This is a genomic window from Micromonospora sp. DT229 (genome assembly GCF_049844505.1).
In the GTDB taxonomy this organism is placed as follows: domain Bacteria; phylum Actinomycetota; class Actinomycetes; order Mycobacteriales; family Micromonosporaceae; genus Micromonospora.
This window is the reverse complement of the sequence record NZ_JBNCLD010000007.1, coordinates 1-382869: the sequence shown is the minus strand read 5'-3', so window position 1 is coordinate 382869 and position 382869 is coordinate 1. Positions and strand designations below refer to the sequence as shown.

Here is a 382869-nt window from a genome sequence, read left to right as displayed (position 1 = left end):
AGGTTGTTCGTGGTGTCGGTCATGATCGTGGTGTAGTTCGACCCGAAGCTGCCCGGGAAGTTCCCGATCGGCATGCTGGCCCGGTAGATCCGACCGTTGTCCCCGGCGAAGAACAGGTACATGTTCTGGTCGTCACCGATGAGGGCCTGGTCGATCGGGCCGGTGCTGGAGTTGGAGATCGACCCGGTGAACAGGGTCTGCGCCGCCGACCAACTGTTGACGTTGGTGGGGTCGGTCGAGGTCCGGTACGAGAAGGCCGGTCCACCCCACTGGTAGGCGAGCACCCAGATGTTGCGCGGGGCGAAGTAGAACAACGAGGGAGCGACCGCGGCGAAGGGCATCTGGTTCTGGCTGGCCGAACCCATCTGGTTCCAGTTCGAGAACAGGCCGAAGTTCATCGAACCCCACGTCGTGCCGGTGTCGTGGGTGGTGGCGTAGACCAGGTGCTGACCGTTGTACGGGGCGTGGGTGAAGTCCTTCAACGACACCCAACCCGCCCTCGGCTGCGCCAACGCGCCGGTCGAGGACCACCGGTACGACGACGGCAGGTCACAGCTGGTGCCGGGCGGCGGAGAGGTCGGCGGCGGAGAGGTCGGCGGCGGGTTGGAACCGCCGAGGGAGACGAGCCGGAACTGCTGGTTGGCGCCGGTGTGGCAGTCGTAGAGCTGAACCTGGGCGCCGTTGGCGGTGCTCCACACGTCCAGGCAACGCCCGGACTGGGCATTGCTGATGGTGCCGTTGGAGTTGACGTTCCACTGCTGGTTGGTGCCGCTGTGGCAGCTGTAGATCTGCACGGCTGCGCCGTTGCCGGTGCCGGCGGCGTCCAGGCACATGTTGCCGTACACCTGGAGTTGCCTGCTGGCGGTGTGGGTCCAGGACTGGTTGGTCTGCTTGTTGCAGTCGTAGAGCTGGACCCGGGTGCCGTTGTTCTGTGACGCGTTCGGCACGTCGATGCACCGGCCCGACTGGTTGCCGACTATCTCGTTCGCCGAACCGGGCGGCGGAGTGGTCGGGTCGGTCCCCGGGTCCGTGGGCGTGGGAGTCGTTCCCGGGGAGGCGCTGTTCAGCGCCTCCAGCGTCGCGTTGTACGCCTGCTTCTTGTTGCCGTTGTTGTCGAACAGCAGGGGGGTGCCGTAGGAGCGCCAGGAGTCGCTGTCCCGGATGCCCCAGACGGTGATGCCGGTGCATCGGGGGACCGCCAGGCAGTCGTTGACGACAGCGCGGAAGGTGTTGGCCTGGGTGCTGCCGGAGCCTTCGATGTCCAGCTCGGTGATCTGCACGTCCACCCCGAGGGCGGCGAAGCTGGACAGCGTGGTGCGGTAGTTGCTGTTGTACGCCGACTGGGCGTTGAAGTGCGACTGGAACCCTACGCAGTCGATCGGCACGCCGCGCTGCTTGAAGTCGCGCACCATGTTGTACACGGCCTGGGTCTTGGCCCAGGTCCAGTTGTCGGTGTTGTAGTCGTTGTAGCACAGCTTCGCGCCCGGGTCGGCGGCCCGTGCGGCCCGGAAGGCCGCCTCGATCCAGTCACCGCCGGTGCGCTGAAGGTTGGAGTTACGCCGCGCGCCGCTGTTGCCGTCCTCGAACGCCTCGTTCACCACGTCCCAGGAGTCGATCTTGCCCCGGTAGTAGCTCGCCACCCGGGTGACGTGGTTGAGCATGGCCGAACGCAGCGACGGCCCCTCCATCCGCTCCATCCAGGGCGGCTGCTGGGAGTGCCAGGCCAGGGTGTGACCCCGGACCTTCCAGCCCCGGGACAGGGCGTGGTTGACGATCCGGTCGGCGTTGCCGAAGGTGAAGTTGTTCTGCTGCGGTTCGGTAGCGTCGATCTTCATTTCGTTCTCAGCGGTGACGCTGTTGAACTCGCGGTTCAAGATCGTCGTGTAGACGCCATCGTTGAGCTTGTTCGCCGCCACGGCGACACCGAAGTACCGGCCGGACTGGGCGGCGGCCGCGGCCAGGGTGGACTCGGCGGCGTGGGCGAGATTGGGCAGCATCGACACGACGAGTACCGCAACTATCGCGGCCGTTCCGGAGACGGAGAGCGTTCGAAGTCGACGCCCGGAGGGACGGGTCCGGGAGATCATGCAGATCCTCCACTGATGGGATGAGAGCCTCTGTCGCGGGTCGGGGCGGCTGCGGTGGCGGCGCCCCACAATGAGCCCACCCACCTCCCGGGCTACCGGGGAGGCGGTCGGCACTGGTCACCTGACTAGCAGGTCAAGGGTGGCGGTGAATGCGCCCGATGAGTCCGCCCGATGTGGTGGGGCGTGGAACTACAGGTGGTGGACGTGTCGCCGGGCGAACGGGTGAGCCGCGTCAGCCGTGAGGCGCCTCCAGGGGCCGAGGACCGTGTTAGCGATCACATCGATTGGTGGCTATCAGGCTGGCAGAAAGTTACCGGCTTTTCAACCGGTAGTTTCGGTAAGCAACCGGTAGCGTTTCGCTCGACCGGTGGCCGGCGACCGGCTCAGACGTAGGGTCGCGCGGTGACCGGGTAGCCGGAAATCGAGTTCTTCGGCCTGCGGGCCGTGCCCTAGACTCCGCCGATGCTTGAGGTGTCGGGGGACTTCGAAATCCACATCACGGTCCACGCTAATCAGGCCGAAAAGCTGCGGACCTTCGCCGGCGAGCATGGCCTGAAGTTCGTCCATATCGTGCTCGATCGTGGCGCGTACGCCTCTCAACCGATGCTCACCCTGAGCGGGCGAGGCACCCTGACCGAGCAGCAGGACGCGGTGCAGCGTCGGGAACGCGAACTGCGCGCAGCCGGCATTCACCCATGCCGCTCGAAGATCGAGGCGGCACCATGGTGCATCGGTGTACCGCAGTCGGACAAGCAGGCGGCAGCCGAGCCGGACGGCCGGTACTTCGAGCATCACGTCAAACTGCTGCTACCCAGCACGGCGGTCGCGGATCTGGTGGCGCTCACCGAGCTGGTCGCGCCACACGGGGCGCGGCTGTCCCGCAACGCCCGCCGGGAGTTCGCGGACGGCGCGCAGGAACGGTTCGTCAACCAGCGCTGTCATGGTGTCGGGCTCGCCACGGCCCGGCATCGGCTGGACAAGCTCGTCGAGGCCCTCCGGGCCGCTGGCCATGAGCCCACCGCAGTGGAGCAGGAGTACGTCGTCTTCGACAGCGCCCTCCACCACGACCACGGCTGGCTGGACTCGCCGACGCCGGAGGCGAGCGGTTGGGCACTGGAGCGCGAGAACAGGATGAGGTCCGCGCCGGTCGACTCCCCGGACTACCCGCCGACCTACCGGCCACTACCGACCGACCCGACCGTACGCCAGCGGGCGGCCTTCGACCCGGCCCTCAAGCAGTACCCGAACGCCTACCGCGCCGGCGAACCCGACTTCCTGGTGCCGGCCACCGGCCGGCTGTGGACCAGCGCCCGACGTACCGCAATGAATCACATCCTGGCGGCCATCGCCGCAACCGCCTGGGGGCAACATCTGGTCCTGCGCGGCAGCGTCACCATGGCGGCCTGGGCCGGCGACGCCGCCCGCGACCCGGGCGACCTCGACTTCGTCGTGACGCCGCACACCATCACCAGCGACAGCACCGACGCCCGCACCCTGCTCGATGACATCAAGACCGCCATCCGCACCGTGACCGGCGGCGGCCTGCGACCAGACCGGATCACCGAGGCCGCCATCTGGACGTACGAACGCGCTGACGGACGCCGCCTGCTCGTGCCGTTCAGCACCCCGGAGGCACCGGACGGCCACGTACAGATCGACATCGTCTTCGGCGAAGGACTTCCGCTGCCACCAGAGGTGCTGATCCTGCCCGGCGTCGACGAGCCGTTGCTGGCCGCGCCCGCCTCGCTGGCGCTGGCGTGGAAGCTGCTTTGGCTGGCCACCGACATGTACCCGCAGGGCAAGGACCTCTACGACGCGGTCCTGCTCGCCGAACACACAGCCGTCGACCAGGCCCTCGTCCGCGAGCTGATGCGACCGGAACTCGGCGCCGAAGCCGACACCTTCACGGCCGAGACCGTGCTGTCCTGGAAAGTCGACTGGTCCAACTTCACCGACGAGTACCCCGGTATCTCCGGCACCGCCGAGCAGTGGACCAGCCGGCTGGCCCTGGCCCTCGAACAGGCCTGGACCTGACCACGCCAGTACGACACGAACCCGTGGCTCGACCACAGTACGTAGCTGACCCCTGACCGCCTGGTCAGAGTTGGACGACGTGGCCCACCCGTGGCGGCGTGCGGCCCGCGAGGACGTCCAGCCAGGCGTGCCGCAGTGCTTCGGGACCGTTGCCGACCTGCACGTCGAGCCGTTCGTTCAGTACCGGGACGAAGCGCTGCCAGGCTTCGGTGAACCGTTCGTCGAGGCCGTCGCGGCCCCAGTCGCGGCTGCGTTTGCGCATCTGCACCGGGGCGAAGAAGACCTGCCCGGCGGCGTCGGCGTTGGGGGTCTGTTGGGTGAGCCCGACTGCGATGTCCCGGATCAGCAGGTCGCCGAGATGGCCGCGCAGGGCGGCCCGGGTGGCGGGTGAACCGGACAGGTCGAGGTAGACGGTGGTCACCGGGTCGAGGTTGTCGATGTCGTCGTAGCTGAGCACGGTGTCGTAGCAGCCGAGTGACCGGGTGAAGGCGACATTGCCCGGCGAGGTCAGGCCGATCAGGCGCGGTCCGCGGCCGTGCAGTTCGAAGGCGGCGGCGTACGCCGTCTTGCTCGACGCCGAGGACAACACCAGCGACTGCGCGCCGTAGTGGTCGTTGTCGATGATCTGGTCGGCGAGCATGAAGGAGGTGAAGAACAGCGGCCGGAACAGGATCAGCAGGTCCTCCTGCTCGGCCCGGTAGGCGGGGTCTCCGGTGGTCGACCGGTACGCGTTGTACGGCGAGGGCAGGTCGACCCGGTGCGGGCTGGCGTCGCGGAACCCGGTGGCGTCCACCCGCTGCGGGCGTACCACCAGATGGCCGGCGGGCGGGAGGTAGCCGTAGACCCGTTGGCCCGGCTCGACCCCGGCCACGGTGGAGGCGGTCACCTCGGCGAAGCCCCACAGCGGCGGAAGCCCCCACTGCCGGTCCAGCCCTCGGGCCTCGGGTGGGAAGAACTCCCAGTAGCGCATCGCCTCGCCGAGCACCGCGTAGGTCACATTGTTGGCGGTCAGCCCGACCCGGTCCACCCGCAGCAACGCCTCCCCGTCGGCCAGCGTGGGCACGGAGCTGTCGACGAGAGTGGTGCCAGCGAGGTCGTCACGGGCCACGGCGAATGTCCACGAGTCAGCCATGGTGTGACGTTAGGCAGACGCCAGACCGGAGACAAGTGCACTGAGAGTGCAAAATCCCACTCGACGCCACTGCGCCGACCCCGTCCCGGTCGCCTGGGACAGTCGTCCCTGGTGCCTGGGTCTGTGGCCCGCAGAGACTCGCCAGCCGGAGCCGACAGGAGGAACCGGTGGAGAGCGCACATCACGAACCCGTCGCGGGCACGCTGCTGGAGGACGAGGACCCGGAAAGCCAGATCGGGGAGGCGGTCGACTTCGACCTCTTCGACCGCGAGGACCAGGCGGAGCCCGAGCCCGCCGCGGAGGACCCGGCGGGGTTGCGGGCGGCGTACCACCTCGCGCCGACGCTCAGGATTCTGCGGGACGAGGTGGACCGGCGTTGGCCGAACCGGGACCGGACCTCGGACGGCTGGATCGGTGACGCCGCGCACCAGGGCACCCGGTCCGACCACAACCCCGACGCGGACAACGGGTCGGTCAACGCCCTGGACATCGACCGGGACGGCATCGACCCGATGCTGGTGGTCCGCCGGTGCATCGTCCACCCCTCGACCCAGTACGTCATCTTCGACCGGACCATCTGGAGCCGGACCCGCAACTTCGCCGCCGCCCGGTACACCGGCAGCAACCCCCACGACCGGCATCTGCACGTCAGTGTCAGCCACGACCGGGCGTTGGAGGCCAGCACCCGGAGCTGGGGGATCGCCGACGCGGTCGTCCCGAAACTCGGCGACCGGGTGCTGCGCCGCGGCAGTACCGGCAGCGACGTGCGGGAACTACAGACCATCGCGGGTCGGCTCGGCGGCGACCTCGCCGTCGACGGTGACTTCGGACCCCGGACCGAGACCTGGGTCCGCGACTTCCAGAAGGCGCAGCGGCTCACCGTCGACGGTGTGGTCGGCGCCCAGACCCTCGCCGCACTGCGGGCGGCGACCGCACCCGCCCCGCCCTCGACCGGTCGCCGGCCCGGTTCGCGGACCGTACGTCGGGGCAGCATCGGCGAGGACGTGGCCTTCGTGCAGCGGTTCGTCGGCGAGCGGCGGTGTGGACCGGCGACCGGTTCGTTCGACGCGAAGACCGAATCGGGCGTGCGGTGGTACCAGGGAATCCGTGGGATCACCGTGGACGGTGTGGTCGGCCCGCTGACGTGGCGACAGATGGGTGTCCGAGTGACCTACTGACCCGCACCCCGGCCGGGCCGACCGGGGCTCCATGGCGGCGGTGGGACCGGATGGGCGCGGTGGTGTCGCAACGGTGGGTCGTCGATGCCGGGAGGGCGGACGGGTGAGGCATGATGCGTGCGGCGTGGCCCACCCGACCGGATCCGGACCGGACCCGGCCGGCGGCCCGGCTGTGGAGGACGCGATGGCGATGGCCGACCCCGATCGGGGCCGCCCGGTCGTGGCGTGGCTGGTGCTCGCCGTCACCGGCGGGCTCACCCTCGGCGCGGCGGTCGCCGGGACGGTAGCCGCACCCCCCGGGCGGCCGGACCTGCTCTGGTGGCTGGTCGACCTGACCGTCGGCGCCGGGTTCGGGCTGGTGGCCTGGCTGACCCTGCTGCGCCGGTCGCACCCGGCGGCCGGGCTCGCCGCGCTGGTCGGGGTGGGTGCCGCGGCCTCAGCGGCGGCCGCCGGGTGGGCGACCTCGGCCCACCGCTGGCCGTACCTCTGGGCACCGGAGACACCCCCCGCCGGGGCCGTGGTCGTACCGGCCTGGTCGGCCCTGGTCGTGGTGCTGCCGTGGCTGCTCCCGGTGCGACCGGTGGGTCGGTCGGTCCGGATCGCCGTGGGAGCCGCCGTCGCGGCGCAGGTGTTCCTGTCGACCGTGCGGTATGGGTGGCTACCGGACCAGCTCATCGGGCCGGTCCGCGACACGGTGACGCTCGGGCCCGAGCTGCCGGCCGTTCTCGCGGTGCTCGGGTTCGCCGCCACCGCCGGGGTGCTGGCCCGTCGCCGTGCCCTTCCCCCGTGGCAGCGGCACGGCCTGGGGTGGCTGGCCGTCGGCACCCTGCTGCACGCGCTGGCCCTGCTGGGGTCCACCCTCGACCCGGTCCTGCCGCGCGGGGTTCCGGTCGCGCCGCTGCTGATGCTCGCCGCGCAGGCGTTCCTCCCGGCGTCGGTGCTGGTGCTGGTGCTGCGCCAGCGACTGTGGGGGCTGGCGCACACCGTCCGGCGGACCCTGGTGTGGGCGCTGACCACCGGTCTGCTGATCGGCGGGTACGCCCTCGGGGTGGTGGCGCTCGGCACGCTGCTGCCGGCCACCTCGGTGCTGCCCGAGGTGCTGACGACCGCAGCGTTGGCGGCGGTGTTCCACCCGGTTCGCCAGTGGGTGCAGCGCCGGGTGGACCGGCTGGTGCACGGTGACGGCGGGCAACCGCTGATCCGCCAGGTCGCCGACCGGCTGCGTGATGCCGACGGGGGGATGCAGATGCTCGACGCGGTGGCCGACGGGATCGCGGACTCGTTGGGGCTGGCGACCGTGACGATCACGGTGACCGGGGACCCGGGTGGATGGGTTCCCGCGCAGTGGCCGAGCGCTGCGTCCCCCTTCCCGCCGTCCACCGGACCCGGACCGGCCGTGCCGGCCACCGGGCCGATCCCGTCCGCGCCGGCCACCGGGCCGGGCCCGGCTCGCGGGTCGAGGACGTCGGGCAGGGTGCCGCCGCTGACGGTCCGCCTGGTCACCGGCGACCGGCTGGTGGGGGTGCTGCGGGCGTGGCCACGTACCGGGGGGCGGGTGGCCGGCAGGGCGGCTTCGGTCCTGGCCGACCTGGCCCCGGTGCTGGCCGCGCTCGCCGAACTGGCGGTCGCCCAGCAGGCCCTGGAGCGGTCGCGGCTGCAACTGGCCAGGGGGCGCGACGAGGAGCGCCGCAAGCTGCGTCGGGACCTGCACGACGACCTGGGTCCGGTGCTGAGCGGGGTGTCGCTGGGGCTCGCCGCCGGACGCAACATGCTCCGTCCGCACCGGCACCTGCCGGCGGTCGCGGCGGCCGACGACCTGCTGGAACGGCTGGTCGTCGAGGTCGACCGGCAGACGGCGGCGGTGCGCGACAACGCCCGGGACCTGTTGCCCCCGTTGCTCGACGACGGGGCGTTGCGGCCGGCGCTGGAGCGGTTACGGCAGCGCTACGCCGACGCCGGGCTGCTCCTGCGGGTCCGTTCACCCGGGCACGTGGTCGAAGGCGTACCAGTCCAGGCTGCCGGAGCCGTACTCGTCGGTGGTGAGGACGAACTCCGGTTCGCCGCCGACGGCGGGGGCGGCCAGCGACACCTGGTACTCCAGCCGCTGCGGCGACCAGGTGGGCAGCTCCGGCAGGGCCCGCCCGGTCACCCCGTCGTACCAGGCGAGGAAGCGCAGCGCCGCGGCCCGGATGGGCCGCTCGATCGCGCCTGCCAGGGGTGGCTGCGCGGGCAGCCTCGGACGGATCTTGCCGGGCGGGCGCAGCCCCGAGTCGAGGGCGGCGAAGAGCGCCACCCCGTCCGGCACCCGGGCCGCCAACAGCCGCTCCCCGGCCGGCAGGCCCTCGGTGGGGGCGGGATGCGTGGCCAGCAGCCCGGCGAGGTAGCCGGCCTGGCTCTCGGCGGACAGCCCGGCGGCCTTCCGCTCCTCGGCCAGCAGGGTCAGGAAGTACCCACCGGCCCGCAGGGCCAGGTCCCGGGTGCCCTCGGTGCCGACCACCGCCGGTTCCGACTCGACCAGGGCCTCCAGGGGCACGGTACCGACGTCGTACCGCAGTCCCGTGGCACCGTCCGGGCCGCTGGGGGGTGGCCCGGGACGTAGCCGGGTCAGCCCGGTTACCGTGCCGCGCAACCGGGCCCAGACCGGGGTACCGGCGTCCGTACCGGCGAACTCGCCGAGCTGCCACTGCCGGGTCAGCAGCCACAGGGGATCGGCGATGCCCGCCTGTAGGCCCTCCTCCCCGGTCCGTTCCCGGACCGTCGGCTCCAGCCGGGCCCAACCGTTCTGCATGCTCATGACTTCTCCCAGCTCACACGTCGGTGCTGTTCCAGAACATGACCTCGTACGTGAAGGCCCCGGCGAGTTCGTGTTTCTCCTCGACGTGCTCCCACGTCCCCCGCACGGCCAGGGTCGCGGGCACCGGCGTCCAGCGCTTGGTCGGGATGATCGGTTTGCCGAGGTCGTCGTACTCGACCGGCGGTCTCGGCCGACCGGGTACCCGCAGGGTCACCGCCAACTTGCCCGGCACGGTGGTCAGTGCCACCCCGGTCACGGGCAGGTCGAGTCCGGGCACCCAGAAGGTGATCTGTGTTTCGTTCAACGCAGCCGCCCCCGTCGGCAGCTGGTGGCCGTAGACCTCGAGCACCACCGTGGCGTTGGACTGGTCCTGGCGCACTACGGCTGGGGTGACGGCGGTGATGGTGACCCGGGGGGTGACGTGGACGGACCAGGCGGCGACGCCACCCCGGGTGACCAGCCGCAGTTCGTACTTGCCGAGCGCGGGGTAGTCGGTGCCGGTGCCGGCCGCGCTCAGCTCCAGATCGGTCTTGTCCGACGACTGGGTGAGCACCCCGAGCCCTAGCCCGGGCTTGTCGACGCTCCACGTGCTGGTCTCCTGCGGGATGTGCAGGTTCTCGCCGGTGACCCTGACCTGCACGGTGCGCCCCTGCCGGACTCCGGTGACCGCTGTCTGCGTCCCCATCAGGACGACGGAGTTGATCCGGGGCTGCCCGGCGACCTCCGGCATCCCGAAGGTCGCCGGCACCGACGCGAGCCGGCTCACCTCCACCGCACCGGGGGCGGTAGTCGGCCACAGCGGCAGGTACGCCAGCGAGCTGAGCAGGTGCTCGGGGAGGAGGTCGGTCCGGTCCACGGACCGGAGCTTGACCAGGTCGATGGTCTCGTTGACGGTCGCGGCCAGGTCGTCGAGGGTCCAGCTGCCGCCGGTCGGCCGGGGCGATACCGCCAGCAGCACGGCCTGCGGTGCCTGCGCCCCGGGCGCGTCGTAGTGGTACGCGACCGCCGTCGTCTCCCGACGGGCCGGCACCACCTCGCCCCACTCGTCGAGCAGCAGCCCGGCCAGCGAGCCGGTGGCGGCCGGGCCGGCACCGACCGCGACGAGCGAGGTCACCCCGGTCGGCACCGTGCCGGCCGGGTCCAGCGGCGGCAGACCGACCCAGCGCCGGGCCGGTTCCCCGGCGGCCGGCGCGGGCACCTGACCGATCCTCAAATCCAGACCCCACCCGGTCGCCAGCGCCTGACCGAACCGGCAGGCCGTCTCGACCGCCGCGACCGCCGGCCGGATCCGGGCCGTCCGGGCGAACCAGGCCAGCGGCTCCTGACCGGCCGGCGCGCCGCTGATCGAGGTGCCGGCGAACGCGCGGGCGAGCTGGCCCGGGTCGGCCGGGGTGAACCGGGGTACCACCAGGAAACCCGGCCCGAAGACGGCCCGGAGCAGGTCGATCCAGTCCGGTGCCCGGCTGGCCCGCGCCGCGATCTCGTCCGCCGCCATGCTGCGGCGCCGCACCTCGGCGTAGCCGGCGAGGACCTGGGTGGTGAGGGTGGCCACGGCGGTGGCGGTCACCTCGGTCGCGGGCCCCCCGTCCGCTCCGGTGGCGTCGAGGATGTGCCGGGCCACCGGCACCACGTTCGGCACCCCGAAGGCGGTGGCGGTGAGCAGGTGCGCCGCCGCCGTGCTCAGGTCGGCGACGCCCTCGGGGTGCCCGTGGTCCTCGGCGTCCCCGACGGCGTCGCGCAGCGCCGCCCGCAGGGTGGTCAGGCCCAGGTGGGCCACCATCGCCCGCTGCCGCAACTCGTCCAGGAGCACCCCGTCGGGCTCGTCCTCGTCGCCCGCCGTGCCACCGGCGGCCAGGTCGGGGCGGGTCAGCGGACGGGCGGTGGAGAGCACCGCCGCGATCGAGCGCACCACCTCCAGCAGGTCGGTGAGGTAGACCTGGCCGACGCTGAGCGGACCGGCCGGGTCCGGCAGGAGCCGCACGGCGGCGTCCGGTCCGACGCCGGTCGGGCGGCGCGCCGGGTCCAGGTGGTGCCAGGCGAGCCGGCTCTCGATCCCGGCCAGGTCGTCGGCGTACCCGAGCAGGTCCAGCGGGTACGGCAGCGCGTCGTCGAGGGTGACCCGGCGGGTCGGGGCCAGGGCCGCGCCGGTCGCCGGGTCGACGAAGGTGAGGTCGGCGACCACCCGCTCGGCGGGGCCCAGCACCGCCGCCACCCAGGCGGCGAGGGCGGGCTCGGCGGTCTCCCGGGGACCGGTCTGCCACCCGCCCGACCCGGCGCCGGGCGGGGGCGCGTCCAGCATCAGCAGGAGCCGGTGGGTGATCCCGGCGCCGGTGCGGGGGGTACGGACGACCTCCAGCTCCGGCGGGGCGACCCCGTCGACCTTGCCGATCGCCAGCGCCGCGCTGGCCCGCTGGTAGTTGCCCTGCAACGTGTGGTGCAGCCCTTCGGCGACGGAGAGGTCACCGACCGCGTCGAGGGCTTCCCGGGCCACCTCGATCGCCGGTCGGACAGCGGCCAGCGGGGGCAGCCCGCCGACCCCCCAGCTGAGCTGCCCGGCGGTGTGTGCGGTGAGCAGCGCGACCCCGTCGACCACCTCCTGCTCACCGGTCTGACCGGCCAGCGCGGCGACCGCCCGACGCAGCGCGGGGATGCCCGCCGCCTGCCCGGTGTCGTGCAGGGCCCGCTCGATGCGGTACCCGATCAGCGCCGCCAGGGTCTGCCCCTGGCGCAGCCCCTCGATGACGGCGGTGCCGAGCCGGACCCGGCGGGAGGAGAGGTCGAGGGCGAAGGGGCTGGTCCCGGTGGCGTCGGCCTCCTCGGCGTGGTTGAGGTGACCGGCCCGCAGCACGGCGGCGGTCGCCGCCTGGGCCACGCTCGGCGCGTGCAGGTAGCCGGCGTCGCTGGCGCGGCGCAGCAGGCCGGGCGCCTCACCCGGCGGGATCTGGTCGGCCGGTACGGCGAGGTCCTGGCTGCCGGGGGTCAGGTTCTCGACGAAGCCGTACCCGCCGAGGGCGAGCCCGGCCTGCGGGTCGGCGCGCAGCCGGGCGAGCCGCCGGGTGGCCACCGAGGTGGCCCAGGCGTCGAGCCGGAACCCGGCCAGGTCCAGGGACTCCCAGGTGGCCAGGTCGACCACCCGGGCGGGCCGGGTGGCCAGGTCGTCGAGGGCGGCCAGCAGTTCCTCGTACCGGTTCAGCGGCGGCGGTTCGGCGGCGGGGTCGCCGAAGTGGCCCCGGGCCGGGTAGTCCCGCACGTCCGGGGCCGGACCGGTGGCGACCAGCCGGGCCGCGTGCCGCAGCAGCAGGTACAGCACCGAGTCGGCCGGCTTGCCCGGCCAGCCACCGGCCTCGACGTCGGCGGGCAGGGTGGCCAGCATCCGGGCCCGCAGGGCGGCGAGCCACGGCACGGTCGGCGCCGTCAGGTCGGCCGCGACCGTCGGCAGGTGCCCGTCGTGGAGGGTCGCGCCGGTGAACGCCTTCACGGCGTCGAACGCCGTGAAGGGCGGCACCCCCAACGCCGCGCTGATCCGCTGGTGCATGAGCTGGGCGACGACGATCCGCCCGGCCAGTTGGGACCGGTCGAGCCTTTCCGGTCCCCCCTCGAAGCCGAGGGCCCGGTCGAGCCACTCGTGCGCGCCGAAGACACCCCGCATGGCGTACCCGTCGGAGACCGGGCGGCGCTTGAGGATCTCCAGCACCGGCTTCGTCTCCGGTCGGCTGGTGGTGAGGGCGGTCAGCCAGGTCGGGCGGAGGCGGCGGACGAGGTCGGCCACCCGGGCACCGGTCGGGTCGGCCGGGTCGGCCTGGTAGCGGTCCAGGGAGACGACCGGGAGTACGCCGTAGGGCTGGTTGCCGATCCGCAGCGTGGCCAGGGGGCCCCGGGCCCGGACCCAGTCCACGAAGTGCCGCCGGTACGGCTCCAGCCGGGTGGGACCGACGGTGGTCAGGAACCGTTCCAGCAGGTACCCCCAGGTGGCGGGCCAGAGGGCGGCGTTCATCGCCTGCGCGTCGCGCGACTCCCGCCCCTCGGCCCCCTCGACCCTGCCGAACACCTTGCGGGGTACGCCGAGCGCGGCGGCCAGCCGGGCCCCGTCGGAGCCGTCGTCGGCGGCCTCGGGGAAGAGTTCCCGGCGGCTGGTGTCGGCGGCCAGACCCGCCTCGTCGAGGCCGGAGGGGCCGCGTTCGGTGTTGTTCGTCGGGGTGCCCTGGGCGACCAGGGCGAGTCCGTCGGTGTAGCGGTGCGAGGTGAGCAGCGCGGCGAGGTCGGCGGCGCCGCGCACCCCGGCGGTGCCGCCGGGGTCACCCGGGCGGGCCTCGACCCGGACCCCGAGTACGACGAGCCGGTCCAGGACCAGTTGGGTGGGGCCGAGCGGAACCCGCAGCAGCATGCCGTTCGCCTCGCCCTCGGCGGGGTCGATCATCCAGGCCATGCCCGGCGGCACGTCGAGGGGGTCCGGCCGGTGCCCGGAGGCATCCGGTGCCGGCGGCGGCGCGGGCGTGACGGCCTCGCCCGGCGGCGGGCTGACCGCGAGGTCACGGGGGACCGGTGCGGTCTCACGCTGGAACACCACCTGGCCGGCGCGGTACCCGAGCACCACGAAGCGGTCCGGCAGGGCGCGGGCGCGCACCGGCTGCGACCACATGGCCGGACGGTCGCCCAGGGGCTCCCCGTCGGTGAGTCGCCGGGCGAGCCAGGCGGCGCGGGTCTCGCCGAACTGTTCGACGAGCCGGGCCCACGCGGAGACCACGTCGGGCGCGTCCGGGTCGGGACCGTGCCCACCGGCGGCGAGGAACTCCTCGCGGGCCTGCGCCTCGACCGGGGTCAGCCCCGGCTCGTGGGAGTCGAAGTGGATCTGGTCGGGGTAGACCCGGACCAGCAGGTCGGCGCCGGGCTGGCCGCCGGACCGGGGTAGGTACCGGGTCTCGATCCGGTACGGCAGCAGGGCGATCGGCGTGCCGGTGGGCACGGCGGTGATGTCGGGCATGGTGTCTCGTTCTCCGGCCTCAGTCGGCGGTGAGCAGGTCGGCGGCGTGGATCAGCACCCGCAGCGGCAGCCGCAGGGTGCGGCGGGCGACCTCGGCGGCGGTCACCCCGGTGCCGGCGAGGGGGTCGCCGGTGGGGGGCGGGCCGAACCGGGTCTCGGTGGGTTGCTCGGCGAAGACGAAGAACCAGCCCGGCGGGTCGGTCCGCCCGGTCGCCTGCTCCTCGGTCAGGTCGAAGCCGAAGTAGCGCAGGTCCGCGCCGAGGGTGCCGCCGAAGATCGGGTACGCCACGTTGCCGGTGCCGGCCTCGTCCGCCGGGGCGGTCCGTGAGGCGGCGCGGACCGCGTAGACGGCCGTACGCGGGTGACGGCGCAGCAGTTCACCACGGACCGCCAGGACCAGACGGGCGGCGTCGCCGGTGACCACCTGGTCGAGCCGCCGGTCGGCCGGCCACTGCTCGATCGGCGGCACGTCGGCGGCGCCGTCGCCGCCCTGGCCGCGCTGGTCCCAGAAGTGCCGGAACAGGGTGGTCCGTTCGGCCAGGGGAAAGTCCCGCCACCGCAGCTCGCTGGCGAGTTCGGTGGTCAGCCCGGCGAGGAAGGCGGCGACGAAACGGGGGTTGGTCTCCAACGCGACCACGCTGTCCGGCGGGATCCGGTCTGCGCCGGGCAGCAGGAACTGCGGCGCGAGCCGGGCCAGTTCGCCGACCATCGGGGTCGGGAAGGTCGGTGCCACCCGGATCCGGTCCGGCTGGTCGGCGCCGGTGGCCCCGTTGAGCCGGCTGGACACCCGCTGCTTGACGGTCCGGGCCGGATCGAGGGCGCGGGTCAGCGCTGCCACGTCGGCCGGCGCGACGGTGACCGGGGCCGGTGCGGCGACCCGTCGGGCGATGGGGCCGCGCCGCCGGGTGACCCGCCGGTACGCGGTCGTGGTCACCAGCGGTGCCCCGGCGGTGCGTCCCAGCGGCGCCGCCAGTTGGGTCAGGGTCAGTCCGTCGTCCGGCAGGCCGGTGAGCCGGCGGGCGTGCAGACTGCCGTTGACGGTGTTCGCCACGTCGCTGGTGGCCAGCAGCCGGTTGACCGGCCGGACGTCGCCGGCCTGCTGCCAGGCCGCCGCGACCAGGTCCTCCTGACGGTCCCGGACGACCGCGGCGGCCAGCCCCGCGACGCCCCGGTACCGGGGGTCGAGGTTCAGCTCGGCCAGCCAGCCGGTGTCGCCGACCGATACCGTCCGCCGGCCGACCTGCTCGCCGCCGTACAGGGGAGCGGCGCTGCCCGACCTGGTGCCGACGAGCGGGGCGAGGGCCTTGCGTACCCAGTCCGGTGGGGTGGTGTGGCCGCTGCCGGGGCGTACCAGCGCGCCGTCGAACGGGGGCAGCGGCGCCGCCCCGGTCGGGGCGGTGAGCCCGCTGCCGGCCAGGTCGAAGGGGCGCCGGCCGACACCCTCGGGAGCCGATCGGAACCGCAGCGCCCGGACCAGGTCGGCGAAGCTGTGGCCGACGCCGGTGCTGAACTCCCAGTGGTGGTAGACCGGCAGGGTCACCTCCTGGTCGGTGGCGTGCCAGGCCGGTCCGGTCCCCTCGGGCAGTGGCAGGTTCAGCCCGGCCGCCCGGCCGATGGCGAAGGTCGGCACGAGGCAGGCGTGGTAGCGGGCGTCGGGTCGCAGCGGGGTGGGGCAGATCAGCCGGGAGACGGTCCGCTCCGGCGCCCGGCGCAGCACCTGCGCGGCGGACTCACCGGTGGCGAGGGCACCGACCAGTTGCACGTGCGCCCAGGCCCAGGAGTGGGTGAGGTCGGGCAGTTCCCGCCGGGCGTCGGCGGGCGTGCGGATCTCCAGCACGGTGGTGTTGCGCACCCCGTCCGTGCGCAGCCGGACCCCGGGCTGTTGGCGAACCGCCACCAGGCAGAGCCACGGCGGAAGCCGGTCGCCGGCCGGGGTCAGCGGGGTGAACAGCCAGGGCAGGGTCGGCGAGTCGAGGTCCAGGGTCGGGTAGTGGTCCGGCTCGAAGCCGAGGGTGTCGGGCGGCGGGTCGGTACGGAGCACCTGGTGCGGGGCGAGCCCCGTCACGTCGCCGGGGCCGAGGGTGGCGACGGCGATCTCGCCGAGGGACTTATCGTTCAGGGTCGCGGTGACGGTGACGTGGCCGCGGCGCGGGTCCTCACGGGGGCCCGGCGCGCGGAGCCGGCTGGCCAGGCCCTCCCTGGCCCAGGGCAGGAAATGGTAGGTCGAGGACACGGTCACTCCCGGGGGACGTCGTCGTTTTCGATGAGCTTGCGGACCCCGCCGGCCCCCTGGGCGGCGAGCGCCTCCCGGGCCTCGGCGAACCGGGCCGGTGGTCGGGCCGGGGTGAGCACCGCCAGCGCGCCGTCGGTGGGCGGGGTGGCGGTGACCACCGCGTACAGCGGCTCGGCCAGGCTGATGTCGGAGGCGGGTCCGGCGAACGCTCGGGCACCCTGCGCGCCGGCCCCGTTGACCGCCGCCGCGCCGGCCCCGGCCTGCACCTTCATCCGGTTGTCCGGGATCGGCCGGGTCACGGGCTGCCCGGTGCTGCCGCCGTCGGGCGTACGGGTCACCACCTCGTCCTCGGTCCGGGCGGCGACCAGGCGCCAGGCCGGCTCCGGGGGCAGGGTCAGCGCCGAGTCGTCGACGCGGAAGCCGGAAGGCCACCGCTCGAACGAGGGCGCGGAGAGCTTCTCCATGTCGTCCAGGTCGAGGTACTCCGCCGGGGGGAACAGGTCGTCGACCGGCGTCGACCGGGCCGGGACACCGTCGAGGGTGACGGCGCCGAGAGTGAACCGCCGTACGTCTCCGGCGAGGGCCGCCGTGCCGTACCGGTCGACGGTCACCTCCAGCGGGGCCACCTTCTGCCGGACCGTCAGCGACCCGAGCGGGTGCACCAGGACCTCGGTGCCGGCGATGGCCGACTCGGCGAGGGTGACCAGCGGCCCGGTCCCGGTGGGGGGTTCGGCCGTCCAGTTCGCCGGATCGGCCAGGGCCGCGCGGACCCGGTCCGCGAGGTTCACCCGCAGCGGCGGGGGGGTGACGGCGCGTCTGCCGACGGTGACGTCGAAGCGGATGGAGTGCCGGCCGAGGAAGGTGAAACTGGCCCGTCCCACCGCCCGCCAGGGGCGGGGCCCGGTGAGGCTGCCGGCGAGTTCCACCGCGAGGACCGGGTCACCGTTCCAGGTGAGCGCGACCATCGCGTAGATGTCGATGGCGAAGGAGAGCGGTTCGAGCACGATCAGCGCGTCGAAGCTGAGCACCGCGGCGATGGCGAAGGTCCCGACGAGCGGTACCGAGATCCCGGCGTACAGGTCGAGGCGGGCCCCGAACTGGACGGTGTTCGAGGTGATCGCGAGGTACGACGCCAGCCGCAGCCGGGGGTTGCCGTCGCCCAGCGACAGGGTCAGCCGGGACAGCACCGGCACGGAGTCCGGCTGCGGGTAACGCGGGTGGAACCCGCCGATCGAGACCAGGAAAGACGGTCGGTCTCCCCAGTTGGCACGGACGGCCATCCGCCCGGTGAGGGTGAACCCGGCCAGCCGGGAGTCGCGCAGCACCCCGTCGATCGCCAACGTCCGTTCGCCGAAGTCGAGCGTGCCCACCAGATCCACCTGGATCAGCGCCACCGGTTCGGTGCGCCCGGGCGGCAGCGCGATCCTCAGTTGACCGGCGAGCACCACCCGCACCGGCGTCGGGAACTGCATGAAGAGGCCCAGCCGGGCGGTGAGCAGTCCCTGCGCGCCCCAGGTGAGTTCGACGGTCGGCCCGACCACGTGCTGGCCGACGGTGCTGGGGAAGAACCGGTCGAGGTCCCGGATCAGGCGGGGGGCGTTGCCGATCGGGTCGGCCGGGAAGAGCAGGCCGTCCAGCCCGCCGTCGGCGAGCCCGTCGCGCATCGCCTGTGCCCGGACCGCCCGGTTGACCCCGATCAGGCCGCCGACCCCGGTGAGCGTGAAACCGAACCCGAGCTGGACCGGGGGAAACCGCACCGAGATGAGGACGAGCAGGGAGAACCCGGGGGAGCCGTCCGGCATCCGGGTGTCGAGCAGACCGATCGCGGACAGCGCCTGGTCGAGGAAGCTGAGCTGGACGACGCCGCCGTACCGGCCGTCGTCCTGGGCGAGCAGGAACCCGCCGCCGGTGACGATTCCGGCGTCGACCGCGATCCCGATCCCGGACGGCCGCAGGAACGCCAGGTCCACGTCGATCGGGCCGAGGCTGCCGGCACCGTCGGCGGGGGTCAGCGCAGCCCGTACCCCGAGACCGGTGGCCGAGGCGGTGACCGGCCCGAGTCGTACCGTGAGGTCGGTGGTCAACCGCACCTCGGCCCCGGCGGTCCCGACGGGGCCGGTGGCGCCGCCGCCGGGCAGCCCTGTGCTGCCGGCCCGCACCCCGGCGGTGACGTGCTCCACGCGCAGCGGGCCGAAGCTGGCACCGACCGGCAGGGTCAGCTCCAGCCCACCGCCGCCGGTGAGGGTCAGGCCGTGCTCCGGTGACCAGCGCAACCCGGCGTCCAGATCGATCCGGATCGGGTAGGGCGGCAGGACCGCGGCGAGGAACCCGTCGTCGCCTGGTGCGATCAGCAGGCGGGCGCCGTCCAGGCTGAGGACGAGGTCACCGGTGGGTCCGGTGGCGGTGAGCCGGCCCTGCGCGGTGAGTCGAAGCTGGTCGACCTCCAGTCGGGTCGCGTCCGGGGCACCGAGGCGCAGGGCCGGCTCGCCGGGGTTGGGGCCGGCGTACCGCAGCTCGATGGAGCCGGTCAGCTCGGCCCCGGCGGGCGGGGTGGACCCGTCGGCGGGCCGGAACCGCGCGCCGTCCCGGGTGACCACGACCGGGGTGACCAGGCCGGTGAGTCGACTCTCCAGGGCCCACTGGCCGTACTCGACCGTGGCGTCGAGGGTTCCCTGGGGTGCGAGCACGAGGGCCAGCGGTGGGTCGAGCGGGTTCTGCGCGGTGTCCCGGGCCAGTCCGGCGGCCAGGTGCAGGGTGGTCTGGCCCAGCGGGTCACCGACCGGGTCGGTGCCCGTCTCGTCGGGTGCGCCGACCGGCGCCGACCAGGACAGGTGCAGCAGACGCCGGGCGGCGTCGCGCTGCGCCGGGCTGAGCCCGGACTCGGCCGCGTCGACGCCCGGGGTGCCGTACGAGGCAGGCACGCCGACGCCGGTCAGCCACCGAACCAGTGGTTCGCCGAGAGCGTCGGCGATCTCGGTGGGCAGCGTGGGTGGGCCCTCGGGTCCGAACAGCCGGTCCCGGAGCACACCCACCGGGTCGACCAGCAGCCGGCCCACCGGATCGACCGTGAAGAAGGGACGTTCCCGCCGGTCCCGGGCCTGTCTGCCGCCGATCGTGACGGGCGCCGTGGCGGTGACCAGGCGGCGCACACCGAGCACGTCGAGGGCGACCCGCAGGTTCGGCGCGTACAGCGCCAGGTGCGCGTCGAGCAGGTAGCTGAACAGGTCGGTGAGGAAGAGCCGGTACGGGTCGGCGTCCTGGTGTGGGGGAGCGGGTCGGCCCGGCGCACCCGGGGCGGGTGGGGGCCGCCAGCCGTCGAACAGGTCCACGACGGCCGTGACGGCGGTGCGGATCTCGGTGAGACACCACGCCGCGTCGCCGAGGTCGTCGAGGCCCGCGTCGATCCGGGCGGCGACCCGGGCCACGGTGTCCCGGCAGCGGACCAGGGCGTCGACGAACGCGGGGAGGTCGAAGCCGGTGAGGGCGGAGAGGTCCCAGCCCATGCCGTGCAGCAGCCGGTCGCGGGCCTGGGTGTCGCCGGCCGCGTCGGTGAGGGGACGCAGCAGTGCGACCGCGTGCTGGACGAGGATCGCCTGTACCGGTCGGGTCATGGGTGGCACCGACCGGCGCGGTGCGGCCGGACGTCCGCGGTGGACTCTCCGGCGGCGGTGGGACACCGGCCCGGTGGGCGGGTGCTGTCGGGCATGACGACGGCACACCTCTGCGGCATGGTGGAACTCCTGTCGGTGGCTGGCCGGACGGCGCTGGGCGAGTCTGTTCGTGGAGCGGACCCAGACACCAGGGACCGGCGTCCCGTCCACTCGGGACACGACCGGACCACCCGAAGGGGTGAGGGATCCGACCTGTCGGACGACAACCACCCCGGACTTCCGGCAGGCGGGGCTGCTCGACCAGCACCGTTGGGCTCGATGGGTGCCGGGGCGCCGCGCCCGCGGGCTGCCCTTGTCTGCTGGATGAGCTGCTCCCGTTCGCGTGGCACCACGACGGGTAGTACGCGAGCAACCGATCGAGGCTGAGTGACCGTCGATCGGACGGGCTCGGCGTTGCGATATCGTCAAGGTGCCCACACCGGCGTCGAGCAGTCCGCGTCCGTCGGCTGTCGATGGTCCGCAGGGCGCCCCACCATTCCAGGGAGATACCGATGCCGGAGCCTGAGCCCGTCCAGGACGACCACGCGGCGGATGCCGAATCCTCAACCACGGCCGAGACCGACCAGCCTGCCGTTCCCGCAAATCGGGCTGCCCGGCGCGCGAAGGGCAAGGTCGCCTCGCCTCAACCATTCGGAAAGGGCCAGCAGATCGGCGGTCGGGGCTCGGTCCAGAGCCCGCGCCAGTGGGGTAATCGCCGAAGCGGTTGATCCGTTGGTGGAGCCCGTTGGCAAACCCCATCATGGTGTCGCGGATCGCCGGTACGAAGCCGGCCAAGCGCTGCGGCATCCTGCTGCTGAACCCGGGAGGTCCGGGCAGCACGGGTCTGGACGATGCCGGCGGACCTGGTCGGGTGGGGTCTGCCGAGCAGCGTGTCAGACAGCTACGACCTGATCGGCATGGACCCCCGGGGGTCGGGCGGTCGGCGCCGGTGAGCTGCGGCTTCACCGGTGAGCTGGGATACTTCAGCAACATCCCGCCGTACGCGGTCGACGACGCGGCAGTCATCGCGCAGGCGAGGGTCGCGAAGGCGCGCAAGACCCAGACCTGGACCCGCCACGAAGCGGCGCGCTACGCCCGCGAACACGACTGGCTGTGAACGGTGGCCCGGACGGCTCCCCCCTCCGGGACTGTCGGCCTGTCGGTCAGTCGGGCTGCTTTTCCATGTGGGCGAGGACGCGTTTCGAGATCCTGGCGAAGGTGTCGAGTTCATCCTGGGTGAGGGCGTCGATGAACAGCCGGCGGACGTGCTCGACATGCCGGGGTGCGGCGTCTTCGATCGCCGTGACGCCGGCTGAGGTGGCGATGATGAACGCGCCGCGCCCGTCCTCGGGACATTCCTCCTTGTTCACCAGTCCGCGCTTCGTCATCCGCGCGATCTGGTGGGACATGCGACTCTTCTCCCACTCCAACAGCTTGACCAGGTCCATGAAGCGCATCCGTCCGCCGGTCTCGGTCAGTTTGGCGAGCACCAGGTAGTCGGAGGCGGACATGCCGGAGTCAGCCTGGACCCGGCGGGAGAGTCGTCCGACGAGCTTCTCCTGCATGCGGATGAAACTGTCCCAGGCGGCCTGCTGCTCAGAGGTGAGCCAGCGGGGTGTTGCGTTCATGCAGGCAGCGTAACCAGGTCCTGGACAACGCCCCGCAAGCGCTACGAATCGCCGCCGACGGCATCGCCCAGGCCGGCCCCGCCGCCCTCGGACGAGGTCTCCAGTCACCCGGACCGGTCGGCGAACCGGCGACCCCGACGAGGGCGGTTGACGTGTCAACTATTGGCAGTCTAATGTAGATGACACGTCAACCAATCCGATGGGTTCGTCATCCGGTCGCCCCCGTACCTGGCTCACCGCGCGAATCGAGATGGCGACGCGCCGAAGGGGCGCACGGACGCGAAGCTCCAGAAGGGGATATCCCATGAGCACGGAGAACAAGGCCGGTATCGACGCCCTGCTGACGCCCGAGGACAGCGTCCTCGTGCTGATCGACCACCAGCCGTTCCAGTTCGCCAACCTGAACAGCCACGAGCCGACGATGGTCGTCAACAACGTCGTCGGACTCGCCAAGGCTGCCAAGGTGTTCGACGTCCCGACCATTCTGACGACCGTGTTGCAGGAGCGAGGCGGCCTTATCATCCAGGGTCTGCAGGATGTGTTCCCGGAGCAGAAACCGATCAACAGGACCTTCATCAACACCTGGCAGGACCCACGCGTCGTGGATGCTGTCAAGGCGACCGGACGCAAGAAGCTGATCATCGCTGGCCTCTGGACGGAGATCTGTGTGGCGATGCCGGCCCTGCAGGCAGCGGGCGAGGGCTTCGAGGTCTTCGCGGTCACCGACGCCTCGGGCGGTGTCTCGAAGGAGGCCCACGACATGGCGGTGCGCCGCATGGTCCAGGCGGGCGTAGTGCCGATCACCTGGATGGCCGTGTTGGGCGAGTGGCAGCGCGACTGGGCGCGCGAGAAGACCGTGCCTGGCGTCGCCGAGATCCAGGCGCAGCACGGCGGTGCCAGCGGTGTGGCCTTCGCCTGGGAGATGCAACTCCTCGCCGGGGGCACCGGAGACGGCATCTGACATGACCACCGCACCGGCTTGATGGCAGTAGCTGATGCACCAACTACATCGAACAGTGTGGACCGAGGTCCGCGCGGAAGACGCATGGAGGACACGTGATGGTCGTAGTGAAGGACGTTCCTGAGGCCAAGCGGTACGAGGCCCGGGTCGATGGAGAGTCCACGGTCGCGGGCATCGCGCAGTACATCCGTACCGCGGAACTCGTCGCGTTCGTCCACACCGAGGTGTCGCCAAAGTACGAGGGCAGGGGAGTCGGGGCAGCACTGGCCCGTATAGCCCTCGACGAGGCCCGCACCGCGAACCTGCGGGTCCTGGCCACCTGCCCGTTCATCGCGGGGTGGATCGACCGACACCCCGAGTACCAGGACCTGGTCTACCAGGCCCGCAGCACCGTCAGCGACTGAACAGCCGAGCACGGCGACGACGGAGGCCGGTATGAGCAGCGGAACCGAGAAGAAGGCGTACGAGGGCACGTCGATCACCGTCACCTTCGAGGCCCAGCGCTGCCGGCACGCCGCCGAATGCGTCCGCGGCCTGCCGGAGGTCTTCGACACGAGCCAGCGCCCGTGGATCCGGCCCGACGGTGCCGAGGCCGAACGCGTGGCCGAAGTGGTGCGGCGCTGTCCCTCGGGGGCACTGCAGTACGACCTCGCGGACGGCGGGGCCGAGGACTCCGGATCTCCGATGCGTACGCGGTGACCTCCGTGGAGTGTCGCGGCATCAGCGTGTAGTCCGGCACGTCGGCGTGGGCTTCCCCTGAGGCGCCCTGACGACCGTCGGGACACATGAGGACCCAGCCACCCGTCGGCGGGCCGAGCTGCTGCTACGCCGCTGGCAGCAGATCGTGGACGGGATGGCCGGGCAGCGCTGCACATCTCCGCCATCGAACGCGGCCCGCCCGCCGCACTCGGCCTGCTGGCGGCCTCCGACCGGCATCGGCCGGCGCGGCGGGCCAGGGGTCAGCGAGGGTCAGGCATCCTCGGTGTCGTCGTCACCGTCTTCGTCGCGTAGCAGACGATCGAGGTCTTCAGGTCTCATCCGCTTGATCTCGGCTTCGAGCTTGCGGCTGTAGTGGCGGTCGTTGGGGTCGCTGCCGTTGCCGGCCGCCACCCGTCCGTACATCTTCATACAGCAGTCTTGATCTTTGCCGAGCAGCGGCTGGTCATCCAGCCCGACCGCGTGCGGACCCGGATGGCGTCGGCAGCGACGCCGCTGCCCGGCCGCAGGCCGTCGAGCCAAGTTTTCCGAGGTCAGCCTCTTGACCTCTCGCAGAGGCTCCCCCTATGTTCAGTGATGTCTACAGACTAACGCGGACATCAGTGAACAAGCGATGGGAGCGGCGTGGCCACGGCTCAGGAACTCACCCCCGCGGCGATCAGGGCCCTCACCCGAGAGGTCTCGCCGGCTGAAGCCGAGGCCCTGCACGAGCAGATCTCCCAGCTGATGCGGCAGCGCATCGAGTCGGGTGAGTGGCCGGAGCACCTGAAGTTGCCGGCGGAGCCGGAGCTGGCGGGCGCGCTCAACGTCTCGCGGGGCACCGTCCGGCGGGCGATCCGGACCCTGATCGAGGCCGGCCTGCTCAAGCAGACCCGTGGCAAGGGCACCTTCGTACGCGGACAGATGCTGGAGCAGGAGTTCGCCCAGGAGCTGATCTCCACGGCGCAGAGCCTGGACCGGGAGGGCGTGGAGTACCAGACCCAGGTGCTGTCTGCCCGGGTCATCCAGGCACCCAGCCACATCGCCGCCCACCTCGGTCTGCCCGCTGACGACCTCAGCGTGCTGGCCATCCGACGTACCCGATCGGTCGCCGGTGAGGTGGTCTACCTGCTGGACAACTACCTACCCACCGTCCTGTGCCCGGATCTGTCCCCGCAGGTCCTTCAGGACCGGTCGCTGTTCGGAGTGCTCGAACACGACTACGGCGTGACCGTCGACTCCGTACGGCGTACCTTCTCCGCAATCCTCCCCGGCGACGAGGTCAGTGACGCGATGTCGCTGCGCCCGGGCATCCCCGTCCTCTACCTCGAACAGATCTCCTACCAGTCCAACGGAGACGCCGTCGAGTACTCCGACGTATGGGTACGCGGAGACCGCGTCCGGATCTCCTCCTGGATCAAACGGTAGGCATCCGCCCGCCGCCCCCCACTCTGCACCACATCCCCCACCCCCACGCGCCCCGACGGTGGTCCTCCACCGCCGTCGATGCGTGCTGCCAACAGGAGACATCATGCGAAACGAGGCTTCATTCAGGTTGTCCCGCCGGGGTTTGCTGACCGGCGCCCTGGGCTTCACCGGCGCGCTGGCCCTCGGCGCCTGCGCCTCCCGCGAAGGCGACACAGGCACCCCGAGCGCCACGACAGGCAGCCGGACACTCGGCGCCTCCGGCATGGAATGGGACCGCTTCAAGGGCGAGACCCTCAACCTCCTGCTCTGCGAACACTGGTGGACCTCCGCGGTCAGCAAGCGGTTCTCCGAGTTCGAGGCCCTGACCGGGATGAAGATCAAGGCCAACACCCTGTCCGAGGACAGCTACTACCAGCAGGCCCTGGTGGCCCTCTCCTCCGGCGCCACCACGTACGACGCGCTGATGGTGGGCAACCTCCAGGCCGGGCAGTACATGAACGCCGGGTGGCTGGAGCCGCTGGACACCTACTTCGGCGGCGGTGGTCTGGTCGACGCCGACTGGTTCGACACCAACGACTTCTTCGCGCCGGCCCGTAAGGCCAGCAGCCTCAACGGGGAGCTGATGGCCCTGCCGCTGTCCGCCGAGGCCGGGGTGGTCATCTACCGCAAGGACCTCGCGGCCCAGGCCGGCATCACCGGATTCCCCACCCAGGAGAGCCTGGTCGACGCGAGCGCCAAACTCTCCGCCGCCATGGAGCGCCCCTTCGCCGGCCGGGGCCGCCGTGGTCTGGACATCGTGTGGACCTGGACGAACTTCTTCCTCACCCAGGGCGGGGAGTTCTACAACGGCAACACCCCGACGGTCGACAGCCCCGAGGCGGTCGCCGCCACCGAGCTGTACGTGCAGCAACTGCTCAGCAAGTACGGCCCCAAGGGTGCCTCCAACATGAGCTGGCTCGAGGCCACCGGCACGGTCAACGAGGGCCGGTCGGCCCTCTACACCGACGCCAGCGGCCTGCTGTCGGTCGTGCTCGACAAGAACAGCAGCAAGCACACCGACCAGATCGCCGTGTCCCGGTGGCCCGGCAGCGCCGCCGCCAAGGCCGCCCCGAACTACTGGTACTGGATGGCCGGCATCCCCAAGGCCTCCCGCAAGAAGGAGCAGGCCGCCCTCTTCTACGCCTGGGCGATGAGCAAGGAGACCGCCACCTCGGTCAGCTCCGAGTCGGGCAGCCCCTCGGCCCGCGAGTCCGTGTGGTCGAACGACGACTTCCTCTCCTTCTACCCCGGCGACATGTCGAAGGAGATCGTCGCCAACCTCCAGGCCGTGCAGCCGGATCGGGTCCCGTACGCCCGGCCCACCTTCCCGAGCGAGGCCGACGCCCTCTCCCTCGAACTGATCAAGGTGCTGGTGGACGGCAAGGACCCGAAGCGTGCCATGGCCGACGCGGCTGCCGCGATGGCCCGAGCGGGCCGATGAGTCCCCGTCCCGCCGGCCTGACCCGCCGGCGTCGTCCACGCCGAACGAGGTTGTGATGTCCGCAGACCGAACAGCTGTGCTGTCGCGGCAGGCCGCCGGCTCCACGCCGGCGGCACCGCCGGGCACCGCCGGTGGTACGCCCCGACCGGACGACAGGCGCAGCAGAAGACTGTTCCTCATCGGCATGCTCGCCCCGATGACCGTGCTGCTGCTGGCGTTCACGGTCTACCCCTTCGTGTCGGTGCTGGTCAACTCGCTGCGGCACAACAACCTGACCCGCCCCGACGAGCAGGGCTTCGCCGGGCTGACCAACTTCGCCAACACCATCGGGGAACCGGGCCTGCTCCGGGCGCTGCTGCTCACCGTCGGCATGGTCCTGGTCGCCGTGGTCGCCGAGTTCCTCCTGGGTACCCTCGCGGCCTCGCTGCTGTGGCGACCGCTGCGCGGCAGCCGCCTCTACCTGGCCCTGCTCGTGTTGCCGTTCGGCGCCACCCCGGTCGCGGCGTACCTGTCCTGGCGGCTGATGCTCAACCCGGACGGCGGACAGATCAACGCCACCCTGGCAGCCGTCGGGCTACCCACACCGGGCTGGACCTCGGAACCCATGCTGGCCGTGCTCGCCCTCGTGGTGGTCGACATCTGGCAGTGGGCGCCGTTCATCACCCTGGTCATGCTCGCCGGCCTGAAATCCCTGCCGGACGAGACCTTCGAAGCCGCCGCCCTCGACGGCGCCAGCGCCCTGCAACGGCTGGTCCGCATCGCGCTGCCGATGCTCAAACCACTGGTGGCCTTCGTCGTCACGATCCGGGCGATCGACGCGGTCCGCACCTTCGACTCCATCTGGATCATCACCGGGGGAGGGCCGGGAGCGGCGACCGAGACCCTTGTCGTACGCATCTACCGGACCGCCTTCAACGACCTGCACATCGGTGAGGCCTCCGCGCTGGGCCTGCTGCTGCTCGTCGTCCTGTTCATCGTCGGGAAACGGTTCGCCGCCCCCGCGCTGCAACGGTTGGAGCACTAGTGCACGAGTCTCGAAAAGGCCGGGTGCTGCGGACCGCGGCGATCTGGGCCCTCATCCTCTGGTCGATCCTGCCGTTCGCCTTCATGCTCCGGGTCGGCTTCGCCGCCCCCAGCGACATCCACGGCGGTGCGCCGGACTGGCTGGCCCCGCTGTACGTGTTCAACTTCGCCGACCTGTTCGGCGACGCCGAGTTCATGGGGGCGATCGGGCGGTCGGTGCTCGTCGCGGTGGTGTCCTCCGCGATCGCCATCGCCGCCGCCACCCCGGCCGCCTACGCCTGCGCCCGCATGCAGTTCAAGGGCCGGTCCGACTTCGAGTTCTGGGTGCTGTCCACCCGGATGCTCCCGGCGGTCGTCGTGGTCATCCCGTACTTCGTGCTGTTCCGCGAACTCGGCGGCATCGACACCGTATGGGCGCTGACCGTGATGCACACCGTGGTCAACCTGGCGGTGACCTTCTTCCTGCTGCGCAGCTTCTTCGCGGACCTGCCGGCCGCGGTCTTCGAGGCCGCCGACCTGGACGGCTGCTCCGAGACCAGGAAGTTCCTGAGCGTGGCCTGGCCGATGGTCCGCAACGGGGTGGCCGCCGCGGCCGTACTGAACTTCATCTTCTCCTGGAACGAGTTCGTCTTCGCCCTGACGCTGGCCAGCGGCGAAGCGAAGACCGTCTCGGTGGCGATGCTGGGGTTCATGCAGTTCCAGTCGGTCGCGGTCGGCCCGATGATGGCCGCCGGAACCCTGGCCGTGCTCCCGGTCGCCGTCGTGCTGTTCCTCGCGCAGAAGCAGCTGGTCACCGGCATGAGCTTCGGGGCGGTGAAGGGATGACCGACCTCGTCTGCGTCGTGGACGCCGGCACCACCGGCATCCGCTGCGCCCTGATCGACGATCAGGGCGAGGTACACGCTCAGCGCAGCCACGAACTGGTCATAGACCACCCCCACCCGGGCCACGCCGAGCAGTCCCTGCCGGCGATGTGGGAGGTGACCGTACGGCTGCTCCGGGACATCCAGGCCCTCGCCGCACAGGCCGGGCATCGCATCGTCGCGCTCACCCTGGCCACCCAGCGGGCCTCCGTCGCCGGACTCGACAAGGACCTGCGACCGGTCACCCCGCTGGTGCTCTGGATGGACCAGCGCGGCGCCGGCGAACTGGAGGCCATGGGCCGGTCGGTGGACGCGCAGACCTACAGCCGGATCTCCGGCATGCCGCTGAGCACCATGCCGGCCCTGGCCACCCTGGTCTGGCTGCGCAACCACACCCCGCGGGCGTACGCGGACTGCGCGTACTTCGTCGGGGTGCAGGAGTGGCTGCTGCACAGGCTGGCCGGCGGCCCGCCGCAGGTCGACCGCAGCTGCGCGTCCTGGTTCGGACTGCTCGACCTGAGCGACGGACGCTGGAGCAGGGACCTGCTGGACGCCTTCGACCTCGACGAGGACCGGCTGCCCGCGCTGCGCGCCTCCACCGACGTCGCCGGTCGACTTCTCGACGAGGTGGCCGACACCACGGGCCTGCCCCGCCGGCTGCCCGTGCACGTCGGCGGCGGCGACCAGCAGTGCTCGGCGGCCGGAGGCGGTGGTGTGCGGGCCGGTGCCGCGACGGTCAACCTGGGCACCTCGGCGACGATGGTCTTCCCGGCCGCCGTCGGCGACGCCCCCGAGGTCGCGGGCTTCGTCCGCGCCGCGCACGTCGTCGAGGACCACGTGTCCGTCGAGGGCACCATCCCCGCCTGCGGATCGGTGCTCCGCTGGCTGCGGACCCTGCTGCGCTACGGCGACGACGAGGCGGCGTACGAACGCATGTCGGCCGATGCTCACGCGGTCGAACCCGGCGCGCGGGGCCTGCTGTTCGCACCGACCATGGCGGGGGTCGGTACCCCGCACTGGACGGCGGCGAGCGGCCGGATGAGCGGCCTGGACTTCGCCCACGGAGCGGGCTTCGTCGTCCGGGCCGCGATGGAGGGCATCGCCCTCCAGGTCCGGGACGTGCTGCGTCACCTGCCACCGGCCCTGGCCGGTCCGACCTTGACCGCGATCGGCGGCGGTGCCCGATCGGCCGTGTTCTGCCAGATCCTGGCCGACGTCACCGGCCGGGCCGTCGAGGTGCCGGCGGGTGATCCGCAGGCGGCCCCGCTGCGCGGCGCGGCCATGTCGGCCTGGGTGGGACTCGGCCGGTACGACAACCTCCCGCAGGCCGCCGGCCCACTGCTCACCGCTGGTCGACGCCACCGGCCCGACCCCACCACCGCCCCTGTCTACGACGCGCTGTACGGCCGGTACCTCGACCTGTCGGGTCTGGCAGCGGCGTGACGAGCACAAGCAAGGAGAACACGAGAATGGAAGCCCACCCTGCCGACGAACAGTCGATGCGGGCGTTGATGCTGACCGGTGACCGCCAATCGGTCGTACGCCAGGTGCCGCGCCCGGTGCCGGCCCACGACGAGGTGCTGGTCCGAGTGACCGTGTCCGCGGTGTGCGGCAGCGACCTGCCGCACTACCGCAAGTCGACGCAGGAACTAGGCCACCGGCTGCACACGGTGCCCGGCCACGAGGCGGTGGGAGTGATCGCCCGGGCCGCCGCCAGTGGCGACGGACCGGCCGAAGGCACCCGGGTCATCGTCTACCAGCACTCGGGCTGCGGCGACTGCACCTTCTGCCGCAGCGGTGAGCCGATGTTCTGCGCCGACCGGCGCACCCTGGGCAACCACCGCAGCGGAGCGGACGCCGAATACCTCACCGCACCGGCCACCGGAGTCCTGCCCGTACCCGCCGACGTCAGCGACGCCATGGCGGCCCTGATCGCCTGCAACTTCGGCACCGCCTACTCGGCCTTCCGCAAGTCCGGGGTAGCGGTGGGTGACCGGGTGGCCGTGTTCGGCCTCGGGCCGGTGGGCTGCTGCGTGGTGGCCCTCGCGGCGGCCGCCGGAGCAGAGGTGTTCGCCGTCGACCCGATCGAGGGGCGGCGGGACCTGGCCAAGACCCTCGGGGCCGCCACCCTCATCGACCCGATCGGACAGGACCCGGTCGCCGTCGTCGCGGCCGTGACCGAGGGGCGTGGACCCGAGGTCGTGTTCGAGTGCTCCGCCAACCCGGCCGCGCAGACCCAGGTGATGAAGCTGGCCCGGCCACACGGCACCGTCGTGCTGCTCGGCGCCAACAACAGCATGGAGATCGACCCCGGGGTCGACGTGATCCGCAAGGAACTGCGGGTCATCGGCAGTTGGGTCTTCACCCAGCCCGAGTTCCCGGCGGTCCTGCGAGCCGCCCGCGGTCTCCCCGCGCTCCAGCACCTGATCACCGACCCCTTCCCCGCCCAGCGGGCCCCCGAAGCGCTGGCCGCGGCGGACGCCGGGCACATCGGCAAGGTGCTGATCGACTGGTCCTGACCCGACCAGGCGTACCAGCCGCTCCGGCTTTCCCTCTTCCACCCTCCCGGTTCCACCCCATCCGTGCGGTTGTCGGCGTACCCGCCCACCGCAGGGTGCCGCACGTCCGCAGAAGGAGACCCCGCAATGACTTCCGCCCCCGCAAACCTGCCGGCCGACCTGACTCCCGCCACCCTGGCGCCGTACATCCAGCACACCCTGATCGAGGTGGGCACCACCCGGGACCGCATGATCGAGCACGCCGAGGAGGCCCTGAAGTACGGCTTCAACGCCGCGATGGTGCCCGGATCCTGGGTGCCGGTGGTCGCCGAGGTGCTGCGCGGCAGCGGCGTCCAGGTCGCCTCCGCCCTAGACTTCCCGACCGTCGGGGTCACCACCAGTGCCGGGAAGGCCTTCGAGGCGGAGAGCCTGGTGCGTGCCGGCGCCGACCAGATCGACATCGGCGTCCAGATCGGCTGGCTGAAAAGCGGCATGTACGACGAGTTCCGCGAGGACATCGCCGGTGTGGTCCGGGCCTCCGGGGTCCCGATCAAGGTGATGCTGGAACTGCCGCTGCTGACCGAGGCGGAGCGGGAGACCGCCATCGAACTGTCCATCGAGGCCGGTGCCGCGTACCTGAAGAACGCCAGCAGCGGCGCGATCGAAGTCGCCAACCCGACCAGCATCGGCTACCTGGTGGACCGTGCCGCCGGCCGGACCAAGGTCAAGGCGTCCGGCAGCATCAAGTCCTACCCGCAGGCCGTCGGGCTCCTGCGTGCCGGTGCCGAACTGCTCGGCACCAGCGCCGGAATCGCGATCGTGACCGACTCGGCCAACGAGGAGACGATCAGCTACTGATCGGATGACCACATCCAGGGCGTCGGTTGCCGGGCATCGTCGGATCCGCCGACGCCAACGGCGATCGACGTCCTGGGATCTCCGTGGGATTCAACACTCCCGACATAAGGCATAGGATCTGGCGTCGGGGCTGTTGCGATCGAGCCGAGGCAATGCCCCAGATGACAGGGGAGGGACGTGTCTCGATCGCCTCGTCTCGGTCTGCTCCGCGAGCCTGACTTCCGCCGCTTCTTCGGTGCGACCGTGGCCGGACAACTCTCCGACCGGTTCGTGTTCCTCGCGCTGCCGCTGGTGGCGATCGTCTGGCTCGACGCGAACGAGTTCGAGGTCGGCGTCCTGACCGCGATGACGACGGCAGGATCGCTGCTGATAGGGCTGCCGGCCGGGGCCTGGATCGACCGCTGGCGCAAGCGCCCGGTCATGGTCAATACGGATCTGGTGCGAGCGGCGCTGTTGCTGCTCGTGCCGCTGGCCTGGTGGACGGGCACGCTGACGATCTGGCTGTTGTTCGCGGTCGCGCTTGTCCACGGTCTCCTGACGGTGCTGTTCGAGGTCGGCTACACCAGCTACCTGCCGGCGCTGGTCGGCCGTGAGCATCTCGTCGAGGGCAACGCGAAGATCGCCGCAGCCCGTTCCGCCGTGAGTATCAGCGGCCCTGGCCTGGCCGGGCCGCTGGTCGCCGGGCTGGGCGCGCCGCTGACCTTGGTGGCGAGTTCCGCCGGAATGCTGCTGTCCGCGCTGGGACTGCTGCGCATCCGTACGCCGGAGCCGCAGCCACCGGCTGCCGCCGACCGGCACCTGGTGCGTGAGGTCGCGGAAGGGCTGCGGTTCGTGCTCGGTCATCCGCTGCTGCGACCGACGCTGTTCACGGACGGCATCTTCAGCCTCTTCCTCGTCACCTACCAGACGATGCTGCTGGTGTTCCTGTCCCGGCACCTGGGTCTGGGGTCCTTCGGCATCGGGTTGGTGCTGTCCGTGATGGCCTGCGGCGGGTTCGCCGGGGCACTGCTGGCCCGCCGGGTGGTCGCCCGGATCGGTCCCGGCCCGACCGTCTGGCTGGCTCCGCTGTGTACGGCGCCGGCCGCCGCCCTGTTGCCGGCGGCTCGGCCCGGCTGGCTGCTCTGGCTCGCCGTGGCCGGTCTGGCCCTGCTCTCCCTGGGCGGCGTGATCCGACTGATCGCGCAGGTCGGCCTGCAACAGCACGTCACCCCGGACCGGCTGCTCGGCCGGATGAGCGCCACCGTCCGCTTCGTCCAGTGGGGCAGCATGCCGATCGCGGGCCTGCTCGGTGGCCTGCTCGGTAGTCTGCTCGGCGCGCCGGCAGTGCTCTGGATCGGCGCGGCCGGGATGACCGCAGCATTTCTGCCCGCACTGCTGTCGCCGCTGCGGACCACGCGCGAGCTACCGGTGCCGGACGAAGGGCGCATTCCAGTTCCGGAGCGTGGCTGACGCTGACGGGGCGTACCCCTTCTGGTCGTGCCAGGTCAGGCGGTGAGCGGCACGGCCTCGGCGGGGTACGGCGTCCAGGGGGGTTCGCGTAGGGCGGGGCAGTGTTCCGGGGTCGGGTGGTTGGCGATGTGGATCATGTGGTCGAGGGCGTCGCGGGCGGCGGTGAGGGCGGCGATGGCGGTCGTGATGCGTTGGCGTTCGGCGGCCATCAGCTCGAAGACCTCGGGGGACCCGTGCCCGGTGTCCACGTAGGGCATCAGTTGCAGGATGGTCCGGCTGGGCAGGCCGGCGGTGAACAACTGCTGGATCAGCCGGACCCGTTCCACCGCCGATTCGGGGTAGACGCGCTGGCCACTGAGGGTGCGCTCCGAGGTGAGCAGGCCCTGCTCCTCGTAGTAGCGCAGGGCTCGGGTGCTGACGCCCGCCCGTCGTGCCAGGTCGCCGATGCGCATCTGGGTCTCCTCTCGACTTGCCCTTGACGTCAACGTCAAGTCCTACCGTAGTCGACGCAGGGCCGGACCCGGCCCAGCGAAATCGGAGAAGACCCATGCAGGGAGCAGTGATCCCGATGAACATCGCCGACCAGATCGCCCTAGTCACCGGCGCCAACCGGGGCATCGGCCGCCAGTTCGTACTCGAACTGCTGGAGCGAGGGGCGAGCAAGGTGTACGCCACCGCCCGTCGCCCGGAGACCCTGGACTTCGACGACCCCCGGGTGGTGCCGCTGCGACTCGACCTGCTCGACCACGACTCCATCGCCACGGCCGCGGCCACCGCGACCGATGTCACCCTCCTGGTCAACAACGCCGGCATCGCCACCGGCGCCCAGCTGGTCACCGGCGACCTGACCGAGGTACGCCGGGAGATGGACACCCACTTCTGGGGCACCCTCGAGGTGATCCGGCAGTTCACCCCGGCGCTGGCCGCAGGCGGCGGGGGCGCGATCGTTAACGTGCTGTCCGCGCTGTCCTGGTTCGCCGCCCCGGGCACCGGCTCCTACTCGGCCGCCAAGGCCGCCGAGTGGAACATGACAAACGCGGTACGCCTGGAACTCGCCCCGCAGGGCACCCTGGTCCAGGGGGTCCTGCTCGGTGCCGCCGACACGACCATGTCGGCCGGCTACGACGGACCGAAGATCGAGGCCCGGGAGGTGCCACGGCTGTCCCTGGACGGCCTGGAGGCCGGTTCGATCGAGGTGATCGTCGACGAGTGGACCGCGATGGTGAAGTCCTCCCTGTCGGGAGACCCCGCCCCCTTCTACACCCAGATCACCGAACTCCTCGGCGCCAACTGAGCGCCGCTGCCGTCTTACCAGGAGGGCCCGGCGGTGTCACCCGCCGGGCCCCGGGGGTGGGTCACGGACTCCAGACCACGTGCGGGTTCACCTGCCCGGTCCAGTTGAAGACGGCCATGTTGTCCCAGCCGTTGCCGGTGCCGTTGATGTCGGCCGGGTCCCAGCCGTTGCCCCGGATGGCGTACCAGGTGGGTTCCCAGTAGAAGACCCCGACCCCGCCGGCGTTGCGTACGGTGTTCTGCACCCAGGTGAACTGTTGCGCCTGCCCGGCCCAGGTGGCCGGGATGTTGTCACACAGCACGGTGCCGGGAATCGCGTTGCCCTGATGGTCGGCGTTGGCGCTGGTGAACTGGTACGCGGTCTCGGCGAGCACCACCGGCTTGCCGTAACGGGACCGCAGGTCGGCGATCACGTTGTACAGGTTGGCCAGCGAGCCGTGCCACATGCAGTAGTAGGACAGGGCGGTGACATCCCAGGTCACCCCCTGAGCCCGGATGCCGTCGTAGAACCAGCGGGCATTGGCCATGCTGTCCGCGTTCGCGGTGTGGATCCACACCTGGGTGCCGCTGTTGCAGGCCTTGGTGGCCCGGTAGCCCTGCTTGAGCAGGCTCGCCAGCGGCGCGAAGTTGTTGTTGACCACCCGCCCGGCCGGCCACAACATGCCCACGTTGATCTCGTTGCCGATCTGCACCGCGTCCGGGGTGGTGCCCTGCGCCTTCAGGGCGGTACACACCTCGTGGGTGTAGTGGTATACGTCGTTCTGCAACTGGCTCAACGAGTGGTTGGCCCAGGCCGCGGGCGGATACTGCTTCCCGGGGTCGGCCCAGGTGTCCGAGTAGTGGAAGTCGATCAGCAGCTTGAAGCCCTTGGCCTTGATCGTCCTGGCCTGCTGGAGCACCTTGGCCTTGTTGTTGTAGCCGCTGACCGGGTTGTTCCAGATCCGCAGCCGCAGGTAGTTGACCCCCTTGGCGGCGAGGATGTCGTACGGGTCGGCCTGCGCGCCGGAGGCATCGTAGTACCGGGCCCCGAGGTCCAGGCTGCGTTGCAGGGAGGAGACATCCGCGCCGCGCATGGTGAGGGTGTTGGCCGCCTGCGCGGGGGCGGTCAGGGCCAGCGGGGCCGCGAGTACGACCACCGCCAGGGCGGCCCGGAGGGACGGTTTCATGGCGCTCCTTCACATGGAGGATGCGATGCCCGCCCGGGGAGCGGGCACGTCCGGCGGTTCCGCCGGACGGTTCTGGGACCAGGTGAGGTGGTGGTGGGGGCGTCACCACATGGTGACGCATCAATCAAGCGCCGCTCGTCTGGCCGATGCTACGGTGCGTCGTTTCTCCGGACCTGGGGCAGGATGGTGCGGCTGCGTCCGGGGCGGGGGTACGCCTCGGCGGCTGCGGCCAGCCGGGCGGCGTGTTCGCGTTGTTTCTGCCAGTGGCCGTAGAGCGCGCCGCGTTGGGAGAGGCGGTCGACCTGGCGGATGGTGTCGGGGTCGACATCGCCGGGTGGGGCGTCGCGCCAGGGGGTACCGGGCAGCGGCATGAAGGTGTGGGCGTGGATGCGGGCGCCGACCTCGGCCAGTTCACCGGCCAGGCGCAGCGAGTCGGCGACGTCCTGTTCGCTCTCGCCGGGCATACCGAAGATCATGTCGACGTTGATCCGGAAGCCTTCCTCGATGCCGAGACGGGCGGCCCGCTTGACCTCCTCGACCCCGTGACCGCGTTTCGCGGCGTCCAGGACCCGGTCGGAGCCGGACTGGGCGCCGACGATGATGTTGTTGTTGGCGCAGTACTTCTTGACCAGCCGCAGGGCGGCCCGGCTGACGTGCTCGGGTCGGATCTCGCTGGGGAAGGAGCCGAAGAACACCCGCCCGTTCGGGCCGATGCCCTCCTTGCAGGTGGCCAGCAGTTCCTCGACGGCGTCGAGGTTCGGTTCCTCGTTCTGGCTGCCGTAGCTCAACGCCGTAGGGGTGATGAACCGGACGTCCCGCAGCCCACGGGCCCGCATCTGGTCGACGTGCCACCGTACGTTCGACACGCTGCGGTGCCGGAACTTGGCGGAGAACATGAAGGGGGTCTGGCAGAAGCGGCAGGAGAAGACGCAGCCCCGGGTGATCTCCAGGGCGTTGAAGCGGTCCCAGCGCAGCGAGAAGCCCCGGAAGTCGTCGAGGGGTCGCCGTTGCGGTCGCCCGGTGCGCACCACGGCGCCGGTGGGGTCGCGGTACACAAGCCCGGTGATGCCGGTCGGGTCGCCGACGGCGTCCACCAGGTGCAGCAGGGTGGTCTCACCCTCGCCGACCGCCGCCATGTCCCACCCGGCGTCCAGGGTCTGCACCGGCTCGGCGGTGGCGTGCACCCCACCGGCCAGGTGGGTGACGTTCGGGGCGTCGGCCAGGGCCCGGATCTCGGCCAGTTCCTGGGCCAGGGCGTGGGCGTCGGGGGAGTAGAACGACCACAGCACCAGTACCCGGGTGGCGGTGGCTGCGGCGTCCCGGATGTGCGCGGCGGTGGCCGCCGGGGTGTCACCGAACCGCACCTCGTACCGGGTCGAGGTCTGGTGGGTCTCCAACGCGCCGAGCAGGACGTGCAGGCCGTACGTAACCGCCTTGCGGTAGCGCAGCACCAGCACCAGTTCGGCAGCCTCCATGGCGGCGATTGTGTCAGGGGCTACGGCCGTGCCATCGACGGGCACCGGGCGGCCCCAGTGCCCGTCGACGGACGGTCAGTACCGCAGGTTGCGCAGGTAGCGGTAGCCGACCTCGGCGGTCTGCTGGGGCGTCACGTCGGGGGTGTCGTTCTCCACGATGTATTCCTGCACCTGGTGGCCCCGGAAGATCCGGGCGAAGTCGATCATCCCGGTGCCCAGGTCGGCCATGTCTCCGTCGGCGGCGTGCCGGTCCTTCACGTGGTACTGGAGGACCTGCTGGGGCGCGGAGCGGATCACCTCCAGGGTGAAGGCCTCCGGGTCGGCCGCCCCGGCACCGGACTCGATGCCACCGGTGACCGCCCAGTAGATGTCGATCTCCAGGTGAACCAGCTTCGGGTCGAGCTCGGTGGTCAGGATGTCCCAGGGAGTACGTCCGCCACCGAGGTCGATGGTGAACTCGTGGGCGTGGTTGTGATAGCCGTACCGCAGGCCCGCCTTGCGCGCCGCCGCGGCCTCCACGTTCATCTGCTCCGCCCAGCGCTTCCAGTCGTCGGCGCTCTCGGAGTACAGGTAGGGCACCACCAGGTACTTCTGGCCCAGGATGACCGCGTCCTGGATCTTCTGCCATAGCGCGGCGGGGTCGGCGCTGATCCCGTCGTGGCTGGAGCTGGCCTTGATCCCGATGCTGTCGAGGAACCGGCGTAGCTGACCGGCGCTGCGACCGAAGTAGCCCAGTGCCAGCTCCACCCTGGGGTAGCCGATACGGGCCAGGTGCCGGAGGGTGGCGTCGTAGCCAGGTGCGCCGTTCAGCGCGTCCCGCACCGTCCACAGCTGGATGCTGATCAACCCCGGCGGCACCGGACGCCGCCCCGGCTGCCCCGGCCCGTGACCGGGTCCGTGTCCATGCCCGTGACCGGGCCCGTGCTCATGCCCGTGACCGGGCCCGTGTCCGGGGCCGGCGGTCGCGGCGGTCGCACCGATCCCGGAGGCGGCCAGCCCCACACCGGCGGCTACCGCCAACGAACCGCGCAACAGACCCCGCCGGTTCAGGCCGGATCGTCGCAGCGCGGCATCGCCGTCGTACCCGTAACACATGTGGCACTCCCTTCGTGGTGCGTGAACCTGGCCGAGGTCGCTCCGGGTCGGCCGACACCTCGATCGGTGTACGGCCCGACACCCGGGATGACCGGTGGTGGTGTTCGGCCAGGGTGGAACTTCTCGGATCGACAATAGGCGATGTCAGGGGTTCGGCGGGGGAATGTGGGGGCCAGCGGCGTCCGGGTCCGCACCAATTGATAGACGCCTATGAATTCGGTGCTCCGACGGCGATCCTGTCCCTACCGGTCTCGTCGCTCGAAGGGAGCACGCATGATCAAGGTTCGCGTCGGATGCCGGCGTCTCGCGGTCGCGGTGGGCGTCGCGCTGATCCTCACGGTCGCGCCGATCGCCACCGGGCCGGCGTACGCCGACGCCCAGGTCGAGACGTACACCGTCGGCAAGAACTTGACCCTCTACAGGTCGACCTGGGGCGCGCCGGTGGCGGTGCACCGTGACTCGGCCGCGCTGCCCGGAGCCGCTGTTGCCCTGCTCGGGTCCGGATCTACCGTCCCTCGGGTGTTCGCGATCAATGCGAGTGGCGCTCTCGTCATGTGGAGCACTTCGACCGGCGCGGGCGGGCAGACGAGCATCGAAGGACCCGGCGGCCAGGCCCTGCCCGGGACGTCGGTCACCGCTGCCGGTACGGAGGTCTTCTTCGTCGGCCGCTACGGGGCGATCTACAACAAGTCATACCGAGGCGGTACGCGGGTCGGCCCCCGACAGATCACCGCGGCCGGTGTCGCCGCACCCGGTGCGGTTGTCGCCGCCATCCCCGGATCCACCGTCGGGGTGGCCTTCGTCGGCGTCGACGGGGCGGTGCGGGTGGTCCGGCCGAACAGTGCCGGCACCTGGATGACCTCCCTGGCCAGTCCACCGAACTTCGCCGTACCCGGTGGCGGGCTCGCCGTGGTCGGCAACGCGGCCGGGATCGTCACCGACACCGACGGACGGATCTGGCAGGTCAGGCTTACCGGTGGTCCGGTACCCGACCCATGGCAACCGGTGGCCGTCGCCGGTGTCGGGGCCGCACCCCCCGGGGCCCACCTCGCCACGGGCCTGTTCTCCAGTTCCCTGGCCGTCGTCATGTTCGCCGGTGAGGACGGTGCCATCCGGGCCACCTCCAATGTCAACGGAACCTGGCACGAGCCGACCCCGGTCACCAACGCCGGAGTCGCCATACCCGGAAGGCCGATCGCCCTCACTGTTCATGGTGATCACCTGCACGGCGACTGGTGCGGCAACAGCCTGGCCTGGCAGGTCCGCATCCCGAGGCCGGTTCCCTGGCCCGGCCCGCACCCCGAGCCGTGGAACGCCACCACCTATTTCTTCCAGGCCCCCAACATCCAACCCGGCGGCCACCTGGCCAGCCTGCTGCTTTGAGATTGGCAACTTCGGCCGCCGCCCGATCGGACGGCGGCCGAAGCAGCTTCGGTTCTGCGGATGACCGCCGGTGCGGCCCCTCAGCGCTGGGCGGCTCGCAGGTGGCGGATCAGGACCTCCACCGGGATTCCTAGGGCGCCGGCCAGCAGGACCATCGGCTCCGGGTGGCCCCGCGCGTTCAGGTCCTCGTAGATCGCGAGCAGGCCGCGTAATCGGACTTCGGCGTCCTCGGGCCGGTGCGGCAGTTCGGCGAGGCGTTCCTCGACGAACCGGCGGGCCGTGAGCTGGTCCCCGCCGATGCCGGGGAACTCCTTCGGTGGCTGCGGATCAGGCTGCTTCGACACGGCGTACCCCGCTCAGCCATCGAGGCGGTGGACGTCCGCCCGGCCCGGGGCCAAGCCGGGCCCGGCCCAGCCACCCTCTCCTCCACGGACACCACGCTGACGAACGACGAGCAGATGCGATTCCATCGGTTGCTCCTTCCGATGCTGCGGGCAGGACGATGCGGTGCGGGACGGGCAGAACAGGGGTGGTCGGATCGCCGGGGCCGGTGACGGCCCGGCCGGTCAGTCGAGGGCGACGGTGACGCCGCCGGAGAACGGCGAGTCGTGCAGTTCGAGCTTGGTGAGCTTGACCTTCTTGGGGATGTCGAAGACGACCACACCGGTGACCTGGTTGCCGGGGTTGATGTCGTTGAGGAAGGTCTCGGCGTTCTCGTTGGCGTACAGGCCGGCGGCCCCGTCGGCGGAGTACTCCGTCCCGTCGGCCGAGTACGCCTTCTGGCTGCTGCCGTCGAACATCTGCGACTCCTTGCCGATGTTCTTGACCTTGAGGGTGACCAGGCAGAACTGACCCTGGGCGGTGGCGCCGAGCAGGTCGTTGCCGACCTTGCGTACGCCGCACTTGGTCGACTTGACGGTGAACTCGAACTTGCCGTCGCGCGCCGGGTCACCGATCTTGGCCACCTTCGCGGCCTTCGCGGCCGGCTTGTCGGCCTTCCCCTCGCCGTCGCCGCCGCTGGCGTCACCGGCCCCCTCGGTGGTGGCGGCACCGCAACCCAGCCCGACCAGGGCGGTGGCGAGCAGAGCGATCAGCGTGGTCTTGCGCATTGTTTTCCTCCTGGTTCCGGTGTGGCGATGTCAATGAGAGCATCATCTGTGAACCGTGTCAACAAGCATGATGGTTGACAGGCGTGACACACTACGGAGGTGCAGGTGAACCCGACCATCACGGCGGCCGAGATCGCCCGGCTAGCCGGGGTGGGACGAGCCGCCGTCAGCAACTGGCGCAAACGGCACCCCGACTTCCCCGCCCCGGTCGGCGGAACGGCGGCCAGCCCCGAGTTCGACCTGATCCAGGTCGAACAGTGGCTCCGCGACCAGGGCAAACTCGCCGACCAGTCCACCGCCGACCGGCTCTGGCGACGCCTGGCCCCGGCCGGTGAATCCCCGGCCGCCGCCCTGGCCGCCGTCGGCGCCGTCCTGCTGGCCCGACAACGCGGCCAACGCCCCCGCGCCCTCGCGCCGTACCTGAAACCACTGCTGCCTGACCTCGACGCCCTAGCCGACGAACACGGCCCCCAAGGTGCCTTCGACGAGCTGTGGCAACGCTTCAGCGCACCCGGTCCCACCCGGACCTTCGCCACCCCCGACGACCTCGCCGACCTGATGGTCGCCCTGGCCCAGGTCAGCGGCGGCACCGTCCTCGACCCCACCACCGGCTCCGGGGCCCTGCTGCGCGCCGCCGTCCGCGCCGGCTGCACCACCGCCTACGGCCAGGAACTCGACGAGGACCTGGCCCGACTCGCCGGACTCTGGCTGGCGTTGCGCGAGGTACCCGGGGAAGTGCAGATCGGTGACTCACTGCGCGCCGACGCCTTCGCCGGGCACAGCTTCGACGCCGTGCTCTGCCACCCACCCTTCGGCGCCACCAACTGGGGCGACGAGGAACTCGGCCACGACCCGCGCTGGATCGTCGGCACCACCCCGCGTACCGAACCCGAACTGGCCTGGGCCCAACATGCCCTGGCCCACCTGCGGACCGGCGGGCACGCCGTACTGCTGATGCCACCCACGGTGGCCAGCCGCCGCGCCGGGCGACGCATCCGCGCCGAACTGCTGCGCCGCGGCGCCCTGCGCGCCGTCATCGCCCTGCCCCCCGGGGTGGCCGCGCCGCACGGCGTACCGCTGCATCTGTGGGTGCTGCGACGTCCCGCACCGGACGCGCCACCACCGGCGCGGACTCTGCTGGTCGACGCCGCCGACGGCGACCTGGCCGCGACCGCGCCCCGGATCCTCGCCGCCTGGCGGGCCTTCCACACCGACCCCGAGGCCGAGGAACCCGGCTTCGCCCGCGCGGTACCGGTGATCGAGCTGCTCGACGAGGAGGTCGACCTCACCCCCGCCCGCCGGCAACCCGCCGTCGAGGGCAGGACCGCAGAGCATCTGGTACGCACCAGAGACCGCCTGGCCGCCCTGGTCGGCGACCTGTCGGCGCTGATGCCGCAGGTCACTCCCGCGCCCCAGGGGCCGGAAGGGGAGTTCCTGACCGTGGCGGAGCTGGCCCGCTCCGGGGCCCTGCACCTGATCGGCCCGATCCGCGCCGCCTCGACCGAGACCGGCGAACCGGCCGGGCAAGGGCTACCGGTGCTGACCGTGTCGGACGTGCTCGCCGGTGAACCCCCCTCCGGGCACGACGACGGCGGGCTGGGGCAGCAGGTCCGACTGGCGGTCGGCGACGTGGTGGTGCCGATGGTGGCCCGGCAGCTCACCGCCCGGGTGGTGACCGCCGAAGGGGCACTGCTGGGCCGCAACCTGTACCTGCTGCGACCCAACCCGGCCGCCCTGGACCCGTGGTTCCTGGCCGGTCAACTACGCACCACGACCAACGAGAGACAGGCGTCGAGCCTGTCCGGCACCCTGCGTTTCGACATCCGGCGAGCCCAGGTACGCCGACTGCCGCTGGAGGAGCAACGCGCGCAGGGGGAGGCCTTCCGCCGGCTGAACGCCTTCGAGTCGGCGATCCGACAGGCCGCGACCCTCGGCGCGGAACTGGTTCAGTTGACAGCCGACGGCCTGGCCCGAGGCACGATCCGGTCAGCGGACAAACCAGCCTGATCCCATCCCGCGAGAGACGCTGGACAGACCGGCTGCGCCCCGGCCGGTCCCCGACTGTGGTGCACTGTGGAGGAACGGCAACCGGCGACCACGGATCTCGGGAGTGTGATGCTCGGTCGGAGCCCGGACGAGGCGCAGGAGTGGTTGCATTCGTGGACGGCGCAAGTCTCTGCTCAAGCACAGGCAGCAGCCGAGCTGTCTGACCGGGTTGCGCGCCTCACTGCCGCGGCCACCGGGGCAGACGGCGCGGTGCGTGTCACGGTAGCCGCCTCCGGCGCACTGACCGACCTGAGATTCGACGATCGGGTACGCCAGATACAGGGCGCCGACCTCGCCGAGATCGTGATGACGACCATCGCCCGAGCGCAGGCCAGCCTCACCACACAGGTGGCAGCGGCGGTCCACGACACCGTCGGCAGCGACTCGGAGACGGGCCGGGCCGTGGTCGATTCGTTCGCACGGCGGTTCCCCGAGCCACCGGGGGAGCGGACGAACCGGCAGCGGGAGGCGGCCTATGACTGGTGACCGTGGGATGCGGATTCCGGGCACGGCAGTGCACCGATACGCCGCAGCAGTGGACGAGGCTGCGGGGCGGATGGAGACCGCACGCGGCGCGGCCGCTCAGGTGCACCTGGGCGCGGCGGCGTACGGGCAGATCGTGGCCTTCCTGCCCCGGCTGATCGACCCGTTGGGGGACCAGGTGGTCTCCGCCCTCGGCGAGACAGCTGCAGCCCTTCGGGAGACGGCGACAAGCCTCCGGCAAGTCGCCACCACCACGGCCTTGACCGACCACGGCAATGCGCGGCGGATCCGCGCCTCCGGTCACCTGGAGCTGCCGCTGTGACCGAGGTGGCCGCCAATCCCCTGGTGGCACCCCGCATCGACTCGACCCGCTGGTATTCCGGACTAGGGCTGGTCGAGGAGATCAACGGCACGGTGGCGGGCATCGAGTCAGGCAGTTGGATCGACACCACGATCGGAGGCGTGGCCACCTCCCTGGACGCGCTGGCGACCGTGCTCGATCCGCTCGGCTCATTGGTCAGTTGGGGTGTCGGCTGGCTGCTGGAGCACGTGAAGCCGCTGTCGGAGGCGCTGGACTGGCTGGCCGGAGATCCCGACCAGATCAACGCCTACGCACAAACCTGGCGCAATGTCGCCGCGCAGAGCGCCGGCGCGGCAGCCGATCTGCAAACGGCGATGACCGCCCAACTGATCGGTTGGGAGGGCGCGTCGGCGCGGGCGTACCAGGAACATGTGACCGGCCAGATGCGGGCGATGGGCGGCCTTGCGCGGGCTGCCACCGGCATCGCCTCGTTGGTGGAAGGTGCCGGCCTCCTGGTGGCGCTGACACGCGAGATGGTCCGGGACCTGATCGCCGACTTCGTGTCCGTGCTGGCGGTCAGGTTGCCGCTGTGGCTGGCCGAGACCGGCGCGACGCTCGGCGCCGCTACTCCGCTGGTCATCTCCCAGGTGGGCAGTCTGGTCGCCAAGTGGGCGGCACGCATCGGCAGGTTGGTCAGCGCCCTGATCAACAGCCTGCGCCACCTGGTGCCGCTGCTGGGGCGGTTGGACGGTCTGATCGATGAGCTGACTCGCCTGCTGCACCGCGCCGCCCGCACCGATCCCACCGCCGCCGACAGCCCTGCACCGGGCGGGACCGGCACGCCGACCGCCGGCCCAGGGCTGGAGCCGATGGGTCGCCGGTCGGACTGGAGCGACCCGACCGTGCATCCGCAGCCACCGCCACCGTCGGAGGCACAACTGCTCGCGGGTGATCCGGTGTATCACCGGCCGACCAGCACCGCGATCGGCTACGACAGCGCCACGATGAACAACTTCGACATGGTCGGCCCGATCCCCGGCCATCACGATGTGGTGGTGCACGGCGAACGCAACGGCATGTTCCGCCCCGGCCTGCTCGGTGCCGACGGCGGTGACCATCCCTCCGGTTATACCCACCCACAGCAGATAGCCGACGCGATTCGCGCCAATCCGCACTACGACGGCGGGCCGGTCCGGCTGGTGGCCTGCCACACGGGGACCGTGGACCCCCACGCGGGTGTTCCACCGGCGGCGCAGCAGGTGGCCGACGCCCTGGGTGTACCGGTCACCGCGCCTACGGACGCGGTCGGCGTGGACCGGTATGGTCCGGTTGGGCAGACCCCGCTGATCCGGGGCGATGGTGAGTGGAAGACTTTTTATCCGAAGAGTGGGCGGTAATGGAGAGCGGTCAGCTGCGTACGGCGGGAATGTTCGTCGAGTTCGGGCCGGTGCGCTCCACCGAATCGCAGCAGAGCATCTTCGACTGCATCACCGAAATGGAGCTGCCCGACCTGGCCCAGGTGGTCGGTTACCTGAACTCTGGGTACGTCCTCATCGATGTGATGGATGTCGCCGAGGACCCGTTCGACTCCGGCCAGCAGGTTCTCAATGGGGCAACGGTGCTCACCGATGGTGACTGGCTGTGGCGCAAGGACTTCGCCTATTACGTGCGCCGCCATCGCGTCGCGGTGCCAGAGCAGTTTCTGGCCCTCATTCGGGAGCGTGACTACGTCGTGCCGCCTCGCGCGGTGCCGGAGTTGGCGGCGTGTTCACGGCAGGCGCGCGACCTGATGTTCTGGAACAGCTGACCTCCACAACGCGCTGCTGCTGTCCTACCAGGAGTAGGCGATTGTCAGAATTCGGACACCAAGTCCGACGATGGAACCTGCTCTGTGGATTGTCCCGCCGGCAATTGATCTGGTTACCTTGCCGGCTCACGGGTAGGGCGGTGTCGGGGGTGATGTGGAGTGAGAAGCGAGCGCAGGCTCATCAAGGCCGTACAACACGCGCTGGCGCGCGGACCGATTTCGCAGGAGGCCCTGCTTGTGGCACTGGCCCAGGCGGGTGTACGGACTGACAGCAGCGCCATCTACATCGCCTGCGCCACTCACGGTCTCGCCGATCTTCAGGGCGACACCTGGATACCGCGTGACTGGGCTGCCCCGACGGTCGAGACGGCGCTCGCGCCGCCGGTGCAACGCCCGGCCGAGTCGCCGGCAACCCGCAAGGCCCTCGCGGAGGTGCGCCGGCTCGTCGCCTCGATCGGCATCTCGATGGACGAACCGGTTCCGCCGATCGGACCGGTGCCGGACTCGTGGCCGCGAATCGCCGAGCAGGCTGCCCGAGCGCTACATGAGGAGCTTCGGGCCGTCACCGACAAGCGCACCCTTCAGGATGTGCCGCTCAACAACGGCTTCGTGGTTGCCGACACGACGACCCGGAAGCTGATGCGCTTCGATGCCGAAGGTGATCTCGGTGTGGCTGAGGGCGCGCAGGCGACGCTTGTGGTGGACGGGGTGCCGCTGGACGTCGAGGTGGTGTCGGTCTTCGGCAACGTCGTCACGCTGGCGGTGCCACCGTCGGCGACGGTGCCGGCGGAGGCGCTGCTGCGCTGCGACCTGTCGTGGCTGCTTTCCGCGCAGAGTAAGCGTCTGCGCGAGTTGGCCCAGGGCGGCCCGGGTTTCAACGCCGAGGCAGCAGTGGCCATCTTGGACTCCGGAGGTGATCCCGCGCCGCAGGAGCTGCCGGACATAGCTGTCGATCGGCTCAACCAGGGCCAGCGGGAAGCCATCCAGCTTGGGCTCACCCCTGGTGTCACCTGGCTCTGGGGTCCACCTGGAACCGGTAAGACCACCACCATCGGCACCCTCGTCGCGCAGCTCTGCATACGCGGATCACGTGTCCTGCTCACCGGGCCCACCAATGCCGCAGTCGATGTCGCTGTCCGTGCCGTCCTGGAGGTGATACCTGAGCTTGCCGGGGGTGGCCTGGTACGCCTCGGGCAGCCCTCGGACACTGCGCTCATCGGGCGCAGCGAGGGGCATGTACTGATCGACGAGATCGCAGCTAAACGTGGTGAGGTCCTGGCCCGCAAGCGCGTTGACGAAGGCCGGCGCAACCGCGACCTGCGGGATCGGCTCAAGGATTTGGGGCGGCGCCACGCGAGCCTCACCGAAGAGGAGCAGGTGCTGCGGCTGGCCTGGGAGCGGGAACTGGCCGACTCCACCGCTCTGCTCCGAAAGCTCGACGAATCTCTGCAACTGGTACGCCGACAGGTGTGCCGCGAAGCGGAGGTGGTGGCAGCCACCTCTCATCAGGTCGTGCTGGGGACCCTGCGTGAACTCACCTTCGACGTGGTGATTCTCGACGAGGCGAGCATGACCACGACGGCGCTGGCGCTGCTGGTCGCCGGTGCGGGCAGTGGGCACACCATCGTCGCGGGCGACTTTCGGCAACTGCCGCCGGTCGTGATTGCCGAGACTGCGCAAGCGCGGCAGTGGCTGCGCAACAGCCCGTTCGAGAAGGCTGCCGTCGATGCCGCGGTGGGCAGGGGAGCAGCGCCGGGTCGGCTCGTCGCGCTGACGGAGCAGCATCGTATGCGTGACGACATCAACGCCGTCGTGAGCGAGGCGTTCTATCCGGAAAACCAGCTGATCTCCGCCGAGACGATCTCTGCCAGGCCGCGGAGCAGCGGGGCAGTGTGGGCCGATGGTGAACTCCTGTTGCTGGACACGTCTCGCATCGGTGCCCGTACTGCCCGCAAGCAGGGCATGTCGTCCCGGTACAACCTGATGCACGCACAACTTGTCGCCGGGCTGCTCGCGCAGGCGGGCGGTGAGTTGGCCAGCCTAGGCGTCATCTCGCCCTTCGCCGCACAGGCCCGACTGCTGGAGTCACTCCTTCCCGACTTGGAGCAGGAGGCATGGGCGGCGTCCACGGTGCACCGGTTTCAAGGTGGGGAGCGGGACATCGTCGTCTACGACACGGTGGACAGCGGTATCGGGGTGCGGCCCCTGCACCGGTGGTTCACCGAGGGCGAATCGGGCGGGGACGGCGCCCGGTTGCTGAACGTGGCCGCCAGCCGCGCCCGCGATCACCTGATGGTCATCGCGGCGCTGGATCGGATGCACCGGCAGCGCACCAGCAGAGACGCGGTGTGGCGGTTCTTTGCGACGCTGCTGGAGCGAGGTCGGGTCGTGCCGTGGGAGGAGGCCCTCGACAGCGGGGTCACCCAGCGGGTGACAGGTGACGTCATCGCCCTGATGCGGGATGACCTGGCCGAGGCCGGGTCCGTCGAGATGTGGCTTCCCCGGGCGCCGTTGGTGGGCCTACATCCGTTGATCGCGTCGCTGAAGCTGATCGCCGAGCAGGACGTACAGACTGAGCCGGTGACCATCTGGGTCGAGCCGGATCCGGATGGCTACCCCTCGGCCGAGGCGTTGGAGGCGAAGCGGAGAGGGGTCAACATCCGACCCTGCCTGCCGATTCTCGAATCCAGTGCGGTGATCGGCGATGTGGTCTGGACGTCTACCGGCGCACTGCTCGGTCCCGACCCGGGTGTGGTGCTGCGGACTCGCCATCCGGCGTTCGCGGACGCGGTGCGGCGGGCACAACGCCGTCGCCCCGGCACCGCCCCCGGCAGCGGCCAGCTTGGCGATGAGTGCGGGCGGTGTGAGCGTACGTTGACGCGGTTCGAGGTGGGACGGCGTGGCCTGCCGACGGTTGGCTATGGATGCCCGTCCTGCGACAGGGGAGCGGGACGACAGGTCGCCGACCACAGTCTTGCGCGGGAGCGACACCCAAGCCGACGGCGTTGACCGTGGGTGCTTTCGCCGAGGGGCGGCACCTGAGTCGGCAATCCGACAGCTGGCTCCATGGCTTCGCGATCCCGCTTCCTAAGCCCACATCCTGTGCCGACAGCCCCGCCGACGTATGGAGATGTGTCGACTTCCGGGTGGGCGGCCCATCCTCGATGTGAGGAATACTCGCAGGTCCCGAGTGGTCTGCGGGTGTGCGCGGAGCGGCACTCCTCAGGGCGCCTGGGGGCATTGGCGACCTTCACCGGTCGAGGCATGGGTCGAACTCTGTCAAGGGATCGACGTTCGGCTGGGCATTTTCGCTATCCGGACGAGTACCGCGCGCCATGCCGAACCATCCATACTCCACGGACGTTATCGCGAGCAACCTTCAACTGCTGAGGTGTCGAAGTACGGCCTTCGGCAGGGGGCGCCGGCCTGACGGAGTGCTTGGTTCTGCAGAACTGAAACGCCCCACGCTTGCGATGCACGACGAGCTGGGAGCGTTGAGCATTGACTGGGGCGAACGACTGGGTGGCGGGCAGGTTCCGCATCCTGGCCGCGATCGGCAAGGGCAACATGGGCGAGGTCCATCGGGCTGAGGACATGTCGGCTGCGGAGGGATCCCCTGATCGGATCCTGGCGTTGAAGCTGATCCTGCGTAGCCGGTCCGGCGCGATGATCGACACGGCGAGCGACGCCAAGGCACGGCAGCGCTTCGAGCGTGAGGTGCGCATCATGCGCAAGCTCGACCACCCCAACCTGCCCCGGATCATCGCCGGTGCGGCCCAGGCCGACAAGCTGCCCTTCATCGCGATGGAACTGCTCGACGGAGAGACCCTACGAGACCTCGTCGCCGAGCACCCGCAACTGCCAATCTCCTGGGTGGCCGGCATCGGTGCGCAGATCGCCGACGGGCTGGCCGCCGCACACGGGGTCGGCGTCGTGCACCGGGATCTCAAACCGTCCAACGTCATGCTGCTGCGCGGCGGCGTGGTCAAGGTGCTCGACTTCGGCATGGGCCGGATTCTCGACGACGATGCCACCGGCCGGGTGACCAGCACGGGAGTGACCGTCGGCACCGCCCGCTACATGGCGCCGGAGCAGTTCCAGGCCGCCGCCGTCACCCAGGCCGCCGACCTTTACGCGCTGGGTTGTGTGCTGTTCGAGCTGCTGACCGGAGTCCCGCCCTTCCTCAGCGAGTCCGCGTACGAGTTGAGTCAGAAGCACCGTGAGGAACCCGTACCCGCGATCGGCCTGATGCGCTCCGACGTGCCGGCCGGACTGGCCCGGCTGCTCACGCAACTGTTGGCCAAGGACCCCGCCGACCGTCCGGCCGACGCGGTGAGTGTCCGCGAGGCGTTGCGTCCGCACGCTAAGGGCGCGGACACCGTGCCGGGTTGGGATGAGTTCGATCCCGTGAGACCCCTGGCCGCGAAGGCGGCGGAGAGCACCCCTGCGGTGCCGCCGGCAGCCTCCACCGATGGGGTGCTGGCCACCGCCGGCCCGGCTGGGATGGATGTCTTCGGTGTGCACCGGCAGCTCATCAAGGACTACCGGGCGTTCACCGAGGGTGGGACCGTCATCCGTAACGACCGGATCGCGGCCTTCGTCGAGGACGACCTGAACAACAAGTCGCAGTGGCCCGACCCGTGGGTCTCGCTCAACCCGTTCTTCGCCTCCGGAGGCTCCATCCTGGAGTTGGTAAGCCAGGGCATTCTGCACGAGGAGTGCGCCCGGATCTTCCAGGCCCGCAAGACCGAGGGTGGCACGGAGTGTGACGGTCGGCCGCTGACGCTGCACCAGCACCAGCGGGAGGCCATCGAGAAGGCACAGTCGGGTGCCTCGTACGTGTTGACCACCGGCACCGGTTCCGGCAAGTCGCTGTCGTACATCGTGCCGATCGTGGACCGGGTGCTGCGGGCACGTCAGCAGGAAGGACCCAAACCCCAGAGGCGCGTACGGGCGATCATCGTCTATCCGATGAACGCGCTGGCCAACAGCCAGCTCAAGGAACTCGACAAGTATCTCCAGGACGGCTACGGGCCCGGTCGTGAGCCGGTCACCTACGCCCGGTACACCGGTCAGGAGAGCGACGAGCGCCGCCGGGAGATCCGGGAGCGCAAGCCGGACATCCTGCTCACCAACTACGTGATGCTGGAGCTGATGCTCACCCGCCCGGACGACCGGCGATCGTTGATCAAAATGGCGGAGGGGTTGGAGTTCCTCGTCTTCGACGAGCTGCACACCTACCGAGGTCGGCAGGGCGCCGATGTCGCCCTGCTCATCCGCCGCGTGCGCGAGGCGTGCCGCGCCGACCAGCTTCAGTGCGTGGGCACCTCCGCCACCATCTCCAGTGAGGGCAGCCTGGACGACCAGCGGGACGCGGTGGCCCGGGTGGCCACCACCCTGTTCGGCACCGAGGTCACCCCGGACAACGTGATCGGGGAGACCCTGGTCCGCGCCACCGGCCCCGCACCGGACACCGTTTCCGCCGATCGGCTACGCGCACCCGGCGCACCCCGGGCGTACGGCGATCTGGTCAACGACCCGCTGGCCCGGTGGATCGAGACCCGGTTCGGCCTGGTCGAGGACGACGGGCGACTCGTCCGGCAGCGTCCGGCGAAGATCGAGCAGGCTGCGGTGGAGCTGGCACAGCACAGCGGCCTGACCGCCGCCGAGTGCGGCAAGGCCATCCGGGACGTGCTCAAGGCCGGTTCGGAAGCGCGGCACCCGGTCACCGAGCGGCCGTTGTTCGCGTTCCGACTGCATCAGTTCCTGGCCAAGGGTGACACCGTCTACGTGACCCTCGAGGACGAACTGACCCGCCACCTGACCCGGGAGTACCAACTCGTCCTGCCCGGCTCGGACCGCAAGATCCTGCTGCCGTTGGCCTTCTGCCGTGAGTGCGGCCAGGAATACCTGACGGTCTTCCGGGTCGAACGGGACGGCTACGCCGTCTACGAACCGCGCCGGGACACCGCGGCCACCGGGGGTCGTACCGACGACGGTTACCTCTACATCGATTCCGACCGGCCCTGGCCGACCAGTGTGCAGCGGGCGATCGAGGAACGCCGCCTGCCCGAGTCGTGGCTGGAGGCCGACCCCAGTGGCCAGGAGACCGTCCGGGCCACCTACCGCGACCGGGTGCCGAGGGCCGTGACCGTCGACCCGCAGGGCTTCGAGGGGCGCGGCGAGTTGCGGGCCGCTTTCGTACCCTCGCCGTTCTCGTTCTGCCTGCACTGCGGGGTCAGCTATGAGCAGACCCGGGGCCGGGATTTCGCCAAGCTGGCCACTCTCGACCAGGAGGGACGCTCCTCGGCCACCTCACTGGTCTCGGCGTCGATCGTGCGGTCGCTGCTCAGCGCGCCCGCCGAGGCCCTGGACGCGAAGGCCCGCAAGCTGCTGACCTTCGTCGACAACCGGCAGGACGCCTCGCTGCAAGCCGGTCACTTCAACGACTTCGTGCAGATCACCCAACTGCGGGGTGCCCTCTATCAGGCGGTGCTCGCCGAACCGGACGGCATCGTGCACGAGGATCTCGCCGCCAAGGTGACCGAGGCGCTGCAACTGCGACCCGGTGACTACGCCCGGGGCGAGAACCTGCCGCCGATGATGATGAAGCGGGCCGCCAAGGCGCTGCGCGACGTGGTCGCCTACCGCCTCTACCTCGATCTTGAGCGGGGTTGGCGGATCACCATGCCCAACCTGGAGCAGACCGGGTTGTTGGTGATCGACTATCCGGACGCCGAATGGCTCGCCACGTCGCAGGAACGCTGGACCGGCACCGACCGCCGACTGCAGGACGCGGAGGCAGACCAGCGCGCCGAGATCATCCGGGCGCTGCTCAACGAGATGCGCCGGGCCCTGGCCGTCGATGTGCAGTACTTCCGGGGCGACTTCGACTCCCTCCAACGGGCCAGCGAGGAATTGCTGGTCGACCCGTGGGTGCTCGCCACCAGCGACCAGCCGAAGGTCGGCACCGCCTATCCCCAGGGGTCGAAGCCGGGCCTGGACCGCTCGGGGCTGTTCCTGTCCGGGCGCGGCAAGTTCGGCAAGTATCTGCGACGGGCGCACTTCGGCACCGGCCTGTCCTTCGACGACGCCCAGCAGATGATCGTGGATCTGCTCAAGGTGCTCAGCGACGGCGGTCAGGTCACCGAGGTCGTCGAGGCACCCCAGCGCCCCGGCCGCTACCGCCGCGCGGAGACGCCACTGACCGGCTACCGGGTCTCCGCCGCCGCGCTGCTGTGGCGGGCCGGGCGGGGCGAGACGGGCAGCCACGACCCGCTGACCCGCACCTACGCCAGCGGCGACGGCCCCCGGGTGAACACTTTCTTCCGGGACCTCTACCGCAGCGCGGCCGGGGCCCTGGCCGGCCTGGCCGCCCGGGAACACACCGCCCAGGTCGACCCGGTGGAGCGGGAGAAGCGGGAGGAAGCCTTCCGCAAGGCCGAGCTGAAGCTGCTCTACTGCTCGCCGACCATGGAGTTGGGTGTGGACATCTCCGAACTCAACGCCGTCATGATGCGCAACGTCCCGCCCACCCCGGCCAACTACGCCCAGCGCAGCGGTCGGGCGGGCCGTTCCGGCCAACCGGCCCTGGTGACCACCTACTGCGCCACCGGAAACAGCCACGACCAGTACTACTTCCGCCGCTCGGACCGGATGGTCGCCGGTGCGGTGGCCGCACCCCGCCTCGACCTGGCCAACGAGGACCTGGTGCGCTCCCATGTGCAGGCGATCTGGCTGGCGGAGGCCGGCATCAAGCTGGGCCGCACCATTCCGGAGAGCATCGACATCAGCTACCCGGAGGACTCCCGGCTGCCGAACCCGGCGCTGCCGCTGCACGACCACCTGGCCGCCGCGTTGCGCGACCCCGCCTCTCAGGAGCGGGCCGCCCGCGCCGCCCGCCGCGTCTTCGCCGGGCTACTGCCCGAGTACGCGCAGTCGAGCTGGTGGGACGAGCGGTGGATCGAGGACACCGTACGCACCACCCCGGAACGGTTCGACCGGGCCTTCGACCGGTGGCGCGGCCTGTTCAAGGCGGCCCTGGTCGACCAGGCCGAACAGAACCGGCGGGTGTTGGATCACACCCTCTCCGGACGTGATCGTCACATCGCTCAGGGCCGCCGCAAGGAGGCCGAGACGCAGCTCACCCTGCTCAAAAACGAGAGTGTGGAAAGCAAGTCGGTGCTGTCGGACTTCAACCCGTACCGCTATCTGGCCAGTGAGGGTTTCCTGCCCGGCTACTCCTTCCCCCGGCTGCCGCTGGCCGCGTACGTGCCGACCACCGGGCGACGCTCCGGTGAGGGGGACTACCTGCAACGGCCCCGTTTCCTGGCCATTCGGGAGTTCGGGCCGGGCGCCCTGATCTATCACGAGGGGGCGCGCTACCAGGTGACCCGCATCCAGTTGCCGCCGGACGCGGCCGGGGATGTGGTCACCGGGGAGGCACGCCGCTGCGGGCAGTGCGGCTACCACCACGACGTGCAGGGCAACGCCGACCGCTGCCAGATGTGTGACGCGCCGCTGGGGGAGAAGACCGTCGGCCTGCTGCACCTGCACACCGTCTTCACCAAGCGCCGGGAGCGGATCTCCTCCGACGAGGAGGAGCGTCGCCGCGCCGGGTACCGCCTGGTCACCTCGTACCGCTTCCACGACCACGGGGCCCGACCGGGCCGCCGCGACGCTCTCGTCGCCGACCAGGTCGGCGGGTTGGCGACCCTGTCGTACGGGGATTCGGCGACGGTCCGGATCACCAATGTGGGCCGGGTGCGGGCCAAGCCCGACGAACCGGACGGTTTCTGGCTGGACCCGGCCGACGGGCGCTGGATGAACGAACGCGACGCGGCGGAGGCCTCCGGTGACTCCCGGGAGATGCCGGTGGTGGACGCCGACGGCAACGAGCAGCGCCGCAAGAAGCGCGTCATCCCGTACGTGGAGGACCGGCGCAACATCCTGGTGCTCAAGCTCGACGAGCCGCTGGACCCGCCGGTGGCCCTGTCCCTGATGTACGCCCTGGAACGGGGCATCGAGGCCGCCTTCGAGCTGGAGGATTCGGAGCTGACCACCGAACTACTGCCGCCGGACGAGGGCCCTCGGGAGCGGATGCTGTTCACCGAGGCCGCCGAGGGTGGGGCCGGGGTGCTGCGGCTCATGCAGTCCGACCCGAACGCCCTGGCCCGGGCCGCCGCCGAAGCCCTGGCCATCTGCCACTTCGCCCCCGACGGCACCGACCTGGGTGGCCCGGACGAGAAGCGGCCCTGCGCCCTGGGCTGCTACGAATGCCTGCTCACCTACGGCAACCAGCTCAACCACCGGTTCATCGACCGGCACAGCGTGCGGGATCTGCTGCTGCGGTTCGCCGCCGCCACGGCCAAACCGACCGGGCAGGGGGAGTCCCGCACGGAGCAGCTGCGGCGGCTGGCCGACAACTCCGACACCGCCCTGGAGAGCAAGTTCGTCACCTGGTTGAAGGAGCGCGGGCTGCGGCTGCCCGACGAGGCGCAGACGCTCATTCCGGAGGCGTTGGCCCGCCCCGACTTCGTCTACCGGCTGCCCGGGGTCAACGTGGCCGTCTTCATCGACGGGCCGGTGCACGAACACGCGTTCGTCACCCAACGGGACCGGGACGCCGAGGAGCGGCTCTACGACAGCGCCTGGGAGGTGGTCCGTTTCCCGCACGACGCCGACTGGGCCGCCATCGTCGACGAACACAAGCGCTACTTCGGCGCCTGACCTGCGCCAACCCCTGACCTCCCCTCGATTCGGAAGACGCCATGCCTCCCTCGTACACCCCTGGTTCCCTCGTCTCCGCGCGCGGCCGTGAGTGGGTGGTGCTGCCCGAGAGCGCCCCCGACATGCTGGTCCTGCGCCCGCTCGGCGGAGCCGACGACGACGTCGCGGCCGTCTTCCCCGACATCGAGGCGGTCACCGACGCCCAGTTCGCCCCGCCGGCCCCCACCGACCTGGGGGACGCCCAGGCGGCGGGCCTGCTGCGTTCCGCGCTGCGGATCGGTTTCCGCTCCGGCGCCGGCCCGTTCCGCTCGCTTGCCGGCATCGCGGTAGAACCCCGCGCCTACCAGTTGGTGCCGCTGCTGATGGCGTTGCGGCAGAAGACCGTACGCATGTTGATCTCCGATGATGTCGGGATCGGGAAGACCGTCGAGGCGGGCCTGATCGCCACCGAGCTGCTGGCGCAGGGCAGTGCCACCCGGCTCGCGGTGCTCTGCTCACCGGCCCTGGCCGAGCAGTGGCAGGCCGAACTACGCACCAAGTTCGGCCTGGACGCCGAACTGGTGCTGGCCTCCACGGTGTCCCGACTGGAACGCGGCCTGGACCTGGGGCAGTCGCTGTTCGACCGGCACCCGCACGTCATCGTCTCCACCGACTTCATCAAGTCCACCCGGCACCGCGACGACTTCGTCCGACACTGCCCGGACCTGGTGATCGTCGATGAGGCGCACACCTGTGTGGCCGCCGACGAGGGCAGCAACACCCAGAACCAGCTCCGCTACGAGCTGCTGCACCGGGTCGCCGCCGACCCCGAGCGGCATCTGCTGCTGGTGACCGCGACCCCGCACAGCGGCAAGGAGAGCGCCTTCCGTAACCTGCTCGGCCTGGTCCGGCCCGAACTGGCCACGGTCGACCTGGGCTCGGAGGTGGGCCGCCGGCTGCTCGCCCAGCATTTCGTGCACCGCAAGCGCGCCGACGTGCGGCAGTACCTCACCCGCAGCGACGGCCTGGCCGACGACAGCCTCGCCGAGAAGACCAGCTTCCCCACCGACCGCGAGTTCAAGGACGAGACCTACAAACTGTCGGCGGGCTACCGGGCGCTGCTGGACGACGCCATCGCGTACGCCAGTGAGCGGGTGACCGCCGCGGACAGCCGGGGCCGACGGGAGGCCCGGATCGCCTGGTGGTCGGCGATCGCCCTGCTGCGTTCCCTGGTCTCCTCACCGCGTGCCGCCGCGCAGACCCTGCGGACCCGCTCGGCCACCGCGACCGCCGACACCGCCGAGGAAGCCGACCGGCTCGGTGCCCCGCTGACCAGCGACTCCGTCGACTCCGACGCGCTGGAAGGGCTGGACGTGGCGCCCGGCGCGGAGACCGGCGGGGTGGAGGTCGACGCCGGCCGCCGCCTAGCCGAGCTGGCCGTCCGTGCCGCCGAGCTGGAGGGACCGACCGGGGACCTCAAGCTCGCCGCCCTGACCAGGCACCTCAAGGCCCTGCTCAAGGAGGGCTACCACCCGATCGTGTTCTGCCGCTACATCCCCACCGCCGAGTACGTCGCCGAACACCTGGCCGACGTGCTGGGCAGGAAGACTGTGGTCCGCGCGGTCACCGGCACCCTGTCGCCGCAGCAGCGCCTCCAACGCATCGAGGACCTGGCCCGCGAGGCCGGTGACGATCCGGCCGCCCGCCGGGTGCTGGTCGCCACGGACTGTCTCTCCGAGGGTGTGAACCTGCAACACCACTTCGACGCCGTCGTCCACTACGACCTGGCCTGGAACCCCACGCGCCACGACCAGCGGGAGGGCCGCGTCGACCGGTACGGCCAGCAACGCGACAAGGTACGCGTGATCACCCTGTGGGGCAGCGACAACGGCATCGACGGCAAGGTCCTCGACGTGCTGATCCGCAAGCACCGGCAGATCCGCAAGGACCTCGGCATTTCCGTCTCCGTGCCCGACGCCGCCTCGCAGGGGGTCACCGACGCGATCGTGGAATGGTTGCTGCTGCGCGGCCGGGAGGAGGGGCAGGGCAGCCTCTTCGACGCCGAGGAGTACCGCGCCATCGACAAGAAGGCCGCCGCTCTGGAAAGCGAATGGCAGTCGGCCGCCGAGAAGGAGAAGGCGTCCCGGTCCCGCTTCGCCCAGCAGACCATCCGCCCCGACGAGGTGGCCCGCGAGGTCGCCGCGATCCGCGACACCCTCGGCCGGGCCGCCGAGATCCGCGACTTCGTACGCCAGTCGTTGCGCGCCCTCGACGGGGTGCTGCGGGACGCGCCGGACGGCTCCGGTGACTTCGCCGCCGACGTCAGCGGCACCCCCGCCGGCCTACGCGACACCCTTGCCCCGGTGCTCGGCGGCGACGCCGTCGAGACGGGCAAACCGGTGCTGTTCCGGAGCAGCGCCGCCGTGGCACGCGGCGAGGCGGCCCTGGTCCGCACCGACCCGGCGGTGGTGGCCCTGGCCGGGTACGTCCTCAACGCCGCCCTGGACACCCAGGTCACCGGCGCCCGCCCGGCCCGCCGCTGCGGCGTCATCCGCACCCGCGCGGTGACCACCCGCACCACCCTGCTGCTGGTCCGCTACCGCTTCCACCTCACCCTGCCGTCGCGCTCCGGCACCCGGCAGCTCGTCGCCGAGGACGCCCGACTGCTGGCCTTCTCCGGCGCACCCGCCAACGCCACCTGGCTGCCGACCGCCGACGCGCTGCGGCTACTGGACGCAGGCGCCGACGAGAACACCGACCGGGACTTCGCCGAAAGCACCATGCGCCGCATCCTCGGCGGCCTGCCCGAGGTCACCGACCACTTGACCGGGTACGGCGAGGAGCTGGCCGCCGAACTGCTCGCCTCGCACCGCCGGGTACGCAGTGTCGCCGGTGAGATCGTCCGCGGCCTGACCGTCACCGCGCAGGACCGCCCCGACGTCCTCGGCGCCTACGTCTACCTGCCCGCGTCCACCCCCGCCGCCGGAGGCAACGCCTGATGTCCGCCACCGCCCGCAACCAGGTCTTCTCCGCCGTGCACACCATCGGCGGCCTGATCCCCGCTGACATGCTGGTCCGCATCTCCGAGGGCCGCGACGTCAGCGGCGCCAAACCCGCCGACTACAAGGTGGTCGGCTCCCGGTCGGTACGCGACGACGCCGAACGCCACTGGGACTACCTCAAGTCGGTCTGGAAAGAGCTGCGTGGTCGGCTGCCCGTCGCCCCGCCAGCCGAGACCCCGGCCGACCCGACCGGCCTGGCCGTCGCCGAGTGGCTGCTTCCGCTCTTCGGCGAAGGACTCGGCTTCGGCCCGCTGACCGTGCTCGGCGACACCGGAATCAGCTCCGACGACGGCAACAAGACCTTCCCGATCAGCCACCGCTGGAACCACGTCCCGATCCACCTGGTGCCGTGGAACGCCACCCTCGACAAGCGTCCGGGCGGTGCGGGCAGCGTGCCGCCGCAGTCGCTGGTGCAGGAGCTGCTGAACCGCTCCGAAGCCCACCTGTGGGGGGTGCTTACCAACGGCCGGCAACTGCGCCTGCTGCGCGACTCCAGCGCCCTGGCCACCGCCGCCTACGTCGAATTCGACCTGGAAGCCATCTTCGACGGCGAACTGTTCAGCGAATTCGTCCTGCTCTACCGTCTCCTGCACGTCTCCCGCTTCGAGGTGGCGGAGGGCAGTGCCCCGTCAACCTGCTGGCTGGAGAAGTGGCGCACCGAGGCGATCGCCGCCGGTACCCGCGCGCTCGACCAGCTCCGCAAGGGCGTCCAGGAGGCGATCACCGCTCTCGGCACCGGCTTCCTTCGTCACCCCGACAACATTGCGCTGCGCGAGAACGTCGACCCGCAAGCCCTGCACAACGCCCTGCTGCGCCTGGCCTACCGGCTGCTGTTCCTCTTCGTCGCCGAGGACCGCGACGCCCTGCACCACCCAGACGCCGACGACCAGGCCCGCGAACGCTACGCCGCCTACTTCTCGTCGGCCCGGCTGCGCGCCCAGGCACGCCGCCGTCGAGGCACCACCCACAGCGACCTCTACCAGGCGCTGCGCCTCGTGCTCGACGCGCTCGGCGACGAGAACGGCCGCCCCGAACTGGGCCTGCCCGGCCTCGGTGGCCTCTTCGACCACGCCGAGGCCGACAACCCGCTGCGTGGCCTGTCGCTGTCGAACGATCACCTGCTGACCGCCGTCCGACACCTGTCGTTGGTACGCGACACCAGCACCCGCCGCTGGCGGACGGTCGACTACCGCAACCTGGACGCCGAAGAACTCGGCTCGATCTACGAATCCCTGCTGGAACTCGTGCCGAAGCACAGCGCCGTCGACCGGACCTTCGAGCTGGTCGAACTGGCCGGGAACACCCGCAAGACCACCGGCTCCTACTACACCCCGTCCTCGCTTATCGACTGCCTGCTCGACTCGGCCCTCGACCCGGTCATCGACGACGCGGTCAAGCGTGCCGAGCAGGCCGGCACCGCCGCCGGCCAACCCGACCCGAGCGACCACATCGTCAACGAACTGCTGTCGCTGACCGTCTGCGACCCGGCCTGCGGTTCCGGTCACTTCCTGGTCGCCGCCGCCCGCCGCATCGCCAAGCGGGTAGCCGCCGTCCGTGAGCGCAACCCCGAGCCCACCACCGACGCCGTACGCACCGCCCTACACGAGGTCGTCGCCCGCTGCATCTACGGCGTAGACCTCAACCCGATGGCCGTCGAACTAGCCAAGGTCTCCCTCTGGATGGAGGCCCTGGAACCCGGCAAGCCCCTGAGCTTCCTCGACGCCCACATCAAATGCGGCAACGCCCTGATCGGCGCCACCCCCGCCCTGCTCAAGAAGGGCATCCCCGACGAGGCATTCAAGCCCATCGAGGGCGACGACAAGAAGTACGCCAAGTCCCTGGAAAAGCAGAACGCCAAGGAGCGAGAGGGCCAGGGCACCCTCTTCGACTTGGACAGAGGCACGAAGGTAGCCAACATCGTCTTTGCCCGGGATCTGCGTCGCATCACTACGGCCCCCGCTGACGATCTCGGCGATGTCCGGAGGCAGGCGTCCGCCTACCAGACCTGGAAAAACTCCGACGAGTACGGCCGAGCGCTGCACGTTGCCGATGCCTGGTGTGCCGCGTTCATGTGGTGGAAGACGGCCGATGCCCCACCGGCCGTTACGCACGACGTGTTCCGGGCGCTGGAAGATCCTGACGCATCGGCTGCCCCGCAGGCAACCCACGACGAGATTGCTCGCCTCTGCGACCAGTACAGGTTTTTCCACTGGCACCTGGAGTTTCCCGAGGTCTTCGAGGTACCGGAATACGACACGGGCGTCGAGGCGGCGACGGGCTGGGAGGGCGGCTTCGACTGCGTCTTGGGTAACCCGCCCTGGGAGCACCTTGAACTCAAGGAGCAGGAATTCTTCTCGGCTCGGGCACCCGAGATCGCTGAGGCGGCGGGGGCGAAGCGAAAGAAGCTTATCGCCGGGCTGAGCAACGCAAACCCGTTGCTGCACGAGGCGTACGAGGCCGCAAAACGCGAAGTCGATGGCGTCCGACACTTTGCCAGCAACTCCGGAGTCTTCCCGCTGTGTGGACGTGGCAGGATCAAGACGGACCCCGTCTTCGCTGAGCAGGGGCGTAAGTTGGCAGACCCCAATGGCCGGATGGGAATGATCCTTCCGACGGGAATCGCAACGGATGCCACAACGCAGTTCTTCTTCAAGGATCTAGTGCTTAACGGCTCGATCGCAGCCCTCTACGACTTCGAGAACGCGCTTCCCCTATTTCCTGGAGTGCACCGTTCGTTCAAGTTCAGCATCCTGTCCTTGGTTGGGCGTGCCTTCCGCGAACCGGCTGCCAAGTTCGCCTTCTTCCTCCACGATCCGACCGAACTTGGTGACGCTGAAAAGGTCTTTACCCTTACTCCCGAAGAAATCAGCCTTCTCAACCCTAACACGGGGACCTGCCCCATCTTCCGTTCCCGGCGCGACGCTGAAATCACGCTGGGCATCTACCGTCGGGTTCCGATCCTTATAAAGGAAGGTGACCCAAGCGGCAACCCGTGGGGTGTGTCGTTCATGCAGGGCTTATTCAACATGACGAGCGACTCGCACCTCTTCCGCACCCGTGAGGAACTCGAATCAGATAGCTGGACCCTCACCGGAAACGTCTTCACCAAGGGCGCCGCCAAGATGCTCCCGCTCTACGAAGCAAAGATGCTCCACCACTACGACCATCGCTGGGCCACATATGATGATGGGGAGGTGATTCGTGACTGCACGGTTCCTGAAAAAGAAAGTCACTCGACTGTTGTTGCCCCGCGCTACTGGGTTGCAGAGTCCGAGGTTGAAGCGCAGCTTGCTCGCAAATCGTGGAATCGTCGATGGCTCATGGGTTGGCGTGATATCTGTCGAGCCACCGACGAGCGTACCGCGATTAATGCAGTTGTCCCGATGGTGGCTATCGGACACACCTATCCGCTTGCCTTTCTCGGACCTGTAATCTTCAGCGACTTGCTCTGTAGCGCGATAGCTGCGTTTGCGTTCGATTACGTGGCACGCCAGAAAATTAGTGGGACCCATCTAACCTTCGGCTGCATGATGCAGCTTCCCATGTTTCGCCCTGAACAACTGATGTCGCATCGGAGTTTCATCACCCCTCGGGTTGTTGAGCTTGCCTACAGCTCCCATGATATGTCGGATTTTGCGCGTGACCTGGGAGATGTTGGTGCCCCATTTAAGTGGAACGAGGAACGGCGGGCCACCATCCGTGCCGAACTTGACGCTCTCTTCTTCCACCTCTACGGGATCTGCCGTAATGACGCCATCTACATCATGGAGACGTTCCTAATCGTCAAGCGTAAGGACGAGGCAAAATATGGAACGTACCGGACCAAAGATTTGATCCTATCCGAATATGATCGAATGGCTTTTGCCGGCGTCAGTCTGACTACCCCCCTGGTTGAGGGCGACAACTACGCGTCGACCCTCTGCCCGTCACCTGGACACGGTCCGCGTCACCCGGCAGCTGATGCCGTCGGGGGGTGATAAGGGTGCTAGTACCAGACTTTAAGTCTGCCGTAGGTCTTTTTGATATGCCGATCCAAGCCGCGATCTGTCACGTTTGCGAGGTGATTAAACAGCGCGCTCACCATGCCAGTTGCAGCAGCAGTCAGGCGTGGCATTCCGAGGGAGTCGCAGTTCCATGAGTACGGTTTCATGGAGTAGCCGTGCGCAAAGCTGTGTCGTACCTGCAAGATTTCGTCTAGCCGGATCCGGACAGCTGGCCCGCCGAGGTGACGTTGCGGCCAGTTCCAATCGTTAATGGGGTCGTATCCTGTTGAGTTGTAGATTAGCTCGCGCGAGTTCTTCCAGTTAGGTGTGTTGAACTTTTTCAAGTCCCCTTCGATGCGGTCCGCAAGTAGCTTCCTAAGGGCAGAGAACTTGGGGTCTAACGGGTCTGCGATCTCCTTTAGGAACGCCCGTATGACGGACTCGATATAGGCCTCCCAGGCCGCGACCGACGCCGCGAGTGCGGCATGGTACTGAACTTGTCGTTGTTGACGAGAGAATAGCGTGGCTCGCCCTCTGAGGCATAGCAGGTTGGCGTTGGATATTGCGTCGCCGAACTTAACTCTTGCTGACGAAGGCATTGCGTTGCCCTTATAGTGCGTCTACGAATCTCTCGAGTGCCTTCCTGTATCTATCCAGCGGCTCTTGGTTCACCTGGACGTAGTCGACGCCAGCGAGCTTTCGTGGGCCTGCCACCAATCGGTGCAGAGGGGTTCCAGTCATTGCTGAAACGATACAAGCACTATGGTAATCGGGAACTGTCACGAACGACTTGCTCGGCTTTACGGAAGAGTTCGCAAAGATGCCGCGGTGCCTGACATGAATTCCTTCGAGAGTGTTCTCAATGGTCTTTGCGACAGCCTGAAAAGCGCGAGATGGCTTGCCGTCGTAAAGAGTGACTCTGTTGCTGACAAAGGTGTGAAGGAGTGGAACGCTTACGCCTTCCTCCTTTGCCCGCCTCGCGAAGTTTATTCGCGAGTAGACGGCAACATGATCGTCGCCAATCCCATAAGTAAGGGCGACGACATTTTCGATTGCTCTCCGGGAGCTGTCGTCTGCCGTGAAGGGCACAACGATGTTGCGTGCTGCGGCGAGCCCGAGTTGGGTGTAAATAGCGAAGCTTGGATTGCAGTCAATCATGAAAACCGAATCCCGATTCCCGCTCCTCAAAGAAAGTGCGACGGTCAGGTCCTTCACCCATTCAACAACCTGCTTCCAGGCGTCAACCGGGACGGCAAGTTGCGACGTCTGCCTTATCGCTTCCGACAGGATTTCAAGCAGGTTGTCGCCGCAGATCAAGTACAAGTTGTCCGGCAGTGACTTGTTAAATTCGATGGGGTGGGTAACATAAGGCGAAATGTCGTCAAGCTGCCTAAACGGTGAACTTAGGCGGGACTCCAAATATCCAGCAATCGTCTTGCGGGGACTTTCTCCGGTAAGCCTTCTTATGGCTGCTGGGCTTGTCTCGTATCCGCCTAGGAGGGTCTCGCTTACGTTTCCCTGCGGACAAAGATCGATTACATATACGTCCGTCTCAGGATAGCGGCGTGCGTATTCGCACGATGCGACAAAGCATAGGTAGCTTTTGCCGACGCCACCTTTGTTGTTCCAGAAAGCGTATGAAGACAATGAATTTCCGTTCCGTCGGGTTTTTATCAATATGCAGCAAGTTTGTGGTTACCGGGTCGTGTGACGCGAAGCGAAGCGAAGCTGAAACATGTGAAGCTGGTTTGCTTCACAAAAGGACAACCATACGGCTGGCGTGAAAAGCAGTGCAGGGCCCCCAGGGTTTTTTGAGTCGCGTACGGCGACGAGGCCGGGGATGTTGGTGGCGACCTCGATGCAGTTGCCGCCGTTGTCGCCGCTGCGGGTGCTCTTGCGCCAGATGGCACCGGTCAGGTCAGTCATGCTGCATCTCCCCGATGAGCCTCTTGATCATGTCTCTCGATTCTGCCTCGCCGAGGGCGAGGGCGGCTAGTCCCTCCCAGGTGTCCTCATAGGCCCGAAGCTCGTCGGGCTTGTCTAGGTAGAGCGCACCGGTGAGAGACTCGCTGTAGACCACCGACGGTTCAGGAGCGGTCCGACCACCATTGGTCGTCGGGAAGTCCAAGATCACGAACGACCCGGCGACGGCTCCCGGGTGTGGTCCTGCCGCTAGCGGAACCACCCGCACGGAGACGTTCGGCAGCTCGGAAACTTCGAGTAGGTGGTAGAGCTGTCCGGCCATCACCTCATGGTTGGCGACGACTCGGCGGAGCACCGCCTCGGAGAGCACAGCGTCGAAGCGTGGCGGCTGCGGTAGCCGGCGCTTGAGGAGGGCTTGGCGTTGTAGCCGGACATCGACTGCCCGCTCATGTTCTTCGGCGGTCAACCGGCTTCCACGCTGGTAAAGCCCAAGTGCGTACGCGCGCGTCTGGAGCTGTCCAGGGATGAGGGTTTCGCCGTACTCGCGGAGGTGGGCGGCGGCGGATTCGAGGCCGACGTATAGCTCAAACCAGCTTGGTACGGCGTCGCCGTAGGCGTGCCACCAGCCCTTGGACTTGGTTTCGGCGGCCAGGCCGCGCATGGCCTCGGTCATCTCGGGCGACACGCCGTACAGCTCGCACATGGCCTTGACGTCGAGCACCCGGACGGAGCCCATGCCGCATTCGAGTCGCCAGATCTTCTGGCGGCTGTATTCCAGGGCTTCGGCGGCGGCGTCGAGCGTCACCCCGGCCTCGTTGCGGAACTGGCGTAACAGTCGGCCGAGTTGTCGGCGCGGCACTGTCGATCCGATGTCCTCGGCCATTGGCACACTCCTTGGTTCCAGTCCGCAACGCTGTGTGACCTATCGTTGTAACACCTAGCCGTTACAGGAAAGAAAGTCAATGCATATCCGCGAAATTCAGCGTTGGAACGTTGCAACTCCACTGCGGAGTGTTCCAGGATGCTCACAGCGCGGCGGCTGGCCGATTCCCCCCCGGACGGCCGCCGCGTTCCGATCGAATCTCTGCGTCCAGGATGGAAGGGCAGCGACATGACGATCTGCCGCTCCGCGTACTCGGGACTGTCGCTACTTGCTCGCCGCAGCCGGTGGCTTGTAGGTTCCCAGCGCCTGGGTCCTGGCCATGGTCATGGGCGTGAGGAGCGAGTCGAGAAGCTGTGCGTCCTGGGCTGGCAGGGTCAGCAACGCCCGGCGCAGGTAGATGCTCCACGTCTGCGGGTTGGGGAAGGCGGCCAACTGCGCTACGAGTGGCTGCAATTCCAGCCCGCCCGGGTACGGCACCAGGCTATCGATCCGCAGGTCGCAGCCGGAAACAAAGGTGCGGCCCGCGATCTCGACCGGCTCGTCCAGCTTCCGGACGGAGGAGCGGGCCACTGCCGTGCCGATGATCCGGCCACGGTCGCGGGTGGGGTTTCGCCAGGCGCCTCGGGTGGCGTAGAGGAACAGGCGGTCGTCGGCGGCGAGCGCCGCCACCTCCGCGCGCGGTGTCGCCGGGAACGCCATGCGCTCCTCGTGCAGTACCCACGAGATGGCGTCACGGTCGCCCAGGATCACCAGGTACGCGGACATCGGCGGTCAGGAATCCTGCTCGGAGGTGTCGGCGACGAAGACGCCTACGCCCTGTCGACCTTCCAGGACGCCTGCCTCAATCAGCAGTTCGACAGCCTTCCGGACCGTCACGCCCGACGTCTCGTACTCTTCGGCAAGTTCTTTGGTCGTAGGCAACTTGTCGCCAGGCTTGAGGATCCCGGCGGCGATCTTGGCTTGGATCTCCCGTCGGATCCTTCGCCACAGCGGCTCGTAGGTTGCCATGGGCGGAGTCCATCACGACCAGCGCTTGATCTTGCAACCTATGCCATCGTTACAATCTATAGCGTCTTTGCTTTCTTTAGTTATAAAGTGATTCGGAGCAGCAGCTATAGCTCCAAGGGGAGGGCCGATGGGTAGGCGGTGGAAGTGGTTCTTGCGGGCGGGGCCGGTCGCGTTGGACTTGACCGGGCAGGCCGTGCCGGACGGGGATGTGCCGGGGCGGTTCCGGCGAATATCGGTGGAGCATGTCGTACCGGAGCTGCGGGTGACCTCGCGCTGCGACGGCGCGGAGGTCTACGAGCGGCCCGAGGAGCGTCCGGCGGGGTCGCGGAACCGGCGGGTGGGCCACCCCGAGGCCGGGCGGCGGAACCGGGGGAGCTTCCCGACGCCGAAGTGCGCGGGGCCTGCGTCGGCCGAGCCCGATCGGGTGCAGTCGGGCGACGAGATCACCTCGGGTCAGCTTGCGCGGGCGAACCGGGTGGTGAACCAGCACTGGCGGCGGCCCGGCGAGGATCCGCGTACCCGAAAGTGCGCGGACTGTCGCGCGGACGGTGCGTGTCCCCGGGCGGCCTGGGCCGAGTCGACCGTCACCCGCATTCTGCGGACGTACCTGCCGTGAACGCCTTCGACCTGTCGCCCGCGCAGATCCGCAACCGGCTGATCCTGCGGGCACGCCAGGCGGCGCTGGCCGCCCGCAGCGGGTTGCCGTGCGCCGAGGAACGACCGGTCGGGGCGGCGGTGGTCCGCGTACCGGTAGTGCCGCAGGTTTCCGTCGTGCCCGGTGACGTGGTCCGGCTGCGCAGCTCCGACTACCGATACGCCACGGGTCCGTTGCGGCTGCGGATCGTCCGGGTCCGGTTGGACATCAGCCAGTGGTACGAGGGGGAGTGGGTGTGGCTCGAAGGCGTCGAGATCACGCCGGGTGGCCAGGACGGCGCGTGGCGGCCGGTGCTGGCCCGGGTCTGCGCGCTGCCTCGCCGCTTTCCGGAACCGTAAGCGCCTCCACCTGGGCAGTGGCAGTCGTGTTCGGCTGTGCGCTGATCGGGGCGGAGATCTTCGTGCTTGCTCCCTGGATGTGCGGATCCGCGTACCAGGAAGTGCCCGGACTGTCGGGGTGACGGCACCTGTCCGCGGGCGACCTGGGCCGATTCGATCATTGCGCGGTGTCTGCGGGCGTACCGGCGATGAACGTCTTTGACCTGTCGCCCGCGCAGATCCGTAACCGGCTGGCGTAGCGGGTGCGGCAGGCCGCGCGGGCCGCCGGCCTGCCATCCGCGTCGCCGACGTGGTCCGGCTCGCCGAATCCGATTATCGGTACGGGGTTGGTCCGTTGCGGTTGCGGGTGGTCCGGGTCCGGTTGGACATCAGCCAGTGGTACGACGGGCAGTGGGTGTGGCTCGAAGGCATCGAGATCGGCCCAGACGACCAGGACGGCGCGTGCCGGGCACCACCCGGTTGAGGGAGTTGGTTGCCTCAGTGTGGACGACGCGAAAGTGGCTGTCGGGTCGCTGTTGCCACCGGCTACCTGCGAGGGGGCGCCGCATCAGCCTGCTGGAGCCGGTCGACCAGTCACGCCCGGGTGGTTACCGGATCCGGCCAGCCCACAGCGGACTCTGCCTCGGAGCGCTGGGCGGTGTGGCCGACGTCGACATCGGGCCGAGGCCACCCAGGCCAGCTGCATCGGAGAGGCTGGTCAGGTGTTCATGCTGCAACCCGTAGATCGGGCCTTCAGAACGAACGTCCTACCGGCCGGGGGTCGGTAGGACGTCTCCTCGAACGAGTCACGCCGGACGATGCGAAGAGTCGGCACCGATCCGCAGGAGCGATGTCGGGAAGCCGACGCGAGTTCGATCCGCTGGGATCGACACTTTCAACCGGTTTGCGGACTGATGCTCACTGTTCGTGTGTTGCCCGGCGTACCAAGATTTGTTTGGCTTGTCGGACTCAACGGGCAAGACCATAAAGGACGGAGGCGGGGATGGTCGCGGCTGCGGAGACCACGCTGCAGGGTCTGCTGGAAGGCACCAGGCAGTACCTGGTGCCGCTCTACCAACGGACCTACTCGTGGACCGAGCTTCAACTGAAGCGGATCTGGGACGACGTCTGCCAACTCGCCAGGGACCGGGCCGACCACCCGGCCGCCACCCACTTCATCGGCTCGCTGGTGCTCGCGCCCAGCCCGGCCACAGGCGCGGTCGGCGTCGCCGAATACCTGGTCGTGGACGGTCAGCAGCGGCTCACCACGCTGACCATCCTGCTCTGCGCCATCCGCGACCACCGGGCCGAGCACGAGAGCCCGAAACACCGGCTCCGGCTCGACCAGCAGTATCTGACCAACCCGTTCGAGGAGCAGCGCTGGTTGAAGCTGGTCCCCACCCAGGCCGACCGGGACGCGTACGTGGCCTGCGTGAGGTCGACGCCGTCTACCGGCCCGGACAACGCGGTGGGCCGGGCGTACCGGTTCTTTGCCAACGCCTTGAAGACCCTCGGTGACGGCGAGGAGCCGATCACCGTCGAGCAGGTCGAGAGTGCCGTGATCACCGGACTGGCGTTGGTCGCGATCACCGCCAAGCCCGGTGACAACGTCTACCGGATCTTCGAGTCGCTGAACAACACCGGGCTGGCGCTCACCCAGGCCGACCTGCTGCGCAACTACATCTTCATGCGGCTGCCCAACCGGGGGCAGGCCGTCTACGACTCACTCTGGCGGCCACTGCAGCAGCGGTTTACCCCGACCGAGCTGGTCCTGCTCTTCTGGCTCGACCTGGTCCACCGCGACCCGAAGGTCAAGCAGACCGACACGTACGCGATCCAGCAGGCCCGCCTCGACAAGCTGCGCACCGAAGCGGACGTCGAAGCGGAGGTGAAGCGGTTCAGCCGGCTCGGTGCGCTGCTGCGGGTGATCCTGCACCCGGCTGAGGAACAGGACTCGGGCGTACGGCAGCGGCTGGGGCGTCTCAGCGCGTGGGGCACCACCACCGTCTACCCGGTGCTGCTGCACCTGCTCGACCGTCGGGACCGGGGCACGGCGACCTCCGAGCAGATCGCCTCCGCGATGTTGTATCTGGAGAGCTTCTTCGTCCGGCGGCTGCTGATCGGCCGCAGCACTATGAACATCAACCGCATCCTGCTCGCCGTGGTCACCGAGATGGACCGGGAACTGCCGGTCGACGAGGCAGTCCACAGGTACCTCTCGACGGGCCGCAAACACTGGGCTGCCGATGCGAGCCTGCGGGCCATGGTGCGGACCATCCCGTTCTACCTCAACGGTCGGGCCAGCCAGCGCAGCCTGGTGCTGCGCTGGCTGGAGGAATCCTACGGCAGCAAGGAACCGGTGGCGCTGGAGAAGCTGACCATCGAACACGTGCTGCCGCAGACCCTCAGCGACGAGTGGGCGCAGATGCTCGCCGCTGACCTCGACACCGACGAGACCACCGACGAGGCGCACGAGGCGCTCGTGCACACCCTGGGGAACTTGACCCTCACCGGCTACAACTCGGAGCTGAGCAACAAGCCGTTCGCCGCCAAGCGGATCGCTCTGGCAAAGAGCGGTGTTCAGCTGAGCCGGGACGTCGCCGACCGGCAGCGGTGGGGCCGCTCGGAAATCCTGACACGGGCCGACGCCCTCGCCGAACGGATCATTGCCATCTGGCCGGGTCCCTCCGGCGAGACTGGCAACCAGTCCGACGTGCCCTGGGATGTGCTGGCGAAGGCACTCGCCGAGCTGCCGGCTGGATCGTGGACCACCTACGGCGATCTGGCGGCCCTGATTGGTACGGCGCCGCAACCGGTGGGGAACCGGCTGGCAAACCATCCGACCCTCAACGCCCATCGGGTGCTCCAGGCCGGCGGGATCGTCGCGGGTAACTTCCGGTGGCTCGAACCCGGCCGTAACGACGACCCTCGTGACGTGTTGCGCGTCGAGGGCGTGACGTTCGACCAGCACGGCCGCGCCGACCCGGCCCAGCGCATCACAGTCGAGGAGTTGGCGCAGCTCGCCGGGGTGACGCCACCCGATCTGCCCGAGCCGCGAGCCCGCTCTCACGGCGACGTCGACTACGCCTCGCGGTTCATCGAGCAGCTCACCGCGTCCCAGGGGGCGGCGGTCGCCACGGCCACCGCCGTCGTGCTCGACGCGTGGACCACGATGGGCGGCACCCTTTCCTACGGGATCGGCAACGAGACCTCCTGCTTCCTCATGGCCCGAAGCAAGGATCACGAGTACGGCAACATCTGGCCGGTGACGTTCTACCCCAGTGGGAAGTGCGAGGTCGTTTTCCAGCACCTCAGTATCCGTACGCCGTTCGACGACCTGGCTCTGCGGGAGGAATTGCGGCAGCGGTTGAACCAGTTGCCGGATGTCCAGATCGCCGCTGCCAGGCTTGCCCTGCGGCCGGGCTTCCCGATGACGGTCCTCGCCGACGCCGAGGCCCGGTACGCACTGCTCGACCACCTGCGCTGGTTCTACGACCAGGCGCAGATCGGCACCTCCGACGATGCAGCCCTGGTTTAGCCGATCCGTCTTTCTCTATCAATTGCCCCGGAGGTCTCGTTCGTGCCGCAGCTCGCCTTCGCCAGCAGTTTCTGGCAGAGCTACGACGTGCTGGAAAAGCCGGTAAAGGCCGGCGTACGCAAGGCGATGGAGAAGTTTCAGCAGCTCACCGTCGCCGGGTTGCACGCCGACAAGGGGCTGCACCTGGAGTCGGTGAACAATGCCCGCGACCCACGGATGCGGACCATCCGGATCACGGACTTCTGGCGCGGGGTGGTGCTCGCACCCGATGACGGTAGCGACACCTTCCTGCTGATCAACGTGGTTCCGCACGACGACGCGTACACCTGGGCCGCGAAGCGGCTCTACACGGTCAACAGCGCGACGCGCGCCCTGGAGGTCCGCAACGTCGTGGCCATCGAGCAACTCACCCCGGCGTTGGAGCAGGCCGCCGCGCAGGCACCACGCCTGCTATTCGCCAAGCATTCCGACACGGTGTTGCGCGATCTCGGCATCGACGATCAGGTGCTGCGGGCGGTACGCACGATCGTCGACAAGTCGCAACTGGAGGCGTTCGGCACGCTGCTGCCGGAGGACCAGTTCGAGGTGTTGCAGTACCTCGCCGAGGGGTTCAGCCCGGACGAGGTCTACCGCGACCTGGTGACCGCGCGCCGGCCGGCCGACGCAACGCCGGAGCCGAGCGAGAGCCTGGAACTCGCGATCGCGAACACCGCCAGCCGGATCACCCTGGTCACCAGCCCGGACGAACTCGCCGAGATCCTCGACAAGCCGTTCGCCGCCTGGCGGGTGTTCCTCCACCCCTCGCAGCGCCGGGTCGCCTACCGGGTTTCGTACACCGGGCCGGCGCAGGTGACCGGCGGACCGGGCACCGGAAAGACGGTGGCGGCGCTGCACCGGGTCAAGCATCTGCTTTCCCGTACGCCCGAGGGGCGGGTCCTGCTCACCACGTACACCAATGCTCTGGCGGCGAACCTGCGGGAGAACCTGGCGTTGCTGCTCGGCGACGAGCAGCAGCTGTCGCGGGTGGAGGTGACCACGGTCAACGCGCTCGCCAACCGGACCGCACGCGCCCTCGCCGGCCGGGTGCCGACGCCGATCGGCGATCTCGACGAGCGGCAGGTCTGGCGGCGGGTGTGCCGCAAGCTGACGCTGCCCTTCACCGAGCAGTTCCTGGCCCAGGAGTTCCGGCACGTCATCCTCGCCCAGGACGTGCGTGACCGGGAGGCGTACCGGGTGGCCAGCCGGCGCGGCCGGGGGACGGCGCTGGGCACCCGGCAGCGCGACCGGGTGTGGGACGCGGTGGAGATGTTCCAGAAGGAACTGTCGGTCGCCGGTACCGCCACCCACCTGCAGATCTGCGGGTGGGCGGCGGATCTGCTCGGCGAGGCCGACCTGGCCGAGTACGGCTACCGGCATGTGGTGGTCGACGAGGCACAGGACCTGCACCCGGCGCAGTGGCGGGTGCTGCGTGCCGTCGTGTCACCCGGCCCGGACGACCTGTTCATCACCGGCGACCCGCATCAGCGGATCTACGACTCCCGGGTCTCACTCGCCGCGCTCGGCATCTCGGTCACCGGCCGCAGCAGCCGACTGCGGATCAACTACCGCAGTACGGAGGAGATCCTCTCCTGGTCCACAACGGTGCTCGTCGGGTCGCGGGTCGAGGACCTCGGCGGCGAGGGCGAGGACAGCCTTACCGGCTACCGGTCGCTGCTGCATGGCAAGCGACCCACTGCGCAGGGCCACCCCTCGTCGCAGGCCGAGATCGCCGCGCTGATCAAGCGGGTGGGGGAGTGGCTCGACCAGGGCATCGGGCCGAGCGAGATCGCCGTGTGCGCCCGGTTCAACACCACCCTGAGTAGCGTGCAAAGCGAACTGGATGCTGCCGGAATTCCGTCGGTCCGGGTACGCGACCAGCCCGGCGCGGACGTCGACGGCGTACGGCTGGCCACCATGCACGCGATGAAGGGCCTGGAGTTCCGCTGCGTCGCGATCGTCGGTGTCACGGCGAAGGCGGTCCCCTTCGCCAAGGAGGTCACGCCACCCGAGGTGGACCCGGTGCAGCACGACAACGATCTGCTACGCGAGCGCTGCCTCCTCTTCGTGGCCAGCACCCGAGCCCGCGAAGCTCTACACGTCTCCTGGAGCGGACAACCCAGCCCGTTCCTGTCATCTGTCTCGACCGTCCGGTAACGACCGCTCTTGTTCACCGAGGCTGATGGAGTGCATCCAGAGCGCGACATCGAGCACTCGTAGCGCTGGATCGGAGATGCCGATCCGCACGCCGGAAGGCGTGTTTGCGTTGGTCTTTGCCTTATCCAGCAGGCAGCGGATCGCGGCGCGCATCATCGCCCTGCTGCAGAGCCGTGGCCCGACATTGTCTGACTTCGATGAATTTGGGTCTTGGTCTGGTCTTTTCCATAAGGGCTGAACTACCGTCACGACATGGTCTCGCGTCGATCGATACTGCGGACCGTGCCGCTCGCGGCCGCCGCACTCACCGCCACCCCAGCCCACGCCCGTTCCTCCACCTCGACGGATCCGGTACGCGTACCCCCCGATCCTGCCACGATGGCCGCCGCCGCGAACGCGGTGCGCGGCTTCTCGGCCGACCTCTACCGCGAGTTGGCGTCGACCCGTCCCGGCGGCAACGTGGTCTGTTCGCCGTACTCGGTCGGGCTCGCGCTGGCGATGACCAGGGCGGGTGCCGGCTCGACCACGGCGGCCGAGATGGACGCCGTGCTGCACGCGCCGCATCCGCGACCCGGCGCGCTCGACAGCGGACTGAACACCATCGAACAGACCCTCGCCACCCGCTACCAGGACGGTGACGGAACTGCCCGCCCCCTGCTGACCACGGCCAACGCCTTGTGGACGGGGCTCGGTCTGGGCCTGCGACCCGGGTTCCAGGACACCTTGACCGGCTACTACGGTGCCGCGCCGCACCCGGTCGACTTCGGTGGCGCGCCGGAGGCGGCCCGCCAGGAGATCAACACCTGGGTCTCCGACCGGACCAACGCGAAGATCCCGGAGCTGTTGCCGTTCGGCGCGGTGAGCCCCGGCACCAGGCTGATTCTCACCAACACGACCTACCTCAAGGCGGCCTGGAGGTACCGGTTCGTTCCGGCATTGACCACGACTGAGTCGTTCACCCGGGATGACGGCACCGTTGTCGGCGTGCCGATGATGCGCGGTCCGTTCGACGGGATGGGTTACCAGGAAGGCGACGGGTGGCGGGCGGTCGACGTGCCGTTCGCGGGCGACCGGCTGGGCATGGCCATCGTCATGCCGACCCGGGACGATCTCGCCGCGATCGAGGCCAACCTCGACGTGACGTGGCTGGGCGCGTTGCTGGCCGGGTTCGGCGGCACCGCCGTCCAACTGCGTATGCCCCGGTGGACGTTCCGACTGCCGGTGCAGTTGGCTGCCGCGCTGAGCAACCTCGGCATGCCCACGGCGTTCAGCTCGCAAGCCGACCTGAGCGGCATGAGTACCGATTCGGCCCTGTACATCGACGACGTACTGCACGAGACGTTCATCGCGGTGGACGAGAAGGGCACCGAGGCGGCAGCCGCGTCGGCCGTCATCGTCCCGCCGCCGTCGATCCCGCAGGGTCCGCAGTTCTTCGTGAACCGGCCGTTCCTGTACGTCATCCACGATTGGTACACCGGCGTACCGTTCTTCCTCGGCCGGGTCCACGACCCACTGGTCACCGGCGCATAACTCGTCAGGGGTGGCACGTACGGTCACCCGGTGAGCGACGACGATTTCGTCCGGGGGATCGAGCAGCACCGGCGTGAGCTGCGCGTGCACTGCTACCGGATGGTCGGCTCCTACGACGAGGCGGAAGACCTCGTGCAGGAGGTCTTCCTGAAGGCGTGGCGAGGGCGGGCCGGCTTCGAGGGCCGGTCCGCGCTGCGTAGTTGGCTCTACCGCATCGCCACAAACGTCTGCCTCGACGCGCTCGACGGACGCAAACGGCGGCTGCTGCCCGACCAGGCCAACCCGGACTATGTTGCCGGGCAGCCGGCGACGACCCTGATCACCGGCCCGTGGTTACAGCCGTTCCCGGACGCCCTGCGGGCAGCGGACGGGCGGTGGGAGCCGGTCGCGCCGAGTCAGGACGAGCCGGAGGCGGCGGTCGTGGCGCGGGAGACTCTGGAGCTGGCCTTCCTGGCGGCGATGCAGCACCTGCCGCCCCGGCAGCGCGCCGCGGTGATCCTCTGCGACGTGCTCGGCTGGCCGACGCGGCAGACGGCCGAGGTGCTCGACGGCAGCGTCGCGTCGGTCAACAGCGCCCTGCAACGGGCCCGCGCGACACTGCGGGAGCAGCTTCCGCCGGGCCGGTCGGACTGGGCACCGGCCGCGCCACCGACCGAGGCGGACCGGCAGGTGCTGCGGCGATACCTGGACGCGGTCGAGCGCGGCGACCTCGACGAGGTGGCCGAACTGTTGGCGAAGGACGTACGGGCGACGATGCCGCCGTTGGCGGAGTGGTTCGCCGACCGGGAGTCGGTCCTCGCGGCGCTGGCGGCGACCTGGGATGCGAGTTCCCCGGACTACATCGGCGCGTTGCGCGCGGTGCCCACCAGCGCCAACGGGCAGCTCGCCGCCGCGAGCTACCGGCGTCCGCCGGGCCGGCAGGTCTTCGAGCCGTTCGGGATCGGAGTGCTGCGGGTACGCGACGGCCTGATCACGGAGATCGTCGCGTTCCACGAGCCGACGCTCTTCCCGGCGTTCGGGCTCCCGCCGACGCTCGACCGATGAGTTCTCGTCGCGGTTGCCGTCTCTACTTCGGTACGAGCACATCAGCGCACCAGGAGGACGGCATGAGCGACTTCGCACCGCAGACCGCGACCGGCAAGGTCCTGTGGCATTTCACCATGTCACTGGACGGCTTCGTGGCCGGGCCGAACCACGACATGACCTGGATGGAGACCGGCATCTCCGAGCGACCCGGCTTCATCCAGCAGTACGTAGAGACGACCGGTGCCATCCTCGGCGGCCGGCGCGGCTGGGACGCCTTCCCCGACGCCGGCAACGTCTACGGCGGCGGCTGGAGCGGGCCGCTCTTCGTGCTGACCCACCATCCTGAGGACGCGAAGCCCGCCGACGGGGTGACCTTCCTCGACTGCGACCTGGCGGAGGCGGTGCGGATCGCGCTGGCGGCAGCCGGCGGCAAGAACGTGGAGGTGCTCTCGGCGGACATCGGCCGCCAGCTCCTCGAACGTGGCCTGCTCGACGAGATCGACCTGCACATCGCGCCGGTGCTGCTGGGTGACGGCATCCGCCTCTACGAGCACCTCGGCGGCCGCCCGATCTACCTGCACCGCGTCGGCGCCGACGACCCGACGGCCGAATTGGACGTACGGTACCGGCCGGCGACCGCCTAGGACGCCGACGGAGGACACCGGCCGGGATGCCGGTTGTGCCCCGCGTGCCGGTGGCGGCCGGGGACGTGGTCCGGGTGCGGCGGCATCGTCCGTCTGCCGCGGCGGAACCGGGGAGCTGAGCAGCACCCTCCGCCGGAACCGGAAGTGACCGACTCCGAGCAGGTAGGGGCCGGGCTGGACGCCGTCACGGGCAGGTCTGCTCGTACGGCAGGTTGGGCACATGGCGGGCCCACTCCCGGCGGTCGAGTCCCCGCCCGGCCCGGGTGCAGGCCTGCGCCACCGGATCGGCCTGGGCGTCGGCGACCTCGGCGAGGGACCACAGGTAGACGAGCTTGTCCGCGCCGCCCGTGGCCAGGGTGCGGCCATCGGGGCTGAAGGCGACATCGAGGATGACCGCCCGGTGGCTGCGGGCGCCGAACAGCCCCTGCGGCCGGGCCGGGTCGCTGACCTCCACCAGGGCGGTCGACTCGTCGTTGCCGCCGGTGGCCAGATGGCGCCCGTCGGGGCTGAACGCGACCGCACGCACCCAGCTGCTGTGGAGGGGCAGCGGCGCGCCGATCACGATGGGCCGGGCCGGATCGCGTACGTCCCAGAGCATCACGCTGGTGTCGAGGCTGCCGGTGGCGAGGGTGTCCCCGGTCGGGGCGAAGGCCAGCGTGGTCACCTGATTGGTGTGGGCGGTGAGCCGGCTCAGCTGGCGGGGCCGGCTGGGGTCGCCCACCGCCCAGAGCGTCGCCGTGCCGTCGAAGTTGCCGACCGCCAGGGTCTCGCCGTCCGGGCTGAACGCCACCGTGGACACCCCGGCCAGGTGGCCGCCGAAGGCGCCGAGCCGGCGGGCCGCCGCCGGGTCGGTGACGTCCCAGAGGGCGGTCATGCCGTCCGCGCCACCGACGGCGAGCAACTGCCCGGTGTCCCGATCCGGGCGGAACGCCACCGAGGTCACCGGTCCGGGATGGCCGGGCAGCCGAGCCACCTCCCGAGCGGCGTCGGTGCCGAGGTCCCAGAGGGCGGCGCCGTCCTGGCCGCCGGTGGCCAGCGTCCGCCCGTCCGGGCTGAAGTCCACCGTGTGCACGCCCCCGGGGTGTGCGGCCAACTGGCCGCGTCGGCGTGGCTGCGCTCCTTCGGCCAGTTCCCACAGGTTCGTCCGACCGTCCGCACCGCCGGTGGCGAGCAACCGACCGTCGCTGCGGAACCGGACCGCATGGACCTCGCCGTCGTGACCGCCCAGCCGGTGTCGGACACTCAGCCCGGCGCCAGCGCCCGACCGCCAGAGGATCACCGTGCTGTCCGCGCTCGCGGTGGCCACGGTTTGTCCGTCGGGACTCACCGCGACCGCGTTCACCCAGGTCGTCCGCGTCGCCGACACCAGGGTCGCCCGGATTTGGCGGGCCGGGTCGGTGACGTCCCAGCGCCGCACCGAGTGGTCCGTTCCGACGCCGATCACGTACTGACCGTCGGGGCCGGAGAACTGCAGGGCACGTACGTTGCCGGTGGGCCCGGTGAGTTCAGCGAGTCGCTTCGGCTGGCTCGGGTCGGTCAGGTCCCACAGCAGGATGCCGTCCCCGCCGCCGCTGGCCAGCCGACGGCCGTCCGATCCGAAACCGAACGCGCCGACGCCATCACGATGACCGGCCAGTTGTCCGACCCGGCGGGCGCGTACGGCGTCCCAGACGAACGCCTGACCGCCGAGGTCACCGCTGACCAACGTCCGCCCGTCCGGACTGAAGGCGACCGCGCTCACCCACCAGCCGGAGTGGCCGCTCAGGTCGGCGGCCCGCTGTGGCCGGGTCGGATCGGTCACGTCCCAGAGGGCCAGTCCGCCGCCGCTGTCCCCGACGGCCAACCGGCGCCCGTCGGGACTGAACGCGATGCTGGACACCACGGCCGGTCGGCCGGTGGCCGTGGCGATCCGGCGGGGCTCAGCGGGGTCTGCTACATCCCAGAGGGCGATCGTGCCATCGCCGACGCCGGCGGCCAGAGTGTGCCCGTCCGGGCTGAACGCCACCGCGTCCACCCGGGGGGTGCCGTCGAGCTCGCCGACCTGCCGCATCGCCTCGGGATCCCAGAGCAGCACCCGGCCGTCCGCGCCGCTGCTCGCCAGCAGCCGGCCGTCGGGACGGAACCCCAGCGCGGTGACCGCGCCCCGGTGTCCGGTCAGGGTGCCGGCGTACGGCGCCAGCAGGGAGGCGACGAGGCTGGCCGTGCTGGAGTGGCTGTGGTGCAGCCGGTCGGCGGCCAGCGCGAGCATGAGGGCGAGCTGCGGCGCGTTGTCCCGCAGTTTCTCCGCCTGGTCGAGCAGGGCACCGGCGGTGGCGGCCCGCTGCTGCTGCCGGGCTTCGCGTTGACCACGCACCGCCAGGCCCGCCGCGGTCAGCGAGGCGAGCAGTAGGAGCACCAACGCGCCGACGGTGACCTGGCGGGCGCGTCGGCTTCGTTGTTGGGCGCGGAGGCTGCGGTCGAGGAACTCCGTCGCGGTGGCTGTCAGCGCCGGATGGCGCTCGGGGTCGCCCTGCCACCGGGCCACGGCGTTCACGATCGTGGTGAGCTGGTCCCCGACATACAGGTAGGAGGCGTTGCGGTCGTGCTGCTCCCAGGTGTCGGCTGCGGTGAGGAGTTCGTGCTGCCGGGTACGGTCGGCGCGGTCGGATTCGAGCCAGGTGCGCAGTCTCGACCAGGTGGTCAGCAGGGCGTCATGGCTGATCTCGATGCCGTGGTCGGCCGCTATGAGCAACCGTTGCCGGGTGAACGCGTCGACTACCGTGTCGACCCGATCGGTCTCGCCGCAGAGCCGGTGCAGATCCGCCCGGTCCAGCCGGCGGCGGACCAGACGGCCGTCCCGGGTGGGCACGGTCAGGCAGGTGAACACCGACCGGGCGGTGGCGCGCAGATCGTCGTCGAGGCGCTCGTACACCGCCTCCGCGCTGGTCTGCACCGCCTCGGAGACACCACCGGTGCGGCGGTAGCCGAGCACGGTCAGCCGGTCACCCTCGCGATGCTCCCAGGTGACCCGCATCGCCTCGGACAGCAGCGGCAGGACCCCGACGTCGAAGCCGCCGGCCCCGCGCAGGTCATGAAGGACCGCGTCCAGCAGCTCCGGGGCCACCATGACCCCGGCCTCGGCGGCCGGGCCGGCGATCGCCGCGGAGAGCTCCGACTCGCTCATCGGGCCGACCGTGAACGGGCCCTGCTGCACCGCCTCGCGCAATCCTGCGAGGGTCATCAGCGGATCGAGGAAGTCGGCCCGGACGGCCAGCACCACCAGCGTCGACGCCTGCGTCGAGCCGGGCGCGGGCCGGGCCATCGCCTCCAGCGCCTGCACGAAGGCCTGCCGATCGGGTTCCGGGCCGGCTGCGGCCAGCGTGAACAACTCCTCGAACTGGTCCACCACCAGCACCAGGCGGCCCTCGTCCGCCCCGGCGGCGCGCAGAGCCTGGGTGGCGATCAGCGCGGCCCGATCGGGGTCGTCGCGCAGGGACGCAAGCACCGACCCCGCGTCGAGGCCGGCGAGGTCGGCCAGGTGCAGGGCGAGTTCGCGCAGCGGGGACGCCGTCGGGGTGAACACCCGCCGTGGCCAGGCCGCCGAGCCGGCCACCAGCCGCCCGGCGGCGAGCTGGGGGAGCAGCCCGGCCCGCAGCAGCGACGACTTGCCCGCCCCGGAGGCACCGATGACCAGCAGCGGGCCGCCCACCTCCAGCTGCTCGACCAGCCGTTGCAGCAGCCTGGCCACCAGCTCGCGGCGGCCGTAGAAGACCTCGGCGTGCCGTTCGTCGAACGGGGACAACCCGAGGTAGGGATTGCCGGTCCACCGGGTGGCCGGGCCGGTGTCGGGGGCGTCGGGGATCCGGGTGCGTGCCTCCACCCGCTCGACGGTGTCCAGGATCCGCCGCACCGACAGCGCCAGCTCACGGGAGCGTTCCTGCTCGGCCCGGCCGTGTTCCCGGATGCCCCGCAACTCCTGCTCGATCTGCCACATCGAGTCGCGTACGGCGGCCAGGACGAAGCCGAACTCGCCGAACTCGCTGCTCAACCGGGACAACGACACGGCGAGGGTGTGCTGGAGTTCGCGGTCGCCCAGCTCCACCGCGGTACGCAGCGCCACCTCGATCGCGCCCACCCGGCCCAGCAGCTCGGCGGCCTCGGTACGCAGCTGCCGGGACTCCTCGTCCTGGCTGGCGAAGACGGCCTCGATCCGTTCCGCCAGCGCCTGTTGCAGGCGCACCGGATCAGGCGGCCCATCATCGGTCCGCAGTCGCTCGGTCAGTCGGGTCAGCACCTCGGTCAGCACGTTGGCGCCGACCGAGCCCAGCACCCCGGCCCCGGCCAGCAGCACCGGGCCGGTGACGGTCCCGGCCGCCGCCACCGGCACCACCGCCCCGGCCACCAGCAGCCCGACCAGCGCGGGTGCCGAAGCCCGGCGCAGGGCGGAGCCACTACGCCGCACGGCCTCCGCCACAGCGGTGCGTGCCGACGAACCTCGATCCGCCCGCAGCGGATCGCCCCCATGGCCGGCCATCGATGGCACGATATCGGAGGGTGGCTTCAATATCAACGCACTGTAGTGGTTGCCGTTCGTGCCGGGCCGGAGCCGGGGTCGTCCCAGCCGGCGGGCCACGCCGGGACCTGCCGACGGATCGCCAGGGCGCCGGTGCGTCCCGGAAGAGGCTCAGCCGGCCCAGATGCGCAGGCAGGCGGCCATGATGCGGAATGGCAGGCTGCGGGCCTCGGTCTGGTCGACGGTGCCGGCCAGGTGCAGGTCGAGTTCCGGGCAGGTGAACAGCCAGGTGCCGGTCGACCCCGAGTGCCCGACCAACGTCACCGGCCGGGGCAGCGGCGACATCAGCCGGTTGACCGTGAAGAACATGGTGCCCAGCCCGTAGTGGAGCACCGGAGCGTTGCGCAGTCGGTTGCGGCGTTCGGTCAGCAGGTGCCGGGTGGTCGGGTCGGCGAAGGGCTCACCGGCCACGAGGGCCCGCTCGAAGGCGAGGAGATCCCCGGTGGTGCTGAACAGGTCGTCGGCCGAGGCGATGACCTTGGCGAGGTCCACACGGCGCCGTCGGACGTGCAGGGGCAGGGGTGCGGGCAGAGCCGGGTCGGCGGGCGCGGCGGCGGGATGCCAGGTGCCGGTCAGGCCCAGCGGGCCGGTGATGCGGTCGGCGAGCAGGTCGGGGAAGGCGCGACCGGTGACGCTCTCCAGGATCCGGATCAGCAACTGGAAGCCCGTGTCGGAGTAGCGTGCCCGCTGCCTGGGGGCGCTCAGGTCCTGCGGGTCGAAGTGGGGGCGCTGCTGGTCGCGGGTGATGCCGAGGACGTCGTCGAAGGTCCAGGAGATGTCCTGCCCGGCACGCAACTGCCGGTAGAGGCTGGGGGCACCGCGGCGTTTCTCGAAGAAGTCCGGCAGCCCGGAGGTGTGGCTGGCCAGGTGGCGTACGGTGATCTGCGGGGTCCGGTCCACCCCGCGCCGTACGTGCAGCCCGGTGGTGACGGACGCGGGCAGGTAGGTGGAGATCGGGGCGTCCAGGTCGAGTTCGCCCCGCTCATGGGCCTGTAGGACCAGCGTGATGATGAACCGCTTGGTGATCGAGGCGATGAAGAAGGGTGCCTCGGGGCGTACCTCCGGCTCGGTGCTGCCGATCGGTCCCGATCCGCCGGCCCAGTGGCGCTGCCCGTCGGTGCTGGACACCGCGAGGCTGACGTGGTGCAGGCCGCGCTTGGCGCTCAACTTCTGCACGAGCCGGGTCAGGCCGGCGTCGACTCGCTGCTGATCCGGTTGCCCGAACGCTGTTGGGAGCTGTTCAACATGGCGACATGTCTACTAGACATGTCTAAGAGAGTCAACCGGATAGGATCTCGGAGTGGCACACGTGATCCTGGGCCTGCTGCTGCTGGCCCCGCAGAGCCTGTACGGCCTGATCAAGAGCTTCGAAGCGGGCGTCGGGCTCTTCTACAGCGCCAGCTCAGGCAGCATCAAACGCGCCCTGGACGGGCTGCTGGACAAGGGCCTGATCGAGGTCGCCAGCACCGAACCGGGCGGACGCGGCAAGAAGATCTACCGGGTCACCGAGGCGGGTCGGCAGGAGTTCCACCGCTGGATGACCGGCGAACTCAGCGGGGCGGACCTGGAGACCGCGGCGCTGTCCCGACTGTTCTTCCTGGGCCTGCTCGACCCGGCGGATCGGCCCCCGGTGCTACGCCGCATCCAGCAACGGGCCGCCGCCCATCTCGCCGAACTCACCGCCCTGAAGGAACGCATCGACACCATCGAGGTGCCGGTGCAGTTCCGCGAGGTGGCGATCTACCAACGGGCCACCCTGGACTACGGAATCTCCTCAGCGCGGCACGCCCTGACCTGGTTCGCCGATCTGGCCGAGCGCGGGGAACCCCAGACCGGGTGAGGCCTGTGCCGCGCTCTGACCTGCTGCCAGGGCTCCTACCGGCCATGCAGCGGGCCACCGATCCGTCATCCCGAACTGCCCGACACGACGAGTGCGGTGTCGATCAGCAGGCGGCCACGGTCGCGGAGATCGCGTCCCTCACGGTCGCCGACGATGCGCGGCGACGCGCGCAGCTCACCGTGCAGAACCCCTCGGCACCGCAGCTGCCCGAGGTCATCCCGGTCCGGTTCACCCCCGAGCAGTGGGAGCGCGCCGGTCGGTTCGTCCAGCAGCGGCAGGGGAGGGACTCCACCCGCCCGGCCTCCCAGGTGCCGGACCGGTCGCGGCGACCGGCGCCACCACCGGCCGCTGGGCGAGCCCACGCGGTGGCCACGCCGTTGTCGGCACCGACCCGAAAAGCCGCCTCGCGAGCGACCAACGCCTCGACAACCCCGGCGATGCGGGACGGCGACGGCAAACGGTCGGTATGGCTGTGGTCCGAGGGCGGGCAGATCCACGGCTCCCTGCTGCCGGTGGACGACAGCGGGACATCCAGCCCGTTCCTGTCATTCGCCGCCACCTGATCGACTCCGTTCTGCCGGAACGGCGGCTTCCTGCCGCCCTGCATCCCGCTGTTTGGACGAAACGGCACGCTCAGCCGCGGAGTCGAACTGTCATAGGGGTACGGCAAGCTGAGCGCCATGACGTCGTCGCCGCAATGGCTCCGCCGCTACCAGGATGGCCACCGTGAGCAGGTCTGGCACGAGCTGCGCCAGCTGGGCAGCGCGGTCCAGCAGCGGCTCGAGTTGGCCGAGGAAGCACAGTTGGTCTGCGACGAGATGGCACGCCGCGCCCGGCACAACATCGAGGTCGTGGTGCGGCGACTGACCGCCGCCGGTTACCGCTTCCACGACAACGACGACGAGCAGACGCCCGTACCACGGCCGCACATCCCGCCGACCGCCGACGCGCCCGCGCTTGCCGACTGGCTCCAGCAACGCTTCGGCGCGCTACCGATGACCGTACGGTCCTGGATCCGGCTGGTGGGTGACGTATGGCTGGTCGGGACCCATCCGCAGTGGTCGACATCGGCCTCGGCCGACCCGTTGGTGATCGAGCTGGAAGGATCCCGCTACCCCGACGGGGAGTCGATCCGCGACTACTACGACGGGGAAGCGAGCGACTGGCAGGAAGACCACGGCCGGGAGGAGGAAGCCGGCGTGTTCGTGCTTCCGGTGTCACCGGACCGGCTGCACAAGGAGAACACCAGCGGTGGGGGACCGTACGGTTTCATCCTGCCGGACGGCGGCGTCGACGCGGTGTTCGTGGGGGAGACCACCACGACGTTCGTCGCGTACCTGAACCAGGTCTTCGGCAGCGGCGGTTTCCCCTGGCCCACCGGCACAGAGCATGAGTGGCAGGTGCAGAACGACCTGGCCGAAGGACTGCTACCGCTCTGACCGCTCAAGCTGATGCGGCCGGGCGGGAGTGCCCGGCGATCGCCGTGGAGTCCGTTGTCCGGGTACGCCTGGCCGCCCCGCTGGGGATCCGCACGGTCGAGCACCTGACCTGACGTTCGTCGGTGTTGCTCGACGAGCTGCTTCGTGTGAATGAGTCGTCTTTCAGCCTCCCACCGTGACGGCCGGCATCCCATAGTGGACCATGGGTGCACGAATCCGCTTCATCGACGGGAGTCCTGATGGATCCGGTGACCTTGGTGGTCGGTGCGCTCGCGGCAGGTGCACTGCAAGGCACCGGAGAGGCTGCGACCAGCGCGGTCAAGGACGCCTACCAGGCTCTCAAGTCGGCGGTGGCGGCCCGGTTCGCCGGCCGGCCGTCTGGGCAGGCGGTGTTGCGGGAACACGAACAGGACCCCGAGGTGTATGCCGAGCCGCTGGCCGAGCAGGTCCGCGAGGCGGGTGTGGACCGGGATCCCCGGATCGTGGAACTCGCCCAGACGCTTATGGCGCTGTTGCAGGAGCAGGGTGCCGGGTCGGCGAAGTACCAGGTGCGTCTGGACGGGGCGAAAGGGGTGCAGGTGGGGGACGGCAACACCCAGACCAACACCTTCGAGTAGTCGTGGGTCACGGTCCGGACGTGGGAGCGGGTGACGGCACCGCCTCGAGAGGCTCGGTGCCGGGTCCAGGCGGTGGATCCACGTATCGGGTGGACGCTCCCGGCGCCAAGGGCGTGCTGGTCGGGGACGGCGGCGTCCAACACATCCACGTCTACCAAGGCGGCCAGACAGCCGAGCCGACGGGGGACGTCAGCGCCGGGCTGCGCGCGTACCTGGAATCGCTCGCGGAGCGCTACCGGTGGCTGGAGTTGCAGGGAATCCGGGAGGCCGGGTCGCTGCGCATCGAGTTGGACAAGGTCTACGTCGCCCTGAAGGCGGAGCCGGAAAGCGATTACGACCTGCGGCATCGCGCGAAGGTGCACGAGATCGAGGTCCGCGAGGCGGCCGGGGGCAGGTCGATCGATTCGATCGCGCCGACTCACCTGGAGGCCCTGGACGCCGAGAACGTCCGACGGACCCATCAACCACGGCGCGAGGACGCGCGGCGGGCACAGGTGACCGAGGTACGGACGATCGCCGACGTGCTCCGTCGGCACAAACGGATGGTCCTGCTCGGTGGTCCCGGCAGCGGAAAGACCACCCTGGGCCACTGGCTGGCCCTGCAACTCGCTCGCGGGCTCCTCGCCCAACTGGGGCGAGAGGTCGCCCCGCAGGAGGGCACGGACCTGGCGGGCAGCGTCGGCGTCCACGTCCGTGCTGACGCGACGTTCTCGTTCTCCAGGTCGCACGTCGCCTCGATGTTCGCCGTCGACGGGGTGAGCGCCGACGAGGTGAGTGCGATCGGCATCGACGTGCTGCCGACGCGGGGGACGCTGGCGCTGTCCGGAACACCGGTCGTCGTCGACCAGATCGTCAAGATGGATCAGGTGGAACGCCTGACGTTCACCCCTGCCGCCGACGAATGCGGGTCGGGCTATACGCGCCTGCGGTTCTCGGCGTACGACGAGTTGGGGCTGCTGGCCTCGGTGACGATCGTCGTCGACGTGGGGGTGCACGTACAGGTGCCGGTCTCCCAGGTGGACCCGGATCAGCCGCCCACCGTGGGGGACGCGCAGCTTGTCGATCTGGGCCCGGCGCGGCTGCCGGTCTTCCTGCGGCTGGCCCACTTCGCCCGGGAGTTGGCCGAGCGGGAGCGCACGCAGCGACCCACCGTCTCCCTTGACGACTATCTCGGGCGCGACCCGGAAACCCAGGGATGGACAGACGGTCCCGGCTCCGACGCCCGCAACAGCCTGGTACGTCGATTCCTCGAGGCCGGACGGGCGGTGGTCATCCTCGACGGACTCGACGAGCTTCCAGAGGCCAACCGCAGAACCGTCCTGTTGCGGATCCAGGACTTCATCGAGAGGTTCACCGCGCCCAACGCACCGGAGGCCACGGATCTACCCTGGCAGGTCGGCGGCAACCAGGTCGTCGTCACCAGCCGGTACGTCGGCTACAAGCTGATGCCGGTCCGGGGCGGATGCGCCCACTTCGGTATCCAGCCCATGCGACGCCCGGCTGTGGAACAGTTCGCCCGCGCGTGGACGGCGGCGGTCAACGCGGAGCTGGCCGCCGACGACCAGGGCGGCCTGATCGCCGAGGCCCTCATCGAGGAGATCTACGACGACCTGCGACCGGCCATCCGTGAACTGGCCACCAATCCGCTGCTCATCACCATCCTGGCGACGGTCTACTGGGCCGATGGCCGGCTGCCGGACCAACGTGCAGGCGTCTACGACCGGGTGGTGGAGAACCTGTTGCGCATCTGGCTCAGACGCCCGGAATGCCAGGCACAGGGGCTCGGCCGGGAGGAACTGCTGGCAGCCCTGGAACCACTGGCCGCCGAGTTGCAGGGCAACGCCGGAAGCAACGGCCTGGTCGCCCTGGACCGGATCGGTGAACTCATCGAGGGCCCGCTGGCGCTCATGCGGCGGGCGAACCCGGCCGACCGCGCGTTCCGGCCGGCGCTCGACGCCCTGCTGACCACGATCAGGAAACAGGTCGGCCTGCTGGCGGAGCAGAGTTCCGGCAACTACGCCTTCTTCCACCGGACCTTCCAGGAGTTCCTGGCCGCCCGGCACATGCTCTCCGACCGGGAGAACGCCGTGGCGAAGATGGTCGAGCGGCTCGACGACCCGCAGTGGCGGGAACCGCTGCTGCTGGCCCTGGGCTTCGCCATGATCAGCCCGGAGTGGGGTGGACCGCAGGCCAGGACCCGACTGCTCGCCGACGTGCTCGCCGCCGACGACGAGGATCCGCTGTTGCCCCGGGCCGCCATCCTGGTGGTCAACGCTCTGCCCGACCTCACGGACGTGCCGAAGTCGATCGTCGGGCAGGTGGTCCGGCAACTACTCGGACGCTACGCGTTCAGCCAGGACCAACCGCAGGCGGTAGGGCTGCGGGAGGGGATCTGCGAGGCGTTCGTACGGTTGCGTGACGGCCCCCGCGCCGACCTCGTCGCCGAGATGATCGCCGAGGCGATCCGGCGCCCCACCGACGACCACGATCTGGCCGCCGCGGCGGCCGACGTGCTGACGCAGCTGCACTGGTTCACCACGAACACGGTCGAGGCATTCCTGTACGCCGTGCATCGGGATCGGACGGATCTGGACTGGCCGATCCACTGGGCGTTGCTCGCCGCCCTCGGCCAGCCCGTCGGCAGCGCCACCGGGCCGACGCCGACGCTGAACATGTCGCGGCTGCTCGCGGCCCACCTGCCGATGCGCCGGCTCCTCGAGACCAGCCCGGAGCTCATCGCGTTCGTCCGTGCCGACAGCGACTGGTTGTGGCTGCTGATCGCTCTGTACGGCGGGCTGGGTCAGGCTCAGCCGCAGCGACGGCGGGGCGAGCGCCATCCGGAGCCGCGTGCGAAGCCGCAGTCCGACGGCACCGCTGCGACCGAGGAGGACGGGGGGCGCGCGGCGGAGACCGCGCCTATCGAGTTCTGTCCGTCGGACATCGTGCACGACCTTGCCGATCCGGAGTTGAGCCGCCTCCTCCAACGGCACCTCCGCCAGCGGCGACCAGCCGGCGACCTCGTCGAGACCTTCCACACCCGCTGGCGGCATGGCACCAACCCGGCCGGCCGCGCCGACGCCCTCATCGGCCTGGCCGCGCTCGGCGAGGATGTCCTCCCACTGCTCACCGAAGCCGTCGGTGACCGCCAGGCTGCCGCTCAGCAGGCGCTCAGCCGGTTCGGCTGGCTGCGCGCACTGCTGCGGGAACCACTGGTCAGGTCGACGGAGATCGCCGCGCGCACCATCCCCGAGGTGGCACCGGAGACCCACCAACTGGATCTGCTGCGGATCGTCATCGAGGCGCGGACCGCCAGCGGCGGGGGTGCCCTCCAGGTCAGCGATCGGATCCCCGCCCACTGTCTCGTAGCCGCGACATCGGCTCAGGTACGGGAGGCACTGGCGGCCGAGTACTGGGCGTACGTCTTCTCCGGCTCTACCGACGAGCGGCCCGAGGTGCTGTGGGCCAACCTCCGGGCCGCGACCGAGGCGCAACGAGACTGGGCTGACCCACTGGGCGGTGGCTGGTCGATGCTCTCCCGGGCGCGTAACCACCTGTCCCGGCGGCGCCTACCGTGGCCACAGATGATTCTCGCCCCCCGGTGCGACACGCCGACCGAACGGTATCTCGCGATGCTGGATGGAATCGCGACGGCGCCGAGCGAGCGTAACTACCTGGCCGGCTACCTGTTGGGACGGCACCGGTCGATGGTGGATGACAACCCGGCACTGTTGTGGGAGACATTGGCGATCGGCCTGCTGCGCGGGGAGGAGTTCAGGCTGGGGTACTTCGCCGGTGCGAACGGCGACCGGGTCTTCGACTCCACCTGCGCGCCGACCGCCGCTGAACACCTCGCCTCCTGGTCGGACCGGCTCGTCGCTCGTATCGAGCTGGATCAACCGATCGCTGATACGCAGGACACCCCGGCCCTGCGGCCCGTTCTGACGGAGGTCTTCCTCCAACGTACCCAGGGGGTCGACAGACCGGGCGAGGTCAGCCTGGCATCGATCTTCACCATGCTGAGGTACGCCTCTCGGGTCACCGACCCGTACCTGCGGTTCCGCGCCCTGTGGCGGCTGTGCGACAGCCTCGGCCGCGAACACATGCTCGCCCTGCGACTGGACGTCCTCGGCCTCATCGAGAGCATCAGCGACCCGCACGACCAGGCCCGTGCCTTCGAGTGGGTCGTGCTGGCGATCCCCGGCAAACAGGCCTGGCTCGGCCTCGGGGAGATCTTCGATCTGGCCGGGCAGATGGAGGCACTTGCCGCGATAGACGATCCGGAGAACCGGGCCCGCGCCCAGACCCGACTGGCGCTACTCGTGCCGGAGCGGCTGACGGAACTGCGCGACGCCGCAGTCGAATCCGTCGGCCAGATCACCGATCCGTACCGGCGTGCCGAGGTCGTCGCCGACCTACGCGCCGCCCTCGTCTCGAACCTCGCGCAGCCGCTCGACGCTGTCGCCGAGGCCATGCCGGACCCCTGGCTGCGCGCGAAGGCGCACGGCCGTGCCTCCCGCCTGATCACGGCCTACCGGTCGCGCTACGACACCCCGGCGTTGCTCTGGCGGCTGCCGACCGACAGCGGGCCGCACGCCGACGTCAGTTGCCGGCTCGCGCAACCGACCGGGCAACTCGCCTGGGGACTGCTGTTCCTGACCGTCACGGCAGCCGAGGCCGAAGCGCTCGGGGCGACCACTACGGGCGACGGCGACCACTGGGCCCTGCTGCTCGGCCCAGACCTGCCCGTGGGTGTGGAGAGACTGGTCGGCTCGGTGCGGGATGACGCCCTGCGGGTCGGCGCCCGGGAGGTGTCCGTGCTCAACCACGTCATCGGATCGGGTCGGGCCGCAGCCCTCGATCCGCTCTGGGCACACCTGGAGTGCACCGACTCCGGGGCGATGGCGATCATCACCCGTTGGGGTGGTGGCGACCCGGCGGTGAGCGGCTGGAAGGCGTTGGTGCAGGCGGAGGCCGGGCACCTCACTCCGGAGGGTGCCGCAGCCCTCATCGAGCTGGCGGGTGAGTCGACCGATCACCTTCGCCTGCGGGCCGCCCTGGCCCTGCACGGGCGCAACCCGGTGTCGCACAACCGAACTCGCCGCTGGTCCGTGCAACGGGTCGGAGCCAGGACGGTGGAGGTGCTCGCGGACCATGCTCATCGCGACGACTGTCTTCCGTCCGTGCGCAGCACGCTGCGGTGGGTCGCCCACGACATCCACCACGACGACGTCGAGGCGCTCGACAGGTGGTTGGCAGAGGCGGCCGAACAGGACCAGGCGGCCGCGTCCTGGATTCTCGGTTACCTCGAGTCGATCGACCATGAGCTGGTGATGCCGCTGCTGGAGGCTCTTCCCTCCGCGCCGCAGGGCCTGCAACGGACGCTGCTCACCGCGCTGGCCCGGCTGGCGCACTGCGGCGAGGCCCTGCATCCGACCCCTGCTGCGATGCGACGCGCGATCCGGGCGGTGCCGGCCGAGGTCCGGCGGGAGGTGGCAGTCCTTCCCGAAGGGGCGGTGACGTACCTGAAGGTCGTGACGCAGGTGGTGGCCGACGGTGGCGAGGAGGCGCGCCTGGACACCGCGCTCGGGCTGCTGGACGACTCGTACGTCTGGCTCGACGACGGGTGCCTTGACGATGACGCCGCCTGCGTCAACCGGCTCAAGCAGATCGGCGGCGAGTTCTACGTAGCGGTCGGGCCGAACAGCTACTGGGCCAGGGCGGACAAGGCCGCGGCCGAGCTGGCGGAGAACGAGCAGGCGCTACGGCTGCTGCTCTCCTGGGTCCAGCATCTGAGCTTCGGGCAGACCGACAACAAGAACCTGGGGGACCTGCTCACCGCGACCTACGCGCTGGCCCGACAGTCGCCCGACGCGTTCGCAGCCCTGGCGGACCCCGACGAGTGGGAGCCGCTGCTCGCCGAGTGGGCGGAGACGGCCGAGTGGTGGATCGTGCGGCTGTCCGCCGTCCGGCTGCTCGGTCTGCTCCGCCGGGTCACGACCCGGATCACGACGGCCCTGCGTGCGGCCATGAACGACATCTCCTTCGTCCAGCAGGCCGCCTACCAGTCGGTCGCCGAGTTCCGCCAGATGAAGGACGACATCATTCCGGAACTGGTCGACCTGCTGGACGACCGGAATACCGCCGTCGCCGCGGCAACGGCCCGGCTGTTGGTCAGCCTCGCCGATGCCGAGAGCACGACCGTGGACCGGCGCCGGATCCTGCGCGGACTTCAGGACGCGGCAACCGGTTCGCCGCGAGCCCGTCCCGTCCATCTGATGCGGGATCTCGACGATGAGCGGCCGATGTCGATCGAGTTCGTCGATCGGCTGGACCGGATTCTCTACCGGGCGATCTTCGAGCTGAGCGGATTCTGAGCGTCGAACCTCCGGGCCCGGTGCAGTGTGCCGTCGAGCCGGACGAACTGTTCGCCCGGGCCGAGCGACCAGACGTCCGTCGGCGCCAGGCCGAGCAGCGCCTCGGCCTCGGACGCCGCCGCGGTCTCCCTGCTGCCGAAGACCTGCACCGCACCGGAGCCGGCGACGATCTCCGGCCAGCGACTCGGGTACGTGGTGCGGAGCTGGTGCAGGTCGTGCCAGAACGTCCAGGCGCGGACCGCCGATCCGGACCGAAGCCGAAGCACCGCCTCCAGCAGGGGGAAGGGACCGAGTTCCGCACAGTGGTCGAGGAGGAAGAGGGCGGGTAGGATCCCGGCCCTCGATGCTTTCAGGGCGTTGTGCAGCAGGGTGCCGACCCAGACCCGCAGCAGCGGAGCGTGCGTGGCGAGCCGTTCCGGAGGAATCATCAGGTAGACCGTCACGGGTGCTCCGGCACGCATCTCGGACAACGAGAAGCTCGATCGGCTCACGCTGCCCTGCACCTGCGGATTGGCAAACGTCTTGAGGTGCGACGTGAGATGCGTGAGGACGCGGGACCGGGTCACGTCCTCGCGTTGCAGGAAGTCCGCTATCTCCGAGTACGACATCTTCGGAATCTTCTTGCCGATGGTGTCCAGCACCACGGCCAGGTTGTAGATCACGTCGTCCGAGTGCATCGTCACGTAGACCTGGTCGAACGATCGACGTTCCGGGACCGCCGTGAGGTAACCGATCACCGCACTGAGCAGCCCGAACGCGCTCTGCTCGATGCCGCTGCCAGGCGAGTTCCCAGGGACCAGCAGCTCGGCGAGATCCTGACAGCCGGATTCGAGGGCCGGTGACGGCAGACCGTCAAGCAGCGTCATCGGGTCGAGGGCGTCCGACTCGGTTCCAGCCACCTCGAAGGGGTCCAGCCGTACCACCGTGTGGCCCATCGCGCGCCGGGCCGCCGCCGTGGCGGCGTACGCCTCACCGGTCAGGTCGACGGCGACCACCTGACCGGGGTAGGTCAACAGATTCGGAATCAGGCAGGACTGGCACCGGCCCGACCGGTTCGGCGCGATCGTCAGCAGGTGGGCGTTCTCGTCATGGGTGAGCAGCCCGGACGCGGACGAGGTGGCGGACGGTGCACCGTTGCGACTCGGCGGCACGACGTGACCGAGCAGAAGCGACTCGCGACCCACCTCGCTCATTCGCGCCTCAGTCCGCCGACCGGGTGCCGCTGCGGATGCTCCTGCGCCGGACGGCGTCGGTCAGGTCAGTCATCCCGAATCTCCCCGATGGGCCTTGCGACCATGTCGTCTCCCGATTCTGCCTCCCCGAACGCGAGGTGGGCCACACCGCCCGGCGTCCTGTAGGCCATCGGACAGATCGAGGGATGACGAGCCGGTGGTGCGCGGCATACCGACTCGGATGCTGGGTGTGCCTGTTCGGATCACGTTCAGATGATGAAGTGGGTCCAGTAGGCGAGCCAGATGACGAACAGGGCACCCTGGAGCAGCGCGAGCGTGGCGGTCATCCAGACGTCGAGCTGGGGTCGCCGTGCCCAGCGGGCCAGCACCAGGGCCACCGGGAACACGGCGAGCAGGTAGCGCAGCAGGCTCTTGTACACCGGTGGACCCATCGACAGCGGCACCAGCACCATCATCACCCCGTACACCAGGTAGGGCAGGCCCAGGCGGCGGGCGCCGGCGACGAGGACGGCCAGGAACAGCACGGCGATCCAGACCCGTACGGCGTCCGGCGCCGCCCCGGTCAGGCCGTGCCAGAGTACGCCGAGCGGATTCTGCACCCGGATGCCCCAGCCTTGCTCCTGGGTGTGCTTGTAGGCGAACCAGTCGCCGCTCTGCCACCGGCAGAACGCCATGAAGGTGAGCCATCCCGCAGGTAGCAGCAGCAGCGGCCATCCGGATCGTAGGTATCCCCACAGGGCGCGTGGATGCAGCCGGTAGCCGCCCTGCCCGAGCAGTATCAGGGCCAGCGGCAGTGCCACGAAGAACCCGGCCGACCGGCTCAGCGCGAGGAAGAAACCGATGACTCCGACGAGCAGCCAACGTCGCTTCTCCGCGTAGTGGAACGTGGCCAGCGTCAGGCAGAGGAACAGCGATTCGGTGAGCGCCGCGTGGAACAGGAAGGCGGTGGGCAGCAGCACCAGGTACCGCACGAACCGCCGGGCCGCCGGGTCGGTGCCGATGGCAGCACCGCGACCGTCGTTCAGCAGGCACTCGCCGAGTCGGGTGCCGTAGTAGAGCAGGCCGAGGAAGGCCATGTTGGCGATGACCAGCAGCGCCAGTGCGGTGTCGCCGCCCAGCAGCGGGGCGAGGGGGCGGGCGAGGAACGGGTACAGCAGGGGAAAGCCGAAATCCCGCCACGGCTCATCGAGGGGCAGCCGTGCCAGGTGGTCGTAGAGGAACGAGTCCCAGGCGAACCAGAGCGACAGCCACCCGTGCGGTGAGACGTCCCGCTGCTGCTGGCGCATCTGCGCCTCGTCGGGCGGCGGCGCCCAGGGTGTGCCGTCGAAGGCGGCGAGCGTGAGCACCCCGACCAGGGTGAACACGATCTTGGTCCCGAGGAAGACCGCGAGCACGTATGGCCAGGGCGCCGGCACCCGTGCGAGCGCCCGGCCCACCCGGCCCGTCCCGACCATCCGTCCCCCGACCGTCGCGCACGAATCGGGGCCGCCTACCCGGTCCGGCGGCGAGCACACCTGCGCCGAGCAGGTGATGTCGCCGCGATGGCGGGTAACCGGCCGGGTCGGTCGGGGGACGTTAGGTGGCGGAGACATGGACGATGAGCACGGCACCGTAGTGATCGGTGCGGGTCCGGCGGGACTGACCGCGGCGTACGAACTGCTCCGCCACGGCGCGCCGGTGCGGGTCTTCGAGGCCGACGGGGTGGTCGGCGGCATCAGCCGGACGGTGGAACGCGACGGCTGGCGCTTCGATATCGGCGGGCACCGGTTCTTCACGAAGGTGTCCCGGGTCGAGGACTTCTGGCACGAGATCCTGCCGGACGAGGACTTCCTGCTCCGCCCCCGGATGAGCCGGATCTACTACCGGGGGGCGCTCTACGACTACCCGCTCAACGCCGGTAACGCGCTGCGGAACCTGGGACTCTGGGAAGCGGCCCGGTGCATGGCGTCGTACGCGCGGGCCCGGCTGCGGCCACCGAGGGACCAGTCGCACTTCGAGGGGTGGGTGTCGGCCCGGTTCGGCTGGCGGCTCTACTCGATCTTCTTCAAGACGTACACCGAGAAGGTCTGGGGGATGCCGGCCGACCAGTTGCAGGCGGACTGGGCGGCGCAGCGGATCAAGAACCTGTCGCTGGCCAAGGCGGTCCGCAACGCGGTGCTGCCGAAACGCAACCGCACGGACGTGACCAGCCTGATCGAGGAGTTCCAGTACCCGAAGCTGGGGCCGGGCATGATGTGGGAACGCTGCGCCGAGCAGGTACGGCGACACGGCGGCACCGTGCAGACCGGTACCTGGATCACCACTGTGCACCGCGACCCGCATCGACGTCGGGCGACAGCGGTCACCGTCGACGGCGTCGACGGCCGACGCACCGAGCCGGCCGACCACGTCATCTCCTCGATGCCCATCTCGGAACTGGTGGCCGCGCTGCGTCCGGCCCCGCCGCCGCAGGTCCTCGCCGCCGCCGAGGATCTGCGCCACCGGGACTTCCTCACCGTGGCGCTGGTGGTGCCGGCGGAGTTCTCCTTCCCCGACAACTGGATCTACGTGCACGATCCGCAGGTGCGGGCGGGCCGTATCCAGAACTTCGGCTCCTGGTCGCCGTACCTGGTCAAGGACGGTCGTACCTGCCTTGGCCTGGAGTACTTCGTGTCGGTGGACGACGAGACCTGGCGTACGCCCGATGCGGAGTTGATCGCCGCCGCGACCCGGGAGTTGGAGACGCTGGGCCTGGTCCGCCCCGGGGTGGTCGAGGCCGGCTACGTGGTGCGGATGCCGAAGGCGTACCCGGTGTACGACGAGCGCTACCAACACAACGTCGACGTGATCCGGCAGTGGCTGGCCTGCGAGGTGCCGAATGTGCACCCGGTGGGGCGCAACGGCATGCACCGCTACAACAATCAGGATCACTCGATGCTGACGGCGATGCTGACCGTCGAGAACATCGTGCGGGACGCCGGCCACGACGTCTGGTCGGTCAACGTGGAGCAGGACTACCACGAGGAGACCTCCCGCGGCGACGGGCGGCACGGCACCGGCCGTGACGCGCCGCTGATGCCGGCCCCGCCGCTGCCCGCCGTGACCACCCTCGCTGTCGAGATCCCCGTGGACGCCGACCGCAACACGGGTGTGCCGCGCTGATCTGGGAGCTTTCAGGACACCCGCTCGGATCGCGCCGGGACGCCGAAACGTTTGCCATCGTGCCGTCGATGCTCTGTCGTGGCGGCGGGCCGCAGGAGTCGTTCGCCCCAGGCCAGCACCGCAGCGACGACCCCGAGCAGGGCACCGATCAACACCGTGCCGCGTACGCCGTGGTTCGGCAGGAGGAGACCGCCGATCAGGGCCCCGGCGGTGATGCCGACGTTGACCGCGGCGGAGACGGTGGCGGCGGCCAGGTCGGACCGTCCGGGCGCCACCTGGAGCACCAGGCCCCCCAGGGCGGCGGTGATCGCGGCGAAGGCGAGTCCGGCCACCGCGATCAGGCCGACGGCCACCGCCGGTCGGTGGCCGAAGGTGTAGAGGCCGAGCAGGGCCCCCGACTGCAACGCGACGGTCGCGGTCAGGACCGTCCACGGGCTGCGGTCCACCACCGCGGCGACGGTGAGGATGCCGAGGACGCTGGCGATACCGCGTACCAGCAGGATGGCCCCGACGGATGTGGCGGCGAAGCCGGCGACCTCGGTGACGAAGATCGCGACATAGGTGTAACCGGCGATGGCGCCGGTGGTGGCGAGGACGGCCACCGTCACCAGCAGCCAGAAGCGGCGGGCGTCGGGCGTGGTACCGCGAGCGGCATGTCCCTGGTCGGGCCGGGTGGAGGGCAGGAGCGAGGCCACCGTGGCGAGCACGATCGCCCCGAGCGCGGCGACCGCCAGGAACGAGACCCGCCAGCCGGCGCGCTCACCCAGCCAGGTCCCGGCCGGTACTCCGAGGGCCAGCGCGACCGTGCCGCCGGCGAAGACGACCGCGACCACCCGTCCGCGTAGTCGAGGTGGGAACAGTTCGGCCGCTGCCGGCACCACGACCGCCCAGAACAGCGCGTGGGTGGCGGCGGTCGCCATCCGGGCCGCCAGGAGCAGCGGAAGGTCGTCCGCCACCACCGTGATCGCGGTGCTGAGGACGAAGCCGGCCAGCAGGGCCGACAGCAGCCGTCGGCGGGGGATGGTCCGGACCAGCGCGGTCAACGGGACCGAGGCGACCATCACCACCGCGCCGTACACGGTGACGAGCAGGCCGACCTGTGACGGTGTGACGGCGAGGTCCACGGCCATGGGCAGTAGCAGTCCGATGGGCAGCGCCTCGGCGGTGGTGTAGAGGAAGGTCCCTCCGGACAGGCCGATCAACGCCCCCACTGCCCGACTGCGCCTCATCCGAGCCCTCCCCACTGTTACCTCCTAAATCGGATACGGAGGAAACTAAGCGCCACTCGTCGATGGGTCAACTGGTAAAGTGGATTTCGATGGAAACACTCGAGGACGTCACACGGATGCGCCTGGTGGGGGGCAACCTCGCCCTGGATTTCGTCAACACCCGCTCCGGTCCACCCGCCGGAGCGCCGGATGAGGACACGCTCACCAGCTACCCCGACCTGGTCGCCTGGGGTGTGTACGCGGGCACGCTCACCCCGGCGCAGGCGGCAGCGCTACGCCGGGGTTCTCGCGAGGATCCGGGCGGCGCGGAGGCCGCCTTCGGGCAGGCGCTGCGTACCCGCGACTACCTCGACGAGGTGTTCCGGGCGCTGGCCACCGACCGGGACCCGAGCGCGTCCGCACTGGCCAGCCTGCGAGACGACGAAGCGGACGCGTTGCGCCACGCACAACTCGATCGCGACCACACCTTCGTGTGGACCTGGCGTACCGACGACACCCTCGCCCGGCCACTGCGACCGGTCGTGCACGCGGCCGCCCAACTGCTCACCACGGGCCAACTGAACCGAGTCAAGGGCTGCGGAGGCTGCCGGTTCCTCTTCTATGACGAGAGCAAGAACCGCAGCCGTCGCTGGTGCAGCATGGACGACTGCGGCACCGCCGAGAAGATCCGCCGCTACCTCACCGCCCGCCAAGGCCGCCGCGCCCGGTGAGACGGCGTCCCGTCCGCCGGTGATGCCGGCGTTACCGGGATGACCCGCCGGTGAAACCCGCCATTGAGATCGTCACCCATCGATCTCGGCAAGGAGGCGGGCGATGACCAGTTCCACCACCCGGCGTCAGTTCCTGCAAGCCGTCGGGGTGTCCGGCGGAGCGGGGGTCCTCTACGGCACCATGGCCGCTCTCGGCCTGGCGCCACCGGCACAGGCGGCGCCACCGTTTCGGGCGCCGAACCGATCGGACTTCACCCTGACCGGCCGGTCCGCGAAGTCCGTCCTGGTCCTCGGTGCCGGCATCGCCGGGCTGGCCGCCGCGTACGAACTCGGCAAGGCCGGCTACCGGGTGCAGATCCTGGAGGCCCGCAACCGTCCCGGCGGTCGCAACTGGACGGTGCGGGGCGGCACGGTCGAGACCGACCTGGACGGGCACACCCAGCGGGCCCGCTTCGCCGGTGGCCAGTACCTCAACGCCGGGCCGGCGCGGATCGCCCAGCACATGGTGACCATGGACTACTGCCGGGAACTGGGTGTGCCGGTCGAGATCTTCGGCAACCAGAACGCGGACGGCTACTACTTCAACGACAACGTCGGCGCCCTCTCCGGGCGACCCGTCCGGCACCGGGAGGCCAAGGCCGACGTCTACGGGTACGTCTCCGAACTGCTCGCCAAGGCCACCGACCAGGGTGCCCTGGACACCCACCTCACCGGCGAGGACAAGGAGCGGCTGCTGGAGTTCCTGCGCTCCTTCGGCGCCATCGGTCCCCGGGTGTCCGGTGACCCGGCGGCCAGTTGGCGGTACACCGGCACCAACCGGCGCGGCTACGAGGTGGAACCGGGCGCCGGCTTCCAGGCGGGCACTCCCAGACTCACCCCCTACCCGCTGTCCGACGTGCTGGCCAGCGGTGTCGGCCGGTACTTCTCCTTCGAGTTCGGCTACGACCAGGCGATGCTGATGTTCCAGCCGGTCGGGGGAATGGACCGCATCGCGTACGCGCTGGAGGAGGCCGTGGGGCGGCGCCACATCAGCTACGACGCGGAGGTCCGCTCCCTCACGAACACCGGCTCCGGGGTGTCCGTGGTCTACACCGGCCCCGGCGGCAGACTGCGCACCGCGACCGCGGACTTCTGCGTCTGCACCATCCCGCCGCAGGTGCTGGCGAAGATCCCCTCGAACCTCACCGAGCCGGTCAAGACCGCCCTGACGTACGCCTCCCCGAACACCACCGGCAAGATCGGGTTGCAGTACCGTCGGCGGTGGTGGGAGCAGGACGAGAAGATCTACTCCGGCATCACCAACACCAACCTGGACCTGTCCGCGATCTGGTACCCCTCCTACGGCTACCACGGCGCGAAGGGGGTCGTGGTCGGGTACTACAACAACGGGGCCAACGCCCGGGCGTACGCCGCCCTGTCCCCGGCGGACCGGGAGGCCCGCGCGGTCGCCCAGGGGGTACGCATCCACGGCGAGAAGTACCGCACCGAGCTGGAGACCTCCTTCTCGGTGGCCTGGGAACGCACCCGCTACTCCGAGGGCGGCTGGGTGTCGTGGCCCTCGCGCACCACCGGCGGACACTACGGACGGCTGCTGGAGCCCGACGGGCGGGTGTACTTCGCCGGTGACCACCTCAGTCACTACATCGCCTGGCAGGCCGGGGCCTTCGAGTCGGCCCGTCTGGTCGTCACCGATTTGCACGCCCGGGTCATGGCTGGCTGAGGCGTCGGGTGAGTCAGTCGGGGCGGTGACTGTTGGTGTGGCCCACCCGCAGGACGAGGGCCTCGACCCAGCGTTCGAACCGGCTGCTGCCACCGCCGAGCAGCCCGGTCAACTCGTCCGCGGTCACCCCGCCCCGGGCGGCCAGGGACTCGACCAGGGTGCGCAGCCGACGGTGGTCGTCGTCGGCCGACCCCTCACTGAAACCGCCCGTGCCCAGGTGACGTTGCACATCCTGGAGGATGTCCATCATCTGCGGCAGGGTCTCGATGATCTGCGACAGACCGGCCTCCCGCGGGCTGGTCGAGCCGCGTAGCTCCTGAAGGGTGAGGGCGACCGACATCGGGGTGACGATGTCGGCGCCCTCCCCGAAGGCGTCGATGGCCCGGCCCAGCTGATCCTTGGCGTGGTGCACGCTGTCCAGGTCGGTGTGGTCGACCAGGATCACCCGCATGCCCTGCACGTCGAAGGGCAGTTGTTGGCCCTTCGCCAGCAACTGCACGAAGGGTTTGCGCAGGGCGTGCCGCACCGCCAGTTCGTAGAAGACATTGGGATTCTGGTCGGTGAGGTCGGCGATGACCAGATCGTTCTGAATGATCCGGTCCAGCACCTGCGAGGTGATCATGCCGGCGCGTTCGATCTCGTCGCCCCGCACGGCCACGTAGCCCCGCTCCTCGACCACCGGTCGGATGACGTGCTTGAGGATCTGGTCGCTGCGTTTGCGGATCTCCGAGCCCTCCGGGCCGATCGGTGCGATCACGAAACACTCACGGCGCATTGATCGATCGTTGTCCTCCCCCATGGACCCAGCGTAGTGGAGTTCAGCGATACGAGTTGTCAGCCGGTCGGCGTGCGAGACCGGTCCCACCGGGCGCGATGTTCGGCGAGTAGCCGACCGGCCTGCTCGGCGGCCAGGGCGCTGACCGGTTCCCGTACCCAACCGGCGAGGACTGCGGCCATGCCGTCGACCAGGTGCCGACCCACCGGGGTCAGTCGCCGCTGCGCGGCCAGCACCCGTACGGTGTCGTCGGCCGCCCGGCTCCACCGGGCGAACCCGACCTCGGCGCGGTACCGGGCCGCACCGTCGACCGTCACCCGCACCTGCCGACGCCAGAACCCCGCCACCCCCAGATGGGCGTACACGCCGTGTAGCAGGCCCTCCAGCGGCCGGGGGTCGGTGCGCCACGGCGCGTAGAACAGCTCGGGTGGGCCCGGTTCCAGCAGGGCGAACATGTCGTTGAGCGCGGCCAGTTTGGCGTGCTGGATCTCGTGGGCGAGCACGACGGCGGCGGATCGGCCGTCCGGCGGCAACGACATGGCCACCGCCCCGAAGGCGTGGTGGAAGGTGCCGCTGCGGCTGCCGCCGCCCGGCGAGGGGACCGGCACCAGTGCGCGTAAGACGCCGGACAACTCCTCGGCGACCGGTCGATGCTGCTCGACCAGCAGACGCCACGCCTCCTCCAGGTGCAACCGCCAAGCGCCGGTCAGCCCGCCACCGATGCGGTGGCCGGCGCCGATCCCCGGCACATGCCGCCAACTGCGGGTGTCCAGCAGCAGGGACAACCGCAGCCCGTGGTGGGCCAGATCCAACCGGGGCACCGGCTGCCAGCGCGGGTCGGTCGAGCCGGCACCGATGTCGACCCGCTCGCCTGCGCCGTAGGCCCAGACGTGTCCGTGGGTGACCCGCAGCCGGGCGCGGGTGGCGTCGGCCGGCAACGTCGCCGTACCCAGGCCGGGCAGATCCAACCGGCCGGCCGCGCCGGCCGCGAGCGGCACGTCGAGGTCGGCCTCCACTCCCGCGCGTACGGCGGCAGTGGCCGCCACCGCCGCCAGCAGCCCGGGGTACGCCTGCGCCGCGCCGTCCCCGTCGAGCAACGCCGCGGTGCCGAACGCCCACGCGGCGACCGGTGGATGCCCGAGCGTCGCCGCCCGCTGCTCGGACCGGAGCCCGGCCAGCAGCCGGTAGGCCGCCTCGATCGCGGCCCGGTCGGGGTGTCCCCGCTCGCGCAGCAGCGCGATGATCGCGCGGACCAGCAGCATCGACTTGCTGTGCTGGGCGGCCCGTAACAGGGCCACCCCGTCCGCGCCGCCGCGCCCGGCGGCCAACTCGTCGAGGACCACCCGGGGCAGCCGATGTTCGCCGGGGATCATCGGGTCGCCCCGGACAGCGCCGCGAGGTCACGTCGTATGGTGCGCCCGATGTGGCTGATCAAGGCGTACAGGTCGGGGCAGTAGACCGACGGATTGTCGAAGCCGGTGTCGGCTCGCCAGCGGTGGGTACGCAACCCGCCGCCGCACACCCGCCGCAGGTCGCAGGCTTGGCAGGTGGCGCAGAGGGCCGCCGACCCGGCCTGCTGCGCGCGGACCGCCGGTAGGTCGAGTGCGTCGTCGAACCGGTCCCGCAGCACGTGCAGCCCGGTGTGGGCGGCACCGCTGTGCGCGGCGGCGAGCGTGTCGTCCATCTCGATCGCCCCGTCGGTCTGCACCACCGCCACCGCGGCGGGGCTGGTGCCCACCCCGGCGAGTCGGGAGGTGCCGCCGAGCAGCACCTGGATGATCTCGTCGAAGAGGCGGATCCGCACCGGTGGCCCGGGTGCGTGGTACCACTGCTCGAAGACCTTGATCAGCCACTGCGCGTACGGGGTCGGGTCAGGCTGCGGCACCCGCCCGGGTGGGGGAGTGCTCCAGGTGCCGTGCGGCAGCAGGAAGTCCATGGTCGGCGGCCGGTGCGCCAGCAGGCTGCGGTACGTGGTCACCGGGTCGTTGCGCAGGTCGACGGTGCACAGCAGACCGTTGAACAGGTGCGGATAACCGGTGGTGAGCCGGCGTATCGCCGCCTCGACCCGGTCGTGACTGCCGCGCCCGTCGGGCCCGCGCCGATGCCGGTCGTGGGCGGCCCGGTCACCGTCGAGACTGAGGCTGATCCGCACGTCGAGCCGGTCGAACAGCCGCAGGTACGCCTCGTCCAGCCGGATGCCGTTGGTCTGCACCGTGATCCGGGCCGGCACCGGCGCGGTGCCCTGTCGGATGGCCGACACGGCGCTCTCGATCCGCGCCGGCCCGGCCAGCAGCGGTTCGCCACCGTGCAGGATCACCGAGACGGTGTCGAGTCGGTGCGCGCGGGCATGGTCGCCGATGCGGCGCGCGGTCGTGTCGAGCACCCGGGGCGACATCATCCGGGGCAGGTCCCGCCAACGCTGGTCGGCCATCGTGTAGACGTAGCAGTGGTCGCAGGCCAGGTCACAGCGACTGTGCAACTTGAGCACGAACTGGCGGAAGGCTATCGGCGGGGCGCGGCGGACGGTCGAATCACCGGCTGGCCGGTGCCCGTCGTCTGATTCGGGCATCAGGGGGCTCCAAAACAGGCGGCGGCCGGTGGGCCGCCGTCGATGCCACCAGCATACATTGATGGACGGCGCTGGCCGGGTTGCCAGCGCATCGACAGACGGTGAAGGATGTCATCCGAGACTCATCCGCCGCCGGCCCCGAGTGGCGGAGCAGGCACCCTTGGCTTCGACACCGTACCGTTATCATGGGCGTACGCAGCGGATCTGGCCAACGATCTATGTCCGGCTTCGAGGCGACACGATCATTGTGCGATACGCAGACAGGCGGTGATCGGGTTGGACACCGGAAAGGACGTGTTGCGCTCCGATCTGCTCGATCTCACCGATGTGGATCTGGCCGCTCTGGAGGACGTGCCTTCTCAGGTGCTGCTGGCCGCGCTGCATCGCCTGCAACGTCGCAGCGCCGCCGCCGGCGACCAGTACGCAGGCTTCAGCAGTGCCCTCGATGGCGATGACTGACCAGCAGGCCGGCTCAGTCGCCGTGGGCGTGAGCGAGCCGACGGGGCAGTGCACCATCGTGTCCTTCGTGTCGCCCACCAGCGGAAATTCCGGGCGCAGCAGCGCGGTGGCGAACATCGCCTGGATCCTCGCGTCGAACGGCAAGCGGGTCCTCGCGGTCGACTGGTGCACGAAGACTCCCCGGGTCTACGACTACCTGCGCTCCTTCCGAGTCGACGCCGTCGCCAGCACCGAGGTGCTCGGCCCGGAGCTGACCGCGTTGACCAGCCCACACCCGGACGCGCCCGCCCACCGGGGCACGGCGCTGGGCGCACCACCCGCGCCGGAGCAGGGCGTCCTCTACCGGTACGCCATCCCCGGCACGAGCTTCGGTTTCGCGTTGGTCGGGGTGAGCCTGGAGGTCGACGGCCTGCCCACGGCCGACCCGGTACGGGCCCGGCAGTTGCTGCGGCAGGCCGGCTACGACTACGTCCTGATCGACACCCCGGTGGATCTCACCATGCCGGGGGTCAGCTACGCCGCGATGCTCAGCGACGTCGCGGTGGTCTCGATTCCGCCTCGCCGCCCGGCGTTGCAGCAGGCCGCCGACCTCGCCGACCAGTTGCAACGGCAGGCCACCGGCGGCATCCGGATCCTCGCCGCGCCCACCCTGCGCGACGTCAGCCAACCGTGGTACGGCGAGGCCCGCGACTCGGCCCGCAAGGCGTTCGCGAAGCTGCTCGACGACTCCGCCGGGTCGGCGACCTCCTCGGTGGAGATCGTGGAGGTGCCCGAGCCGACGTACGACACCTACGACGACGTGCTGGCCGTGCTGGCCGACGCCCCCGGCGAGCAGAGCAGCATGCTGTCGGCGTACGAGCAGATGGCTTCCTGGATCAGCGGCGGTGCGGTGATCCGGGTGGCCGAGGTACCCGAGCGGATCCGCCGCCGCTACCGCCGGGGTGTGCTGCTGGAACGGGCGGAGAGCGCGGACGTGATCCACGTGCTGTACGAGCCGGCGGACCGGCCGTACGCCGACTGGATCGCCGGGCAACTACGGCGGGCCAACGTCCACGTCCACCCACACGCGCTGCGCGTCGGCGCCGCACCGGCGTACGAGCCGGACGCCACCGTGCTGGCCATGCTCTCCCCGGGGGTGGTCAAAGCGCTCGGTGTCGGCCTGGCGGCCGCACCCGGCAGCGACATCGAGGTGTTCGGGGTACTGACCGACGGCCAGCCGCCGAACCAACTGGATCCCAGCCGGATCATCGACCTGCGCGAGGTCGACGCCGCCCGGGCCCAGCCTCTGCTGCTGAGCCGGTTGGGCCTCATCGCGCCCACCCAACCCACCGGCGACCTGCGCTCGGCCCCGCGCTACCCGGCCGAGACGGAACGGCGTCTGCGATCGAACCTGCCGCCGCGCAACGAGTCCTTCGTGGGCCGCAGCGAATACCTGGAGCGGCTGCGTGACCAGCTCACCGGTGAGGGCGGGCCGGTGACCCTCACCGGCGGGGCCGGCGTCGGCAAGAGCGAGATCGCCCGCGAGTTCGCCCACCGCTTCGCCTACGACTACGACGTGGTCTGGTGGATACCGGCGCAGGACCGGGAGACGGTGCAGGCCGCCCTGGGTGAGCTGGCCCAGGAGATCAACGTGGTGGACAGTGTCGGCGCGGCGGAGGCGGCCGTGGCCGCCCTGTCGGCGCCGAGGGGCACGATCGCCCGCTGGCTGCTGATCTACGACAACGCCGACGACGCCGAGGTGCTGTCCGGCCTGCTGCCGCGCCCCGGTGCCGGGCACATCCTGTTCACCTCGCGCGACGACGGCTCCTCGAATCTGCCCTCGCCGCTGGAGGTGGCGGCGTTCAGCGGCGACGAGAGCGTCACCATGCTGCGCCGCATGCTCGGCATCAGCGCTGCGGACGCCCGGTCCATCGCCGCCGCGGTCGACCACCTGCCGTTGGCCCTGCGGCTGGCCACCGCCTGGATCAGGGAGCGCACCCGGACGCTGGAACGCGAGGGCGTGCCCAACCTGGTGGCGGTCAGCGGGTCCGTCGAGGAGCTGCTGTCCAGCCTGAACCGGCCGGGCGCGGAGGAGCCGACCGAACGCATCCCCGGATCGCGTACCTCCACCGTCGCGCGGGTGCTGGACAACACCTTGGCCACCCTGCGGGACACCGAGTTCGGCGCGTTGGCGACCCGGGTCGCCGAAATCGCCGCGTTCCTCTCCCCGGAGGGGATCGGCCTGCCGCTGCTGCGGTCGACGCCGATGCTGGCCCAACTCGCCGCGGCGGCCGACACCGATCCGGAGGAGTTGCTGCTCGCCGCCGGGGAGATTGATCTGGTGCTGGCCGTGGGCGCCCGCTTCGCCCTGTTCGACATCGACTGGGGGCGGGGTGCCGCGCTGCGGATGCACCGGGCCATCCAGGTCCTGATCCGCGAGTCGATACCCGAGCCGCAGCGGCGCGAACGGCACCGCCAGGTCCTGCATGGGCTGGCCGGCTACGCGCCGACCGACCCGGAGGCCGACGACCGGCGTTACCTGCCGATCTTCGAGGAGCTGCAACGCCATCTCGTGCCGTCCGGGGCGTTGACCACCGACGACGCGCGGGTGCGGCACTGGGTGGTCAAGCAGGTCCGCTACCTGTACTACTTCGGCGACAGCGACGCCTGGCACTCCGCCGTCCGGCTGGCCCAGCAGGCCTGTGACCAGTGGACGGCCGGCGGCGACTTCGACCAGCTGACCATGCGCCTGTTCGTGCAGACCGCCAACCTGCACCGGGCGCTGGGCAGGCCGCAGGAGGCCCTGAACCTCGACGAAGAGGTGCTCAGCGAGCAGCGCCGCCGCTACGGGCTGCGGCACTTCCGGACCCTCATCGCCGGTCGGGGTCGCGGCGGAGATCTGCGTGGTCTCGGCCGCTTCGAGGACGCCCTGGTGGAGGACCAGGCCACCCTTGCCGCTTACCAGGAGGTCCTCGGCGGCGATCATCCGAACACCCGCATGGCGATCAACAACCTCGCCATCTCCTTCCAGTTGACCGGAGACGCGCGAGAAGCTCTGCGCCTGGCTCACCAGCTGTTCGACCGGTGGATGACCCTGTTCGGGCCCGACGAGCCGGCGACCTGGCGGGCCTCGCGCCTGGTGGGCACTCTGGAACGGGAGATCGGCGAGTACGACCTGTCGCTGGCCACGCTGCGGGGGACCCTGGAACGGGTGCACGAGCTGCGGTCGGCCTCCCAACTCGACGAACTGCAGGTCAACCGCAGCCTCGCGGTCACCGAGCGCCGTCTGGGGCTGACCCTCGCCGCGAAGAAGCGCAGCATCGAGACCTTTCGCGGCTACCGGGACCGCTTCGGTGAAGATCATCCGCTGACCCGGTCCAGCCTGCTCAGCATGGCCGTCGACTACTACCGGGCCGGGGACGCCGGAGTCGCCGTCGAACATGCCATGCGCTGCCTGCGGGGCTACGAACGGACACTGGAAGCCGGCCACCCCTTCACCGCGGTCTGCTCGGTCAACCTCGGCATCTGCCATCGGGGCACCGGCGAGTACGACCACGCCATCCGCGACGGTGAGCGGGGCATGCGCACCCTGCGGGCCCGGCTCGGCGACGCCCACCCGTGGACGCTGACCGCGGCGACTGCCCAGGCCGGTCACCTGGCCGCCCACGGTGACCTGGCCGACGCCGTACGCCTGCAGCAGGAGACGCACCTGACCAGTCTGCGCTTCCTCGGTCGGCGGCACCCGTGCACCGGCGACGCCGCCGCCAACCTCGCCGCGATCGTCGCCCGGCGCGACGGCACGGACGACGGCGGTGTGGCCGCGCTGACCGACACCGACATCGACGTGCCGAGAGGCTGAGGAGTGACCAGGTGAGCGACCCGCAGCTGATCGATGCGGTGGTCGAGGAGTCCGCCGAGCAGGACGTGCCGGGGTTCCGCAAGAAGCGGAACCTGTGCCGGCAGTTGCTCCTCGAGGACCCGGCGGTCTACCACATCGCGCACTACACGGGCGGTGTGCTCGACTTCTCGCTGGACCTGTTGGCCCACGACTCGGCGCCGACCGGTCGGCCCGACACCGACCCGACGCAGCGCCGTGAGGCGTACCGGCGGGTGGGCGCCCAGTTGGTCTACCGGGCCGCCGAACTCAGCCGACGAGTCTGGCACCTGCAGTGTGGCGGGCTGGTGCGGTTGGCGGTGCAGACCCGGGTCGACTACGTCTTCTGCAACACCACCGTCGGCGGGGAACACGTGGTGGGTTTCGCGCGCACCGCCCCGGCCACCGACGCGGTGGTCAACCCGGCAGCGGCCAGTCAGATCGACCAGGGGGCCGGGAAACTCGCCACCGATCTGCGTAGCCTGGTCCGGCAGCCGTCGCAGAACCCGGGCGGCTGGCAGACCGAGACGTACGACCCCTCCTCCTCGGACGGCGACATCACGCCCCACCTGACCGAGGTCGGCGACAGCGAGGCGATCCTGGCCCAGGCCCTGCGCCCCGCCGGCCCGCACTACCTCAGCCATCATCGGTTGGGGGAGCAGGTGACGGCGGTCGACATCCTGCGGCACCCGGATCTCGAACAGTTCTTCAACCGGGGTGCCACCGTGGTCGACCGGCGTACCGGCTATGAGCGCCTGGCCCGCGATCTGTCGTTGCTGGCGCTACAGGTCAGCCGGGATCTCCGCCGGACGATCACGGGGGAGGTCGAGCGGTTGGTGCTCGACCTGGAGATCGGCGCCGTCTACTACTACCTGCTCGCCCCGGACGAGTACCTCTTCGGGGTGTGCCTGGACCAGGACTGGGTCAGCCACGCCGACCAGGCCATGTGGAAGGTGGCCGGGCAACTCTCCCATACCCGGCCCTAGCACCTCACGCGCCCTGCGACACCTCCGCAGATCCGGACGGAATCCGCACGTCCACGTGTGGAACCGCAGCTCAGCCGTCGATGACCTGTCGGCGTACCTGGCCGCTGAGCCCGTCGAACATCGACCGGGCCTCCGACCAGTTCAGCGACCGGTCCGTCGGCTCGGCCGGGGCCCCTCCCTCCGGCAGGGCCAGGTCGTCGAGCAGGTCCAGTTGGAACAGCGGCAGGTACTCGGCGATCCCGTCGTAGGTCTCACAGAGCCGGTCCAGCCGTTGCCGGTCGGCCGGATGGGGTGCGTGGCGGTGGTTGACGTACCACTGCTCGACCCCGTCACGGAACGCCTCGATCAGCCGCCGCAGCACCAGGGCCGTGCCCAGCGCCCGCTGCACGTCCCGCGACCGCAGACCCGAGCGCAGCAGCGGCGCAGCCTCGCCGGACCGGCGAGCGGACTCCGGTCGGGACGGGGTGAAGGCGTCGCGCAGGTGGTGTTCGAAGCCGGTCAGCTGGTCCAGCGCCTGCACCGCCTCGACGAAGACCCGAGCCACCCGGCCCGGCAGCGCACTGGCGAGCGCGGCCTCGGCCTGGTGCGGCGACGACGACACCGCGTCGCGTCGCACCGGTCCACGGGAATCCGGGCGCAGGTCGCCCCGGATCTCGTCCAGCTGGTACGAGAGCCGTTCCAGCGAGCGCTGGGCGTTGGTCTGTTGCCGCTGGATGCGCTCGACCCGCTGCCGTACCGAGGTCAACGCATCCGCGCCGAGCGCCTGCTCCAGCCGGCGCATCGACGCCTTGACGCTGCCGGACAGATCCTCCGCGAAGGTCTGCGGATCATGGACGATCGGCTCCACACTGAAGGTCTCCGTCAGGTCCGCGGAGAACTCCGCCGGCAGATGCCCGACGACGACCAGGATCACCTCGCTGTCCGGCACGGCCGAGCGGATGGCCACCACCCGACGGTTGAGCTCGTCGACCTCCTCGACCTTGAGCACGGACTCGGTCAGCAGGACGCAGCATCCGGCGCCCTGCTCGTCCAGGGGTACCCAGAAGTCCACCGGCAGGTCCCGCAGCGAACCGATCAGGTGGTCCCGCTGGTACGACCAGCCCTCCTGGGTGAGCACCCGTCGCACGTCGGCGGCGACATCCTGGCGGCTGGCCAGGTCGAACTGGACCCGTACCGCCTCTCGCACCATGCGATGGGTGACCGGGGTGTCCTCCTGCGTCGCCCGCTGATACAGGTGGTAGCACAGCCGGATCAGTCGGCGGGGTACCCCGTCGGTCAGGTTGGTCAGGTATTCGGTGGTCTCCACCGTGAACGGGGACAGTCTCGCCTGACCGAAGGCCCGCAGCTGACTCCGCCGGATGAAGTCCCGGACGTCCTGCGCGGTGAGCGCGGACATCCGCACGATCGGCCCGATCCGCTGGCGCACCTGCGGGGTGAGCAGGTGCAGCAGTTCCGGCAGCCCGGCGATCACCAGCAGGGCACCGGCTGAGGCGAAGACGCCGATCAGGCGGGAGAACCGGGCCGATGTCTCGTCGCCCGGCCGCCCGGCGGTGGAGAGGATCTTGTCCAGCTCGTCCAGCACCAGGACGAAACGGTCGTGTCGGCGCGCGAGCAGCAGCGCCAGCACCCCCATCGTCTCCACCGCGCCGGACTCCACGTCCGCCCGCACGGTGACGCCGGCGCTGACCAGGGCCGGTCCCGGTGGGTAACCCATCAGCCAGTCCCAGGCCGGTGCCTCGGTGGCCGGATCGACCAGCATCGCCAGCACCGTGCCGACCGAGGGATCGGCGGTGACCTCGGCCAACTCGACCCGGAGCCGCTGGGCGAGCGACTGCGTACGCTCACCGTCGGCTGGTCTGCGCTCACCGTCGGCTGGTGTCGGCGCACCGGCCGACTCCGCTCGGTAGTCGTCGACCAGGGCGCGTACCGCCTCACGGGACAGTCGGCCCAGGAACCGTCGGCTCAGCGACAGGAAGGTGTCGGCTGGTGCGTCGAGGTAGACGGCCTGAACCGTCCCGGTGGTGCCGCGCCGGGCGTGGGCCAGCAGTTCGGCCGCCAGGTGGGTCTTGCCGGTGCCGTAGTCACCCACCACGGCGACCGTGCCGCCGTCGCCGGTGAGCAGGTAGTTGTCCAGGTGGGCGAGGGCGTCCCGGATGGCCACCGTGACCACGGTGGTGGTGGCGAGCGCACCGGCATCGGTCACTCGGGCCACCGCTGTCGGGGAGAACGGATTGACCGGGTCGACCGCCGGCGGATCTTCGATTGCGTCCATTGCCCTGATCCTCCGGTAGCTCTGGTCTGGGCACCAGGCAGTCTCACGCCGGAGGGCGGAATCCCCGTACCCCGCCACCGGACCGTCTTCAAATCGTAGCCCTCGGTAGCCATCCCAGCGGACCTCCAATCGAGCTCAGATTCGGCCTCACCTGCAAAAAGTGCTGCTCGCCGAGAATGCCGAAGACTCCGGTGATCGACTTCGTCCCATACCATTGGCCCGAGAGCCAGTCCGGTGGCCGGGATGCCGACCGTGGCGGCCCGACCCGGCCGGCCCCGCCCCGACGGCCCTCCGGAGGAGGACACCGTTCGATGACCGACCCGGCCTCCGGCTTCGTCCGGCCGTCCGCCTGGTGGCTGCGGGTGGTGTTCGGCGTCATCGGAGCGGTCGCCCTGGCGCTGGGCTGGATCGGCTTCGATCGGCTGAGCACGACGCGGCCGGAAGCCATCCACGATTCCTACGACGTGCTCTACTACGCGCTGCAACTGTTCGTCCTCAGCGCCGAGCCCTTCGAGAATCCCGGCCCCTATCCGTGGCAGTTGCAGGTGGCCCGCTTCGTGGCCCCGCTGTTCACCCTGCTGGCCGTGGCCGAGGCGGCCCGCCTGCTGCTGGCCGCCGAGATCCGTCGGTGGCGGGCCCGGCGGGCCAGCGGGCATGTGCTGGTCTGCGGTGACTCTCAGTTCGCCCAGATGCTCGCCGACCGTCTCTTCGCCGACGGGGAACGGGTGGTCGTGGTGCGTTCCGAGCCCTTCGGGCCACTGGAGTACCGCCGACGCCGCTACCTGGGAGTCATCGGCGACCCCAGCAGCGCCGAGGTGCTGCGTGGGGCCGGTCTGCCCCGGGCACACACCATCTACGCCTGCACCCACGACGACGACCTGAACCATGCGATCGCCAACGCGGCCAGCCGCCTGATCCAGGACCGGCGCAATCCCCCCAGGGTCTACGTCCAGGTCCACGATCCGGAGGTGTGCCTGTCGTTGCAGGCCCGGCGGCTCGGCGCCGCCGGTTCCAGCCGACTGCGGCTGGACTACTTCCATGTCGACGACATCGCCGCCCGCGCGCTGCACCGACACCATCCCCTGCGACCGGCCCGGAATCGTGCCACCACCGTACTCATCGTCGGTAACGGCAGCTTCCGTCGTGCCCTGCTGGTCGAGACCGCCCGGCACTGGCGGGCCCGGGAAGCCGGGACCCGGCTGCGGGTGGATCTGGTGGCCCCGGACGCCGGGGCGGAACTGGCCCTGGTGGCGGCCCGCTACCCCTTCCTGCGTACCGTCTGTGAGGTGTCCACCTACGATCTGGACCTCGCCGAACTGACCGGGTTGGCGCAGTTCACCACGGGCGGATACGACCGCATCTACCTCTGCCTGCCCGGCGAGGACAGCGGTCTGCAATTCGCCCTGGACACCCCCGCGCTGTGGCAGGGCACCCGAGGCAGTGTCTTCGTGCCGGTCTACCGGCAGGCCGCCCTGGCCGCCGCCTTCCACGGCGACTCCCGGCACGACCTGCTCGACGAGGTGCACGGCAAGCTGTGTCTCTACCCGGTGCTGACCCACGCCTGCGAGGCCGGGCTCATCGCCGAGGATCTCACCGAACGGTTGGCCCGACAGATCCACGAGCGGTATCTGCACGCCCGACAGCAGGCCGGGGTGAGCTTCGGGCAGGCCCCCGCGATGGTCGACTGGTCCGGGCTGCCCGAATCCCTGCGCCGAGCCAACCGCAGTCACGTCCAGGACATCGCCGCCAAGCTGCTCAACCTCGGCTGTGTCGTCGCCCCCCGGCACGGAAACACAGGTGACGCCTCGGCCGCCGGGCAGGCCATCGCCGACGGCATCGAACATCTGGCCCGGCTGGAACATGAACGGTGGTGCCAGGAACGGCGGGCGGAAGGCTGGACGTACGGTGAGCCGCGTGACGACCTCCGACAGCGGCATCCCGAACTACGCCCCTGGGACGAGCTGAGCCCGGCCGTGCAGGAGCAGAACCGCGAAGAGATCCGGGCGCTGCCAGATGTGCTGTCCGACAGCGGCTTCGAGTTGATCCGGCTGACCAGCCCGGTGCCCGCCCCACGGCCGGGAGTCGTCGATGGGCCCTGAGCACTGCCCGCTGCGGGTCGGCATCACCGGCCACATCCACCTGACCCGCGGCAGCGTGGGGCCGATCGCCGCGGCACTGCGGGCCGAGCTGGGCCGCCTCAGCGACCACCCGGTGCGCGGCGTCACCTGCCTGGCCGACGGCACCGACCAGATCTTCGCCCGGGTGGTGCTGGCCACCGGCGGCACCTACGAGGTGATCCTGCCCGCCCTGGACTACCGCGACACGATCACCGCCGCCCACCGGGCCGAATTCGACGACCTGCTGGGCCGGGCCAGCGACGTCATCCACACCGGGCACCGGCACTCCGGCACGGCCGCCTACCTGGCCGCCAACCGGGAACTGCTGAGCCGGGTGCAGTGGCTGATCGCGGTCTGGGACGGGTCGACCGGCCGCCACGAGGCCTCGACGGACCGGACCGTCGACGAGGCCCGCAAGCGCGGCATCCCGACCAGCGTGCTCTGGCCCGAGCAGGCCCGACGCAGCTGAGAGCCGTTTCTCCCCGGGCCCTCAGACGCCGTGGGCGAACAGCGCCAGGCGTACCCGGTTGGGGCTGCCGGTCTTCGTCATCAGGCTGGTGATGTGGGTCTTGACGGTGGTGACCCCGATGTGCAGCCGCTGGGCGATCTCCGTGTTGGACAGGCCCTCGGCGACCAGCCCCAGCACCTCCTGCTCCCGCGCGGTCAGTCCGTCCAGGTGCTGCGGGGTGCCCGGGCGGGCGTGCACCGCCCGCTGCACCAGCCGCCGCAGCACCTGCGGGCTGAACGGGCTGTCCCCGGCCGCGGCCCGCCGGATGCCGTTGAGCAGCTCGGCGGGGGGTGCGTCCTTGAGCAGGAACCCGCAGGCCCCGGCGGTCAGGGCCGGATACAGGTGGTCGTCGTCGCCGAAGGTGGTCAGCACCAGCACCCGGGTGGCGGGCCGGTCGGCGAGGATGCGACCGGTGGCGGTGATCCCGTCCACGCCCGGCATTCGCAGATCCATCACCACCACCTCGGGCCGCAGCCGGGCGGCCAGGGACACCGCCTCCCGGCCGTTGTCGGCCTCACCGACGACCTCGATGTCGGGGGTGGACTCACACAGCATCCGCAGGCCGGTGCGGATCAGATGCTGATCGTCGACCAGCAGCACCCGGATCATGACACCCCTTCCACGGCGGCGGGCAGCACGGTGCGTACCCGCCAGCCCCGGCCCGGCTGCTCGACCGGTCCGGCCGCCAACCGGCCGCCGAGCACCGCCACCCGCTCCCGCATCCCCGCGATACCGTGGCCCCCGCCGTCCGGCAGCCCGGCCGGCACCCGGCCCGGCCCGTCGTCGGCCACCTCCCAGTGCACCGCCCCCTCGACCACCCGCACGGTCAGCCGGGCCACCGCGGCGGCACCGGCATGCTTGGCCACATTGGTCAGCGCCTCCTGGGTCAGCCGCAGCACCGCCAGACCCCGTACCGCGTCGATTCCACCGATCGCCGGGTCGATGTCGGCCTCCACGGTGATCCCGGCCTGGCGGGCCCGGTCCACCGCCGCCCCCAGGGCGGCCGGCAGCGCCGACGGCTCGATCGCGGTCAGCGCCGCGTCGCCGCGTACCGCCTCGGGGTCGCGCAGCACCGCGACCAGCCGGCGCAGGTCGGCCAGGGCCGCGGTGCCGGTGCCGTGCACGTCGTCGAAGACCGCGCCCACCCGGGGGTCCAGGTCGGTGAGGACATGCCGGGCCACACCGACCCGCAGCACCATCGAGGCCACATGATGGGCCACGACGTCGTGCAGTTCCCGGGCGATGGCGCTGCGTTCGTCCGCGCGGGCGGCCCGGTCCTCCGACTCCCGGCGGCGCTGCTCCTCCGCCGCTCGCTGCTGCGCCTGGGTGGACAACTCGCGGGTCGTCCGGACGACCAGGCCCAGCAGCAGCGGAACCCCGACCTCCAGCAGCAGCCCGACCACCCCGGAGAAGAACCGGGGCAGGGGCTTGCCGATCGAGTCGGTCAGGGCCACCGCCGCCAGCCCGGCCGCGGCCAGCCAGATCGTCCGGGTGGACCCGGCGCGCATGGTCAGTTCGAGCAACGCCCAACTGGCCCCCACCTGGTTGATCGTGATGTCCTGGACCAGCTGGATCGCCACGGCCAGCAGGGCGGTCTGCGCCACCAGGTTGACCACCGGCCGGTGGTGCAACAGCAGGCCGAAGGAGAAGGCGAGCACCGCCAGGGCCCACTGGGTCGCCACCGGCCCGCTGCCACCGAGCGGGTTGAAGATCAGGTAGCCGAGGCCCGCGAGGTCGAGCAGGAGCATCCGCGCGAAGCTGTCCCGCGCGTCGAACAGGCGTCCCACCCACCCCACGGAGGTCACCCTAGCCCTCCGGATCGGTACGGCGGAGGGTCCACCTGCCCCGCAGCGCCAGGTACGCGGCCAGGCCGAGGGGACCGAGCAGGATGGTCAACACCAGCACCGGAGCCATCACCAGCGACGGCACCCCCCGCTTGCGACTGTCCAGCCAGGCCCACCGGCCGACGAACAGATCGAACACGATCATGTGCGCCCAGCCCGCCGCCGCACCGTCCGGCTCACCCAGCAGGCCACGTACCCCCTCCAGGGTCGGGGAGGCCACGGCCGGCAGCACCTGGCCGAGGGCGGGTAGCACCAGCAGCGCGTAGATCACCACACCGGGGATCACGACCAGAGGTGAGGCGATGATCCGGGCGGTCACCGACCACTTCGGTGCCAGGATCATCAACGCCCAGAAGGGAGCGGCCACCGCGAAGGTCAGGGTGAACAGCACCTCGGTCATGTCCGCTCTCCTTCTCCCCAGGTGCCTGCCCGGCACACGGTTAACCTGATGCTCCGCCCACTCACGCCGCCAGCGCCACTTCGGATCTGCGGCCACGAGCCACCACCGCAGCGGCGGCGACCGTACCGACCAGCAGCGCGGCCGCGACCCCCAGGGTGAGCGCGTCCGGCCGCAGCAGCGGCTGCCCCCGCAACGCCTGCCAGGTCAACAGGAGGGTCAGCCCCGCGTACGCGACACCCGCGACCACCAGCAGCCGGGCCCGGACACCCCCGTCGAGACGGCCACCGCCGAACCGGCCGAGCAGCACCGCCAGGATCGGCAGCACCTGCATCGCGTGCAGCCCCACGAAATGGCCGACCCGCAGATCCCCACCGGTGCTGCTCCAACCGACCAGGGGCAGGCCGGGACCACCATCGGCCACCCCCACGCTGTGCGCCCCGGCTAGCCCCTCGGCGGCCGACCCGTCACCGGCCAGCACCATCGGAATCGCCACCAGCATGCCGAGCAGCGCCAGCCCGAACCCCAACCCGATCGCGTACCGGCCGGCCCGGTCCGCGACCGGCTGCCGCAGCACCACCACCGCGAGGACGAGGTGCGCCACGGACAGCACCATGATCGCCACACCCATCAGCATCCACAGCACCGCGTTCAACGGGCTGCTCACGTTGTAATGGCTGGTCGTGCCCCGCAACACCTGTCCGACGATGATGGTCATCTCCACCACCCCCAGCGCCACGATGAGGGTGGCCGTCCACTCCGCGACCCTGCTGCGTCGGCGCAGCAGGGACAGCAGCCAGGCCAGGGTCACGCCGTACAGCACGAAGGACACCGCGAACTTCAACGGCTTGAGCCAGATCGGCACACCGGTCAACACCCGATCGTCGACCACGACGCCGACGGCGGAGACGACGGCGAGGCCCGCCATCGCCCAGACGAAAACCATAAGCGGACGGTGCCAGGACGTCCCCTGGCCCGGATAGGTAGCAGTCATACCCCGATGCTGTTCGGCGTGCTGCCGCCGCGCGCCCGACCGCAGGCCCGAACCGCGACCACAGGTCTGGGTTCCGCCTCCTACCGGGGTAGGAGAGGCGGTCAGCGCCACGGGACCTGTTCGGGCAGGTGAATCCGGTCGGCGGGCACCCCGGCGGCGAGCAGTACCAGCCGGTAACCGGGGGTGTACCTGATGGGCCAGCCGGTGTGAGACGTCGCCGCCGGGCACGGCACGGACATGCAGCTCGACGGTGCCGTCAGCGCGTGGGGCGTTGGCCGGGCAGTACCAGCGCCACCGCCCCGGGTGCTGCGGCACGTTCACCGGCACCGCGTCACCGGGCCGGAACGGCAGCCGCCGCCAGGGGCGTACGGTCAGGATGGTGATGGTGTCCCCGGCCCGGTCCCGGCCGAGGACCTCGACCGGCCAGGAGGCCGACCCGTCACCCACCCGGGCCGCGGCGCGCTCGACCAACCGCCAGGCCCGCCGCCAGGTCGCGGCCTCCAACGGCAGCGACGGTACGGCGACAGTCAGCGCCGCCCCGACCAAGGTCGCATGATCGGGGCGCAGCCGGTGCTCCCGGTACACCCGACCCAGGACGGTCAGCAGGGCCAACCGCCCCGGCCGGTCGTCACCGCCCCCCACCAGCCGCAACAGCCCGGCGACGATCAGCGGCGCGTCCCCCTCCGGCAGCAGCCCCGGGCAGCCCTCCTGCACGGTGTCCCAGAACCGGGCGGCGGCGCGACCGAAGACCGCCTCGGCGATGCCGCCGGATGTCACGGCAGGGTGGTCGCGCATGTGGGCCTCCGGTGCGACGGTCGACTGAGACGGCACCGAGGCGGGCGGGAGCGGTGACAGATCGTACGGGGGAAGGCCGATCCGCCACCGGAGCCGGCACCCGCCCCGGGCCGTGTCTCCACCCTGGACCCGGCCGGTCCACCCCGATATGCCGGAATGATCGTCAGCGGAATTCGCGCAGCGTATGCAGGCGGTGGCAGAATGTGGCCGGGTTGATATGCGTGGCGCGCATACCGGCATCGCCGGAAACGGCTTGAATGAACGGGCTCGACCCAGTCGCCCACGAACGGCGAGGTTGCCGGTGACACCTGCCAACTGCCCCCGCTGCGGGGGACGCCTGGCGCGCGACAACCACAGCGGACGCTGCGCCCCCTGCCAGGCCGCCGAACGCGACCGGCTCACCGCACCCCCGGCCGTGCCACCACACTTCTGGGACCACCAGCCGGTACGCGCCGCACTGGCCCGACGCCACCTGGGACACCTCATCCGGGCCTACCGGCACCACCCCTACCACGGTCGGCTCCCGCTGACCCAATCCGTGGTGGCCGGGTGGCTCGGCATCACCCAGGCCCAACTCAGCCGGATCGAGAACGGCCCTCCACCGATCCACCTGGACCGCCTCACCCACTGGGCCACCCTGCTGCGCATACCCGAGCGACTGCTCTGGTTCCGGCTGCTCCGCCTTCCGCTCGCCGAGATGGCCACCGACACCTCTGAGGGGGGTGCTCACGCCGACTCGCCGACTAGTCTGGAGACGGCTCCTGTCGAAGGAGGTGGCACCACGAACCGCCGCCGATTCAACGCCTTGGCAGCGCTCGCTGGCCTTGGCGGAAGCAACCTCATCGACGCCCTACTCACCGCCGATGATCGGGCCGAAAACCTCGGCATGGAACACGTACGCCTCGCCGGATCGCTGGTGGAGCGCTTCCGGCAGGCCGACGCCGCCGTCGGTGCGGACGAGTTGTGCGATGCGGCGATGACCGTTCACACCCGCCTCTCGGCCTGGGCCAGCAAAGCGCGCGTCAGCCGTAACCTGGAAGCGACCCTCCAGACGGCACTGGCCGACCTCGCAAACCAGGCAGCCTGGCTGGCGATCGACGCCGAACGCCGACCCCAGGCGCGTCCCTACCTCAACGACGCCATCACCCGGGCCCGGATCTCCGACAACCCGCGTGAGGAGGTACGGGCGCTCGCCTGCCTCTCCCTGCTCACCCGGGAAGACCAACCCACCGAATCCGTGCACTGCGCCGAAGCCGCACTCCGCGCCGCCCAAGGCTGGTCGACCCCTCGCCTCAGGACCCTCCTGCGACTGCGGATGGCCCACGCATACGCCAACCTTGGAGACGCCAGCGGCTTCAACCGCGAAATGGCCAGCGCCTTCCGCGAGTTCGACCGTGGCCCCCAGAAGGACGACCCGCCCTTCCTGCAATTCGTCACCTCCCACGAACTGACCGGCATACAGGGACTGGCCTTCCTCGCCCTCGACCGCCCCGCTCGCGCCGTCAAGTCCCTCGCGGTCAGCAGCACCACCCGCACCGAACACCGGCGCAACCGGGTGCTGTCCACCGTGCGGCTCGCCGAAGCCGAATATCGACTCGGCGATGTCAACCAGGCCGCCCGGACGGCGTTGCGGGTGCTGCCCGAGGTGAAACAACTGAACTCTGGACGGACCGCCCGCAACCTCGCTCAGGTCGGAGCCCACCTGAGCCGAGAGAAGACCACTGCGGCGCGTGATTTCATCGATGCCTACCGGGCGGAGTTCGGGCCATGAAAGACAACCTGATCCTCGACCGACATCGGGCCGACGAGGTGAATGACATCCTCGATGATCTGGTGGAGGTCTATCTCGACGCCCACTCCGGGGATGGGGAGTTCTACAACGAGTCCCGATACCGCCAACAGTTGGCCGGGCACATGAAGGTCCCCGGATGGGAACTTGTCACCGCCACGATCGATGGTCGCCTGGCCGGTTACGCCTACGGTTTTCCGCTGCCGGCCGGAACCCGATGGTGGAACGGCATCGAGGAGCCGTATCCGGCGGGCTTCACCGAGGAGGACGGGCGGCGCACCTTCGCCCTCAGCGAGCTATTGGTACGCCCCGCCTGGCAGCGCCGGGGGATTGCGCGGGCGCTACATGACGAACTCGTCGGCGTCCGCCCTGAAGCCCGAATGACCCTGCTCGCCAGGCCCGACAATGTTCCCGCCCAGGCGGCCTACCGGTCCTGGGGCTGGCACCGGATCACCCGCCTACGCCCCGCCTGGGATGATGCCCCCCTCTTCGACGTCTTGGTGCGTGAGCACCGATAGCCGGCTACTCCTACGTCGTTTTACCTTGCTCGGAAAGGTTAGCTAGTAAATGGCTGATCGCCTGAACGTAGTCAGTCATGTCGACCTTGCGGGCGGCGGCCAGGCTCAGTTCCAGCACAGGACGAGCCTCATCGCTCAGACCCGCGATGACCAGTATTTGGCCGAGGGTGTGACCCACCACTGCCATGCCGTCAGGACGTCGCAGGTGGATGAGGAGATTGAATGATGTGACCAGTCGCGGAAGGGCGGACGCGTAGTCCTGGCGCACCAGGTCGATCCGAGCCAGTCCCCACGTTGCACTTGCGATCTCGTCGAGATCCCCGTGACTCTCGTGTACCTCCAAGCGCTTGCGCTGTAGCTCAGCGGCACCATCGTATTCGTCGCGTTGGCGGAGGATGACCACCACGGCGTTGGGCTGGCCGAGCCGCTTCACCAGCCACACTGGATAGCGACCCCCATCACTTTCTGGTGCGCTTTGGCTGGTTAGACTACGCAACCCACTGTCTGTCCTGCGGCGGGAGGAAGTGCGTTTTGCCTCATCCATGATCAAGTCACGGATCGTGACGACGGAGCGGAACCCAATTCACGACTCGATCCTGTTCGACAATTGAAGTGGGGAGCGAACTAGATGATCAGGTCTGGACCGAGGAGCGCGCTGGCCGCGATCGGCGTGTCCATCATCGTAGGCACCGCGATTGTGGCACCGCAGTCGGCGGCTGCGGCTTCGTCCGACGAGCGAGACCGCGAGCATGCCGCGGAGTTCGCCTATGCGGACGCGACGAATTCCGCGGCGAGCGCGATCGCTGGTCTCGGGCGTACCGACTACCGCGACATCTTCAGCGGCGTCAAGATCGATCAGGCAACTGGCAGGGTAACCGTCTACGCCACCGATCCCGAGCGAGCCGAGGGCATGGTCGCGGCTGGGCTCGCCGCGCTTTCGGAAGCCGAGCGGAACGCGACCTCCGTAGAAATCATGCAGAGCCGTTACGCACGCATCGAGCTTGAGCAGGCTGCCGCTCAGGTCCGGGCGGCCTCGGACACCAAGCGCGCCGCGATCGAGGTGCACTCGATCGTCATCCCCAGCGACGGCCGCGGGTTGGAGGTGAGAACGGATGCGCCGCAGCGGGCCGACGCCCTGTCGGCGATGGCGGCCGGCGCCGGACCGGTCGCGGCGGCCGATATCGTCATGGTGGCCGGCTCGCCGGTCCGCCCGGTCAGTCGGGAGAACCCACAGTCCCCCTATCCTGGGGGCATTCCGACCCGTGTGAGTACCCGGTCCTCCGGCTGGGACTGCACCTCCGCGTTTGGCGTGCGCGACGCCTCCGGAACACAGTTTCTCCTGACGGCCGAGCACTGCTACGACACCGGGAACAACATACGGGCCATGAACGGGAACAACATCGGCAACGTGCAGGCAGTGGACGTGGAGTTTGATGCCGCACTAATACGAGGCAACGCCCAGTCCGGGGTGTGGGTCAATGACGACTACATGTTCCACGTCCGCTCACAACAGTGGTCGTTCGAGGGCGAGTACGTCTGCCAGAGCGGGTACACGAGCTATCCGAATCGGTGCCAGATTCAAATCATCAACGACTACCTCCAATATCATCTCGGTGACGGGAAGGGCTGGCGAACCGGCGTCGAGGGGCGGCGGTGCAGCGGGTGTCCCTCCGTGGCCCATGGCGACAGTGGCGGACCTGTCTGGTCGATCCGGTCCTCGGACGGGTATGTCGCCGCGCGGGGTGTCGTCAGTGCGGGAAACACCCCGGTGACGCCCGGCGTCTCATACGAGAACATCATCTTCACCGAGATACCGTTCATCACCGCGATAATGGGTCTTACGCTACAGACGTCGTAGCGGCATCGTTGGCGAGGTGAATGTGGCGGCCGGTGGGCCGTCACATTCACCTGGGGCGTCGGTTCACGGAGCGGATAACATGAAGGTCAGAGCGATCGCGTTCGGAGTTGTAGGCGTGGCGGCCTGCGTGAGCGTGCTTTCGGTGCTCGTCATCCCCTGGGGCTGGTACGGAACGATCAGCATCAGCGCGTGGCGACTGCCCTACTGGGGCCTGCACTTGGTGGCCGTCGCCGTGGCGTATGCGTGTGCCCTGTGGACGTTGCTCACCTCACCCAAGCGGATATCGGCGCTCGTGTTGGCGGCAGCTGCGGGTGTCCTCGTCGTGGGAGCCACGGTGTTCGTCGCGCTCGGCTACAACAACGCGTCAGCATTGTTCGACGAGTGGATTCCGATGGTGAATCCCCGGCTTGGCAGTGGCCCGTTCGTCGCGGCTCTGGCGGCCCTGGCCGCGCTCGCCGCCGGCGCCCTCGGAGCCGGCAAACGGCCACAGAACGACCGGTCCGCCATCGGGGTCGGGGCACGAGCTGTCAGTTGAACGGTGGAAGCCCTACTTGCCGCCGACAGCACAGCGGTCGCGGCAAGCGAGACGGCGGGTTGCGGGACCGCCTGTTGCGGTGAGCGCGGTGGCCAAAGTCGCTCCGGAGCCCGTCGCCAGCAGGCCGAATGGGGACGCAGACTGGCCCACGACCTCCATCGAGGACGGTGGCGGCCGGCCGTGGGTAACAGCGACGCCCATCTCGCCGGTCAGCTCGGTACGCCGCACACCGTGGTCCACGCCGAGGAGTTGAGCGGCGAGGCGGTGCTGGCCGGGGTCCGCGCGGGTCGAAGTTGGATCGCCGAGTCGACCGCCGTCACCCTCGATGTCACCGCCACCGCCGCAGGCCGGACAGGGGGAGTGGGCGAACGTCTGGCCGCCGACGGCGAGCCCATCGTGGTACGGGTGCAGGTCTGCGGGGTGCCGTCCGGCACGATCACCCTGCACACCGAGGGCGGCATCGTGCACCGTCATGCGCTGCCCGCCGACGGTGCGGGCGTCACGCAGTGGCGGACCAGCACGGAGGAGACGGCCTTCGTGCGCGTCGAGGTACGTCATCCGAACCTGCACATGGCCGCCCTCAGCAACCCGATCATCCTGACGTAGCGCCGCTCGCGTCGCCGTTTCGCCGAAACGGCGGGGTACGCGGCGGCGGGAAGCCGCCATTCCGGCGTAACGGAGTCGATCACCCCCCGCCCGATGACAGTGCGGTTCAAGAGGAGCCGACAGGGTTCAGGCGGCGCGGCACGCACTGGTTGTCCAGGTCGGTGCCGGTGAGCTGCGGGAACTGGTTGGCGCACCAACGGGCGACGGCCTCCTTCGAACTGCCCGGCGGGAGGGCGAAAGTGATCCAGAGCGGTTCGCCGCCGTACAGTTGCTGCCGCCCGTAGTCCGTGCTCAGCAGCAGGATCACCCGGGTCGCGCCGTCGAACCTGTTTCGCAGGTCAAGATGCTCGGCCACGATGTCCTGCGCGTAGAAGGTGTTCGAGCCGTTGGCCGCGATCTGGTTGGGGTCGACGATGCCCACCGTCTTGGAGGCCAGCTGGGCGACGTACCGGCCGTCCAGGGACACCGTCGGCAGATCCTGCTGACGGAACTGGTGCAACTGGGCCAGGGCCAGGTCCTCCGAATCGTCGAAGGTCGACTCGGCGGGTGCAGGGGTAGGGATGAGCGGGGTCGGCAGCCGCGCGTCCTCGGGGGGAAAATACTGCGGACCTCCGGCCGGGGAATCGGGATAGGAGGTACCGGTCGAGGTGTCGTCGTCGATCGATCCCACCGCGATGACGAGCGCCACGACCATCACCAGCAGGGTGACACCGGCCGCCGCGACCGCCTTGCCCATCGAGATTCCGCTCGACTGCGGGACCGCTTGGCCGGATGTGACCCACTCGCCACGCACCGGCGGCTGAGGGGGCGCGGTCCGTTCCGGCCCGGTCGCATTGAACGCAGCCGGGCCGCCGACCGGGCGACTCGACTGCGGCCTGCCGACGGGTGACTCCTGCGGCCTGCCGGCGGAGGACTCCGGTGGCAGCTCATCGGCCAGGTCCCCGACCAGGGCACGAACGTTCCAGATGACCCCGCCGTCGGGCTGCTGATCATTGTTCATCTGATACTCCTGGTCAGGTGTCTCCCGGGACGATCACCCGGCGGCGGCCACCGGCAGCCGGCGTACCGGCGGCACCGGAGGCCCCGGCGGGAATCGCCCGTTCCCGGCCCCAGGCCCGCAGCTCGGCGATCTCCTCGGGATGGGTACGGCTCAGGGGATTGGTGTTGATGAAGGTGTCCACGGCGAGATCGGGCCGCAGGCTGGCGGCGCCCTCGGTGTGGACCAGGTATCCCAGCTCGCGCAGCGCCGCTTCGATGTCGGAGCCGGCGAAGCCGTCGGAGGCGGCCACGAGCCGACCGACCAGTTCGTCGTCCGGTTCGGTGCGGAGGTAGCGGCCGTGGTAGAGCCGGATGATCTCCGCCCGTTCGGTCTCGTCCGGCAGGTCGACGAAGAAGAGTTCGTCGAAGCGCCCCTTACGCAGCAGTTCCGGTGGCAGGGAACGGACGTCGTTGGAGGTGGCCACGACGAACACCCGGGACCGTGACTCCTGCAACCAGTACAGGAACTGTCCAACCATGCGCCGGCTCACTCCGGTCGTGTCGTACTGCCCGGAGAGGCCCTTCTCGATCTCGTCGATCCAGAGCACACAGGGCGCGGTCCGGTCGGCCATCTCCAGGGCCTCCCGCAACCGGGCCTCGGACTGCCCGACGTACATGCCGAGAATGGCGGCGAAGTCGAGGCGATACAGCGGTAGTCGCCACTGGGCGGCCACCGCCTTGGCGGAGAGGGACTTTCCGCAGCCGGGTACCCCGACCAGCAGGACCCCCCGTGGTGGGCGCAGCCAGGTCTCCCGCAGGTCGGAGAGCATCACCTTGTGGCGGCGGTCCAGCCAGGTACGGAGCTGTTGCAGACCGCCGATCATGTGGTCGGCCGCCCCCAGCGGGACACGTTCCAGGCCGGCCAGGTCGGAGAAGTGCTTGTCCTTGACCTCGGTGAGCCGATCGAGATCCTCCCGGTGCAGGCGGCCGGCCGTGGCGATGGTGGCGAGGATGTTCACCGCGGTGCCCTCGGGGACCCCGACCAGGAACTGGGCGGCGCGTCGGGCGTCGGCCGCGGTCCAGTCGATGGTGATCGCGCCCTGCTGCTCCTTGAGGAAGCCGACCACGATGTCGTACATCTCGTCGACGTTGGGCTGCTCCAGGGTGATGCTCATGCCCAGCCGTTGCAGCCCGCTCCACAACGGGGTGTCGGTGATCAGGACGATGCTGCCGGAGTGGTCGTCGGCCAGGCGGGCCAACTCCGCCAGGTGACGGGTGACCGAGGAGTCGGAGTCGAGCATGTCCGGATCCACGAAGGCGGTCGTCGCCTGGGCCCGCCGGGTGAACTGACTGGCGGCGAAGTCCATCGCGGCCACCAGCGACCGGTCGTCCTGCAGGGAGTTGTTGGTCCGCAGATCCCGCAGGCCGGTGGCCCGGGTGTAGATGGAGAAGGGCAGGTTGAGCCGACGGGTGCTGGAGGCCACCTCGCGCAGCAGCCGCACGGCGCGTACCTGCTCGGGGGTCCGGATGCCGATGAGGGGGACCCGTGCGGCGATGTAGCTGTCGAGGTCCCGGCGGGCCTCGTCGTAGTGGGACAACGGGCGCTCCTCAGGTCGGTCGTACGGGAGGATCGACGATGATCCGGCGGCCCGATTGGGCCGGGGCGGCGGCCCAGCCGGTCCCGGCGGCCGAGCGGTCCTGCACGGTCAGTGGGTTGTCGCGCAGGGTGCGCAGTCTGGCCTCTACGAGCCGGTCGTCGAGCCCGGCCCGGCGGGCGTCGTCGATGCCGTCCTCCAACGCCCGCTGGACCAGGCGGATCTGTTCGTCGACCTGATCGCGTAACGCTCGCGCCAGCTTCCCGGGCAGGGCGGGATGACCCGCGACGGCCCGGATGGTGGTCAGTCCGCGCCGGGCCTGGGTCAGGGCACGGGCCATCTCGAACTCGTCACGGGTCGCGGCCATGGCGTCGATCAGCGCATCGGCCCAGGTCTGCAATCGGTGCGCCAGGGCATCGGTCAGTCGGGTGACCAGCCGCAGCCAGACTTCCGCCGGGTAGTCCTGCTCCACCAGGGTCGGCAGATCGGTCAGGTCACCGGCGGCCCCGGCCCGCCACTGCTCGAGGAAGGCGGCCCACCGCTGGTAGCCGCCGTCACCGACCAGCACCGGTCAGCCCTGCCGAGGGCGGCGGATCACCATTTCGCCCGGCGGCATCGGCTCCCAGTCGGGCAATCCCTCGGCGATGCGGCGTACCCGATCGGTTTTGCGTTGACGCGGAGGTGTGGGCTGCCGGGCCCACGGCACCACCTCAGCTTCGACGGGCGTCTGGTCGGCGCTGTCGGTCGACGGCATGTCAGTTCTCCTCAAGGGGGTCGACCGCGCGACGCTCGTGCGGGCTGCGAGGTGCGCCCGCCGTGGCGAGGTTGGCGATCAGCTCTTTCACCTGCGTCTCCTTGCCGTCGGCTGCGCTGAACCGGCTGGTCCAGTCGGTCAGCTCGGCCCCGGCGGCCCGCAGCATGAGCACGGAGTCCTTCTTGGCCGCCGCCACCCGTGCCCGAGCCTTGTCCTGGCCGGCGCGGGCCTTGTCGGCTTCCCCCTTGAGGTAGACCAACCAGGCGACCCCGCCGAAGACGGCGATCACGATGCCCAACCCCACGTTGCTGGCGGCGGAGACGAACAGCAGGACGAGAATGAGCACCACGGCGGGCACGATGAGCCGTTGACCCCACCGAAAGGCCAGGCTGTTGAGGTACGGCTGCGCGTACCGGTCCCAGTGCTGGTCCAGCGACCGTTCCAGGGCGTTCATCGGCTGGTCGAAGGAGCCCGTCCAGGCAGGTGGTTGAAATCCGGCGAGCCCGGCGCTGCCGCCCAGGTCGAATCGCATCTGGACCTTCGCGGGCATCGCCAGGCGGTAGTCGCGGGTGAAGGCGGTGTGCGCCTCGTCCATCCAGACGTGACAGAAGGCCACGGCCAGCCGCTGGGTCTGCATAGACACCCCGATGCCCTCGGGTTCGAGTGCCGACTGGGTCTGGATGGTCAGATAGTCGCGGGTGTCGTCCAGGGTGGTGGTCTCGGAGAGGGTGGCCTCGGCCGCTGCCAGGTCACCACCGGCGCGGACGATCGACTCGTTGGCGGCGAGTTCCCGACGCAGTGGCAGTTCCTCGTGGTCGTACTCGTCGACCAGCCGGTCGAGGATGTCGTCGATGGCGTCCTCGATGCGGCTGTTCGGCGGCGCCTCCGCGTCCATCAGCGCGGTGTACCGGTCGATGATCGACTGATGGGCCTCCGCACCGGCCAGGACACGTTGCAGCTGGGGCCACTGGGGCGAGGCGGTCGCCAGGCGGGGGAACTCTGCGGCGATCCCATCCACCCGGACGTGGGTCTCCATCTCCCGGCGCCAGCGGTTGACCTGGGCGACCATCGACTCCTTGTCGTCGAGCAGCAGGCGACGCCAGGTGTCCAGTCGGTCCCGGACCACCTCCATGCCGGCCGGTCCGAAGGCGCCCTGGGCGATGGCCTCCAGGATCACCGCGAACTCGCGGTTGAGGGCCTTGGGGTCCTGCGCGTCGAGGTAGTGCCGTAGCCACCGGGCGGCGCTGGCCAGCCGTCCCTGCCGACGCAGGACGAGCATCATGAACAGGGAGGTGCGATGCGGGGAGCGGCGGTACGCCTCCTCGACCGCCCGGACACACAGATCCGGATCGTCACCGGCCCAGGAGGCGAGCGCGACCAGCACCGGGGCCAACCAGTAGCGGGGGGTCTGCACCATCAACTGGTCGCCCACCGCCCGGACGGACTCCTCGCTGACCAACCCGAGGTCGAACGACTGGAGCATGCCGACCGCGGTCCGGCGGACCACCTTGTGATGGCCGAACTGATGCTCAAGGTCGCCCTTGAGGGTGTTGATCGCGATCTCGGCGCGTTGCAGGTTGGCGGTCCGCTCCGCCTGCTCGACGAAGCGGAGGAAGTCGGTGCGTAGCGCCAGGAGTTCCTCCCGGGCGGCCGTCTGCTGTTGCCCGAGTTGGACGACATGGTTACCCACCAGGCCCAGGGTGCGGTCGAGGTCGACCAGCATCCGCTTCGCGTCACGGACTTCGCTACGTATCGCGTTCAGTTCGGACATGATTCTCCGGCTCACGTGTCAGGAGGGGGAGGGGCAGGCGTTCCCGGTATCGGGGTGAAATGTGGTTCCGGCCGCGATTGATGGTCCCATGGACGGTACTGGTAAATGTTCTGGCCGCTGCTTCGACTGAAGGGATTGAATGAGTGTCCAAACGGGTGCCGGAAACTGTGTCCGGGTGAAGCTGATCATTCATCGTCAACTGACGTTCGGCTGAACGTCCCGGCCGGGAGGCCGGGGTGTCATCGCCCCGCAGGGCAGTGTGGCGGGAGACGGTGCCGACCCGTCGGGGTGGCGGCTGGCCCCACCTCGGCCGTTTGCCGCCGTCCGAAGTGGGGCCAGGGGAGCCTGACGGGCTGCGCTCGCTCCTGCTGTTGCGTCAGGGCTGAGCCTGACACGCCCTGGCCTGCCGGATCCCGCATTTCTACGGGATTCCCGTGACGGGGTCGGATCATCGTGGGGGATGCCCGGGTTATCTGACGGCCGGCCGGAATCTGTCGACTGGGCGACACTTCCGTTCCCGTTCTCACGGTTTCGGTGATGATCGGAGCCCGCACGGGAAACTCATCGGTCGTGTGCGTCCCGACGCCATTTCCATGGCATCCCACGAGAGTGACATCGGGTGCCCGTACGGCCGTTGTTGGTTGCCGACTAATGGACGAACGGTGGATTGGAGGGGCGATGACCGGAAACCAATCGACGCAGCCGGAGGAGGACCGGCTGCGACCCTCCGAGGTGCTGGCTCGACTGTCGCTTCGACCGGACCAGGTGCGGGGGGTCGACGAACCGGATTCCACCTTCGACGCCGGCACGGTCAGCTGTAGCCGCCCCCTGATCTTCCCGGTGCCGGTCGAGGATCTGCCGGTCGAGCTGCGCCGCCGTGCACAGGCCTCCGGACGGCACTACTACGGGCTGCTGGTCGCCTTCGACCTGACCGAGCCGCCGGACGCCCGGCGTTACACCTCGGTCCGGTTCGAGGTCACCCTCGATGACGAGGAGTCCCTGGCGGTACGGCTGGACCGGGACGGCGGCACCCTCGGCCTGAGCTACACCGCCGCCTCCCCGCAGCCGTTGACCCCGGCCGCCGACCGGGCCATCCACGCCGCCGGCACCCGGCAGGGCTGGCTGCTCCGCCTGGCCGCCCGCTCCGGCCGTCCCCGAGCATGGTCCTTCGGCCTGCACCGGCATCGGTTCGGCTGGACCTACGAGGATCCCTCCGGGGCGATGTTCCTACCGCTGACCTACGGGATGCACGCCCTGATCGAGGTGCCCCCCTCGACCCGGTTCCTGTCCGGGCGTATCGGGTTGCGGGTGGAGACCCTCGGCACCTGGCGGCAGCGGCCGGTACGCCGGTCCGCCACCCTGGTGGACTCGATCACCTTCGGCGAGGCCCTGCCGGAGAACACCGTACCGAGTGGCGCGGCCGTGCGACTGTGCCTGGCCGCCGACGTGACCGGTTACAGCCGCCGGCCGAACCACCTGGCCGAACGGACCCAGTCCTGGCTGGTGCGGGCCCTGGCCGAGGCCCGCGCCAACGCCGGCCTGGACGAGGCCACCGTCGTGGTGCAGGCCCAGGGCGACGGGCAGTTCGCCGTCCTGCCGGTGGGCATCGACGAGTCGCGGGTGATCCCGGACCTGATCGAAGGTCTGGCCGAAGCCCTGCGCCGCACCAATCACGGCCTGAGCGCCGAGGAACGGGTACGGCTGCGGGTCGCGCTGCACCGTGGCCTGATGAAACCGGCCGACAGCGGCTGGGTGGGCACGGCGGCGATCGCGGTGCACCGGATCCTGGACAGCCTGCCGCTGCGGGCCGCCATCCGGGACACCCCGGCCGCCGACTACGTCCTGGGCGTACCCGACCTGCTCTACCAGGACGTCATCCGGCACTCGGCGGTTCCCCCGCTGCCCCACCAGTTCACCGAGATCACCATCGACCTGCCCGACAAGGGCTTCGTCGAACACGGCTGGCTGCATGTGCCGGTGGGGAGCCGATGATGACCAGGCGGGTCTTCGCGCTGCTGGTCGGGATCGACCGCTACCAGGCCGTGGGCCCGCTTCAGGGATGCCACAACGACGTGCTCGCGGTGCGGGACTATCTGCGGGTACGCGCCGGAGTGAGCGACCCGCAGGCCATCCGGCTGCTGGCGAACGAGGATGCCACCCGCAGCGCGGTCATCGCAGGCCTACGTGAGCACCTGGGCCAGGCCGGGCCGGGCGACACCGCCCTGTTCTGGTTCAGCGGGCACGGCTCCTGGGCTCCGGTGCCGCAGGAACTGTCCCACCTGGAGCCCTCCGGTCGGATGCAGACCCTGGTCTGCCATGACAGCCGACACGACCAGGTGCCGGACCTCTACGACAAGGAACTGCTGCTGCTGTGCGACGAGATAGCCGGCACCGGGGCTCACCTGGCGGTCGTGCTGGACAGTTGCCACTCCCAGAGCGCCACCCGCGACCTGGTCCGCTACGCCCCCGCCTCGACCACCCCGCCGAGGCTGGAGGCGTTGCTGCCACAGTTGCGCCAGGTCCTTGCCCGGCCACCCACCCAGCATGTCGCACTGGCGGCCTGCCGGTCGAACGAGACGGCAGGGGAGACCTGGGCGGACGGACGGGCGTACGGATTGTTCAGCTGGTCCCTGCTGAGCGCCATGCGCCGGCTGGCGCCCTCGACGACCTACCGCGACCTGCTGGTAGCGGCGCGCTGCGAGGTGGAACGCCAGTCCCGGCAGCAGGTCCCGCAACTGGAACCGGTCACCCCCGGCATCGCCGACCAGCCCTTCCTGGGCGGACGGGTCACCCTGCCCGCCATCGGCATCCGGATGCGTCGGGTCCGGGGCGAATGGGAGATCGACGCCGGCTCCTGCCACGGGTTGTCCCTGGCCTCGCCCGAGCAGGACGTCCGGGTAGCCGTACCCGGGCCACTGCTGCGCGAGGCGCGGATCGCGCGGGTCCATCCGGAACGCAGCGTGGTCGCGCCGCTGGGCTGGGAACCCGACGAGGACACCCAGTACCCGGTGGTGCTGAGCCGGGCCCCGTTGCCGAGGGTCACCGTGGCGGTCGACGGCATACACCGGTCCGCAGCCGACTCGGTGCTCACCGCGTTGGCCTCGGCCGGGCCGGGGGGAGGACCCTCTCCGCACGTACGACCGGCCGAGGGCGGTGCCGACCTGCTGCTGGACGTACGCCTGCCGGACCGGGTACACATCCGGGACTCCGACGGGTTCCCGCTCTGCCCGGAGCTGGCCCTCGACGACGGCGGTCGACGGGTCGTCCTGGCCCTGGAACACCTGGCCCGGGTGCACCAGATCAAGGCCCTGGTGAACCCGATCTCCCGGCTGACGGGAGCGGTCGGCCTGGAACTGGTCGAGGCCCGCCCAGGTGAGCCGACGGCACCCGCGCACCGTCCGCCCCTGCTGCCGGGCGGAGACGGCACCCTGCATCTTCGCTACCGGTGGGAGCAGGGGAGTTGGCGACCCCCGACGGTCTTCATCCGACTGCGCAACAACAGCGACCGGCCACTCTTCTTCGTCCTGCTGAACATCACCGAACGGCACCGCGTCCACGCCACCCTCTTCGCCGGGGATCACGTCGCGCCCAGGCAGGTCGGGGCGGCGCTGTACGGGCGAGCGGTCGAGTTCACCCTGCCGGCCGGCGACCCGGTGCGACCGGGGGCCCGCACCCGGGACTGGCTGTTGCTGCTGGCCGCCGAGGAACAGTTCAGCTCCGCTCCGTTCGAGCTGCCGGCGATCGAGGACATCTCGCCCGACCGGAGGCGTAGCCCGCTGGCCGTCGCCGGTCTGCTGGGCCGACTGGGGCTGGCCGCCGTTCACCGGGACGCCGGTGTCGCCGGCGCGGGCGCCAGCGACTGGATCACCCTGGCCGTGCCGGTGGTCACCGAGGTGCCCGCCGGTAGCCGTGCCCAACCGGCCGGTGAGCGTCGATGAACGGCTACGAGGAGGTCGAGGAGGTACCCCTCGACGACTGGATCGTCCACCTGACCGTCCTCGCGGCCTCCCCCACCCCCGCGGAGGACCCCGCCGAACTGGCCGGGCTGCTCGGGCAGGCGTACGCCGAACGCTACGCACGCGACCAGGACGAGGATTGCCTCCTGGCCGCCATCGTCGAGTTCGACCGGGCGTTGACCCGTGCGCCCCACCACGAGCAGGCGCCCTTCTGGCACTGGGCGAAGGGCATGTCCCACCTGGAACGGACCTGGCTCGACGACGACAACACCGACCACGAGGGCGCGGTCCGGCACCTGATCGAGGCGTACCGGGGGTGGCCGCCGGACGACGCGGAACGCGAGGACGTGGCGGAGAGCCTGCTGGAGGCGATCTGGAACCGGTACCTCTGGCGGTACGCGCAGAGTGAGACGCCGCAGGCCACGATCGAGTACGGCGTCGAAGCCATGCAGGACCTCGAGGTGGTGCTCTCCGCCCCCTCCGGTGAGGAGTCCACGGCGTACGCCCGAATGCTGCTGGGTGTGCTCCTGCTGAACCGGTACGACCACGCCGGCCAGGAGGTGCCGGACCTGGATCAGGGGATCGCCCTGCTGGCCGAGTCGCTGGCCCGGCTGTCACCGGACACCACCTCCCACTACTTCCTCGCCTGCACGGAACTGGTGGCGGCCTACCTGGAGGCGGCCGGTCTGCGCGAGGACCGGACGAGCGTGGAGTCGGCGATCCAGGCCGCCGACCGGGCGTTGGCGGCCTGCCCACCCGGTGAGGCCATGCGGCGTCACCTGCTCCGCCACCAGGCCGAGGCGTACGCCGCCCGGTGGCGTCTGGACCCGGACCCGGCGAACCTGACCCGGGCGATCGACCGCTCGCGAGCGGTGTGCGTGGAGGATGACGATCCTGCCCGCGGGCTGGTCCTCGCCGAGCTGCTGCACGCCCTCGGCGACCTCGACAGCCTCACCGAGGCGGTCGCCCTGTTGGAACGGGCACTGCCCTCGGTACCCCGACCGCTGTGGGTGTGGCTACAGCTCGGCTCGACACACCTGGCGCGCTGGGAGGCCGCCGAGGTGCCGGGCAGCCTGGACGCGGCCGCCCGCTGTCTGGACCGGGCCCTGGCCGAGGAGGGAACGCCGGACGAACTGCTGTCGGTGCACGCCACGCGGGTGGTCGTCGCCAAGGCCCTGCTGGACCACGAGCATGCCCGGGACCCCGATCTCGCTCCACCCAGCCTGCGTCGGGTGCGGGAGATCCTCGACGACGGGGGACGCGCACTGGATGACGCGCCGGAGAGCAGCCCACGAGACCGGGCTCTGCTGGCCGCCGTACTGCTGCGCTGCGAGTTCGCCTATCTCCTGCAGGCGCTGGTCGAGCCGGACTCGCCCAGGATGCATCATCTGTTGGCCGTGGGGCGAATGGCGGGTGCGGACCCGCCTGCGGAGATCACCATGGTGCTGGACTTGGCCGAAGGGATTCTGCGGCATTTCGACCAGGTCCGCGGCAGCGGCAGTAACCCGGATGATGGCCTGCAGGCATTCCTGCGCGTCGTTGCCGACGAGCGGTTGGCCGAGGCCGACAGAACCCCCCTCCGGGCGTTGTTGCCGAACTTCCTGCAGGCCCGAGCCGCTCGATACTGGGATCACCGCGCACACCGTGCCGCGCAGGCTATGGCGGTTGCCCTCGCACGCGGTCAGTCCCAGACGGCAGCCGTGATCGAGGCCCAGGTGCTGGCGGCCGTGTCGGAGGCGATCGATCGGGCCCGCCTGGGGGATGTGCAGGGGATGCGGTCGGCGACCCGGCGAGCCGTTGCGCTGCGGCGTCGGCTCGGCCCGTCGCGGCTGAACGCAGCCCTGCTGGATCCACTGGTCCACGTCTGTGAAGACCTGGTGGACAACATCGACGGCCGAGAGATCCGGCCGCAACCGCCGGTTCCGCTGCCACCGGGTCCTCCCATCCACTCCGCAACCCTCTCGGTTCTGGTCGGCGGGGTCCAGGTCGTGACCGCCGTCCGGCGCGCCGACCTGCCGCTGCTGCGCCAGTGGGCGGACCATCTGACCGACCTTGCCGGCCGTTTCCCGCCACGCCATGTCTTGCGGGTGGGGAGTCTGGCGACGGCCGCGAAGGCCCGCATTTCCCTGGCGATCCTTGGACAGCGGCAGGCCGCCTCCGCCTCCGCCGTCGCCCTTCTGGAGCAGGCGACGGCGGAGGCAGGGACCAACATGGCGGTCTGGGTCGAAATGGTGCACGACCTTGCGTACGCTCTGCGCCTGGCTGGTGACCCTGACCGGGCGCGGACCCGGCGCCTCGGGCTCGACGGCCTGCAGGGCCGTGCCCGACGGGTGCTTTTACAGGCGGGCACGGATTACGCCATGGACACCGTCCGGGAGGCCGCCGCGACCGCTACCACCGTCGCCAGGTGGTGCCTCCAGGACCAGGCCGACGACGACCTCGTCACCGCCCTCGACGCGGGGCGTGGCTTGGTCCTGCACGCCGCCACCGCCTCCCGCAACATAGCCGACCTGCTGAAGGAGGCCGGGCAGGCCGAGTTGGCCCGGGAATGGCGACAGACCGGGGGACTGGGCCGTGACCAGCTCACCGGCGACGCCCTCGGTGCGGTGTTCGCCGGGAATGAGGTCCCCGACGACCTGCGGTTGCGGGTGTTGCACGCACTCGACCTGACCACCCACGGCCCGCTGGCGCAGGTACGCCCCGGCGAGATCAGCAGCGCCCTCACCGAATTGGGGGCCGACGCCCTCGTCTATCTGGTGCCGGCCTCGCACCCGGTGCCGGGCCTGGCCGTGGTGGTCCCCAGGGTCGGTCAGATCGAGATCCTCGAACTAGGCGACCTGGTGACCGACGACAGCGCGCCGGTACGCAGGCTACTGCGAGCCGCCTTCGGTGCCGACCTCACCGAGTCGGGGGGTCGAGCGCCCCGAAATGCCGGTCCGGTCGGTGCGCCCGGTGATGCCGGTCTGTTTGGCGGGCCCGGTGATGCCGGTCCGGTCGAGGGGCCCCGTGATGCCGGTCCGGTTGGTGGGCATCGTGCACCGTCGGCGGGAACCGCCATCGACGACCTGTGCCGGTGGGCGTGGCGGGCTGCCATGAGCCGCCTGGTGGCGTACCTGCGGCCGCCGGGTTCGGCGGGCCGGGCCCGGGTGGTCCTCGTCCCGATGGGCGTACTCGGGTTGGTGCCCTGGCATGCCGCCTACCGCGAGACTGCGTCCGGTCGCCGCTACGCCGTACACGACCTGATCGTCTCCTACAGTCCCTCCGCCCGACTGCTCTGTTCCGCCGCAGCGCGCCCGGTGCAGCCGGTCCGCTCGGCTCTGGTGGTCGGGGATCCGCTCGGTGACCTGCCGTTCGCCGGCATCGAGGCCCAGGCTATCCACGGACGGTTCCACCCCGAGGGGCGCTATCTCGGCGGACCGGCCGACGATCCGGAGCACCTGGCACGTCCGCAGGCCGTCCTGGAGTGGGTACGCACGGTCAGGGCGGGATCATCCCTGCTGCACCTCGCCTGCCACGGGCGCGTCGACCCGGCCCGACCAGCCGACTCACACCTGGTGCTGGCCGGTGGTCTGCTGCCGGCCCGTGAGCTGTTGGAGGTTTCCCGGGTGGCCGCCCTCGACCTGGGCCAGGTGTTCCTCGCCGCCTGCACGACGAACCTCGCCGGCGGGCTACCCGACGAGGCGTTCAGCCTGTCCACCGCCTTCCTGGCGGCCGGCGCCCAGACGGTCTTCGGCTCCCTGTGGTCGGTGCCCGACGTGGGCACCTCCCTGCTGATGTACCAGGTCCACCACTTTCTGCATGAACAGGGATGTGCACCGGCTGAGGCGTTGCACCGGGCCCAGCTGTGGATGCTGGACCCGGACCGTGAACCGCCCGAGGGGATGCCGGCGGAACTGGCCATCCACTGTTCCCGCGTCGACAACGCCGCGCCGCTGGCCTGGGCCGCCTTCACCCACCTGGGACGATGATCCGGTGACGGCGTCGGCCAGGTCTGCCGCCCGCTGCACCCTCGATCGCGCACCTGCGGGCGGTACGAGGGCAGGGGCTAACACGAGATCTTGGACAGTTTCCGTTAGCGCGTAACGCCAACTGTCCAAGATCTAGCGGCGGACGGTGTTCGGAGGCCTCCGGAGGAGCCAGCGGTCACGATCCGGGTTGCTCTGGAAACCCCGCAGCATGCGTTGCATCCACCAGCTCTTGAAGTTGACCGAGCACGACTGCTTTCTGCCCGGTGTCGGGAAGCTGTGCCTCGCCCGCCGAGACCAGGCCGCTGCGCAGATGCCCGATGATCTCCTGTTGCGCGGAGCCAGGCAGCTCGTGCAGCCACAACGATCCCAGGTTGTTGTCCACGATCTCCTGTAGCTGCTCCGCTGTGGCGCGGTCGGAGAGGCGGGAGATCAGGAACTCCAGTGTCCAGTCGAAGAGTCCTCCGGTGGCGGTCCAGTCCACCCCGGGCCGGAGCACGATGAGGCCAGCCATCACTTCCCCACGATGAAGACACGCGGAGCAAGACCACGGTCGGCGATGAAGCGCTCGACCTGCGCAACCTGCGACGCTGTGGGCGGTGCCGGTCAGGGTGCTCACCCGTGCCGACAGGGCCCTGGCCCGGTGGGCCCGGTCGGCGAACGACGCCTCCCACTCGTCGAGGCGGCGTCGCGTGGCGTCCAACGCAGCCTCGTCCGCCCACATGCGAGCCTCCCCGGACTCCGCCGACCGCCAGAAGCGAGATCGCCGTCACGTTACCAACCGGTCGCGCTGCGTGCTGTCCCGCGCGACCCCATGCCTGTTCCGACTGATCGACATCGACGACCACCTCGCCGGGACGGGACATAAGCCGCGCGCCCCGACGCGCCGCCAACACCATCAACGCCGACCCTGCGCGCCGGCCGACCCTGCGCGCCGCCGATGCTGCGCGCCGGCTGACCCTGCGCGCCGCCGGGTCTGGCGATCGTGTGCCGAGGTGCCCGGTCAGGGTGGGCCAGAGGTCCCGGTCGGCCGGGTCGGGCAGCACTGACCTGCCCGGTGGCATCCGGCATAGCGTGAACGCGCAAGCCTTACAGAGGAGGTCGTGATGCGGGCCTGGCAGGTGGAAGACGTGATGACGAGGGACGTCGCCACGGTGGTGGAGCAGACGCCGTACCGGAAGATCGTCGATCTGCTTGCCGAACGGCGGGTCAGTGCGGTGCCGGTGGTGGACGACTTCGGACACGTCCGGGGTGTGGTGTCCGAGGCGGATCTGCTGCACAAGGTGGAGTGGATGGGGGAGCCGCACGAGCGGCGGATCTTCGAGGGTTCCCGGCTGCGCAGGACCCGCCGCAAGGGTGAGGCCGGCATCGCTCGGGAGCTGATGACGGCCCCGGCGGTGACCACCTCCCCGCACACCTCCCTGGTGGCCGCGGCCAAGCTGATGGACCGCGAGCAGGTCAAGCGACTTCCGGTGGTGGACGACCTGGGTCGGGTGGTCGGCATCGTCACCCGTTCCGACCTGCTGCGGGTGCACCTGCGTCCGGACGCGGACATCCGCCACGACGTGGTGCAGGAGGTGCTGCGCCGGGTCCTGGCGGTGCGCGCGGGAGCCGTCCGGGTGGAGGTACGCGACGGTGTGGTGACCATGCGCGGACGGCTGGACCGGCGTTCGGCGGTGCACATCGCCGGGCGGCTGGCCGCCCGGGTGAGCGGTGTGGTGGAGGTGGTCAACGAGTTGGATTACGACTTCGACGACAGTGAACTGCCCCCCGTCCCGTCCTTCCCGGTGCAGCCGACCCGCGTGTAGGTCGTAGCGCACTCGGCCGGGCCCGGCCGGAAGACCCCCGTGGTCTTCCGGGCCGGGCCCGGCCTGCTTCCGCGAGGAAGACCCGCAGGTCAGGTGCCGTCGAAGCCGGCCAACCAGAAGGCCGCGAAGCCGAGCAGGGCCAGGGGGAGGGAGGTGGCCAGCGCGAGCAGCCGGGACCGGGCGGTGCGGCCGGCGAGGACCACGACCAGGATGGCCAACCCGACCTTGATCAGGGCGTCCCAGAGCGGTGCGATGCCGTAGTTGGGGTGGTTGATGCGGCGGGCGTCGATCAGGGCCTCGGCCAGGAGCACCGCGCCGGGCAGGGCCAGGCCCACGGTCTGCCACCAGCCTCGGCCGCGTGCCCAGACCCCACCGACCCCGAAGATCACTCCGGCGAGGACCCCGAAGCTCATCCAGAGCAGTGAGGTCGGTGCCCACAGGATCGCCCAGTCGTCGCCCTGGATGAGCGCCGCCGCCAGGTAGTAGCCGGGTACCGCGATGACGAGCGCGGCGGCGCCGCCGAGGGCCGCGCGCACCCAGCCGGTACGCACCCAGTAGCCGAATCCGAAGGCGGCCACCGCCCAGACCGCACTGGAGTTGCCCAGTTCGGCGACGGGATAGGGCAGGAACTTGATCCAGATGAAGTCGAGGATGCCGAGCAGCAGTCCGCCGAGCACGGCGGTGAGCGCGACGGTGCGGTGCGCGGGGTGGGGTCGCATGATCCAGCAGCATACCGGGTATGCACAAGCGCCCGTGACGGCCGGGGCGTGGTCGCGGCACCTCGCGGTAAGTCGGGCGTCAGCGCACGAAGGCGGTATGTCAGCGCAGCGAGGCGTACGCCAGCGGGACCCTGGCCCCGTCCCAGGCGCCGCTGAGGGTGGCGGCCGTGTCGGTCGGTGCCTCGCCGCTGGCCGCGTCCGGTCGCCGGATCAGGGTCAGCCGCACGGTGTCGGTGACGATCAGGGTCAGCGGCCCGTCCACCACCCGGCGTACCTCGCCGACGGCCGGCACCTCGATACCGCCCGGGTCACTGGTGATCTCCATGCTCGGCGGGCGCACCTCACGGTGGCCGTCGACCTCGTAGTACTCCTCGGCCTGCCCGCTGCCGGCCAGGACGGCCTCGGCCAGAGCCGCCGCGTACACCCCGTCGGCGCAGGCGTCGTAGATCCAGCGGGTGCCGAGCACGGAGTGCTCCATGGTGCCGAGCAGCCAGGCGTCGGCGCCCGACAGCGGCGCCCCGCGGTAGGTCAGCGGCACCTGGTGCACCGGGCCGGCTCCGGCGCGTACCAGCAGGGTCTCTATGCCGACCTGACCGGCCGGGTCGTCGAACCGGTACGCGGCCACCCGCACCAGTTCGGCGGCGGCGTCCCCCTGGTACCAGTCGCGGCTGGGCAGCCAGGCGGCCACGAGTTCGAGTCTGGTGGGGCGGGCGTGGGCCCGGTGCAGCAACGCCATGCGGGGCATCGTAGGCCCGTTGGCGCCCCGGCGTGCTCCCGTGGCGGTCGGGGTGTGCGGCGACGGTCAGCGGGTAACCGAGGGCTCCCACAGGGCGAAGGAGGGGAGGTGGCCGTGACGGATCTCGGTGCGCAGGTCTCGTACCTCGTGCTCGCCGACGGCACCGCGGTCTACGCTCCCGACTCGGCGTACCTCGGGGTGGTCGAGCATGTTGTCGCCGACGAACGGCAGGACATCTTCCACGGGGTGATCGTCAAGCTGCCCCGGGACCATGACCCGCACCGCTTCGCCCACCGCGACCAGATCGCCGCCCTGCACGAGCGGGGGGTGGTGCTGTCGGTGCCGGCCGGGCAGTTGCCCGAGCTGAGCGCGGACCGGCCGGCCGAACAGGTCGAGGAGGCCGGCGACCCGGTACGGCTGGGTCTGCGTCGGGCCTGGGAGTGGCTGGTCCGACCGCACTGACCCCCGGGCTGCGTTGACCCCCGGGCTCAGGCCGGGTCGGTCTCGGCGTGCAGGGCCTGCTCCCAGATCGAGGACATCTCCTCGAAGGCGTGCTCCATGATCTGCACCATCGCCCGGCGGGCGCTGTCGCCGTCGTGTCGTTGGATCCCCTGGGCGACCTCGGCGTGCAGTTGGAGGGCCTGCTCGTGCGGGTAGTGCGGCATCAGGTGGTAGTGATGTCGGCCGATGAGCACCTCGGCGACCAGGTTCTGGAGTTTGACGAACATCTCGTTGCCGGAGGCCCGCAGCACCCGCTGATGGAACTCGATGTCCAGGCGCAGGAAGCGCTCCTCGTCCCCGGCCTTGCCGGCGGCCCACATCTTCGCGGCGAGCCCGACCAGCTCGCTGGCGTCGTCGTGGTCGACCCGTTGGGCGGCCAGCCAGGCGGCGTGCGGCTCGATGGCGGTACGCAGCTCGGTGATCGATCGGATCTGGGCGATGCGCCCGGCCGAGGCCAGTCGCCACCGGATCACCTGGGGATCGAAGACGTTCCAATGATCGGCTGAGCGGATCATGACCCCGACCCGGCGACGGGTCTCGATGAACCCCATCGACGCCAGCACCCGCAACACTTCGCGGATCACCGACCGGGAGACCGTGTAGCGGTCGACGAGTTCATCGATGTTGAGCACCGCGCCGGCGGTCAGCTCCCCGCCGCAGATGGCGGTGCCGAGGTGGTCGAGAACCCGTCCGTGCAGCCCAGCCTCGACTGGGGCGGCCTGTGCGGGTGCAACCCCAGATGAGGGCACAATCACGTCTCGGATCATATCAGTTAGGAGTACATCTTGTATAAGTCTGCTTTTTCGGCCTAGCATCCGGACGTTAAGCGGATGTAAAACCCCGTTGTCGTGCCCGTTCCCCCACGGTCGCGACCAACACAGAAGGAGAGACGGACGTGGGACGTCGGTCAAAAATCGGGATATCCCTGGCGATGGTGTCCGCCCTGACGCTGTCCGCCTGCGGCAGCGGTGACGACAGCGGCTCCTCGGACACCGTGCGGGTCACCCTGGTCAACCATGTCTGGACCGAGAACATCCGGAAGGCGTTGCCGGAGTTCGAGCGGGAGACCGGCCTCAAGGTCGAGGTCACCCAGCTCGGTGAGGACCAGCTGTCCGACCAGTACAACGTCAAGCTCAACGCCGGCTCCAGCGACATCGATGTGATGATGTACCGCCCGCTGCAGGAAGGCCGGCTGTTCGCCAAGAACAAGTACCTCGCCGATCTGACCGACAAGGCCAAGGGCAGCAGCGACTTCGACCTCGCCGACTTCCAGGCCGCGCCGCTGAGCACCACCACCTACGACGACAAGGTCGTCGGCGTGCCGATCATCACCGAGCAGCAGGTGCTCTACTACCGCAAGGACCTGCTGGAGAAGTCCGGCTTCAGCGCCCCGCCGCAGACCCTGGACGAGCTGAAGACCCAGGCCGCGAAGATCCAGGCGGACAACCCGGGTGTGGCCGGCTTCGTCGCGCGTACCGGCAAGGCCGCCGCGGTCACCCAGTTCTCCAGCTTCCTGTTCAGCTTCGGCGGCGACTTCGTCGACGAGTCCGGCAAGTCCGCGGTCAGCAGCGACGCCGCCAAGCAGGCGTACGCGTTCTACGGCGGTCTGCTGCGGGAGAACGGCCCGGCCAACATCAGCACCGACATGAGCTGGTCCGAGGCGATGGCCATCTTCACCCAGGGGCAGGCCGCCTTCTACCCCGAAGCGAACTCCCTCTACAAGAACGCCACCGACCCGGCCAAGTCGAAGGTCTCCGAGACCGTCGGGTTCGCGCCGTTCCCGGCCGGCCCGGCCGGCTCGAAGCCGTACAACGTGCCCTCCTGGGCGCTGGCCGTCAACGACGCCTCGAAGAACCAGGACAACGCCTGGAAGTTCATCCAGTGGGCGGCCGGTAAGGCGCAGACCCTGGAGCTCCAGAAGGCCGGTGTGCCGGGTGCCCGTACCTCGGTGTGGGAGAACCCCGAGGGCATCGCCACCTACCCGAAGGACATGGCCGAGGCGATCACCGTGAGCCTGGCCAACGGTGTCGGTCACGACCGTCCGGTGGTCGAGCGGGTCGCCCAGGCCCGCGAGATCGTCGGTCAGCCGATCGTCGACGCCATCACCGGCAAGGACGCCGCCGCCTCCGCCGAGGCCGCCGACCAGGCCTTCCAGAAGTTCCTGGACGACGAGGCCCGCTAAGTCCGGGCACGGGGGTGGTGGGGGCGTCGCCCCGCCACCCCCGTCCGGCCTCCCCCTCACGGAGATCTGATGCCAGCTGTAACCGCACCCAGCCGGACGCCAGGCGGCGCCGGAGTCATGCCCGACACGCCCGGCTGGGCCCGTTGGGCCAACGACCATCGCAAGTGGCTCTTCGCGGCCCCGGCCATGGCCTTCGTCGCCGCGCTGATCATCTTCCCGCTCGCGTGGACCGTCTACCTCAGCTTCACCGACTCCTCGGGGTCGGTCCGGGCCGAGTCGGAGTTCATCGGGCTGCGCAACTACCTGGACGTGCTCAGCGACACCGCCCGGTTCTGGCCGGCCGTGGGTCGGACGGCCGCGTTCACCGGTACCGCGCTCTTCTTCGAGGTAGTGCTCGGCATGGCGATCGCCCTGCTGCTGTGGCGTCCGTTCAAGGGCGAGAAGTGGGTCCGGGTCGCGATCCTGCTGCCGCTGGTCGCCACCCCGGTGGCCGTCGGCATGATGTGGCGGCTCATCTTCGACCCCAACATCGGTATGGCCAACCAGATGCTCAGCTGGGTCGGCATCGGCCCGCAGCCGTGGCTGGCCGGGCAGAACAGCGCACTGGCCACCACGATCTTCATCGACATCTGGCAGTGGACCCCGATGGTGGTGCTGATCCTGCTGGCCGGTCTGACCTCGCTCTCCGACGAGCCGCAGGAAGCGGCGATGATCGACGGCGCGAGCACCTGGCAGCGGTTCCGGCACGTCACCCTGCCGCTGCTGATGCCCACCGTGATCGTCGCGGTGCTGCTGCGCGGAATCGACGCGCTGAAGACCTTCGACATCCTCTACGCGACCAAGGGGCGCGGCGGCGGTTCCTTCAACGAGGTGGAGACGCTCAACGTGTACGCCTACGGCCTGAGCTTCGACTACAACGAGTACGGCCTCTCCTCGACGGTGCTGATCCTGTTCTTCCTGATCATCATCGGCGTGATGTGGGTCCTCACCTCCCGCAAGAAGAAGGAGGCCGGACGATGAAGACGAGTCTCGGATTCCGGATCTTCCGCACGGTGGCCCTGGTCGTCGTCGTGCTCTCGTTGGTGGCGCCGCTGGTCTGGATGGTCGCCGCCTCCTTCAAGACCAACGTCGACATCTACGACACCAGCAAGGCCCTGATCTTCTCGCCCACGCTGGACAACTACGGCACCGTCCTGCAGCAGGCCAACTACCTCCAGTTCATCGGCAACAGCCTCTGGGTGGCCTTCGCCGCCACCGTGCTGTCGTTGCTGCTCGGGGTGCCGGCCGCGTACGCGATGAGCCGGTTCAACATGCGCAAGTCGGCGCTGGTGGTGCTGATGGCCCGGGTCATCCCCGGTGTCTCGCTGCTGGTGCCGTGGTACTACGTCTTCTCGAACATGCGCCTGGTCGGCGGCTTCACCGTGCTGATCCTCAGCCACATGTTCGTCTCGCTGCCGTTGATCGTCTACATCATGATGGGCTTCTTCGACGGCCTGCCGGACGAGTTGGAGGAGGCCGCCCAGGTCGACGGTCTGACCCCGATCGGAGCCTTCCGGCGGGTCACCCTGCCGCTGTCGGTGCCGGGCATCGCGACCGCCGGCATCCTGTCCTTCATCTTCTCCTGGAACAACTTCATGTTCGCCCTGGTGCTCTCCGGCGCGGACACCAAGACCCTGCCCGTGGCGATCTTCGACTTCGTCGGCTACGCCAGCATCGACTGGGGCGGCCTGATGGCGGCGACCACGGTGGTCACCCTGCCCATCATGATCATCGCGCTGTTCGTGCAGAAGTACATCGTCTCCGGACTCACCGCAGGCGCGACGAAGGGCTGAGCACCATGACCACCATCTCGCGCGTCGAGACCTTCCTCGTAGCACCCCGCTGGCTGTTCGTCCGGGTGGAGACCACCGACGGCCTCGTCGGCTGGGGCGAGGCCACCTGCGAGGGCCGCTCGGAGACCGTACGCACCGCCGTCGAGCAGCTCAGCGAACTGCTGATCGGCCAGGACGCGCTGCGGATCGAGGACCACTGGCAGGTGATGACCAAGGGCTCCTTCTACCGGGGCGGCCCGATCCTGGCCAGCGCCGTCGCCGGGCTGGACCAGGCCCTGTGGGACATCGCCGGCAAGCGGTACGGCGCCCCCGTGCACCAACTGCTCGGCGGGCCGGTCCGGGACCGGATCCGGGTCTACGGCTGGGTCGGCGGTGACGAGCCCAGCGAGGTGCGCGACCAGATCGCCGCGCGGGTGGAGTCGGGACTGACCGCCGTGAAGATGAACGCCTCCGGGCGGATGAGCTCGCTGGCCACCGTCGCCGAACTCGACGCGGTGGTCCAGCGGGTGGCCGCCGCCCGGGAGGTGCTCGGCGAGGACCGGGACGTGGCCGTGGACTTCCACGGCCGGTTCACCCTGGCCAACGCCCGCCGGGTGGCCCCGCTGCTGGAGCCGTACCGGCCGTTCTTCCTGGAGGAGCCGGTGGTGCCGGAGAACTCCCACCTGATCGGGGAGTTCGTCCGATCCACCACCACACCGGTCTCCACCGGGGAACGGCTCTACAACCGGCAGGAGTTCCTGCCGGTGCTCCAGGCCGGCATCGCGGTGGCCCAGCCGGACCTGTCGCACGCCGGAGGCATCACCGAGGTACGCAAGATCGCCGCCCTGGCCGAGACCTTCGACGTGCAACTGGCCCCGCACTGTCCGCTGGGGCCGATCGCCCTGGCCGCCTGCCTCCAGGTCGGGTTCGCCACCCCGAACTACCTGATCCAGGAGCAGAGCATCGGCATCCACTACAACCTCGGTGCCGAGGTGCTCGACTACTGTGTCGACCAGCAGCCGCTGACCTTCGTCGACGGGTACGTCCAGCGCCTCACCGCACCGGGGCTGGGCATCGAGATCGACGAGCAGGCGGTACGCGCAGCGGACAAGCGGGGCCACGCCTGGCGCAGTCCCATGTTCCGGCACCCCGACGGCTCGTACGCGGAATGGTGACCATGACCGACCTGCTCACCACCGAACTCGCCGCACACCGGCTGCTGGCGATCATCCGGGGTACGGACACCGCCGCCGCGATCGCCGCCGGCACCGCCCTGCTGGCCGAGGGGGTGTCCATCGTCGAGGTGGCCCTGACCACCCCGGGGGCCCTGGACGCCATCGCGGCGATCCGGGCGGACGCCCCCGCCGGCACCCTGGTCGGTGCCGGCACGGTGCTCACCCCGGCGGCCGTGGCCGACGTGGCGGCTGCCGGGGCCCAGTTCGTGGTCACCCCCGCCGTGGTCGACTCCATCCCGGAGGCGGCCCGGCGGGGACTGCCGGTCGCCGCCGGAGCCCTCACCCCGACCGAGGCGTACACCGCCGTGCGGTGGGGGGCCAGCGTGGTCAAGCTCTTCCCGGCCTCGGTGGGCGGCGCGGGGTACCTGAAGGCGGTGCGTGACCCCTTCCCGGACATCGGCTTCGTCGCCGTCGGTGGGGTGGGCCTGGCCGAGCTGCCCGGCTACCTGGCCGCCGGCGCGATAGCGGTCGGGGTCGGCGGTCCGCTGGTGGGCGACGCCGCCTCCGGTGGCGACCTGGCGGCCCTGCGGGAGCGGGCCCGCGCCTACCGGGTGGCGGTCCGCGAAGCGGGGCTCCGATGACCGTACCCGGCGTGGAGGTGCTCACCCTGGGCGAGGCGCTGGTGTCGCTGCGCTCCGCCGGCCCGCTGGCTCTCGGTGGTCCGCTGACCATGCATCTGGCCGGGGCGGAGACCAACGTGGCGATCGGGCTGGCCCGGCTCGGTCACCGCAGCGCCTGGGTGGGCCGGGTCAGCGACGACGAACTCGGCGAGTTCGTGCTGCGCCAACTGCGGGCCGAGGGGGTGGCCACCGACGGGGTGGCCCGCGACCCCGAGCGGCCCGCCGGAGTCATGTTCCTGGAACGGCGGACCGCCGACCTGACCCGGGTGCGGTACCACCGGGTCGGTTCGGCCGGCTCCGCGCTGCACCCCGACGACCTGGCCGGGCCGCTCGCCGCCGGTGCCCGGGTGCTGCACCTGAGCGGCATCACCCCGGCCTTGTCCGACAGCGCCCGGCAGGCCACGGAGTACGCGGCCCGGCAGGCGGCCGCCGCCGGCATGACGGTGTCGTTGGACGTCAACTACCGGGCCCGGCTCTGGTCCCGGGACGACGCCCGCGCCGTGCTGACCCCCCTGGTCGGGTACGCCTCGATCGTCATCGCCTCCGCCGACGAACTGGACCTGGTCGCCGAGCCCGGCACCGACGAGGCCGGGATGGTCGCCGCCCTGCTGAACCGGGGGGTGCGGACCGTGCTGGTCAAGCTCGGTTCCGACGGGGCCCGCGCGTACACCCCCGAAGGCGTGCGGGAGTTCGCGGCGGTGCCGGTGACCGCCGTGGACACCGTCGGCGCCGGTGACGCCTTCACCGCCGGCTACCTCTCCGGCCACCTCGACGGCCTGGACCTGCCCGACCGGCTGCGGCGCGCGGTGGCGCTCGGCGCCTTCGCGGTCACCGCGCACGGTGACTGGGAAGGTCTGCCCCGCCGTGACGAGCTGTCCCTGTTGACCGGCAACGCCGCCGGCACCACCCTCCGCTGACTGCGAGAAAGGCACCCTCCGTGAAGATCGTCGCTGCCGACGTCATCGTTTCCAGCCCTGACCGCAACTTCGTCACACTGAAGATCACAACAGCGGACGGCATCACCGGTCTGGGCGACGGCACCCTCAACGGCCGGGAACTCTCCGTCGCCTCGTACCTGCGCGACCATGTGGTGCCACTGCTGATCGGGCGGGACGCGCACCGCATCGAGGACGCCTGGCAGTTCCTCTACCGCTCGGCGTACTGGCGGCGCGGCCCGGTCACCATGGCCGCCATCGCCGCGGTGGACGTGGCCCTGTGGGACATCAAGGCCAAGGCCGCCGGCATGCCGCTCTACCAGCTGCTCGGCGGTGCCTCCCGCAACGGCATCATGGCGTACGGCCACGCCTCCGGCCGCGACGTGCCGGAGCTGTTCGACTCCATCCGGGCGCACCTGGAACAGGGTTACCGCTCGATCCGGGTGCAGACCTCGGTGCCCGGCATCAACGCCGTGTACGGGGTGGCCGCCCAGCCCAGCACGGACGGCAAGCGCTACGACTACGAGCCGGCCCAGCGCACCCCCCTGCCCGCCGAGGAGGACTGGGACACCCGTGCCTACCTGCGGCACCTGCCCGGTGTCTTCGAGGCGGTCCGTAACGAGTTCGGCCCGGAGCTGCCGCTGCTGCACGACGGTCACCACCGGATGACCCCGATCCAGGCCGCCAAGCTGGGCAAGGCCCTGGAGCCGTACGACCTGTTCTGGCTGGAGGACTGCACCCCGGCGGAGAACCAGGAGGCGCTGCGGCTGGTCCGTCAGCACACCACCACCCCGCTGGCCATCGGCGAGGTGTTCAACACCGTGTGGGACTACCAGACCCTGATCCGGGAACAGCTGATCGACTACGTGCGTTCCGCGGTCACCCACACCGGCGGCATCACCGCCATGCGCAAGCTGCTCGACTTCGCCGCCCAGTACCAGATCAAGTCCGGCATCCACGGCCCGACCGACATCTCCCCGGTCGGCATGGCCGCGGCGCTGCACCTGGACCTGGCCATCCACAACTTCGGCATCCAGGAGTACATGCGGCACGGTCCGCTGACCAACGAGGTGTTCCGCCAGTCCTTCACCTTCACCGACGGTTACCTGCACCCGGGGGAGCAGCCCGGTATCGGGGTGGAGTTGGACGAGGAGGCCGCGGCCCGCTTCCCGTACCAGCCCGCGTACCTGCCGTTCAACCGGCTCAAGGACGGCACGGTCCATGACTGGTGAGCCGCCGACTCGCCACATAGTGGTGATGGGGGTCTCCGGCGCGGGCAAGACCACGGTGGCCCGGGGGATCGCCGCGTCGACCGGACTGACCTTCGCCGAGGCCGACGACTTCCACTCCGAGGCCAATGTGGCCCGGATGCGGGCCGGGATACCGCTGGACGACGACGCCCGCTGGCCCTGGTTGCAGGCCCTGGCGGACTGGATGACCGCCCGGCACCGGGAGGGGGTCTCCACCGTGCTGACCTGCTCGGCGCTCAAGCGCTCCTACCGGGACCTGCTGCGGCAGGGGCCGCCGGGGGTGTTCTTCGTGCACCTGCACGGCCCGACCGAAGTGATCCGGGAGCGGATGTCGGTGCGTACCCATGAGTACATGCCGCCCAGCCTGCTCGACTCCCAGACGGCGACCCTGGAACCGCTCTGGCCGGACGAGCCGGGCATCGTCATCGACCTGCGCTCGACCAGCGCGGCGCTGGTGGCCGAGGCGGTACGGCGGCTGGGCCTGCCGGTACGCGAGGAGACGCCCGAGGTGGTAACGGCCGAGGGGCCGCCGCCGGAGGCCTCCGCACGATGACCGACGAGCGGTGCGACCCGTGCGGGTCGCACCGCTCACCGTTCGGGATGACGGCGGACGAAGTCCTGGTAGGTCTCATTGGCCAGTTCGGCCTGACGCAGTTCGGCCTGGTGGATCTGGGCCGCCGACCGGGCGCGGGCCAGCCGCACCTCGTGGCGGCGGTCGCGGAGCCGGGACCAGCCGCGCACCCCGGCCCAGGCGATCCAGCCGCTCGTGGCCACCAGCCCGGTCAGCGCGAAGGCCAGCAGGAACTCCATCTGTTCCTCCCTTTCCGGCGGATCAGCTGACGTCCCGACGGGCCGCCAGCCAGCTGCCGATGCCGAACATCAGCAGGGTGTAGCCCAGCAGCACCGCGGCCGGTAGCACCGCACTCGACGATTCCAGCACGCCGGGGGTGCCGCCGTCGAACTGCGACCGGGCCCCCAGGGCGCCGGCCAGCGCACCGGAACTGGGCGCCAGCAGGAGCTTCTGGAGCACCTCCAGTGGGCTCAGCACCAGGGCCAGCCCGCTGATCGCGTTCTCCAGGACCAGGGTCCACACCAGACCGATGGCGATCGCGGTGGCGGTGCTGCGGAAGACGATCGCGAGGAACCAGCCGATACTGGCGTGCGCGGTGCAGATCAGCCAGGCGGCGGCCACCGCACCGGCCAGGTCGGTGATCGGCGGCCAGTCCGCCGGACGCCCCTCCACCATCGCCAGCACCCCGGTGACCAGGATCAGGGCGCCGAAGGTGAGCACGGCGACCAGCAGGGTCAGGCCACAGAGGACGACGGCGTGACCGGCCAGCACCTGCCCCCGCCGGGGACGCTGCGTGAAGATCAGGTTCAGGGTGCCCCAGCGGTACTCGTTGCCGACCACCAGGGCCCCGAGGATGACCACGATGGCGCCGCCGAAGAGGGGGAACAGGCCGATGCCGGTGGTGACCAACTGGCCGGGCAGTACGGCGGACAGCAGGCTCTCCGCAGCCTCGGCCTGTTCCGGATCGCCGGCCAGGGTCAGGTGCACCACGTACGGGATGCCGATGCCGAAGGCGAGTGCGAGCAGGGTCCAGGTCGCGGTGACCGTCCACACCGCCGGGCGGCGACGGTCGGCGAACCAGGCGGCGCGTACCGAGGCGATCATCGGGCGGCTCCCGTCGTGGCGTGCTGCGCCTCTGGTTGTTCGGGCACGGGCACGGGCGCGGTCGGCGCGGTCAGCTCCAGGAACGCCTCCTCCAGGGAGTGGCGCAGCGGGCGCAGTTCGCGTACCTCGACACCGGCGGTGACGAGTCGTCGGTTGAGTTCGGCGGCCAGCGCGAGGTCGGTGCTGACCCGCAACGTCCCGTCCACCACCTCCACCGCCCGGACCCGGTCGTCGGCGCGCAGGCAGGTCAGCGCCGTGTCGGTCGGGTCGGCGTCGATCAGCAGTACGCCGGCGCCCAGCGCCCCCCGCAGCTCGTCCGGGGTGCCCTCGGCGACCAGTCGGCCCCGGTCGATGACGGCGATCCGGTCACAGACCTGTTCCACCTCGGCGAGCACATGGCTGGAGAGCAGGACGGTCTGTCCGTGCCGGCCGAGCGAGCGCAGTAGTTCCCGCATCTCGGCCACCCCGGCCGGGTCCAGGCCGTTGGTCGGCTCGTCGAGGATCAGCAGGCTCGGCTCCTTGAGCAGCGCGGCGGCCACCCCCAGCCGCTGCTTCATGCCCAGCGAGTAGGTGCGGAACGGCGAGCGGGCCCGGGCGGTCAATCCCACCTCGTCGAGCACCCGGTCGGCGGCGGCGTCCGGTACGCCCGCGTACCGGGCGGCCAGCCGCAGATTGTCCCGGCCGGTCAGGTGCGGGTAGAAGGTCGGCGATTCGATCAGGGCCCCGATGCGGGCCAGTTGCCGGCCGGGGGGTTCCCCCAGTACCTGGATGCGCCCGGCGCTCGGGTGGACGAGCCCGACCAGCATGCGCATCGTGGTCGTCTTGCCGGCGCCGTTGGGCCCCAGGAAGCCGAGCACCTCACCTTCGCGGACCCGCAGGCTGAGCCGGTCGACTGCGGTCACCCCACCGGGATAGCGCTTGCTGACCTCGTGCAGTTCTGCGGCAAGACGGTCACTCACCAACGGTATGCCGTAACCGAAAAATCGGGCAATGAGGACCCGCTACGTCGACGACGACGAATGTTCATGTTCTGTTCCTCGATTTCCTCTGCCACCACGCAGGGTTGCTTGCACAGCGCCAATTAAATGTCCTTCGGTTGGATCGAGGGATGTCGCCCGGCGGGCCGGGCGCCGGAGAGCCTCGCCGACCGATGTCCTACTTGGGCGAATTTCGGCGGCCGTGACCTGCTCTGATGTCACGGATGCCACACAGGCTAGCGGAGCCGATCGACGCACGGAAGATCCTCAGGCGTGGTGGAAGCAGTTTTCTCTCGGTCCCGGCTCGCGGCGTGGGTATTCACCGCCCCCATTACTTTTTTCAAAAGAGTTTGTTGACGGACCGAGTAGATCATGGGCAGCATGTAGTCACTTTCACGATCTGAAGTCGATGCAGGGGAGCGGTGCATGAGCGAGTCGCCGGACGCCGGGAAGACACTGGTAATGCGGCCCAAGCTGCGGCACGACGTGGTCTTCCTCGACGCACCGGCCGGGGCCTACCTGCGCGGCCCGGACACCGCCTTCCTGATCAAGGGCAAGTCCGCCTACCGCTGGCTGACCTCGCTGAGCCCGTACCTCACCGGCGAACACACAGTCGCCAAGCTCACCGAGACCCTCGACGCGGGACAACGGCAGACCGTGCTCACCCTGGTCCGGGCACTGCTGGCCCGTGGCTTCGCCAAGGACGCGGGGGAGCGCGGCGAGCTGCCCGAGGCACTGGCCCGGCGCTTCGCCGCGCAGGTCGAGTTCGTCGACCACTTCGCCGACGACCCCACCGGCCGGTTCCTGCGCTTCCACCAGGCCCGGGTGACCCTGGGCGGTAGCGGCCAGCCACTGCTGGCGGCCGCCCGTGGTCTGCTGCGCAACGGGTGCGTGACCCTGGACCTGTACCCCGAGGACGACCCCCGCGCCTACGACGAGCTGCTCCGCGCCGACCTGGCCGAGCTGCGTGCCGACGGGATCACGGCCGAGGCCACCGTGCACTCCGGAGCCCTGACGGTCACCGGTGCGGACGCGGTCATCTACTGCACCGGGCCGGAAGGGTTGTCCCGCCTGGCCGACCTGGCGCGCACCTGCCACCAGGACGGACCACTGCTGGTACCGGTGTACTGGGACGAGCGCCGCACCGTGATCGGGCCAGCCCTGACGGCCGGCCAGTCGCCCTGCTGGCTCTGCGCCCAACTGCGGCTCACCGCCGCCGCCGACCCGGCGACCTCGGCGCAGTTCTGGCGTCAACTCGCCGTCTCGGTCGGCGCACCGGCGGCGCTGCCCGAGGTGACCGGACGGATGGTGGGCAACGCCGCGGCGTTCGAACTGTTCCGGATGCTCACCGGGGCCCTACCGGCGGACACCGCCACCGGAGTGCTGCTGCTGGACTCGACCACTCTGGAGTCCACCCGGGAACGGGTACTGCCGCACCCGGCCTGCCCGGTCTGCCGGCACGTCGAGGTGCCCACCCCGCAGACCCCGGCCGACATCGACGAGGAGACGACGTACCAGCGGGCCGAGGTGCTGGTCTCGCCGAACGCCGGGGTCTTCACCCGGTTCGTCGACGACCCCCTGGAGCAGGCGCCGCTGAAGACGGCCCGGCTGCGGCTGCCCGGCCACGACGGGCCCCGCGAGGTGACCGCCTTCGACGTGCACACCGTGATGGCCGCCCGGCTGGCCGCCTATCGCAACGCGGTCCGCGACCACGTGAGCCGGTACGCCGACCCCGCCGGCGCGCTCACCACCAGCGCCGCCGAGCTGCGGCAGCGCGGCGCCGAACCGGTGGCCTGGACGGAGCTGGACACCTGCACCGGCGCGGCGCCGGAGGACTCGCGGCGGCGATGGCTGCCCGCCCGGGTGCTCGACGGATCCGGTGAGGTCTGGGTTCCCGCCACCCTGGCACTGCCCACCGGCGGTCAGGACCCCGAGGGGCGGGCCGAGTCGACCGTTGCCGGGGCGGCCGTGGGAGCCACCCTCGACGAGGTGATCGACCGAGGACTGGCCGACGCCCTGGCCTTCCACGCGCTGATCAGCGCGATGCGGGGCAGGTCCGGCCCTCGTCCGGTCAGCCACGAGGAACTGGCCGGCGACGACGACACCGCCTTCCTGGTCAAGGCCGCCCACCGGTTCGGCTGTCGACTGACGGTCGTCGCGCTGCCGGCCGCCGCGCCGGCCCACGCCGTGCTCGCCGTCACCGAACTGCCCGGCACCGACCGCCGCCACTGGGCCCTGGCCGGTGGCTTCGACCCGGCCGCCACCCGGCTGGCCGCGGTACGCGACGCGGTCGGCCAGATCCAGGTGCGCCACTTCGAGCGGATCGACGCCGACCTGGGCGACCCGGTGCTCCGGGACTTCGAGCCGGCGACCCTCGTCGCCGACCGGGCCGCGGTCGACTCCACCGACCCGGTCGAGGCCCCGGCCGCCACCGACCGCGCCGCCGTGCTGGCGGCGTTGGCCCGACGCTCGATCAGTGCGCTGCTGGTGGAGACCACCACCCGCGACATCCGCGCCAGCGGGGCCTTCCGCAGCGGTGTGGTCCTGCTGCGCCACCTCGGCCGTACGGCCGACTGATTCCACCACGACACGTGGTCCCCGGTGAGGCACACATCGTGAAAGGAGGTGAAATATGCCAATTACCCTGAATGAAGAGTTGCGCGAACTCGAGACCGAGACCTTCGAGATCGAGGAGGTGGCCGACGGCGAGGAGATGCTCGCGGCGACCAGCTCCAGCTGCAGCACCTCCAGCTGCTGCAGTTGCAGCACGTCCAGCTGCTGCAGCACCAGCACCAGCACCTCCAGCTGCGGCTGACCGGGTGACCGGGTGACCGGGTGACCGGGTTTGACCCGACGCCGATGACCTTCGTCCTGGTCGGATCGCAACACGATGCCCCACCGCCGCCGGCGTGAGCCGGCGAGCAGCCCTGCGTGCCTCCGCTGGATCCACTGTGGTGGTGCGACCCCGACCAGGATCACTGGCGCCGATCGAGGCTCAAGGAGACGTCCGTGCCGACACAACCCCCGACATCCGGTTCGCTGGCCGACTCGGTCCGCAGCGAGCTACGCGACCTGCAGACCGAGACGTTCGAGGTCGAGGACATCGCGGATCTGTCCGCCGACCTGATGGGCATCTGCAGCAGCAGCACCAGCACGTCGAGTTGCTCCAGCTGCAGCACGTCCAGTTGTTGCAGCTGCACCTCATCGAGTTGCAGCAGCACCAGTTAGGCCACCTGCCGCCGGGCGTTGCGCACGCCCGGCGGGCGGAGTGACCCGCAAAGCCCCGAGGGGAGGTACCCAATGCCGGAACTCACTGAGGAACTGCGCGCGCTCGAGACCGAGACGTTCGAGATCGAGGACGTCGACGCGATCGACTCCATGGTCATGGCCTGGTCCAGCTCCAGCTGCTCCTGCTCCAGCTGCTGCAGTTGCAGCACGTCCAGCTGCTGCAGCACCAGCACCAGCACCGGATGCGGCGGCGGATAGCCCGCAGTCGCCACCGTCCCCGCCGGCGGTCCACGTCGGCGGGGCACCGGTACCCCGCCCCCGCCGCACGACCGCAGACAGGTGAACGCATGATCGTCGACGTCCGGACCACCTCCACCGGATGGGACAGCAGCCTCAAGCAGCTCGGTGAGATGCTCCACGAACGCCGCCAGGACCGGCCACCCCCGCCGGGTCCGACGCCGCTGGACGGGCTGACCGTCCGCATCGCCGCGCTGGGGCTCACCGACGTCAACCGCGAGGGTGCCGAGGCGGTGTCCGGCGGCGACGTCCTGCCGATCTGGTTGTACGGGGCCACCGTGCTGGTCGGCCCCCGCTGGTCACCGCCGGCCCCCGGGGAGCGCGCCGGCCCTTGCCCGCTGTGCGTGCAACGCCGCTGGCAGGCCATCCGGGTACGCGAGGAGCGGCACGCCCTGGAGCACGGCGCCCGGGTCGGCACCGTGGCCGGCCTGCCGCACCTGACCCCCTTCGCGGTGGACACGGTGTGGCAGTTGCTGCTCACCGCCGCCGACTCCTCGGCCGAACGCCCGGGGGTGGGCCGGCTGTGGCAGCTGCGGATGGACACCCTGGAGACGACGACCGTGACGGTGCTGGTCGACTCCGAGTGCCCGGCCTGCGCCCAGCCCGTACCGGACACCGCCGAAGCCGCCGTCATGCCGCTGACCAACCGCCCCAAGCCGGACCTGGAGTCGTATCGGCTGCGGTCGGCCGGGGAACTGGACCTGCCGGTGACGGCGTTGGCCAACCCGCTCGTCGGTGCGCTGGGCGGCAACGCCTTGCGCGCCTACAACGCCACCGCCACCGCGCCGGTGACCGGCTACTTCCGGGTACGCAGCCGCTACGACCTGCACGAGATGTGGTGGAGCGGGCACGCCAACAGCTACGGCAGCAGCGAGACGTACGCGCTGCTGGAAGGACTGGAGCGGTATGCCGGCCAGTTCCCCCGGGCCCGGACCACGACGGTCTTCGACAGCTACGCCAACCTGGCCCCGCACGCCCTGGACCCGGCCGGCCTCGGCTACCACCCGGCGTTCTACGAAGGCCACGGGCTCTACTACGCCCCCTACTCGCCGACCGAACCCATGCACTGGGTCTGGGGCTACTCGCTGCGCGATCAGGCACCCCGGCTGGTTCCCGAGCAGTTGGTCTACTACCTGGACCGGCGCACCGACCAGCGCAAGTTCGTCCAGGAGTGCTCCAACGGCTGCGCCAGCGGCAGTTGCCTGGAGGAGGCGCTGCTGCACGGCATGCTCGAACTGGTCGAGCGGGACGCCTTCCTGCTCGCCTGGTACGGCTCGGCCCGGCTGGCCGAGATCGACCCGGCCACCTGCCGCGACGAGCGGGTGCACTTCATGATCGACCGGGTGAACCTGCTCGGGTACGACATGCGCCTGTTCGACACCCGCGCCGACCTGCCCGTTCCAGTGGTCACCGCGGTCGCAGTCAAGCGCGGCGAGGGCCTGGGGCAGCTCTGCTTCGCCGCCGGTGCCAGCCTCGACCCGGACGACGCGGTCCGCGCCGCGGTCTGCGAAACCGCATCGTACGTGCCCGGCTTCGACGAGCGGGTGGCCGCCAGCGAGCCCGAACTGCGGGAGATGGTCCGCGACTTCACCAAGGTCACCGAGCTCAGTCACCACGCCCTGCTGTACGGCCTGCCGGAGATGACCGAGCACGCCCGGTTCCTCTTCGACGACCCGCCACTGCGGTCGATGAACGAGCTGTACGGCGACTGGCTGGCCACCCGGCCCACCCACGACGACCTGTGGGCCGACACCCAGTACCTCAGCGGCCTGATCGCCGGGCTCGGCGGTGACGTCGTGGCGGTCGACCAGACCTGCCCGGAGCAGGAGATCGCCGGTGTGCACACCGTGGCGGTGGTCGCCCCCGCCCTGCTGCCGATCGACTTCGGTTGGCAGCGGCAGCGGGTGCTGCACAGCGAACGACTGGAGCGGCACCTGGCCCGCGGCACCCACGGACCGGACGGGCTCGGCGCCACCGGTCGCAACCTGAACCCGCACCCCTTCCCGTAGGAGCACCGGCATGCAGCTTCCGGCCCGCGACATCGTGCGGGACTACACCGAGGCGGTCTTCCGCCGGGCCCGGGTTCCGATGGAACCCCTCAACTTCGAAGTGGACTGGGTGGACCAGCCCTCCCGCCACACCGCCTACCCGGGCGCCACCCCGGTGCCGCTGCCGGCCCGACTACCCGAACTGGCCACCCTGCGGGAGCTGTTCACCCGGGAGCCGGCGGACCCGGCGGGCTGGTCGATGGAACGGCTGGCCATCCTGCTGCGACTCTCCTACGGGGTGCTCGACCGGCGGATGACCGTCAACTGGAACCAGGACGTCGCCAAACGGGCCCACTTCGAGCACGCCGTGTGGGGGCGGGGCACCGCCTCCGGCGGCGGCATGTACCCGGTGGAGGTCTACCTGGTGGCCGGGGCCTCCGCGCCGCTGCTGCCCGGCGTCTACCACTACGACACCGGCCGGCATGTGCTCCAGCGGCTGCTGGTCGGCGACGTCAGCGACAGCATCCGGGCCGGGCTGGCCGAGCCTGAGCAGGCGGACAGCTTCCTGGTGGCGAGCCTCCGGTTCTGGAAGAACTCCTTCAAGTACAACAGCTTCTGCTACCACGTGGTCACCCAGGACCTCGGTGCCCTGCTCGGCTCCTGGGAACTGCTGGCCTCGGCGCTGGGGGCGCCGCTGCGTCGGCTGCTCTGCTTCGACCCGGAGCCGATGGACCGGCTGCTCGGCTTCGACAGCGACCAGCAGAGCACCTTCGCGGTCGTCCCCCTGACCTGGAGCGGAGCCGGTGACCCCGCCGCGCCGGTGGTCGATCAGCCCATCCCGCCGACCCCCGTGCAGGTGCGCCACACCCCGCACGAACGCTCCCGACGGGTGCAGCAGTTCCCCACCGTCACCGAGGTGCACCGGGCTGCGGCCACTGCGGTCGTCGTCGATCCGGCCGCGGTCGCCGCGGCCGCGCCCCGACCCCTGCCCGGCGACCCGGTCGAGCTTGCCGCACCCCGGCTGGACCTGCTCGACCGTCCCCTGTCCACCGTGCTGGCCACCCGATCCAGCAGCTTCGGCCGGTTCCGTCGGCCACCGGAGCTGACCGTCGCAGACCTCGGCACCACCCTGGCCTTCGCCGCCGCCGGCCGACCCCAACCGGCCGACGCCGGGCTACCCGCCGACACCCCGGCCCTGACCCGGCTCTGGGTCTTCGCCAACCACCTCGACGGGCTGCCCGCCGGCGGCTACGCCTACTGCCCCCGACGGCACGCGTTGCTGCCGGTGGCACCGGAACCCGAGGCCGGGATGTCGGCCTTCCTGCAACAGCAGTACTTCCTCACCAACTACACCATGGGGCAGGTCGGCGCGGTGCTGGCCATCTCCGGACGGCTGGACGCCGTGCTCGACGCGTACGGTCCCCGGGGTTACCGGATCCTCAACGCCGAGATCGGCGCGGTGGCCCAGCGGGTCTACTGCGCCACGACCGCCCAGCGGATCGGCTGCGGTGCGGTGCTCGGCTTCGACAACGTCTCCATGGACGAGGCCCTGGGCCTGACCGACACCGACGAACGTACGGTGCTGTTCCTGCTGCTCGGGCGCAACGCCGAGGCCGTCGCGGACCTGGAGTACCGGCTGTGACGCCCCTGACCCACACCGACACGCTGACGAAGGAGATGCCCGTGACGGTGTCCCTACCCGCCCGACCGGTCTCCGAGATGACCTGGCGGATGCCCGAGGTGTTCATGCTGCGCACCGGTGGGCTGCCGCTGGAGGTCGCCGACCGGCTGGCCTTCGACCGCAGCGCCGCCTGGGCCCGGCAGGTCGCCGACCTGGAGACCCGGTTGCGGGACACCGGCCGAGAGTTGGCCGACGCGCTACAGCAGGTGGTGGCCCGCCACCTGCACGACGACGGGCTGCGGCAACGGCTGATCCGGCTGCGCCGTGACGTGTACAACCTGCGCCGACCGCGTCCGGCCGACCCGGCGGCCTGGGCCGACGTGCTCGACGGTGCGGACCACCGGGCGCTGACCGACTGGCTGGACACCTTCGCCGCCTACCAGGACCGCCTCGCTGACGGCGCCGCCGTGCTGGCCGAGGAGTTGACCGAGCGGCGGGCGGTGCTGCGGCAGCTCGCCGACGACCCCGACCTGCGCGGCGGGATCCTGCTCGCCTCCCCGTCGCTGGACCAGTACCTGCCCGGATACCTGGCCACGTCGGCCCGGCCCGGCAAACGGACCCGCCGGGTGGAGCGTTCCCTGCTGGAGTACGCGCTGCGGACCGCCTGCAAGACCAGCCCGTTCAGTCGACTGACCACAGTGAACGTCGGAAGGTTCAGCCACGGCGGCGGCCGGCTGCTCGACGTACGCCCGGCCGCCGACGCGGCCAAGGCGGCGGTGGCCCGGCTCAACCTCGCGGCGCTGGGCCGGCTGTCGGCCGTCGTGCTGGCCGACGAGACCCTGCGCGCGGACCTGCCGGTCACCGTCACCACCGGCTGGCGCATCGAGCGGGGCCGGCTGCGCTACCTGCGCCGCCGCCGCACCAGCTCGGAGGACGGCGACGCGGCGATCACCTTGGAGGCCATCCACGAGTCGCTGTTCGTGCTGCCCACCGGGCAGGTACTGCACGACATCCTGGCCGCGCTCGACGGCGGTCGGGTGCGGCGGCTGTCCGACCTGGCCGCCGAACTGGTCACCGAGGGTCGTCCCGCGGACGAGGTCGGGCAGTACCTGCACCACCTGCTGCGGGTGGGCCTGCTGGTGGTGCCGAACCTGCAACTGGACATCCACGCCGACGACCCGGTGGAGGGCTACCGGCAGGCGCTGCGCGCCATCGACCGTCCGTGGGCCGACCGGCTCGCCGACCGGATCGCGGCCGTCAACCGGCTCGCCACCGACTACCCGGCCGCCGACGTGGACGGTCGGCGTGCCGCCCTCGCGGAGATCCGCCAGGAACTGGCCGCCGCACACACCGATCTCGGCCGCGCCGACGTCCCGGCGCCGAGGACCCTGGTGTACGAGGACGCCACGCTGCGCACCGACGCGCCGGTCACCGCCGACCGGGACCAGTGGGAGCTGACGGTGCTGCCCGGTCTGCGGGCACTGGCGCGGATCATGCCGGTGTTCGACGTCAATCTCTCCCGTCGACTGGTCACCAAGGGCTTCTTCAAGGCTCGCTACGGCGCCGGCGGTCACTGCGACGACCTGCTCACCTTCGCCCACGAGTTCCAGCAGGACTTCTACGAGCACTACACCGGGCGGGCGATGCGCCGCCGGGCGTTCGACGCGAACAACTCCTACGTGCGGCAGGAGAACTGGTTCCGGCAGGAGGAGATCACCGCCCTGGACGACGCGCGCATCGAGGTGGCCCGACGGGTCAACGAGGCGTACGCCGCCCTGCCGGGCGACGCCGAGGAACTGGTGCTCGACGAGGCGTTCATGACCGAGGTCGCCGAGATGGTGCCCGACACCCTCGGCACCCTCGATCCACGTTCGTTCTTCCTCCAGATCGCCGACCAGGGCGACCGGCAGCGGGTGGTGGTCAACCGGGTCTACTCCGGCATGACGCTGCTCTTCTCCCGCTTCGCCCACCTGTTCGCCGCCGAGGACCTGGCCGGTGCGCTGCGCACCGAACTGGCCCGGCTCCAGCCACCCGGCGCGGTGCTCGCCGAACTGCGCGGCGGGTACGACGCCACGAACCTGAACCTGCATCCGTCGGTCACCCCGTACGAGCTGGTCTGCCCCGGGGAGATCAGCTTCCGGCCGGCCGCCGAACAGATCCACATGGACGACCTCAGGGTCGAGCACGACCCGGTGACCGATCGGCTGCTGCTGCGCTCCCGCCGGCTCGACGCCGAGGTCATCCCGGTCTACCTGGGTTTCCTGCTGCCGATGGCGCTGCCGGAGGTGCAGCAGGTGCTGCTCAACTTCGCTCACCTCGGGATGGCCCAGCCGGACCTGTGGGCCGGCACCGACGTGCCGTTGCCCGACCGGGGCATGATCGGTTATCCGCGCATCGTGCACGGGGACCTGGTGCTGCAACGGCGGATGTGGAAGCTGCACCCCGACCACCTGCCGCCTGCGCGTACCCCGCAGACCGGTGACGCCGACTGGTTCCTGTCCTGGCAGCGGTGGCGGCGCGAGAACGGGCTGCCGCGTCGGGTGTTCGCCACCCCGGAAGGCACCCGCCTCGCCCCGGCCGTCACCGACGGTGAGGCGCCGGCCGGCGGTGGCGCGGCCGGCGGTGGTGGCGCGGCGGCGGGTGGTGGCGCGGCGGCGGGTGGCCGGCCGGAGCACAAGCCGCTCTACGTGGACTTCGACAGCTACCTGTGTCTGCAACTGCTGGACGCGATGGGACGGTCGGCGGGTAGCCGGCTGGTGCTCGTCGAGATGCTGCCGGACCGCGATGAGCAGGTGGTGTGCGCGGAATCCGGGTCGTACGTGACCGAACTGACCGTCGAACTCAACGGTGTCCGAGGGGGACTGGACCGTGACTGACTATCCGTCGCCGCTGGACCACGGCTGGCTCAGCGTCCACGCGTTCTACGCCAGCAACGCCAACCCGATGCTCGTGGAGGGCGTGCGCCCACTTGTCGACGAGTTGCGTGACGAAGGGCTGATCAGCCGGTACTTCTTCATCAAGTACTGGATGGAGGGCCCGCACATCCGGTTGCGGGTGCTGCCCGCCCCGGGCGTCGACCCGCAACTGGTACGCAGCCGGGTGGATGAGGCGCTCGCCGCCTTCCTGCGCCGCCGGCCCGCGTTGTACGAGGTCGACAGCGAAGGGCTCGGCGACCTGTACAAGCAGATGTTCCTCGCCGAGTACGGCCAGCAGCGCTGGGACGCCGAGTACGGTCCGGGCGGGGAGATGCCGATGCGGGCCAACAACAGCTACCACCACATCCCGTACGAGCGGGAGTACGGCCGTTACGGCGGCCCGGCGGGCGTCGAGTTGGCCGAGTGGCACTTCGAGCACTCCAGTGACGTGGTGCTCGACCTGCTGGCCACCACCAATGTGCACGTACGGCCGGTGCTGCTGGGTCTGTCGGCGCAGCTGGGCATGATGATGTGCGCGGTGTTCCTCGACGACGATCGACGCATCGCCGAGTTCCTCGACGAGTACCGCCGTTTCTGGGAGGTCTCGTACTCCGAACCGAGCGACGACTACCACTCCAGCTTCGACACCAGCTACCGGCGCATGGACGGCGCGTTGCGCGACCGGTTGGCCGCCATCCGTGCGGCGGCACGGGGCGAGGCGTCGGCCCAGGTCACCGGTGTCGAGGGCCGCTGGGCGGCGCACTGCCGTGAACTGCGTGACCGAGTGGTCGCACTGGCCGGGCAGGGCAAGCTGGTCTTCCAGCGCGGCGATGCCGAGCCCCGGGTGGTCAGCGACCTCGACGCGGTCGTGCCCATCCTGCTCAGCTCGTACGTGCACATGACCAACAACCGGCTCGGGGTGAGCATCCTCGACGAGATCTACCTGTCGTACCTGATGCGCACCGCGCTGCTCGACGAGCCGGCGCCGGCCGGATCCCGATGACCACGGTCGAGGCCGACCAGAGCGCCACCTGGACCCGGCCCCGGCTGCGCCCCGAGGTCGTACTCGGCCCCGGGGTGTGGCGCGACGGCAAGATCGTGCACCACGTCAAGGACCCCGAGACCGGCTGGTTCTACCGGGTGGGGCCCCGGGAGCACTTCCTGATGTCCCGGATGGACGGCACCCGGAGCCTGGAGGACCTGGCCGACGAGTACGCCGACGCCTACCAGCGTCGGCTCGGGCCGGAGAACTGGCAGCAACTGTTCGGCATGCTGCACAAGCGGCAACTGCTGCACGGCGCGACAGACCCGGACGCTCTCGCCGCGCTCACCGCCTCGGCCGCCGCAGGCGCGGCGAAGGCCAAGCGCGGCCCCTTGTCGGCCCGGCTGCCACTGTTCGACCCGCAGCGGCTGTTCGACCGGGTGCTGCCCTGGCTGGCGCCGGTCTTCACCTGGTGGTTCGTGGTCCCGGCGCTGGCGCTCGTGCTGGCCGTGGGCGGGTACGTGGCACGGTACCTGCCGGAGCTGGCCGACGGGGTCGGCGGTGGCCGGCCGCTGCCGGCGATCCTGCTCGCGGTGGTGGTCACCTGGGTGATCGTCTTCCTGCACGAGTGCGCCCACGGACTGACCTGCCGATATTTCGGCGGGCGGGTCACCGAGATCGGTGTGATGTGGCGTTTCCCGCTGCTGGCCCCGTACTGCAAGGTCGACGACGTGGTGCTGTTCACCCCGCGTCGGCGGGTGGCCACCGCGTTCGCCGGTGTCTTCGTGAGCATGCTGGCGCTGGTGCCGTTCGCGGCGCTGCGCCTGTGGGGCCCACCCGGGATGCTGTACGACCTGGCCGGCACGATGCTGCTCTTCGGCACCGCCGCCGCCGCCCTCAACCTGGTGCCGTTCCTGCGCCTCGACGGCTACCACATGCTCAGCCACGCGTTGAACCTCGCCGACCTGCGAACGGACACGTACCGCTTCTACGGCCGACTGCTGCGTCAGGGCCCACGCGCGGTGACCGACTACCGGGTCCGCGACCGGGTGGCCTTCACCCTGTACGGGCTGACCTCCGTCCTGTTCGCCGGCACCGTGCTGACCTTCCTGATCCGCTACTGGTACACCACCCTGGCCAACTGGCTCAGCCCCACCTGGGCCGTCGTCATCCTCACCACCGAAGCCGTCCTCCTGGCCGCCATCATCACCCACCTGACCCGCCGCCGCCCCACCCCCACCCCCACCCCTTGACCCGTCGATCTTGCACTTTCTGTCGGCGCATACCGCCTGAAAAGCCGCGAACCAGCGACTGAAAGTGCAAGATCGACGGGGTGGTGGGGTGGGGGAGGGGCGTGTGGGGTGTGTTGGGGTGCGACACGCCGGACTCTGTGTGACTGCTTGGTTGCGACAGGTTAGGGTTCGTTCGCATCGTTGGGTGGCGATCTGGAGAGAATCGGTGACGGATCGAGGGTGGCTGAGGCCTGGGCTGCTGCGGCTCGGGCTCCTGTCGAGGCACCCCACCGCGCCCTCCGGCTAAGCGCCGGTCGCGCGTACCGGCCCGCCCCTCGGACTCACGTCTCGTCAGGAGTTTCCATGCGCCCTGTCTCGCCGGTCAAACGCGCCCGCTGGCGTGACATCGACTGGATCACCGACCTGGTGACCGCCACCCTGGCCCCCACCACCCTGGGTGCCTGGCTGGTGCCCGACGAACGGCGGCGTCCCGCCGTGCTGGCTGCGGTGGCCCGCATCTGGGTCGAACATGCTCTGTTGTTCGGGGACGCCTTCCTGCTCACCAATGGTGCGGCGGCCACGGTCTGGTTCCACCGCTATCGTCCGATCCCACCCCCGTCGCGCTACCGGGAGCGCATCAGGTGGGCCTGCGAGGAGCATCTGGTCCGCTTCCACCGACTGGACCGGTTCCTGGCGGCGCACCGTCCGCAGGAACCCCACAACCACCTGGCGATCCTGGCGGCGCCGCCGGACGCCGACCGGGCGAGCCAGGCCGCGACCGTACTCGCCGACAGCCACCGGCTGATGGGCACCCACGGTCTGCCGATCTACGCCGACCTGCACAGCGAGGCCGACCGGCGACTCTACCGGCGGCTGGGCTACCGGGAGCACCACCAGATGGCGCGCCCGGACGGGGCGGTCGTGGACCTCCTCTGGCGACCCGGGCCGGCGACCCGGATCACCGCCACGACCCACACCGGCCCCGCCGTGACCAGCGGCCGCCCGACCAGGCCCTGACCCCGCCCCCACGCCCGCCGTAGGAGAGTCGTCCTGCTCGGCTTGACCGCCGGTTGCCGGTGGCGCATCCTGCAACCCGTACCCACACCGAACCTCGACCGCGGTGGCTGCCGAGTAGCGGAGGTCGATACGTCCGGCGTCGATCAGTGTGACCGGCCGGCAGCCGCGTACCCGGACTGGCCGGTGGTCCTCGTGTCCATGCCGTTCATGGGCATCTACCGGCCCTCGATCCAGCTCGGGTTGCTCAGTGCCACGGTGGCTCAAGCCGGGTTCCCGGTGCGTACCCTGCACGCGAATCTCGATTTCGCGGCCCTGATCGGGGCGCAGGAGTACTCCCTGCTGGCGGAGCACCGGGGCCGGCTCGTCGGTGACTGGTTGTTCTCCGTTGCGGCCTTCGGCGATGCCGCCCCGGACGGTGGGCGAAGGCTGCCGATCGACTTCGCCGCCGATCTGCGGCACCTGGGCGGGGCGGGCAGACACCTCCAGGACCGGCTGGCGTACCTGCGCGAGGTGCAGGTGCCGGCCTATCTGGACAGTCTTGTGCGGACCTTTCCGTGGGACCGGTTCCGGGTCGTCGGCTTCAGCTCGACCTACCAGCAGAACACGGCCTCGATCGCCCTGGCCCGACGGCTCAAGCAGGAGTGGCCCGAGCTGGTCACGGTCTTCGGGGGCGCCAACTTCGACGGCGAGATGGGACCGGAGCTGGTTCGGACGGTGGACTGCATGGACCTGGCGGTCACCGGGGAGGGCGAGCGGGCGCTGCCCGGGCTGCTGCGGGCCCTTGCCGCCGGTACGGACCCGTTGACCGTGCCCGGGGTGCTGGGCCGGGTGGCGGGTGGGGTCGGCGGGCTGGCGCCCGCCCCGCCGCTGGAGTTGCACGACGCCACCGTGCCGGACTATGCCGAGTACTTCCAGCGCATCGCCGACCTGGGCCTGATGCCGGCGGCCGGCCGCCACCGGGTGTGGATCCCCTTCGAGTCCTCCCGGGGCTGCTGGTGGGGGGCCAAACACCATTGCACCTTCTGCGGACTGAACGGCACCACCATGCGGTTCCGGGCCAAGACCACCGGGCAGGTACGGGCCGAACTGGACCTACAGGCCCGCCGCTACGGCAGCTTCCGGTTCGAGGCGGTGGACAACATCCTCGACCCGACCCACCTGCGGGAACTCATGCCGGAGCTGACCGGGGCGCAGACCGGCTACGAGCTGTTCTACGAGGTCAAGTCGAACCTCACCCGTGATCAGATACGGCTGCTGGCGCAGGCCGGGGTGACCCGGATCCAGCCCGGCATCGAGTCGCTCAGCTCGCATGTGCTGCGGCTGATGCGCAAGGGTGTCACCGCCGCCCAGAACATCAACCTGCTGCGCTGGTGCCGGTACTACGGCATCGATGTGGCGTGGAACATCCTCTGGGGTTTCCCGGAGGAGACCGCCGACGACTACGCCGAGCAGGCCGCCGTCCTGCCCCATCTGTGGCACCTACAGCCACCCGGCGGCGCGGCCCGAATCTGGATCGAACGGTTCAGTCCGCTGTACGCGGCGGCGCGGACCGCAACGGGTGGCGTGCGGCCGGAAGGCAGCTATGCGTACGTCTATCCGGCCGAGACCGACCTCGACCGGGTCGCCTACTTCTTCGAGCAGCCACCGACGGGCGGCCTTCCGGAGAAGGTGTACCTGCCGCTGGCCCGGCAGGTGGCGGCCTGGACCGAGGCCGCCGGGGCGGACCCGCCTCCAGTGCTCACCTACCGGTCGAGCACGGATCACCTGCAGATCTACGACGGACGGCAGCCCGGCCGGGAGGGCACCTACACCTTCGAGGGTCCCCTGGCCGAGATCTATCTGGCCTGTGTGGATCGTCCGGTCACCAGGTCGGGCCTGCATCAGCGGTTCGGCGAACGCCTGCCGGCCGATGACATCGCCGAGGCGGTCACCGAGTTCGCCCGACGCGGGCTGATGGTGCTCGACGGGCCGCGGGTCCTGGCGCTGGCCCTGCCGGCCGTCTCCGGCAGATGACCCGGGCGGGTCAGTCCTTGGGTGGCGGCTTGATGCTGAGCACGACCGGAGGGTCCCAGGCCGCGCCCCCGGTGAAGGCCCGGGCGAACTGTTCCCGGACGGATCCGGTCGGCCCGGCCTCGACGGAGATCTCGACGGGGGAGGACTCCTCCGGCCCGAGGTCCGCGACCGCCCCGGCGACCAGGACGACCCCGGCGGCAGCGGCCACCAACCCCGGCGAGCGTGGCCGGTCCCGGCGATCGGAGCCGACCTCCGCCGGAGGGCCGCAAGGATCAGGGGTACCGGTCGAGTCGCCCGGATCAGACATGAACCCTCCCGTATCGCCTCGCGGCGGTGCCGTCTCCGCACCCGGCTGTGCTGTGACACAGGCCGCGAGTCAGGGTGCCCGCCCGGTCATGCCCCGTCAACCAGGGTGGTCGGGGTCGGCGGTGCCGGCCTTCAGGACCGTGACCGGGCGAGCATTTCGTCGAGCTTGCCCAACTTCCCTCTCACCTGCGCGGCATCCGGGTGGTGGAACTCGTCGAGGATCGTCAACGCCGCCGTCCAGGCGGAGCGGGCCGCGGCAAGCTCGGCTACGGCGTGATGAAGATCACCAAGGCGGTGCAGGGCCTCGGCCTCGTAGTGTCGGTCACCGAGTTCCCGCCACAACCGGACGGCATCCCGATAGTTGGCGAGGGCCTGGCGGGGTTGGCCGCAGAGCTGATGGATGTAGCCGAGACTGTCCCTGATGTGGGCCTCGCCGTCCTCGTCGCCCGTCTCCCCCGCCAACGCCAGCGCCTCGGCGCAGTAGGTCAGAGCTGCCCGGTACCCGCCGAGCTTGGCATGGAACCAGCCCAGGGCGTTCAGGGCGTCCGCCAGGCCGATCCGGTCGTCGCACCGCTGGAACAGGTCCACGGCCTGCCGTACGTGGGGCAGGGCCTCCTGATGGCGCCCCTGCTGCTCGTACAGCCAGGCGAAGTTGAGCCGGGTGCGTGCCTGGCCCTGCCGGTCCCCGACGCTGGTGAACAACCTCAGTGCCGCCGTCAGATGCGACCGGGCGTCCGCTCGTTGCAGCCGGACGGCCGCCCGGCCGAGTCCCCGGTGGGCCAGGGCCAGCGCCCGTTCGTCGCCGAGCCGACGGGCCGCCGCAAGTGCCCGGGTCTGGATCGCCGCCGAGTCGTGCCAGCGTCCGCGCCGGTCCAGATAGGTGGTCATCGCCCAGGCCAGTTGCCAGACATGGGTGTCGAATCTCTGGCCGGCCGCCAGTTCCAGGCCGGCCAGCAGGACCGCCTGTTCCTCGGTGAACCAGCGCAGGGCGGCCTGCCGGTCGGTCATCCTCTCCGGACTCACCCCCGGTGTGGCCGGTACCGGGGTGATCGGCTCCCGGGAGGGACTGAGCAGCAGGTCGGCGCCGTGGGCACTGAGTACCAGGTGGTCGAGGAGTCGGCGTACCGCCGCCCGGCGGGCCGCTTCACCCTCGTGCTTGCGGGTCAGCTCCACGGCATAGGCGCGGAGCAGATCGTGCAGCACGTGCCGGCCGGGCGCCTGCTCACTGATCAGGCTGCTGTTGACCAGGGTTGCGATCAGCCGGTCGGCATGGGCTCGGGGGACACCGACCAGGCTGGCCGCCGCCGGTACGGTCACCTCCGGTCCGGGATGCAGACCGATGAGCCGGAACATGCCGGCGGTGGCCGAGTCCAGCACCTGGTAGGAGTGGGAGAAGACCGCCCGTACGTCGACCTCACGCTCCTGAACGCTGAAGGCGTCCAGGCCGTCGCGGGCGGTGTCCAACCGGGCCACCAGCGCGGACAGCGGGAACCGGGTCTGGTTGGCGGCCCGGGCCGCGGCGATCGACAACGCCAGCGGCAGACCGGCGCACTGCCGGATCAGCTGATCGGTCGCTGCGGGCTCGGCGCTCAGCCGTCCGGTGCCCAGCCGCCGGACGAGCAGTTTCCGGGACTCCTCGGCGGTCATCAGGTCCAGGTCGATCAGTGTGGCGGCGTCGGTGGCCATCAGACCGGTCATCCGGTTGCGGCTGGTCACCAGCACCAGGCAGCCGCAGGAGCCGGGCAGCAACTGCCGGACCTGCTCGGCGTCGCGGGCATTGTCCAGCAGGATCAGCAACCGCCGGGTGGACAGCAGGGTTCGGAACATCGCGGACCGGGCATCGAGACCGGCCAGCACCTGCTCCGGCGGCACACCCAGGCCGTGCAGCAGGGTCTGGAGCACGGCCGCCGGATCCGCCACCGCCCCGAACTGGTCGTATCCCCGCAGGTTGACGTAGAGCTGCCCGTCCGGGAACCGGCCGCGTACCCGGTGGGCCCAGTGCACCGCCAGGGCCGTCTTGCCCACCCCGGCCATGCCGGCGATCACCGCCACCGGGCTGGTCCTGGTGGCCGTCTCGCAGCCCTGGGACAGCAGGCTGTCCAGGCGGCCCAGGTCCGCCTGACGGCCGACGAATCCGGGTACGGGATGGGGGAGCTGGGCCGGCACGGGCAGCCGGAGACCGGTCAACGGCGCCACCGTGCCGACCGAGGGCCCCGGCTCGTGGATCACCAGCGCCGGATCGGCGGCCAGGATCTGCCGGTGCAGTCGATGCAGGTCGGCGCCCGGCTCCACCCCCAGACCGTCCAGGGTGTGCCGCCGTACGTCATGAAAGGTCATGATCGCCTCGGCCTGGCGGCCGGAACGGTACAGCGCGACCATCAGCAGACACCACAGCCGCTCCCGGAACGGGTGGTCGGCGACGAGTTGCCGTAGTTCCCCGACCACGGCCAGGTGCCGCCCGAGGTCCAGGTCGATCTCGATGCGTTCCTCCAGCGCCGCCAACCTGCGCTCGTCGAGCACGGTGCGTTCGGCGTCGAGGGCCGGACTGGTCAGCCCGGCGCAGAACGGGCCCCGCCAGTGGCGCAGCGCCGAGTGCAGGGCGGTGGCCGCGGCCGAGGTGTCCCCGCTGTCGCGGGCCGTCCGCGCAGTGGTCACTTCTCGCTCGAAGTCCACCAGGTCCAGCCCTGCGGGCGCCACGGCCAGGCGGTATCCGGAGCCGGTCCAGGTCAGGAAGGCCGACTGACCCCGCTTCGGCGGTGTCGGGTCGAGGACCCGCCGCAACGCGGAGATGTGTTTCTGCAGTAGATTCACCGCATATGCTGGCGGGGCCGAACCCCAGATCCCGGTGATCAACCGGTCTCGTTCGACCACCTTGTCGGCATGCAGCAGGAGCACGGCCAGCACCACCTGCCGCTGTAGAGGCCCCAGGTCGAGTCGCCGCTCATCACACCAGACGCGCAACGGGCCCAGCACCTCGAAGCGCACGCCCTGATCCGCGATCGCCCGTCACCGTCTCCATGAGGATCTCGCCCGGTGTCCATTCTGGTCCACACGGGCGAACTCCAGAGGGCACTCCAGGGGTAGCTCCAGCGGCAACTTCTACCCTACCGACAAGTGGACCGTCCAGGATCCGACCGGACGGCGGCGACGATGTCGGTCAGCTTCTCGGGAAAAAGGGGTATGGATGAAGACCTGTCTGGCGGAAGTCCTCTCCGCGGAGGCGGCCGCGCTCTACCAGCGCCTGCTGGCCGCCGGCAAGCTGTCTCTGCACGAGGAGCCCATGCTGCGGGACGCCGGGCCGACCCGGGAGCTGATCGAGCGGGGCTTCGCCCGGGAACGGCACGTGGGGCGGCCGGAGTTGGTGCCGGTCGAACCGGTGCGGGCCATGGACAACGCGATACTGCTCATCCAACGGCAGATCACCGATCGGTACGAGGGCCTGCTGCGGGTACGCGAAGAGGTCGAGGCCCTTCAGCAGCACTATCTCGGCGCCAAGGACTGGGGTCGGCTGCCGGAGGACCGGATCAGGGTGCTGACCGACGGGGCGGAGATCGGTGCGCTCTCGGTCGAGCTGTGCCTGTCGGCCCGCCGGGACGTCATGAGCATCGAGACGGAGCACTTCAACCGGCCACCCGACCCCCAGTCGGTCCGCCGGCCCCCGGCCGCCGCCGTGGCCCGTGGGGTGACATTCCGCAACATCTACACCAGAGGGGTCCTGGACCTGCCCGGCTCCGCGCAGATGCTGCGGGCCTCCGTCGAGGCCGGTTGGCAGTGTCGCATCTACCCCGAGCTGCCGATGAAGATGGTGCTGGTCGACGGGCAGACGGCGCTGCTGCCGCTGGGACCGACCGGCATGGAAGGTGCCCTGCTGGTGCGTACCCCGGTCATCACTTCGGCGCTACGGACCTTCTTCGACCTGCTGTGGCATCGGGCGGTGCCGGTCAACGGCACCCGCGAGCGGCTCAGTTCCGAACAGGACCAGGTGCTGCGGCTGCTGCTCACCGGCATGATCGACAAGGCCATCGCCCGGCACCTCGGCATCAGTGAGCGCACCGTACGCCGTCATGTCGGTGCCCTCATGCAGCGCCTCGGCGCGAACAACCGGGTGACCCTGGCCGCCACGGCCGTACGCGAGGGCTGGGCCGACTGACCCCGGCCGCCCGGCACCGCCGGCCGTGGTCGTCGACGAGGCTATCGGGGCGGGAAGACGCAGGGCACCGCACGGGGGAACAGGGCCCGCAACTGGGTCACCGCGTCGTCGGAGAGGGTGCCGAGCCCTCGGGCCAGCACATCGACCGGATCGAGCACACCGTAGACCAGCCCGGAGAATCCGGCCGCGGTGAGCACGGCCGACATCTGCCCGGGGTCGGTCTCGACCACCAGCCGTCCGTCGACGGCCTCGAGGTGGTACCGGCCGACCAGGAACGGATCGTCGACCACCTCGATGCCGATCCGACCCGCCCCGACTTCGAGCCCTCGCAGACCCTCCACGCTCAGCACCCGGGCCATCGGGGGTGGGGCGGAGGGAAAGGAGAGCACGGTCTCGACCCGGGCGGTCAGGTCGTCCAGCCACAGCTCGGGCAGCTCATCGGCGGGGACGGTCAGCACCACCTCGGACACCTGGTCGATGTGGTGGGCGAAGAACCTCAACAGCAGGGCCCGCCCGAAGGCATCGGTGGCCAGCAGGTCGTCCGCGCGTAACTGTCCACCCTGGCCGTCGATCCGGTAGGTCACCATGCCGACGACGTCACCGTCACGGCGGGCGGTCACCAGCCAGCGGGTGCCGGCGTCGCGGGCGGCTGCGCTCTGCTGCTCCGGCGGCAGCGCGAAACCGTGCCGCCGGTGCAGCAGCCGGCGCAGGAACCCCCGGTAGTCGTCGAATCCCTCGGCGTACGGCTGCCAGGTGACCTCGCCGGGCAGGTCCGCCTTCAGCAGCGGCGCGCAGTCCTCCGGCCGGAAGGTGACCGTCCGGGGTTTCGGCAGGTTGACGTAGCCGAACCGGGCATAGAAGGAGGACCGGAAGGGGTACAGGGCGGTGGCCGTGTGCCCCCGCCGGCGCATCTCACCGAGCAGGTGGTGCAGCAGGTCACGACTGTGGCCCCGGCGCCGGGCCAAGGGGTGGGTGGCGACCCAGGCGACACCGGCCATGTCGAGCACTTGTCCGCGAACGTTCTGCCACATCGGGATGGCCGAGGCCGCGGCCGCGACCAGGCCGTCGTCCTCCACGATCATGGTGCAGTTGCCCTCGTGGTACGGCAGCGCCGCGCGAAGCTGCTCCTCGGTCGTCGGGGTAGGCGACGGGCCGAAGGCGTACGACTGCAACGGGAAGGAGGTGCTCAGTCGTTCGTCGCCGATCACCTCACGGATCTTCACCGGCACCCGCCCGTCGGTCGCCGACCGGGGCGGCTCCGCTGCCACTCGTACGGTCGGGGTAAGGCTGCCGCGGTCACGGCCACCCCGTCCGCCGTGGCCGGGCCGACCTGCCGGCCGCTCGGCCCTGCGGTTGGTGCGGGCATGTCGCCTCCTCCTGCTGTCATCGCGGGCGGGATTCCGGCCCCGCGAAAACGGTACGGAAATCCTGTGCCGATGTACGGATATCGATGCGGCCGGTTACGGCAACCGACCGGCATCGGCCACCGAAAGCGCCGTTAGGAGGCGCCGCTCTCCTCCCGGATGTCCTCGATAGGCCACTGGCCGACTTCGCCATATCGGTGCCGCCCGCCGATGTGCTTCTCTGATGGACGTCGATACCCGTGATCGGGAGTCACCCGTCGGCAACCCGCAACCAAAGGGAGCAGATGTGGCGCACCAAGAGGTAGATGTGCTGGCAGTTGGTGCCGGCCCGGCCAACCTGGCCCTGGCAGTGGCAATCGAGGAATCCGGACACACCGGCCTGGCTGCCAACACGCTCCTGATTGAGCAGCACGCGGACATCAAGTGGCAGCGCGGACTGCTGTTGCCCGGGGCGCGCAGTCAGGTCTCCTTCATCAAGGACCTGGTCACCCTCCGGAATCCCCGCAGTAATTTCTCATTCCTGAACTTCATGCACAGCAAACGCCGGCTGGATGAATTCGTCAACCTGTCCACCTTCTACCCGTACCGTAGCGAGATCTCCGAATACCTGGCCTGGGTGGCGGATTCCCTGCGTCAGGTCCGGGTGCGCTACAACGCGCGGTGCGCGAGCATCGCCGTCAACCGGGACGCCGACGGCGCCCCCCACGACTGGACGGTGACCCTGGTCGGGGGAGACACCATCACCTGCCGTGACCTCGTCATCGGGGTGGGACGGGAGCCCCAGGTGCCGGAGGTGTTCCGGCAACTGCCCGCCGACAAGGTCATCCACAGCAGCCGCTACTGCGCCGGGATCGCCGAACTCGACCGCGAACGGCCGTACCGGGTGGCGGTGGTCGGTGGCGCGCAGAGCGCCGCCGAGATGTTCTACGCCGTACACGAGGACCTGCCCGCCAGTCGGCCGACCATCCTGCTGCGGTCGGTCGGCTTCCAGAACTACCAGACCAGCAAATTCGTCAACGAATTGTTCTACCCGTCCTTCGTGGACGAGTTCTTCGAGTGTGACCAGGAGTCGCGGCGTCAGATCCTGGAGGAAATGCGAATCACGAACTACGCCGGCCTGGCCCCGCCCTTCCTCGACGAGTTGTACGCGATGCTGTACCGGCAGCGCCTCAACGGTGACGACCGGTCGCGGGTGATGACCCTGACCGAGATCGTCACCGCCCGGCAGGACGGCGAGGAGGTCGTCCTCGAACTGAGTGACCGGCGGACCAGAAAGATCACCGAATTGCGCTGCGATCTGGTGCTGCTGGGCACCGGTTACCGCAACGAGCCCTCCCCGTTGTTCCGGCAGCTCGAACCGCAGCTGGGAATCGATCCCGTCGGGGTGTCCCGAAACTACCGAGTGGAGATCGACAACGCGCCGTGGGGCGCCATTTACCTCCAGGGGACCAACGAGGAGACGCACGGCATAGCCGACTCCCTGATCAGTGTCCTGGCGCACCGGTCGGCGGAGATCGTCGAGGACATGGTGACCCGGCGTACCGCCTCCGGGCAGCGCATCGGCACCCCGCAGCCGGCCGGTCGGGGGGCATGATGGAGATCCGCCGATTCGATCAGGACAGGCTGGCCAGCGGGTACGGCCTCAACTACGAACTCCTTCTGCCGTGGCCCGAGCTGAACGCCCCCTTCGAGGGTGCCTGGTGCGTGGTGCCCCCGGGCGGTGCCGCGACGGCGCACGCCCACCACGAGTACGAGATCTTCATCGGGCTGGTCGGCCGCGGGGAGATCATCGTCGACGGTCGACGCAGCGACTTCGCGGCCGGGGACATCGTCCGCCTGGCGCCCGGCTCCCACCACCAGGTGACCAATCCCGGTGATCAGGAGTTCACCTACTACGCCATCTGGTGGGACACCGACATGGCTGCCCGTTTCACCGACCGGCACCGGGCGGAGGGCTGAGATGGCACGCCGCAGCATCGTCATCGTCCCCGCGCCGACCGCCAACGGCGACCTGCACGTCGGTCACCTCTGCGGGCCCTTCCTGGCCGCCGACGTCTACGCCCGGTACCGCCGGGCGGCCGGCGACCAGACCCTGTTCGGCAGCGGGGTGCAGGAGACCCAGACCTTCGTGGTCTCCACCGCGCGCCGGCTGGGGATCGCCCCGGAGTCGCTGACCGAACGGGCCGAGGAACAGGTCCGCAGCTCGCTGGCCGCGCTCGGCATCTCCATCGACGGATTCGCCCCGGGAGACAAGGGGTTCCGCGACTTCCTGTGCGAGTTCCTCGGCCGGCTGCACGCCGAGGGGGTGTTCGAGCTGCGTCGGATGTCGTTTCCCTACCTGCCCCGCACGGGGGAGTACCTGATGGAGGCGTACGTCCAGGGAATCTGTCCGACCTGCCTGGCGGACAGCTGCGGCGGAGTCTGCGAGAGCTGCGGACACCACATCAACCCCGGGGAACTGCGGGAGCCGCGTTCCACCGAACACCCCGACGAGGAGTTGACCGTACGGTCGGCGGAGATCCTCGTGCTGCCCCTGGAGCGCTACCGGGAGCGGTTGCGCGCCCACTACCTGGGTCCGGAGACGGTGATGCGGCCGCACATGCGGCAGGCCCTGGGGGAGATGCTCAGTCGCCCGTTGCCGGACTTCCCGATCACCTTCCCGACCGGTTGGGGGGTGCCCGCCCCCTTCCCGGAGGTTCCGGGTCAGGTGATCAACCCCGCCGTCGAGGCGATCCCGGCCGGGATCCACACCGCCGCGGTCGCCGCCACGGCGACCGGCCACCCTCCGCAGGCCGTGGACGACCTCTGGCTGGCCGGCGGTGACACCGAGGTCGTCTACTTCATGGGCTTCGACAACACCCATCCGTTCGCCCTGGTCGGGGTCGCACTGTTGATGGCCTTCGGTGACCGCTACCTGCGTCCCACCATGCTGACCAACGAGTTCTACGAGTTGGAGCACGAGAAGTTCTCCACCAGCCGGGGGCATGTGGTGTGGGCCCAGGAACTGGCCGCCGAGACCCCGCGCGATGTCGGCCGCTTCTATCTCGCCAGCACCAGCCCGGAACACCAGCGGACCAACTTCAGTCGATCCGCCCTGGCCACCCTGGCCGGTACCCGACTGATCCAGCCCTGGAACCGGTTGGCCGAGGCCCTGAACCGGTGGTACGACGCGCAGCGCCCAACCCCCGGGTGGACGCTGCCGGTCAGCCCGGCCGGCCGAACCGCCGCCGCCACCATGGTCAGCCGCTTTACCGGGCAGGCCGAACTGTCCCACTACAGCCTGAACCGGATCGCCGAGACCATCACCGCCCAACTGGCCCGCCTGGCCGAACTGGCTACCCGATTCGAATCCGGTGACCACGCCGCCGCAGCATCCGAGCGGGCCGGCGACCTCTACCACGAGGTGGAGACCTTCCTGCGCGCCGCCGCGCCGGTCCTGATCGACCTCGCCGACGAGGTGCTGGGTGCCACGGCACCCCACCTGCTCGACGGGGCCGCCGAGGCCCGGCAGGTGCACCCCCGCCGGCTGCCCCGGCTGGCCGACCTGGCGGTGGCCACCCCGCAGCGGCCCGCCCCGTCGGCGGCCTGAGATGCCGGCCGCCACCCCGACCGGACGGCGGGTGCTGATCGTGGGCGCCGGTGTGGTCGGCCTGCTCACCGCGCTGGAGTGCGCCCGTCGCGGCGACGAGGTGACCGTGCTGGACCAGGGGCCGATCCCCAACCCGGCGGCGGCCTCCTTCGACCAGCACCGGGTGGTTCGCGCCCTGCACCTGGGCGACCCGGCGGCCACCCGGGCGGCGGCCGTCCTGCCCGGACGCTGGGCGGAGCTGCAAGGTCTGCTGGCCACCCCGATCTATCGCCGGGTGGGTGTCCTGGTCGTCCAGTCCGTCACCGAGGCGACCGACAACCTGCGCCTGATGCGCGCAGCCGGAGTCGAGGGCGAGCTGTTGGAGCCCCGGCAACTGCGGCAACGGCTGGCGCATCTGACCTTCCCGGGGCAAGCCGCCGGTCTGCTGGAGCCCGGGGCCGGGGTGCTGCTGGCCCGTCGGGTGCTGACGGAGACAGCCCGGTGGCTGCGGCAGCACGACGGGGTGCGGCTGCTGCCGTACCACCGGGTGGTCGAGGTGGACCCGGCCGCCGCCGCAGTCACCCTGGCCGGGGGGTCGACCCTCGCCGGTGACCTGCTCTTCGTGGCGGCGGGGGCCTGGTCCCGGTCGCTGCTGGCCGGGCTGCTCCCGGCACCGGTGACCCTGTACCGGCAGAGCATGCTCTACCGGCGGCCCGACCCGGCGGAATCGACCGCCTGGAACTCGACCCCGGTGGTGATGTTCCGCACCGGCCCGCAGGCCGGAGGTTGGCTGCTGCCCCCCGGGGCCGACACCGACCTGAAGGTGAGCACCCAGGCGGTGTGCCGGCCGGTCGAGCGGATCGGCTCCCGGCGTACCCCGCCGTCGCGGCGCCGAGCGCTGAGCCACCTGCTCAGCTCGATCGTGGCCGGCGGGATGGCACCCGCGCCCGCCCGAACCCGGGAGTGCTACTACCTGGCCGACCAGGCCACCGGTGGTGCCCTCCTAGCCCGTCTGGGCCCCTCCCCGTCGCCGACCTGGGCCTACGCGGCCTGCGGCGGCGGCGGATTCAAGACCGCGCCGCTGATCGCCGAGAAGGTGGCCGGACTGCGCGCACCCCCACCCGGCCTGGACACCTCCCGCAGACGGGGCACGGCACATCATCGGAAGGAAGCGGTATGAAACCCCATGACGGGATGCTGCTCGTGGTTGGCAGCGGACTGAGCGTCTACCGGGAGTACCTGGTCTCCTCGGCGTCCCGCCGGGCGCGGGAGGCCGGCTACGACCTCTGGCTGATCAACGGCACCACCCCTACCTGGCAGCGGCCCTACCTGGCCGGCTGGACGGTGACGAACGTCCACGACCATGACAACCTGGCCGCCACCGCCCGGAAGCTGGCCGCCACCCATCGGGTCGTCGGGGTGCTCTGCTGGGACGAGCCCCTGGTGCTGCCCAGCGCCATGATCGCCGCCGAGTTGGACCTGCCCGGCCTGGGCACCGACGGAGTCCTGGGCTGCCGGGACAAGCACCGTACCCGCCAGCTGCTGCACGCCGCCGGGCTGACCCAACCCGCGCACGGCTACGCCACCAGCCCGACCCAGGCCCGCGAGCTGGCCGCCTCGATCGGCTACCCGGTCGTGGTCAAGCCCCGGGCCCTGGGCGCCAGCATCGGGGTGGTGCTGGCCGAGGACCAGGCCCAACTGGACCGCGCCTACCAGGTGGCGGCGCAGGCCAGTCTCGCCGGTGACCAGCCCTACCAGGGTGGTGCCCTGATCGAGGAGTACCTGGACGGTCCGGAGGTCAGCATCGACGGAGTCGTCGTCGACGGCGACTACCGGCCGATGTACCTGGCCCGTAAGCAGACCGGGTGGGAGCCGTACTTCGAGGAGATCGGCCATGTCGTCGACCCCGCCGACCCGCTGCTGGCCGACCCCGCGCTGCGGGACCTGCTGGCCGTCAGCCACCGGGTGCTCGGCATCGGCTTCGGGATGACCCACACGGAGGTCAAGCTGACCCGCCGGGGTCCGGTGATCGTCGAGGTCAACGGGCGCCTCGGTGGAGACCTCATCCCGTACCTCGGCAAGCTGGCGACCGGGATCGACCCCGGTGAGGTACTGGTGGAGGTGGCGACCGGCAACCAGCCCCGGTTCACGGTCGAAAAGCGCAGGGCGGCCGGGATCCGGTTCGGCTACCCCCCGTACGACTGCCGGGTCACCGAGCTGTCCCTGCCGCAGCCGGACCCGGCGGCCGGCCTGGTCTCCGCCGTGGCCATGGTCGGACCCGGCACGGAACTTCGCCTGCCCCCCGGCGGCTACATCGCCCGGCACTCCTTCGTGGTCTGCACGGCGGCCGATCCGGACACCTGCACCACCCGGCTGGGACAGGCGATCGACCGGGTACGGCTGGCGGCCGAACCCCTGCCCCCACCGCCGGAGGGGACCCCCTTCCAGATGCCGGCCGGACTGCTCGACGTCGAGGACGACGGATCACCGGGACCACTGACCGACGCTGCCCGGGAGCGACTGTGACACCCCACATCGAGCAGGCCATCTACGGCCTGGTCTCCACCCCCGTGCTGCACCTGGTAGACCGGCACGACATCCTCACCTGCCTGATCAAGAACGGGCCGCTGTCCGCCGGTGCGGTCGCCGACCAACTCGGTCTCGACGGTGACACCGTGGAGCGGCTGCTGCTGGTCTGTGTGACGTTCGGGATCGTGCGGCGTGACCCCGCCGGTGCGTACCGCCTGACCGAGGAGGCCCTTCCGCTGTTCGACCGGGGCAACGCCCGGTACATCGGCGGTTTCGTCGAGCACCTGACTCTCGGGGCGGCCGAACGGATGCAGCGGCTGGAGGAGTACCTGCGTCGGGGCAAGGCCACCGTGGACGCCACCCGCGAGGGCCCGTACGACATCTTCTACCGCGACGAGGAGTCCACCCGGGAGTTCATGGACGCCATGTGGCACCTGAGCCACGGGGTGTCCAAGGAGTTGGCCGCCCTGGCCGACCTGCCCGCCGCCGGTCTGCTGGTGGATGCGGGAGGTGCCAACGGGCCCTTCGCGGCCGCCGCGCTACAGCAGTCTCCCGGGCTGCGGGCCGTCGTGTTCGACCTGCCGCCGGTACGTCCCCACCTGATCCGCGCGGGGCTGGCCGCCGGGGTGGCCGACCGGCTGGACTTCGTGGCCGGTGACTTCTTTACCGAGAACCTGCCGCCCGGTGATCTGGTCTCGCTGGGCTACGTGATGTCCAACTGGCCGGACGAGGAGTGCCTGCACATCCTGCGCAACGCCTACCGGGCGTGCGCCGTGGGCGGCCGGGTCCTGGTGATGGATCGACTGTTCGCCGACGACCACACGGGCCCGTTGGCGACCTCGGTGATGAACCTGCTCATGCAGCTGGAGACCCGGGGGCGGCACCGGACGACGGCCGAGTACCTCGCCCTGCTGACCGAGGCCGGCTTCACCGACTGCACGGTGCGTCGGTCCACCGGCGACAAGCATTTGATCATCGGTCACAAGGCCGGTGACCAGCGCGACCGGTCCGCCCCGGCCGGGGGAGACGAGGGGGCATGACAGCGACCTTCGACCCGCGGCGACACGGCATCCACCTGCTCGGTCGGCCCGAGGTGATCGCCGACCCCACCGGCTACTTCGACGCCGTCGCCGAACTCGGTCCCCTCTTCTTCGACACGGTGGCCCGGGTGTGGGTGTGCTCCGGGTACGCCGAGACCGCGGAGATCCTCTCCGACCACCGGCGGTTCCGCTCGGCCCGGATCCACTCCGCGCAGACCCTGACCTCGCGCGGGCTGTCGGAATTCGCCGGAGTCGGCGGGATGCTGCTCGAACAGATGATCTTCATGGATCCGCCCGATCAGGTCGAGATCAGAGCGGCGGTACGCGACCAGTTCGCCCCGTCCAGGGTGCGTCAGCGCGACCCGGAGCTGCGGGACATCGCCACCGCCATGGTCGAGGCCCTGCCGGAGCGCGGTGAGGTGGACCTGGTCGAGGAGTTCGCCCAGCGGTTGCATGTCGCCCTGGCGGAGACCCTGCTGGCGGTCACCGGTCAGCCGCAGCGGCTGGTCGCCTGGGCCGACGCCTACGGTCGGCTCATCGGCAGTCTGTCCACCCTGCCGAACCTGCGAGACCGGGCGGTACTGCCGGTCCTCGACGAGGCCATGGCCTACTTCCGGGCCGAGGCGCGGCGACGGCTCACCGAACCCGGGCCGGACCTGGTCAGTTCCCTGGCGCAGGCCCTGGCCGGCCGCCCCCGCAAGTCGGACCGGGACACCGAGTACGGTCTGGAGACCGTGGCGGCCAACTGTGTCGTCTTCACCGCCGGTGGCTACCAGACCCTCACCCACCTGGTCTGCACCGGACTGCTGCACCTGGCCGCCCACCCCGACCAGCAGGCCCTGCTGCGGAACCGGCCGGAGCTGATCGACCAGGCGGTCGACGAGTTCATGCGGATCGACGGTTCCAGCCAGTACCTGGCCCGTCAGGTGGCCGAGGACCTGGAACTGGCCGGGGTGGCCCTGCGGGCCGGGCAGTCCGTCGTCGTGCTGCCCGGGGCCGCCAACCTGGACCCCCGCAGGTTCACCGACCCCCGCAAGCTGGACATCACCCGCCAGCAGGGCCGGCACCTGGGGTTCGGGATGGGCCGGCACCACTGCATCGGCGCACCCTACGCCGAGCGGCTGGCCGGCTGGGCGATCCTGGCCTTCCTGGACCGGTTCCCCCACTACCGGCTGGCCGACCGAGCGGACGCGGTGCAGTGGGGTCCGCACGTGAACACCCGCTGCCCGGCGCACGCCTGGACGATGCTGCACCCGGCCGATGAGCAGGTTCCGGCCGTGGGTGCCGACCTGGACCGCCACCCACGGCCGGAACCGGTTACCCGGATCACCGCGGACCCGCAACCGTCCGGCTGTCCGGTCACTGCGGTCGCCCCGGTCAACCCCATCGCGTCGGTCCCGGCCGTCACGCCGGCCAGCGCCGTCGAGCTGGTCCCGGCCGTCGCACCGGTCGACCCGGTTCAGCAGGTCACCCCGGTCGCGCCCGCCACCCCGGGGCAGACCGCCGACCCGTGGTACGAGCAACTCGTCACCTGGAACGACACCGCCGCGCCACTGGGGACCCGGCGCCTCTGGCATGAGGTGTTCGCACACCGGGCCGGGCTGGATCCCGAGGCCGTGGCGGTACTGGACCGGGGGGTGCCGCACACCTACCGGGAGGTCGAGGAGCGGGCCAACGCCCTGGCCCGGGAGCTGCGTACCCGTGGGGTGGAACCGGAGAGCGTCGTCGGTGTGGTCCTGGATCGCTCCGTCGAACTGCTGATCGCCACCCTGGCGGTCGGCAAGGCCGGCGGCGCCTTCCTGCTGGCGGAACACACCTGCCCGCCGGAGCGGCTGCGAGTCATGCTCCAGGAGGCCTCGGTGGGGATCGTGTTGACCGATCCCGTCTCGGCGGCCCGGCTGGCGGCCCGGCAACTGGCGACCGACCTGCTCGTCGTCCCGGACACCGGTCGGGCACCGACGGCACCGGTGACCGGGGTGGCGCCCGGCAACACCGCGTACGTCGTCTTCACCAGCGGTACCACCGGCAAGCCGAAGGCCATCGCGATCTCCCACGAGGCGATGGTGAACCTGCACCTGGCGCAGCGGCGGGTGTTCGGCATCCGTCCCTCGGATCGGGTGCTCCAGTTCCTGTCGCCCAACTTCGACGGCTGCGTGTTCGACCTGACCATGGCCGCGCTGGGTGGGGCGGTCCTGGTGACCGTGCCGCTGACGGAACTGACCGTCGGGCCGCCCCTGCTGCGCACGATGCGCAGGTACGGGATCACCGTGGCCACCCTCACCCCCTCGGTGTGGGCGGCGCTGGCCCCGGACCCCCTACCCGACCTGCGGATCGCCGCAGCGGCCGGGGAGCGGTTGCCGACCGGGGTGCTGCGGCGGTGGGCCGCACCCGGTCGACGGTTCCTCAACCTGTACGGTCCGGCCGAGACGGCGGTGTGGGCGACCTGGCACGAGTGCGACCCGGCCGAGGAGGAGCCGCCGATCGGCCGACCGGTGCCGAACAAGCGGGTGTACGTCCTGGACGAGGCGTTGCGACCGGTGCCGGTCGGGCAGCCCGGTGAACTGTGCATCGGCGGCCTCGGGGTGGGGCGTTACCTCGGCCAGCCGGAGCTGATGGAGCAGAGGTTCCGGCCCGATCCCTTCGACACCCGGCCGGGGCGGCTGATCTACCGCACCGGGGACATCTGCCGGTGGCGTCCCGAGGGCACCCTGGAGTACCTGGGCCGACGGGACCGGCAGGCGAAGATCAGGGGCCAGCGGGTCGAGCTGGACGAGGTCGAGCGGATTCTCCAGGACGCCCCCGGGGTGCTTCAGTGCAGTGTGGTGGAGCGCGACGGGCAGCTGACCGCGCTGGTCGTGCTCGACGTCTCGGCCGGGGGCCGGGACGCCGTACGCGGTCGGCAGGAGGAGATCACCGCCCACCTGGCGAGCCGGCTGCACAGTGCCATGATCCCGTCACGATTCGAGTTCCTGGACGAACTGCCCCGGACCCTCACCGGCAAGACCGGCCACGGCTCCACCGAGCAGCGGGATGCCGCTGTCCGCGAGCCTCTCCCGCCCACCGCCGTGAACCCCCCGGCACCCCCCTCGCCGGCGGCCCCAGCACCGGCACCCCCCTCGCCGGCACCGCCGCCGGTCCCGACGCCTGCGGTCCCAGCACCGGCGGTCTCGACGCCGACATCGCCGGCTGCGGTGCCGCCCCTGACCGACCAGCAGACCTTCACCCGGCTGACCCGGCTCACCTGGCGGATCGCCCGGATCTTCGCCACCAGCCTCCAGGTCCCGCAGCACCGGATCAGGGCGGACTCGGACTTCTACTCCCTCGGCGGCGACTCCCTGGCCAGCGCCGAGCTGCTGGCCGCCCTGGAAGCCGAGGCAGGACTGCTGCTCGACGTGGAGGACCTGTTGATCAAACCGACGCCGGAGGGCATCGCCACCCAGCTCATCAGTCGACCCAGGATCGGAGCACCGACATGAGCCCGGTAGCGGTACGCCCCGCCCTGGTGACCCTGCAGGAGCCGCCCGACACCGACACCACCGGCACGGTGGTGCTGGTGCACGGCACCCTCGACCGGGCGGCGAACTTCCGTACGGTGGCCCGTCACCTGCCCAACTGGCGGGTCGTCGGCTGGGACCGGCGCGGCTGGGCCGGCTCCCACGACCTCGGCGACGAGCACACCACCCTGCGGCACCATGTCGAGGATCTCTGCGAGATCCTCACCGAGCTGCCGGGTGCGGTCGTCGCCGGCCACTCCTACGGTGGGCTCGTCGCCCTCTGCGCGGCGGCCCAGCGACCGGATCTGCCGGCGGCCGTCGTGGCCTTCGAACCACCGATCCGCTGGCTGCCCTGGTGGCAGCCCGAGGTCGAGGCCGGCGGCACCGGCGAGGCCGATCCGGGCGAGGCCGTGCAGTCCGTGCTGCGGCACATCCTCGGCGAGGCGGGCTGGGCCCGGTTGAGCCCGCAGTCGCGGACCGACCTCCAGCGGCAGGGCCCGACCCTGCTGGTGGAGATGGGCGACCCCAGCCAGGACGAGGTGGCCTTCGAGCCGGCGGAGCTGTCCGTACCGGTGGTGGTCGCCGCCGGCACCCGCTCCCTGCCCCACCACCGCGAGGTGGCCCACCGGATCTCCGTGCTCGTCCCCCGGGGCGAGTTCGTCACCATCGCCGGGGCCGGTCACGCGGCACATGTCAGCCACGCCCGCGACTTCGCCGGTCTGGTCGACCGGGCCGCGTCGCTGGCCACCGGAGAGGAGCGAACCCAGTGACCGTCGCGATCGCCGAGCGCAGTTGGCGCCGACTGGCCGACGAGCTGACCGGTCGGCTCTGGCTGCCGAACCAGGCGCCGTACGACGCCAAGCGGAGCCTGTTCAACAAGCGCTACGCCGATGTCCGCCCGGCTGCGGTGGCCTCCGTGCGGACCGTGGCGGACATCCAGCACTGCCTGCGGTGGGCCGGGGAGATGAACCTGCCGGTGGTGGCCCGGTCCTCCGGCCACAGCTACGCGGGCTATTCGGTCAACGAGGGCCTGGTGATCGACCTGTCGGCGCTGAACACGGTCACCGTGCAGGCCACGACCGGTCTGGTGACGGTCGGCGGCGGCACGACCATGGCGGATCTGTATCCGGTGCTGCAACAGCATCAGGTGGCCTTCCCGGCCGGTAACAGTCCTACGGTCGGCATCGGCGGGTTGACCCTGGGCGGGGGAGTGGCGGCGGTCTCCCGGGCCTTCGGCCTCACCTGTGACGCCCTGGTCGAGACGACCGTGGTCACCGCGCAGGGCCGGGTCCTGCGGTGCGACGCGACCGAGAACGCCGATCTGTTCTGGGCCTGTCGCGGCGGGGGCGGCGGCAACTTCGGGATCAACACCTCCTTCACCTTCCAGGCGCGGGAGGTCCGGGACGTCTCCGTGTTCGCTCTGGTCTGGTCGGCGTCCGACCCGATCGAGCTGCTCACCGTGCTGCAACGGATCGTCGCGCAGGCCCCGGAGGAGTTCTCCACCCGACTGGGACTGGACACCAGCGGCTCGGAGCCCGGTCAGGCCGGGCAGAACCTCCGGGTTTCCGCGGTGGGCCTGTTCCTGGGTTCGGCCGACGAGCTGCGGCAGCTCCTGGCGCCGGCCTTGGAGGTGGCGGTCCCGGACCGGTGTCACCTCGCCGAGATGGACTACTGGGCGGGCGACGAGTTCCTCCGGCACGACACCTCGGCCGACCGGTTCGCCGCGCGTACCCGGGTGACCGCCGAGCCCCTGTCCGCGGAGGTGCTGGAGATCCTGGTGTCCCGACTGCGGGACTGGCCGGGCAGCGGCAACCCGGACGGTGCCGGGGTGGGGCTGTTCTCGTGGGGTGGGGCGATGAACCGGATCCCCGCCACCGAGACGGCGTTCGTCCACCGCGACGCCCTCTTCCTGGTCTGCATGGACACCTCCTGGACCGGACAGGACGCCCCCGACCGGGTCGCCGCCAACCAGCGGTGGCTGGCGGAGACGTACGCGGCCACCGGCGGACACCTGCCACATGCCGCGTACCAGAACTTCACCGACCCCGATCTGCGGGACTGGCAGACGGCCTACTACGGAGTCAACTATCCGCGGCTGGTCGAGGTGAAGCGCCGCCACGACCCGGACAACCTGTTCCGGTTCGACCAGAGCATCGGTTCCTGACAGCGGCTGCTCATGGGCTGCGGAGCCCATCGGCATCAGGTCACCCGAAGGAGAACGGCATGGCCACGAACCCCCGCATCAGCTATGACGGTCGGCGCTTCCGCAGACCCGAGGAGGTCACCGACAGCGGCGCGCCGACGGCGATCTACCACCAGCAGGGCGACCTGGTCTGGGCGGAGGTCGCCGGTGGCGAGGTACGCCGTGGCTCCCTCGTGGGCCGGTGCGCCGAGGACGGCACCCTGGCCTTCTCCTACAGCATGGTGCTGCAGGGCGGCGAAGTGATCTCCGGCCGGAGCACCAGCCGGCCGGAGATCCTCGCCGACGGGCGCATCCGGCTGCACGAGGAGTGGGAGCGATTCGCGCCGCGCGCCAGCGCGGGCACCTCCGCCATCGAGGAGGCGACCTGCTGAGCCCGACCGCCGTCCCCCATCCATCCACTGTGTACGGCTACAGGAGGCCGGCATGACCGGTACGGCACCCGGGGTGATCGAGTCCTTCCGGGCCACCCCCCGCTCGGTCCGGTATCTGTTGGCGGGCGTCTTCGTCAACCAGCTAGGCGCCTTCGTCCAGATGTTCCTCGTGCTCTACCTGGTGCATCGGGGCCTGTCCGTCAACCAGGCCGGTCTGAGCCTGAGCGTCTTCGGCATCGGGGCGGTGGCCGGCACCGTGCTCGGGGGTGAGCTGACCCATCGCCTCGGCAGCCGCGCCACCATCGCCGTGACCATGGTCGGCTCCGCCGTGCTGATCGGGCTCATGCCCTGGGTGAGTACGCCGGGCCGCTATCCGGCGCTGTTGACGGTCACCGCGCTGGCCGGGATGGCCACCCTCGCCTACCGGCCGGCGGCCGCCGCGATGCTCAGCGACCTGATGCCCGAGCAGCACCGCGTCATGGCCTTCTCGATGATGCGGATAGCCATGAACGCCGGAACGGCGGTGAGTCCCCTGCTGGCCGCCGCCGCGATCGCGGTCAACTGGAACCTGCTGTTCTGGATCAACTCCATCACCGCGCTGGCGTACGCCGTACTGGCGATCACCCTGCTGCCCGGCCGGAGCCGCACCGCAGAGCGTCCGGGGTCGGCCGAGGCCGGGAGCACCCCGGCGGCCGGGTACCTGACCATGCTGCGCGACACCCGGTTCCTCGTCTACCTGGCGGCGATGCTGCTCAGCTCGATGATCTACGCGCAGTTCACCGCCGTACTGCCGCTGAGCCTCGCGGCGGCCGGTCATCCCGCCGTCATCTACAGCGCGGTGCTCACCCTGGCCTCGGTCATCCTGATCACCTGCGAGTTGAAGGTCACCACTGTGGTGCGGCGCTGGCCGCCGGGGATCGCCGGTGGCCTGGGCACCCTGCTGTTCGCCATCGGGATCGCCGGGTACGGACTGCCCGGCGGGTCGCTCACCCTGGTCGCGATCTGCACCTTCGCCCTGGTCGCCGGCATGATGATCAGCGGACCGACCATGTTCGCCCACGCCGCGACCGCACCCGCCCCGGTCAAGGGCCGCTACATCGGGGTGGCGCAGACCATGTACGGCCTGGGATTCGCCCTGGGCCCCGCGGTGGGCCTGCTGGCCTGGAACCGGGTCGGGGTCGGGGTCTGGCTCCTCTGTGCGGTGATCGGGGTGCTCTCCGCGGCCTGTGCGGCGATCGGCGTCCGACGCCCCTTCAGTGCCACCACCGAGCAGCCGAAGGCCGACTCCGCCTTGTCCGGGCCGCCCAGGTCCGTCCGGGGCAGGCGGGTGGTCCTCAAGCGCCGGTGGTAGCGAGCCGGTCAGTGTCGGGCGGTCGGTGAGGGGGTGGCGCTGCCGCCCTGGGGCGCCTCGTACGCCATCAACTCCGCGATGGCCGCCCGGTCGGCGGTCGACGGCAGACCCCAGCCCGGGCGGTACCCGTACACCTCCCGCAGTGGGGTGGAGGTGGTCCGGCCGCCGAGGATCTCCACGGCGTCGGTGTCGATCAGAGCGGGATGTTCGACACCGCAGGCCTCGGCCACCTTCATCAGGTCCCGCCGCAGGGTCTTGACGTAGTGCGCGGCGCGCACCGCCTTGGAGGTCGGGTGCAGGCCCCGGGCCAGCCAGGCGTTCTGGGTGGCCACCCCGGTCGGGCAGGTGTCGGTATGGCACTTCTGGGCCTGGATGCAGCCGATCGCCAGCATCGCCTCCCGGCCGACGGCCACCATGTCGCAGCCGAGGGCGAAGGCGACGGTGGCGTTGTCCGGCAGGCCCAGCTTGCCGGAGCCGACGAAGACCACCTGCTCGTGCAGGTCACGTTCGGCGAAGGTGGCGTAGACCCGGGTGAAGCCCTGCTGGAACGGCAGCGACACGGAGTCGGTGAAGATCAGTGGGGCGGCGCCGGTGCCGCCCTCGCCACCGTCGACGGTGACGAAGTCGACCCCTCGACCGGTGTCCCGCATCAGGTCGGTCAGTTCGGTCCAGAAGTCGAGGTCACCGACGGCGGACTTGACGCCGACCGGCAGACCGGTCTCGGCGGCCAGCAACTCCACCCAGTCGAGCAGACTGTCGCAGTCGGAGAACTCGGCATGCCGGGACGGGCTCACACAGTCCTTCCCGACCGGGATGCCCCGGGTGGCGGCGATCTCCGCAGACACCTTCGCCCCCGGCAGCAGCCCGCCCAGGCTGGGCTTGGCACCCTGGCTGAGTTTGATCTCCAGCGCCCGTACCGGGGCGTCGGCCACCAGGTCCTTCAGCCGGGCCAGGTCGAAGCGGCCCCGCCCGTCCCGGCAGCCGAAGTACGCCGTACCGAGCTGGAAGATCAGTTCCCCGCCGTGCCGGTGGTACGGCGACAGCCCGCCCTCACCGGTGTTGTGCAGACACCCGGCCAGCGCCGCGCCCCGGTTCAGCGCCTCCACCGCCGGCCCGGACAGCGAACCGAAGCTCATCCCGGACAGGTTCACCACCGACTCCGGTCGGAAGGCACGGGCCCGTCCCCGGGCCGCCCCGAGCACCTTCGCGCACGGCAGCCGCACCTCGTGCCCGAGGGCTGGTGCGGACGGCGGCACCGCCCGGCCGAAGGTCCGGTGCTTGATGATCGGGTAGCCGGGGGTGAACTCGATGTCGTTGTCGGTGCCGAACCCGAAGTAGTTGTTCTGCTGTTTGGCCGAGGCGTACACCCAGCGTCGCTGGTCCCGGGTGAAGGGCCGCTCCTCGTTGTTGCCGGCCACTATGTACTGCCGCAACTCCGGCCCGATCGATTCGAGCAGATAGCGGGCCCGGCCCAGCAGGGGAAAGTTGCGCCGCAACGCGTGTTCGCGTTGCAGCAGGTCACGGGTGGCGACGGCGGCGAGCGCGGCGACGGCTGCCGGTACGGCGTGGCGGGCCCATCTCATCTCGGCACACTTTCCGCCGCCGGGCCGGATCAAACGTCTGCCGAGTTCAGGTCGGCGCCGCTGCCGAGGTTTCCTGGCTCAGCCACCCGGGTAGGTCGGGCCGGACGTATCACCCGCCCCTGTGGAGGACCCTTCGATGCGAGAGAACTTCGGCGACGCGGTGGGGGACACCCTCCGCTCGATACTGCTCTTCCTGCCCCGCGCCGTCGCCTTCGTGGCGATCCTGGTGGCCGGCTGGCTGATCGCCAAGGCGGTCCTGAAACTGGTGGACCGGCTGCTGGAACGGGTCGGGTTCGACCGGGCCGTCGAGCGTGGCGGTATCCGTCGGGCATTGGCCAACTCCCGGTACGACGCCAGCGACATCGTCGCCCGGCTGGCCTACTACGGGGTGCTGCTGCTCACCCTCTACCTGGCCTTCGGCATCTGGGGGCCGAACCCGATCTCCGACCTGATCGCCGGGGTCATCGCCTGGCTGCCGCGCGCCTTCGTCGCGATCGTCATCGTGGTCGTCGCAGCAGCGATCGCCAGCGCGGTCAAGGACATCATCTCCGGGGCCCTCGGCGGCCTGTCGTACGGCCGGCTGCTGGCCACCATCGCCTCGGCCTTCATCCTCGGTCTGGGCATCATCGCCGCCCTCAACCAGATCGGCGTCGCCACCGCCGTGACCACCCCGGTGCTGATCGCGGTGCTGGCCACCGTCGGCGGCATCCTGGTCGTCGGGGTCGGCGGCGGCCTGGTCCGGCCGATGCAGAGCCGCTGGGAGTCCTGGCTGTTCCGCGCCGAGCAGGAGTCGCGCACCATCGCCGAGCACGCCCGCGCCTACTCCGCCACCCGCCGGGAAGCCGAGCAGCGCCCGACCGCCCCGGTCCGCACCGAGTCGGCGGCCCCCGGTTACGCGGAGCCGGCCGTCGCGGTTCACCCCGACCCGGTCCACCCTGACCCGGCCACCCCCGCCCACACCGACCCGGTCACCCCGGCCGCGGGTGTGCCGACCGAGCCGACCTTCAGCGCGCCGCCCGCTACTTCCCCGACCACCTCGGCCGCGACCGACACGGCCGCTTCGCGCGGTGACCGGGCCGGTGAGGTCGGCGCCTACGACGACCCGGAGGCCACCCAGGTGGTCAGCCTCCCGGGCCGCGACAGTGACCCGACGACCCCGTTGCCCCGGCAGGACGACCCGGAGGCCACCCAGGTCACCACGTCGGCACCGGAGGTGCCGACCCAGCGCACCGCCGACGACAGCGAATCGACAATCATCCTGCCCCGGCCGGACGACGAGACCCGCCGCTGAGACCCTCGTGGTACGGGGCCCCGGGCGGGGCCCCGTACCCGTGTCGACAGGGGCAGCGGCCAGCCGCCGCGCCGACTACCATCGCCGCCATGAACCGGCGACATTGATGCCCTGATCGAGGCCGTGGGCCGCCGACGGATGCCGTACCCGCGCATCCGTCATCCCGTCCCACCCGGAAGGCCTCATGATCCCCACCATCGCCGGGGGCCGCCGCCTGGCGTCCACCCTCTACGCGTACGCGTTCCTCACCGACCTGGTCCTGCTGTACCCGGTGTACGCCCTGTTGTTCGCCGACACCGGACTGTCCGTCGGGCAGATCTCCTCGCTGTTCGTGATCTGGTCGGTGGCCGGCATCCTCCTGGAAGTGCCCTCCGGTGCGTGGGCCGACGCCACCTCCCGGCGGTTGATGCTCTGCCTCGGGCCGCTGTGCTCCGCCGCCGGTTTCGCCCTGTGGACGACCGTGCCCTCCTATCCGGCGTTCGCGTTCGGGTTCGTCCTCTGGGGAGCCGGTGCCGCCCTGGCCTCCGGTGCGCTCGAAGCACTGGTCTACGACGAACTCGACCACCTGGGACTGGCGGACCGCTACGCCCGGGTCATCGGCCGGGCCCGTACGGCCGGCACCCTCGGCGTACTGGCTTCGATCCTGCTGGCCGGGCCGGTACTCGGGCCGGGTGGCTATCCCGCCGTCGGCCTGGCCAGTGTGGTGGCCTGCCTGTCGGCCGCCGCCGTCGCCGTCGGCTTCCCCGAGCACCGACACCCCGGCGCCGTCGCGTCGACGGAGCCGCAGGCACCGGACGGCTCTCAGGCCGGGTCCGCCGACGAACCCGGCTGGTGGCCGGGCCTGCGAAGCGGCCTGGTCGAGGCCCGACAGGACCCAGCGGTACGCCTGGGTGTGCTGCTGGTCGCGGCGGTGACCGCGATCTGGGGTGCTCTTGAGGAGTACACCCCACTGCTGGCCCGGGACACCGGAGTCGCCCTGACCACGGTGCCGTTGCTGCTTCTGCTGCTGACGGTCGGCCAGGTGGCCGGTGGGCTGCTGGCCCCGGTCGGCGGACGGCTGCGCACCCGGGGGTACGCCGTCCTGCTGGCCGCCTCGGCATCGGCCCTGGCCGGTGGGGCGTTGCTGCGGCACCCGGCCGGCTTTCTGCTGCTGGCGGGGGCATTCTGCGGATTCCAGCTCGCCTCGGTGCTGGCCGAGGCACGATTGCAGGCCCGGATCACCGGCACCCGGCGGGCCACGGTCACCTCGCTGGCCGGGATGGCCACCGAAGTGATCACCATCGCCACGTACGTCGGGTTCGGGGTGGTGGCCACCGCAGGTGGCAACGGCACGGCCTTCGCCCTGGCCGCCCTGCCGTACCTGCTGATCGCGGTGCTGATGCTCGGCGGCGGTCGGTGGCGCCCGGTGCCTTCCCGCGGCTGCCCGTCTGAGCCCGGTCGGAGTCAGGGCCGGTCGACGTCCAGGTAGACCCAGCGTCCGTCCTCGCGGACGAAACGGCTGCGCTCGGTCATCGTGGCGGCGCCGGCGGCGTCGCGGTAGTGCGCGCGGAACTCGACCGTGCCGGTGCTGTCGAACAAGCCGCCCTGCTCGGTGCCGACGACCTCAAGGCCGGTCCACCGTTGGCCGGGATCCAGGATCAGCCGCGCCGGCCGGGTGCTGCTGTGCCAGCTGTGCAGCAGGTAGTCCCGGTCACCGACGGCGAAGGCGGCGTACCGGGAACGCATCAGGGCCTGCGCGGTCGGCGCCTGCGCCGCACCGCGATGCAGCCGCCCGCAGCAGTCCCCGTACGGCAGACCCTGCCCGCACGGGCACACTCCCACCGGATCGGGTCGGGGCGCTGATCTGCTGTCTCGTCGTGCCATGGCCCCATCCTCGCCGGGCCCGCCGCACCCGGACCCGCCGGGGTGCACCCTGCACCCGACCGGCCTGGTCTCCGCCGGGGATCACCGGCGCCAGAGGGTCGCGGCCTCGGCCGCATGACGACGGCGTCGGGCCAGGATGACCGCCCCGCCGAGCGAGGTGAGCAGCAGGGTGGCGCCGGCTACGAGGGTGCCCACCCCGCCGTCGGCCCGATCGCCGGCCTGCGCGCCGCCGATCGGGGTCACCGTGAAGGTTGCCCTGCCACCCGGCGTACCGTCGCCGCAGGTGGCCGCCACGGTGTACGTACCCAGGGTGAAACCGGCCGTGAACAGGTCCGCGCTCAACCCGCCGCCCGCCCTGGCGGTGGTGGAACGGACATTCTGGTCACGGCCGGGTCCGGTGACTCGAAAGAGTGCGTCGCCGGAGTCCGGGCCGCAGGTCGTCGCGGTGAGCACGGCGGTACCGCCGACCGGGGTGGTCGACGGCGACACGGTGGTGTCGGCCAGCGCGGCACCCGGCAGGAGCAGAGCCCCGAGCGCGAGACCAACCGCTGCCGGTACGCCGACTGTGGTCGCCTTCATCCGCCTCTTCCCTCACTTTCGTCCGCTGCCTGCACGAGACGCTGTTCGGGGGCCACCTCCGCTGAGACCAACACTATTGGCCCCGCCCGCTGCGTCGGCCAGAACTCCGCCGCCTCCGCGCCTGCCAGCCGAGCCACTGCACACCCCTGTCCTGCCCTGTCCGGTTGGGGCCTTCATCGGCTCCGTTTCGCCGAAATGGCGGTTTCCCACCGCCCAGGACCCCGCCGTTACGGCGTAACGGCGGGGCTGGCTGTCCGTCCCGCCGCTACACGGGGTGTCCCGGCTGCCGGGCGTGGGTCGCCCGAGCCGGGGTCGTGTCGTCTGCCCGTTGGTCTCCCCGTTGCGCATCCGTGTTCCGGCCCGTCCGTTTGTGGCCTTGATCGACTCCGTTACGCCGCGATGGCGGTTTCCCGCCGCTTCGGTCCCCGCCGTTTCGGCGTAACGGCTCGGTCCGGCTGCCCGTCTCGCCGCTGTTGGGGGGTGTCCCGGCTGCCGGGCGTGGGTCGCCCGAGCCGGGGGTCGTGTCGACTGCCTGTTGATCTCCCCGTTGCGCGTCCGTGTTCCGGCCCGTCCGGTTGTGGCCTTGATCGACTCCGTTACGCCGTAATGGCGGTTTCCCGCCGCCTTGGTCGCCGCCGTTTCGGCGTAACGGCGTGGGCCCGCTGCCGTCCGTCGCTGCACGGCGGTGTCCCCGCCGCCCGGGGGTGGGTCAGCCGCCGGGGGTGGGTCACCCCGGGGCTGTGGGGTCGTATCGGTTGATCGTCCGGATGTCCGGCCTCGGCGGTTTCTGGCGATGGCGGCTGCCGGCCCTGCCCATCCGGGGAGACGGGGCCAGTCCTCCTGGTGCGGGCTTGGAGCCTCGGGTCCCTGGTGTGGAGTCAACGAGCAGATTCGGGGCAGGCCCGTTCTGGGGCTGTGGGGGTGTTGGTGGGTGTGGTGTCCGGTCTGCCTGGGTTCAGCTCGGGAATGATGGCGGCTCGCAGGTCGTTGGACATCCCTGACCGGCCGATGCATGCCTTCTGATCTGGGCAGATGGCTCCGCGAGTCTTTGGCCCGGCGGGAATGACGGCGGGTGGCCGGTCGTTGTACATGGTCCCGGCGCCGCGAAGGCCCCATGCCTCGTGCGAAAGCCCTCAGCCCGCGAAGGGCCCCGGGGTCTCGTGCGCGATAGGTCCCCCGGCCTCGTGTGTCAGCCGGTGATCTCCCCCTTGTTCTTTCGGCGCCTGATGGCGTTCGCGCGCACCCGTTTCCCCCCTTTTCGTGGTGTGTGTCTACCCCCGAATGGAGCTTGGTCATGAACTCGATCTTCCGTAACAGCGTGCTCGGTATTGCTGGTGTGGCCCTCGCCGGTGGTGTCTTCGCCGGCCCGGTGGCCGGTCATACGGATGCCACCCCGGTGAAGTCGAGCCCGGTGGCCGTGGTGAAGGCCGACAAGCCGGACACGGGCAAGCTGATCCCGCACGGCGTGCAGGGCGCCCAGTCGCGGATCGACCTGAACGACGAGCAGGTCGCCAACACGAAGGCGATCATCGCCGCCACGAAGAAGAACGGTATGGACGAGCGTGCCGCTGTGGTGTCGATCGCCACCGCGTTGCAGGAGTCGAAGCTGGAGAACCTGGGTCACCTCGGTGACCGCAACGACCACGACTCGCAGGGTCTGTTCCAGCAGCGTCCGTCCAGTGGTTGGGGCACGGTGGAGCAGATCACCGACCCCGAGTACTCCACCACCGCGTTCCTGAAGGGTCTGAAGCAGGTTGATGGTTGGCAGGACATGCCGTTGACCAAGGCCGCCCAGACCGTGCAGGTGTCGGCGTACCCGGACCACTACGCCCAGTGGGAGCAGCAGGCCGCCGACCTGGTCGCCCAGCACTGGAACAGCTGACCAGAACTGGAACAGCTGACCTCGATAGACATTCCTCCACAGGGGGAGCAAGAAACCGTTGGCCGGCACCCGAACCCGGGCGCCGGCCAACGGCCGTCTACACCCCCGCCACTTCCATCGATCCCACCGACATCCACTCCGCTGCCGCAGGCGTTGACCGGGGGCCTTTCTTGCACCTGGGTGGGGGTGTGGAAGCGTGGGTGGGGGAGGTGGGCCCGTTGGATGAGGTTGATCTCGCCCTGGTCGGTGGGGGTGGGGCCGCGTCGCTCGTGTTGGCCGCTCTGGCCCGGCATGGTGTGCAGGACCTGGGGGTCGCGGTCGTCGATCCGGTCCACCGGCGCGGCCAGGACCGGACCTGGGCCTTCTGGGACCGGCCGGGCAACGACCTGGACGAGTTGCTCACTGCCAGTTGGTCGCGGGTCGAGGTGGTCACCGCCCAGACGCACCACACCCTGGACGTGACCCCGCTGCGGTACGCGATGCTGCGGTCCACCCCGATCTACGACCGTGCCGCCGAGGCCGAACGTCGGCTGGGGGTGACCCGGGTGCTCGCCGGTGCCGACACCTTGTCCGACCACGGCGACGGGGTGCTGGTGGGCGGCGGTGCGGATCGGCCGGTGCTGCGCGCCGGTTGGGTGCTGGACTCCCGGCCCCGGCCTCCGGAGCGACCCGGGCGGACGAACTGGTTGCAGCACTTCCGGGGCTGGTGGCTGGAGGCCGACCGGCCGATCTTCGACCCGGCCCGGGCCGTACTGATGGACTTCCGTACGCCGCAGCCGACCCGGGGGGTGTCCTTCGGGTACGTGCTGCCGGTCAGCGACCGGTACGCCCTGGTCGAGTACACCGAGTTCTCCCCGCACCTGCTCACCGGGGCGGCCTACGACCGGGCCCTGGCCGGCTACTGCGACCTGCTGGGTCTGGACCCGGCCCGGTTCACCGTCGCGGAGGTGGAGAACGGGGTCATCCCGATGACCGACGGCCCCTTCGTCGCCCGACCCTCGCCCCGGGTGGTGCGCCTGGGCACCGCCGGGGGCGCCACCCGCCCGTCCACCGGGTTCACCTTCGCGGCCATGTACCGACAGGCCGACCAGGTGGCCCGGGCCCTGGCCGCCGGGCGGCCACCGGTTCCGGCCTCGGCGTACCCCCTTCGGCATCGCTGGATGGACGCGGTGGCGCTGCGGGCCCTGGACCGTGGCCTGGTCGACGGGCCGGAGTTCTTCGGCCGACTGTTCGACCGCAACCCGGCGTCGCGGGTGCTGCGTTTCCTCGACGGGGCGACCACCGTGGCCGAGGACCTGGCGGTGATGCGGTCGACCCGGCTGCTGCCGATGCTGGCCGCCACCGTGGGAGATGCCGGCGACCGGCTGCGCCAGCGGCTCGTACGGTCGCCTCGACCGGCCTGGACGGTGCCGCCGCCGGTGGTCGGACCCGACCACCCACCGGGCCGGTCGGTAGAAGACGCCGCCGGTGAGGGCGACCGGGGTTCACCGGTTCGCTGACCCGCGCGGCCGGTAGTTCGGCGGTCCGGGCGGCTTCGGTAGGTTGGGCGCCATGGCGGACGAGGGGACCGGCCGGGTCGTGCAGATCTGGACCGACGGCGCGTGCAGCGGCAATCCCGGCCCGGGTGGCTGGGGTGCGGTGCTGCGCTACGGCACCCACGAGCGGGAGATCTGCGGCGGGGAGGCCACCCCGACCACCAACAACCGGATGGAGTTGACCGCCGCCATCAGGGCCCTGGAAAGCCTGACCCGACCGGTGACGGTCGAGTTGCACACCGACAGCACGTACGTGCGTAACGGCATCACCAGTTGGCTGGCCTCCTGGAAGCGCAACGGCTGGCTGACGGCGGCCAAGCAGCCGGTGAAGAACGCCGACCTGTGGCAGCAGCTGGAGGCGGCCTGCTCCCGGCACCGGGTCACCTGGCTGTGGGTCAAGGGCCACAACGGGCATCCGGAGAACGAGCGGGCGGACGCCCTGGCCAACCAGGGGATGACCGAGGCGCGGGCCGCCCGGGTGTGACCCCCTACCCCTCGCAGGGCGGTCAGCGTCGCCGGGCGCGGCGGGGGGTCAACGGCAGGGCCGACCAGTGGGCGGGCCGATCCAGCCCGGCCGGTAGGCGGGTCTGCCGGTCACCACGGGCCGCGTCGACCTGGGCCTGGTGCAGGAACAGGGCCTCGGAGAGGTCCGCGCCCCGCAGGTCCGCCCCGCGCAGATCGGCACCGGTCAGATCGGCTCGGGTCAGGTCGGTGCCGCGCAGGTCCGCCCCGATCAGGATCGCGCCGCGCAGGTTGGCCCGGCGCAGGTCGACCCGGCGCAGGTCCCGGCCGACGAGCACGGCACCCCGGTGGTCGGCACCGGCGGCGCCGCCGCGGGTGCGGGCCAGTTCGGCGGTACGCGACAACAGCACGTTGAGCTTCGCGCGGTGCCGGTCGAGGTCGAGGGCCAGCAGGTCCTGCGGGGTGCCGGCGGCCAAGGCGTCGGTCTCGGCCTGTGCGGTGGACAACTGTGCGGCCAGTTCGGCCGGTGGCCGCAACCGCAGTGCCTCGGTCAGGTACCACAGCAGTTCGTGCAGCGAACGCATCACCGCGAAGACGTCGAACATCTGGCCGGCGTGCTCCGGTGTGGAACGCCAGTCCCGCCCACCGAAGGTCTGCTGGGCCACCCGTTGACCGGCGCCGAAGCAGTCGAAGACGGTGCACCCGGCGAAGCCGCGCTCGCGTAGCTGGGGGTGGACGCCGCAGCCGAAGTCGGCGCCCAGGTTGCGGCACGGCTGCCCGGCGGGTTTGTCGACCGCGAAGTCGGCTGACGCGGCGAAGGCGGGGGCGACGCAGCAGAGACCGAAGCAGCGGGCACAGTCGGCCCGCAGCCCACCCTTCACCGTCATCTCCGACACCTTGCCCGCCCCCGTTCGCTGATCTCCTGCCGCCACTCATTGTTCCCGCTGGGCCAGCCCGGTCACCCGCCGGGCCAGCCCGACCGTCCACCGGTCGGGCCGCGGGCGTCGGCGTCGATCAGGGGGCGTGGCGCTGGCCGGTACGGGCCCAGCGCAGCAGGGCGGTGAAGGCCAGCGCGGCGGTCACCGCCCCACCGGCGAGGCGTACCCAGTGCCCGGCGACGAACTCGTCGGCGACCTGACGCAGGTACTCCGGTGAGTGGGTGCCGGCCGGATCGACGAACATGATCTCGTTGCGGGGCCAGAAGAAGACCACCGAGAACAGGAACTCGCAGGCGACGAAGACCACTGTCGCGGCGACGATCCACCACCGCAGACTCCGCTGACGCCAGGTGAGCACCGTGGCGGCGATGCTCAGCAGCACCACGGAGGCGCCCAGCGGGGGAAAGTAGTCGCTGGGGCCGCTGACGGCGAGGAACTCGCGGGCCCGGTCCAGGGAGGCCGGCGGATCGTGGAAGACATTCGGGTAGAGCATCACCGTCTCGGCCGCCACCCCGCCGAACGACATCATGGCCGCCCAGGTCAGGCCGACGAGGGCCGACCAGATGAGTTTGCCGCGCACTGCATCCTCCCCGCGTTCCGGTGCCCTGCCGGGCACGTCGAGCTGCTGCGCGGCCAACGCTAGGGACAGTCGGGTGTGGCGCCTGCCGTCCGTCGACCCGAACACCTGTCGCCTGTCGACGTACGCCGGCGCCGGTCGGGCACGTCGCCGGGCGTACCCCGCCCGGACGACAGGTGGGGGTGGTCGCCCGGGACGGACCGGGTGATCACCTGGCCCGTTCGGCGGCGACCAGTTCCCGGGTGGCCGGTGCCACCTCGGCGGCGAACCGGCGCAGATCCTCGGGGTCGTCGCTGCTCAGGATGAAGGTGCTGATCCCCTCGGTCAGGCTGAGGTCGGCCAACTCCTCGGCCCACTGCTCCGCCGGACCGTGCAGCGGGCCCTGGCCGGTCGAGGCGAACCGTCCGTCGATGTTGAGCAGGCGGCGTACCTCGGCGGGGGAGCGGCCGGCGGCGGTGGCGGCCTCGTCGATGATGGCGTTGCCTCTGGCCAGGTCGCCGGGTTGCAGGTAGGGCAGCGACGGCAGCCACCCGTCGGCGCGGCGTCCGGTCAGTGCCAGCATCCGTGGCTTGTACGCCCCGAGCCAGATGGGCACCTCGTGGGCCGGGGCCGGGCCGCGCTTGGCGCCGACCATCCGGTAGAACTCGCCGTCCACTCGTACGCCGCCCCGGGGCTCGGGGTCCCAGATCTGGCGGATGACCTCGATCGCCTCCTCCAGCGCCCGTACCGCCTGGGCGGGGGCCAGCCGTCGTCCACCCATCGCCTCGATGGCGTCCCAGAAGGCTCCGGCCCCCAGCCCGAGCGCCGCGCGGCCCCCGCTGAGCAGGTCGAGGCTGGCGGTGGCGCGGGCCAGCAGCGCCGGTGGCCGCAGCGGCAGGTTGATCACGTTCGCGGACAGTTGTACCCGGCTGGTCCGGGCCGCCACGAAGGTCATCAGGGTCCAGGTGTCCAGGAAGGCGGGCTGGTAGGGATGGTCCTGGAAGGTGACCAGGTCCAGCCCGACCTGCTCGCTGAGTACGGCCAGTCGGACCGGCTGGGTCGGGTCGGCGTTGACGGGGGTCGGGGCCGACCCGAAAGTCAGGTCGTGTCCGTAGTCGCTCATCGCGGTCGTCCTTCCTGAGAGCGGAGATCGCCAATGCTATGCCGGAAACGCCTGATGGCGGCGTTGACCGGCCCGCTCCACCCCGCGCAGCGGGACCACCCGCCTCCCCACTTCGCCGTAGCCTGCACGAGGTGCGGATAACCAAGTACACCCACTCCTGCGTCCGGCTCGAACACCACGGCCGGGTGCTCGTCATCGACCCCGGCACCTGGAGTGAGCCCCGAGCGTTGGCCGGGGCGGACGCCGTACTGGTCAGCCACGAGCACATCGATCACATCGACGTGCTGCGGTTGGCCGGTCTGGGGGTGCCGGTCTTCGTACCGGAGGGTGCCGTGCTGCCGGATCTGGCCCACCTGCCGGTGACCCGGGTGCGGCCGGGGCAGGGGTTCACCGCCGCCGGGTTCGGGGTGATCGCGGTCGGTGGCCGGCACGCCACCATCCACGGCGGGCAACCGGACTGTGCCAACCTCGGCTATCTGGTCGACGAGGCGGTCTACCACCCGGGCGACTCGCTGCACCTGCCGGGCCGCCCGGTGCGGACCCTGCTGGTCCCGGCGCAGGCCTCCTGGCTCAAGCTCACCGAGGCGATCGACTTCGCCACCGCGGTCGGCGCCGCCGAGGTGTTCCCGATCCACGACGCCCAGCTCAACGACCGTGGCCTGGCCAGCGTCAACGGCTGGTTCGCCGAGACCGTCCCCGGCTACCGGTATCTCGCCCCGGGCGAGACCGCCTGAGGAAAACCCCGGTCGCGTACGGGATCCGCGCAGTTCCGCCCACCGCCGGGCAGACCGGATACCCTCGGGCGAGGGGCCACAGCAGGAGACGTGCGATGAGCGACGAGACCATGTCCACGATGCCGGCCGTGTTCTTCGGCCACGGCAGCCCGATGAACGCCCTGGAGGTCAACCGGTACACCGCCGCCTGGCGGGCCTTCGGTCGGTCGGTGCCCCGACCCCGGGCGATCCTGGTGGTCTCCGCCCACTGGTACATCGGCGCCACCGCGGTCACCGCGATGCCCCGCCCGAAGACGATCCACGACTTCTACGGCTTTCCGCAGGAGTTGTTCGACGTCCGCTATCCCGCCCCGGGCCTGCCCGAGTTGGCCGAAGAGGTCAGCGAGGTGGTGCACCCGACCTGGGTGGGGGCCGACCTGGACTCCTGGGGCATCGACCACGGCACCTGGTCGGTGCTGGTGCACGCCTTCCCCCAGGCGGACATCCCGGTCGTGCAACTGAGCATCAACGCCTTCAAGGGCCTCGACTACCACCTGGAACTGGGCGCGAAGCTGGCCCCGCTGCGTGAGCGGGGCGTACTGGTGGTGGCCAGCGGCAACGTGGTGCACAACCTCGGCGGGGTCGACCGCCGCCTGCTCGACCAGGGCTTCGACTGGGCCCAACGCTTCGACGAGGCGGCCAAGGCGACCATGCTGGAGGACCCGACCGAGGCCGGGCGCCTCGACGCCCACCGCGACTTCGGGCTCGCCGTGCCCACCCCGGACCACTTCATCCCGCTGCTCTACCTGGCCGGGCTGGCCGGGGCGGCCGGGCAGGGCACCGAGGTGCTGGTGGACGGGTACGCCTACGGGTCGCTGTCGATGACCGCGTACACCCTGGGTATTCCCGGCCGCGCCACCGAACCCCTGGCCGGCGCGCCGACCCTGCCCGAGGCGGTGCCGGCGGACTCCGCCAACATCTGAACACCGCGGCCCTGGTCACCGCCGCCCGCCAGGCCGCGCTGGTCCACCCCACCGGATAGGGTCCCCAGGCAGCGTCTCGCGTACCTGGAGGAAGAGCTGATGGCCCCGGACCACGTCGACGTGCTCATCGTGGGCGCCGGGCTGTCCGGCATCGGTGCCGCCTGCCAGCTGCGTCGGCGCTGCCCGGACAAGACCTTCGCGGTGCTGGAGGCCCGCGACGAGGTCGGCGGCACCTGGGACCTGTTCCGCTATCCGGGCGTACGCTCCGACTCCGACATGTTCACCCTCGGCTACTCCTTCGCCCCGTGGCGGGCCCCGAAGGCGATCGCCGAGGGCGCGACCATCCTCGACTACCTGCGCCGGACCGCCGACGAGTACGACGTCACCCGGCACATCCGGTTGGGGCACCGGGTGGTGCGGGCCGACTGGGACAGCAGGCAGGCCCACTGGACGGTGCTGGTCCGCCGCGCCGGCACCGCCGACACGATCACCCTCACCTGCGCCTTCCTGTACGCCTGCACCGGCTACTACCGGTACGAGGCCGGGCACACCCCGCACTTCGCCGGGCAGGACCGGTTCGCCGGACGGATCGTGCACCCGCAGCACTGGCCGGACGACCTGGACCTGCGCGACCGTCGGGTGGTGGTGATCGGCAGCGGCGCCACCGCCATCACCCTGGTCCCGGCGCTGGCCCGGCAGGCCGCCGAGGTGACCATGCTGCAACGCTCACCCACCTACGTGCTGGCGTTGTCCGCCCGCGACGGGTTCGCCGACGCCCTGCGTCGCCGGCTGCCGGCGCGGCTGGCCCACCCCCTGATCCGCTGGAAGAACCTCCTGGGGGTCACCCTCACCTATCAGTTCAGCCGGTGGGCCCCCGGGTTGATGCGTCGACTGCTGCGTCGGGGGGTGGCCCGCCGACTGCCGGCCGGCTACGACGTCGACCGACATTTCCGCCCCCGCTACGACCCCTGGGACCAGCGGTTGTGCGTGGATCCCGACGGGGAGTTGTTCGCCGCGCTGGCCGAGGGACGGGCCAGGGTGGTCACCGACACCATCGACGGTTTCACCGCGACGGGTATCCGCCTGACCTCCGGCACCGAACTGCCCGCCGAGGTGGTGGTCACCGCCACCGGGCTGGACCTGCTGGCCCTGGGCGGAATCACCCTGCGGGTGGACGGTGTCGACATCGACCTGGCGCAGACGGTCGCGTACAAAGGCATGATGCTCTCCGGGGTGCCGAACTTCGCCCTGACCCTCGGCTACACCAACGCCTCCTGGACCCTCAAGGCCGACCTGGTGGCCGAGTACGTGTGTCGGCTGCTGCGTCACCTGGACCGCACCGGCACCCAGGTCGTCACCCCGTCGGCCCCGCCGGACGATCGTCGGGCGCCGCTGATCGGGCTCAGCTCCGGGTACGTACGCCGGGGGGTCGAGCGCCTGCCCCGCCAGGGACACCGGGCACCGTGGCGAGCGCACCAGAACTACCTGCGGGATCTGCTGCTGCTGCGCTTCGGGCGGCTCACCGATCCCGGGGTCCGATTCAGCCGGGTCGACTCGGCACAACGGAGGTCTGTCGATGCGTAGGTTCGACTTCACCGGCGGCACCGCCGTGGTCACCGGGGCGGCCGGCGGCATCGGCGCCGCCCTGGCCCGGGGCCTGGCCCGCCGCGGCAGCGACCTGGTCCTGCTGGACCGCGACCCCGAGGGCCTCGAGGCGCTCGCCGCCGAACTGCGCGCGGCCGGACGGACGGTGCACACCCACCAGGTCGACCTGGCCGACGCGCAGGCCACCGCCGCCGTCGCCGAGCAGATCCGCGCCCGGCACCCCCGGCTGCGACTGCTGGTCAACAACGCCGGGGTGGCCCTCGGTGGCCGCTTCGACGAGGTGACCTTCGACGAGTTCAACTGGGTGGTGGAGGTGAACTTCCGGGCGGTGGCGCAGCTGACCCACGCCCTGCTGCCGACCCTCAAGGCCGAGCCCGGGGCGCATCTGGTCGCCGTCAGCAGCCTGTTCGGGCTGATCGCCCCGGCGGGCCAGGTGGCCTACTCGGCCAGCAAGTTCGCGGTACGCGGGTTCACCGAGGCGCTGCGCCACGAACTCGCCGCCGACGGCATCGGCGTCACCTGCGTACATCCGGGTGGGGTGCGTACCCGCATCGCCCGCGACGCCCGGGTGGGCAGCGGGGTGGACCGGGCCCGGTTCGAGGACGGCCGCCGGCGCTTCGAGCGGCTGCTGAGCATCGACCCGGCCATCGCCGCCGAGGCCATCCTGCGGGGGGTGGCCCGCCGTCGGGGCCGGGTCCTGATCGGCTGGTCGGCCCGACTGCCGGATCTGCTGGCCCGGGTGGCGCCGGCCGGGCACGGTCACCTGCTGGCCGCCCTGGGCCGGGCCGAGGCCCGAGGCGCCGAGCCGGCCACCCGTCCCGGCTCCGCCGCGCTGCCGAAGTAGCGCACACCCCCGCCGGACCTGCTGAAACAGGTGGGGCGGATGATAGATACATGACGCATCCCTCGCCGAGTGGTCGGACCACCGCTCCCTCGGCCGCCGAACGCGCCTACCGGCACCTGAAGCGAGCCATCCTGGAACAGGTCCACCCGGGCGGGTCGCTGGTCAGCGAGGGCGAGATCGCCGAGGCGACCGGGGTGTCGCGTACTCCGGTGCGGGAGGCGCTGCTGCGGCTGGAGACCGAAGGGCTGGTGCGGCTCTATCCCAAGCGGGGGGCGTTGATCCTGCCGGTCTCGGCCCGCGAGATCACCGATGTCATCGAGGCCCGCCGGCTGGTCGAGGTGCACGCCGCCGAGCAGATCTGGCCCCGACGCGGCGAGATCCGCGCCGACCTGGCCGCCCGGCTGGCCGAGATGCGCGCCGCCCACGCCGCCGGTGACCTGACCGCCCTGATGGCCGCCGACCGGGCCTTCCACGCCACAGTCGTCGACGCGGCCGGCAACGAGATCCTGGCCGAGCTGTACCAGCGGCTGCGGGACCGGCAACTGCGGATGGGGGAGACCACCTTCCGGCTCTCACCCCGCTGGGCGCAGATGGCGCTGACCGACCACGCCGCCCAGTTGGCCGCCCTGGACGGAGACGACCCCGGGCCCTGGCTGGCCACGGTGGCCGACCACATCGACAACGCCGCCCGCGCGCTGCGGGGCCTGCGGTGAGCCTGGCCGACCCGCCGTCCGTGCCGCGCCGGCAGGCGTTCCTGGTCTGGGGGGTGGCGCTGAGCGCGTACGTCGCCTCGGTGTTCCACCGCAGTTCCCTGGGGGTCACCGGGGTGGAGGCGACGCAGCGCTTCGAGATCAGCGCCGCGACCCTGGCCACCCTCACGGTCGCCCAACTCGGCGTGTACGCGCTGATGCAGGTGCCCGTCGGGATGCTGCTCGACCGGTACGGCTCCCGTCGCCTGCTGGTGACCGGTGGTGTCCTGATGATCGCCGGTCAACTCGGCTTCGCCCTCGTCACGGACGTACGCCTGGCCGTGGCGGCTCGGATCCTGGTCGGTCTCGGCGACGCGATGACCTTCATCAGCGTGCTGCGGATCGTGGCCTACTGGTTCCCGGGGCGCCGCAATCCGCTGCTGGTGCAGCTGACCGGCACCCTGGGGCAACTCGGCGCGGTGTTCGGCGCCGTACCGCTGGTGTTGTTGCTGGAGAGCACCGGGTGGACCACGGCCTTCCTGACCGTCGCCGGGGTGTCCTCGGCGATCCTGCTCGTGGTCGTCGCCACCATCCGGGACAGCCCGGGCCGGGTGGCCGTGGCCGCCGCCGCGACACCACCGCGTGGGCTGCTGGCTGCCGCCTGGGCCCAGCCCGGCACCCGCCTGGGGCTGTGGACCCACTTCGTCTGCCAGTTCTCCGGCAGCGTGTTCGCCCTGCTGTGGGGCTTTCCGTTCCTGGTGCAGGGGCAGGGGCTCCCCCCCACCGCAGCGGCCACCCTGCTCACCGTGCTGACGTTGGGGATGCTGGTGACCGGGCCGACGGTCGCCTACCTGTGCGGCCGGTTCCCCCGACACCGTTCGGCGTTGGTCTTCGCCATCGTCGGGCTGACCGCGGCGACCTGGGCGGTGGTGCTGGCCTGGCCCGGACGGGCCCCCGGCTGGTTGCTGGTCGTGTTGGCGCTGGTGTTGGCCTTCAACGGTCCCGGTTCGCTGATCGGGTTCGACTTCGTGCGTAGCTTCAACCCGGTGAACCGCATCGGCAGCGCCACCGGGATCGTCAACGTCGGTGGCTTCGTCGCCGCGATCATCCTGGTGTTCACCGTCGGGGTGGTGCTGGACCTGGCCACCCCGGCCGGGCAGAGCGTGCCCGACCTGGACGCTTACCGGTGGGCCTTCGCGTTGCAGTACGTACTGTGGGCGGTGGGTGTGGTGCAGGTGCTGCGGTGGCGTAACGCCGCCCGGCGGCGGTACGACGGGCCGCAGGTGTCGCCCGATCGTCCGGAAGCTGTGCTGGTCGCCGGTGGCGGCGGTAGGTTCGCCTCCGGGAATGATCGTCGGCGCCGTCGGTTCTCCGGGGTGGCCGCAGTGCGTCGGCGCGGTGCGCCGGCGCGGAGGAGGAGGAAAGTGTGAGCCAGCAGGTCAGGGGCGTCATCTCGCGGAGCAAGGGCGCACCCGTCGAGGTCGCCGAGATCGTGGTGCCGGACCCCGGGCCGGGCGAGGCGGTGGTACGGGTGCAGTCCTGCGGGGTCTGCCACACCGACCTGCACTACCGCGAGGGTGGCATCAACGACGACTACCCCTTCCTGCTCGGACACGAGGCCGCCGGCATCGTCGAGCAGGTCGGTGCGGGGGTCGACGCGATCGCCCCGGGCGACTTCGTGGTGCTCAACTGGCGGGCCGTCTGCGGCGAGTGCCGGGCCTGCCGACGCGGCCGCCCGTGGTACTGCTTCGCCACCCACAACGCCGCCCAGAAGATGACCCTCACCGACGGCACCGTCCTCACCCCGGCCCTGGGCATCGGCGCGTTCGCCGAGAAGACCCTGGTACACGCCGGCCAGTGCACCAAGGTGGACCCGACCGCCCGGCCCGCCGCCGTGGGGCTGCTCGGCTGCGGGGTGATGGCCGGCCTCGGCGCGGCGATGAACACCGGCGGGGTGACCCGGGGCGACTCCGTGGCCGTGATCGGCTGCGGCGGGGTCGGTGACGCGGCGATCGCCGGTGCGCTGCTGGCCGGGGCGACGACGATCGTCGCCGTGGACACGGACTCCCGCAAGCTCGACTGGGCCCGGAAGTTCGGCGCCACCCACACCGTGAACGCCTCCGAGACCGACCCGGTGGCCGAGATCCAGGCCGCCACCGGCGGGTTCGGCGCCGACGTGGTCATCGACGCGGTCGGTCGACCGGAGACCTGGAAGCAGGCCTTCTACGCCCGCGACCTGGCCGGCACGGTCGTGCTGGTCGGGGTACCCACCCCCGAGATGCGTGTCGAGCTGCCGCTGCTGGACGTCTTCGGCCGGGGCGGGGCACTCAAGTCCAGCTGGTACGGCGACTGCCTGCCCAGCCGGGACTTCCCCATGCTCACCGAGCTCTACCTCCAGGGCCGCCTGGACCTGGACGCCTTCGTCACCGAGGAGATCGGCCTGGACGGGGTCGAGCAGGCCTTCGCCCGGATGCACCACGGCGACGTGCTGCGCTCGGTGGTGGTCCTCTGATGGCCGCCCGCATCGACCACGCGGTAACCTCCGGCACCTTCTCCCTGGACGGGCAGACCTTCGACGTCGACAACAACGTCTGGGTGGTCGGCGACGACACCGAGTGCCTCGTCATCGACGCCCCGCACGACGTGGAGGCCATCCTGAAGGTGGTGGCCGGCCGTCGGGTCACCGCGATCGTCGCCACCCACGCCCACGACGACCACGTCCGGGTCGCCCCGCAGCTGTCCCAGGCCACCGGTGCGCCGGTGCTGCTGCACCCCGCCGACCGGGTGCTGTGGGACATGGTGCACCCCGATCAGCCACCCGGCGGCGAGCTGCACGACGGCCAGCGGATCGAGGTCGGCGGCAGCACCCTGACCGTGCTGCACACCCCCGGGCACAGCCCCGGCGCGTGTTGCCTGCACGACCGGGCCCAGGAGGTCGTCTTCACCGGCGACACCCTGTTCGCCGGGGGCCCGGGGGCGACCGGCCGCTCCTACAGCGACTTCGGCACCATCATCGACTCCATCCGGGACCGGCTGCTCACCCTGCCGCCGCAGACCGTGGTGCACCCCGGTCACGGCGACAGCAGCACCATCGGCGCCGAGGCGCCGCAGCTGCCGCAGTGGCTGGCCCGGGGGCACTGACCGCGGCCGTTAATCCGGATGCGTCCGTACCAGCGGTCGGGTGACCCTGTCGCGGTGCCATCCGTAACCGATCCTCAGCGCGCACCGGTGGCGGGTCCACCCGCCGCCGGTGCCGTCCCGCGTCAGCCGAATCCATCCCTGACCCCGGCCCAGCGCCATGCCCTGCGACATGTACGCGGGGTGGCGTTGCGGGACCGACCCGCCGCGCTGGACACCATGACCCGGCTGCTGGAGGCCGCCGGAGTCCGCGCCGACCCGCGGCAACTCGTCGCGGCGATCGGCCGACAGGGCCTGATCACCCTCAACTTCCACCCCGACCGGCTGCTGGCCGACGGCCGCACGGTCGCGCAGGCCCTGGCCGCCGACGGGGTCTACCGCAGCCAGTTCGAGACCGGGATCTCCAACGGCGGGTTGACCGCCTACCCGGGCGGTGACCGGGACCGGTGGGAGCAGCGGATGTTCGGCGGGGCGTACCAGCGGCCGGGGGTGCGCCCGGCGGAGCGACCCAGGTACGGGGGCCTGAACCTGCTCGATCACCCGGACGGGGCGGCTGCCCGCTTCGGCTCCTGCCATCTGCGGTTGCACCCCGAGGTGCTGCACCGCACCACCTTCTGCTTCGGCGACAGCCATCTGGGCCCCTCCGCGGTCGGCACCCTGGAGGTGTGCGACCCCGTGGTGGCCGCCCTGCTCACCGCTACGGTGACGACCGGCGGGTGTCTGGGTCGTGCCGGTCTGGACCTGATCGTCCTCACCGAGCGGCTGCTGGGTCGCCGGGAGGAGGTCGCCGTACCCCGGCCGCAGGACCCCTGCCCGGACCTCGCCGCAGTGCCTGCCGGGCGGGCCCTGGACGACTACATCGAGGCCCAGGTGCACGGCGAGGTGCGGTTGGGTCGGGACGTGCGGGAACTCGTCGCCGATCCCTCGTTCCGGGGCACCCCGGTCGGTGCGGCCCTGGCCGCCGCCGCGCAACGCCACGGCTTCCGGCTGCGGTGGCACGCCGGCTTCACCCTGCCGGTGGACCAGGTCGACGCCGAATTCCGGGGGCCTGCCATCCCACCCCTGGCCGCCCGGGTGCACGCCGAGTTCGCCCGGCCGGGTGAACCCCTGCACGCCGCACTGATCGGCCGGGCCGCCGCCTCGGTGGTCACCGAGCCGCAGCGCTGGGCCGACCGGGGCCCGACCACGGACACCCTGCAACACCTCAAGCAGCTGTGGCACGTACTGGTGCGCTTCGGTCTTCCCACCGTCGGCGGGTGACCCTCCGGCGGCGTACGTTGCTGCGGTCTTCCGGCTGCCGAGGGTGGCGGCCTGTCGGGTCCGGTTCAGGGCGTCCTGGGTGGGCTGTCCGGATCGGTGCGGTGAGCCGGATCTCAACCTGCGCGCAAGTGGTCATTTCCGGAATGACCGAAACATCGCCCTGGTTGTCCTCCCCGTAGCGCCGGCACCCCACCGGCGTCGGCAGTTCCCCCGAGAGCGGCTCAACCCCGAGCGGCTCGTAACGATCGAAAGGGCAACCATCGTGAAGTTCGACTTCACTCGATGGCTCCCGGCCATCGCGACGAACCCGAATCGCAAGACCACGCTGAGTGTGGTGGGCGTAACCGCCCTCGCCGGGCTGGCATTCGGCCCGACAGCCGTCGCCGCACCGCTCGCCAACGGCCCGCACGAGGGCGCCGTGGCGGCGATCGACAAGGCCACCGGCCAGGAGGCCGCCGTCACCACGGCGGAGTCCGCCGGCGGGCGCGGCGACCGGGCCTCCTCCGGCAAGCCGAGCCGAAGCGAGTTGGTCCCGCACGGCGTACAGGGCCTCCAGTCGCGGGTGCCGCTGGACAACGCCCAGCGGCAGAACGCCAAGACCATCATCGAGGTGGCCAAGCGGACCGGCGTCGGCGAACGAGGCGCGGTGATCGGCATCGCCACCGCGTTGCAGGAGTCGAAGCTGTACAACCTGGGTCACCTGGGTGCGTACAACGACCACGATTCGCAGGGGCTGTTCCAGCAGCGGCCCTCCAGCGGCTGGGGCACGGAGTCGCAGATCACCGACCCCGAGTACTCCTCGAACGCCTTCTTCCAGGCGCTCAAGAACGTCGACGGCTGGCGGGACATGCCGCTGACCGCCGCGGCGCAGACGGTGCAGGTCTCGGCCTACCCGTTCCACTACGCCCAGTGGGAGGAGCAGGCGGCGGAGGTAGTCTCCCAGCTCTGGTGACCCCGAACGACCGTTTCCCGGCCGACCCCGCCACCTGCGGGGTCGGCCGGTTCGTGTCCCGGACCCGGGGGGTCAGACTCGTTGCCCGGGTTTCCAGCCCATGATGGTCCGGGGAGGTTCGCCGGTGCCGTCCCAGCTGGACGCCTGCACCATGAACTGGTTGGCGAACCGTTCCCGGCCCACCGTGGTGTCCTCCCCGTGCCCGGTCAGCAGCACCGTCTGGTCTGCCTTGCGCAGCAGACCGCGCAGCGAGTGCAGGGTCTGGGCCCGGCTGCCTCCGGGCATGTCGGTTCGCCCGATCGTGCCGGCGTACAGGGTGTCACCCACCAGGCAGTACGACTCGCCAGGCCGATCGCCGGGCAGGTTGAACATGACCGAGCCGGGGGTGTGACCGGGGGTGTGGTCGACCCTTATCTCCAGACCGGAGACCCTGAACAGGTCGCCGTCGCTGAGGGTGTGGACATCGTGGGGCTGCCGCCAGGTCCATTCCGGGCCTAGCAGCTGCGCGAACTGGGGACCGAACTCGTCACCCAGTCCGCTGAACGGATCGGCCAGCATGTGGTGGTCCGCCGGGTGCAGGTAGATCGGCAGGCGGTGGGTGGCCTCGACGGCCGGTACCGAATAGGTGTGGTCCAGGTGGCCGTGGGTCAGCAGCACCGCCCGGGCGGTGAGGCCGTGCCGGTCCAGGGCCTGCCCGAGACGCTCGGACACCCCGTAGCCGGGGTCCACGACGACACAGTCGCCCCCCTCGGCGGCGGCCACCAAATAGCACTTGGTGGCGAAGGCGTCCGCCACCACGGTGGTGATGAACATGTCGCTCCTACTCGATGGTCAGGGTGATGGCGGCCCGGACCTGTTCCTCCAGTCGGTTGAGGTCGGCCTCGTCATCGGCATCGATCAGGAAGGTCACCGCTCGGTCGTCCGAGCAGGTCAGCGGGCTGAGTTCGGTGCCGGGCGGCTTGAGCGCCAGCACCGCCCGCAAGGTCGGCGGGTCACCCGGTTCACCGGGACGCACGGTCGGCCACAGGTCGGCCTCGCCGATCCAGCGCACCTGTTCGTCCGGCCAGTCGATGGTGACGTCCCGCAGCACCCCGGGCCGGTGTTCCAGGTAGACCTGGCGGGCCCAGCGCCGGGGCCGGGGATAGTCGGTCTGTTCACCGAGCGCGATCCCGATGACGGGTGCCTCCAGGGGGACCCCGCAGGCGAGGTGGTAGAGCAACGAGATGCCGTCGCCCGGGGTGCGGGCTGCTATCTCCATCAGGACGGGCTCCCCGGCCTCGGTGACCCGCCACTCGGAATGGGTCACGCCGTCCTCGAACGCCAGGTCGGTCAGGACCCGCTGGTTGGCTTCGGTGAGCAGGTCACCCACCTCCCGGCCGGCGATGCGGACCGGACCGGCCAGAATGGTGTGGGACAGTTCCACGAAGGTACGTCCGTGCGTCTCGGTGGTCTCCTTGCGGGTGACCGCGGCGAACCGCACCTGACCGTGCTGCACCAGCGACTCCACCGAGAACTCCTGGCCCTCGACCCGTTGCTCGATCAGCAGGGTCTCGTGGCAGGGGTAGTCGCCGAGCAGGTCGGCGACCGCCTCCGGGCAGTTGGCGGCGAGGACCCCCGAACTGGCGTGGCGGGCCGTCGGCTTGACGACCACCGGGTATTTCAGGGCGTGCAGGTCGACGGTGGCCCGCCGGTGCGCGGGCACCGTCAACGAGGGCGGGCTCAGCTCGGGCAGGTAGCAGCGTTGCAGGTACTTGCTGCGGCAGGCCCGGCTGGCACGCAGCCCGGGGGAGGGCAGACCGAGCATGTCGGCGGCCAGGCCACTGGGTTCGACCAGCGACTCCTCCATGGCGTACAGGCCGGTCACCTCGTAGCGCTCCCGCCAGTCCTGCATCACCGCCAGCACATCGGGGTTGAATGACGACTCCCGGTCCATGGCCCCGGCCGCGTAGGCGACCTCGGTGATCAGGTCGGCGGCCGGGCCCGGCCGGCTGAGCACCGCCTCGACCTGGGCCCGCGAGGTGTCCGGGCAGAGCACGAGGACGCCCAGGCCACGCCGGGCCAGTTCGGCCAGGAGACGGTGGTTGCGGCAGATGACCCGGAACGCTCCGGTGAGCACGAAGGCGCGCGGCGACAGGGGATGCGTCGGCGGCATGGTGGCTCCATTCAGTCTTGGGGCGCGGCGGGCATCTCGCGCAGCTTGGCGATCGGGGACAGGGCGATCCAGAGGGCGGACAGGCAGAAGCCGACGGCGGTGAGGATCAAGGTCTCGCGGATCCCGATGAGGGTGCCCAGGGTGCCCCCGAGCAGCGCACCGATGGGCATACTGCCCCAGGTCACGGTCCGCATCCCGGCGATCACCCGACCGAGTTGGCGACGCGGGATGAGCATCTGCTGAAGGGTGGCCACATTGGTGTTGCCGACGGTCATGAACATGCCGCTGACGAAGAACATCGGCAGCAGGATGGCCAACGCCACCACCGGCGGGCCGCCGGCGGCCGGCAACAGGATCTGCACCACCGAGGCCACGCCGTAGCCGACCGCGATCACCCGTCCCGGGCCGAGCCGGTCGGCGAGTCGCTTGGCCAGGCCGGCGCCGATCAGCGCCCCTATCGCGCCGACCCCGAGGATCAGGCCGAGCACGGCGCTTCCCAGATCCAGGACCTGGAGGACGAACAGCGGCAACAGGGTGTTGCGGGCGATGAAGAACAGGTTGTTCACCCCGGAGCGTACGGTGAGGAAGCGCAGGTAGCGGTCGCGGGCGATGAACCGCAACGCCTCGCCGATCTCCGCCAGGGTCCGGCGCCGGCCCTCAGGGTTGGCCGGCGCCTGCTCGGTCTGCCGGATGCCGGCCAGGGCGCCCAGCGACACCAGACTGGCCACCGCGCTCATCGCCAGCACGACCGGTGCGGCCAGGACCTGCACCAGGACACCGCCCAGGGCCGGCCCGCCGGAGTTGGTCACCACGATGCTGGCCTGGAGCTTGCTGTTGCCGTCGAGCAGTTGGTCCCGCCCGACCAGCGAGGGCAGGTAGGCCGACCCGGACACGTCGAACAGCACGGCGCAGACGCCCAGCAGGAAGGCGACGACGATCAGCATGTTGACCTGGAGCAGTCCGGCCAGGGCCAGCGCCGGGATGGCGGCCAGCGCCAGGACCCGGCCGATCTCGGCGGTGACCAGCAGGGACCGCTTGCGTCGCCGATCGATCCACACCCCGGCCCACAGGGAGATCAGCAGGTACGGCGCGAATGCGGCACTGTTGATCCAGCCGAGCTGCTGGGCACTGGCGTCGAACATCGTGATGGCCGCCAGCGGCAGCACCAGTTCGGCGACATTCGTGCCGGTACGCGACACGGTCTGGCTCAGCCAGTACCTGCGGAAGTCGGCGTGCCGCCACAGTCCGCCATTCCTGGCGGTCGGCGGGGTGAGCAGGGTATCGGTCACCGCGACCCCCTTCCCCAACCGGCCTCGACGGCGGCGCTGACCACCCGCTCGGCCTGACTGGGGTTCAGGCGGGGGTCACAGGCCGAGGTGTACCGGTCGAGATACCTGTCCAGCTCGGTGGTGGAGTCGACGCATTCGAGCACCGGCTCCGGGGTGGTCTCCAGGTGGAGCCCGGCCATGGTCAGCCGGTGCTCGCCCAGCACGGTGAGGAAGGTCCGCACCTCGTCCATCACCTCCGCCACCACCCGGGTCTTCTGCCCGTGCCGGTTGCGCCGGGTGTTGCCGTGCATCGGGTCGCAGACCCACAGCACCCGCTCGGCGGCGGGGCCGAGGACCTTCAGCAGGTCAGGCAGGCGGGTGGCGACCCGGTCGCCCATCCGGACGATGAGACTGAGCCGGCCCGGGTCGTGTCCCCGGGTGAGTCGGGCCGTCAGGGCGGCGATCTCCGTACCGGCGGCGTCCGGGCCCACCTTGACCCCGACCGGATTGCTGATCTGTTCGGCGAACGCGATGTGCGCCCCGGTGGCCTGTCGGGTCCGCTCGCCGATCCAGAGGAAATGGCCGGAGGAGGCGTACCGGCCGCCACAGTGGTCGTCCTCCCGGACGAGGGCCTGCTCGTAGTCGAGCAGCAGCGCCTCGTGCCCGGTGTAGGTCAGGGAGAAGGCGGTGTCGGCGCTGCCCAGGGTCGGCAGGAGATCGGCCAGGAACAGATGGTCCAGGGTGCGGGCGGCGTGCTCGTACGCGGCCAGCAGCCGGCGGGCGTCACTGACCCGGGCGGCCGGGTTCGGCTCCGGTGAGTTGACCGCGTCACCCCGGTAGACCGGCAGCAGTTGGCCGTCGGCGGTGCGCTCCCAGTCCTGGGAGCGGGGCTTGGCGTACTGGCCGGCCATCCGTCCGATCCGGACCACCGGGCGGCCGGTGCCGTACTCGACGATGTCCGCCAGGGTCGCCACCAGGTCGATTCGGGCGGCGGTCCGCTCCTCGGTGGCGTCGGCGAACCGTTCCGCACAGTCGCCGGCCTGCAGGACCAGCGCCTCCCCGGCGGCCACCCGACCCAGTTCGCGGTGCAGCGAACAGCAGGAGGCCGCGGTGACCAGGGGTGCCTCGGCGCGCAGTCGGTCCAGTACGGCGGGCAGCCCGGTTCCGGGATCCCAGGGCGGCTGCTGAGCGGGGAGGGGACAGGGTGCCTCGAGCAGCGACGTGCCGGGCTCATCGGTCATCGGGTCGTCCAATCGTCGGCGGCGGTTCGTCGGGCGATACCTGTTCAGCCGTCACGGCCGGCCGGTTCCTTCCGGGCCTCGGCCAGCAGCCGGTCCAGGCGGACCTTGCCGGTGACGCCACGCGGGATGTGTCCGACCGCCTGCACCAGCCGAGGCGGTGGTACCCCGGGCAGCGCGGCACGCAGCGCGGAGTGCACCGTTTCCGGACTGGGGCCGCCGGCGTAGTAGAGGTCGTAGTGTTCGGCCCGCACGTCATCGACACGGGGTACGCAGACCACCTCGGCGGTGGGCAGCTCGGACCGCAGGCTGTCCTCGATGTCCTCCAGCCGGACCCGCCGACCGTTCACCTTGATCATGCGGCTGGAGCGGCCCACCAGGTCGAACTGTCGGCTGCCCACCGGGCGCACCAGATCCTCCATGGTGTGCGTGGCGGGCGGCCGGGGCTGCGAGGGGGTTCGGGCCAGCCGAGGGCCGGCCACCCGCAGGGGCTGTTCTCCGGTCGCGCCACCGGCCAGGGTGACGTCGTCGAACAGGGTCCAGGTGGTGGGGGCGGCCGGTCGGGGAGCGAGCCGTCGGTGGGCCACCGCGCCGGTCTCGGTCGAGCCGAGGATCTCCACCGCCTGGAAGGCGCCGCCCGCCACCTCGCGCAGCACCTGCCGGGTGTGTCGGGTGATCGGTCCGCTGCTGTGCACCGCGGTCACCGCCGGAGCGGCCCGCAGCCGCCCGAGCAGGCTGCGCAGCAGCACCCAGGTCGCGGGCAGACAGACCAGCAGGGTCCGCTCGTCGTCGGGGAGGCTCGGCGGCTCCAGAGGGCTCTGCCACAGGTGCCGCACCGGTACGCCCAGGTGCTGCGGCAGCAGGACCCCGAAGAGGTGACCGTAGAGATGTTCCGTCGGGGCGTACGTGACCACCCGGTCGACCGGCCCGCCGATGACCTGGGCCAGTAGCTCCACCTCGGCCTGCAACTGCTCCTGGGTACGCCACCAGACGTCCGGCCGCCCGGACTGCCCGGAGGTGGCGAAGGCCGTCTGCGCCACCGCGGCGGTGCTCATCTCACACTCCCCAGCGACGCCCGATCCTCCAGTTGGTCACGGACGAAGGTGGTCATCCGACCGAGGGTGGCGAACCAGTAGCGAACGTCCTGGGCGACGAAGTCGACCTCGATGTCGAAGCTGCTCTCGATGGCGTTGATGCACTCCAACGCGGTGAGGCTGTCGTAGCGGCTGCCCAGGGCGGTGGCCAGGTCGTCGTCCGGGCCCAGGTTGTCGACCGGCTCGCCGATGGTCCGCCGCAGGACCGTCCGAATCTGTTGCTGCAACTCGTCCGTGCTGATGGGGCTGTTCATCGGACCTTCTCTCGTGAGGACGCCCGGTCGGCACGGGTCAACTGCCCGGCACGCTGGACGAATACGTGACTGGGGTGGGTCGGGCGGAACTCGATGTACAGGAAGGACACCGGACCCAGGGCCGCGGCTATCTCGGTGGCCAGGTCCGTCCGGAAGTCGTCGTCGCGCTCCGGACCCAGACAGCAGGTCACCGCAGCGTGCCGGAACGGTCCCTCCTCGACGGGCAGCGCCTCCACCGGGAGACCGCCACTGAACACGGTGCCGGGCGGGGTCTGGGTGAATCGCAGCACCACATGGGCCGGTGCCACCCCCCGCTGAGCGAACCAGCGGGTCAACCGGATCGCGACCGACCGGCGGGCGGCGACTTCGGTGGCCGGGGTGTCGATGATGATGGTCGGCATGGCGGCTACGACAGGGTGAGGGCGGGCAGTCGGAACCCCGGATCGGCCAGCCGGCGGCGGAGCAACCCGTGCAGGCAGCGGGCCAAGGGGTCCGGTCCGGGCGGCGCCAGTGGACTCCAGGCCACCCCGGCGGCGCTGGTGGTGCGATCCAGGAAGGCGGCCAGCGGCCCGGGGTCCACCCCGATACCGAACCGCCCGGCGGTGAGGACCGCCTCGTAGGTGGACAGCAGGTCGGGCATCCGGTTGCCGTGCCCCGCCCAGCCGCCTCCGCGTACCCGGTGGGTGTCCAGCAGTGCCTGGACCCGGTGCGGCTCGGGGTGCCCGGCCCAGGCCAGGATGCGGGCCTGCTGCAACCCCGGACGCAGCCCTTGCGACGGTGCGGCGGCGGCGTACCCGGCGACCCGCTCGACCGACACCCTGCCGCCGCCGGTCAGTTCGGCGATGCCCACCGCGGCGGCCGTGGAGACCAGGTCGGAGCCGCGTCCGTGCCAGAATCCGAATCCGCCGTCGGGGTTCTGCAGGCCGGCCAGCCAGTCGCCGATCCGGGTGCGGGTCACCGGGTCGTCGGCGAAGGCGCCGGCCGCCAAGGCCCACATGGTGCAGCGGATCTCCGCCCCTCGGCCGGGCATGTACATGATGCCGCCCTCATTGGGCAGTCGGCAGCTCTCCAGCCACCGGCGCAGCTCGTCGGCGTCGTCCGTGGTCAGTGCGGTCGCCGCGACGGTCAACGCGTCGGCGGCGAGGCTCGGCTCGCGGTAGGTGAAGCCGCCGCCGGGGCAGCCGAGTTCCGCGATACGTCGTTGCACCGCCTCGGCCGTCCCAGGTGGCACGGGGCCGAGTTGGCGCAGGGCACCGACCGCGCAGAAGGAGGCCCACACGTCCGCCACCGGGTAACCGGGCCACCGGGTGAAGGCCCCGTCCGGCAGCTGCTGACCGGTGATCCAGCCGACCGGGTCGATGCTCGGGCGGGCACCGAGCATGCCCAGCGCCGCGACCGCCCGGTAGGTCGCCCACATGCAGTCGGTGTCGGCTTCGGCGTCGAACCGGAAGGCCCCGGAAGGCGACTGCCGTCGATGCAGCCAGCTCAGCAGGGCCGGCACGTCCCATGGCGGTGGGGTCGGGTGTCGGGTGTGCAGCGCCCGCCAGGCGGCCACACCGTAGTAGACGGCCCGTACGTCGGCCGCACCCGAGGCGGCGTGCCCCGGGGTCCAGCCCAGCCCTCCGTCGCGGGTCTGTAGGGCGCCCAGCCAGGACAGCAGGCGCCGGGCATCCGGCACGTCGCCGCCACAGACCTCGATGGCGGTACGGGTGGAGAAGTGGGTCGCCCACGCCTCCGGTTCCTGCCCGGGGGTCATCGCGTACGCCTCCCCGGACCAGGTGCCGGCCAGCCAGCGCGCGGTCTCGGCCACCTCGGGCAGCGGCTGGTCCAGATCGGTCAGCGTGGAGGTGCAGTAGAAGGTGGCCCAGGCGTCCGAGGGCATCCCCTTGCTCCACCCGTAGCCGCCGTCCGGGTTGCGGCGTGCGCGTACGAAGTCGGCGGTGCCGGCAGCTGCGGGGGTCTGCCCGGCCCGCCCCAGCCAGGCCAGGGTGCGCACGGCGGCGTACGTGCACCACAGGTCGGGATCGCCGGTCACCGGCGGGGCCCAGGTGGTCGCGGGGGCGGTCACGAGGCCTCCAGGATCCGGATGTTGGAGCGTTTCCAGCTCTTCTGGGAGCCGCCGCTCTTGGTGGTGCTGGGTAGCGAGTTGAGGAACAGCACCTCGGTGTCGTCGAGTCCGAACCGGTCACGGAAGGCCTCGCGTACGGCGGCGGCCCGCTCCGGCTCGGTCTCCCGGTCGGCGTCGACGTCCCGTTCCAGCAGCAGACGGAGCCGGTCGGGCGCCACCTCCAACAGGTAGCCCGTCGCCGTGGTCTGGCCGTACACGACCTGCTCGACGAGGTGCGGGGTGACGGTGACGTCCCCGATCCGCACCCCGTCGGTGCCCCGACCGAGCACGGTCACGTCCGGGGTGGCCGTGCCACACGGGCAGTCGGTGCCGATCACCACGTCGTCACCGGTGTCGTAGCGCAGCAGAGGGCGGGCGTGCAGGTTCAGTGGGGTGACCACGAGTCGGCCGGTGCCCGGTCGGTGCGCTTCGGTCAGGCCCTCGGCGGTGAGCAGCTCGCAGTAGTTGGCCGCGGTCAGCAGGTGCAGCCGATCGTGTCGGCAGGCGGCGGCCAGCGTGCCGGTCTCGGTGCTGCCGTAGCTGGCGTTGTACGCGGTGGCACCCCACCACTGGCCAAGTCGGGACCGCATGGCCGGCACGCTGACCTCGCCGAGCAGCATGATGGTGCGTACCGAGGCGCGGAGTTCGGTCAGCAGCCCGCGCTGCTTGAACAGCCGGGTGAGCTGTAGCGCCACCCCCGGGGCGAGGAACAGCACGGTGGGTCGGAGGCTGGTCCACAGGCTGGCCAGCCGGTCCCAGTCGGAGATCCCGGTGGCGAAGGGGTACGCCCGGGCGTGCAGCAGGTCAAGGTGTTCTGCCCGATGCGCAGCTGATAACCGGCGCCATGGCGCACCACGCAGTCCGGGCCGAGCTTCGTGCGCAACTGGGAGACGTATTTGTGCAGCTGGGCGACGGCTGTGGGTGGGGGTTGCTCGCCCCAGAGCATGGCGACCAGCCGCTCCGTCACCACCACCTTGTTGGCAGACAGCAGCAGGGTGGTCAGCATGGCCCGCATCTTGCGGCCGCTGAGCTCTACCGGCTCACCGGCACGCCATACTTCCACGGGGCCGAGCACACGGAATTCGAGCATTTCCCCTGCGTTCCGAGACATAATGATTGATCGTCAGTCTGGATATGCATGCCCCGGGCGGCGGCGCTTCTGGACCTGTTGTCGACTCTACCGTCAGCAATTCAACGTGTCCAATGTACGACGACTTACGGCACATGACGCCTGGCTACCTTTGTCGGGACGGTGAAGTGCATTGCTGAGTCGGTCGACTGTGGCACCGCAACCGAGCGCGTCAAGCGGTGATACCGCATTGAGTCGGGAGTACCGCCAGATTTCAGCGCACTGCCTGGCAATTGTCGCCCGCGCTTTAACAACTCCTCCTACCGTCGACCGCCCGGCCAGGTCAGGAAGCACTCGGTCATCTGACCGGACCCCGGCGGCGGTGCCGGAAGATGTCGACCAGGGCGGCCAGCAGAGCCAACAGGATGATCCCGGCGCAGACCAGCAAGGACCGTTCAAACGCCGCTGCCCAGGCGTTGTCGCTGCTCACGACCGAGAAGAAGACCGCCCCGACGACGGCGATGCCGGCGGCCGATCCGATGCGCTGTCCGGTCTGGAGCATCCCCGCCCCGCTGCCGGCCTGCGCCACCGGCACCTGGGACAGGGTCAAGGTCTGGTTCGGGGCGATCACCAGGCCGCTGCCGAGACCGGCGAGCAGCAGGGGAGCGGCCGTCACCCAGGGCACCGGGGCCCGTGGGGCCACCTCGATGACCAGCGCCACCAGGGTCAGCCCGACCACCACGGCGAGCAGCCCGGTGGCGACCAGGGGTCGGCCGAACCGGTTGACGATCCGACCGCCGATCGCCGACGCCGCGGCGGAGCCGAGCGCGAACGAAGTGATGGCCAGACCCGCGACCAGGGCGCTGTAGCCGAGCCCGGTCTGTAGGTACAGGGTGAAGATGAAGAAGATCGCGGAGAACCCACCGAAGTAGAGCAGGGCGATCAGCGAGCCCAGGGCGTACGACCGGACCCGGAACAGACCCACGTCGAACAGCGGCGGGCCCTGCCGGGCGTACCTGCGTTCCCAGAGCGCGAAGCCGACCAGGGTGACCAGACCGGCGGGCAGCAGCAGCCAGGTGGCCGCCCCCCGCCACTGCTCACGCTCCACCAACGGCAGCAGTACCAGGGTCACCCCGGCGCCGAGCAGCAGTACCCCGACCGGGTCCGCCCGCCGGCGGACGGCCTGGCCGACCGGCCGGTGCGGGATCAGCCGCCAGCCCAGGACCATCGCGACGACCCCGACCGGGACGTTGACGAAGAAGACCCACCGCCAGCCGTGTTGTGGCCCACCGGCGGCGATCAACAGGCCGCCGAGCAGGGGACCCACCGCGGTGGAGATGCCGATGGTGGCACCGAGCAGGCCGAAGGGGCGGGCCCGTTCCGGCCCTTGGAAAAGCTGCTGGATCATCCCGGTCACCTGCGGGTTGACCAGCCCCGCAGCGGCCCCCTGAAGGAGTCGGGCGATCACCAGCCAGGTGGGGGACTGGGCCAGGCCGGCCACCGCGCTGGTCACCGTGAACATGGCGATGCCGAACACGAAGGCGTTGCGGCGGCCGTGCACGTCGCCGAAACGGCCCGCCGGCACCAGCACCAGCCCGAAGGTCAGGGCGTACCCGGACAGCACCCACTGGAGGTCGGCCGGGCTGGCGTTCAGGGCCCGGTCCAGGGAGGGCAGGGCCACGTTGACGATGCTGACGTCCAGCAGCGTCATGAAGGCCGCGACCAGTCCGACCCCGAGGGCCTGCCAACGTCTGGGTCCCTGGTACGACTCCTCAGCCGTCGAAGGCCGGTCGGGCCCGGCCCGCCGATGGTGCCCCCCGACGGCCTCGGTCACCTCAGTTGCTGGGCGCAGAACCGGGGACCGAAGTCCAACCCGGCCATCGGCGAATCCTCCCGGTGCAGCAGGTTCTTCTCGGTGAGCAGGTGCAGCGGGCTCTGCAACTGCTCCTCGGTCAGGCCGCACTCCGCGGCGATCGTGTCCGGGTACGGGACCTGTCCGCGTGCCTCCAGGGTCGCCACCGCGTCGTACACCCGAGCCTCGACGTCCGACAGCTGCACCTGCTGCATGGTGTCCTCCTCACGCCGATCCGCCTGCCAGGCGGTGTGCGCCGCGCGGATACCCCCTGCCGGGCTGATGATTCCCCCGCTCCGGCCGGTGGTTCGCCGTCCCCACGAGCACCCACGGTGACCTACGCTGCTTCGGTGACCGTCTGGGAACTCGCAGTGATCGGCGGTGGTCCCGCCGGGCTGTCGGCCGCCTACGCCGCCGCCCGACGGGGGGTGCGCACCCTGGTCCTGGAACGGGCCGCCCACCCGCGCTACAAGACCTGCGGTGGCGGGTTGACCGGCACCTCCGTCGCGGCCGTCGCCACCCGGATCGAGATACCCGTGCAGGACGTGGTCGACCAGGTCACCTTCACCCTGCGCGGGCGCCGCCCGATCACCCGGCGGCATCGGCCCGGTCGGCTGGTCAGCATGGTGCGCCGGGACGAGTTCGACGACCGGCTGCGCGCCGCCGCGGTGGCCGCCGGAGCCGAGGTCCGCGAGCGGGTGACGGTGCGGGCCCTGGAGCAGACCCCCGACGGCGTACGACTGCGGCTGGCTGACGCCACCACGGTCCTGGCGCGTACGGTCGTCGGCGCGGACGGCTCCTCCGGGGTCAGCGCCCGCCATGTCGGGGTGCGGTACCGGCAGGTGGATCTGGGGTTGGAACTGGAACTGCCGGTGCCGCCGGAGCAGCAGGCCCGGTGGCGGCGTCGGATGCTGCTCGACTGGGGACCCCTGCCGGGCTCGTACGCCTGGGTCTTCCCGAAGGGAGACCGGTTGACCGTGGGGGTGATCGCCGCCCGGGGTGAGGGGGAGCGGACCCGGGACTACCTGCGGGGGTTCGTCCAGCGGCTCGGCCTGGCCGGGTTGCCGGCGACGCACGACACCGGGCATCTGACCCGTTGTCGGGCCGAGGGTTCGCCGTTGCGCCGGGGTCGGGTGCTGGTCGCCGGGGACGCCGCCGGTCTGCTGGAACCCTGGAGCCGGGAGGGGATCAGCTACGCCCTGCGCTCCGGCGAACTGGCCGGTGAGGCGGTCGCCGAGGCCGACCCGGCCGGCTACGAGCGGGCGGTGCAGCAGCGGCTGGTGCCCTCCATCCGGGCCGGTCACCGACTGTTGGAGGTCTTCTCCCGGCGGCCGGAGATCCTGCACCTGACGGTCGGCACCCCGCCGGGCTGGCGGGCCTTCACCCGGTTCTGCCAGGGCCACGGCGACTTCGGTCAGCTGGTGGACGGGCTGCCGGTACGGGCGGCCCTGGCCCTGGCCGCCCACCTGCCGGGCCCCCACACCCACCGACCCTGACCCGCCCAGCTTTCCGGCCGCCCTGCCAGCTGCCACCCAGTATCCTAGGATGCCTTACGGGTGGTGCGGCAGGTCACTGCCTGTTTCCCCGCAGCAGATCGGGGTAGGGCCTTCCGGGACCACGTCCCACCGACGACAGGAGACCCCCGTGAGCCATGACCAGCACACCCAGCAGGACCCCACCGAGCAGTACGGCCAGCAGTCCGGACAGCCGGCCCAGCAGCAGTCGCCGCCGGGGCGTACGGAGGACATGAACCCGAGGCCCGACCACGGCGAGGACACCTATCAGGGCACCGGCAAACTCGAGGGCAAGAAGGCGGTGATCACCGGGGGTGACTCCGGCATCGGTCGGGCGGTGGCCATCGCGTACGCCCGGGAGGGTGCCGACGTGCTGATCTCCTACCTGAGCGAGGAGGAGGACGCCGACGCGCAGGACACCGTACGGCTGATCGAGGCCGCCGGCCGCAAGGGCGTCGCGGTGCGCGGCGACATCACCGACGAGGCCACCTGCCAGGGGTTGATCGACCGGGCGCTGTCCGACCTGGGCGGCATCGACATCCTGGTGAACAACGCGGCCTACCAGATGGCCCAGGACAAGGGCATCGCCGGGATCAGCACCGAACAGTTCGACCGGGTGCTCAAGACCAACCTGTACGCGATGTTCTGGCTGTGCAAGGCGGCCCTGCCGCACCTCGACGAAGGCTCGGCGATCATCAACACCTCGTCGATCCAGGCGTTCGACCCCTCGCCGCAGCTGCTCGACTACGCCACCACCAAGGCGGGGATCGCGAACTTCACCAAGTCCCTCGCCGCCGACCTGGTCGACAAGGGCATCCGGGTCAATGCCGTGGCGCCCGGCCCGATCTGGACCCCCCTGATCCCGGCCACCATGCCGGAGAAGAAGGTCGAGCAGTTCGGTACGGACACCCCGGTCGGTCGGCCGGGTCAGCCCGCCGAACTGGCCCCTGCCTACGTCTTCTTCGCCTCGCAGGAGTCGAGCTTCATCACCGGCGAGGTGCTCGGCGTCACCGGCGGCCGCTTCACCAAATGACCTGCAAGGAGGGGCCCCTTCTTAACGCCTCCGGTAGAGGAGGGGTCCCTTGTTAACACGTACCCCCGGATTGTCTGCCGGTGCTCAGCGGGGCCAGGGCGCCAACTGGCGCCGGACCCGGGTGATGTCGGCGGGGTCGAGGCCGTAGCGTGCGAAGCGCTGGTCGGGGATCCGGTCGAGGTAGCGGCCGGCGGCGCGCACATCCTCGTCCTCCAGGGCGGGATCGAGTTGCCGGGCCAGCTCCAGCAGTTCGGCCACCGACCGGTCGGCCAGGGCGGCGGCCACGTCGATGTAGTCGCGTACCTCGCGCCGGTTGACCAGGGCGGCGGTCTTGTTGGCGATCAGGTCGCGGACGTCCATCACCGGCCCGAGGTCCATCACCACCGGGCTGCGGTGCCGGTCGAGGCGGGCCAGACTGAGCCGGATCTGCCGGCCGTCCCGGGCGACCACGAAGTCCCGCAGGTCCGCGTGGAAGCCGTCGAACAGGTCGCCGAGGTCGCTGTCCGGGTCCGCGTCGGTCACCTCGAACCCGGCCGCCTGAAGGGCGTCGCGTACTCCGGCGGCCGCCGCCGCGGCGGCGCCCTCCACGTCGGCGAAGAGATCGACGTCCTCGGTGGGGCGGGTCACCAACCCGTGCGCGGCCCACGCGACACCGCCACCGAGCACGAAACGGTACGGCCCGGCCACGGTCAACGCGACCCGGGCCACCTCGCGGTAGAAGTCGTGTGGATGGGGCGTGCTCACGCCGACCGCAGACCCCGGTGCCGGCTCTCCCAGGCGGCGCGGACGCCCCGGGGCAGGTTCAGCAGCCGCCACACCCGGGGCAGGGTCCGGCCGTTGACCAACCGACGCAGGTCGTCGAGGCTGGTGGTTTCCCGCAGCACGTTCTCGTACATCCAGAGCAGCTGGTCGGGGTCGGTCAGATCGAACGCGCGGTCGCTGCACCACATCAGTCGTACCGGCAGCTCCACCACCCCACGGGTGGGCCCACGCAGCTCGCTCAGCGTCCGGGCCACCACGGCGGGCCGCCCCGGCCGGGCGAGGTGCGCCACGCCGGTCGTGACTCCGAAGACGGCCTGCATCCTGCCAGGGTAACCCCACACGACCCGGAACCGGACTCTCCCCAACCCACCTCGACCAGATCCGCCCCCACTCCACGATCGCCAAAGATCGACTCCATTACGCCGAAACAGCGGTTTCCCACCACCCCGAACCCCACCGTTTCGCCGTAACGGCGTAGGCCGGTTGCCACCCCACCACGGGGCGTCCCCGCGGCGGCCTTGCGCCGGCGACGGGGCTGTGGGTCGTGTCGTCTCCCCGTTGCCCGTCCGTGTCCCGCCCCGTCCGGTTGTGGCCTTGATCGGCTCCGTTACGGCGAAGTGGCGGTTTCCCGCCGCCGCGGTCCCCGCCGTTCCGGCGTAACGGCGCGAGCCGGCTTGCCGTCCTGTCGCTGCACGAGGTGCCCCGGCTGCCGGGCGTGGGTCGCCCGAGCCGGGGGCGTGTCGGGGTCTGCCCGTTGGGTCTGCCCGTTGCGCGTCCGTGTTCCTGCCCGTCCGGTTGTGGCCTTGATCGGCTCCGTTACGCCGTAATGGCGGTTTCCCGCCGCCTTGGTCGCCGCCGTTTCGGCGTAACGGCGTGGGCCCGCTGCCGTCCGTCGCTGCACGGCGGTGTCCCCGCCGCCCGGGGGTGGGTCAGCCGCCGGGGGTGGGTCACCCCGGGGCTGTGGGGTCGTATCGGTTGATCGTCCGGATGTCCGGCCTCGGCGGTTTCTGGCGATGGCGGCTGCCGGCCCTGCCCATCCGGGGAGACGGGGCCAGTCCTCCTGGTGCGGGCTTGGAGCCTCGGGTCCCTGGTGTGGAGTCAACGAGCAGATTCGGGGCAGGCCCGTTCTGGGGCTGTGGGGGTGTTGGTGGGTGTGGTGTCCGGTCTGCCTGGGTTCAGCTCGGGAATGATGGCGGCTCGCAGGTCGTTGGACATCCCTGACCGGCCGATGCATGCCTTCTGATCTGGGCAGATGGCTCCGCGAGTCTTTGGCCCGGCGGGAATGACGGCGGGTGGCCGGTCGTTGTACATGGTCCCGGCGCCGCGAAGGCCCCATGCCCCGGGCGAAGGGCTCGGCCCACGAAGGCTCCATGCCTCGTGGAGGCTCCCGGCCTAGTGGAGGCTCCCGGCCTAGTGGAGGCTCCCGGCCTCGTGTGTCAGCCGGTGATCTTCCCCCTTTGTTCTTTCGGCGCCTGATGGCGTTCGCGCGCACCCGTTTCCCCCCTTTTCGTGGTGTGTGTCTACCCCCGAATGGAGCTTGGTCATGAACTCGATCTTCCGTAACAGCGTGCTCGGTATTGCTGGTGTGGCCCTCGCCGGTGGTGTCTTCGCCGGCCCGGTGGCCGGTCATACGGATGCCACCCCGGTGAAGTCGAGCCCGGTGGCCGTGGTGAAGGCCGACAAGCCGGACACGGGCAAGCTGATCCCGCACGGCGTGCAGGGCGCCCAGTCGCGGATCGACCTGAACGACGAGCAGGTCGCCAACACGAAGGCGATCATCGCCGCCACGAAGAAGAACGGTATGGACGAGCGTGCCGCTGTGGTGTCGATCGCCACCGCGTTGCAGGAGTCGAAGCTGGAGAACCTGGGTCACCTCGGTGACCGCAACGACCACGACTCGCAGGGTCTGTTCCAGCAGCGTCCGTCCAGTGGTTGGGGCACGGTGGAGCAGATCACCGACCCCGAATACTCCACCACCGCGTTCCTCAAGGGCTTGAAGCAGGTTGATGGTTGGCAGGACATGCCCCTGACCAAGGCCGCCCAGACCGTCCAGGTCTCGGCGTACCCCGACCACTACGCCCAGTGGGAACAGCAGGCCGCCGACCTGGTCGCCCAGCACTGGAACAGCTGACCAGCACCGAAGACCGGAGCAGCACCCGCAACTGACCAGCACTGGAACAGTTGACCAACAGACATTCCTCCACAGGGGGAGCAAGAAACCGTTGGCCGGCACCCGAACCCGGGCGCCGGCCAACGGCGTCTACACACTCAGAAGCCCAACAAAGGCGGCAGCGCCCAGGCCCCAACGGTGCCGACCGGATGACGAAGGCCGACCAGGTCAGGCTGGGGCGACCGTGCCCGGCGTGGGGATCAAGCCTGACCGCCCGAAGCCGGGCACGTTCGCCCCAGCCCAAACCGCAACCCAAAACCAGGGGGAGTGAGCAGCCGACAAGTGGGAACAAGAAAGGCCGTGGGTCGGTTGTACCGAGCGTCGGTGTGATCCAGTGTCCCCGGGCCTCACCTAATTTGCCGTCGCGGAATACCGTCCGGCTGGAGCCGCGTCGCGCCACTCGCCGAGAGGCGACCTGCACACCGACACCCACGCACCGCCCTCGGCCCCGACAACGGGCCGGGGGCGGTGTGCTGTTTCCCGAGTTCTGCCGGCCCGCCTGTCCGACGACGTCCGGCTGCCCTAAGGTCAGGAGCGGAAGAGGCTCAAGGGCGGAGGTGACGAGCGTGGGGCTGCGGGACGTGTTGCTGGGCTGGCCGGTCTACCGGCAGCTCACGGGCACCGATCCGCTGGGTCGGGGCGCGGCGGCGCAGTCCGCCCGTTCGGCCGGGCTCACCCCCCGCACCGAGGACGCCGACCGGGTGGCCCGTTCCGTCTGCCCGTACTGTGCGGTCGGTTGTGGGCAGCGGGTCTTCGTCTCCGACAACCGGGTGACCCAGATCGAGGGCGACCCGGACAGTCCGATCTCTCGTGGTCGGCTGTGTCCGAAGGGTTCGGCGAGCAAGAGTCTGGTGACCAGTCCGCTGCGGCAGACGAAGGTGCGCTACCGGCGGCCGTACGCCACCGAGTGGGAGGACCTGGACCTCGACACGGCGTTGGACATGATCGCCGACCGGATCCTGGCCGCGCGTGCGCAGACCTGGGAGGACGTCGACGCCGAGGGGCGTCCGCTGAACCGCACCCTGGGTATCTCCAGTCTCGGCGGGGCGACGCTGGACAACGAGGAGAACTACCTCATCAAGAAGCTGTTCACGGCGATGGGGGCGATTCAGATCGAGAACCAGGCGCGGATTTGACACTCCGCCACCGTCCCCGGTCTGGGGGCCAGCTTCGGTCGCGGCGGCGCGACGGTCTTCCAACAGGACGTGGCGAACGCTGACGTCATCGTCATCCAGGGGTCGAACATGGCCGAGGCCCACCCGGTGGGCTTCCAGTGGGTGATGGAGGCGCGTAGGCGTGGGGCGAAGGTGTTCCATGTCGATCCCCGGTTCACCCGGACCAGTGCCTCGGCTGACACGTACCTGCCGATCCGGGCGGGCTCCGACATCGCGCTGCTCGGTGGGGTGGTCAACTACATCCTGACCAACGAGTTGGACTTCCGGGAGTACGTGCTGGCATACACCAACGCGGCGACGATCGTCAGTGAGGATTACGTCGACGCGGAGGACGCCGACGGCCTGTTCTCCGGGTTCGATCCGGCCACCGGTGCGTACGTGCAGGACAGTTGGCAGTACGCCGGGCACGAGCGGGATTCCGGCAGCGGTCACACGGCGACCGAGCGGGAGACGGCGGCCGGGTTGCGGCACGAGTCGCATGGTGCGCCGATCTCGGGGCAGGTCGAGCGGGACGAGACGTTGCAGCATCCGCGCTGCGTGTACCAGATCCTCAAGCGGCATTTCGCCCGTTACACCCCGGAGATGGTGGAGCGGGTCTGTGGTCTGCCGCAGGAGAGGTTCCTGGAGTTGGCCCGGGCCTGGACGCAGAATTCGGGTCGGGAGCGGACCGGGTGCCTGATCTACTCGGTGGGGTGGACCCAGCACAGCGTCGGGGTGCAGTACATCCGTACCGGCGCGATCATCCAGCTGTTGCTGGGTAACGTGGGTCGGCCCGGTGGTGGGGTGTTGGCGCTGCGCGGGCATGCCAGCATCCAGGGGTCCACCGACATCCCGACCCTGTTCAATCTGCTGCCGGGTTATCTGCCGATGCCGCACCACGCCCAGCATCCGACCTTCGACGACTGGGTGGACGCGATCCGGCATCCGGGCCAGAAGGGTTTCTGGGGCAACGCCCGGGCGTACGCGGCGAGTCTGCTGAAGGCGTACTGGGGGGAGGCGGCCACCCCGGACAACGACTTCTGCTACGACTATCTGCCTCGGTTGACCGGGGACCACGGCACCTACCAGCAGGTCCTCGACATGATCGACGGGAAGATCAAGGGTTACTTCCTGCTCGGTCAGAATCCGGCGGTCGGTTCGGCGCACGGTAGGGCGCAGCGGCTCGGCATGGCGAACCTGGACTGGCTTGTGGTCCGGGACCTGTTCATGATCGAGAGTGCGACCTTCTGGCAGCGTGGCCCGGAGGTGGCCACCGGTGAGATCGTGCCGCAGCAGTGCCGTACGGAGGTGTTCTTCCTGCCGGCGGCCTCGCATGTGGAGAAGGAGGGCACCTTCACCCAGACCCAGCGGTTGCTGCAGTGGCGGGAGAAGGCCGTGGAGCCGCCGGGCGACGCCCGTTCGGAGTTGTGGTTCTTCTACCACCTGGGGCTCAGGCTGCGGGAGAAGTTGGCCGGGTCGACGCTGCCGCGCGACCGGGCGTTGCTGGACCTGGCCTGGGACTATCCCACCCACGGTCCGCACGCGGAGCCGGACGCCGAGGCGGTGCTGCGGGAGATCAACGGGTACGAGGTGGCCACCGGCCGTCCCCTAGCCGGGTTCGCCGAGGCCCGCGACGACGGTACGACCGCCGTCGGCTGCTGGATCTACACCGGGGTGTACGCCGACGGGGTGAATCAGGCGGCGCGCCGTCGTCCCGGTCAGGAGCAGGACTGGGTGGCCGCCGAGTGGGGTTGGGCGTGGCCGGCGAACCGGCGGATGTTGTACAACCGGGCTTCGGCCGATCCGCAGGGCCGGCCGTGGAGCGAACGTAAACGCTACGTGTGGTGGGACGATTCGGCGGGCCGGTGGACCGGCCACGACGTGCCGGACTTCGAGGTGACCAAGGCCCCGTCGTACCGGCCGCCGGAGGGTGCCACCGGTCCGGCGGCGTTGGCCGGTGACGATCCGTTCGTGATGCAGTCCGACGGCAAGGGGTGGCTGTTCGCGCCCAGTGGGGTGTTGGACGGGCCTTTGCCGACCCACTACGAGCCGGCGGAGTCGCCGGTGCGCAACTCGTTCTACGGCCAGCAGGGCAACCCGACCCGCAAGATCTACCGGCATCCGGTGAACTCGGTGAACCCGAGTCCTCCGCAGCCGCACAGTCAGGTGTTCCCGTACGTGTTCACGGTCAGCCGGTTGACCGAGCACCACACCGCCGGCGGGATGAGTCGTACGGTGGCGCCGTTGGCGGAGCTGCAACCGGAGATGTTCGTCGAGGTGTCCCCGCAGTTGGCGGCCCTGGCCGGGTTGACCCATCTGGGGTGGGCGCACCTGGTCAGCGCCCGCGCGGTGATCGAGGCGAAGGTGCTGGTGACCGACCGGCTGGTGCCGTTGCGGGTGGAGGGTCGGGTGATCCACCAGCTGTGGTTGCCGTACCACTTCGGGTTCGAGGGGTTGGTGACCGGTGATTCGGCCAACGACCTGTTCGGCATCATCCTGGACCCGAACGTGTTGATCCAGGAGAGCAAGATCGGCACCTGTGATGTGCGGCCGGGTCGTCGCCCCACCGGACCGGCGTTGCGCCGGCTGGTGGAGGAGTACCGTACCCGGGCCGGCATCGTGGCCGGCACGGTGCCGCCGACGCTCACCCCCGGTGTGCCGGTCGAGGCAGCGGCCGAGCGGCCCGGCGAGGCGGAGGAGGACCGGTGATGCTCGACGGGGATGACCGTTCCGCGTCGCCGGACCCGGCGACGGGTGCGGGTTGGGTCGACGCGCCACCACGGATGGGGTTCTTCACCGACACCAGCGTCTGCATCGGCTGCAAGGCCTGCGAGGTGGCCTGCAAGGAGTGGAACGGGGTACCCACCTCCGGGCTGGACCTGCTCGGCATGTCGTACGACAACACCGGGGCGTTGACCGCGAACTCGTGGCGGCATGTCGCCTTCATCGAGCAACCCCGGCCGACCGCCGAACCGGAGCAGGCCGACTCCACCCCCCAGTTCCTGGGGATGCCGCAGTCCGGGCCGCCGGGGCGTACCGGCACGGCCGAGGGGCGCAGCGATTTCCGCTGGCTGATGATGTCGGACGTGTGCAAGCACTGCACCCGGGCGGGTTGTCTGGACGTCTGCCCGACCGGGGCGCTGTTTCGCACCGAGTTCGGCACGGTGGTGGTGCAGGAGGACATCTGCAACGGCTGCGGCTACTGCGTGTCGGCCTGCCCGTACGGGGTCATCGACCGTCGGGTCGACGACGGTCGGGTGTGGAAGTGCACCCTGTGCTACGACCGGATCGGCGCGGGCCTGACCCCGGCCTGCGCGCAGGCCTGCCCGACCGAGTCGATCCAGTACGGCCCCCTGGACGAGTTGCGGGAGCGGGCCGCCACCCGGGTCGCCACCCTGCACGAGCGGGGGGTGCCGCAGGCCCGGCTCTACGGCCACGACCCGACCGACGGGGTCGGGGGTGACGGTGCCTTCTTCCTCCTGCTCGACGAGCCGGAGGTGTACGGTCTGCCGCCGGATCCGCAGGTGCCCACCCGGGACCTGCCGAAGATGTGGAAACGGGCCGGGGTGGCCGCGTTGGCCATGGCGGCCGGGGCGGTCGTGGCGTTCCTCGGAGGAAAACGGTGAGCAGTCAGCGTCCGCCGACAGGGGAGCGGTTCCGCCGCTTCCGGGACCGCCGGGAGGGCGGCCGTCGAGAGGCCGGGTTGACGGTGCCGCCGGCCGAGTTCACCTCCTACTACGGGCGGCCCATCCTGAAGCCGCCGGTGTGGACCTGGGAGATCGCCGCCTACCTGTTCACCGGCGGGGTGGCCGCCGGGTCCTCGTTGCTGGCCGCCGGTGGGCAGTTGACCGGCCGGCCGGCGGTGCGCCGCGCTGGGCGGGTCGCCGCCCTGGCCGCCGTCACGGCCAGCGCCGGGCTGCTGGTCAAGGATCTGGGTCGACCGGAACGGTTCCACCACATGCTGCGGGTGGCCAAGCCGACCTCCCCGATGTCGGTGGGCACCTGGATCCTCACCGCCTACGGTCCGCTGGCCGGGCTGGCGGCCATCGCCGAGGCGGCTCCCCTGCTGCCCCGCCGGGGCCGGCTGGGGTGGGTCCGTCGGGTGCTGCCGCCGGTGGGACAGGCGGCCGGGCTGGCGGCGGCGGTCACCGCACCGGCCCTGGGCACGTACACGGCGGTGCTGCTGGCCGACACGGCCGTTCCGTCGTGGCATGAGGCGTACCCCCATCTGCCGGTGGTGTTCGCCGGCAGCGCCCTGGCCAGCGGCGCCGGGGTGGGACTGATCGCCGTGCCGCCTTCGCAGAACGGCCCGGCCCGCCGGATGGCGGTGGCCGGTGCCGCCCTGGAGTTGTACGGCGCCCATCAGGTGGAGAACTCCCTGGGTCTGCTCAGCGAGCCGTACCGGACCGGCCGGGCGGGTCGGCTGTTGCGGGCCGGGCGGGCGCTGACCGCCGCGGGGGTGGCCGGTGCGGTGCTGGGCGGCCGGAACCGGATCGTGGCCGCGCTGTCCGGTGTGGCGTTGCTGGCCGCCTCGGTGGCCACCCGGTTCGGGGTCTTCCACGCCGGGGTCGCCTCCGCCCGCGACCCCCGCTACACGGTGCTGCCGCAGCGGGAGCGCCTGGCGCGACGCAGCGGCGGGGAGCCTGCGGACCGGTAGCGGTGTGGCACCTCCCGACGTGGCCGCCGAGCAGCTGTGATCAAATGCTCGGTGGAGGCGTTCAGGTGGCTGGTGCCCCTCCCGGTCTTCAAAACCGGTGTGGTCCGGTATCCGGGCCAGGCGGGTTCGATTCCCGTCCGTCTCCGCCAATCTGGCGAGGGGATGACCCGATGGGCGACGGTTGCGCTGACCCACGGCGCCGGGTGCCGCGCACCGACGCGCTGCTGGCCGAGCCACGGCTGGCCGCCGCGATGCTCACCCTGGGCCGGGACCGGGTCAAGGCCGCCGTCCGGCAGGCCCAGGAGCAGGCCCGTCGCGGCGAGATCGACCCCGATCAGGTACGCGACGCCGCGCTGGCCGCCCTGCCGCAGGCGACACCGCGGGCCGTACTGAACGCCACCGGGGTGGTGTTGCACACCAACCTGGGGCGGGCCGCCCTGTCGGAGACGGCCGTGGCCGCGATGGTCGCCGCCGCCGGGCACACCGATGTCGAACTGGACCTGGTGACCGGGCGTCGGGCCCGGCGTGGCCGTGCGGCCCTGGAGGCCCTGTCCGCGGCCGTGCCGCAGGCCGAGGCGGTGCATGTGGTCAACAACGGGGCCGCCGCCCTGCTGCTGGCGGCCACCGCCCTGGCCGCCGACGCGGAGATCGTGATCAGTCGCGGCGAGCTGGTGGAGATCGGTGACGGGTTCCGGCTGCCGGACCTGATCGTCAGCACCGGGGCCCGGCTGCGGGAGGTCGGCACCACCAACCGCACCACCCTGGCCGACTACGCCGCCGCGATCGGCCCGGACACCGCCTTCGTGCTCAAGGTGCACCCGTCCAACTTCCGGGTGACCGGCTTCACCTCGGCGGTGCCGGTGCGGGCCCTGGCCGGCCTGGGGGTGCCGGTGGTCGTCGACATCGGCTCCGGGTTGCTGGCCCCGGACCCGCTGCTGCCGGAGGAACCGGACGCGGCGAGCACCCTGGCCGCCGGGGCGGCCCTGGTCACCGCCAGCGGGGACAAGCTGCTCGGCGGGCCGCAAGCCGGGCTGCTGCTGGGCCGCGCCGGGCTGGTGGAGCGGCTGCGCCGGCATCCGCTGGCCCGGGCCCTGCGGGTGGACAAACTGACCCTGGCCGGGTTGGCGGCCACCCTGGGTGACCCGAACACCCCCACCCGAACCGCCCTGCACACCGACCCGGCCAGCCTGCGGGAGCGCACCGAGCGGCTGCGGGAGGCCATCGCGGCCGACGGCCACAAGGCCGAGGTGGTGCCGTCGACGGCGGTCGTCGGCGGTGGGGGCGCCCCCGGAGTCGAGTTGGACTCGTGGGCGTTGAGCCTGCCGGAACGCTACGCCCAGCCGCTGCGCACCGGGGTGCCGCCGGTGCTCGGCCGGGTCGCCCAGGGGCGCCTGCTGCTGGATCTGCGATGTGTGCCGCCGCATGCCGACGAGGCCGTCCGGGCCGCCGTGCTGGCTGTGCCGGAAGAGGACTGACCATGCTGGTGGTGGCTACCGCCGGGCATGTCGACCACGGCAAGTCCACCCTGGTGCGGGCGCTGACCGGGATGGAACCGGACCGGTGGGCGCAGGAGCGGCAACGGGGCATGACCATCGATTTGGGTTTCGCCTGGACGACGCTGCCCTCAGGCGCCACGGTCGCCTTCGTCGACGTGCCGGGGCACGAACGGTTCGTGCCGAACATGCTCGCCGGTGTCGGTCCGGTACCGGCCGCCGTGGTGGTGGTCGCCGCCGACGAGGGGTGGATGCCGCAGTCGGCCGAGCACCTGGCCGCGTTGAACGCCCTGGGGGTCGCCCACGGGCTGCTGGCGGTGACCCGCGCGGACCTGGCCGACCCGGGGCCCGCCCTGCAACGGGCCCGCGCCGAGTTGGCGGTGACCTCGCTGCGGGAGGTGGAGGCGGTGGCGGTCAGCGCGGTCACCGGCGCCGGGCTGCCGGAGTTGCGGGCCGCGTTGGACCGGCTGGCCACCCGGCTGCCCACCCCCTCGGCCGAGGGCCCGGTACGGCTGTGGGTGGACCGCAGCTTCACGGTGCGGGGCAGCGGCACCGTGGTCACCGGCACCCTGGGAGCCGGTCGGCTGCGGGTCGGCGACGAACTGGTGCTGGCCGACAGTGGTGAGCCGGTGCGGGTACGCGGCCTGCACCGGCTGGGTCAGCCGTGCCGGCAGGTGGAGCCGGTCGCCCGGGTGGCGGTCAACCTGCGGGGGGTGGCCCGGGACCGGATCGCCCGGGGGGATGCCCTGCTCACCGAGGGCCGGTTCGGCATGGTCGACCTGGTCGACGTGCGGCTGGCCGGTGACCCGGCGGCCGACCTGCCCGCGACCCTGACCCTGCATGTCGGTGCGGCTGCGGTGCCGGTGCGGGTCCGTCCGCTGGGTGTCGACACCCTGCGGTTGCGGCTGGCCCGACCCCTGCCGCTGCTCGTCGGTGACCGGGCCCTGCTGCGTGATCCCGGCCGCCACCACATCTCCGGTGGGGTGACCGTGCTGGATGTGGCTCCGCCGCCGCTGCGCCGTCGTGGTGCCGCCGCCGCCCGCGCGGGGGTGCTGGCCAGCATGGACGGCCAGCCGGACCTGGCCGGTGAGTTGCGCCGTCGGGGTCTGGTACGCGCCGCCGACCTGCGTCGGGCGGGGGTGCCGGTGACCGGGTCGCCGGTGTGTGGGGACTGGTTGGCCGATCCGGAACACTGGCGGCGGTTGGCTGCTCGGCTCGTCGAGGTGGTCACCGAGTACGCCCGTACGAATCCGTTGGAGCCGGGGGCACCGGTGGAGGTGCTGCGTCAACGTCTCGGCCTGCCGGAGCGGGCCCTGGTGGAGGCGTTGGTGGCCGCACCTCTGCGGCTGGTCGCCGGTCGGGTGGCCGCCGCCGACCTCGACCCGGTGCCCGAGCCGGTGGCCCGGGCGGTGGCCCTGCTGCGGGAGGAGTTCACCGCCCGACCGTTCCGGGCCCCGGAGGCCGACCGGCTGGCCGCGGTCGGGTTGGGTGACCGGGAGATCGGCGCCGCGGTACGCGCCGGGGTGCTGCTGCGGCTGACCGGCAACGTCCTGCTGCCCTCAGGCGCCCCGCAGCAGGCCGTACGGGTGCTGGCCACCCTGCCGCAACCGTTCACCCTCAGCGCGGCACGGCAGGCCCTGGACACCACCCGTCGGGTGGCGGTGCCGCTGCTGGAGTTGCTGGATCGGCAGGGCGCCACCCGTCGACTGCCGGACGACACCCGGATGGTGGTCGGTCCCTGAGTTGGCGCCATCCGTCGGCCGTCGGGCCGGTGCAGCGCCTACCGTGACGGCATGGACCCGAGTGCGGTCTGGCGGGACCGGCAGCACCGGTGGCGGATCGAGGCGTACCGGGCCCCGGATCTGCGGTTCGCCGTCTTCGCCACCAACGGCACCACCGAGTCGGCGCCGCTGTGGTTGTTCGGCATGTCCGCGTTGGCCCGGTGGCTGATGAGCCACAAGATCTCGCTGGACGACCTGGAGTCCGACTGACCCGGTCGCCCGGTCGAGGGACGCCGCACGGTTTGCCGCGATGACTGCGTTTTGCGGCTTACGGTGCGAGCTGTGAAGGACCGAGGTATCCGGAAGCTGGCCGCTGTGCTGGCGGGCCTGGCGGTGATCTACTTCGGCACCACCGGCCGGTCCCCCGAGGAGGGCAGTGGGCTCTCCGGTGGGCTGGTGGTGCTGGCGTTGCTCGCGGCGCTGCTGGTGTGGCACCTGACCAAACCGGGCGGCGACGCGGCCAAGTGAAGATTCTCAACCGGCGTGGACGGCGCGGTTGATCTGCTCCGCCGAGTCCTCACCCAGGGCCACCCGCACCAGCGCCGAGGCCAGTCGACCGAACTCGTCCTCCTCGACCAACCCGGCCAACCGGTCCGGGGTGGCCGGCAGGCCCAGTCGCCGAGCTCCGGCCACGGTGCGCCGGTCGGCGTACGGCCGCACCTGCGGCCAGACCGTCTGCACCTCGCGCAGGAAGATGTCCGCACCGGTGGGGCCGATGCCGGGGAACTCGACGAGCAGCTCCCGCAGCCGCTTCTGGTCCCCGTCGGTCTCCCGGTGCAGCCGACGCAGGTCCCCGTGCCACCGGTCCAGGCAGAGCCGGGCCCCGGTGCCGAGCATGGTGGCGGTCCGCTCGTCGTAGCGGCGGTAGTGGCCGCGGCCGAGGGCGTCGACCCGCTGCTGCCAGCTCGCCGCCTCCATCGCCGCCGGGGTGCGGTACCCGGCGGTGAACAGCTCCCGGGCGGCGGCCACCGCCACCTGGGCCCTGATCCGGGTGCTGAGCAGCGTCACGAGCACCAGCAACTGGTACAGCGGTGCGGGCCGGTCGGCCAGGGAGATCCCGGCCTCCTCGGCGTACGTGCGGCGGGTCAGCAGGGCCCGCGCGACAGCCCGTTGGTCACCCATCGTCCGGTGATACCCACCCTGGGCTCGACCAGTCCCCGGCCGGGACGGCCGCGCCGGAATGCCGATGGCGGCGGCGGGTAAGCCGACAGTGGACGTGGTCGACTGCCGCGTCCCGCCACCCTGGTGAAGGGAGACGATCGTGACCAACCCGCAGCAGCAGGAGTTGCGCCGCAACGCCCTGGGCGCCACCAGTCAGGACAACAAGGGACCCGGCCCGGCCGGTCATCCGCGTAACCGGGGCACCTCCCGGGCGGACGCCGGACGTCGGGTGCCCCGGGGTCAGGTGTCGCCGTACGGCCCGACCGGGCAGTCGGTGGCCGAGGATGAGAGCGACCGCGACTAGCCCTCGCCCGTTGACGGCCGCAGCCGGTTCCAGGTGGCTGCGGCCGTCAGCCCGTACGCGAGGTGCGGCAGCAGGTCGGCCAGCCAGTCGGTGCGCCGCCAGGTGCGCGGGTCGGTGACCCCGAGCAGGGTCAGCGACCCGTCGGACAGGGTCATCGCCCCGCCGCCGAGCAGCGCGGCGGCCCGCAGCATCGGCTGCTGTCGGCCCCGGGTGAGGGCCGCGAAGCCCACGGCGGCGGCCACCCCCAGCCCGTACCCCATCAGGGCGCCGAGACCGGAGCGGCGGTTGGCCGCCCGGTCCCGGGCCCCCAGATCCAGGTGGGCCACCTCGGCGACCCGCCCGGCGCTCTCCTGTGGGCTCTGGCTGGCCGGACGGGCCCGCACCACCATGTCCAGGTAGGTGGCGACGTTCAGGGCGGTGCTGCCCACCGCCCCGGCGATCAGCCCGTCGGCCAGCGCGGCGCCCCTCACTTGGGATCCCCGGGTTCCCGGTTACCCTTCGGGCCGTAGGTGCGGTCGCCCCGGGCGACGCCGCGCTGACCCCGTTCGTCCTGAAGGATCCGGTTGGCGGCCTCGTCGGCCCGATCGTCGGTGACGCCCCGACCGGAGTTGTCGAGGTCGTTGCGCAGGCGGGCGCGTTGCTTGTCGTAGGCGTTGCTGCCGGGCCTTGGTCCAGGCATCGCTGTCTCCTCTGGTGGTCGCGGTCACGTACGCGCCCCGTCTACCCGCCTGTACGGGCGCCAACCCCGCTCAGCCCCGGACCACCGCCACCGGGCAGTGGCTGTGGTGCAGCATCGACCGGCTGACCGAGCCCAGCAGCAGTCCGGTCAGCTCGCCGCGGCCCTGGCCCCCGACGACCAGCAGTTGGGCCGTACGGGAGGCCTCGGTGAGGGCCTTCGGGGCGCGGGCGTGCACGGACTCGCGGCGGATCGACACCTCCGGGTAGCGGGCGGCCAGCCCGGTGACGGACTCGGCCAGGGCCCGCTGCTCCTCCTCATGCAGCTGGGACTCGTCGTACACCAGGGGTTGCATGTCGCCCGGACCGGTGGAGACCGGGTGCCGGTAGGCGTGCAGTGCCAGCACGGCGGCCCCGCGGCGGGCCGCGGTCCGCACCGCGAACTCCACGGCCCGGCGGGACACCTCGGAGCCGTCCACCCCGACCACGATCGGCCCGTGCGGATCCGCCGTGCCGCGGGCCACCAGCACCGGACATCGGGCGTACGCCGTCACGGTGACCGCGACGGAACCGACCACCAGAGCGGTGAAGCCACCCAGTCCCCGGTCGCCGAGCACGACCAGCGCGGCATCGGTGGCCGCGTCGAGCAGGACCGCGGCCGGGGCCCCGTCGATGATCTCACCGGTCACCTCCAGTGCCGGTGCGACGGCCTGCGCCTGGTCGACCGCGGCCGTGACGAGTTGTCGTGCCTGGCCGCGAAGCCCGCCGTCGGTGGGTCCCTCGGTGCCCGGTGTGACGGGGGAGTGCAGGGTGGGCCAGATGAAGGCGTGCACCACCCGCAAGGGCCGGTGCCAGCGGGCCGCCTCCGCGGCGGCCAGACGTACCGCGGCGAGCGCGGACTCCGAGCCGTCCACGCCGACCACCACCGCCGAGCCGACCGAGTCCACCGCCACCCCCGTCCGCGTGCTGGTCTCCGCCAGTATCGCGGGCCGCTGCCGGTCGAGGCGGCGATACCGGTCAAAGGCCCGCCGTCCACTACGCTGACCGCGACCGTCCGGGAGAGCAGGGTTGTCGATGGCACAGCCCGACCGACCGGTACGCCCGTGCTGATCGGCCTGCGGGCCCTTCTCCTGCCCCGGCCACGATGGAGCCGGGTCCTGGATGCGCGCACCGTCGGTGCTGACCGGCCGGTGCCGGTCCACATCGGAGGGGATCGGCGCGGTGTCCCACCGGCGACCGGATCCCCTTTTGCCGGTGCGGTGCCGGTGTTGTCGGCCGGGTGACTGCGGGTCCACCCCACCTCCGTATGATGCTTGCCCCAAGGCAAGTAATTTCGGAGGATCGTCATGGCGGATGCGCTCACGGGGATCACCCGCGCCCTGCGCGAGGCTCCGCCCGACCGGGTCGTCGAGGCCGCCGACCGGGCCATCCGGTCCGTGCTCGGCGCCTGCGCCACCGCCGTCTTCGTCGCCGACTACCGGATCGAGGGTCTGTGGCCGGTGCTCGACTCCCGACAGCCGCAGGTGGCGGGGCAGGGCCAGCTGCGGCGCTGCTTCAGCAGTCAGCAGCCGGTGCGCGGCGGTGACCCCGGGGGCCGCTGCCAGCTCTATCTGCCGTTGACGGTGTGGGGTGAACGGCTGGGGGTCCTGATGGTCGAACTGCCGCAGACCCCCTCGAAGGAGGTCCTAGCCGGGGCGGTGGACATCGCCGGTGAGGTGGCCATGGCCCTGCGGGCCGCCGACCGGGAGACCGACCGTTACCGGCGGGCCCGCCGCCGGGAGCGGTTGAGCATGGCGGCCGAGTTGCAGTGGGAACTGCTGCCCGGGCGGGGCCTGCGCCACGAGGCGTTCCATCTGGCCGGCCAACTCGAACCGGCGTACACGGTCAGCGGCGACCACTTCGACTGGTCGTTGAACGACGACCGGCTGACCGTCACCGTGCTCAACGGCGACAGCATCGGGTTGGCCGCGGCGTTGCTGACCGCGGTGACGGTCAACGCCATGCGCAACGCCCGCCGCTCCGGCGGCGGACTGGTGGAGCAGGCCGAACTGGCCTCCGACACGGTCTACTACCAGCATCGGGGGCATCGGCACGTGGCCACCGTGCTGCTGGAACTGGACTGGGCGACGGGTCGGGTACGGGCGGTCGACGCGGGTTCGCCGCACCTGGTGCGGGTGCGGGGCGGTGCGGTGACCCGGCTGGACCTGGAGCAGCAGTTGCCGTTGGGCATGTTCGCCGAGACCCGGTACGACCTGCAGGAGTTCGACCTGGATCCGGGGGACCGGCTGTTCGTGGTCTCCGACGGGGTGTGGGGCGCCGATCCGAGTGGCCGGGAGAGCTACGGCCAGCGGGCGATGGCCCGGTCCATGCGGGCCACCCGGTTGCAGCCCCCGGGGGAGGCGGTCGGCACGGTGATGCGCGAGTTGCAGGCCTTCCACGCCGACGCGGATCTGCGCGACGACGCGGTCGTGGTGTGCCTGGACTGGCACGGCGCCGACTCCTGAGCCGGCCCATGTTCATCCAACCCTGCCACCCATCATCCTAGGATGCCTTACCGATGGTGACCACCCTCACACCGACACCAGACACCCGCCGCGAGAGCGCTGGACAGCGAAGCACCCACCGCGGCCCGATATAGTGGCAGCGCATTCAGCCGGCCCGTGATCATCGACGACGGACGGCAGGGCCAGGGGAGATCCCGATCGGGGATCGCAGGGGGCGTCGGCGTCAGCCGACGGGACAGCACGCACGACTGCCGGCGGACCAGGGGCCCGCGGTGGCCGGGTGTGCGGCAAGGGGAGGTTCGGTGTCGCGTCGGCCCGCTCACACGGAGCAACTCCAGGCCGCCGATCCCGGTGGTGAGCACCGCGTGCTGACCGTGCCGAACCTGATCAGCTTCGCCCGGTTGCTCGGCGTCCCGTTGTTCCTCTACCTGTTCCTGGTGGCCCGGGCGGACGTGGCCGCGATCGTGGTGCTGGCCGCGGGTGGTACCAGCGACTGGGTGGACGGCTGGATCGCCCGCCGGTTGCGTCAGGTCAGCCGCCTGGGTGAGCTGCTCGATCCGCTCGCCGACCGGCTTTACATCCTCGCCATCCTGGTGGCCTTCACGGCCCGGGACGTGGTGCCCTGGCAGTTCACCGCCGCCCTGCTGGCCCGGGAGTTGCTGCTGCTGGTGTCGCTGGGGGTGCTGCGTCGGCACGGCTACGGCCCGCCGCCGGTGCACTACGTCGGCAAGACCGCCACCTTCCTGCTGCTGGCGGCCTTCCCGATCCTGCTGCTGGCCGCGACCGTGTCGGCCACCACGGCGGTCGCCGGCCCGGTGGGCTGGGGCCTGGCGTGGTGGGGTCTGGTGCTCTACTGGGTGGCCGGCGCCTTCTATGTGATCCAGGCGCGGCAGTTGGTGCGGGCGGTACGTGGTCGAGGAGAGGCATGAGCGAACGCGTGGGTGACGACGCCGGCTCCGGTCAGCGCGGCGGGCGGACCTTCACTCCCGACTTCCTCACCGAGCTGTTCCGTAATCCGCTGGATGCGGGTTACGCGGATGCGGCGGCGGCCCGGGCGCGTAATGGGCGTGCGGCCCGGCCGGGTTGGCGGGTGGGGCCGGTCAGTCTGGCGGTGATCGTGCTGCTGGGGTTTCTCTTCGCGGTGGCGTACCGGCAGACCACGGCCGAGGAGCCGGGTCGGGCGCAGGCCCGTTCCGGGTTGGTGGCGCAGATCAAGCAGCGGCAGGCCGACACGGATGCGTTGTCGATGCGGGCGGATCAGCTGCGCGAGGAGGTGACCCGGCAGCGGGAGGCGGCGCTGGGTGGTTCGCGGGCGGCGCGGTTGCGCAACCTGGAGGCCAGTACGGGTCTGGGGCGGGTGCGCGGGGATGGTCTGGTGGTGCGGTTGGCGGATGGGCCGGCGGGTCAGGATTCGCTGAGCGGGGCCAATGTCGGTCCGTCGCAGGTGCTCTACAGCGACCTGCAGGGGGTGGCCAACGATCTGTGGGGTGCCGGGGCGGAGGCGATCGCGATCAACGGGCAGCGGTTGACGGCGACCTCGACGATCCGCAATGCGGGTCAGGCGATTCTGGTGGATTTCCGGCCGGTGACCGGGCCGTACGAGGTGTCGGCGATCGGTCCGGGGTCGATGCGTAAGCAGTACGAGTCGAGTCGCAGTGCGTTGACGATGCGCAAGGTGGCGCAGGACACCGGGTTGTCGTTCGGGGTGCGGGAGGTCGATGACCTCACGTTGCCTGCGGCGCCGGAGCCGCGGCTACGCTACGCGGAGCCTGCGGTGAGTCCGAGTTCGAGTTCGTCGCCGTCGGGTGACGGGTCGTCCGGCTCGGGTACGTCCCCCAGTCCCTCCGGAGGTGGTCGATGATCGCGGTGCTGGCTCTGCTGGCCGGTGTGGTGCTCGGTCTGTGGTTGGACCCGACGGTGCCGGCGGCGTTGCAACCGTATCTGCCGATCGCGGTGGTGGCGGCGCTGGACGCGGTGTTCGGTGGGGTCAGGGCGAAGTTGGACCGCATCTTCGACGACAAGCAGTTCGTGGTGTCGTTCATCTCGAATGTGCTGGTGGCGGCGTTGATCGTGTATCTGGGTGATCAGTTGGGTGTGGGTGGGCAGTTGTCGACCGGTGTGGTGGTCGTGTTGGGTGTGCGCATTTTCAGTAACGTGGCGGCGATCCGCCGGCACCTGTTCCGGGCGTAGGTTTGTGGCGTGAGTGACGAGCACACCGAGACTGGTACGGGGTGGCCGAGGCCGGCGGGTCCGGGGCGGCCGGATGGTCCGGCGGGTGAGCCGGATCCGCGGCCGGATGCGCCGGATCCGGATGAGCTGAGTCCGTTGTCGCCGCAGGGTCAGCCGCCGGCCGGGGATGAGGGGCCGGCTGACGACGGGCCGGATCCGGTTGAGGTGCAGGAGCCTGCTGACGGGTCGGGTGCGGTGGCGGCGGCGGGTTGGCGTCGGTTCGGGTCCGCGACGGTGATGATCGGTGTGTTGCTGGGGTTGCTGGGGTTCACTCTGGCGGTGCAGTTGAAGACCACCTCGACGGATTCGTCGTTGGCGGCGGCGCGTCAGGAGGATCTGGTCCGGATTCTGTACGACCTGGAGGCGCGGGACATCCGGTTGCGGCAGGACATCTCGGCGTTGGAGGAGAGTCAGCGGCAGTTGCGTTCGGGTGAGCAGGGGCGTCAGGCGGCGTTGGAGGAGGCCACCCGGCGGGCGGATGAGCTGGGGATCCTGGCGGGGACTCTGCCGGCGCGGGGGCCGGGTCTGGCGGTGCGGTTCCAGGCGGGGGCCAAGCCGATCTCGGCGATCCGGGTGTTGGACGCGGTGCAGGAGTTGCGGGGTGCGGGCGCGGAGGCGATGCAGATCTCCGGTGGGGATCGGGCGTCGGTGCGGATCGTGGCCTCGACGTACTTCCTGGACGGGGAGAACGGTTCGTTGATCGTGGACGGACGTCCGTTGGCGGGTCCGTTCACGATCACGGTGATCGGTGATCCGGCGACGATGCGTACGGGGCTGAACATTCCTGGTGGGGTGGTGGCGTCGGTGGCGCAGGACGGCGGTAACGTGATCGTTGAGGATCGTGAGGTTGCCGAGGTTTCGGCGCTGCACGTGCCCGCAAGGCTGGAACACGCCCGTCCGGTCGGTTAGTGGTCGGTGGGCCGACATCGGTGAGGTCCGGTGTCGCGATGGATGAGGACGCTGGTGATTCCTGAGGATCTGCGTTACACCGCTGAGCACGAGTGGGTCGCTGCCGTCGAGGGCGGTGCCTTGCGGGTCGGCATCACTCATTTCGCCCAGGATGCGCTGGGCGACATCGTGTACGTGCAGTTGCCGGAGCCGGGTGCGACGGTGGCGGCCGGTGAGTCGTTGGGTGAGATCGAGTCGACCAAGAGTGTGTCGGAGTTGTACGCCCCGGTGGCCGGGACGGTGTCGGCGCGTAATGAGGTGTTGGTCGACACCCCGGAGGTGATCAACACGGATCCGTACGGGTCGGGTTGGTTGGTGGAGATCACCGCGGCGGATCCGGCGGCGGTCGACGGGCTGCTCACCGCGGACGCGTATCGCGAGTTGACGGAGAGCTGAGTTGCTGTGCCGGCGGGTTGGTGTGTGTGCCGCGCGTCCGGTTGCCCTGTTTTTCGGCGCTGGCTAGGCTCGCCCAGTCGACCGAGAATCCATGTGTCGTGCGTCGTGGACAAGCCTTTCGGGGCATGGAGAGCCAGCCGCCGGGTGGGTGAACGCCCGGCGGCCAGACCCGCCGTTTCCCCGACGCCGACCGAAACTGATCCGTGAGGTGGTCCAATGACTCGCCCAGGCGACGAGTTCCCCCCGCTCGACGTCACGTCGACGCTCAATCTCGGTTCGCTCGAAGAAGCGCTGGAGGGGCCGGACACCGATGTGGTACCGAGCCGGATGTCCGGTTCGTTGCCGCCGGGTATGGCGCTGCTGGTGGTTCGTCGGGGTCCGAATGCGGGTGCGCGGTTCTTGCTGGATCACGATGTGACGACCAGCGGGCGGCATCCGGACAGTGACATTTTTCTCGATGATGTGACGGTGTCGCGTCGGCATGCGGAGTTCCACCGGGATGGTGGGACGTTCACGGTGCGGGACGTGGGCAGTCTCAACGGCACGTATGTGAACCGGGAGCGGGTCGAGGCGGCGACGCTGACCAACGGTGACGAGGTGCAGATCGGCAAGTTCCGGGTGGTGTTCATCGCCGGTCCGCGCCCTGAGGGCGAGGCCGGCCGGGGGTGAACGAGCCTGCGGCCTCGACGCCGTCCGGGGCGGGTCGCGCCCAGCCGTTGATGAGTATCGGCGAGGTGTTGGCGCAGCTGCGGGTGGATTTTCCCGATGTGACCATTTCGAAGTTGCGGTTTCTTGAGGCCGAGGGCCTGGTGGAGCCGCAGCGGACGGCGTCGGGTTACCGGAAGTACAGCTGGGATGATGTCGCGCGGTTGCGGTTCGTGTTGACGGCGCAGCGGGACCAGTATCTGCCGTTGCGGGTGATCCGTGAGCAGTTGGCGGGTTGGGAGGCTTCGGGGGAGTTGCCGGAGCGGTCCCGGCCGGCGTTGGTGGCGGTGGGTCCGGATGGTGAGTTGCCGGGCCGGGAGGCTGGTCACGAGTCGGGTCAGGTGCGGCTGGGCCGGTCGGAGTTGGTGTCGCGCAGTGGGATCGACGAGGCGACGTTGGGGGAGTTGGAGCGGCTGGGGCTGGTGGTGTCGGATCCGCCGGGTTGGTACGACGGCGATGCGTTGATCATCGCGGGGGCGGTGGCGGGGTTGTCGGCGTACGGGTTCCAGCCGCGGCATCTGCGGGGTTATCGGACGGCGGCGGATCGGGAGGTCGGTCTGTTCGCGCAGTTGGTGGCGCCGTTGGTGCGGCAGAGTGATCCGGCGGCGCGGGCTCGGGCGGCGGAGACGGCGCGGGAGTTGGTGGCGTTGTCTCAGCAGTTGCATGCGGCGTTGGTGCGGGTGGGGTTGCGGTCGACGTTGGGGCGTTGAGGTGGCCGTGTGGGGCCGGATCGGTTGGGCGTGCGTGGCGTAGGCTTGCGGGGGTAACCCCTCTTCTGGCGCGGTTGTTGGTGCGGGAAGCGCACGGCACGGCCGTGTCGCGGTCCGTGTACCGTGCTAGGAAGGGCGCGGTGCGGCGTAGGTGACAACGACACGGAGGCGGCGGTGCGCGAGCTGAGCGTGGTCGGGGTTCGGGTGGAGCTGCCCAGCAACCAGCCGATCGTCCTGCTCAGGGAGGTCGAGGGGGACCGCTATCTGCCGATTTGGATCGGCGCGGTCGAGGCGACGGCGATCGCTTACGAGCAGCAGGGTGTCAAGCCGGCCCGGCCGTTGACCCACGATCTTCTGCGGGATGTGTTGGCGGCGTTGAAGGCGCCGTTGCGGGCGGTGGAGATCACTGAGCTGAAGGAGAACGTGTTCTTCGCTGATCTGTTGATCGGTGATGGGGTGCGGGTCTCGGCGCGGCCGAGTGATTCGATCGCTTTGGCGTTGCGGGTCGGTGCGCCGATTCGTTGTGCGGAGCAGGTCCTCAGTGAGGCGGGGATCGTGATTCCCGATGAGCAGGAGGACGAGGTGGAGAAGTTCCGGGAGTTCCTGGATCAGGTTCGTCCGGAGGATTTCGCCGGCTGAGTGTCCCTCGCCGGTGGTGCCGTTGGCGGCCACCGTTGGTGACTGTCGGTGATGGTGACGCTGATCGCTGTCGATGCGCGGCGTGTCGCGATGGTTTCTCCGTGGTAACCCTGGAAGGTCGCTATAGGGTTGCCCGTGTCGAGGGGCGCGCGTCTCGAAAGACGTGTCGCCGCACTGACGGGGAGGTTGTCCGGATGCACGAGCCGCAGGATTCCGATCCGGTTACGGGGCTGGACGAGCCGGGTGGGACGCCCGGTTCGGCGACTGACAGTGACGGTGCGGTGGGGTACCGGGGTGTGACGGCGTGCCACGCGGTGGGCATCAGCTACCGGCAGTTGGATTACTGGGCGCGTACGACGCTTGTGGTGCCCAGTGTGCGGGACGCTTCGGGTTCGGGTACCCAGCGGTTGTACTCGTTCCGGGACCTGGTGGTGTTGAAGGTCGTGAAGCGGCTGTTGGACGCCGGGGTGTCGTTGCAGAACATCCGTAAGGCGATCGAGGCGTTGCGTTCGCGTGGGGTGGAGGACCTGGCGGGCATCACGTTGATCTCCGATGGGACGACGGTGTACGAGTGCCGGTCGCCGGAGGAGGTGGTCGACCTGTTGCAGGGCGGCCAGGGGGTGTTCGGCATCGCGATCGGTGGCGCGTTCAAGGAGATCCAGGGTTCGTTGTCGCATCTGCCGGCGGAGCCGGCGGGGGTGGCCGTGGAGCCGGAGCAGCCGCAGGAACCGGCGGTGGGTGACGAGTTGGCCGCCCGCCGGGCACGACGCCGGGCCGGCTGACCCCCGCTGCGCGATCCGTTCCCAGGGGCGGCGGTTGGTCGTGACCTGTCGGTCTGAGGCAGCATGGGTCGGGTGGAGGATGTGATCGACCCGGTGGCCCGGCTGGTGTCCGGCGGCGGGGTGGTGGTGCTCAGCGGAGCCGGGTTGTCCACCGAGTCGGGTATTCCGGACTATCGGGGGCCCAGTGGGGTGGCCCGTCGGCACACCCCGATGACGTATCAGATGTTCGTCGGCGACCCGCAGGCCCGGCGCCGTTACTGGGCCCGTAGTCATCTGGGGTGGCGGTTGATGACGCAGGCCGCGCCGAATGACGGTCACCGGGCGGTGGCCCGGCTCCAGCAGGCCGGTCTGGTGAGCGGGATCATCACTCAGAATGTGGACGGGCTGCACACCGCGGCCGGTGGTCGGGACGTGGTGGAGTTGCACGGGCGGCTCGACGCGGTGGTCTGCCTGGGGTGTGGGGACCGCAGTACCCGGCAGGAGTTGGACGGTCGGCTGCGTCGGGTGAATCCGGACTTCACCGGCCGGGCCGCCGCGATCAACCCGGACGGTGATGTGGATCTCGATGATGCGCAGGTGGCCGGGTTCCGTACGGTCGACTGTGTGACCTGTGGTGGGTTGCTCAAGCCCGACGTGGTGTTCTTCGGGGAGACCGTGCCGGCGGGGCGGGTGCGGCGGTGTTTCGCGATGGTGGCGCAGGCCCGGTTGCTGCTGGTGTTGGGGTCGTCGTTGACGGTGTTGTCGGGGCGTCGGTTCGTCACCGCGGCGGCGCGGGCCGGCACCCCGGTGGTGATCGTCAACCAGGGGGCGACGCGCGGCGACGGGCTGGCTCTGCTGCGGGTGGACGCGCCGTTGGGGCGGGTGTTGCCGGCCCTGGCCGACCGGCTGGCCGCCGGCGCCGGGGTGACGCTGCCGGGTTGACGGTGCCGCCGGTGGCGGTGGCCTGCGGCTGACCGATCCCGCCGGTGTGTGCGGGTGGGGAGGGCGCTGGTAGCGTTGATCGTGCCGTAGTACCCGCGTGGGAGAGACCGTCCTGGCGTGGCCGGGTCGGCGCCGAAGGGGCAAATCCTCCCCGGAACCTCTCAGGCAAAAGGACCGCGTCGGGACAGGCACTGTGGAGCGCCCCGTGGGTGCGACAGAGGGGGAGGGCCGCCCTGTCGACCCCCCACCTGTGCGGGAGCCTCACCCATGACCACGGACCTGTTCGCCGACCGTCACATCGGTCCCGGCCCGGACGACGAGCGCCGGATGTTGGAGACCGTCGGGTACGCCTCGATCGACGAGTTGATGGACGCGGCGATTCCGGAGGTGATCCGCTGGCACGGCCGGTTGGATCTGCCGGAGCCGGCCGGCGAACCGGAGGCCCTGGCCGAGTTGCGGGCCCTGGCCGGCGGCAACACGGTCGCCGTGTCGATGATCGGGTTGGGGTATCACGGTACGCACACCCCGGCGGTGATCCGCCGTAACGTGCTGGAGAACCCGGCCTGGTATACCGCGTACACCCCGTATCAGCCGGAGATCAGTCAGGGCCGGTTGGAGGCGTTGCTGAACTTCCAGACGATGGTGTCGGACCTGACCGGCCTGGCGACCGCCAACGCCTCCATGCTGGATGAGGGCACTGCGGCGGCGGAGGCGATGACCTTGGCGCGGCGGGCGTCGAAGAGCCGCAGCGCCGTGTACGTGGTGGACGCCGACACCCTGCCGCAGACCATCGCGGTGATCACCGGCCGGGCGCAGCCGCTCGGTATCGAGGTACGCATCGTCGATGTGGATCGTGACGATTTGCCGGCGGAGTTCTTCGGCCTGCACCTTCAGTATCCGGGGGCCTCCGGGGCGGTGCGTGATCATGCCCGGCTGGTGGAGGCCGCCCATGCGGTCGGGGCGTTGGTGACCGTCGCGGCGGACCTGCTGGCGTTGACGCTGCTGCGTCCGCCGGGGGAGATCGGGGTGGACATCGCCGCGGGCACCACCCAACGCTTCGGGGTGCCGATGGGCTTCGGTGGGCCGCACGCCGGATATCTGGCGGTCCGGCGGGGTCTGGAGCGGATGTTGCCGGGCCGGCTGGTCGGGGTGTCTCGGGACGTCGCCGGGGAGGCGGCGTACCGGTTGGCGTTGCAGACCCGTGAGCAGCACATCCGGCGGGAGAAGGCGACCAGCAACATCTGCACCGCGCAGGTGCTGCTGGCGGTGATGGCCGGTATGTACGCCGTCTACCACGGCCCGGACGGGTTGCGGCGCATCGCGACCCGTACCCATGCGATGGCGGCGCGGCTGGCTGCCGGTCTGCGGGCCGGTGGGGTCGAGGTGGCCGAGGTGTCGTTCTTCGACACGGTCACCGCGACGGTGCCGGGTGCGGCGGTGCGGGTGGTCGCGGCGGCGGCCGAGCGGGGGGTGAACCTGCGGCTTGTCGACGAGGACCGGGTGGGGATCTCCTGCGACGAGACCACCACCGAGGCGCATCTGGCGCAGGTGTGGGCGGCGTTCGAGGTGCCCGGCATCGAGGGTGAGGTGGCTTCGGCGTTGCCGGCCGGGTTGGCCCGTACCTCCGATTTCCTGACCCATCCGGTGTTCCGCAGCCACCATTCGGAGACGGCGATGCTGCGGTATCTGCGGCGTCTGGCCGACCTCGACTACGCCTTGGACCGGGGCATGATCCCGTTGGGTTCGTGCACCATGAAACTCAACGCGACCACGGAGATGGAGCCGATCAGCTGGGCGGAGTTCGCGCACCTGCATCCGTTCGCCCCGGCGGAGCAGACCACCGGCTACCGGACGATGATCGCCCAGTTGGAGGGCTGGTTGGCGGAGGTCACCGGCTACGACGCGGTCAGTGTGCAACCCAACGCCGGTTCGCAGGGGGAGTTGGCGGGCCTGTTGGCGATCCGCGCCTACCACCTCAGCCGGGGCCAGGGCCACCGCACGGTGTGTCTGATCCCGTCGTCGGCGCACGGCACCAACGCCGCCAGCGCGGTGATGGCCGGGATGCGGGTGGTGGTGGTCGGCTGCGACGCCGACGGCAACGTCGACCTGGTCGACCTGGACGCGAAGATCGAGGCCCACGCCGACACCCTGGCGGCGATCATGGTGACGTACCCGTCGACCCACGGGGTGTACGAGACGGGCATCGCGTCGTTGTGCGCGAAGGTCCACGACGCCGGCGGGCAGGTGTACGTCGACGGGGCGAACCTCAACGCGTTGGTCGGGTTCGCCAAGCCGGGCCGGTTCGGGGCGGACGTGTCGCACCTGAACCTGCACAAGACCTTCTGCATTCCGCACGGCGGGGGTGGCCCGGGGGTGGGTCCGGTGGCGGTACGGGCACACCTGGCGCCGTTCCTGCCCGGTGACCCGGTCGGTGAGCAGGTGCAGGGGCGGCCGGCGATCTCGGCGGCCCGATACGGGTCGGCGGGGATCCTGCCGATCCCGTGGGTGTACCTGCGGATGATGGGCGCGCAGGGGCTGACCCGGGCGACCGGGATGGCGGTGCTGGCGGCCAACTATGTGGCGGTGCGGCTGCGGGGGCACTTCCCGGTGCTGTACGCCGGCAACAAGGGGCTGGTGGCCCACGAGTGCATCCTGGATCTGCGGTCGTTGACGAAGGCAGCCGGGATCAGTGTCGACGATGTGGCCAAGCGGCTGATCGACTACGGGTTCCACGCCCCGACGATGTCGTTCCCGGTGGCCGGCACCTTGATGGTGGAGCCGACGGAGAGTGAGGATCTGGCCGAGCTGGACCGGTTCTGCGATGCGATGATCGCCATCCGGGCGGAGATCGACGCGGTGACGGCGGGGCAGTGGCCGGCCGATGACAATCCGCTGGTCAACGCGCCGCACACGGCGGCGATGGTCGCCGGTGACCAGTGGCCGCACCCGTACCCGCGGTCGGTGGGCGGCTATCCGGCCGGAGTGGACCGGGTGGCGAAGTACTGGCCGCCGGTGCGGCGGGTGGACGGCGGCTACGGCGACCGGAACCTGGTCTGCTCGTGCCCGTCACCGCAGGCCTACGAGGACTGACGTGCAGGGTGTGCCCCGGGGGCGGGCTGGCGCCGCCCCCGGCGGTACGCCGACCTGGTTGCGACCGGCGCCGGGGTGGGGGACTAGCCTGGGGCGACGCGGGAAAGGTCGTGACTGATCGTGGTCGGTTCAGGCGGCGAGGGCGTGTCGGGCGGGGCCGCGGTGCGGTGCGATGCTGCTGCCGTCGGGCAGCAGTTCGCCGGTGTCCTCGAAGACGATGACGCCGTTGCAGAGCAGGCTCCAGCCCTGCTCAGGAAAACCGGCGATGGCCTTGGCGGCTTCCCGGTCGGTGGCGTCGGCGGAGGGGCAGGTGGGTTGGTGCTGGCACATCGGGTTCTCCGGACTGTGGGGGTACTGTGTCATGGTTCACATGACCAGTGACGCACAGTACCAAGCGGAAGCACGCGGCATCGAGCAGGTCTGCGCGTGGTGCGTGGGAAATCCACTGAACGGATGAACACCCCTCACCCGGACGTCGTGGAAGCGCTCCCACATATGGTGGTCGATCCACCCGCCACCCCCACCACCTGTCGCGGCCACCTCACCGAACGTGCCCGCTGGCAATGGCGACCCGCAGACGGCGGCGACCCCGCCACCGGAATCCAGGACTTCCTCACCGACCACGGCCTACCCCTGCACGACCTCGCCCGCCCCACACCCGGCCACCACAGCCACACCATCTGCGGCGCCGCCCTCTACGTCTCCGCCACCGCCGGCACCCTCATGGTCGGCGGCACCCCCGGCCCACCCAGCCCCGCCGACCTACCCGACATCGCCGTCGTCGTCTACGGCCACACCGACACCCCCCCACCACCGGCGGCCACCCCCACCACCGGCTGGTGGCGCGGCCCCTGGACCGAAAGCTGGACCCCACACCAACACGCCACCGCCGTCGAGCAGGTCCGCCACGCCATCGCCCGCGGCGACGTCTACCAGGTCAACCTCGTCGGCCACGCCGCCGCCCCCTACGCCGGCAACCCGCTACCCGCCCTGGCCCGCCTCGGCCGACTACCCGGCGCCCGCTACGGCGGAGTCCTCACCGGCCCCGACTGGGCCATCGGCTGCGCCAGCCCGGAAACCCTCATCGAAGTCCACCACGGCACCCTCACCACCCGCCCCATCAAAGGCACCCGACCCGCCACCCGCGCCGGCCACGCCGACCTGCTCGCCTCCGCCAAGGAACGCGCCGAACACATCATGATCGTCGACCTGGAACGCAACGACCTGGCCCGCATCGCCGCCACCGGCAGCGTCCGCGTCGACGACCTGTTCGCCGTACGCCGCTGGTGCGACCTGTGGCAAGCCGAATCCACCATCCGCGCCCAAGCCGCCGACGGCCTCAGCCTCGCCGACCTGCTCCGCGCCGTCTGCCCCGGCGGCTCCGTCACCGGCGCCCCGAAACTGGCCGCCCTGCAACACATCGCCGCCCTGGAACCCGTCGGCCGCGGCGCCAGCATGGGCGGCCTCGGCTGGATCAGCCCCGGACACATCGACCTCGGCCTGACCATCCGCACCGCCGCCGTCGACCGCGAAGCCGTCCACGTCTGGGCCGGCGGCGGCATCACCTCAGACAGCGACCCTTACGCCGAAGTCGCCGAAGCCGCCGCCAAGACCACCCCCGTACGCGCCGCCCTGCACTGACCAGCCACCACCCACCGACTAGCCTTTCGCCATGACCCTGCGCGACATCCGCATCATCGGCGACCCGGTACTACGCACCCCCAGCGAACCGGTCACCAGCTTCGACACCGAACTACGCGCCCTGGTCACCGACCTGATGGACACCCTGCTCGGCAAACCCGGCCGCGCCGGCGTCGCCGCCCCCCAGATCGGCGTCAACGCCCAGGTCTTCGTCTACGACGCCGACGGCCACCGCGGCCACATGATCAACCCCACCCTGGAACTGTCCGACGAACTCCAGGACGACGACGAGGGCTGCCTGTCCATCCCCGGCCTCTACTTCCCGACCCCCCGCGCCCTGCACGCCACCGCCCACGGCTACGACCAGCACGGCGAACCCCTCACCATCGCCGGCAGCGGCTTCCTCGCCCGCGCCCTGCAACACGAAACCGACCACCTGCGCGGCCGCCTCTACGTCGACACCCTGCACGGCGAGGCCCGCCGCCGCGCCCTACGCGAGATCCGCGCCGGACGCTTCCACTCACCCCGCCGCTGACGCCTCCCACTGCTCCCGGGTGATCTCGTACTCCACCTCACCCAGCTCCGAGCCCGGCAACGGATCCGGCCACGACTGGTGGAAGGTGCGCACATACCGCATCCCCACCGCCGCCATCGTCGCCCGCGACGCCACATTCACCGCCATCGTCTCCGCGAACACCCGCGACAACCCCAGATCCACGAAACCGTGCCGGATCAACTCCCGGGCCCCCTCACCGCCCAACCCCCGCCGCCACCACCGACGCGCCAACCGGTAACCCAGCTCCGCCTGCCCGGCCACCGGCCCCTGATCGGCCCGCTGCGGCGGCTCCAACAACCACCAGCCCACGAACTCACCCTCGACCAGACCGGCCCAGAACCCCAACCCCGGCACCTGCCCGGCCACCGCCAACCGCCGCCGATGCACCTCACGCACCTGCTCGGCCGACCGCACCGGCCCCAGGAACCGCATCACCTCCGCATCGGCGTCCAACTCGATCTCACCGGCCAGATGCTCATCCGCCAACGGCACCAACACCAACCGGGCCGTCCGCAACGTCGCCTGAGTCACCGGCGCATTCTGCCCGCCCCCGGCCCGCCGACGCGACCGAAAACCCCTCAGCAGCCGACCGCCCGCAGATCGAACTCCCCGTACTCGGCCACCCGACGGAAACCCAGCCGCTCATACAACCGCACCGCGGCACCGTTGTCCGCCTGCACGTTCAACGCCACATGCTCCACCTCGGCCCGCAGCAACCCACACAACCGGGCCACCACCGCCGAGGCCAACCCCCGACCACGCCAGGCCGGATGAGTGGTCACATTGCCCAACGCCGCCACCCCGAAAGCGGGGGAGTGCACATGCACCCCCGCCACCGCCACCAACCCACCCTCGGCCCACAGCCCCACGTACCTGCCGGTGTCCACCATCCGCGGATCGAACCAGTTACCCGGATACGCCACCTCGTACAACCGGCGCAACGCCGGCAGGTGCTCGCGACCCAGCACCTCACCGGCCGCCGCCACACCCGCCAACCGGCCCGGCTCCGTCAACGCCATCTTCAGCTGCGCACCAGAGGACACCACCCGGAACGTACCCGCCAACCCCTGCTCCACACCGGGGGACAGGTGCGCCCACAACCGGGCCGGCAACACCGGCGCCAACTCACCCACCAACGCCGCCGACTCCGCAACCCCCTCCGGCCGCGCCAACACCACCAACGTCGGCGGTCGCGCCCCGTGATACAGCAACGCCACCGCCTCACCCCGCCTATACCACGAGGTGTACGGCCAGAAGAACTCGTCCAGATCACCCAACTCGTAGGCGTGCAGCCGCGGATCCCGACCCAACAACCCCGCCAACACCCGGCGATCATGCTCCGCGCGCACCCGCACCCACCCTCAGCCGGCCAGCCACTGGTCGTACCCCAACTTCGCCACCAACGCCACCACCACCACCAGCAACACCACCCGCACGAACCCGGCACCCCGCCGCACCGCCATCCGCGCCCCCACCATCGCCCCCGCGATGTTGCACACCGCCATCGCCGCACCCAACAACCACCACACGTTCCCGGTCACCGCGAACACCGCCAGGGCCCCCGCGTTCGTACCCGCGTTCACCACCTTCGCCATCGCCGAACCCTGCAGGAAATCCGCCCCCACCAACGTGGTGAACGCCAACACCAGGAACGTCCCCGTACCCGGACCGATCAACCCGTCATAGGTGGCGATACCCAACCCGGCCACCAACACCGCCACCACGATCCGCTTACGGGTCCGCCGCTGCGGCACCGCCACCACCCCCAACCGGGGCCGCAACAACACGAACAACGCCACCAGCAACAACACCACCAACACCACCGGCCGGTACGCAGACGGCGGCACCGCACCCGCCAACGCCGCACCCACCCCCGCGCACACCACCGCCACCGCAGCCGCCGGCCCCGCCACCGCCCAGTCGATCTTCGTACGGCGGGCGAAGGTCAACGCCGCCGTCGCCGTACCCGCGATCGCCGCCAACTTGTTCGTCCCCAACGCGGTAGCCGGCGGCATCCCCGGCGCCGCCACCAACAACGCCGGCAACAGCAACAACCCACCACCACCGACCACCGCATCCACCCACCCGGCCAACGCAGCAGCCGTCAGCAGGATCGACACGGTCAAAGGATCAAGCTCCACGCGCGCATTCTGCCCACCACAACCCCTCTGAGGCGGGCACCTGTGGCCAGCCTCACCGGCCCCGCCACCTGCGCACCCACACCCCCACCACCCCCACAACCACAAAAACCAACATCGAACAGAACAGCCCCCTCGCCATCTCCGAAATGTGCCACCCCCGTAGCTAAGGTGACACCGTGCGCCTGGCCACGTTCAACCTGCTGCACGGCCGATCACTGACCGACGGACTGGTCGACCCGAACCGCCTCGCCGCCGCCGTCACCGCCCTCGACGCCGACGTCCTCGCCCTCCAGGAAGTCGACCGCGACCAGTCCCGCAGCGGCAACCTGGACCTCACCGCCATCGCCGCCCAAGCCCTCAACGCCGACGAACACCGCTTCGCCGCCGCCGTGGTCGGCACCCCCGGCATAGCGTTCCGCCCTCTCACCCACGACGACGACGGCCACGGCGAACCCTGCTACGGCGTCGGCCTGATCTCCCGCCACCCCGTCACCACCTGGCAGGTCACCCGCCTACGAGCCGCCCCCGTACGCTCCCCGGTCTACGCACCCGGCCCCGGACTCATCCTGCTCCGCGACGAACCCCGCGTCCTGCTCGCCGCCGTCCTGGACACCCCCCACGGGCAGCTCACCGTCGCCGCCACCCACCTGTCCTTCGTCCCCGGCTGGAACGTCCACCAACTCCGCCAGATCGTCCGCGCCCTACGCACCCTGCCCGCCCCACGGATCCTGCTCGGCGACCTCAACCTGCCCGCCTGGGCCACCCGACTCACCACCGGCTGGCACCTGCTCGGCCGCCGACCCACCTACCCGGCCGCAGCACCCCGCGTCCAACTCGACCACGCCCTGGCCGACCGGCGCGGCTTCACCCACCTGCCCCCGGTCACCGCGGTCCGCACCCCACTGTCGGCCATCTCCGACCACCGGCCCCTGCTTGTCGATCTCGGCTGACCCACCTGCAGGTGACCGCACAGACGGCATCGGAGCCGGAGCCCACCTGCGCACGGAACTGAGGAATCAGCCGACGGTCGCCACCGCCCGCAGAGGCGCCTGCCGCGCCGCCGTAGCCCGCCAAAGCCGAGGACACGTCCGGCTCCGCCGCCAACATCACCGCCTCTGCTGGGCATGGCCGGTCCACCGAGAAAATCTGGTCCCAATCCGCTAGATATTGTCGGTGGGGTCGGGTAGGGTTTCCCTCGTTGACAACGAAGATCGGTAAAAGACGCCGACGAAACAGACCGAGCATCAAGCAGGGCCCGGAACTTCTCGCGGCTCGCTCGGCACCAGCGGTGGAAGCACATCTCACCGCACACAGCAAGGTAAGCGCAGGTCAAGACCTTGACGTAACTCCAGGTCAAGGCACCGCAGGCAGGGCCGATGCAGGTTCAGGGCTCCGCCTGACGCAGGAAAGATCCGCCGTACGTGTCTGGGCCGTGTAGTTGCGTGGGCTCCGACACCGGCGGGCAGCACCACAGGTATCGGAAGAAGAGGAAAGGGAGGGCTGGACGCCGTTGGATCGCCCGCCGCCAGGATGCAGTTGCAGTTCTGCGGCGGACACCGTAGTCCCATCGAATGTGAGGTGGTCTCCGGTCACGCTTATGCGATCCTCGCACCGCCTGTCGCTGACAGCCGCACGGTGCGGAAACGAGAACCCGACGAACTCGTCGGTAGATGGTGTATTCAACCCGTAACCCTGGGCCCCGGCGATTCCCTCGCCGGGGCCCTCGTCATGGAGAGGTATGCATGGCCCAACCCGACGACGTGCTCGACGACGACAACTACCCCGCCTACACCATGGGCCGCGCCGCGGAGATCGTCGGCACCTCGCAGGACTTCCTGCGCCGCCTCGACGAGGCAAAGCTGATCATCCCGTTCCGCTCCGCCGGCGGACACCGCCGCTACTCCCGCTACCAACTGCGCTTGGCCGCACGAGCCCGGGAGATGGTCGACCACGGCACGGCCCTCGAAGCCGCCTGCCGGATCATCATCCTCGAAGACCAACTGGAAGAAGCCCTCCAGCAGAACCGGAACCACCAGCGCCACCGGCAATCCGGCGCCGCCTGACCCACGCCTCACGGTCCTTCTCTGCCAATGAGGAGGACCGTTTGTCGTACCCGGATCACCCCCGTGAGTATCGGTAGGTGCGCGAAGGTCGGCGGTAGGTACCCAACAGTCCGTCGAGCGCGTAGGAGGACTCCGGCCCGACCACCACCACAGTCCTGCCGGCGATCCCGACCACTCAACCGGCCTGAGACCACACCAACCCGACCAGGGCCCGGTTGGTGCGGTTCGCCCGTACCGCCTCCCGCTGCTGGACCGCTGTCACCTCGATGTAGGTCTGCGACGACGCCAACGAGGCATGCCCCAACAACCGCATGATCTCCGCAGCCCCCGCGCCGTCCTCCGCCAACCGGGTAGCGAAGGTGTGCCGCAGCGCATGCAGCCGCGCCCCACGCGGCACCCGATCACCGATCCCGGCCCGCCGGTAACAGGACTCCACCAGATACTGCAAACCGCCCCGACGCAGCGGCTCACCTCGCCGGTCCACCAACAACGGCGAGTCCGGGCGCACCGTACGCGCACCGAAGCGGCGTACCCGGCTGTCCAGGTAGGCCGACAGCACCTCGTCCAGGCCCGGCTCCACCGGCAACACCCGAGGCCGCCCACCCTTGCCGGCCACCTCCACCCGACGCTCACCGGGCCGACCCCCCAGCGAACCGACCCGCAGAGCCAACAACTCCGACAACCGCAACCCCGCACACAACGCCAACGCCAACACCGCCACGTCCCGCTCCGGCCAGGGGTCACGTTGCCGTCCCTCACCCCGCGCCGCCGAGGCCAGCAGCTGCTCCGGGGTGTCCTCACCCCGCAGCGGTTTCGGCTGGGGGAGCGGCATACGGGGGCGACCCACCGCCGGCATCGGATTGCCCGGCACCACCTGCTCGGCCACCAGGAAGGTGAAGAAGCTGTTCCAGGTGGACCAGGCCCGACCGATCGAGGCGGCGGCCCGGTCGGCGGCGAACCGGGCGAAGGCCGCCCGCAGCAGGCCGGGGGAGAGGGCGCCGATCCGAAGGTCGGCAAGGGGGAGGGGAGGGGTGGCCAGCTCCGCGGCGAGACCCGCCACCGCGGTCAGATCCCGCCGGTACGCCGCCTGGGTGTGCGCGGAGGGCTTGCGAGTGGCCCGCGCAGTCAGAAACGCCTCGATCAGCCCCACGATCACGCCGTCCGATTTGTCATGCATAAGGGATATTATGCATGTTTTTCGTATTGTCCAGCAAGCCCAGGGGAGTAGCCCTTGAAGATCGAGGCACCCCACCCGCTTGGATGCCCGCCGGCCTGCGCCTCGGTCGTGAGCGGTCGCGGCCATCCCTGCCTCCGCCGTCGAGTTCGGTGATCAACACGGCCTGAAGGCGAGGTGACGGCGGCGCGGACCCCGCCATCGCCGCACGGGTGTCGACCAGGAACCAGGGCTGGCCACACCATGGCCGTCAGGAACCAGGGCGACCGCACCGAGGCCGCAGTGCGCGTAGTGCGCCGCCGCTACAAAGCGTGCCGACCTGTGCCGGCTGGTTGCCGCGGGCGTAGACAGCCGGGCCGTAAGTTCCCGGCGCGTCCGGGGGTCGACCCGTGTTGCCGCGACCGTTGCGGTAGGGGCGGCACGGGGGCCTGCTCGCCCTCTCGGGGAGCCCCGCTCAGGTCAGCTTTACATAATGTCAATTATCGAATCTGGTTCGAGGGTTGGGTGGGTGCTCCTTCTGGGCGCAGAAGGAGCACCCGTCACCCGTCACCTCGATGCCTGCGATTGCGGTGAGCCATGTCGCACAGGCGCGGGCACGGCCGTCGAACACGTCCGCCCGGGCCCAAGCGTCGTGACGGTCGTGCCCGCTGGCGTACGCGGGTCGATCCCTGTGGGTCCGGCCCCTTCCCCGGACCCACAGGGGTTGTTCAGGTGCTAACCGGTGACTCGGGTGTTCCGGGAGGTGCCGGGTAGGCCGCCGGTGTTGGTTTCGAAGGCCGGGACGGGTGTGCTGATGAAAGCGGTCCCGTCGGCCGTGCTGGCGGTGACGGTCGCGGGCATGTTCTGCGGGATGGTGGTGCTGCCGAAGCCGGATGGGTCCAGGGCGACCGGGGTCCGGGTTCCGTCCCGGGCGGTGATGGCTGCGGTGGCTGCTCCCGGTGGTGCTACCAGGTTGACACGGTCCGTCCGGGTGTCCCCACCCTCGGCGCGCATCCGCCATGCGATGGGGCGCTGCTCAGCGCCGTCTGCGGGCAGCAGCAGCCGTAGGTCGGTTCGCCAGCCGGTGGTGTCGCCGTGGATGGCGTAGGCGATGACTCCGCCGCCCGTGGGCTGGATGGTGAACAGTGCGGCGGGTTTGTCGTTGACGGTGCCGCACCAGCGCACTCGGATCGTGACGTCCTGGGCCGACAGCCGACTGTCTCGCAACGCGTGATCGATGAACCGTGCGAGGACGGCTCGGTCTATGACGGCTCCTCGGGTGTCACGGACGGCGGCAGTGAGCATCTCGGCGGTCGGCTCCTGGCGGTCGGTGTCCGACCCGCGCCACCCGCCGTACACGGGACCTTCGTAGATGAGGGTGTCGCCGTTGGTGACCCGGGCGGCGAGTGCGGGCCCCCCGACCAGATCGGTGGGTGGCAGCGAGGTGACACCGATGCCCGTACCGACAGATGCGGAGAGCTGGTGGCTTTCGACGACGCCGGTCGAGGAATAGCCGGAGAACCCGTTGATCGTGACGGAGGAACCTGCGGGGCCGATGACCACTGCGGCACCCCCGTTCGTCGGGTCGCTTTCCATCCAGATCGCCACTGCGGCGTCGGCGGTTTCGTTGCCGCCCTGTTGCATCTGTTCTGGTTCGGCTCCGGGCGGGCCGCTGAACCAGACAAGCGCTGAGTCGGTGAGCAGGCCCAGGCGCAGCGGGACGAGGAGCAGCGCGATTCGGCGACCGGGTATGTCGTCGGCGTACACGATCCGGATGTCGTCGCGGTCGGTGACCCTCCACCACCCTTCCGGATCTTGTAGATCGGCTACCTGCCTGATCAGGCCGTCCGTCCAGTTGCGGTCGGCGGCGAGATCGCCCCGTGCGGGTCCGTCCGCGAGCGGTGACGGCGACGAGGCGACGGCGATGCCGGGCACCCAACCCGGCAGGGGAACCAGGTTGGTCTGAATAGCGACGGCGGCGGCCAGGAAAGCGGCGATCGCACCGGTGCGGACCCGACGTGCGCGGCGGTGCCCTGCCTCCCGCTGGAGGAACCGTGGCCAGGGATCCGCCGTCGCTGCCACGGTGTCAGCCTCGGTGCGGAGGGCTTCCCGGAGTTCGGTTTCCATGTTCCTGGTCATGCTGGGTCCTCCTGGAGGCTGGTCTTGGTGATCGTGGACGGCGGCTCCAGGTCAGCTCGTAGCCGAGCCAGCCCTCGTGAGGCCTGGCTCTTGACCGTTCCGGTTGAACAGTCGAGCAGGCGGGCGATGTCAGCCTCGCTCAGATCTTCGAAGTACCGCAGGACGAGCACGGCCCGCATTCGTGGCGGGAGGCGGCGCAGCGCCCCCAGCAACTGGTGCCGGTTTTCCGCGTGCTGGTAGGCGTCGGGGGTGGCGATGGTGTCGGCGTCGAGTAGTGGCACCTCGATTGTTCGGCGGCGCCGTCGCCACGACACCGCGGTGTTGATCATCGCCCGGCGGACGTATGCCCCGGGCGCGTCCTTGCGGAGAATCCGCCCCCACCGTCGGTGGGTCTTCTCCAGCGCTGACTGCACCAGGTCTTCGGCGACGCCCCGGTCACCGGTGAGCAGATATGCCGTTCGGGTCAACGGCCCCCACTGCTGCAACACGAACTCGCGGAATCGTTCCTCGTCGTCATCCGGCATGACTTGCCCATATCGTCCACCGTTTTGCTGTTTGCATGGAAGGTAGACGCTTCTAGCCGGAGGCAGGTTGAGCGGTGGCGGTGAGTTGCTCGTGAATCGGTCGGGCTGCCGGATTGCTGAACCGAGTTAGGTGCGGTGGTCGTTGACTGCCGCGAGCAGTTCGCTGAACATGACCGCGTAGGTGTCGCTGAGGTGGGTGGCCAGTTCGTGCGGCAGGAGGTCGGTGGTCCACAGCAGGGTTGCCCTGCCCTCGTCGTCGGTCAGTACCCGCATCTCGGCCTGGTGGTGTTCGGCTCCGGGGAAGCCGGGTATCGCGTAGACGGCTCGTCTGCGTGCCGGGTCGACGGTGACGTTCCGTTCCCAGAGTTCGGTGCCGTCGATGAGGGTGACCACCCGGTGGTCGTCCTTGCGGCGTTCGCTGACGCAGGCGGAGAAGATGTGGACCTCGGCGCGGGTGTAGCGGTCCAGGAAGTCCCAGGCCACCTCTGCCGGTACGGTCAGTTTCGCTTCGTGGTGAATGGTGCCCATCGTTCCCACCTGTTCGGTCCGGCCGTCGGTTTCGCCGTCACTGTGGCATCTGTGGTGCGGGACAGGCAAGGATGTCGATGGGTGCGGGGTTGTTCACCACTCCCCTCGCCTGCCGGGTTCGAGCGGGGTGAGCTGGGCTTGAGGGCGTGGGAGCGGTGGACGGGGGCAAGATCGTGGCACCCGTAGACTCGGGTCATGTCCGAGAGCCGGCCGAGTCCGCGGTTTCGTCAGCGTGCGGCGAAGATGGGCGAGCTGGTGGCTCGGCAGATCCTGGAGGACATCGTCGAGCAGGGGCTCTCCCCCGGTGCGGCGTTGCCGACCGAGGCGCAGATGTTGCAGGCGTACGGGGTCAGTCGTGGCACGTTGCGTGAGGCGTTGCGGATTCTGGAACACAACGGTCTGCTGCGGGTGCGGCCGGGGCGGGGTGGTGGGCCGATCGTCGGGGCGGTGGATCCACACACCTTCGGTCGGACGATGGCGTTGTTCATGCAGATGGGGCGGACCCGCTTCGGTGAGCTGGTCGAGGCCCGGGTGATCATGGAGCCGTTGATGGCTCGGCTGGCGGCGGAGCGTCGGGATGCGGCGCGGTTGCGGGAGTTGGCCGAGTCGATGCGGGAGCACAGCACCTTGGAGGAGCGTGACGAGGCCAGTTATCTGGCGGTCATGCAGCGGTTCCACGGTGTGGTGGCGGGGTTGTCGGGCAACGGGGTGCTGGATCTGTTCGGTCGGGGGTTGAAGGAGATCTACACCGAGCGGGTGGTGGCGGCGGAGCGTCGTCCGGAGCGGTGGGAGGATGTGCGGCGTGAGCATCAGGCGGTGGCCGCGGCGATCGTCGATGGGGACGGGGCGCTGGCGGAGCGGTTGATGCGGGAGCACATGCTGGCCCTGGCCGACCACCTCGACCGTGACTATGCGGGGTTGCACGACGAGGTGGTCGGCTGGTGGTGACCTCGGGTCAGGACAGTGCGCTGGAGAGCACGGGGCGTACGGGTGTCTGGTCCTGGTCGACGCGCCAGGTGGTGTCCTGGTCGCGCCAGTCGTCGCCGATGGTGGAGACCTCGGGCATGACCTCGCGGGCGAACAGGGTGAGGTGGTCGCGTACCTCGTTGCTGGTCATGTCGCCGGCGTGGTTCATCAGGATGAGGTGTCCGGCGCCGGTGGCTTTGTAGAGTCGGTGGATTTGTGCGGTGACCTGGTCGGGGGTGCCGACGAGGAGGATGCCGGCGTCGATGAGGTCTTCGTAGCTCATTCGGCGGACGGCGCCGAGGCGGCCGCGGAGTGCGGCGACTGCGGCGGCGGGTGGGAAGTAGCCGGGTGGGCTGGCGGCGCCGAGGCGGAGCTTGCCGGGCTTGAGGTAGTACATGAGTTTGCGGCCGATCTCGCGGGCCTTGGCTTCGGTGGGGGCTACGTGGCACAGGGCCATGTAGGCGAAGCGGTCCGGGCCGGGTTCGGGTTGGCCGTCGGCGACGGCGGTGCGGCGGTAGAGCCGGAATGAGGTCGCGGTGTCCTCGTAGGTGCCGAGCAGGTTGCACAGGGTGTAGCCGTGTCGGGCGGTCCATTCGACCAGGCGGGTGGAGGTGCCGCTGATCCAGATCGGCGGGTGTGGTTGCTGGTAGGGGCGGGGCCAGACGCTGACGTAGCGGTAGTGGTAGTGGCGGCCTTCCCAGGAGAAGACGTCGCCGTGGGTCCACGCCTTCTTGATGAGGTCGTGGGCTTCGATGAACATGTCCAGGTTGTGGACGGGGTTCTGGTTGGAGGGGAAGGTTTCGCCTTGGACGCCGCGGACGAAGCCGCAGTCGATGCGTCCGCCGCTGACGGAGTCGAGGTAGCCGATCTCCTCGGCGACGCGGATGGGGCTTTCCCGGTGCGGTAGTGGGGTGCCCAGGACGAGGACCCGGCCGCGTCGGGTGCGGTGCAGTACGGAGGCGGCGCTGAGGGTGGCGGACACCTGGAGGGTGGAGGCGGACTGGTGGTGTTCGTTGACCATGAGGTCGAAGCCGAGTTCGTCGGCGAGTTCGTACTCGTCGAGGTAGCGCTGGTAGAGCTGGTGGCCGAGTTTGGGGTCGTAGTACTGGTTGGGCATGAAGTACTTGAGTCCCCGGTTGGCCTCTTCCGCCTCGGGTGGGACGAAGGGGTAGGGCATCTCGGTGAAGTGGTAGAGCCTCACGGGGTCTCTCCGTTCAGGAAGGACCGGACGATCCGGTGGAACTCGTCGGGACGTTCCAGGTACGGGTAGTGGCCGGCGTCGGGGACTTCGACGAAGCGGGCTGAGGGCAGCAGGTCGGCCAGGGCGGCGCTGTGGCGGGGTGGTACGAGGCGGTTGTGGGTGCCGGCGAGGACCAGGGTGGGCATGGTGGCCAGGTGCAGCCAGCGGCGTAGGCGTGGGTCGTGCAGGAAGGGTTTCCAGGCGTAGCGGGACAGGGCGGCCCGGTCGGTGAAGGCCCGTTCGTATTCGCTGTCGGTGAGGCCGGTGGGGAATCCGGGCATCCGCAGGTCGTGGCAGGCGGTGGGGTCGGCCCAGCCGAGTTCGACGACTTCGGTGGGGTCGAGCAGCAGGATGTCGGCGAAGTCGGGTTCGGTGGTGCCGGAGAGTTTGACGCCGTACGGGGAGATGAGCAGCAGTGAGGCGAAGCGGTGGGGTGCGCGTATCGCCATCTCCAGGGCGATCCAGCCGCCGAAGCCGGCGCCGGCCAGGTGTACGGGGTCGGGTGGCAGGTCGGCGAGGGTGTCGGTGAGGTGGTGTTGGGCGAGGTCGGCGACGCTGTCCCAGTCTTCGGCGGTGGTGTCCAGGGGGGTGCCGAAGCCGGGGTGGCGGGGTACGACGAGGGTGAGGTCGTCGGCGAGTCGGCTGAGGGCGCCGACGGGGCCGGGGAGTACGTCGGCGTCGTGGAGGAACAGCAGGGTGCTCATGGTGTGCTCCCCTGGTCGAAGAAGGTCAGCAGTAGGTCGGCGACGGCTTCGGGTTGGTCGAGGTTGGGTGCGTGGCGGGCGTCCATGCGGTGCACGTGGATCTGGGGTGCCAGGTTTTCGAAGTGTCGGCCCCAGTCGGGTTCGAGTAGGTCGTCGCGGGTGGCTTCGACGACGAGTACGGGGACGGGGCTGTCGCGCAGTGGGGTGGGCCAGTCGTCGCGGTTGTCTGGTTTGGGGAGGTTGGGGTGGCGGAGGCGGGGGGCCAGGCAGGCGGTGACGTGGCCGGGTTTGCGGGTGTTGGCGTAGCGCAGGGCGACGGTTTCGTCGAAGCCGGCGTAGTCGTCGGTCATGAGGCTGACCAGGCGGCGCATGTCGTCTTCGGTGCCGTCGAAGCTGCCGAGTTCGGTGAGGCCTTTGGTGGAGCGCCAGGGGCCGCCGGTGCCGCAGATGCTGACGGCGGACAGGGCGGGTAGTTCGGGGGTGGGGGTGGCCAGGGCGCGCAGCAGCAGGGAGCCGCCGAAGGACTGGCCGGCGAAGTGTGCGGCGTCGATGTCGAGGGCGGCGCAGAAGGCGGCCAGGTGGGCGGTGCGGAAGGCGTACGGCGAGCGGTCGAGGTAGATGACTTTGTCGGTGTCGCCGTAGCCGAGCAGGTCGGGTGCGAGGACCCGGTAGTGCCGGGCCAGTAGGGGCATGACCTCGGACCAGCTGCCGATGGCGTCGCCGCCGAAGGCGCCGTCGTGGATGAGTACGACGGTGCCTCGTGGTTGTCCGGGTGGGGTGCTTTCCCAGTAGCGGGTGGTGAATCCGCCGGCGTTGATGGTGTGTGGGCGTGGTGGGGCCATCGTGCGGTCTCCGGGGGTGGTCAGTGGGGGGTGGGTTGGAAGGTGCCGTAGCGGCCGTCGAGGTAGAGCAGGGGTGGGGCGTCGGTCTGGGCGCGGGCGTGCAGGACCTCGCCGCAGAGGATCAGGTGGTCTCCGCCGGGGTGGGTGGCGGTGGTGCGGCATTCGAGTACGGCGGTGGTGCCGGTGGCGAGGGTGGGCACTGTGGTGTGTCCGGCGACCACGGCGGCGGTGAGTTCGTCGAGGTGGCGGCCGCGGGTGGCGAAGGCCTGTGCCCAGGTGGCGCGGTCGGCGGCGAGGTAGTTGATGCTGAATCGGCCGGCTTGTTCGGCCAGGGGGGCCAGGCCGGTTTTCCGGTCGATGGCGATCATGGCCATGGGGGGTGTGCCGGACAGTGAGGTGGCGGAGGTGCAGGTGAGGCCGGTGATGCCGGCGGGGCCGCCGGGTACGAGGATGATGGCCACCGGTGCGGGTACCTGCCGGAAGGCGGCCCGGAAGCGGGCGGTTTCGACGAGGCGGTCTGGGCCGGTGTGGTGGGTCATCGGGGGGCTCCGGTCTGGTTGAGCCAGAGGTGGTGTACGTCGGCTCGGTGGGTGAGGTGTGTGGCTGTCGGTCGGCCGCCGATGACCACTGCGGAGGCGACCCAGTCGGCGGTGGCGCCGGTGGTGGCGTGGACGGTGACCTGGGTGATGTCGGAGGTGGCGGGGCGTCCGGTGCGGGGGTCGATCAGGTGGTGGGCGTCGGTGCCCCAGCGGCGTTTGCCGGTGCCGCTGGTGGCGACGCCGCCGTCGCGCACGTGCAGGGTTTCGCCGTGGGGTAGTTCGACGGGCCAGCCGTCGCCGTCGGGGCCGGGTCCGCGGCAGGCCACGTCTCCCCCGATGCTGGCGGCCGAGTTGGGGCCTAGCCAGGTGACGATGTCGTCGGCCCAGGCGCCTTTGGCTAGGGCGCCGATGTCGAGGCTGTGGCCGGGGGCGAGGCGGGCGGTGTGGCCGCGTAGTTCCAGGATGTCGGCCAGGGGTGGCACGGGGGTGCCGGTGGCCGGTTCCGGGGCCGGTTGGGGGGTGCCGGTGGCCCAGGATCGGCGGTAGCCGGCGGCGAGCAGTTGGGGCAGTACGGCGATGTTGACCAGGCCGGTGCTGGCGGTGGCGACGGTGAGGGCGTGCCGCAGCATGGCGTGCAGTTGGTCGGAGATGGGGTGCCAGTGTCCGGCGGCGGCGTTGAGTGTGCTCAGTTCGCTGTCGGGGCGGAAGCGGGAGAAGCGGCGGTCCAGGGCGTGGAGTCGTCGTTGGACCTCGGTGAAGGGGGTGGCCGGTGGTCCGTAGCTGGCCAGGGTCACGGTGCAGGTGAACATCTGGCTGGTGTGCTGATGCAGGGTGGGTCGCTGTCGGGCGGGTGCGAGGTTCATGCCGTCTCCCTTCACCACCAGGTTTAACATGCTAAACATGATGATGTTTTAGCGGCAAGGGTCTGTCCGTACCCGGTTCACCCGCCCGACAGGCCGACTGGCCTGGGCCTTCAGTCGCCCGTGACGGCCCGGCCCAGCACCTCCCGGGCGCTGCGGGCGACCGCCGCGTCGATCATCCGCCCGTCGGCGGAGACCGCCACCCCGCAGCCGTCGCGTTCCGCGGCGGTCAGCCTGTCGACGATGTCCCGGGCCGCGGCGACCTCCGCAGGGGTCGGCGAGAACACCCGGTTGATCACGGGCACCTGGGCGGGATGGATCGCGGTGCGACTGCGGTAACCCTGCCGCAGCAGCAGCCGGCTGGTGGCCTCCAGCCGCTCCGGGTCCCGCAGGGCGGTCTCCGTCGGACCCACCGGCGGGGCGATCCGAGCCGCCGCGCAGGCCAGCACGACCCGCGAGCGCAGCGGCCACAGTTCCATCTTGTCCGGGCCGGGTTGCAGGCACAGTTCGGCCGCCAGGTCGGCCTCGCCGAGACCGAGGCGCACCACCCGGGGGGCGGCGGCCACGGCCTCGGCGCGCAGGACACCTTCTGCCGTCTCCAGCAGGGCGAACACCGCCAGCTGACCGGCCGGCAGGTCGTGCTGCCGTTCGGCCTCGCCGAGCAGCCGGTGCACCTCGGTCACCGACTCGACGTCGGCCTTCGGTACGACCACACCGGTCAGGTGCGGCCCGGCCACCGCGGCGATGTCGGCGGCCGGGGTGTCGGCGTTGATGCGTACCCACCACTGGGGGCCCTGGGCCGGGTCGGTGAGATGCCCGCCCAGGGCCCTGCGGGCCTCGGCCTTGTTCGTCGCCGCGACCGCGTCTTCGAGGTCGAGGATGCAGGCGTCGGCCCCCCGGGCCGCGGCCCGGGCCAGCTTGTCCGGCTGGTCGGCCGGCACGTACAGGTAGCTGCGGGCGGCGGCCGGGACGGGTCCCAGGGCGGTCACGGTCGGGTGGGTCGGGCCAGGTAGCGGCCGCGGGGCTGGCCGACCACGTTGCCGGCGCGCAGGATCTGCTCGCCGCGCAGGAAGGTGTCGGTGACCTTGGCGGTCAACTCCATGCCCTCGAACGGGGTGTACTCCTGGGTCGACAGCGAGTCCTCGGCCCGCACCGTCCAGGTGCGGTTCGGGTCGACGAGGCAGAAGTCGGCGTCCAGCCCCTCGGCGATGGCGCCCTTGGTGGCCAGCCCGAAACGGCGCGCGGGGGCCCACGAGGTCAGCTCGGCGACCCGACCGTAGGACAGGCCCCGCTTGACGCCTTCGCTGATCAGGCCGGGCAGCAGGTACTCGGCCCCACCGAAGCCGGACTTGGCGACGAAGATGTCGTCCTTCGGCTCACCGAACTTGACCTCGGCCTTGCAGCAGGCGTGGTCGCTGACCACCCAGTCGATCGTGCCGTCGAGCATGTGACCCCACAGGGCCTCGACGTCCTCGCGGGGACGAAGCGGCGGGTTGACCTTGCCGCCGAGGCCGTAGGCGGTGTCGATGTCGGCCAGCAGGTGACCGACGGTGACCTCGCGGCGGAAGTCGACGTGCGGGAAGGCCTGGGCCATCCGCAGCGCGGCGTCGACCGCCTTGGCCGAGGTCAGGTGCAGCAGGTTGATGGTGGGCAGGCCGGTCTCGTGGGCCAGGTAGGCGGCGATGGTGACCGCCAGGCCCTCGGAGTGCGGGGGCCGGGAGGCGCTGTAGGCGGCGAGTCCCTTGAGGCTGCCGTCCTCCTCGACCAGCCGGGTGTACGCCCGCATGATCTCCGCGGTCTCGCAGTGCAGGGACAGGGAGATCTCGTCGGCCAACTCGGGGAACTGTTCCCGGGCGGCCTGCACGCCGCGCATGACGAACTCGAAGTGGGCGTAGTCGTACCGGGCGTCCGGCGGGATCATCAGGAAGGAACTCTGGTCGGCCGAGCGGCCGTGCAGCCCGTGACCACCGTAGAACATGAAGATCTTGAACGAGGTGACACCGTGGTCGCGGATCAGCTCGGGGATCTCGTCGATGTGTTCGGTGGTCATCGGGGCCACGTGGAAGGCGAAGTCGACATAGGACTTCTGGTCGGTGGCGCGGTGCACCTCTGGGAAGAACTCGCGGTACGGTCCGCCGCGGTTGAGGTAGTACTGCCCGGTACGGATGTAGTTGATCGCGGAGGTGACACCGCCCTGCGCGCAGGCGCGGCTCTCGGTGGCGGCGTCCTCGGCGAGCGGGTGGTAGATGCCCCAGTGCTGGTGGGCGTCGACGACACCCGGGAAGGCGAGCTTGCCGCCGGCGTCGACGACGCTCTTCGCGCCGGTGGCGTCGAGGTGGGGCGCCAGGGCGGCGATCCGGCCGTCGCGGACACCGATGTCCAGCGCCGCCGGCTCGGCCTGGTCGTGCCGCACCACTCTGACGTTTGTCACTACGAGATCGAAGGGTTCCACGATGTGCTCCTGAGGTTGGCGGGCAGCGGGGCCGTTGTCAGTCGGCGTCGGGACGCAGGCGGGTCAGCGGACGCAGCAGGTCGCTGACGTCGTTGACCTCGTTGAGGCCGAGCACGGTGGAGACCACCTGGTCGGCGGTTTCCGGGGAGATCCGTCCGGCGACGTTGTCCCGGAACTTCATGGCCAGTTCGGCGTCGGACAGCGGTCGTTGTGGGCCGCCGCGGTTGGCCAGCACCTCCTCGCGCCAGGTGCGGCCGTCGTCGGTGCGTACGGTGACGATGGCCGGGAACTGGTACGGGAAGATCTTGTTGCATTCGTCGTCGGGGACCACCTCGACGAGGGCCATCAAGGCCCGGCGCTGCGGGTCACGGGCCAACTCGTCGGTGAAGTCACCCAGCCCGAGGCCCAGCCCGCCGCCGCCGAGCAGTCCGGCGACTACCGTGTACGGGCCGCTGAACTGTGCCTGGTAGCCGGTCTCGGGGGCCCGCTTGGTGGCGATCGGTTCCCCGATGGTGCGGATCACCGCGGCGGGTACCCGCAGTTCGATGGCAGTGATCCGGTCCAGGGGCACACCCTGGGCCCGCAGGGCCAGGCCGGCGTCGATGCCCGCGTGGGTGAAGTGGTTGGCCGGGTACGGCTTGAAGAAGATGTCCGGCACCGACCAGCGTTCACCGAGTCCGTCGGTGACCTGGTCGTAGTCGGCTTCCCCGCGCAGAAAGGCGGTGTAGAAACCGAACCGGCCCTCCAGCACGGTGGGTGGCCCGGTGAAGCCGCGGCGGACCAGGTCGGCGGCGGTGACGGCGCTGTGCGCGGCCCAGCCGCAGTGCAGTCGCTTGACCGTGCCGCCGGTGCGGTTGGCCTCGATCAGTCCGGCGGCCATCGAGGCGGTCACCCCGAGCACGTCGGTGAGCTGGTCCTCGTCGAGTCCGAGCAGCATGCCGGCGGCGACCGCGCCGCCCATCGCACCGCAGATGGAGGTGGCGTGCTGGCCGTGTTCGAAGAACACCGAGTTGTTCAGGACCGGGTCGAAACCGGCCATGCCCAGCCGTACGGTGACCTCGATGCCGACCGCCACCGCCTTGGTCAGGGCGGCGCCGTCGGCGCCGGCGGCCTGGGCGGCGGCCAGGGCGGCCGGGACCACGGCGGCGCTGGGGTGCAGCACCGAGGGCAGGTGGGTGTCGTCGTAGTCCAGCGAGTGGGCCAGCACCCCGTTGCCGAAGGCGGCCTGGGCGGCCGGTACCCGGTCGGGCAGTCCGACGACGTGGGCCTGGGCGCGTCCGCCCAGGTCGGCGACGTAGTCCAGGGCGGCGCGGCTGGTGGGCAGCCGGTGCGCGGCCACGCACAGCCCGAGGATGTCGAGGACCCGCTGGCGCACGCTGGCGGCGAGCCGGTCGGGCAGCTCGGTGGCGCTGGTGCCGGCGGCGAAGGCGGCGAGTTGCCGGGCCAGGGTCTGCTCAGCCATTGGCGATCACCGCCAGGGGGCGGACCGGGGAGCCGGTGGCCCCGAAGATGGCCAGCGGCGAGAGCATGAACAGGAACTCGTGGACGGCGTCGGCGGCCAGTTCCTCCAGCGCCATCGTCTCGATGATGTAGACCCCGCGTTCGACCAGCAGCACCCGGTGGGCCGGCAGGACACTGTGTCCGGCGCCCGGTCGCAGGCACTCGAAGGCGATGGTGTCGGCGCCGGCGGCGTGGATCCCGGCGTCGGCCAGCCAGGTGGCGCCGGCCTCGCCGACACCGGGCACTCCGCTGGAGTGACCGATGTAGCGGGTGCGGTCCTCGTGGTCGAACAACCGTCCCCAGCCGCTGCGGATCAGCACCACGTGACCGGGGCGGATCGGGGTGCCCTGCCGCTGCGCCGTGGCCGCCAGGTCCTCGGGGGTGATCTCGTAGCCGGGTGGGCAGCCCTCGGGCTGGCCCAGGGCGGCCGGGACGTCGAGCAGGACACCGCGGCGGACCATCGGGGCGATGGTGTGCGCGCCCAGTTCGGCGAAGCGTCCGCCGCGGCCGGCGACGGCGGCGTCGGAACCGTCGACCAGCCGGCCGTCCTGGGAGACGTGGGCGAAGGCGTCGATGTGGGTGCCGACGTGGGTGCCCATGGTGATGATGTCGTTGGCGGCGGAACCGCCGTCGGCTCGCACGTTGTCGCCGTGACGACGGGGCAGGGCGTGCCAGAACGGCGGGTGGTTCGGCGACTGTGGCATGCCGATGGTCAGCCGGCGACCCAGGTCGTAGGTCCGCACTCCGGCGTCGACGGCGGCCAGCAGGGCCCGCGTCGCGCCGGTGGCGCCGGTGAGGGTGGTGCTCGAAGTGGTCACGGCAATCCTTACCTTGTGGGGCGGCCGTCAGGCCACGATCTGCCGGGCGCGCAGCTCGGCGATGGCCTCGGGGGTGCAGCCGAGTTCGTTGACGAGAAGGTCGTCGGTGTCGGCGCCGAGGGGGCGGCCGGTGAAGCGGATCCGGCCGGGGTTCTCCGACATCCGCCACATCACGTTGTGCATCAGGACCTCACCGAGGTCGGAGTCGGGGACCTTGACCAGCATCTCGGCGGCCTGGACGTGTTCGTCGGTGACGATGTCGCGGGCGTTGTAGACGGGTGCGACGGCCGCGCCGGCCTCCTCGAAGGCGCGCATGACCTCGTCGCGGGTCCGTTCGGCGATCCAGCCGCCGACGTATGCGTCGAGCAGGTCGGCGCGGGCGGCCCGCTCACGTCCGGAGGCGAACCAGGGTTCGTCGATGACCTCGGGGTGCCCGACGAGACGCAGTACCCGTTCGGCGATGGTCTGGGCGCTGGTGGACACCGCCACCCAGTCGCCGTCCTTGGTGCGGTAGGTGTTGCGGGGGGCGTTGTTGGTGGACCGGTTGCCGTGCCGGTGGCCGATGACTCCGAGCTGGTCGTAGACGGTGGGGCCGGGTCCGACCGCCGTCATGATCGGTTCCAGGAGGCTCAGGTCGACGATCTGGCCCTTGCCGCCGTTGTTGGTGCGGGCCCACAGCGCCACCATGGTGGCCGAGGAGGCGGCGATGCCGCAGATGCTGTCGGCCAGGCCGAACGCCGGCAGGGTCGGCGGGCCGTCGGCGTCGCCGGTCAGGTGGGCGAAGCCGCTCATCGCCTCGGCGAGGGTGCCGAAGCCGGGCCGGTGCGCGTAGGGGCCCTGCTGGCCGAAGCCGGAGATGCGGACGATGACCAGGCCGGGGTTGAGCTCCCAGAGCTGTTCCGGGCTGATCCCCCACCGTTCCAGGGTGCCGGGGCGGAAGTTCTCCACCAGCACGTCGGCGGTGGTGGCCAGGCGGCGCAGCAGCTCGGCGCCTTCCGGAGTGGACAGCTTCAGGCCGATCGTCCGCTTGTTGCGGGAGATCTCCTTCCACCACAGCGGTACGCCGTCCTTGGCGTGACCGTGGCCGCGCATGCTGTCGCCGGCGACGGGGTGTTCGACTTTGATGACGTCGGCACCGAAGTCGCCGAGGATCTGGCAGCACAGCGGGCCGGCCAGGATCGTCGAGGCGTCGATGACGCGGAGTCCGGTCAGCGGTCCGTCGTGCACTGGGCCTCCCCTATCCATTTCGTTCGGTTGAAGCGAACGGTGTTTCGCTCAGCAGAATAGTCCGTGATCAGGTACGGGGTCAACGCAAACCACCCCTCACCTCGGCCGATGCCGGATCAGCCGGGGCCGCAGCACCACCGCGGCCGCGACCGCCGCCGCGGCGGCGACGAACGCCCCGGTACGGGCCGAGAAGGTGTCCCCCAGCCAGCCGTGCAGCATCGCCGCCCCCGGCCGGATGCCGAGGAAGCACATCGACCACAGGGCCATCACCCGGCCGCGTACCTCGTCGGCCAGGCCGTGCTGCATGGTGGCGTTGACGTCGCTGACGGCCAGCAGATAGCCGGCTCCGCCGAGGGCGATGCCGACCGTGGCCACCACCGGCCCGGGACTGACCGCCAGCAGCACCATCCCGGCGCCCAGGGCGAACACCCCCACCGCCCCGGTGCGGCCACTGCCCATCGTGCGGCGCAGCCGCCCGACCCAGCCGGCGATCAACGCCGAACCGATGCCGAAGAAGGTGATGAAGACACCGACCAGCAGTTCACCGCCGCCGAACCCCTCGGCGAACAGGGGCGACAGGGTGTTGATCGGCTCCATCGCCAACCCGATCAGCGCCACCGCCACCAGGCAGCGCAGCAGTTCGGGACGGCCACGCACATAGGTCAGACCGCCGAGGACCCCCAACCGGCCCCGCGGCCGGGTACCCGCGGCGGGCCGGGGCAGCCGTACGCGGCTCAACGCCGCGGCGAACACCAGGAAACTGGCGGCGTTGACGGCGAACGCCGTACCGGCCCCGGCCAGCGCGTAGGTGGCCGCTCCGGCGACCGGACCGATGGCCCGGGACAGGTTGAAGGTCAGCGAGTGCAGGGCGATCGCCTGGGGTACGTCGGCACGACCGACGATGTTGGGCACCAACGCCTGCGCGGCCGGACCGGTGACCGCCTGCCCCACCCCGGACAGTCCGACGAAGGTCAGCAGCAGCCACGGGTTCAGGGCGTCCAGGAAGGCCAGCAACGCCAGCACGGCGGCGGCGCCACCACCCAGGGTCTGCCCTACGATGATCAGCACCCGCCGGTCGGCGCGGTCGGCCACCGCCCCGATCACCGGGGCGAGGACCAACTGCATGGCGAACTGCAGGGCGGTGACCAGACCCACCATGAACGCCGAACGGGTCATCGCGAAGATGGTCAGGATCGCCGCGACGTTCTGGAACCAGGTACCGGTGTTGGACGCCAGCGACCCGAAGAAGTACGGACCGAAGCGGCGGTCCCGCAGCAACGCGAGACCGCCACGTCCCTCATCTTCGGCTGGCCTGTCGGCCGGCGGATCGGCCGGGCGATCAGCCTGCCGCACCCGCGCCTCCCATGCCGTACCCCTGCGGGATGCCGCTGGCCAGGGAGGTCCACACCGACTTCGGGCGCAGGTAGAGCCGGGCCGCCTCGGTGCCGTTCTCCCGGCCGTAGCCGGACAGGCCGATCCCACCGAAGGGCACCAGGTCCGACAGCACCCGGTAGGTGTTGATCCACACCGTGCCGGCGCGGACCTGCCCGGCGAACCGGTGGGCCCGGGCGATGTCGGCGGTCCACACCCCGGCGGCCAGACCGAACTGGGTGTCGTCGGCCAACCGCAGGGCCTCGGCATCGTCACGGAACGACGACACCGCCAGCACCGGCCCGAAGACCTCCTCACGCAGCACCCGGGCACCCTCGTCGAGCCGGTCGAACACCGTCGGTGGCACGAAGAAGCCGTTGCGCAGCCGCTCGTCCTCCGGCAGGTCGGCCTGGGCCACCAGTCGACCGGCCGACCGGGTCTCGGCGATGAAGGCCGCCGTCTTGTCCCGCTGCGCCGCGGTGATCTGCGGACCGAGGTCGGTCTGGGCGTCGAAGGGGTCACCCACCCGCAGGGTCCGCACCCGCGCGGCCACCCGGTCGAGGACCTCGTCGTAGATGGACTCGTGCAGCACCAGCCGGGAACCGGCGATGCACATCTGGCCGCAGGAGGCGAAGACCCCCAGCACCACGGCCTCGACCGCCCGGTCCAGGTCGGCGTCGGGGAAGATGACCTGCGGCGACTTGCCGCCCAACTCCAACGCGATCGGGGTCAGGTTGTCCGCCGCCGCGCGGGCGATCGCCTTACCGGTGTCGTGGTGCCCGGTGAACACGATCAGGTCGACGTCCGGATGCGACACCAGGGCCGCGCCGGTCTCCCGGCCGCCCGGCAGCACCTGCACCAGCCCCTCCGGAATGCCCGCCTCGACCAGCAGCCCACCCAGCGCAAGGGCGGTCAAGGGGGTCTCCTCGGCCGGCTTGAGCAGGCAGGCGTTGCCGAAGGCGAGCGCCGGGGCGATCTTCTTGGCGGCGAAGAAGAACGGCACGTTCCACGGGATGACCCCGGCGACCACACCGTGCGGCTCCGGCACCGTGTACGTGTGGTACTCCGGCCCGACCGGGATGGTCTCGCCGCGTACCTGCTCCGCCCAGCCGGCGTAGTAACGGAAGCTGCCGGCCGCCCGGCGCACCTCACGCCGGGTGTCGCTGAGGATCTTGCCGGTGTTGCGGGTCTCGGTCGCGGCCAGGTCGTCGACCTGGGCCTCGATGAGGTCGGCGATCCGGTGCAGGACCCGGGCCCGGTCACTGCCTGTGCGCCGGGCCCAGGCGGGCTGAGCGGCGCGGGCCGCCCGGACGGCGGCGTCCACCTGCGCCGGGGAGGTGGAAGCGACGCTGGCCAGGACCTGAGCGTCGATAGGCGAGACGACTTCAGCCATCGGTGTTTCCTTCCTCGGCCGGGGTACGCGCCCGGCGTCGCGGGTCCATCGACCCGGTGAGATGTTCAGGCACCCAGACGTCCAGCACGGCCGGCACCCGGTCCCGCTCGACGGCGGTGCGGGCCCGGTCCAGGGCGGCGGCCAGGTCGGCCGCGGCGACCACCCGTTCCCCGTAGCAGCCCTGGGACCGGGCGTGCGCCGCGAAGTCCGGCGAGGGGGTGAGGTGACCGCCCCGCACGGTGGGTTCGTTGACCGCCAGGCCGTCCGGGTAGTGGGCGGCCAGGGTGGTGGTGCCGGTGCGGTACCCGCCGTTGTTGACCACCACGGTGACCACCGGGGCGTCGCACTGCTGCTGAAGCCACAGGCAGGAGTCCGGGGAGCCGAACAGGTAGGAACCGTCCCCGGTGACCGCCACCGCGTGGGCGCCGCCGGCGGCGATGCTGGCGCCGGTCGCCGCCGCCACCGCCCAGCCGAGGCTGGACCCGCCCTTCTCGAACAGGGTGCCCGGTCGGGTACGGCGGACCTTGGTGGTGTCGAACACCTCCCAGGTCAGCAGGTCCTCGGGGCGCAGGTGCCGGTCCAGCGCCGCGGCGATCAGCGCCGGGGTGGGTACCCCGGAGGCAGGTGCCTGATCGTCGGTGCGGCGACCGGCCGGGGCGGCGTCCCGGCGCCGGCGTACGGCGTCGGCATCACCCGGTCCGGCCGAGCCCACCTCGGCGAGCACCGCGGCCAGGAAGGCCGCCGGATCGGCCGTGGTACGGGCGTCGGCGCGCAGTTCGTAGAGCGGGACCCGGCTCTCGATCGGGTCGGGACCCACCCAGCCGATCCAGGCGTCGTCGCGCGGCTTCTCCACGGCGGGCATCCACGGCACCGGATGGTCCAGCACGATGATGACGTCGAACTGGTCCAGCGGGTCGGCGCAGTGCCAGGGGTTGTCGTCCGGCAGGTTCATCCGGTACCGGGAGGCGCGGACCTGCACACCCAGGGTGTCGGCCAGCTCGGCCAGCAGGGCCACGGCCTGCGGGTTCACCCCCACCCGGTCGGTGACGACGACCGGCCGCCGGGCGGTCGTCAGGCGGCGGGCCACCTCGCTGACCACCCCGGGGTCACCCGGTCCGAGGACCGGGACGCCGAGCATCTGGGCACTGGGAACCGGCCCGCCACCGGCCTGCGGGTACCGGCCCACCTCCTCCGGCATCGCCAGGTAGACGGGACCGCGCCGAGGTGCCAGCGCGACCTGCAGGCCGCGCGCCACCACCAGGGCGGCGTCGTCCAGGGGGGACAGCTTGTAGTCCCACTTGACGTACTGCCGCACGATCGAGCCCTGGTCCCAGCGTTGCTGCTTCCAGAACACCGGCGAGGTGCGGGACTCCGCCCGGGTGGGCGGATAACCCGACATGATCATGATGGGGTGGTCGCCCCACATCGCGTTGTGGATGGCGCCGCCGTGGTGCAGCAGCCCCAGGTCGGCGTGGGCCACGGTCATGGCCGGCCGGCCGGAGACCATGGTCTCGCCCATCGCGGCGGTCAGCGCGACATGCTCGTGCGGGCAGGTGATGAGCTCCGGGGTCGGCTCCCCCTGGTGCCGGGCCTGGGCGTTGGCCTCCTGGAAGGAGGTCAACTCGGAGCCGCTGTTGAACCACAGCCGCTGAACACCGCTGGCCGACGCCGCCGCCAGCACCGCAGCCGCGGCGCTGGCGGCGGCCGGGCCGCCGGTCACAGGTTCCTCGCCCGCTCGAGGTAGTCCTTGTAGATCAGCTTCTCGATCGGGGCCGCGGACTTGACCAGACCGGCCTTGATCAGGCTCTCCTGGCCGGACAGCCAGGTCTGCTCGTTCATCTGCAGGACCTTGTCCGGGCCGGCGGCCAGCCAGCTCTCCACCAGCAGGGGCAGCTCGGCGCGGGCCTGCTCCGGGTTGGCCTCCGGGTTGTACTTACGCAGGTCGGCGATGACCTGGTCCCAGTTCTCCTCCTTGCTGGCGTACTCGATGGCCTTGAGTACCCCGGCGAGGAACTTCACCGGCATGTCGCTGTCCGACTCGATCATCTTCAGGCTGGTGTTGTACGAGTCCGACGGCATCGGGGCGAACTCGTCGGTGCTGAAGAAGACCACCTCGCCGATGTCCTTCTGGATGGTGGCCCGGTCGGTGTTGACGCAGACCCAGGCGTCGATCTCGCCCTTGCGGGCCAGCTCGTACGCGGCCGTGCCGACGCCGGTGACCGGACGCTTCACCGTCTTGGGGTCCACCCCGGCGTTGATCAGCATGACGTCGAGCAGGTTCTCGGTGGCGCCACCGGTGGAGACGATGCCGCAGGTGCGCCCGGCCAGCTGGGCCGGGTTGCGGATCGCCTTGTCCGGCATGGAGACGACCTCGAACTGCGACTTCTGCCGCAGGCTGGCGATGCTGACCAGCGGCGCCTGCTCGTTGGCCACCGCGATGACCGCGTTGATGCCGTTGGCCCGGGTCAGGTCGGCCGAGCCACCGAGCACCGCCTGGATGGCGGTGGCGGTGCCCTGGCCACCCTTGATCTCCATGTCCAGGCCGTACTCGGCGAAGTAGCCGCGCTCCTTGGCGACCATGGTCTCCACGTAGCTCAGCGTCAGGCTGGACGCGGCCATGTACGTGCCGGAGATGCTGCCGTCGGCGTTGACCTTGGGGCCGTCGTCGCTGCCACAGCCGCTGAGCAGCAGGGTCATGCCACCGGCGCTGGGCAGCAGCAGCCCTGCGGTGGCGCCGACGCGGAGGAACGAGCGCCGCGAGACCGGCGCGCCGATGGAACGGTCATTTTTCACGAGAAGCTCCCGGTGCCGAGGGGGGTAATGGATGGGGGTGCGAGGGATGAAGGCAAGGAGAGGTCCGCCCGCGCCGCGACGCGGCGCCGACCATGAATTCGGACAGGGGTTGGTGTGAGAGGTGCGGCCGGTCAGGGGGTGCGACGCGGCTGCACGGACTCGTGCCAGGGGATCAGCAGCCGGCGGGCGCCGGTGACGATGCTGTAGAGGCTGAAGCCGAACAGGGCCATGATCAGGATGGCGCCGAACAGCTTGTCGACCTGGAGGCCGTTCTGCAGGTTGACCGCGTACCGGCCGAGGCCCTTGTCGCCGCCGAGGTACTCACCGACGATCGCGCCGATCGTGGCCTGCACGACCGCCAGCTCCATGCCGGCCAGGATGAAGGGCATGGTGTACGGCAGGTCGGCGCGCCAGAACCGCTCCCAGCGCGAGGCCTTCAGGGTGGTCATCAGGTCGTGCATGGAACCGGGCACCGACCGGATGCCGAACGAGGTGTTGATCAGCAGCGGGAAGAATGCCAGCAGGGCGGCCATGACCACCTTGGACGACGGACCGAAGCCGAGCCACAGGATGAACAGCGGCACCAGCGCGACCTTCGGCACCACCTGGGTGGCGACGATGAAGGGCCGGGTGATCCGGTCGAACAGGGGGGACTTGCCGATCATCAGGCCGAGGCCGACACCCAGCACGATCGCCAGGGCCAGGCCCATCATGACCTCGTAGAAGGTCGTCCAGACGTGGGTCTGCCAGACGAAGGGGTCGGTGATCTGCTCGATGAAGGAGGAGAACACCGCCTCCGGCGGCGGCAGCACGAACCGGGACAGGTCCGTGACCTCGACGTAGAGCTTCCAGGCCAGCAGGAACAACGCGATCAGCAGCGGGCTGGTGTAGAAGGACAGCCAGCGGTTGTTGCGCAGTCGCTGCGACCAGGTCGGTGGTGGGGGCCGCAGGAGGTCTGCGGAAGCCGATTTCGGCGCCGACTGGCGCTGATCAGTAGTGGTCACGTGGACACCTCAAGTACAGGTCAGGCCGAGACGGCGGGGCGGGCTTCGCTGTCCTGCACCTCGCCGATCTGACGGCGCAGCTCGGCGGTCAGGTGGCGGAACTCGGCGGACTCGGTCATGTCGACGGTGCGCGGCCGGGGCAGCGTCACCTCGGTGATGGAGTGGATGTGGCCGGGCTTGGTCCCCAGCATCACGATGCGGTCGGCCAGGAACACCGCCTCGGAGACGGAGTGGGTGACGAAGACGACCGTCTTGCGGTTCTCCAGCCAGATGCGCTGCAACTCCACGTTCATCATGTCGCGGGTCTGCGCGTCCAAGGCGCCGAAGGGTTCGTCCATGAGCAGCACCTGGGGGTCGTGCGCCAGGGCACGGGCGATGGAGACCCGTTGCCGCATACCGCCCGACAGCTGGTGGGGGTACTTGTGCTCCGCCTCGGGCAGCCCGACGAGGGTCAGCATCTCGCGGACCTTCGCGGCGCGCTCCTGCCGACCCATGCCGGCCATCTCCAGCGGCAGGGCGACGTTCGCGGCGGTGGTGCGCCACGGCATCAGGGTCGCCTCCTGGAAGACGAATCCCAACGGCCGGTCGGCGCGCTCAGGGCGGTCACCGTGGTCGAGGCTGACCCGCCCCACGGTGGGGCTCTCCAGCTGACCGATGATCCGCAGCAGAGTGGTCTTGCCGCAGCCGGAGGGACCGAGCAGCACGACGAATTCGCCGTCGGCGATGTCGAGCGAGACCTCACTCAGAGCGAGCATCGACTGTCCGCCGGCGCCGGCGAAGACCTTGCTGACGCCCTCCACTTTGATTGCACTCATGGAATCCCCTGTCGCCCACCGGGCCCGCAATTATCGCGAGATTGTTCGCTTGTGCAGTACGCCGTTCTGTTGGTGCGAACGTAAGCTATGTTCGGCGGCAAGGTCAATGGTCCGGGAGGCCGGACTGAGCCCTATTGGTTCCCCATAAATCCCCCAAATTGGGAGCAGGCCCCATGAACTACCCGGCGCAAAGTACTGCGGTGCTGGTCATCGACATGCAGAACGACTTCTGCTCCCCCGCCGGAGCGATGGCGGCACTCGGCGCCGACGTCGGCGTCAACGCCGATCTGGCCCGCCGTCTGCCGGGCTTCCTGGACCCGGCACGGGCCGCCGGTTGCCTGATCGTCTGGGTCCGACAGGCCGCCCACGAGCAGCTCGTCTCACCGGCCAGGAAGGCCCGAGCCGAGGCGATGGGCCGCAGCCCGCTCAGTGTCTGCGCCGCCGGTTCCTGGGGCGCGGAGCTGGCCGAGGGGCTGCGACCCGAGCCGGGCGACTGCCACCTGGAGAAGACCCGCTACAGCGCCTTCGTCGGCACCCCGCTGCACAACCTGCTGCGGGCGCACGGACGCGACCACGTGGTCGTGGTCGGCACGGCGGCCAACGTGTGCGTGGACTCCACCATCCGAGAGGCGTACATGGCCGATCTGGCCACCACGATGCCGACCGACCTGGTCGGCTGGACCCGTGCGGACCTCGCCGAGGCGGCGATCCGCAACCTGGGGTTCTACTTCTGCGAGACCACGACCTCGGCCGAGCTGCTGTCGGCCTGGTCCGCGGCGGACCGGGTCGGCTGACGCCGGACCGCCCGCCGACGCTCCCCCTGCTCCGAGGGAGCCGGAGCAGGCGTGGAGGCCGCGGGTTGGTAACCCAGCTCCGCGCTGACCTGGCGGGCGGCGTCGGCCACCAGTTCGCCGTACTCGGTCAGCAGACGCGGTGAGAAGCGGTCCTGCGGGCCGCACAGCGACAGGGAACCGTAGACCTCGCCCGAGGCCAGGTGGATCGCCGCGGCCACGCTGGCGGCGCCGGCCTGTCGCTCACCCCGGCTGACCGCATAGCCCTGCTGCCGGATCTGCCGCAGGTCAGCCCAGAGCTGCTCCACGGAGGTGATGGTGGCGGCGGTGAGCGAGACCAGCTCATGGTCGGCCAGATACTCGGCCACCTCGGCATCGGGCAACGCCGCCAGGATCGCCTTGGACGACGACCCGGCGAGCAGCGAATGTCGGGAACCCAGGGTCACCGACATCCGGATCTCGTGCGGTGAGAGCACCTGATCGGTGTAGACCCGCATCCAGCCCTGCCGCATCGACAGGGTGGCGGTCTCCCCGGTGACCTCCGACAACCGTCGCATGTGACGGTTCGTGACGGCCTGCACGTCGATGGCGCGCAGCGCCGCCAGACCGACCGCCAGGGCACCCGGTCCCAGCCGATATCGCCGGGTGCCCTCGTCGAAGGTGACGAACTGGTTGGCGGTCAACTCCTTGAGAATGCGGTGCGCCACCGCCTTGGGCAGATTCAACTCCCGGGCGACAGTGGACACCCCGATCATCTCCGGACTGCTCTCGGCGAGCAGGTCGATCACGGCCAGCGCACGCCCGAGGCCACTTGTCGTGTAGCGGTGACCGTCCGCTGGTTCCATCACCGGCACCGCTGCTCTCCCATTCGGCCGCGAATCGTCGTATCACCTTGCCGCACGCCGGCGCACGGTCCGATCGGGAATCCGCACCGGCCGACGCTCAGTGTTGGATGCCGAGCATACTGACACGACGCAGATACTCTTTGGCATCCTCGGGGTTTTCCGCCAACGCCCGCAAGCGAACCAGCCGTTCGCGGCGCCCGGCCAACTCCACCCCGTCGGCCGAGGTGCGGTTCTCCGTCGTGGTCGGCTGCACGAACTGCTCGGCGATGGACCGGCGGCGCTGCGCGTACGCCGCGGTGGCCGCGTCCTGGTCGGGCTCGGCCAAGGCGGCGGCGACCGCCACCGCGTCGTGGATGCCGGAGTTCAGCCCCATCCCCCCGGTGGTGCTGCTCAGGTGGGCGGCGTCGCCGGCCAGCAGCACCCGTCCGATGCGGAAGGAGGCCGCCAACCGTTGGTGGCTGCGGTACATCTGGTGCTGGCTCAGCGGCAGCTCACCGGCGTCCGGCCGATCACCGAGCAGCAGCGCCACGGCGGCCAGGAAGTCCGGGTGGGTGCCCGAGGGCGGCTCGTCGTCGACCCCGGTACCGGTCGACAGCGCCGCCCGCCAGATGTCCGGGGTCCGGATCAGCGAGAAACGGCCCCGAGGGCCGGACCAGTAGCCGACCGCGCCGAGGTCGGGCACCGCGTCCTCGAAACGGAACGGGGTGGCCACGACCAGGCTCATCGTCGGGTACGTGAAGCCGGGGAAGGGCACCTCCAGCAGCTTGCGGGCGATGCTGTGCGCGCCGTCCGCGGCGACCACCCAGTGGCAGGTCACCTCGGTCCGGGTGCCCTCGACCGCCACCTCAAGGGTGACCTGGGTGTCGTCCTGGCTGAGCCCGACGACCTCGTGGCCGAACCGGATGTCCACGTTCGGTGCCTCGGCCACCGCCTGACGCAGCAGCCGGACCAGCTTGTACTGCTCGTACTGCAGGCGGAAGGGGTAGCGGGTCTCGCCTTCCAGCAGCTCGTAGGAGAAGCGGGCGGTCTCCGGCAGCTCAAGGTCGCGGTAGTCCAGCCGGTGTACCCGGACCGCCTCCTTGAGGATCGGGGCGGCCAGATCCAGTTCGTCGAGCAGTTCGGTCGTCGGCGGGTGAACGGTCGAACCCCGCCACTCCGACTGCACCTCGTCGGGGCCCTTCTCCAGCACGATCACCGGGATGTCGCGTTGGGCCAGGGCCAGGGCGGTCACCATACCCACCGGTCCGCCGCCGAGGACGACGACCGGTGCTTGCACGGGGTGGCCAGAGAGCGCCACGTTCACTCCTTCCCGCCGGCGAAGTCGCCGACGAATCCGGTCATCTAGGACTGGGCCACGACGGCGGCCAGATGCCGCAACGCCGGGCTCGGCGACTCGCCCGCCAGGTGGGTCATCCCGGCGGTCTCCAACAGTTGCCAGGCGCCTGCCAGGTTCGAGGACAGAACCGGCACCGGCGCGGTCGGCAGGACCTCGTCGAGGGCGTCCAGGCTGGGCGCGCCCGTACCGGTCAACAACACCGCGTGTCCGGGCGGGAACCCGCCCGCGGGTGCCTGCAACGCCTGGTGGACGGTGTCGCGCACGGTGGTCGAGGTGAGGTCGTAGATGGCACCCGTGCCGGGCACCGGCACCGGCGTACCGACCGTACGTCCGGTCCCCCGCCAGAACGCCGCCGCCTGCTCGGTGAGCCAGGCCGGGTACGGCGAGACCAGGGTCAGGGTGCGTACGCCGAGGCGGTCGAGCAGGTGCCGGACCGCGCTGGCGGCACCGAACACCGGGCTGCCGAGTCGGGCGGTGGCCGCGTCGTCGGTCTGCCGGGTCTCGGTGCGCCCCGGCCGGTAGTAGCAGCCGGTGCAGGCGTTGTAGGTGGCCGCGATCGCCATGCCCTGGAGGGTGGCGGCGGTGTCCGGCAGCAGCTCGGCGTATCGGTCCAGCCGCTGCGCCAGGGGGCCCTCCACGACCGGTAGCCGGGCCACGTGGTAGCGGACCTCCAGCGGCAACAGACGGCGGAGCTCGGGCTCCACCGTCGGGTTGGCCGGTGGAACGATGATGCCCAGAGCTTTTTCGACCACTGCACCCACCAAATCGTTCGACTGAGCCGTACGCCGTTCTACGTACAGGAACGATAGGGGCTGTGGTGGGATCGGGTCAACCCATTCGTGATCGCTTCCGGACCGGGCGCATACCCCGCTTCACCAGGCATGACACCTCGCTCAGGTGCGCCTGCGGGGCCGACTCGGGCGGTCCCGGGGTCACAGACCCCCGCCGACGCGCAGCACGGCGGCGGTGGTGTAGGAGGCGTCCGGGCCGAGCAGCCAGGCGACCGCGGCGGCGACCTCGTCGGGTTCGCCGGGTCGGCCCAGGGGGATGCGGCCGGCGGCGCGTTCGGGTCGGTCGGGTTGACCGGACAGGGCGTGGATGTCCGTGCGGATGATGCCGGGAGCCACCGCGTTGACCCGGATGCCCCGGGGAGCCAACTCCTTGGCCAGCCCGAGGGTCAGGGTGTCCGTGGCGGCCTTGACGGCGGCATAGTGGACGTACTCGCCGGGGCTGCCCAGGGTGGCCGCTACCGACGAGATGTTGACGATGGCCCCGCCCTCGCCCATCCGGCGGGCGGCCTGCTGGGCACAGAGGACGTAGCCGACGAGGTTGACGTCGACGACCTCGCGCAGGTCGTCCAGGCGCAGGTCGACGAAGGAACCGATCGGGCTGGTGATGCCGGCGTTGTTGACCAGTCCGGTGATCGGGCCCAGCTCGGCGGCGGCCTCGAACAGGGCGGCCACCTGGTCGGGGTCACGGGTGTCGGCGCACACGGCGGTGACCTGTACGCCGGTGGCGCGCAGGTCGGTGGCGAGGGCCTCGGCGGTGGCCTGATCGCGGCGGTAGCCGAGGGTCAGGTGGTGGCCGGCGGTGGCCAGGCGGCGGGCGGTGGCCGCGCCGATGCCACGGCTGCCGCCGGTGATGACGGTGACCGGTGTCATCGACTCCCCCTGTCCTGAGGCGTGGTGGCGACGTTACCGTGACGGTCGATGCGGTGGCGGCGTGCTGTGCTCCGGCACACCGGTGGGCGTGCGTCACGCAGCCCGCGCGGGAGCGGGGCTGATCTTCGGGTTGTCGGCGGCGGCTGGTATCAAGGCAGGCGATTGAACACGTGTACGAGGGAGAGGTCGTGTGATGGGTGCCGCTGACCAGGGTTTGTCCGATGACGAGGTACGTGGCATCCGGGAGGCGTTGGCCGCGGGTCGCAAGCCGAAGGTGGTGTTCACCGCGGCGGCGGGTCAGATCGCCGGACAGTTGGGACAGGTGGTCGAGTTGACCGACCCGTCCGGGTCCGACGAGTTCGTGGTGGTGCGGTTCGGGCGTGACGAGTTGCCCTTCTCCCCGGCCGACCTGGCCGTGGCGCCGCGGGGTGCGGGTCGTCGGCAGGCTGAATCCAAGGCGGAGGCCAAGGTGGAGCCGACCCCGGTCGAGCCGGTGGCGGCGGAGCCGGAGTTCGTGTTGGACCGGGTGCCGCAGCCCCGCCGGGAGGAGCCGACCGTGCAGGAGGAGTCGAAAGTGGAGTCGAAGCCGGCGCGGCGGGCCGTGAAGGCGACCAAACCCAAGTCCCCGTCGGGTTTGACGGTGACCCTGGCGTATGCCGAGGGAGAGTGGACGGTCGCGGCGCAGCAGGGCGGCAAGGTGCTGGCCAAGCCGTACGTGGTGAAGCCGGCGGAGGCGCTGCGGATGGTGGCCCTGGTGGACGTGCCGGGGGTGCATGAGGCCGTGGAGCAGATTCTGGCGGCCGAGCGGGCCGACGCCGAGCGGCAGGCGGAGAGGCTGCGGGCGGAGCTGGCGGAGATCGAGGCCCGGCTGGCGGAGCTGCGCGAGGCGGGCTGAGCGGCAAGGTCGCAGCGGGGCCCGGGGCTTGCGCCCCGGGCCCCTTCTGTGCTCAGAAGTAGTCGAGGGCCTGGGCGGGTGGGCCGGCGGCGAGCAGGTCCAGGGCGCCGGGGTCGGGTGTGGTGTGGTGCAGCAGGCCGGCCTCGGCGAGGGTGCGGGCGGTGCCGGTGGCGGTGTAGAGGCGGGCGAAGCCGCGCACACTCAGGTGCAGATCCGCCTCGCTGCTGCTGCGGCGCAGGTGGGCCTGGCCGTCGGCGACGGCGAGATCCCAGGTGCCGGTGTTCCATTCGGCGAGATCGTCGGTCAGGGCGAAGGTGACCTGTCCGCGGAGGTGGGCGGGCCAACCTCGACTCTCGACGGCCCGGACGAGGTCGACCGGTCGGTGCATCCAGGTGTCGTGTTCGTGCTGCCGGGCGAGTTCGAGGGGCAGTTGGGCGCTGACGGCGTCGCCGGGCAGGGTGGTGAGCCGCAGGGTGGGGGTGACGCTGTGCCAGCTGGCGAGGACCCCGACGAGGGTACGGGCGGCCTCGGCGGTGGCGGCGAGGATGTCCTCGACGGTCAGCACGGCGTCCGGGCCGTAGCCCCGGCCCCGGTTCCAGCCGGCGTACCCGACCAGGGTGTCGCCGTGTTCGACGAGGGTCAGCCCGTCGTACGGCAGTTCCTCGCCGACCTGGAAGCGGGGGTGGGTGCGGGTGAGCAGGCCGTTGCGGTGCCGGGCCAGGCGTTCGTACAGGTCGACGGTGGCGGGCAGGTCGGCGGGGGTGCCGGCCCGTACGGTCAGGTGTGCCGGCCGGGGGTGTCGGGGCAGCACGGCGGTGGGCAGGTCGAGGGTGCGCAGCTCTCCGGTGACCTCCCAACCCAGGGCCCGGTAGGGGCCGGTGGTGGTGGCGAACAGGGTGCTGACGGCGGCGCCACGTTCGTGGGCGCCGTGCAGCAGGGCACGCAGCAGCCCCCGAGCCACCCCGGTGCCCCGGGCCTCGGGGGCGACGGCGACCCCGGCGACGCTCGCGGCGGGCACGGTCGCCCCGCTCCACCACTGCTCGTCATGGAGGTCGACCGCTTTGCCGAGAAGGGTGCCGCCGCGGTCGTAGGCGCCGTAGCTGGTGCGCCCGGCGGGCGGGCCGGTCGGGGGTGGCGCTTGCGGGTCGGAGCCGAAGGTCAGGCGACCGAGCTGCCAGGCGGCGGGAAGATCCTCGGCGGGGAGTACCCGGATGGTGGGCTGCACGCCCCTGACGATAGTGAGGTCCGGTCAGGTGACGCGGGTGGTGGGTCGGTGCCGGACCGGGAAGTTGACCGAGTTGGCGATGAAACACACCCGGTGGGCGTCGTCGTGCAGGGCGGCGGCGGCCTCGACGGTGTCCGGGTCGGCGACGGTGACCTGCGGGTGCAGGAGGACCTCGGTGAAGTGGCCGTTGCCGGTGTTGTCCGTGGTCATGGTGCCGGTGGCGTGGTCGACGTAGTCGGTGACCACGATGCCGCTGTCGGCGCAGAGGTGCAGGTAGGCCAGCATGTGGCACTGGGACAGGGCGGTGAGCAGGAGCTCCTCCGGGTTCCAGCGGGTGGGGTCGCCGCGGAAGGTGGGGTCGGAACTGCCGAGGATCGGCGGGTGGCCCTCGGCGGTGATGTCGTGGTCGCGGCGGTAGTCGCGGTAGCCGCTGGTGCCGGTGCCGAGGTTGCCGGTCCAGGTGACCGTGGTGGCGTAGGTGTGGGTGTACAGGCGGGGCATGGGGGTCATGGTGCCGGATCGGGCCGGGGGTGTGCTCCCCCGGCCCGATGCCCGGTCAGTGTTGCGGGATGTGGGCTACCCCGATGCGCTTGCGGAACACCCAGTAGGTCCAGCCCTGGTAGGCCAGCACGATCGGGGTGAAGATGACCGCCACCCAGGTCATGATCTTCAGGGTGTAGGGGGTGGAGGCCGCGTTGACGGCGGTCAGGGTGCCGGCCGGGTCCAGGGTCGAGGGCAGCACGTTGGGGAACAGCGCGGCGAACAGGGTGGCCACGGCCAGGGCGATGGCCACGGCGGTGCCGGTGAAGGCCCAGCCTTCGCGGCGTACCTTGGCGGCGGCCAGGCCGCCGAGCAGGGCCAGGGCCGCGCCGACGGCGAACACCACGGCGGCGGTGCTGGAGCGGATGGTCAGGGTCCAGCTGAGGAAGGCCACCGCGAGCACGGCGGTGCCGACCCCCAGGCGTACGGCCAGGGCGGCGGCCCGGTCCCGGATGTCACCGACGGTCTTCAGGGCGATGAACACCGCGCCGTGGGTTCCGAACAGGGCCGCGGTGGTGGCGCCACCGAGCAGGGCGTACGGGTTGAGCAGGTTGAACAGGCCGCCGGCGTACTCGTGGTCGGCGGTCAGGGGTACCCCGCGCAGGATGTTGGCGAAGGCGACCCCCCACAGCACGGCGGGGATGAGGGAGCCGAAGAAGATGGCCGCGTCCCAGCGTCGTTTCCACTGGGCCTCGGGGCGCTTGTGCCGGTACTCGAAGGCGACGCCCCGGGCGATCAGCGCCAGCAGGATCAGCAGCAGGGGCAGGTAGAAGCCGGAGAAGAGGGTGGCGTACCACTCCGGGAAGGCGGCGAACATGGCGCCACCGGCGGTGATCAGCCAGACCTCGTTGCCGTCCCAGACCGGCCCGATGGTGTTGATCATTACCCGGCGTTCCCGGTCGTCACGACCGAGCACGGGCAGCAGCATGCCGACGCCGAAGTCGAAGCCCTCCAGGATGAAGTAGCCGGTGAACAGCACGGCGACGAGGAGAAACCAGATGGTGGTCAGTTCCACGGTGGGGCTCCGGGTCAGTAGGCGAAGGCGAGCGGACGGTCGGCGTCGTCGTCGGTGTCGTCGGGGTCGGGGTGGTCGCTGACGTCGGGTACCCCGGCCTTGGCGTAGCGCAGCAGGAGCTTGACCTCCACGACGGCCAGGACGGCGTAGATCAGGGTGAAGGCGGTGAAGCTGGTGAGGACCTCGGTCAGGGAGACGCTGCGGGACACCCCGTCGCGGGTGAGCATCTCGCCGAAGACGATCCAGGGCTGCCGGCCCATCTCGGTGAAGATCCAGCCGAAGGAGTTGGCCAGCAGCGGCAGGATCGGCATGGCCAGGCCGGCGCGCAGCAGCCACTTGCTGTTGGGGGTGGTGCGGCCCTTGCGGTGGGTCCAGAGGACCAGCAGGGCGATGGCGGCGGCGGCCAACCCGAAGGCGATCATGAAGCGGAAGCTCCAGTAGGTGACCGGGATGATCGGGGTGTAGCTGCCGGGGCCGTACTGGGCGCTGTAGAGGGCCTGAAGGTCGTCGATGCCCTGCACGGTGCCGTTGGGGTCGCCGGTGCCGAGGTACGACAGCAGGTAGGGGATCTTGAGGGCGAACAGTTCCCGGCTGCCGTCCAGGCTGCCGATGGTCAGCACGGAGAACGACGCCGGGCTCTCGGTCTGGTAGAGACCTTCGGCGGCGGCCATCTTCATCGGCTGCACCTGGGTCATGATCTTGCCCTGGATGTCGCCGGTGATGGACACGGCGAAGGCGGAGACCAGGGTCACCCAGGAGCCGAACTTCGCGGCGAAGCGGTAGGCCGGGGTGTCGGCGCTGTCCCGGTTGCGGATCAGGTGCCACAGAGCGACGGCGACCAGCAGGCTTCCGGCGACCAGGAAGGAACCGGCGATGGTGTGCGGGAAGGTGACCAGGGCGAGCTTGTTGGTCAGTACGGCGACGAAGTCGGTCAGTTCGGCGCGTCCGGTCTCCGGGTTGAAGCGGTAGCCGACCGGGTTCTGCATGAAGGAGTTGGCCGCGAGGATGAAGTAGGCCGACAGGTTGGTGCCGATCGCGGCGGCCCAGATGGTGGCCAGGTGCAGGCGCTTGGGCAGCCGGTCCCAGCCGAAGATCCACAGGCCGATGAAGGTGGATTCCAGGAAGAAGGCGACCAGGGCCTCGATGGCCAGGGGTGCGCCGAAGATGTCACCGACGAAGCGGGAGTAGTCGCTCCAGTTCATGCCGAACTGGAATTCCTGCACGATGCCGGTGACCACACCCATCGCGAAGTTGATCAGAAAGAGTTTGCCGAAGAACTTGGTGAGCTTGAGGTATTTCTCGTTGCCGGTGCGGTGCCACAGGGTTTGCAGAATGGCGACCAGGACGGACAACCCGATGGTCAGTGGAACGAAGAGAAAGTGGTAGACGGTGGTGACACCGAACTGCCAGCGGGCGACGTCCAACGCGTCCACCTGCGACCCCCATGCTGCTCATACTACAAGACGTAGTAGATACTACCGCTCGTCGTACAGAGAAGTGCAGGGGCGAGCGGCCCGTACCGGCCCGGGACCAATGACCCTGCTCACCTCGGGCCGGAGGACCCGTCGGCGGCCTCCGGTCGCCATGGCGCCTGCTCGGCCCCGGCCCGAGGAGACGGGCGCAGGCGTGCGACCATCCCGCTGGTGGACCCTGTGCACTCCCCCTGGCGACCGCCGCTGATCTGGCGTGCCGCCCAGGCGCTCGCCCGTGTCGCGGTCGCGGTGCTGGCCCGGCTGGAGGTCACCGGCGACATCCCCGCCGCGCTACGCGGCGGGCCGCTGATCCTGGCCGCCAACCACATCAGCCCGTTCGACCCGATCGTGCTCAGCGCCGCCTGTCGGCAACGGCGGATCGCCCCCCGGATCATGGCCACCGGCGGACTGTTCCGGGTGCCGGTGATCGGCGCGGCCATGCGCGCGGCCGGGCACCTGCGGGTGGACCGGGGCACCAGCGGGGTGCACCGGGCGCTGGACGAGGCGGTCGCGGCGGCCGCCGCGGGCGCGGTGATCCTGGTCTATCCGGAGGGACGCATCGGCCTGGACCCGGGGCTGTGGCCCGAACGCGGCAAGACCGGGACCGCCCGGCTGGCCCTGGCCAGCGGCGCCCCGGTCATCCCGGTCGCCCAGTGGGGCAGCCACGAGGTACTCCCCTACCAGGCGCCCAAGGGGCTCCTCGGTGGGGTGATCCGCGCCCTGCTGCGTCGGCCCCGGGTGCGGGTGCACTTCGGTGCACCGGTGCGGTTGGCCGACCTGTCCCCCGACCGTCCCGGCGTGGCCCGGCTGGCCACCGACCGGATCATCGACGCCCTCACCGACACCCTCGTCCCGCTGCGCCTCGACGAACCCGACCGGCCCCGGCATGTCGACCCCGGGCGGCCGGTCGACACCAGCCGGATGCATCGCCGCCGTACCGTCGCCGACTGAGCCGGTCGGTGCCCGAAGCGGATGGTTGGTCATCTCCCGGTCACCGGGGGGTCCTCGGGGCCGGGCATACTGCGCTGCGTGCCACCCGGTTCCCGCTACCTAGACGCCGCGACTCCGCTGGCCTTCGCCCACCGTGGTGGTGCGGCCGACGGCGACGAGAACACGGCCGCGGCCTTCGCCCGCGCGATCGCCCTCGGCTACCGGTACGTGGAGACCGACGTGCAGGCCACCGCCGACGGGGTGGCCGTGGTGTTCCACGACGCCACCCTGCGACGGGTCACCGGTCGGCCCGGTCGGGTGTCCGACCTGCGGTGGGCGGACCTGGCCTCGGTACGGGTCGGCGGTGCCGCGGTGGTGCCCCGCCTCGACGAGGTGCTCACCGCCTGGCCGCAGGTGCGGTTCAACATCGATGTCAAGTCCGACCGGGCGGTGACCCCGACGGTGGACGCCCTGACCCGGACCGGGGCCGGTGACCGGGTGCTGCTCGCCTCGTTCAGCGACACCCGGCTGCACCGGCTGCGGGCGTTGACCGGTGAACAGGTGGCGACCAGCCTGGGGGCACGGGGAGTGGCGCGGCTGCGGTGGGCCTCGCTGACCGGGCGCCGGCTGCGGCTGCCGCCGTCCGTGGTGGCCGCCCAGGTGCCGGTGCGCTACGGCCGACTGCCGGTGGCCGACCGCCGATTTCTGCGTACGGCGCATCGACTCGGGTTACAGGTGCATGTCTGGACGATCGACGAACCTGCCGAGATGCACGAGTTACTTGATCTTGGTGTTGATGGCATCATGACCGACCACGTCGGCGTGCTGCGCGACGTCTACCGCAGCCGCGGCCACTGGGCCGCCTGAGCACCTGGGACCCGAGATGGCCGAGACGGCGACCCCCGCCGCGCAGGACGACACCCCGCCGGTGAACAGCACCCGCCGGGAGCGCACCGGCTGGTACTTCTACGACTGGGCCAACTCGGCCTTCCAGACCACCGTCATCACGGTGTTCCTCGGGCCCTTCCTGACCAGCGTGGCCAAGGTCGCCGCCGGGTGTCAGCTGGAGGCCGACGACTGCACCGGGTACGTCTACCCGCTGGGCATCAAGGTCGCCGCCGGCTCCTACTACCCGTACCTGATCTCGCTGTCGGTGCTGCTGACCGTCTTCGTGCTGCCGGTGATCGGGGCGATCGCCGACCGGTCGCTGCACAAGAAGCGGCTGCTGGCCGCGACCGCCTTCACCGGCGCCTTCGCCACCATCGGCATGCTCTTCGTGACCGGGGACCGGTACCTGCTCGGCGGGGCGCTGTTCATGGTCGCCAACATCGCCTTCGGTGCGGCGATCGTGGTGTACAACTCCTTCCTGCCCCAGTTGGGCGGCCCGGACGAACGCGACGGCATCTCCAGCCGGGGCTGGGCCCTGGGCTACCTCGGTGGTGGTGTGCTGCTGGCCCTGAACCTGGTGGCGGTGCAGTCCTTCGGCAACGGCACCGCCGAGCGGACCCTGGACCTGGCCCGCTGGTCGATCGTCTCGGCGGGTCTGTGGTGGGCGGTGTTCACCCTGGTGCCGCTGCGCTGGCTGCGGGAACACCCCACCGCGGCGGCGCTGGCCGCCGGGGGCCGGGGCAATGTGCTCACCGACGGGTTCCGGCAGCTCGGCCGCACCCTGCGGGAGGTCAAGGCGTACCCCCTGACCTTGTTCTTCCTGCTGGCCTTCCTGGTCTACAACGACGGCATCCAGACCGTCATCACCCTGGCCAGCCAGTACGGCACCGAGGAACTGCGGCTGGACCAGAGCACCCTGATCGTGACGATCCTGCTGGTGCAGTTCCTGGCCTTCGGCGGCGCCCTGGGCCTGGGTGCCCTGGCCGGGCGCATCGGCGCCTGGAAGACCGTGCTGCTGAGCCTGGTGCTGTGGACCGCGGTGATCATCGGGGCCTTCCGGTTGCCGGCCGAGGCACCGCTGCCGTTCATGATCCTCGGCGCGGGCATCGGCCTGGTGCTCGGCGGCAGCCAGGCGCTGAGCCGCTCCCTGTTCAGCCAGTTGATCCCGGCCGGCAAGGAAGGCGAGTACTACGGCTTCTACGAGATCAGCGACAAGGGCACCAGTTGGCTCGGTCCGTTGGCGTTCGGCCTGGTGTTCCAGCTGACCAACTCCTACCGGGTCGGCCTGGTCTCCCTGCTGATCTTCTTCGTGGTCGGATTCGCCCTGCTGCTGGCGGTGCCGATGCGGCGGGCGATCATCGCCGCCGGCAACACCCCGCCACGGGTGCTCTGAGGCACATCGTCGTACCGGCGGTGACCGGCCGGACGTCCCCGATCGGCTAGGCTGCCCGTCCGTGACGAGCCCCGCAGATGCCGTACCGACCTGTTTGTCCCGGCCCGCACTGGGCGGGTCGAGTGACACCCCGGCCGGGTGTGTAGCCGCTCGGGGCGCCGACGGGCGCCCCGCGCACGCCGCCGCGCTGCGGTTCTACTGGGGGCCGATGGACTGCGGCAAGTCGACCATGGCCCTTCAGATGAACTACAACCACGCCCGGCAGGGCCGGCGCGGGCTGGTCACCACCCGCATCGACCGGTCCCTGGGCCCGCAGGTCACCACCCGCATCGGGCTGGCCCACGAGGCCATCGAGATCACCGACGAGGTGGACCTGCGGGCCCTGGTCCGCGAGGCCTGGGCCGACGGGGTACGGGTGGACTACCTGATCTGCGACGAGGCCAGCTTCTACTCCGTGCAGCACGTCGAGCAGATGGCCGAACTGGTCGACAGCTACGACGTCGACGTGTACGCCTTCGGATTGGCCACGGACTTCCGGTCCTGCCTGTTCCCCGCCGCCCAGCGGCTGTTCGAACTGGCCGACACGGTGGCCCGCATCCAGGTCGAGGTGCTCTGCTGGTGTGGGCGTGAGGGACTGCTCAACGCCCGGGTGGCCGGTGGTCGGGTGGTCCGCGAAGGCGAACAGGTCATGATCGGTGACACCGTCGACACCGTCGACACCGCCGAGGTGCGGTACCAGGTGCTGTGCCGGCGCCACCACCGCAGCGGCGACCTGGGACCCCGCGCCACCACCCAGGCCTGAGATCACCTCCCACCGCCGTACCGGATAACGAAACGATCACTGCTGCCAACCTTTACCGGGGTCCTACCCCTTCTGGTGCATGACGACAGTGATCAGGAGCGGACAACGGCCCGCGGACCGGTGGGGGTACAGGTCGAATGAGGTTCGTCTGGCGGCGTGCCCGGGGCACGAGGGGCCTGCTGCTGGCCGCGGCCGGAGCGGCGCTGGTGGCCACGGTCGCCCTCACCGGACTGGCCGCGTACAACCGGGACGTGGTCGACTCCGGCACCCGTAACGTGCTGGCCGAGGCCGGCTCCCAGGAACGATCGGTGCTGATCCGGTCCTCGGCCGGGCGTACCCCGCAAGCCCTGCGGGACCGCGACACCGCCCTGCGCGAACAGCTGCGCACCGACCTGGGCGGGCTGGCCGCCCAGGTCACCTCCGTCGGGTACGCGGCCGGCCGGCAGTTGCGCGGCGACGCCGGTGACGCCGTCGCCGACCGTACCGGCAGCATCTACGCCTCGGTGATGTTCCTCGACGGCCTGCCCGAACACGCCCGGCTCACCGCCGGTGCCTGGCCCCAGGCCGGGGCGCCCCGGCCGGAGACCGTGTTGGCCGCCCCGGCGGCGGCGATCCTGGGGGTGGGGGTCGGTGACCGGATCCCGATCACCGACGGGCTCACCGAACGGGTCACCGAAGTGACCGTGGTGGGGGTGTTCACCCCGGTGGACCCGCAGGCCGCGTACTGGCGGCTGGCCCCGGAGACGGCGACCGGTTCGCTGCCGCAGGCGGCCACCTACGGCCCGATGGTCGTGCACCGCGACGACTTCGTCACCCACTTCCTGGCCAACGCCTCCGCCGGCTGGCTGGTCGAGCCCGACCTGTCGACCATCAGGACCACCAGCGAACTGGACCGGCTGGCGCAGGTGGCCACCCGGCTGGTCACCACCACCCCGGCCGAGGCCGGTCTGGGCGACTCCGCGGTGGCCATCGGTGACCTGGCCGTCCTGGTGCCCCGGTTGCAGCAGGCCACCCTGGTCGGCCGGTCCGCGTTGGTCACTCCGATGCTGCTGGTGGTGGTGCTCGGCGGGTACGCGCTGCTGCTCGTCGCCGTGCTGCTCACCGAGCACCGTCGGGGTGAGACCGCCCTGCTGCGCGCCCGGGGTGCCAGCCGCCGGCAACTGGCCGGGCTGACCGCCCGGGAGGCCACCCTGATCGTCCTGCCCGCCGCGGTCGGAGCCCCGCTGATCGTCACCGAACTGCTCGGCCTGGCCGGGCGGCTACCCGGGCTCGCCGCGGTGTCGCTGCACCCGGCGGGGATCTCCGACGCGATGATCTGGGTGGTGGCGGGGGCTGCGGCCGCCGGTTGCGCCCTGGCGATGATCGGTCCGAGCCTGCGCCGGGGTGGCAGTTACGTCGCCGACCTGGCCAGCCGTTCCCGGCCCAGTTCCCGGGGCATGGTGCAGCGGGCCGGGTTGGATGTGGTGCTGGTCGGCCTGGCGGTGCTGGCCTGGTACCAGTTGAGCCGGTACTCCTCACCGCTGTCCCGTACCCGTGGTGGTGAGCTGGGCATCGACCCGCTGCTGGCCGCCGCGCCCACCCTCGGGGTGCTGGCCGGGGCGGTGCTCGCCCTGCGGCTGCTGCCCCCACTGGTACGCCTGGCGGAACGCTGGGTGGACCGCAGGCCGTGGACCGCCACCATGCTCGGCACCTGGCAGGCCGGTCGCCGGCCCCATGCCGGTCCGGTGCTGCTGCTGGCCCTGGCCGTCGCGGTCGGCACCCTGGCCTGGTCACTGGCGAGCACCTCCCGACGGTCCCTGGACGACCAGGCCGCCCATCAGGTCGGCGCGGACCTGCGACTGACCGAGGCCAACGGCTCCGCCCCCGAGGGCCGGGCCGAACAGTTGGCCGAACTGCCGGGCACGACGGCGGTCCTGGCGGGCTGGCGGGACCGGCTGCAAGCCGGACCGGAACAGACCCCGATGACCGTGCTGACGTTCGACGCCGAAACCGCCGGGGAGGTGGTTCGGCTCCGGCCGGACCTGGCCGGCGGCTCCGTCGGCACGGTGTTCGAGGGGCTGGCCGCCGGGCGGGTGACGGCACCGGAGACCCCGCTGCCGGCCGGCACCCGACGGCTGACCGGGCAGCTAGTGACCAAGGTCAGTCAGCCGTTCGGTGTCCTCGCTCCGGTACGCCACCATGCGGTGCTGATCGGGCCGGACCACGGACACCGACGGTTGCCGCTGGGGGTCACCGGCAACGGCGACCGGCTGCCCTTCTCCGTCGAACTGCCGGCCGGTGACACGCCGTGGCGACTGGCCGGTTTCACGGTCGAGACCACCGGCACCGGCCGGATCACCCTCGACTGGCGGCTGTCCGACCTGCGGGCCAGCCGGGACACCTCCCCCGGGGAGCCGGTGGATCTGGCAGCCGACGGGGCATGGCGGATGGTCGACACCTCCGGTCTGCTGGCCACCCCCAGGGCCACCGGAAACAGCCTGACGGTCCGCCTGGCGAGCAGGGTGGCGGAGGGATCCCACGGTCGCAGCAAGACGCTGCGGCTGGGGATCTCCCGGGAGGCGGCCGAGGGCCCGGTGCCGGTGGTGGCCACCCCGCAGGCCCTGGCCGCCCTACGGCGTGCGGTCGGTAACCAGACCCGGCTGTTCCTCGGCGGCGCCGAGGTCGACCTCACCGTGGTCGGCACCGTGAGCGCACTGCCCGGCGAGGCCGACGAGGCCGCCCTGGTGGTCGACCTGCCGTCACTGAGCACCCGGATCTTCCACGACCAGGGCATCGTGCGTCCCCCGGAGGAATGGTGGCTGGCCACCCGGGCAGGCCAGGGACAGCAGGTGGCCGCGGCGGTCGCCGGGCTGGGTGGCCTGGCCGTGCTGGACCGTGAGCAGGTCGCCGCCGAACTGGCCCGGGATCCGTTCGGGGTGGGTGCCCGGGGTGCCCTGTTCGCCGCCGCCCTGGCCGCGGTGCTGTTGGCCGCCGTCGGGGTGGCGGTGGATGTCAGCGCCACCGCCCGACGGCGGGCCACCGAACTGGCTGTGCTGCACACCCTGGGTGCCGGGCACCGCCTGGTGGCCCGGTCACTCCTGGTCGAGCAGGCGTTCCTGGCCGGGGTGGGGGTGCTCGTCGGGTTGGGCGTGGGGGTGGGCGTGGCCGCGACGATGGCCCCGCTGGTCATCCTCACCCCGTCCGCCGACCGACCCCATCCACCGCCGTTGTTGAGTGTCGACTGGCCACCGGTAGTGGCCACCGGGGTGGGCCTGCTGCTGCTGGCGTTGACCTTCAGCGCCGCGGTGTCGATGACCATGCGCCGCCGCCTGGCCGCCACCCAACTACGCATCGGGGAGGACCGGTGAGCGCGAGGAGTGAGCTTGCGAGCCCCGCAGTCGCGAACAAGGCCAGCACCGTGAGCGCGAGGAGTGAGCTTGCGAGCCCCGCAGTCGCGAACAAGAGGCGGATCCGATGAGTGTCAGGCGGATCAGGGCGTACGGCGGCCAGGTGGGTCTGTTGGCGGTGCTGGGGTTGGTGGCGGCGCTGCTGGTGACCGCCGTGCCCCGGCTGGCCAACGGGTACGCCGACCGGAGTCTGCACGCCGATGTGGCCCGGTTGCCGCACCTCGTCCGCGACGTGTCGATCGCGGTCGAGCAGCGGCCGGACAGGCCGCAGCACGAGGAAGGGGTGCTGGCCGCGGCGGGTGAGGGCGACCTGGACCGGCTGCTCGGGTCGTTGCCGCAGCCGCTGCCCGCCCTGGTGGACCGTCGGTGGTACGCCGCCGTGCTGGACGAGCAGACCCTGACCGCCACCGGCGACGCGCCACCGATGGACGGTGGGGCGACCAAGAAGATCGGCCTGCGGGCGCAGACCGGTGTCCAGGAGGCGGCCGTGCTCACCGCCGGTCGTTGGCCGCGCAGCGCGGCTGGCGGCCCCGCCGAGGTGGCGGTCTCCACCGCGGTGGCGGAGATCCTGTCGCTGCGACCGGGCAGCCGGCTGCGGTTCACCGGCGCCAGCGCGGCCATGCGGGCATCGGTGCGGGTCGTCGGGGTGTTCGACCCCCGCGACGCCGAAGATCCGTTCTGGGACGACCTGATGCTGGGCCTGAACCCGGTGGTGCCGGTCGTCGACGGCGAGCCCTACCTGGCCATGGCGGTCACCGACTGGGCCGGGATCGACAACGTGGTCGCCGGCAGTGGGGTGCCGGTCAGCTACGAATGGCGGTACCGGCTCGACGAGCGGCGACTGGACACCACCACCTTGGCGGGGGTCGTCGACGCGGTGAGCCAGACCCGACGCACCGAGTGGCTGCCCGGCTCGCGGGTGTACACCTCGCTGGACGTCAGCCTGGTCCGGTTCACCGAACAGTTGCGGGCGGTGCAGGCTCTGCTGGCCATCGCGCAGACCGGCCTGGTCGCCAGCCTGCTGGGGCTGATCCTGCTGGCCGCCCGGTTGATGGTGCAACGTCGCCGCGACGAGTTGGCGTTGCTGCGGGCCCGAGGCGCCTCGCTGGCCGCGATCGGGTGGCGCACCGGCGTCGAGGCGGTGCTGGTGCAGCCCGTGGCGGTGCTGCTGGGTTGGCTGATCGCCACCCGGGTGCCGGGCCGGTCGGCGGGAACCCCCTGGCCGGTGCTGCTGCTGGCGGTGCTCACCACCGTCGTGGTGCCGGTGCTGGCCGTGCTCTCCCAGCGGCGGGTCGGGTCGGCCGCCGGGCGGGTCGACCTGGTCCGGCAGCGCCCGTCGGTACGCCGGTTGACCGTGGAGGCCAGCGTGGTGGTGCTCGCCGGGCTGGGAGTGGTGCTGCTGCGGCGCCGTGGCCTCGATCCGGCCGACGGGGTCGACGCGTACCTCAGCTCCGTGCCGGTGCTGGTCGCGGTCGCCGCCGCCCTGGTGGCGATCCGGCTGCTGCCGTGGCCGCTGCGGCTGGTCGGCCGGTTCGCCGGACGGGCCCGGGGCGCCCCGCTGTTCCTCGGGGTCGCCCGGGCCGGCCGGAGTGCGCCGGTGGCGTTGGGGCCGTTGGCGGTGCTGATCGTCGCGGTCAGCACCGGGGTGTTCGGTGGGGTCGTGACGACCACCGTGGCCGCCGCCCGGGACCGGGCCGCGACCCTGACGGTGCCGGGTGACGCCTGGCTGACCGGGTGGGCCTTCTCCCCGGACGCGGCCGACGAACTGACCCGGGTGCCCGGGGTGGCGGCGGTGGCCCGGGTGTCGGTGGAGTCAAATCGGCGACTGTTGTCCGAACCCGGACCGCAGGCGACCCCCCTCGGGCAGGCCCGGGTGCTGGTGGTGGACGCCCCGGCCTTCGCCGAGGTGGTGGCCCGCAGCGGGGTCGACGTCGAGGTGCCCGCCGTGCTGCGGTCCGCCGCCCGCGGCGACGGGCCGGTGCCCGCGGTGGTGTCGCCGAGGCTGGCGGCGGAACTCGGCGACACCGCGGTGGCCGATGTGCAGAGCCGGCTGTACGAGTTCCGGGTGGCTGCGGTGGCCGACACCTTCCCCGGGGTGGGGTTGGGGGTCGACCGGTTCGTGGTGCTGCCGTGGCAGGCCCTACCCGAGTACGAGTTGACCCCGATCATCCCCAACCGGTACCTGCTCGCCGGCGACGACATCGACGAGGCGAGGCTGCTGGAGGTCGCCGACGCCACCCAGCGCCGTCGACAGTCCGCGGTGCTCGGCACGGAGGTGACCCGGACGCAACTGCCGGCGACCCTGGAGACCTGGCGGGCCCACCGGGAGGGACTGGAGCGTACCGGCGCCAACGAGGTGCTGACCCTGACGTTCACCGCGGGCGCCGGGGGAAGCGCGGCGCTGGCCGTACTCGCGGTGGGGTTCGCGGTGGTCGCCGACGCCTCCGGTCGGGGTCGGATGCTGTCCCGGCTGCGCACGATGGGTCTGTCCGCCGCACACGGCCGACGGCTGCTGGTGTACGAGCTGGTGCCGCTGGTGGTGGTCGCGGCCCTGACGGGTGCGGCCGTGGGCGTCGCCCTGCCCAGGCTGCTCGGCCCGACCCTGGGGTTGTCCCAGTTCGCGCCCGGGGTGCCGATGCGTGACCACCTGGATCCGCTGGTCGTGGGCGGGGTGCTGGGGTTGGTGGTGCTGGGCCTGCTGACCGGCCTGCTGGTGGAGAACCTGGTGAACCGACGGATGCGCCTGGGTGAGGCGCTGCGTCTCGGAGAGGGGAACGCATGACCGTGGTCAGGGAGGTACCGGACCTCGCGGCGCTGCAGCGGCGGGCGGCGGAACGGGCCGCCGCCCGGGCCGGTGGCGCGGACCGGTTGCGGGGGCACATCGTCTGCGACGGCCTGGTACGCATCTTCACCACCGAGGGGGTGGAGGTGGTCGCCCTGCAAGGGCTGGACCTGGTCGTCGACCGGGGTGAGCTGGTGGCGATCGTGGGGGCCTCCGGTTCCGGTAAGTCCACAGTGCTGAACATCCTGTCCGGGCTGGACACCCCGACCGCCGGGATCGCCCGGGTGGCCGGCTACGACCTGCTGACCATGTCGGCGCGCAAGCGGCTGCGGTACCGGCGGCACACGGTCGGGTTCGTCTGGCAGCAGACCGGACGTAACCTGCTGCCCTACCTGAGTGCCCGGGAGAACGTCGAGTTGCCGATGCGGCTGGCCGGTCGGGGTGGCCGGGCCGGTCGACGGCGGGCCATGGAACTGCTGGAGATGGTCGGGGTCGACTACTGCGCGGATCGCCGACCGGGGCAGATGAGCGGTGGCGAGCAGCAGCGTTGTGCGGTGGCGGTGGCCGTGGCCAACGACCCGGAGGTGCTGTTCGCCGACGAGCCGACCGGTGAGCTGGACGAGGCCACGGCCGCGGAGGTGTTCGGCGCGTTGCGGGTCATCAACGCCGAGTTGGGGGTCACCGTCGTGGTGGTCACCCACGATCCGCAGGTCGCCTCGCAGGTGCGGCGGACGGTCGCGATCCGGGACGGCCGGACCGCCTCCGAGGTGCACCGCAGGGCCCGGGTCGGTGCCGACGGCGTCGAGGAACTGGTCACCGAGGAGTACGCGGTGCTGGACCGGGCCGGACGGATGCAGTTGCCGGCCGGTTTCGTCGACGCGTTGGCGTTGCGGGACCGGGTGAAGTTGACCCTGGAGCCGGATCACGTGCAGGTCCGCTCCGGCGAGCAGCGGGATTCGGCGTGAGAGGCGGTGTCGGGCGGTCTGCGGCCGACGGCCGGTCAGGTGAGGTGAGGGTGTGAGCGAGGATCTGGTCCGGGTGCAGGGGCTGTGCCGCGACTACGGCAGCGGTGAGCGGGTGGTGCACGCCTTGCGGGACGTGTCGCTGCGGGCGGGGCGGGGTGAACTGGTCGCGGTGCGGGGACGCTCGGGGGCCGGCAAGACCACCCTGCTGAATCTGATCGGTGGTCTGGACCGGCCCACCTCGGGCCGGGTGTGGGTGGCCGGTCAGGAGGTCACCGCGGCCGGTGAACGGGACCTGCTGCGGCTGCGCCGCGACGACATCGGTTTCGTGTTCCAGTCGTTCGGGCTGATCCCGATCCTGTCGGCGGCGGAGAACGTCGGGGTGCCGATGCGGCTGGCCAAGGTGCCGGCCGCGCAACGGGAGCAACGGGTGTCGATGTTGCTGGAGATGGTCGGGTTGGGTGGGCACGCCGCCCAGCGGCCGTACGAGATGTCCGGCGGGCAGCAGCAGCGGGTGGCGATCGCCCGGGCCCTGGCCAACGATCCGGCGTTGCTGATCGCCGACGAGCCGACCGGGCAGTTGGATTCGGAGACCGGGCGGGCGGTGATGGACCTGCTGCGGGCCCTGGTGCACGCCCGGGGGATGACCGCCCTGGTGGCCACCCACGATCCGACCCTGGTGGAGTTGGCAGACCGGGTGCTGGTGCTGCGCGACGGCCGGTTGGTCGAGTCCACCGAGCCGGTCGGGGTGTAGCCGTCAGTACGGGTCGCCGCAGACCCGCCAACCGTCCTGGTCGCGGACCACGGACAGGTCACGCTGTTCGGTGCCGCCGCTTTCGCGGGTCAGTCGTACGGTGACGGTGCCGTGGGGCCGCCCGCCTCGGGTGGCCACGGACACGTCGAGGATCTCGTAGTCGCGCACCACCGGTGGGGTGCGTACCCAGCTGGTGAAGCCGACCTCGCTCCACCGGCTGCGCGCGTCGCCGCAGAGCCGCTCGTACGCCCCGGCGGTGTCCCCGGCGGTGACCTGGCGTAGGAATCCCTCGGCGGTCTCCCGCACCGGTCCGGCGGCCTGGGTGACGACCTGGACGTTCCAGGCGCCCAGGCCGGCGACGCCGACGCAGCACAGGGCCACCCCGATCCCGGCGAAGGTGAGCCCAGCCCGCATCGGATGGCGTCGCCGGGCCGGTCTGCTCCACGGCTGCGCAGCGCCCACACCCTCAGACGGTAGAGAATTCGCCGCCCCGGCGGGCGGAAAGCCGCTGCCGTCGGTGGGTGTGGGCGCTGCCGGGTGGGGTCAGGTGCGGCGGCGGGCGCGGGCGGCCCAGATGACGTACGCCGGGTCCCGGTCGAGGTTGTGCCGGTCGCGGTCGTAGCGGCGGGTGGTGCGGGGGTCGGCGTGGCCCATGGCGTCCTGCACGTCCTCCAGGGGTACCCCTTCGGCGCGGGCGGTGGTGGCGAAGGCGTGGCGCAGCGAGTGCGGCGACAGGTGCGCCCAGGCCGGTATCTGGGCGAGCCGGGCCAGTCGGCGGACCAGCCGGAACACCGAGTGCCGGTCCAGGCGGGCGCCGCTGGCGGTGACCAGCAGCGGGCCGGTGAGCTGGTTGACCTGCACGCCGGTGGCGGCGGCCCGTTCGGCCAGGTAGGTGTCTACGGCGTGGGCGGTGGAGGGGGTCAACGCCCGGCGGCGGGCTTTGCCGCCCTTGCCGACGAAGCGGACACTGCGGTGTCCGCGTTCCGCGCCGAGGTCGGCGATGTCCAGGGCGACCAGTTCCCCGACCCGCAGGCCCAGGTCGGCCAGCAGGGCAATGGCGGCCCGGTTGCGGGTGGCGGTCGGGCCGGTGTCGGTGTCGGCGGCGGTGAGCAGGGCGTCGACCTCGTCCGGGGTGAGCCCGATGGTGGCGGAGTGGTCGCGGTCGACCCGGGGCCGGTCGGCGTCGGCGACCGGGTTGTTGTCCACGGCCCGCAGCTTGACCAGGAAGTCGTACCAACTGGACAGGGCGGACAGTCGGCGGGCCACGGTCGCCGGGGTCAGGGGACGTCCGGTGCGCGCGACCACTGTCGACTCCAGTGTTCGCGCGTACTCGTTGACGTGCAGGAAGTTGGCCCGCAGCGGGTCCAGGTGGCGATCGGTGCACCAGGCTAGCCAGTTGGCGACATCGCGCCGGTAGGCGTCGCGGGTGTGCTCACTGAGCCGCCGGTTGCGCAGCCACGCTTCGGTGACGGCGATCGGACCACCCGGCAGGGCGGGGTGATCCGGCGGGCGGAACAGTACCGGAGGATTGGACACGGCCATGTGAAAAAGGTTCTCAGCCGAGGCGGCCGTTCCCGATCAGGCGCGCCGGTACATGATCAGCAGTCCTGGGAAGCCCTCGGCCCGGTGGTGGCATCGACGAGCGGCGGCGGGGCGGAATCCGCCCCGCCGCCGTCGGTCGACTTCAGGCGTTGATCTGCATGCGACCGTTGCCGGTCGCGCTGATGGTCACCTTGCGGGGCTTGGCCCGCTCGGCCACCGGGATGCGCAGCGTCAACACGCCGTTCTCGTAGCCGGCTTCGAGCTTGTCGGTGTCGAGGGTGTCGCCGAGGAAGAGTTGCCGGTGGAACACCCCCATCGGGCGTTCGGCGGCGACGAGTTCGACCTTGTCGCCGTGCGGGCGGCGACGCTCGGCGCGGACGGTCAGCACGTTGCGCTGCACGGTGCAGTCGATGCTCTCCGGGTCTACCCCGGGCAGGTCGAAGGCGGCGTAGAAGTAGTCGCCGTCGCGGTAGGCGTCCATGTGCATGACGGCCGGACGGCTGGTCGTGCCGAAGAACTGCTCGGCGATCCGGTCGATCTCCCGGAACGGGTCGGTGCGCATCAGCATGTCGTGCCTCCTCGGTTCCTCTGGCCGAAGGTTCGGGAGTTGAGTCTGGGTGGCTCAACTTCACCTACGTATTTAGCGCGCGTTCCCGCCGTCGTCAAGTCGAGCGGTCAGTGATCGTGCTCCGGTAGCTGGGCGACCAGAACCACCGGCACCGCCAGGTGCATCGCACCCAGGACGATCTTCGCGCCAGGGGTGGCCTCGACCTGGAGCAGGGGCGCGAAGGACAGCAGGGTCGCCGCCACCACGAGGCTGAACCAGATGGTGGTGGCCCGCTGCCCGGCGAACCGCTCCAGCAGGGCCAGGGCCGCCCAGCCCAGCAGGGCCGCGCCCAGGGCGACGGCGACCACCGGTACGAGGTTGACGACCATTTCCGCCCGACCGGGGCCGTGCACCGCATAGTCGGTGCCGCCGAGTGCCCCGGCCAGCCAGATCGCGACACTGGCCGCGACCGCGGCCAGGATGCCGAGGGATCGGCGGCGCAGGGCGGCGCTGATGCTGACGGATGACGCGGTGGTGCTGCTCATAGGCCACTCCTCGGGTCGGGTACCGATACACCGACGTTATCAGATGATCTCGTACGAGACGATCTGTATTGAGATCAAGTTTCGTCGTCGGGGCCCCGAGACGAGGTCAGGACGTCGGCCGGTGGCGGGCACGTTCCTGATGGCGACGGGCCTTCAGACGGTTGCCGCAGGTCTTCATCGAGCACCAGCGGGCAGTGTTGGCCCGGCTGCGGTCCAGGTGGAACAGGCGGCATTCGGCATTGCCGCAGGGGCGCAGTCGACCAGGGTGGCGGGCCTGGACCTCGTACCAGGACAGCACCAACTCCGCCGCGAGCATCCGTTCCGGCGGCCCGCACACCCGCCACCGCAGAGCCACCCCGTCGATCTCGGGCACCTGGTGGACCCCGCCGAGGATCCGTCGCAGTTCCGCCTCGTCGACCGAACCGCGGGTGGCGGCCTGGAGGGCGCCCCTGGCCGTACGCAGCCACTCCAGCGCCTGGGGGTCACCGGGATCGCCGTGCCCGCGCGCCCACCGTCGCAGCGCGGCATCGTCGGCCCAGAGATCCGGGAATTCCTGACCCGGACGGTGGGAACGGCTGCGGCCTGAGACCCGCTAGCAGACCGAGCCGGCCGGTCCGCAGGTGCCGACCCGGGACAGTCGCCCGTCGACCAGCCGTTGGACCGCGCGGAGAAACACCTCACGCTCGGTGTCCGGCAACGCGGCCAGCACGTCCTGTTCGAGTCCGGCGGCGATCTCCTGGGCCTGGTCGAGCACCTGCTCCCCCTGCGCGGTCACCTCCACCAGCCGGGCCCGTCGGTCGGTCGGCGACGGGATCCGCCGGGCCAGCCCGGCGGCCTCAAGGTGATCCAGCGTGACCACCATGGTGGTCTTGTCCACCCCGCACAGCTCACCGAGCTGCCGTTGGGTCAGACCACCGGCGCGGGCCCGGGCCAGCACGCAGTGGTCCCGGGGAGAGATGCCCAGCTCAGCAAGGCCGGAGGCGTGCTCGGCGCGCAGCGCGTGACTGGCCCAACTGAGCAGGAACATCAGATCCGACGGGCGCCCCGGCGACGGGAAGGTCATGCCCAGAGGTTAACAAGATATTCCGAACCGGGATCGTTGCCCGATCACGCACCGCTACCACCGGTGAGGAGCCGACCTGACCGACAATGGAGACCGTGACGAGTGCCACGGCACCGACAGCCGGTACCGGTCAGCGCCGCGGGCCGCAGCCACCCGCCCCCGGCCCACGGACCCCCGGCCCGTGGGTGGTCGCCGCCACGGTCACCCTCCTCCTGCTGATCATGGCCCCCCGCTACGGCTACCACCGCGACGAGCTGTACTTCCTGCTCGCCGGACGCCACCTCGACTGGGGGTACGTCGACCAGGGGCCGCTGGTGCCCGCCCTGGCCCGGCTGGCCGACACGATCGCCCCGGGCAGCCTGGTCGCCCTGCGTACCCCCTCTGCGGTGCTGGCCGGTGCGGCCGTGCTGATGGTCGCCGCGATAGCCCGGCAGTTCGGCGCCGGTCGCGGCGGTCAGACCCTGGCCGCGCTGCTCGGCGGCACCTCGGGCATCACCCTGGCCAGCGGGCACTGTGCCGGGACCTGCGTCGGCCCTGGGCCGACATCTGGACCACCGAGGTACGTCACAGCAGGTGACCGGGGCGTCGACGAAACGCCGTGGCCGGTGGTGGGGTCGGGCTAAGGTGCGGCGATGAGCCTGCACTCCGCCGCGGTCGAGGCACTCAAGGCCGATCCGGCCACCGCCCCGCTACGCCGTTCCCTTGAGGTCTACTACGGCGACCCGGAGCGCGACGCGGCGATGGACGCCTTCTACGCCCGCTTCGTCCGCCCCGGCGACCTGGTGTTCGACATCGGCTCGCACGTGGGCGACCACATCGGCAGCTTCCGCCGCCTGGGCGCCCGGGTGGTCGCGGTGGAACCGCAACCCCTGTGCCTGCGGGCGCTGCGGGCCATCTACGCCGACGACGACCAGGTGACCCTGGTGGCGGCGGCCTGCGGGGCGCGACCGGGTCGCATCGGTTTCCTGGTCAACTCCGCCAACCCGACCGTCTCCACCGCCTCCGGTGACTTCGTCGCCGCCGCGGCCGGCGCCGGCGGCTGGGAGGACCAGGTGTGGGACGGCGAGATCGAGGTACCGGTCACCACCCTGGACGCCCTGATCGCCGAGCACGGCACCCCGGCCTTCACCAAGATCGACGTGGAGGGTTTCGAGGACGCCGTACTCGGCGGTCTGAGTCGACCGCTGCCGGCGTTGTCGTTCGAGTTCACCACGATCGGCCGGTCGGTGGCGCTGCGCTGCCTGGACCGGCTGACCGCCCTGGGCTTCGGCGGCTTCGACCTGGCCCTCGGTGACACCAAGACCCTGACCCTCGGCCATTGGGTCGACGCCGACGAGATGGCCACGCACCTGCTCGCGTTGCCGCACGAGACCAACTCCGGCGACGTCTACTGCATCCCCGGCTGAGGCTCGCATGCGACCTCGCTCGCCTCGTGTCCGGCCACCACAACCAGAACGGCTGCGCGGCGAAGCCCACCAACGGATGCGTCGAAGTCCAGCGCCATCGCCTCCTCGCGCTCCAACCATGACTCGAAACCGACGTGGTCACCGATGCAGGCCGCCCAATACAGGCCCTGCCCTCGGTACGACGGGAACGAGCGGACCGCCGGCGCCTCCTCGAACAGGGCATCTGCCACATCGACCAGCTTTGGTTGCCTCAGCCGAGGAGTCGCTGCACCTCACGGGTAACCTGCGGGGAAGCGATCGGAGCCCAGGCGGCGAACAGGGAGCGAAAGTAATCGCCGTACCTGTCCACGGTAGAAGGGTCTTGCTCGATGACGTCCAGTTCGTTGACGATGCTGAGATCCACGAAGGGTCGCATCTGGCCGGGGCCCAGGTGCCACGTCTGATCGGTGAAGCGGTCGACGATCTCACCGGTCGTCGCCAGCTCTCGCCAGGTTCGCCTGCGGTCGCAGGCCCCGTATAGGTAGACCAATGCCTCAGCGTCGTCACCGATGAGGTTTCGCAGCGTGGCTCGATCGTTCCGGTCGAGCAGCGTCACATCGAAGCCGTCCGTGCCGTAGACGGCATGCGCGAGACCGGCCAGTTGCGCGTCAACGCCACACTCCAGCTCGGCGAGACGGTCATGCACCCGGTACAGGTGGGCGTAGAGAGTGCCGCCGGGGTGCTGGATTGCCTCGGCTCCACGCTGCCGTAGCCAGCGCCGTACGTTCGAGTCCGCACCCATGAGCCGACACTACGTAAACCGCTTCCGGCCGGTAGCCCGTCAGCGTGGGCGGTTCGTCACACCGCCGCACCCTTGCCTCCTCGGGTGTCCAGGAGTTGAGTCAAGGGCATGGCTCGAATCGCGTTTGACGACGCGGACGCCGCGGCGTTCGAGGCGACCCGTCACCTCACCGACGACGGGCTCGCGGCCTGGCGAGAGGCCGTGACCCGGCACCTTGACCCTCATGCAGGCATGCAAATACTCGACCTGGGCTCCGGTACCGGAATGTGGGCGCGAGCCTTTGTCGACTGGTACGACATCGAGGTCACCGCGGTCGAGCCCTCCGAGGCGATGCGTGCCCGCTCGATGTACCAGCCTGTCGTAGACGGCGACGCCGAGCGCATCCCACTCGATGACGGCAGCGTCGACGCCGCCTGGATCTCCACGGTCATCCACCACGTGCCAGATCTGAACCGTGCGGCCCGAGAACTACGCCGGGTCGTGCGCCCCGGCGGCCGGGTGCTGATCCGTTCCGCGTTCGCCGGCCGACACCAGGCGATCACCCTGTTCCGCTACTTTCCCGAAGCCATCCGTGTGCTCGACACCTACCCCAGCGTGGCCGACGTCGAAGCAGCCTTCACTGCCGCCGGGTTCGTCACCGTCGGCCTCGAACAGGTGCCGCAGGTAACCGCGGCCTCATTAGGCGAGGCTGCGACGGCGCTGCGCCGCGAGGCGCACACCCCGCTGCAACTGATCAACGACGACGAGTACGCCGCAGGCGTGGCCCGACTGCACGGGGCAGCGCGAACCGAAACCGGACCTGTGGTTGATGCCTTGGACCTTCTCGTCCTGACCTGAACGGCTACAAGATCGTCAGAAACCCAGCTGAGACGCGGTGGGGGTCTGATCGTCCGCGCTGTCGGCGGCCAGACCTGCTGTTCGGCGTAGTGGTACTGGTGGCTGCGTGGTCGCCTCCCGCCAACAACCGCCGTAGAAGGCGTTCATCCTCGCAGCCGCATCGCGCCTCGGCAGCTGCCTCAGACCCACAAGCAGGCAGGGCTTACGCAGCGACTCTGGTTCTAGCTCTCGCGGCTGTCGATCTCTAGGAGGTCACCGGGCGCGCAGCGCAGAGCTTCGCAGACGGCGGTGAGGGTGGAGAACCTGATGGCCCGGGCACGACCGTTTTTCAGGACCGAAAGGTTCACCACACTCACGCCCGCCTGCTCGGACAGTTCGACCAAGGACATACCGCGAGCGGCGAGCACTCGGTCGAGTCGAACTACAACCCGGTGACCAGGTTCGTCTGACGATCGCGCCATCACACCAGCCCGGCCACATCAGCTCGCAGCCGCATGCCTTGCCGAAACACCTCGGCCAGCAACAGGACGAGCGCACCGATTGCCAGTGGCATGAAGGAGAAAGAGAAGGCGACGTCAACGATGCCGGCCGCGGCGGAGCGGGCGATGATGGCCTTGTCGGCGGCGAACCCGAGCATCTGGACAGCGCTACCGCCAACCGCCACAACCAGGCCGATGCTGACTATCCGACGGGCGTTGGCGGAGGTGAACACCTCGCCGGTGGGCACCGTGCGGACGATACGCCACAGCAGCCAGAGCACCAACAGGAACAGTGCCTGCGCGGCGAGTTCCGGCCCGACGATGCCGATCCGGTCGGTCCACGTCGGCTCCAAGATCGAGAGCCCCATCGTCGGGGTGAACAGCTCCACAGGCGGTAGTCCGGTGGCGGCATCCCGAGTGCCGTCGGAGGTGTCCTGCCACGCGAACATCCCGTGGTACCCGTGCGCGGTGGCCTGCCACCGATCGCCGAATCCGTCGTCAGGCCGCACAGCCACGGACGACACTTGCTGCGGCGCTGGCATCGGAACCATGCCACGCCCTAATTCCAGACCCGACGGGCCAAGCACGGTCGGGCCACACGCCAAACACCAACACGACCGTAGCCGCCGCACCGAGTAGCCCGGTCAGCAGGCGCACGCTCGCTCTCACGGTCGCACTCACCGACGCCCCCCATATCGATTCTCGTTATGGACCCCAAGAGTGCATAACGAGAATCGATAAGTCAACGATGGGCCCTGATTCGACCAGTTGTGGTCCTGAGGTTCGACACCTCTCGACTCGTCAGGGTTGCGGCACCCGCAGGTCGGCAGTCCAAAACCTGGTGCCAGTGGTGCTCTCGGACCCGTCAGCGCGGTTGCATACCATAACAGTCATTATGATGTACGCCAGATATGCCCGCTTTGTGGCAGAGAATTATTGGATTGCTGAGCAAAGTAATCCAATAATTCGGGCAGGTGGGTCCGGTGGCTTTCCTTCTACGTGGGGCGCGATGTCAGCGCCGGTGCCGACGGTGGCGTCCGTCGTTCTCGGCGGTGATGTTGCCGGAAGCCTCCTCGCCGAACCGGACGTAGACGCCAAGGATGGCCGAGTGTCGGTGGCGGTCGCTGGAATACCAGCGCAGCTCGCGCTGTATCGGCCGTTCGGTCGTCCGTGGCTGACGATCGGCCATCTCCATGTGCGTGCGCCCCTTCGCGACGGCTACGAAGTAGGCATGACCAACGAGGTAACCATTCCCCTGCTGCCCTGCGCGTCGATCGACGACATCGTCGCCTTCTACGAGGTGCTCGGGTTCCACACCACGTACAAGCAGCGCAAGCCCCACCCGGCCGTGGGGTTACAACGTGAAGATCTGAATATGCAGTTCTTCGAGATCGCGGGGTTCGATCCGGCGCAGTCCTACGGTTCGTGCATCGTGCTGACCTCGGACACGGGGCAGCTGTACCGGGCTTTCGCGGCGGGCATGCGCGCCGCGAACGGCAAGGTGCTGGTCTCCGGGACGCCGCGGATGACCCGGCCCCGGCCGCGGAAGAACGCCGACGGGCTGAGCGGCTTCAGCGTCATCGATCCAGGCGGCAACTGGATCCGCTTCTTCCAGAACGCCCCGGCCTCCCCCGCGCCGGCCCCGACCGGGCGGCTGGGCAAGGCGATGGCGAACGCCGTCGTGCAGTCCGACTCCAGAGGAGACGCCCGACAGGCGGCTCGGATTCTTGACAGCGCACTGGCCCATCCCGAGTCAGATGACGACCCGGTCGCGTTGGTGGAGGTGCTCGTCTACCGCGCTGAGGTGGCGATGGTCCTGAACGATCCGGCCACGGCGACCGAGATGCTGGCCCGCGTCGACCGTGTCGCTATGAGCGCGGACGAAGCCACGCGGGCAGCTGCTGCTCATGAGGCCGCTACCGACCTTGCGGCAGCACTGTCCTAGGTACCCGCGTTCACCCGACACCGGCTCGGCCGCCGACAACAGCACCCGCGCGTGCTGCACCAGCAGTCGTCCGGCGTCGGTGAGCCGTACCCCCGCCCGGCCCGGGTGAGCAAGCGGGCGCCGACCTCCTGCTCCAGCAGGGTCAGCTGCTGGGACACCGTGGAGGGGCTGTAGCCCAGGGCGGCGGCGCCGGCGGCCAGAGTGCCTCGTTCCTCGAACTCCCGCAGGAACCGCAGCCGCCGAAGCCCGCCGGGCGGACCCTGACGTGCCCTCGGGCCCCGGATCGAGCCGAGTCCGAGTTCTACCCCGGGCGGTGGCCGTTCAGTGGCTGGCCTCAGCTGCTGAGGCAGGACGATCACGAGCCCGTGCGACCGCGACGCCACCAGCCACGCCGGGGCGGCTGGGCGGCCGTCGGGGTCGCACGGGCGGCGGCCCGATCGGCCTGCCAGCGGCGTACCACCTCGTCGGCGTCGACCGGACGCACCACGACCCGCGGCCCACTGGGGTTGCGCAGCCACGCCATGATCTCGGCGTTCAGGTCGGCCACACAGGTCCGTACGGACTGCTCGGTGGGCAGCTCACGCACCTCGTCGGGGAGCTGTTCGATGCGGCGGCGCAGCAGCAGCGGGGTGGGCAGCAGCAGATCGGTCGGCAGCTGCTCGCGCTCCAGGAAGCTCTTGAGCCACCAGGACTCGTCGTAGGGCAGACCCCGCCCGGGGATCGGCTTGCCCGCACCGGGCAGGTTGTCGAACTCGCCCCGCTCCTGGGCCGAGCGGATCTTCGCCTCGACCGAGGCCTGCCAGCCGTCCATCCCCCGCCACCTCCCCCACCCACGGTAACGCGACCCCGACCAGGGGTACCGGGGTCCGGCGGCGGTGCGCACTAGGCTGCGAGGAGGACGGGGAACGGGGAAACGGTGATGGTGAGCACGGCGGGGATCATCGGCATCGCACTCGTCGCTCTGGGGTTGGTGCTCACCCCCGGACCGAACATGGTCTACCTGGTGTCCCGGTCGGTGACCCAGGGGCGACGCGCCGGGCTGGTGTCACTGCTCGGGGTGGCCGCCGGGTTCGCGGTCTACCTGGCCGCCGCAGTGGCCGGCATCGCCACCGTGTTCGTGCTTGTGCCGGCGTTGTACACGGCGGTGAAGCTGGCCGGTGCGGCCTACCTGCTGTGGCTGGCGTGGCAGGCGATGCGTCCGGGTGGGCAGTCACCGTTCGCCCCTACCCCGCTGCCGGCCGACACGAACCGTCGGCTGTTCACCATGGGACTGGTCACCAACCTGCTCAACCCCAAGATCGCCATCCTGTACGTGTCGCTGCTGCCCCAGTTCATCGACCCCGCTCGGAGCAGCGTGGCGGTGCAGAGTCTGCTGCTGGGGTCCACCCAGATCGCGGTGGCGTTGACCGTGAACGCGATGATCGTGCTCACCGCCGGTGGCATCGCCGGTTTCCTGGCCCGGCGACCGGTGTGGCTGCGGGTGCAGCGACTGCTGACCGGGACGGTGCTGGCGGCGTTGGCGGTACGCATCGCCGCCGACCGTTCCCGCGCCGCCGTGGCCGCCTCCTGACCCCTGCCGGGGGTCAGTGCTCGCGCAGCACGGCCACACCGCCCGGTGGCAACCGCACCGCCTCGTCGACCGGGGTGGCGGTGAGCAGGTCGGTGCCGCGGGCCGGCACCTGCTGCGGGAGGTCGGTGTGGTTGAACAGGAACAGCCAGCTTCCGTGCGCACTGCGCCGCCGGACGGCCTCGACCCCTGCCGGTGCGCCCGGGCAGACCGGGGTGACACCGGCGCAGCGGGTCACCTCGTCGAGCAGCCGCCGGTAGGTGTCCGCGTCCGGGCGGGTGGAGACGTACCAGGCGGTGCCCGCTTCGGCACGGTGCCGGGTGACGGCCGGTCGGCCGTCGAGCACCCCACCGGCGTACGAGTCGATCACCTCCGCGCCGGTCAGCCGCAGTGACTCCGTCCAGATCCGCCCACTGCCCCCGCCGCGCAGCCGTACCTGGTCGTGCTCGGCCAGCGGATGGAACTCCTCCACCCACATCCCGAGCAGGTCACGCAGTGCGCCCGGGTAGCCGCCGAGACGCACCCGGGCGTGTTCGTCGGCGACCCCGCTGAGGTAGGTGGCCAGCAGGTGCCCCCCGGCGGCGACATACTCGCGGACCCATTCGGCGGTGGTGTCGTCGATCAGGTACAGGGCGGGCAGGATCAGCAGCCGGTAGCCGTCGAGGGGGTCGCCGGGCGGCAGGATGTCGCAGCCGTACCCGGCGTGCCAGAGGGCCCGGTGGACGGCGGCGGTCTCCTGCCGGTGGTCGAGCCGGGGTGAGGGCAGGCCGGGGTGGTGCAACGCCCATCCGCTGGCGGCGTCCACCACCAACGCCACGCCGGCCTCGACCCGCCCCTCGACCTCGGCGAGCTGTTGCAGGGCGGCACCGAGTTCGGTCGCCTCCCGGAAGACCCGGCTGTCCGAGCCGACGTGGGGCACCAACGCGGAGTGGAAACGCTCCGCACCCCCGGCGGGGGCCCGCCACTGGAAGAACATCGCCCCCCGCGAGCCCCGGGCCACATGGGCCAGGCTGTGCCGCAACATCCGGCCGGGTTCCTTGGTGTGCATCCGACCGGGGGTCTGGATGTGACCCGGTGCGCTCTCCATCAACAGCCAGGCCCCGGCGGGGTCCCGGCTGCCGTGCCGGGCCCAGCCCCGGGCCAGGTCACCGACCAGGGCGGTCTGTTCCTCCGCGCCGATGTCGACCGCCGAGGGGTAGTGGTCGACCGCGACCAGGTCCACCTCGCCGGCCCACCGGGCGTGGTCGACCGGCACCCAGTCGCCGAGCACGTAGTTGGTGGTGATCGGCAGGGCCGGGTTGGCGGCGCGCAGCAGGTCCCGCTGCTCCCGGTAGGCGGCCAGCAGGGTGTCCGACCAGAAGCGGCGGAAGTCGAGCAGGTGGCCGGGGTTGGCCAGGTACTGGGTGGCGCGGGGGGTGCTGATCTGCGCCCAGTCGCTGTAGTGCTGGCTCCAGAAGCTGGTGCACCAGGCCTCGTTGAGGGCGGCCAGATCACCGTGGCGGTCGGCCAACCAGCGGCGGAACGCCTGGGCGGTGTGTTCGCAGTGGCAGATGGTGCCGTACTCGTTGTGCACGTGCCACAGCGCCAGGGCCGGATGGTGGGCGTACCGGTCCGCCAGGGCCCCGGCGATGCGTAGCGCGGCGGCGCGGTAGGCCGGTGCGGCGGCGCAGTAGGTGTCCCGGCTGCCGTGGTGCAGGCGTACCCCCTCGGGGGTGACCGGCAGGGCCCCCGGGTGGGCGACGGAGAACCAGGGTGGCGGGGAGGCGGTCGGGGTGGCCAGCGCTACCCGGATGCCGCCGGCGTGCAGCAGGTCGAGTACCTCGTCCAGCCAGTCGAAGGTGTACCGGCCGGGGGCCGGTTCCAGGCGGGACCAGGCGAACACCCCGACGGTGACCAGGTTGACCCGGGCCTGGCGCATCAGGGCGATGTCCTCGGCCCACACCGACGGCGGCCACTGTTCCGGGTTGTAGTCACCGCCGAAGCAGAGCCGACCGTCGTCGAACATGCCACCACCGTCCATTTAGTTTGCGGCCCGTCCAAACTAGGAAGCGGATCTGCCCATGTCAAACACGACCGATACTTCCGCAACCGGTGATGTCGTTGACAGTTCGTTGGAAAGTTAAAGAAACTGTCGGCATCCCCTGAGCTGTCGTTCGAGGAGTCGCCGATGCCGTACCGACCACGGATGCCCGTACCCCGCCCGGCCCGGTCGCGGAGCGCTGCTCGCCGGGCGCGGCGAGGAGTTTGCGGGGACCGGCGCCACGACTAGCATTAGTTGGGTTTCCAATCGAATAGGCCGATCGACGACGATCCGTCCCAGGACAGGCAAGAGCCAGCGCGGCCGGTGGCGTGCCCGGCCCCGCCAGGCGGTACGCGATGATGGACGCACGCCGCGACACCGGCGCAGAGAGCGGGCAGATCGTGATCAGCATCCACAGCGAGCCGCAGCCCACCGACCTCGGTGACGTGCGGATCGCCAACCGGGCGGTCGTGCTGCGACACGTCCGTCTGCACGCCCCCTGTTCCCGAGCCGACATCGCCGCGCGTACCGGTCTGAACAAGGCCACCGTCTCCAGCCTGGTCGCCGAACTGATCGACCAGCGGCTGCTGCGCGAGACCGGGCTGACCGAGAACCGGGTCGGCCGCCCCGCGACCATGCTGGTGCTCGACGGCGAGCCGTACGCCGCCCTGGGCCTACAGATCGGTGCCGACGAACTCGTGGCGGTCGCCATCGACCTGGCCGGCAACCGCCTGCTGACCTGGCGGCGGGCCTTCACCCCCGGCACGGTCTCCGCCACCGAGACCCTGCGCGCGCTGGCCGCCCTGGCCCGGCGCGCGATCGGGCGGGTCGCCGCGCAGGGCCGTACCGTGCTGGGCCTCACCGTCGGGGTGCCCGGACTGGTCGATCCGGCCGGCACGGTGCCCTCGGCCACCGCCCTGGGCTGGCAGGAGGTTCCGGTCGCCGCCGACCTGCGCGCCGCACTGCGGGAACCGGCCTTCACCATCGGTGTCGACACGGTGGCCAACCTGGCCGCCCTGGCCGAACAGCGGCACGGCGGTCACGCCGGCACCGCCGACCTGGTGCACCTGACCGGCGGCCTCGCCATCGGCGCCGGCATCATCGCCGACGGCCGGCTGCTGCGCGGAGGGCGGGGTTTCGCCGGTGAGATCGGCCATCTGTGCCTGGACCCCGCCGGCCCGCCGTGTTTCTGCGGCAACCGGGGCTGCCTGACCGCCCTGGTCGGCCTACCTGCGGTGGTACGCCGACTGCTGCCCGACGTCGAGGTCGACGGCCCGGTCACCGACTACCTGCCGGAGGTGCAGCGGATCGTGGCGCTGGCCCGGCAGGAGGATCCCGCCGTGCTCAGCGGGCTGGCCGAGATCGGCCGGCACCTGGGGCGGGGGGTGGCCGTCCTGGTCGACCTGCTCAACCCGGAGGCGGTGGTGGTGGGTGACCACCTCGCCACCCTGGCGCCCTGGCTGCTGCCGGCGGCCCGGTCCGGGCTGTCCGCCCGCGCGCACGCACCCGGCGCCGGCGGCTGCCGGCTGGACGCCTCCACCCTGGACACCGCGGCGGCGCTGGGTGGCGCCACCGCCGCCCTGGCCGGGGTCGAAGCCGGACGCCTGCCGGCCCGCTGACCCGGGCGTCACCGCCACCGCGGTCGAGTCTTGACCGGACCCGCCCCGGGTGCCAACCTCGAAGCGAGCCGCTCCGCTAGGGCACCCGGGGCGGCTTGCTTTCCACGGTTTGTCGAAGCGCTTCACCAGCGTCCGGGCCGACGACCGTCATCCCACCCTGACCTGCGATGCCGCTCGGCCGACGGTCGTCGAAGCGCTTCGACCCTCGGCGTGCCGGGCACTGGAAGGCGAACCACCATGACCGACCGCAGCACGCCCTCCCCCCAGACACGCGTCGACGACCTGGTCGCCCAGCTGACCCTGCCGGAGAAGCTCGGCCTGCTGCACCAGTGGCAGGCGCCGGTGCCCCGGCTCGGCCTGCCCGGCTTCCGTACCGGCACCGAGGCGTTGCACGGTGTCGCCTGGCTGGGACCGGCCACCGTCTTCCCCCAGGTGATCGGCCTGGCCAGCACCTGGAACCCCGAGCTGATGCGGGCCGTCGGGGTCGCCGTCGGCGAGGAGGTACGCGCCAAACACCACGCCGACCCGCACCGGGTCGGCCTCAACGTGTGGGCGCCGGTGGTCAATCCGCTGCGGGACCCCCGCTGGGGACGCAACGAGGAGGGCTGGTCGGAGGATCCGTGGCTGACCGGCGCCCTGGCCACCGCGTACGCCCAGGGGTTGCGCGGTGACCATCCGCAGCGGCTGCGCACCGCCCCCACGGTCAAACACTTCCTGGCCTACAACAACGAGACCGACCGGGCCACCACCTCCAGCGACCTGCCGCCCCGGGTGCTGCACGAGTACGAACTACCGGCCTTCCGCGCCCCCATCGCCGCCGGGGCGGCGGTCGCCGCGATGGCCTCCTACAACCTGGTCGACGGGGTGCCGGCACACCTGAGCCCGCTGATCGAGACCGAGTTGCGCCGGTGGGCGCCCGGCGAGGTGCTGGTCGTCGGCGACGCGGGGGCGGTCAGCAACCTGGCCGGGGTGCAGCGCCACCTGCCCGATGACGTCAGCGGCTTCGCCGCCGCCCTGCGCGCAGGCATCGACAGCTTCACCGAGGACGACACCGACAGCGAACCCACCCGGGCCCGCCTGACCGAGGCCCTGCGGCAGGGACTGATCAGTGTGGCGGAGGTGGACCGGGCGGTACGGCGCATCCTCACCCTGCGCTGGCGGCTGGGTGACCTGGACCCCCCGCAGCACGACCCGTACGCCACGACCACCACCGAGGTGATCGACTGCCCGGCGCACCGCCGACTGGCCCTGCAGACCGCCCGACAGAGCGTGGTGCTGCTGCGCAACGAGGGTCTGCTGCCCCTGGCCGCACCACCCCGCATCGCCGTACTCGGCCCCCTGGCCGACACCGTCCACGCCGACTGGTACAGCGGCACCCTGCCGTACGCGGTGACCCTGCGCGAGGCCCTGGCCGCCCGCGCGCCGCAGGTCACCACCCATCCGGGTACCGACCGGATCGCCCTGCGGGTGGCCCAGGGCTACGTGGGCTGCCCGGACGACCCCGCCGGCGGCCCGCTCACCGTCGGGGCCGAACCCACCTGGTTCGACGTGTTCGACTGGGGCCGGGACACGGTGGCGCTGCGGGCCGTCGGCAACGGCCGCCATGTCGGCGCCGACGACGAAGGGGTGCTGGTCAACGACCGCCCGGGACCGGGCGGCTGGGTGGTGCGGGAGACCTTCCAGTTCGACCTGCTGCCCGACGGCACGGTGCTGCTGCGGCACCTGGCCACCGACCGGTACGTCACCCTCGACACCGAGGGACGGCTGCGGGTCGACGGCGACAGCCCACGGGCCGGTACCGCCTTCGGCATCGAACTCGGTGTCGACGGGGCGGCCGAGGCCGCCGCGCTGGCCGCCGCCGCCGACGTGGCCGTGGTGGCGCTGGGCAACCACCCGATGGTCAACGGGCGGGAGACCGAGGACCGGGTGGACCTGGCCCTGCCGGCCCGGCAGGAGGCGATGCTGCGGGCCGTGTACGCCGCCAACCCCCGTACCGTGCTGGTGCTGACCAGCAGCTACCCGTACGCGATCGGCTGGGCGCAACAGCATCTGCCGGCAGTGTTGTGGTCGGCCCACGGTGGACAGGAACACGGCAACGCCCTGGCCGAGGTGCTGCTCGGCGACGCCGAACCGGGGGGCCGGCTCACCCAGACCTGGTACGCCGACACCGCTGAGCTGCCCGACCTGCTCGACTACGACGTGATCGGCGCCGACTTCACCTACCTGTACTACCGGGGCGAGCCGCTGTACCCCTTCGGACACGGTGAGTCCTACACCCGCTTCGACTACACCGACCTGCGGCTGAGCGCCACGTCCGTGCCGGTAGGCACCGACATCGAGGTGCGGGTGGACATCACCAACAGCGGCGAGCGGGCCGGTGAGGAGGTGGTGCAGCTCTACACCCGGCAGCGCCGCTCCCGGGTCAAGCAGCCGCTGCGGCAGCTGCGGGACTTCACCCGGGTCACCCTGGCGCCCGGGGAGTGCCGGACGGTCACCTTGCGGCTGCGCAGCGCGGAGCTGGGCTGGTGGGACGTCGAACAGGGCCGCCAGGTGGTGGAGGACGCCACCCACACCGTGCTGGTCGGACGCTCCGCCACCGATGTGCGGCTCACCGGCATCGTGGCCGTACGCGGTGAACCCCTGTCGTCGGAGTCGCGGATGCCCAGCACGAGCGGGGTCCGGTGAGCGGGCGCGGACGGATCGCGTCCGGGCAGCCGACCATCGCCGACGTGGCCCGGCACGCCGGGGTGGCGGTGAGCACGGTGTCGTACGTGCTCAGCGGCAAACGGGCCATCTCCGAGGTGACCCGCAGCCGGGTACTGTCCAGCATCCGGGTGCTCGGCTACCACCCCAACGCCGGGGCCCGGGCCCTGGCCAGCCGCCGGGCCAACGTGATCGCGTTGGTGCTGCCGCTGCGCTCGGGCATCCAGGTGCCGGTGGTGATGCAGTTCGCCACCGCGGTGGTGACCTCGGCTCGCCGCCACGACCACGACGTGCTGCTGCTCACCTCCGACGAGGGCCCGGAGGGGCTGCGCCGGATCGCCGCCGGTGCCCTGGTCGACGGGGTGCTGGTGATGGATGTGGAGCTGCACGACGTACGGGTGCCGCTGCTGCGGCAGTTGGGGCGGCCCAGCGTCCTGATCGGCCTGCCCGCCGACACCTGCGAGTTGACCTGTGTGGACCTGGACTTCCACCGGGCGGGGCAGCTGTGCGTGGAGCACCTGGCGGGCCTCGGTCACCGGCGGATCGCCCTGCTCGGTGCGCCGGCCGCCGTCTACGACCGGGGCACCGGGTTCGCCCACCGCACCCGGGCCGGGGTGATCGAGGCGGCGGCCCGCCACGGTGTCGAGGCGGTGACCCTGCCCTGTGAGGAGAACGCCGCCGACGTCCACCATCGGGTGGTCGGGTTGTTCGCCCGCCACCCGGACATCTCGGCGTTGATCGTGCAGAACGAGGCCGCGGTCGGGCCGATGCAGGCGGCCCTGGCCGCCTTGGGCCGTCGGGTGCCCGAGGAGGTGTCCGTGGTGGCGGTCTGCCCGGAGCAGTTCGCCGAACATGCCAGCCCTCGGTTGACCTGTGTGCCGGTGCCCGCGGAGGAGATCGGCCGGCAGGCGGTGTCCCTGGTGATGGGCAAACTCCGCGACGAGCCCGTACCGGAGGTCACCCTGCTGCCGCCCCGGCTGACCGTACGCGACAGCACCGCCCGAGCGGCCCACTAGACTGCCCGTTCGATGGACGCCGAGCCCGCCACCGACACCCGCCCCTGCGCCCACTGCGGTGCCGACGTGCCGCAGCGGGCCGGCGCCGGCCGGCCCTTCCGCTACTGCCGGGACAACGACGGCGCCTGCCAGCGGGCCTCCCGCAACAGCCGGATGCGGCACCGCAACGCCCCCGGTCTGCCCGGTCAGGTGGCCCGCACCTGGGAGGCGGTGGATCGCCTCGACCAGGTCGTGCAGACCCTGACCGAGGCCCTGCACGCCGAGTTGTCCCCGGCGGGGGTGGAACGGCAACTGGCGCAGGTCCGGGCGGATACGGCCGCCGCGGTCGCGGCCGCGCAGACCGAACGGGACGAGGCGATCCGGGCGGCCGAGGACGCCGCCGCCCGGGCCGAGCGGGACCGGCGGCAGGCCCAGGCCGCCACCGCCGACCGGGACACCGCCCGCGCCGAGGCCGACCAGGCCGGGCAGCGGGCGGACGCCGCCGACGCGCGGGCCGCGCAGGCGCAGGCCGACCGGGACACCGCCCGTCGGGCCGCGGTCGCCGCCGAGGCGCTGCGGGCCCAGGCCGAGACCGACCGGGACACCGCCCGCACCCAGGTGGCGGCCCTGCGGGCGGAGTTGGACGCCGAGCGGGGTCGCAGCGCCACGCTGATCGCCGAACGGGACACCGCCCGCGCCGAGGCCCACCGTGCGGAGGTCTCCGCCGCCGAGGCCACCGCCCGGGTCGAGGCGCTGCGCTCCGAGGTGGAGCAGTCCCGGGTCCAGGCACAGCAGGCCCAGGCCGACCTGGCCCAGTTGCGTACCGAGGCCGAGGATCTGGCGGCGCGGCTGACCGCGGTGCGCGCCGACCTCGATCAGGCGCAGCAGGCGCGGGCCCAGGCCGAGGCGGACCGGCAGCGGGCGCAGGCCACGGCCCGTCAGGTCGGCCTGGATCTGGCGGCCGCGCTGGCCGACACGGATTCGTTGCGTGCCGACCTGGCCGCCGCCGTGGCCCGCGTGGAGGCCCTGCGCGCCGAGGTGGCTGCCGGGCAGCAGGCGGCGGCGGAGGCCGACGGTCGGGAGGTGCGGCAGGCGCAGTTGTTGCGGGCGGTCGAGGCGGACCGTGACGAGGCCCGTCAGCGGGTCGCCCAACTGGCCGGTCAGGTCGCCGAGTTGGCCACCGCCCTGACCCGCAACGTCTCCGCCGGCTGACCCTGCGCCCTCGGGTGGCGAGGCGTGCCGTCGCCTCGGTGGCCCGGCGGGCTACCATTTGCGCTGACGGCGGCGGTCCGCCGCCACGACCCGGCCGGGCGGACCCCGCCGGGCGGCTGCTGTGGCCGGTTACCCTTGACTGCGCACCCGCGGGTAGCGGGCCGTCCAGGCGTGGCCGCGGGAATGGCCCGACGAAGGCGGACCGTTACACCGACAGGACCAGCACCACCGAAGAGGGGAAGTCGATCATGGGCGAGCGTATGCTCCGCGGTAGCCGACTGGGCGCGGTCAGCTACGAATCCGACCGCAACACGGAGCTCGCGCCGCGGCAGACCCGCGAGTACCTGTGCGCCAAGGGCCACCAGTTCGAGGTTCCGTTCGCCGTCGACGCCGAGGTGCCCACCACCTGGGAATGCAAGTTCGACGGCAGCGTGGCCCGGCTGGTCGACGGCACCGAACCGGAGCAGAAGAAGGCCAAGCCGCCGCGTACCCACTGGGACATGCTGCTGGAGCGGCGTTCGATCGCCGAGCTGGAGGACATCCTCGAAGAGCGACTCCAGGAGGTCCGCACCCGCCGCGGTCGCGCCTGACCCGTCCGACGACGACGCCCCCGGGAGATCAACTCCCGGGGGCGTCGTCGTCGTTCTTTCCTCAGCGGGGTTCCACGATCTCACCCTCGATGGCCCGACCCTCGTCGCCCACCGGCGGAGCCGGTGGGCCCGGCGCGGCCGGTTCGGCTGCGCCGGTCTCCCCCGGCTGCTGGGGGGCACCCCGGTACACCCGCACCCGGCGAGGTCCGAACAGGTCACCGGCGGTCATCGACGACACCCGACGCTCGGCGGTCCGCTGCATGCCGCCGCGGGCCAGCCGGCGCACCGGCGGCACCAGCAACACCAGCCCCACCAGGCCGCTGACCAGACCGGGGGTCGCCAACAGCAGGGCACCGAGCAGACCCACCAGCCCGTCGGTCACCTGCCGACCCGGCGGCCGACCGGACTGCGCGGCCTCCCGGAACCCCCGCCAGGCGCGGATGCCCTCCCGCCGCAGCAACACCATGCCGAGCAGCGACGCCGCGAACACCATCAGGGTCGCCGCGCCGAAGCCGACCGCCCGGCCCACCAGCACGAACACGGCCAGCTCCACGAGCACGGAAACCAGCAGGGCCAACGGTACGAACCGCAGTGTCCGGCGCATCTCACCCCATCCGCCGTATGGCGTGTCATCGTCGGCGGCTGACCGGTGCGGCGCAGCCGTCCGCGTACCTCCAGCATGACACGACCCGGCTCACGGCCACCGGGCCTGCCCCGCCGTGACCGCCCGCCACCCGTGCCGCACGGCCGCCCGCCGGTCGTCGACCGCCCAGCCGGTGATCCGCCACAACGCCTCGACCACGATCAGCGGACTCATCTTGCTGGCGCCTCGTTCCCGCTCCGCGAAGGTGATCGGCACCTCCGTGATCCGGGCCCCGGCCCGATGCGCCAACCGGCACAACTCCACCTGGAAGGAGTAGCCCTGCGAACACACCGACTCCAGGTCCAGCAGGTCCAGCAGACTCGACCGGTAGACCCGGTAGCCGCCGGTGGCGTCGGCCACCGGCATCCCCAACGCCAGCCGCGCGTACAGGTTGCCGACCCGCGACAGCAGCAGCCGCCGCAGCGGCCAGTTCAGCACCCGGGCCCCCCGGGTCCACCGCGACCCGATCACCAGGTCGGCGTCCGCGGCGGCGGCCAGCAGCGCCGGCAGGTCCTGCGGGTCGTGGGAGCCGTCGGCGTCCATCTCCACCACGGCGTCGAACCCCCGCCGCCGCGCCCACCCGAACCCGGCCAGGTAGGCCGCGCCGAGACCCTGCTTCCCCTCCCGGTGCAGCACGTGCACCTGCCGGTCGGTACGGGCCAGGTCCTCGGCGATGTCGCCGGTGCCGTCGGGACTGTTGTCGTCGGCGACGAGCACCGCCACCTGCGGGGCGGCCCGCCGGATCCGCTCCACGATCGTGGATAGGTTGTCGGCCTCGTCGTAGGTGGGGATGACCACCAGTACCCGGCCCACCCCGGGCACCTCGTTCGTCGCCGGACGGATGTCGGTCTTCTGCATCACCGCTGCCTCCCTCGTGCCGGCGTGCGGATCTATTCGGGTCGCCGCCGCAGCACCACCGTGCCGGCCAGCGCCACCACGGCCAACCCGGCCAGCAGCACCTCCGGCAGCACCCCGATCCGGGTGGCCAGGGTGCGCCCCTCGGTCAGGGTCAGCTGCCGTACCACGACCGCGCGGGTGTTGAACCCGGTCGCGTCGCTTACCCGCCCGTCGGGGGTGACGAACCCGGACACCCCGACCGTGGAGGCCATCAGGGCGGGTCGGCCGTGCTCCACGGCCCGCAACCGCACCATGGCCAACTGCTGGCGGGCCTCGGCCTCGTCGAAGGTGGCGTTGTTGGTCTGCACCACCAGCAACTGGGCGCCACCGGTCACGGTGTCCCGGACCAGCCCGTCGTAGGCGACCTCGAAGCAGATCACGTCGCCGAGCACCACCGCCGGGGTACGCACCACCCCCGCCTCGGTGCCGGCGACGAAGTCGGCGCGTACCCGGTCGACCTGCTTGCTCACCATGCGGGCGAGATCCCGCATCGGCACGTACTCGGCGAACGGCACCGGATGCCGCTTGATGTACAGCTGGTCCAGATCCGGGCCCACCCCGGGACGCCACAGCAGCCCCGCGTTGCGCACCTGCCCCGGTTCCGGCCCGGACAACACCGCCCCGACCAGGATCGGTACCCCGATGGCGTCCGCGGCGGCCGAGATCCGGGCACCGGCGGCCGGATTACGCAGCGGGTCGATGTCGCTGGAGTTCTCCGGCCACACCACCAGGTCGGGCCGTTCCCGCTGACCGGCGCCGACCTGGGCGGCCAGCTCGATCGTCGCGTCGACGTGGTTGTCGAGCACGGCCTGCCGTTGGGCGTTGAAGTCCAACCCCAGGCGCGGCACGTTGCCCTGCACGATGGCGACGGTCACCTGTGCACCGGAACCGGCGGTGTGCACCGGCACCAGCAGGGCCCCGGTGAGCAGCACCACCACCGCGGCCCCGGCCCCGGCGACCGGAACCCACAAGCGGGGCGGCCGCTGCTGCCGGCGGGCCTGGATCAGCCACCAACCGGCGGCGAGGAGCAGCCCACCGGTCAACGCCACCGCGAAGGTCACCAGGGGGGCACCACCGAGGGCGGCCAGGCGCAGCAACGGCGAACCGTCCTGACCGAACGCGAGCCGCCCCCACGGGAACCCGCCGAACGGGGTGCGGTCCCGCAGCGCCTCCTGACCCACCCACAGCACCCCGGTCACCACCGGCCACACCGGCGGGAACCGGTCGACCAGCGGCGACACCCACGCCGTCGCCGCACCCAGCAACGCCAGGTAGACGGCCTGCAACAGCGACAACAACACCCACGGCAGGTAGCCGGTGTGCAGGTTCGTCCAGGCCAGCAACGGCGCGAACAGGGCCACACCGGTCACGAACCCCAGTCCGGCGCCGGCGCGCAGCCGCCGCCGGTGAGTGGCCGCGGCCAGCAGGGCCACCCCCACCGGCGCCAACGGCCACCACCCGTACGGCGGGAAGGCCAGCAGCAACGCCAACCCGGCGGCCACCGCCATGGCCAGCGCCACCGGCAGCGGCACCGCAGGCAGGCGAGACGGTGAGGTGGCCGCGACACCAGGGTCCACGGTCGTCACGGGCGAATCGGGCGCGGTCACGCGCCGAAGGCTACCCGCCCCGACCCCCGGCCCGTATGACCGGCCGGGCCGCCGGTGGCCCTCAGCGGCGGCGGGCCAGCAGCACCGCGTCGTGCACCGAGATCTCACGGCCCTGCGGGTCCACCGTCGTACGGGGCCGGGCCTGCGCCACCAGCACCTCGAACCGCTGCGGGTCCAGGTCGGCGGCCACCTGCTCGGCGGTGAACATCATCTCCGGGTAGTGCATCCGATGCGCGCGGGACCACAGATCCCGCGGGTGATGCCCGACGATCAGCAGCAGCCCACCCGGGGCGACCGCGGCGGCCAGCCGCGCGTACAACTCCCGGCGGTCCTGCGGCGGCAGGTGCATGAACTGCGCCGACACCAGGTCGTAGACGCCTTCCTTCACCTCGCCGTGCAGCAGGTCGGTGTGCACCCACTCGATGCGCTGCGCGACCTGCTCACCGGCCTCGCGGGCGTGCCGCGCGGCCCGCTCCAGCGCGGTGGTGGAGATGTCCACCCCGGTGACCCGCCAACCCCGTTCGGCCAGCCACACCGCGTCGGCACCCTCACCGCAGCCCACATCCAGGGCCCGGCCCGGGGTGACCTCGGACACCTCGGCCACCAGCTGCGGGTTGGGTCGGCCGCTCCACACCGTCGGCCGCTGCTGATACCGCTGCTCCCACCCGGCCTCGGTGAAGGCCTCCTCCCGCTGCCGCCGGTGCCGCGCCACCGCCGCCCGGGTGTCGGCCTCGACCAGGTCGGCGTTGATGGCCGCCGCGGCCGTGATCCCGGCGGCGGCGGACGGGATCACCTTCGCGGACAGGTCGGCGATGTTGCCGGCCACCCACACCCCCGGCACCGAGGTGGCACCCGAGGGCCCGGACGGCACCTGCGCACCGATCACCTGACCGAACATCTCCACCGGCTCGGCCGTCAACCCCAACGACGACAGCACCTGCGCCCGGGCGGTCATCCTGGTAGCCACCACCAGCACGTCACAGTCGACCTGCTCCCCGGAGGCCAGCCGCACCCCGGTCAGCCGGTCGACCTGCACCGTCAGCCCGGCCACCGGGCCCGGCACCACCGCCACCTCCAGGGCGGCCAACCACTCGGCCTCCTCGCCCTGCGGTGCCGGCTGGTCGTGCAGCAGGAGCAGCACCTGGTCACTCCACTGCCGCCACAGTCGCACCTGGTGGGCCGACAGCGGCCCGGTGGCCAACACGGCGATCCGCTTGTCGGCCACCTCCCACCCGTGGCAGTACGGGCAGTGCAGCACGTCCCGCCCCCACCGCTGCGCCAGGCCGGGCAGCGGAGGCAGTTCGTCGACCAGCCCGGTGGTGACCAGCAGCCGCCGGGCCCGGACCTGCCGGCCTTCGTCGACGGTGACCGTGAACTCCTCACCGACCCGGTCGAAGCCGGTGACCTGACCGGTCATCAGCTGCCCGCCGTAGCCGGTCACCTCCTCCCGGCTGATCGCCGCCAACCGGGCCGGTGGGGTCCCCTCCCGTCCGGGATAGGTGTGCACCCCGGCCGCCGGTGCGTTACGCGGCTCACCGGCGTCCACCACCAGCACCGAACGGCGCGCCCGGGCCAGCGTCAACGCCCCGGCCAGGCCTGCGGCCCCGCCGCCGACCACCACCACGTCGTACCTGTCGTCCATCCTGCGCTCCCCTTGTCGGTTTCGTGCGTCACCATCCACCCGCACCCCTACCGGCGACAAGTATTCTTGCCAACATGGCAAACGATGAGGCGGTGGTGCTGGCCGCGGTGGGTCCCCGCCTGCGGGCCCTACGCAAGAACCGGGGCACCACCCTGAGCGAACTCGCCGACACCACCGGCATCTCGGTGAGCACCCTGTCCCGCCTCGAATCGGGACACCGCCGCCCCACCCTGGAACTGCTGCTGCCCCTGGCCCGCGCCCACCAGGTGCCCCTGGACGAACTGGTCGGCGCACCCGCCGTCGGCGATCCCCGGATCCGGCCCCGCCCGATCGTCCGCCACGGCATGACCTTCCTGCCCCTGACCCGCCGCCCCGGTGGACTACAGGCCTTCAAACAGATCCTGCCCCCACACAGCCCCGCCGAGACACGACTTCAGTCCCACGAAGGCTACGAATGGCTCTACGTGCTCTCCGGGCGGCCACGCCTGCAACTCGGCGAACACGACCTGATGCTGGAGGCCGGCGAGGTCGCCGAATTCGACACCCGCACCCCGCACCGCGTCAGCAACCCCGGCCCCGAACCCGCCGAGGTGCTCAGCCTGTTCGGCCCGCAGGGCGAACGCCTGCACGTACGGGCCCGACCCGCCACCGACTGACCCGGCAACCAAGTCGGGGCGCGGCATACGCCGCGCCCCGATGCTCCCAGGCCCCTTCCACGGCCGGTGTGGCGAGAACGAGACACCTCGACCTTCGGACCGACCGGACGGCGACTGGCTGCCCCCGTCGGGCCGTTGTCTACTGGCCGTGCACCTCACCCTGCCCGTACACCGGTAATCGCGGCCGGTTCGCGCCGCCCCGCCGACCCCCGCCCGCTGGACCTGGCCGCCGCGACACCATCTCGCTCGGCCAGCGGACGAAGGGACGAAGCGAACAACAGCCACTTCCCGTGGTAGGACTCAAAGACGGTACGTGGCCCACCCCCGCCCTTGTCAACCCGCCACCGCCGAGTCGCCCCCACACCCCGGCGTGTCGCCGCCACCGGAAGGACCGAGCAGCGGTCGCAACAGGCCCCGGGCCGCCACCGGATACTCCCCCACCAGCAGCCCCGCCGCCGCCAACACATAGTCCACATCCACCACCGGCCGCGCCGCCCGCGGCAACGCCCACCCACCGGCATGATCGGTCAACACCGCCCCCAACACACCTTCGGCCACCTCCTGCGGGGCGTGCCGCAACACCCCACCCGAACCCACCACCAACCGCACATCCCGCAGATCACGCCCTGACCGCTCCCCCGTACCCACCCCACGGGCATGTCGCCGCAACGCCACAGTCGCCGCCAACGCCGCGATCCGCGCATCCACCGCCCGCCCGGCCGCATCCACGGGTAGAAACCCCGGATCGGCGGCCCGCCGCGCCGCCTCCCCCACCAACTCGGCCCCCTCCGGCTCCCCCAGCAGCCGCTCCTCGACCGCCGCCCGCACCACCTGCGGGGCGCTCCACCGCATCCCCAGATCACCCTCGACCGTGCGGGCCCGCCACAACGAACCCGCCACCTCCCGACCCGGCCCACTGGCCCGCTCGTCCGGCGTCAACACCGAATACACATCCGTGGTGGCCCCACCCACATCCACCACCACCAGATCACCCCCGGCCAGCTCCGCCAACGCCTCCACTCCGGTCAACACCGCATCCGGGGTGGCCGCCCGCACCAACCGAGCGAACCGCCGCCCCCGCGACAGCCGCTTCCCCCCGATGACATGCCGCAGGAACACCTGACGGATCGTCTCCCGCGCCGAGGCCGGCGCCAACACCCCGATCCGCGGCAAAACGTTGTCGGCCACCGTCACCGGCACCCCCGCCCGCGCCAACACCGCCTGCAACTCGTCGCGGACCGCCACATTGCCGGCCAACACCACCGGCACCCGGAACCGGGCCCGCGCCAACCGGTTCGCATTGTGAGTCAGCGTCTCGGCGTCCCCACCGTCGGTGCCACCGACCAGCAACACCACATCCGGGCGGGCCGCCCGCAACGCCGTCAACTCGGCCCGACCCAGCCGACCGGCCGCCACATGCACCACATCCGCGCCCGCCGACAACCCGACCCGCCGACCCGCCTGCGCCGTCACCAGCGGCTCATACCCCACCACCGCCAGCCGCAGCCCACCCCCCGCCGAGGAACACACCAACCACGGCACCTCCGGCGACCAGCGACCCGCCAACGCCGCCCCGACCGCCGCCTCCAGGCCGTGCCACACATCCGTGTCCACCGACGTACGCGCCGACGCCGACGCCACCAGACCACACCCGTCGAGGTCCACCACCGACACCTTGGTGAACGTCGACCCCACGTCGGCGCAGACCGCTACCCTCACACCACCGGCGGAACGACCACCGTGCCGGTCGCCGTCACCGCCACCACCGGCTCCGCCAGCACCTCCGCCGCCGACCCACCACGATCCGGACGCCCCCGACACACCACCCGCGCCTCGAAATCAACAGTGCGGCTACGGGTACCCACCCGGGTCACCGTCGCCACCACCTCCACCACATCCCCCGCCCGGATCGGCGCCCGGAACTGCACCTCCGAATAGGAGGCGAACAAACCCTCATCCCCATCCGTACGGATACACACCTCCGTGGCCACATCACCGAACAACCCCAACGCGTACGCCCCGTCGACCAGATCCCCGGCGTAATGCGCATGCGAATACGGCACATACCGCCGATGCGTCACCGTCAACCCGACCCGCGAATCAGTCATCACTTCACCCTCTTGTCCGTGATCAACGCATGGACCAGGTAACTGGCCACCTCACCCGGCGTCGTCCCCCGACCGAAAATCCGATCCACCCCCAACTCGGCCGCCATCGACTCGTCGAACCGCGGCCCACCCACGATCAGCAACGGCCGCCGATCAGCCGGCAACGCCTCCCGGAACGCCGCCGACATCTCCCGCGTGTTGTGCAGATGCGCATCCCGCTGCGTCACCACCTGCGACACCAACACCGCATCCGCCCGCTCCGCCCGCGCCGCCTCCACCAACTCCGGCACACTCACCTGCGCACCCAGATTCGTGACCTTCAACTCCCGGTAATACTCCAACCCCTTCTCACCGGCGATCCCCTTCACATTCAGAATCGCGTCGATGCCCACCGTGTGCGCATCCGTGCCGATACACGCCCCCACCACGGACAACTTCCGCCGCAACCGCCGCTTCACCACCGCATTGACCTCCTTGGCGCTCAGCAGCGGAAAATCCCGCTCCACCACCTGCACCTTCGCCAGGTCCACCAGATGATTCACCCGCCCATACACCACGAAGAACGTGAACCCCTCACCGATCGGCTTGGCGTGCACCAACATCGCCGGGTCCATCCCCATCTTGTTGGCCAACTGCACCGCCGCACCCTCGGCCCGCTTGTCATGCGGCACCGGCAACGTGAACGACACCTGCACCATGCCGTCCCCCGTGGTGTCCCCGTACGGCCGCACCACCGTCTTCTCACTCATGCCGTGCCGGCTGGGCATGCCCGCACGGCCCTCGCTCCACTCGGTGCGTTCACTCATGCCGACTGCTCCAGGATCTCCGTGGCCGGGTTGTAGTAATCCGCCTCATGCCGCGCCACCCCGGCCAACCCCTTACCCCGGTCCGACGGCCGCTTCATGATCCCGAAAGTGCCCTCCGCGATCGCCGTCAACAACGACTGCTCACCGATGCGCTCCAACAGGTCCACCGCCTCACCCAACACCCGGTGGGCACGCTGCTGAATGAACCCACCCGACGCCGGCACGAAATCCTCATGCAACCCACCGGCCGCCCCCAGCACATACCGCACGTTCTGCAACGCGATGTCCCGATCCGACAACCACGGCGTCACCACCGCCTCGGTCATCATCCCCACCAGCAGAATGCCCTGCCCCGTCAGCGTGCCCACCAGGTTGAAGAACCCGTCGAGCAGATTGCCCCGGAACACGTCACCGGTCATGTGCTTCGTCGGCGGCATCCACTTCAACGGCGCATCCGGAAACAACTCCCGCGCCAACAACGCGTGCGCCAACTCCAACCGCAACGACTCCGGCACATCCGGATTGATCTCGAACGCGTGCCCCAACCCCAGCTGCCAGTCCGCCAACCCCGCCTCATGCGCGAAATACTCGTTCAACAACTGCGACACCGTCACCGTGTGCGCCTCATCCACCGCATCAGCAGTGGTCAGATAGTTGTCCTCACCGGTGTTGATGATGATCCCCGCCCGGGCATGCACCTGCCGCGAGAACCGCTGATCCACGAACGTACGAATCGGATTGATGTCCCGGAACAGAATCCCGTACATGGAGTCGTTGAGCATCATGTCCAACCGCTCAAGACCCGCCAGGGCCGCCATCTCCGGCATACACAACCCCGACGCGTAATTCGTCAGCCGCACATACCGACCCAACTCCTTGGAGGACACATCCAACGCCGCCCGCATCAGGCGGAAGTTCTCCTGGGTGGCGTACGTGCCCGCGAACCCCTCCCGGGTCGCCCCCTCCGGCACATAATCCAACAACGACTGCCCCGTCGACCGGATCACCGCGATCACATCCGCCCCGGCCCGCGCCGCCGCCTGCGCCTGCGGAATGTCCTCGTAGATGTCCCCCGTAGCCACGATCAGATAAATCCACGGCCGCCGCACCGGATCACCGAACCGCCGCACCAGGCGCTCCCGCTCCGCCCGCCGCCGATCGATCTGCCGAACCCCCGCACCCACCGCCCTACGCGCCGCCCGCCGAGCCGCCGTCGCCGCCTTCCCCGACGGCACCTCGAACCGCACCGACCCCGCCGCCGCCTTCTGCGCCAACAACGTCACATCGGTGAGCTGCTCACGCGCCAGGGCATCGAACATCGGCACCGCCACCCCATGCCCCAAACCCACATCCGCCACCACCGCATCCACCAGCCGGTTCACCCACGGAATGCCATCCGGATCCGCCCCGACCACCCCCGCCAACCGCAACACCGCCCGCTCCACCGACACCGTCGTATGGCTACGCGCCAACTCCACCACCGGCTGCCCCGCCCGACGCGCCAACTCCCGCGCCCGCGCCACCAACACCGGATCCAGATCAAGCTTGCCCGTCACGACAGCCCTTCCCGCTGAAAGATCACATCACCACGCAACACCGTCGCCTGACACACCGGCAACGGCGTCGGATCCTGCGCCCCCCGCAACTCCGGATCCTCCGCCTGCAACACCGGCAGACCTCTCTCCAACCCCGCCGGAGTCGACCACACCGCAAACGTCGCCGGCGCCCCCAACGCCAACACCCCCTCACTGTCCAGATGCACCGCCCGCCAACCACCCCGGGTGTGCGCCGCGAACGCCGCCCGCACCGTCATCCGCTGCACCGGACTGTGATGCGCCACCGCCGCCCGCACCGAACCCCACGGATCCAACGGCGTCACCGGCGAATCCGAACCGAACGCCAACGCCACCCCCACCCCGTGCATCGCCCCCATCGGATTCGACGCCAACGACCGCTCCAACCCCAACCGCGCCTCATACATCCGCCCCGCACCACCCCACAACCGGTCGAACGCCGGCTGCATCGACGCCACCACCCCGTACTCCACGAAACCGGCGATCAACCGCCGATCCATCACCTCCGCATGCTCCACCCGATGCCGCGCCGCCCGCACCCGATCCGTACCCAACCGCCGCGCCGCCCCCGCGAACCCCTCCAACACCGTCGAGATCGCCGCATCCCCGATCGCATGGAACCCGCCCTGCATCCCATGCGCCGCACAGTCCAACAGGTGATCACGCACCTGCTCCGCGCTCAGATACCCGTGCCCACACCCCTCACCGTCGACATACCCCCGCGACAAAAACGCCGTACGCGACCCCAGGGCACCGTCGGCGAACAGATCACCCCCCGCCCCCACCGCACCCAACTCCCGAGCCCGCGCCGCACCACCCAACTCACCCCAGTACCCGTACACCTCCGGCACCCCGGCACCCGAGACCGCCAACAACCCGATGAAATCCTCCTCGTCGGAGATCTCCGGCCCACCACACTCATGCACCGCCGCGATCCCCAACGACGCCGCATGCTCCAGAGCCACCCGCTGCGCCGCCACCCGCTGCGCCCGCGTCACCGACCCCCGCGCCGCCGCCCGCACCACATGATGCGCGTCCAACCGCAACCAACCCGACCCGTCATACCCGGACACCCCCGCCGCCTGCGGACACGCCGCCAACAACGCCGAAGACACCAACGCCGAATGAATCGACGCCTGCGACAGATACACCCGCCGCCCACCGGCCGCCCGCCCCAACTCCGCCGCCGAAGGCGGCTGCGGCACCACCCACGTCGACTCGTCCCACCCATGCCCCAACACCACCGCATCCGCCGGCAACCCCGCCGCGAACACCGACACCGCCTCCAACAACTCCCCGGCCGACCGCACCCCGGACAGATCCAACCCCGACAACGCCAGGCCGGTGTCACTGACATGCACATGCGCGTCCACGAAAGCCGGGGTCACCAACGCCCCACCCAACTCCACCACCCGGTCCGCCGGCGGCGCATCCGCATCCGCCCCCAACCAGACAATCCGCCCATCCCGCACCAACAACGCCGTAGCGGAAGGATCCGCCGGACAATGCAACACGCCACCGCGGAACAACGTCGAGGGGTTCTTCGTCATGGCCTCAGTCTGCCGCCAGCCGCGCCTCGAACAGGCCACGCACCCCCGGATCACTGCGCAACAACCCCAACGCCAACTCCGCGTGCCCCGGCACATACCCGTTGCCGACCAGCATCGTCACGTCCGCCGCCAGCCCTTCGGCCCCCAACGCCGCCGCCGCGAAACTCGTCGCCATCGAGAAAAAGATCACTGTGCCGCCGTCCGCCGTGGCCAACACCGCCCCGTGCTCACACCCCGGCACATCCACACAGACCACGGTCACATCAGCCGGCGCCCCCAACGCGGTCGTCACCGCCGTGGACAACCCCACCGGATCCCGGGCGTCAGCCAACACCACCGCATCACACAACCCGGCCGCCACCAGCGCGTCACGCTCCGCCGCCACCGGCACCACCCCGACCGTACGACCCGCCCCCGCCTGCCGCGCCGCCGCCAGCGACAACGAACCACTCTTGCCCGCACCACCGATCACCGCCACCGACACCGGCCCATCCCCCGCCCGGTCGGCCACACACCGCGACACCACCCGCGCCGTCAACGCCGGCGCCCCACACACATCCAGCACCGCCAGCGACAACTGCGGATCCAGATCCTCCGGCAACACCGCCGCGATCGACCGGGCGAACAGAATCGCCCACCCCTCACACGGCACCTGCTCGCTGAGCCCGTCCCACCGGGCCAGACCGTCGGTGACCACCAGCGGCGTCAACGTCAACGACACCAGGGTGGCGACCCGCTCCCCCGGCTTCAGACCCAGCGGCGAACGCCGCCCGGCCTCCTCGACCGTGCCGATCAACATCCCACCCGACCCGGTCACCGGGTTCTGCATCTTGCCCCGGGTAGAGATGATCTCCAGCACCTCGGCGCGCACCGCAGCACCGTCACCGCCGTGCTTGTCGAACAGCTGACGGAAACTCGCCGCGTCCAGGTTCAGCCGCTCCACCCGGATCCGCACCTCGTTCGCCGCGATCTCCGGACCCGCGTCCAGGCGCCAGGCCGCCTGCGGCAGCACCCCCGCCGGCTCCACCACGCGGTGCAGACCCACTGGTGACGTCACCCCGACCTCCCCTACATGGCCGCCTGAACCCCCGGCCGGGAGTCGCATAGCGGGAAAACTTACGGCAGACTAGATTCTTAACCGGATATTTTCCAGTACCCTTCGGGGTCATCGATCAACCACCAGGAGGGGCCGTGACCCAGACCCACCCGCCGGTGCAGCGCACCGCGACACCCCAGCCGGCCCCCGTCGACACCCCCGGCCAGCCCTACGAATACCGCCGCACCCCACTCGTCGAACCCGACTGGACCCGCTTCCCCGGCTGGCGCCACGTCACCCGCGACCAATGGGAGAACGCCCAATGGCAGCGGGTCAACTGCGTAAAGAACGTCAAACAACTGCGCACCGTGCTCGGCGACACCGTCGACGAGAGCTTCTACGCCGACCTGGAAGCCGACCAACGCGCCCTGGCCACCATGTCCATGCTGGTGCCACCCCAGATGATCAACACTATGGTGCCCTTCGCGCCGCCGACCACCGAAGCACTGCTCGCCGACCCCATCCGGCGCTACATGATCCCGGTGGCCTCCGACCGACGCACCGACTGGCCCTCCCACCCCTACGCCAGCCGCGACTCCCTGCACGAACACGACATGTGGGTAGCCGAGGGCCTCACCCACCGCTACCCCACCAAGGTCCTCGCCGAACTCCTCGCCACCTGCCCCCAGTACTGCGGCCACTGCACCCGCATGGACCTGGTCGGCAACTCCACCCCCGCGGTCGACAAGCTCAAACTCAGCCTCAAACCCGTCGACCGGTACGACGCCCACATCAACTACCTGAAAACCCACCCCGGGGTACGCGACGTGGTCGTCTCCGGCGGAGACGTGGCCAACGTGCCCTGGCGCAATCTCGAGTCCTACCTGATGCGCCTGCTGGAGATCGAAACCATCCGGGACATCCGACTCGCCACCAAGGCCCTCATGGGCCTGCCCCAGCACTGGCTCCAGCCCGACGTCGTCGAGGGCCTGGAACGGGTCGCCCGCACCGCCGCCCGACGCGGCGTCAACCTGGCCATCCACACCCACGTCAACCACGCCCAGTCGCTGACCCCCCTGGTCGCCAAGGCCGCCCAGACCGCCCTGGACGTCGGCGTACGCGACGTCCGCAACCAGGGTGTGCTGATGCGCGGCGTGAACGCCACCAGCAAGGACCTGCTCGACCTGTGCTTCGGCCTCCAGGGCGAGACGGGCATCCTGCCGTACTACTTCTACATGTGCGACATGATCCCCAACGCCGAACACTGGCGGGTCCCGGTCTGGCACGCCCAGCAGCTCCAGCACGACATCATGGGCTACCTGCCCGGCTACGCCACCCCACGGATCGTCTGCGACGTGCCCTTCGTCGGCAAGCGCTGGGTGCACATGATCACCGAGTACGACCGCGAGCGCGGTATCTCCTACTGGACCAAGAACTACCGCACCTCCATCGAGTCCGCCGACCTGGCCGCCCTGAACAAGCGGTACGCCTACTACGACCCGATCGACACCCTGCCCGAGGCCGGTCAGCAGTGGTGGCTGAACCACCGCGACGAGTGACGACCGACCACACGTACCGCCAGGGGCCCCCGGAGTACTCCGGGGGCCCCTGGCGTCGGCGCCTCACCTGTCGAAGGCGCTCTTCGCCTTGCTCTTGACGTCCTCGCCCGCCTGCCGGGCACGGGCCTCGGCCTGCTTACCAGCCCCCTCGGCCCGCATCCGCTCGTTGTCGGCCTTGTCGCCGATGCGCTCCTTGGCGGTGCCGCTCATCTCTTCGACCTTGTTCTTCGCCTTGTCGATGAAGCTCATCTCGCCTCCTCTGCTCGGCCGGGACGGGTGAACCCCGTTCGTGTCGGTGTCCCCGGGTGCCGTCGGTGAAAACCCGGTGGTGGGGCGCACCTCGCGTAAGGCATCCTAGGACGCTAGGTAGTCGGGTGGAGGCGGCGACTGGTTGACTGGGCCAATGGGACAGATCACGCTCATCCGGCACGGCGCCACCGCCTGGAGCACCGCCGGCCGACACACCTCGTACACCGATCTGGAGCTGACCCCGGACGGTGAGCGACAGGCCCGCTCCCTGGGCCCCGCCCTGGCCGAGGAGGGGTTCGTCGCCGTGCTGGCAAGTCCCCGACTCCGGGCGGTGCACACCGCCCGACTGGCCGGCCTGGGCATCACCGACACCGACGAGGACCTGGCGGAGTGGAACTACGGCGATCACGAGGGACGGACCACCGCCGACATCCACCAGGAACAACCAGGATGGAGCGTGTGGACCGACGGATGCCCGGGCGGCGAATCCCCCAGCGAGGTCGGCGAACGCGTCGACCGCCTGCTGGCCCGGGTGCACCCCCTCCTCGATCAGGGCGGGGTGGCCCTGATCGGACACGCCCACTCGCTGCGGGTGCTGGCCGCCCGGTGGATCGGGCTACCCCCCTCAGCCGGCGGACTGCTGCGGTTGGACACCGGCACCCTCAGCCTGCTCGGCCACGAACACGCCCGCCGGGTCGTCCTGCGCTGGAACCACCCGCCCATCCCACCGGCCAAGTTCTCCCCCACCACGGCCCGGCACTGACCCACCAACGAGAACCGGCTCCGGCCCCGGCGCTGCCACGCCGAATGCCGGAGCCGTTCCCAGGCGCCGATCAGAGGTAACTGTTGGCCTCGTCGAGGAAGTGCTGGGCGTACCCCTCGGCGGGGATGTCCCCCAGGTAGTACTTCTTCAGGTCGTGGCGGGTGGCCGCCAGGGGGTCACTGCCGAGCAGATCGTCGAGCACCAGGTCCAGACCGGACACCCGACCGGTGTGGGCGTCGATCACGTACGCCGCCCGGGCCAGCGGGAAGGCGTCCGTGAACCGGTCGGCCGGAGCCGACACCGCGACCATGGCGAACGGCTTCTCCGAGTACAGGTAATCGGCAACCACACTGGACACGTCCGACACCATCGCGTCCGAGGCGTTGAAACAGTCCACGACGGACATCTTCGACTCGGCCTGCGCGCCGAACAGATGCTTGCGCCCACTGGTACGAGCGTCCTCGGCCAGCAGCGCCTTGATCCGCTCCGACTCCTGGGTCAGGGCCGCCGAGCGCATCGTGTACGGGTGCGGCCGGAACACGATGCTGCATCCCCGGGCGATCAGGGCCTTGACGATGTCGTAGCCCACCAGCAGGGACGAGTAGTTCGAGTCGGCGTAGAAGCCGGCCCAGGTGGGGGCGTACAGCACCCGCGGCGCGGTCAGCGAGGCGATCGGGGCCGCGGCGATGGCGACATTCTCCACCTGCGGACGCCCGACGATGCGGAACATCTCCGCCGGCATGCTCACCCCGTTGGCCGCGAACCGGTCGATGGCGGCCTGACCGGCGACGAAGTTCCGGTCGTACATCCGGAAGACCGGGTTGTGGCTCGGCACCTTGTCGCTGTCACCGTGGTTGAGCTGGATGTGCGTCAGGTTGGTGTACCGCACGAGGTGGTTGTTCTTCGTCGCCGTGTTGACGTAGAAGGCCGCCCGCAGCGACGGCACGATCACGTCGTCGATCTGGGTCAACCCCGCCCGCAGTACCACCGGCGCCGTGGTCAGCCGCAGCACCTCGTTGAAGTTGGCCTCGGAACGCACCAGCACGAAGAACTTCTTGCCGAGCCGCTCCAGGTACGGCAACCACATCCCGACCTGGTACGCGGTGCCGACCGGTGCCTCCCAGTGCAGCAGGAAGACCGGCTCGTAGGCGGTCAGCGCGGCGGTCAACCTCGTCTCGCTGGCGTGCCGGGCCCGTACCCGGCTCACCGCCTGCCAGCCGGTGAACGCGACCAGGGCCAGCGCGGCGACCGACACCACCAGGGAGACCACCTCAAGGGTGCCGAGGAACCCGCAGCCCAGGGCCACCACCACCGCGGCGCCGTTGACCAGCACCGCCCGGCTGGTGTTGGGGCGCAGATTGGGCCGCAGGCCACTGCCGCGCAGGTTGGCCGACACCGGATAGACCGACCGGGAGATGGCCGTCACCGCAGACTCGGCCAGCACCGCCAGAGCGGCCCCGCCGACCCCCAGGGCCAGGACGACACCGCCCCCGGAGTGCACCACCCCGAGCAGGTAGGCGCAGGCCAACAGGAGCAGCCGGGTGATCATGGTCGAACCGGAGGCCGCCGAGCCGCCGCTGAGGGCGGTGCGCCAGATGTAGCCGAGCAGACCGACCGCGATCACGGCCGGGGGCAGTGCCCACAGCGGCGAGTCCGCCACCGCCGCCAACAGCAGGGCGACCAACGCCGCCACCTCGGCGGCCAGGGTGGGCAGTCGACCTGCCAGCCACCCCCGCAAGCCGGACTTCGCGCTCACCGCCGGACGCCCGTCGACGTGCCGTTCATCCGCAGCACCCGGCTGACCCGGCCGCGCCAGGACGCCAGGAAGTTCTGCTGAACCTTGAGTTCCTTCTCCAACTGGGTTACCCGCTCCTCGAGTGACTTGTATCCGCGGGGCTCGCGGAAGGGGGGTTCGAAGTCATAGGCAGGCCGGGCCAGGTCACCGTCGTGGCCCTGCCGCAGCCACCGCAGGCGCGACATGACCTGACGGCGTCCGACGACATCCGAGGCCATCAGGGTGTGCACCGGCCCGGGGAACTTGGCGGCGGCCAGGGCCTTGTCGTAGTCGGGGTTCTCCTTGCCCGGCGCGAACACGTGCTCCAGGTCGTTGTGCTCCAGGAACCGCAGGTAGGTCTCGAAGGTCGGCACCTGGCGGGGCAGGAAGGCGTCGAAGTCGGCTTCCTCGTACAGTCGCTGGGCGTCGACGTCCGGCGGCAGGTCGGCGTAGAGGCGGTACGGGATGCCGTGGTACTCGGCCAGTTCGACCGTACGGGAGTCGTGGGCCAGCACGACCGCCGGCGTGCCGGCCAGCACGGCGGCGACATTGCCGTGGATGCGGGTGCCGAAGGCGAAGTGCTGCTCGGCCATGAACTCGACCCAGGTCGAGGCGTCCACGAAGAAGCGCATCCGGTCGTTCTCGTACAGCGGGTGCTCGGTGTGGATCGGCATCCGCTTGTTACCGACCCTGGCCGGGTTCTCGCCCCAGAGCATGAGGGCCAGCCGGTGATGCTGCTGGGGCACGATGACGCTGTTCGGGTAGCGGTTGGTGTTCGCCTCGACCATCTCGTCCACCCCCTTGACCTTGGGGGTGTACGAGATGGCCAGCGGGCTGTCGTAGCGCAGGTGCCCGACCTTGCGCACCAGGGGGCCCAGCGGTCCGTTGCCGAACATCGACGGGCAGCCGATCACCCGTACGTGCTCGTCACCGAAGCCCAGGTACTTCAGCATCCGGGCGGTGTACTCGCCGCGTACCCCGATCGAGGCGGAGCGGTCCAGCACGGCCCGGGTGAAGCGGGTGACGATCCGCTTGTACTCGTCGGGCAGGGAGTCGAACTCGGTGCCGTACGGCAGCTGGGCGCCGATGCCGACCACCGTGACCGGAATGGTCAGCTTCTCGATGACCTTGGCCAGCCGTTCCAGGTGCGGCAGGAAGGTGTCCCGGTAGGAGTTCGCCATCGGCAGCACGAACCGGTCGAACTCCTCGTTCGTCCGCTCGATGTACCGGCCCAGGTGAACCGGACGCTCGTGCACGTAGGAGTTGGCGACCAGCTCGGCGCCGGGCACGCTCAGGGCCCGGAAGACCGCGCTGTAGAAGAGCATGTTGCCGGAGTTCGAGCCGAAGACCCCGAGCCGGGAGGTGGACAGGCTCTGCTCGTGGGACAGCACCGTGGCCGGATGCTTGCCGGCGCGGACGAGGATACGCGTCATGACCGGACCTCGGCACCCGACTGGCTGAACCTCGACCATAGCGGTCGGAACATCTCAATCCTCCCCTTGACGACACACCTAGCGAGACCGTGCCGCGGCGCCGGCAGGCACACCGCGGATCGGCTCGCGCCGCTCACGATCGGGTCTCACTTCCGCCGAATCAGGGATGGATCCTAATCCCGTATCCCGTGAGTTCACTGAACCGGGGTCGGATGTTCTTGATCATCTCATCCCATTTCGCACAATCGCCTCAGGTCGTGATCGCCGGCCCCGGACCGTCCCTCGCGAGCCCTCCGGCTACGGGCCGGAGGGCTCGACGACAACACCACGCGGCCTGGGTTGCCCGGTCGGCTGGGCGGCCTTGGGCGGGCGGTGTTCGTACGGGGTGGAGAGCACCACGGTCGTCCTGGTCGTCACATTGGCCGAAATCCTGATCTCCTGGAGCACCCGTTCCAGGTCCCCCGGCCCGGCCACCCGCACCAGCAGCAGGTAGAAGTCCTCGCCGGCCACCGAGTAGCAGGAGTCGATCTCCGGAAGGTGGGCCAGCCGTTCCGGGGCGTCGTCCGGCTGCGAGGGATCGAAGGGCCGGATCGCCACGAAGGCGGTCAGCGGCAGGTCGAGGGCCTCGAAGGAGACCCGGGCCGTGTACCCCTTGATGACCCCGCGCTGCTCCAGCCGACGGACCCGCTGGTGCGCGGCCGAGACCGACAGGCCGACCCGCTCCGCAAGGTCCGTGTACGACAGCCGACCGTCGGCGGTCAATGCCGCGACGATGGCCCGATCGATCTCCTCCACGGCGTGCAACCTACCCGGAATGCGCCCGATGTGCGACGTTCACCCCTTGGCCAGCGCCCGGGAGATCACCATCCGCTGAATCTGGTTGGTGCCCTCGACGATCTGCAACACCTTCGCCTCCCGGAAGTAACGCTCCACCGGATGGTCGGCCACATAACCGGCCCCACCGAGCACCTGCACGGCCTCGGTGGTGACCCGCATCGCCACATCGGAGGCGAACAGTTTCGCCTTGGCCGCCTCCACCGAATACGGCCGGCCGGCGTCGCGCAGCCGGGCCGCGGCCAACATCAACGCCCGGGCGGCGGAGATCTGGGTGGCCATGTCCGCCAGGGTGAAGCCGAGACCCTGGAAGTCGATGATCGCCCGCCCGAACTGCCGGCGCTCCCGGGCGTACTCCACCGCGTAGTCCAGCGCCGCCTGGGCCAGCCCCACCGCGCAGGCGGCGATGCCGAGCCGACCGGAGTCCAGCGCGGCCATGGCGATGGTGAAGCCCTTGCCCTCGCCGCCGATCAGCCGCTCGGCCGACACCCGGGCCTCGTCGAAGACCAGTTGCGCCACCGGGGAGGACCGCAGCCCCATGGTGCGCTCGGCGGCCTGCGGGGCGATGCCCGGGGTGCCCCGGTCGGCCAGCAGGCAGGAGATGCCCTTCGGGCCGGGGCCGCCGGTGCGGCAGAAGATGTTGTAGAAGTCGGCCGTGTGGGCGTGGGTGATCCAGGCCTTGGTCCCGGTGACGACATACTCCTCGCCGTCGCGGACCGCCTTGGTGGTCAGGGCCGCGGCGTCCGAACCACCCTGAGGCTCGGAGAGGCAGTACGCGCCCAGCAACTCCCCGCCGATCATGTCCGGCAGCAGCTCGCGCTGGGCGTCGGTGCCGAAGGCGGCTACCGGGTAGCAGGACAGGGTGTGCACGCTTACCGCCTCGGCGGCGGCCAGCCAGCGCCCGGCCAGGATCTCCAGCACCTGCAGGTACACCTCGTAGGGCTGGGCGGCACCGCCGTGCTCCTCGGGGTACGGCAGCCCCAGCAGGCCGGCCCGGCCCAGGGTACGCAGGGTCTCCCGGGGGAACTCGGCGCGCTGCTCGTACTCGACCGCCTTGGGGGCGAGTTCCCGGTCGGCGAGTTCGGTGGCCAACTCCAGCAGGTCGTGGGCCTCGTCGGTGGGCAGGATCCGCTCGACGGTCATAGCTCGATCAGCTCCGTGGTGGTGGTGTTCAGCCGGCGTACGCCGTCGGTGGTGCAGACCACGATGTCCTCGATCCGGGCCCCGTGCCGCCCGGCGAGGTAGATGCCCGGTTCCACGGAGAAGGCCATCCCGGCGGCCAGCGGACGGTCGTTGCCGGCCACCACGTACGGCTCCTCGTGACCGTCGAGGCCGATGCCGTGGCCGGTGCGGTGCAGGAAGGCCTCGCCGTACCCGGCGGCGGTGATCGGTTCACGGGCGGCGGCGTCGACCGCCTCGGCGCTCACCCCCGGTCGGACGGCCGCCACGGCGGCCTGCTGGGCCTCACGCAGCACGGTGTAGTAGTCGACGAACTCCGCCGGAGGACGGCCACCGGCCACGAAGGTCCGGGTGCAGTCGGAGCGGTAACCGGAGGGCATGGTGCCGCCGATGTCCACCACCACCGGCTCCCCCGCCCCGATCGGCCGGTCACTGGTGCCGTGGTGCGGGCTGGCCCCGTTCGGGCCGGCGGCGACGATGACGAAGTCGACCGTGACGTGCCCGGCGGCCCGGATCGCGGCGGCGATGTCCGCGGCCACCTCGACCTCGGTACGCCCCGGCCGCAGCCACTCGCCCATCCGCTCGTGCACCGAGTCGATGGCCGCACCGGCCTCGGCCAGCGCGGCCACCTCCGCCGGTGACTTGACGATCCGCAGTTCCCGCAGCACCTCGGAGGCCAACCGCTGGCGGGCACCGGGCAACGCGGCACGCAAAGCCAGGACCTGCTCGGCCCACATCCGGTCGGCCAGTCCCACCGCCTCGACCGACCCGCCCAGGGCCGCGGTCACCAGCGGGTACGGGTCGGTGCCGTCGGTGTGGTCGATGATGCGTACCCCGGTGGCCGGTGCCGGGGAGGCCTCGGCCGCCGGTCGTTCCAGAGTAGGCACGATCAGGGTCGGCTCGCCCTCGGCGGGCAGCACCAGCAGGGTCAGCCGCTCACCGGCGTGCGCGTCGTACCCGGTGAGGTAGCGCAGGTCGGAGCCGGGGCTGAGCAGCAGGGCGTCCAGGCCGGCGGTGGCGATGGCGCGCTGCGCGGCCACCAGCCGCTGCGGCGGGTACAGTTCGTCGATTCCCACCCGCACAGCTTAACGGTCGTTTGGGGGCGGACAGGTGGACGGTGGCGCGCAGGCGTCCCGCCCGACCGGTCAGGAATCGAGAAGCACCAGGCGCCGCGGCGCAGCAAGCTGACCTTCAGGACATCCCGCCCGGCGCCGCACGCCGGGCCGGGCAGCTCGTCTCTGCTGGAGGTCGCCATGCGCTCGAACACCATCATCCGACAGACCCATCGATGGATCTCCGTCACCTTCGTGGTGACCGTCATCGTCGCCTTCGTCGCCGCCACCCAGGCCGAACCCGTCGAATGGGTCTTCTACCTGCCGCTGCTCCCCCTGGCCGTACTCCTGCTCACCGGGTTGTACCTGTTCGTGCTGCCGTACGCCGTCCGACGCCGACGCGCCACGGGCTGACCCGGGTGTCGACTCAGGACATCAACCACAGACAGAAGGGATGGCCGTCCGGGTCCAGGCAGACCCGGACGTCGTCCTGCGGCTGGTAGTCGGCCAGGGTCGCGCCGCAGGCCAGGGCATGATCCAGGGCGGCGTCCAGATCCTCCACGCCGATCTCCAGGTGCATCGACATCTGCTGTCGCCCCGGCTGCGCCGGCCAGGTGGGGCGCACGTACGCCCGTTCCCGCTGGAAGGACAGCCCCACCCCGCCGTCGGGGTCACGCAGGATGACGTCGTCGGCCTCCTCGACACTGATCTCCCAGTCCAGCAGCCGCAGGTAGAAGCGGGCCAGCGCGGCCGGGTCGGGAGTGTCCAGGTTGACCGTGGTCAGCGTCAACCGGGTGGATAAGGGCATCTGATCCTCTCTGGTCGTGCCGGAAACGCGGAATGTCGGTGCGGTGTGCCAGGCTATCGAACGTGGCACCGCAGACCCCGATCATGCTCATCGACGCACCCAGTCTCTACTTCCGCGCCTACTTCGGCATTCCGGAGTCCGCCGCGAAGACCGCGGACGGCCAGCCGGTCAACGCCGTACGCGGCTTCCTGGACATGCTCGCCCAACTGGTGCGGACCCGCCGACCGGGGCGGATGGTGTGCGCGATGGACCACGACTGGCGACCGGACTGGCGGGTCGCCCTGCTGCCGTCGTACAAGGCGCACCGGGTGGCCCCCGAAGGCGGCGAGGTCGTGCCGGACACCCTGACCCCGCAGGTGCCGATGATCCTCGACATGCTCGAGGCCCTGGGGATCACCGTGGTCGGGGCGGCCGGTTACGAGGCCGACGACGTGCTCGGCACCCTCTCGGTCACCCAACCCGGGCCGGTCGAGGTGGTCTCCGGCGACCGTGACCTGTTCCAGTTGATCGACGACGTCCGCGGGGTCCGGCTGCTCTACATCGGCCGTGGCGTGGCCAAACTGGAGGACTGCGACGATGCCGCCGTGCGGGCCCGCTACGGAGTGCCGGCCCACCGGTACGCCGAGTTCGCCGCCCTGCGCGGCGACCCCAGCGACGGGCTGCCCGGGGTGGCCGGGGTCGGGGAGAAGACCGCCGCCCGGCTGATCGACCGGTACGGCGACATCGCCGGCATCCTCGCTGCCCTGGACGACCCGGCCTCCGGCTTCGCCCCCGGGCTGCGGACCAAGCTGGCCACCGCCCGGGACTATCTCGCGGTGGCCCCGAAGGTGGTCCGGGTGGCCCTGGACGTGCCGTTGCCGCCGCTGCCCACCGAGTTGCCGACCGCCCCCGCCGACCCGGAGCGGCTCCTCGACCTGGCCCAGCGGTGGAACCTGGCCGGCTCCACCCGCCGCCTGGTCGACGCCCTCGCCACCCGCGCCGACTCCTAACCGAGACCGACCCCATGCTGCGCTGCCCCCGATGATCTCGACGTTCCTGGTCGCACACCGGTGGATCGCACCAACAGCCCTGGTGCTGGTGATCCTCGTTGGGCCCTTGGCAGGCGGCTGGCTGACCACCCGGCCGAGGATCGCCTGGGGGCTCACCGCAGCCTCGATGCTGCCGCTGGCGTTGCTCACCCTGGTGCCGCAGGACCGCGAAATCTTCGCCCGCTGTGAGGTGCGGTGGGAGCTCCCCACGCTGACCGGCCCCGAGTCGCTGGCAAACATCCTGCTTTTCATCGTGCCGGTGCTGCTGGCAGGCGTGGCCACCCGCCGCCCGATCCTGGCCGTGCTGGCCGGGGGCGGACTGTCGGTAGTGGTGGAGGCGGTGCAGGCAGCGGTGCCCGCGATCGGCCGCTCGTGTGACTCCGACGATTGGATCAACAACACGATCGGCGCCGTCATCGGTGGAGCGCTGGCTTGGCTGTCGTTGACCGCAGCCGCACGCCGGGCGCGCCGGGCTTGCTCGACGTCAACGTTCGGCGACGATGGCCAGGGCCGCAAACAGCAGAGTCAGTGATGTGGGTCTAGGCGACCTCGCGCAGGTAGCCGTCGATCGAGGCGGCCAGGACCTGGTCCCCGGGGCGGGCCCAGACCTCGGCGTTGAAGACCTCGACCTCGATCGGGCCGGTGTAGCCGGCCGCGTCGACCGCCTCCCGCAGTCGGCGCAACTCGATGCAGCCGTCGCCGGGCAGGGCCCGGCCGAGCAGCACCCCCTCGGGCAGCGGGGTGATCCAGTCGCAGATCTGGAAGGAGGCGATCCACTCCCCCGCCCGGGCGATCTGCGCGTACACGGTGTCGTCCCACCAGACGTGGTAGGCGTCCACCACCACGCCGACCACCCCGGGGTCGAACCGTTCGGCGATGTCCAGGGCCTGGCCCAGGGTGGAGATGACGCAGCGGTCGGCACTGAACATCGGATGCAGGGGCTCGATGGCGAGGGTGACCCCGGCGGCGTCGGCGTGCGGGGCCAGTTCGGCTATCGCGTCGGCCACCCGGGCCCGGGCCCCGTCGAGGTCCCTGCTGCCCTCCGGTAGCCCGCCGGAGACCAGCACCAGCACGGGTGCGCCCAGGGCGGCGGCCTCCTCGATGGCCCGCAGGTTGTCGTCGCGCCAGTCCTCGGCGCTGAAGAAGCCGCCCCGACACAGGGTGGTCACCGCCAGCCCGGCGTCGTGGACCAGGTCGGCGGTGCGGGTCAGGCCGTACTCGGCGACCGGTTCCCGCCACAGTCCGATGCCGGGCACACCGGCGGCCACGCAACCGGCCACCGCCTCGGGCAACGGCCAGTGTTTCGTGGTGGCCTGGTTGAGGGAGAAGCGGCACAGGGCCGTACGGTCGGCGGTCACTGGGCCACCCCGGCGACCGTGAAGAAGGCCCGGGCGCGGGCGGCGGCCAGGTCGGCGTCCGGGAGCAGACCGGCGTCCTCGGCGAGGGTCAGCAGGATGGCCAGGTGCTCCGGGGACCGGCCGGACTGAAGGCCGCCGACCATGGTGAAGTGATCCTGGTGGCCGGTCAGCCAGGCCAGGAAGACGATGCCGGTCTTGTAGTACCAGGTGGGGGCGGCGAACAGGTGCCGGGCCAGCGGCACGGTCGGGGCGAAGATCTCGTCGTACCCGGTCAGGTCGCCGCGGTCCAGGGCGGCCAGGGCGGCGGCGGCGGCCGGTGCGATCGCGGCGAAGACCCCCAGCAGGGCGTCGGAGTGCCCGGCCTCGTCCCCCCGGATCAGCTCCGGATAGTGGAAGTCGTCGCCGGTGTAGAGGCGCACCCCGGCGGGCAGCCGCCGACGCAGCGCCACCTCCCGACCGGCGTCGAGCAGGGACATCTTGATGCCGTCCACCCGGGCGGCATGGGCCTTGATCAGCTCCACGACGGTGTCGGCGGCCAGGTCCAGGTCGGTCGATCCCCAGTAGCCGGTCAACGCCGGGTCGAACATCGGGCCCAACCAGTGCAGCACCACCGGGGCATCGGCGGCGGTCAGCAGCTCGTCGTACACCCGTAGGTAGTCCTCGGTGTGCCGGGCGGCGGCGGCCAGGTGACGGCTGCACATCAGCACCGGCACGGCACCGGCGGCCTGCACGTCGGCGAGTTGCTCGCGGTAGGCGGCGGTGACCTCGGCCAGGGTGGCCGGGCCGGGCGGCAGTTGGTCGGTGGCGACCCCGGCGACGATCCGACCGCCGACCGCGCGGGCCTGGGCCGCGCTGCGCCGGATCAGCTCCCGGGTGGTCGGATAGTCCAGGCCCATGCCCCGCTGAGCGGTGTCCATCGCCTCGGCCACCCCCAGCCCGTACGACCAGAGGTGCTCGCGGAAAGCCAGGGTGCGGTCCCAGTCGAGGGTGGCCGAGGTGCCCGGGGTGTTGTCCGCCTCCGGGTCGGCCACCACATGCGCGGCGGCGTACGCGATGCGGCTGCGCGGCGGGCCCTCGGGGCGCGGATACCGGCCGCCCCCGGCCAGCCGCAGTCGCCGCCCGCCGGGCAGGGTGACCCTCGTGCCGCTCACAGCGACAGCTCCGGCACCTCGATGCGGCGTCCCTCGTGGGCCGAGCGCAGCCCCAACTCGGCCAACTGCACTCCCTGGGCGCCGGCCAGGAAGTCCCACCGGAAGGGCTCACCGGCCACCACGTGCCGCAGAAAGGCCTCCCACTGCACCTTGAAGCCGTTGTCGAAGTCCTCGTTGTCCGGCACCTCGGACCACTGGGCCCGGAAGTCCTCGGTGACCGGCAGGTCGGGGTTCCACACCGGTTTCGGGGTGAGGGCCCGGTGCTGCACCCGGCAGCGGCGCAGCCCCGCGACCGCGCTGCCCTCGGTGCCGTCGACCTGGAATTCGACGAGTTCGTCGCGGAACACCCGCACCGCCCAGGACGAGTTGAGTTGGGCGATCACCCCGCCGGCCAGTTCGAACACGGCGTACGCGGCGTCGTCGGCGGTGGCCGGGTAGGGCCGGCCGGTCTCGTCGACCCGACGCGGAATGTGGGTGGCGATGGTGGCGGAGACCGAGCGCACCTCGCCGAACAGCTCCGCCAGCACGTAGTGCCAGTGCGGGAACATGTCCACCACGATGCCGCCGCCGTCGGAGGCCCGGTAGTTCCAGGAGGGGCGCTGGGCGGGCTGCCAGTCGCCCTCGAAGACCCAGTAGCCGAACTCGCCGCGCACCGACAGCACCTGGCCGAAGAAGCCGCCGTCGAGCAGCCGCTTGAGCTTGCGCAGGCCGGGCAGGAACAGCTTGTCCTGCACCACCCCGGTGCGTACCCCGGCGGAGCGGGCCGCCCGGGCCAGGTCCAGGGCGGCGGCGGTGTCGGCGGCCAGGGGTTTCTCGGTGTAGATGTGCTTGCCGGCCTCGATCGCCGCCCGGATGGCCTTCTCCCGCTGCTGGGTGACCTGGGCGTCGAAGTAAATCTCGACGTCGTCGCGGGCCAGCGCCGCCGCCAGGTCGGTCGTCCAGTCGTCCAGGCCGTGCCGTCGGGCGATCTCGCGCAGCTTGGTCTCGCTGCGTCCGACCAGGACCAGGTGCGGCCAGACGGTGGTGCCGTCGGCCAGGGGCAGGCCACCGGCGTCCCGGATGGCCAGCAGGGAACGCACCAGATGCTGCCGGTAACCCATCCGGCCGGTGACGCCGTTGACGATGATGCCGATCGACCTGCGGGTCATGGGGGTCCCTCCGCAACGAGTCAGGTAAGCGCTTTCCTGCAAGCCTAGAGCCAGCCCCAGCCGACAGGCAAGGGCTTTCCTGTCCCTCGACCTGGGCAACCTTCCGACGGCCTGCGACACCCCCTGCGGTACGGTGACGCTGGCCGTCGGAGGCACGGCCGACGCGACACGGGAGGGGACGCCGGTGGCGACGCTGTCCGATGTGGCGCGGCGGGCGGGAGTCTCCCCCGCCACGGCTTCCCGAGTGATCAACGGCAGCAGCAAGCCGGTCACCGACGAGCTGCGCGAACGGGTCCTGCGGGCCGTCGCCGAGTTGCAGTACGTGCCCAACGCCCACGCCCAACTGCTGGCCCGCTCCCACCGAGGCGCCGTCGGGGTCATCGTGCACGACGTCTCCGACCCGTACTTCTCCGAGATCACCCGAGGGCTGCAACGGGTCGCCACCGACCAGGGGCGGCTGCTGATGATCTGCAACAGCTACCGGGACCCGGATCGGGAGCTGGAGTACGTCGAACTGCTGCGCGGACAGCAGGTGGCCGCCATCATCCTGGCCGGCTCCGGCTATCACGATCCCGAGTTCACGACCCTGCTCAACGGCAAACTGGCCGCGTACGAGGCCGGCGGGGGGCGGGTCGCGGTGATCGGCCGCCACGAGCACTCCGGGGATGCGGTGATGCCGGACAACCGGGCCGGCGCCCGGCTGCTCGGGCAGGAGATCTGCCGGCTCGGCCACCGGCACATCGGGGTGGTGGCCGGGCCCCGGGTGCTGACCACCACCACCGACCGGCTGACCGGACTGCGTGAAGCGCTGGCCGAACACGGTCGGCAGCTACCGGAACAGCTCGTCCGGTACGCCGACTTCGACCGGGACAGCGGTGCCGAGGCCACGGCCGCCCTGCTGGACGCCGAGCCCACCCTGACCGCGATCGCGGCGCTGAACGACTCGATGGCCATCGGCGCCCTGTCGGTGCTGCGCTCCCGGTCGATCGCAGTACCCGACCAGGTAAGCGTGTTCGGCTTCGACGACATGCCGATGGCCCGCGACGTCACCCCGGCGCTGACCACGATCCGGCTGCCGCTTGTCGAGATGGGGGCCCGGGCGATGGCCCTGGCCCTGGACCCTGGTTCCGCCGAACCCCGGGTGGAGTCCCTGGCCGCCGAACTGGTCCGCCGGGACAGCTCCGGGCCGCCACCGGGCTGAGGTGTGCGGGACGGGAGATTTGCGCCAATGGTATAGACATATCCGTATGCGTAGACTCCTGATTTCCGCCACCTGTGCGGTGGTGCTGGTGGCCGGGGCCACCGGTCCGGCGGCGGCTGATCCGCCGGAGCGCCCCGACCCCCGGCCGACCTCGGCGGGCTGGTCGATGGTCGACGGCGAGCTGACCTGGCGCTCGAAGGAACCGGTGCCGATGGGCGACGCCAGGGTCGAGTTCTTCTCCGGCGACAAGCGGCTGGGCCCGGCGCGCCCGCACCCGGACGGCCGGACCTTCAGCCTGCCGCTGGACGCGCCGGTGAAGCCGGATGACCTGGCGGTGCGGGCCGGCGGCCGGCGGATCGATGTGGACCCTGCACGCGAGAGCGCCCGCCGATCGGCACCGGTTGCCGCCATGCCGGCCCCGCAGCCCGCCGGCCCGGTCGACCCCGGCAGGCCCGGACCGTACCGACAGATCACCGGGGAGTACGACCTGCCCGGGGTCACCCTGCCGGGGTTCCCGGAGAAGGTCGAGATGCGGGCGGTGGTGGTCGCGCCACAGGGCGCCCCCGGAGCCCGACCGCTGGCCCTGTTCCTGCACGGCCGGCACACCGTCTGCTACCGGGCCGACGAGGAGGTGCCCCAGCAGTGGCCCTGCCCGGCCGGCTCCGATCCGATCCCCAGCCACCGGGGCTACCTCCAGGCGCAGCGGCTGCTCGCCTCGCAGGGGTACGTGACCGTGTCCATCTCGGCCAACGGGATCAACGGTCAGGACTGGGCCGCCGGCGACGGCGGCGCCCAGGCCCGCTCCTCGCTCGTGCGTCGGCACCTGGCGAAGTGGGCCGACTGGGCCGGGACCGGCCGTGCCGGAGCACCGGCCATCGTGCGGGCCGCCCCCTGGGCCGACCTGTCCCAGGTGTTCCTGATGGGTCACTCCCGCGGCGGTGAAGGGGTCAGCCGGGCGGCGATGGACTCGCTGACCCCACCGCCGAGGGCACAGGACGGCTACCCCGGCCGGGTTCGCTGGACCGTACGCGGCATGTTGCTGATCGGTCCCACCCTCTTCGGGCACAACCCGGTGCCGGAGGTCCCCTCGGTGACCCTCCTGCCCGGCTGCGACGGTGACGTCTACGACCTGCACGGCCAGATGTTCGTGGACGCCACCCGAGGGCTCAGCCCCAGCCGGGCCCTGCGCAGCGCCCTGTACGTGATCGGGGCCAACCACAACTACTTCAACACCGAATGGACCCCCGGCCAGTCGGTGGCACCCTCCTGGGACGACTTCCCCACCAGCGACGACGAGCCCGATCCGGTCTGTTCACCGGGTACCCCGACCCGGCTCACCGCCGCCCAGCAGCAGACCGTCGGTGCCACCTACATCGCCGCCGCCGCGCGGCTGTTCGTCGGCGGCGACGACCGGGTCCGGCCACTGCTGGACGGCACCGGCCGACGGGCGCCCTCGGCCGACCCGGCGCGGGTGCTCGCCCACGCCCTCGGCGGCAACCGCACCCCGGTACTCACCCCGGACCCCTCGACCCGGTTGTCGGGCGGGGCCCGGATCTGCGACCAGGTCACCGACGATGCCGAGCGGTCCTGTCTGGACCCGTACGACCGCAGTGCCCTGCTGGCCCACTTCACCCCCTTCTTCTGGACCATCCCCGAGCCCGACCGGTACGCGGCGGAGCTGGCCTGGTCCCGGGCCGGCATGCCGATCCAGCTGGCCCCGGCCCGGCCGGTCTCCGTCGCCGGCGCCCGTGACCTGGCGCTGCGCGTCATCGTCCCGCCGAACACGACCGGCACCCGGTGGGAGGTGGCCGTGGTCGGCACGGACGGGCGGCGCAGCCAGCTGGGTGAGGTACGCCTGAACGGCCTGCCCGGCACGGACTACACGACCTCGTACTGGGCGCAGGAGGTGCGGGTGCCGTTGCGGGGGGCACCGGCCCGGCTGGCCGCCATCGAGATCACTCCCCGCAGCTCCATCGGGCAGGCCTGGCTGCTCGACGCGTGGGGCTGGAAGCCGGGCACACCCGACCCCCGCGCACCCCGCCTGCCGAGGCTGGACCTCGGGACCCTGCAGGTGCCGGAGGGCGACTCCGGCACGAGGACCGTCGAGATCCCGGTGACCGTCACGGGAAGCGGCAGCGCCACCGTACGGCTGAATCTGACCGACCCGGCCGGCGAGGACCGATCCTGGCTGGCCACCGTCCGGCCCGGTCAGCGCAGCATCCGGGTACCCGCCGAGGTGGTCGGGGACCGGCTGTGGAACTACACCGAGCGGTACCTACTGACCGCCAAGGCGCAGCAGGGCATGGTGGTCGGCAGCTACATCGGTGGACTCGACATCCTCAACGACGATCCGGTCCCCACCATCACGGTCGAGTCCGCCGACCTGCGGGTCACCGAGGGTGCGACCCTGACCTGGCGGTTCACCGTCTCCGCGCCCACCGAACAGGGCCTGTTCGCGATCGCCTGGCCGCAGCCGCCGACCGCCGGACCGGAGCTGTCCACCATGGACGTGGATCCGGACTGGTTCACCGAGCACGCGTTCTCGCCGGTGGAACCCGAGCGGCCACTGTCCCAGACGTGGCTGTTGCAGTACCTGGAACTGGCTCCGGACGCTCTGGCCGGTGAGATCAGCGTACCGACGATCACGGACTCGGTGACCGAGCCGCAGGAGTGGATCGAGCTGTACTTCGACCAGGAGCCGGACGGGCCGGTGCTGCCGCCGGTGCTGACCGGTGTGGTGACCGACGGCTGAGAGCGGGGCGGCCCAGCGGCGGCATCGGCACCTATCCTGTGCCGGTGTCGCCGCTGAGCCCCACCCAGCAGGTCCTCACCCCCACCGAGGTGGCCGACTACATCGAGGCCTCCTTCTCAGGTGCGCGGCAGGTGGCCGACTGCGGGCCGCTGACCGGCGGCGGCTTCGCCACGGTCTGGTGGGTACGCCTGGACGACGGCGCCCAGGTCGTCCTCAAGGTCGGGCCGCCGCCGCAGGTGCCGCTGTTGCGCTACGAGAGCGGCATGCTCGCCGCCGAGGCCCGCTACTTCCGGCTGGTCGCCGCCCGGGCCCCGCAGGTGCCGGTACCCCCGCTGCTGCACCACACCGACCTGCTGGATCAGGTACGCCGACCCGCCCTGCTGCACTTCGACGGCTGGGACGGCAACGTGCTGGCCGCCCCCGACACGCACGGGGCGTACCGGATGTGCGGGCTGGTCGACGGCGAACGGTTCCTCTACGGCGACCCGATGCTGGACCTGGTCTCGCCCCTGCTGTTCCGGCGCGCCGAGGACGAGCCGGAGCATCCGTTCCTGCACGGTTACGCCGACGCCGTCGGCACGCCGCTGGTCTTTGACGATCGCGTACGCCGCCGGTTGGCGTTGTACCGGATGCACCTGCACCTGCTGATGACCGTGGAGATGCCCAGCCGGGGCATCACCGTCGACAACGACCCCGGCCGACACACCCTGCTCGCCGAGCTACTCGACCGCGACCTGGCGGACCTGAGTCGCCCCTGACCACGGTGTGCCCGGACCGCACGCCACTCGAATCCGTGTCATGGCCGCCCGGTGGGGCGCGGGAAGCAGGCCACCGGTCGGGCGCGGCCGGCCGCCGGGTACCCACTTCGGGCACTGTCGAGCTGAATCGTCGGTGCTATCGCAGGGGCCGACAGGGACCCAGGGTGCAATCGGAGCTGTCGGTCATAGCCCGCTGCCGCCCGCCGCGGATCCGTTCACGCTCTCAGCTCGACAGGCCCAACCCGTACCACCTGCCCGGAGCGCGGCGTACTCAGCCACCAGCTGAGTACGCCGCGGCGGTGCTGGCGTCACGGGCGCTGCCCGATCTCCGGCGCCACGGCACGTTGCAGCACCACGGCACGTTGCAGCACCACGGCACGTTGCAGCACCACGGCACGTTGCAGCACCGCGGTGGTGGCCGGCACGGCGATCGCCGCGACCGGCGGCGTCAGGATGATGCGTGGCGGGCGAGTGGGTTGGTGAGGGCGCCGACGAGTTGCAGGGCTGCCGACGGGTCGGCCAGGTCGACCATCTGCTGGTTGTCGCGCAGTTGCAGTCGGTTGAGGCAGGACAGGGCGAACTCGGGGGCGAACAGGTCGTAGCGGACCAGCCGGTCGGCCAGGTGGGGTACCCGTGCGGCGTAGTCGGTGGCGCAGTCGGCGACCGTACGCCAGAAGGTCTCCTCGTCAACCACTCCCTGGTCGGCCAGCAGCGCGCCGAGGAAACGGAAGAAGCAGTCGAAGACGTCGGTGAAGATGGACAGCAGCTTCATCTCCTCCGGCACTTCGGCCCAGATTCTCTCGACCGCCGGGGGCAGGGTCGCCTCGGTGCTCATCACCACGATCTCCTCGGCGATGTCCTTGAAGATCACCCGTTGTACGGCGTGGTCGCGCAGCACCAGGATGACGTTCTCGCCGTGCGGCATGAAGGCCAGGTCGTAGGCGTAGAAGGCGTGCAGCAGCGGGGTGAGGTAGGCGTGCAGGTAGCGGCGTAGCCATTCGGCCGGCGCCAGGCCGGAGGCGGTGATCAGTTCGGCGGCGACGGACCGGCCTTCGGCGTCGAGGTGCAGCAGGGAGGCCATGGTGGCCAGCCGTTCCCCGGGGGCCAGGGTGGGCACCGGGCTCTCCCGCCACAGCGCGGCCAGCATTTTTCGGTACGGCGAGTAGCGGTCGGTGGCGGCCTCGTACTGCCGGTTGCGGTAGCCGACCGCGGCCCGCTCCCGGACGATCGTCAGGCCGGTGGCCTGGAACACCTCGTCGGCGGCGATCAGATCGGCCAGCCAGTCGTTGATGGCCGGGGTGGCTTCCATGTACGCCGCCGACAACCCTCGCATGAAGCCCATGTTCAGCACCGACAGCGACGTCTTGACGTAGTGCCGGTGCGGCGCGCTGACGTTGAAGAAGGTGCGGATGGACTGCTGGGCCAGGTAGTCGTCGTCGCTCTCGCCGAGGTGCACCAGGCGGCGGCGGGCCACCTCACCGGCGAAGGTGACCGACAGCTTGTTCCACCACTGCCAGGGGTGCACCGGGATGAGCAGGTAGTCGGCCAGGTCCAGGTCGAGCGCGGCCATGGTCTCGGCGAACCGGGTCAGCGTCGCCTCGCCCAACTCGGTGCGGAGCAGGGTGTCGTAGTCGAGGTCGGCGGAACTGGTGAAGGTGGCGTGGTCGCGGTGGGCGGCCAGCCAGATCAGGCGTACCGGCCGGGCCGCCTCGGGGGCGTAGCGGTGGTACTCGTCGACGCCGAAGCCGAGGCGGCCGTTGTTGGCCACGAAGCAGGGATGTCCCTCCGTCATCGAGGTCTCGATGGTCTGGAAGTCGGCCTCGATCAGTTTCGCCGCCCCCGGCAGGGCCCGGTCCAGCTTGTAGGCGCTACCGGCCAGGGTGGAGCTGATCTCCTCCAGGTAGACCGGCAGGATCCGGTCGCTGAGCCCCAGGGAGGTGCGCAGGTCCAGGCAGAGATCGACCGCGTCGAGGGGTTGGAGTTCGCCGTCGCGGTGCCGGGTGATGCTGTCCGGGTCGATGTCCCAGTGCTCCAGGGTGCGCAGCCGGGCGGTGAACCGGTAGTGGACCGTGCCGCAGTCGCTGGTCACGGCGTACCATCGGCGGCCTGCGGCGGCCGGGCCCTGAGGTTCGGGGGTGATCAGCCGCTCGTGGGCGAACTCGGCCAGGGCCTTGCGCACCAGCAGCCGGTTGGCCCGCTGCCAGGTCTGCGGACGCAGATGGGCGACCGGGTCGGTGGTGGTCACAGCGTTGCTCCTTGGCTACGGGTGGCGGCGAGGAACCGCTCGCGGGTGCAGATGCTCAGCAGGGCCTGCTTCTCCGGCTTGGCGATCGGCCCGATCACCTCGAAACCGACGGCGGCGTTGAGGGCGTGCACGGCGGTGTTGCGGACATCCGGCTCGACCACCACCCGGGCGGTGTCGGGATCGGCGAACAGCCACGACATCACCGTGGTGATCACGGCGCGGGTGAAGCCGTGCACCGGGGTCTCGGCGGGCGCGCAGAGGAAGTGCATGCCCACGTCACCCGGCTGGGCCTGGTAGAGCCCGACCAGTTCCACCCGGGCCGGGTCGTACCGTTCGGCGAGGAAGGCCGGCTCGCCCCGCCACAGCCCCAGGAAGGCGTCGTGGTGCGGGTGGGCAGCGATGCGCTCGTACTCCTCGACCACTGCGGCCAGGTCGGCGTCCTGCATCAGCCAGAACCCCGCCTTGGGGTGGGTCACCCAGCGGTGCAGCAGCGGGGCGTCGGCGACCACGTCGAGGGTACGCAGGGCGAACTCCCCCAGCACCGGGTCGATCCGGGTGTGCACGAGGTCGCTCACGCGGGCACCCCGAACTCCTGGAAGGTGATCGACTTCTCGATCGGGTACACCTCCCGGCCGAGCAGCTCCCGGATGATCCAGGAGTTGCGGTACGGGCCCATGCCCAGATCCGGTGAGGTGATGCTGTGGGTGTGGGTGCCGCCGTTCTGGAGGAAGATCCCCCGCCCGGTGTGGTCGACGCTGTAGTTGCGGGCCATGTCCAGGCGGCCGTGGGCGTCGAAGCGCAGCCGGTCCCGGATCGGGTCGCAGAAGGCCGGCACCTGGTAGCGGTAGCCGGTGGCCAGCACCAGCCCCTCGGTGTCCAGGGTGTGCTCACGTCCCTGCTCGACGTGGCGCAGCCGCAGGGTGTGCCGGCCGGTGGCCCGGTCGTAGCTGACCTGAGTCAGTTCGGTGTTGGTCAGCAGTCGGGTGTTCACCGGGCCGGGCACGCTGGTGGCGTAGAGCAGGTCGAAGATGTCGTTGACCAGGTCGGCGGAGATGCCCTTGAACAGCGCCTTCTGCTCGGCCTCCAGGTGGTAGCGGGTCTGCTCCGGCAGGGCGTGGAAGTAGTCCACGTAGTCCGGTGAGGTCATCTCCAGGGTCAGCTTGGTGTATTCCAGCGGGAAGAACCGGGGTGAGCGGGTCACCCAGTTCAGCTGGTAGCCGTACGTGCCGATGTCGGAGAGCAGGTCGTGGTAAATCTCGGCGGCGCTCTGCCCGCTGCCGATGATGGTGATGCTGCCCTTGGCGCGCAGGGCCTCGCGGTGTTCCAGGTAACGGGAGTTGTGCACCGCGTCGGAGTCCAGTCCGGCGCAGGCCTGCGGCAGGTACGGCGGTGTGCCGGTGCCGAGCACCAGATGCCGGGCCCGGTGGGTGACGGTGTCGCCGCCGACCCGGGCGGTCACCAGGTACTGCTCGCTCGTCGAGTCGTACTCGACGGTGGTGACCTGGTGACCGAAGCGCAGGTTGGGCAGCTTCCCGGCGGCCCACCGGCAGTACGCGTCGTACTCGGCGCGCAGCGGGAAGAAGCTTTCCCGGATGTAGAAGGGGTACAGCCGGCCGATCTCCTTCAGGTAGGCCAGGAAGGAGAACGGTGAGGTGGGGTCGGCCAGGGTGACCAGGTCGGCCAGGAAGGGGGTCTGCAGCCGGGAGGACTCCAGCAGCATGCCGGGGTGCCAGGACACGTCGTCGCGGGCCTCCAGGAACAGCGCGTCCAGGTCGGCGAGCGGCGCGGTCAGGCAGGCCAGGCCCAGGTTGTACGGGCCCAGGCCGATCCCGATGAGGTCGTAGCTGTCCATCCGGCCCTCCAGGCTGGGGTGCTGCGTCGACATGCTCAGCCCACCGGGCAGGACAGGGTGGACCCGGCGTGGCTGTGGGCGTACCGGCCGGCGTGTTCGGCGATCAGGTCCAGCACGTACGCCACGTCGTCGATGCTGGTCCTCGGGTTGAGGACGGTGAACTTGAGGTACTGCCGACCGTCGACCCGGGTGCCGGCGACCACGGCCAGGCCGGAGGCGGCCAGCGCCGACCGGGCGTGCAGGTTCGCCGCGTCGGCCAGGTCCGCCGGGGTGCCGGCGGGACGCCAGCGGAACACCACAGTGCTCAACGCCGAGGGCGTCAGCACCTCGAACCGGGGATCGGCGCCGGCCACCTGCCAGGCCTGGGCGGCCCGGTCGCAGACCTCGTCGAACAGTTCACCGATGGCGCCGGGGCCCATCACCCGCAGGGTCAGCCAGAGCTTGAGGGCGTCGAAGCGGCGGGTGGTCTGGAGAGACTTGTCGACCTGGTTGGGGATGCCTTCGGTGACCATCCGGGCCGGGTTCAGGTAGTCGGCGTGCCAGGTGGCGTGCCGCAGGGTACGCCGATCACGGACCAGCACCGCGCTGGAGCTGACCGGCTGGAAGAAGGACTTGTGGTAGTCCACCGTCACCGAGTCGGCCCGTTCGATGCCGTCGAGCAGGTGCCGGCGGGTGGGCGAGACCAACAACCCGCAGCCGTACGCGGCGTCGACATGCAGCCACACCCCGGAGGTGGTGCACACCTCGGCGATCTCGTCGAGGGGGTCGATGGTGCCGAAGTCGGTGGTGCCGGCGGTGGCGACCACCGCCAGCACGGTCAGGCCGGCCCGCCGGCAGCGGCGGATCTCGTGGGCCACGGCAGCGGGGCGCATCCGCCGGTCCGGGCCGGTCTGCACCACCACGACCGCGTCCGGGGCCAGGCCCAGCAGCTTGGCGGCCTTCTGCACGCTGAAGTGACCGGCGGCCGAGGTGACGATCCGCAGGTGGGGCAGGAGGATCCGCCGTTGCGCCGGGCCCGCCCCGGCCAGGGCCTCCTCCCGGGCCAGCAGCAGGGCGTGCAGGTTGGACTGGGTGCCGCCGCTGGTGAACACCCCGTCGGCGGCCGGGCCGAGACCGATCCGGGCGGCGGTCCAGTCGATCAGTCGTCGTTCGATCAGGGTGGCCCCGGCGCTCTGGTCCCAGGTGTCCATCGAGGAGTTGACCGCACTGAGCACGGCCTCGCCGAGCAGGGCCGGGATGACCACCGGGCAGTTGAGGTGGGCCAGGTAGCGGGGGTGGTGGAACCAGACCGCGTCGCGCAGGTACACCTCGTCGAGTTCGTCCAGGGCGGCCGTGGTGTCGCGCAGCGGCCGGTCCAGGTCGATCGCCGCCACCAGCGGCGCCAACTGCTCCGGCCGGACCCCGGTGACCGGCCCGGTCGCGGTGGCGATCCGCCGGGCCACCCGGTCGGCACCGGCTGTCACCGCGGCCCGGTAGTCGTCGACTGTGCCCTCGTGCAGCAGGTGGGCTCGGGCGGCGCTCGGCGGTGTCGCGGTGTGCACCGGCAGGGTCATGGACGTGTCCTCCACGCTCGGCGGTTCGGTTTTCGGGCAGCCGGAACCCGCCGCCGACGCGACGCACGGCGGGTTGGCGTCGATGCGGGTGGTGAGCGGACGACCGGTGGTTGCGGGTCACACCGGTCGTCCGCGACGGGTCAGGTCAGCTTCTTGGCGCCCTGGATCGCCTTGGCGAGGTCTTCGAGCAGGGGGGCGGCGCCGGCGTACGAGAAGCGGGGCACCGCGTCCCAGGCGGTCACCTGGCCGGCCTGCACGGCGGGCAGCTGCTTCCAGGTGGGTTTGGCGGCCAGGTCGGCCGGTTGCAGGGCGGTGCTGCGGTTGTCGAGCAGGATCAGGTCGGCCGGGAACTTGCCGGCGTTCTCCCAGCTCAGCGCCTCGAAGTAGTCGCCGGACTCCAGCTCGGTGGGCACCACGATGTCGACGCCGAGTTCGGCGAAGTACATCAGGTCCGTGCTGACCTTGGGGTTGGAGACGTAGAACAGGTCCGGGCTGCCGGAGGCGGCCAGCACCTTGATGCCGGGGTTGGCCTTGACCGCCTGGCGGACCGCCTCGGCGGCGGCCTCGAAGCGGGCCTTGGCGTCGGTGACCCTCGGTGCCGAAAGGTCGGCGCCGAGGGACTCGGCGAGGGCGGCGTACCGTTCGATCGGCTTGGTCATCGGGACGCGGGCGGTGGTGATGGTCACCACCGGGGCCAGCGGAAGGATCTTGTCCTTGCTCTCGTCCGGGACGTACCAGTAGGCCCCCGGGTCGTACATGTGGGTGACCAGCAGTTCCGGGCGCAGGGCGGCGTACTTCTCGACGCTGAACTCGCCCCAGACGTTGCCGAGGATCTCCACGCTCTCCACGTCCAGGTCACCGGCCTGAGCTTCCTTGCTGCCGTCGGCCTTCTTCGTCTCACCGAAGACCCCGACCACCTCGGGTCCTAGTCCGAAATCGACCAGCGCGGCGGCCGAGCCGGTGAAGGCCACCACCCGGGCCGGGCGGGCCTGCGCGGTGACCGTCTCGGGCCGGTCGTCCGTGAACGACCAGGGTCCGGAACTACTGCCGTTGCGGGGTTTCGGGTCCTCTTCCCGGCCGCATCCGGCGAGCAGGGCGGCTAGGGTGGCGGCGCCACCGGCGGCCAGCAGGCCCCGACGGGACAGCCGGCGTGCGGTAACGGGATCAGGCATGGTGTCGTCTTCCGATCAGGTCCACAGGTGGCGATAACAACCGGCGTTAGGTTAACCTAACCTAACTTCCTGTCAAGTTCCCGCTCGGCGTTTCGCACCGCACTGGAGCCCACCCTGTCCGTCATCGAGTCCTCACCAGCCGAGACGCCGTCCCGGGCGCAACCACCACCCCGATCGCCCCGGGTGGCCTACCGGGCCGCCGGCCTGGCCGCCGCCGCGGTGGCTCTGGTGACGGTGGCGGTGCTCAGCATCGCCGTCGGCGCCAAGCCGATCCCCCTGCCGCAGGTGTGGGCCGCCCTCACCGACCCCGGGGTCGCCGACTACGCCGTGGTGCGCGAGATGCGGCTGCCCCGCACCCTGCTCGGGCTGCTCGCCGGAACCGCCCTCGGCATGGCCGGCGCGGCGATGCAGGCGCTGACCCGCAACCCCCTGGCCGACCCCGGTCTGCTCGGCATCAACGCCGGGGCCGCCGCCGCGATCGCCACGGCCTCGTTGCTGTTCGGGGTGGGTGGCGGGACCGGTCAGGTCTGGTTCGCCCTGGCCGGGGCCGCCGCGGTCACCGTGGGCGTCTACGCCGTCGGTGGGGGCCGGACCGCCACCCCGGCCCGGCTGGCGTTGGCCGGTGCGGCCCTCAACGCGGCCCTGTACTCCTACGTCAGCGCGGTGATGCTGCTGGACTCCGCCGGGCTGCAACGACTGCGGTTCTGGACGGTCGGCTCCCTGGCCAGCGCCGACGACGCCACCGTACGGCGGGTCCTGCCCTTCATCGCGGTCGGCCTGGTGGCCGCCCTGGCCGCCGCGCGACCGCTCAACGCCCTGGCCCTCGGCGACGACACCGCCCGCGCCCTGGGGGCCCGCCCCACCCTGATCCGGGCTGCCGTGATCGCCGCCATCACGCTGCTCTGCGGCGCCGCCACCGCCGCCTGCGGGCCGATCGTCTTCGTCGGGCTGCTGGTGCCGCACCTGGTGCGTACCCTCACCGGGCCGGACCTGCGCTGGCTGCTGCCGTACTGTGCGCTGCTGGCGCCGGTGCTGCTGCTCGGCGCCGACGTGCTCGGCCGGGTCCTGGGCCGCCCGGGCGAGTTGCAGGTGGGGCTGGTCACCGCCGTGGTCGGCGGTCCCCTCTTCCTGTGGTTGGTGACCCGGACCAGGACGGCCCGCCCATGATCGTGATTCGGGTTCCCGGTGGGCTCTCGCTGCGGCTGCACCTGCGCGCCCTGGCCGTCGGGGCGACCGGGGTGCTGCTGGCCCTGGCCGTCGGGGTTCTGGCGGTCGGCCACGGCGACTATCCGATGTCCCCGGCCGACGTGCTGCGCACCCTGACCGGGGGCGGCAGCCCGGCCGAGGACTTCATCGTCACCCAACTCCGCCTGCCCCGGCTGGTCACCGCGCTGGCCGTGGGCGCCGCCCTGGGTCTGGCCGGTGCGGTGTTCCAGGCTTTGGTCCGCAACCCGCTGGGCAGCCCGGACGTGCTCGGCTTCACCCAGGGGGCGGCGACCGGCGCGCTGATCGTGGTGGTCGTCGGCGGCAGCAGCGCCGCCCTGGCCGGGGCCGCCGCGGTCGGCGGGGTGCTCACCGGCCTGCTGATCTACCTGGTCGCCTGGCGACGCGGGGTACACGGCTACCGGCTGGTGCTGGTCGGCATCGGCGTGTCGGCCATCCTCACCGGCGTCAACGGGTACCTGCTGACCCGCGCCCCGCTGATGGAGGCGGCCCGGGCCATGCTCTGGCTCACCGGCAGCCTGGACGGGAGAGGCTGGTCCGAGGCCACCCCGCTGCTGGCCGCCCTGGCGGTCGCCCTGCCGGTGCTGCTGGCCTGCGGCCCGGCCCTGCGGATGACCGAGTTGGGCGACGACACGGCCGCCGGGCTCGGGGTACCGGTGCCCCGGCTGCGGATGCTGCTGCTGGCCACTGCGGTGCTGCTGGTCTCCCTGTCGGCGGCCGCCGCCGGGCCGGTGTCCTTCGTCGCCCTCACCGCCCCGCACCTGGCCCGTAGGCTGACCCGGGCACCCGGCACCAACCTGCTGCCCGCCGCGATCATCGGCGCGTTGATCATCGTGGTCGCCGACCAGGTGGCCCAGCGGGCCTTCCCCAGCCAACTGCCGGTCGGGGTGGTGACCGGAGTGCTCGGCGGCGGGTACCTGGTCTGGCTGCTGGCCACCGAACGCCGGGCCGGCCGGCTGTGACCGGCGACGACGAGAACGGAGCGACAGGTATGCCGACCTCCCGGCTGGGTGGCAGCGGACTACGGCTGGCCTACGAACGGCGGATCGTCGCCGAGGACCTGACCGTCAAGGTGCCGGACCAGTCCTTCACTGTCATCATCGGCCCGAACGCCTGCGGCAAGTCCACCCTGCTGCGGGCGTTGTCCCGGCTGTTGAAACCGTCCGCCGGGGCGGTGCTGCTGGACGGGGAGGACATTGCGCGACGACCGGCCCGGGCGGTGGCCCGTACCCTCGGACTGCTCCCCCAGTCACCGATCGCACCGGACGGCATCGGGGTGGCCGACCTGGTGGCCCGGGGTCGCTACCCGCACCAGGGGCTGCTGCGTCAGTGGTCCCGCGAGGACGAACGGATCGTGGCCGAGGCGATGGCCGCGACCGGGGTCGCCGACCTGGCCGACCGGCTGGTCGACGAGCTTTCCGGCGGCCAACGGCAACGGGTCTGGTTGGCCATGGCGCTGGCCCAGCAGACCCCGCTGCTGCTGCTCGACGAGCCGACCACCTACCTGGACATCGCCCACCAGATCGAGGTACTCGACCTGTGCGCCCGGCTGCACGAGGAACAGGGCCGCACCCTGGTCGCGGTGCTGCACGACCTCAACCACGCCGCCCGCTACGCCACCCACCTGATCGCGATGCGCGACGGGCGGGTGGTGGCCGCCGGGGAACCCGGCCGGATCGTCACCGCCGAACTGGTCGAGGAGGTCTTCGGGCTGCCCTGCCGGGTCATCGACGACCCGGAGACCGGCACCCCCCTGGTCATCCCGGCCGCCCGGGTCCGCACCGCAGGCCGGGCATGAGCAGGCGGTACCGCGACGCGTACGGCATTCCGCACCTGCGCGCCGACGATCACCTGACCCTGGCCTTCGCCCAGGGCCAGGTCACCGCGCGGGACCGGGCCTGGCAGATCGAGGTGGAACGGCACCGGTCCCAGGGCACCAGCGCCGCCTTCCTGGGGCCGGAGGCGTTGGCCTGGGACAGCTTCGCCCGCCGGGTACGCCTGGACGACACCGCCCGCCGCTGCCACGCCGCCCTGGACCCGGCTACCGCCGCGTGGGTGGGTCGCTATGTCGAGGGGGTCAACGCCGGGCTGGCCGCCGGGGCGGCGCGGGCCCCCGAGTTCGCCGCCACCGGGCTGAGCCCCGGACGCTGGGAGCCGTGGACGCCGCTGGCGATCTGGCTCGGTCATCATGTGCTCTTCGCCGGTTTCCCCGGCAAGCTCTGGCGCGAACACGTGATCCGCCGACTCGGCCCGGGTGCGGCCCGACTGTTCGCCGTCGACGGGCACCTCACCTCCGGCAGCAACGGCTGGCTGCTCACCGCCGACCGCACCGCCACCGGGGCGGCGTTGATCGCCGGTGACCCGCACCGGTTCATCGAGGCCCCCGGCATCTACCAGCAGATCCGGCTGGCCTGCCCGGAGTACGACGTGCTCGGCTTCGCCGTGCCGGGGGTACCGGGCATCGCCCACTTCGGGCACGCCGGCACGGTCGCCTGGGCCATCACCAACGCCTCCGCCGACTACCAGGACGTGTACGCCGAACGACTGCGCCGCCACGGTGAACTGGTGCAGGCGTACGGGCCGCAGGGGTGGCAGCCGGCGCACCGGCAGGTCGAGACCATCGAGGTGGCCGGTGGCGCACCGGTCGAGGTCGAGGTGATCGAGACCGACCGGGGGCCGGTGATCTCCGGGGGTCCGGACGAGCAGCCCGAGGTGACCGTCAGCCTGCGGTATCCGCCCCGGGTCACCGGCGACCTGGGTTTCGCCGTACTGCCCGCCCTGCTGCGCGCCCGTACGGTCGACGACCTGGACACCGCCCTCGACGGGTGGGTGGAGCCGGTCAACGTGGTGCTGGCCGCGGACACCGCCGGTGGGTTGCTGCACCGGGTGGCCGGCCGGGTGCCCCGCCGCCACCCGGACAACGGGTTGCGGGTGGTGCCCGCCTGGGAGCCGGGGTACGCCTGGCAGGGCTGGCATCCGATGCCGAAGCGCCCGGTCGACCAGGTGGCGGTGATGGCCAACGAACGCAGCATCTCCGCCGGCCTCGGTGTCGAGTACGCCCCGCCGTACCGGGCCGACCGGATCCGTGAGCTGCTCGGCGAGCGCACCGACTGGCGGGCCGAGCAGATGGCCTCCGTACACACCGACACCTACCTGGCGGCGGCCGGTCCCCTGCTGGACCTGCTGGCCGACGCCGACGGACTCAGCGCCCCGGGGCAGGCGCTGCGGGATCGGCTGCTGCGCTGGGACCGCCGGATGGCCGCCGACAGCCTGGACGCGGCCCGCTTCGCCGACCTGCGGGCGGCGGTGGTCCACGCGCTCGCCGCCCACCCGACGCTGGCGGAGCTGACCGCACCACCGGCCCACCCGGAGGTGTTCGCGCCCTGGTTTACCCTGCCTACCCGGATCGGGTACGCCCTGCCTTCCCTGCTCCGCGCCGACCTGCCCGGCCTGGACCCGGTGGAGCTGGTGCGGGCGGCGGCCGAACAGGTCGCGGCGACCGGCGACACCCGCCGCTGGGGCGAGCGGCACCGGCTGGCGCCGTGGCGGGCCCGGCCCGATCCGGCCGCCCCGCCGGGACCGGAACTGGCCGGGGACCACGACTGCGTGCTGGCCACCTCCAGCCTGCCCGGGGTCACCGACCTGTGTGGGCGCGGCCCGTCCGCCCGCTACGTGTGGGACCTGGGCCGGCGGGAGAACAGCCGGTGGGTGGTGCCGCTGGGCGCCACCGGCGCCGGACCACACCACGAGGACCAACTACCCCTGTGGGTACGCGGTGAGCTGATCGAGGTGACCTGCGACTGGGACCGGCTGACCGAGGAGCCCGATGACTGACCACTACCAGCGGCAGGTCCCCGGCTTCGGGACGGTCACCTTCCGGCCGGTCGACCCGGACGCCGACGCCGAGGTCATCCACGGCTGGACCAGCCAAGAGCGGGCCCGGTTCTGGGGGATGGGCGACGCCGACCGCGCCCGGGTGGCCGAGATCTACCGGTACGTCGACTCCCTGCCCACCCATCACGCCTGGCTGACCCTGCGCGACGGGCAGCCGGTGGCGCTGTTCCAGACCTACCAGCCCGAACACGACCCGGTCGGCGAGTGCTACCCGGTACGTCCCGGCGACCACGGCGGTCACCTGCTGATCGGCACCCCGGTACGCCCCGAGCCGGGCTTCACCGGCACCCTGCTGGCCGAGTTCATCGCCTTCGTCTTCACCGACCCCACCCGGCTGCGGCTGGTGATGGAGCCGGACGCCCGCAACGACAAGGCGATCGCCCGGCTGAAGCGGGCCGGATTCGTCGAAGGGCCGCTGATCGACCTGCCGGACAAGCGGGCCCGGCTGATGTTCCTCGACCGCACCCCGCACTCCGCCGACGGCGCTCCCGCCGCCGTCTCGGCGCGGGGGCGGTGAAGCGGGCCGCCGATCGTGTCGGACCCGGGTGATTGGATCGGCGAGACTCGAAGGGGAAACGGTGGGACGTAACGCGATCATCTTCCACGGGACCGGCGGTAGCCCGGACAACTGCTGGTATCCCTGGCTGGCCGGGCGGCTGGCCACCCGGGGATACGCCGTCGAGGTGCCGCACCATCCGGGCATCAACATCGAGCCGATCACCACCTTGCTGCCGAAGGTGCTGAGCAGCCACACCTTCGACGAGGACACCGTCCTGGTGGGTCATTCCGGCGGGGCGGCCCTGCTGCTCGCCCTCCTGGAGCAGCTGGAGGTGACCGTGGCCCAGGCGATCCTGGTGGCTGGCTACTGCACCCCACCCAACACGGAGGAGGAGCCGGTCCTGCAACAGAGCTACGACTGGGCCGCGATCCGGGACCATGTGCGGGACATCTACTTCGTCAACTCCCGCACCGATCCGTACGGCTGCGACGACCGGCAGGGCCGGGCCATGTTCGAGCGGCTCGGCGGCACCCAGATCGTGCGCGACGACGGACACTTCGGCGACCACGACCAGCCGTACGAGCGGTTCGAACTGCTAGATCGACTCATTCCCTGAGGATTCGCGTCAGGTCGGTCCGCGTCGCCGTCATCGTCCGGGGATGGCGATGCGGGCCAGGGTGCCGATTTCCAGTGCCGTCCACAGGGCACCGTCGGGGCCGAGGGTGATGCCGTGCGGCTCCGAGCGGGAGGTGGGCAGGTCGTGGAGGTCGATGGTCCCGTCCGGGGTGATGGAGCCGATCCGGTTGCCGGCCCACTCGGTGAACCACAGACTGCCGTTGGCGTCACCGGTGATGGCGTGCGGTCGGGCGGCGCGGTCCGGTAGCGGGAACTCGGTGATGGCGCCCTCGGGGGTGATCCGGCCGATGTGGTGGGCCCGGGACTCGGTGAACCAGAGGGCACCAGCAGGGCCGGTGGTGATCATCGTGGGCGCTCCGGCCGGGTCGAGTTGGTAGATGGTGGGCTCCTCCCCCGGGATCATGCGTCCGATCTGGCCGGCGTGGACGAGGGTGAACCACAGGGCACCGTCGGGGCCGGTGGTGATGCCGTACGGGCCGGCACCGGGGTCGGCCACCGGGTACTCCTGGACCAAGGTCATCGGGTCAGTCCGTTCTCGACGGCGATGGCTTCGATCTCGGCCGGGGTGCCGGCCATCAGGGTGCGGCAGTGCGCAGTGATCAGGTCGACCGGCCAGTCCCACCAGGCGGCCCGCCGCAGCCGGTGAACGTCCTCGTCGCTGAAGCGTTGCCGGATCGGTCGGGCCGGGTTCCCGCCGACGATGGTGTAGGGCGGGACGTCCGTGGTGACCACCGCCCCGGCCGCGATGATCGCCCCGTCGCCGATGCGTACTCCCGGCATGAGGGTGGACCGGTAGCCGAACCAGACGTCGTTGCCGACGACGGTGTCGCCGCGGCTCGGCATGGTGTTCACGACCTCGAGGGTCCGCTCGGTCCATTCGCCGCCGAAGAGGGTGAACGGGAAGGTGGAGGGACCCAGGACCGGGTGATCGCCGCCGGCCATCAGGAACCGGGTCCCGGCCGCTATCGCGCAGAACCTGCCGATGATCAGCTGCTCCGGCCCGTAGCCGTAGAGCACGTTGTGTCGCTCGAAGCCGGTCGGGTCGTCGGGATCGTCGTAGTAGGTGTAGTCCCCGACGACGATCGTGGGGGTGGTGATCAGCGGCTTGAGGAACACCACACGGGGATGCAGCGGCAGCGGGTGCAGGGCCATGGGGTCAGGTGTCATGGGGTCAGGTGTCATGAAAGTCCCCCCGTTCGCTAAAGCTACAAGTGTAGCGTTAGCATCCTGGCATGGCGTCGCCACGACCGACAAGCGAACTTCCCGAGGACCCGATGACCGCCCGGGCCCGCCGACCCGGCGGGCGCAGCGCGGCGGTCCGCCGCCGGGTGCTGGACGCCGCCCTCGCCCAGTTGGTGCAGCACGGCTACGACTCGCTGAGCATCGAGGTGGTGGCCGAGCGTTCCGGCGTACACCGCACGACGGTGTACCGACGCTGGCGGGATGTCGGTGGCCTGCTGGCCGACGTGCTGCACGAGGCGAGCGTCGACACCTGGCGCCCGCCGGACACCGGTTCACTGGAGGGTGACCTGGTCGCGGTCAACCAGGAGCTCTACGCCGGGCTGACCGGCGACCCGGTGACGGTCGCGCTGATCGTCGCCTCGTTCCGATCCGGGCAGGCGGCCACCGCCCTACGTGCCTTCTGGACGGACCGGTACGACCGCTGCACCGACATCGTGCGACGCGCCGTCGACCGGGGCGAGATCCCGGCGGCCACCGATGCCCGCCGGCTGCTCATCGCGGCGACCGCCCCGCTGTATCACGAGCTGGTACTCCTGCGGTCCGCAGCCGACTCCCGCCTTCCCGAACAGGTCGCCCACAGCGTGGCCATCGCAGCCCGCGCCGGTGCCTTCGGCTGAGCCGCGGGGGTGCTCAGGACCCTCGGGAGTCGAGCCGGGCGATCCTGCGGGCCCCGGCCGTCAATCGGTAGCTGGCGTCGAGCAGCTCACCGACCTCGTCCCAGTCGGTGTCGTCGGTCAGGTCCACCCCCACCCACCCGTACGCCCCCAGGTAGGCCGGCACGAAGCACCGCTCCTCCGTCAGCAGGGCCGTACGCTCCTCGGGGTCGACCAGCACGATCACCGACTGGTCGTGCTGGCGGTAGACGCCGTCGACCTTCAGCGAACCGCCGTAGTAGGCGAAGACCTTGGTGGTGAAGAAGGCCGGACGCCCATGGGACACCTTCTCGGCCGCGTCAGGAAAGGCCAGGGCGAGCGCCCGCAGCCGACCCAGCAGCGGGTCCGCCTCGTCGAACATGATGGGATGCGGCATGTCAGCAGGTAACCACATCCTGGTGCTCCGCGATGCCCCTGCCCCAACAGGTAGCGACGGCTGCTGGTACCGCGCCGACCGGCTCACCGGCGTCTCGGTGCTCGACCCGTCAGTGCTATCAGCTCGACAGGGCCGGAGACCGTCACCACGAGGGGACCCGGACGCTCAGGCCAGCTCGCAGCGTTCCGACAGGGCGTAGCGGGTCAGCACCACGTCGCCGATCTGGCGAGCCTCGACCACCTGGGCCCGTCGGGCGGAATGCCACGGGAACCGGCCGTCACCGACGAAGCGGGGTGCCCGACGGTCGCCCACGAAGAAGGGGGCCACCACCAGGTGCAGTTCGTCGGCCAGCCCCGCGGTGAGGAACTGGCCATGGACCAGGGCACCACCTTCCACCAGCAGCCGGCGTACCCCCCGGTCGGCCAGGTCGGCCAGGGCCCCTGCCAGGTCGATCGGGTCACCGGCGTCGACCACTGTGGCCCGATCCCCCAGCCGGTGCCGGGTCTTCTCCAGGGCGGCGCTGGCACAGTAGACGATCCGCTCGGTGTCACCGACGGTGAAGAACCGGGCCGTCGGGTCCAGGTCCCCGCAGCCGGTCACGGTCACCCGGATCGGGGACTCCGGCAGGCCACGGGCCACCCGGTCGGCGCGGCGGTCCGCGCAGCGCACCAGCAGGCGGGGGTCGTCGCGACGGACGGTACCGGCGCCCACCAGGATGGCGTCGCAGCTGGCGCGTACCTCGTCTACCCGGTCCAGGTCGGCGTCGTTGGACAGCATCAGCCGTTCGTCGCTGGCGTCGTCGATGTAGCCGTCGATCGAGGTGGCGCAGCTGAGCAGCACGTACGGCCGACGGGCCGGTGACCGGCCGGTCACCGGACGGCGGGGAGGTCGGCGGCGCGGGCGGCGCGGCTGGCCTTCGCCGCTAGGTAGTCGGCGTTGGCCGGGGAGAGGAACACCCCGGTCGGCACCTGCTCGGTCACGGTGACGCCGAGCCGGCTGAGCTGGTCGGTCTTCTCCGGGTTGTTGGTCAGCACCGCGATCGGCCCGACCCCCAGGGCGGCGAGCATCTGCGCGGCGACGGTGTAGTCCCGCTCGTCCTCGTCATGCCCCAGGGCCACATTGGCCTCGAAGGTGTCCAGCCCGGCGTCCTGCAGGGCGTAGGCGTCGAGCTTGGCGTACAGCCCGATGCCGCGACCCTCCTGCCGCAGGTAGAGCAGGTACCCCCCGACCTCGGCGATGCGCTGCACGGCCTCGCGCAACTGGGGGCCGCAGTCGCAGCGCTGGCTGCCGAACACGTCGCCGGTCAGGCACTCGCTGTGTGGACGGACCAGCGGCACCGCGCCGTTGGTGTGGTCACCGAGGGCGAAGGCCAGGTGTTCGCGGCCGTCGACCAGCCCGTCGAAGGTGTGCAGCCGGGCGGTGGTGCGGTAGCCGTCGGAGAAGCGCAGCGGCACGGTGACCTGCGTCCGGATGGTGGCGACAGGCAGTGATTCGGACATGGCTCTCCTCGTCATACGGTGGCGGGTACACGGACACGACGGGCCAGCAGCACGGCCGCTCCCGGCAGGCTCGCGACGAGCACCAGGGCGCCGTACACCGTTGCGGTGGCCACCCCCTCGGCGGCGGTCAGGCCGGCGGCGGCGAAGGCCCACGCGGCCACCCCCTCGCGGGGGCCGAACCCGGCGACATTGGCCGGCACCCCCATCGCGAGCAGGGCCAGCAGGGTCAACGGCAGCAGCAGGGTCAGCGGGGCGGTGGAACCGACCGTGCGGGCGGCCACCAGGAAGGTGGCCAGGTGCCCGGCGACCCCCAGGGCGGAGGCGACCAGCACCCCGGCCCAGATCCGTCGGCCCAGCAGCCCGGCACGCACGTCGGACACGGCGCCGACCAGGGTACGGGTGAACCGGGAGGCGCCGGAGTCCGGCAGCAGGCGGGCGGCCAGCACCACGGCGATCAGCGCGGCCAGCACGACCGCGGTGGCCATTGGAAGGTAGGGCCGCACCGGCGACGGGAAGGCGAACAGCAGCACCACGGCCAGGGCTACCAGCACCACCTGACCGGCTACCCGCTCCCAGACCACGGCCCGGATGCCCCGACCCAGGTCACCGACGTCACGGCCGTGGCGTACCGCCCGGTGCACGTCGCCGAGGATCCCGCCGGGCAGGGTGGCGTTGAGGAACACCGACCGGTAGTAGTGGGCCACCGCCTCGCGCAGCGGCAGCGGCACCCCGAGGCCACCGGCCACCAGGCTCCACCGCCAGGCGGCACAGACCGTGGTGAGTACCCCGATGGCCAGGGCGGCGGCCAGGGCGGGGGCGTCGATCAGACGCAGCCCGGCCAGGAAGGGGCCGACGCCCAGCCAGCACAGCAGCCCCACCAGTACGGCGAGCCCGAGCGTCAGGCGCAGCCAGCCCCAGAAGGACCGGCCGGCCGGGGCGGCCGGGGACCCGACGCCACCAGCTTCATCCGCCACGCAAGCCTCCCCGGCATGGTGATCTTTTCCTGACTGTACGCACGTAACCGGCACGCCGCCGGTTCAACGAGGTACGGCCAGCAGGTCGGTGTGGTCGACCAGTACCCCGAGTCGGCCCGCGTTAGCCTCCTCCCGCCGACGCTGGGCGTACTCGCGGGTCCGGCCGACCAGTTCCGGGTGTTGCGCGCAGGCCGCCTCGAGCCAGCCGTCGAACCACTGCGCGGTCAGAGCGGCCTGCTCCGGTCCCAGCCGCCAGGGGCTGGGCCGGGTCCGCACGGTCATCCCGTGCCGAATGAACCCGGCGGCACAGGCCTCCACGGCGTCGGGCCCGAGCAGCTGTCGGCCGCCCACGGCACGACGCTGGTGGGCGTTGAACGCCTCCGCGATCTCGGCGTCGAGGGGGTCGGCCGGGGTCAGCCGCACGGTGCCGGTGACCGAGACCAGGAACAGGGCCGGGCAGCCGGCTCCCGCGCAGGCCGCTACCAGCCGGTCGATCTCGGCAACGGTCAGCATGTCGAGCAGGGCCGAGGCGCTGACCAGCGCCGCACCCGCCAGGTCGGTGGCGCGCAGCCGGGTCAGGTCACCCCGGCGGGTCTGCGCCGTCACCGGGGCGCCGTCGGCGGCGAGGGTGGGCATGTTCGCCCGGGCCCGGGCCAGCAGGTCGGGGTCCTGGTCGTGCAGGATCCAGTGTTGCGGGCCGGGCAGCAGCGGGGCCAGCCAGCGGCCCAACGACCCGGTGCCGGCCCCGAGGTCGTGCACCACGTACGGCCGGTCTCCGGTCAGCGTGGCGCGTACCGCCTCGACCAGGTCGGTGGCGCGGGCGGCCACGTCGGCCGGTTCCCGCAGGGCCAGCCACTGGGCGAAGTCCGGCGGCAGCTCGATGGGTACCTCCTGGACTGTCTGGTGTTCGGTCATGACGCCATCGCCTCTTCCAGGGCCGTGGTGATCCGGACGGTGGTGCTGGTCCAGTCGTCGAGGGTGGCCCGTCGCCGGGCGGCGGTGCGACGCAGTCGCTCACGCAGGGTCGCGTCGTCCAGCCAGCGCCGCAGCGCCTCGGCCAGCGCCTGCGGCTGCTCCGGGGGCACCAGCATCCCCGGGCGTTCCCCGGCTACCCGGCCGAGGGTGTCGGGCAGGCCACCGACCTCGGTGGCCAGCACCGGGATGCCGCGGGCCAGGGCCTCGGTGACCACCATCGCGTAGGTCTCCCCCCGTGAGGGGTGCACCAGCAGGTCGGCGGCGGCGTAGACGGCGGCCAGCCGGTCACCGGTCAGCGGACCGGTCAGCCGGATCCGGTCACCCAGGCGGTGGGTGGCTATCCGGGTGCGGAGCCGGTCGACGAAGTCCGGTTCCCGGTGCAGGGGGCCGATGCAGGTCAGGGTCCAGGGCCGGTCGGCCACCGCCGCCAGCGCCTCGACCAGCAGGTCCTGGCCCTTGTGGGCGGCGACCGCGGCGACACAGAGCAGCGCCGACCCGGCCGGGCTGCCGGTCACCGGAGGCGCCGGGTCCACCCCGGGGGCGGCGACGTGCACCAGCGACGGCGGTAGTGCGTACCGGTGCAGCAGCCGGTCCCGGGTCCAGGTGCTGGTGGCGATGATGACGGTGGCGCCGGCCAGGGCCCGCGCCTCGGTGTCGTCGTCGCGGGGCAGGTGCACCAGCGGAACCAGACGCAGCCGTCCGGCGTGTGCCGCCAGTACGTCCGGCACCACCGAGGCGACCAGCCCGTCGATCAGGACCAGGGCACCCTCGGGCAGGGTGGTGAGCAGTTCGGCGAGCCGGGTCTGCTCCGCCGGAGCCGGTGTCGGCCACGATCCTGGTACGGGATGCTCGTGGACCGACCAGCCGGCGGTGGCCAGTCCGGCGCAGACCCGCCGGTCGTAGCCGTTGCCGCCGCTGGGGGTGGCCGGGTCGTCGATGTCGCCGGGCAGGACCACGTGCACGGTCGGCACGTCAGGCGCCGGTGCCGCTCGCCCCCGACAGTGACCGTTCGTAACTGGCCCAGGCGACATGCGACTCGTGCAGGGTCACCGTGAGGCCGGTCAGCCCGTGCGCCCCCGCCCCGAGGTCACCGGCGTGCACCCGGTCGGCGAGCCGGTCGGCGATGGTGCGGGCCAGCACCTCCGTGGTGGTGTTGGTGCCGGCGAAGGCAGGCTCCTCGTCCAGGTTGCGGTAGTTCAGCTCGGCCAGCACCGCCTTGAGCTGGTCGGTGGCCAGCCCGATGTCGACCACGATGCCGTCGGGGTCGAGATCCGGGCGGCGGAAGGTGGCGTCGACCACGAAGGTCGCACCGTGCAGCCGCTGCGCGGGGCCGAAGACCTCGCCCCGGAAACTGTGGGCGATCATGATGTGGTCACGGACGGTCACACCGAACACGGATTCACTCCCCGTCGTAGGTGATGAGGTGGCACAGCGCGGGCAGGCTGCCCGCGCTGAGTCGGGCGAGGACCTCGGGCAGTTCCGCGAAGGTCGACCGCCCGGTGATCAGGGTGTCGAACACCGGGTCGGCCAGCAGCTCCAGGGCCAGTGCCATCCGGTCGGCGTACTCCCGGCTGCCGCGCCGGGCGGGGGCGATCCGGCCGACCTGGCTGCTGCGGATGGTCAGCCGTCCGGAGTGGAACGCCGCCCCCAGGGACAACTGCACGGCTCGGTCGCCGTACCAGCTCAGTTCCAGCACGGTCCCCTCGGGGGCCAGCAGGTCCAGGCCGAGTTGCAGGCCGGCGGCGCTGGCGCTGGCGTGCACCACCAGGTCCCGCCCGCCGGTCGCGGCCTGCGGCGCGGCGAAGTCGACCCCGAGGGCGGCGGCCACCTCGGCCCGGGTCGGGTCGGTGTCGATCAGTTCCACCGCCACCCCGGGGAAGCGGGCCAGCAGGGCCGCCACGGCGCAACCGACCATGCCTGCGCCGACCACACTGACCCGGTCGCCGAGCAACGGTGGCGCGTCCCACAGTGCGTTGACCGCGGTTTCCACCGTGCCGGCCAGCACCGCGCGGGAGGCCGGCACCTGCTCCGGTACGACAGTCACCGCGTCGGCCGGCACCACGTAGGCGCTCTGGTGTGGATACAGGCAGAACACCGTACGTCCGCGCAGGTGGGCCGGTCCTCGCTCGACCTCGCCGACGCTGAGGTAGCCGTACTTGACCGGGGCCGGGAAGTCGCCCTCCTGGAAGGGGGCGCGCATCGTGGCGTACTGGCTTTCCGGCACCTGACCGGCGAAGACCAGGGTCTCGGTGCCCCGGCTGACTCCGGAGAACAGGGCGCGTACCTGCACCTCGTCCGGGCCGGGCTCGGGTAGCGTCACCGGACGGAGCTCTCCCGCACCGGGTGCGCGCAGCCAGAAGGCGCGGGCGGGTCGCGTCACGGGCAATCCTCCTCACCTGCGTCCGGACCGAACCGATCCGTCATGTTTTCCGTACTTCTTGACAGGGGTCGTCGATCATAAACACGGAGGCACGGTGTCCACAGTTCGAACCGGTCCGTACATCGGGCTGATCGTCCAGGTTGTCCTATTGGCCGGGCTCGCCATGACGGTGGGTCTCGGTGTCCCGGGCTGGCTGGCGGGCCTGGCGTACGGGGTCGGGACCTGCCTGGCGCTGCTGCGGGGACTGGGGCGCGCCGGCTCACCCCGGCTGGGCCCGGCCGACTGGGTCACCATGGGTCGTGGCCTGCTGGTCGGGGCGGTGACCGCACTGATCGCCGAGGCCCTGCTCACCGGTCGGCCCGCCCCGGCGGCGATGCTGGGCGGGCTGGCCGCGGTGGCGTTGGCGTTGGACGCCGTGGACGGCAAGGTGGCCCGCCGCACCGGCACGGCCAGCGCGTTCGGCGCCCGCTTCGACATGGAGGTCGACTCGATCCTGGTGCTGGTGCTGAGCATCTACGTGGCGCCCACCGTCGGGATCTGGGTGCTCGCCATCGGCCTGATGCGGTACGCCTTCCTCGCCGCCGGCGGGGTGCTGCCCTGGATGGACGCCCGACTGCCGTACCGGTACTGGCGCAAGGTGGTCGCCGCCGTCCAGGGGATCACCCTGGCCGTCGCCGCCTCCCCGGTGCTGCCCGCGCCGGTGAACACCCTGCTGCTGGTGGTGGCGCTCGGTCTGCTGGTCGAGTCGTTCGGTCGGGACGTGGTCTGGCTGTGGCGGCACCGGGTGCCGCGTACCGCCGCCGCGATCGTCGTGGCGACCGCACCCCGGGGGGTACGCCCCCTCGACCGGGTCGAGGAACGCGACCTGTCCGCCGCGCCCGTGCTGTCGCTGCGCTGATCGGGAGAAACCAGTTGTCGACCTCTGATCCGGTGCTGACGACCAGCGCCGACGAGAGCCACCCCACGATCGACTCCGCAGCCGAGGGGGCCACCGGCGACAGACCGGTCAGCCGGCGTCGGCGGGTGCTGTCCCGAGTGGTCACCGTGCTGGCCGTCGCCCTCGTACTGGCCGCCTTCACCCTGCCCCACCAGCCCTGGCGGATGCAGCCCGGGGCCTTCCTGCGGATCCCGCTGGAGGCTCTGCTGCTCGCCGCCGCACTGCTCACGTTGCCCGGCCGACCCCGCCGGATGATCGCCGCCCTGGCCGGGCTGCTGCTCGGCCTGGTCGTGCTGGTGAAGATCGGCGATCTGGGTTTCTACTCCTCGTTGGGCCGCCCGTTCGACCTGGTGCTGGACTGGTCCCTGCTGGACGAGGCGTTCGCCTTCGTGGCCGAGTCGATCGGCCGACCGGCCGCGACCGCCATCGCCGTGGGGGTGGTGCTGGTGCTGGTGGCCTTGCCGGTGCTCACCGCCCTGTCCACCGTACGACTGTCCGGGTTGCTGGTGCGCCACCGCACCGGCAGCACCCGGGTCCTGGCGTCGCTGGTGCTGGTGTGGGCCCTGCTCGCCGCCTTCCAGGCGCGGATCGTGACCGGGGTGCTGGTCGCCGACACCAACGCCAGCGCGATCGTCTACGACCACCTGGCGGAGGTACGCGAGCGGATCAACGACCGGGCGGCCTTCCGCAACGAGGTGGGGACCGACCAGTTCCGGGACGTACGGGCCGACCAGTTGCTGACCGGGCTGCGGGGCAAGGACGTCCTGATCGCCTTCGTGGAGAGCTACGGCCGGGACGCCGTCTCCGACCCGGAGTTCGCCTCGGTGCAGCGACTGCTCGACGACGGCGCCGGCCGGTTGCAGGCGGCCGGGTTCTCCTCGCGCAGCGGATTCCTCACCTCGCCGACCATCGGCGGCGGCAGTTGGCTGGCGCACGCCACTCTGCTGTCCGGGCTGTGGATCGACAACAACCAGCGGCACAAGAGCCTGCTGGCCAGTGACCGGTTCACCCTGGGGGAAGCCTTCCAGGGCGCCGGCTGGCGTACCGTCGGGGTGATGCCGGCGGTCAACCAGGCCTGGCCGGAGGGGAAGTTCTACGGCTACGAACAGTTCTACAACGGCCCCGACCTCGGCTACCGGGGCCCCAGGTTCGCCTTCTCCCCGATGCCGGACCAGTACGCCATCAACGAGTTCCACCACCGGGAGCGGGTCGGCCCACGGGACCGTCCGGTGATGGCCGAGTTGGCCCTGGTCTCCAGCCACTCCCCCTGGACGAAGGTGCCCTCGCTGGTCGACTGGGCGGACATCGACGACGGCGAGGTGTTCCGCAAGGGCATCATCGGTACGCCGACGGCACAGGCCCGCACGGGTTACCGGCACGCGGTCAGCTACACCCTGCGCACCCTGATCTCCTACCTGGAGACCTACGGCGACGACGACACCGTGCTGGTGATCGTCGGTGACCACCAGCCCGCCCCGGTGATCACCGGGGACAATGCCAGCTCGGACGTGCCGATCCACCTGCTCGCGAAGGATCCCGCCGTCCTGGAGCGGATCGCCGACTGGGGTTGGCAGGACGGCCTCACCCCGGATCCCGCCGCCCCGGTCTGGCCGATGGACTCCTTCCGGGACCGTTTCCTCACCGCCTTCGGCTCCACCCCGGACCGCCCACAGGCCCACTCCCGCTGACGGTGCGGCCGGCGGTGGTCGTACCGCCGGCCGCACGCTCGGACGCGGCCACCGTCGGCGGGGCCGGTGAGGGCCGGCTGCCGCTAGCGTCGGCTCCACTGCTGGTTGGCCTGGCCGTTGCAGGTCCACAGGACGAGCCGGGTGCCGTTGGCCGTTCCCCCGCCGTTGGCGTCCAGACAGAGGCCGGACTGCACCCCGCTGATGGTGCCGTTGGCGTTGAGGTTCCACTGCTGGTTCGTCCCGCCGTGGCAGTCGTAGATGGTGACCCGGGTGCCCGGGGAGGTGCCGTACCCCTCGGCGTCCAGGCACTTGTTGCCGTAGACGGTCAGCGCCCGCCCGGAGGTGTAGCTCCACTGCTGGTTGGTGCCGCCGTGACAGTCCCACAACTGCAACTGGGTGCTGTTGGCGGTGCTGTAGCCCGGCACGTCGACGCATCGGCCGGACTGGTTGCCGACGATCGCGGTGGTGGTGGGAACGGGGGTGGGAGTGGGAGTGCCGCCGTTGCCGGGGGTACCGATGCTGCCGGGCACCGACTGCAACGCGTTGTACCAGACCGCGGCCATCTTGTCGTAGCCGTTGGCGGTCGGGTGGACGCCGTCGATCAGGTCGCCCGTAGTCAGGGCGGCGTGCATGTTGACCAGGTGGACCCGCTTGCCCGCGTTCACCTTGCTCTGCACGATGCCGGGGATCGCCGCGTTGAAGGTGCGTACGGCCGCCGCCTGGTTGGTGTTCGAGAGGGTGATGATCTGCGCGACGAACACCTCCGCGGTGGGGGCGGTGTTGGTGATCCGGTCGATCAGGGTGGAGAGCCGGTTCGGTGCGGTGCTGACCTGGTAGTTCTGCAGGATGTCGTTGGTGCCGATGTGCAGCAGGACGGTCTGCGGCCGCTGGGTGTTCAACCAGTTGACGATGTTGGCGTCGATCTGGTCGATCCGCCAGCCCGGGTGCCCCTGATGGTCCCGGTCACCGAGGCTGGTCGGCCCGTTGAACTGCGACCCGACGAAGTCCACGGTGTATCTGCCGTTGACCAGGCGCTGCCACAGGCCGATCCGGTAGCCGCCCGGGATCTGGGTGCCCTCGGTGATCGAGTCGCCGAGCGGCATCACCCGTACCCCACCGTTGGACTCCGCGCTGGCGGTGCCCGCGGCTGTCACCACCGCACTCACCGCGAGACCGACCGCAGCCACCACCGCAAGCCATCGTGTCTTCGTACCCATCACCACTCCTGCCACTAGTCCCGCAGCACACCCACCGTGTGAGCGCTAACACTCATAGCAGTCGATATTCCCACCCCCACCCACCCCCGTCAACATCCACTCCCACCCCCGCCCCGCCCCGCCCCGCCCCGCCCCGCCCCGCCCCGCCCCGGCGATCTTGCACTTTGTGTCGCCGTATAAGCCACAAAAGCCGCGTAACGGCGACCGAAAGTGCAAGATCGACGTGAACCGGGGTGGAGGGAGGGTGCGGCGGGAGGGTGGGGGTGGGGTTAGGGGGTGGGTTTTTGGGCTACGAGGATGTCGCGGACGATGGCCTGGTCCACGCGGTGGGACAGGGTGCGCCAGGGGCCGTGGTCCAGCACGGTCAGGCCGGCGGCGGTCAGCTGTTCGGCGGCGGCCTCCCGGCTGGCCACGTTGGTGTTCCAGGAGATGCCGAGCGCTCCCCCGGGGCGCAGCAGCCGCACCCAGCCCGGTACGGCTGCGGCGAGCAGGGCCAGGGGGTCGCGGGCCAGCCCGTCGGCGGTACGGCTGCCGTGCTGCACGCCGTACGGCGCGTCGGCGACCACCAGGTCGACGCTCTCCGGGCGGAAGAACTCACCGACCCGGGTGGTGTCGGCGTTGACCACGTCCACGGTCTGCACGTCGCCGGCCTTGTGCGCCTCCTTCGAGGCGGCCAGCTCCAGCCGCAGCCGACGGCCGACCACCTTGCGTTCCCGGCGTACCGGCCCGGACTCCAGCACCCGGTGCTTGACCCGTTTGCGCTTGAGCCAGGTGGTGAGGAACGCCTGGTACGCCTCGAAGTCCTTGCTGTCGCGGTCCAGGCCGGCGGCGTGGAAGCCGTACATCATCGCCTGGTTCACCGTGGTGCCCCGGCCACACAGCGGGTCGAGCACCCGAAACCGCCGGGTCAGCAGCTCGTCGGCCCAGGTCGAGGCGAGCAGGGTGAGGTTGAGCAGCAGCTTGGTGAACTGCTCGTTGGTCTTGCCCGGGTACTTCTGGATGGTGATCAGGTCGTCGTCGTAGCGGTCCAGCCGGGTCAGCGGCACCGGACGCAACAGGTCGTCGACGAACTCGAAGATCGCGTACGCGCTGGACAGGTTGCTCAGCAGCGCCACGTCCCGCTCACTCAGCCCGCCCTCGACCCCGAAGGTGACGTAGTCGACCCCACCCACGGTGGCCGTCTCCACCGTCGCGAGTCGGCCACCGAGCACCGTCTCGCCGAAGATCTCCAGCTCCGCCCGCGTCAACTCGACCGCCGCCCCGGAGTACACCCGGTTACTCGAAGGCAGGATCAGTACCCCATACCGTTTCACGACCAGCCACTATTCCACGGCGGCCCGCACCCTCCCCCGCCGCCCCGCGCAGCGGGGCGGTACCCGCAGGTCCACGTTCGGACCTGCGGGCACCACGTGATCGAGCGGTGTCGGGGTCAGGCGGGCAGGCCGCCGACCTGGGTGTTGATCCAGGAGCGGATCGAGGGCAGGTCACCGTAGATGGACGGGGCGGTGGCGCAGGTGGAGTTGTTGTTGCCGGCGCGGCTGGTCGCACCGATCACGTTCCACACGCCGTTGATCCGCCGCACCTGGGGGCCACCGGAGTCGCCGTAGCAGGCACCGGCGTTGCCGTTGGTGTTGTTGGTGCAGATCTCGTACGGACCGTTGATGCCCAGGCACCGGCTGTCGGCCACGATCGAGGTGTCCAGCTCGTGCGCGACGGTCGGCGCGGAGCCGCAGCCCCGGGGGGCGCAGGTCTGGCCCCAGCCGATGATCCGGGTGGCGGTGCCGACCGCACCCGAGGTGGTCGGGATCGGGGCCGGCGCGTAGCTGACCGAGCTGGCCAGCTGGAACAGCTTGACGTCGATGCTCGGGTGGTTGACCGCCCGGCTGACCCGGACCACGGTGCCGCCGCTGCTGCGGTTGGTGCTGCCCACCCGCACCGAGGAGGGGGTCGAGCAGTGCTTGGCGGTGACCACCCAGTTGGCCTTGATCAGGGTGCCGGTGCAGCCGGAGGTGTAGACCAGCCAGGGGTAGTTCTCGGTGGCCGGGCGGCCGTTGACCACGAGGGTGCCGATCCCTCCGGCCTCGCCCCCGGTCCAGGTGTAGGTCTCGGCGACCTCGGCGGTGCTGCGGCTGCCGGCGAAGAGCTGGTTGACCCGGCTGGCCTCGGCGGCGCTGGGGTTGGCGTTGGTGCAGGACACCGGCGCGCTGCTGCCGGACATCAGGTCCGAGCAGAGTCCGGTACGCCGGTCGGGCAGGCCGAGGATGTGGCCGAACTCGTGGGTGGCGATCCGGGTGCGGTGGTAGCCCTGGTTGACCGCCTGCCAGCCCATCCAGATCCGGCCGGAGCCGAGCCCGGTGACCTGGGCCCGGGGCCAGCCGGTGTCGACCAGGATGGTCACGTTGGCGGGAGTGCCGGGCACCAGCCGTACGTTGCTGACCTTGCTGTTCCAGATCTGGGCGGCCTGGTCGAAGTTGGTCCGGAACTCGCCGGCCCGACTGGCGTCGTAGTAGACGGTTCGGGCGGCGGAAGCGCCGGCGGCGGTGGCCACCTGTAGCCCGGTCGCGGCCAGCACCGCTGCCAGCGCGACGGTGGCCGCGCGTAGCAGTCGTCGTCGGATCATCTCTCACTCCCCTGCGGATACCTGCGGCGCATCGACGCACCACGATCGATGTTCGTGGATGTTAGTAGAGATCGGTCAATAGGGTGTCATCGCGGAAGTGTCATACCGCTTACCGGCCGTTATCCGGCTGTGACGTCCTGGTGAAGGCTCGGGTGTCGAGGCGTGTCGAGGGTGGACTCCACGAACGTCGGCCCGCACGGGGCCGACAGCAGAGGAGACCATGATGCGGATCAGCAGAACCCTGGCCGCCCTGACGGTGACCTGCGCCGTACTCCTGACCACCGCCGAGGTATGCACCGGACGGCGCGACTGCTACGACCGGGTGGTGTTCGAGTTCGACGGGTCGGCGACCGGTTACTCCGTCGGCTACGGCGAGGTCTACACCGAGGGTGAAGGGCTGGCCCTGTCGCCGTGACCGGGTCTGCTTCGACGTCGCCGACCAGGGGCCGGGCATCGCGGCGGCACCGATAGGCAGCTCGCCACCGCCTCCACCGCGATCTGCGGTACCGGCTGCCGGGGCGGTTACCGGCTGGCCCTCGGCTACCGGCTGGCCCGGGAGCAGCCCGGCACCATCGAGGCGTACGAGGTGTCCGCCGCCGACGGCTCCCCCACGAAGCTGGTCTCCGTACCGGTGACCCTGACCGCCACCCGGTAACGAGCGTCACCGGCGCCTGCGACGTCCTCTCGTCCGGGACCGCCGCTGCACCGGCGGCTTGGGCAGCACAAGGGTGCCGACCTCGACGGCCGGGGCGGCGTCAGCGGCTGAGGCTGCCGACCCGGCGTCGACCCGACCGGCGACAGTACCGATGAGTTCCTGATCCGGCAGCCGCCGTTCCAGGTCGGCGATGATGGCCTGCACCCGGGCCAACTGCTCGCGGACCGACGGCTCCTCCTCGGCGTGCCCACCGGTCGGGCGATCGCCCCGCTGGGCGGCGACCTGCTCGTCCTGGTGCGCCTCCTGTAGAGCGGTCAGCACCAGACCCACCAGCAGATTGGTCAGCAGGTAGCAGGCGGCCACCATGTAGGAGACGTAGTACAGCACCGCCCAGCCGGTGACCTCACGGCCGGCCTGGAGGGTGTCGGTGATGCCGTCCAGCGACAGCAGCAGGAACAAGGTGAGCATGGCCTGCCCGACGCTGCCGTACTCCTCGGGGTAGGCGGTGCCGAACAGCATCCAGCCCAGCATCGCGTACCCGTACAGCAGCAGGGCGGTGACCAGCAGGAAGCTGGCCAGTCCGGGCAGGCTGCGCCGGATGCCGACCAGGATCACCCGCAGGCTCGGGAACAGCCGGAACGCGCGGACGATGCGGGCCAGCCGCAGAAGCCGCAGCAGGGTCACGTTCTCCCGCACCCCGGGTAGCAGCGGAGCGGCCACGATCATCAGGTCGAAGACGTTCCACCGGTCCCGGAAGAACCCGCCGGGAGCCGGTGCGTGGGCACCGAGACGCACCAGCAGTTCCAGCACGAACAGGGTGAGACAGGCGTACTCGACCGCCCGCAGGGCGGTGCCCACGATCGCTACGACGACACCGTAGGTCTCCAGGCCCAGGGCCACCGCGTTGACGATGACCACGGCGAAGCTGGCCAGATTGAACCAGGAGGCGCCGACGAGGGCCTGGCACCGGGCGGCGAACCGGTGCAACGGACCACGGACAGTACGCGTCATCTCACTCCTCGCCGGCTAACGACCGGACGGCAGCCTATGACACCCCCGGGGAGGACCCGCACCCGGACCGGCCACAAAGGACAGCCACCCGGTCAGCGCTCCCGACGGGTCGCCACCACCGGCGCCGACCCGCCAAGGGCTCAGCCGGCCCGCAGTTCGGCGGGATCGGTGGTGGAGCGGTGCATCAGCACACTCGCCCCGATCACCAGGAGCACGGCCAGCAGCGCGATCGACATGACCGCCCCGACGTCGGCCCAGGGCACCGAGGCCTGCAGGGTGTGGGTGACCTCGCGGTATTCCAGGTGACGCTCGGCGTCCGGCCCGGCGCACTCGACCGGGGTGCCGACACAGACCACCCGGCTCCAACCCGCGGTGGCGGTCGTGGTGAAGGCACGCATCCCGGCCAGTCCGACCAGGCCCGCGATGGCGATGCCGGGTACCGCCGGCAGCAGCACCCGCCAACACAGGGCGCGGGCCAGCACCGCCCTCGGGGTGCCACCGGCCACCAGGGCGGCGATGGCCCGTCGGCGGGCCACACCGGCCTCGACCAGGGCGATCAGCAGGGTGAGTGCGGCCACCCCGATGAGACTGACCAGCACCGCGTCGACCAGGGTGCGGACCTCCGACCGGAAGGCCGCGGTGCCCCCGAGGTCCAAAGGCGGGGTGTCGTAGCCCAGCGCCGGGTCCAGCATCGCGGCCGTCCGCACCGCCACCTCGGTGTCCAGCCAGGAGTGCAGCATCATCGCGGCGGCACCGAAGGCGGTGACTACCAGGATGACGGTGAAGCTGCGGCTGCCGGCGTGCGGGTCGGCGAGGATCTGCCGGGCCGCGATCAACGCGCTGGGTCGCCGGGTCACCCGCAGCAACAGCCGGGCGCTGCGGTAGCCGATCCAGGCCACCGTGAACATCAGACCGAGCAGCATCATGACGGTGCAGCCGAGCAGGGCGATGAGGAACAGGTCATCCCGGTTGGCACCGAAGCCGCCCTGCCGGACGTACTCGCTGCGCATCAGCACACTGATCGACACCAGGCCGGCCAGGCCGAGCCCCAGCAGCAGGGTCGGCCAGGCCCGTACCGGCTGTTGCCGGCTCTGCCGCAGCACCCCGAAGGGGGTGACGGCCACCCGACGCAGCAGGACGACGGTGAGCAGGGTGGTCAGCAACGGCACCCCGAGCACGACGGCGACGATCACCGTGGCCGACGGCAGCACGTCCGTCGGCAGTGTCCGTACCCCCTCGGGGTCCGGGCGGTCGAGCAGCACCCGCCCGGTCAGGTACGCGACCACACCGACCACCGAGCCGATCATCGCCGCCAGCCCGGTCTCCACCGCGGCGACCCAGGTGATCTGCCTCGGGGTGGCGCCGGCCATCCGCAGGGCCGCCAGTCGGCGGTTGCGGGCGGGCGCCCCGAGTCGGGCGCACTGTGCGACCAGGAACAGGATCGGGATGCTGCACAGCAGCATCGCCACCGCGACATTGAGCAGGAGGCTCGGCTGGGTGAGCATCCGGTTGTGGTACCGCCCGACGGCCGGATCGATGGCCAGCACGGTGGCGCAGCAGAGCAGCACCAGCACCGCGATCGCCGCACCGGCGGCGGTGACCGGCACCCGAGCCCGGTCGGTGCGGGTACCGACGAACGCCAGGCGGAGCAGGCTGGCCGGTCTCACCGCGCCTCCTCCCGGGCCAGGACCCGAGCGCCGCCGTAGCACCGGCCATCGCTGTCGACCCGCCCATCGCGCAGGGTGATCTCACGATCGGCGTACGCGGCCACCTGCGCGTTGTGGGTCACCACCAGCACGGTGGTGCCGTGCTGACGGGCCAGCCGGACCAACTCCACCATGACCTGTTCACCGGCCAGGCTGTCCAGCGCCCCGGTCGGTTCGTCGGCGAAGAGCACCTGAGGTTCGGTGACCAGGGCGCGGGCCAGGGCCACCCGCTGTTGCTGGCCGCCGGACATCTCACCGGGCCGCTTGTCGGCCAGGTCGCCGACGGCCAGCCGGTCGAGCAGGTCCTGGGCCCGTCGGGCCGCCTCCCGGTAGCGCAGGCCGCCGAGTTGCAGCGGCAGGGTCACGTTCTCGATCCCGGTCAGCTCCGGCACGACCTGGCCGAATTGGAACAAGACCCCGAAGACGGTACGACGCAACCGGGAGCGCTCCGCCTCACCGGCGGCGCTGATCTCCCGCTCCTGGAACCACACCCTGCCCTGTTCGGGGCGCAGGATGCCGGACAGACAGTGCAGCAGGGTCGACTTGCCGCAGCCGCTGGGGCCGGTGACCGCCACGATCTCACCCGGGTCCACCTGCAACGACACGTCCCGCAGGGCGGCGGTCGGCCCGTACCACTTCTCGATCTGCTCGGCGCGCAGGATGACCTCGGTCACGACCGTACCTCCGCCCGGAGCTGACTGATCCGGTCCATCGTGGTGGCCATCCAGCGCAGGTCGGCGTCGAGGTGATTGAGCAGGTAGTCGGCGGCGGCCAACTCGGTCACGGAGGCCTGTCCGCCGGTCTTGACCGCGGTCAGCTCCCGCATCCGGGCCAGGTGGGCGGCGCGCTGGGCGGCCAGGAAGGACCGGGCGGTCCCCTCGTCCGGGGTGGCGAGCAATGCCACGATGACCTTCACGAACAGGTCGGCGGAGATGTGCACCGCCGGTGCCACCACCTGGGTGAGCCAGCCGTCGAGTGCGGTCCTGCCCTGCGGGGTGAGCCGGTAGGCCACCCGATCCGGCCCGCCCGCCCGCTCGTGCGCCGCTTCCGCGATGTATCCGTCGCGCAGCATCCGGGCCAGTGTGGAGTAGAGCTGCCCGAAGGCCAACGGCCGGACCCCGAACAGCCTGCGGTCATGCTCACGCTTGAGCTCATAACCATGACTGACCCCCTGCGCCGCGAGCACCCCGAGCAAAACATGCGTGGTCGACATCCCCTCACTATTCCCTCAAGGAATAGTCCCGTCAACACCCCCCCTCTCCCGCCGACGCTTCTATAGGTGGGCCGGTTCCGGGAGGATGCGGTATCGGTAGGGTTCGACGTCGGTGATCTACGAGTGACTCATGCAAGATCTGGCCACCTCAGAAGGGTGTGCCGTGGAGTGCGACTTGTCCTCGTGGGTTACCGGCGTCGGCCCGGCCCACCTTGCTGGCCTGATCAGAAGCCTGTCCGCGACTGGTGTCGCGTGACTCATCACAGATATGCCGCCGGGTGATCGTCTCCCGGGCCGACGCCGTCCGAACGTCGTCCCGTGCGAGGGAGAACCGTCCGTGTCTTGCATCCTGGCAGATCGTCTGGCCGACCGTGTCGACGCGGTCATCGGTGTGGATACCCATACCGATACGCACACCGCGGTGGTGAGCACCTCGGTCGGAACGGTGCTGGCCGAGATCACCGTGCCGGCCACCGCCGACGGTGCCGCTGCTCTGCTGGCCTGGGCCGACCGGCAGACGACCGGGCTGGGAACGGGCCGGCGGGCCTGGGCCTTGGACGGCGCCCGTTGTCACGGTGTCGGCCTGCTGCGTGTCCTGCGCGCCGCGGGTGAAGATGTCCTGGAAGCACCCAAACCCGCTACCGGCCGCCGCCGGCGAGGCGGCAAGTCCGACGCCCTGGACGCCACGCACGCCGCTCGTGCCGTGCTGGCCGCCGACCACGTCGCGACCCCCCGCACCGACGGCGACCGGGAAGCCCTGCGTCTGCTCCACGTCTGCCGCCGCCACTACAGCGACACCCGCACCGCCACCATCAACCTGTTCAAATCGGTGATCCTCACCGCTGACGACGACCTCCGCACCCAGATGCGCGGCCTGAGCACCCTCCGACAAGTCCAACACGCCACCACCCTCACCACCACCAGCGACGGCGACGTTCTCGACCAGCTACGCCGCACCCAACTGGCAACCCTCGCCGAACAGATCCTGACCCTCAACCAACTCCTGAAAACCAACCTCACCGAGATCCGCACCCTGGTCAACAAACTCTGCCCGGCCCTGCTCGACCAACCCGGCATCGGCCCCGTCACCGCCGCGATCACCCTGACCGCCTGGTCACACCCTGAGTTCCCCCCGCTTTGATGGAGCGGTGGTTACCTGCTGCCGACTGGTGCAGGGGTGGCGATAGTTGGTTCGGCTG

At 70.9% G+C, this 382869-nt stretch carries 330 protein-coding genes, 1 tRNA gene, 1 pseudogene and 1 riboswitch; of the genes and pseudogenes, 171 read left to right on the top strand and 161 right to left on the bottom strand.

The window, feature by feature from the left end; all coding sequences use genetic code 11:
• Positions 1-1997 (bottom strand): non-reducing end alpha-L-arabinofuranosidase family hydrolase (locus tag ACLQ2T_RS14610; RefSeq protein WP_425766646.1); only part of this gene is annotated, 1997 nt, incomplete at its 3' end.
• A 552-nt stretch (positions 1998-2549) separates the two neighbouring features.
• On the opposite strand from ACLQ2T_RS14610, the gene ACLQ2T_RS14605 reads away from it, so the two are divergent.
• Complete coding sequence (locus ACLQ2T_RS14605) at positions 2550-4121, top strand: nucleotidyl transferase AbiEii/AbiGii toxin family protein (RefSeq protein WP_425766630.1); 1572 nt, start codon at positions 2550-2552, stop codon at positions 4119-4121.
• A gap of 64 nt (positions 4122-4185) precedes the next feature.
• Here ACLQ2T_RS14605 and ACLQ2T_RS14600 read toward each other — a convergent pair whose 3' ends face one another.
• On the bottom strand, positions 4186-5253 hold the full coding sequence (locus ACLQ2T_RS14600; protein ID WP_425766629.1) for a DUF2855 family protein: 1068 nt from the start codon (positions 5251-5253) through the stop codon (positions 4186-4188).
• A gap of 167 nt (positions 5254-5420) precedes the next feature.
• On the opposite strand from ACLQ2T_RS14600, the gene ACLQ2T_RS14595 reads away from it, so the two are divergent.
• Together ACLQ2T_RS14595 and ACLQ2T_RS14590 are read left to right on the top strand one after the other, a co-directional pair.
• Positions 5421-6431: a peptidoglycan-binding domain-containing protein gene (locus ACLQ2T_RS14595; RefSeq protein ID WP_425766628.1), complete on the top strand. Its 1011-nt coding sequence runs from the start codon at positions 5421-5423 to the stop codon at positions 6429-6431.
• Between the two features lie 103 nt (positions 6432-6534).
• A complete protein-coding gene (locus ACLQ2T_RS14590; RefSeq protein ID WP_425766627.1) occupies positions 6535-9030 on the top strand; it encodes a hypothetical protein in 2496 nt (831 codons plus the stop codon).
• A 208-nt stretch (positions 9031-9238) separates the two neighbouring features.
• Here the strand turns inward: ACLQ2T_RS14590 and ACLQ2T_RS14585 are convergent, their stop codons facing one another.
• From ACLQ2T_RS14585 to ACLQ2T_RS14575, 3 genes are read right to left on the bottom strand one after another with little or no spacing between them, the layout of a single operon-like run.
• Entirely contained in the window at positions 9239-14206 is a 4968-nt protein-coding gene (locus ACLQ2T_RS14585) for a hypothetical protein (protein WP_425766626.1), read from the bottom strand.
• A 19-nt stretch (positions 14207-14225) separates the two neighbouring features.
• A complete protein-coding gene (locus ACLQ2T_RS14580; protein WP_425766625.1) occupies positions 14226-16439 on the bottom strand; it encodes a hypothetical protein in 2214 nt (737 codons plus the stop codon).
• 2 nt (positions 16440-16441) lie between these two features.
• A complete protein-coding gene (locus ACLQ2T_RS14575) occupies positions 16442-20050 on the bottom strand; it encodes a DUF6603 domain-containing protein (RefSeq protein ID WP_425766624.1) in 3609 nt (1202 codons plus the stop codon).
• A 784-nt stretch (positions 20051-20834) separates the two neighbouring features.
• Here ACLQ2T_RS14575 and ACLQ2T_RS14570 point away from each other — a divergent pair.
• Positions 20835-21206, top strand: a complete 372-nt coding sequence (locus ACLQ2T_RS14570; RefSeq protein WP_425766623.1) for a hypothetical protein — start codon at positions 20835-20837, stop codon at positions 21204-21206.
• A gap of 46 nt (positions 21207-21252) precedes the next feature.
• Here the strand turns inward: ACLQ2T_RS14570 and ACLQ2T_RS14565 are convergent, their stop codons facing one another.
• Positions 21253-21717, bottom strand: a complete 465-nt coding sequence (locus tag ACLQ2T_RS14565) for a MarR family winged helix-turn-helix transcriptional regulator (RefSeq protein ID WP_425766622.1) — start codon at positions 21715-21717, stop codon at positions 21253-21255.
• 304 nt (positions 21718-22021) lie between these two features.
• Here ACLQ2T_RS14565 and ACLQ2T_RS14560 point away from each other — a divergent pair, with 304 nt between their 5' ends.
• The 3 genes from ACLQ2T_RS14560 to ACLQ2T_RS14550 all read left to right on the top strand — a co-directional run bounded on the left by ACLQ2T_RS14560 (position 22022) and on the right by ACLQ2T_RS14550 (position 23377).
• Entirely contained in the window at positions 22022-22678 is a 657-nt protein-coding gene (locus ACLQ2T_RS14560; RefSeq protein ID WP_425766621.1) for a hydrolase, read from the top strand.
• A gap of 98 nt (positions 22679-22776) precedes the next feature.
• Positions 22777-23082 (top strand): GNAT family N-acetyltransferase, encoded by a 306-nt coding sequence (locus ACLQ2T_RS14555; protein ID WP_425766645.1) that lies wholly within the window; start codon positions 22777-22779, stop codon positions 23080-23082.
• 31 nt (positions 23083-23113) lie between these two features.
• Positions 23114-23377: a (4Fe-4S)-binding protein gene (locus ACLQ2T_RS14550; RefSeq protein WP_425766620.1), complete on the top strand. Its 264-nt coding sequence runs from the start codon at positions 23114-23116 to the stop codon at positions 23375-23377.
• A 270-nt stretch (positions 23378-23647) separates the two neighbouring features.
• Here ACLQ2T_RS14550 and ACLQ2T_RS14545 read toward each other — a convergent pair whose 3' ends face one another.
• Complete coding sequence (locus ACLQ2T_RS14545) at positions 23648-23806, bottom strand: hypothetical protein (protein WP_425766619.1); 159 nt, start codon at positions 23804-23806, stop codon at positions 23648-23650.
• A gap of 213 nt (positions 23807-24019) precedes the next feature.
• On the opposite strand from ACLQ2T_RS14545, the gene ACLQ2T_RS14540 reads away from it, so the two are divergent.
• The 8 genes from ACLQ2T_RS14540 (at position 24020) to ACLQ2T_RS14505 (ending at position 32973) form a co-directional block, all read left to right on the top strand.
• Positions 24020-24802, top strand: a complete 783-nt coding sequence (locus tag ACLQ2T_RS14540; protein ID WP_425766618.1) for a GntR family transcriptional regulator — start codon at positions 24020-24022, stop codon at positions 24800-24802.
• Between the two features lie 103 nt (positions 24803-24905).
• Entirely contained in the window at positions 24906-26282 is a 1377-nt protein-coding gene (locus ACLQ2T_RS14535; RefSeq protein ID WP_425766616.1) for an ABC transporter substrate-binding protein, read from the top strand.
• A 55-nt stretch (positions 26283-26337) separates the two neighbouring features.
• Complete coding sequence (locus ACLQ2T_RS14530) at positions 26338-27306, top strand: carbohydrate ABC transporter permease (RefSeq protein ID WP_425766615.1); 969 nt, start codon at positions 26338-26340, stop codon at positions 27304-27306.
• Positions 27306-28130 (top strand): carbohydrate ABC transporter permease, encoded by an 825-nt coding sequence (locus ACLQ2T_RS14525; RefSeq protein WP_425766614.1) that lies wholly within the window; start codon positions 27306-27308, stop codon positions 28128-28130. Before ACLQ2T_RS14530 ends, ACLQ2T_RS14525 begins: the two co-directional genes overlap by 1 nt.
• Positions 28127-29611 carry a xylulokinase gene (locus tag ACLQ2T_RS14520; protein WP_425766612.1) on the top strand — a complete coding sequence of 495 codons (1485 nt, stop codon included), beginning with the start codon at positions 28127-28129 and terminating at the stop codon, positions 29609-29611. Before ACLQ2T_RS14525 ends, ACLQ2T_RS14520 begins: the two co-directional genes overlap by 4 nt.
• 26 nt (positions 29612-29637) lie before the next feature.
• Positions 29638-30687, top strand: a complete 1050-nt coding sequence (locus ACLQ2T_RS14515) for a zinc-dependent alcohol dehydrogenase (RefSeq protein ID WP_425766611.1) — start codon at positions 29638-29640, stop codon at positions 30685-30687.
• 126 nt (positions 30688-30813) lie between these two features.
• Positions 30814-31524, top strand: a complete 711-nt coding sequence (gene deoC, locus ACLQ2T_RS14510; protein ID WP_425766610.1) for a deoxyribose-phosphate aldolase — start codon at positions 30814-30816, stop codon at positions 31522-31524.
• A gap of 177 nt (positions 31525-31701) precedes the next feature.
• Positions 31702-32973: an MFS transporter gene (locus ACLQ2T_RS14505; protein ID WP_425766609.1), complete on the top strand. Its 1272-nt coding sequence runs from the start codon at positions 31702-31704 to the stop codon at positions 32971-32973.
• A 35-nt stretch (positions 32974-33008) separates the two neighbouring features.
• Here ACLQ2T_RS14505 and ACLQ2T_RS14500 read toward each other — a convergent pair whose 3' ends face one another.
• Positions 33009-33425, bottom strand: a complete 417-nt coding sequence (locus ACLQ2T_RS14500) for a MerR family transcriptional regulator (protein WP_425766608.1) — start codon at positions 33423-33425, stop codon at positions 33009-33011.
• Between the two features lie 116 nt (positions 33426-33541).
• Here ACLQ2T_RS14500 and ACLQ2T_RS14495 point away from each other — a divergent pair, with 116 nt between their 5' ends.
• Positions 33542-34267 carry an SDR family oxidoreductase gene (locus ACLQ2T_RS14495; protein WP_425766643.1) on the top strand — a complete coding sequence of 242 codons (726 nt, stop codon included), beginning with the start codon at positions 33542-33544 and terminating at the stop codon, positions 34265-34267.
• Positions 34268-34328: 61 nt separating this feature from the next.
• Here ACLQ2T_RS14495 and ACLQ2T_RS14490 read toward each other — a convergent pair whose 3' ends face one another.
• From ACLQ2T_RS14490 to ACLQ2T_RS14480, 3 genes are all read right to left on the bottom strand, one after another.
• The gene (locus ACLQ2T_RS14490) at positions 34329-35432 is read right to left on the bottom strand and encodes a glycoside hydrolase family 53 protein (RefSeq protein ID WP_425766607.1); all 1104 of its coding nucleotides are present in this window, start codon (positions 35430-35432) and stop codon (positions 34329-34331) included.
• Positions 35433-35581: 149 nt separating this feature from the next.
• A complete protein-coding gene (locus ACLQ2T_RS14485) occupies positions 35582-36907 on the bottom strand; it encodes a TIGR04013 family B12-binding domain/radical SAM domain-containing protein (protein WP_425766606.1) in 1326 nt (441 codons plus the stop codon).
• Positions 36908-36982: 75 nt separating this feature from the next.
• Positions 36983-38002 carry a sugar phosphate isomerase/epimerase family protein gene (locus tag ACLQ2T_RS14480; protein WP_425766605.1) on the bottom strand — a complete coding sequence of 340 codons (1020 nt, stop codon included), beginning with the start codon at positions 38000-38002 and terminating at the stop codon, positions 36983-36985.
• A 273-nt stretch (positions 38003-38275) separates the two neighbouring features.
• Here ACLQ2T_RS14480 and ACLQ2T_RS14475 point away from each other — a divergent pair, with 273 nt between their 5' ends.
• Positions 38276-39385: a hypothetical protein gene (locus ACLQ2T_RS14475; protein ID WP_425766604.1), complete on the top strand. Its 1110-nt coding sequence runs from the start codon at positions 38276-38278 to the stop codon at positions 39383-39385.
• Positions 39386-39465: 80 nt separating this feature from the next.
• Here ACLQ2T_RS14475 and ACLQ2T_RS14470 read toward each other — a convergent pair whose 3' ends face one another.
• Positions 39466-39729, bottom strand: coding sequence for a hypothetical protein (locus ACLQ2T_RS14470; RefSeq protein ID WP_425766603.1), 264 nt, complete (start codon positions 39727-39729; stop codon positions 39466-39468).
• Positions 39730-39951: 222 nt separating this feature from the next.
• Positions 39952-40494, bottom strand: a complete 543-nt coding sequence (locus ACLQ2T_RS14465; protein WP_425766602.1) for a DUF4352 domain-containing protein — start codon at positions 40492-40494, stop codon at positions 39952-39954.
• A 105-nt stretch (positions 40495-40599) separates the two neighbouring features.
• Between ACLQ2T_RS14465 and ACLQ2T_RS14460 the strand changes: the two genes are divergently transcribed.
• The 9 genes from ACLQ2T_RS14460 (at position 40600) to ACLQ2T_RS14420 (ending at position 61878) form a co-directional block, all read left to right on the top strand.
• The gene (locus ACLQ2T_RS14460; protein ID WP_425766600.1) at positions 40600-42501 is read left to right on the top strand and encodes an N-6 DNA methylase; all 1902 of its coding nucleotides are present in this window, start codon (positions 40600-40602) and stop codon (positions 42499-42501) included.
• A 66-nt stretch (positions 42502-42567) separates the two neighbouring features.
• The gene (locus tag ACLQ2T_RS14455; RefSeq protein WP_425766599.1) at positions 42568-43026 is read left to right on the top strand and encodes a YbaB/EbfC family nucleoid-associated protein; all 459 of its coding nucleotides are present in this window, start codon (positions 42568-42570) and stop codon (positions 43024-43026) included.
• Complete coding sequence (locus ACLQ2T_RS14450; protein WP_425766598.1) at positions 43016-43345, top strand: hypothetical protein; 330 nt, start codon at positions 43016-43018, stop codon at positions 43343-43345. The genes ACLQ2T_RS14455 and ACLQ2T_RS14450 overlap by 11 nt, the downstream gene beginning before the upstream one ends.
• Entirely contained in the window at positions 43342-44721 is a 1380-nt protein-coding gene (locus ACLQ2T_RS14445) for a WXG100 family type VII secretion target (protein WP_425766597.1), read from the top strand. The genes ACLQ2T_RS14450 and ACLQ2T_RS14445 overlap by 4 nt, the downstream gene beginning before the upstream one ends.
• Positions 44721-45131: a hypothetical protein gene (locus ACLQ2T_RS14440; RefSeq protein WP_425766596.1), complete on the top strand. Its 411-nt coding sequence runs from the start codon at positions 44721-44723 to the stop codon at positions 45129-45131. Before ACLQ2T_RS14445 ends, ACLQ2T_RS14440 begins: the two co-directional genes overlap by 1 nt.
• Before the next feature lie 159 nt (positions 45132-45290).
• Complete coding sequence (locus ACLQ2T_RS14435) at positions 45291-48140, top strand: DEAD/DEAH box helicase (RefSeq protein WP_425766595.1); 2850 nt, start codon at positions 45291-45293, stop codon at positions 48138-48140.
• Positions 48141-48632: 492 nt separating this feature from the next.
• The gene (locus ACLQ2T_RS14430) at positions 48633-54860 is read left to right on the top strand and encodes a protein kinase domain-containing protein (protein ID WP_425766593.1); all 6228 of its coding nucleotides are present in this window, start codon (positions 48633-48635) and stop codon (positions 54858-54860) included.
• A gap of 41 nt (positions 54861-54901) precedes the next feature.
• Positions 54902-57838 (top strand): helicase-related protein, encoded by a 2937-nt coding sequence (locus tag ACLQ2T_RS14425; RefSeq protein ID WP_425766592.1) that lies wholly within the window; start codon positions 54902-54904, stop codon positions 57836-57838.
• Positions 57838-61878 (top strand): Eco57I restriction-modification methylase domain-containing protein, encoded by a 4041-nt coding sequence (locus ACLQ2T_RS14420; RefSeq protein ID WP_425766591.1) that lies wholly within the window; start codon positions 57838-57840, stop codon positions 61876-61878. Before ACLQ2T_RS14425 ends, ACLQ2T_RS14420 begins: the two co-directional genes overlap by 1 nt.
• Positions 61879-61886: 8 nt before the next feature.
• On the opposite strand, the gene ACLQ2T_RS14415 is transcribed toward ACLQ2T_RS14420, so the two are convergent.
• From ACLQ2T_RS14415 to ACLQ2T_RS14390, 6 genes are all read right to left on the bottom strand, one after another.
• Entirely contained in the window at positions 61887-62483 is a 597-nt protein-coding gene (locus tag ACLQ2T_RS14415; RefSeq protein ID WP_425766590.1) for a HEPN domain-containing protein, read from the bottom strand.
• Positions 62484-62493: 10 nt separating this feature from the next.
• Entirely contained in the window at positions 62494-63531 is a 1038-nt protein-coding gene (locus ACLQ2T_RS14410) for a ParA family protein (RefSeq protein ID WP_425766589.1), read from the bottom strand.
• 48 nt (positions 63532-63579) lie between these two features.
• Positions 63580-63810 (bottom strand): DUF397 domain-containing protein, encoded by a 231-nt coding sequence (locus ACLQ2T_RS14405; RefSeq protein WP_425766588.1) that lies wholly within the window; start codon positions 63808-63810, stop codon positions 63580-63582.
• A complete protein-coding gene (locus tag ACLQ2T_RS14400; RefSeq protein WP_425766587.1) occupies positions 63803-64690 on the bottom strand; it encodes a helix-turn-helix domain-containing protein in 888 nt (295 codons plus the stop codon). The genes ACLQ2T_RS14405 and ACLQ2T_RS14400 overlap by 8 nt, the downstream gene beginning before the upstream one ends.
• A 264-nt stretch (positions 64691-64954) precedes the next feature.
• Positions 64955-65455, bottom strand: a complete 501-nt coding sequence (locus ACLQ2T_RS14395; RefSeq protein WP_425766586.1) for a hypothetical protein — start codon at positions 65453-65455, stop codon at positions 64955-64957.
• A 6-nt stretch (positions 65456-65461) separates the two neighbouring features.
• The gene (locus tag ACLQ2T_RS14390; protein WP_357532225.1) at positions 65462-65698 is read right to left on the bottom strand and encodes a GntR family transcriptional regulator; all 237 of its coding nucleotides are present in this window, start codon (positions 65696-65698) and stop codon (positions 65462-65464) included.
• A 127-nt stretch (positions 65699-65825) separates the two neighbouring features.
• Here ACLQ2T_RS14390 and ACLQ2T_RS14385 point away from each other — a divergent pair, with 127 nt between their 5' ends.
• The 9 genes from ACLQ2T_RS14385 (at position 65826) to ACLQ2T_RS14345 (ending at position 75601) form a co-directional block, all read left to right on the top strand.
• Entirely contained in the window at positions 65826-66314 is a 489-nt protein-coding gene (locus ACLQ2T_RS14385) for a hypothetical protein (RefSeq protein ID WP_425766585.1), read from the top strand.
• Positions 66311-66691 (top strand): hypothetical protein, encoded by a 381-nt coding sequence (locus tag ACLQ2T_RS14380; RefSeq protein ID WP_425766584.1) that lies wholly within the window; start codon positions 66311-66313, stop codon positions 66689-66691. Before ACLQ2T_RS14385 ends, ACLQ2T_RS14380 begins: the two co-directional genes overlap by 4 nt.
• Positions 66692-67025: 334 nt before the next feature.
• Positions 67026-67154 (top strand): hypothetical protein, encoded by a 129-nt coding sequence (locus ACLQ2T_RS14375; RefSeq protein WP_425766582.1) that lies wholly within the window; start codon positions 67026-67028, stop codon positions 67152-67154.
• A gap of 519 nt (positions 67155-67673) precedes the next feature.
• Positions 67674-70208 carry a GmrSD restriction endonuclease domain-containing protein gene (locus ACLQ2T_RS14370; RefSeq protein WP_425766580.1) on the top strand — a complete coding sequence of 845 codons (2535 nt, stop codon included), beginning with the start codon at positions 67674-67676 and terminating at the stop codon, positions 70206-70208.
• A gap of 42 nt (positions 70209-70250) precedes the next feature.
• Positions 70251-72401 (top strand): UvrD-helicase domain-containing protein, encoded by a 2151-nt coding sequence (locus ACLQ2T_RS14365; protein ID WP_425766579.1) that lies wholly within the window; start codon positions 70251-70253, stop codon positions 72399-72401.
• A gap of 76 nt (positions 72402-72477) precedes the next feature.
• Entirely contained in the window at positions 72478-72639 is a 162-nt protein-coding gene (locus tag ACLQ2T_RS14360; protein WP_425766578.1) for a hypothetical protein, read from the top strand.
• Between the two features lie 14 nt (positions 72640-72653).
• Positions 72654-73931, top strand: coding sequence for a serpin family protein (locus ACLQ2T_RS14355; RefSeq protein WP_425766577.1), 1278 nt, complete (start codon positions 72654-72656; stop codon positions 73929-73931).
• A 30-nt stretch (positions 73932-73961) separates the two neighbouring features.
• Positions 73962-74975 carry a sigma-70 family RNA polymerase sigma factor gene (locus ACLQ2T_RS14350; protein ID WP_425766576.1) on the top strand — a complete coding sequence of 338 codons (1014 nt, stop codon included), beginning with the start codon at positions 73962-73964 and terminating at the stop codon, positions 74973-74975.
• Between the two features lie 62 nt (positions 74976-75037).
• Entirely contained in the window at positions 75038-75601 is a 564-nt protein-coding gene (locus ACLQ2T_RS14345; protein ID WP_425766574.1) for a dihydrofolate reductase family protein, read from the top strand.
• 184 nt (positions 75602-75785) lie between these two features.
• Here the strand turns inward: ACLQ2T_RS14345 and ACLQ2T_RS14340 are convergent, their stop codons facing one another.
• Positions 75786-80114, bottom strand: a complete 4329-nt coding sequence (locus tag ACLQ2T_RS14340) for an AAA family ATPase (RefSeq protein ID WP_425766573.1) — start codon at positions 80112-80114, stop codon at positions 75786-75788.
• A gap of 150 nt (positions 80115-80264) precedes the next feature.
• Positions 80265-81329, bottom strand: a complete 1065-nt coding sequence (locus tag ACLQ2T_RS14335; RefSeq protein WP_425766572.1) for a serine hydrolase domain-containing protein — start codon at positions 81327-81329, stop codon at positions 80265-80267.
• A gap of 124 nt (positions 81330-81453) precedes the next feature.
• On the opposite strand from ACLQ2T_RS14335, the gene ACLQ2T_RS14330 reads away from it, so the two are divergent.
• The 5 genes from ACLQ2T_RS14330 (at position 81454) to ACLQ2T_RS14310 (ending at position 90423) form a co-directional block, all read left to right on the top strand.
• Entirely contained in the window at positions 81454-81993 is a 540-nt protein-coding gene (locus ACLQ2T_RS14330) for a PadR family transcriptional regulator (RefSeq protein WP_425766571.1), read from the top strand.
• 5 nt (positions 81994-81998) lie between these two features.
• Positions 81999-82556 carry a hypothetical protein gene (locus tag ACLQ2T_RS14325; RefSeq protein WP_425766570.1) on the top strand — a complete coding sequence of 186 codons (558 nt, stop codon included), beginning with the start codon at positions 81999-82001 and terminating at the stop codon, positions 82554-82556.
• Between the two features lie 117 nt (positions 82557-82673).
• Positions 82674-83432 carry a hypothetical protein gene (locus tag ACLQ2T_RS14320; protein ID WP_425766569.1) on the top strand — a complete coding sequence of 253 codons (759 nt, stop codon included), beginning with the start codon at positions 82674-82676 and terminating at the stop codon, positions 83430-83432.
• Between the two features lie 239 nt (positions 83433-83671).
• The gene (locus ACLQ2T_RS14315) at positions 83672-84049 is read left to right on the top strand and encodes a hypothetical protein (RefSeq protein ID WP_425766568.1); all 378 of its coding nucleotides are present in this window, start codon (positions 83672-83674) and stop codon (positions 84047-84049) included.
• 89 nt (positions 84050-84138) lie between these two features.
• Entirely contained in the window at positions 84139-90423 is a 6285-nt protein-coding gene (locus ACLQ2T_RS14310) for an NACHT domain-containing protein (protein WP_425766567.1), read from the top strand.
• Here ACLQ2T_RS14310 and ACLQ2T_RS14305 read toward each other — a convergent pair.
• On the bottom strand, positions 90390-91616 hold the full coding sequence (locus tag ACLQ2T_RS14305; protein ID WP_425766566.1) for a type IV secretory system conjugative DNA transfer family protein: 1227 nt from the start codon (positions 91614-91616) through the stop codon (positions 90390-90392). The two genes, ACLQ2T_RS14310 and ACLQ2T_RS14305, sit on opposite strands and share 34 nt — an antisense overlap.
• A gap of 248 nt (positions 91617-91864) precedes the next feature.
• Entirely contained in the window at positions 91865-93070 is a 1206-nt protein-coding gene (locus ACLQ2T_RS14300) for a hypothetical protein (RefSeq protein WP_425766565.1), read from the bottom strand.
• Positions 93071-93206: 136 nt separating this feature from the next.
• Here ACLQ2T_RS14300 and ACLQ2T_RS14295 point away from each other — a divergent pair, with 136 nt between their 5' ends.
• Positions 93207-94757, top strand: a complete 1551-nt coding sequence (locus ACLQ2T_RS14295) for an NAD(P)/FAD-dependent oxidoreductase (protein ID WP_425766564.1) — start codon at positions 93207-93209, stop codon at positions 94755-94757.
• Positions 94758-94768: 11 nt separating this feature from the next.
• Here the strand turns inward: ACLQ2T_RS14295 and ACLQ2T_RS14290 are convergent, their stop codons facing one another.
• Positions 94769-95986, bottom strand: coding sequence for an MFS transporter (locus ACLQ2T_RS14290; protein WP_425766563.1), 1218 nt, complete (start codon positions 95984-95986; stop codon positions 94769-94771).
• Between the two features lie 89 nt (positions 95987-96075).
• On the opposite strand from ACLQ2T_RS14290, the gene ACLQ2T_RS14285 reads away from it, so the two are divergent.
• Both ACLQ2T_RS14285 and ACLQ2T_RS14280 read left to right on the top strand, forming a co-directional pair.
• Entirely contained in the window at positions 96076-96696 is a 621-nt protein-coding gene (locus ACLQ2T_RS14285; protein ID WP_425766562.1) for a CGNR zinc finger domain-containing protein, read from the top strand.
• Between the two features lie 103 nt (positions 96697-96799).
• Positions 96800-98416 (top strand): flavin monoamine oxidase family protein, encoded by a 1617-nt coding sequence (locus ACLQ2T_RS14280; protein ID WP_425766561.1) that lies wholly within the window; start codon positions 96800-96802, stop codon positions 98414-98416.
• 13 nt (positions 98417-98429) lie between these two features.
• On the opposite strand, the gene ACLQ2T_RS14275 is transcribed toward ACLQ2T_RS14280, so the two are convergent.
• Genes ACLQ2T_RS14275 through ACLQ2T_RS14265 form a run of 3 tightly spaced genes read right to left on the bottom strand, consistent with a single transcriptional unit; the run spans position 98430 to position 101760 of the window.
• Positions 98430-99191, bottom strand: coding sequence for a hypothetical protein (locus ACLQ2T_RS14275; protein WP_425766560.1), 762 nt, complete (start codon positions 99189-99191; stop codon positions 98430-98432).
• A gap of 59 nt (positions 99192-99250) precedes the next feature.
• Positions 99251-100564 (bottom strand): HEXXH motif domain-containing protein, encoded by a 1314-nt coding sequence (locus ACLQ2T_RS14270; RefSeq protein WP_425766559.1) that lies wholly within the window; start codon positions 100562-100564, stop codon positions 99251-99253.
• A complete protein-coding gene (locus ACLQ2T_RS14265) occupies positions 100561-101760 on the bottom strand; it encodes an FxsB family cyclophane-forming radical SAM/SPASM peptide maturase (RefSeq protein ID WP_425766558.1) in 1200 nt (399 codons plus the stop codon). The genes ACLQ2T_RS14270 and ACLQ2T_RS14265 overlap by 4 nt, the downstream gene beginning before the upstream one ends.
• 267 nt (positions 101761-102027) lie before the next feature.
• Here ACLQ2T_RS14265 and fxsA point away from each other — a divergent pair, with 267 nt between their 5' ends.
• Genes fxsA through ACLQ2T_RS14250 form a run of 3 tightly spaced genes read left to right on the top strand, consistent with a single transcriptional unit; the run spans position 102028 to position 107058 of the window.
• Positions 102028-102219 carry an FxSxx-COOH cyclophane-containing RiPP peptide gene (fxsA, locus tag ACLQ2T_RS14260; protein WP_425766556.1) on the top strand — a complete coding sequence of 64 codons (192 nt, stop codon included), beginning with the start codon at positions 102028-102030 and terminating at the stop codon, positions 102217-102219.
• Entirely contained in the window at positions 102212-106057 is a 3846-nt protein-coding gene (gene fxsT / locus ACLQ2T_RS14255) for an FxSxx-COOH system tetratricopeptide repeat protein (protein WP_425766555.1), read from the top strand. Before fxsA ends, fxsT begins: the two co-directional genes overlap by 8 nt.
• Before the next feature lie 11 nt (positions 106058-106068).
• Positions 106069-107058, top strand: coding sequence for a hypothetical protein (locus ACLQ2T_RS14250; protein WP_425766554.1), 990 nt, complete (start codon positions 106069-106071; stop codon positions 107056-107058).
• Positions 107059-107128: 70 nt separating this feature from the next.
• Here ACLQ2T_RS14250 and ACLQ2T_RS14245 read toward each other — a convergent pair whose 3' ends face one another.
• On the bottom strand, positions 107129-109330 hold the full coding sequence (locus ACLQ2T_RS14245) for an AAA family ATPase (protein ID WP_425766552.1): 2202 nt from the start codon (positions 109328-109330) through the stop codon (positions 107129-107131).
• Positions 109331-109641: 311 nt separating this feature from the next.
• Here ACLQ2T_RS14245 and ACLQ2T_RS14240 point away from each other — a divergent pair, with 311 nt between their 5' ends.
• Positions 109642-111429, top strand: a complete 1788-nt coding sequence (locus tag ACLQ2T_RS14240) for a RyR domain-containing protein (RefSeq protein ID WP_425766551.1) — start codon at positions 109642-109644, stop codon at positions 111427-111429.
• Complete coding sequence (locus tag ACLQ2T_RS14235; RefSeq protein WP_425766549.1) at positions 111419-111916, top strand: hypothetical protein; 498 nt, start codon at positions 111419-111421, stop codon at positions 111914-111916. Before ACLQ2T_RS14240 ends, ACLQ2T_RS14235 begins: the two co-directional genes overlap by 11 nt.
• A gap of 21 nt (positions 111917-111937) precedes the next feature.
• On the opposite strand, the gene ACLQ2T_RS14230 is transcribed toward ACLQ2T_RS14235, so the two are convergent.
• The 4 genes from ACLQ2T_RS14230 to ACLQ2T_RS14215 form a co-directional block, all read right to left on the bottom strand.
• Entirely contained in the window at positions 111938-112564 is a 627-nt protein-coding gene (locus ACLQ2T_RS14230; RefSeq protein ID WP_425766548.1) for a response regulator, read from the bottom strand.
• A complete protein-coding gene (locus tag ACLQ2T_RS14225) occupies positions 112561-113751 on the bottom strand; it encodes a sensor histidine kinase (RefSeq protein ID WP_425766547.1) in 1191 nt (396 codons plus the stop codon). The genes ACLQ2T_RS14230 and ACLQ2T_RS14225 overlap by 4 nt, the downstream gene beginning before the upstream one ends.
• 10 nt (positions 113752-113761) lie before the next feature.
• On the bottom strand, positions 113762-114199 hold the full coding sequence (locus tag ACLQ2T_RS14220) for an ABA4-like family protein (protein ID WP_425766546.1): 438 nt from the start codon (positions 114197-114199) through the stop codon (positions 113762-113764).
• Between the two features lie 61 nt (positions 114200-114260).
• A complete protein-coding gene (locus ACLQ2T_RS14215; RefSeq protein WP_425766545.1) occupies positions 114261-115985 on the bottom strand; it encodes an FAD-binding oxidoreductase in 1725 nt (574 codons plus the stop codon).
• 301 nt (positions 115986-116286) lie between these two features.
• On the opposite strand from ACLQ2T_RS14215, the gene ACLQ2T_RS14210 reads away from it, so the two are divergent.
• Positions 116287-117756, top strand: coding sequence for a helix-turn-helix domain-containing protein (locus ACLQ2T_RS14210; protein ID WP_425766544.1), 1470 nt, complete (start codon positions 116287-116289; stop codon positions 117754-117756).
• Positions 117753-118292 (top strand): GNAT family N-acetyltransferase, encoded by a 540-nt coding sequence (locus ACLQ2T_RS14205; RefSeq protein ID WP_425766543.1) that lies wholly within the window; start codon positions 117753-117755, stop codon positions 118290-118292. The genes ACLQ2T_RS14210 and ACLQ2T_RS14205 overlap by 4 nt, the downstream gene beginning before the upstream one ends.
• A gap of 10 nt (positions 118293-118302) precedes the next feature.
• On the opposite strand, the gene ACLQ2T_RS14200 is transcribed toward ACLQ2T_RS14205, so the two are convergent.
• On the bottom strand, positions 118303-118725 hold the full coding sequence (locus ACLQ2T_RS14200; protein ID WP_425766542.1) for a hypothetical protein: 423 nt from the start codon (positions 118723-118725) through the stop codon (positions 118303-118305).
• A gap of 195 nt (positions 118726-118920) precedes the next feature.
• Here ACLQ2T_RS14200 and ACLQ2T_RS14195 point away from each other — a divergent pair, with 195 nt between their 5' ends.
• From ACLQ2T_RS14195 to ACLQ2T_RS14185, 3 genes are all read left to right on the top strand, one after another.
• Positions 118921-120150, top strand: a complete 1230-nt coding sequence (locus ACLQ2T_RS14195) for a hypothetical protein (protein ID WP_425766541.1) — start codon at positions 118921-118923, stop codon at positions 120148-120150.
• Positions 120151-120229: 79 nt separating this feature from the next.
• The gene (locus ACLQ2T_RS14190) at positions 120230-120685 is read left to right on the top strand and encodes a hypothetical protein (protein WP_425766540.1); all 456 of its coding nucleotides are present in this window, start codon (positions 120230-120232) and stop codon (positions 120683-120685) included.
• A gap of 3 nt (positions 120686-120688) precedes the next feature.
• Positions 120689-121291: a PHP-associated domain-containing protein gene (locus ACLQ2T_RS14185; protein ID WP_425766539.1), complete on the top strand. Its 603-nt coding sequence runs from the start codon at positions 120689-120691 to the stop codon at positions 121289-121291.
• A 106-nt stretch (positions 121292-121397) separates the two neighbouring features.
• Here the strand turns inward: ACLQ2T_RS14185 and ACLQ2T_RS14180 are convergent, their stop codons facing one another.
• Genes ACLQ2T_RS14180 through ACLQ2T_RS14160 form a run of 5 tightly spaced genes read right to left on the bottom strand, consistent with a single transcriptional unit; the run spans position 121398 to position 126389 of the window.
• On the bottom strand, positions 121398-122291 hold the full coding sequence (locus ACLQ2T_RS14180) for a hypothetical protein (protein ID WP_425766538.1): 894 nt from the start codon (positions 122289-122291) through the stop codon (positions 121398-121400).
• Between the two features lie 13 nt (positions 122292-122304).
• On the bottom strand, positions 122305-123867 hold the full coding sequence (locus ACLQ2T_RS14175; protein ID WP_425766537.1) for an AAA family ATPase: 1563 nt from the start codon (positions 123865-123867) through the stop codon (positions 122305-122307).
• 10 nt (positions 123868-123877) lie between these two features.
• A complete protein-coding gene (locus tag ACLQ2T_RS14170) occupies positions 123878-124432 on the bottom strand; it encodes a hypothetical protein (RefSeq protein WP_425766536.1) in 555 nt (184 codons plus the stop codon).
• Positions 124433-124435: 3 nt separating this feature from the next.
• On the bottom strand, positions 124436-124618 hold the full coding sequence (locus ACLQ2T_RS14165) for a hypothetical protein (RefSeq protein ID WP_425766535.1): 183 nt from the start codon (positions 124616-124618) through the stop codon (positions 124436-124438).
• Position 124619: 1 nt separating this feature from the next.
• Positions 124620-126389, bottom strand: a complete 1770-nt coding sequence (locus ACLQ2T_RS14160) for a hypothetical protein (protein ID WP_425766534.1) — start codon at positions 126387-126389, stop codon at positions 124620-124622.
• Between the two features lie 678 nt (positions 126390-127067).
• Here ACLQ2T_RS14160 and ACLQ2T_RS14155 point away from each other — a divergent pair.
• Genes ACLQ2T_RS14155 through ACLQ2T_RS14145 form a run of 3 tightly spaced genes read left to right on the top strand, consistent with a single transcriptional unit; the run spans position 127068 to position 134313 of the window.
• The gene (locus tag ACLQ2T_RS14155; RefSeq protein ID WP_425766533.1) at positions 127068-128381 is read left to right on the top strand and encodes a hypothetical protein; all 1314 of its coding nucleotides are present in this window, start codon (positions 127068-127070) and stop codon (positions 128379-128381) included.
• Positions 128381-130327: a caspase family protein gene (locus ACLQ2T_RS14150; protein ID WP_425766532.1), complete on the top strand. Its 1947-nt coding sequence runs from the start codon at positions 128381-128383 to the stop codon at positions 130325-130327. The genes ACLQ2T_RS14155 and ACLQ2T_RS14150 overlap by 1 nt, the downstream gene beginning before the upstream one ends.
• Positions 130324-134313, top strand: coding sequence for a CHAT domain-containing protein (locus ACLQ2T_RS14145; RefSeq protein ID WP_425766531.1), 3990 nt, complete (start codon positions 130324-130326; stop codon positions 134311-134313). The genes ACLQ2T_RS14150 and ACLQ2T_RS14145 overlap by 4 nt, the downstream gene beginning before the upstream one ends.
• A 175-nt stretch (positions 134314-134488) precedes the next feature.
• Here the strand turns inward: ACLQ2T_RS14145 and ACLQ2T_RS14140 are convergent, their stop codons facing one another.
• A complete protein-coding gene (locus ACLQ2T_RS14140) occupies positions 134489-134794 on the bottom strand; it encodes a hypothetical protein (RefSeq protein ID WP_425766530.1) in 306 nt (101 codons plus the stop codon).
• Positions 134795-135416: 622 nt separating this feature from the next.
• On the opposite strand from ACLQ2T_RS14140, the gene ACLQ2T_RS14135 reads away from it, so the two are divergent.
• Positions 135417-136118, top strand: a complete 702-nt coding sequence (locus tag ACLQ2T_RS14135; RefSeq protein ID WP_425766529.1) for a CBS domain-containing protein — start codon at positions 135417-135419, stop codon at positions 136116-136118.
• A gap of 89 nt (positions 136119-136207) precedes the next feature.
• On the opposite strand, the gene ACLQ2T_RS14130 is transcribed toward ACLQ2T_RS14135, so the two are convergent.
• Both ACLQ2T_RS14130 and ACLQ2T_RS14125 read right to left on the bottom strand, forming a co-directional pair.
• A complete protein-coding gene (locus ACLQ2T_RS14130; RefSeq protein WP_425766528.1) occupies positions 136208-136837 on the bottom strand; it encodes a DUF6518 family protein in 630 nt (209 codons plus the stop codon).
• A 100-nt stretch (positions 136838-136937) separates the two neighbouring features.
• Positions 136938-137573, bottom strand: coding sequence for a CG0192-related protein (locus ACLQ2T_RS14125; protein WP_425766527.1), 636 nt, complete (start codon positions 137571-137573; stop codon positions 136938-136940).
• 108 nt (positions 137574-137681) lie between these two features.
• On the opposite strand from ACLQ2T_RS14125, the gene ACLQ2T_RS14120 reads away from it, so the two are divergent.
• Positions 137682-138035, top strand: a complete 354-nt coding sequence (locus tag ACLQ2T_RS14120) for a hypothetical protein (protein WP_425766526.1) — start codon at positions 137682-137684, stop codon at positions 138033-138035.
• Between the two features lie 26 nt (positions 138036-138061).
• Here the strand turns inward: ACLQ2T_RS14120 and ACLQ2T_RS14115 are convergent, their stop codons facing one another.
• Entirely contained in the window at positions 138062-138829 is a 768-nt protein-coding gene (locus ACLQ2T_RS14115; protein WP_425766525.1) for a FadR/GntR family transcriptional regulator, read from the bottom strand.
• Positions 138830-139005: 176 nt separating this feature from the next.
• Here ACLQ2T_RS14115 and ACLQ2T_RS14110 point away from each other — a divergent pair, with 176 nt between their 5' ends.
• From ACLQ2T_RS14110 to ACLQ2T_RS14075, 8 genes are all read left to right on the top strand, one after another.
• Positions 139006-140256, top strand: a complete 1251-nt coding sequence (locus tag ACLQ2T_RS14110) for an ABC transporter substrate-binding protein (protein ID WP_425766523.1) — start codon at positions 139006-139008, stop codon at positions 140254-140256.
• A gap of 69 nt (positions 140257-140325) precedes the next feature.
• Positions 140326-141276: a carbohydrate ABC transporter permease gene (locus tag ACLQ2T_RS14105; protein WP_425766522.1), complete on the top strand. Its 951-nt coding sequence runs from the start codon at positions 140326-140328 to the stop codon at positions 141274-141276.
• Positions 141273-142088 carry a carbohydrate ABC transporter permease gene (locus tag ACLQ2T_RS14100; RefSeq protein WP_425766520.1) on the top strand — a complete coding sequence of 272 codons (816 nt, stop codon included), beginning with the start codon at positions 141273-141275 and terminating at the stop codon, positions 142086-142088. Before ACLQ2T_RS14105 ends, ACLQ2T_RS14100 begins: the two co-directional genes overlap by 4 nt.
• Before the next feature lie 5 nt (positions 142089-142093).
• Complete coding sequence (gene dgoD / locus ACLQ2T_RS14095) at positions 142094-143242, top strand: galactonate dehydratase (protein ID WP_425766519.1); 1149 nt, start codon at positions 142094-142096, stop codon at positions 143240-143242.
• Between the two features lie 2 nt (positions 143243-143244).
• Positions 143245-143883, top strand: coding sequence for a bifunctional 4-hydroxy-2-oxoglutarate aldolase/2-dehydro-3-deoxy-phosphogluconate aldolase (locus tag ACLQ2T_RS14090; protein WP_425766518.1), 639 nt, complete (start codon positions 143245-143247; stop codon positions 143881-143883).
• Complete coding sequence (locus ACLQ2T_RS14085; RefSeq protein WP_425766517.1) at positions 143880-144839, top strand: sugar kinase; 960 nt, start codon at positions 143880-143882, stop codon at positions 144837-144839. Before ACLQ2T_RS14090 ends, ACLQ2T_RS14085 begins: the two co-directional genes overlap by 4 nt.
• A 20-nt stretch (positions 144840-144859) precedes the next feature.
• Positions 144860-146089: a D-mannonate dehydratase ManD gene (gene manD, locus ACLQ2T_RS14080; RefSeq protein ID WP_425766516.1), complete on the top strand. Its 1230-nt coding sequence runs from the start codon at positions 144860-144862 to the stop codon at positions 146087-146089.
• Positions 146079-146660 carry a gluconokinase gene (locus tag ACLQ2T_RS14075; protein ID WP_425766515.1) on the top strand — a complete coding sequence of 194 codons (582 nt, stop codon included), beginning with the start codon at positions 146079-146081 and terminating at the stop codon, positions 146658-146660. Before manD ends, ACLQ2T_RS14075 begins: the two co-directional genes overlap by 11 nt.
• A gap of 35 nt (positions 146661-146695) precedes the next feature.
• Here ACLQ2T_RS14075 and ACLQ2T_RS14070 read toward each other — a convergent pair whose 3' ends face one another.
• Genes ACLQ2T_RS14070 through ACLQ2T_RS14060 form a run of 3 tightly spaced genes read right to left on the bottom strand, consistent with a single transcriptional unit; the run spans position 146696 to position 148741 of the window.
• Positions 146696-146917, bottom strand: coding sequence for a hypothetical protein (locus ACLQ2T_RS14070; protein WP_425766514.1), 222 nt, complete (start codon positions 146915-146917; stop codon positions 146696-146698).
• Positions 146918-146939: 22 nt separating this feature from the next.
• Entirely contained in the window at positions 146940-147782 is an 843-nt protein-coding gene (locus ACLQ2T_RS14065) for an ABC transporter permease (RefSeq protein WP_425766512.1), read from the bottom strand.
• On the bottom strand, positions 147779-148741 hold the full coding sequence (locus ACLQ2T_RS14060; RefSeq protein ID WP_425766511.1) for an ATP-binding cassette domain-containing protein: 963 nt from the start codon (positions 148739-148741) through the stop codon (positions 147779-147781). Before ACLQ2T_RS14060 ends, ACLQ2T_RS14065 begins: the two co-directional genes overlap by 4 nt.
• 444 nt (positions 148742-149185) lie before the next feature.
• On the opposite strand from ACLQ2T_RS14060, the gene ACLQ2T_RS14055 reads away from it, so the two are divergent.
• The gene (locus ACLQ2T_RS14055) at positions 149186-151336 is read left to right on the top strand and encodes a TOMM precursor leader peptide-binding protein (RefSeq protein WP_425766510.1); all 2151 of its coding nucleotides are present in this window, start codon (positions 149186-149188) and stop codon (positions 151334-151336) included.
• 55 nt (positions 151337-151391) lie between these two features.
• Positions 151392-151574, top strand: a complete 183-nt coding sequence (locus ACLQ2T_RS14050) for a thiazolylpeptide-type bacteriocin (RefSeq protein WP_425766509.1) — start codon at positions 151392-151394, stop codon at positions 151572-151574.
• A gap of 160 nt (positions 151575-151734) precedes the next feature.
• Here the strand turns inward: ACLQ2T_RS14050 and ACLQ2T_RS14045 are convergent, their stop codons facing one another.
• Both ACLQ2T_RS14045 and ACLQ2T_RS14040 read right to left on the bottom strand, forming a co-directional pair.
• A complete protein-coding gene (locus ACLQ2T_RS14045) occupies positions 151735-151980 on the bottom strand; it encodes a hypothetical protein (protein WP_425766508.1) in 246 nt (81 codons plus the stop codon).
• Between the two features lie 3 nt (positions 151981-151983).
• Positions 151984-152259 (bottom strand): hypothetical protein, encoded by a 276-nt coding sequence (locus tag ACLQ2T_RS14040; RefSeq protein WP_425766507.1) that lies wholly within the window; start codon positions 152257-152259, stop codon positions 151984-151986.
• A gap of 75 nt (positions 152260-152334) precedes the next feature.
• Between ACLQ2T_RS14040 and ACLQ2T_RS14035 the strand changes: the two genes are divergently transcribed.
• The 7 genes from ACLQ2T_RS14035 to ACLQ2T_RS14005 all read left to right on the top strand — a co-directional run bounded on the left by ACLQ2T_RS14035 (position 152335) and on the right by ACLQ2T_RS14005 (position 164052).
• Complete coding sequence (locus ACLQ2T_RS14035) at positions 152335-154293, top strand: TOMM precursor leader peptide-binding protein (protein ID WP_425766506.1); 1959 nt, start codon at positions 152335-152337, stop codon at positions 154291-154293.
• Positions 154294-154303: 10 nt separating this feature from the next.
• Entirely contained in the window at positions 154304-155914 is a 1611-nt protein-coding gene (locus ACLQ2T_RS14030) for a SagB family peptide dehydrogenase (protein ID WP_425766505.1), read from the top strand.
• Positions 155915-155955: 41 nt separating this feature from the next.
• The gene (locus tag ACLQ2T_RS14025; protein WP_425766504.1) at positions 155956-158769 is read left to right on the top strand and encodes a lantibiotic dehydratase; all 2814 of its coding nucleotides are present in this window, start codon (positions 155956-155958) and stop codon (positions 158767-158769) included.
• Positions 158762-159811: a thiopeptide-type bacteriocin biosynthesis protein gene (locus tag ACLQ2T_RS14020; protein ID WP_425766503.1), complete on the top strand. Its 1050-nt coding sequence runs from the start codon at positions 158762-158764 to the stop codon at positions 159809-159811. Before ACLQ2T_RS14025 ends, ACLQ2T_RS14020 begins: the two co-directional genes overlap by 8 nt.
• Positions 159808-161043, top strand: coding sequence for a hypothetical protein (locus ACLQ2T_RS14015; protein ID WP_425766501.1), 1236 nt, complete (start codon positions 159808-159810; stop codon positions 161041-161043). The genes ACLQ2T_RS14020 and ACLQ2T_RS14015 overlap by 4 nt, the downstream gene beginning before the upstream one ends.
• 342 nt (positions 161044-161385) lie before the next feature.
• Positions 161386-162039, top strand: a complete 654-nt coding sequence (locus ACLQ2T_RS14010; protein ID WP_425766500.1) for a hypothetical protein — start codon at positions 161386-161388, stop codon at positions 162037-162039.
• A 192-nt stretch (positions 162040-162231) separates the two neighbouring features.
• Positions 162232-164052 (top strand): RiPP maturation radical SAM C-methyltransferase, encoded by a 1821-nt coding sequence (locus ACLQ2T_RS14005; protein WP_425766499.1) that lies wholly within the window; start codon positions 162232-162234, stop codon positions 164050-164052.
• Positions 164053-164062: 10 nt separating this feature from the next.
• On the opposite strand, the gene ACLQ2T_RS14000 is transcribed toward ACLQ2T_RS14005, so the two are convergent.
• Together ACLQ2T_RS14000 and ACLQ2T_RS13995 are read right to left on the bottom strand one after the other, a co-directional pair.
• The gene (locus tag ACLQ2T_RS14000; protein WP_425766498.1) at positions 164063-164359 is read right to left on the bottom strand and encodes a hypothetical protein; all 297 of its coding nucleotides are present in this window, start codon (positions 164357-164359) and stop codon (positions 164063-164065) included.
• Between the two features lie 131 nt (positions 164360-164490).
• The gene (locus ACLQ2T_RS13995) at positions 164491-167343 is read right to left on the bottom strand and encodes a BTAD domain-containing putative transcriptional regulator (RefSeq protein ID WP_425766497.1); all 2853 of its coding nucleotides are present in this window, start codon (positions 167341-167343) and stop codon (positions 164491-164493) included.
• A 199-nt stretch (positions 167344-167542) separates the two neighbouring features.
• Here ACLQ2T_RS13995 and ACLQ2T_RS13990 point away from each other — a divergent pair, with 199 nt between their 5' ends.
• Positions 167543-168508 carry a LuxR C-terminal-related transcriptional regulator gene (locus ACLQ2T_RS13990; RefSeq protein ID WP_425766496.1) on the top strand — a complete coding sequence of 322 codons (966 nt, stop codon included), beginning with the start codon at positions 167543-167545 and terminating at the stop codon, positions 168506-168508.
• 41 nt (positions 168509-168549) lie between these two features.
• Here ACLQ2T_RS13990 and ACLQ2T_RS13985 read toward each other — a convergent pair whose 3' ends face one another.
• On the bottom strand, positions 168550-169776 hold the full coding sequence (locus ACLQ2T_RS13985; protein ID WP_425766495.1) for a GNAT family N-acetyltransferase: 1227 nt from the start codon (positions 169774-169776) through the stop codon (positions 168550-168552).
• 382 nt (positions 169777-170158) lie between these two features.
• On the opposite strand from ACLQ2T_RS13985, the gene ACLQ2T_RS13980 reads away from it, so the two are divergent.
• Genes ACLQ2T_RS13980 through ACLQ2T_RS13930 form a run of 11 tightly spaced genes read left to right on the top strand, consistent with a single transcriptional unit; the run spans position 170159 to position 184428 of the window.
• Complete coding sequence (locus ACLQ2T_RS13980; protein WP_425766494.1) at positions 170159-171466, top strand: SidA/IucD/PvdA family monooxygenase; 1308 nt, start codon at positions 170159-170161, stop codon at positions 171464-171466.
• A complete protein-coding gene (locus ACLQ2T_RS13975; RefSeq protein ID WP_425766493.1) occupies positions 171466-171831 on the top strand; it encodes a cupin domain-containing protein in 366 nt (121 codons plus the stop codon). Before ACLQ2T_RS13980 ends, ACLQ2T_RS13975 begins: the two co-directional genes overlap by 1 nt.
• 1 nt (position 171832) lies before the next feature.
• A complete protein-coding gene (locus ACLQ2T_RS13970) occupies positions 171833-173461 on the top strand; it encodes a class I tRNA ligase family protein (protein WP_425766492.1) in 1629 nt (542 codons plus the stop codon).
• A 1-nt stretch (position 173462) separates the two neighbouring features.
• Complete coding sequence (locus ACLQ2T_RS13965) at positions 173463-174620, top strand: NAD(P)/FAD-dependent oxidoreductase (RefSeq protein WP_425766491.1); 1158 nt, start codon at positions 173463-173465, stop codon at positions 174618-174620.
• A complete protein-coding gene (locus ACLQ2T_RS13960) occupies positions 174617-175966 on the top strand; it encodes an ATP-grasp domain-containing protein (protein ID WP_425766490.1) in 1350 nt (449 codons plus the stop codon). The genes ACLQ2T_RS13965 and ACLQ2T_RS13960 overlap by 4 nt, the downstream gene beginning before the upstream one ends.
• Entirely contained in the window at positions 175963-177009 is a 1047-nt protein-coding gene (locus tag ACLQ2T_RS13955) for a methyltransferase (RefSeq protein WP_425766488.1), read from the top strand. Before ACLQ2T_RS13960 ends, ACLQ2T_RS13955 begins: the two co-directional genes overlap by 4 nt.
• The gene (locus ACLQ2T_RS13950) at positions 177006-180485 is read left to right on the top strand and encodes an amino acid adenylation domain-containing protein (RefSeq protein ID WP_425766487.1); all 3480 of its coding nucleotides are present in this window, start codon (positions 177006-177008) and stop codon (positions 180483-180485) included. The genes ACLQ2T_RS13955 and ACLQ2T_RS13950 overlap by 4 nt, the downstream gene beginning before the upstream one ends.
• Positions 180482-181273, top strand: coding sequence for an alpha/beta fold hydrolase (locus ACLQ2T_RS13945; RefSeq protein ID WP_425766486.1), 792 nt, complete (start codon positions 180482-180484; stop codon positions 181271-181273). The genes ACLQ2T_RS13950 and ACLQ2T_RS13945 overlap by 4 nt, the downstream gene beginning before the upstream one ends.
• Positions 181270-182667, top strand: coding sequence for an FAD-binding oxidoreductase (locus ACLQ2T_RS13940; RefSeq protein WP_425766485.1), 1398 nt, complete (start codon positions 181270-181272; stop codon positions 182665-182667). The genes ACLQ2T_RS13945 and ACLQ2T_RS13940 overlap by 4 nt, the downstream gene beginning before the upstream one ends.
• Before the next feature lie 59 nt (positions 182668-182726).
• Positions 182727-183077, top strand: a complete 351-nt coding sequence (locus ACLQ2T_RS13935; protein WP_425766483.1) for a hypothetical protein — start codon at positions 182727-182729, stop codon at positions 183075-183077.
• Positions 183078-183129: 52 nt separating this feature from the next.
• Positions 183130-184428: an MFS transporter gene (locus ACLQ2T_RS13930; protein WP_425766482.1), complete on the top strand. Its 1299-nt coding sequence runs from the start codon at positions 183130-183132 to the stop codon at positions 184426-184428.
• Between the two features lie 8 nt (positions 184429-184436).
• On the opposite strand, the gene ACLQ2T_RS13925 is transcribed toward ACLQ2T_RS13930, so the two are convergent.
• Complete coding sequence (locus tag ACLQ2T_RS13925; RefSeq protein WP_425766481.1) at positions 184437-186011, bottom strand: glutamate synthase-related protein; 1575 nt, start codon at positions 186009-186011, stop codon at positions 184437-184439.
• A gap of 136 nt (positions 186012-186147) precedes the next feature.
• Between ACLQ2T_RS13925 and ACLQ2T_RS13920 the strand changes: the two genes are divergently transcribed.
• Entirely contained in the window at positions 186148-187302 is a 1155-nt protein-coding gene (locus tag ACLQ2T_RS13920) for a mechanosensitive ion channel family protein (protein WP_425766480.1), read from the top strand.
• A gap of 184 nt (positions 187303-187486) precedes the next feature.
• Entirely contained in the window at positions 187487-188770 is a 1284-nt protein-coding gene (locus ACLQ2T_RS13915; RefSeq protein ID WP_425766479.1) for an MFS transporter, read from the top strand.
• On the opposite strand, the gene ACLQ2T_RS13910 is transcribed toward ACLQ2T_RS13915, so the two are convergent.
• The gene (locus tag ACLQ2T_RS13910) at positions 188746-189165 is read right to left on the bottom strand and encodes a YchJ family protein (protein WP_425766478.1); all 420 of its coding nucleotides are present in this window, start codon (positions 189163-189165) and stop codon (positions 188746-188748) included. The genes ACLQ2T_RS13915 and ACLQ2T_RS13910 overlap by 25 nt on opposite strands.
• Positions 189166-189246: 81 nt before the next feature.
• Positions 189247-189744 (bottom strand): hypothetical protein, encoded by a 498-nt coding sequence (locus ACLQ2T_RS13905; RefSeq protein ID WP_425766477.1) that lies wholly within the window; start codon positions 189742-189744, stop codon positions 189247-189249.
• Between the two features lie 1294 nt (positions 189745-191038).
• Here ACLQ2T_RS13905 and ACLQ2T_RS13900 point away from each other — a divergent pair.
• The 3 genes from ACLQ2T_RS13900 to rnhA all read left to right on the top strand — a co-directional run bounded on the left by ACLQ2T_RS13900 (position 191039) and on the right by rnhA (position 193645).
• On the top strand, positions 191039-191626 hold the full coding sequence (locus ACLQ2T_RS13900; protein ID WP_425766442.1) for a hypothetical protein: 588 nt from the start codon (positions 191039-191041) through the stop codon (positions 191624-191626).
• 200 nt (positions 191627-191826) lie between these two features.
• Positions 191827-193125, top strand: coding sequence for a lycopene cyclase family protein (locus ACLQ2T_RS13895; protein ID WP_425766642.1), 1299 nt, complete (start codon positions 191827-191829; stop codon positions 193123-193125).
• A 52-nt stretch (positions 193126-193177) separates the two neighbouring features.
• Positions 193178-193645, top strand: a complete 468-nt coding sequence (gene rnhA, locus ACLQ2T_RS13890) for a ribonuclease HI (protein ID WP_425766476.1) — start codon at positions 193178-193180, stop codon at positions 193643-193645.
• Positions 193646-193667: 22 nt separating this feature from the next.
• Here rnhA and ACLQ2T_RS13885 read toward each other — a convergent pair whose 3' ends face one another.
• From ACLQ2T_RS13885 to ACLQ2T_RS13875, 3 genes are all read right to left on the bottom strand, one after another.
• Positions 193668-194510: a pentapeptide repeat-containing protein gene (locus ACLQ2T_RS13885; RefSeq protein ID WP_425766475.1), complete on the bottom strand. Its 843-nt coding sequence runs from the start codon at positions 194508-194510 to the stop codon at positions 193668-193670.
• Between the two features lie 127 nt (positions 194511-194637).
• Complete coding sequence (locus ACLQ2T_RS13880; RefSeq protein WP_425766474.1) at positions 194638-195141, bottom strand: DUF1772 domain-containing protein; 504 nt, start codon at positions 195139-195141, stop codon at positions 194638-194640.
• 205 nt (positions 195142-195346) lie between these two features.
• Positions 195347-196240, bottom strand: coding sequence for an LLM class flavin-dependent oxidoreductase (locus ACLQ2T_RS13875; protein ID WP_425766473.1), 894 nt, complete (start codon positions 196238-196240; stop codon positions 195347-195349).
• Positions 196241-196371: 131 nt separating this feature from the next.
• Here ACLQ2T_RS13875 and ACLQ2T_RS13870 point away from each other — a divergent pair, with 131 nt between their 5' ends.
• The 10 genes from ACLQ2T_RS13870 (at position 196372) to ACLQ2T_RS13825 (ending at position 206424) form a co-directional block, all read left to right on the top strand.
• Positions 196372-196974, top strand: a complete 603-nt coding sequence (locus ACLQ2T_RS13870; RefSeq protein ID WP_425766472.1) for an MBL fold metallo-hydrolase — start codon at positions 196372-196374, stop codon at positions 196972-196974.
• Positions 196975-197069: 95 nt separating this feature from the next.
• On the top strand, positions 197070-197936 hold the full coding sequence (ygiD, locus tag ACLQ2T_RS13865) for a 4,5-DOPA dioxygenase extradiol (protein ID WP_425766471.1): 867 nt from the start codon (positions 197070-197072) through the stop codon (positions 197934-197936).
• Between the two features lie 96 nt (positions 197937-198032).
• Positions 198033-199520 carry a flavin-containing monooxygenase gene (locus ACLQ2T_RS13860; protein ID WP_425766641.1) on the top strand — a complete coding sequence of 496 codons (1488 nt, stop codon included), beginning with the start codon at positions 198033-198035 and terminating at the stop codon, positions 199518-199520.
• Positions 199513-200385 (top strand): SDR family NAD(P)-dependent oxidoreductase, encoded by an 873-nt coding sequence (locus ACLQ2T_RS13855; protein WP_425766470.1) that lies wholly within the window; start codon positions 199513-199515, stop codon positions 200383-200385. Before ACLQ2T_RS13860 ends, ACLQ2T_RS13855 begins: the two co-directional genes overlap by 8 nt.
• Positions 200386-200435: 50 nt before the next feature.
• A complete protein-coding gene (locus tag ACLQ2T_RS13850; RefSeq protein WP_425766469.1) occupies positions 200436-201098 on the top strand; it encodes a GntR family transcriptional regulator in 663 nt (220 codons plus the stop codon).
• Positions 201095-202504 carry an MFS transporter gene (locus tag ACLQ2T_RS13845; protein ID WP_425766468.1) on the top strand — a complete coding sequence of 470 codons (1410 nt, stop codon included), beginning with the start codon at positions 201095-201097 and terminating at the stop codon, positions 202502-202504. Before ACLQ2T_RS13850 ends, ACLQ2T_RS13845 begins: the two co-directional genes overlap by 4 nt.
• Positions 202501-203586, top strand: coding sequence for an S-(hydroxymethyl)mycothiol dehydrogenase (locus ACLQ2T_RS13840; RefSeq protein WP_425766467.1), 1086 nt, complete (start codon positions 202501-202503; stop codon positions 203584-203586). The genes ACLQ2T_RS13845 and ACLQ2T_RS13840 overlap by 4 nt, the downstream gene beginning before the upstream one ends.
• Entirely contained in the window at positions 203586-204215 is a 630-nt protein-coding gene (locus ACLQ2T_RS13835; protein ID WP_425766466.1) for an MBL fold metallo-hydrolase, read from the top strand. Before ACLQ2T_RS13840 ends, ACLQ2T_RS13835 begins: the two co-directional genes overlap by 1 nt.
• Before the next feature lie 87 nt (positions 204216-204302).
• Complete coding sequence (locus ACLQ2T_RS13830) at positions 204303-205472, top strand: DUF3626 domain-containing protein (protein ID WP_425766464.1); 1170 nt, start codon at positions 204303-204305, stop codon at positions 205470-205472.
• A gap of 262 nt (positions 205473-205734) precedes the next feature.
• Complete coding sequence (locus ACLQ2T_RS13825; protein ID WP_425766462.1) at positions 205735-206424, top strand: hypothetical protein; 690 nt, start codon at positions 205735-205737, stop codon at positions 206422-206424.
• Positions 206425-206496: 72 nt separating this feature from the next.
• Here ACLQ2T_RS13825 and ACLQ2T_RS13820 read toward each other — a convergent pair whose 3' ends face one another.
• The 12 genes from ACLQ2T_RS13820 to ACLQ2T_RS13765 all read right to left on the bottom strand — a co-directional run bounded on the left by ACLQ2T_RS13820 (position 206497) and on the right by ACLQ2T_RS13765 (position 217673).
• Positions 206497-207237 (bottom strand): MBL fold metallo-hydrolase, encoded by a 741-nt coding sequence (locus tag ACLQ2T_RS13820; RefSeq protein ID WP_425766461.1) that lies wholly within the window; start codon positions 207235-207237, stop codon positions 206497-206499.
• Between the two features lie 7 nt (positions 207238-207244).
• The gene (locus ACLQ2T_RS13815; RefSeq protein ID WP_425766459.1) at positions 207245-208576 is read right to left on the bottom strand and encodes an ATP-grasp domain-containing protein; all 1332 of its coding nucleotides are present in this window, start codon (positions 208574-208576) and stop codon (positions 207245-207247) included.
• 11 nt (positions 208577-208587) lie between these two features.
• Complete coding sequence (locus tag ACLQ2T_RS13810) at positions 208588-209865, bottom strand: MFS transporter (protein ID WP_425766458.1); 1278 nt, start codon at positions 209863-209865, stop codon at positions 208588-208590.
• Positions 209862-211085: a 3-deoxy-7-phosphoheptulonate synthase gene (locus tag ACLQ2T_RS13805; protein ID WP_425766457.1), complete on the bottom strand. Its 1224-nt coding sequence runs from the start codon at positions 211083-211085 to the stop codon at positions 209862-209864. The genes ACLQ2T_RS13810 and ACLQ2T_RS13805 overlap by 4 nt, the downstream gene beginning before the upstream one ends.
• Before the next feature lie 44 nt (positions 211086-211129).
• Complete coding sequence (locus tag ACLQ2T_RS13800; protein ID WP_425766456.1) at positions 211130-212137, bottom strand: hypothetical protein; 1008 nt, start codon at positions 212135-212137, stop codon at positions 211130-211132.
• Positions 212134-212430, bottom strand: a complete 297-nt coding sequence (locus ACLQ2T_RS13795; RefSeq protein ID WP_425766455.1) for an acyl carrier protein — start codon at positions 212428-212430, stop codon at positions 212134-212136. Before ACLQ2T_RS13795 ends, ACLQ2T_RS13800 begins: the two co-directional genes overlap by 4 nt.
• Entirely contained in the window at positions 212427-212831 is a 405-nt protein-coding gene (locus tag ACLQ2T_RS13790; protein ID WP_425766454.1) for a hypothetical protein, read from the bottom strand. Before ACLQ2T_RS13790 ends, ACLQ2T_RS13795 begins: the two co-directional genes overlap by 4 nt.
• A gap of 5 nt (positions 212832-212836) precedes the next feature.
• Positions 212837-214498, bottom strand: a complete 1662-nt coding sequence (locus ACLQ2T_RS13785; protein WP_425766453.1) for a prenyltransferase/squalene oxidase repeat-containing protein — start codon at positions 214496-214498, stop codon at positions 212837-212839.
• On the bottom strand, positions 214495-215253 hold the full coding sequence (locus ACLQ2T_RS13780; RefSeq protein WP_425766452.1) for a hypothetical protein: 759 nt from the start codon (positions 215251-215253) through the stop codon (positions 214495-214497). The genes ACLQ2T_RS13785 and ACLQ2T_RS13780 overlap by 4 nt, the downstream gene beginning before the upstream one ends.
• Complete coding sequence (locus ACLQ2T_RS13775) at positions 215187-215627, bottom strand: AfsR/SARP family transcriptional regulator (protein ID WP_425766451.1); 441 nt, start codon at positions 215625-215627, stop codon at positions 215187-215189. The genes ACLQ2T_RS13780 and ACLQ2T_RS13775 overlap by 67 nt, the downstream gene beginning before the upstream one ends.
• Positions 215628-215964: 337 nt before the next feature.
• Positions 215965-217440, bottom strand: coding sequence for an MFS transporter (locus ACLQ2T_RS13770; RefSeq protein WP_425766450.1), 1476 nt, complete (start codon positions 217438-217440; stop codon positions 215965-215967).
• Positions 217437-217673: a hypothetical protein gene (locus tag ACLQ2T_RS13765; RefSeq protein ID WP_425766449.1), complete on the bottom strand. Its 237-nt coding sequence runs from the start codon at positions 217671-217673 to the stop codon at positions 217437-217439. Before ACLQ2T_RS13765 ends, ACLQ2T_RS13770 begins: the two co-directional genes overlap by 4 nt.
• Before the next feature lie 135 nt (positions 217674-217808).
• Between ACLQ2T_RS13765 and ACLQ2T_RS13760 the strand changes: the two genes are divergently transcribed.
• Positions 217809-218954, top strand: a complete 1146-nt coding sequence (locus ACLQ2T_RS13760; RefSeq protein ID WP_425766448.1) for a geranylgeranyl reductase family protein — start codon at positions 217809-217811, stop codon at positions 218952-218954.
• Between the two features lie 148 nt (positions 218955-219102).
• Positions 219103-220005, top strand: a complete 903-nt coding sequence (locus tag ACLQ2T_RS13755; protein WP_425766447.1) for an SDR family oxidoreductase — start codon at positions 219103-219105, stop codon at positions 220003-220005.
• A gap of 84 nt (positions 220006-220089) precedes the next feature.
• Here the strand turns inward: ACLQ2T_RS13755 and ACLQ2T_RS13750 are convergent, their stop codons facing one another.
• Positions 220090-220749: a nucleotidyl transferase AbiEii/AbiGii toxin family protein gene (locus ACLQ2T_RS13750; RefSeq protein WP_425766446.1), complete on the bottom strand. Its 660-nt coding sequence runs from the start codon at positions 220747-220749 to the stop codon at positions 220090-220092.
• On the bottom strand, positions 220746-221087 hold the full coding sequence (locus ACLQ2T_RS13745) for a hypothetical protein (RefSeq protein WP_425766445.1): 342 nt from the start codon (positions 221085-221087) through the stop codon (positions 220746-220748). Before ACLQ2T_RS13745 ends, ACLQ2T_RS13750 begins: the two co-directional genes overlap by 4 nt.
• Before the next feature lie 1223 nt (positions 221088-222310).
• On the opposite strand from ACLQ2T_RS13745, the gene ACLQ2T_RS13740 reads away from it, so the two are divergent.
• From ACLQ2T_RS13740 to ACLQ2T_RS13700, 9 genes are all read left to right on the top strand, one after another.
• Positions 222311-222898 carry a hypothetical protein gene (locus tag ACLQ2T_RS13740; protein ID WP_425766442.1) on the top strand — a complete coding sequence of 196 codons (588 nt, stop codon included), beginning with the start codon at positions 222311-222313 and terminating at the stop codon, positions 222896-222898.
• A gap of 605 nt (positions 222899-223503) precedes the next feature.
• Positions 223504-226800 carry a formate dehydrogenase gene (gene fdh / locus ACLQ2T_RS13735; RefSeq protein ID WP_425766441.1) on the top strand — a complete coding sequence of 1099 codons (3297 nt, stop codon included), beginning with the start codon at positions 223504-223506 and terminating at the stop codon, positions 226798-226800.
• The gene (locus ACLQ2T_RS13730) at positions 226800-227717 is read left to right on the top strand and encodes a 4Fe-4S dicluster domain-containing protein (RefSeq protein WP_425766440.1); all 918 of its coding nucleotides are present in this window, start codon (positions 226800-226802) and stop codon (positions 227715-227717) included. The genes fdh and ACLQ2T_RS13730 overlap by 1 nt, the downstream gene beginning before the upstream one ends.
• Positions 227714-228748 carry an NrfD/PsrC family molybdoenzyme membrane anchor subunit gene (gene nrfD, locus ACLQ2T_RS13725; RefSeq protein ID WP_425766438.1) on the top strand — a complete coding sequence of 345 codons (1035 nt, stop codon included), beginning with the start codon at positions 227714-227716 and terminating at the stop codon, positions 228746-228748. Before ACLQ2T_RS13730 ends, nrfD begins: the two co-directional genes overlap by 4 nt.
• Before the next feature lie 53 nt (positions 228749-228801).
• Positions 228802-228897: transfer RNA gene (locus tag ACLQ2T_RS13720), tRNA-Sec, on the top strand.
• A 21-nt stretch (positions 228898-228918) separates the two neighbouring features.
• Positions 228919-230223, top strand: a complete 1305-nt coding sequence (gene selA, locus ACLQ2T_RS13715; RefSeq protein ID WP_425766437.1) for an L-seryl-tRNA(Sec) selenium transferase — start codon at positions 228919-228921, stop codon at positions 230221-230223.
• 2 nt (positions 230224-230225) lie between these two features.
• Positions 230226-231983, top strand: a complete 1758-nt coding sequence (gene selB / locus ACLQ2T_RS13710; protein WP_425766436.1) for a selenocysteine-specific translation elongation factor — start codon at positions 230226-230228, stop codon at positions 231981-231983.
• Between the two features lie 51 nt (positions 231984-232034).
• Positions 232035-232232: a hypothetical protein gene (locus ACLQ2T_RS13705; RefSeq protein ID WP_327025889.1), complete on the top strand. Its 198-nt coding sequence runs from the start codon at positions 232035-232037 to the stop codon at positions 232230-232232.
• 72 nt (positions 232233-232304) lie between these two features.
• Entirely contained in the window at positions 232305-232490 is a 186-nt protein-coding gene (locus ACLQ2T_RS13700) for a hypothetical protein (protein ID WP_327027482.1), read from the top strand.
• A 6-nt stretch (positions 232491-232496) separates the two neighbouring features.
• On the opposite strand, the gene ACLQ2T_RS13695 is transcribed toward ACLQ2T_RS13700, so the two are convergent.
• Positions 232497-233144: a hypothetical protein gene (locus ACLQ2T_RS13695; RefSeq protein WP_425766434.1), complete on the bottom strand. Its 648-nt coding sequence runs from the start codon at positions 233142-233144 to the stop codon at positions 232497-232499.
• A 139-nt stretch (positions 233145-233283) separates the two neighbouring features.
• On the opposite strand from ACLQ2T_RS13695, the gene ACLQ2T_RS13690 reads away from it, so the two are divergent.
• Complete coding sequence (locus ACLQ2T_RS13690; protein ID WP_425766433.1) at positions 233284-233487, top strand: hypothetical protein; 204 nt, start codon at positions 233284-233286, stop codon at positions 233485-233487.
• Here ACLQ2T_RS13690 and ACLQ2T_RS13685 read toward each other — a convergent pair.
• From ACLQ2T_RS13685 to ACLQ2T_RS13675, 3 genes are all read right to left on the bottom strand, one after another.
• Positions 233484-233957 carry a hypothetical protein gene (locus tag ACLQ2T_RS13685; protein ID WP_425766432.1) on the bottom strand — a complete coding sequence of 158 codons (474 nt, stop codon included), beginning with the start codon at positions 233955-233957 and terminating at the stop codon, positions 233484-233486. The two genes, ACLQ2T_RS13690 and ACLQ2T_RS13685, sit on opposite strands and share 4 nt — an antisense overlap.
• Entirely contained in the window at positions 233954-234166 is a 213-nt protein-coding gene (locus ACLQ2T_RS13680) for a phosphatidylethanolamine-binding protein (RefSeq protein WP_425766431.1), read from the bottom strand. The genes ACLQ2T_RS13685 and ACLQ2T_RS13680 overlap by 4 nt, the downstream gene beginning before the upstream one ends.
• A 70-nt stretch (positions 234167-234236) precedes the next feature.
• Positions 234237-235115: a universal stress protein gene (locus tag ACLQ2T_RS13675; RefSeq protein WP_425766430.1), complete on the bottom strand. Its 879-nt coding sequence runs from the start codon at positions 235113-235115 to the stop codon at positions 234237-234239.
• Positions 235116-235508: 393 nt separating this feature from the next.
• Between ACLQ2T_RS13675 and ACLQ2T_RS13670 the strand changes: the two genes are divergently transcribed.
• The 12 genes from ACLQ2T_RS13670 to gcvP all read left to right on the top strand — a co-directional run bounded on the left by ACLQ2T_RS13670 (position 235509) and on the right by gcvP (position 247086).
• Positions 235509-236666 carry a PP2C family protein-serine/threonine phosphatase gene (locus ACLQ2T_RS13670; protein ID WP_425766429.1) on the top strand — a complete coding sequence of 386 codons (1158 nt, stop codon included), beginning with the start codon at positions 235509-235511 and terminating at the stop codon, positions 236664-236666.
• Positions 236667-236968: 302 nt separating this feature from the next.
• Positions 236969-237595 (top strand): CDP-alcohol phosphatidyltransferase family protein, encoded by a 627-nt coding sequence (locus ACLQ2T_RS13665; RefSeq protein ID WP_425766428.1) that lies wholly within the window; start codon positions 236969-236971, stop codon positions 237593-237595.
• A complete protein-coding gene (locus tag ACLQ2T_RS13660) occupies positions 237592-238527 on the top strand; it encodes a DUF881 domain-containing protein (protein WP_425766427.1) in 936 nt (311 codons plus the stop codon). The genes ACLQ2T_RS13665 and ACLQ2T_RS13660 overlap by 4 nt, the downstream gene beginning before the upstream one ends.
• Positions 238524-238856 (top strand): small basic family protein, encoded by a 333-nt coding sequence (locus ACLQ2T_RS13655; protein WP_327025898.1) that lies wholly within the window; start codon positions 238524-238526, stop codon positions 238854-238856. Before ACLQ2T_RS13660 ends, ACLQ2T_RS13655 begins: the two co-directional genes overlap by 4 nt.
• A gap of 9 nt (positions 238857-238865) precedes the next feature.
• Entirely contained in the window at positions 238866-239804 is a 939-nt protein-coding gene (locus ACLQ2T_RS13650) for a DUF881 domain-containing protein (protein ID WP_425766426.1), read from the top strand.
• 54 nt (positions 239805-239858) lie between these two features.
• On the top strand, positions 239859-240239 hold the full coding sequence (gene gcvH, locus ACLQ2T_RS13645; protein WP_425766425.1) for a glycine cleavage system protein GcvH: 381 nt from the start codon (positions 239859-239861) through the stop codon (positions 240237-240239).
• Between the two features lie 216 nt (positions 240240-240455).
• Positions 240456-240908 carry an oxoglutarate dehydrogenase inhibitor Odhl gene (gene odhI, locus ACLQ2T_RS13640; protein ID WP_013733916.1) on the top strand — a complete coding sequence of 151 codons (453 nt, stop codon included), beginning with the start codon at positions 240456-240458 and terminating at the stop codon, positions 240906-240908.
• 50 nt (positions 240909-240958) lie between these two features.
• Positions 240959-241654 (top strand): MerR family transcriptional regulator, encoded by a 696-nt coding sequence (locus tag ACLQ2T_RS13635; RefSeq protein ID WP_425766640.1) that lies wholly within the window; start codon positions 240959-240961, stop codon positions 241652-241654.
• Positions 241655-241828: 174 nt separating this feature from the next.
• On the top strand, positions 241829-242293 hold the full coding sequence (locus tag ACLQ2T_RS13630) for a bifunctional nuclease family protein (RefSeq protein ID WP_269741704.1): 465 nt from the start codon (positions 241829-241831) through the stop codon (positions 242291-242293).
• 194 nt (positions 242294-242487) lie between these two features.
• Complete coding sequence (locus tag ACLQ2T_RS13625; protein WP_425766424.1) at positions 242488-243075, top strand: MerR family transcriptional regulator; 588 nt, start codon at positions 242488-242490, stop codon at positions 243073-243075.
• A 63-nt stretch (positions 243076-243138) separates the two neighbouring features.
• A complete protein-coding gene (locus tag ACLQ2T_RS13620) occupies positions 243139-243996 on the top strand; it encodes an NAD-dependent protein deacetylase (protein ID WP_425766423.1) in 858 nt (285 codons plus the stop codon).
• 88 nt (positions 243997-244084) lie between these two features.
• A riboswitch (glycine riboswitch) is annotated at positions 244085-244183 on the top strand.
• 80 nt (positions 244184-244263) lie between these two features.
• Positions 244264-247086 (top strand): aminomethyl-transferring glycine dehydrogenase, encoded by a 2823-nt coding sequence (gene gcvP, locus ACLQ2T_RS13615; protein ID WP_425766422.1) that lies wholly within the window; start codon positions 244264-244266, stop codon positions 247084-247086.
• 129 nt (positions 247087-247215) lie between these two features.
• Here gcvP and ACLQ2T_RS13610 read toward each other — a convergent pair whose 3' ends face one another.
• Positions 247216-247416 (bottom strand): DUF5999 family protein, encoded by a 201-nt coding sequence (locus ACLQ2T_RS13610; protein ID WP_102656056.1) that lies wholly within the window; start codon positions 247414-247416, stop codon positions 247216-247218.
• Between the two features lie 96 nt (positions 247417-247512).
• Between ACLQ2T_RS13610 and ACLQ2T_RS13605 the strand changes: the two genes are divergently transcribed.
• Entirely contained in the window at positions 247513-248727 is a 1215-nt protein-coding gene (locus tag ACLQ2T_RS13605; RefSeq protein WP_425766421.1) for a chorismate-binding protein, read from the top strand.
• A gap of 31 nt (positions 248728-248758) precedes the next feature.
• A complete protein-coding gene (gene def / locus ACLQ2T_RS13600; protein WP_425766420.1) occupies positions 248759-249262 on the top strand; it encodes a peptide deformylase in 504 nt (167 codons plus the stop codon).
• On the opposite strand, the gene ACLQ2T_RS13595 is transcribed toward def, so the two are convergent.
• The 3 genes from ACLQ2T_RS13595 to ACLQ2T_RS13585 are packed head-to-tail and all read right to left on the bottom strand — an operon-like array spanning position 249248 to position 251424.
• Entirely contained in the window at positions 249248-249814 is a 567-nt protein-coding gene (locus ACLQ2T_RS13595) for a GNAT family N-acetyltransferase (protein ID WP_425766419.1), read from the bottom strand. The genes def and ACLQ2T_RS13595 overlap by 15 nt on opposite strands.
• A 47-nt stretch (positions 249815-249861) precedes the next feature.
• Entirely contained in the window at positions 249862-250632 is a 771-nt protein-coding gene (locus tag ACLQ2T_RS13590; protein ID WP_425766418.1) for a GNAT family N-acetyltransferase, read from the bottom strand.
• 12 nt (positions 250633-250644) lie between these two features.
• The gene (locus tag ACLQ2T_RS13585) at positions 250645-251424 is read right to left on the bottom strand and encodes a TSUP family transporter (protein WP_327025909.1); all 780 of its coding nucleotides are present in this window, start codon (positions 251422-251424) and stop codon (positions 250645-250647) included.
• A gap of 176 nt (positions 251425-251600) precedes the next feature.
• On the opposite strand from ACLQ2T_RS13585, the gene ACLQ2T_RS13580 reads away from it, so the two are divergent.
• Together ACLQ2T_RS13580 and ACLQ2T_RS13575 are read left to right on the top strand one after the other, a co-directional pair.
• The gene (locus tag ACLQ2T_RS13580) at positions 251601-252374 is read left to right on the top strand and encodes an endonuclease/exonuclease/phosphatase family protein (protein ID WP_425766417.1); all 774 of its coding nucleotides are present in this window, start codon (positions 251601-251603) and stop codon (positions 252372-252374) included.
• 792 nt (positions 252375-253166) lie between these two features.
• Positions 253167-253487, top strand: coding sequence for a MerR family transcriptional regulator (locus ACLQ2T_RS13575; protein WP_425766416.1), 321 nt, complete (start codon positions 253167-253169; stop codon positions 253485-253487).
• Between the two features lie 175 nt (positions 253488-253662).
• On the opposite strand, the gene ACLQ2T_RS13570 is transcribed toward ACLQ2T_RS13575, so the two are convergent.
• The 4 genes from ACLQ2T_RS13570 to ACLQ2T_RS13555 form a co-directional block, all read right to left on the bottom strand.
• Positions 253663-254664 carry a tyrosine-type recombinase/integrase gene (locus ACLQ2T_RS13570; RefSeq protein WP_425766415.1) on the bottom strand — a complete coding sequence of 334 codons (1002 nt, stop codon included), beginning with the start codon at positions 254662-254664 and terminating at the stop codon, positions 253663-253665.
• Between the two features lie 711 nt (positions 254665-255375).
• On the bottom strand, positions 255376-256779 hold the full coding sequence (locus ACLQ2T_RS13565) for a hypothetical protein (RefSeq protein WP_425766414.1): 1404 nt from the start codon (positions 256777-256779) through the stop codon (positions 255376-255378).
• A complete protein-coding gene (locus ACLQ2T_RS13560) occupies positions 256776-257303 on the bottom strand; it encodes a SigE family RNA polymerase sigma factor (RefSeq protein ID WP_425766413.1) in 528 nt (175 codons plus the stop codon). The genes ACLQ2T_RS13565 and ACLQ2T_RS13560 overlap by 4 nt, the downstream gene beginning before the upstream one ends.
• A 126-nt stretch (positions 257304-257429) precedes the next feature.
• Entirely contained in the window at positions 257430-257831 is a 402-nt protein-coding gene (locus ACLQ2T_RS13555; RefSeq protein ID WP_425766412.1) for a hypothetical protein, read from the bottom strand.
• A gap of 195 nt (positions 257832-258026) precedes the next feature.
• On the opposite strand from ACLQ2T_RS13555, the gene ACLQ2T_RS13550 reads away from it, so the two are divergent.
• Positions 258027-258779 (top strand): FadR/GntR family transcriptional regulator, encoded by a 753-nt coding sequence (locus ACLQ2T_RS13550; RefSeq protein ID WP_425766410.1) that lies wholly within the window; start codon positions 258027-258029, stop codon positions 258777-258779.
• A 7-nt stretch (positions 258780-258786) separates the two neighbouring features.
• Here ACLQ2T_RS13550 and ACLQ2T_RS13545 read toward each other — a convergent pair whose 3' ends face one another.
• The 16 genes from ACLQ2T_RS13545 to ACLQ2T_RS13470 form a co-directional block, all read right to left on the bottom strand.
• Positions 258787-259998, bottom strand: a complete 1212-nt coding sequence (locus ACLQ2T_RS13545; protein ID WP_425766409.1) for an LLM class flavin-dependent oxidoreductase — start codon at positions 259996-259998, stop codon at positions 258787-258789.
• Positions 259995-260741, bottom strand: coding sequence for an alpha/beta fold hydrolase (locus tag ACLQ2T_RS13540; RefSeq protein ID WP_425766407.1), 747 nt, complete (start codon positions 260739-260741; stop codon positions 259995-259997). Before ACLQ2T_RS13540 ends, ACLQ2T_RS13545 begins: the two co-directional genes overlap by 4 nt.
• Positions 260738-261583 carry an alpha/beta fold hydrolase gene (locus ACLQ2T_RS13535; protein WP_425766406.1) on the bottom strand — a complete coding sequence of 282 codons (846 nt, stop codon included), beginning with the start codon at positions 261581-261583 and terminating at the stop codon, positions 260738-260740. Before ACLQ2T_RS13535 ends, ACLQ2T_RS13540 begins: the two co-directional genes overlap by 4 nt.
• A 20-nt stretch (positions 261584-261603) precedes the next feature.
• Positions 261604-262122 (bottom strand): flavin reductase family protein, encoded by a 519-nt coding sequence (locus tag ACLQ2T_RS13530; RefSeq protein ID WP_425766405.1) that lies wholly within the window; start codon positions 262120-262122, stop codon positions 261604-261606.
• Entirely contained in the window at positions 262119-262985 is an 867-nt protein-coding gene (locus tag ACLQ2T_RS13525) for an FAD:protein FMN transferase (RefSeq protein WP_425766404.1), read from the bottom strand. The genes ACLQ2T_RS13530 and ACLQ2T_RS13525 overlap by 4 nt, the downstream gene beginning before the upstream one ends.
• Before the next feature lie 110 nt (positions 262986-263095).
• Entirely contained in the window at positions 263096-263971 is an 876-nt protein-coding gene (locus tag ACLQ2T_RS13520; protein WP_425766403.1) for an HpcH/HpaI aldolase/citrate lyase family protein, read from the bottom strand.
• On the bottom strand, positions 263968-265413 hold the full coding sequence (locus ACLQ2T_RS13515) for a dihydroorotase (RefSeq protein WP_425766402.1): 1446 nt from the start codon (positions 265411-265413) through the stop codon (positions 263968-263970). Before ACLQ2T_RS13515 ends, ACLQ2T_RS13520 begins: the two co-directional genes overlap by 4 nt.
• Positions 265414-265471: 58 nt before the next feature.
• The gene (locus ACLQ2T_RS13510) at positions 265472-266896 is read right to left on the bottom strand and encodes an MmgE/PrpD family protein (protein WP_425766401.1); all 1425 of its coding nucleotides are present in this window, start codon (positions 266894-266896) and stop codon (positions 265472-265474) included.
• A complete protein-coding gene (locus ACLQ2T_RS13505) occupies positions 266889-267752 on the bottom strand; it encodes a cyclase family protein (protein ID WP_425766400.1) in 864 nt (287 codons plus the stop codon). The genes ACLQ2T_RS13510 and ACLQ2T_RS13505 overlap by 8 nt, the downstream gene beginning before the upstream one ends.
• A gap of 27 nt (positions 267753-267779) precedes the next feature.
• Positions 267780-268979 carry a CaiB/BaiF CoA transferase family protein gene (locus ACLQ2T_RS13500; protein WP_425766399.1) on the bottom strand — a complete coding sequence of 400 codons (1200 nt, stop codon included), beginning with the start codon at positions 268977-268979 and terminating at the stop codon, positions 267780-267782.
• A gap of 96 nt (positions 268980-269075) precedes the next feature.
• Positions 269076-270332 (bottom strand): MFS transporter, encoded by a 1257-nt coding sequence (locus ACLQ2T_RS13495; RefSeq protein WP_425766398.1) that lies wholly within the window; start codon positions 270330-270332, stop codon positions 269076-269078.
• A complete protein-coding gene (locus ACLQ2T_RS13490) occupies positions 270319-271743 on the bottom strand; it encodes an aldehyde dehydrogenase family protein (RefSeq protein ID WP_425766397.1) in 1425 nt (474 codons plus the stop codon). The genes ACLQ2T_RS13495 and ACLQ2T_RS13490 overlap by 14 nt, the downstream gene beginning before the upstream one ends.
• Entirely contained in the window at positions 271736-273463 is a 1728-nt protein-coding gene (locus ACLQ2T_RS13485; protein WP_425766395.1) for a thiamine pyrophosphate-dependent enzyme, read from the bottom strand. The genes ACLQ2T_RS13490 and ACLQ2T_RS13485 overlap by 8 nt, the downstream gene beginning before the upstream one ends.
• Positions 273460-274536, bottom strand: a complete 1077-nt coding sequence (locus tag ACLQ2T_RS13480; protein WP_425766394.1) for an ABC transporter substrate-binding protein — start codon at positions 274534-274536, stop codon at positions 273460-273462. The genes ACLQ2T_RS13485 and ACLQ2T_RS13480 overlap by 4 nt, the downstream gene beginning before the upstream one ends.
• A 131-nt stretch (positions 274537-274667) precedes the next feature.
• Complete coding sequence (locus ACLQ2T_RS13475) at positions 274668-275540, bottom strand: ABC transporter permease (RefSeq protein ID WP_425766393.1); 873 nt, start codon at positions 275538-275540, stop codon at positions 274668-274670.
• Positions 275541-275560: 20 nt separating this feature from the next.
• Positions 275561-276355, bottom strand: coding sequence for an ABC transporter ATP-binding protein (locus ACLQ2T_RS13470; protein ID WP_425766392.1), 795 nt, complete (start codon positions 276353-276355; stop codon positions 275561-275563).
• Positions 276356-276528: 173 nt separating this feature from the next.
• On the opposite strand from ACLQ2T_RS13470, the gene ACLQ2T_RS13465 reads away from it, so the two are divergent.
• On the top strand, positions 276529-277149 hold the full coding sequence (locus ACLQ2T_RS13465; protein ID WP_425766391.1) for a cysteine hydrolase family protein: 621 nt from the start codon (positions 276529-276531) through the stop codon (positions 277147-277149).
• On the opposite strand, the gene ACLQ2T_RS13460 is transcribed toward ACLQ2T_RS13465, so the two are convergent.
• The 4 genes from ACLQ2T_RS13460 to ACLQ2T_RS13445 all read right to left on the bottom strand — a co-directional run bounded on the left by ACLQ2T_RS13460 (position 277080) and on the right by ACLQ2T_RS13445 (position 280988).
• Positions 277080-277991 carry an IclR family transcriptional regulator gene (locus ACLQ2T_RS13460; protein WP_425766390.1) on the bottom strand — a complete coding sequence of 304 codons (912 nt, stop codon included), beginning with the start codon at positions 277989-277991 and terminating at the stop codon, positions 277080-277082. The two genes, ACLQ2T_RS13465 and ACLQ2T_RS13460, sit on opposite strands and share 70 nt — an antisense overlap.
• 97 nt (positions 277992-278088) lie before the next feature.
• Positions 278089-279288 carry an FAD-dependent oxidoreductase gene (locus tag ACLQ2T_RS13455; protein ID WP_425766389.1) on the bottom strand — a complete coding sequence of 400 codons (1200 nt, stop codon included), beginning with the start codon at positions 279286-279288 and terminating at the stop codon, positions 278089-278091.
• Positions 279289-279332: 44 nt separating this feature from the next.
• A complete protein-coding gene (locus ACLQ2T_RS13450) occupies positions 279333-280079 on the bottom strand; it encodes a maleate cis-trans isomerase family protein (protein ID WP_425766388.1) in 747 nt (248 codons plus the stop codon).
• Positions 280080-280259: 180 nt separating this feature from the next.
• Positions 280260-280988 carry an SDR family oxidoreductase gene (locus tag ACLQ2T_RS13445; protein ID WP_425766387.1) on the bottom strand — a complete coding sequence of 243 codons (729 nt, stop codon included), beginning with the start codon at positions 280986-280988 and terminating at the stop codon, positions 280260-280262.
• Between the two features lie 193 nt (positions 280989-281181).
• Between ACLQ2T_RS13445 and ACLQ2T_RS13440 the strand changes: the two genes are divergently transcribed.
• Positions 281182-281883 (top strand): hypothetical protein, encoded by a 702-nt coding sequence (locus ACLQ2T_RS13440; RefSeq protein ID WP_425766386.1) that lies wholly within the window; start codon positions 281182-281184, stop codon positions 281881-281883.
• Between the two features lie 52 nt (positions 281884-281935).
• On the opposite strand, the gene ACLQ2T_RS13435 is transcribed toward ACLQ2T_RS13440, so the two are convergent.
• The 4 genes from ACLQ2T_RS13435 to ACLQ2T_RS13420 are packed head-to-tail and all read right to left on the bottom strand — an operon-like array spanning position 281936 to position 286096.
• Positions 281936-283108 (bottom strand): GNAT family N-acetyltransferase, encoded by a 1173-nt coding sequence (locus ACLQ2T_RS13435; RefSeq protein ID WP_425766385.1) that lies wholly within the window; start codon positions 283106-283108, stop codon positions 281936-281938.
• A gap of 24 nt (positions 283109-283132) precedes the next feature.
• On the bottom strand, positions 283133-283618 hold the full coding sequence (locus ACLQ2T_RS13430; protein WP_425766384.1) for an OsmC family protein: 486 nt from the start codon (positions 283616-283618) through the stop codon (positions 283133-283135).
• Positions 283619-283664: 46 nt separating this feature from the next.
• A complete protein-coding gene (gene cydB / locus ACLQ2T_RS13425; protein ID WP_425766383.1) occupies positions 283665-284663 on the bottom strand; it encodes a cytochrome d ubiquinol oxidase subunit II in 999 nt (332 codons plus the stop codon).
• Between the two features lie 14 nt (positions 284664-284677).
• Positions 284678-286096 (bottom strand): cytochrome ubiquinol oxidase subunit I, encoded by a 1419-nt coding sequence (locus tag ACLQ2T_RS13420; protein WP_425766382.1) that lies wholly within the window; start codon positions 286094-286096, stop codon positions 284678-284680.
• A gap of 210 nt (positions 286097-286306) precedes the next feature.
• Here ACLQ2T_RS13420 and ACLQ2T_RS13415 point away from each other — a divergent pair, with 210 nt between their 5' ends.
• The 8 genes from ACLQ2T_RS13415 to ACLQ2T_RS13380 all read left to right on the top strand — a co-directional run bounded on the left by ACLQ2T_RS13415 (position 286307) and on the right by ACLQ2T_RS13380 (position 298032).
• Positions 286307-287086 (top strand): lysophospholipid acyltransferase family protein, encoded by a 780-nt coding sequence (locus ACLQ2T_RS13415; RefSeq protein ID WP_425766380.1) that lies wholly within the window; start codon positions 286307-286309, stop codon positions 287084-287086.
• A gap of 78 nt (positions 287087-287164) precedes the next feature.
• Positions 287165-287932: a glycerophosphodiester phosphodiesterase gene (locus tag ACLQ2T_RS13410; RefSeq protein ID WP_425766378.1), complete on the top strand. Its 768-nt coding sequence runs from the start codon at positions 287165-287167 to the stop codon at positions 287930-287932.
• A 16-nt stretch (positions 287933-287948) separates the two neighbouring features.
• Positions 287949-289346, top strand: coding sequence for an MFS transporter (locus ACLQ2T_RS13405; RefSeq protein WP_425766377.1), 1398 nt, complete (start codon positions 287949-287951; stop codon positions 289344-289346).
• Positions 289347-289407: 61 nt separating this feature from the next.
• The gene (locus tag ACLQ2T_RS13400; protein WP_425766375.1) at positions 289408-290148 is read left to right on the top strand and encodes a thymidine kinase; all 741 of its coding nucleotides are present in this window, start codon (positions 289408-289410) and stop codon (positions 290146-290148) included.
• Positions 290149-290285: 137 nt separating this feature from the next.
• Positions 290286-293495 (top strand): FtsX-like permease family protein, encoded by a 3210-nt coding sequence (locus tag ACLQ2T_RS13395; protein ID WP_425766374.1) that lies wholly within the window; start codon positions 290286-290288, stop codon positions 293493-293495.
• Between the two features lie 106 nt (positions 293496-293601).
• Positions 293602-296316: an FtsX-like permease family protein gene (locus ACLQ2T_RS13390; protein ID WP_425766373.1), complete on the top strand. Its 2715-nt coding sequence runs from the start codon at positions 293602-293604 to the stop codon at positions 296314-296316.
• Positions 296313-297281 (top strand): ABC transporter ATP-binding protein, encoded by a 969-nt coding sequence (locus ACLQ2T_RS13385; RefSeq protein WP_425766372.1) that lies wholly within the window; start codon positions 296313-296315, stop codon positions 297279-297281. The genes ACLQ2T_RS13390 and ACLQ2T_RS13385 overlap by 4 nt, the downstream gene beginning before the upstream one ends.
• Before the next feature lie 52 nt (positions 297282-297333).
• On the top strand, positions 297334-298032 hold the full coding sequence (locus tag ACLQ2T_RS13380) for an ABC transporter ATP-binding protein (protein WP_425766371.1): 699 nt from the start codon (positions 297334-297336) through the stop codon (positions 298030-298032).
• Positions 298033-298035: 3 nt separating this feature from the next.
• Here the strand turns inward: ACLQ2T_RS13380 and ACLQ2T_RS13375 are convergent, their stop codons facing one another.
• The 6 genes from ACLQ2T_RS13375 to ACLQ2T_RS13350 all read right to left on the bottom strand — a co-directional run bounded on the left by ACLQ2T_RS13375 (position 298036) and on the right by ACLQ2T_RS13350 (position 301729).
• Positions 298036-298494: a hypothetical protein gene (locus ACLQ2T_RS13375; RefSeq protein ID WP_425766370.1), complete on the bottom strand. Its 459-nt coding sequence runs from the start codon at positions 298492-298494 to the stop codon at positions 298036-298038.
• Between the two features lie 81 nt (positions 298495-298575).
• Entirely contained in the window at positions 298576-299574 is a 999-nt protein-coding gene (locus tag ACLQ2T_RS13370; protein ID WP_425766369.1) for a tyrosine-type recombinase/integrase, read from the bottom strand.
• A 142-nt stretch (positions 299575-299716) separates the two neighbouring features.
• Positions 299717-300142 (bottom strand): Hsp20/alpha crystallin family protein, encoded by a 426-nt coding sequence (locus ACLQ2T_RS13365; RefSeq protein ID WP_425766368.1) that lies wholly within the window; start codon positions 300140-300142, stop codon positions 299717-299719.
• Between the two features lie 107 nt (positions 300143-300249).
• Complete coding sequence (locus tag ACLQ2T_RS13360; protein ID WP_425766367.1) at positions 300250-300666, bottom strand: DUF6069 family protein; 417 nt, start codon at positions 300664-300666, stop codon at positions 300250-300252.
• Positions 300667-300772: 106 nt separating this feature from the next.
• Positions 300773-301039, bottom strand: coding sequence for a CGNR zinc finger domain-containing protein (locus tag ACLQ2T_RS13355; RefSeq protein WP_425766365.1), 267 nt, complete (start codon positions 301037-301039; stop codon positions 300773-300775).
• 219 nt (positions 301040-301258) lie between these two features.
• Positions 301259-301729 (bottom strand): MarR family winged helix-turn-helix transcriptional regulator, encoded by a 471-nt coding sequence (locus ACLQ2T_RS13350; RefSeq protein ID WP_425766364.1) that lies wholly within the window; start codon positions 301727-301729, stop codon positions 301259-301261.
• 95 nt (positions 301730-301824) lie between these two features.
• Here ACLQ2T_RS13350 and ACLQ2T_RS13345 point away from each other — a divergent pair, with 95 nt between their 5' ends.
• Both ACLQ2T_RS13345 and ACLQ2T_RS13340 read left to right on the top strand, forming a co-directional pair.
• A complete protein-coding gene (locus tag ACLQ2T_RS13345; RefSeq protein ID WP_425766363.1) occupies positions 301825-302352 on the top strand; it encodes a hypothetical protein in 528 nt (175 codons plus the stop codon).
• Between the two features lie 9 nt (positions 302353-302361).
• The gene (locus ACLQ2T_RS13340) at positions 302362-303135 is read left to right on the top strand and encodes an FkbM family methyltransferase (RefSeq protein WP_425766362.1); all 774 of its coding nucleotides are present in this window, start codon (positions 302362-302364) and stop codon (positions 303133-303135) included.
• Here the strand turns inward: ACLQ2T_RS13340 and ACLQ2T_RS13335 are convergent.
• Positions 303117-303365: a hypothetical protein gene (locus tag ACLQ2T_RS13335; RefSeq protein ID WP_425766361.1), complete on the bottom strand. Its 249-nt coding sequence runs from the start codon at positions 303363-303365 to the stop codon at positions 303117-303119. The two genes, ACLQ2T_RS13340 and ACLQ2T_RS13335, sit on opposite strands and share 19 nt — an antisense overlap.
• Before the next feature lie 20 nt (positions 303366-303385).
• Positions 303386-303916 carry a DUF6817 domain-containing protein gene (locus ACLQ2T_RS13330; RefSeq protein ID WP_425766360.1) on the bottom strand — a complete coding sequence of 177 codons (531 nt, stop codon included), beginning with the start codon at positions 303914-303916 and terminating at the stop codon, positions 303386-303388.
• A 108-nt stretch (positions 303917-304024) separates the two neighbouring features.
• Between ACLQ2T_RS13330 and ACLQ2T_RS13325 the strand changes: the two genes are divergently transcribed.
• The gene (locus ACLQ2T_RS13325) at positions 304025-304753 is read left to right on the top strand and encodes a class I SAM-dependent methyltransferase (protein WP_425766359.1); all 729 of its coding nucleotides are present in this window, start codon (positions 304025-304027) and stop codon (positions 304751-304753) included.
• Between the two features lie 221 nt (positions 304754-304974).
• On the opposite strand, the gene ACLQ2T_RS13320 is transcribed toward ACLQ2T_RS13325, so the two are convergent.
• A complete protein-coding gene (locus ACLQ2T_RS13320; protein WP_425766358.1) occupies positions 304975-305214 on the bottom strand; it encodes a helix-turn-helix domain-containing protein in 240 nt (79 codons plus the stop codon).
• Positions 305214-305889: pseudogene (locus tag ACLQ2T_RS13315) on the bottom strand (DUF2975 domain-containing protein). The gene ACLQ2T_RS13320 and the pseudogene ACLQ2T_RS13315 overlap by 1 nt, the downstream one beginning before the upstream one ends.
• Before the next feature lie 574 nt (positions 305890-306463).
• On the opposite strand from ACLQ2T_RS13315, the gene ACLQ2T_RS13310 reads away from it, so the two are divergent.
• On the top strand, positions 306464-307177 hold the full coding sequence (locus ACLQ2T_RS13310; protein ID WP_425766639.1) for a VOC family protein: 714 nt from the start codon (positions 306464-306466) through the stop codon (positions 307175-307177).
• On the opposite strand, the gene ACLQ2T_RS13305 is transcribed toward ACLQ2T_RS13310, so the two are convergent.
• Entirely contained in the window at positions 307174-307536 is a 363-nt protein-coding gene (locus ACLQ2T_RS13305; RefSeq protein WP_425766357.1) for a LysR family transcriptional regulator, read from the bottom strand. The genes ACLQ2T_RS13310 and ACLQ2T_RS13305 overlap by 4 nt on opposite strands.
• Positions 307533-307988 (bottom strand): DUF1992 domain-containing protein, encoded by a 456-nt coding sequence (locus tag ACLQ2T_RS13300; protein ID WP_425766356.1) that lies wholly within the window; start codon positions 307986-307988, stop codon positions 307533-307535. Before ACLQ2T_RS13300 ends, ACLQ2T_RS13305 begins: the two co-directional genes overlap by 4 nt.
• 108 nt (positions 307989-308096) lie before the next feature.
• Here ACLQ2T_RS13300 and ACLQ2T_RS13295 point away from each other — a divergent pair, with 108 nt between their 5' ends.
• A complete protein-coding gene (locus tag ACLQ2T_RS13295) occupies positions 308097-308747 on the top strand; it encodes a LysE family translocator (protein ID WP_425766355.1) in 651 nt (216 codons plus the stop codon).
• 13 nt (positions 308748-308760) lie between these two features.
• On the opposite strand, the gene ACLQ2T_RS13290 is transcribed toward ACLQ2T_RS13295, so the two are convergent.
• A complete protein-coding gene (locus tag ACLQ2T_RS13290) occupies positions 308761-310749 on the bottom strand; it encodes a beta-galactosidase (protein WP_425766354.1) in 1989 nt (662 codons plus the stop codon).
• Between the two features lie 371 nt (positions 310750-311120).
• On the opposite strand from ACLQ2T_RS13290, the gene ACLQ2T_RS13285 reads away from it, so the two are divergent.
• From ACLQ2T_RS13285 to ACLQ2T_RS13265, 5 genes are all read left to right on the top strand, one after another.
• On the top strand, positions 311121-312383 hold the full coding sequence (locus ACLQ2T_RS13285) for an ROK family transcriptional regulator (RefSeq protein WP_425766353.1): 1263 nt from the start codon (positions 311121-311123) through the stop codon (positions 312381-312383).
• 237 nt (positions 312384-312620) lie between these two features.
• Positions 312621-315068, top strand: a complete 2448-nt coding sequence (locus ACLQ2T_RS13280) for a beta-glucosidase (RefSeq protein ID WP_425766352.1) — start codon at positions 312621-312623, stop codon at positions 315066-315068.
• Positions 315065-316102, top strand: coding sequence for a LacI family DNA-binding transcriptional regulator (locus tag ACLQ2T_RS13275; protein WP_425766351.1), 1038 nt, complete (start codon positions 315065-315067; stop codon positions 316100-316102). Before ACLQ2T_RS13280 ends, ACLQ2T_RS13275 begins: the two co-directional genes overlap by 4 nt.
• Before the next feature lie 12 nt (positions 316103-316114).
• Positions 316115-317293, top strand: a complete 1179-nt coding sequence (locus tag ACLQ2T_RS13270) for a hypothetical protein (RefSeq protein ID WP_425766350.1) — start codon at positions 316115-316117, stop codon at positions 317291-317293.
• Between the two features lie 248 nt (positions 317294-317541).
• Positions 317542-317883: an RNA polymerase-binding protein RbpA gene (locus ACLQ2T_RS13265; RefSeq protein WP_327025983.1), complete on the top strand. Its 342-nt coding sequence runs from the start codon at positions 317542-317544 to the stop codon at positions 317881-317883.
• Positions 317884-317944: 61 nt separating this feature from the next.
• Here ACLQ2T_RS13265 and ACLQ2T_RS13260 read toward each other — a convergent pair whose 3' ends face one another.
• From ACLQ2T_RS13260 to ACLQ2T_RS13245, 4 genes are all read right to left on the bottom strand, one after another.
• Positions 317945-318487, bottom strand: coding sequence for an FxsA family protein (locus ACLQ2T_RS13260; RefSeq protein WP_425766349.1), 543 nt, complete (start codon positions 318485-318487; stop codon positions 317945-317947).
• 90 nt (positions 318488-318577) lie between these two features.
• The gene (locus tag ACLQ2T_RS13255; RefSeq protein ID WP_425766638.1) at positions 318578-319384 is read right to left on the bottom strand and encodes a polyprenol monophosphomannose synthase; all 807 of its coding nucleotides are present in this window, start codon (positions 319382-319384) and stop codon (positions 318578-318580) included.
• A gap of 32 nt (positions 319385-319416) precedes the next feature.
• Positions 319417-321009, bottom strand: a complete 1593-nt coding sequence (lnt, locus tag ACLQ2T_RS13250) for an apolipoprotein N-acyltransferase (protein ID WP_425766637.1) — start codon at positions 321007-321009, stop codon at positions 319417-319419.
• A gap of 82 nt (positions 321010-321091) precedes the next feature.
• Positions 321092-322672, bottom strand: a complete 1581-nt coding sequence (locus ACLQ2T_RS13245) for a methyltransferase domain-containing protein (RefSeq protein ID WP_425766348.1) — start codon at positions 322670-322672, stop codon at positions 321092-321094.
• 74 nt (positions 322673-322746) lie between these two features.
• Here ACLQ2T_RS13245 and ACLQ2T_RS13240 point away from each other — a divergent pair, with 74 nt between their 5' ends.
• Positions 322747-323328, top strand: coding sequence for a helix-turn-helix domain-containing protein (locus ACLQ2T_RS13240; RefSeq protein WP_425766347.1), 582 nt, complete (start codon positions 322747-322749; stop codon positions 323326-323328).
• Positions 323329-323661: 333 nt separating this feature from the next.
• Here ACLQ2T_RS13240 and ACLQ2T_RS13235 read toward each other — a convergent pair whose 3' ends face one another.
• Genes ACLQ2T_RS13235 through ACLQ2T_RS13210 form a run of 6 tightly spaced genes read right to left on the bottom strand, consistent with a single transcriptional unit; the run spans position 323662 to position 330471 of the window.
• Complete coding sequence (locus ACLQ2T_RS13235; protein WP_425766346.1) at positions 323662-325047, bottom strand: glutamate mutase L; 1386 nt, start codon at positions 325045-325047, stop codon at positions 323662-323664.
• Positions 325044-325436 carry a hotdog domain-containing protein gene (locus tag ACLQ2T_RS13230; RefSeq protein ID WP_425766345.1) on the bottom strand — a complete coding sequence of 131 codons (393 nt, stop codon included), beginning with the start codon at positions 325434-325436 and terminating at the stop codon, positions 325044-325046. Before ACLQ2T_RS13230 ends, ACLQ2T_RS13235 begins: the two co-directional genes overlap by 4 nt.
• The gene (locus ACLQ2T_RS13225; RefSeq protein WP_425766636.1) at positions 325436-326185 is read right to left on the bottom strand and encodes an OAM dimerization domain-containing protein; all 750 of its coding nucleotides are present in this window, start codon (positions 326183-326185) and stop codon (positions 325436-325438) included. The genes ACLQ2T_RS13230 and ACLQ2T_RS13225 overlap by 1 nt, the downstream gene beginning before the upstream one ends.
• A gap of 53 nt (positions 326186-326238) precedes the next feature.
• Positions 326239-327798 (bottom strand): lysine 5,6-aminomutase subunit alpha, encoded by a 1560-nt coding sequence (locus tag ACLQ2T_RS13220; RefSeq protein ID WP_425766344.1) that lies wholly within the window; start codon positions 327796-327798, stop codon positions 326239-326241.
• Positions 327795-329366 carry an amidohydrolase gene (locus ACLQ2T_RS13215; protein WP_425766343.1) on the bottom strand — a complete coding sequence of 524 codons (1572 nt, stop codon included), beginning with the start codon at positions 329364-329366 and terminating at the stop codon, positions 327795-327797. The genes ACLQ2T_RS13220 and ACLQ2T_RS13215 overlap by 4 nt, the downstream gene beginning before the upstream one ends.
• A 4-nt stretch (positions 329367-329370) precedes the next feature.
• Positions 329371-330471 (bottom strand): zinc-binding alcohol dehydrogenase, encoded by a 1101-nt coding sequence (locus ACLQ2T_RS13210; RefSeq protein WP_425766342.1) that lies wholly within the window; start codon positions 330469-330471, stop codon positions 329371-329373.
• Positions 330472-330557: 86 nt separating this feature from the next.
• Between ACLQ2T_RS13210 and ACLQ2T_RS13205 the strand changes: the two genes are divergently transcribed.
• On the top strand, positions 330558-331961 hold the full coding sequence (locus ACLQ2T_RS13205) for a KamA family radical SAM protein (RefSeq protein WP_425766341.1): 1404 nt from the start codon (positions 330558-330560) through the stop codon (positions 331959-331961).
• Between the two features lie 63 nt (positions 331962-332024).
• Here the strand turns inward: ACLQ2T_RS13205 and ACLQ2T_RS13200 are convergent, their stop codons facing one another.
• Positions 332025-332210 (bottom strand): CsbD family protein, encoded by a 186-nt coding sequence (locus ACLQ2T_RS13200; RefSeq protein ID WP_425766340.1) that lies wholly within the window; start codon positions 332208-332210, stop codon positions 332025-332027.
• A gap of 154 nt (positions 332211-332364) precedes the next feature.
• On the opposite strand from ACLQ2T_RS13200, the gene ACLQ2T_RS13195 reads away from it, so the two are divergent.
• Entirely contained in the window at positions 332365-332973 is a 609-nt protein-coding gene (locus ACLQ2T_RS13195; protein ID WP_425766339.1) for a histidine phosphatase family protein, read from the top strand.
• Between the two features lie 70 nt (positions 332974-333043).
• Here the strand turns inward: ACLQ2T_RS13195 and ACLQ2T_RS13190 are convergent, their stop codons facing one another.
• The 5 genes from ACLQ2T_RS13190 to ACLQ2T_RS13170 all read right to left on the bottom strand — a co-directional run bounded on the left by ACLQ2T_RS13190 (position 333044) and on the right by ACLQ2T_RS13170 (position 339275).
• Complete coding sequence (locus tag ACLQ2T_RS13190; protein WP_425766338.1) at positions 333044-334729, bottom strand: CDP-glycerol glycerophosphotransferase family protein; 1686 nt, start codon at positions 334727-334729, stop codon at positions 333044-333046.
• Positions 334726-336180, bottom strand: coding sequence for a polysaccharide pyruvyl transferase family protein (locus ACLQ2T_RS13185; RefSeq protein WP_425766337.1), 1455 nt, complete (start codon positions 336178-336180; stop codon positions 334726-334728). Before ACLQ2T_RS13185 ends, ACLQ2T_RS13190 begins: the two co-directional genes overlap by 4 nt.
• A gap of 297 nt (positions 336181-336477) precedes the next feature.
• Positions 336478-336975, bottom strand: coding sequence for an Lrp/AsnC family transcriptional regulator (locus ACLQ2T_RS13180; RefSeq protein ID WP_425766335.1), 498 nt, complete (start codon positions 336973-336975; stop codon positions 336478-336480).
• Between the two features lie 39 nt (positions 336976-337014).
• On the bottom strand, positions 337015-338157 hold the full coding sequence (locus tag ACLQ2T_RS13175) for an acyl-CoA dehydrogenase family protein (RefSeq protein ID WP_425766334.1): 1143 nt from the start codon (positions 338155-338157) through the stop codon (positions 337015-337017).
• Complete coding sequence (locus tag ACLQ2T_RS13170; RefSeq protein WP_425766333.1) at positions 338154-339275, bottom strand: M24 family metallopeptidase; 1122 nt, start codon at positions 339273-339275, stop codon at positions 338154-338156. The genes ACLQ2T_RS13175 and ACLQ2T_RS13170 overlap by 4 nt, the downstream gene beginning before the upstream one ends.
• 171 nt (positions 339276-339446) lie before the next feature.
• Here ACLQ2T_RS13170 and ACLQ2T_RS13165 point away from each other — a divergent pair, with 171 nt between their 5' ends.
• On the top strand, positions 339447-339659 hold the full coding sequence (locus ACLQ2T_RS13165; protein WP_425766332.1) for a hypothetical protein: 213 nt from the start codon (positions 339447-339449) through the stop codon (positions 339657-339659).
• Positions 339660-339672: 13 nt separating this feature from the next.
• Here the strand turns inward: ACLQ2T_RS13165 and ACLQ2T_RS13160 are convergent, their stop codons facing one another.
• Positions 339673-340053 (bottom strand): VOC family protein, encoded by a 381-nt coding sequence (locus ACLQ2T_RS13160; RefSeq protein ID WP_425766331.1) that lies wholly within the window; start codon positions 340051-340053, stop codon positions 339673-339675.
• Between the two features lie 32 nt (positions 340054-340085).
• Between ACLQ2T_RS13160 and ACLQ2T_RS13155 the strand changes: the two genes are divergently transcribed.
• Both ACLQ2T_RS13155 and ACLQ2T_RS13150 read left to right on the top strand, forming a co-directional pair.
• Positions 340086-341042 (top strand): 5'-3' exonuclease, encoded by a 957-nt coding sequence (locus tag ACLQ2T_RS13155; protein ID WP_425766330.1) that lies wholly within the window; start codon positions 340086-340088, stop codon positions 341040-341042.
• Between the two features lie 31 nt (positions 341043-341073).
• On the top strand, positions 341074-341613 hold the full coding sequence (locus tag ACLQ2T_RS13150) for a VanZ family protein (RefSeq protein WP_425766329.1): 540 nt from the start codon (positions 341074-341076) through the stop codon (positions 341611-341613).
• Between the two features lie 7 nt (positions 341614-341620).
• On the opposite strand, the gene ACLQ2T_RS13145 is transcribed toward ACLQ2T_RS13150, so the two are convergent.
• Genes ACLQ2T_RS13145 through ACLQ2T_RS13135 form a run of 3 tightly spaced genes read right to left on the bottom strand, consistent with a single transcriptional unit; the run spans position 341621 to position 344738 of the window.
• A complete protein-coding gene (locus tag ACLQ2T_RS13145; protein ID WP_425766328.1) occupies positions 341621-342439 on the bottom strand; it encodes a sugar phosphate isomerase/epimerase family protein in 819 nt (272 codons plus the stop codon).
• On the bottom strand, positions 342436-343590 hold the full coding sequence (locus tag ACLQ2T_RS13140; protein ID WP_425766327.1) for a dihydrodipicolinate synthase family protein: 1155 nt from the start codon (positions 343588-343590) through the stop codon (positions 342436-342438). The genes ACLQ2T_RS13145 and ACLQ2T_RS13140 overlap by 4 nt, the downstream gene beginning before the upstream one ends.
• Positions 343587-344738, bottom strand: a complete 1152-nt coding sequence (locus ACLQ2T_RS13135) for a Gfo/Idh/MocA family protein (protein WP_425766326.1) — start codon at positions 344736-344738, stop codon at positions 343587-343589. Before ACLQ2T_RS13135 ends, ACLQ2T_RS13140 begins: the two co-directional genes overlap by 4 nt.
• 184 nt (positions 344739-344922) lie before the next feature.
• On the opposite strand from ACLQ2T_RS13135, the gene ACLQ2T_RS13130 reads away from it, so the two are divergent.
• From ACLQ2T_RS13130 to ACLQ2T_RS13120, 3 genes are read left to right on the top strand one after another with little or no spacing between them, the layout of a single operon-like run.
• A complete protein-coding gene (locus ACLQ2T_RS13130) occupies positions 344923-345939 on the top strand; it encodes a LacI family DNA-binding transcriptional regulator (protein WP_425766325.1) in 1017 nt (338 codons plus the stop codon).
• A gap of 46 nt (positions 345940-345985) precedes the next feature.
• Positions 345986-348691: a hypothetical protein gene (locus ACLQ2T_RS13125; RefSeq protein WP_425766324.1), complete on the top strand. Its 2706-nt coding sequence runs from the start codon at positions 345986-345988 to the stop codon at positions 348689-348691.
• Positions 348692-348735: 44 nt separating this feature from the next.
• A complete protein-coding gene (locus ACLQ2T_RS13120) occupies positions 348736-349449 on the top strand; it encodes a hypothetical protein (protein ID WP_425766323.1) in 714 nt (237 codons plus the stop codon).
• A gap of 448 nt (positions 349450-349897) precedes the next feature.
• On the opposite strand, the gene ACLQ2T_RS13115 is transcribed toward ACLQ2T_RS13120, so the two are convergent.
• The 5 genes from ACLQ2T_RS13115 to ACLQ2T_RS13095 all read right to left on the bottom strand — a co-directional run bounded on the left by ACLQ2T_RS13115 (position 349898) and on the right by ACLQ2T_RS13095 (position 356271).
• The gene (locus ACLQ2T_RS13115; RefSeq protein ID WP_425766322.1) at positions 349898-351694 is read right to left on the bottom strand and encodes an IucA/IucC family protein; all 1797 of its coding nucleotides are present in this window, start codon (positions 351692-351694) and stop codon (positions 349898-349900) included.
• Positions 351691-352269, bottom strand: a complete 579-nt coding sequence (locus ACLQ2T_RS13110) for a GNAT family N-acetyltransferase (RefSeq protein ID WP_425766321.1) — start codon at positions 352267-352269, stop codon at positions 351691-351693. Before ACLQ2T_RS13110 ends, ACLQ2T_RS13115 begins: the two co-directional genes overlap by 4 nt.
• Positions 352266-353546, bottom strand: a complete 1281-nt coding sequence (locus ACLQ2T_RS13105) for a lysine N(6)-hydroxylase/L-ornithine N(5)-oxygenase family protein (protein WP_425766635.1) — start codon at positions 353544-353546, stop codon at positions 352266-352268. The genes ACLQ2T_RS13110 and ACLQ2T_RS13105 overlap by 4 nt, the downstream gene beginning before the upstream one ends.
• Before the next feature lie 35 nt (positions 353547-353581).
• Positions 353582-355099: a pyridoxal phosphate-dependent decarboxylase family protein gene (locus ACLQ2T_RS13100; RefSeq protein WP_425766320.1), complete on the bottom strand. Its 1518-nt coding sequence runs from the start codon at positions 355097-355099 to the stop codon at positions 353582-353584.
• Between the two features lie 140 nt (positions 355100-355239).
• Complete coding sequence (locus ACLQ2T_RS13095) at positions 355240-356271, bottom strand: ABC transporter substrate-binding protein (RefSeq protein ID WP_425766318.1); 1032 nt, start codon at positions 356269-356271, stop codon at positions 355240-355242.
• Between the two features lie 69 nt (positions 356272-356340).
• Between ACLQ2T_RS13095 and ACLQ2T_RS13090 the strand changes: the two genes are divergently transcribed.
• From ACLQ2T_RS13090 to ACLQ2T_RS13065, 6 genes are all read left to right on the top strand, one after another.
• Positions 356341-357438, top strand: coding sequence for a FecCD family ABC transporter permease (locus ACLQ2T_RS13090; RefSeq protein WP_425766634.1), 1098 nt, complete (start codon positions 356341-356343; stop codon positions 357436-357438).
• The gene (locus ACLQ2T_RS13085; RefSeq protein ID WP_425766317.1) at positions 357435-358457 is read left to right on the top strand and encodes a FecCD family ABC transporter permease; all 1023 of its coding nucleotides are present in this window, start codon (positions 357435-357437) and stop codon (positions 358455-358457) included. Before ACLQ2T_RS13090 ends, ACLQ2T_RS13085 begins: the two co-directional genes overlap by 4 nt.
• 29 nt (positions 358458-358486) lie before the next feature.
• Entirely contained in the window at positions 358487-359293 is an 807-nt protein-coding gene (locus ACLQ2T_RS13080; RefSeq protein ID WP_425766316.1) for an ABC transporter ATP-binding protein, read from the top strand.
• Positions 359290-361329, top strand: coding sequence for a penicillin acylase family protein (locus tag ACLQ2T_RS13075; protein WP_425766315.1), 2040 nt, complete (start codon positions 359290-359292; stop codon positions 361327-361329). Before ACLQ2T_RS13080 ends, ACLQ2T_RS13075 begins: the two co-directional genes overlap by 4 nt.
• Positions 361322-361906 carry a GNAT family N-acetyltransferase gene (locus ACLQ2T_RS13070; protein ID WP_425766313.1) on the top strand — a complete coding sequence of 195 codons (585 nt, stop codon included), beginning with the start codon at positions 361322-361324 and terminating at the stop codon, positions 361904-361906. Before ACLQ2T_RS13075 ends, ACLQ2T_RS13070 begins: the two co-directional genes overlap by 8 nt.
• A 61-nt stretch (positions 361907-361967) precedes the next feature.
• A complete protein-coding gene (locus ACLQ2T_RS13065) occupies positions 361968-362504 on the top strand; it encodes an RBBP9/YdeN family alpha/beta hydrolase (protein WP_425766312.1) in 537 nt (178 codons plus the stop codon).
• 30 nt (positions 362505-362534) lie between these two features.
• Here the strand turns inward: ACLQ2T_RS13065 and ACLQ2T_RS13060 are convergent, their stop codons facing one another.
• Entirely contained in the window at positions 362535-363044 is a 510-nt protein-coding gene (locus tag ACLQ2T_RS13060; RefSeq protein WP_425766310.1) for a virginiamycin B lyase family protein, read from the bottom strand.
• The gene (locus tag ACLQ2T_RS13055; protein WP_425766309.1) at positions 363041-363691 is read right to left on the bottom strand and encodes a CatB-related O-acetyltransferase; all 651 of its coding nucleotides are present in this window, start codon (positions 363689-363691) and stop codon (positions 363041-363043) included. Before ACLQ2T_RS13055 ends, ACLQ2T_RS13060 begins: the two co-directional genes overlap by 4 nt.
• A gap of 161 nt (positions 363692-363852) precedes the next feature.
• On the opposite strand from ACLQ2T_RS13055, the gene ACLQ2T_RS13050 reads away from it, so the two are divergent.
• Positions 363853-364383, top strand: coding sequence for a TetR/AcrR family transcriptional regulator (locus ACLQ2T_RS13050; protein WP_425766633.1), 531 nt, complete (start codon positions 363853-363855; stop codon positions 364381-364383).
• A 13-nt stretch (positions 364384-364396) separates the two neighbouring features.
• Here the strand turns inward: ACLQ2T_RS13050 and ACLQ2T_RS13045 are convergent, their stop codons facing one another.
• The 8 genes from ACLQ2T_RS13045 to ACLQ2T_RS13010 form a co-directional block, all read right to left on the bottom strand.
• Positions 364397-364795: an MmcQ/YjbR family DNA-binding protein gene (locus ACLQ2T_RS13045; protein WP_425766307.1), complete on the bottom strand. Its 399-nt coding sequence runs from the start codon at positions 364793-364795 to the stop codon at positions 364397-364399.
• A 165-nt stretch (positions 364796-364960) separates the two neighbouring features.
• Complete coding sequence (locus ACLQ2T_RS13040) at positions 364961-365668, bottom strand: RibD family protein (RefSeq protein ID WP_425766306.1); 708 nt, start codon at positions 365666-365668, stop codon at positions 364961-364963.
• Entirely contained in the window at positions 365665-366294 is a 630-nt protein-coding gene (locus tag ACLQ2T_RS13035; protein ID WP_425766305.1) for a GTP cyclohydrolase II, read from the bottom strand. The genes ACLQ2T_RS13040 and ACLQ2T_RS13035 overlap by 4 nt, the downstream gene beginning before the upstream one ends.
• An 11-nt stretch (positions 366295-366305) precedes the next feature.
• A complete protein-coding gene (locus ACLQ2T_RS13030) occupies positions 366306-367268 on the bottom strand; it encodes a lysylphosphatidylglycerol synthase domain-containing protein (protein WP_425766303.1) in 963 nt (320 codons plus the stop codon).
• A 63-nt stretch (positions 367269-367331) separates the two neighbouring features.
• The gene (locus ACLQ2T_RS13025; protein WP_425766302.1) at positions 367332-368183 is read right to left on the bottom strand and encodes a methyltransferase domain-containing protein; all 852 of its coding nucleotides are present in this window, start codon (positions 368181-368183) and stop codon (positions 367332-367334) included.
• Complete coding sequence (locus ACLQ2T_RS13020) at positions 368180-369205, bottom strand: glycosyltransferase family 4 protein (protein ID WP_425766632.1); 1026 nt, start codon at positions 369203-369205, stop codon at positions 368180-368182. Before ACLQ2T_RS13020 ends, ACLQ2T_RS13025 begins: the two co-directional genes overlap by 4 nt.
• A 10-nt stretch (positions 369206-369215) precedes the next feature.
• On the bottom strand, positions 369216-369638 hold the full coding sequence (locus tag ACLQ2T_RS13015; RefSeq protein ID WP_425766301.1) for a 6-pyruvoyl trahydropterin synthase family protein: 423 nt from the start codon (positions 369636-369638) through the stop codon (positions 369216-369218).
• Positions 369639-369642: 4 nt separating this feature from the next.
• Positions 369643-370623, bottom strand: coding sequence for a zinc-dependent alcohol dehydrogenase (locus ACLQ2T_RS13010; RefSeq protein WP_425766300.1), 981 nt, complete (start codon positions 370621-370623; stop codon positions 369643-369645).
• 94 nt (positions 370624-370717) lie between these two features.
• Between ACLQ2T_RS13010 and ACLQ2T_RS13005 the strand changes: the two genes are divergently transcribed.
• Both ACLQ2T_RS13005 and ACLQ2T_RS13000 read left to right on the top strand, forming a co-directional pair.
• Complete coding sequence (locus tag ACLQ2T_RS13005) at positions 370718-371521, top strand: CDP-alcohol phosphatidyltransferase family protein (protein ID WP_425766299.1); 804 nt, start codon at positions 370718-370720, stop codon at positions 371519-371521.
• Positions 371522-371535: 14 nt separating this feature from the next.
• Complete coding sequence (locus ACLQ2T_RS13000; protein ID WP_425766298.1) at positions 371536-373248, top strand: sulfatase; 1713 nt, start codon at positions 371536-371538, stop codon at positions 373246-373248.
• Between the two features lie 83 nt (positions 373249-373331).
• On the opposite strand, the gene ACLQ2T_RS12995 is transcribed toward ACLQ2T_RS13000, so the two are convergent.
• The 3 genes from ACLQ2T_RS12995 to ACLQ2T_RS12985 all read right to left on the bottom strand — a co-directional run bounded on the left by ACLQ2T_RS12995 (position 373332) and on the right by ACLQ2T_RS12985 (position 377085).
• Positions 373332-374465 (bottom strand): ricin-type beta-trefoil lectin domain protein, encoded by a 1134-nt coding sequence (locus ACLQ2T_RS12995; protein ID WP_425766297.1) that lies wholly within the window; start codon positions 374463-374465, stop codon positions 373332-373334.
• A gap of 269 nt (positions 374466-374734) precedes the next feature.
• Positions 374735-375778: a TRM11 family SAM-dependent methyltransferase gene (locus ACLQ2T_RS12990; RefSeq protein ID WP_425766296.1), complete on the bottom strand. Its 1044-nt coding sequence runs from the start codon at positions 375776-375778 to the stop codon at positions 374735-374737.
• Positions 375779-375894: 116 nt separating this feature from the next.
• A complete protein-coding gene (locus ACLQ2T_RS12985) occupies positions 375895-377085 on the bottom strand; it encodes a snapalysin family zinc-dependent metalloprotease (protein WP_425766295.1) in 1191 nt (396 codons plus the stop codon).
• A gap of 223 nt (positions 377086-377308) precedes the next feature.
• Here ACLQ2T_RS12985 and ACLQ2T_RS12980 point away from each other — a divergent pair, with 223 nt between their 5' ends.
• A complete protein-coding gene (locus ACLQ2T_RS12980) occupies positions 377309-377500 on the top strand; it encodes an AMIN-like domain-containing (lipo)protein (protein WP_425766294.1) in 192 nt (63 codons plus the stop codon).
• A gap of 246 nt (positions 377501-377746) precedes the next feature.
• On the opposite strand, the gene ACLQ2T_RS12975 is transcribed toward ACLQ2T_RS12980, so the two are convergent.
• From ACLQ2T_RS12975 to ACLQ2T_RS12960, 4 genes are all read right to left on the bottom strand, one after another.
• On the bottom strand, positions 377747-378751 hold the full coding sequence (locus ACLQ2T_RS12975; protein WP_425766293.1) for an ion transporter: 1005 nt from the start codon (positions 378749-378751) through the stop codon (positions 377747-377749).
• A 140-nt stretch (positions 378752-378891) separates the two neighbouring features.
• Positions 378892-380418, bottom strand: coding sequence for an FtsX-like permease family protein (locus ACLQ2T_RS12970; protein ID WP_425766292.1), 1527 nt, complete (start codon positions 380416-380418; stop codon positions 378892-378894).
• On the bottom strand, positions 380415-381131 hold the full coding sequence (locus ACLQ2T_RS12965) for an ABC transporter ATP-binding protein (protein ID WP_425766291.1): 717 nt from the start codon (positions 381129-381131) through the stop codon (positions 380415-380417). The genes ACLQ2T_RS12970 and ACLQ2T_RS12965 overlap by 4 nt, the downstream gene beginning before the upstream one ends.
• The gene (locus tag ACLQ2T_RS12960) at positions 381128-381670 is read right to left on the bottom strand and encodes a PadR family transcriptional regulator (protein ID WP_425766290.1); all 543 of its coding nucleotides are present in this window, start codon (positions 381668-381670) and stop codon (positions 381128-381130) included. The genes ACLQ2T_RS12965 and ACLQ2T_RS12960 overlap by 4 nt, the downstream gene beginning before the upstream one ends.
• Before the next feature lie 424 nt (positions 381671-382094).
• On the opposite strand from ACLQ2T_RS12960, the gene ACLQ2T_RS12955 reads away from it, so the two are divergent.
• The gene (locus tag ACLQ2T_RS12955; RefSeq protein ID WP_425766289.1) at positions 382095-382811 is read left to right on the top strand and encodes an IS110 family transposase; all 717 of its coding nucleotides are present in this window, start codon (positions 382095-382097) and stop codon (positions 382809-382811) included.
• The last annotated feature ends 58 nt before the right edge of the window (positions 382812-382869 follow it).

Coding starts and splice junctions, on each gene's coding strand:
- ACLQ2T_RS14605 (WP_425766630.1), top strand. CDS start 2,550: ATGCTTGAGGTGTCGGGGGACTTCGAAATCCACATCACGGTCCACGCT.
- ACLQ2T_RS14600 (WP_425766629.1), bottom strand. CDS start 5,253: ATGGCTGACTCGTGGACATTCGCCGTGGCCCGTGACGACCTCGCTGGC.
- ACLQ2T_RS14585 (WP_425766626.1), bottom strand. CDS start 14,206: ATGCCCGACATCACCGCCGTGCCCACCGGCACGCCGATCGCCCTGCTG.
- ACLQ2T_RS14575 (WP_425766624.1), bottom strand. CDS start 20,050: ATGACCCGACCGGTACAGGCGATCCTCGTCCAGCACGCGGTCGCACTG.
- ACLQ2T_RS14565 (WP_425766622.1), bottom strand. CDS start 21,717: ATGAACGCAACACCCCGCTGGCTCACCTCTGAGCAGCAGGCCGCCTGG.
- ACLQ2T_RS14560 (WP_425766621.1), top strand. CDS start 22,022: ATGAGCACGGAGAACAAGGCCGGTATCGACGCCCTGCTGACGCCCGAG.
- ACLQ2T_RS14555 (WP_425766645.1), top strand. CDS start 22,777: ATGGTCGTAGTGAAGGACGTTCCTGAGGCCAAGCGGTACGAGGCCCGG.
- ACLQ2T_RS14550 (WP_425766620.1), top strand. CDS start 23,114: ATGAGCAGCGGAACCGAGAAGAAGGCGTACGAGGGCACGTCGATCACC.
- ACLQ2T_RS14545 (WP_425766619.1), bottom strand. CDS start 23,806: ATGAAGATGTACGGACGGGTGGCGGCCGGCAACGGCAGCGACCCCAAC.
- ACLQ2T_RS14535 (WP_425766616.1), top strand. CDS start 24,906: ATGCGAAACGAGGCTTCATTCAGGTTGTCCCGCCGGGGTTTGCTGACC.
- ACLQ2T_RS14530 (WP_425766615.1), top strand. CDS start 26,338: ATGTCCGCAGACCGAACAGCTGTGCTGTCGCGGCAGGCCGCCGGCTCC.
- ACLQ2T_RS14520 (WP_425766612.1), top strand. CDS start 28,127: ATGACCGACCTCGTCTGCGTCGTGGACGCCGGCACCACCGGCATCCGC.
- ACLQ2T_RS14515 (WP_425766611.1), top strand. CDS start 29,638: ATGGAAGCCCACCCTGCCGACGAACAGTCGATGCGGGCGTTGATGCTG.
- deoC (WP_425766610.1), top strand. CDS start 30,814: ATGACTTCCGCCCCCGCAAACCTGCCGGCCGACCTGACTCCCGCCACC.
- ACLQ2T_RS14500 (WP_425766608.1), bottom strand. CDS start 33,425: ATGCGCATCGGCGACCTGGCACGACGGGCGGGCGTCAGCACCCGAGCC.
- ACLQ2T_RS14495 (WP_425766643.1), top strand. CDS start 33,542: ATGAACATCGCCGACCAGATCGCCCTAGTCACCGGCGCCAACCGGGGC.
- ACLQ2T_RS14490 (WP_425766607.1), bottom strand. CDS start 35,432: ATGAAACCGTCCCTCCGGGCCGCCCTGGCGGTGGTCGTACTCGCGGCC.
- ACLQ2T_RS14485 (WP_425766606.1), bottom strand. CDS start 36,907: ATGGAGGCTGCCGAACTGGTGCTGGTGCTGCGCTACCGCAAGGCGGTT.
- ACLQ2T_RS14480 (WP_425766605.1), bottom strand. CDS start 38,002: ATGTGTTACGGGTACGACGGCGATGCCGCGCTGCGACGATCCGGCCTG.
- ACLQ2T_RS14475 (WP_425766604.1), top strand. CDS start 38,276: ATGATCAAGGTTCGCGTCGGATGCCGGCGTCTCGCGGTCGCGGTGGGC.
- ACLQ2T_RS14465 (WP_425766602.1), bottom strand. CDS start 40,494: ATGCGCAAGACCACGCTGATCGCTCTGCTCGCCACCGCCCTGGTCGGG.
- ACLQ2T_RS14450 (WP_425766598.1), top strand. CDS start 43,016: ATGACTGGTGACCGTGGGATGCGGATTCCGGGCACGGCAGTGCACCGA.
- ACLQ2T_RS14440 (WP_425766596.1), top strand. CDS start 44,721: ATGGAGAGCGGTCAGCTGCGTACGGCGGGAATGTTCGTCGAGTTCGGG.
- ACLQ2T_RS14425 (WP_425766592.1), top strand. CDS start 54,902: ATGCCTCCCTCGTACACCCCTGGTTCCCTCGTCTCCGCGCGCGGCCGT.
- ACLQ2T_RS14420 (WP_425766591.1), top strand. CDS start 57,838: ATGTCCGCCACCGCCCGCAACCAGGTCTTCTCCGCCGTGCACACCATC.
- ACLQ2T_RS14415 (WP_425766590.1), bottom strand. CDS start 62,483: ATGCCTTCGTCAGCAAGAGTTAAGTTCGGCGACGCAATATCCAACGCC.
- ACLQ2T_RS14405 (WP_425766588.1), bottom strand. CDS start 63,810: ATGACTGACCTGACCGGTGCCATCTGGCGCAAGAGCACCCGCAGCGGC.
- ACLQ2T_RS14400 (WP_425766587.1), bottom strand. CDS start 64,690: ATGGCCGAGGACATCGGATCGACAGTGCCGCGCCGACAACTCGGCCGA.
- ACLQ2T_RS14395 (WP_425766586.1), bottom strand. CDS start 65,455: ATGTCCGCGTACCTGGTGATCCTGGGCGACCGTGACGCCATCTCGTGG.
- ACLQ2T_RS14390 (WP_357532225.1), bottom strand. CDS start 65,698: ATGGCAACCTACGAGCCGCTGTGGCGAAGGATCCGACGGGAGATCCAA.
- ACLQ2T_RS14385 (WP_425766585.1), top strand. CDS start 65,826: ATGGGTAGGCGGTGGAAGTGGTTCTTGCGGGCGGGGCCGGTCGCGTTG.
- ACLQ2T_RS14370 (WP_425766580.1), top strand. CDS start 67,674: ATGGTCGCGGCTGCGGAGACCACGCTGCAGGGTCTGCTGGAAGGCACC.
- ACLQ2T_RS14360 (WP_425766578.1), top strand. CDS start 72,478: ATGCCGATCCGCACGCCGGAAGGCGTGTTTGCGTTGGTCTTTGCCTTA.
- ACLQ2T_RS14355 (WP_425766577.1), top strand. CDS start 72,654: ATGGTCTCGCGTCGATCGATACTGCGGACCGTGCCGCTCGCGGCCGCC.
- ACLQ2T_RS14345 (WP_425766574.1), top strand. CDS start 75,038: ATGAGCGACTTCGCACCGCAGACCGCGACCGGCAAGGTCCTGTGGCAT.
- ACLQ2T_RS14340 (WP_425766573.1), bottom strand. CDS start 80,114: ATGGCCGGCCATGGGGGCGATCCGCTGCGGGCGGATCGAGGTTCGTCG.
- ACLQ2T_RS14320 (WP_425766569.1), top strand. CDS start 82,674: ATGACGTCGTCGCCGCAATGGCTCCGCCGCTACCAGGATGGCCACCGT.
- ACLQ2T_RS14315 (WP_425766568.1), top strand. CDS start 83,672: ATGGATCCGGTGACCTTGGTGGTCGGTGCGCTCGCGGCAGGTGCACTG.
- ACLQ2T_RS14305 (WP_425766566.1), bottom strand. CDS start 91,616: ATGAGCGAGGTGGGTCGCGAGTCGCTTCTGCTCGGTCACGTCGTGCCG.
- ACLQ2T_RS14300 (WP_425766565.1), bottom strand. CDS start 93,070: ATGGTCGGGACGGGCCGGGTGGGCCGGGCGCTCGCACGGGTGCCGGCG.
- ACLQ2T_RS14295 (WP_425766564.1), top strand. CDS start 93,207: ATGGACGATGAGCACGGCACCGTAGTGATCGGTGCGGGTCCGGCGGGA.
- ACLQ2T_RS14290 (WP_425766563.1), bottom strand. CDS start 95,986: ATGAGGCGCAGTCGGGCAGTGGGGGCGTTGATCGGCCTGTCCGGAGGG.
- ACLQ2T_RS14285 (WP_425766562.1), top strand. CDS start 96,076: ATGGAAACACTCGAGGACGTCACACGGATGCGCCTGGTGGGGGGCAAC.
- ACLQ2T_RS14280 (WP_425766561.1), top strand. CDS start 96,800: ATGACCAGTTCCACCACCCGGCGTCAGTTCCTGCAAGCCGTCGGGGTG.
- ACLQ2T_RS14275 (WP_425766560.1), bottom strand. CDS start 99,191: ATGCGCCGTGAGTGTTTCGTGATCGCACCGATCGGCCCGGAGGGCTCG.
- ACLQ2T_RS14270 (WP_425766559.1), bottom strand. CDS start 100,564: ATGATCCCCGGCGAACATCGGCTGCCCCGGGTGGTCCTCGACGAGTTG.
- ACLQ2T_RS14265 (WP_425766558.1), bottom strand. CDS start 101,760: ATGCCCGAATCAGACGACGGGCACCGGCCAGCCGGTGATTCGACCGTC.
- fxsT (WP_425766555.1), top strand. CDS start 102,212: ATGACTGACCAGCAGGCCGGCTCAGTCGCCGTGGGCGTGAGCGAGCCG.
- ACLQ2T_RS14245 (WP_425766552.1), bottom strand. CDS start 109,330: ATGGACGCAATCGAAGATCCGCCGGCGGTCGACCCGGTCAATCCGTTC.
- ACLQ2T_RS14240 (WP_425766551.1), top strand. CDS start 109,642: ATGACCGACCCGGCCTCCGGCTTCGTCCGGCCGTCCGCCTGGTGGCTG.
- ACLQ2T_RS14235 (WP_425766549.1), top strand. CDS start 111,419: ATGGGCCCTGAGCACTGCCCGCTGCGGGTCGGCATCACCGGCCACATC.
- ACLQ2T_RS14230 (WP_425766548.1), bottom strand. CDS start 112,564: ATGATCCGGGTGCTGCTGGTCGACGATCAGCATCTGATCCGCACCGGC.
- ACLQ2T_RS14220 (WP_425766546.1), bottom strand. CDS start 114,199: ATGACCGAGGTGCTGTTCACCCTGACCTTCGCGGTGGCCGCTCCCTTC.
- ACLQ2T_RS14215 (WP_425766545.1), bottom strand. CDS start 115,985: ATGCGCGACCACCCTGCCGTGACATCCGGCGGCATCGCCGAGGCGGTC.
- ACLQ2T_RS14205 (WP_425766543.1), top strand. CDS start 117,753: ATGAAAGACAACCTGATCCTCGACCGACATCGGGCCGACGAGGTGAAT.
- ACLQ2T_RS14195 (WP_425766541.1), top strand. CDS start 118,921: ATGATCAGGTCTGGACCGAGGAGCGCGCTGGCCGCGATCGGCGTGTCC.
- ACLQ2T_RS14190 (WP_425766540.1), top strand. CDS start 120,230: ATGAAGGTCAGAGCGATCGCGTTCGGAGTTGTAGGCGTGGCGGCCTGC.
- ACLQ2T_RS14180 (WP_425766538.1), bottom strand. CDS start 122,291: ATGAACAATGATCAGCAGCCCGACGGCGGGGTCATCTGGAACGTTCGT.
- ACLQ2T_RS14165 (WP_425766535.1), bottom strand. CDS start 124,618: ATGCCGTCGACCGACAGCGCCGACCAGACGCCCGTCGAAGCTGAGGTG.
- ACLQ2T_RS14160 (WP_425766534.1), bottom strand. CDS start 126,389: ATGTCCGAACTGAACGCGATACGTAGCGAAGTCCGTGACGCGAAGCGG.
- ACLQ2T_RS14155 (WP_425766533.1), top strand. CDS start 127,068: ATGACCGGAAACCAATCGACGCAGCCGGAGGAGGACCGGCTGCGACCC.
- ACLQ2T_RS14150 (WP_425766532.1), top strand. CDS start 128,381: ATGACCAGGCGGGTCTTCGCGCTGCTGGTCGGGATCGACCGCTACCAG.
- ACLQ2T_RS14145 (WP_425766531.1), top strand. CDS start 130,324: ATGAACGGCTACGAGGAGGTCGAGGAGGTACCCCTCGACGACTGGATC.
- ACLQ2T_RS14135 (WP_425766529.1), top strand. CDS start 135,417: ATGCGGGCCTGGCAGGTGGAAGACGTGATGACGAGGGACGTCGCCACG.
- ACLQ2T_RS14130 (WP_425766528.1), bottom strand. CDS start 136,837: ATGCGACCCCACCCCGCGCACCGCACCGTCGCGCTCACCGCCGTGCTC.
- ACLQ2T_RS14125 (WP_425766527.1), bottom strand. CDS start 137,573: ATGGCGTTGCTGCACCGGGCCCACGCCCGCCCCACCAGACTCGAACTC.
- ACLQ2T_RS14110 (WP_425766523.1), top strand. CDS start 139,006: ATGGTGTCCGCCCTGACGCTGTCCGCCTGCGGCAGCGGTGACGACAGC.
- ACLQ2T_RS14105 (WP_425766522.1), top strand. CDS start 140,326: ATGCCAGCTGTAACCGCACCCAGCCGGACGCCAGGCGGCGCCGGAGTC.
- ACLQ2T_RS14100 (WP_425766520.1), top strand. CDS start 141,273: ATGAAGACGAGTCTCGGATTCCGGATCTTCCGCACGGTGGCCCTGGTC.
- dgoD (WP_425766519.1), top strand. CDS start 142,094: ATGACCACCATCTCGCGCGTCGAGACCTTCCTCGTAGCACCCCGCTGG.
- ACLQ2T_RS14090 (WP_425766518.1), top strand. CDS start 143,245: ATGACCGACCTGCTCACCACCGAACTCGCCGCACACCGGCTGCTGGCG.
- ACLQ2T_RS14085 (WP_425766517.1), top strand. CDS start 143,880: ATGACCGTACCCGGCGTGGAGGTGCTCACCCTGGGCGAGGCGCTGGTG.
- ACLQ2T_RS14075 (WP_425766515.1), top strand. CDS start 146,079: ATGACTGGTGAGCCGCCGACTCGCCACATAGTGGTGATGGGGGTCTCC.
- ACLQ2T_RS14070 (WP_425766514.1), bottom strand. CDS start 146,917: ATGGAGTTCCTGCTGGCCTTCGCGCTGACCGGGCTGGTGGCCACGAGC.
- ACLQ2T_RS14065 (WP_425766512.1), bottom strand. CDS start 147,782: ATGATCGCCTCGGTACGCGCCGCCTGGTTCGCCGACCGTCGCCGCCCG.
- ACLQ2T_RS14055 (WP_425766510.1), top strand. CDS start 149,186: ATGAGCGAGTCGCCGGACGCCGGGAAGACACTGGTAATGCGGCCCAAG.
- ACLQ2T_RS14050 (WP_425766509.1), top strand. CDS start 151,392: ATGCCAATTACCCTGAATGAAGAGTTGCGCGAACTCGAGACCGAGACC.
- ACLQ2T_RS14035 (WP_425766506.1), top strand. CDS start 152,335: ATGATCGTCGACGTCCGGACCACCTCCACCGGATGGGACAGCAGCCTC.
- ACLQ2T_RS14030 (WP_425766505.1), top strand. CDS start 154,304: ATGCAGCTTCCGGCCCGCGACATCGTGCGGGACTACACCGAGGCGGTC.
- ACLQ2T_RS14015 (WP_425766501.1), top strand. CDS start 159,808: ATGACCACGGTCGAGGCCGACCAGAGCGCCACCTGGACCCGGCCCCGG.
- ACLQ2T_RS14010 (WP_425766500.1), top strand. CDS start 161,386: ATGCGCCCTGTCTCGCCGGTCAAACGCGCCCGCTGGCGTGACATCGAC.
- ACLQ2T_RS14000 (WP_425766498.1), bottom strand. CDS start 164,359: ATGTCTGATCCGGGCGACTCGACCGGTACCCCTGATCCTTGCGGCCCT.
- ACLQ2T_RS13990 (WP_425766496.1), top strand. CDS start 167,543: ATGAAGACCTGTCTGGCGGAAGTCCTCTCCGCGGAGGCGGCCGCGCTC.
- ACLQ2T_RS13975 (WP_425766493.1), top strand. CDS start 171,466: ATGGAGATCCGCCGATTCGATCAGGACAGGCTGGCCAGCGGGTACGGC.
- ACLQ2T_RS13970 (WP_425766492.1), top strand. CDS start 171,833: ATGGCACGCCGCAGCATCGTCATCGTCCCCGCGCCGACCGCCAACGGC.
- ACLQ2T_RS13965 (WP_425766491.1), top strand. CDS start 173,463: ATGCCGGCCGCCACCCCGACCGGACGGCGGGTGCTGATCGTGGGCGCC.
- ACLQ2T_RS13960 (WP_425766490.1), top strand. CDS start 174,617: ATGAAACCCCATGACGGGATGCTGCTCGTGGTTGGCAGCGGACTGAGC.
- ACLQ2T_RS13950 (WP_425766487.1), top strand. CDS start 177,006: ATGACAGCGACCTTCGACCCGCGGCGACACGGCATCCACCTGCTCGGT.
- ACLQ2T_RS13945 (WP_425766486.1), top strand. CDS start 180,482: ATGAGCCCGGTAGCGGTACGCCCCGCCCTGGTGACCCTGCAGGAGCCG.
- ACLQ2T_RS13935 (WP_425766483.1), top strand. CDS start 182,727: ATGGCCACGAACCCCCGCATCAGCTATGACGGTCGGCGCTTCCGCAGA.
- ACLQ2T_RS13930 (WP_425766482.1), top strand. CDS start 183,130: ATGACCGGTACGGCACCCGGGGTGATCGAGTCCTTCCGGGCCACCCCC.
- ACLQ2T_RS13925 (WP_425766481.1), bottom strand. CDS start 186,011: ATGAGATGGGCCCGCCACGCCGTACCGGCAGCCGTCGCCGCGCTCGCC.
- ACLQ2T_RS13920 (WP_425766480.1), top strand. CDS start 186,148: ATGCGAGAGAACTTCGGCGACGCGGTGGGGGACACCCTCCGCTCGATA.
- ACLQ2T_RS13915 (WP_425766479.1), top strand. CDS start 187,487: ATGATCCCCACCATCGCCGGGGGCCGCCGCCTGGCGTCCACCCTCTAC.
- ACLQ2T_RS13910 (WP_425766478.1), bottom strand. CDS start 189,165: ATGGCACGACGAGACAGCAGATCAGCGCCCCGACCCGATCCGGTGGGA.
- ACLQ2T_RS13905 (WP_425766477.1), bottom strand. CDS start 189,744: ATGAAGGCGACCACAGTCGGCGTACCGGCAGCGGTTGGTCTCGCGCTC.
- ACLQ2T_RS13900 (WP_425766442.1), top strand. CDS start 191,039: ATGAACTCGATCTTCCGTAACAGCGTGCTCGGTATTGCTGGTGTGGCC.
- rnhA (WP_425766476.1), top strand. CDS start 193,178: ATGGCGGACGAGGGGACCGGCCGGGTCGTGCAGATCTGGACCGACGGC.
- ACLQ2T_RS13885 (WP_425766475.1), bottom strand. CDS start 194,510: ATGACGGTGAAGGGTGGGCTGCGGGCCGACTGTGCCCGCTGCTTCGGT.
- ACLQ2T_RS13875 (WP_425766473.1), bottom strand. CDS start 196,240: ATGAGCGACTACGGACACGACCTGACTTTCGGGTCGGCCCCGACCCCC.
- ygiD (WP_425766471.1), top strand. CDS start 197,070: ATGAGCGACGAGACCATGTCCACGATGCCGGCCGTGTTCTTCGGCCAC.
- ACLQ2T_RS13855 (WP_425766470.1), top strand. CDS start 199,513: ATGCGTAGGTTCGACTTCACCGGCGGCACCGCCGTGGTCACCGGGGCG.
- ACLQ2T_RS13850 (WP_425766469.1), top strand. CDS start 200,436: ATGACGCATCCCTCGCCGAGTGGTCGGACCACCGCTCCCTCGGCCGCC.
- ACLQ2T_RS13835 (WP_425766466.1), top strand. CDS start 203,586: ATGGCCGCCCGCATCGACCACGCGGTAACCTCCGGCACCTTCTCCCTG.
- ACLQ2T_RS13820 (WP_425766461.1), bottom strand. CDS start 207,237: ATGTTCATCACCACCGTGGTGGCGGACGCCTTCGCCACCAAGTGCTAT.
- ACLQ2T_RS13815 (WP_425766459.1), bottom strand. CDS start 208,576: ATGCCGCCGACGCATCCCCTGTCGCCGCGCGCCTTCGTGCTCACCGGA.
- ACLQ2T_RS13805 (WP_425766457.1), bottom strand. CDS start 211,085: ATGACCGATGAGCCCGGCACGTCGCTGCTCGAGGCACCCTGTCCCCTC.
- ACLQ2T_RS13800 (WP_425766456.1), bottom strand. CDS start 212,137: ATGAGCACCGCCGCGGTGGCGCAGACGGCCTTCGCCACCTCCGGGCAG.
- ACLQ2T_RS13795 (WP_425766455.1), bottom strand. CDS start 212,430: ATGAACAGCCCCATCAGCACGGACGAGTTGCAGCAACAGATTCGGACG.
- ACLQ2T_RS13790 (WP_425766454.1), bottom strand. CDS start 212,831: ATGCCGACCATCATCATCGACACCCCGGCCACCGAAGTCGCCGCCCGC.
- ACLQ2T_RS13775 (WP_425766451.1), bottom strand. CDS start 215,627: ATGCTCGAATTCCGTGTGCTCGGCCCCGTGGAAGTATGGCGTGCCGGT.
- ACLQ2T_RS13765 (WP_425766449.1), bottom strand. CDS start 217,673: ATGCAGCAGGTGCAGCTGTCGGACGTCGAGGCTCGGGTGTACGACGCG.
- ACLQ2T_RS13745 (WP_425766445.1), bottom strand. CDS start 221,087: ATGCAGGCCGTCTTCGGAGTCACGACCGGCGTGGCGCACCTCGCCCGG.
- ACLQ2T_RS13740 (WP_425766442.1), top strand. CDS start 222,311: ATGAACTCGATCTTCCGTAACAGCGTGCTCGGTATTGCTGGTGTGGCC.
- ACLQ2T_RS13730 (WP_425766440.1), top strand. CDS start 226,800: ATGCTCGACGGGGATGACCGTTCCGCGTCGCCGGACCCGGCGACGGGT.
- selA (WP_425766437.1), top strand. CDS start 228,919: ATGGGCGACGGTTGCGCTGACCCACGGCGCCGGGTGCCGCGCACCGAC.
- selB (WP_425766436.1), top strand. CDS start 230,226: ATGCTGGTGGTGGCTACCGCCGGGCATGTCGACCACGGCAAGTCCACC.
- ACLQ2T_RS13705 (WP_327025889.1), top strand. CDS start 232,035: ATGGACCCGAGTGCGGTCTGGCGGGACCGGCAGCACCGGTGGCGGATC.
- ACLQ2T_RS13695 (WP_425766434.1), bottom strand. CDS start 233,144: ATGGGTGACCAACGGGCTGTCGCGCGGGCCCTGCTGACCCGCCGCACG.
- ACLQ2T_RS13680 (WP_425766431.1), bottom strand. CDS start 234,166: ATGCCTGGACCAAGGCCCGGCAGCAACGCCTACGACAAGCAACGCGCC.
- ACLQ2T_RS13670 (WP_425766429.1), top strand. CDS start 235,509: ATGGCGGATGCGCTCACGGGGATCACCCGCGCCCTGCGCGAGGCTCCG.
- ACLQ2T_RS13660 (WP_425766427.1), top strand. CDS start 237,592: ATGAGCGAACGCGTGGGTGACGACGCCGGCTCCGGTCAGCGCGGCGGG.
- ACLQ2T_RS13655 (WP_327025898.1), top strand. CDS start 238,524: ATGATCGCGGTGCTGGCTCTGCTGGCCGGTGTGGTGCTCGGTCTGTGG.
- odhI (WP_013733916.1), top strand. CDS start 240,456: ATGACTCGCCCAGGCGACGAGTTCCCCCCGCTCGACGTCACGTCGACG.
- ACLQ2T_RS13635 (WP_425766640.1), top strand. CDS start 240,959: ATGAGTATCGGCGAGGTGTTGGCGCAGCTGCGGGTGGATTTTCCCGAT.
- ACLQ2T_RS13625 (WP_425766424.1), top strand. CDS start 242,488: ATGCACGAGCCGCAGGATTCCGATCCGGTTACGGGGCTGGACGAGCCG.
- ACLQ2T_RS13620 (WP_425766423.1), top strand. CDS start 243,139: ATGGGTCGGGTGGAGGATGTGATCGACCCGGTGGCCCGGCTGGTGTCC.
- gcvP (WP_425766422.1), top strand. CDS start 244,264: ATGACCACGGACCTGTTCGCCGACCGTCACATCGGTCCCGGCCCGGAC.
- ACLQ2T_RS13610 (WP_102656056.1), bottom strand. CDS start 247,416: ATGTGCCAGCACCAACCCACCTGCCCCTCCGCCGACGCCACCGACCGG.
- def (WP_425766420.1), top strand. CDS start 248,759: ATGACCCTGCGCGACATCCGCATCATCGGCGACCCGGTACTACGCACC.
- ACLQ2T_RS13575 (WP_425766416.1), top strand. CDS start 253,167: ATGGCCCAACCCGACGACGTGCTCGACGACGACAACTACCCCGCCTAC.
- ACLQ2T_RS13570 (WP_425766415.1), bottom strand. CDS start 254,664: ATGCATGACAAATCGGACGGCGTGATCGTGGGGCTGATCGAGGCGTTT.
- ACLQ2T_RS13565 (WP_425766414.1), bottom strand. CDS start 256,779: ATGACCAGGAACATGGAAACCGAACTCCGGGAAGCCCTCCGCACCGAG.
- ACLQ2T_RS13560 (WP_425766413.1), bottom strand. CDS start 257,303: ATGCCGGATGACGACGAGGAACGATTCCGCGAGTTCGTGTTGCAGCAG.
- ACLQ2T_RS13555 (WP_425766412.1), bottom strand. CDS start 257,831: ATGGGCACCATTCACCACGAAGCGAAACTGACCGTACCGGCAGAGGTG.
- ACLQ2T_RS13550 (WP_425766410.1), top strand. CDS start 258,027: ATGTCCGAGAGCCGGCCGAGTCCGCGGTTTCGTCAGCGTGCGGCGAAG.
- ACLQ2T_RS13540 (WP_425766407.1), bottom strand. CDS start 260,741: ATGAGCACCCTGCTGTTCCTCCACGACGCCGACGTACTCCCCGGCCCC.
- ACLQ2T_RS13535 (WP_425766406.1), bottom strand. CDS start 261,583: ATGGCCCCACCACGCCCACACACCATCAACGCCGGCGGATTCACCACC.
- ACLQ2T_RS13530 (WP_425766405.1), bottom strand. CDS start 262,122: ATGACCCACCACACCGGCCCAGACCGCCTCGTCGAAACCGCCCGCTTC.
- ACLQ2T_RS13525 (WP_425766404.1), bottom strand. CDS start 262,985: ATGAACCTCGCACCCGCCCGACAGCGACCCACCCTGCATCAGCACACC.
- ACLQ2T_RS13510 (WP_425766401.1), bottom strand. CDS start 266,896: ATGGCTGAGCAGACCCTGGCCCGGCAACTCGCCGCCTTCGCCGCCGGC.
- ACLQ2T_RS13490 (WP_425766397.1), bottom strand. CDS start 271,743: ATGGCTGAAGTCGTCTCGCCTATCGACGCTCAGGTCCTGGCCAGCGTC.
- ACLQ2T_RS13470 (WP_425766392.1), bottom strand. CDS start 276,355: ATGAGTGCAATCAAAGTGGAGGGCGTCAGCAAGGTCTTCGCCGGCGCC.
- ACLQ2T_RS13465 (WP_425766391.1), top strand. CDS start 276,529: ATGAACTACCCGGCGCAAAGTACTGCGGTGCTGGTCATCGACATGCAG.
- ACLQ2T_RS13460 (WP_425766390.1), bottom strand. CDS start 277,991: ATGGAACCAGCGGACGGTCACCGCTACACGACAAGTGGCCTCGGGCGT.
- ACLQ2T_RS13445 (WP_425766387.1), bottom strand. CDS start 280,988: ATGACACCGGTCACCGTCATCACCGGCGGCAGCCGTGGCATCGGCGCG.
- ACLQ2T_RS13440 (WP_425766386.1), top strand. CDS start 281,182: ATGGGTGCCGCTGACCAGGGTTTGTCCGATGACGAGGTACGTGGCATC.
- ACLQ2T_RS13430 (WP_425766384.1), bottom strand. CDS start 283,618: ATGACCCCCATGCCCCGCCTGTACACCCACACCTACGCCACCACGGTC.
- ACLQ2T_RS13405 (WP_425766377.1), top strand. CDS start 287,949: ATGGCCGAGACGGCGACCCCCGCCGCGCAGGACGACACCCCGCCGGTG.
- ACLQ2T_RS13395 (WP_425766374.1), top strand. CDS start 290,286: ATGAGGTTCGTCTGGCGGCGTGCCCGGGGCACGAGGGGCCTGCTGCTG.
- ACLQ2T_RS13390 (WP_425766373.1), top strand. CDS start 293,602: ATGAGTGTCAGGCGGATCAGGGCGTACGGCGGCCAGGTGGGTCTGTTG.
- ACLQ2T_RS13385 (WP_425766372.1), top strand. CDS start 296,313: ATGACCGTGGTCAGGGAGGTACCGGACCTCGCGGCGCTGCAGCGGCGG.
- ACLQ2T_RS13370 (WP_425766369.1), bottom strand. CDS start 299,574: ATGGCCGTGTCCAATCCTCCGGTACTGTTCCGCCCGCCGGATCACCCC.
- ACLQ2T_RS13365 (WP_425766368.1), bottom strand. CDS start 300,142: ATGCTGATGCGCACCGACCCGTTCCGGGAGATCGACCGGATCGCCGAG.
- ACLQ2T_RS13360 (WP_425766367.1), bottom strand. CDS start 300,666: ATGAGCAGCACCACCGCGTCATCCGTCAGCATCAGCGCCGCCCTGCGC.
- ACLQ2T_RS13350 (WP_425766364.1), bottom strand. CDS start 301,729: ATGACCTTCCCGTCGCCGGGGCGCCCGTCGGATCTGATGTTCCTGCTC.
- ACLQ2T_RS13340 (WP_425766362.1), top strand. CDS start 302,362: ATGAGCCTGCACTCCGCCGCGGTCGAGGCACTCAAGGCCGATCCGGCC.
- ACLQ2T_RS13330 (WP_425766360.1), bottom strand. CDS start 303,916: ATGGGTGCGGACTCGAACGTACGGCGCTGGCTACGGCAGCGTGGAGCC.
- ACLQ2T_RS13325 (WP_425766359.1), top strand. CDS start 304,025: ATGGCTCGAATCGCGTTTGACGACGCGGACGCCGCGGCGTTCGAGGCG.
- ACLQ2T_RS13320 (WP_425766358.1), bottom strand. CDS start 305,214: ATGGCGCGATCGTCAGACGAACCTGGTCACCGGGTTGTAGTTCGACTC.
- ACLQ2T_RS13310 (WP_425766639.1), top strand. CDS start 306,464: ATGACCAACGAGGTAACCATTCCCCTGCTGCCCTGCGCGTCGATCGAC.
- ACLQ2T_RS13300 (WP_425766356.1), bottom strand. CDS start 307,988: ATGGACGGCTGGCAGGCCTCGGTCGAGGCGAAGATCCGCTCGGCCCAG.
- ACLQ2T_RS13295 (WP_425766355.1), top strand. CDS start 308,097: ATGGTGAGCACGGCGGGGATCATCGGCATCGCACTCGTCGCTCTGGGG.
- ACLQ2T_RS13290 (WP_425766354.1), bottom strand. CDS start 310,749: ATGTTCGACGACGGTCGGCTCTGCTTCGGCGGTGACTACAACCCGGAA.
- ACLQ2T_RS13285 (WP_425766353.1), top strand. CDS start 311,121: ATGATGGACGCACGCCGCGACACCGGCGCAGAGAGCGGGCAGATCGTG.
- ACLQ2T_RS13280 (WP_425766352.1), top strand. CDS start 312,621: ATGACCGACCGCAGCACGCCCTCCCCCCAGACACGCGTCGACGACCTG.
- ACLQ2T_RS13270 (WP_425766350.1), top strand. CDS start 316,115: ATGGACGCCGAGCCCGCCACCGACACCCGCCCCTGCGCCCACTGCGGT.
- ACLQ2T_RS13265 (WP_327025983.1), top strand. CDS start 317,542: ATGGGCGAGCGTATGCTCCGCGGTAGCCGACTGGGCGCGGTCAGCTAC.
- ACLQ2T_RS13260 (WP_425766349.1), bottom strand. CDS start 318,487: ATGCGCCGGACACTGCGGTTCGTACCGTTGGCCCTGCTGGTTTCCGTG.
- ACLQ2T_RS13255 (WP_425766638.1), bottom strand. CDS start 319,384: ATGCAGAAGACCGACATCCGTCCGGCGACGAACGAGGTGCCCGGGGTG.
- ACLQ2T_RS13245 (WP_425766348.1), bottom strand. CDS start 322,672: ATGGACGACAGGTACGACGTGGTGGTGGTCGGCGGCGGGGCCGCAGGC.
- ACLQ2T_RS13240 (WP_425766347.1), top strand. CDS start 322,747: ATGGCAAACGATGAGGCGGTGGTGCTGGCCGCGGTGGGTCCCCGCCTG.
- ACLQ2T_RS13230 (WP_425766345.1), bottom strand. CDS start 325,436: ATGACTGATTCGCGGGTCGGGTTGACGGTGACGCATCGGCGGTATGTG.
- ACLQ2T_RS13225 (WP_425766636.1), bottom strand. CDS start 326,185: ATGAGTGAGAAGACGGTGGTGCGGCCGTACGGGGACACCACGGGGGAC.
- ACLQ2T_RS13215 (WP_425766343.1), bottom strand. CDS start 329,366: ATGACGAAGAACCCCTCGACGTTGTTCCGCGGTGGCGTGTTGCATTGT.
- ACLQ2T_RS13210 (WP_425766342.1), bottom strand. CDS start 330,471: ATGCGACTCCCGGCCGGGGGTTCAGGCGGCCATGTAGGGGAGGTCGGG.
- ACLQ2T_RS13200 (WP_425766340.1), bottom strand. CDS start 332,210: ATGAGCTTCATCGACAAGGCGAAGAACAAGGTCGAAGAGATGAGCGGC.
- ACLQ2T_RS13195 (WP_425766339.1), top strand. CDS start 332,365: ATGGGACAGATCACGCTCATCCGGCACGGCGCCACCGCCTGGAGCACC.
- ACLQ2T_RS13185 (WP_425766337.1), bottom strand. CDS start 336,180: ATGACGCGTATCCTCGTCCGCGCCGGCAAGCATCCGGCCACGGTGCTG.
- ACLQ2T_RS13175 (WP_425766334.1), bottom strand. CDS start 338,157: ATGACCGTCGAGCGGATCCTGCCCACCGACGAGGCCCACGACCTGCTG.
- ACLQ2T_RS13165 (WP_425766332.1), top strand. CDS start 339,447: ATGCGCTCGAACACCATCATCCGACAGACCCATCGATGGATCTCCGTC.
- ACLQ2T_RS13160 (WP_425766331.1), bottom strand. CDS start 340,053: ATGCCCTTATCCACCCGGTTGACGCTGACCACGGTCAACCTGGACACT.
- ACLQ2T_RS13155 (WP_425766330.1), top strand. CDS start 340,086: ATGTCGGTGCGGTGTGCCAGGCTATCGAACGTGGCACCGCAGACCCCG.
- ACLQ2T_RS13150 (WP_425766329.1), top strand. CDS start 341,074: ATGATCTCGACGTTCCTGGTCGCACACCGGTGGATCGCACCAACAGCC.
- ACLQ2T_RS13135 (WP_425766326.1), bottom strand. CDS start 344,738: ATGACCCGCAGGTCGATCGGCATCATCGTCAACGGCGTCACCGGCCGG.
- ACLQ2T_RS13125 (WP_425766324.1), top strand. CDS start 345,986: ATGCGTAGACTCCTGATTTCCGCCACCTGTGCGGTGGTGCTGGTGGCC.
- ACLQ2T_RS13105 (WP_425766635.1), bottom strand. CDS start 353,546: ATGGACAGCTACGACCTCATCGGGATCGGCCTGGGCCCGTACAACCTG.
- ACLQ2T_RS13100 (WP_425766320.1), bottom strand. CDS start 355,099: ATGACCCTGCCGGTGCACACCGCGACACCGCCGAGCGCCGCCCGAGCC.
- ACLQ2T_RS13095 (WP_425766318.1), bottom strand. CDS start 356,271: ATGCCTGATCCCGTTACCGCACGCCGGCTGTCCCGTCGGGGCCTGCTG.
- ACLQ2T_RS13085 (WP_425766317.1), top strand. CDS start 357,435: ATGATCGTGATTCGGGTTCCCGGTGGGCTCTCGCTGCGGCTGCACCTG.
- ACLQ2T_RS13080 (WP_425766316.1), top strand. CDS start 358,487: ATGCCGACCTCCCGGCTGGGTGGCAGCGGACTACGGCTGGCCTACGAA.
- ACLQ2T_RS13075 (WP_425766315.1), top strand. CDS start 359,290: ATGAGCAGGCGGTACCGCGACGCGTACGGCATTCCGCACCTGCGCGCC.
- ACLQ2T_RS13070 (WP_425766313.1), top strand. CDS start 361,322: ATGACTGACCACTACCAGCGGCAGGTCCCCGGCTTCGGGACGGTCACC.
- ACLQ2T_RS13060 (WP_425766310.1), bottom strand. CDS start 363,044: ATGACCTTGGTCCAGGAGTACCCGGTGGCCGACCCCGGTGCCGGCCCG.
- ACLQ2T_RS13055 (WP_425766309.1), bottom strand. CDS start 363,691: ATGACACCTGACCCCATGGCCCTGCACCCGCTGCCGCTGCATCCCCGT.
- ACLQ2T_RS13045 (WP_425766307.1), bottom strand. CDS start 364,795: ATGCCGCATCCCATCATGTTCGACGAGGCGGACCCGCTGCTGGGTCGG.
- ACLQ2T_RS13035 (WP_425766305.1), bottom strand. CDS start 366,294: ATGTCCGAATCACTGCCTGTCGCCACCATCCGGACGCAGGTCACCGTG.
- ACLQ2T_RS13025 (WP_425766302.1), bottom strand. CDS start 368,183: ATGACCGAACACCAGACAGTCCAGGAGGTACCCATCGAGCTGCCGCCG.
- ACLQ2T_RS12995 (WP_425766297.1), bottom strand. CDS start 374,465: ATGGGTACGAAGACACGATGGCTTGCGGTGGTGGCTGCGGTCGGTCTC.
- ACLQ2T_RS12985 (WP_425766295.1), bottom strand. CDS start 377,085: ATGATCCGACGACGACTGCTACGCGCGGCCACCGTCGCGCTGGCAGCG.
- ACLQ2T_RS12980 (WP_425766294.1), top strand. CDS start 377,309: ATGCGGATCAGCAGAACCCTGGCCGCCCTGACGGTGACCTGCGCCGTA.
- ACLQ2T_RS12975 (WP_425766293.1), bottom strand. CDS start 378,751: ATGACGCGTACTGTCCGTGGTCCGTTGCACCGGTTCGCCGCCCGGTGC.
- ACLQ2T_RS12960 (WP_425766290.1), bottom strand. CDS start 381,670: ATGTCGACCACGCATGTTTTGCTCGGGGTGCTCGCGGCGCAGGGGGTC.